This is a genomic window from Gelidibacter japonicus (assembly GCF_010725055.1).
Lineage (GTDB): Bacteria > Bacteroidota > Bacteroidia > Flavobacteriales > Flavobacteriaceae > Gelidibacter > Gelidibacter japonicus.
In genome coordinates, this window is record NZ_BJKB01000003.1 from 1 (window position 1) to 357,227 (window position 357,227).

The 357,227-nt window shown below is 38.1% G+C and carries 286 protein-coding genes, 2 tRNA genes, 2 other RNA genes, 4 pseudogenes and 1 riboswitch; of the genes and pseudogenes, 179 read left to right on the top strand and 115 right to left on the bottom strand.

Translation table 11 applies throughout. From position 1 onward, the window contains the following. Positions 1-352 precede the first annotated feature (352 nt). A complete protein-coding gene (locus G6N06_RS04025; RefSeq protein WP_163514786.1) occupies positions 353-1,228 on the top strand; it encodes an ABC transporter ATP-binding protein in 876 nt (291 codons plus the stop codon). Between the two features lie 2 nt (positions 1,229-1,230). Then, on the top strand, positions 1,231-4,836 hold the full coding sequence (locus G6N06_RS04030; RefSeq protein ID WP_163514787.1) for an ABC transporter permease/M1 family aminopeptidase: 3,606 nt from the start codon (positions 1,231-1,233) through the stop codon (positions 4,834-4,836). 79 nt (positions 4,837-4,915) lie between these two features. On the opposite strand, the gene G6N06_RS04035 is transcribed toward G6N06_RS04030, so the two are convergent. Beyond that, positions 4,916-5,665: a DeoR/GlpR family DNA-binding transcription regulator gene (locus G6N06_RS04035; protein WP_163514788.1), complete on the bottom strand. Its 750-nt coding sequence runs from the start codon at positions 5,663-5,665 to the stop codon at positions 4,916-4,918. A gap of 1,085 nt (positions 5,666-6,750) precedes the next feature. On the opposite strand from G6N06_RS04035, the gene G6N06_RS04040 reads away from it, so the two are divergent. The 9 genes from G6N06_RS04040 (at position 6,751) to G6N06_RS04080 (ending at position 22,321) form a co-directional block, all read left to right on the top strand. Continuing rightward, entirely contained in the window at positions 6,751-9,942 is a 3,192-nt protein-coding gene (locus G6N06_RS04040; RefSeq protein WP_163514789.1) for a SusC/RagA family TonB-linked outer membrane protein, read from the top strand. 12 nt (positions 9,943-9,954) lie between these two features. Continuing rightward, positions 9,955-11,442 (top strand): SusD/RagB family nutrient-binding outer membrane lipoprotein, encoded by a 1,488-nt coding sequence (locus tag G6N06_RS04045; protein WP_163514790.1) that lies wholly within the window; start codon positions 9,955-9,957, stop codon positions 11,440-11,442. Between the two features lie 119 nt (positions 11,443-11,561). Further along, the gene (locus G6N06_RS04050) at positions 11,562-12,740 is read left to right on the top strand and encodes an exo-beta-N-acetylmuramidase NamZ family protein (protein ID WP_240337983.1); all 1,179 of its coding nucleotides are present in this window, start codon (positions 11,562-11,564) and stop codon (positions 12,738-12,740) included. Between the two features lie 102 nt (positions 12,741-12,842). Further along, positions 12,843-14,312: a sodium:solute symporter gene (locus G6N06_RS04055; RefSeq protein WP_163514792.1), complete on the top strand. Its 1,470-nt coding sequence runs from the start codon at positions 12,843-12,845 to the stop codon at positions 14,310-14,312. Positions 14,313-14,335: 23 nt separating this feature from the next. Beyond that, positions 14,336-15,157, top strand: a complete 822-nt coding sequence (gene murQ, locus G6N06_RS04060) for an N-acetylmuramic acid 6-phosphate etherase (RefSeq protein WP_163514793.1) — start codon at positions 14,336-14,338, stop codon at positions 15,155-15,157. Next, positions 15,154-16,845 carry a glycoside hydrolase family 3 protein gene (locus tag G6N06_RS04065; RefSeq protein ID WP_163514794.1) on the top strand — a complete coding sequence of 564 codons (1,692 nt, stop codon included), beginning with the start codon at positions 15,154-15,156 and terminating at the stop codon, positions 16,843-16,845. The genes murQ and G6N06_RS04065 overlap by 4 nt, the downstream gene beginning before the upstream one ends. Positions 16,846-16,877: 32 nt before the next feature. Then, positions 16,878-18,347, top strand: a complete 1,470-nt coding sequence (locus G6N06_RS04070; RefSeq protein ID WP_163514795.1) for a glycosyl hydrolase family 18 protein — start codon at positions 16,878-16,880, stop codon at positions 18,345-18,347. A 104-nt stretch (positions 18,348-18,451) separates the two neighbouring features. After that, positions 18,452-19,669: an exo-beta-N-acetylmuramidase NamZ family protein gene (locus G6N06_RS04075; protein WP_163514796.1), complete on the top strand. Its 1,218-nt coding sequence runs from the start codon at positions 18,452-18,454 to the stop codon at positions 19,667-19,669. Between the two features lie 132 nt (positions 19,670-19,801). Further along, positions 19,802-22,321 carry a bifunctional glycoside hydrolase family 9 protein/polysaccharide deacetylase gene (locus G6N06_RS04080; protein WP_163514797.1) on the top strand — a complete coding sequence of 840 codons (2,520 nt, stop codon included), beginning with the start codon at positions 19,802-19,804 and terminating at the stop codon, positions 22,319-22,321. A gap of 93 nt (positions 22,322-22,414) precedes the next feature. Here G6N06_RS04080 and G6N06_RS04085 read toward each other — a convergent pair whose 3' ends face one another. The 3 genes from G6N06_RS04085 to G6N06_RS04095 all read right to left on the bottom strand — a co-directional run bounded on the left by G6N06_RS04085 (position 22,415) and on the right by G6N06_RS04095 (position 25,411). Continuing rightward, the gene (locus G6N06_RS04085; RefSeq protein ID WP_163514798.1) at positions 22,415-23,251 is read right to left on the bottom strand and encodes a universal stress protein; all 837 of its coding nucleotides are present in this window, start codon (positions 23,249-23,251) and stop codon (positions 22,415-22,417) included. 233 nt (positions 23,252-23,484) lie between these two features. Next, the gene (locus G6N06_RS04090; protein WP_163514799.1) at positions 23,485-24,378 is read right to left on the bottom strand and encodes a DUF6929 family protein; all 894 of its coding nucleotides are present in this window, start codon (positions 24,376-24,378) and stop codon (positions 23,485-23,487) included. A gap of 196 nt (positions 24,379-24,574) precedes the next feature. Beyond that, positions 24,575-25,411, bottom strand: a complete 837-nt coding sequence (locus tag G6N06_RS04095; protein WP_163514800.1) for a universal stress protein — start codon at positions 25,409-25,411, stop codon at positions 24,575-24,577. Positions 25,412-25,813: 402 nt separating this feature from the next. Between G6N06_RS04095 and G6N06_RS04100 the strand changes: the two genes are divergently transcribed. Beyond that, positions 25,814-26,335: a c-type cytochrome gene (locus G6N06_RS04100; protein WP_163514801.1), complete on the top strand. Its 522-nt coding sequence runs from the start codon at positions 25,814-25,816 to the stop codon at positions 26,333-26,335. 152 nt (positions 26,336-26,487) lie between these two features. Here G6N06_RS04100 and G6N06_RS04105 read toward each other — a convergent pair whose 3' ends face one another. After that, positions 26,488-27,486: a metal-dependent hydrolase gene (locus G6N06_RS04105; RefSeq protein WP_163514802.1), complete on the bottom strand. Its 999-nt coding sequence runs from the start codon at positions 27,484-27,486 to the stop codon at positions 26,488-26,490. Between the two features lie 305 nt (positions 27,487-27,791). Here G6N06_RS04105 and G6N06_RS04110 point away from each other — a divergent pair, with 305 nt between their 5' ends. The 6 genes from G6N06_RS04110 to G6N06_RS04135 all read left to right on the top strand — a co-directional run bounded on the left by G6N06_RS04110 (position 27,792) and on the right by G6N06_RS04135 (position 45,186). After that, positions 27,792-28,235: a hypothetical protein gene (locus G6N06_RS04110; RefSeq protein WP_163514803.1), complete on the top strand. Its 444-nt coding sequence runs from the start codon at positions 27,792-27,794 to the stop codon at positions 28,233-28,235. Positions 28,236-28,560: 325 nt separating this feature from the next. Beyond that, on the top strand, positions 28,561-29,865 hold the full coding sequence (locus G6N06_RS04115) for a beta-helix domain-containing protein (RefSeq protein ID WP_163514804.1): 1,305 nt from the start codon (positions 28,561-28,563) through the stop codon (positions 29,863-29,865). A 177-nt stretch (positions 29,866-30,042) separates the two neighbouring features. Continuing rightward, positions 30,043-31,506 carry a T9SS type B sorting domain-containing protein gene (locus G6N06_RS04120; protein ID WP_163514805.1) on the top strand — a complete coding sequence of 488 codons (1,464 nt, stop codon included), beginning with the start codon at positions 30,043-30,045 and terminating at the stop codon, positions 31,504-31,506. A gap of 1 nt (position 31,507) precedes the next feature. Continuing rightward, a complete protein-coding gene (locus tag G6N06_RS04125; protein ID WP_240337967.1) occupies positions 31,508-34,288 on the top strand; it encodes a PorP/SprF family type IX secretion system membrane protein in 2,781 nt (926 codons plus the stop codon). 71 nt (positions 34,289-34,359) lie between these two features. Next, entirely contained in the window at positions 34,360-44,163 is a 9,804-nt protein-coding gene (locus G6N06_RS04130; protein ID WP_163514806.1) for a T9SS type B sorting domain-containing protein, read from the top strand. A 42-nt stretch (positions 44,164-44,205) separates the two neighbouring features. After that, entirely contained in the window at positions 44,206-45,186 is a 981-nt protein-coding gene (locus G6N06_RS04135; RefSeq protein ID WP_163514807.1) for a PorP/SprF family type IX secretion system membrane protein, read from the top strand. 117 nt (positions 45,187-45,303) lie between these two features. On the opposite strand, the gene G6N06_RS04140 is transcribed toward G6N06_RS04135, so the two are convergent. Then, entirely contained in the window at positions 45,304-45,822 is a 519-nt protein-coding gene (locus G6N06_RS04140) for a hypothetical protein (protein ID WP_163514808.1), read from the bottom strand. A 195-nt stretch (positions 45,823-46,017) separates the two neighbouring features. After that, complete coding sequence (locus G6N06_RS04145) at positions 46,018-47,652, bottom strand: helix-turn-helix transcriptional regulator (RefSeq protein ID WP_163514809.1); 1,635 nt, start codon at positions 47,650-47,652, stop codon at positions 46,018-46,020. Positions 47,653-48,091: 439 nt separating this feature from the next. Between G6N06_RS04145 and G6N06_RS04150 the strand changes: the two genes are divergently transcribed. The 27 genes from G6N06_RS04150 (at position 48,092) to G6N06_RS04280 (ending at position 98,648) form a co-directional block, all read left to right on the top strand. Then, entirely contained in the window at positions 48,092-50,908 is a 2,817-nt protein-coding gene (locus tag G6N06_RS04150; protein ID WP_240337968.1) for a helix-turn-helix and ligand-binding sensor domain-containing protein, read from the top strand. A 223-nt stretch (positions 50,909-51,131) separates the two neighbouring features. Continuing rightward, entirely contained in the window at positions 51,132-54,152 is a 3,021-nt protein-coding gene (locus G6N06_RS04155) for a SusC/RagA family TonB-linked outer membrane protein (protein ID WP_163514810.1), read from the top strand. A 15-nt stretch (positions 54,153-54,167) separates the two neighbouring features. Beyond that, positions 54,168-55,703: a RagB/SusD family nutrient uptake outer membrane protein gene (locus G6N06_RS04160; protein ID WP_163514811.1), complete on the top strand. Its 1,536-nt coding sequence runs from the start codon at positions 54,168-54,170 to the stop codon at positions 55,701-55,703. A gap of 28 nt (positions 55,704-55,731) precedes the next feature. Next, the gene (locus G6N06_RS04165; RefSeq protein WP_163514812.1) at positions 55,732-57,456 is read left to right on the top strand and encodes a LamG domain-containing protein; all 1,725 of its coding nucleotides are present in this window, start codon (positions 55,732-55,734) and stop codon (positions 57,454-57,456) included. Between the two features lie 260 nt (positions 57,457-57,716). Beyond that, positions 57,717-59,093 carry a glucoamylase family protein gene (locus tag G6N06_RS04170; RefSeq protein WP_240337969.1) on the top strand — a complete coding sequence of 459 codons (1,377 nt, stop codon included), beginning with the start codon at positions 57,717-57,719 and terminating at the stop codon, positions 59,091-59,093. Between the two features lie 6 nt (positions 59,094-59,099). Continuing rightward, complete coding sequence (locus tag G6N06_RS04175) at positions 59,100-60,467, top strand: glucoamylase family protein (RefSeq protein ID WP_163514813.1); 1,368 nt, start codon at positions 59,100-59,102, stop codon at positions 60,465-60,467. A 45-nt stretch (positions 60,468-60,512) separates the two neighbouring features. Continuing rightward, complete coding sequence (locus G6N06_RS04180) at positions 60,513-61,307, top strand: carboxylesterase family protein (protein WP_163514814.1); 795 nt, start codon at positions 60,513-60,515, stop codon at positions 61,305-61,307. Continuing rightward, positions 61,307-63,619: a beta-glucosidase BglX gene (gene bglX, locus G6N06_RS04185; RefSeq protein ID WP_163514815.1), complete on the top strand. Its 2,313-nt coding sequence runs from the start codon at positions 61,307-61,309 to the stop codon at positions 63,617-63,619. The genes G6N06_RS04180 and bglX (G6N06_RS04185) overlap by 1 nt, the downstream gene beginning before the upstream one ends. 68 nt (positions 63,620-63,687) lie before the next feature. Then, positions 63,688-65,787, top strand: coding sequence for a glycoside hydrolase family 97 protein (locus G6N06_RS04190; RefSeq protein WP_163514816.1), 2,100 nt, complete (start codon positions 63,688-63,690; stop codon positions 65,785-65,787). A gap of 85 nt (positions 65,788-65,872) precedes the next feature. Next, a complete protein-coding gene (locus tag G6N06_RS04195) occupies positions 65,873-67,627 on the top strand; it encodes a discoidin domain-containing protein (protein WP_163515049.1) in 1,755 nt (584 codons plus the stop codon). Between the two features lie 10 nt (positions 67,628-67,637). Beyond that, positions 67,638-69,872: a glycoside hydrolase family 3 N-terminal domain-containing protein gene (locus G6N06_RS04200; protein WP_163514817.1), complete on the top strand. Its 2,235-nt coding sequence runs from the start codon at positions 67,638-67,640 to the stop codon at positions 69,870-69,872. Between the two features lie 31 nt (positions 69,873-69,903). Then, on the top strand, positions 69,904-71,739 hold the full coding sequence (locus tag G6N06_RS04205; RefSeq protein ID WP_163514818.1) for an SGNH/GDSL hydrolase family protein: 1,836 nt from the start codon (positions 69,904-69,906) through the stop codon (positions 71,737-71,739). Positions 71,740-71,750: 11 nt separating this feature from the next. Then, positions 71,751-72,671, top strand: a complete 921-nt coding sequence (locus tag G6N06_RS04210) for a T9SS type A sorting domain-containing protein (RefSeq protein WP_163514819.1) — start codon at positions 71,751-71,753, stop codon at positions 72,669-72,671. Positions 72,672-72,697: 26 nt separating this feature from the next. Next, positions 72,698-75,328, top strand: a complete 2,631-nt coding sequence (locus G6N06_RS04215) for a glycoside hydrolase family 2 TIM barrel-domain containing protein (RefSeq protein ID WP_163514820.1) — start codon at positions 72,698-72,700, stop codon at positions 75,326-75,328. Between the two features lie 3 nt (positions 75,329-75,331). Continuing rightward, positions 75,332-76,219, top strand: coding sequence for an alpha/beta hydrolase (locus G6N06_RS04220; RefSeq protein WP_163514821.1), 888 nt, complete (start codon positions 75,332-75,334; stop codon positions 76,217-76,219). Continuing rightward, positions 76,216-77,883, top strand: coding sequence for a sulfatase family protein (locus G6N06_RS04225; RefSeq protein WP_163514822.1), 1,668 nt, complete (start codon positions 76,216-76,218; stop codon positions 77,881-77,883). The genes G6N06_RS04220 and G6N06_RS04225 overlap by 4 nt, the downstream gene beginning before the upstream one ends. Before the next feature lie 12 nt (positions 77,884-77,895). After that, positions 77,896-79,752, top strand: a complete 1,857-nt coding sequence (locus G6N06_RS04230) for a family 43 glycosylhydrolase (RefSeq protein WP_163514823.1) — start codon at positions 77,896-77,898, stop codon at positions 79,750-79,752. A gap of 125 nt (positions 79,753-79,877) precedes the next feature. Next, positions 79,878-82,682 (top strand): helix-turn-helix and ligand-binding sensor domain-containing protein, encoded by a 2,805-nt coding sequence (locus G6N06_RS04235; RefSeq protein WP_308469743.1) that lies wholly within the window; start codon positions 79,878-79,880, stop codon positions 82,680-82,682. A 237-nt stretch (positions 82,683-82,919) separates the two neighbouring features. Next, positions 82,920-86,066, top strand: a complete 3,147-nt coding sequence (locus G6N06_RS04240; RefSeq protein ID WP_163514824.1) for a SusC/RagA family TonB-linked outer membrane protein — start codon at positions 82,920-82,922, stop codon at positions 86,064-86,066. 18 nt (positions 86,067-86,084) lie between these two features. Beyond that, complete coding sequence (locus G6N06_RS04245) at positions 86,085-87,584, top strand: RagB/SusD family nutrient uptake outer membrane protein (RefSeq protein WP_163514825.1); 1,500 nt, start codon at positions 86,085-86,087, stop codon at positions 87,582-87,584. A 12-nt stretch (positions 87,585-87,596) separates the two neighbouring features. Continuing rightward, positions 87,597-89,687, top strand: a complete 2,091-nt coding sequence (locus G6N06_RS04250; protein ID WP_163514826.1) for a PKD domain-containing protein — start codon at positions 87,597-87,599, stop codon at positions 89,685-89,687. Between the two features lie 17 nt (positions 89,688-89,704). After that, positions 89,705-91,348 (top strand): glycoside hydrolase family 16 protein, encoded by a 1,644-nt coding sequence (locus G6N06_RS04255; protein ID WP_163514827.1) that lies wholly within the window; start codon positions 89,705-89,707, stop codon positions 91,346-91,348. Beyond that, positions 91,349-93,649: a beta-glucosidase BglX gene (gene bglX, locus G6N06_RS04260; protein ID WP_163514828.1), complete on the top strand. Its 2,301-nt coding sequence runs from the start codon at positions 91,349-91,351 to the stop codon at positions 93,647-93,649. After that, the gene (locus tag G6N06_RS04265) at positions 93,646-94,407 is read left to right on the top strand and encodes a glycoside hydrolase family 16 protein (protein ID WP_163514829.1); all 762 of its coding nucleotides are present in this window, start codon (positions 93,646-93,648) and stop codon (positions 94,405-94,407) included. Before bglX (G6N06_RS04260) ends, G6N06_RS04265 begins: the two co-directional genes overlap by 4 nt. 153 nt (positions 94,408-94,560) lie before the next feature. Further along, a complete protein-coding gene (locus G6N06_RS04270) occupies positions 94,561-95,568 on the top strand; it encodes a LacI family DNA-binding transcriptional regulator (RefSeq protein WP_163514830.1) in 1,008 nt (335 codons plus the stop codon). A gap of 307 nt (positions 95,569-95,875) precedes the next feature. Next, positions 95,876-98,164: a TonB-dependent receptor family protein gene (locus G6N06_RS04275; protein ID WP_163514831.1), complete on the top strand. Its 2,289-nt coding sequence runs from the start codon at positions 95,876-95,878 to the stop codon at positions 98,162-98,164. A 145-nt stretch (positions 98,165-98,309) separates the two neighbouring features. Next, positions 98,310-98,648, top strand: a complete 339-nt coding sequence (locus G6N06_RS04280; protein WP_163514832.1) for a DUF4870 domain-containing protein — start codon at positions 98,310-98,312, stop codon at positions 98,646-98,648. Between the two features lie 277 nt (positions 98,649-98,925). Here the strand turns inward: G6N06_RS04280 and dnaN are convergent, their stop codons facing one another. The 6 genes from dnaN to G6N06_RS04310 all read right to left on the bottom strand — a co-directional run bounded on the left by dnaN (position 98,926) and on the right by G6N06_RS04310 (position 104,456). Continuing rightward, positions 98,926-100,044, bottom strand: coding sequence for a DNA polymerase III subunit beta (gene dnaN / locus G6N06_RS04285; RefSeq protein WP_163514833.1), 1,119 nt, complete (start codon positions 100,042-100,044; stop codon positions 98,926-98,928). Positions 100,045-100,222: 178 nt separating this feature from the next. After that, positions 100,223-101,893 carry a gliding motility-associated ABC transporter substrate-binding protein GldG gene (gldG, locus tag G6N06_RS04290; protein ID WP_163514834.1) on the bottom strand — a complete coding sequence of 557 codons (1,671 nt, stop codon included), beginning with the start codon at positions 101,891-101,893 and terminating at the stop codon, positions 100,223-100,225. Next, complete coding sequence (locus G6N06_RS04295; protein WP_240337971.1) at positions 101,880-102,311, bottom strand: hypothetical protein; 432 nt, start codon at positions 102,309-102,311, stop codon at positions 101,880-101,882. The genes gldG and G6N06_RS04295 overlap by 14 nt, the downstream gene beginning before the upstream one ends. A gap of 64 nt (positions 102,312-102,375) precedes the next feature. Further along, positions 102,376-103,086, bottom strand: coding sequence for a gliding motility-associated ABC transporter permease subunit GldF (gene gldF, locus G6N06_RS04300; RefSeq protein ID WP_163514836.1), 711 nt, complete (start codon positions 103,084-103,086; stop codon positions 102,376-102,378). Positions 103,087-103,102: 16 nt separating this feature from the next. Beyond that, positions 103,103-103,399 carry a putative quinol monooxygenase gene (locus G6N06_RS04305; RefSeq protein ID WP_163514837.1) on the bottom strand — a complete coding sequence of 99 codons (297 nt, stop codon included), beginning with the start codon at positions 103,397-103,399 and terminating at the stop codon, positions 103,103-103,105. Between the two features lie 223 nt (positions 103,400-103,622). Then, positions 103,623-104,456 (bottom strand): SAM hydrolase/SAM-dependent halogenase family protein, encoded by an 834-nt coding sequence (locus tag G6N06_RS04310; RefSeq protein WP_163514838.1) that lies wholly within the window; start codon positions 104,454-104,456, stop codon positions 103,623-103,625. 211 nt (positions 104,457-104,667) lie between these two features. On the opposite strand from G6N06_RS04310, the gene G6N06_RS04315 reads away from it, so the two are divergent. The 3 genes from G6N06_RS04315 to G6N06_RS04325 all read left to right on the top strand — a co-directional run bounded on the left by G6N06_RS04315 (position 104,668) and on the right by G6N06_RS04325 (position 107,371). Beyond that, positions 104,668-105,621, top strand: a complete 954-nt coding sequence (locus tag G6N06_RS04315) for a PhoH family protein (RefSeq protein WP_163514839.1) — start codon at positions 104,668-104,670, stop codon at positions 105,619-105,621. A gap of 163 nt (positions 105,622-105,784) precedes the next feature. Continuing rightward, complete coding sequence (locus G6N06_RS04320) at positions 105,785-106,294, top strand: hypothetical protein (RefSeq protein WP_163514840.1); 510 nt, start codon at positions 105,785-105,787, stop codon at positions 106,292-106,294. A gap of 114 nt (positions 106,295-106,408) precedes the next feature. Then, entirely contained in the window at positions 106,409-107,371 is a 963-nt protein-coding gene (locus tag G6N06_RS04325) for a phosphoribosylaminoimidazolesuccinocarboxamide synthase (protein ID WP_163514841.1), read from the top strand. Positions 107,372-107,461: 90 nt separating this feature from the next. Here the strand turns inward: G6N06_RS04325 and G6N06_RS04330 are convergent, their stop codons facing one another. Next, positions 107,462-108,586: a heparan-alpha-glucosaminide N-acetyltransferase domain-containing protein gene (locus tag G6N06_RS04330; protein WP_163514842.1), complete on the bottom strand. Its 1,125-nt coding sequence runs from the start codon at positions 108,584-108,586 to the stop codon at positions 107,462-107,464. Positions 108,587-108,730: 144 nt separating this feature from the next. Between G6N06_RS04330 and G6N06_RS04335 the strand changes: the two genes are divergently transcribed. The 7 genes from G6N06_RS04335 to G6N06_RS04365 all read left to right on the top strand — a co-directional run bounded on the left by G6N06_RS04335 (position 108,731) and on the right by G6N06_RS04365 (position 116,986). Beyond that, positions 108,731-110,101, top strand: a complete 1,371-nt coding sequence (locus G6N06_RS04335; protein WP_163514843.1) for an alanine/glycine:cation symporter family protein — start codon at positions 108,731-108,733, stop codon at positions 110,099-110,101. A 209-nt stretch (positions 110,102-110,310) separates the two neighbouring features. Then, on the top strand, positions 110,311-112,215 hold the full coding sequence (acs, locus tag G6N06_RS04340) for an acetate--CoA ligase (RefSeq protein WP_163514844.1): 1,905 nt from the start codon (positions 110,311-110,313) through the stop codon (positions 112,213-112,215). A gap of 5 nt (positions 112,216-112,220) precedes the next feature. After that, positions 112,221-113,318: a sensor histidine kinase gene (locus G6N06_RS04345; RefSeq protein ID WP_163514845.1), complete on the top strand. Its 1,098-nt coding sequence runs from the start codon at positions 112,221-112,223 to the stop codon at positions 113,316-113,318. A gap of 3 nt (positions 113,319-113,321) precedes the next feature. Continuing rightward, positions 113,322-114,647 (top strand): sigma-54-dependent transcriptional regulator, encoded by a 1,326-nt coding sequence (locus G6N06_RS04350; RefSeq protein ID WP_163514846.1) that lies wholly within the window; start codon positions 113,322-113,324, stop codon positions 114,645-114,647. A 569-nt stretch (positions 114,648-115,216) separates the two neighbouring features. Continuing rightward, on the top strand, positions 115,217-115,630 hold the full coding sequence (locus tag G6N06_RS04355; RefSeq protein ID WP_163514847.1) for a GreA/GreB family elongation factor: 414 nt from the start codon (positions 115,217-115,219) through the stop codon (positions 115,628-115,630). Then, positions 115,630-116,007 (top strand): hypothetical protein, encoded by a 378-nt coding sequence (locus G6N06_RS04360; protein ID WP_163514848.1) that lies wholly within the window; start codon positions 115,630-115,632, stop codon positions 116,005-116,007. Before G6N06_RS04355 ends, G6N06_RS04360 begins: the two co-directional genes overlap by 1 nt. A 169-nt stretch (positions 116,008-116,176) precedes the next feature. Then, positions 116,177-116,986 (top strand): NYN domain-containing protein, encoded by an 810-nt coding sequence (locus G6N06_RS04365; protein WP_163514849.1) that lies wholly within the window; start codon positions 116,177-116,179, stop codon positions 116,984-116,986. 199 nt (positions 116,987-117,185) lie between these two features. Here the strand turns inward: G6N06_RS04365 and G6N06_RS04370 are convergent, their stop codons facing one another. From G6N06_RS04370 to G6N06_RS04410, 9 genes are all read right to left on the bottom strand, one after another. Continuing rightward, positions 117,186-118,727, bottom strand: a complete 1,542-nt coding sequence (locus G6N06_RS04370; protein WP_163514850.1) for an acyl-CoA carboxylase subunit beta — start codon at positions 118,725-118,727, stop codon at positions 117,186-117,188. Between the two features lie 183 nt (positions 118,728-118,910). Continuing rightward, complete coding sequence (accC, locus tag G6N06_RS04375; protein WP_163514851.1) at positions 118,911-120,356, bottom strand: acetyl-CoA carboxylase biotin carboxylase subunit; 1,446 nt, start codon at positions 120,354-120,356, stop codon at positions 118,911-118,913. A gap of 113 nt (positions 120,357-120,469) precedes the next feature. Beyond that, on the bottom strand, positions 120,470-120,955 hold the full coding sequence (locus tag G6N06_RS04380) for an acyl-CoA carboxylase biotin carboxyl carrier protein subunit (RefSeq protein WP_163514852.1): 486 nt from the start codon (positions 120,953-120,955) through the stop codon (positions 120,470-120,472). Between the two features lie 49 nt (positions 120,956-121,004). Further along, a complete protein-coding gene (locus G6N06_RS04385; RefSeq protein WP_163514853.1) occupies positions 121,005-121,673 on the bottom strand; it encodes a 3'-5' exonuclease in 669 nt (222 codons plus the stop codon). Next, a complete protein-coding gene (locus G6N06_RS04390; protein ID WP_163514854.1) occupies positions 121,673-123,592 on the bottom strand; it encodes a DUF294 nucleotidyltransferase-like domain-containing protein in 1,920 nt (639 codons plus the stop codon). Before G6N06_RS04390 ends, G6N06_RS04385 begins: the two co-directional genes overlap by 1 nt. A 52-nt stretch (positions 123,593-123,644) precedes the next feature. Continuing rightward, positions 123,645-124,331 carry a PrsW family intramembrane metalloprotease gene (locus tag G6N06_RS04395; RefSeq protein ID WP_163514855.1) on the bottom strand — a complete coding sequence of 229 codons (687 nt, stop codon included), beginning with the start codon at positions 124,329-124,331 and terminating at the stop codon, positions 123,645-123,647. After that, positions 124,328-124,897: an NUDIX hydrolase gene (locus tag G6N06_RS04400; protein ID WP_163514856.1), complete on the bottom strand. Its 570-nt coding sequence runs from the start codon at positions 124,895-124,897 to the stop codon at positions 124,328-124,330. The genes G6N06_RS04395 and G6N06_RS04400 overlap by 4 nt, the downstream gene beginning before the upstream one ends. 1 nt (position 124,898) lies before the next feature. Next, positions 124,899-126,059, bottom strand: coding sequence for an aminotransferase class V-fold PLP-dependent enzyme (locus G6N06_RS04405; RefSeq protein WP_163514857.1), 1,161 nt, complete (start codon positions 126,057-126,059; stop codon positions 124,899-124,901). Beyond that, on the bottom strand, positions 126,059-127,150 hold the full coding sequence (locus G6N06_RS04410; RefSeq protein ID WP_163514858.1) for a M42 family metallopeptidase: 1,092 nt from the start codon (positions 127,148-127,150) through the stop codon (positions 126,059-126,061). Before G6N06_RS04410 ends, G6N06_RS04405 begins: the two co-directional genes overlap by 1 nt. 100 nt (positions 127,151-127,250) lie before the next feature. On the opposite strand from G6N06_RS04410, the gene G6N06_RS04415 reads away from it, so the two are divergent. Next, positions 127,251-127,928 (top strand): DUF4294 domain-containing protein, encoded by a 678-nt coding sequence (locus G6N06_RS04415; protein WP_163514859.1) that lies wholly within the window; start codon positions 127,251-127,253, stop codon positions 127,926-127,928. Continuing rightward, the gene (trhA, locus tag G6N06_RS04420; protein ID WP_163514860.1) at positions 127,928-128,554 is read left to right on the top strand and encodes a PAQR family membrane homeostasis protein TrhA; all 627 of its coding nucleotides are present in this window, start codon (positions 127,928-127,930) and stop codon (positions 128,552-128,554) included. The genes G6N06_RS04415 and trhA overlap by 1 nt, the downstream gene beginning before the upstream one ends. A 10-nt stretch (positions 128,555-128,564) precedes the next feature. Here trhA and G6N06_RS04425 read toward each other — a convergent pair whose 3' ends face one another. From G6N06_RS04425 to G6N06_RS04445, 5 genes are all read right to left on the bottom strand, one after another. Further along, positions 128,565-129,278 carry a transposase gene (locus tag G6N06_RS04425; RefSeq protein WP_205334719.1) on the bottom strand — a complete coding sequence of 238 codons (714 nt, stop codon included), beginning with the start codon at positions 129,276-129,278 and terminating at the stop codon, positions 128,565-128,567. A gap of 50 nt (positions 129,279-129,328) precedes the next feature. Beyond that, positions 129,329-130,141, bottom strand: a complete 813-nt coding sequence (locus G6N06_RS04430; protein WP_163514861.1) for an amidohydrolase family protein — start codon at positions 130,139-130,141, stop codon at positions 129,329-129,331. Between the two features lie 252 nt (positions 130,142-130,393). Beyond that, entirely contained in the window at positions 130,394-130,822 is a 429-nt protein-coding gene (locus G6N06_RS04435) for a DUF4268 domain-containing protein (protein ID WP_163514862.1), read from the bottom strand. A 31-nt stretch (positions 130,823-130,853) separates the two neighbouring features. Beyond that, positions 130,854-131,528: a ZIP family metal transporter gene (locus tag G6N06_RS04440; RefSeq protein WP_163514863.1), complete on the bottom strand. Its 675-nt coding sequence runs from the start codon at positions 131,526-131,528 to the stop codon at positions 130,854-130,856. Beyond that, a complete protein-coding gene (locus tag G6N06_RS04445) occupies positions 131,525-132,256 on the bottom strand; it encodes a class I SAM-dependent methyltransferase (RefSeq protein ID WP_163514864.1) in 732 nt (243 codons plus the stop codon). Before G6N06_RS04445 ends, G6N06_RS04440 begins: the two co-directional genes overlap by 4 nt. A 57-nt stretch (positions 132,257-132,313) precedes the next feature. On the opposite strand from G6N06_RS04445, the gene G6N06_RS04450 reads away from it, so the two are divergent. Next, positions 132,314-133,471 carry a THUMP domain-containing class I SAM-dependent RNA methyltransferase gene (locus tag G6N06_RS04450; RefSeq protein ID WP_163514865.1) on the top strand — a complete coding sequence of 386 codons (1,158 nt, stop codon included), beginning with the start codon at positions 132,314-132,316 and terminating at the stop codon, positions 133,469-133,471. A 33-nt stretch (positions 133,472-133,504) separates the two neighbouring features. On the opposite strand, the gene G6N06_RS04455 is transcribed toward G6N06_RS04450, so the two are convergent. The 4 genes from G6N06_RS04455 to rlmD form a co-directional block, all read right to left on the bottom strand. Continuing rightward, positions 133,505-134,029: a DinB family protein gene (locus tag G6N06_RS04455; RefSeq protein ID WP_163514866.1), complete on the bottom strand. Its 525-nt coding sequence runs from the start codon at positions 134,027-134,029 to the stop codon at positions 133,505-133,507. A 75-nt stretch (positions 134,030-134,104) separates the two neighbouring features. Further along, positions 134,105-134,842, bottom strand: coding sequence for a DUF6048 family protein (locus tag G6N06_RS04460; protein ID WP_240337972.1), 738 nt, complete (start codon positions 134,840-134,842; stop codon positions 134,105-134,107). Then, positions 134,814-135,350 carry a DUF6452 family protein gene (locus G6N06_RS04465; protein ID WP_163514867.1) on the bottom strand — a complete coding sequence of 179 codons (537 nt, stop codon included), beginning with the start codon at positions 135,348-135,350 and terminating at the stop codon, positions 134,814-134,816. Before G6N06_RS04465 ends, G6N06_RS04460 begins: the two co-directional genes overlap by 29 nt. 100 nt (positions 135,351-135,450) lie before the next feature. Then, a complete protein-coding gene (gene rlmD, locus G6N06_RS04470) occupies positions 135,451-136,860 on the bottom strand; it encodes a 23S rRNA (uracil(1939)-C(5))-methyltransferase RlmD (RefSeq protein WP_163514868.1) in 1,410 nt (469 codons plus the stop codon). 564 nt (positions 136,861-137,424) lie between these two features. On the opposite strand from rlmD, the gene rocD reads away from it, so the two are divergent. Next, entirely contained in the window at positions 137,425-138,678 is a 1,254-nt protein-coding gene (gene rocD / locus G6N06_RS04475) for an ornithine--oxo-acid transaminase (protein WP_163514869.1), read from the top strand. Then, positions 138,678-139,124 (top strand): DUF5362 family protein, encoded by a 447-nt coding sequence (locus tag G6N06_RS04480; protein WP_163514870.1) that lies wholly within the window; start codon positions 138,678-138,680, stop codon positions 139,122-139,124. Before rocD ends, G6N06_RS04480 begins: the two co-directional genes overlap by 1 nt. Before the next feature lie 71 nt (positions 139,125-139,195). On the opposite strand, the gene G6N06_RS04485 is transcribed toward G6N06_RS04480, so the two are convergent. Then, complete coding sequence (locus G6N06_RS04485) at positions 139,196-139,531, bottom strand: CCC motif membrane protein (protein ID WP_163514871.1); 336 nt, start codon at positions 139,529-139,531, stop codon at positions 139,196-139,198. Between the two features lie 11 nt (positions 139,532-139,542). After that, complete coding sequence (locus G6N06_RS04490) at positions 139,543-139,842, bottom strand: DUF2752 domain-containing protein (RefSeq protein WP_163514872.1); 300 nt, start codon at positions 139,840-139,842, stop codon at positions 139,543-139,545. 128 nt (positions 139,843-139,970) lie between these two features. On the opposite strand from G6N06_RS04490, the gene G6N06_RS04495 reads away from it, so the two are divergent. Then, on the top strand, positions 139,971-140,159 hold the full coding sequence (locus tag G6N06_RS04495) for a hypothetical protein (RefSeq protein WP_240337973.1): 189 nt from the start codon (positions 139,971-139,973) through the stop codon (positions 140,157-140,159). A gap of 5 nt (positions 140,160-140,164) precedes the next feature. Further along, positions 140,165-140,719, top strand: a complete 555-nt coding sequence (locus tag G6N06_RS04500; RefSeq protein ID WP_163514873.1) for a DUF8465 domain-containing protein — start codon at positions 140,165-140,167, stop codon at positions 140,717-140,719. A 71-nt stretch (positions 140,720-140,790) separates the two neighbouring features. On the opposite strand, the gene G6N06_RS04505 is transcribed toward G6N06_RS04500, so the two are convergent. After that, on the bottom strand, positions 140,791-141,708 hold the full coding sequence (locus tag G6N06_RS04505; RefSeq protein WP_163514874.1) for a hypothetical protein: 918 nt from the start codon (positions 141,706-141,708) through the stop codon (positions 140,791-140,793). 104 nt (positions 141,709-141,812) lie between these two features. Here G6N06_RS04505 and G6N06_RS04510 point away from each other — a divergent pair, with 104 nt between their 5' ends. Beyond that, on the top strand, positions 141,813-142,958 hold the full coding sequence (locus tag G6N06_RS04510; RefSeq protein ID WP_163514875.1) for a cysteine desulfurase family protein: 1,146 nt from the start codon (positions 141,813-141,815) through the stop codon (positions 142,956-142,958). Next, positions 142,948-143,571 carry a CHAP domain-containing protein gene (locus G6N06_RS04515; protein ID WP_240337974.1) on the top strand — a complete coding sequence of 208 codons (624 nt, stop codon included), beginning with the start codon at positions 142,948-142,950 and terminating at the stop codon, positions 143,569-143,571. The genes G6N06_RS04510 and G6N06_RS04515 overlap by 11 nt, the downstream gene beginning before the upstream one ends. A gap of 120 nt (positions 143,572-143,691) precedes the next feature. Here the strand turns inward: G6N06_RS04515 and G6N06_RS04520 are convergent, their stop codons facing one another. Together G6N06_RS04520 and G6N06_RS04525 are read right to left on the bottom strand one after the other, a co-directional pair. Further along, on the bottom strand, positions 143,692-146,154 hold the full coding sequence (locus tag G6N06_RS04520; protein WP_163514876.1) for a TonB-dependent receptor: 2,463 nt from the start codon (positions 146,152-146,154) through the stop codon (positions 143,692-143,694). A 12-nt stretch (positions 146,155-146,166) separates the two neighbouring features. Next, the gene (locus tag G6N06_RS04525) at positions 146,167-147,855 is read right to left on the bottom strand and encodes a M23 family metallopeptidase (RefSeq protein WP_163514877.1); all 1,689 of its coding nucleotides are present in this window, start codon (positions 147,853-147,855) and stop codon (positions 146,167-146,169) included. Between the two features lie 275 nt (positions 147,856-148,130). Here G6N06_RS04525 and G6N06_RS04530 point away from each other — a divergent pair, with 275 nt between their 5' ends. From G6N06_RS04530 to rny, 4 genes are all read left to right on the top strand, one after another. Next, a complete protein-coding gene (locus tag G6N06_RS04530) occupies positions 148,131-148,421 on the top strand; it encodes a coiled-coil domain-containing protein (RefSeq protein ID WP_163514878.1) in 291 nt (96 codons plus the stop codon). A 17-nt stretch (positions 148,422-148,438) separates the two neighbouring features. Next, positions 148,439-148,732, top strand: a complete 294-nt coding sequence (locus G6N06_RS04535) for a cell division protein ZapA (protein WP_163514879.1) — start codon at positions 148,439-148,441, stop codon at positions 148,730-148,732. A 52-nt stretch (positions 148,733-148,784) separates the two neighbouring features. Beyond that, positions 148,785-148,892: non-coding RNA, 6S RNA (gene ssrS / locus G6N06_RS04540), on the top strand. Positions 148,893-149,029: 137 nt separating this feature from the next. Beyond that, positions 149,030-150,607, top strand: coding sequence for a ribonuclease Y (gene rny / locus G6N06_RS04545; protein ID WP_163514880.1), 1,578 nt, complete (start codon positions 149,030-149,032; stop codon positions 150,605-150,607). A gap of 37 nt (positions 150,608-150,644) precedes the next feature. On the opposite strand, the gene G6N06_RS04550 is transcribed toward rny, so the two are convergent. After that, the gene (locus G6N06_RS04550; protein ID WP_163514881.1) at positions 150,645-151,787 is read right to left on the bottom strand and encodes a sensor histidine kinase; all 1,143 of its coding nucleotides are present in this window, start codon (positions 151,785-151,787) and stop codon (positions 150,645-150,647) included. A 299-nt stretch (positions 151,788-152,086) separates the two neighbouring features. Next, a complete protein-coding gene (gene xerD / locus G6N06_RS04555; RefSeq protein ID WP_163514882.1) occupies positions 152,087-152,998 on the bottom strand; it encodes a site-specific tyrosine recombinase XerD in 912 nt (303 codons plus the stop codon). A 585-nt stretch (positions 152,999-153,583) separates the two neighbouring features. Between xerD and G6N06_RS04560 the strand changes: the two genes are divergently transcribed. Then, positions 153,584-153,817: a hypothetical protein gene (locus G6N06_RS04560; RefSeq protein ID WP_163514883.1), complete on the top strand. Its 234-nt coding sequence runs from the start codon at positions 153,584-153,586 to the stop codon at positions 153,815-153,817. 196 nt (positions 153,818-154,013) lie between these two features. Here the strand turns inward: G6N06_RS04560 and G6N06_RS19830 are convergent, their stop codons facing one another. Beyond that, positions 154,014-154,220, bottom strand: a complete 207-nt coding sequence (locus G6N06_RS19830; RefSeq protein WP_240337975.1) for a hypothetical protein — start codon at positions 154,218-154,220, stop codon at positions 154,014-154,016. On the opposite strand from G6N06_RS19830, the pseudogene G6N06_RS04565 reads away from it, so the two are divergent. The 5 genes and pseudogenes from G6N06_RS04565 to G6N06_RS04585 form a co-directional block, all read left to right on the top strand. Next, positions 154,167-154,589: pseudogene (locus G6N06_RS04565) on the top strand (porin family protein); the annotation flags it as partial. The gene G6N06_RS19830 and the pseudogene G6N06_RS04565 overlap by 54 nt on opposite strands. Before the next feature lie 181 nt (positions 154,590-154,770). Next, entirely contained in the window at positions 154,771-155,379 is a 609-nt protein-coding gene (locus tag G6N06_RS04570) for a porin family protein (protein ID WP_163514884.1), read from the top strand. A gap of 173 nt (positions 155,380-155,552) precedes the next feature. Beyond that, the gene (locus G6N06_RS04575) at positions 155,553-156,077 is read left to right on the top strand and encodes a hypothetical protein (RefSeq protein ID WP_163514885.1); all 525 of its coding nucleotides are present in this window, start codon (positions 155,553-155,555) and stop codon (positions 156,075-156,077) included. 110 nt (positions 156,078-156,187) lie between these two features. After that, on the top strand, positions 156,188-156,613 hold the full coding sequence (gene aroQ / locus G6N06_RS04580; protein WP_163514886.1) for a type II 3-dehydroquinate dehydratase: 426 nt from the start codon (positions 156,188-156,190) through the stop codon (positions 156,611-156,613). Between the two features lies 1 nt (position 156,614). Beyond that, positions 156,615-157,100 (top strand): porin family protein, encoded by a 486-nt coding sequence (locus G6N06_RS04585; protein WP_163514887.1) that lies wholly within the window; start codon positions 156,615-156,617, stop codon positions 157,098-157,100. A gap of 8 nt (positions 157,101-157,108) precedes the next feature. Here G6N06_RS04585 and G6N06_RS04590 read toward each other — a convergent pair whose 3' ends face one another. The 4 genes from G6N06_RS04590 to msrB form a co-directional block, all read right to left on the bottom strand. Next, the gene (locus G6N06_RS04590) at positions 157,109-157,594 is read right to left on the bottom strand and encodes a hypothetical protein (RefSeq protein WP_163514888.1); all 486 of its coding nucleotides are present in this window, start codon (positions 157,592-157,594) and stop codon (positions 157,109-157,111) included. Between the two features lie 102 nt (positions 157,595-157,696). Continuing rightward, the gene (gene lpdA / locus G6N06_RS04595; protein WP_163514889.1) at positions 157,697-159,073 is read right to left on the bottom strand and encodes a dihydrolipoyl dehydrogenase; all 1,377 of its coding nucleotides are present in this window, start codon (positions 159,071-159,073) and stop codon (positions 157,697-157,699) included. 246 nt (positions 159,074-159,319) lie between these two features. Continuing rightward, positions 159,320-159,874, bottom strand: a complete 555-nt coding sequence (locus G6N06_RS04600; RefSeq protein WP_163514890.1) for a DUF1572 family protein — start codon at positions 159,872-159,874, stop codon at positions 159,320-159,322. 132 nt (positions 159,875-160,006) lie between these two features. Then, positions 160,007-160,498, bottom strand: a complete 492-nt coding sequence (gene msrB, locus G6N06_RS04605) for a peptide-methionine (R)-S-oxide reductase MsrB (RefSeq protein ID WP_163514891.1) — start codon at positions 160,496-160,498, stop codon at positions 160,007-160,009. Positions 160,499-160,682: 184 nt separating this feature from the next. Between msrB and glgB the strand changes: the two are divergent. The 4 genes and pseudogenes from glgB to G6N06_RS04625 all read left to right on the top strand — a co-directional run. Further along, positions 160,683-162,584: pseudogene (gene glgB, locus G6N06_RS04610) on the top strand (1,4-alpha-glucan branching protein GlgB); the annotation flags it as partial. A 421-nt stretch (positions 162,585-163,005) separates the two neighbouring features. Further along, complete coding sequence (locus G6N06_RS04615; protein WP_163514893.1) at positions 163,006-165,411, top strand: glycoside hydrolase family 31 protein; 2,406 nt, start codon at positions 163,006-163,008, stop codon at positions 165,409-165,411. Positions 165,412-165,515: 104 nt separating this feature from the next. After that, the gene (locus G6N06_RS04620) at positions 165,516-166,334 is read left to right on the top strand and encodes a M48 family metallopeptidase (protein WP_163514894.1); all 819 of its coding nucleotides are present in this window, start codon (positions 165,516-165,518) and stop codon (positions 166,332-166,334) included. Between the two features lie 161 nt (positions 166,335-166,495). Next, entirely contained in the window at positions 166,496-167,872 is a 1,377-nt protein-coding gene (locus tag G6N06_RS04625) for an MFS transporter (RefSeq protein WP_163514895.1), read from the top strand. A 61-nt stretch (positions 167,873-167,933) separates the two neighbouring features. Here the strand turns inward: G6N06_RS04625 and G6N06_RS04630 are convergent, their stop codons facing one another. From G6N06_RS04630 to G6N06_RS04645, 4 genes are read right to left on the bottom strand one after another with little or no spacing between them, the layout of a single operon-like run. Continuing rightward, the gene (locus G6N06_RS04630; RefSeq protein WP_240337976.1) at positions 167,934-168,692 is read right to left on the bottom strand and encodes a head GIN domain-containing protein; all 759 of its coding nucleotides are present in this window, start codon (positions 168,690-168,692) and stop codon (positions 167,934-167,936) included. A 20-nt stretch (positions 168,693-168,712) separates the two neighbouring features. Next, positions 168,713-169,795: a hypothetical protein gene (locus G6N06_RS04635; protein WP_163514896.1), complete on the bottom strand. Its 1,083-nt coding sequence runs from the start codon at positions 169,793-169,795 to the stop codon at positions 168,713-168,715. Between the two features lie 10 nt (positions 169,796-169,805). Beyond that, positions 169,806-170,363 (bottom strand): hypothetical protein, encoded by a 558-nt coding sequence (locus G6N06_RS04640; RefSeq protein WP_163514897.1) that lies wholly within the window; start codon positions 170,361-170,363, stop codon positions 169,806-169,808. A 10-nt stretch (positions 170,364-170,373) separates the two neighbouring features. Continuing rightward, positions 170,374-170,934 carry an RNA polymerase sigma factor gene (locus G6N06_RS04645; protein WP_163514898.1) on the bottom strand — a complete coding sequence of 187 codons (561 nt, stop codon included), beginning with the start codon at positions 170,932-170,934 and terminating at the stop codon, positions 170,374-170,376. Between the two features lie 369 nt (positions 170,935-171,303). On the opposite strand from G6N06_RS04645, the gene lon reads away from it, so the two are divergent. The 3 genes from lon to cmk all read left to right on the top strand — a co-directional run bounded on the left by lon (position 171,304) and on the right by cmk (position 175,594). Continuing rightward, complete coding sequence (gene lon, locus G6N06_RS04650; RefSeq protein ID WP_163514899.1) at positions 171,304-173,754, top strand: endopeptidase La; 2,451 nt, start codon at positions 171,304-171,306, stop codon at positions 173,752-173,754. A gap of 93 nt (positions 173,755-173,847) precedes the next feature. After that, complete coding sequence (porQ, locus tag G6N06_RS04655) at positions 173,848-174,867, top strand: type IX secretion system protein PorQ (RefSeq protein ID WP_163514900.1); 1,020 nt, start codon at positions 173,848-173,850, stop codon at positions 174,865-174,867. 34 nt (positions 174,868-174,901) lie between these two features. Then, complete coding sequence (gene cmk, locus G6N06_RS04660; protein ID WP_163514901.1) at positions 174,902-175,594, top strand: (d)CMP kinase; 693 nt, start codon at positions 174,902-174,904, stop codon at positions 175,592-175,594. A 271-nt stretch (positions 175,595-175,865) separates the two neighbouring features. On the opposite strand, the gene G6N06_RS04665 is transcribed toward cmk, so the two are convergent. Further along, positions 175,866-176,243 (bottom strand): LysM peptidoglycan-binding domain-containing protein, encoded by a 378-nt coding sequence (locus G6N06_RS04665; RefSeq protein WP_205334721.1) that lies wholly within the window; start codon positions 176,241-176,243, stop codon positions 175,866-175,868. Positions 176,244-176,536: 293 nt separating this feature from the next. On the opposite strand from G6N06_RS04665, the gene rpsA reads away from it, so the two are divergent. The 6 genes from rpsA to G6N06_RS04695 all read left to right on the top strand — a co-directional run bounded on the left by rpsA (position 176,537) and on the right by G6N06_RS04695 (position 181,918). Beyond that, positions 176,537-178,399, top strand: a complete 1,863-nt coding sequence (gene rpsA / locus G6N06_RS04670; protein ID WP_163514902.1) for a 30S ribosomal protein S1 — start codon at positions 176,537-176,539, stop codon at positions 178,397-178,399. A 150-nt stretch (positions 178,400-178,549) separates the two neighbouring features. Next, positions 178,550-179,089 (top strand): bifunctional pyr operon transcriptional regulator/uracil phosphoribosyltransferase PyrR, encoded by a 540-nt coding sequence (pyrR, locus tag G6N06_RS04675; RefSeq protein WP_163514903.1) that lies wholly within the window; start codon positions 178,550-178,552, stop codon positions 179,087-179,089. A gap of 2 nt (positions 179,090-179,091) precedes the next feature. Continuing rightward, entirely contained in the window at positions 179,092-179,442 is a 351-nt protein-coding gene (locus G6N06_RS04680; protein ID WP_163514904.1) for a hypothetical protein, read from the top strand. A gap of 159 nt (positions 179,443-179,601) precedes the next feature. After that, a complete protein-coding gene (locus G6N06_RS04685; RefSeq protein ID WP_163514905.1) occupies positions 179,602-180,531 on the top strand; it encodes an aspartate carbamoyltransferase catalytic subunit in 930 nt (309 codons plus the stop codon). 10 nt (positions 180,532-180,541) lie between these two features. Next, a complete protein-coding gene (locus G6N06_RS04690; protein ID WP_163514906.1) occupies positions 180,542-180,874 on the top strand; it encodes a ribonuclease Z in 333 nt (110 codons plus the stop codon). 135 nt (positions 180,875-181,009) lie between these two features. After that, on the top strand, positions 181,010-181,918 hold the full coding sequence (locus G6N06_RS04695; RefSeq protein WP_163514907.1) for a ribonuclease Z: 909 nt from the start codon (positions 181,010-181,012) through the stop codon (positions 181,916-181,918). Here the strand turns inward: G6N06_RS04695 and G6N06_RS04700 are convergent. After that, positions 181,905-182,324, bottom strand: coding sequence for a hypothetical protein (locus tag G6N06_RS04700; RefSeq protein ID WP_163514908.1), 420 nt, complete (start codon positions 182,322-182,324; stop codon positions 181,905-181,907). The two genes, G6N06_RS04695 and G6N06_RS04700, sit on opposite strands and share 14 nt — an antisense overlap. An 82-nt stretch (positions 182,325-182,406) precedes the next feature. Here G6N06_RS04700 and pdxH point away from each other — a divergent pair, with 82 nt between their 5' ends. Continuing rightward, complete coding sequence (gene pdxH, locus G6N06_RS04705; protein ID WP_163514909.1) at positions 182,407-183,054, top strand: pyridoxamine 5'-phosphate oxidase; 648 nt, start codon at positions 182,407-182,409, stop codon at positions 183,052-183,054. 426 nt (positions 183,055-183,480) lie between these two features. Continuing rightward, positions 183,481-183,975: a CAP domain-containing protein gene (locus G6N06_RS04710; RefSeq protein WP_163514910.1), complete on the top strand. Its 495-nt coding sequence runs from the start codon at positions 183,481-183,483 to the stop codon at positions 183,973-183,975. A 265-nt stretch (positions 183,976-184,240) separates the two neighbouring features. Here the strand turns inward: G6N06_RS04710 and G6N06_RS04715 are convergent, their stop codons facing one another. From G6N06_RS04715 to G6N06_RS04730, 4 genes are read right to left on the bottom strand one after another with little or no spacing between them, the layout of a single operon-like run. Beyond that, a complete protein-coding gene (locus G6N06_RS04715) occupies positions 184,241-186,148 on the bottom strand; it encodes an OmpA family protein (protein ID WP_163514911.1) in 1,908 nt (635 codons plus the stop codon). 11 nt (positions 186,149-186,159) lie between these two features. Beyond that, the gene (locus tag G6N06_RS04720) at positions 186,160-187,077 is read right to left on the bottom strand and encodes a PorP/SprF family type IX secretion system membrane protein (RefSeq protein WP_163514912.1); all 918 of its coding nucleotides are present in this window, start codon (positions 187,075-187,077) and stop codon (positions 186,160-186,162) included. A gap of 10 nt (positions 187,078-187,087) precedes the next feature. After that, positions 187,088-194,635, bottom strand: a complete 7,548-nt coding sequence (locus tag G6N06_RS04725) for an HYR-like domain-containing protein (RefSeq protein ID WP_163514913.1) — start codon at positions 194,633-194,635, stop codon at positions 187,088-187,090. Positions 194,636-194,665: 30 nt separating this feature from the next. Continuing rightward, complete coding sequence (locus G6N06_RS04730; RefSeq protein WP_163514914.1) at positions 194,666-195,157, bottom strand: hypothetical protein; 492 nt, start codon at positions 195,155-195,157, stop codon at positions 194,666-194,668. 394 nt (positions 195,158-195,551) lie between these two features. Here G6N06_RS04730 and G6N06_RS04735 point away from each other — a divergent pair, with 394 nt between their 5' ends. The 4 genes from G6N06_RS04735 (at position 195,552) to G6N06_RS04750 (ending at position 199,781) form a co-directional block, all read left to right on the top strand. Next, positions 195,552-196,037, top strand: a complete 486-nt coding sequence (locus G6N06_RS04735; protein WP_163514915.1) for a SixA phosphatase family protein — start codon at positions 195,552-195,554, stop codon at positions 196,035-196,037. 150 nt (positions 196,038-196,187) lie between these two features. Beyond that, on the top strand, positions 196,188-198,248 hold the full coding sequence (gene ppk1 / locus G6N06_RS04740; RefSeq protein ID WP_163514916.1) for a polyphosphate kinase 1: 2,061 nt from the start codon (positions 196,188-196,190) through the stop codon (positions 198,246-198,248). Between the two features lie 3 nt (positions 198,249-198,251). Further along, a complete protein-coding gene (locus G6N06_RS04745) occupies positions 198,252-199,160 on the top strand; it encodes a Ppx/GppA phosphatase family protein (protein ID WP_163514917.1) in 909 nt (302 codons plus the stop codon). 93 nt (positions 199,161-199,253) lie between these two features. Further along, positions 199,254-199,781: an outer membrane beta-barrel protein gene (locus tag G6N06_RS04750; protein WP_163514918.1), complete on the top strand. Its 528-nt coding sequence runs from the start codon at positions 199,254-199,256 to the stop codon at positions 199,779-199,781. A gap of 113 nt (positions 199,782-199,894) precedes the next feature. Here the strand turns inward: G6N06_RS04750 and G6N06_RS04755 are convergent, their stop codons facing one another. The 3 genes from G6N06_RS04755 to dnaX all read right to left on the bottom strand — a co-directional run bounded on the left by G6N06_RS04755 (position 199,895) and on the right by dnaX (position 202,935). After that, positions 199,895-200,476, bottom strand: a complete 582-nt coding sequence (locus G6N06_RS04755; protein WP_163514919.1) for a MiaE family protein — start codon at positions 200,474-200,476, stop codon at positions 199,895-199,897. Between the two features lie 67 nt (positions 200,477-200,543). Then, the gene (locus G6N06_RS04760) at positions 200,544-201,104 is read right to left on the bottom strand and encodes a hypothetical protein (RefSeq protein ID WP_163514920.1); all 561 of its coding nucleotides are present in this window, start codon (positions 201,102-201,104) and stop codon (positions 200,544-200,546) included. A gap of 100 nt (positions 201,105-201,204) precedes the next feature. Next, positions 201,205-202,935, bottom strand: a complete 1,731-nt coding sequence (dnaX, locus tag G6N06_RS04765) for a DNA polymerase III subunit gamma/tau (protein WP_163514921.1) — start codon at positions 202,933-202,935, stop codon at positions 201,205-201,207. Between the two features lie 287 nt (positions 202,936-203,222). Between dnaX and rnpB the strand changes: the two genes are divergently transcribed. Continuing rightward, positions 203,223-203,578: RNase P RNA component class A (rnpB, locus tag G6N06_RS04770), an RNA gene on the top strand. A gap of 206 nt (positions 203,579-203,784) precedes the next feature. Here the strand turns inward: rnpB and G6N06_RS04775 are convergent. The 3 genes from G6N06_RS04775 to G6N06_RS04785 are packed head-to-tail and all read right to left on the bottom strand — an operon-like array spanning position 203,785 to position 205,875. Continuing rightward, positions 203,785-204,336, bottom strand: coding sequence for an RsmD family RNA methyltransferase (locus G6N06_RS04775; protein ID WP_163514922.1), 552 nt, complete (start codon positions 204,334-204,336; stop codon positions 203,785-203,787). Further along, a complete protein-coding gene (locus tag G6N06_RS04780) occupies positions 204,336-205,145 on the bottom strand; it encodes a DUF3822 family protein (protein WP_163514923.1) in 810 nt (269 codons plus the stop codon). Before G6N06_RS04780 ends, G6N06_RS04775 begins: the two co-directional genes overlap by 1 nt. Position 205,146: 1 nt before the next feature. Continuing rightward, the gene (locus G6N06_RS04785) at positions 205,147-205,875 is read right to left on the bottom strand and encodes a hypothetical protein (RefSeq protein WP_163514924.1); all 729 of its coding nucleotides are present in this window, start codon (positions 205,873-205,875) and stop codon (positions 205,147-205,149) included. A 204-nt stretch (positions 205,876-206,079) separates the two neighbouring features. Here G6N06_RS04785 and G6N06_RS04790 point away from each other — a divergent pair, with 204 nt between their 5' ends. The 6 genes from G6N06_RS04790 to G6N06_RS04815 all read left to right on the top strand — a co-directional run bounded on the left by G6N06_RS04790 (position 206,080) and on the right by G6N06_RS04815 (position 211,350). Next, on the top strand, positions 206,080-207,504 hold the full coding sequence (locus tag G6N06_RS04790; RefSeq protein WP_163514925.1) for an ATP-dependent DNA helicase: 1,425 nt from the start codon (positions 206,080-206,082) through the stop codon (positions 207,502-207,504). A gap of 145 nt (positions 207,505-207,649) precedes the next feature. Then, positions 207,650-208,216, top strand: a complete 567-nt coding sequence (locus G6N06_RS04795) for a DUF4126 domain-containing protein (protein WP_163515057.1) — start codon at positions 207,650-207,652, stop codon at positions 208,214-208,216. A gap of 46 nt (positions 208,217-208,262) precedes the next feature. Beyond that, complete coding sequence (gene kdsB, locus G6N06_RS04800) at positions 208,263-208,991, top strand: 3-deoxy-manno-octulosonate cytidylyltransferase (RefSeq protein WP_163514926.1); 729 nt, start codon at positions 208,263-208,265, stop codon at positions 208,989-208,991. Beyond that, on the top strand, positions 208,982-209,728 hold the full coding sequence (locus G6N06_RS04805) for an HAD family hydrolase (protein WP_163514927.1): 747 nt from the start codon (positions 208,982-208,984) through the stop codon (positions 209,726-209,728). The genes kdsB and G6N06_RS04805 overlap by 10 nt, the downstream gene beginning before the upstream one ends. Continuing rightward, entirely contained in the window at positions 209,718-210,800 is a 1,083-nt protein-coding gene (locus G6N06_RS04810) for an iron-containing alcohol dehydrogenase family protein (protein WP_240337977.1), read from the top strand. The genes G6N06_RS04805 and G6N06_RS04810 overlap by 11 nt, the downstream gene beginning before the upstream one ends. Position 210,801: 1 nt before the next feature. Continuing rightward, the gene (locus G6N06_RS04815) at positions 210,802-211,350 is read left to right on the top strand and encodes a 1-acyl-sn-glycerol-3-phosphate acyltransferase (RefSeq protein ID WP_163514928.1); all 549 of its coding nucleotides are present in this window, start codon (positions 210,802-210,804) and stop codon (positions 211,348-211,350) included. A 778-nt stretch (positions 211,351-212,128) separates the two neighbouring features. On the opposite strand, the gene G6N06_RS04820 is transcribed toward G6N06_RS04815, so the two are convergent. From G6N06_RS04820 to gcvT, 7 genes are all read right to left on the bottom strand, one after another. Further along, complete coding sequence (locus G6N06_RS04820; RefSeq protein ID WP_163514929.1) at positions 212,129-213,916, bottom strand: cation:proton antiporter; 1,788 nt, start codon at positions 213,914-213,916, stop codon at positions 212,129-212,131. Positions 213,917-214,885: 969 nt separating this feature from the next. Then, positions 214,886-215,596: a YebC/PmpR family DNA-binding transcriptional regulator gene (locus G6N06_RS04825; RefSeq protein ID WP_163514930.1), complete on the bottom strand. Its 711-nt coding sequence runs from the start codon at positions 215,594-215,596 to the stop codon at positions 214,886-214,888. 182 nt (positions 215,597-215,778) lie between these two features. Beyond that, the gene (locus tag G6N06_RS04830; protein ID WP_163514931.1) at positions 215,779-217,830 is read right to left on the bottom strand and encodes a S41 family peptidase; all 2,052 of its coding nucleotides are present in this window, start codon (positions 217,828-217,830) and stop codon (positions 215,779-215,781) included. A 21-nt stretch (positions 217,831-217,851) separates the two neighbouring features. Beyond that, on the bottom strand, positions 217,852-218,142 hold the full coding sequence (locus tag G6N06_RS04835) for a 4a-hydroxytetrahydrobiopterin dehydratase (RefSeq protein ID WP_163514932.1): 291 nt from the start codon (positions 218,140-218,142) through the stop codon (positions 217,852-217,854). Between the two features lie 55 nt (positions 218,143-218,197). Continuing rightward, positions 218,198-219,046, bottom strand: a complete 849-nt coding sequence (locus tag G6N06_RS04840) for a sugar nucleotide-binding protein (protein ID WP_163514933.1) — start codon at positions 219,044-219,046, stop codon at positions 218,198-218,200. Between the two features lie 18 nt (positions 219,047-219,064). After that, positions 219,065-219,979, bottom strand: coding sequence for a glutaminase (locus tag G6N06_RS04845; RefSeq protein ID WP_163514934.1), 915 nt, complete (start codon positions 219,977-219,979; stop codon positions 219,065-219,067). Further along, positions 219,976-221,064 (bottom strand): glycine cleavage system aminomethyltransferase GcvT, encoded by a 1,089-nt coding sequence (gcvT, locus tag G6N06_RS04850; RefSeq protein ID WP_163514935.1) that lies wholly within the window; start codon positions 221,062-221,064, stop codon positions 219,976-219,978. Before gcvT ends, G6N06_RS04845 begins: the two co-directional genes overlap by 4 nt. 408 nt (positions 221,065-221,472) lie before the next feature. On the opposite strand from gcvT, the gene G6N06_RS04855 reads away from it, so the two are divergent. Next, positions 221,473-222,108, top strand: coding sequence for an SDR family oxidoreductase (locus G6N06_RS04855; protein WP_163514936.1), 636 nt, complete (start codon positions 221,473-221,475; stop codon positions 222,106-222,108). A 271-nt stretch (positions 222,109-222,379) separates the two neighbouring features. On the opposite strand, the gene thrC is transcribed toward G6N06_RS04855, so the two are convergent. The 4 genes from thrC to thrA form a co-directional block, all read right to left on the bottom strand. Continuing rightward, positions 222,380-223,681, bottom strand: a complete 1,302-nt coding sequence (gene thrC, locus G6N06_RS04860; protein ID WP_163514937.1) for a threonine synthase — start codon at positions 223,679-223,681, stop codon at positions 222,380-222,382. Positions 223,682-223,862: 181 nt separating this feature from the next. Beyond that, a complete protein-coding gene (locus G6N06_RS04865) occupies positions 223,863-224,021 on the bottom strand; it encodes a four helix bundle protein (RefSeq protein ID WP_240337978.1) in 159 nt (52 codons plus the stop codon). Between the two features lie 118 nt (positions 224,022-224,139). After that, positions 224,140-225,069: a homoserine kinase gene (locus G6N06_RS04870; RefSeq protein WP_163514938.1), complete on the bottom strand. Its 930-nt coding sequence runs from the start codon at positions 225,067-225,069 to the stop codon at positions 224,140-224,142. Between the two features lie 126 nt (positions 225,070-225,195). Continuing rightward, the gene (gene thrA, locus G6N06_RS04875; RefSeq protein ID WP_163514939.1) at positions 225,196-227,640 is read right to left on the bottom strand and encodes a bifunctional aspartate kinase/homoserine dehydrogenase I; all 2,445 of its coding nucleotides are present in this window, start codon (positions 227,638-227,640) and stop codon (positions 225,196-225,198) included. 290 nt (positions 227,641-227,930) lie between these two features. Between thrA and G6N06_RS04880 the strand changes: the two genes are divergently transcribed. Continuing rightward, positions 227,931-229,484 (top strand): NAD(P)H-hydrate dehydratase, encoded by a 1,554-nt coding sequence (locus G6N06_RS04880; RefSeq protein ID WP_163514940.1) that lies wholly within the window; start codon positions 227,931-227,933, stop codon positions 229,482-229,484. A gap of 63 nt (positions 229,485-229,547) precedes the next feature. Here the strand turns inward: G6N06_RS04880 and G6N06_RS04885 are convergent, their stop codons facing one another. After that, positions 229,548-230,585, bottom strand: a complete 1,038-nt coding sequence (locus G6N06_RS04885) for a TlpA family protein disulfide reductase (RefSeq protein WP_163514941.1) — start codon at positions 230,583-230,585, stop codon at positions 229,548-229,550. A 132-nt stretch (positions 230,586-230,717) separates the two neighbouring features. On the opposite strand from G6N06_RS04885, the gene hutH reads away from it, so the two are divergent. Beyond that, entirely contained in the window at positions 230,718-232,229 is a 1,512-nt protein-coding gene (gene hutH, locus G6N06_RS04890; protein WP_163514942.1) for a histidine ammonia-lyase, read from the top strand. Between the two features lie 10 nt (positions 232,230-232,239). On the opposite strand, the gene G6N06_RS04895 is transcribed toward hutH, so the two are convergent. Both G6N06_RS04895 and G6N06_RS04900 read right to left on the bottom strand, forming a co-directional pair. Beyond that, positions 232,240-232,617 (bottom strand): hypothetical protein, encoded by a 378-nt coding sequence (locus tag G6N06_RS04895; RefSeq protein WP_163514943.1) that lies wholly within the window; start codon positions 232,615-232,617, stop codon positions 232,240-232,242. 83 nt (positions 232,618-232,700) lie between these two features. Further along, positions 232,701-235,250, bottom strand: a complete 2,550-nt coding sequence (locus G6N06_RS04900; RefSeq protein ID WP_163514944.1) for an ATP-dependent Clp protease ATP-binding subunit — start codon at positions 235,248-235,250, stop codon at positions 232,701-232,703. A gap of 258 nt (positions 235,251-235,508) precedes the next feature. On the opposite strand from G6N06_RS04900, the gene gyrA reads away from it, so the two are divergent. Next, entirely contained in the window at positions 235,509-238,076 is a 2,568-nt protein-coding gene (gyrA, locus tag G6N06_RS04905; RefSeq protein ID WP_163514945.1) for a DNA gyrase subunit A, read from the top strand. Positions 238,077-238,100: 24 nt separating this feature from the next. Beyond that, entirely contained in the window at positions 238,101-239,375 is a 1,275-nt protein-coding gene (locus G6N06_RS04910; protein ID WP_163514946.1) for a tetratricopeptide repeat protein, read from the top strand. 54 nt (positions 239,376-239,429) lie between these two features. On the opposite strand, the gene G6N06_RS04915 is transcribed toward G6N06_RS04910, so the two are convergent. Both G6N06_RS04915 and G6N06_RS04920 read right to left on the bottom strand, forming a co-directional pair. Continuing rightward, complete coding sequence (locus G6N06_RS04915) at positions 239,430-240,179, bottom strand: C40 family peptidase (protein WP_163514947.1); 750 nt, start codon at positions 240,177-240,179, stop codon at positions 239,430-239,432. 137 nt (positions 240,180-240,316) lie between these two features. Then, positions 240,317-241,495, bottom strand: coding sequence for an acetyl-CoA C-acyltransferase (locus G6N06_RS04920; RefSeq protein ID WP_163514948.1), 1,179 nt, complete (start codon positions 241,493-241,495; stop codon positions 240,317-240,319). 130 nt (positions 241,496-241,625) lie between these two features. Between G6N06_RS04920 and G6N06_RS04925 the strand changes: the two genes are divergently transcribed. From G6N06_RS04925 to G6N06_RS04940, 4 genes are all read left to right on the top strand, one after another. After that, positions 241,626-243,671, top strand: coding sequence for an HD family phosphohydrolase (locus G6N06_RS04925; protein WP_163514949.1), 2,046 nt, complete (start codon positions 241,626-241,628; stop codon positions 243,669-243,671). Positions 243,672-243,765: 94 nt separating this feature from the next. Then, positions 243,766-243,849, top strand: a tRNA-Ser gene (locus G6N06_RS04930). Between the two features lie 125 nt (positions 243,850-243,974). Beyond that, complete coding sequence (locus G6N06_RS20105) at positions 243,975-244,154, top strand: GIY-YIG nuclease family protein (RefSeq protein WP_205334722.1); 180 nt, start codon at positions 243,975-243,977, stop codon at positions 244,152-244,154. 58 nt (positions 244,155-244,212) lie between these two features. Further along, positions 244,213-244,287, top strand: a tRNA-Pro gene (locus tag G6N06_RS04940). Positions 244,288-245,614: 1,327 nt separating this feature from the next. Here the strand turns inward: G6N06_RS04940 and G6N06_RS04950 are convergent. The 4 genes from G6N06_RS04950 to porX all read right to left on the bottom strand — a co-directional run bounded on the left by G6N06_RS04950 (position 245,615) and on the right by porX (position 248,517). Further along, on the bottom strand, positions 245,615-246,145 hold the full coding sequence (locus tag G6N06_RS04950; protein WP_240337979.1) for a hypothetical protein: 531 nt from the start codon (positions 246,143-246,145) through the stop codon (positions 245,615-245,617). Further along, positions 246,108-246,251: a hypothetical protein gene (locus G6N06_RS19690; RefSeq protein ID WP_205334723.1), complete on the bottom strand. Its 144-nt coding sequence runs from the start codon at positions 246,249-246,251 to the stop codon at positions 246,108-246,110. Before G6N06_RS19690 ends, G6N06_RS04950 begins: the two co-directional genes overlap by 38 nt. 157 nt (positions 246,252-246,408) lie before the next feature. After that, positions 246,409-246,861: a tRNA (adenosine(37)-N6)-threonylcarbamoyltransferase complex ATPase subunit type 1 TsaE gene (gene tsaE, locus G6N06_RS04955; protein ID WP_163514951.1), complete on the bottom strand. Its 453-nt coding sequence runs from the start codon at positions 246,859-246,861 to the stop codon at positions 246,409-246,411. Between the two features lie 102 nt (positions 246,862-246,963). Beyond that, the gene (gene porX, locus G6N06_RS04960) at positions 246,964-248,517 is read right to left on the bottom strand and encodes a T9SS response regulator signal transducer PorX (RefSeq protein ID WP_163514952.1); all 1,554 of its coding nucleotides are present in this window, start codon (positions 248,515-248,517) and stop codon (positions 246,964-246,966) included. A 38-nt stretch (positions 248,518-248,555) separates the two neighbouring features. On the opposite strand from porX, the gene G6N06_RS04965 reads away from it, so the two are divergent. From G6N06_RS04965 to G6N06_RS05060, 20 genes and pseudogenes are all read left to right on the top strand, one after another. Then, a complete protein-coding gene (locus G6N06_RS04965; RefSeq protein WP_163515060.1) occupies positions 248,556-249,779 on the top strand; it encodes an HD domain-containing protein in 1,224 nt (407 codons plus the stop codon). Between the two features lie 590 nt (positions 249,780-250,369). Further along, positions 250,370-251,407, top strand: a complete 1,038-nt coding sequence (gene lpxD / locus G6N06_RS04970; protein WP_163514953.1) for a UDP-3-O-(3-hydroxymyristoyl)glucosamine N-acyltransferase — start codon at positions 250,370-250,372, stop codon at positions 251,405-251,407. Continuing rightward, positions 251,394-252,800 (top strand): bifunctional UDP-3-O-[3-hydroxymyristoyl] N-acetylglucosamine deacetylase/3-hydroxyacyl-ACP dehydratase, encoded by a 1,407-nt coding sequence (locus G6N06_RS04975; RefSeq protein WP_163514954.1) that lies wholly within the window; start codon positions 251,394-251,396, stop codon positions 252,798-252,800. The genes lpxD and G6N06_RS04975 overlap by 14 nt, the downstream gene beginning before the upstream one ends. An 85-nt stretch (positions 252,801-252,885) precedes the next feature. After that, the gene (gene lpxA / locus G6N06_RS04980; RefSeq protein WP_163514955.1) at positions 252,886-253,671 is read left to right on the top strand and encodes an acyl-ACP--UDP-N-acetylglucosamine O-acyltransferase; all 786 of its coding nucleotides are present in this window, start codon (positions 252,886-252,888) and stop codon (positions 253,669-253,671) included. Positions 253,672-253,715: 44 nt separating this feature from the next. After that, positions 253,716-254,282: an elongation factor P gene (efp, locus tag G6N06_RS04985; protein WP_163514956.1), complete on the top strand. Its 567-nt coding sequence runs from the start codon at positions 253,716-253,718 to the stop codon at positions 254,280-254,282. A 65-nt stretch (positions 254,283-254,347) separates the two neighbouring features. Then, positions 254,348-255,283: a UDP-3-O-(3-hydroxymyristoyl)glucosamine N-acyltransferase gene (locus tag G6N06_RS04990; protein ID WP_163514957.1), complete on the top strand. Its 936-nt coding sequence runs from the start codon at positions 254,348-254,350 to the stop codon at positions 255,281-255,283. Then, positions 255,283-255,690 carry a nuclear transport factor 2 family protein gene (locus G6N06_RS04995; RefSeq protein WP_163514958.1) on the top strand — a complete coding sequence of 136 codons (408 nt, stop codon included), beginning with the start codon at positions 255,283-255,285 and terminating at the stop codon, positions 255,688-255,690. Before G6N06_RS04990 ends, G6N06_RS04995 begins: the two co-directional genes overlap by 1 nt. 69 nt (positions 255,691-255,759) lie before the next feature. Further along, on the top strand, positions 255,760-256,632 hold the full coding sequence (gene sucD / locus G6N06_RS05000) for a succinate--CoA ligase subunit alpha (protein WP_163514959.1): 873 nt from the start codon (positions 255,760-255,762) through the stop codon (positions 256,630-256,632). 153 nt (positions 256,633-256,785) lie between these two features. Then, entirely contained in the window at positions 256,786-257,532 is a 747-nt protein-coding gene (gene fabG, locus G6N06_RS05005; RefSeq protein WP_163514960.1) for a 3-oxoacyl-[acyl-carrier-protein] reductase, read from the top strand. 110 nt (positions 257,533-257,642) lie between these two features. After that, a complete protein-coding gene (locus G6N06_RS05010; RefSeq protein WP_163514961.1) occupies positions 257,643-259,676 on the top strand; it encodes a VWA domain-containing protein in 2,034 nt (677 codons plus the stop codon). A gap of 19 nt (positions 259,677-259,695) precedes the next feature. Then, the gene (locus G6N06_RS05015) at positions 259,696-260,511 is read left to right on the top strand and encodes a prohibitin family protein (RefSeq protein WP_163514962.1); all 816 of its coding nucleotides are present in this window, start codon (positions 259,696-259,698) and stop codon (positions 260,509-260,511) included. Between the two features lie 306 nt (positions 260,512-260,817). Then, positions 260,818-261,675 carry an ATP phosphoribosyltransferase gene (gene hisG / locus G6N06_RS05020; protein WP_163514963.1) on the top strand — a complete coding sequence of 286 codons (858 nt, stop codon included), beginning with the start codon at positions 260,818-260,820 and terminating at the stop codon, positions 261,673-261,675. A 45-nt stretch (positions 261,676-261,720) separates the two neighbouring features. Further along, positions 261,721-263,007: a histidinol dehydrogenase gene (gene hisD / locus G6N06_RS05025; RefSeq protein WP_163514964.1), complete on the top strand. Its 1,287-nt coding sequence runs from the start codon at positions 261,721-261,723 to the stop codon at positions 263,005-263,007. After that, positions 263,004-264,041 carry a histidinol-phosphate transaminase gene (gene hisC, locus G6N06_RS05030; protein ID WP_163514965.1) on the top strand — a complete coding sequence of 346 codons (1,038 nt, stop codon included), beginning with the start codon at positions 263,004-263,006 and terminating at the stop codon, positions 264,039-264,041. Before hisD ends, hisC begins: the two co-directional genes overlap by 4 nt. A 12-nt stretch (positions 264,042-264,053) precedes the next feature. After that, positions 264,054-265,178 carry a bifunctional histidinol-phosphatase/imidazoleglycerol-phosphate dehydratase HisB gene (gene hisB / locus G6N06_RS05035; protein WP_163514966.1) on the top strand — a complete coding sequence of 375 codons (1,125 nt, stop codon included), beginning with the start codon at positions 264,054-264,056 and terminating at the stop codon, positions 265,176-265,178. Between the two features lie 69 nt (positions 265,179-265,247). Beyond that, entirely contained in the window at positions 265,248-265,829 is a 582-nt protein-coding gene (gene hisH, locus G6N06_RS05040; RefSeq protein ID WP_163514967.1) for an imidazole glycerol phosphate synthase subunit HisH, read from the top strand. Between the two features lie 35 nt (positions 265,830-265,864). Next, positions 265,865-266,599 (top strand): 1-(5-phosphoribosyl)-5-[(5-phosphoribosylamino)methylideneamino]imidazole-4-carboxamide isomerase, encoded by a 735-nt coding sequence (gene hisA / locus G6N06_RS05045; RefSeq protein ID WP_163514968.1) that lies wholly within the window; start codon positions 265,865-265,867, stop codon positions 266,597-266,599. 28 nt (positions 266,600-266,627) lie between these two features. Next, a complete protein-coding gene (hisF, locus tag G6N06_RS05050) occupies positions 266,628-267,383 on the top strand; it encodes an imidazole glycerol phosphate synthase subunit HisF (protein ID WP_163514969.1) in 756 nt (251 codons plus the stop codon). A 96-nt stretch (positions 267,384-267,479) separates the two neighbouring features. Then, positions 267,480-268,079 (top strand): annotated as a pseudogene (gene hisIE, locus G6N06_RS05055) (bifunctional phosphoribosyl-AMP cyclohydrolase/phosphoribosyl-ATP diphosphatase HisIE); the annotation flags it as partial. Between the two features lie 126 nt (positions 268,080-268,205). Further along, positions 268,206-268,991 carry a tRNA pseudouridine synthase A gene (locus G6N06_RS05060; RefSeq protein WP_163514971.1) on the top strand — a complete coding sequence of 262 codons (786 nt, stop codon included), beginning with the start codon at positions 268,206-268,208 and terminating at the stop codon, positions 268,989-268,991. 117 nt (positions 268,992-269,108) lie between these two features. On the opposite strand, the gene G6N06_RS05065 is transcribed toward G6N06_RS05060, so the two are convergent. Together G6N06_RS05065 and G6N06_RS05070 are read right to left on the bottom strand one after the other, a co-directional pair. Next, complete coding sequence (locus G6N06_RS05065; RefSeq protein ID WP_163514972.1) at positions 269,109-269,528, bottom strand: hypothetical protein; 420 nt, start codon at positions 269,526-269,528, stop codon at positions 269,109-269,111. An 88-nt stretch (positions 269,529-269,616) separates the two neighbouring features. Further along, positions 269,617-269,844, bottom strand: coding sequence for a hypothetical protein (locus G6N06_RS05070; protein WP_163514973.1), 228 nt, complete (start codon positions 269,842-269,844; stop codon positions 269,617-269,619). Positions 269,845-270,049: 205 nt separating this feature from the next. On the opposite strand from G6N06_RS05070, the gene corA reads away from it, so the two are divergent. From corA to G6N06_RS05085, 3 genes are all read left to right on the top strand, one after another. Further along, positions 270,050-271,120 (top strand): magnesium/cobalt transporter CorA, encoded by a 1,071-nt coding sequence (gene corA / locus G6N06_RS05075; protein WP_163514974.1) that lies wholly within the window; start codon positions 270,050-270,052, stop codon positions 271,118-271,120. Positions 271,121-271,158: 38 nt separating this feature from the next. Then, complete coding sequence (locus tag G6N06_RS05080; protein WP_163514975.1) at positions 271,159-272,052, top strand: mechanosensitive ion channel family protein; 894 nt, start codon at positions 271,159-271,161, stop codon at positions 272,050-272,052. An 82-nt stretch (positions 272,053-272,134) separates the two neighbouring features. After that, a complete protein-coding gene (locus tag G6N06_RS05085) occupies positions 272,135-272,818 on the top strand; it encodes a DUF2461 domain-containing protein (protein ID WP_163514976.1) in 684 nt (227 codons plus the stop codon). Here the strand turns inward: G6N06_RS05085 and G6N06_RS05090 are convergent. Both G6N06_RS05090 and G6N06_RS05095 read right to left on the bottom strand, forming a co-directional pair. Beyond that, on the bottom strand, positions 272,811-273,254 hold the full coding sequence (locus G6N06_RS05090) for a transcription elongation factor (protein ID WP_163514977.1): 444 nt from the start codon (positions 273,252-273,254) through the stop codon (positions 272,811-272,813). The genes G6N06_RS05085 and G6N06_RS05090 overlap by 8 nt on opposite strands. Next, the gene (locus tag G6N06_RS05095) at positions 273,251-273,664 is read right to left on the bottom strand and encodes a glyoxalase (RefSeq protein ID WP_163514978.1); all 414 of its coding nucleotides are present in this window, start codon (positions 273,662-273,664) and stop codon (positions 273,251-273,253) included. Before G6N06_RS05095 ends, G6N06_RS05090 begins: the two co-directional genes overlap by 4 nt. A 346-nt stretch (positions 273,665-274,010) precedes the next feature. On the opposite strand from G6N06_RS05095, the gene G6N06_RS05100 reads away from it, so the two are divergent. The 3 genes from G6N06_RS05100 to G6N06_RS05110 all read left to right on the top strand — a co-directional run bounded on the left by G6N06_RS05100 (position 274,011) and on the right by G6N06_RS05110 (position 275,686). Further along, complete coding sequence (locus tag G6N06_RS05100) at positions 274,011-274,397, top strand: acyl-CoA thioesterase (protein WP_163514979.1); 387 nt, start codon at positions 274,011-274,013, stop codon at positions 274,395-274,397. 103 nt (positions 274,398-274,500) lie between these two features. Then, positions 274,501-274,983: a lipocalin family protein gene (locus tag G6N06_RS05105; RefSeq protein ID WP_163514980.1), complete on the top strand. Its 483-nt coding sequence runs from the start codon at positions 274,501-274,503 to the stop codon at positions 274,981-274,983. Between the two features lie 10 nt (positions 274,984-274,993). Then, on the top strand, positions 274,994-275,686 hold the full coding sequence (locus G6N06_RS05110; protein WP_163514981.1) for a YiaD family glycine zipper/OmpA-like lipoprotein: 693 nt from the start codon (positions 274,994-274,996) through the stop codon (positions 275,684-275,686). A gap of 66 nt (positions 275,687-275,752) precedes the next feature. On the opposite strand, the gene G6N06_RS05115 is transcribed toward G6N06_RS05110, so the two are convergent. From G6N06_RS05115 to G6N06_RS05145, 7 genes are all read right to left on the bottom strand, one after another. Then, positions 275,753-277,003, bottom strand: a complete 1,251-nt coding sequence (locus G6N06_RS05115; protein ID WP_163515061.1) for a mechanosensitive ion channel family protein — start codon at positions 277,001-277,003, stop codon at positions 275,753-275,755. Continuing rightward, the gene (locus G6N06_RS05120) at positions 277,003-277,299 is read right to left on the bottom strand and encodes a DUF3817 domain-containing protein (protein ID WP_163514982.1); all 297 of its coding nucleotides are present in this window, start codon (positions 277,297-277,299) and stop codon (positions 277,003-277,005) included. The genes G6N06_RS05115 and G6N06_RS05120 overlap by 1 nt, the downstream gene beginning before the upstream one ends. Positions 277,300-277,413: 114 nt before the next feature. Next, complete coding sequence (locus tag G6N06_RS05125) at positions 277,414-277,863, bottom strand: GNAT family N-acetyltransferase (protein WP_163514983.1); 450 nt, start codon at positions 277,861-277,863, stop codon at positions 277,414-277,416. A gap of 6 nt (positions 277,864-277,869) precedes the next feature. Next, positions 277,870-279,165, bottom strand: a complete 1,296-nt coding sequence (locus tag G6N06_RS05130; RefSeq protein ID WP_163514984.1) for a phosphoribosylamine--glycine ligase — start codon at positions 279,163-279,165, stop codon at positions 277,870-277,872. A gap of 125 nt (positions 279,166-279,290) precedes the next feature. Next, positions 279,291-280,124: an OmpA/MotB family protein gene (locus G6N06_RS05135; protein ID WP_163514985.1), complete on the bottom strand. Its 834-nt coding sequence runs from the start codon at positions 280,122-280,124 to the stop codon at positions 279,291-279,293. A gap of 238 nt (positions 280,125-280,362) precedes the next feature. Next, positions 280,363-281,286: a mechanosensitive ion channel family protein gene (locus G6N06_RS05140; protein ID WP_163514986.1), complete on the bottom strand. Its 924-nt coding sequence runs from the start codon at positions 281,284-281,286 to the stop codon at positions 280,363-280,365. A gap of 57 nt (positions 281,287-281,343) precedes the next feature. Next, positions 281,344-281,637 (bottom strand): hypothetical protein, encoded by a 294-nt coding sequence (locus G6N06_RS05145; protein WP_240337981.1) that lies wholly within the window; start codon positions 281,635-281,637, stop codon positions 281,344-281,346. A gap of 397 nt (positions 281,638-282,034) precedes the next feature. On the opposite strand from G6N06_RS05145, the gene G6N06_RS05150 reads away from it, so the two are divergent. The 4 genes from G6N06_RS05150 (at position 282,035) to G6N06_RS05165 (ending at position 285,388) form a co-directional block, all read left to right on the top strand. Next, the gene (locus G6N06_RS05150) at positions 282,035-282,454 is read left to right on the top strand and encodes an OsmC family protein (protein ID WP_163514987.1); all 420 of its coding nucleotides are present in this window, start codon (positions 282,035-282,037) and stop codon (positions 282,452-282,454) included. Positions 282,455-282,736: 282 nt separating this feature from the next. Then, positions 282,737-283,654, top strand: a complete 918-nt coding sequence (locus G6N06_RS05155) for an EamA family transporter (protein ID WP_163514988.1) — start codon at positions 282,737-282,739, stop codon at positions 283,652-283,654. A 30-nt stretch (positions 283,655-283,684) separates the two neighbouring features. Continuing rightward, positions 283,685-284,623, top strand: coding sequence for a pyridoxal-phosphate dependent enzyme (locus G6N06_RS05160; RefSeq protein WP_163514989.1), 939 nt, complete (start codon positions 283,685-283,687; stop codon positions 284,621-284,623). 141 nt (positions 284,624-284,764) lie between these two features. Beyond that, positions 284,765-285,388 carry a hypothetical protein gene (locus G6N06_RS05165; protein ID WP_163514990.1) on the top strand — a complete coding sequence of 208 codons (624 nt, stop codon included), beginning with the start codon at positions 284,765-284,767 and terminating at the stop codon, positions 285,386-285,388. Positions 285,389-285,467: 79 nt separating this feature from the next. Here G6N06_RS05165 and G6N06_RS05170 read toward each other — a convergent pair whose 3' ends face one another. Beyond that, positions 285,468-285,725 carry a YtxH domain-containing protein gene (locus G6N06_RS05170; protein ID WP_163514991.1) on the bottom strand — a complete coding sequence of 86 codons (258 nt, stop codon included), beginning with the start codon at positions 285,723-285,725 and terminating at the stop codon, positions 285,468-285,470. 235 nt (positions 285,726-285,960) lie between these two features. Between G6N06_RS05170 and G6N06_RS05175 the strand changes: the two genes are divergently transcribed. Next, entirely contained in the window at positions 285,961-286,320 is a 360-nt protein-coding gene (locus G6N06_RS05175; protein ID WP_163514992.1) for a hypothetical protein, read from the top strand. A gap of 50 nt (positions 286,321-286,370) precedes the next feature. On the opposite strand, the gene G6N06_RS05180 is transcribed toward G6N06_RS05175, so the two are convergent. The 3 genes from G6N06_RS05180 to G6N06_RS05190 all read right to left on the bottom strand — a co-directional run bounded on the left by G6N06_RS05180 (position 286,371) and on the right by G6N06_RS05190 (position 289,269). Beyond that, entirely contained in the window at positions 286,371-287,237 is an 867-nt protein-coding gene (locus tag G6N06_RS05180; RefSeq protein ID WP_163514993.1) for an SdiA-regulated domain-containing protein, read from the bottom strand. A 95-nt stretch (positions 287,238-287,332) separates the two neighbouring features. Beyond that, positions 287,333-288,598 (bottom strand): sensor histidine kinase, encoded by a 1,266-nt coding sequence (locus G6N06_RS05185; protein WP_163514994.1) that lies wholly within the window; start codon positions 288,596-288,598, stop codon positions 287,333-287,335. Further along, a complete protein-coding gene (locus tag G6N06_RS05190; protein ID WP_163514995.1) occupies positions 288,598-289,269 on the bottom strand; it encodes a response regulator transcription factor in 672 nt (223 codons plus the stop codon). The genes G6N06_RS05185 and G6N06_RS05190 overlap by 1 nt, the downstream gene beginning before the upstream one ends. A gap of 202 nt (positions 289,270-289,471) precedes the next feature. On the opposite strand from G6N06_RS05190, the gene G6N06_RS05195 reads away from it, so the two are divergent. Beyond that, the gene (locus G6N06_RS05195; protein ID WP_163514996.1) at positions 289,472-289,912 is read left to right on the top strand and encodes a PepSY-like domain-containing protein; all 441 of its coding nucleotides are present in this window, start codon (positions 289,472-289,474) and stop codon (positions 289,910-289,912) included. Between the two features lie 229 nt (positions 289,913-290,141). Here G6N06_RS05195 and G6N06_RS19695 read toward each other — a convergent pair whose 3' ends face one another. After that, the gene (locus tag G6N06_RS19695) at positions 290,142-290,291 is read right to left on the bottom strand and encodes a hypothetical protein (protein ID WP_205334724.1); all 150 of its coding nucleotides are present in this window, start codon (positions 290,289-290,291) and stop codon (positions 290,142-290,144) included. Positions 290,292-290,491: 200 nt separating this feature from the next. Here G6N06_RS19695 and G6N06_RS05200 point away from each other — a divergent pair, with 200 nt between their 5' ends. Then, positions 290,492-290,863 (top strand): hypothetical protein, encoded by a 372-nt coding sequence (locus G6N06_RS05200; RefSeq protein WP_163514997.1) that lies wholly within the window; start codon positions 290,492-290,494, stop codon positions 290,861-290,863. A 411-nt stretch (positions 290,864-291,274) separates the two neighbouring features. Here the strand turns inward: G6N06_RS05200 and G6N06_RS05205 are convergent, their stop codons facing one another. Continuing rightward, positions 291,275-291,502 carry a CDGSH iron-sulfur domain-containing protein gene (locus tag G6N06_RS05205; protein WP_129016243.1) on the bottom strand — a complete coding sequence of 76 codons (228 nt, stop codon included), beginning with the start codon at positions 291,500-291,502 and terminating at the stop codon, positions 291,275-291,277. Positions 291,503-291,917: 415 nt separating this feature from the next. Here G6N06_RS05205 and G6N06_RS05210 point away from each other — a divergent pair, with 415 nt between their 5' ends. The 4 genes from G6N06_RS05210 to G6N06_RS05225 all read left to right on the top strand — a co-directional run bounded on the left by G6N06_RS05210 (position 291,918) and on the right by G6N06_RS05225 (position 296,276). After that, on the top strand, positions 291,918-292,937 hold the full coding sequence (locus G6N06_RS05210; protein ID WP_163514998.1) for an LLM class flavin-dependent oxidoreductase: 1,020 nt from the start codon (positions 291,918-291,920) through the stop codon (positions 292,935-292,937). 11 nt (positions 292,938-292,948) lie between these two features. After that, entirely contained in the window at positions 292,949-293,449 is a 501-nt protein-coding gene (locus G6N06_RS05215; RefSeq protein ID WP_163514999.1) for a CIA30 family protein, read from the top strand. Between the two features lie 167 nt (positions 293,450-293,616). After that, on the top strand, positions 293,617-294,960 hold the full coding sequence (locus G6N06_RS05220; RefSeq protein ID WP_163515000.1) for a DEAD/DEAH box helicase: 1,344 nt from the start codon (positions 293,617-293,619) through the stop codon (positions 294,958-294,960). A gap of 2 nt (positions 294,961-294,962) precedes the next feature. Continuing rightward, positions 294,963-296,276 carry a DEAD/DEAH box helicase gene (locus G6N06_RS05225; RefSeq protein ID WP_163515001.1) on the top strand — a complete coding sequence of 438 codons (1,314 nt, stop codon included), beginning with the start codon at positions 294,963-294,965 and terminating at the stop codon, positions 296,274-296,276. 238 nt (positions 296,277-296,514) lie between these two features. Here the strand turns inward: G6N06_RS05225 and G6N06_RS05230 are convergent, their stop codons facing one another. Together G6N06_RS05230 and G6N06_RS05235 are read right to left on the bottom strand one after the other, a co-directional pair. Then, positions 296,515-297,255 carry an acyl-CoA desaturase gene (locus tag G6N06_RS05230; protein WP_163515002.1) on the bottom strand — a complete coding sequence of 247 codons (741 nt, stop codon included), beginning with the start codon at positions 297,253-297,255 and terminating at the stop codon, positions 296,515-296,517. A 65-nt stretch (positions 297,256-297,320) separates the two neighbouring features. Beyond that, complete coding sequence (locus tag G6N06_RS05235) at positions 297,321-297,890, bottom strand: Crp/Fnr family transcriptional regulator (protein ID WP_163515063.1); 570 nt, start codon at positions 297,888-297,890, stop codon at positions 297,321-297,323. Between the two features lie 420 nt (positions 297,891-298,310). On the opposite strand from G6N06_RS05235, the gene G6N06_RS05240 reads away from it, so the two are divergent. The 4 genes from G6N06_RS05240 to G6N06_RS20005 all read left to right on the top strand — a co-directional run bounded on the left by G6N06_RS05240 (position 298,311) and on the right by G6N06_RS20005 (position 302,420). Then, entirely contained in the window at positions 298,311-300,761 is a 2,451-nt protein-coding gene (locus tag G6N06_RS05240; RefSeq protein ID WP_163515003.1) for a DUF2339 domain-containing protein, read from the top strand. After that, positions 300,745-301,803 carry a DUF3999 family protein gene (locus tag G6N06_RS05245; protein WP_163515004.1) on the top strand — a complete coding sequence of 353 codons (1,059 nt, stop codon included), beginning with the start codon at positions 300,745-300,747 and terminating at the stop codon, positions 301,801-301,803. Before G6N06_RS05240 ends, G6N06_RS05245 begins: the two co-directional genes overlap by 17 nt. Before the next feature lie 6 nt (positions 301,804-301,809). Then, the gene (locus tag G6N06_RS05250; protein WP_163515005.1) at positions 301,810-301,989 is read left to right on the top strand and encodes a hypothetical protein; all 180 of its coding nucleotides are present in this window, start codon (positions 301,810-301,812) and stop codon (positions 301,987-301,989) included. Positions 301,990-302,291: 302 nt separating this feature from the next. Then, the gene (locus G6N06_RS20005) at positions 302,292-302,420 is read left to right on the top strand and encodes a hypothetical protein (RefSeq protein WP_262890099.1); all 129 of its coding nucleotides are present in this window, start codon (positions 302,292-302,294) and stop codon (positions 302,418-302,420) included. A gap of 224 nt (positions 302,421-302,644) precedes the next feature. Here G6N06_RS20005 and G6N06_RS05255 read toward each other — a convergent pair whose 3' ends face one another. From G6N06_RS05255 to G6N06_RS05270, 4 genes are all read right to left on the bottom strand, one after another. Next, positions 302,645-303,451, bottom strand: a complete 807-nt coding sequence (locus tag G6N06_RS05255; RefSeq protein ID WP_205334725.1) for a type 1 glutamine amidotransferase domain-containing protein — start codon at positions 303,449-303,451, stop codon at positions 302,645-302,647. A 7-nt stretch (positions 303,452-303,458) separates the two neighbouring features. Next, entirely contained in the window at positions 303,459-304,619 is a 1,161-nt protein-coding gene (locus tag G6N06_RS05260; RefSeq protein WP_163515006.1) for an iron-containing alcohol dehydrogenase, read from the bottom strand. Between the two features lie 21 nt (positions 304,620-304,640). Beyond that, positions 304,641-305,639 (bottom strand): NADP-dependent oxidoreductase, encoded by a 999-nt coding sequence (locus G6N06_RS05265; RefSeq protein WP_163515007.1) that lies wholly within the window; start codon positions 305,637-305,639, stop codon positions 304,641-304,643. Between the two features lie 282 nt (positions 305,640-305,921). Then, positions 305,922-306,500, bottom strand: coding sequence for a TetR/AcrR family transcriptional regulator (locus G6N06_RS05270; RefSeq protein WP_163515065.1), 579 nt, complete (start codon positions 306,498-306,500; stop codon positions 305,922-305,924). Between the two features lie 437 nt (positions 306,501-306,937). Here G6N06_RS05270 and G6N06_RS05275 point away from each other — a divergent pair, with 437 nt between their 5' ends. From G6N06_RS05275 to G6N06_RS05355, 17 genes are all read left to right on the top strand, one after another. Further along, the gene (locus G6N06_RS05275) at positions 306,938-308,446 is read left to right on the top strand and encodes a sodium/pantothenate symporter (protein ID WP_163515008.1); all 1,509 of its coding nucleotides are present in this window, start codon (positions 306,938-306,940) and stop codon (positions 308,444-308,446) included. Continuing rightward, positions 308,421-309,926 (top strand): class I adenylate-forming enzyme family protein, encoded by a 1,506-nt coding sequence (locus G6N06_RS05280; RefSeq protein WP_163515009.1) that lies wholly within the window; start codon positions 308,421-308,423, stop codon positions 309,924-309,926. Before G6N06_RS05275 ends, G6N06_RS05280 begins: the two co-directional genes overlap by 26 nt. After that, a complete protein-coding gene (locus G6N06_RS05285) occupies positions 309,923-310,867 on the top strand; it encodes an alpha/beta fold hydrolase (protein WP_163515010.1) in 945 nt (314 codons plus the stop codon). Before G6N06_RS05280 ends, G6N06_RS05285 begins: the two co-directional genes overlap by 4 nt. Before the next feature lie 152 nt (positions 310,868-311,019). Next, on the top strand, positions 311,020-312,435 hold the full coding sequence (locus tag G6N06_RS05290; protein ID WP_163515011.1) for a hypothetical protein: 1,416 nt from the start codon (positions 311,020-311,022) through the stop codon (positions 312,433-312,435). A 158-nt stretch (positions 312,436-312,593) separates the two neighbouring features. Next, positions 312,594-315,062, top strand: coding sequence for a TonB-dependent receptor (locus G6N06_RS05295; protein ID WP_163515012.1), 2,469 nt, complete (start codon positions 312,594-312,596; stop codon positions 315,060-315,062). Positions 315,063-315,091: 29 nt separating this feature from the next. Further along, complete coding sequence (locus tag G6N06_RS05300; protein WP_163515013.1) at positions 315,092-315,874, top strand: alpha/beta fold hydrolase; 783 nt, start codon at positions 315,092-315,094, stop codon at positions 315,872-315,874. Next, the gene (locus G6N06_RS05305) at positions 315,867-316,637 is read left to right on the top strand and encodes a 3-hydroxybutyrate dehydrogenase (RefSeq protein WP_163515014.1); all 771 of its coding nucleotides are present in this window, start codon (positions 315,867-315,869) and stop codon (positions 316,635-316,637) included. Before G6N06_RS05300 ends, G6N06_RS05305 begins: the two co-directional genes overlap by 8 nt. Before the next feature lie 1,002 nt (positions 316,638-317,639). After that, entirely contained in the window at positions 317,640-318,479 is an 840-nt protein-coding gene (locus G6N06_RS05310) for a M28 family peptidase (protein WP_163515015.1), read from the top strand. Positions 318,480-318,760: 281 nt separating this feature from the next. After that, positions 318,761-319,564: a hypothetical protein gene (locus tag G6N06_RS05315; protein WP_163515016.1), complete on the top strand. Its 804-nt coding sequence runs from the start codon at positions 318,761-318,763 to the stop codon at positions 319,562-319,564. Between the two features lie 460 nt (positions 319,565-320,024). Then, a complete protein-coding gene (locus tag G6N06_RS05320) occupies positions 320,025-320,807 on the top strand; it encodes a hypothetical protein (protein WP_163515017.1) in 783 nt (260 codons plus the stop codon). 351 nt (positions 320,808-321,158) lie between these two features. Next, on the top strand, positions 321,159-321,491 hold the full coding sequence (locus G6N06_RS05325; RefSeq protein ID WP_163515018.1) for a hypothetical protein: 333 nt from the start codon (positions 321,159-321,161) through the stop codon (positions 321,489-321,491). A gap of 483 nt (positions 321,492-321,974) precedes the next feature. Then, positions 321,975-323,009 carry an alpha/beta hydrolase family protein gene (locus tag G6N06_RS05330; RefSeq protein WP_163515019.1) on the top strand — a complete coding sequence of 345 codons (1,035 nt, stop codon included), beginning with the start codon at positions 321,975-321,977 and terminating at the stop codon, positions 323,007-323,009. Positions 323,010-323,317: 308 nt separating this feature from the next. After that, positions 323,318-324,160, top strand: a complete 843-nt coding sequence (locus G6N06_RS05335; protein WP_163515020.1) for a class I SAM-dependent methyltransferase — start codon at positions 323,318-323,320, stop codon at positions 324,158-324,160. Between the two features lie 12 nt (positions 324,161-324,172). Continuing rightward, entirely contained in the window at positions 324,173-324,436 is a 264-nt protein-coding gene (locus G6N06_RS05340; protein ID WP_163515021.1) for a hypothetical protein, read from the top strand. A 125-nt stretch (positions 324,437-324,561) separates the two neighbouring features. Then, entirely contained in the window at positions 324,562-324,831 is a 270-nt protein-coding gene (locus G6N06_RS05345) for an alpha/beta fold hydrolase (protein ID WP_163515022.1), read from the top strand. A gap of 141 nt (positions 324,832-324,972) precedes the next feature. Then, entirely contained in the window at positions 324,973-326,079 is a 1,107-nt protein-coding gene (locus G6N06_RS05350) for a DUF6920 family protein (protein ID WP_163515023.1), read from the top strand. Between the two features lie 223 nt (positions 326,080-326,302). Further along, positions 326,303-327,229, top strand: coding sequence for a hypothetical protein (locus G6N06_RS05355; protein WP_163515024.1), 927 nt, complete (start codon positions 326,303-326,305; stop codon positions 327,227-327,229). Between the two features lie 219 nt (positions 327,230-327,448). Here the strand turns inward: G6N06_RS05355 and G6N06_RS05360 are convergent, their stop codons facing one another. The 7 genes and pseudogenes from G6N06_RS05360 to G6N06_RS05390 all read right to left on the bottom strand — a co-directional run bounded on the left by G6N06_RS05360 (position 327,449) and on the right by G6N06_RS05390 (position 335,554). Continuing rightward, positions 327,449-328,741, bottom strand: a complete 1,293-nt coding sequence (locus tag G6N06_RS05360) for a Na+/H+ antiporter NhaC family protein (RefSeq protein ID WP_163515025.1) — start codon at positions 328,739-328,741, stop codon at positions 327,449-327,451. Positions 328,742-328,792: 51 nt separating this feature from the next. Beyond that, positions 328,793-328,890: riboswitch (SAM-I-IV-variant riboswitch) on the bottom strand. A gap of 401 nt (positions 328,891-329,291) precedes the next feature. Then, the gene (locus G6N06_RS05365; protein ID WP_163515026.1) at positions 329,292-329,981 is read right to left on the bottom strand and encodes a hypothetical protein; all 690 of its coding nucleotides are present in this window, start codon (positions 329,979-329,981) and stop codon (positions 329,292-329,294) included. 247 nt (positions 329,982-330,228) lie between these two features. Next, positions 330,229-330,785, bottom strand: a pseudogene (locus G6N06_RS05370) (REP-associated tyrosine transposase). A 204-nt stretch (positions 330,786-330,989) separates the two neighbouring features. Further along, positions 330,990-332,165 (bottom strand): ABC transporter permease, encoded by a 1,176-nt coding sequence (locus G6N06_RS05375; RefSeq protein WP_163515027.1) that lies wholly within the window; start codon positions 332,163-332,165, stop codon positions 330,990-330,992. A 3-nt stretch (positions 332,166-332,168) separates the two neighbouring features. After that, positions 332,169-333,128 carry an HlyD family secretion protein gene (locus G6N06_RS05380; protein WP_163515028.1) on the bottom strand — a complete coding sequence of 320 codons (960 nt, stop codon included), beginning with the start codon at positions 333,126-333,128 and terminating at the stop codon, positions 332,169-332,171. 18 nt (positions 333,129-333,146) lie between these two features. Then, positions 333,147-334,520: a TolC family protein gene (locus G6N06_RS05385; protein WP_163515029.1), complete on the bottom strand. Its 1,374-nt coding sequence runs from the start codon at positions 334,518-334,520 to the stop codon at positions 333,147-333,149. A gap of 473 nt (positions 334,521-334,993) precedes the next feature. Beyond that, positions 334,994-335,554, bottom strand: coding sequence for a Crp/Fnr family transcriptional regulator (locus G6N06_RS05390; RefSeq protein ID WP_163515030.1), 561 nt, complete (start codon positions 335,552-335,554; stop codon positions 334,994-334,996). A 556-nt stretch (positions 335,555-336,110) separates the two neighbouring features. On the opposite strand from G6N06_RS05390, the gene G6N06_RS05395 reads away from it, so the two are divergent. Next, a complete protein-coding gene (locus G6N06_RS05395) occupies positions 336,111-337,301 on the top strand; it encodes a CynX/NimT family MFS transporter (protein WP_163515031.1) in 1,191 nt (396 codons plus the stop codon). 136 nt (positions 337,302-337,437) lie between these two features. On the opposite strand, the gene G6N06_RS05400 is transcribed toward G6N06_RS05395, so the two are convergent. Next, positions 337,438-338,184, bottom strand: coding sequence for an arylesterase (locus G6N06_RS05400; RefSeq protein ID WP_163515032.1), 747 nt, complete (start codon positions 338,182-338,184; stop codon positions 337,438-337,440). Positions 338,185-338,210: 26 nt separating this feature from the next. On the opposite strand from G6N06_RS05400, the gene G6N06_RS05405 reads away from it, so the two are divergent. The 3 genes from G6N06_RS05405 (at position 338,211) to G6N06_RS05420 (ending at position 342,482) form a co-directional block, all read left to right on the top strand. Further along, positions 338,211-338,900, top strand: coding sequence for an ABC transporter ATP-binding protein (locus tag G6N06_RS05405; protein ID WP_163515033.1), 690 nt, complete (start codon positions 338,211-338,213; stop codon positions 338,898-338,900). A gap of 47 nt (positions 338,901-338,947) precedes the next feature. Then, a complete protein-coding gene (locus G6N06_RS05410) occupies positions 338,948-341,443 on the top strand; it encodes an ABC transporter permease (RefSeq protein WP_163515066.1) in 2,496 nt (831 codons plus the stop codon). 763 nt (positions 341,444-342,206) lie between these two features. Then, a complete protein-coding gene (locus G6N06_RS05420) occupies positions 342,207-342,482 on the top strand; it encodes a hypothetical protein (protein WP_163515035.1) in 276 nt (91 codons plus the stop codon). 105 nt (positions 342,483-342,587) lie between these two features. Here G6N06_RS05420 and thiE read toward each other — a convergent pair whose 3' ends face one another. Then, complete coding sequence (gene thiE / locus G6N06_RS05425; RefSeq protein ID WP_163515036.1) at positions 342,588-343,232, bottom strand: thiamine phosphate synthase; 645 nt, start codon at positions 343,230-343,232, stop codon at positions 342,588-342,590. Positions 343,233-343,424: 192 nt separating this feature from the next. On the opposite strand from thiE, the gene G6N06_RS05430 reads away from it, so the two are divergent. The 6 genes from G6N06_RS05430 (at position 343,425) to G6N06_RS05450 (ending at position 349,325) form a co-directional block, all read left to right on the top strand. Next, positions 343,425-346,313 carry a T9SS type B sorting domain-containing protein gene (locus G6N06_RS05430; RefSeq protein WP_163515037.1) on the top strand — a complete coding sequence of 963 codons (2,889 nt, stop codon included), beginning with the start codon at positions 343,425-343,427 and terminating at the stop codon, positions 346,311-346,313. A gap of 270 nt (positions 346,314-346,583) precedes the next feature. Beyond that, on the top strand, positions 346,584-346,949 hold the full coding sequence (locus G6N06_RS05435) for a hypothetical protein (RefSeq protein ID WP_163515038.1): 366 nt from the start codon (positions 346,584-346,586) through the stop codon (positions 346,947-346,949). A 69-nt stretch (positions 346,950-347,018) separates the two neighbouring features. Next, on the top strand, positions 347,019-347,231 hold the full coding sequence (locus tag G6N06_RS05440; protein WP_163515039.1) for a hypothetical protein: 213 nt from the start codon (positions 347,019-347,021) through the stop codon (positions 347,229-347,231). Between the two features lie 300 nt (positions 347,232-347,531). Beyond that, positions 347,532-347,873: a hypothetical protein gene (locus G6N06_RS05445; RefSeq protein ID WP_163515040.1), complete on the top strand. Its 342-nt coding sequence runs from the start codon at positions 347,532-347,534 to the stop codon at positions 347,871-347,873. A gap of 11 nt (positions 347,874-347,884) precedes the next feature. Next, positions 347,885-348,271 carry a hypothetical protein gene (locus tag G6N06_RS19700; RefSeq protein ID WP_205334726.1) on the top strand — a complete coding sequence of 129 codons (387 nt, stop codon included), beginning with the start codon at positions 347,885-347,887 and terminating at the stop codon, positions 348,269-348,271. Beyond that, complete coding sequence (locus G6N06_RS05450) at positions 348,228-349,325, top strand: hypothetical protein (protein WP_205334727.1); 1,098 nt, start codon at positions 348,228-348,230, stop codon at positions 349,323-349,325. The genes G6N06_RS19700 and G6N06_RS05450 overlap by 44 nt, the downstream gene beginning before the upstream one ends. 23 nt (positions 349,326-349,348) lie before the next feature. Here G6N06_RS05450 and G6N06_RS05455 read toward each other — a convergent pair whose 3' ends face one another. Then, entirely contained in the window at positions 349,349-349,687 is a 339-nt protein-coding gene (locus tag G6N06_RS05455) for a hypothetical protein (protein WP_163515041.1), read from the bottom strand. Positions 349,688-350,093: 406 nt separating this feature from the next. Between G6N06_RS05455 and G6N06_RS05460 the strand changes: the two genes are divergently transcribed. Next, positions 350,094-351,770: a hypothetical protein gene (locus tag G6N06_RS05460; RefSeq protein ID WP_163515042.1), complete on the top strand. Its 1,677-nt coding sequence runs from the start codon at positions 350,094-350,096 to the stop codon at positions 351,768-351,770. Between the two features lie 146 nt (positions 351,771-351,916). Here G6N06_RS05460 and G6N06_RS05465 read toward each other — a convergent pair whose 3' ends face one another. Both G6N06_RS05465 and G6N06_RS05470 read right to left on the bottom strand, forming a co-directional pair. Continuing rightward, positions 351,917-352,801 carry a phosphatase PAP2 family protein gene (locus G6N06_RS05465; RefSeq protein ID WP_163515043.1) on the bottom strand — a complete coding sequence of 295 codons (885 nt, stop codon included), beginning with the start codon at positions 352,799-352,801 and terminating at the stop codon, positions 351,917-351,919. Positions 352,802-352,810: 9 nt separating this feature from the next. After that, positions 352,811-356,485, bottom strand: a complete 3,675-nt coding sequence (locus tag G6N06_RS05470) for a metallophosphoesterase (protein WP_240337982.1) — start codon at positions 356,483-356,485, stop codon at positions 352,811-352,813. Between the two features lie 84 nt (positions 356,486-356,569). On the opposite strand from G6N06_RS05470, the gene G6N06_RS05475 reads away from it, so the two are divergent. Next, on the top strand, positions 356,570-357,121 hold the full coding sequence (locus G6N06_RS05475; RefSeq protein WP_163515045.1) for an HD domain-containing protein: 552 nt from the start codon (positions 356,570-356,572) through the stop codon (positions 357,119-357,121). Positions 357,122-357,227 lie beyond the last annotated feature (106 nt).

Consider the following 357,227-nt stretch of genomic DNA (forward strand, 5'->3'; position numbering starts at 1 on the left):
ATAACATATCCAAGTGTTTGTTAATCAGTAAAAAAGATACGAAAAAAGGAGTGAAAACACTACGGTTTACACTCCTTTTTATCTCTTTTTACCCCAATATTTTTAAGGGGACTTTTTCAGTGGCCTCCTTTATGGTGGGCTTTTTTTATTCCATTGATGGTTAAAAATGTATAAGTTGCGAAGCACTTGAAATTAGGGCGCATGTTTTGAAAATAAGAGAAATTACATCCTAAGAAAACTCAACTATAAGACATCTGTCTCCTTTCTAAACTTTTAAAAAAGCTTACATTGTAACAAATTTTAAAAAAAGCTACTAATATCATTAAACCAATAACTTTCTAAACAAATAACTATGCTTTCTATCCAAAACCTGAATAAAACCTATCCTAACGGGACACAGGCTTTAAATAATGTCAATCTTGAAATTCAAAAAGGAATGTTTGGTCTTTTAGGACCCAACGGCGCCGGTAAATCGACTTTGATGCGTACCATTGCCACCTTGCAGGTTGCCGATAGTGGTACGATTGCCTTTGATGGGATTGATGTGTTTAATCAACCTGAAGAGTTGCGGAAGGTGCTGGGTTATCTGCCTCAGGATTTTGGAGTCTATCCGAAAGTGTCTGCAGAAATGATGTTGAACCATATCGCCAAGATCAAAGGCATTCATAGCAGTAATGATCGTAAGGCCTATGTGGCCGATCTTTTAAATCAGGTGAATCTCTACAAATTCAGAAAACGGAATTTGGGCGATTATTCTGGTGGGATGCGTCAGCGTTTTGGGATTGCCCAAGCCTTGATCGGAAATCCTAAATTAATTATTGTGGATGAACCCACCGCTGGATTGGATCCTTTGGAACGCAATCGCTTTCATAATCTGTTAAGTGAGTTGGGCGAGGATGCCGTGGTGATTTTATCCACCCATATTGTGGATGATGTCGTCAACTTGTGTACCAATATGGCGGTTTTTAATGAGGGGCAAGTTGTAGTGCAGGGACACCCGCAAGAATTATCGGAGTCGTTGAACGACAAAATATATCGCAAACGCATCGAAAAGAATGAGATTGAAAAATACCAATCAGAATATACCGTGCTTTCTACCTATTTGCGAAGTGGCAATATGAACGTCAATATCTATAGCGATGTTCACCCTGGAGACGGTTTTGAAGTGGTCAATAACAATTTGGAAGATTTTTACTTCTTCAGTATTAACCAACCTCAAACCGTATAATCATGAAGGAAATTTTCTTATTTGAACTGAAATATCGGTTAAGACGTCCAGCCACTTACATCTACATTTTTCTGATGTTCCTGATACCACTTTTAATAAGTGTTTTTGCCGATTCTGTTACGGCCCAATATACCAATAGCCCTAACGCCATCGTAGGAGTTCTGGGTGGTATGAGTATTATAAGTCTGTTTTTTTATGCCGCAATCATGGGCGTTGCAGTCTATCGGGACGAAGAGCATAAAACCGCACAAACCTATTTCACCTTTCCTATTTCGGAAATAAACTATATTCTTGGGCGGTTTTTTGGCAGTTTTACCATTGTTACGATTATGAATATGGGCGCCGTTATCGGTGCGATGATTGGCTTCAGTATTGGTGCTTTTTTGGAACGACCGGATTATGGCGTTTATACATCTTTTAATCTCACATCGTATGTCTTGCCTTTTGTTTATCTGCTAACGTTCAATGCCTTTTTTATAGGCAGTTTGTTCTTTTGTTTGATGACGTTTTTTAAGCGTATGTCCATCTTGTATTTAGGGGGGATTGTTATTCTCATCCTGACCATCGCCTCAGGGCAATTGTTGTCTGGGCTAGATACCGATTGGTTAAGTGTGTATGTGGATCCTTTTGGAGAAACTGCCCATGGTTATCTCACAAAGTACTGGACTGTGGACGAGCTCAATCATACCCAGTTGTCACTATCGGGCAAATTTGGACTCAACCGCTTATTGTGGTTAGGTATTGCTTTTGCGATTTTCTTTTTCACTTTATTTAAATTTTCATACAAAGGATTTTTGACCAGTGCTAAGCAGAAATCGACAAAAGAAAGCAAGGAGGCCTACGTACCTTCTTCTTTTATCCCCAACATCACTCAAGTTTTTAATGCCAAAGCGCGTCGGGAAAACCTATTGTCCTTGAGTAGAATTGAGTTTCTATCGATTGTAAAAGAAACCGTTTTTGTCATTTTGATTGTCATGGGAATTATCGTTGCAGGATTTATTGCCTACCAATCCAATCAAACCTACGGTACGCCGTCCTTGCCGCTGACACGATATATGGTGATGCAAATTTCAGGTGGATTGTCGTTGTTTTCTGTCATCATTTTAGTGATTTATGCAGGGGAAGCGGTTCATAGGACCAGGCAGAATAAAACCTTTGAATTTTACGACGCTTTACCTGTCAGCAATATCACTTTATATCTTTCCAAGATTATTTCGCTTATTGGCGTGGCAGTGGTGTTGACCTTGCTCAATGTGGTCGTTGGCGTTTTGTACCAAACTTTTAATGGCTACTTCCATTATGAATTGGGGATGTACCTGACCTATAATTTCACAAGTGTCTTCCCTTCTTATATAATGACCGTGCTTTTGGCATTTTTTATTCACGTGTTGGTGAATAATAAGTTTTTGGGACATTTTATCGTCATAATTATTTATGTCGGTTTACCTATCTTATTGGCATTGGCGTTTAAAACATCCAATCCATTGGTCATTTTTGGCGGTACACCCGGTGGTTTTATAAGTGATTTAAATGGCTTTGGACACTATTTGTATGGAAAATTCTGGTTGAACCTTTATTGGATCTTATTGACTTGTATTTTGGCAGTTGTTGGAATTGTTTTTTGGAACCGTGGCTTCTTGTCTTCGGCCAAGGAACGTTTGCAAATCGCTAAACAGCGTTTTAGCGGGAGAATTTTGGGACTGATGCTGTTCTTTATTCTGGCATTTGTTTCAGTGGGTGCTTATAGTTACTACAACTTGAAAGTATTGAACCAATTGGAAGATGGCAATTACAGTCAAAAACTTAATGCCGATGCTGAAAAGAAATATGGGAAATATATTGATCAGCCGCATATTCAGGTAACCGATCTTAAAGCTTTTATTGATATTTTTCCCGAAGACAGGCGCGTAGAGGCCAAAGGTGAATTCAAGGTCATTAATAATTACGAAGTCCCTATTGATACACTGTTAATGGAAATCAAATTTCCAATAGCTGATACAAAAATCACTAAAGTGGTCTATAACGGTGCCGAATTAAAACCATTTTTGGAGGATGACGACTATCGAATGTTCATCTACAAATTACCAACAAGCTTGCAACCAAAGGAAACTGCGTCTTTGGTCATTGAAACAAAAGTGAACACGCATGGATTCTCTATGGATTCTGAAACTGCGATATTAGACAATGGTACATTTTTTAGGGACGCGATTTTTCCTTCCTTTCATTACGAACGGACTTTATCCGACAATGGCGTTCGTAAAAAATATGGTTTGGAAAAGCTCGATTATTTATACCCACCGAGAACGGATAGCCTAGCTTTAAAGAAAAACTTGTTTAACGAAGATGCTGATTATCTGAACTTCGAAGCTGTATTGAGCACTTCAAAAGGGCAAACAGCCGTAGCACCCGGAACACTTACCAAGCAATGGGAAGAGAATGGAAGAAGCTATTTTCAGTATAAACTGGAAGAAAAAACGGATTATTTCTTCAATTTCGTTTCCGCAGCCTATGATATCGAAAGGGATAACTGGACGGCACCAAGTGGAAAGAAAGTCGCTATAGAAATTTATCATTCTCCAAAGCATACAAAGAATCTGGAATATTTTATCAAAGGGGTGAAAATTGCGTTGGACTATAATTCCAAAAACTTCATGGAATACCCGTATTCGGTCATTCGCATAATAGAATTCCCTGCACATTCCACATTTGCCCAATCTTTTGCAACCACTATCCCATATTCTGAAGATTTCGGATTTGCAGCTGATTTTTCAAAAGCAGACAGTTACAATTATGCCTTTAGAATTACCTCTCACGAAGTGGCTCACCAATGGTGGGGACATATTGTGACGCCAAGTAAAACCTCTGGAGCCAATATCATTTCAGAGACTTTGGCTGAATATGCATCATTAATGACCATGAAACAGGAATATGGTGAAAATGGGATCAAGTCGTTTTTAAAAAACTCACTGGACACTTACTTAGGGAGCAGAAAATTTAGTTTTAAACCAGAACGTACCTTAATGAATGTCGAAACCGGCGGCTATATTTGGTATGAAAAGGGCTCTATGATTATGTATGACCTACAAGATGTAATGGGGGAGGACGTGGTCAATAGCGGGCTGAAGAGCTTTTTGGAAGAATTCAAATATAATAAGAAGGGCTTTTATCCAACTTCTGAAGATTTGTACAAGGCACTATATGCGGTTACCCCTGATTCATTGAAATATAAAGTTGATGATGGTTTTAAAGAGATCGTATTATATGAAAACAGAGTGATGACTGCCAAAACCAAAGCTTTGGACAATGGAAAATGGGAAACGACGTTTACGGTGAATTCCAAAAAAATCTATTATGACGACAAAGGCAGGGAAGATAGGGTAGACGACAAGAAAAACTTAATTGATATTGGTTTGTTTGGCGAAGATATTATCAATGACGATGGAGTTACCATTAAAGACCCGTTGTATTTTGAATTGAAATGGTTGGATCCTGGAGATAATACCTTCACTGTCATTACGGATAAAAAACCCTTAAAAGCGGGAATTGATCCTTATAACAAACTGATTGATCGGAACTCTGATGACAATTTAAAAACAGTGGAAGAGTAAAACATATTAAATATATAAACCATAAAAGCGAGGGAAATCCTCGCTTTTATGGTTTCACCTAAACAATATTGAACGACAGCTACACTAGGTTGATGCCGGCATTTTTATAGTCTTTAATTTTAGGATCGTTTGGATCATAATCGGTGACTACAGTGCCAATGTCATTTATACTACAGACATCGTAATTGAGTATTGAATTTAATTTATTTGAAGTCGCCAAAAAGACCGTGTGCTGTGAGGCGTTTATCATGGCTTTTTTAACCAATGAAACTTCGTAGCCCTCATCAGTGACGCCCTGTTCAAGACTCAAGGCACTCACACCAATAAAACAGATATTGGCTCTTAGGCTTGATAAATATTGAATCACATCAATTCCGGTGGTGACCATGGAACTTCTATGGATTTTGCCTCCTATAAAGATGGTTTCAATTGAATGATGCTCCGTTAACTGCATGGCTATGGGCAAGCTATATGTGTAAATGGTAGCTTTCAAGGATTTAGGCAGCATTTTGGCCAGCATTAAATTTGTGGTACCTCCGCTCATTATGATTACCATCCCATCCTCAACTAAGTTGATCGCTTTAAGGGCAATTCGCACTTTATTTTCTCTATTATAAATAATGTCTTCATTATAATGATAAAGCTTTTGAATGGTAGAGATGGCACCACCATGTACTTTGGTAAGAAGGCCCCGGTCGTCCAATTCCTTAATATCCCTTCTTATGGTATCTTCAGATACCTTAAGTTTCTCCGACAAAAAACTAGAACTCACTCTTCTATTGATACTGACTTCATCAATTATTTTTTGCTGACGCTCTTTTTTCTTCATGAAAACTAATATTTTCTAACTAAATTAAATCCAAGTGCAGAAGATTATATAAATATATGCAAAATGATGCATGTTTCAATAACAAATAGCGCACAATGTAATAAAATATTACACACTACAAGGTGGTAATTTGTAAAATTTCGCTAAAATAGTGAATTATAGGTAATTCTAACCGATTATTTCAACCCACATCTTGCGGAGATGCTAATTCTTATGGCTATATACAATACGCCAGGAAGCTGGGGTGCGGTCATTGCACACTTATGTAACCCAGCTTTGCTCGGATACTCTTCTACCGATTTTGTTTTCGCATTTTATTGGTCATGGTATTGGTTGTCATTTATATAATATTTAGGGGACTTAGAAAGTTGGAGTCAGCTTCAGACCGTTATTCATTGGAGGGGCAAACAGAAAACGGTTGGAAAGATTGTGGTTTTCAGGACTATAGATTGTAAAAGGTTGAAGATTTTCTTTCTTTTGATGAAGTGCCCATCACATTAAAAAACAAAAACGTATTCAATTTTAAGGCCTCACTAATTGCGTTGGTTAGCATGCGGGGAGTATTATTCCCAATTGAGCTGTCTTTTGAGACTAACCCCGATCTGTATTATTCAACTGGTGTGGAAACGCTTTTTTTTTGCCAAGTTTACTTAATGGCATTGGATATAAAGAGTGTCATTAGTGATCCAGGACGTTTGTCCATTTTAGATCTTTTCCTTTGTTTGTTTTTGGGTTTTCTGGTATTACGTGACAATGTTTTTTTTTTTTTTAGATCCATTCTGGAGGGGCTAAGGTTGTCGTTTTTGCAGGTAACCATTTATGTTATAAGGATTTGACGCCGCTTTTCGGTGAACCGACAGGTTTTTTGTTGATGGATAGAGAACATAATCCATAAATTTGGTAACCCAGGGTTTTGCTGTATAGGACAAAGATTTTCGTTAAAGGTTGGTCTTTTGAGCAGTTTATGTAAATCTCAAGGGATGTTTTTCGTGATAAGAACATTAAACGTGCATAAGTTTGCGAAAAACATGCGTGTTTTGATTTATTTTACTATTTTTATTAAAAATTAACTAAATCTTAACTGTATGAAAAATTATTGTTATCAATTAATTGCCATGTTATTTTTGTTGGTTGCGCAGAGTTCGTTTGCTCAAACGGCATCAGTATCAGGTATAGTCACGGATAAGGCCACCGGCATCCCGTTAATAGGTGTGAATGTGGTTGTTGAAGGCACCTCAAACGGCGGTGTCACGGATTTTGATGGGAAATATACCATTACTAGTGCCAATCCACTACAAGGTAAAACTCTCGTTTTTAGTTTTGTTGGTTACAAGACGGTTTCGTTTAGTATCCAGAGCAACAATCAAGAGCTAAATGTTGGAATGGAAGAAGATGCTACAAGTTTAGACGAAGTGGTTGTAACGGCTTTAGGTATTAAACGTGAATCAAAAGCCCTGGGATATTCTTTGACCCAAGTTGATGGTGAGGAGATTTCGCAAGTAAAGACAACAAGTGCGGTTAATTCATTGCAAGGACGGGTTGCTGGTGTCAACGTATCTACGACTAGTGCCGGAGCTGCAGGTTCAAGTAGAATCGTGATTAGAGGGGCTAGTTCCTTAACAGGAAATAATCAGCCTCTTTATGTGGTGGATGGGATTCCTGTGATTAACAATACCAAAAGCTCTGTTGTTGGACCAACCAATGACGGTACTGGCGATGGTGGAGATGATATTTCGTCAATCAATCCAGATGATATTGAATCTATTTCGGTGTTAAAAGGTAGTTCTGCGGCGGCATTGTATGGTTCATTGGCTTCCAATGGTGTCATCATGATTACCACAAAATCCGGTAAGGGCCAGCAGGATCTTGGAATTGAGTACTCTAGCTCGTATACTTTTGACAGAGTCAATACCTCTCTTCAAGACATTCAGACCATTTATGGACAGGGTGATAACGGATTGAAACCTGGTTACGAATTTGATGTCAATAATAATCCTGTGGAAATTGCAAATATGGAAAATGCTATTGATGACTCCTTTGTCAGTACGTTGCAATCGTGGGGTGCTTTGATGGACGGTTCAATGGTTTATAATTGGGACGGCGTCAAAAGACCCTATTCCTATAAGGGTAATAATCTAGATAAGTTTTATCAAACTGGAACAACTGCCGTCAATACCTTGGCATTGTCAAAAGGTGGAGATGGTTATAATTATCGTTTTTCTATGTCCAATTTGGATAACAGCGATATTTTTCCAAATTCTACTTTAAATAGAAAGTCGTTATCGTTGAATGCTTCTGCCAAGATCAATCCTAAATTGACTTCCACCATTAACGCGAAATATGTTATTGAGAAAGTACATAACCGTATAAACATAGGGGATACACCTGGAAATGCGAACACGGTGGCTAATGTGCTTCCTAGTTCGTTAGATATATACGATTTAAAACCAGGGTCAAATGAGCAGGGTACAGAGCTTCTGTTTCAGCCAAGCCAATTCATTTCCAATCCGTATTGGGCGGTCAATAATTTTAATAATGACGATAAAAAGAATAGGCTAACCGCATCCACTGTTTTGCGATATGACATTACCGAGTGGTTATATGCTACGGGTAGAGCAGGTATAGACACCTATGATTTTGCCAGAAGAGCAGTAACACCTTACGGAACAGCATACCGTCCAGGTGGTGAGATGAGTCAGTCAAAAGCGACATATACCTCATTTGATGCCGATTTCATGTTGGGAATTGAGAAGAGTATCACGGATAGAATATCTACAAACTCCATCATTGGTGCCAATACACGATCTTCTACTTATGAACAGTTGAGTGCCCTTGGAAGAGGATTTATTGTGATTGGTTTAGAGGATATCAATAACACTACCTTGCCAGAGCCTAAGAATGATTATTTCAAAACCAAGACCAATTCTATTTATGGTTCTTTTGAAGTGGATTACAATAAATTCTTTTATTTAACTTTTACGGGTAGAAATGATTGGTTCTCAACACTTTCTTATCCTGGTAAAGACACTCCAAATAATGATTTCTACTGGTCTTTGAGTGGTAGTTTGCTACTTAGCGAGGCTTTTGATCTACCTTCAGCATTTAATTATCTTAAGCTAAGAGGAAGTTATGCGCAAGTAGCTGGTGGTGCCCAAAATGCCTATGCCTTAAATCTGGATTACGCCGTTACAGGATCATTCCAGGGGCAGTCCTTTGGTCAGCTGAACGGGAATTCCATTCCCAATCCAAATTTAGTGCCGTTTCAAAAGGATGAAACAGAGTTTGGTTTGGAAGGCAGGTTTTTCAATAACCGTTTGAATTTGGATGTGGCCTATTATCAAAATGAAACTACCAATGATATTGTAAGGGCAGCAGCCTCTCAATCTTCTGGTTTTACATCATCAATCTTGAACATTGGTGCCCTACAGAACAAAGGTATTGAGTTGCTGATCGGTGGTTCACCTATTCGTACGGATGATTTTTCATGGAATACGTCCTTCAATCTAGGGTATAACGATAGTAAAATACTCAGTACGGATGAAGAAGATACCCCAATTAACGTTGATGGTAGCCAAACACGTTCCAGAACCGCAATCATCTCACATATAGTGGGAGAGCACTACGGAGTTATCTATGGTTCTTCTTATAAAAGAGACGAATCTGGTAACATCATGTATGATATTACGGGTAGCATACCAAAACCTATTCAAGGAGAGAACAAAATATTGGGACAAGGGGTAGCACCGTATACCTTAGGATTCTCAAATTCTTTTAGATATAAAAATGTGACCTTAGGATTTTTGATCGATGCTAAATATGGCGGAAGTGTGCATTCTGGTACCAATAGAGAACTGTTGTTAAGGGGCTTGCATAAAAAGACATTGGAAGGCCGTGAAAATGGACTGGTAGTTTCAGGAATTGATAATGCAACAGGCGACCCCTTCACCATGACGGTGGCCCCTGAAAACTTAAGAACCTATTATGGGGTAATGTTGGAAGAAAGTAGAGGGATCTCTGAAGAGGTTGTTTATAGTACGGATTTTATCAAATTCAGAGAGTTGAACCTCTCTTACAGTCTTCCTAGAAAGGTTTTGAAAGATCTTTTTATTAATGATTTAAGACTTTCGTTAATTGCCAGAAACCTATTTTTCATTTCGAAAGATATTGATAACGTAGACCCAGAGGCAGCACTGAACAACTTGAATTCTCAGGGTATTGAAAGATTCGGTATTCCATCAACCAGGAGCTATGGATTTTCTGTAAATGTTAAATTTTAAAAAAAACTGAAAATGAAAAAAATACTTATTTTACTAGCAATAGTCGTCATGTTTGGATCGTGCGATGAAGGTTTTGAGGAGCTCAATGTCAACCCCACAAAACCAACACAACTAGATCCGTCAACAAAGTTGACATTCATTCAATTGTACACGGGTGGGAGTAGTTATGTGGCAACTTTATTTTACAACGTGATCCATTTTATGCAGAATATCCAGCATCTTAACAACACTTCTTATGTTTCATTCCTATACAAAGAAGGTAATACTCATCAGCTGTTTGAAGAACAGTTCTCAAATACTGTAAAAAACGTTGTGGACCTAGAGACGCAATTGGCTAACAGTACGAGCCCTACCGCACCGGTAGATTTGGCCATTGCCAAAGTGCAAAGGGTACTTATCTTTAGTAGGCTTACAGATGCCTATGGAGATATTCCTTATAGTGAAGCAGGAAAAGGCTTTATAGAAGGCATCCGGTTTCCAAAATACGACAGACAAAGCGAAATCTATAAAGATATGTTGGAGACCTTGGAGAGCTCTGCAGCAATATTAAGTCCTGGCACTGTTAGCTCTTATGGCTCAGCCGATTTATTATTTGCCGGCGATACGGATAAATGGAGAAAGTTTGCCAACTCACTGATGTTGCGTTTGGCCATGAGAATGGTGAAAGTTGATAATGATGGAGCGAAGGCTTGGGCAACCAAAGCGATTGCAGGCGGGGTAATGGAAAGTAATGATGATATTGCCTTTACTCAATACGAAAACTCTGCCAATGATGGTGGTCCTAATGTCAACCCACTTACAAAAAGCTTTACTTCAAGGTCGGCTACACAAGTTAAAATATCTAAGACGCTTATGGATTATATGAAAGATCGGAATGATCCACGGGTTTCAGTGTTATTCTCCACAGTGGATGGCGATACAGACTTTGCGCTTCAATCGGGTCAAGACATTAATGTCGCCACTCGTGGGAATGCAAATTCTAAACCTAATATTAACATTTTTGGTGGCTCAGGTATCATTATCTATGATGCGCCACTCTTTTTCCAAACCTACGCTGAAGTTGAATTTATGCTTGCAGAAGCGGCAGAACGCTGGGGATTGGCCGGTGGCAATGTAGAGGCTCATTATAACGCAGGGGTCACTGCGGCCATGCAATACCTTTCTCTGTACGGGCACGGTGTTGAGATTACAACAAGCCAGATCAATGATTATTTGGCAGCCAATCCTTTCGTGCCGGCCGATGCATTGAAGATGATTAATGAGCAATATTGGGTCGCCACTTTTGGCAACGGGCTAGAGACATTTTCAAATTGGAAAAGATCAGGCTATCCTGAGTTGGTACCTGCAAATGTTGCAGCCTTACTTACAGATGGGCAAATTCCAAGAAGATTGCCTTATCCTGGTTCTGAAAAGTTGAATAACCCAGAAAAGCTTGCGGAAGCAATTCAACAACAAGGTGGCGATGGCCTTTTGACAAGAATGTGGTGGGATAAAAATTAATATCAATTTAGTTAGTTTGATGACTGAGGTGAGGGAATTAAAATTTCACGACATTAATTGCTCTCACCTCTTTTTTTATAATGCTCAGTTTAAAGAATAATCCATATATTTTGAAAAAAGTGAGTCTAGGGCTTGATGTTTTGGTGGCGGATGGCCACCTTCAAAAAACATTTCGGGGGAATGTCGCCTTATTGGCCCACAACGCCTCTGTAGATTCCAGTCTCGTTCATGCTGCAGTAAGGTTGAAGTCAATTTTTGGTACGCGCTTTATCAAATTATTTGGTCCTCAACACGGATTTACGACAGATGCCCAGGATAATATGATTGAAACAGATCATTATACACACTCTTATTTTAACATTCCCGTATATTCACTGTATTCTGAAGTTAGAGTGCCAACAGATGAGATGCTTGAAGGTGTTGACCACCTATTTGTCGATCTACAAGATATAGGCTGTAGAATGTACACCTACATCTATACACTCACTTTACTTCTCGAAAAATGCAGCAATAGCGGGATTGAAATTATCGTTTTGGATAGACCAAATCCGTTAAATGGTGTGGATCTGGAAGGAAATATATTAGATCTGCAATTTGAATCGTTTATAGGCCGACATCCAATTCCCGTGCGTCATGGTATGACCATTGGTGAAGTGGCGCTGATGCATCAAACCTATTGGGCCAAGGAGAAAGCCAATTTGAAAGTCATAAAAATGCAACATTGGAATCGTCATATGTATTTTGATGACACCGGATTGCATTGGCTTTTACCGTCCCCTAACTTGGGACGAACAGAAAGCTCCTTAACGTTTCCGGCCATCGTTCTATTTGAAGGCACTAATTTAAGTGAAGGGAGAGGGACCACCCAAGCATTGGAAATTATGGGTCATCCCAAAATTGAACCTTTTTCATTTTTTAAAGGTTATTTGGAAGCCAAAATAAAGCAATCAGAGTTAGAGGGATTTATACTGAGGCCTATAACTTTCATTCCTACATTTCAAAAGCAAATGGATCAGGTGTGTGGTGGACTACAACTTCATATAACAGACCGGACTAAATATAAACCTTGGCGTATTGGCCAATTTCTGATAAGGGAAACCTATCATTATTTGGGAGATGACTTTGAGTGGCTTCAGCCACCCTACGAGTATAATTACACGCAGGAACCTATTGATATTATTAACGGAACAGACAAATTAAGACATTGGATCACTACAAACGGTTCTATGGAAGCATTGAATGATTTTGAAGATTTAAAAAATTATAAGTTGCAGCTTGAAGACATTAAGATCTATTGAAGTATTTTTAACCATTATACTTGGAGGGACTTAACGACGGAGTTATGATCTGAAAATTTAAAAATCAAATAAACCAATTTAAAATAAAAACAGGATACACCAATGAGCGCAACAATAATTCTAATAATAATAGCCTTATATTTTGGACTTTTGATGTTGATATCACACATCGTTTCCAAGAACACCAGTGAAGAATCCTATTATACTGGCGATAGAAAATCGCCATGGCAGATCGTAGCGTTTGGGATGATTGGTGCCGTTTTGTCTGGGGTTACTTTTGTGTCTATTCCTGGGATGGTAGGCAATAGCTATTTTTATTATTTACAGTTTGTTTTTGGTAATGTTGTTGGTTATGTTTTTATAACTTATGTCTTGGTTCCCATTTATTACGATTTGAAATTGGTATCCATATATACCTATTTAGAAACGCGCTTTGGTGTTAAGACCTATAAGACGGGCTCCATGTTTTTCTTGATTTCGCAATCATTTGGAGCGGCTTTACGGTTGATGCTCGCCGCGAAGATTTTGCAATATGCTGTTTTTGATGCCTTTAATATTCCATTTTTTGTTACGGTCATCCTTATATTGGCACTTATCTGGTTGTACACTAACAAATCAGGTATAAAAACCATCGTTTGGACAGACACTTTGCAAACCTTTTTCTTGTTACTGGCGGTCATCGTATCCATTTATATTGTCAAAACCTCTTTGGACTTAAGTGTAATGGACACCGTTGCTGCAGTAACCAACCACGAGTACTTTAAAGTGTTCGATTGGGATTTCCATTCGGGAAACAACTTCTACAAACAGTTTATTTCAGGGGTATTGATAGCCGTGGCCATGGTGGGTCTTGATCAGAATATGATGCAAAAAACCTTGACCTGTAAATCTAAAAAGGAAGCCCAGAAAAACATCCTTACTTTTAGTATTTTTCTGGCCATCACCCAGTTTTTGTTTTTGGGCTTGGGGGTCATGCTCTATTTATATGCCGAGCAATTTGGGATCCAATTGGAAATGGAAAACGGAAGTTTAATCAATACCGATAATTTATTCCCAATGCTTTCGTTGAACCATTTCGGCATTATTGCCGGGGTTAGTTTTATACTGGGAATAACGGCCGCTTCTTTTTCTAGCGCCGACTCTGCTTTGACTGCATTGACAACGTCATTTACGCATGATTTTTTGAATATCAAAACGAAATCGTCCAAGAAAAAACTTCAGCTAAAAAATCGCACTTTGTTTGGCTTCTCAGCATTTATTTTTTTAATCATTATGCTTTTTTCAGAAAGTAAAGGCGATGTTATTTCAACCATTTTTAAAGTGGCAGGTTACACTTATGGCCCTTTGCTAGGATTGTATTTATTGGGCATTTTTACCAAAGTTAAAATTTATGATAGCGCTGTGCCCTATATCTGTATTGCTATGCCGTTGGTGACTTACTTTTTGAACTACTTTTTTATTGAATGGTATAACTTTGATTTTGGGTTCATGAATATTTTCGTCAATGCCTCGCTAACTATAATATGCTTGTTACTGGTAAAGAATCCCCATAAAACCAAAAGCCTAACCTAATAGCTAATTAAATCTTAAATCCTATGAAACTTAAATTGACCACCGAACAAGCGTCGGATTATAATGATTTGGAAAAGATGGACACTCTCCAGCTGCTATCAAATATGAATAAAGAGGACAAAACGGTTCCTCAAGCCATTGAAAAAGCCATTCCCCAAATTCAAAAACTAGTGGATGCCATATATTCTAAAATGAAAGATGGTGGACGTTTATTTTATATAGGCGCAGGAACCAGTGGTCGTTTGGGAGTGTTGGATGCTTCTGAATGTCCACCAACTTACGGCGTCCCTGATAATATGGTCATTGGCATCATTGCAGGAGGGGATAGCGCACTTAGAAAAGCGGTCGAAAATGCGGAAGACAATACCGAATTGGCTTGGCAAGATTTAAATAAATATGCCATCACAAAAAACGACGTGCTGATAGGAATTGCAGCCTCTGGAACCACACCCTATGTGATTGGAGGTATTAAGGAAGCTAAGCAACACGGCATTGTTACGGGCTGTATTACCTGTAATAAAAATTCGCCTCTGTCCTTGGAAGTGGATCATCCTATCGAATTGGTCGTTGGTCCAGAGTTTGTCACCGGAAGTACCAGAATGAAAGCGGGAACCGCTCAAAAAATAGCTTTAAATATGATTTCTACTACGGTAATGATCAAATTGGGTAGGGTTCGAGGCAATAAAATGATAGACATGCAGCTGTCAAATAAGAAATTGGTCAATAGAGCAGTTCAAATGATCATGAACGAACTTCAAGTGGATGAAGGCATGGCTGGTAAATTGTTGGCCGAGCATAAAAATGTCAGAAAGGCGATTGATAGCTATAATTCTCATAAAAAATGAAAAAAACTTTACCGATACTGAGTCTTGTGATTCTCATGATGGCGTCCTGCGCAAAGGTGCCCAGCAAACGTCTGATAGAAATTGACGAGCAGGCACATTGGGTCGATAGTATCTATAGCAACATGTCCTTAAAGGAAAAAGTGGGACAGTTATTTATGGTCAGTGCGTATTCCAACAGAAATGATTCACATACCGATTCTATTCAAAAACTGATCAACGACTATCACTTAGGCGGTCTTATCTTCTTTCAAGGTGGACCAATCCGACAGGCAACACAGACCAATCACTACCAATCGATTTCTAAAATTCCTTTATTTATTGGAATTGATGGTGAATGGGGGCTAAACATGCGCTTGGATAGTACGTCAAGGTATCCTTATAATATGACCTTAGGTGCGATAACTGATCATAAAATCATTAAAAAGATCGGAGAACAAATTGGAAAAGATTGCAAACGAATGGGCATTCATATCAATTTTGCGCCCGTGGTTGATATCAATACCAATTCAAAAAATCCTGTCATTGGTGTGCGCTCCTTCGGTGAAGATAAAGTTAATGTCACAGAAAAAGCGTGGGCATTTACCGATGGACTACAAAGCGTTGGAGTTTTGGCCTGTGCGAAGCATTTTCCTGGACATGGGGATACTGCTTCCGATTCGCATAAAACCCTGCCAACAGTGTCGTTTTCAAAAGAAAGAATTGACGCGATAGAACTCTATCCATATAAAGAGTTATTCAATAAAGGCGTTGCAGGCGTTATGGTCGCCCATTTGAACGTCCCCAATTTAGAAAGTCAAGAAGGATTGCCTTCTTCATTGTCCTACCAAATAGTTACGGAATTGCTTAAAGAACAATTGGGCTACGAGGGACTTATTTTTACGGATGCCTTAAACATGAAAGGTGTGGCTGATTATGGGCAGCCCGGAGATATCGATCTGGCGGCCTTTAAAGCTGGTAACGATGTGCTTCTCTTTACGGAAGACGCACCAAAGGCCATCTTGAAAATCATGGCAGCTTATGAACAAAATGACATTTCTGAAGCTCGTTTGGCACATTCTGTTAAGAAAATCCTTGCCGCTAAATTTGATGCAGGACTAAATCGCTATGAACCTATTGAAACGGAGGGTCTTATTAATGATTTAAATCAAGATGTGAACGCTCAGTTGTACGATGAAGCCATTAAAAACGCCATTACCTTAGTTAAAAATGAGGGTCAATTAGTGCCCATGAAAAACAATACTCCAGAAAAGATTGGGTTTTTGAAGTTGGGTGACGACTCCGCAGAACTATTCTTAGAGTCTTTAAAGTTAAAAGGTGACATTACCGATATGTCTAATCTATCTGCTAAAAAATTATCGGAGGAACTGAGTAAATACGATAAAATTATCATAGGCTACCACCGAAAAAACAGCAGGATCACGAGTGCCATTTCAAAGAAAGACAAAAAAACCATAGAAAACATTTCAAAAAAACATAAAACCATCCTATCCGTCTTTGCGAGTCAGTACAGTTTAAAAGAAACAGATTTAGAAGCCGTGGAAACTGTGCTCATTTCGTACGAAAATTCAGAAATAGCGAATAAAGCTACTGCTGAAATTATTTTCGGAGAATCGGGGGTGAATGGTACATTGCCTGCGTCAATTTCAAAAGAATATCCTGTACGATTAGGGATTAACATTGCACAGTAAATGGCTAATAATTCAACCTAAAACAGATAAAAATGAAAAGAATTCTACACAACAAGCTCATCGTTTTATTGACCTGTATGACGATTCAAACCATGTTTTCTCAGGAGGTTATTATGGAAGGTCCACACCAAATGCAAAAAGAAGAGTTTGGTAAAGTTACGACAGATGCTACCCGACGGGATGCCAGTAAAAAAGCTGAAAAAATAATTGGTTTAAATGCTTTAAGAGCGCCCGCATTGAATAAAAAGGTATTTGGTTTCTTGCCTTACTGGGAGCAAAGCTCTGGGGCCCATAACAATATTCGCTATGATTTGCTGACTCATTTGGCCTGTTTTGATTTTTTGGTGCAATTGGATGCCTCTATTGCTACACCTGCGGGATGGCCATGGACGGCTGAAATTAATGCCGCTCATGCACAAGGAGTAAAGGTAATTATGACTGTAGTTAATTTTGGTGGCGCCGATGGTGCAGATGCCGTGGTTTGGGAATTGATCACCAATCCGACCAAGAAAACCCTATTTTTCAATAATGTCAAAAGCTTAATTGAAACCTACAATTTGGATGGAGTCAATATTGATTTTGAAGGTATGGCCACCAATCATCGGGGTGCAGAACTGAATGCATTTTTGTCTGACCTAACCACATTTATTCATGTTGAACTCCCAGGGAAAGAGGTGTCTTTTGATGGACCGGCTGTCAATTGGGGCGGATGGGATATAGAGGGTTTGGTGGATAGTGTGGATTACGTGGTCATTATGGCTTATGATTATACGTCTGCAAACAGTGCGAATTCTGGTCCAGTTGCTCCTTTGATACATCACACTTCATGGAAACGATTTGTTAAACGCACTATAGAAACAGGAACCTATGCCGTACCTACTGCAAACAATCCTGAAAAATTGATTATGGCCGTTCCTTATTACGGGCAACATTGGAAAACAGAGACCAGCGTCTCCGAATCGGCAACCATATCGCATGTGTCATCCACACGTTATAGAAATACGGTAACCGAGGCAGATAGCCACGGTGGTTTTATATGGAATTCAGATTTCGAATATCCATGGTACAGATGGAACGACGGGACCAATTGGAACCAAGTTTGGATAGATAATGAACTGAGCATCTCAAAAAAGTTCGATTTGGCCATAGCCAACAATCTTGGAGGCGTAGGGATGTGGGCCTTAAATTATGACGGTGGTCGCCCAGAACTTTGGGAATTGATCAATACTAAGTTTGGTGCAACGGCCTCTGTTGGTGATGCAACTTTAAATCAGATTAAAATCCATCCCAATCCAACATCAGGTTATATAAACATAACACATGCTAACGCTGTCAAATTCACTAAAATGGAATTGTTCAATGTTATGGGTGCTTCTGTTTTAAAAGTGACCTCTCATTTTGAAAATATAAACATGACGTCATTGGAAAACGGTTTGTATTTTTTAGAAGTTGAAGATGAACAAGGTGGCCAAGCCACATTTAAAATCTTAAAATCCAATTAATTCATTCTGAGCCATTTGCAGCACTTGGTAAAACATAGTAAATTTTAAAAAATAAGACTGCAATATCATTTTATCTTTTAATCACAAATTAAAACTCGAATATTATGAAATATCTTTTTTTATGTTTTATTAGCCTTTTAGCTTGTAATGAAACGACTAAAAAAAATCAAGTTAAAGACGACAGTATGGTCGCTGCCGAGGTTGAAAAATCGGCAATTGTAACAGGTGCAAATCAGACCGATGTTTATCTTAAGCTTTTGGAGGGTAAGAATGTGGGTGTAGTAGCGAATCAAACCAGCGTTATTTTTAAGGATGAAAGCGAACAAAACCACACCCATCTTGTCGATTCCTTATTGGCATTGGGCATCAAGGTGACCAAAGTCTATTCACCTGAGCATGGCTTCCGTGGCACAGCAGATGCTGGCGAATATATAGAGGACGGTATTGATGAGAAAACAGGTTTACCTATATTTTCCCTGTATGGCAAAAACAGAAAGCCGCCGAAGGAATTTTTAAAGGATATTGATGTGATGCTGTTTGATGTTCAGGATGTTGGCGTTCGTTTTTACACCTATATCTCCACTCTTCATTATGTGATGGAAACTGCAGCAGAGCTCAATATTCCAGTTATTATTTTAGATCGTCCAAATCCGAATGGCCATTATATTGATGGACCTATTCTGGAAAGCGAGGTTAAAAGTTTTGTGGGTATGCACCCAGTGCCTATTGTATATGGGATGACCATTGGTGAATACGGAAAGATGATCAATGGCGAAAAATGGCTAGAGAATGGTATTCAGTGTGAACTTACAGTAATACCATTAAGGAATTACACTTATGATTCTGAATACGACCTGCCTATAAAGCCTTCACCAAACCTTCCCAATGCCACATCCATCAATTTGTACCCGAGTGTTTGCTTTTTTGAAGGCACCACATTAAGCTGTGGGCGTGGTACGGAAATGCAGTTTCAGGTTTTTGGAGCCCCGTTTTTACCAAAAGACAAATTCGATTTCAGCTTTACGCCAGAACCCAATTTTGGCGCAAAAACGCCAAAACACCAAGGGGAAGAGTGTTATGGAAGAGATTTAAGAAATGTTGAACGGCTCAATGAAGTCAAATTGGATTGGCTGGTTGAGACATACAATTCTACACCAGATCAAAAAACATTCTTTAATGATTTCTTTCCAAAACTGGCAGGGACGAAAATGCTACAGAAACAAATTGAAGAAGGAGTGTCTATTGAGGATATTAAAGAAAGCTGGGCATCAGGATTGGAGTCCTTTGCTAAAACTAGAGCAAAATATTTGATGTATAACTAACCGAATAAAAAGTGAAATCTTTTTAGGGAATGCTATTGATTAACAATAGAAAGCATTGGCGTTTCGAGACGATTTATTATTCTATACCTTTAATCGCCAAGGCTTCTATTTTTTAAAATTATTTGTAGGAAAATGAAAAAGATGTTATTTGTTATTAGTATTGGTTTTATTTTGTGTTCAGCAGTCGCCAGTCCGCCTATCACAAAGGATAAAGGGAGTTCGGTCATTCGGATCAATCAGTTGGGATATACGCCAAATTCCATAAAAGTGGCCGTCTTTGGTGCCATTGAGCACGCACAGATTGATTCCTTTTCACTTCATGATGCAACTACGGACAAAGAGGTTTTCAAATCGCGAACACCGGTTTCAAAAGGAGCTTATGGCCCGTTTAAATCGTCGTATCGATTAAATTTCAGTGAATTTCAAATCCCAGGCAAATTCTATCTTCTGGCAGGTGGTATAAAATCGCCCGTATTTAGAATAAATACTGATGTTTATGACCATACTGCCGATTTTCTATTGGAATATATGCGTCAGCAACGTTGCGGATATAATCCGTATCTAACTGCGACTTGTCATTTGGATGATGGATATATTTTGTACAATCCTGGGAAGGAAGGAGAGCGTATTGATGTGACCGGCGGCTGGCATGACGCTTCCGATTATTTGCAGTACACGGCCACTTCAGCCAATGCTGTTTTTCAATTACTGTTTGCCTACCGCGACAACCCAGAAGCCTTTGACGATGCCTATGGAGCTGATGGGCTACCTGGGCCAAATGGGATTCCGGATATTATCGATGAAGCAAAATTTGGCATGGATTGGCTAAAAAAGATGAATCCGTCATCTACTGAGTTTTATAACCAAATTGCCGATGACCGTGATCATTCTGGTTACCGATTACCAAATAAAGATTCGGTTATCTACGATCCTAATCGGCGTGGTCGACCTGTGTACTTGGCGAGTGCAGAAAAACAAGGCGTTTTAAAATATAAGAACAGATCAACTGGAGTGGCCTCTACCGCAGGAAAATATGCTTCTGCTTTTGCCATTGGTGCTACGGTTTTAAAGGAGTTTTATCCTGAATATACTGACGACCTGACCAAACGGGCGGAGGAGGCATATAAGTATGGCAAATTACATCCAGGCGTAAGCCAGACCGCACCCGGACGCTCTCCTTATTTTTACGAAGAAGACAATTGGATTGATGATATGGAATTGGCAGCGAGTAGTCTTTATAAACTTACCGGTGATGAAAGCTATAAAAAAAGTGCGCTGAAGTATGCTTCTGAAGAAAAGGTGACGCCTTGGATTGGAAGGGATACCATATTGCATTACCAATATTATCCCTTCTTGAATTCAGGCCATCATGAATTGGCCTCAACTCTCGAATCCAATAAACGAAAAGAAGTAACGTCCTATTATGGCAAGGGATTACAGATGCTTCATGAACGTGGCAAAGACAATCCTTTTTATATAGGAATTCCTTTTGTTTGGTGCTCTAATAATTTTGTGACTGCTGCGGTTACACAAAGCAGACTATATCATAAACTGACAGAAGATGCTACCTATCTTGAAATGGAAGCAGCACTAAGGGATTGGCTATTTGGCTGTAATATTTGGGGAACTTCCATGATTGTGGGGCTTCCCGCCCATGGAGATACGCCTACAGACCCTCATTCGTCGCTTTATCTTCTGGAAGGATACCAAACCAATGGTGGGTTGATTGATGGACCGGTTTACGCTTCAATCGCGAACAGCTTAATAGGGGTCGAACTTCACGAGGAAGACGAATATGCCCAATTCCAATCAGACTTGGTGGTATATCAAGATGATGTGGGGAGTTATTCTACAAACGAGCCAACCATGGATGGTACGGCTTCTTTGGTCTATTACCTATCATCATTAGAAAGTGAAAGCTTTAGGCATGGAAATAAAAAGAAACGACACACTTATGATTCGAGTGGTGCCATTGTTAGGGGGAACAGGTCCGAAAAGAAAATCAGTCTATTGTTTTCAGGTCATGAATACGCCGATGGTGCTGCAGAAATATTAAGAGTTTTGGATAAACACGATATCAAAGCCTCTTTCTTCCTTACTGGGGATTTCTACAGGAACGGAAACTTTGCGACATTTATCAAAAGTGCAAAGAAATCGGGTCACTATCTTGGTGCACATTCCGATAAGCATTTGCTTTATAACGATTGGACAAAAGAAAAGAAGCGCTTGGTTACCCAGGATGAATTCAAAAGCGATTTAAAAGCAAATTATTCAGAAATGGAAAAGTTTGGCGTCCAAAAGGAAGACGCACCCTACTTTTTGCCGCCTTTTGAATGGAACGATAACATCATCACCCAATGGGCAGATCAAATGAGTATTGCAATGATCAACTATAGTCCTGGCACAATATCGCATGCAGATTATACGACTCCAGAGATGGAGAACTATAGAACTACCGAAGACATTGTAAGCTCTATCCTTACTTTGGAGGAAACAGAAGGATTGAATGGATTTTTGCTGCTTTCCCATATAGGTACACATCCTAATCGTACGGATAAGTTTTATGACAAACTTGACAGTCTCATAACTCTCTTAAAAGAACGAGGTTATGAATTTGATGCCTTGACCAATAATTTGAATTTAAAGAATTAAAAATCCCAGTTGGACTAACTAACAACTGGGATTATATTCAATTGGCCTGCAACTGAAATTGATGTTTAATTATCGAATGACAATAGGCCAATGCTAGCTTTGATGTGGAATCACCATAAAAGGAATCAGCGAATGATATCCCATTTTTTTTATAATTGGTTCATTGAGTACATATTCGAGGAAGCTATGTTCGTAGTTTATCATGGTAATGAGGTTGATATTGTTTTCTTCAATAAAAGCAGAAATAATCTCCTCTTTAGTGCCTATTTCTGGAATCCAATGCACATTATGAGGCTGATCTTTTAGAAGTTGGGTGAGTGTATTTAAATTGACCTGTTGCTTCTCAGTCAGATCATCAGGACCGTTAATATGTAAGATTTCGAGATTGGACTTTTGCAACTTCGCTAAACTTATGAGAGGAAGAATTTCATCACCATAAGGTCGTTTAAAATCAGTAGCGAATGCGATGCGGTCTGTTTTGGCATATTCATATTTATGTGGCACTAATAAAATGGGGCAAAGTTTAACTTTTTTAATTACGTTCACACTATTGCTGCCAAGAAGAAACTCCTTAGCCCCTGTAGCCCCTTTGGTACCCATGACCACTAAGTCTATAGCATGATCCTTAATTGCTGTTTTGATGGACTCAGACAGGAAATCCTCACTAAAAATGGTTTTAAATTCATGCTCGCTATGCGGACTTACAAATTGAGCACGCTGTTTTAGAGTTTCCAATTGTTCTTTGGAGGTGTTTTGAAGTGTGTCAATATAACTAGGCGAAATATACGTTCTGGATCCAGTATTGACGAAGGTCCAGGCATGCGAAAAATAAAATGTACATGGCACTTTGGCGTACATCCTTATGGCATAGAGTGCCGCGCTCCAAGCATTTTCGGAAAAATCTGTGGGAAGTAAAATATGATGTCTCATACTATAATCATTTTGTTTTTATGGCGTAAACATAATAGTTTATCAGAAAAGATAACATGATTTAGGTCATCTAACAGTGTTAATCAAGAAGAGGCGCAGAGTGTTAATGATTTATTATTTATGATTGCGATTTAGAGTGCTAATTTAGTTAATTGGTATCGAAAAGTAGTGAACGATAATTTCTTGTGATGGTGATCAGCTTCGGCAATTGCAATAACAACGCTTTCACCAAGTCATTCGCACAAAGTCATTCGCAATCTTAATATTTCAGATGGTGATCCATCATTGTCTGTAACAAGGACCAACTCAGTTTCAGCATCGGATATCACTTTATCAATAATTACAGATTCTACTTTTAAGGGACTTCCTGGATTGGGAATCTGCCGAATTAAATAGTCATTGTCAAGCTGTCCGTTTTTTATTTTTATGACACCTATAAAACTGCCTAAAATATCGCCATCATCATAAGCGTTAGGTGAATCCTCAACAGAAGCCGTAAAAATGAGATAAGGTTGGTCTTGAAATGAAGTTGCGCCAGAAAACCCAGCTTGTAAACCCTTGATTTTAGGTAATGAAAATAAATGGGCTTTAGGAATAGGGAAGGGCGCCTTTGTTTTACAATAAGCTAAAAAGTCCTGAAGTGAAAAGCTAAAGATAATATTTCGATCTCGGTTAAAAAGATGTAGCAAGTCTCCAACAACGGCGAGAGCTTCAATATCGAGTTCGTAGCCCTGCATGATATCCATCTGTCTTATATGGTCATAAAAAAAAGAGACGTCATATTCCTGATAGGTAGTTTCTTTTCCAATTTCGATCCATACACAAGCATCTCGTTCAGGCGATTTGGATCCAGAACCAAAAACAAGAATTTCGGTAGCACTGATCATCTCTATGGCTTCAAAATCGGGTTTGTTGATTTTTGGAATTCTAGTCCCTTGTAACTTTTCGGTAGAAAAAATCGGAGTTTTTGAAAGCAGATCAAAATTCCTATCCAAGTGAAATAAATACGGAGAATCATCACCTATTACATAAAAACCATCTTTAAATTTTATGATCCCAGAGGCGCTTGGGATGTCTTCCAAAATCTGGCGACTCAATATTTCAATATCTAATTCGATAGATCGCAATAATTTAATTTTTAAACGGTAGAATTATGGTGAAATCGATAGAGAATGGGTCACAATAGTATGACCTATAGAGATTCTTGTATGAACACCTATGAAAAAGCCACCTATAATTAGATGATTATTTAATGTGGTTTTAATAACTAATTTTTTATAAGCTGAACGGTAAGAACGATTAAGCTATTAAAAATGAAAAATCTTAGTCTTTACGTGGAATCACCAGAAAAGGAATTTTAGATTTAAATCCTAATTTCTTTATAATGGGTTCTTTGATAATGTTTTCGATAAAACTATGCTCATAGTTGATCATGGTAAGGATCTTAACGTTGTTTTCCTTAATGAAATCAGCAATGACATCTGCTTTTGTTCTATGGCTTGGCAACCAATTAAAAGTGTGCGGATAGTCTTTTAGATGCGCTTTAAGCATCTCGAAATTGGTGTTTTGTATTTCTGTCAACCCGTCCTTTCCTTTGATATGAAGCACGTTGATGGTCGCCTTGGTCATATCGGCCAACTGTGTTATTGGAAGTAGATCTTCACCAAAAAACCTGCTAAAATCAGAAGGGAAGGCAATCTGATCTGGTTTTACATACGTACAATTATTTGGAACCAATAATATTGGGCAAAGCCTTACTTTATTAATTACAGATACGGTATTACTCCCAAGAATATACTTTTTGGCCCCTGTAGCACCTTTTGTACCCATCACGACGAGGTCGATATTGTGCTTCTTAATAGATACTTCTATACAATCTTCTAAGGAACCGACAGTATAAATGGTTTCAAACTTATGGTCTTGATTTTTACTTTCCTTTACAGCGCGTTCCTTTACATCAGCTAATTGTTCTTTGGATTGATCTATCAATGGATCTATATAACTTTGAGAAATATGTGTTCGCGCCCCTGAATTTAAAAAGGTCCAAGCATAGGAAAAATAAAAGGTGCAAGGTTCATGGCCATATAATTTGATCGCATATTGTGCTGCACTCCATGCATTATCTGAAAAATCTGTTGGTATTAAAATATGATGTCTCATGCGCGTATTGGTTTATCCTTCTAAATTGATATGATGATTTTAGGTCTTGTACAAAACTAAGGCTTTATCTCTATATATAAAAGGCTTTACCTCTATATATAGCGTGACTTATGGCAGCCTAAAGATAAGGTAATTTAAAAAAGAAATGATTGGTATAGGACTAATATTTCCTTTCTATTATAAGAACGCTATAAATAATGTGTTCCTGACGGAATTTACCACTAAACTCAGACAGACATAAGTTTTATAAGAATCAGATGTTGGAAATATGACGATGTTGAGCCTAAGCAATTTTTATGGTAAAAGAGCCTTTTCCAATAGGCATTTCTTGATAATTTAAAATTAATCTAAAGAGTTTTTTTCTTATCTTAAATCTTATATTCAACTTATAATAAGTACATTATGAATAAATATAGAAAATTTCTGTTTTTTTTGTCTTCCATTGGAGTTTTGGTCGTGGCGTTGAGCTTTTTTTCTTTTAAGACCGATATTCGTATTCACGAAGGCTACGTCGCCCAAACTCCTTGGGAAAACCTAAAGGTTCTTCCACAAAACATTTCGAAGGACAGTTTGGACCACCTTATGAAAAACTATGCCATGTCTCTTGGAGTAAAGTGCACTCATTGTCATGTGCCCAGTAAAGCGGATCCCAAAAAATTGGATTTTGCCAGTGACGAAAAAATGGAGAAGGAGATTGCACGTGGGATGATCAAAATGACCGATGATCTAAACGACAATTACTTTAAGCCGTACTTCCCAGAACCTAAACCAAACCAGGTGCATGTGGTCAATTGTGTGATGTGTCATCGGGGGACTGTCAATCCGGAAAAGTATTTATCACAAATGGGTGGAATGTACAAAACTTATAACCCTGAAAGGGATAACAGAAAAGAGAAAATAATGGAGGAAAAACGAAAACACTAATAAGGTAACTTCCCCATATTCCAATTAACGACGAAGTAGGGCTACTAAAAATTGTCCGTATAGTATTGGTTTATTTGGTTAGACCTACCTAATAGGAGGCTGGTTAAGAATTTAAAATCTATAGAGGGGTACGATCGTTGAATGTACACGGTTCAGTTTCCTTTTATACGAGCCCATAAATCGCTCATCAATTTCCTCCCGTCCCGATTGGTTTTTTCCTGTTCAATAAATTGGACCTGACCGTCGGCATCACGAACAATTTCATATTGAAAAACAAAATTCTGGGCGCCTTTCTCCATGCTCAATAGACCAAACCTCAAATCGTTGAACAACAGCTTACTGTCTTTATAAGAAATGGTGTACCAACCTTTTGAAATGCCAATCATTTGTTGAACCTTTTTGTTGTCTGCAAGATTTCCTAAGAGTTCATGATCTTTTTTATACGTTTCAAAAGTAATAGGCTGGGTGTCAAAAAAGGAATAATAGGCCAATAAATACGCGTCTTCAGTTTCAATATTGGCGCTCCAAAGAATGGTATTTAATGGAGAAGGCCTTGTATCAATCTGTTTGTAGGCAATATTTTGATCAATTAACGCCGATTCGAATTGATTATGGGCTACCCATTTCAATACTAATGTCAATGCTAAATAGGAGGAACTGACAATTAAACCAATATGGTTATACCTACGGCGTTTGGTGGAGGTTCTTTTTTGGAACATCGCCAAAATTAAAAAAATCAAAAATGGCACTGTGTACAGTGGATCTATGACAAAAATACTTTTAAAGGCAATTCTTATGTCCAATGGCCAAAACAGCTGGGTGCCCCAAGTTGTAAACGCATCCAGTAACGGATGGGTGAAAAGTGCCCAGAAAAACAACCAGGCCCATCCTTTAAAATCCTTATAGACCTCATAGCGCGTTACCACCCATGCGAGGATGGGAGCCGCCATTGCAGAAAACACTATAGAATGTGAAAATCCTCTGTGGATTGCTAAGGCCGATACAGTGTCTGTAAAATAGGAAGCGAAGATATCCAAGTCGGGGATTGTGCCGGCAATAGCACCGTATAACATGGCTTTGTTGCCCACTTTTTTCCCTAAAACAGCTTCGCCGACGGCAGCACCTAATATGATTTGTGTGAGTGAATCCATAAATTCCGGCAAAAATAAGCCAAATAATAGATTAAACCATCCTTATTTTAAATAGGATAAACTTAAGGTTTGAATGTGTTGTTAAATTAAAAGCCATTGTAGGTACTTATAATAGATAAAATGATCTTGCGGATTATATTTCCAAGGAGAAAGACTTTAATGCAAGCATGAGCTTTTTTAGATGAATAAACTAAATCTCAGTCTTTTACATTCTTACATCTAAATAAACAAAAAATAATCGACCAAACGCTTGTTTTTTTCGTTTAATTGCATAAATTTGCTTTTAGAACCCTTAAATCTCAGTTATGAAAACTAAATTTACTCTACTCTGTGTGGTATTTTTATTGACAACCTTTGGTTTTGCGCAAAAAGAACCTCAAAGCATTATCACAGGAAAAGTATCCATTGCAAAGTATCACGATCGTTCCGAATTGGATCAATTGCCGAAAGGAGATCTTTTAACCCTATACAATGAACGCATTGAAGTAATAGTCAAAATATTGCCTAATATAGCTTTCGCCACCAAGCCTGGTGTTACAATGTCTTCTTTGGGGATTCCTGACACAAAAGACAACAGAAAAGCTTTAGAAGATAATATTAAGGCAGTCAATACTTATTTTGACAGTACCATGTCGTTCCAAAACAAGGTTTTACCATATTCTGATAAATCCAACCTCATTGCTGCTATATTATTTTATGAAGAAACCTTAAAATCGCTTCATACTTATAGTGAGTTCAATAAATATTAAGTTGGGTTGATTTTCTGATTTTAAAAAACATTTATTTTACCAAAATCCACTATCCTGAAACCCATGGATTAATTATGGGGTATTTTATGGATAAAAAATGGTAAAAAGGTGACCGCTTAAAAATAAAAAAGTCTTTTTTGAATAAATAAAAAACAAAAAAAACGTGTAGGCCTATTCTCTATAAAATTATAATTTGTAAGAAATACCCTATGTCATAAAATTAAATATTGCATTTCATCGACTTTATTTGTATTTCATGGAATTTGTTTATATGTTTGAATCAAATAGTTAATATATCCTAAATCTACTACTAATTCACTTACTCATGAAAAATATTACTCAAACCATATGTCTATTCCTTTTGATTGCGAGCAGCAGTTTTGCTCAGCAGGAAAAAGGAATTATTGGTAAGAATAACTGGCTAAACAATTGGACAGAGTTTAGACCTAACCATGTTGACCATAGTGAGCCAACCCAAATTTTAAGTGGAAATATAAGCCAAGACACCAAACTTGTCAAGAGAGATACTTACCTCTTATTGGGAAGTGTATTCGTTACGGATAGTACAACTTTGACCATTGAACCAGGAACAGTAATCATTGGCGATTACAAAACAAATGGAGCACTTATCATTTCTAAAGGATCAAAAATTATGGCTGAAGGATTGGAAACTGATCCTATAATTTTTACATCAAACAGAAGTGTGAAGAAAGAAGGCGATTGGGGTGGTATTTTTATATTAGGAGATGCCCCAATCAATAAATTTGGTAATGCCTCTTCGGTCAATTATGGATTGCGCCCAACTTCTTTTGATAATATCAGCTACGGCGGTGAAAACACCGAAAGCAATTCCGGTGTCTTTAAATATGTAAGGATTGAGTTTGCTGGAAGGCGTACTCGCGAGTTCGGTTATTTTAACTCGCTTACCTTGGCCGGAGTTGGAAGTAAGACTGTAATAGAGAACGTGATGGTGAGTTATTCTGATGGAAATTCCTTTAACGTTATAGGTGGTAAGGTCAATTTAGAAAAAATGATCTCCTTTAGAACCAGGAGCAACGACTATGAATTCAATTTTGGGACTCAATGTAACATTAGCAATTCTTTGGCCATTAGATCTCCTTATGTGTCTGGCTCGGATGGATCACGCTCTATGTATATAGCTTCTTATGATAAGAAGGATGAAGTAGATTTGAGTAAGAAAGGCACTTTCGTACATGCTGAAAACATGACCTTAATTAATGTTAGCGACAATTTGGAATCTGATATTAAGGTAGGCTTGGTTAAAGAGGCCTTGTATATTTCTGAAGATGCTTCATTGGACCTTCGTAAAAGCGTGATTTCCGGCTATAATCCAGCAGTTATTATTGATGATAAGGTAAAAATAAACGCTAAGAATTTAGAACGTATAAAGTTCAGTGATATGTATTTCAATAATTGCAATGGAAATATTTTTACTGAAAACGACTCCAATAATGCCGATTTAGAAAATTGGTATGGTAACAGTATCTTTTTTAATGTGTATTCTAAGGGGAATGACTCCGAGACTTTTATTGATGTTAAGAACCCCAGACGTCCCGACTTTAGACTTCGCATTAACAAGATCATTGCATCCAATGAAAGAGAAGAATAACCGATAGTATTGTAGATATAGATGACCCCAAATCTTTACACGCTTTCCTTCTTAAATACTTGTCAGATATCTGGCAAGTTTTCCTGATATAAGATAGTGGTATTGAGTTTTAGTAGGCATTCTTTCTGCAAAGAGCGATTAAGAAAAGTTAAATAGATAATTACTAATACACCCTGAATGCGTAAAACTACTACTCTAAAAAGATGTTTTTTTGTACTTGGTATTTTTGTCTTTCTGTTATCGGGACAAATAAACGCCCAGATTGTTATTGGTACTCCTAATTTAGGGTACAGCCGAGCTTGTGCGAGCGCTTCTTTTAATACCTACAATGTCACTTTTGTATTTTCTCCAGAATCAGAACTCAGTCCGACCAATCGGTTTATAGTCGAAATGTCTGACGCCACGGGGAATTTTTCAAATGCCACAGTGGTCTTTACTTCAGAGCCAGGAGCAGTAACCACTTCTCCTGCTACGTTAAACTTTGCGATACCAGAAACATCAGCTGGTGAAGGGTACAGACTTAGAATAAAAAGTACTGGGCCTGTAGCTAGCAGCTCAAGTTCTATAGCCTTTGCTGCCTATTATAAACTTCAAGACAGCCCATTTACTATCAACAACATGGTTTCTACTGGCGCTTATTGTACCGGTGGGAGTTATTTGTTGTCCATTGATAATCCTGGAACTGGGTCTAACGATTCACCGCTAAACTATCCGTCACTTACTTATAAATGGTACAAGGAAACAAGTCCAACAACTTCAGTTTATGTGGGTGATGGGAACACGCTATCGGTAAACCAACCAGGCACCTATTTTGTAAAAACAAATTATGGAACTTGTACTTCGAGTTCTTTTTCAAACCGTGTAAAGATAAGCGAGGCCACTTCAGGTCAGGCTGATGCTGCCATAGTTTCTAGTCTGGGAAATCCATTTTGTCCTGCCGAAGGTATGACCACTCTGAGCACACTTGGTGGCGTTAGTTACCAATGGTTTAAGGATGAAACTCCAATAACAGGGGCCACCAATCAAATGTACCAAACGAATGAATCTGGAACTTTTTCGGTAAAAGTGGATTTGGGAAGTTGTACGGCATCAGGATCAATAGATTTGGAAAGCACAGGTTTTGAAAGCACAATAGATGTGGATGAGGTCAATATTATAGAATCAGGTGAAAGTTTATTGGCAACGGTATCCACCAATGCGAACAATCCGAAATTTGAATGGTATCTCAATGATGTGATTATTTCTGGTGCTCAGGATAATTTTTATGAGGCCACTTCTTTTGGTGATTATAAGGTCATTGTTGCCCAGACTTTAGGTTGTAAGGTTTCTGAAGAATTTAAGTTTTCAGTTAGTGAAGCCATGGATCCATTTCCGGACGTAGAACATATTCCAAATCTGATCAGCCCCAACGGAGACGGTATCAATGACACCTGGGTCATTCCCACAAAATATGTGAGTGGTACCAATACGGAAGTGATCATTATGACAAATCAAGGTAAAGTAGTGTTGCAGACTAAAGAGTATTTGAACAATTGGCCTGAAACATCATTGAATTTAAACAGTATCAACCAAGTGTTTTATTATATCATAACCACTCAAGATCAAAAAACCAAAAAAGGTTCCATTACAGTTGTTAAATAGTATGAAAAAGACATTCCTAAATATCAATCGGACAAGACAAGGTCTCTCGGGAATGTTCCATGGGTGCATTAAACATGCGTGCATTAAAATAGATGTTGGATATAGCCAAATTAAGGCCGTTCTATTGACCGTATTATGTAGTTTCTTTTCTGTACAGATGTTCTATTCCCAAGAAGAAGATGGCGTGGTATCGCTTGCGATTCCTGTGAGAAATTCGCTAACGTTCAATCGCTTTACCATGAACCCAACTTTTAGCTTTGTTAGGGAACAGAACAAATACATCAGCCTTTATAACAAGAGGGAATGGGTTCAGTTTGATGATGCACCACAAACCTATTTGGCTGGTTATTCTGGCCGTTTTGCAGAGAATATTGGTGCAGGAGTGGGGCTGTTTCAACAAAATTATGGTGTACTTACAACTTTTGGCGGCATCTTGAACTTTGCATATAACGCAAGATTGAAGCGCGATAGCAATTTAACTTTCGGGTTAAATTTAGGGGTATATAAAAGCGGACTGAACACAGGTAAAGTAGTCACAAATTTTTCGGACCCTTCTTTGGACAATGTTCCGTCACATCTCTTGCTAACTGTGAATCCAGGCATTAATTATGGAACCGAATTCATGGATTTTGGTGTTTCAATTAACAATCTGGTCCTTTATAATGTACAATCGTCAGAACTTCTTAAAGACGATCCACGCCAAACCCTTCAAGCACATATCATGTACACAGGTTACATCTATAGTGGAGGATTTTTTGATGAGTCCAAATTCTCAGGATTGCTAAGGTCTGAATTTGGAACGGACAACACCACAATTTCAGGAATTGCCATGTTAACGGTGCCCAAAGGAATTTGGGGTCAGGTAGGTTACAACACCCTCTACGGTGCATCTGCTGGTATTGGACTTAATATTACAAAACAAATTGCCATTGAATATAATTTTGAAAAGGCCGTTGGCGACCTGACTCATTTCGGACCTTCACATGAAATTACTTTGGCATTTAAGCTTAACAATAACTCGTATTATGATTACAGTGCCGAAGATGAGATGTCCGCACTTTTCAATTCTGATAATAAACGTGTCTTGGCATCAAGCAAGCCAAGAATGGATGCTGAAACAAGGGCTCAATTATTGGCAGAATCGGCGGCCAGAAGGGAAGAAATAAAAGAAAGAGCCAAAGAAAAGGCTCAAACGCGAGCTAAATTAGCGGCGGAGGCTAAAGCGGAGGAGACACGTAAATCCGAAGCAAAAATCGCCTCCGAAAATAAAGCCAAACCAGAGCAAGAGCTTGCTGTAGTGGCTAAAATTGAAACAGAGTCTAATCTGAAATCAGAAACAGAGGACATAGCGGCAAACGAAATCCGGGCGAAGAAGGCCATTGAAGCTCAAGCGCAATTGGAAGCTCAAAACAAAGCTAAGGCTGAAAGTGACGCTATTGCCAAACGTGCTGCAGAAGCAAAAGCGGCGTTGGCAGCTCAGGAAAAATCAAAAGCTGAAGAAAAGGCCAGATTAGAAGCACAGGCTAAATTGGCTGCAGAAGCAAAAGCCAAGGCAGACCAGGAAGCGAAAGAAAGATTGGCCGCTCAAAACAGAGCCAAAGCAGAAGCCGAAGCCAAATTAGCTGCAGAAGCCAAAGCAAAAGCTGATGCTGAAGCCAGGTTGGCCGCAGAGACCAAAGCTAAAGCTGATGCCGAAGCCGCGGCCCAATTGGCTGCTGCTGCCAAAGCCAAACAAGAGGCTGAGGCCCAATTGGCATTGGAAGCAAAAGCAAAAATTGAAGCAGAAAAAGCTGCAAAGCTGGCTTCCGATAAAAAGGCTGAACAAGAAGCTGAAGCATTAGCCAAGATTGAAGCAGAAAATGATGCCATGTCTGAAAAAGAACTCATTCAGGAAGCGATAATAGATCCAAAAGATGCTATTGGTATTTCGATGAAATCGCTCGCTGATTTAACTGATGCTTCAAAAAACACTCAAGATGAGCTGTTGGCAAAATTTGATGAGATGGTCGCTAGTAAAGATCAGGACTTGAAGGATTTGAAAGAGGAAAACGACTTGAGTGAGCAAGGTATTTACAGTGCTCCAAAGGCATTTAAGAGTATCACCGAAGAAAACAATGCTCTTCAGGCCGTTCACGTAGATTTGGATAATATCATAAAAACCAATAACGAACGGATTAAAGAATTGGAGCGTTTATACGAAGAGCGTTTAAAAATACCGACTCTCAAGAATGACGAGGTTATTTTGTATTATAAAAAGACCATCGAAACCTTAAAAGCAGCACAGGCTAAGGCAATCCAAACTAGAACACAATTGATGACAAACTTAAAAGAAATCAATGAAGCTACAGAGTTTGAGAGAAAACGAAGAATCAAACGAGCTGCGTTTAACAATGAAGAAGATAGATATGAACAAGATAGAGCAGCGCTAAAATGGATAAAGCAAAATACGCCGTTCAGCCCAACTCCTTTAAAAGCGGAAGATTTTAATTTTGGTGAAGAACAAGGAAGTAATATCCAAATTATTAAAAATGTCAAGAATGTTGAAAGTGGCTATTATGTTGTAATCGCTGTTCATAATGATGCAGCAAAAAGAGATGAGTTTTTAGCCAAGGCTATATCTGCTGGACGGTCTGATATCGATTTCTTTTATGATGTAAATACAAGTAGGTATTTTATCTACTATAAAAAACTAGATAGTATTGAAGCAGCTACTGAAGCAATGAAAGCTAAAGGAAGCCAACCTTATAACGGTAAAATGTCAATTATTAAAATAGAAAACTAAAATAACTAAACGCCCATTCGCTTTTGACAATGCCCCTTGGAGAAAGCGAAACACATAAATCTACCAAAATCATGAAAAAACCTACTTTTTCTAGAATTGCCTTAATTGCACTGCTGCTGTTTATGGGTCTGGAATCCATTGCGCAGAATTATGTTCCGTTCGTGCCAAGATATGATGAAGCGATTAAAGGCGACATGCTTTTAATCGGGAATAATAATCTAAGTGTTCACCGGACAAATCCTTATAATGGAAGCACAAATAATGAGAGTAGTACTCATAGGGATAGAATGGTATATGTTGACATTGATAGTGACAGCAGTACATTTAACTCTAGCAGTGCCGATTTGAATGTGCCGAGTGAAACCAATTGTTATCAAGTGGTTTACGCTGCTTTATATTGGACGGCCGTTGTGAAGGGAGACACCCCAATGTCAGATATTAAATTTAGGACCCCAGAAAGCGGTAGTTATATTGACCTCACTGGAACGCAGATTTATTATCAAAACTCTTCAAATAATAGAAATTCCAATGCCTATGTGTATTATAGAGATGTAACGGACATTATATCAGGATTAAGCGACGCAGACGGGACCTATACGGTTGCCAATATATCTTCGGCAACTTCTGCCATGATGACTGACGGACGCAACACAGAAGGTTTGTCTGCTGGATGGTCTCTTTTTGTCATTTATGAGGATCCATTGTTGCCAAGTAAATACATCACTTCTTTTGATGGGTTTACAAAAATCAATAATACTGGTCCCGTTGCAGACAGAGAGCAAAGTTTTGATATCGTTGGGTTCCGAACGATACCAGTAGGCCCTGTGCGCGCAAAGTATGCATTTAGTGCTTTGGAAGGAGATAAATCATGGACAGGTGACTATTTAGAGATTAATGGCACACGAATCAGTGCCACTACCGCAGGTGGAACGACCATACGACCAGCCAATAACTTTTTTAACAGTTCGGTCTCCATCATTGATCCCATTACGAATTCACCCATGCCTTTTACGGATAGAAATCCCGCCAGTTCCAATACATTAGGTTTTGATGCCGGGATTATCAGTATTCCTAATGCTGATAATAAAGTGATTGCAAATGGCGATACTTCAGCTACTATTAAGTTAGGAACCAACGTAGATATTTATTATTTCTACTTCAGTGCTTTTGCCATTGAGATCATTGCCCCCAAAATAGTTCTTACCAAAATTGTTGAGGACGCCGCAGGTAATGACATCGGAGGTCAGTTAGTCAATCTGGGCGATGAATTGAATTATGTCATTGGTTTCCAGAACGTGGGGAATGATGATGCCACCAATTTGATTATTAGGGATGTTCTTCCGCAAAACATTGTTTTTAACTATCCGGAAGATATGGGCTTGCTTCCTACAGGGGTCAGCGTTCAAAGCTATAATCCTGCTACGAGAGAAATCATATTTGCAGTTGACAATTCCGTAGTTGAAATAAATGATCCAGTACAAGAAATTCGGTTTAAAGTGACCGTAGTAAAAACCTGTAGTCTTCTTAATGACGCCTGTTCTAATATTATTAGCAATCAAGCATATTCGACATATAATGGTACGGACAATCCGAATTTCATCATTACGGATGATCCAAGTTTTAGCTCAAATACAGGTTGTTTATTAACGCCTGGAGCCACTAACTTTTTGGCAGATATTACATGTGATTTTGAAGAGGAAGTCATTTTATGTGGTTCAAGTGTCACGCTAACAGCGGGTAGTGGATATGACTCTTATAGATGGTCAACAAGCCCTACGGGTTCACCGGTAATCGGGACCACACAATCGATAACCGTTACAACTACAGGCACTTATTATGTTCATAATACAGCTTCGGCGCCTTGTCAGTCCATTGACCAAAGATTTGTTGTAGTTACCTATGGTGAAAATGACGTCAATCCGCTGATTCCGTTTGCTGATGAAGTAGTAACTTGTCCAAACGATGGTAAACAATTGCCAAATTTCTTTTTATGTGGCGCCAATGATATCCGTAACATTGAAACCAATATTACGGATACATCGTCAATTATATGGGAAAAGTTGGATGAGACCAGCTGTTCCGCTGTGCCATTAGAAGACTGTGCCAATGAGGATAGTTCATGTACGTGGAATCAGGTGGCTATAGGTCCTAATTATAATATTAATCTAGCCGGGCAATATCGGATCACCTTAAATTATGAAGGAGGATGTTTCAGTCAATATTATTTTAATGTGTACTCGAACATTCTAATTCCAACGGCAACGTCAAAAGATATTATATGTGACATACCGGGCGAAATTGTCGTAGGTGGCGTGCCAAATGGTTACGAATACAGTATTGACGGTTCAAATTATCAAACCAGTAATTTGTTTTCAGTTGCTACACCGGGCGTTTATAGTGTATATGTTAGACAAATTGGTTTCGATTCAAGTCCATGTATTTTTTCAGTACCGGACATCCAAATAAGAGAACGTAATTTTACAGGAACGGCCGTTGTTACACAGCCGCTCTGTCATGATGATAAAGGGAGCGTCAAGTTGGCCGCTAATGATGCACGTGCTCAATATTTTTATTCTCTTTCACAAGGAGCAACTCTCATCAATGAGGTGGGGCCTATTATGGAAAGCGATTATTCCTTTAACAATTTAAATCCGGGAACGTATACAGCAACCATTTCAACCGAAGATGGCTGTAGTGAAACTGTTGATTTTGAAATCGTTAATCCAGAGTTATTGACCGCTACCTCCGCCATAACAAGACCTTTATTGGCTTGCGATTATCCAGATGATGGCGACGGAGATGATGGAAAGGAAGGTGATGGCGATAGTGATGGTGACATTGGAGCAGAAGTGAGAGGAGGTATTATCACGGTGTATCCAAATGGAGGAACTCCACCTTATTACTATTTTGTAAATGGCTCTACTGAATTCCAATCTGAATCAGAAATCATTGTAACGGCCCCTGGCACCTATACCATTAGGGTGGTTGATGCCAACAACTGTAGCACTGAAACAACCATTCAGATTGAAGAGACACCAGCACCGGAATTTACGGTTGCATCAACTGATATTTTGTGTGCTGACCCTAATTCTGGAACAATTAATATCAATGTTACCAATGCTCACGGAACGACTTTAAAATATAGTATTGATGGCGGTGAAACTTTTGTGAATTCAAGTGCGTTTTCAGGACTTACAGCAGGCTCTTATGAGGTGGTGGTTGAATACATGATTGGAACTGCTTCCTGTTGGACCGATCCGGAAACAGTGATCATAAATCCTACCGTGGCTATGGAAGGTGTTGCAACTTTAGCGGCGCCATTTACTTGTGATACCTACGGTACCATTACGGTTTCTGGGGTTAGTGGAGGCGTAGCACCACATCAATACAGTATTGATGGGGTCAATTTCCAAGCATCACCTACGTTTTCTAATTTAACGGCTGGTACGTATACCATCACCGTTAAAGATGCATTGGAATGTACTTTTGCGACCAATAGCATTACTATTGAAGCGTTAAATCCACCAACGAATTTAACCTTTGACAATACGTCTTTAACCTGTCCGAGTAACACTTCCGATGTTAGCATTACTGGAACAACCGGAGGAACTGGCGCTTTGGAGTATCAAATTATCGCGCCAGCAACTGCTGCAACATCATACCAAAGTTCGCCAACATTTGCGGGATTGGCACCGGGCACTTATACCTTCCAGGTAAGAGATGCCAATAACTGTACCTATAGTGAATCTTATACAATTGCACCATTACCGGCAATCCAAGTCGTGGCACAACCTATAAGTGATGTGACGTGTTTTGGTGCCGATGATGGCTCAGCACGATTTACGGTATCAGGAACTACGAATTTTACTTACACAATCAATGGAGGTGCTGCAACTTCAGGTACTTCGCCAATTGTTTTAACAGGATTGGCTGCAGGAACCTATGCTATTGTGGTGACAGATACTACAACTAATTGTACTGCTACTGCTTCGGTGAGGATTAATAGCTCAGCATCAGCATTGACAATGACCACAGAAATCGAACCAATCACTTGTTTACAAGATGGTAGCGTCAGAATTAATGCATCTGGTGGTTGGGGCGGAAATACCTACAGTTTAACATTGCCTAACGGCACGGTTTTACCGGCTCAGGCAAATAATACGTTCTCCAATTTAACTCAAGATGGAACTTATACGGTTAGCGTTACTGACTCTAAGGACTGTACCGTGACCGATACGTTTGTATTGTCTACACCTGATGCAATTGTAGCCACCATAAGCAGTGCCTCTGACTTTTGTTATGCTGCTGGCACGGGTGCCACTATTGAAGTGACCACAACCGCAGGTCAAGCTCCATTTGAATATAGTATCAATGGAAGTGCATTTCAAAAGAGCAATAGTTTTACGAATCTTGTTCCAGGGTCTTATGTGATTGTGGTAAGAGATGCGTATGGCTGCGACTTGACTTTGCCTGCAGAGCTTGTAGAGCCTCAATTATCATTGAGCACTGTATTTACAAAGGATTTAGACTGTACTTCATCTCCTGATGCCGTCATAACCGGAACCATCACAGGAGGTTATGCGCCGTTTACCCATGAAGTGTCTATTAATGGAGGAGCTTTTGCAACTTTAGGGACCACAGGTTCACCATTTGTATATACCACCGCCAATTCAGGAACTTACCAATTTAGAGTGACTGATGCCCAGGGATGTACAGTAGAATCTGGCATTACTACAATCGATCCACTTTCGCCACCAGCGATTAGTGCGGTGGTACAGGCACAGGATATCCTGTGTTTTGGTGATGATAACGGCTCAATTACGGTGACAATAGATACATCCGTGGGAACACCTCCTTTTGTGATCAATGTCCATAATGATACTACTGGTACCAACTATGGCGCCCAGACCTCTGGATTGGCTGCTGGAGCCTATACCGTAACTGTTACAGATGCCAAATCATGTACAGCTACTGAGACTGTTGTAATTGCACAGCCAGATGCTATTTTGGTAGATCATCACGCCGAACCTATAACATGTGATCCTGTTGGTGGTATATCAAAAGGGTCGGTCATAATAGACGGCGTCACAGGTGGTACGCCGCCTTACAACTATTTTGTGACCGGAACCAATGGTTATAATGCGTCTGAATTAAATACTGACGGTTCAACTTCCCATACGTTTGATGTTGTTGATTTTGGTCTGTATCAAATTAATGTCATTGACGCTAACGGTTGTTCAATTCTAATACAAGATGTACTGGTTGCATCACCACCAGATGATTTGCAAATTACCATTCAACCATCGGTAGATTGTATTAATGGAGGAGAAGCAATTGTGAGCGTGGGAACTGCTTTGGCCAGTGCTGGACCATTCTATTTTAGCACCTATCCAGCGACGGGTACTGCACCGGGAGGATCATGGATCCCTGAAGATGCTATGGGGTCTAAATCGACAACATTTACCAATTTAACTCCTGGTGTTACTTATACCTTTATTGTTTATGATGTGTCCACAGGGTGTAGTCATTATGAAATAGCTTCACAGCCTATTCCAACGAACTCTAACCTAACGGCAACTCCAGATACCGTGAATAATATCACGTGTACTGGAAGTGCAGATGGGAATGTGTCATTCACTATAGATAGCCCTTACGGTGTAGCAACTAACGTCAATTATGAAATATTTGATTCCCTATCGCTTACTTCAACTGGAATTAATGGTTCTGGAAGTGTGCCAGCTAATGGTTCTTTAAGTGTCACAAATTTAGGCCCGTTACCATTCGGAAATTACTATGTATTGATTTCAGAAACTTCAGGTCCAAATACGGGATGTAGTGTGGTTACCGTGCCTTTTAATATCACGGAATCTGCAATTCCATTAAGCTTGACGACTTCAGTTGACCAAAATGCAAATTGTAACGCCAATTCAGGATTGATCAGCGCTGTTGGTCGCGATGGTACTGCACCTTATACCTATCAATTGACGACCTCAGCTACTGCGCCATTGGCGACAGATCCAGCTTGGGCCTCAGCCAATACCTTCAACAGAGATGCTGGCAGCTATTTTGTTCATGTCATGGATGCTTATGGGTGTATTGTCTCAAGCCCCGTGGTCGTTTTACCACAAGATCCAGCACCTCTTGTAGCGCTCAATCTAACCAACCAATGTACTACTGCAGAAGGTAGTTTTGAAATCGAGGTTTCTTTACCAACGGCTGGAATTGCGCCTTATAGTTTTAGTATTAATGGCGGGGCCTTCCAAACAAGAACTGCACCATTTACCATTACAAATTTAACGTCAGGTACTTATACCGTGGAGGTTAGAGATGCCAATGGTTGTGGAAACTTGGATACGATTACAATTGAGCCTCCTATCGGCATCACTCCAGCCATCACTGCACAGCCAACCTGTGCAAATGATGATGGTGTGATTACGGTCACTGCAATAGGTGGATCTGGTAGCTATAGCTATGCCATCAGTCCGAATGCAGGCTCGATAGTGTTGACCGGAAACGTATTCTCCGGAGTGCCTTTTGGGACTTATACGATTACGGTAACAGATACCAATACGTTATGTACTACTGATGTTTCAGCAACTTTAGAGGCCGCAACCCCAGTAGCATTTACTGCAGATCCAACCCCTGTATCTTGCTTTGGTGGAGCTGACGGGACCATTACGGTCAACCTTCCAGCAAGCAATGACAATCCAGTATATACTTATGCCATAATAGCAGGACCATCTACGGTGCCAGCTCAAAACTCAAAGGTGTTTACAGGACTTTCAGCAGGGACATATACGGTTGAAGTCACTTCAGGAAGAGGGTGTTCGTCAACAGTAGATGTTACGATTACCGAACCTACTGAATTGACGGTTTCCGGTGTTGCTACCGATTTTGCCTGTGCCTTGGACAATTCCAAAAGTGTTTCAACACTGACCATTACTGCGGTTGGAGGCACTACCGATTATGTTTATAGTATTGACGGTACTAATTACTTTACTACAAATACCTTCGAAATCATCGATACGGGAATTGTACAAACCATCAATGTTTTTGTAAAGGATGCCAACGGATGTGAAGCAACAAATACCGTGACAATCAATCCTTTGCCTGAATTAACCGCTGTGTCTGTCGCTATTGTCGATGCTATTGATTGTAATGAAACAGGCTCGGTGAGAATTGACGTTACTGGAGGTTCAGGTAATTTCCTATACCAAATGCTTCCGGATGGAACACCTCAGGCTTCAAATACCTTTAATATCACATTACCTGGCGATTATTACTTCCAAGTGACCGATGTTACTACAGGATGTTATATGGAAACCCTTGTATTTACTGTAGATCCATTTGATGTCATTGATGTTGTGGCAACACCTACAACGGCGGTCACCTGTTATGGAAATACCAACGGCGCTTTGGAGATTGATGTGTCGGGGTATTCCGGGAACTATACCTATGAGGTTTTAGACAGTGCAGGTGCTTCAGTTATTGCGCCAACAAATGCAAATACGGCTACAAATCCACAAATCATCAATGGATTAGCCGGTGGGAATTATACCATTGTGGTTACAGAAACAGACTCTCCTTTCTGTGCAACCATTACCAATGTGGTGACCATTGCATCGCCTGCGACACCTTTATTACTTCAAGTTTCCGAAACTTCCAATGTCACTTGTGATGATGATCAAGGCACCATAACTGCTCTTGCGAGTGGTGGATGGGGAAGCTACGAATATGAATTGACCGGAGCGGCAACAGTGGCCTATTCTCCAAACGGAACTTTTACCGGCTTATCAGCAGGTGTTTATATCATTAATGTTAGAGATGCTGGTGGATGTGTTGAGACAGAAACGGTGACGCTGGTTGCCCCAACGCCAATCGCTGCTAGTTTTACGGCAAGTGCAACACTATTACCATGTTTTGGTGATCAAAATGCGAGCATCACCATCACCAATGTTACAGGTGGACAAGGCAGTAATTATACGTATACTTTAAATACGGTGTTGCCTACACCAAGTTCTTCTGGCCCGCAAACCTCTCCCGTTTTTAGCGGATTGGGTGCTGGAACCTACAATTTCACCGTTACCGATGGTTATAATTGTAGTTATAGTTCAGGAGACATCGTGATTGCACAACCAACTCCTGTAGAAGCGAACTTAGTTGCTGTTACAAGTCCAACATGTACCACACAAGCTACGCTAACTTTGAGTGCCAATGGAGGAACTGGGCTCTATACGTATAGTGATACGAGCACCTTTACAAATATATTGGGAACCTTCACAAACTCAACAACTATTTCAGTGACTGCCGGCACTTACAAATATTATGTAAGAGATGCCAATGGATGTACCGCTACAGTAACCAATGATATTAAGATTGATCCGATTCCGGATTTAATCTTGAATTTATCATTGACCAATGCCACTATTAACTGTACCGGAGACAATTCGGCAGTTATTGTGGCCACTGCTCAAGGTGGGTTGGGTAATTACGTATACACCTTATTAAATGCTTCGGGGAATCCAATTCCTTCTGCGGTTCAAAATTCACCAGGCGTCTTTACTGAGCTTGTTGCAGGGACTTATTATGTTAAGGTGGATAGTGGCGACTGTGATACCACTTCACGGATGATTGAAATCAATGAGCCATTGGCAGCACTTGACGCCACTGCTATAACTGCAAACGTGAGCTGTTTTGGAGGCAACAATGGTTCCGTTGAAATTACTGCCACAGGCGGCACGGGAATAATAAAATATGCCATTTCTCCACAATTGAATCAATTCTTCGACAAAAATGTATTTGAGAATTTGGCTCCTGGCACTTATGACATCATCGTTCAAGATGAATTGGGCTGTTATGTGAACCTCAATGTGACCATCACTGAACCCGATGCGGTAATAGTGAGTATCATCCCGTCTTCAATCATACCTGAAATTTGTGAGGGTGACACTGATGGCATGTTTAGCATTACAGTTACAGGCGGAACAGCACCCTACAGTGTAAGCTTGGATGATTACGATGGTCCTTATATCACAGGGACGGCCACCCAAACACAGTTTGATTTTACCGGATTGAAAGGAGGAGACCATAGTGTCTTTGTACGTGACAGTGAGGGTTGTGAGTCTGAATGGAACATCACCTTCCCTGAATCGGTTAAAATTGACCCCGTTGCCGTCATAGAGTATCTATGCGAAAACAATATGCCTGGCAATAGAGTGACCGTAACTTTTGACGATAGTATTCAGGATATGTCTGACTTGGATTTCTCCTTGAATGGAGGAGCTTACCAATCAAGCAACGTCTTCAACAATATCGTTCCAGGAGTAGGACATTATATTGATGTGAGACATTCGAATGGTTGTATCCAAAGAACCGCATTGTTTGACATTGGCCATATTGAACCATTATCGCTGGTATTGAATGATGGTGATATGAATCAGATTGTAGCCATAGCTTCGGGTGGCACAGAGGGATATCAGTTCACGTTGAATGGTGAGGATATGGGCGCTACGAGCACTTTTATCATACGCGAATCTGGAAACTATACGGTGACTGTTACCGATAGCAGTGGCTGTGTTGCAACTGCCACAAGGTATTTTGAATATATAGATATCTGTATTCCAAACTATTTCACCCCTAATGGCGATAATCATTTGGACACTTGGGCCCCAGGATGTTCCAACAACTATCCAAATTTGGAGTTCAAGATATTTGATCGTTACGGGCGTGAAGTAGGATCCTATCGTCAAGGAGGGTATTGGGACGGAAAATATAGAGGGAGAGAACTTCCTACGGGTGATTATTGGTACCTCGTTAAATTGAATGACGGAAAAGATGATCGTGATTTTGTAGGACACTTTACACTATACAGGTAATAAGAACTAATGAAGATGAGGTTTAAAAATAAAGCTATTCAGATGAAAAAAATTATATTATATACGATCTTATTAGTGATGACTTATGGCTATGGCCAAGAGTTGAATCTACCTGTTTTTACCCAATATTTGGCCGATAATGATTTTGTGATTTCTCCAACCTACGCGGGTATTGGCGATAATTTCCGGATCAGGGCCAATGGTTTGACCCAGTGGGTGGGTATTAAAGGTGCGCCTGATAATCAATCATTATATGCAGACTTCAGGATTTCTGACCGTTCAGGAGTTGGGGTGTCCTTATACAATGACAAAAACGGGAACACCAGACAAAAAGGTGCCAAGTTTTCTTTTGCGCACCATTTGATCATCGATTATTATTCAAAGCAATATCTGTCTTTCGGGGTTTCCTATAACATCAATAGTTTTAGAATTGATATTGAGAATTTCCAACCCAATTATGAAACGCCAGTTATCGATCCTTATGTCACAGATGACCGAGCAACCACCAACAACAATTTTGACGCTGGTGTGCTATACAGGAATAAAGGCTATTATTTCAGTTTTAATGCCAATAATATCCTGAAAAAGGATATTGACGATTTTACAGGTATTGAACCAAGTTTGCTCTTAAATTATCAAATTTACACAGGAATTGTGATACCGAGCAAGAACGATAAAAGTGTGGAGTTTGAACCTTCTGTATATTACCAAATGTTCAGTAGTGACAAACGTTCCAGTACCGATGTCAACTTTAAATACCGAAAATATACCGGAAGAAATGATTCAGGCGATTATTATTGGGCGGGGGTATCTTATCGCTTCCTCAATGATCAATTGTTTAAGCCATTAAATATCGGACCAATGGTAGGACTAATGAAGAACAAGTTTTATTTTGCCTATTCCTATCAGATCACCACCAACGCAATGGCAGGTTATAACTCGGGGACGCATATGGTGACCATCGGATTGGATTTCTTGCAGGGCATTAGTAATTGTCCATGTACGATGAGTCCCATCCACTAAGAAATAAATTAAATATTAAGATAGATTCTAAAAAAACTTTATACCAACCAACAAAAAAAACCTCAATAGATGCAAACTATTGAGGTTTTTAACTGCTGGGGAAATATTTACACCTTTTTAATTTAAATCAATTTTTACAACCTTTGTTTTGTTGTCCTTCTTAAGTTGGATCTTATAGATTATTTCAGAGGTTTGGCCAGCCTTAAAAGAGCTGAAACACCATGATTTATGAAACTCCCACCCTGGATATTTCTTAGCCAATTCATAACCGATACGGTAAGGTATGGGAACGTTTTCAAAAACGCCTTCTGATTGGATAAAACTACCATCTTTAGCATAAATAGCGTCAATATGATTGATACCTTCAGTAAAATTCACGGTGTAGGTCGTGTTTGCCTCGGGTGAATAAACCTTTGAGCTCTTAATGTCATAATTAAGAACCTGTAATTGTAACTGCATTGATTTTTCTGCTAAAAACAGTGCTTCATTCGAGGAAATGGATGATGGGAGATTGAATTTTCTTTCAAGACCTTTTCTATTGGTCAGGTTGGTGTTTTCGGCGTAGGCAATGTCAACTTGGGAATACGTTACTTGTGCATATCCTATAAATAGGATGGTAGCGAGAATTGTTTTCATGAGGGTTAAATTTAAAATGATTAAAATAAGATGTTTTTGCTATCGTATTTATAAGGGAATAATCATTATTAAAATCTTCCATAAATTTACGCTATGCTTTTGTTAAAATGCTGATTTCTAAATAGACACCTGATGGACAAGCCATAGACAATTAATAGACAACTCAAGAATTTACGGTAGCGGGAGGTGGTTTTATTATAACTGCTGAATAAAATCATCGAGATGGACATCATCCGCTAATTTCATTTTTTTTCGCATTCTATAACGGCTTGTATTTAAGGAGGCAAGTGTAATATTTTGAAGGGTGGCAATATTGTGGCTTTCCATTTTTAACCTGATAAGAGAACACAATCGGATTTCGTTTTTACTTAAATTCGGGAATAAACCCATCAAATGTTTATAAAAGGCATCATTAAGCTTATCTAACCGTTCATAAAACACTTGAGAATCAGTGTCAAATTGGATCTTGTTTTGTATATCGAGCTCCAATTGCTCTAAAATCATGGCTGTGTCTTTGGAATTTCCAGATTTCAACTGCTTAATCTTGGTTGCCAACATTTCCGCCCATTGTTGATTTTGCAATAAATTAAGGGCGAAATCCGATAGATCACGTTGTTTTGATTGAATTTCTGAATTAAGTTGATCCACCTTTAATCTCGTGTTTTCCAGTTGGTGTTCCGCCAATAATTTCTTGTTTTTAACATTTATCAGATGCTGTCTACGACCTAATAAAAGGAGTAACAAGAGTATGATAAATGATAGAGATATCAGCGAAATAATCCACAAGGTGGCCTTTTGACTCTTAATTTTGTTTTCTTTTTCCAAACGGTCAAGTTCAGATTTGAGCGCTACTCGATCTACAGTAATGGCATTGAGTTCTTCACGCCATTGTCTATCCTGATGTCTCGCAACCTTTGACAGACTATCAGAAAAGAACGCTTTATACCTTAAAGTAGAGTAGGCTTTGGGAATATCGTTTTGCGCTCTGTATAGGTTCTCTTTCACCGAAAGGTATTCCAGTTTTGACTCTGGCATCAGTTCCTTATTATCCTTAGTATCCATAACTATGGAATCAAGTTGTGCGAACACCTGTTGTGCCGTCTCTAATTTTCCCAAATCAAGATGGGTCTGCACTAATTGACACCCTGCGCTGATGAGCCTTGGAAGGTCCCTCGACCCCGTTATTTCTATAATTCCTGTTTTATAGAATTCGAAATTCATCGCATACAAAGATTGAGCCTCAGTACGTCTGCCTTGCTCCGTATATACATCTGCAATATTATCACGTATGCTGGCTAGGAGTGAATGATGAGGAAATGCTTCTTGGGTAATGGCAAATGCCCTTTTAAAATGAAGCAGTGCGGAGTCAAGATCTCTTTTAGTCAAATAATAAAATAATCCATAATTGTTTACTGCAGAAGGATATGAAATAATAGAAAGTGTATCGTTAAAACGAATGTTCTTTTCATGTTGGGCCGCAGCACTGTCAATATAATTCAATTGCGCATAATTATCGGCCAAATTGCTATGGGCATAACTTACCATGGACACGTAATCATTGACTTGTCTTTGACTTAATTCATGTTGATGGACATCATAATACCTGAAAAAATCTTTATAAGAATTAATGGATTCTTTTATTAAACCAATGTCACGAAACCAATTGCCAGAATGTAAATAGGCATCAATAACAAATGCAGGTTTGCCTTTTATAAAGGGCAACAGGTCCATACGTTGCAAATGCTGCGAGAGGTAAGCTTCCAATTGCTGTTCGGTAAAAGAAGTACGTCGGTAGGTTTTCATCTCATCTTCGGGAAATGACTTTGCCATGTTCGCACTCAGTTGCTGATATTTTTCAAAAGCACTAACACTGGTAATGTGCTCTTGAGCGACGACGAAGATGTGACTGCACAAAAAAATAATAACAGATAAAAGATGGAAGGTCTTCAAAACTGAGGATTGGTACTTTGTTGTATGAACCATATAAATATAATGAATATTGGGTCATTGTAAATTTATTTTATGAATTTAATTTGAAATAACCTTCTAATAATCAGAGCAGTCTGTTTATTTGATGAATATGTTGGTCACCATCTTCAATTTGAACTTGGGCAGTATCCATTGGCCATTAAATGAATATAAATAGAAGGAATGTATCCTTACGGCATGGTTGTATTCTCTAATTGGAATTCTTATTAAACCAACGGTCTCCTTATACAATTTCAATACATTTAGTTTTCTTTAAACTATAATTGATATTTTTATAGCGATGAAATCAAACAGACCAATACTATTGCGCCTACAGATGTGCATGGCACTTCTTTGTTGCTTATTGTTTCAAAATAGGCTAGTGGCCCAGTATGCGCCATATTTTCAAAATTATGATCTCTCGCAATACAATGCCGGAAATCAGAACTGGGGTATTTCTAAAGCTGAAGATGGTCGACTTTATGTTGCCAATAGCAAGGGTTTATTGGAATTTGATGGGTTAAAATGGACATTGAGCATGCTTCCCAATAAGACCACTTTGCGCTCCGTCCATGCGGTAGGTAAAAGAATTTATATTGGCTCGTATGAGGAATTTGGGTATTGGGAACGCAATAAATTTGGCCAACTAAATTACACCTCTTTGACGGATAGCTTGAAGCCAGAAGGAATTTTGAATGAAGAATTTTGGCAGATCATCAGTATGGGGGATGCCGTCATCTTCAGATCCTTCTTAAATATATATATTTACCAAAATGACCAGATAAAAAAAATTGAACCACCTTCAACTGTTCTTTCTTGCTCTGTTATAGATGGAGACTTATATATTTCAACCTTATCCAACGGTATCTTCACATTAAAAAATGACCAATTAATCTCTTTTATCGATCGTAAGGAATTAATAGATGCCAAAATAATTACGATTACCAAAACTAACGATGAACTTTTGATCGCTACCTCATTACGAGGCATCTTTAAATATAATAACGGTATCTTAAGTCCTTTTAAATCTGAAATAAACCCGATTTTAAAAGAACAGCAACTCAATGAGTTTTCTGAGATGCAAAACGGAAATATGATTTTTGGAACCATTAAAAATGGTGTATATATTACAGATCCCAATGGGAATCTCCTATTTCATATCCATAAGGAAAATGGTCTTATCAATAATACGGTACTGTCTCAATTTGTAGATGATGATGACCAACTATGGTTAGGACTTGACAATGGTTTGGCATCGGCTAACTTAAGAAGTCCATATTTGTTTTATAATGATGTTTCTGGAAATTTGGGTGCGGTTTACGATGTCATAAAATATAACAACACCGTTTATATAGGCAGCAATACAGGACTATATTATTTGGATGCAGACAACGCCCTACAATTTATTGATGGCTCACAGGGCCAGGTTTGGGATTTGAATGAGATTGAAGGCGATCTTTTGTGCGGACATAATAATGGCACTTACCTTGTAAAGGAGAACCAGCTTCAACTTATTTCTCCACATACCGGAGGTTGGGTAATAGAAAAAGTATTGGGAACACCAAACACCTATATTCAGGGTACCTACGCCGGACTGGTCAGGTTCAAAAAGGAACCTACGGGATGGACGGTAAGACATTTAGGAAAAACAACCATGCCCATTCGTTTTCTAGTGTTTGAAGATGCATACACCGCATGGGTGGCCCATGCCTACAAAGGCCTTTATAAAGTGAGGTTTGACAGTGCCTATGAGAGTATTGTTGAGCTTCGCAATTATGAAGATAAAGGCTTATGGTCACCTTATAACGTGCGGGTCAATGCGTTAAAAAATGATATCTGCATCAAAACCAACGAAGGTTGGCAAAAATATGAACCGCTATTGGATTCCATTGTTCCGTATCCTTTATTGAACCGGAATTTCGGGAAGAGTTCCTATATCATTTCTGAAGATGACATCGCGACATTGGCCGTTAAAAATAAAAATAAAATCAACTTTAAAACCTTTCCGGATAATGGTGTAAAATCATCACTAAGTAATAAGTATTTTGAGACACGGCTTATATTAGGTTATGAGAACATTTCTAAACTTAAAGATTCTCTATTCGCTTTGAGCTTGAATAATGGATTTATGTTGTTTGACAATACGCTAAGCCCAGACTCAGTTGAGTTATACCAACCAAATTTTGAAAATATACTCATCAACAAACAGCCTATAGCCATAGATACGGTTAAGACCGTCGAACTTCCCAATAGGTTTCAGGCTTTCACGGTGGCATTGACTTCGCCAAAATCCAAAGATCATTTTTTTGAATACGCCATAGCCTCTCAGGATACCATGCATTGGTATAAAATGGAAAATGATAAATTGGAGTTTTCCAATATCAGTTATGGCGATTATGAATTTCTTTTTAGAACGGCCAACCAATTAGGGAACACATCAACGCCTCGCAGTCTAAAGGTTAAGGTATTGCCACCATGGTACAGGTCAGCACAAGGATATCTATTATTTGCAGCGTTATTAGTGTCAACACTCATCTTGTTCTACATTCTCCATCGCAAAAAAATAAAAAAAGAACAACGATTGTTGCAGCTCAAATTTGAAGCAGAACAAAAAATCATTTTAAAAGAAAAAACAATTGAAAATGAGAGACGTATCGTTGAACTTAAAAATGAGTCCTTACAAAACGAAGTTAAATTAAAGAGTAAACAACTTGCCAATACTGCGATGGCCTTGGTGAAAAAAAACGAAACGCTTTTAGAGCTCAAAAGAGAAATTCTGTTGCATAAGAACTCTTTTGATAACTATTTCTCCTACAAGAATATCATCAAAAAAATAGACTCCTCTATCAGCCATAAAGATGAATGGAAAGTTTTTGAATACAATTTCAATCAGGTGCATGAAGAGTTTTTTAAAGACTTAAAGAGCAAACATCCCAAATTGACCGCAAAGGATTTAAGGATTTGCGCCTACATCAAAATGAATTTATCCACAAAAGAGATTGCGCCATTATTAAATATCTCCTTAAGAGGCGTAGAGACTCAAAGATATCGATTAAGAGGCAAATTAGGTTTGGATTCCGATCAATCTTTAACAGATTACTTGCTTAATTTCAAATAATACAACTTCAATTCAAGCCTTTTCACAATTTTTTATACGTCATTACTACGTCAAAATCCGATTTCGCAAACGTTTTCGGTCATTTTTTAGTAACTTAAGGCTACGTCATTATTGAAATTTAAGGTTTTTTTAACGTTGACGTACTTAAAGTGTAAATGAATTTATGGAAACGCTTTAAATTCATTATATATTTCGATTAACTAACACAATAAAATTTATTTATATGAAAGCAAGACTAATTTTATTCTTATTTTTTCTTTTCAGTTATTCCGTTTCCCAGGCCCAGGAATTAACTGTCACAGGAACGGTAACGAGTGCAGAAGACGGTTTTCCTGTTCCAGGGGTCAATGTCTTGATTAAAGGGACGTCCAGAGGAACAAGTACCGACTTTGATGGGAACTACTCGTTGAAAGTCAATAGAGGTGAAATTGTAGAATTTTCATCATTGGGCTTTAAAACGGTTACGGTGACCATTGCCAATCAGACCACACTTAATATCAGCTTAGAAGCCGACATTGAAGCTTTAGGTGAAATTGTAGTTGTAGGTTATGGTTCACAGAGAAAGGCAGATTTAACAGGAGCGATCACAACCGTTCAGGCGGAAGATATTGAAAGAACTCCTACGAGCAACGTCATGCAATCGCTTCAGGGCAAGGTAGCTGGGGTTCAAGTGGTCGGTGTGGGCTCTCCAGGAGATTCTCCAAAAGTAAGATTGCGTGGGGTTGGAACTTTTGATGGAAGCAATAATCCGCTGTATGTGGTCAATGGAATGTTTTATGACAATATTGACTTCTTGAATACCAGTGATATCGAGTCTGTTTCTGTTTTGAAAGATGCGTCATCGTCTGCAATTTTCGGACAAAAAGCAGCGGGAGGAGTCATTATTATACAAACGAAGTCTGGCAAGTTTGAGAAAAAACCAGAATTTGTGTATAACGGATATTCAGGCTATCAATTTGCCCAAAATGTTGTAAAAATGGCAAACACCGAGCAATTTGCCACTATGGCTTATGAGTCGGGCTCTTCAACCGATATTGCAAATATCCAGAATGCCATTCAACGCTATGGAAGAAGCAGGATCAATCCAAACCTACCAGATGTCAATACCGATTGGTACAAAGAGATTTTACGTCCGGCAACCATTTCCAGTCACAGTATTGGTGTGAATGGCGGCGGTGAAAATGCGACCTATTCATTGGGGGCCAACTATTTTTCGCAAGATGGTATTATGGATATGAAAAATGAGTATGAGCGTTTTAACATCCGGTCAAATGTGGATATCAAATTATCTGAACGATTTAAAATGGGAACCAATATGGTGTTTAGTAATGCCACTAAATATAATGCCGAGAATGGCGCATGGTTTCAGGCCTATTTTGCGGTACCAACCCTTCCAGTTTACGATCCTTTAAATACAGAAGCAACACCAGTGGCATATTCTGATGCCACAAAAATTGGTTATAGAGGTTCGCAAAACCCGTTCCCGACAATGAGATTCAATGAAAACCAGTTGAAGATCAGAAAATTATTGACCAATATTTATGCTGAATATTATATTGTACCTGAAAAATTGTCGATTAAAACATCTTATTATCATGACTATTCTTCTATTGAGGAACGCAATGTTAGGATGCCATATTTCATTTCTCAAAATTCACAAAGAGAAACCTCTTCTATTAGAAAAGCGCAGGCCACTTACTCCAATCAAATTTGGGATAATGTAATCACTTATAAGGATGTCTTTGGAGATCATAATATTACGGTATTGGGCGGTACCTCTTATCGTGATGAAGCGGTTCATAATCTTTCGGCTACCGGTGAAGATATCACAGGTATTGATTTTGAAAGCTCTTGGTATTTGGATTTTGCCGACCCTGAGTCGTTTAATGGCAACGTAAGAGATAACGGCGGACGTGTATATGGTGTGTCTTATTTTGGTAGAGCGGAATATAGTTTTATGGACCGTTACTTAATCAACGCAACCATTAGAGCGGAAGGCGATTCAAAGTTTACCGCAAATAATTGGTTATACACTCCAGCATTCGGATTGGGATGGGTTATTTCTGAGGAAAATTTCTTGAAAGACAATAATGTCATTAATTTTTTGAAATTGAGAGCCAGTTATGGTAAGCTAGGAAATGGAAGTCTTGGTAGAAGTTCTGGTACTAGAACGGTAAGCATCGTCCAAACAGATATTGGCGATCAACCTGTGAGTGGTATCGTCTCAACCAGCAACTTTTCCAATTTAGAATGGGAGGTAACCGAAGAAAAGGATTTTGGTATTTCTGCCAGAATGTTCAATAGCCGATTGACCTTGGAAGCAGATTATTTTATACGGACAACGGACAATGCCGTAATTCCAGTAATCCAGCCGATATCAAATGAAATTGTTAGAAAAAATGCAGGAGAAATTAGAAACCAAGGCTTGGAGGTGAGCTTGGATTATAACCAAACTCTTAATGATAATTGGAGATTTAATATTGGGGCCAATATTTCAACACTCAAAAATGAAGTCATATCACTCGCTGAAAATCAAGAATATATTGATGGCGGCTCTGCCGAGTTCCGTCAACGCACCCGAGTTGGAGACCCTATTCGTGCGTTTTTTGGCTATGAAGTTCTTGGGGTGTACCAAAATGCAGCCGAGATCCAAAATGATCCCATTGCTATGGCCAACAACTTGGTGCCAGGCGATTTGAGATACCGTGATGTCAATGGAGATGGTGTGTTGGATGCTGATGACCGTGTCATATTAGGTTCCTATTTGCCAAACTTTATGTATGGAGGTAACCTTGGAATTAGTTATAAAAACTTTGATTTCTCTGTAAATGTTTCAGGACAGTCTGGAAACAAAATCTTAAACCGCAAACGAGGTGAAGTCATTTTTACAAGTGATACCAATATGGATGCTGATTTGGCGATCAACCGTTGGCATGGCGAAGGAACTTCCAATTCCTACCCATCCTCAGCAGGTTTAAGAAAGAGCTGGAATCAAAAATTAAGTACTTATTTTATTGAAGATGGTTCCTATTTCAGGATTCAAAATATTCAATTGTCATACACGGTAAAACCTGGTTCCTTATTAGGAAAAAGGATGCCTGAAACGCGATTGACCTTTACTGCGGAACGACCGTTTACGTTCTTTAAGTATAATGGATTTGATCCAGAAGTACAAGATGGTGTTGATAGACAGACCTATCCTGTCCCAGCAGTTTACACGATGGGAATCAATATAAAAATCTAAAAAAAAATGCACGATATGAAGAATTTCAAACAACTATTAAACCCACTAGTCTATGTGCTAGTTGCAGGTTTGTGCTTTACATCCTGTGAAGACAAACTCAAAGAACAAGATGGCCAGCTGGGAACTGGCGATTTAGATTATACCAAAACCAGTGATATGATTATGCCGTTGATTGGTGCCTATGCCCAAATATATTCAAGAGGTTGGGAAGACCCACTGTTGATAGGGGTAAGAGGAGATGATGTCAACGCTGGAGGTCTGGGAGATCAACAACCCTTTGCGGAAACAGATTTGTTCAATTATGATAAGGGGTATTGGATGTATAATTCGCTATGGACCAATATGTACAGTGATATCTTAGATATTAACAACGCCAGGGAAACCATTCAAACCTATAAGGACTTTGCTCCAGAGAGTGCCTATGCCAAAGCCGATCAATATATGGCAGAAACTAAAGTGTTGAGTGGATGGACCCATCTTCAAATGTCTCGTGTATGGGGCAGCGTATTTATTATTACCCAGTCTGATGTTACTGATGACTTGGCGAACGGTGTTGCAACAAAAGCAGAGGTCATGAAGTATGTGTCTGATCTGATGGATGAGGCCCTGCCGTACCTACCTGATATGAGACCAAACCAACGTACCGATGTACCTGGCGGTGTCACCAAATACACGGCTCTGGCTGTAAAAGCTTTAGCCAATTTGGAACTCGAAAATTATCAAGAGGTGGCGAATGCTACAAGTACCATAATCAATTCTAATAAATTCATGTTGTTCAATGATTTCTATCAGTTATTTAAAATGCCTGGTGAGTTGAGCAATGAAAATTTATTTGAGTTTCAATATTCTGATTATGGTTCGGCAACAGGTTCAGTCAATAACCATCTTTACGCACCATTTGGGCCTCAAAATTGGACTCCGGCAAGGACAGGAGCAAGCTCAGGATGGGGATTTTATGAGCCGAGTTTCAAATTTATCAAGTTTATGTTGGACAGAAATGAAACGGTACGTTTGCAAACAAGCGTGTTGTTTACCGATAGAGGGATTGCAGAAATTAAAACAGATCCTGCTTATGCTACCTTACCGTCATGGATTTCAAACACTACGCCTGATGGTGATGTTATCAACGATTTTAACAGGGCAAAATTTTCCAGTGGAAAACACTATTTGCCATCCAAGCAGCTCACCGATGGCCGTAACAGCTATGGTTCAGGTAAGAACTTTATTGTTATTCGCTATGCTGAAATTCTATTGATGTATGCGGAAGCCTTGACAAAAGGAGCCAATGCTAGCGGAATGACGGCAGACCAAGCGGTTAATTTGGTAAGAAACAGAGCCGGCCTTGGAGACTTAACAGGCGTGACCCATGCAGATGTAATGGATGAGAAATTTGCCGAGTTGGCAATGGAGTGGGGCATTCGCTATTTCGATTTGATCAGATTGAAAAATTATGCCGAATTGAGCTATGATGGTAGAACATTTACCGAAGATAAGGCATTACTTCCTTATCCTCAGGCGCAAGTGGACTTGCTGCCATTGGGTGTTCAATAAAAATAATTCACTTTTAAATTATATAAAAATGAAAAAAATTAACAGACTAATTTTCGGAATATTCACCTTAATGTTGATGGTATCGTGTTACGAAGGTATTGATAAAATTTCGCAGGTAGACCCAGGACCGGATGCAGGTGCACCTATTGTAACCATAATGAGACCTGCTGACGGACTTGAAATTCAGGTTCCTGATCTGGTAACTTCCACAATGGTCCAATTTAGGGTTGAAGATGATATTGAGATTGCAACTATCACTGTCATGTTGAATGGTGTTGAAATTGCATCATATGACAGTTTTATCGATTATAGAATTGCCAACCTTGAGTTCATGCAAGATAATATCACAACTGGCGATCATGTATTGACAGTAACGGCAACCGATTTGGCCGGAAATGTGACTACGGCATCGTCGAATTTCACAAAATCACCTCCCTACACACCAATGTTCGCAGGAGAACAATTTTACATGCCGTTTGATGGCGACTTTACTGAATTAGTAAGCGTTATCGCGGCCGGAGAAGTTGGAAGTCCTGGATTTGGAGGCAGTAGTTATGCCGGTTCCAATTCCTACAAAGCAGGTACAGATAATTATTTGACCTTCCCGACAAGCGAACTGACTTTAGGTGAAAATTTTAGTGGCGCATTCTGGTATAAAGTCAATCCTTCACCAGACCGTTCGGGTATTTTGACCATAGGTGCCAATGCAGATAATCGAAACCAAGGTCTTAGATTGTTCCGTGAAGGAGGTGCCGAAAAACAACGGATCAAATTAAATGTTGGTACCGGAAGTGGAGAAAGCTGGAATGATGGTGGCGAAATTGATGTTGCCGCTGGAGGTTGGGTACATGTGGCGTTTACCATATCGCCGACAGAAACTAAAATTTACCTTAATGGAATGGAAGTCAATACGGGGACTTTAAGTGCGGCAGTAGATTGGACAGGTGCTTCCCAACTGGTCATTGGAGCAGGTGGTCCAACCTTTAGTTATTGGAATCACAAGTCGGATTCGAGTTTGATGGATGAGTTGAGATTATTTGACACGACATTGTCACAGACTGAAATCACAAGTATGATTGCCCAGGGAAGTCAACGAATGCATGTAAATTTTAATGGCAGTTATACCGATAATGTACGCGATATTGAAGCCACTATTGTAGGAACACCAGGTTTTGCAGGTGAAGGATATGCTGGTTCAAACGCCTATAAAGGTGCTGAGAATGCATATTTGACATTTCCTACAACAGGATTATTGAACAATCAATTCAGTGCTGCATTTTGGTATAAAATAAATGCAACGCCAGATCGTGCCGGTATTTTGGTCATAGGACCTCCAGATACAGAAAACGCCAATTTCCCTAATGTTCAAAATAAGAGAACCAGTGGATTCCGTTTCTTCCGAGAGGGTGGCCCTACCAATCAGATTTTTAAACTCAATGTGGGTAATGGCACCGCAGATGCTTGGTTTGATGGAGGTGCCGTTGCTACCATAGATCCGACTGCAAATAATGGATGGATTCATTTGGCCTTTACTATTTCTTCAACCGAATGTGTGGTGTATATTAATGGAGAGGTGGTCAAACGGGGCGACTTTACAGGAGTGGACTGGACCGGTTGCGATTTGCTTTCTGTGATGTCAGGAGCACCTCGATTTACAGGATGGAACCACAAATCTGACCTGAGTATAATGGATGAACTGAGAATTTTTGATAAAGCGCTTTCGCAGACTGAAATCCAATCTCTAATGTTCTAAGAAAAAATGAATCGTCGTAATGGCGGGTGTGTTTTTTTATTGAGTTAGTCTAATTTGATTTTGGCTGCATTCTGGCGACGGAGTGCAGCTAAAATTTATTAGTGAAACCCAAAACTCAGAAGCGTAGCGCATTGAGTTTTGATGGTTGAACTAATCCCGCTCTTTAGCGGGATCCAAACCCCTGTCTGCCGATAGGCAGGCAAAACTTAAAAATTGGTGCTCCTGGCACTTAAATTAAAGATTGTTCAATGGACTATTTTATGAATAAAATCTCTAACAAACTATTGATGTTCTGGATACCTTTTGTACTCCTTTTTGTTAGCTGTAATACTGCCGTAAAAAAGCAAGATCATCGGTCCCTTATAAGTAAATCAGAGGTTATACTTGCTGATGATCCTCTGCTGGATACCATTCAAAAACAGACCTTCAATTACTTTTGGGAAGGAGCCGAACCCAACTCTGGCTTGGCAAGAGAACGTCTCCATATGGATGACGTTTATCCTACCAGTCCTAAAAACACGGTAACTACAGGGGGTTCTGGATTTGGATTTATGGCGCTTTTGGTAGGGATTAAAAAGGGATATATTTCAAGAGAAGATGCTGTAAATAGATTCATTAAAATGGTGGACTTTCTTGAAAAGGCCGATCGCTTCCACGGCGCTTGGCCTCATTGGCTTAATGGCGAAACTGGCAAAGTACTGCCTTTTAGCAAAAAGGATGATGGAGGCGACTTGGTGGAAACTGCCTTATTGATTCAGGGCATGCTCACCGTTAGAGAGTATTTTAAAGACGGTAATGTCAAAGAAAAACAACTCGCCAATAAAATTGACCAACTTTGGAGAGAAGTGGAGTGGGATTGGTACACCAAAGGCGAGAACGTCCTGTATTGGCACTGGTCTCCCAACTATCATTGGGACATGGATTTCCCTATTGGTGGCTATAATGAATGTCTGATTATGTACGTACTTGCTGCAGCCTCACCGACGCATCCAATTTCTAAAGAAGTTTATGATCAGGGTTGGGCTTTGAATGGCAACATCGTATCTAAGGATTCTTTGTATGGCATCCCATTGGTGTTAAATTATTATGAAAACGATGACGCTGATATTGGTCCCTTATTTTGGGCGCATTATTCCTATTTGGGTTTGAATCCGAAAGGGTTGAAAGATCAATATGCCGATTATTGGCAATTGGTTCAAAACCATGCCAAGATTCACCATGCTTATGCTGTGGATAACCCAAAGAACTTTAAATTTTATGGAGATAGCTTATGGGGCATGACTTCCAGTTATTCCATTAATGGTTATAACGCTCATAGACCGGGAGATGATTTAGGTGTTATTTCACCTACCGCAGCCTTAGCGTCCATCCCTTACACTCCTGAAGAGAGCATGAAAATGCTTCATTATTTATATGAAAAACAAGATTCTCTTATCGGTAAATATGGACCTTATGATGCGTTTAGTTTAGATAAGAAATGGTACGTTAAGCGCTATCTGGCCATTGATCAGGGACCTATTCCCATCATGATTGAAAACTATCGATCAGGAATGCTTTGGGACTTGTTTATGCAAAATAAAGATGTTCAACATGGACTTGAGAAACTCGGATTCACTTTTAAAAATAAAATAAACTAAGATTTCATGAAAAAAATATACGGCTTTCTTTTAATTGCATTTATAACCTTTGCCTGTTCTAAAAGTTCACCTTCAGAACCCTTTAATCCACATCCTGTTGATGATGGACCAGTTCTTATCGATCCGTTGACCGATGTGGAGATGATGGATTTGGTGCAACGCGAAACTTTCAAATACTTTTGGGATTACGCAGAGTCAAATTCTAAAGCAGCAAGAGAACGTTATATTCCAAGTAACCCTTCCCAAGATCAACATGTGGTGACTTCAGGAGGAACTGGTTTTGGCTTGATGGCTATTTTGGTGGGTATTGAAAGAGGCTATATAACAAGAGCTGAAGCGGTGACAAGATTACAAACGCTTTTGACATTTTTAGAAAATGCTGACCGATTTCATGGAGCATGGTCACATTGGATCAATGGTACTAATGGAAGCACCATCCCGTTTAGCAACCAGGACAATGGTGGTGATTTGGTTGAAACATCCTTTGTGGCTCAAGGACTGATCTGTATCAAAGAATATTTTAAAAACGGCTCTCCAACAGAGGTGGAATTGGCCAATAAAGCAGATTCACTATGGAAAGGGGTTGAATGGGATTGGTACACAAAAAATGAAAACGTACTGTACTGGCATTGGAGTCCCAATTATGCCTTTGCCATGGATCTGAAAATTCAAGGTTATAATGAATGCCTGGTAACTTATGTTATGGCCGCCGCATCACCGGATTATTCCATTTCTCCTGATGTTTATACACAAGGTTGGGCAAGCAATGGTACTATTGAGTCTTCAAATGTGCAATATGGTTTACCACTAATTTTAAAACATGCCGGTTCACCTCAGTTTGGAGGCCCAATGTTTTTTAGCCACTATTCATTTTTGGGTTTGAACCCGATGAATTTAGTGGACCAGTATGCCAATTATAAAGATGTTGTGACCAATCACGCTAAAATCAATTATCAATATGCGGTTCAAAATCCGCAGAACTTTGAAGGTTACGGAATGGATTGCTGGGGGTTATCAGCAAGCTATTCCCGAAATACGGATGGATCCTTAGGTTATTCGGCACATAGTCCAGTAAACGATAAAGGTGTTATTTCACCTACGGCAGCTATTAGTTCTATCGCCTATACACCTACGGAATCTTTACGCGCCATGCATTATTTCTATCAGAACAAAGATAAATTATTGGGAAAGGCCGGATTTTACGATGCGTTCAGCCCTGAATATAATTTTTGGGTCGCTCAGGCTTATCTGGCTATTGATCAAGGCCCTCAGATCATTATGATTGAAAATCACAGAACGGGTTTGTTATGGAACTTATTCATGCAGAATGAAGATGTCCGTAACGGACTTGATAAACTTGGGTTTACCTATTAATAACTAAAGTTTTTAACTTTTTGGAGAACTTAAATGATTAAATAAATGAGCTTAAACTTTAAAAATATAATTTTTATAGTTGCGATACTTCTTTTAAATACTATAAAGATATCGGCGCAACATCAAGACCATTATCTCCAAGAACAATTTGTTTGTGGAAATGACACCTTAAACTATCGGATATTGATGCCTAAAAATTTTGAATCTCCCAATCAATTTCCGGTTATTTTGTTTCTTCATGGTGCTGGCGAAAGAGGCAGTGACAACTCACGGCAATTAATTCATGGCAGTGAATTGTTTTATAAAATGAAGGATTCCTTTCCTGCAATCGTCATCTTTCCACAATGTCCGCAAAACGATTATTGGGCAAATGCTACAATTGATCGAAACACAAAACCCCTTTCGTTAAGTTTCCCATTGGATAGCGCTCCAACCAAATCTATGACCTTAGTTATGCAATTACTGGACGAAATGCTGACCAAGCCCTATGTCAAAAAAGACCAGGTTTATGTTGGTGGACTTTCGATGGGCGGTATGGGGACTTTCGAAATCCTTTACAGAAAACCTGAAGTTTTTGCGGCGGCCTTCGCCATTTGTGGTGCAGGAAATCCTGAGGCTACAAAAGCTTATGCCAAAACCGTCCCGATGTGGATTTTTCACGGTGCCAACGATGATGTGGTCTCACCGCAGGAATCTGTGGATATGGTTTCCGGAATTTTAAAATATGGAGGGAAGCCTAATTTTTCGCTTTTTGCCAAAGACAATCACAACAGTTGGGATTCGGCATTTGCTGAACCAGAACTGATGCCTTGGTTATTTTCTAACTCTAAATCTAAATAATGAAATTACAATCTTTTAACTCCGTTTTTTTTAGCATCCTGCTTATCGGCTTGTTTTCCTGCAATACCTATCAGGCACAAACCCAAGTGAAACCTCAAAAATCCATTGAACAGAAAGTAGATTCGATTCTGAAATTGATGACTTTGGAAGAAAAACTGGGTCAGCTCAATTTGCCTTCTGCTGGAGATATCACAACGGGTCAAGCCACAAGTTCCGACATCGGAAAAAAAATTGAAGAAGGTAAAGTGGGCGGATTATTCAATATTAAAACGGTCCAAAAAATCAAAGAAGTCCAAAAAGTGGCCATGGAAAAAAGCAGATTGAAAATTCCGTTATTATTTGGCATGGATGTGATTCATGGTTACGAAACGACATTTCCAATTCCTTTGGGATTATCAAGTTCTTGGGATATGCCCATGATCGAAAAGACCGCGCGTATTGCAGCTATTGAAGCCAGTGCCGATGGCATCAACTGGACCTTTTCACCTATGGTTGATCTGTCTCGTGATGCGCGATGGGGTCGCGTTTCTGAGGGGTCTGGAGAAGATGTTTACTTGGGCAGCCAAATCGCAATAGCCATGGTTAAAGGGTATCAAGGTACAGATTTGACCGACAACAAGACTATCATGGCCTGTGTGAAACATTTCGCATTATATGGTGCTTCAGAGGCTGGACGCGATTATAACACCGTCGATATGAGCCGGATCAAAATGTACAACGATTTCTTACCCCCTTACAAAGCAGCGATTGATGCTGGTGTGGGTTCAGTGATGGCATCATTTAATGAAATTGATGGGATTCCTGCCACAGGAAATAAATGGTTGATGACCGATTTACTACGCACCGATTGGGGATTTGACGGATTTGTGGTAACCGATTATACTGGCATCAATGAAATGGTTGATCACGGAATGGGGGATCTTCAGGCGGTTTCCGCAATGGCAATTAACGCTGGAATTGATATGGACATGGTTGGTGAAGGCTTATTGACGACCTTGGAAAAATCGTATAAGGAAGGTAAAGTTTCTATGGAAACAATTGATACAGCAGTGAAACGCATGCTTACGGCTAAATATGAATTGGGCCTTTTTGATGATCCTTATAAATATTGCGATGTCAACCGAGCAAAAACAGAAATCTTTACTGATGAGCACCGTGCATTCGCCAGAAAAGTATCGGCGGAATCGATGGTATTGTTGAAAAACGACAATCAAACCTTACCCTTAAAAAAATCAAGAACTATTGCATTAGTTGGACCTTTAGCCAATAATGCGGTGAATATGGCAGGCACATGGTCTGTGGCCACCAAACAAGAAAAATCCATTCCGTTGTTGGAAGGCTTGAAAATCGTGGTCGGTGATAAAGCTAAAATTTTATACGCCAAAGGCAGTAATCTTGCTGAGGATTTGGAGTACGAAAAACGCGTCACCATGTTTGGAAAGGACATTCCTCGTGACGGACGTACAGACAAGCAAATGCTTGATGAAGCTTTGGAAATCGCCTCCAAATCGGATGTGATTATTGCGGCTTTGGGCGAATCGGCTGAAATGAGTGGTGAAAGCAGTAGCCGAACCAATCTTGACATTCCGCAAATTCAAAAGGATCTGTTGCAAGCACTTTTAAAAACAGGAAAGCCTGTCGTTTTGGTCATGTTTACCGGTCGTCCCTTGACCATTGAAGAAGAGGTGGAAACCGTTCCGGCCATTTTGAATGTATGGTTTCCTGGAAGTGAAGCTGGTTTGGCAATTTCTGATGTCTTGTTTGGCGATGTGAATCCTTCAGGAAAATTAACGGCGACGTTTCCACGGAATGTGGGACAGATCCCTATTTACTATAACCATAAAAACACCGGACGTCCATTAAACAATAAAGAAGGCGTTTTTGAGAAATTCAGATCCAATTATCTGGATGTCCGCAATGAGCCATTATTTCCTTTTGGATATGGATTGAGCTATACCACCTTTGACTATTCGAACTTAAAATTGAGCACCAATCAAATCGACATGAATGGTACTATTTATGTTTCCGTGGATGTTAAGAATTCAGGGAATTATGATGGGAAGGAAGTCGTTCAGCTCTACATCAGAGATTTGGTGGGGTCAGTGACGCGTCCGGTGAAGGAATTAAAAGGCTTCGAAAAAGTGGAAATCAAAAAAGGCGAAACTAAAACAATAAGATTCAACCTGACTGTTGAAGATTTAAAATTCTACAATTCCAATTTGGATTTTGTAGCGGAACCCGGACAGTTTGAAGTTTTTGTGGGCACCAATTCTGACACCACTATGAAAACTGGATTTGAGTTGAAAAATTAAGGTTAAAAAGAGACCTCACAATCCTGAGAGCTATCGGGATGAATCTGTGAGGTCTAATCATGTTAGCTATGAATAAATTATTTGTAATATTATTTTGTTTCGTGTTTACTTGCGTCAACGCACAGCAACTGCAGTCCCCATCAAAGGACATTGTGGTTGATTTCTCGTTGGATGACCAGGGGGAACCAACGTATCAAATTATGTATAAAGGGAAAGAAGTCCTCAAACCAAGTAAAATGGGGGTTCTGTTGAAGGATGGAAATACATTGAACAAAAACTTCAGGATCCTTGATGTTGAAACCAGCACATTTGACGAGAATTGGACGCCAGTTTTAGGTGAGGAAGCAGTGATAAGAAACCATTACAACCAAATGACCGTGCATTTGGAACAAAAGGAATCTGATCAGAAAATGGACATTGTTTTCAAGGTGTATGATGAAGGGGTTGCTTTCAGATATGAGTTTCCATTTGAAAATAAAGCCCACTATTTTATTATTTCGGACGAGACTACCGAATTTAATCTAACGGGCAATCACAAGACGTTTTGGCTTCCCGGGGATTATGATAGTCAGGAATACAATTATAACGAAACCAAATTTTCGGATATTGATATTTCTAAAATTGATCGAAACAACGGAATCGCCTTGCAAAGTGTGGAAAGCAATTATAGGGTGCAGACCCCTTTAATGCTGAAATCAGACGACAATTTATACCTCAATATTTTTGAAGCAGCAGTCAATAATTACCCTGTAATGCATTTGGATGTCGATACTGAAAATTACACGTTGACCTCCAATTTGGTTCCTAATGCCATTGGGGACAAGGCTTATCTTAGAACGCCGTCAACAACACCTTGGCGCACCTTTATGGTCAGTGATGATGCTCGGGATATTGTGGGTTCCAAAATGATTCTGAATTTGAACGAACCCAATAAAATTGAAGATACCTCATGGATCAAGCCTATGAAATACATAGGTATTTGGTGGGAAATGCATGTGGGGATAGCTACTTGGGATTATGCGGGCAGTCAAAACGCACAGAATTCCTTAACCAAGGAGCTGTTGCCTTCCGGAAAACATGGTGCCACAACGGAAAACACCAAACGTTATATCGATTTTGCCGCAAAACATGGTTTTGATGGCGTGTTGGTAGAAGGTTGGAACGTAGGATGGGAAGATTGGTTTGGAAATTGGAAAGAAGATGTTTTCGATTTCCTGACTCCGTATCCCGATTTTGATATTGAGGAAGTCCATAGATATGCCAAATCAAAAGGTGTAAAAATGATTATGCACCATGAAACGTCGGGATCGGTTGGCAATTATGAACGGCATTTGGACCGCGCTATGGATTTGATGAAAAAATACGATTATCCGGCGGTCAAAACGGGTTATGTGGGTCGAATAATCCCTCGGGGCGAATATCATGACGGACAAGCCATGGTCAATCACTTTAATTTTGTGGCCGAACGTATGGCAGATAATCAGTTGATGGTCAATTCACACGAAAGCACACGTCCAACGGGCTACCACAGAACCTATCCAAATTATATTGCCGCAGAAGCCGCACGTGGGAATGAGTTCAATGCATGGAGCAATGGAAATCTACCTTCCCACGAAACCGTTTTGCCTTTTACAAGATTGCTGGGTGGTCCTATGGATTATACCCCGGGAATTTTTGAAATCAAAATGAGTGCTTACGACCCCACTAAAACCGAACAGGTTCATACCACCTTGGCCAAACAATTAGCCTTGTACGTTACGCTGTATTCACCACTGCAAATGGCAGCCGATTTGCCGGAGAATTATGAAAAGCATTTGGATGCCTTCCAATTTATAAAAGATGTGCCGTTAGATTGGAAAACCTCCAAATATCTCGAGGCTGAACCGGGTGATTACCTCACGGTGGTTAGAAAGGATAAAAACTCCGAAAACTGGTTCTTGGGGGCGATAACCGATGAATATCCGAGGAAAACAGAAATTCCATTGGATTTCCTGTCGCCAAACCAGACCTATAAAGCCACTATTTATCAGGACGGAAAGGATGCGCACTGGGAGAAAAACCCAAAAAGTTATACGATCAAAACAGAAACGGTAACCAATAAATCCAAACTCAAATTGACTTTGGCTGCGGGTGGTGGAACGGCCATTAGTTTTATGGCCATAAACTAACTTCAAGCACCATGCTTTGAAGATGTGAAGACTCAGTGAAAATTGAATCAATTATAAAGAGATGATGAAATTCGTTAAAAATAATATGTTGAGGCTCATAACATCAATAGGTATGTTGATCGTCTTTAATGCACATTCACAACAAAAAACCTATTGTAACCCCATCAATATTGATTATGGTTATACTCCTTTTGACCGATTTGCATCGCAAGGGAAACACCGGGCTACTGCAGATCCTGTCATTGTAAATTTTCAGGAAAAGTTGTTCCTGTTTTCCACCAATCAAGAAGGCTATTGGTACAGTGACAATATGCTCGATTGGACCTTTGTGCCACGAAAGTTTCTTGTGGACGATACTTATAAACACGATTTAAATGCCCCGGCCGCATGGGCAATGAAAGACACCTTATACGTGTATGGCTCCACTTGGAAATCAGATTTCCCTATTTGGAAAAGCACCAATCCCACCATTGACGATTGGGAAATTGCTGTGGATACTCTCAAAGTAGGGGCTTGGGATCCAGCATTTCATTATGATGAAGACACTGATGATTTGTATCTTTATTGGGGTTCCAGCAATGTTTGGCCGCTCTTGGGCACCAAGATCAACACCAAAACCATGCAGTCTGAAGGCTTTGTAAAACCTATTTTACAATTAAATCCGGAAGACCACGGCTGGGAACGTTTTGGAGAATATAATGACAATGTGTTCTTGCAGCCCTTTTTGGAAGGCGCATGGGTCACCAAACACAACGGTTTATATTACATGCAATATGGTGCCCCGGGAACGGAATTCAGTGGCTATGCCGATGGGGTTTATGTGAGTAAAAATCCGTTGGAAGGTTATGAATACCAAGCACACAATCCATTTTCATACAAGCCGGGCGGTTTTGCCAGTGGCGCTGGACATGGTGCCACCTTCCATGATAATTTTGATAATTATTGGCATGTATCGACCATAGCGATTTCCACAAAAAATAATTTTGAACGACGCTTGGGAATATGGCCTGCAGGTTTTGATCAGGATGATGTCATGTATTGCAACACAGCCTACGGCGATTATCCGACGTATTTGCCGGAATATGGTCAGGATAGGGATTTCACGAAAGATATGTTTGCAGGTTGGATGTTGCTCAACTATCAAAAACCTGTCCTTTCTTCTTCAACCTTAGGAGCTTATCATCCCAACTTCGTGGTGGATGAGGATATCAAAACCTATTGGAGTGCCAAAACCGGAGATAAAGGCGAGTGGTTTCAAACCGACCTGGGTGAAGTGTCCACCGTCAATGCCATTCAAATTAATTATGCCGATCAAGATGCCAAGTTTTTAGGAAAGACCTTGGGTAAATTCCATCAGTATAAAATCTACGGTTCCAATGACGGTAAAAAATGGACGGTGATTGTAGATAAGAGTAAAAACAAAACAGATGTGCCTCACGATTATATCGAATTGGCAAATCCTGTGAAAGCACGCTATTTAAAACTCGAAAACTGGTACATGCCCACAGGGAAGTTTGCCTTAAGTGGATTCAGGGTATTTGGAAAGGGAACTGGAGAAAAGCCAAAAGCCGTCGAACGATTTGTCGCTTTGCGTGCCACGCCTAAAAAATATGGCGAACGCAGAAGTATTTGGTTCAAATGGCAACAAAATCAGATGGCAGATGGGTATGTAATATACTGGGGCAAATCACCCGATAAACTCTACGGAAGCATCATGGTATATGGTAAGAATGACTATTATTTTACGGGAGCAGATCGCGTGGATCCGTACTATTTTCAAATAGAGGCATTCAACAATAACGGGATTTCTGAACGCACTGAAATTATAAAGGCTGAATAAAACAAAATCTATGAGAGCACGTCATTTTTTAATCGCAAGTTTTATCTTTTTCGGATGTCTATGGACTTTGAGTGCGCAAAACGCGCCTTCCAAATATGAAGCCAAAATAGATTCGTTGATGAATCTGATGACTTTGGAAGAAAAAATAGGTCAGACTGTAATGTACGGCGGGGGCTGGGCCAAAACAGGTCCCTTTGTCAATACGGATTATGAAAAATACATCAGGGAAGGTAGCGTAGGGGCGATGCTGAATGTTTATACCGCTAAGGCCACTCGTGATCTGCAGAAAATTGCTGTAGAAAACACCCGTTTGGGGATTCCACTGTTGTTTGGTTATGATGTGATTCATGGCCATCGGACCATATTTCCAATCAATCTCGCATTGTCAGGAAGTTGGGATCCTGAGCTTGTTGAACTTACCTCACGCATCGCCGCTGAAGAAGCTTCGGCAGAAGGATTGCACTGGACTTTTGCTCCCATGTTGGACATTGCAAGAGATCCGCGTTGGGGAAGGATTTCAGAGGGTGCAGGAGAAGACGTTTATCTGACGAATGTCTTGGCAAAGTCTTATGTAAAAGGTTTTCAGGGCGATGATTTGTCAAAGAACAACACCATTCTTGCCTGTGCCAAGCATTTTGTGGGTTATGGCGCTGCACAAGCCGGTCGTGACTATCATACGGTCAGTATGGGAGAAGATGAATTGCGCAACGTGTATTTACCGCCATTTAAAGCAGCGGTCGACGCTGGAGTGGAAACCTTTATGACCGCTTTTAATGAGTTGAACGGTATTCCTGCAACCGGAAATAAATTTATTTTTCGCGACATTCTTCGCAATGAATGGGATTTTAAAGGCTTTGTCGTATCCGATTATACGGCCATTAATGAACTAATTCCACATGGTTTCGCAAAAGACAGCTTGGATGCTGCACGTTTGGCAATGCTTGCCGGTGTGGATATGGATATGATGGGACATGTGTATCGTAAGAATTTAAAGAAATTAATTGAAGAGGGTGAGGTTAGTGAGGACTTGGTCAACGAATCCTGTCGGAAAATTTTATCGGCAAAATTCAAATTGGGATTGTTTGAGGATCCTTATCGTTATTCTGACGAAAAACGCCAACAGGAAACCATCTATAAACCTCAATTTTTAAAAGCCGCCCGTGATGCTGCGGCAGCTTCTTCGGTATTGTTAAAAAACGATGGAAATGCATTACCACTGGAAAAGTCGGCTACCATTGCCTTGATCGGTCCCTTGGCAAAGGATGAATATCACATCAACGGAAATTGGGGTGGTGCTGGAGATAGAAAAGGGAAGTCGGTGAGTATTTATGAAGGTCTTCAGGAGTATTTAAAGGACAGTCAAATGTTATATGCAAAGGGATGCGAATTGGAAAAGGATGACGAAAGTGGCTTTCAAGAAGCTATTGATGTCGCCAAAAAAGCGGATGTGGTGCTTCTCGTGATGGGCGAAAGTTACCATATGAGCGGCGAGGCAGCATCGCGAACTGACATTAGAATCCCTGGGATCCAACCAAAACTGATCAAGAAAATTCGGGAGGCAGTTCCCAATAAAAAAATTGTTTTGCTCTTAATGAATGGAAGACCTTTGGATCTTTCCGAAGAAATAGGACAAGTGGATGCTATTTTGGAAGCTTGGTACCCCGGAACCATGGGAGGTAGTGGGGTTACCGACGTCTTGTTTGGGGTTTATAATCCATCGGCGAAGTTGACGGTGACGTTTCCACGTAATGTTGGCCAGATTCCAATTTATTACAATATGAAAAACACGGGGCGTCCCATCCCGGAATCCAATCCGAAGCAAGATTATAAGTCCAATTATATCGATTCGCCGAACACCCCATTATTCGTTTTCGGACACGGACTGAGCTATACCACATTTCAATACTCTGAGCTTACCCTGTCGTCAACACATATCGGATTTAATGACACACTTACAGCAACGGTAAGCATTACCAATACCGGGAATTACGACGGCCATGAAGTTGTCCAGCTTTATATACACGATAAGGTAGGAAGCATTACGAGGCCAGTGAAGGAACTCAAAGGTTTCCAAAAGATCTTTCTTAAAAAGGGAGAAAGTAAAATCGTAACGTTTAATATATCGGTTGAAGATTTGAAATTTTACAATAATAACATGGAATATGTGGCTGAAGCAGGAGAATTTGAAATTGCCATTGCGCCAAGTTCTGATTTTAAATTTAAACATTTATTTACCCTTGAATAACCCTTAATTTAATACTAAATAGCAGATCATTATGAAAAAACAATTACTCATATTACTTATGTTGATGACCTCTATAAGCTTTGCACAGCAATATGCATTTATAGATTTCGGAAACTCATCCACCACCACGCCTGGGAATTGGAACAACGTAGTCACCACCATGCAAAACCAGACGGGCGTCATTGTCAACCTGATTGATTCCAATGGGAGCGCTACAGGAGTGACTCTCGAACTCACTGACTCTTTTGATGCCATCAATACCAATGGAACCACGTCACCTAATAGCGCATTGCCTTTTCCGGCATCGGCTACAAGGGATAATTTTTTTGGAGCGACCAGTGCAGGTTTTAACGGAAACATCACCCTTACCGGGGGTTTTACCTTAACTGGCTTGGACCCTTCAAAGTATTATTCATTTATAGTGTTCAGTTCCAGAACGGGAGTGAGCGATAATCGTGAAACACTTTATACCGTAACTGGTGCAACAACTGCTGCTGAAGGTTTAAATGCCTCTAATAATACCTCAAATACTGCTGATATTTTAAATATTCAATCTACAGCAGGTGGTGAAATCACGTTTGAAGCCAAACCGGGACCTAATAACAACAATTCTTTTGGATTTTTCTATTTGGGTGCACTTCAATTGATTATTAGTGATTCGCCCATCGGAGACACCACTCCAGACCCCACATTGACCTTGACCTATCCTAATGGCGGTCATCTATGGGAAGTAGGTAAAACCGTTAGGGTGAAATGGTCAAGCATTGCGGTGACCGATATGTTGATCGAATTTTCATCAGATAATGGCGCTAATTGGTCTACAATAGCCACAGCTCCAGCGTCACCTCAGTATTATGACATGGTGGTTCCCAACACGATTTCCTCATCTTGTCTAATTAGAATTTCAGGAGAAGGCTTGACCGATACAAGTAATGCTAGCTTTGAAACCATACCCAATGAAGGCATGGTTTATCGGATTGTCATCCTCGGTTCCTCAACCGCAGCAGGTGTTGGGCCATCAGACGGCAATAATGCCTGGGCCACCAAATACCGCAACTATCTTACTGAAATGGATACGCGTTATGATATTGTCAATTTAGCTGTGGGTGGCTATGCTACCTACAATATTTTACCAACGGGCACACCAATTCCATCTGGAGTAAGTAGAACAATTGATACACAAAGGAATATTACAAAGGCTATTGAATTGGTTCCAGGAGGTGTCATTATTAATATGCCTTCCAATGATGCTGCAAGTGGGTATCCTGTTGCAGATCAAGTGGCAAACTACAATCTCATCAGCGCCGTGACCACGAGTGAGGAAGTGCCATTATGGGTCACCACGCCACAGCCTCGAAATTTTGGGAGTAATACAACAAATCTGAATATTCAAACCCAAATGGTGACCGAGACCAACACGATGTTTGGTGATTTTGCCATCGATTTTTGGACTGGGTTTCCTATTGCCAATAATAACGGCATCCTTCCACAGTATGATTCTGGGGATGGTATCCATTTTAATGACGCTGCACATCAGATTTTATTTGATAGAGTTATTGCCAAAGGCGTACACCTGGCAGTAAAGGCAAAGGCGGATGCGTTAAGTGTGGAGGATCATGTTACGGCAGATTTCATAGTGTTTCCAAATCCAGTGACTACAACGGCTACCATTAAGTTCACACAGACACTTTCCCAAGAAGTCACAATCTCATTGATGGATATGTTGGGTAAAGAAATTTACCGAAAAACACAGACCCCTGTAAACAATACCATGTCTTTTTCGAGAGATCAGATTGAATCAGGATTTTATATCCTAAAAATTAATAGTGCGAGTAAAATTATTACAAAAAGAATATTAATCAACTAAAAACAAAAACAATGAAAAAAATTACACAAACATTAGCAATATTATGTATTGCTACATTTACAATGACGGTACAATCGCAGCAGGTTTTCCTTTTCGATTTGAACCACAACAATTCGGAACTTAACCGGACAGAGGGTAACTGGAATAATCATTTGGCAAGTGCTATGACTACAGACATCAGCAACTTTATCAATGATCAAGGTGTGGCTTCAACCTATTCTTTTGGAGTAACAGATGACTTTGTTTCGGCCAACAACAATGGAACAACCTCTCCCGATCCTAGTATTGGTTTTCCTGCTACGGCAACAATTGACTCCTATTATGTCCAGAATGGAAGTAACGAAACAGGAGCTTTTACCTTTTCGGGTTTGAATACTTCCATGTATTATCAATTTGAAATATTTGCTTCGCGGGTAGGTGTAACTGATAATCGTCAGGCTCAATATACCGCAACTGGTGCCAATACCGGAATTGCTTATTTGGACGGTGGAAACAATACCGCCAATACGACGACTATCGTCAATATCCAGCCTGACGCGACTGGAAATATTGTATTAGCACTTCAAAAGGGACCTGAAAACACGAACGGCTCCGGCTTTTGTTATATTGGAGCTATCAAAATGACGGAAACTACAGAGCTTTCAACTCCTGATTTCTCATTGGAGGCCAATGTCACTGTTTCTCCAAATCCAGTAACCGAATCATTTTTAGTTCGCTTTAATATGAATAGCACTGCAAAAGTTTCCATTGCCCTTTATGATACTGCAGGCAAAATGGTCACATCTATTTTTAATGATAAGGTTTCAGCTGGTATATTTAACCATACTTGGAATAGAACTTCAGGGGAAGGCGAGACAATTGCCGCGGGACTTTACATTTTGGAAATCAACGCAGGTGATCATAAAATGAGCAAGAAATTAATTTTGAAATAGTACAACTTAATTTAAAACATGATCATATGAAGCCACATATAACATATCAAATTAGAAATTTGCTGATCCTGTTTTGTGTGGCTTTTTCTTATCAATTGAGCGCCCAAAAATCCATCATAAATTCCGGGTGGCAATTCACCTTGGATACCACAAAAACCAATTGGCAAACGATCAATATTCCGCACACATGGAATAAAAATGATGCTTTTGACGACGACCCCGGGTATTTAAGAGGTTTGGGTTTTTATCAAAAACAAGTATATGTTCCTATCGAGAAAAAAGAATTAATACATTATCTCCGTTTTAAAGGCGTCAACCAAGAAGCCAATGTCTATGTGAATGGCCATTTTGTCGGCAATCATAAAGGGGGTTATACAGCCTTTAATTTTAATATTACAGAGTTCTTGAAATTTGGGGATTATAATCTTATTGAAGTAAAGGTTGACAATTCGTATAATGCGAATATCCCACCCTTGGACATCGACTTTACAATTTATGGCGGTATTTATAGAGATGTGGAATGGATTGCAATACCAAAGCAACATCTCACTTTAAATGATTTTGCATCTGAAGGCTTTTATGTGGATTACCCTAATGTTTCCAAAGAAAAAGCCAGTGTAGAAGTAACGGTTTTTTTGGACAATTTTGATGTGAAATCGGCTACAAATCAACTCGAATTAAGTATTTCAGATGCCGATGGAAAAATCATCCGTACTGAAACTAAAAAAATAAAAATCAACGCCAACACCACCGAAAAACTGAAGATACATTTTCCAGAAATCCGTAATCCAAATTTATGGTCGCCTGAACATCCGTACCTCTATCAGTTGCAAATTGTGTTAAAAGATAAGAATGGAACTATTTTAGAAGAAAAATCATCGCATGTTGCATTCCGTTGGGTCAGTGTCGATCCAAATAAAGGCTTGATCCTTAACGGAGAACCTTACAAACTAATTGGAGTTAATAGACATCAGGATTACGAAGGCTATGGAAGTGCCGTACCGATGCAGCTTCAGGAAAATGACATTTATCTGATAAAAAATATGGGATCCAATGTGATTCGTTTTGCACATTATCCACAAGCTCAGGAACTCTATAAGTTATGCGATGAACTTGGACTTCTGGTATGGTCAGAAATCCCAGTTGTCAATAAAGTGACCAACACGCCTGAATTTTTTGAAACCAGCCTGACCATGCAGGAAGAACATCTCAAACAGTATTATAATTTTCCTTCTGTGGTGATGTTTGGGTATATGAACGAGATTTTTCTTCGTTTGGTTTTTGATAGAACATCTACTGACCAAGAAAAAGAGGATGCTAAAGTGTATAGCTATGAACTTGCAAAACAGTTGGAGGATTTCACAAGGAAAATGGCGCCCAACCGATTGACAGTGATGGCACTGCACTTCAATGAAGTCTATAACGACACTAAAATCGCCGATTTGTCCATGCTGATTGGATGGAATCTCTACTTTGGATGGTATAACGACACCATTCCTGATTTGGGCATATTTTTGGATGACCAACACAAACGTTTTCCAAACCGCTCCATCATGATATCAGAATATGGTCCCGGGGCGGATGTCAATATTTCGAGTACCACCCCAAAAAAGTACGATTATACCCAAGAATATCAATTGATCCTGCATAAAAGCTATTATGATCAAGTCATGGCGCGCGATTTTGTGGTCGGTATGACCGCTTGGAATTTTGCCGACTTCGGTTCAGAGTTTAGAGGAGAGACCATCCCGCATGTCAATCAAAAAGGATTGGTGCAATACAATCGGGAGCCAAAGGATGTCTATTATTGGTACAAATCAGTTCTGAATACAAAAGAGCCTCTTCTACACATTGCTTTAAATCCAGAACACCCTTTGAGTTTAATCGATGAAGACCAGCGAACCGTATCGATTTTTTCAAATGAAAAGAAGGCGGAAGTTTTTTTGAATGGCGAATTGATTGATGCTGTTACTTTTATTGACGGACTGGCTACAGCGGCTATTCCATTTATAAATGGTGAAAATGAATTGAAAGTAATTTCAGATTCACAAGAAGAGACCAAAACGGTTCAAGTATTCAAAACAGATAATTTGAAAACAGCGCATTTCAAAAGATTTGGAATCAACCTTGGATCTCATTTCAGTTTTTACGATAAAGAGAATGATGTCACCTTCGTTCCAGATAGGCCGTATTCTGAAAATCTTTACGGCCATTTTGACGGAACACCCTATAACATTACCAAAGATAAAAATCAAGGCATTCCCAATAATATTAAAAACACAGAAAAAGAAGGGATTTTTCAAACCATGCTTGAAGGTTGTACAAGCTACAAAGTAGATGTTCCGGATGGCCAATATCAGGTCACTTTGTTTTTTGTAGAACCACAAATAAAAAGTAACATTGAGATGATTTTTAATTTAACCGTCGAAAAAGCATTGTCCAATGAAGACTCAAAAAGACAACGTGTTTTTGATGTTTTTATAAATGACAACTTGATTGAAAGCCGTTTTAATATGGCGAAAACTTTCCCAGATAAATATGGTGTAACCCTCACGAGTATTGTAAATATCAGAAACAACGAAGGTTTAAGCATAAACCTCAAACCCATTGAAGGGAAGACGGTCCTTAGTGGAGTTTTGATTGAAAAGAAAGATTAACGAATGAAGAAAATAATTTATTACCTATTGCTATGTAGTTTCAATTTTGGATTTTCCCAATCAAATGTCACTACCTATACTTATGCCATAAAAGGATTGGACACCTTAAAAATGGATGTCTATACACCAAAAAAAATGAAAAAAAATGATTCCGTCCCAGTCTTATTGTGGATGCATGGTGGCGGATTTGTTGGCGGTAGTAGAAGTTATCCAAGTGAAGTGAAATTGGCTGAATTGGCTGCAGAGAAAGGGTATTTAGGTATTTCCATCTCCTATCGATTGACCAGAAAAGGCCAACCGACAGGCTTTGGATGTGATTGTCCAAAAGCCGATAAACTGCTGACCTTTAAAAATGCAGCAATCGACTTTCTGGACGCTGCAAAATTTATTTATGAGAATAGGGCTCTGCTTGGAGCTGACACCACTAAAATTATCGCTGGTGGAAGTAGTGCTGGTGCAGAAGGCATGCTCAACGCGGTTTATATGCGGGAGTATTTTATTGACGATTTAAAAAATTATCAAAAAATCAAATTCGCTGGCGTCTTTTCTTTAGCTGGAGCCATGGTCAATGCGGATTATGTTTCAAAAGACAATGCGCTGCCTTCGGTGTTTTTTCACGGGACAGCGGATAATTTAGTGCCTTTTGCAAGTGCGCCGCATCATCTTTGTAAACCGGAAAAGAAAGGCTATATCATGCTGGATGGCTCGTCAACCATAGTCGATAGATTGTTGGAATTGGAAATGCCCTATTATTTCTACAAAGTGATTGGAGGCAAACATGAATTGTCAAATATCCCGTTTGACCAATTGGATGAGGTCTTCGAATTTTTCAACAACACCATCTTTAAAAGAGAAGTCATACAAACTGTTAGAATAATTAAGAAAACATGAAAAAGTTAGCATGTTATTTATTGATCCTTGTCATTTTTCAATCGTGCAAGACCAAACCGGAAGTTGCTGCCGAAACGCAACCACAACAAAGACCGAACATTATTTATATCATGGCTGATGACCATGCTACCCAAGCCATTAGTGCTTATGGACATCCCATTAGCAAATTGGCACCTACACCCAATATTGACCGTATCGCAGAGGAAGGTGCTATTTTTATGAATAATTTCTGTACGAATTCCATCTGTGGGCCGAGCCGCGCCGTAATTCTTACCGGAAAACACAGTCATATTAACGGTTTTAGAATGAACGGCAACAAGTTTGATGGCGACCAACCCACCTTTCCAAAGATGCTACAAAAAGCGGGATACAATACTGCACTCATCGGAAAATGGCATCTGTACGGGAATCCTCAAGGGTTTGACCATTGGAATATTTTAACCGATCAAGGCAATTATTACAACCCGGATTTTATCGCCATAAATGAAACCACCCAAAAGGTGGATACCACAAGGATTGAGGGCTATGCCACAGACATTATCACTGAAGATGCCATAAGATATCTGGATAAGGTAAAAGACAGCAAACAGCCCTTTCTCTTAATGGTACAGCACAAAGCGCCCCATCGCAATTGGATGCCAGCACTCAGACATTTGAACAAATATGATGATGTCAAGTTCCCATTGCCAGATACATATTTTACCGACCATGAAGGTTCTATCGCCTCAAAAGAACAATACCAAACCATTTATAGAGACATGTATGAAGGTCACGACTTAAAAATGACCGTTGCAAAAGGAAGTAATGAATTGGCACACAATCCGTGGAAAACGGATTTTGAAAGGATGACCAAAGAGCAACGCGCCATTTGGGACCAAGCCTACGGACCAAAAAATGACGCTATGCACGATGCCAATTATAACGAAGAGGAATTGGCACTCTGGAAAGCACAACGTTATTTGCAGGATTATTTGGCCACCATAGCGTCGGTTGATGAAGGTGTTGGTAAAATTCTCGATTATTTAAAAACCAACGGTTTGGAAGAAAATACCATCATCATTTACACCACCGATCAAGGTTTTTATTTAGGTGAAAAGGGTTGGTTTGATAAGCGGTTTATGTATGAAGAATCGTTGGCGATGCCTATGGTCATGAGATATCCCACAGTGATCAAGCCCGGCACTAAAATTACGGCATTGACCCAAAACCTCGATTTTGCCGAAACCTTTTTAGATTTTGCCCAAGCAGAGATTCCAGCCGATATGCAAGGCAAATCATTGAAACCATTATTGACAAAAAAAGCCAATGATGCCGATTTTAGAGATGCCATATACTATCATTACTACGATTTTCCGGCTTTCCACATGGTCAAAAAAATGTACGGAGTGCGTACCAATCGCTATAAATTAATCCATGTATATGATGATGTAGATCAATGGGAACTCTATGATCTGCAAACAGACCCTAAAGAAATAAACAACCTCATTGATGATGATTCTTATACTGATATTGAAAGGGAATTGCGAAATAAACTTGGAGCTTTGCAAGAGAAATACTTAGTAACGGATAAAGAATTTGAAAAAGCGAGTCCAGAATCCATTCAACGCAGTTATAAAAACTTTGAGCGCTTGAGAGGACAACCCATGGAAGCTTACAAACACTAAAATTTATATATCATGAATACATTCAAAACATTAAGTATGTGCTTGGCGCTAGTCGTAGTTGTTGCCTGTAAGGAAAGTACAGATGATAAAAAGATTCTGGAGGAAACCCAAACCGGGAATTCCGTTGAAAACACCAAAAACAATTTTACAACCTATTGTAACCCCATAGATATTGATTATTCCTATATGTCACATTATCGCGCCAAGAATAACGTTTCCTATCGTTCAGGAGCTGATCCGGCCGTTGTGAACTTTAAAGGGCGTTTTTATATGTTCGTCACACGATCGCACGGCTATTGGGCGTCTGACGATATGAGCAACTGGACATTTATAAAGCCTCAAAGTTGGTATTTTAACGGCTCCAATGCGCCAGCCGCAGCAGTGAAGGATGGTAAAATTATTGTTTTGGGAGATCCATCGGGAAGAGGAGCGGTTATTGAAACTGACAATCCAGAATTGGGCGATTGGAAAACCAATTATGCAGTCATCAATATGCCACACGGTACCCAGGACCCAGATTTGTTTGTGGATGATGATGGGAAAGTTTACCTCTATGAGGAGTCCTCCAACAAATGGCCAATTCGCGGCATTGAGTTAGATCCTGAAAACTATTATATCCCGTTGGGAGAACAAGTTGATCTGTTCAATCTTAACCCAGAGAAACACGGATGGGAGCGTTTTGGACAGGATCATAGATCTGATTTAAAACCCTTTATTGAAGGACCGTGGATGGTAAAACATAACGGCATCTATTATCTCGAATACGGCGCACCTGGAACGCAATGGAACGTTTATGCCGATGGTGTCTATACCAGTAAGAATCCGCTTGGACCTTTTGAATATGCGCCCTATAATCCTATTTCATATAAACCGGGTGGCTTTTTGAAAGGCTCGGGTCACGGTAGCACGGTCAAAGACAACAATGGCAATTATTGGCATTATTCAACCATGGCCATCTCCGTGAATTTTAAATTTGAAAGACGTTTGGGAATGTACCCGGCAGGATTTGAAGAGAATGGCCAAATGTATGTCAATACCGCTTATGGCGATTACCCACACTATCTTCCAGATACAAAGGTGGAAAACCATAAGGAACGTTTTACGGGATGGATGTTATTGTCCTATAAAAAACCTGTAAAAACCAATTCGCCATTGGTAGAAAAGGAAATCAATGTGGTTGACGAAAGTGAAGGAGGTTATATGCAGGAACAGATCAAGGATTTCAATATCAATAGGATAAACGATGAGGAAATCCGAAGTTATTGGGTTTCCGAGAGCAATAATGATTCCATTTATATTGAGATGGATTTATTAAAACCGATGGAGGTGAACGCGCTTCAGATAAATTTCCAAGATTTTAACAGTGTAATTTTTGGGCGACCAGACGATATCAAACAGCAATTCGTCATTGAATCATCTTTGGATGGAAAAAATTGGGAGGTAGTTGTGGACTATTCAAAAAACACAAGAGATATCCCACATGCCTATATCGAACTTAAAAATTCGGTCGAAGCACGTTATATCCGTTATAATCACGTATTCTGTACCAACAAGTATTTGGCCATTTCAGAGTTGCGGATTTTCGGAAAAGGGAAGGAGGCCAAACCTCAAACACCTTCCAATTTTAAAGTGGCTAGACAAAAAGATAGACGCAACGCCAACCTATCTTGGGATGCGGTCAAAGATGCCACGGGATATGTGATATATTGGGGCATTGAAAAAGACAAACTGAATCTTAGTGCCATGATGTATGATCATCCAGATTATGAATTGCGGGCATTGACTACGGACCAATCGTATTATTTGCAAGTGGAAGCATTCAATGAAAACGGGATTTCTGAGCGAAGTGATCTTGTTTTTATAGAGTAAAAGGGAAATTTTGTAAATACATTAGCGTCCGCCACTCCATTGTATGGCCTTAAAACTTTTGCTTTATAGTTTGGAATTTGTAATTTCAACTTATATTGTAGGTCACACAAAGGAAAGCTTCAATTTTGAAAATTAAAATCATCATTTTATATATACAACTCTTGTTGTCAACCGTACTGATGGCACAAGAATTGCCTCCAATCACAACTTTTCAGCCACAACAATACGCTGCTGAAAACCAAAATTGGAGCATATCACAATCGGATGAACAGTATGTATATGTTGCCAATAATCAAGGGCTTCTTGAGTACAATGGAGCCAATTGGCAATTGTATCCTACACCAAACCAATCTGTTTTGCGATCGGTAAAGGCAATTGATAATCTGATTTATACCGGATTTTATATGAATTTTGGCTATTGGAAACGAAACGAGTTCGGTAGCTTGGATTATACCTCAATTTCTGATGATTTGGACGTTCCGCTTATCGAAGACGAGCAGTTTTGGAACATTTTGTCCATGGATCACTATGTTCTCTTCCAGTCCTTAAATAGAATATATATATATGATTTAATAAAACGCAGTGTTAAAATAATAAACACGCAGAGCACCATTACCAAAATTTTCAGAGTGGATGACACTGTTTATTATCAAGTTTATGGAGAAGGTATATATAAAATTGAAAGTGGACAATCAGTTCTTTGGATTGATCATGACATCTTTGTAATGAATGTCATCGTCAATATGTTTAATCACAATGGCGATCTCTTGATTCAGACCCAAGAACAAGGATTTTATATATGGAAAGATGGGCAGCTCTTTGATTGGGAAATACCCGCCAGTAAAATAATCGATGGCCTCAGTGTTTACAACAGCATCAGACTTAAAAACGGCGACTTTATATTGGGAACCATTTCCAACGGCATAGTTTATTTGAACCAATCCGGAACTATCGATTATACAATTGATCAGGCCGACGGTCTTTCAAACAATACAGTATTGGGTCTGTTTGAAGACAGCAATAATAATGTGTGGTTGGCTCTGGACAATGGAATCAATTGCCTCAATTTAAAATCGGCATTAAGTATCTATAACGATAAAAATGGCGATCTGGGTACCGTTTATACGTCAATACTTTTAAACGGAAACTTATATTTAGGCACCAATCAAGGACTATTTTATAAAGGGGTGACTTCAAATGATCACTTTAAATTTATTGAAGGCACCAAGGGTCAGGTATGGAGTTTAAAAGAAATAGGGGATACGCTCTTTTGTGGTCATAATTTAGGAACTTTTATCATCAAGGGTGGAGAGGCCCAATTGATAGCGTCAATTCCAGGTACTTGGGATATGCAACCATTTCTCAATAATGAAAATCTGGTCCTTCAAGGTAATTATAATGGGCTCCATTTTCTACATCGGCAAAATGGACAATGGTCATATAAGAATAAACTGGAAGGCTTCAATATGTCGTCCAAGTATTTTGCGGTTGTTGACTCTCTCAGATTCTTGGTTAGCCACGAATACAAGGGGGTTCTTGAAATTTCAACCAATAAAGATTGGACTAAAGTAGAGTCGGTTTCGGAAGATGCTTCTGTTGAAAAAGGCTTCGGTTCAAGTTTGGTCACCTATTTTGATAAAATTCTATATGGCTATGAAAAGGGAGTATTCGTATATGACAAACAGAAAATGCAGTTTGAGAAAGATAGTTTATTGACTAATATTTTTCCATTGGGAGAATACACTTCTGGCAAATTGATTTCAGATCCTCAACATGATAGACTATGGAGTTTTTCAAATAAGAACATTTCCTATGTGTCTCCAGGTAAATTTAGTGATAAACCCATTATAACAAGAATTCCTCTGCCAAAATCCCTGAGAAAGGAAATGACCGGGTATGAAACGATATCTTTTCTGACAGACGGCAACTATCTCATTGGTACCTCTTCAGGTTATATTATTATAGATATCAATAAAATAGACCTTAAGGCCTACGATATTGCCATTAATTCCATTTCTAATTATGCGATCAATGGTGAGGTTTTTTCAGCGGACATTACCAAACCTGCCAAATTTGAGAATAATGAAAACAACCTTCAATTTACCTATAGTGTTGCTCAGTACAACAAATATTTGGAAACAGAATATCAGTACAAACTCATGGGTTACTATAACGAATGGAGTTCATGGTCTACAGAGCCTTCTGTGCTTTTTAAAAATTTGCCCTATGGTCCATATACTTTTAAGGTACGCTCAAAGGTGGGGAATAATTTATCCAACAATGAGGCGGTGTACCAATTTGAAATTGCCAAGCCATGGTACCTTTCCAATTTAATGGTTGTTCTTTATTTATTAATCTTAATTGCTCTGGGTATATTGATCCATTACTTGTATAAACGGTATTACAAAAAACAAAAGGAAAAATTGGTATTGAAGAACAAACGCGACTTGGAATTAAAAGAACTCGAGACCGAACAGCAACTGATGCAGCTCAAAAACGAAAAACTCAAACAGGATATAGAAAACAAAAACAGGGAATTGGCAATATCAACCATGAGCTTAATAAAAAAGAATGAGTTTTTAAATCAAATCAAGGATGAGCTAAAAAACACCGATCATCAGAAAAGTGTGAAACCGGTCATTAAGATTATTGATAAGAATATAAATACTACGGACGATTGGAAGTTCTTTCAAGAAGCCTTCAACAATGCTGATAAGGATTTCTTTAAAAAGGTAAAGAGCAAACATCCCAAATTGACTCCAGATGACCTCAAACTATGTGCTTATCTCAGGCTAAATCTCACTTCTAAAGAAATTGCCCCTTTATTGAATATTTCACATAGAAGTGTAGAAGTAAAAAGATATAGATTGCGTAAAAAAATGGATTTACCCCATGAAACGAGCTTAACAAATTACATCCTGGAATTGTAGTCCTACTACATCTCAAAATATCACCCATACATTACCACAACACAACCTGATTTTTGCTAAATCTATCACGTTTGCGTAACAAATTTTAAAAACAGTTAAATTAGCGGGTCTGTGGGGGTTCTTTTGCATATATAATAAATAATATGTTGATTTTATGCGATGTATATTCATTGTTGTGGTGACTTTTATTTTTTTAATAATTGAATTGTCTAAGTTTATACCATAAAGTTTTAAACTATGATAACAAAATTTCTCTCATTTTTAATTCTCCTATCAACAACCTTAGCATTTAGTCAAACAGTTAATGTTAAAGGAACTGTAAAGGATTTAGAAAGCGGCCAACCTCTTATTGGAGTAAACGTCATTGTTAAGAATACCTCAAAAGGTGCTTCTACTGATTTTGATGGTAATTTCAATATTGATGCTGTTGGCATCAATTCAATTTTGGTATTCTCTTATGTAGGGTATCAAAATCAAGAAGTAATGGTTTTGAATGATCAACCTATAACTGTTATGTTACGGGAAGACGCCGAAGCTCTTGATGAAATTGTAGTCATTGGCTATGGAACGCAAAAAGTTACAGATGTCTCTGGTGCGATTTCAACGGTGAAGTCAGAAACCATTGAAAACCTAAAACCATTAAGGGTGGAAGAGGCCCTTCAAGGTACTGCATCAGGTGTTGCGGTTATTCAAGGTGGGTCTCCAGGAAGCAAACCAACGGTATTGGTGCGAGGTATTCCTTCGTTTACAGGTACAGACCCTGTCGTTATTATTGATGGCGTACCACAGACTTTATATGATTTAAACTCAATAAATTCTGCGGATATCCAATCCATAAACATCTTAAAGGATGCGGCTTCAACAGCCATATATGGTGTTAAAGGTGGTAATGGGGTCATTGTTGTGACCACTAAGGGCGGTAGAAACAATGAAAAAACTGAATTTTCATTTAATGCCTATACAGGTTTTCAATCTGTAGATAGAAAAGTTGGGCTTTTAAATGCTTCAGAATATGCAACCATCATTAATGAAGGTAGTGTGGTATCAGGAGGCAATTTAATTTTTCCTGATATTTCTACTTTGGGAATGGGTACAGATTGGCAGGATGAAATCTTTAAAGATGCCCAAATATCCTCTTATACGCTTTCTGCTCGAGGAGGTTCAGAGCGGGTAGGTTATTTTTTGTCTACGGGGTATTTAAGACAAGGAGGTATTGTAGGTGGTATTGATAAATCCAATTTTAATAGATTGAATTTCACGGCGAACGTTGATGTTCAATTATCTTCTAAATTAAAATTTATTATCAATACAAGTTACGCAAACATTAAAAATCAATCTGTTGCAGAGAACTCCTTTAACTCTATTCTTGGCAACGCCATTAACTTTGATCCTACGGTTTCTCCGTATAATACAGATCCTAATGATTTTGCATCTTATGGTTATAGTAACTTGTTGTTGTCTGAAATATTTAATCCGGTTCAAAGATTAGAAGACACTTATAACGAAAATAATGGAGATAAGTTATATGGTAAGCTTGAATTGCAATATGACATTTTGGATAGGCTTAAAATAACCTCTCGATTTGGTTATACCAAATGGGACCAAGCGAGTAAAAGTTTTTCCCCATTAGCATATTATGGACCGAACAACGTATCCAGTGATTACAATCCAGACGGTACTGTTAAGACACAGGAGGTTGACAATGGCGATGGCACAACAACCATAATTCCGTCGTTCCACAACAGTGTCACTGAAAGAAAAAATTCGAATTTCAATTATACATTCGAAACATTTGCGAGTTATGGGTTTACTTTAAAGGACAACCATAATTTTGACCTTGTTCTGGGGGTTTCTACCAGTAAATCTACAGGAAATGAAATGGGGACTACAAGACAGGATGTCAGGGATAATTCTTGGGCTTGGGCAGATATAAGCGCAGCTACGGGTGTCAACACCAAATTAAATACAAATGCGTATACAGGATATAGTTTTCAGTATTTGGAACGAAGAAACCTATCTTACTTTAGTAGGGTAAATTACGATTATGAAAATAAGTACCTAGCATCATTTTCTGCACGTCGCGATGGGTCGATTGCTTTTGGTAAAGACAATAAATTTGCCAACTTTTACGCAGGATCTTTAGGCTGGGTAATCACCAACGAGGATTTCTTCAATTATGACGCCATCAACTTCTTGAAATTAAGAGGAAGTTATGGTACCGTTGGAAACGAAAACGTAGATCCACAATATGTTAGTATTACCATTGGTGGTCCGAGTTATAATTCTACAGCAAATAGTAATGGATATACCTTCGGAACCGAGTTTGTATCTGGTGCAACTGTGAATTCGTTTAATAATCCCTTCCTAAGATGGGAAGAACAAACGCAATACAACATAGGATTTGATGCTACTTTGTTCAACAATTTATCGTTAAGTGTAGATTATTTTAATAAATCGGTTGACGGGTTGCTATTTACAGAAGCACCACCACTGTATGCGGGTACTTCAGAACCTGTAAAATCCAATATTGGAAGCACGGAAAGTAAAGGTATAGATGCAACTATAGGGTATAGAAATAGTAGTGTTAATGAGTTAAAATTCAATACCTCATTCAACTTTACAACCTCAAAGAATTTAGTGACCGCAACCAACAAAGACGGTACGGCGTTTATAGCAGGAGGTTCTTATTTTAATGGTCAAAGCCAATTGGCCACACGTTTCGAAAAAGGCTATACACCGGGTTATTTTTACGGATATAAAACGAATGGTTTATTTCAAAACCAATCCGAAGTTGATGCTCATGCCACACAGCCTGGAGCACAGCCTGGAGATATTCGGTTTGTGGATATTAACAATGATGGTATTATTAACGATGATGATAAAACCAAGATTGGAGATCCTTTTCCTAAGTTTAATATCGGTTGGAACCTAGGTTTTGACTATAAGAATTTCGATTTAAACATGTTTACTTACGCATCAGTTGGTAATGATATTTACCGAGCCTACGAACGGAACGCTCAGTTTACCAACAAAGATAGGAGCATTTTAAATAGATGGACCGGAGAAGGAACTACCAATGATGCCAAAAACCCGCGCTATACTTTTGCCGATACGAACAGTAATATTAGGCCTTCCGATAGATATGTGGAAGATGGAAGTTTTATCAAAATTAAAAGTTTGATTTTAGGTTATACCATTCCTGAAAGCTTAAATGCAGGATTTAGTCAAGTACGGATCTATGCCCAAGCCAAAAACCTATTGACACTTACTAAATATACAGGTTATGATCCTGAAATTGCCGGAGGTATTTTGGATACAGGTATCGATAGAGGAGCGTATCCACAAGCAAGAACATTTTTAATTGGTTTAGACCTTAAATTTTAACATCTAAAATAAATTAGTATGAAAAGTATAAAAAATAGTATAGGATTAATCATCATACTTTCGATCTTTTTGGGTTGTTCAGATGTGGTAGATTTTGATCCTCATGATGAATATCAGGTCACAGAGAGGGATTATTTGCAATCAGAAGCTGATTATCAGGCCATGGCAGTAAGTTGTTATACACCAACACAATGGTTAAACCAGGTGATCGTTCTTGGAGATATTGCTTCGGATAATGCCGTAGCAGGTGGTGAAAATGCTTCCGACGTTGTAGCATTACAACAAATTGATGATTACGCTATATTGACCAATAACAGCACGTTACAGGATTTATGGTTGTCGGCGTACGAAGGAGTGAACAGGACCAACTACTTGATAGCCTATAAAGATGTTAATCTATTGGGTAACACGGTAAACTTTGAAGGTAAAGAAGCACTTTATGGAGAAGTTCACTTTTTAAGAGCCTTTTATTATTTCAATTTGGTTAAAATGTTCGGAGATGTCGTGTTGTTTACGGACCATAAATTAGGTCTTTCAGATTTTGGTACGTTACAAAGATCTCCAAAAGCTGAAGTGTATGCACAAATGGAAAAGGATCTGATTCACGCCATTAGTGTGTTGCCAACTTCACAATCACAGCAAGGGCGAATTACAAAATATGCTGCCCAAGCTTTATTGGGCAAAGTGTATTTATATCAAGAGAAATTTGACGAAGCAGTTCCAGTACTTCAAAGTGTTGTAGATGGTCCGTTTAGTTTGGTTCCTAATTTTGATGATATCTTTTTATTATCGGGAGAAAACGGCCCAGAATCTGTTTATGAAGTTCAGTACTCTAACGGACAGCCTTATTATAATTGGGGCGGTCAAACAAGAGGTCAAGGAAACTATGCAGTTCAGCAATGTGGAGTTAGAGGGTTTAATGGTACAGCCGAAATGCCTTATAATTCTGGCTGGAGTACTAATCTACCTACTCAAGATTTGGCAGCAGCATACGAAGATGGCGATCAAAGAAAAGATGCGACTACTTTTGATGTTGAGGCTTACGCCACTAACAATCCGAGTTTAAATATTACGTATCAGGTGGCACCGTATAAAAATACCGGCTTGTACAATAAAAAGTATTTGCCAAGAAAAGGTCAAACCAGCGGACAGGTGGAATTGAACTATGAAAACAACCAACGTACTATTCGCTATTCTGAAGTGTTGTTAATGGCAGCAGAAGCAAACTTAAGAGCCTCATCTCCAAACCAAGCATTGGCACAAACCTATTTAGATAGAGTACGGGATAGAGCCTTTGGTGATGAAAATCACAGAGTTACTGCAACAGTTCAGTCAATTTGGAACGAAAGACGCTTAGAGTTAGGTATGGAAGGCGATCGTTTTTTCGATTTAGTGAGAACAGGACAGGCTGCCGATGTTTTAGGAAGTAGAGGTTATAATCCGGCAACTTTAGGACTTTTTCCAATTCCTCAAAGAGAAATAGACATTTCTGGTTTAACTCAGAATGCCGGATACTAAAAAAATAACGACATGAAAACAGTAAAATATATATTTAGTTTAAGTCTTATAGTGTTAACCATTTTAGGTTGTTCACAGGATGATGTCAATACAGATTTTGTAGACAAGATTGCTCCGCCATCAAACGTGTCAGCCTCAGTGACTGTAAGTCAAGATAATACTGGAGCGGTTACCATTACCCCAATAGGTGATGGTGCAGTCTCCTTTAATGTGGATTTTGGAGATAGTTCAGATCCGTCTGGGGTGATACCATCGGGTAGAAGTTTGAAGCACATATATGAAGAAGGCACCTACACCTTAACTATTACCGCCAATGGTCTTAATGGGCTTTCAACTACAGTAAACCAACAGATAGACGTATCTTTTAAAGCCCCTCAAAATTTAATGGTGACCATTGAAAATGATGGGACTATCTCCAAAACAGTCAATGTTACCGCTACTGCAGATTTCGCATTGAGTTATAGTGTCGATTTTGGTGATGGCAGCGACCCGGTGATGTCGAATATTAATGACACCACTACGTACACCTATCAAGAGGCAGGTATTTATACTATAACTATTACAGCATTCAGTGCGGCCATTGAAACTACTTCATATACAGAAGAATTTGAGGTCATCGAGATTTTGCAGCCTGTACAGGCCGCACCAACACAGCCCAATAGAGCAGCAACTGATGTCATTTCCATATTCAGCGATGCCTATGAAAATATTGCGGGAACAGATTTTTATCCTAATTGGGGTCAATCAACAACTTACAATCAAATTGATATCGATGGAGATCATATCATCCAATACGGAAATTTAAATTATCAAGGGATTCAGTTTGGTGCTACCGCAGATGCTTCTCAGATGGAATTCTTACATATTGATGTTTGGACTGCTGACGAAAATATGGCGTTGGATATTTACCCAATAAGTGTCGCTACCGGCGAAAAATTGGTTAAAATGGATCTTGTCGCAGGTCAGTGGAACAGTTACGACATTCCACTGTCTGAATTTACAAGTCAAGGTCTTTCCATGAATGACATTCACCAAATTAAATTTGATGGAACTCCTGCTGGAGGAACCATATTCATTGATAACCTCTATTTTTATAAAGATCCTTCAGGTCCATCAGAACCTGAATCGGCGGCACCCACCCCTACGTTACCGGCAGACGATGTGATTTCAGTTTACAGTGACGCTTATACCAGTGTGGGCATTAGTGAACTGAACCCAAATTGGTCACAAACAACGGTATTGACAGAAGTGGTTATTGATGGGAACAATACCTGGAAATACGAATTGTTAAACTACACAGGTATCGTTACCAGTTATGACAATCCAACAGATGTATCTGCAATGACCCATGTACATTTTGACTATTGGACTCCAGATGCGACCTCATTGGGATTGAAATTGGTTAATACCGGAAGCGGTTATGGTGATGGAGATCCATTAAAGGAAGATATAAAATACGTGCCAACTGTGGTCACTGGAAGTTGGGTCAGTGTAGCACTGCCTTTATCAGAATTTACAACGGATCGCTCAGCAATTACACAATTGCTCTTTGAGTCATCAGGAGCGACTGTTTATATAGATAATCTTTATTTCTATATAGATTCTTCAGCTTCATCAGAGCCTGAGGCGGCAGCGCCAACCCCAACCTTAGCTGCAGCCAATGTGATTTCAATTTACAGTGACGCTTATACCAGTGTGGGCATCAGCGAACTGAACCCTAATTGGTCACAAACAACGCAATTGACAGAAGTGGTTATTGATGGGAACAATACCTGGAAATACGAATTGTTAAACTATACAGGTATCGTTACCAGTTATGACAATCCAACAGATGTATCTGCAATGACCCATGTCCATTTTGACTATTGGACTCCAGATGCGACCTCATTGGGATTGAAATTGGTGAATACCGGAAGCGGTTATGGTGATGGCGATCCACTAAAGGAAGATATAAAATTTGTGTCAACGGTGGTCAACGGAAGTTGGGTCAGTGTAGACATACCTTTGTCAGATTTTACAACGGATCTTTCAGGAATTACACAATTGCTCTTTGAGTCATCAGGAGCGACCGTTTATATAGATAATCTTTATTTTCACAATTAGAAGAAAAAAATAGTAGTATGAAAAATCTAAAATATTTACATGTCTTTTTCCTCCTTGCCTCCATAATGATGGTAGGGTGTCAAGAAGACGATGCTTCCATGGGTGATATCATAGCACCCTCAAATTTGCAGGTAAGTGCCGAAATCGTTGGAGCAGATGCTGAACATCCCTATGGAGATGGAAGTGGGGTGGTCAACTTTAAGGCCAGTGCAAATAATGCGCTAACCTATAAAATTATCGCCCCAGAAAGTCAGCAACTGACACCATCTGGTTTTGCATCCATTCCATTTACGAGCCCAAATTCTGGAATATTCAACTATCGAGTGGTGGTTATTGCCTATGGTACTGGTGGAATTTCCAGTTCAACTTCTATAGATGTCGAGGTATTCGTTGATTATTCACCTCCAGCGGATTTGTTGGAACTTTTATATGGTGATGGCAGTAAAACTTGGCGCATCAAATCAGAAAAAGCGGGCCATTTCGGACTTGGCCCTGTGGGTGGAAATATTCCATCCGAATGGTACGGTGCTGGTCCAGAAGAAAAAGCTGGCGTTGGCATGTATGACGATCGCTATATTTTTAATAGTGATGGCACCTTTACCCACATTACCAATAACACCAACGATGACCCTGTCACCGATACAAGCGGTACTGTATTTGGACGTAAAAATTTGGTCGATGAGTTGGGTGGTCCTGGTGGTGGCACTGTAGAAGGTGATGATGTATTCAACTATCCATATAACGATTATACTGAAAATTGGCAAATTAGTGCCCCAGGTGGAGCAGAAACCATTACACTTTCTGGGCTTGGTTTTATTGGTTATTATGTTGGTGGAAACCATCAATATCGAATTTTTGATAGATCGGTCCCTAATGAATTGCTTTTGACCACAGTAGATGGAAACGGTAATTTTAATTGGTGGTTTATCATTACATCTGAAGAACCTAAACAGGACGACGAGTTCAGCACAATATATAACGATTTGATTTGGGAAGATACTTTTGATGTAGATGGAGCGCCAGATCCTACGAAGTGGACTTATGATCTTGGGAGAGGTGATAATGGTTGGGGCAATAACGAATCGCAAACCTATACCAATAGTCCCGATAATGTTAAGATTGAAGATGGTATATTAAAGATTACGGCCAAGGCTGAGAATGGAGGCTATACGTCGTCAAGAATAAAAACCGATGGCATATTTGCATTTACTTATGGTAGAGTGGAAGTCAGGGCAAAACTTCCTTCAGGAGGAGGTACTTGGCCGGCCATTTGGATGTTGGGACAAAATTACACGACGCTGACATGGCCTGCCTGTGGTGAAATTGATATTATGGAACATGTTGGCAACGATCAAAACACCATTCATTCTACCTTACATTACACCGGAAATTCCGGTGGTAACGGTGTTGGTAAAACTACTAATGTTCCAACGGCTTCAACCGAATTCCATAACTACAGTGTAGAATGGACACCAGAATTTATCAAATTTTTAGTTGATGATAAGGTGTACCATACGTTTCCAAACAGCGCCGCAACACCTTTCAACGCAGATTTCTTTTTGATTCTGAATGTTGCCATGGGCGGTAATTTTGGAGGAGCAATCGATCCAAATTTTACGGCATCGACATTAGAAATTGATTATGTAAAAGTGTACCAATAAATGAAGAAGTTTTTTTATTTAATGATTATAAGCGGCCTCCAAGGTATCTTGGTCTCTTGTGGAGGAGCAAATGCTAAAAGTAGCAACCAAAACACGGTTTATCCTAAGGAGGTCGATTCCATCGATTTGAAGGTAAATGCACTATTGGCTCGAATGACCCTAGAAGAAAAAATTGGCCAAATGAACCAATACAATGGCTTTTGGGATGTGACTGGCCCAGTTCCTTCTGAAGGAGATGCGGCCCATAAGTATGAGCATCTTAAAAAAGGCTTGGTAGGTTCAATGCTTAATGTAAAAGGTGTCAAAGAAGTGAGGGAAGTCCAAAAAATTGCAGTTGAAGAAACGCGCTTGGGCATTCCGTTGATTATCGGATTTGACGTCATCCACGGGTATAAAACCATCAGTCCCATTCCGCTTGCTGAAGCTGCAAGTTGGGATTTGGAAGCGATAAAGCTATCCGCACAAGTAGCCGCCGAAGAAGCTGCTGCCTCTGGTATTAATTGGACCTTTGCACCAATGGTCGATATTTCCCGTGATGCAAGATGGGGACGAGTCATGGAAGGTGCGGGAGAAGATCCTTATTTGGCTTCTTTGATTGCCGTAGCGCGAGTACAAGGTTTTCAAGGGGATGATTTGTCATTGGCAAATACTATTGCTGCCTGTGCAAAGCATTTTGTGGGCTACGGATTTGCTGAGGCCGGTAAAGATTATAACACCGTAGATGTGGGTACTTCAACCTTGTATAATGTACTTTTGCCACCTTTTAAGGCGGCAAAAGAAGCAGGAGTGAGAACGTTTATGAATGCTTTTAATGAGCTTAATGGAATTCCTGCAACAGGAAGTACGTTTTTGCAACGTGATATTTTAAAAGATGAATGGGATTTTGACGGTTTTATGGTCACCGATTGGGGCTCCATTAATGAAATGATAGCACACCGATATGCTGAGAATCGTCGTCAAGCAGCTGAGTTTGCTATAAATGCAGGAGCCGACATGGATATGGAATCTTACGCCTATGTCAATGAATTGGCAAGTCTTGTTAACGAAGGTCGTGTTGATGTAAGCTTGATTGACGATGCGGTAAAACGAATTCTTAGAGTAAAATATGAACTCGGACTTTTTGATGATCCGTACAAATATTTAAATGAAACCGTTGAAAAGAAAGTGATCGGAAGCAAGAGAATTCAGGATGCTGTATTGGATATGGCAAAAAAGTCTATTGTTTTGCTCAAGAATGAAAATAATATATTGCCACTGAAAAAGAATGGTCAGAAAATAGCTCTGATTGGTGCTTTGGCCAACGATAAAACAAGTCCCTTGGGCAGTTGGCGAATTGCTGCCGACGATGAAACTGCGGTATCGGTATTGGAAGGCATGCAGGCCTACACAGGCAATACGTTAATTTACGAAAAGGGTGCCGATGTTGTTACTGGAGAGACACTTTTCCCTAAAGAATTGACGCTTAACATTTCGGACAAAAGCGGATTTTCTGCGGCTGTAACTGCTGCGGAAAACGCTGATGTAGTGGTGATGGTATTGGGTGAGCATGGTCTAAACTCTGGAGAGGGTAGAAGTCGCTCAGAAATAGGTCTTACTGGTGTTCAGCAAGAATTGTTGGAAACGGTTTATAAAGCCAATAAGAACATTGTCTTGGTGCTCAATAACGGGAGGCCATTAACTATTGAATGGGCTGATGAGCATATTCCAGCAATTGTAGAAGGTTGGCATTTGGGCACTCAAAGTGGTCATGCCATTGCGCAAGTGCTTTATGGCGATTATAACCCGAGTGGCAAATTGCCAATGACCTTCCCAAAAAACGTTGGACAGGTCCCAATTTATTACAATCATAAAAGTACAGGGAGACCATTGGATCCGGGTCAAGGAGAGGTCTTCTGGTCACATTATACGGATGTGAGTAACGCACCTTTATATCCATTTGGGTATGGTTTGAGCTACACATCGTTTGGTTATAGTGATCTAAAAGTTGAGGTGGTTTCAAACGATAAGGTGACCGTTTCTGTCAAATTGACCAATACGGGTGATGTCAAAGGAAAGGAAGTAGCCCAATTATATTTAAGAGATGAATTTGCCAGTGTCACCCGACCTGTACGGGAGTTAAAAGGTTTTGAATTGGTGGAATTGAATCCGAAGGAATCCAAGATTATAACATTTACATTGTCACATGCAGAATTGGGATTCTATGACAATAACGGAAAATATATTGTGGAACCAGGAACTTTCAGTGTTTTTGTAGGAGGCAGTTCTGATGCTACGTTAACTTCGAAATTCGAATTAAAATGAAATTGATCAACGCCATCTTCATCATTATGTTCGCCTTATTCAATACGGCGCAATCGCAAGAACTTATCTTGGAGGAGCATTTTGATGGCAACCAATTGAATGAGGCCATTTGGAATTATGAACTTGGCGATGGTTGTCCTGACCTTTGTGGATGGGGAAATAATGAACGACAAATCTATGCCAAGGAAAATGTCGAAGTAAAAGATGGAAACCTTGTGTTAACCGCAAAGTATGATGGCACCACTTATACTTCTGGTAAGATAAACACTAAGGAAACTATAGAATTCCAATACGGCACGATTGAAGTGCGGGCAAAACTACCAATAGGCAAAGGTGTTTGGCCTGCTATCTGGATGTTGGGCAACGATATTTCAGAAGTAGGATGGCCTAGTTCTGGTGAAATTGATATTATGGAATATGTTGGCAAGAATCCCCACGAAATTCACACCACCTTGCACACGCCAGACAGTCATGGTCAGTCAATAAACACACAAGTCACGACTATAGAAACCATTGAAGACGGATTTCACGTCTACAAATGTCAGTGGACAAAAGACTTTATCAAGTTTTATATTGATGGTGTTTTAGTCTATACATTTTCACCAGAAGTAAAAGACGATAGCACTTGGCCATTTGATAAACCATTTTATCTATTGCTCAATCTTGCTGTGGGTGGAAATTTTGGAGGACCGGAAGTTGATGATTCCATTTTCCCCCAAGAATTTAGTATTGATTATGTAAAAGTGTTTAAAAACTAAAGAGGCAACCGTCAAACAAGCTGTATTCTCAATTAGCGAAAGGATATAGCAAGATGAATTCCATAAAGTTGTTAAAAAGTTGAGCAACCATATTGTATTAGAAATAAAGAGTGTACTTTTATAAAGTATACTCTTTTTTAATTTTAAATATCCATGGTAACGCTCAAACAATTAGCTGAACAATTAAATGTATCAGTATCCACAGTTTCTAAAGCTTTGAACAATAGCCCGGAAATCGGTAAAGATACGATTCAACGTGTTAAAGAATTGGCGAAGCATCTCAATTACCAACCCAATAAAATGGCGTTGAGCCTTAAAAGCAATAAAACGAATACTTTGGGCGTGATAATTCCAGATGTCCTCAATCATTTTTTTGCAAAAGCACTTTATGCCATTGAGATGGAAGCATCAAAACAAGGTTATAATATCATCACCTGCGTTTCCAATGAACTATTGTCGAAAGAGGAAAACAGTTTGCAATTACTATCAAACGGAAGTGTTGATGGGTTTATCATGTCCATAGCCGAAGAAACCCAGAAACAAAACGAAACAGATCATATTTCAAGAGTTTTAGACCGAGGCATGCCCATGGTTTTATTTGATAGGGTATGTGACGATCTCGAGTGCGATAAGGTCATTATAGACGATTTTGGTGCAGCTTATGAGGCCACCAAACATTTGTTAAATGAAGGACGGAAGCATATTGTACTCATTAGCGATATTGAAAAACTGAGTGTCGGAAAACTTAGAACCAATGGGTATCTCAAGGCTTTGCAAGAAGATGTTTCATATAAAGAGGAACCTGTTGTCATTTCCGTAACCAAAGCTGATGATTTGGAAAAGGTTGTTGATCATTTGTTTGTCTCAAATAAAAAAGTGGATGGTATTTTATCCGTCGATAATACCTCGGGGGTTGTGGCCTTACATAAAGCCCTAAAAAGAGGGTATAAAATCCCTGAAAAATTATCGATTATTGGGTTTTCTGACGACAATGTATTGGTGTTTACAGAGCCCAAATTATCCACGATCTCACAGCATACCTTTGATATTGGCAAATCTGCCGTAAAACTTATGGTCGATAGATTAAATCAAAAATCCAAATCAGAACCCGTGACGACAACGATTAAGACCAAATTGGTTTTAAGAGGCACCACTAAATAACGATCTGTTTCTTCAGGTCATACTAATATTTGGTGTTTTATACATTAGTATGACTGGAAGAATAAAACCTCTAAGTTGATCCGGATAGCCGACTTCTGATAGTTTATGAATATACTTTGTTACATTTGACAATTGAAAACGAATCGAGCCTGAAAATTATTTGGAAGGCTCCTTTTCAGATGACAAGGGTTCAAATGTTTTTGAATCTTCTATTGCCTTAAATGCCAGACTTCAGGAAAATAGGTTCGGTAATAATGCTACTGACACTAGCATTTTGAAAAGTCAGGTTTAATAAATAATAATGAAGATGAGATTTTTATTCTTACAAACGGTTATGGCCATCATGATCGTTTTTTTTAATCTGCTCCAAGCACAGGAGCTAATGGGATTTGTTAAAACCGAACAAGGAATTCCCGTTCCCAATGTCTCTGTGGTTAATCAAAATCGGGTGGTTTCCAAAACGGATATCAACGGCCAATTTGTGCTTCCAAATGACTTGGAGCTTCCACTGAATATCAAATTGGAACATCCCAATTATCAAATTGGAAAACACGTGTTTTCTGAAACCGATCAAATATTTTATCTGAGAGCAAAGATTGAAATTGAAGAACTTGGTGAAGTGCTGATCAATGCGCCATTAGAAATAAAAAGCAACTTAATTATTCCATCGTCAACAGTAACAAGTGTAGCGCTCGATCAACAAAGTCCAGTGGCAATTGTAGATGGCCTAAATAAAATTTCGGGTGTTTATATCCAAAGTGCTGCAATAAACACAAATCGGATTACGATACGCGGGGTTGGATCACGCACCTTATACGGGACCAATAAAATTAAAGCCTATTTTAATGGGATTCCAATCACCAATGGTGTGGGGGAAACGGCATTGGATACCTATGATCCGGAAGATTTGAAATCTATAGAAATTATTAAAGGTCCTAAAAGCACTTTGTACGGCACCAATCTTGGCGGAACGATACTTCTAAATTCCAAATATCCTAAATCAAAAGGCTATTCAATCGATAATAGGACTACAGTAGGGTCTTTCGGTTTGTTTAAAAACAGCACGTCGTCAAGTTTTTCTGATGAGAATCTTTCACTCCATTTTAATTATGACCATTTGGAAATGGATGGATATCGGGAGAATGGACGGTATAATAGAAACTCATATTTCTTGAATTCAAGTTATAAGTTAAGTGACAAAGCCCAGATTTCGTTATTGGTTAATCATACAAATTATACGGCACAGATTCCGAGCTCGATAGGAAAAACGGATTATTTGGAAAACCCAACAAAAGCGGCATTTACCTGGGGACAAGCCAAAGGTTACGAAGCCGATAAGAACAGTTTGGTTGGGCTAAACTTAACTTATAAGTTTTCTGAAAATTTCGAAAACAGCACCAGTTTATTTTATACTTATAACGATCATTATGAACCCCGCCCTTTTAACATCTTGGATGAATTTACCAATGGATTTGGTTTACGGAGCGTTTTTACCAACAATTTTGACTTTTTAGGTAGGAAGGCCGTATGGAACTTTGGTACTGAAGTTTTCAAAGATGAATTCCATTGGAAAACTATTGAAAACCGTTATGCTTCAAACAATGGAAACGGAAGCTTGGAAGGCGAGTTATTAAGCGATAATCGCGAAAACAGATCACAACTGAATGTGTTTTCAAGTATCACACTTCCTGTATTGGAAAAAGTAGCGCTTCAGATTGGGGTTAATTATAACAAAACAAAATACGATTTTCAGGACGAATTCAATCTTGAAGAAGCTGATAAGAGTGCCTCAAGGAATTTTGATGCTATTGTGGCGCCAAATGTCAACCTGTCCTATTATTTCGCCCCACATCAACAAGTCTATGCAAATGTGGGTTATGGATTCAATTATCCCAGTTTAGAGGAGACTTTGACGCCTGATGGTGTCATTAATCCAGAGATTAGTCCAGAAAAAGGTTTTAATTATGAAATTGGGAGTGACGCTTATTTCTTTGAAAAGAGATGGCATATCATGGCCTCATATTACATTATGGACATTCAGGATTTATTGGTTGCCCAGAGAGTGGGAGATGACCAATATATTGGTAGAAATGCCGGACGCACCTTACACAAAGGACTGGAAATATCAACCGATTATAAATTTCATTTAACAGATGCAATTAATGTGTTACCATACGTCAACGCTGCTTTTAACTGGCACAGATTTAAAGAGTTTATAAGCGAGGATGTTGATTATTCAGGCAACGACCTCACAGGGGTTCCGAATGTATCGCTGGCATCAGGAATGACTTTAAATTATTATAATTTGGCTTTCTATATCAATCATCTCTATGTTGGAGAAATGCCAATGAACGATGCCAATAGTCTGTATAGCGACGCCTACAATCTCATAAACTTAAAAATCGACTATTCTGGTCAACTCTTTAAAAATCTGAATTTTAAACTCATTTTTGGAGTCAATAATCTTGCCGATACTAAATATGCATCTTCTATTCTTATCAATGCCACCGGTTTCGATAATTCCGAACCACGCTATTACTATCCTGGAAATCCTCGAAATTATTATGGAGGTATTTCGTTAAATTATCATTTTTAAAAAGATGTAACATTTTTGATTATTGATCGTCATATAGTTACATCAATCATCAAAACAATCATCATAATCCGAACTTCTTTTAGGTCCTCGTAAAGATGATTTTAAGATGAACACAATTTATTAACATCTAAAACACACCATCAAAATGAGAGAAGACAGAACATTGATCGTCATTACACATCTAAGCCAGTTGATTACTTTATTAACAGGTTTTGGAAGTTTGATCCTACCTTTAATTCTTTGGGTGACCCAAAAGGAAAAGGTATATCAGATGGATACCCATGGCAAAAACATCATCAACTTTCAGTTAAGCCTGATTGTTTATTGCATTATTTGCGTACCCCTGATTTTATTGTTTGGATTGGGGATTTTAGGATTTATTGCTTTAGGGATTATCGCTATAGTATTCCCTGTTGTAAATGCTATCAAAGCCAGCAATGGAGAAACGCCGAAATACCCGCTATCTTTTAATTTTATTTCCTAAAATTCCCACGCAGGTGGGAATCTCAGGTTAAAAATGCCTTTTCAAGTAGTTGGAATATGCATTTTTTAGTTTTAATAAATATAATGTGCTGGTTTAATATCATATACATAAAACGCCTACTTGCTTACGGTAGGCGTTTTTAGTTATAATAATTATAAAGTGCTGGTTCAATCTCATATACATAAAACGCCTACTTGTTTACGGTAGGCGTTTTGTAATTTATTAAGACTATTGGTCTGTTAAACCTGAGATTCCTGCCTTCGCAGGAATTGGTTGGTTAGTTGTTCAACATTACCGGCATCACCAACATGGTAACGTATTCGCCATCATCAAGTCCATCAATAGGGGTTAGGATTCCTGCTCTATTTGGTAAACTCATCTCAAGCTGTACATCCGTCGCTCCAAGATTATTCAACATCTCTGTCAAGAAACGTGAGTTAAATCCGATCTGCATGTCATCACCTTGATAATCGCAAGTCAAACGCTCTTCTGCTTTATTGCTATAATCAATATCTTCTGCAGAAATGTTCAACTCTGCTCCAGCAATTTTCAATCGTATTTGATGTGTCGTTTTATTGGAGAAGATACTGACACGTCTAACAGAATTCAAAAACTGAATTCTATCAATAGTCAGCTTATTAGGATTCTCCTTCGGAATTACTGCTTCGTAATTTGGATATTTCCCGTCAATCAATCGACAAACCAACACTGAGTTTTCAAAAGTAAATTTGGCATTGGATTCGTTATATTCAATAGTTACAGCATCTTCGTTACCCGCTAAAATTCCTTTCAAAAGATTTAAAGGTTTTTTTGGCATTATAAATTCTGCCACCTGATCTGCGGTAACATCTTCACGTGTGTATTTCACCAATTTATGCGCGTCAGTGGCGACAAATGTCAGTCCTTCGGTTGAAAATTGAAAGAACACACCGCTCATTACGGGACGCAAGTCGTCATTTCCTGCTGCAAATATAGTTTTGCTAATAGCAGTAGCCAAAATATCTCCCATCACCGTAGTGGTACTTGGGTTTTCTAAAGCTACAGCCTTTGGAAATTCATTTCCATCCGCATAGGCCAAGGCATATTTACCATGGTTAGAACTGATTTCAACGGTATGGTTATCTTCAACGACAAAGGTCAGTGGTTGTTCTGGAAATGTTTTAAGAGTGTCCAATAGTAATCGAGCGGGTAATGCAATACTTCCCGTACTGGTACTTTCAACGTCAATAATAGATGACATTGTGGTTTCTAGATCGCTTGCCGAAACAGTGAGTTGGGAATCGTTAAGTTCAAACAAGAAATTATCCAAGATAGGCAAGGTGTTTGAGCTATTTATGACACCACCCAACACTTGTAATTGTTTGAGCAAATAGGTACTTGATACGATAAACTTCATGTATTTGTTTATTTTGTATGTTATATTATTAGACAAAGCAAAGATATTTTAATAAACTGATACTCGTGAGTCTTAGTTATACAATTTTATTAACAGTTTGTGTATTGTCGCTATGAAATTAATGATTTCTTTACAGATACTCAAAGCCTCAAAATCGCATATAAATTACTTTGTTATTTTATGCGTATTTTCGACGTCTGACATAATTGAATACTAGTCCAAATAGCGCCAAGATTAACAAGGGTAATCCAATAGAAATCAATTGCCATTGCGTTTTCCTATCCTCTATTTTTTGGGCATCCAAAAAAGCAATATTAATATCCTTAGTGCGCACATTCAATAAGTTGCCATCACTTAATAGGTAGTTTACAGCATTCAATAAAAACTCCTTATTGCCAAAACTCTGTCCGGTCCATCGGTCAAAGCCCAGTTCTTGAGGCTGGTTTTTGACGACATCATTTTTAATGACATCTCCATCGGCAATGATAATCATCTTGGTGTCTGGACTTAAATCTTTGTTTAAAGCGCTATTAAAAGGCTTGATCCGGTCTTTGTATACCGAGGTAAATTGACCTTCCAATAAAACAGCTAAATTTTGAGGTCCCTTAGTATAAGTTGAAGGATCTGGATCCTGGGTAACAATCTGTAAGGTGATTTCTTTTGGAACACCTTCCAGTTTGGTGAGTTTGGAACTTTGAAGTAATATGGTTTTAGTGGTGCTACTTTTTAAGGTATCCAATTGGCTGGCAAAATCAAATTTCACTAAGTTCAGATTGCTCGTAATCGGATGTTCTGGATTCCCGGCCGCCAAGGGCGAATATGGCCATTTTAAAGGTTGAAATTGTGCATTGCTTCCTTCACCCATAGCAATAGTAATGGGAGCAGAGTACATGTCATTGACAATTACGGGATTGATCCGCACCCCGTATTTGAAGAAAAAGTCATTTAAGTTAAGATCGTTGATAAGAGCAATGCCGCGACCCTCATCATTGTAGAGGCTGTCTTTATCCATCAAAATGCTTTCGGTAAGCCATAGACTGTTTCCACCATTCATCGTAAATTGATCTAGAACCAATTTTTCTTCTTCGGTGAAGGCCTCAGTTGGTTTTGCCGAAATAATAAGATCAAAATCATTGAGTTTTTTCAAGGTAGCTTCAGCATTGGTCGCTACACTATCTAACGTAAATGGGGCGATGAAATAATGTTCTTTTTCCGTTTGAAGAAAATCGGCCAAATATCTATCTTCCAATTGGCCATTTCCTTTTAAGATGGCAATTTTTTTACTTTTTGGAGTTACTAATTTCTGAAATCCCTCTGCAAACGCATATTCTAAATGTTGAATGGAAATGGTGACGACTTCTTGCTGCGTCGCACCAATTTTATTTTTTATAAGTGGAATCTTGACCGTCTGGTCATTGTAACTTGCCAATGCCCAGGGAAATATCAATTCTTGGGAGGTTTTGCCACTGATGTTTACGCTCAATTGCAAGGGTTCGAGCCCGCGTTGCATTAATTGTTCAATATTGTTATCGCGTGACTTTTCATCTTCCAAAGGATTGATGAAATTGAATTTAATATGAGGGTTATTCAGAGAAAATTCCTCCAATAACTGTTCGGTTTCATTTCTAAGACGTCTAAATTCCGAAGGAAATTCGCCTTCCAGAAACACATCAACAATTAACGGCGACTTGACATCTTTAACAATTGCCAATGCCGATTTAGATAGCGTGTAACGCTGATCTTGGGTGAGATCAAAACGTTTATAGACCTTAGTGCCAATCCAATTTAAGACGATCAGCACAATAAGGACAAGGACTGTTTTTATGAGGTTCGATTTATTCTTTAGCATCAAATTTAATGGCTTGTTGATAGTGGTTTAATTGACTTACTTTATTGTTTTCAAATACAATTTCAACGGCTTCTGATTTACTGTTGAAGGCCCCAGGTAGAACACCAAGACCATAATTCCATTTGTTTTCATCATGTCCATTGTTGGCGTCATCCCAACTCAACCATTCATAGGTGCCTAAAAGTTCGGTTACGGTTTCTTTGGATTTGCCCATTAGGGTATCGGTTTCCAATACATTATCAAACATTTCATAACGAAATCCAGGATTGCTTAGCCAAACCTTAGTGTCAAAATACTTTTCGTGGTGATAACTACTGAAGATGTTTAACAAGGGATAAAATGCATAGAAATACACAAATGGTGTTATAACAATGCTGAGTGGAATGGTGATCCACTTGCGCTTATCTATCGTATTCATGAAGAGAAGTATCAATGTAAATACAATAACTAAGAAAAGGACAAAGAGTGGTGTAATGATCATATTATTTTTTTTGAATGTTGAATTGTGTCATAACGATAAAAAACACCGAAATACTAATAAAATAAACTAAGTCTCTAGTGTCTAAAACGCCTCTACTGATACTATTGTAGTGGGCTTCCATACCAAATTGTTCGAGTGATAAAGTACTTAACCCCGAGAGGCCTTCAAACCCGAAATAAAAGAAAAAACATAAAAATACGGCACTAATAAAAGCGACGATTTGATTGTCAGAAATAGTGGAAGCAAAAAGCCCGATGGCTGTATAGGCTGCAACTAAGAATAGGAGTCCTAAATAGGACCCGATAATGCTGCCATAATCAAGAATGTCCACGGTCATCTTTAGATTGTCGAGGGCTAAAATATAAAGCAGTGTTGGCAATAAAGCGAGAATAATCAAGATCAAGGCACCAAAATATTTACCCAATACTATTTTTAGATGAGAAATTGGTTTGGTTACCAAAAGCTCTAAGGTTCCTTGTTTTTTCTCATCAGAAAAACTTCGCATCGTTACGGCTGGCACTAAGAAAATAAGTATCCAGGGTGCCAATAGAAAAAACGGAGTTAAATCGGCAAAACCACTTTCCAGGATATTAAAATCACCATTGAACAACCATAGAAAAAGTCCATTAAGCACTAAAAACAATGCGATCACCAAGTAACCTATTGGAGAGGCAAAGAAGGAATTGATTTCTTTTTTAAGTATTGCAAACATTTTTTTAATTCTAAAATTATTTAAGTGACATCAACTTATCCACACTCCAAGCTTCTGGCCTATCATTAAAAAACTGCTTGGTAGTGTTCCAAACTGTTTTGAAAAGATCGGAATTTCTATAATTGTCCAAATCTGATTCGGCTCGCCAATAGCTATAGGTAAAAAATATATTGGTGTTTTCTTTATCTCTATAGAGCTCTAAAAACTCACAACCATCAAAACCTCTAATGAGATGTTTTTTGGTTTCAAAATAGGCAAGAAACGCTTCAATTTTTGAAGGTTCAAAACTCATTTTTACAATTCTTACAAACATATATTCACTATTCAGTATTCCCGCCTCCGCAAATGCTACCCGCCTTCGTTAACGCTAAGGACGGGCAGGCGGACGGGCTGGCAGTGTTCAGGGTTCAGGGTTAAGTGTTCAATATTCAATATTCAATATGCATTATATTCAATAATTAACATTCAATATTGAGCCATTGGTCGTCCGTGTTCCTGAACTTCCCATCTTCTGCCACCTGCCACCCGTCTTCCCTTTACTTCAAAAAGTTCACAGTCACCGTATCTCTCATCTTTAATCCCATTAAACTTGAGGCACTCCCCACAGTGGCCAGATCACTTTTATAAATCGCAATTTCTAAATAATTGGACGAATTGAACACCACCAATCCGCGTCCTTCATCCTGACGTTGCTCTTCCGGAGTCTCGAAATTAACAATATCACTGTATTTATTATAGATTTCCTTAAATTTATAGCTGCGCGCTGAGATTTCAAAAGAACGTCCCTTTTGAGCTTGTTCGAAAAATTTGCGTCGTATATTGGTAACAACGTTGCCATAATTGTCGATATAAATGACGCTGCCAATAATCTGGGATTGATCCTCATTAACAAATGGGTTCAGATTTTTGATAGGTTTTATATCAGTAATCACTTTGCCCACAACCCCTAAAGTTCCTCCACGTGCAATATGGCAAGCCACCTTGACAAAGACATCGAGAACTGGAAAATTGGTTGACGTCTTGTCATGGATGTTTATTTCCACAATTTTATCAGGGGCAATTTCATTGCAAATCATGCTCATAATGCCATTGTTCGCACAAATAAAATAATGATCATCCAGCTTTAAGGCAATATGTTTGTTTTCTGGATTCAATTCAGAATCGATCCCAATAAGGTGGATTGATCCTTTTGGAAAACTACTATATGCGTTTTGAAGAATATATGCGGCTTCCAAAACATTAAATGGTGAAACTGAATGAGAGATATCAACAATTTTTACGTCGTCAAGTTCACTATAAATAGCGCCTTTTATTGCACCTACAAAATGGTCTTTTTCTCCAAAATCAGTAGTTAATGTTATGATTGCCATGAATATTCCTAGGTTCTTTTTTTTTATTGGTTTATGAGATATTGCTATTTTACTGGATCTGTTTAAAAAATATCATATAATATATGTTTTGTTGAAACTTATTATTAAATATTTCAGTTAGATTTGTATGGTAGCGTGAAAATTATGAGACTTTTTATATTCACGCAAAACTAATAAAACTTAAGAGATTAATATATTAAATCTGTAGCTTTTGAATGAACTTATAATCGAATTAGAAGAAATTGCCCCAAAAGATTTTTTTGGAGCACATAACGTTAATATTGAACTCCTTAAAAAGTATTTTCCAAAATTGAAAATTGTTGCAAGAGGTAATAGAATAAAAGCCTACGGCGATGAAGATGTATTGGAAGAATTCGACAAACGAATGACAATGCTTGTAACGCATTATGCAAAATACAATAAGATAGATGAAAATGCTATAGAGCGCGTGTTGACAAGCTTAAATAGTGAAGAGTATTCTACAACAGAAAAAAGCGGAGAAACTATCCTGCACGGTGTGGGTGGGAAAATAATTAAAGCACAAACGGTTAACCAACGGAAATTGGTTGAAAGCATGCGCCAAAATGATATGGTTTTTGCAATTGGTCCCGCCGGTACAGGAAAAACCTATACCGGTGTTGCCATGGCGGTTCGAGCCTTGAAGAACAAAGAAGTCAAAAGGATTATTTTAACCCGCCCGGCAGTTGAAGCGGGCGAAAACCTAGGTTTCCTACCGGGCGATTTGAAAGAAAAATTAGATCCTTATATGCAACCGCTCTATGATGCTTTAAGAGATATGATTCCGGCCGAAAAATTGGCACAATTCCTTGAAAATGGAACTATTCAGATTGCACCGCTGGCCTTTATGCGTGGCCGAACCTTGGATAATGCGTTTGTAATCCTGGATGAAGGACAGAATACAACACATAACCAAATGAAAATGTTCCTGACCCGAATGGGCAAAAATGCTAAGTTTTTATTGACAGGTGACCCTGGGCAAATTGATTTGCCTCGACGTACCACCTCCGGCCTCAAAGAAGCGCTTTTGATCTTGAGAAATGTAGAAGGTATAGGTATTGTGGTTTTAGATGAAAAAGATGTGATTAGACATAAACTTGTCAAGAGAATCATTCAAGCTTATAAAGAAATTGAACCAAGAGAATAATAAGGGAGGTGTCATGTGACCTGACAACTATGTAATGTTTTCATTTGTAACAATAATTTAATAATCAACCCTTTGAATGTTTTTTAAAAAATTAGCAATCAAATAGTCTGTATTGGTATGCCTTTTGACTGTTGGATATAGTTAATTCAAAAAACAAATATAAATGAAAAAGGTTATTTTATTGGTCGCCATGTTAATCGTGGGAACAACATTTGCACAACAACACGAGGTTAATGTTACCTCAAAGAATTCATGGTTGAAAATCGGATTGAACGCTGGTGTCCCAATGGGTGATATTGATGATGTTTCATCTTTTGCACTCGGATTGGATTTAAAAGGCCAATATTTGGTCACTCCTAATTTTGGTATCGGATTGACCACAGGTTACAGTCATTTATTTGGAAAGGATGGTTTTGACGATTTCGGAATTATTCCTGCGGCCGCATTTGCGAGATATTATTTCAAACCAAAAGGATTGTTTATTGGAGCCGACTTCGGTTATGGCTTTTTGACCAATGTTGATAATAATGAAGGAGGACTTTATGTAAACCCGCAAATAGGTTATCACAATAGAGATTGGAATTTTTATGCCTACTATCAGAACACATTTGCTGAAAATGACATTGATATTCAGGTGCTCGGAATTGGGGCCACTTACAATTTGAGATTTTAATCGGAAAATATAAAAGTTTAATGAGAGCAGTTTTTACTGCTCTTTTTTTTTGTGAACTAACAGCCAATAGCCTTACTTTTGTATTCATCTAAATTGCTAAAAATCTTAAAAATCATGAATACCATCATATCCACTAATTTCAGATTTCCAAACCAGAAAAGTTTTTATAAAGGTAAGGTAAGGGAAGTCTATAATATAAACAATGAGCTTTTGGTCATGATTGCAACTGATCGTTTGAGTGCCTTTGACGTAGTCATGCCAAAAGGCATTCCTTATAAAGGACAGATTCTCAATCAAATTGCAACAAAGTTCATGGAACAAACCAAGGATTTGGTACCCAATTGGCTGATCGCAACTCCAGACCCTAATGTGGCAGTAGGTTATTTATGTGATCCTTTTAAAGTAGAAATGGTGATTCGTAGCTATATGTCTGGTCATGCCGCACGCGAATATAAAGCTGGCAAACGGATGTTATGTGGTGTTCCACTTCCTGAAGGCATGAAGGAAAATGATAAATTTCCTGAACCTATTATTACTCCCGCTACCAAAGCTGAAATGGGCGATCATGATGAAGATATTTCAAGAGAAGATATATTGAAACGTGGCATCGTGAGTGAAGCTGATTACGTGATTTTAGAAGATTATACTCGCAAGCTTTTTCAAAGAGGCTCGGAGATTGCAGCGAGCAGAGGTTTGATTTTAGTGGATACCAAATACGAATTTGGTAAAACTAAAGACGGAAAAATAGTATTGATTGATGAGATCCATACCCCTGATTCGTCGCGTTATTTCTATGCCCATGGCTATCAAGACCGTCAGGATAAAGGCGAGTCACAAAAACAACTATCTAAAGAGTTTGTAAGACAATGGTTGATTTCTAACGGATTTCAAGGATTGGAAGGTCAGTCTGTACCAGAAATGAGTGATGATTATATAATAACAGTTTCTGATAGATACATTGAACTCTATGAGAAAATTATGGGAGAACCATTTGTTAAAGCCGACGTCAGAAGAATTCAAGAACGTATCAAAACGAATGTTGAGAGATTCTTGGAAGAATATAATTATAGCAATTAGACTTATCAGTGACGTGCTTAATGCCATAAGGAATAATGCTGATATGGATTATAAAGAGTATTTATGTGACATTTAAATTCACAATTGATATTAATCTTTGTCATGAGATTTTTTGGCGCTCACTTCAGGTGGTTTGATCAGATGCAGTAATTTTCTCAGATGTTTATAGATAAACGCATTTGTTTTTCCAATATGGAACACAATAAGGCATACGACAACAATAAAAAGGAGAGCTCCAAATACAGCTTCCCAAGGTTCTAAGGATTTATAATAAAAATGTTTTAAGCCAATTCCCGTAAAACTTCCGTAGATAATAATAAAGTGTACAATGTAGATATTCAAGGTAGTTTCTCCGATGCGGGTCACAATGGATTGCTTCATAAATCGTTCAAGCAGATAGAAAAAACCAAAATACACCAGCACATTTCCTAAGCGTAAAAAAAGATAATTATAGTTTGCCGAGCGCTCAAACAATTCAATATTAGTAATGTCGAATAGCTTTTGCAATATCAGTGTAGAATATTGCAACAGCACAACGCCCAATACGAAAAATGCGGTAACGGTAATCTGTTTAAAGTATTTTTTTTGTGAATTTCTAAAAAACAAAGTAGCAAAAAACCCGCCAAATGCCACATAGCCAAACCACGGTAACATCGTAAATACCGAGCCATTGGATTTGCTCAAATAATTAGCAAAAACCAAAGGGACATGTTCTAAAGTTAAATTTCGATATAAAGGTTCGGTAACAAAAATAACACACCCAACACTTAGCAGGACTACCGATAAAATATAGCTGTTTCTTCTGCACAATAGATATAGGCCAATCAACAAAAGAAGAGATAGGCCAATGCACTGAAGGACGTCTATAACCAAAAAATAGGTATCAAAACTTCCTTTCAACCAAGAAAAAAACGGAATTCGTAGCGCATATCCAATTCCTATAAGCATCACTGCGCGTGTGGCTCCTTTTCTTAACCGCTGTTTGTCGCTGCCTTTGGCATGTGCCTTCAATAATAAATACAAAAACACAAGTCCTGAAATAGTAAAAAAGACAGGTGCGGTAATTCCCCTAAAGTAAGACCAGACAGTGTAGGCTGTATAGGAATCATCTCTATAAATTGGATTTAAAAGCGTATCCACAAAATGCCCCTGCAGCATCATCAAAATGGCAAATGCCCGAACAGCATCAATAAAGTAAAGTCGATTTGCTTTCAATCAAGTTATAGGCTAGTAAATGTAAATATAATGTTAAAATCCAAAATTAATAACTTTTCTAGCGATTCCTGATTTTTTGTGGGACAATCTTGGAGTTATTAAATCGAAAACTATATCTTTAAAATCGCTAATCAAAACCAAAAAATGAAAACTTTAGATTCGATCCTTCAATCCTATGCTGACTACGCATGGGGTTTGCCATTGTTGATCATATTAATTGGCGGCGGTTTATACCTTTTGGTACGCTCGCAATTTTTACCCTTTCGCTATTTTTTTCACGCCTTAAATGTTTTGAGAGGAAAATATGATGATCCGGATGCCATTGGAGAAATTACACATTTTCAAGCGCTTTCAACAGCATTGGCCTCCACCATCGGTATGGGAAATATTGCTGGGGTAGCCGTAGCCATACACATTGGAGGACCTGGAGCGATGTTTTGGATGTGGGTCAGTGCCATTATTGGGATGTCCACAAAGTTCTTTACATGTACATTGGCCATTATGTTCAGAGGAAAGGATAGTAATGGTGACGTCCAAGGAGGACCTATGTATTTTATTATGGAAGGTTTAGGAAAATCATGGAAACCATTGGCTGTTTTTTTTAGTATTTGTGGACTTATAGGTGCTCTGCCTGTTTTTAATGTCAACCAGCTAAAGCAGGCCATAAATTTTATTTTATTGGAGCCAAACGGTATAGCTGAAACTGATACCTCAAATTTTATCATTGGCCTCATATTGGTTGCAATTACGGCAGTCGTAATTTTAGGAGGATTGGATCGGATTAGTAAAACGGCCGAGAAATTGGTACCCTCCATGGTATTGCTTTATTTTGTGCTGGTTTTGATTATTCTTGGGGTCTATATAGAAGAGGTGCCCAAATATCTCGCCTTAATGTTTACAGATGCTTTTGCGGCCAGCAATTTTAAAGGAGATTCATTTTTAGGTGGAGTCGTTGGTGGGTTGATATTGTTGGGGGTTAGGAGAGGTGCTTTTTCAAATGAAGCGGGGATAGGTACAGCGCCAATGGCACATGGCGCATCTAAAACCAATGAACCTGTTCGGGAAGGATTGGTGGCCATGCTAGGACCTGCAATCGATACACTTGTGGTTTGCACATTAACAGCACTTGCCATATTGGTAACGGGTGTTTGGGAAACCAGTGATGACAACGGTGTGAGCTTAACAGCGGCCGCATTTAATGACGCTATTCCTGTGTATGGAAATTATCTATTATTGGTCTGCATTGCTACTTTTAGTATCTCTTCATTATTCACGTACTCGTACTATGGATCAAAGTGCATGTCCTTTCTATTTGGGGCACACAACAAACATTACTATAATTATTTCTATATCGCAAGTATTATCCTTGGTGCAGTGACACCTTTAAGCATGATGCTCAATCTCATTGATGGCACCTTTGCTTTAATGGCAATTCCAACAATGACCGCCACTATTATTTTAGCACCAAAAGTATTAAAGGAAATTAAAGCATACGCCCAAAGAATGAAGTTATAAGGTTCATCTACAATGACGCCTTCCATAACGCTGTCTCCTGCTTTTGTTCAGAGAGTTGGCATATTTATGGCAAATGATACTATAGAAATACTGAATAAGTCGTTTCTAAAAGAATTTATTTATATTTTTGAAAGAAGAAGCAACGGTTGTACGATTTTGAGGCAAAATTGACGACTAAATACTATTACAAACCAAAACCAATAAAAGCAATGAGTCATTACAGTATTAAGAATCTTGAAGAATATTACCAAGTCTATAGAAAATCAGTTCGTGAGCCTGAAAATTTTTGGGAAGAAATAGCAGAAGAACATTTTCTATGGCGTAAAAAATGGGACAAGGTGCTCACTTGGGATTTTCGCAAACCAGAAATTAAATGGTTTGAAGGTGCTAAATTGAACATTACAGAAAACTGCTTGGACAGGCATTTACTGAATCGTGGTGACAAAACAGCTATCATTTTTGAACCGAATGACCCTGATGAAGAAGCACAGCATATTACCTATAAACAACTTCATGAGCGCGTTTGTAAAATGGCAAACGTACTTAAAGACCAAGGCATAAAAAAAGGCGATCGTATCTGTGTTTATTTACCCATGATTCCGGAATTGGCCATAACATTGTTGGCATGCGCCCGGGTTGGCGCCATACACAATGTGGTGTTTGCAGGATTTTCATCTAAAGCCTTATCTACACGTATCATTGATAGTGATTGTAAAATGGTCATTGCGGCGGATGGTTCCTTCCGAGGCAATAAAAGCCTTGATTTAAAAAGTATTGTCGATGAGGCCCTTTTGGAATGTGATAATGTGAAGACGGTATTAATGGTAAAACGCACTAATGCCGATGTACCAATAGTTGAGGGTAGAGATGTGTGGTTGCAGCCTTTGATTGATAAGGCTTCCGCAGTTTGTGATGCAGAAATCATGGATGCAGAAGATCCGTTATTTATCTTATACACATCAGGCTCTACCGGAAATCCAAAAGGAATGGTGCATACGGTAGCGGGATACATGGTATACACGGCCTATACTTTCAAAAATGCATTTCAGTATAAAGAAAATGATGTGTTCTGGTGTACCGCTGATATTGGTTGGGTCACAGGTCATAGCTATATTGTCTATGGACCATTGGCCAATGGAGCCACAACGGTTTTGTTTGAAGGGGTGCCTCATTATCCGGACTTTGGAAGATTTTGGAAAATAATTGAAAAACATAAAGTCAATCAATTTTATACTGCACCAACGGCCATTCGTGCTTTGGCAAAACAAAACCTTTCTTTCGCTGAAAATGTTGATTTGTCCTCTATAAAGGTATTAGGCTCCGTTGGTGAACCGATTAATGAAGAAGCTTGGCATTGGTATAATGATATTATTGGCAAAGGCAAAAGTCCTATTATAGATACTTGGTGGCAAACAGAAACCGGAGGCATTATGATTTCGCCGCTGCCTTATGTGACACCAACCAAACCGACCTATGCCACCTTACCTTTTTTAGGGATACAACCCGCAATTATGGATGACACCCAAGAATTAAAAGGAAATCAGGTCAATGGCCGTTTGTGCATTAAATTTCCATGGCCAGGAATGGCACGTACTATATGGAACAATCATCAACGCTACAAGGAAACTTATTTCTCCACCTATGATAATATGTATTTTACGGGTGATGGTGCTTTAAGGGATGAAGTAGGCTATTATAGAATTACAGGCCGAGTGGATGATGTGGTCATTGTATCTGGTCATAATCTTGGCACCGGACCTTTGGAAGACGCCATCAATGAACATCCGGCCGTGTCAGAAAGTGCTATTGTAGGTTTCCCTCATGATATTAAGGGGAGTGCGCTTTACGGATTTGTCACCCTAAAGGAAACAGGTGAAAGTCGTATCCATGAGAATTTGCGTAAAGAAATCAATCAGTTGATATCCGAACGAATTGGTCCTATTGCCAAACTCGATAAAATCCAATTCTCAGATGCACTTCCAAAAACAAGAAGTGGAAAGATTATGAGAAGGATTCTTCGAAAAATTGCAGAAAACGATATGTCCAATTTAGGTGATACAAGTACATTGTTGAATCCTGAAGTAGTACAGGATATTATTGATAACAAGCTATAAAACCAATGGCTCCCGTTTCAACAGAGGACAAATTAAGGGAACGTATTAAGGAGCTTACCTGTCTGTATAATGTAAGCTCCTATATAGCCAATTGTAACCTCTACGATCTTGACCCGACTTTTAAGGCGATAACTTCCAGTCTTAGAGAAGCCATTCTTTACAGTAATGAAGCTTTTGTTGAACTGAAACTTGGGGATACCTTGGTTCATGATGGCGAACGATCACCGGAGCATGTGTTTATTTTAACTGCGATAAAAGTTTTTAATTTGCCTTATGGCTCTATCAAAATTGGGTATCCAAAAACAAAATACAATAAGAATGTGTTTTTGGAAGAAGAAAAACAACTGGTACGTACCTTGGCCATCGAAATTGGCAATTTAATAGAGCGCAAACAAATTATCGATAAAGAGGAACTGACCAAGCGCCAAATGGAACGTGCAGACAGACTCTCAATCTTGGGTGAGATTACTGCGGGGATTGCTCACGAACTCAATACTCCCTTAGCCAGTATTCTGGGTTTTTCAGAATTATTAAAAGAACGTTTTGTCAATGACGATGCGGCTTTGGAGGATTTGGACAAGATCATGAACAGTGCGATTTTTTCGAGGGAAGTGGTTAAAAAACTGATGTTTTTTTCTTGTGTTATGCCTCAGCAAATGGAGCTCGTCAATATCAATCCAATCATTACTGATGCCATCAATTTACTGAAGCCAAGCTTCGGAAAAAAAGAGATCCACTATGATCTAAATTTTAGTGATGCCGAGATTTATTTGAGGGTAGATGCTATTCAACTCACACAGGTGGTATTTAATTTGGTGATCAATGCTATTTATTTCTCTCCACAAAATGGCCAAATATCGATAGAGGTCGACGATGAGGACAGAGAGGTGGTCCTAACTATAAAAGATGAAGGGGAAGGGATCTCCAAAGAGATTTCGGAATATATATTTAATCCGTTCTATACAACAAAACCGGTAGGCGAGGGTTCAGGTCTTGGTTTGAGTGTGGTTCATGGCATCATCAAAAGTCATAAAGGAACCATAAGACATACCGCTAATCGACCAAAAGGAACTATTTTTACCCTAACATTTCCAAAATTATAGCAGATGCCATTGGAGCAAGAAAACATATTGATTGTTGATGATGATGTTCAGATTTTGGAACTTATCCAAAGACTTTTACAATCTCTGAACTATCACACCTATAAGGCCATTTCTGTAAAGGAAGCTATCGCAATTTTACAGGATCGATCCATTGACTTGCTGATTACTGATCTTCAAATGCCAGGTGTTGACGGGCTACAATTGGTCAAATATGTTTCCGAACATTTTCCTGACATTCCAAAATTGGCGGTAACCGGTTTTCCTTCTGTAGATGGTGCCTTAAAGGCTATGAAATCTGGGGTTATGGACTATTTAATAAAGCCCTTCACAAAAGATGAACTTAAAAATGCAGTTCAAAAGTCATTGGCTCTAAGCCAAAAGCCAGCTCAAAAAATAAAAAGAAGCACGCAGGGCAACTCCTTTTTTTCGGAGATTATTGGCCAATCAGAGAGCATGCAAAATGTGTTGAACGTTATTGATAGAGTAAAGGATAATAAGGCAACTGTTTTTATAAAGGGCGAAAGTGGGACCGGGAAAGAATTGGTTGCTCGAGCTATTCATTATATGGGCAAGTTTGCTGCTGCGCCTTTTGTAGCCGTCAATTGTGGTGCCATACCGGAAAGTCTTTTAGAAGCCGAGTTGTTTGGATACACAAAGGGGGCTTTTACGGGTGCCAATGATAACCGAAGTGGGTTTTTTCAAGCTGCAAATAAAGGAACGCTGTTTTTGGATGAAATTGGAAACGCCTCCATGGCAACACAATTGAGTTTGCTCAGAGTGTTGCAAGAAAAGGAAATCATGAGGGTTGGATCTCAAAAATCAGAAAAAATAGATGTAAGGGTCATTGCAGCTACCAATGTCGATTTAAGGGAACTCATCAAGAATGGCCGTTTTAGGGAAGATTTGTATTATAGACTCACGGTAGTTCAAATTGAGGTGCCGCCATTAAGAGATCGTAAGTCTGATATTCCACTTCTGGTCGATAAATTTCTTTTTAAGTACGGGGTAGAGTATAAGGACCGCATTGTCAAGATATCCGACGAAGCTTTAGCGGCTCTTGAACGATATGATTGGCCAGGGAACATAAGGGAGCTGGAAAATAGTATCCAACGTGCGGTGATCATGTGCGACAAACAAGTTGAAATAGGCAATCTGCCTAAAAATTTAAAATACCAAATTGAATTCCCAAAGCAGGATATCTTTCTGCCGTTAAAAGAGGTAGAGAGGTTGCATATTCTTAAGGTCCTGGAAGCTACCAAGAACAATAAATCCAAGGCCGCCGAGATTCTTCAAATTGATCGTAAAACCTTACGTGATAAAATTAAGTAGCACCGATGTGTGCTGGGTAATAATTCCTCAGTGGGTGATTTTTACTCATTAGGATAATTGTGAGTTTTGTTATATATTCATCTTAACTATTTGATATATAGGAATCTAAGATAGTCGTCATACTGTTGTGCTTTGTCGGCATACCTATTGCAATAGGTAAAACGAGTCTAAAGCATAAAATTATGAACAATTTGGAAAATAGTTTATGTGCGACGTGTGAGCATCTTGCATATTGCAGTTTAACGAGCAATAAAAGATTTATCTGGTCCTGTAGTGAATATGATGTTTCTATTGGTCACAATAGAGTTTATCACGAAAGATTGATGAAAGCAAGTAATGATTTATCTACTTCCTACAGGAATTTGGAACTCACATGAATTTGGCCTCAGACTGTAGCAAAAGATTTTAAATAAAAGTACAAAAAACACGACATGTTGAAAAACCAGATGCAGCAATGAATTGCTGCATCGGGTTTTATGCATTTCAATCTGAAATAAATATAGAACGCAGTGAGAGGGTGTACCTACAAGAGGGTAATTCCTATTATTAAATTAAAAAATTGAGTAAACATGAAATACGGTAAATTAATATTAGAAAAAAAGGAGTATGTGATGATTAAACGTTTGTTAAATCTCACTAAAGACTATAAAGATTCGACACAAAAAGTGTCATTGACGAAATTTGCGAAGGAAATGGAGAGCGCAGAAATTTTGGATGACGATAAAATGCCGGATGATGTCGTAAGAATCAATTCAGAAATAACCATTGCCACTAAGGATGGCTGGTCTTATACGTTCCAGGTGGTTTTACCTGCCGAAAGCAATAATTCCCAAAAGAAGATTTCATTATTGTTGCCGATGGGTGCTGCTGTATTGGGCTATGCAAAGAATGATGTCATCAGTTGGACATTCCCGGGTGGTGATAAAGACATTACCATCTTGGATGTGAAACAGAATAATATAACAAAATTAAATATCGCCTAATGAAACCCTTTGTTAACCACGGCTATGAGACTGATGACGAAATCGTCAAAAGACATATGCATCGTGAGCTTGAAACTTGGATATCGCAACTTGACGCCATGATCAGTGAGGCTGATCAATTGGCCAAAATCATTTCCACTAAGCTTGGAGATAAAGAGTTACGCGAGGAGTTATTGGATGATGTAAATGAAAACATCCATTTTTTAAACGAGCTTTATACCTACCGAAATTTACTTAATAATGTTAAGGAGTGTGATGAGTTGGAGTGCGACCAATTCTATATGTTAAAACATGACCATGTATTTGAAAAATATGTTGAATGCGTTGCGCAATACCGAACGATTATACACAAGGTCTATCAAAGATTGCTTCTTTAGATTTTCTCTGAACGATTGTTATGAGTATACCAGAAACCATAGTCTGTTTTGACTATGGTTTTATTTTTTGTTATAGAATTTCGAAAAAAGTGACGCTTCCTTAAGTTTCGTATGATTTAATACTATCTTTAGGATTGAAAATTTTTAGAAATCAAATAATTCCCAGTAAATGGATATAAAACTTGCAGTATTAATAGATGGTGATAATATTCCTTCAGCCCACGTCAAGGAGATGATGGAAGAAATTGCTAAATATGGAAACCCTACGATAAAACGAATTTATGGCGATTGGACCAAACCCCATCTTTCTAAATGGAAGAATCTGTTGTTGGAAAACGCGATTACTCCGATTCAACAATATGGCTATACAGTTGGCAAAAATGCAACAGATTCAGCCATGATCATTGACGCCATGGATATTCTTTATTCAGGAAAGGTAGATGGTTTCTGTTTGGTCTCTAGCGATAGTGATTTTACACGTTTGGCGACGCGATTGCGAGAAGCAGGATTGAAAGTCTATGGCATTGGTGAAAAGAAAACGCCCAATCCATTTATTGTGGCTTGCGATAAGTTTATTTATATCGAAATTCTTAAAAATCAAGGACAGCAGGAGGAGAGTGCCTCCAGTGAAAAATCCAAATCGACAGCGAGCGATATTGATAAGATCACCGAAAAAGATATCAAGTTTATTGCAACTACAATTGATGATGTTGCCGATGATGACGGATGGGCATTTTTAGGAGATGTAGGTAGTTTATTGCAAAAAAAGCAGCCCAATTTCGACTCACGGAATTATGGGTATCAAAAACTGACTCCTTTAATTAAATCTATAAAAGACTTTGAAATTGAGAGACGTGAGGATTCCAAAGGCCATTATAAACTTATTTACGTCAGAATTAAGGAAAACAACCAGCCTAAACCGAAGTCGAAATCGACCAAAAAATCTAATGGTAGAAAGAAGTTGATTTCAAAACCTTAGACGGTTTAAAGAAGCCTTACCACCTAAAGACATTTCAATACTGAAGATTCAGTAAAATCCAATTCATTACAATAAAAGCTTATAACCTAAAACAAGCGTAACTACTAAGTTGGTAACGCTTGTTTTTGTATTATATATAGAATTGTGTAGACCCAAATTTCTTAGTTATTTGGTGAAATTGTTACGATTAACAAAAGCATCATAATGGGATATTGCCATGTTTTCTTTGAGGACCATCTACTTTTTTATCTTTCAACATGGCAAAAGCCTTAATCAATTTACGCCGGGTGTCTTTAGGCAGAATGACTTCATCAATAAACCCACGTTCAGCGGCGCTATATGGGTTGGCAAAGAGAGCTGCATATTCTGCTTCTTTTTCTTTCCATTTGGCATCTTTATCCTCGGCTTTGTTGATTTCTTTTTTAAAAATGATTTCTGCCGCGCCTTTGGCTCCCATCACCGCAATTTCTGCACTTGGCCATGCAAAATTCATATCGGCACCAATATGTTTGGAATTCATAACATCATAGGCTCCTCCATAAGCTTTTCGTGTAATTACGGTCACTCGTGGTACCGTTGCTTCACTAAATGCATAGAGTAATTTTGCCCCATGTAAAATGATCCCTTGCCATTCTTGATCAGTTCCTGGCAAAAATCCGGGAACATCTTCCAAGACCAATAGTGGTATATTAAAACAATCGCAAAAACGTACAAATCGCGCTGCTTTCTTCGAACTGTCAACATCGAGAACACCTGCCAAATACATCGGTTGATTGGCGACGATACCAATACTTCTACCGCCTAATCGGGCAAATCCAACAATAATGTTTTGTGCATAATCCTTGTGGATTTCAAAAAAAGAATCGGTGTCAATAATCCCATTGATCACACTGTGCATGTCATAAGGCTTATTGGCGTTGTCGGGAATAATATCGGAAAGTACATCTCTAACCTCATCTTTCAGTTTATAGGGCAATAGAGGTACAGTTTCCGTATTGTTCTGAGGTAAATAACTGATGAGTTTTTTAATGTCTTCCAAACATTCAACGTCGTTGGTTGCGGTGATATGAGCAACGCCAGATTTAGTAGAATGCGTACTGGCCCCTCCCAGTTCTTCTGAGGTCACATTTTCGTTGGTCACTGTTTTGACAACATTTGGTCCGGTCACAAACATATAGCTGGTATCTTGGACCATAACTGTAAAATCTGTCATTGCTGGACTGTATACAGCTCCGCCAGCACACGGCCCCATAATTGCTGAAATTTGCGGAATCACTCCCGAAGCTTGTACATTGCGATAAAAAATATCTGCATAACCACCCAAACTGCGAACGCCTTCCTGAATTCTGGCGCCACCTGAATCGTTCAATCCAATAATAGGTGCACCAACTTTCATTGCCAGATCCATTACTTTGCATATTTTTTCCGCATGTGTTTCCGATAACGAACCACCAAAAACCGTAAAATCCTGTGCGAAAACATAGACAAGTTTCCCGTGAACGGTTCCATAGCCAGTAACAACACCATCTCCGTAAAACTGATGTTTTTCCATGCCAAAATCTTTTGTACGATGGGTTACCAAAGCACCGATTTCCTCAAAAGAACCATCGTCAAGCAAGTAATGGACCCGCTCCCTTGCGGTAAGTTTCTTTTTTTCGTGCTGTTTGTCAATTCGGTCTTGTCCCCCACCAAGATAGGCTAAGGCAAGTTTGTCGTTAAGGTCTTTTATTTTAGATTCCATATTTTATTTTTTCTCGCAGAGACGCAGGTAGCGCAATGCTTTATCATCAATCAACTTAAAGTTTCTTTGCGAAGCTTCGTGCTTCCTTTGTGCATCTCCGTGTAATAACTTCAATTTCTCCCGACCTATATAGATTCAACTTCAACTTCAATTTCAATTTCGATTTCAATTTCAGCTTCAACTTCATTCTCCCTCCGGCACTCTCAAAATCTTCTGATCCTCCAAATACTGTCTGACCGCAGTGATTGCTGCCAAATGGGCTTCCTCATTATTTTGTTCCTTTATTTTTTCGGGAGAAAAGTATTTTTTAACAAAGTGTGTATTAAAATTTCCCGATCGAAATGCTTCATGCTCAAAAACAAACGTTCCGAAAGGAAGTGTGCTTTCAATACCCTTAATATGATAGCCATTGATAGCACCTAACATTGCTTCAATGGCTTCTGCTCTTGTTTCCCCGTAAGTAATCAATTTGGCAAGCATTGGGTCGTAATAGATCGGTATATCCATGTCTTCTTCAAAACCATTATCCACACGAATATTTTTCCCATTTGGCAATTGGTACACCTCCAGATGACCAACGCTTGGAAGGAAATCATTTAATGGGTCTTCAGCATAGACTCGCAATTCTAGAGCATGCCCCGTTATTTTTAAATCTTCCTGTTTTATGGGAAGAACTTCGCCACGGGCGATTCGTATTTGCAGTTCGACCAAATCGGTATTGGTAATGAGTTCCGTTACTGGGTGTTCAACTTGTAAACGTGTGTTCATCTCCAGAAAATAGAAATTCAGATGTTCATCCACAAGGAATTCTACCGTTCCGGCGTTAACATAATCACATGCTTTCGCCACTTTCACGGCAGCTTCTCCCATTTTTTTTCTTAGTTCAGGAGTTAAAATAGATGATGGCGCCTCTTCAACCACTTTTTGATGGCGACGTTGAATACTGCATTCCCTTTCAAATAGATGGATGATATTGCCATGGGTGTCAGCCATTATTTGAATTTCAATATGACGTGGTGAGCTCACATACTTTTCAATAAATACAGAGCCATCACCAAATGCTGAAGTGGCCTCGCTGATGGCACGTTTCATCTGCGATTCCAATTCGGAATCCTTTTCAACAACGCGCATTCCCTTACCGCCTCCACCAGCTGAAGCTTTGATTAAAATTGGAAATCCGATGTCTTTGGCAATCGCATGTGCCTTTTCTACATCTGTTATAGCTTCATCAATGCCCGGAACCATTGGAATATCATAATGTTTAACCGCTTCTTTAGCTGCTAACTTACTGCCCATGATTTTTATGGCCTTCGATTTTGGCCCGATAAAAATGATATCATTTGCTTCACAAGCTTCTGCAAAATCGGCGTTTTCACTTAAAAATCCATAGCCTGGATGAATGGCATCAACATTTAAATTCTTGGCGACTTGTATGATTTTATCTCCTAAAAGATAGGATTGATTGGAAGGGCCTTCTCCAATGAGCACTGCTTCATCAGCGTATCGTACGTGAGGTGATTTTCTATCTGCAGTTGAATAGATGGCAACCGTTTTAATACCCATTTTTTTTGCGGTTCTCATGACGCGAATGGCAATTTCTCCTCGGTTGGCAATTAGTATTTTTTTCATCAGAAAATTTATTTTTTTTTACCGCAAATTCACAAATATATCTCTATCGGTTCTCTACGGCATTGTAAGTGTTATAATATGTTATTGAACTGCAATTCTGAAGTCATAACCCATTACTCAAACTCAATCAACAATTGATTTTTGTCCACAGCATCTCCTTTTGCTACAGATATGGATTTGATTATTCCTTCTCTTGGTGAACTGATGACATTTTCCATTTTCATGGCCTCAAGGATCAATAACGGATCGTTTTCTTTGACTTGAGCACCATTGTCAACATGAATTTCAAGTATTAAGCCAGGCATTGGTGCTGTAATTTTATTGATTTTTTTGGCATTGCCAATCTCAAAGCCTAAGTCTTTTATTAATTTATCTAAATCGTTGAAAATGTTAATGGTATACGTATTATTATTGACCTTTACTTCATATTTTTTATTATCAAAATTTCGATCTGTTATTTCAGCGCTGAAAGATTTTCCATTCCGAAGAATATGGTATTTTGAATGGGATGTTTTGATAATATCTAAAGAATTTATGTCGTCATTGGAAATTGTTAATTCCAACTCACCGTTCACTTTCACTTGATGATGTATGTCCATAGGGGGGAAGTTATAATTGGATGAAAAGTTACAAATTTAATGAAGGATATTAAAATCTATTTGACTTAAGAAAAAAATGCTCCAACCTAAAGGATTTCGATTTTTTGAGGATACTTGTGGTCTTGAGAAATATGATGGCTGCAATCAGTGCATCGCCTGCCGCTGTATGACGGTCCGTCAAATTAATTGAATAAGCTTCCGCAATATCATCAAGTGAATAATGAATGTTTTTGTCAATAAAATTGGACTTGATCCTAGTGCTTGCATACAGGTCCATGGTATCGATCACCTTGTTTTTCAAATTTGGCAAACCCAGGCGGTTCAAGGACTGATTGATCATTTTAATGTCGAAAGCCGCATGGTGTGCAATTAATACAGAGTCTTCTATATAATTCAAAAACTTCTTTATGGCATCTTCCTCTGAAAGCTTCTTTTTCGATCCGTGTTGAAGAATACCATGGATATGGACCGTATCTGGATTGAAATGAGACTGCTTTAAATAGATTTCTAAAGAATCTGCCACTGCAATCTCATTTTTAACAATAGATACCGCACCAATAGACAGCATTCGGTCTATATAGTGATCAAATCCTGTTGTTTCAGTGTCCAGCGCTACAAATCGAGACGTGTCTAAATTCTTTCTATCCTTTTTTTCAAAGTGATGGAGATAGGTTTTCCAGTATTCTGGATATATCTTCTTTTTGAAGTTCCAAAGCATCACATATAATTATTTACATTGTACTTTAATTTGATCAATTCCTGAACTCTTGCTATGGTTTTAAAACAGCGTTTCAATTTCATTTTCTCTTCCTTGGTCAATGCCGCCAATTCAATAAATCGACCGCTATCATTATGGAGCAGACCATGTTTTGTGCGGAATTTGAGCAGGGCTTTAGAGGTGTAGGAACAGGAAAGATAGAATTCTCTGTCCTCCGGGAACAATTCGGCCATCTTCTCAAATCTTTCTGCCGTATTATTGATGTTTTTGAGTTGATTGGAAAGAGCAAAAAGTCGTCCGGCATCTACAATAGGCATAATGGCACGTTTTTTAATATCGAAAAAATCTTTGTACTTACCATCCTGTTCCACCAAAAACTGTCTAAAAAAACCAAGAGGAGAAGCGCTTCGTAGTGCACTTGCACCAAGTTTTGATAAAAACAAACTGTTGTTTTTAGTGATTTTGAATATATGATCTGAAAGTTGGTTTGTCAGATTGGCATCGCCATAAGTGATATCAAAATCGAAAAAAATGGAGGACAGTAGTATTTCGTCAGCCCCGGTATTTGAAGTCCATTGATTAAACTGATTTTTCCATTCATCTAAACTCAGGCACCATTTTGGGTTTTTCGCCATGATGTCTGCTGGACAAAAATCAAAACCAATGATATTCAATCTTTTATTGACTTTTTTTGCCAACAATAGGAAATAATCCCTGACGCTCTCGAGTTCCTCGGCATTAACATTTTCGAATACGATGGCGTTATCTTGGTCAGTATGCAACAATTGCTCCTTTCGACCTTGACTGCCCATGGACATCCAGGCAAAATTAGTCGGGGGCTCCTTTTCCATTTTCAAAATGCAACGTTCAATGATACGTTTTATGGTCGCATCGTTCAGTTCAAAAATGATTTTACTGGTTTGCGTCAATGGAATGTTCTGTTCCATAAAACCGTCCAGAAGCACCATGATTCTTTTACGGATATGCTTTAGCTCTTTAGTGGATTTGGAACGTTTGATGGCCTTCATCAAGACTGTCGGATTGCTGCCTCGCATTACAGTAATATCTTGTTGCGAAATGATGCCTATGATTTTTGAATTGGGAGTTCCATCTTCTGTGACGCATAAATGACTGACGTGGTGTTTCATCATTGTGAGTTGTGCTTGGCTTATAGACACTCCTTTCGGATAACATAATACAGGTGAACTCATGATTTGGCTTACGCTATCCTCAATGGTATGTTCGCCAGTGATGACCTTGTTCCGTAAATCTTCATCCGTTACAATCCCAATTGGAATGTTATCATTTTCTATCACAATGGATCCAATCCGATGCTGCTTCATGAGTTGTCCAATCTGCTTAATTTTAGTCTCCGCCTTGGCGGTAATTACTTTTTTCACATAACGCACAGGCTGCAGCTCAAAAAGTTCCTTGTCGTTTGCCACAACATCCATATGGTCATCATACAGAGAGCCGTGTATTTCTTTGGAAAACGGATTTTCGGTATTAGAGGCAAAACTTTCTATGAGGAAGTCCACAACATTCCTGTTTTTGGTGATCAATGGTTTAAACGTAGCTAATGGAATGCCGTAAAGGATACTTTCTTCTTCAGTGATTGCATCAGTGGCATAGTTCTCCTTGGCAAAAAGAGGTCTTAATCCGAATATATCTCCTTCGTCAAACCAATCGATCGTTTCCAGTTTCGAATTAATCGTTTTTTTGAGGGCAATGGCACCTTTGTGGATGATGTAGAACCTGTCGTGCAGGGCCTCATCTTCAGCATAAATTTTTTTGTCCTTTTCGAGATAGGTAATGGTGATCTCCTTGGCAATGGAGTATAAATCCTCTTTTGAGAATTGGTCAAAAGGAGGGAAGTTTTTAATAAAATCCGCTATTCTTTCAGCTATGGTGTTTTTCATTCTGTTAAAATTAATCAAAATAAACTGCAATCAGTGTTCAAAGTCTCTTGTTTCACAGTTCTTTGTTAATATTGAAATGGGAATTGAATTGGTGTCTCCGGATTGCTTTACGGGCTATGACGATTCCAATAAAAAGTGAGATAAAAGCACCGATCCAAATACCCGGAATAAAATCAATGAATAAGAAAAAATCATAAGCTCCATGAAACAATACAGCAAGAAAGAGTCCGGTAAGATTTAAAGCAATCCTATTGTTTGAGAATTTTGCCTTGCCCATGAAATATCCCATAAGAATAGCGAAAGTAGCATGGGCAGGAACCGCTGTAAAGGCTCTAATGATGGCAACTTCCATTCCGCCCTGAAGGACGTACATGATGTTTTCAGTGGTTGCAAAACCCATAGAAACCATAACGGCATAAACGATACCATCAAAAGGTTCATTGAATTCCATATTGGGTTGGGAGTAATACCGAATGATAATGTATTTGCTAAATTCTTCTGACAGACCAACAACAAAGAAGGCTTTTATGAATTGTTCATAGACACTATGATCATTTTTTAATGGAAGTGGGATGTCAATGATGATATAAAGTAGTGTCGTTATGATAATACTGACAATGGCGCCTAAAAGGAAATTGTAAAAGAGAAGCCTTTTAGGCTCTTTTTCATATTTATCTTTTATGAAAATGTAAAAGATGATGATGAGAACAGGCGCAATGGCTAATAATAATAAGGTCATATCTTTTTCTTATATAGTCGATGTTCGATAGCGGCAATAACCTCAAGATAATAAGGTGTATTGCTGGATATAAAATGACCATTAACATCGCTATTTTTCAGTAACTTACGAAATTCGGGAATAGATACAAATTTCACTTCCTCCACTTCGTTTTTATCCAAGTTGAAATCATTTAAAGCATAATCAATCTTAGCTATAAAGGTATGATGGAATTCATTGTCCTTGATACCATTTGGGTAGCTTTGAAAACACTCATAGATCCCTATTTTTTCTAAATGAGCTTCAGGAATGCAAATTCCAATTTCTTCCCATATCTCCCTTACAGCCGCTTGAGTAATTGTTTCACCAGAATCTACATGCCCAGCCACCGATACATCCCATAATAAGGGGCAAATAGTTTTGGATGCCGCACGTTGTGCCAATAATATTTCGGCTTTAGAATTATAAAACCATACATGGGCGGTGTTATGGTAATGGCCTTTAATGTGGATTTCTGATTTTGGGCGACTTTTTCCGGTAGGGGACCCATCTGCATTTAAAACATCAATATGTTCTTCTGTAGTCATCTTAATCCATCACTGATTTTAAACAGCTTACAAATTTATCAAAATCTGCTTCAGTATTAAAAAAATGACAAGATAAACGTACGAAAGTGCCTCTAAAAGAAACAAATATATTGTTTTTCTTTAGTTCTTTTTTAAAGGTTTTGATATTAACTGTTTCAGGTAATTTAAGTCCAAAAAGATGATGGCTTCTGTAGTCGTCGGCTTCTATATCGCATCCCAAATCGCGCAGTTCACTAACAGCCTTAGCCGAAATTTGCTTGCAATACTCCTGAATAGCTTTAGGCGTCCATGAAATAACTTGTTTCAAAGCTTCCAACTGCATTTTTACATGGATAAAGCTCCCGCTCTCTCCCATAACATATCGGTTGGCAAGTGGTTTGTATTGTGACTGATATTGCGTCAAATCGGGCAGAATATGACTATCCAATCGATTGGTCCAATTCTCTTCCAACGGCTCTCCGTGATCAAAATATGGTCCGTAATAGGCATATCCGCAGCCATAAGGTCCAAAAAGCCATTTGTAACCCGCACAGATCAAGGCATCTGGCTGCAATTCTTTAATCGAAAATGGCAATGCTCCAACAGATTGACTGCCATCTATAATCATCAAGGCACCATGCTGTCGCGTTTTTGCCCTAATGGTCTTTAAATCGAATAAAGCGCCACTCGACCAATGGATATGTCCCATGGCAACGACCGCTGTGGAATCATCAATAGCTTCTAAAATAGCCTCATTCCATAATTTGGTACGATCGGTTTTGGTCCTTGGTGCTTCAACAATTTTTAGTTGAGCGTTGTATTTATCGGTTAATTTCTTCCAAGAATAATAATTACTGGGAAATTGTTCTTGCATTAATACCACGGTATCACCAGGTTTTAATTTAATGTTTTTTGCAACCGTTGCAATTCCATAAGAAACCGAAGGAGTACTTGCAATTCGCTCATAATCATCTAATTCAATAAGCTTGGCAAACCTTTTCTTTAACTCTATAACGGGATCAAAAAAATCAGAGGATGGAATTAAATAAGGTCTGCTTTTTTGCATTACCGCATCAATTCCCGCTTTTTCCACCGCTTTAAACGACGGCGATAAGCTCGCCGTGTTTAAATAGCAGATGTTTTCAGGTAGGTCAAACAGATTTTTTTGTTCAGTTATATCCATTACTTTCCAAAATAACTAAAAGTGTCATTTTCTTTAATGTTCAATAGGGATTCGTATATTAATTTGATCACGTTTTCCACATCGTCACGATGAACCATTTCTACCGTGGTATGCATATATCGGAGTGGAAGTGAAATCAGGGCACTTGCCACACCCATGCCACTGTAGGCAAAAGCGTCCGTATCTGTCCCTGTAGCTCTTGAGCAGGCGGAACGTTGGAAAGGTATTTTTTTGGCCTCTGCAGTTTCCGTAATGAGATCTCTTAGTTTTTGTTGAACGGCAGGAGCATAAGCCACTACGGGTCCTAAACCTAATTCTAAATGCCCCTCTTTTTTCTTGTCGATCATTGGCGTCGTAGTATCGTGAGTTACGTCAGTGACAATAGCAACGTCAGGTTTGATGCGTTCTGCAATCATCTCTGCACCTCGTAATCCGATTTCTTCCTGAACGGAATTTGTTATATAAAGTCCAAAGGGCAATTTCTTTTTGTTTTCATGCAATAGGCGCGCTACCTGCGCAATCATAAAACCTCCAATACGGTTGTCGAGAGCTCGGCATACAAACTTATCATTGTTCAAGATATGGAAGGTGTCAGGGTAAGTAATGACACATCCCACATGAACGCCCATTTTCTCAACTTCTTCCTTGTTTTTTGCTCCAACATCTATAGTAATATTTTCAGGTTTTGGTGCTTCTTCCTTTGATTTATCTCGAGTGTGAATTGCAGGCCACCCAAATACACCTTTGACGATGCCATTTTTTGTGTGGATATTTACAATCTTACTGGGGGCTATCTGATGGTCACTGCCACCATTTCTGATCACATAAATAAGGCCATTATCTGTAATGTAGTTGACGTACCATGAAATCTCATCGGCATGTCCTTCAATAACTACCTTGTATTTTGCTTTTGGATTGATGACGCCTACTGCGGTTCCGTAGGTATCTGTGATAAATTCATCAACATAAGGCTTAAGGTAGTCCATCCATAATTTCTGTCCTGTCCATTCATAGCCAGTAGGTGATGCATTGTTTAAATAATTCTCTAAAAACTCTAATGATTTTTTGTCTAAAATGCTCTTTTTTGCCATTGGTAAATATTTTGTCTAAAATTAATAATATTAATAAGATTTTAAGGTTAATGGATATGTAAATTCTTAATTTTGGGATGATTTTAGCGCTATTGCACCAATGAAGTTGATAACCTACATTTTTGTTTTTTTACCCCTGTTGGTATTTGCCCAAGTTGATCCTGTTGAGAAAGATTCTACTGTGGTGGAATATTATTTTATTGATGGTGATTCCATACCTGTATCAACTATCGATTTGGATGCTGTCTTGGTATTAAGTAAATTGAAATTTGACAATAGGGATGATCGCATTCGCTATTTGATTTTGAAGCGAAGAACCATTAAGGTATATCCTTATGCAAAGCTAGCGGCTGAGCGTTTGGTAGAACTTAACAAGCGTTTGGAAACTCTGGAACGTAAAAGTGAGAAACGTAGATATGCCAAAATTATCCAAAGATATATTGAAGATGAATTTTCGGAGGAACTCAAAAAGCTGACCAGAAAGGAAGGTCAGATTCTCGTCAAACTGATTCATCGTCAAACAGGAAAAACAACGTTTCAGTTGATTCAGGAATTGAGGAGTGGCTGGCGTGCGTTTTGGTTTAACAATACCGCAAAATTGTTTGATATTTCACTGAAGGAACAATTTAACCCTTTGGATGTGAGTGAAGATTATTTGATAGAAGACATTTTGGAGCGTGCTTTTCAAAGTGGACAATTGGACCGTCAGAAATCAGCATTTCCTATCGATTATTTTGAGCTCACCAATAAATGGGCCGGCAAAACCATTAAAAATTAATGCGCTTACAATCGGATTTTGAGGAAAAACTTAATGCATGGACCCACGGCTTTGGTGCGCTGTTAGGAATTGCTGGGCTAATCTTATTAATTAGCTATAAGGAACACAAAACAGATTGGAGCTTGATTAGCGTAATCATTTATGGTGTTTCCATCATTGTTTTGTTTTCTGCATCTGCCATTTACCATTCGGTTTCAGGTGAACGACGAAAGCATTATTTTAGGATTGTTGACCACATCAGTATTTATCTTTTAATTGCTGGAACCTATACGCCAGTTACTTTAATTGCGCTTAACAATAGCTTGGGATGGCCGTTGTTTTGGAGTGTGTGGGCAATAGCAGGATTTGGAATGATCCTGAAATTGTTCTTCACCGGAAAATTCGAGATTTTTTCAACCCTATTGTATTTGGTAATGGGTTGGTTGATTATTTTCGATTTTTCCAATCTCTCAGAATCGATCGGACTTAATGGTTTAATTCTGTTTATTGCGGGAGGCGCATTTTATACTTTAGGGATTGTTTTTTATGCCGTTCATAAAATTCCGTATAATCATGTCATCTGGCATTTATTTGTCCTTGGAGGTGCTATCTGTCATTATTTAATGATTTTCTTATATATCCTTTAAAATGGTATCCTTAATAGCGAAATTTATCTTCTCCCCATTTTTTGGGATTGTTTTTGATATAATTTGAAATGATATTGAATGCCTTTTCATTTCTGATAATGTGATCATAGAATCGGGTTTGCCATCCAAAATCCAGGTTTAGGCGGTTGGCATGTTTCGTCACGGCAGAATTATAGCCCCCAATGATTGAGGAGATGGAGTTTTTTCCAGGGTTGCGAAATCGGGTTTGGCCGATGGATTTTTGGGGATTTTCATGCGCATTGGGATATTCATTCGCATCGGGGAGCGACAAGGCATGCCTTGTCTGTACTGGGATGCGATCATGAATTGAATTTGCAACATCAAGGCGATTTGCATCATCAAGGCGATTGGGAGCATCCGTTAAATTCCCATCATCAATTTCAATAGGAATTTGATTTGAATCCCGAGAATTCGAAGTGGTATCAGGATCCACATTAATTATCAAAATGCCATGAATATGATTGGGCATCACAATAAATTCGCCCAAAGTTATATTTTTGGAGTGGTTTTTTATTTCGTGCCAAAATACATCAGCAAGTACACCAACATTGGATAATTCCATTTTGTTGTTGACGACGCTTCCAAAATAATGCGCCCTATTTTTTGTGCAGATGGTTATGAAATAGGCCCCTTGCCAGCGATAATCCCAAGTTTGCAAACGTGCAGAAGGAATGCGATATTTATTTTGAAATTTATCAGCCATTTTTTGTGGGGTATAATTTCATTTAAAGCTATCACATTATTCCGAATATATCAACCCAATTTGCTCACATCAATCTTAAACAATTCTGCAGCATTCTTCCACATTATCAGCTCTTTCTTATCCTCATCCAATTCCAATTGGTTCATAAATCGGAGATAGGATTTCATATTGCTAATGGGCCAATCGGTACCATAAAGTAGATATTTCGGATCGCCGGCATAGATGATCATTTCTTCAATTTCCTTTTTCATATAGCGCTCAAATTTATCTGAAAAATCACCTAAGGTCAATCCGGATATATCGGCATGCACATTCTTGTTTTTGTAGACTATCTCCATGCAATCCTTAATCCATGGGCTTCCAACATGGCATATCACAATTTTTAAATCGGGATAATCAACTGCTAAATCATCAATATGGATGGGGTGGGAGTATTTTATTTTTCCATTTGGCGCATAAGTATCACCAGAGTGAAACATCACCGGGACGTCAAACTCCATGGCCATATCGTACATGACCTTAAATCTGATATCATTAGGGTAAAAAGGTTCATATCCTGGGTAGAATTTCAGACCTTTAATGAGTCCAGCGTCAAGAAACTCGCTGAGTTCACGTAAGTCCCTATAATCGTAATTTAAATAGCTCACTCCCGCCACAACACCAAGATTGTTCCTGTCGCTAATGGCCTCAACTACCTTTCTGGTGCTTGGTCTGTGTTCATTTACTTTGTAAGACGACAATACCAATGAATAATCCACCTTATTTTCTTCCATGGTATCTGTTAGCTTATTGAGACAGTCTTCTAAAGAAACAACGCGATCTTCATGGTAATTATTGATATGGGTATGGACGTCTATAATCATAGTGTTTTTTTATTTTTTGGTGAGGTTAACAATATCGAGAAATAATGGGAACTGGACAAGTTTGGTGTTCAGTATTCATTAAGCAGTATGCAGTGAGTTGTATTTAGTCGCATTTTGATGAGACATTTTGTTGGGTGTCAGAATTTGCTCTGTTTTAAATAATCCGCTAAGACCACAAATCGTGTTGGACCCTTAATAATTCAAAGATTTTATTCTTCAAATTATACTTTTGTAGCCACTGATAACTGCCGATTATGAATCTATAAAATCTTTATAATCTTCAAAAAACGCTTCAAACAGGGTCATTTTTTCAATAAAAAACTCCATAACCTCTTTCCAGCAATTTTTATTGTGAATGGAAACTCTTTGATTCAATTTGAGGTAGATTCTGGAGATTTCTTTGCCGTTTTCTAGGTAATACTCTTCTTCAAAAATCGCATCAGGCAAATAATCGTCGGTCAAGATTACCTTCAGGGATTGTAATTTATCCCAAAATTTAATTCGGTTTTCCAAATCATCTTCAAGGTCTAGGGCAACTAATGCCAATTTAGTGTCAAAATGGAATTTGAAAGACAGTCCTTTCAGTCTGGTGTCATAAAGGATCCATTTTCGAGGGAATGATTTTCCGAAACTGATCCAAAATTCTTCTCTTAATTTTCTTGATTCTTCTTTGCTAAACATGTTTTTCAGTCATCAGTCATCAGTCTTTTCCTTAAATTAAATACGCCACCAAAATCCCCAATGCAATGAGTATCAGTTTTGTAAGGTTGAATCTGTGGTTTTCGTTGCTTTCAAACAAAATGACTGTTGAAATATGAAAAAAGATACCAATTACAATTGCATTGATGAAGAATAAATAATCTCCCACAAAAGGTACGGTATTCGATACTAAGGTCCCCGTTGGTGTCATAAGTGCAAAAATGACGAGAAACCCAACAATTTGTCTCAATGTGAACTTTGACTCAACCAGATAGGTGGTGATCAACGCCGCAATAGGGATTTTATGGATGAGAACACCATAGACCATATCATTATGTTGATGGATTGGAAAACCTTCCAGAAAACTGTGGATACATAAACTGATGAACAACACCCATGGGAATCCTGTTTCGTGTTTATGGACATGAACATGGCCATGTTCTGCACCTTTAGAGAAAAACTCCAATAAAATTTGCAAAAGAATGCCCAGCATAATGAACAACCCAGTTTGCTTGGCATCTAAATGCTCATATACCTCAGGCAATAAATCAAAAAGCGTCAAAGCCAATAAAAATGCGCCGCTGAATGATAATAGGAATTTAGTGTAATTGGACTTTTTATGCTTGAATATCAGCACCAATAAAACACCAATAATAACTGCTAAGAAAGGTAAAAAATACTGCTTCATTTGAAGATCATGATTAATCGTTCTGAAGTGCTTTTATGAAATTTCCGTAATTTGTAATCGCCAAAAATATCTAACAAATAAATACCAGCTTGTTCAAAAAGCTCCTCAAAATCGGATAATGTCTTTGCTTTAACGCGCTCTTGATAGTTGTAGGTTTTTCCTTGATCAGTGAAACTGATATCTTTGATAATATGGTTGTCTTCAACATATCTTTTCTGATAAAAATCAATACCGCCAATCGTCTTGACATCTTCAGGCACTAAATTTTCAATCACAAAATCGGCATTCATAAAATCAATGACTCCGAATCCCGATTCATTTAAATCTGCCTTAATGGCTTTTAAGGTATTCAAGTTGTCTTCTGATCGATCAAAATAGCCAAAACTGGTAAAAAGATTAAATACGGCATCAAACTTCTCGTTATAGGGTTTGCACATATCATGCACCTCAAAGTGAAGTGTTTCATTTTCGTATTTCTTGGCATACGCGATACTGTTTTCTGATAGGTCAACGCCAGTAACATCATATCCCAATGAGTTGAGATATATGGAATGACGTCCTTTCCCACATGCAAGATCGAGTATTTTTCCACCTTCCGGCAGATTCAAATACTGGGTGAGGTTATCCATAAATTGATGAGCTTCTGCGTGATCTCTATCGGCGTAAAGAATATGATAATAAGGGGTATTGAACCATGAGGCATACCACTGCATTGTGTCTTTTGTCATTATAAATTCGTCTGACTGCAAAAATACTTTATTTTTGCAATCTATATCAGGAGAATAATGGATAATAATTTTAATATGGTTGCCAAAACCTTATTTGGTTTTGAGGATTTACTTGCAAAGGAGTTGACCCAGTTGGGAGCCCAAGATGTGAAAACTGGTGTTAGAAACGTGAGCTTTGTTGGCGACAAAGGGTTTATGTATAAAGCCAACTTGGGTTTGCGTACGGCCATTAAAATATTAAAACCCATTCATAGCTTCAGAGTCAACAATGAAAAGGACCTCTACGATCAGATCTATAAAATTAATTGGGAACAGCATCTTAAACCCACAGGGACCTTAGCAGTTGATGCTACTGTGCATTCACATCTGTTTACACATTCTCTTTATATAGCACAAAAAACAAAAGATGCTGTGGTTGACAAATTTAGAGATACTTCGGGTGAACGCCCGAATGTAGACCTTAAATTTCCAGATTTAAAAATCAACGTGCATATTGATAGAAATATGTGTAATGTTTCATTAGATTCATCAGGAGATTCTTTACATAAACGAGGTTATAAAATTGCGACGAATATTGCGCCTATCAATGAAGTGTTGGCCGCAGGGCTGGTTATGTTGTCTGGTTGGGATGGCCAAACCAATTTTATGGACCCCATGTGCGGAAGTGGAACTATTTTGGCCGAGGCAGCAATGATTGCCTGTAATATTCCCCCAAATCTAATGCGAAAGGAGTTTGCCTTTGAGCGTTGGCAGGATTGGGATGTAGATTTGTTTGAAAAAATAGAGGAATCACTCTTGAAGAAAACCAGAGATTTTCATCATCGGATTATTGGTTATGACAAGTCGCCAAGTGCGGTAGAAAAAGCAAAAGAAAACATCAAAAATGCACAACTGGAAGATTTTGTTGAAGTAAGGCATGAAGATTTCTTCAAGACCCAGAAAGCAGGAGACGAGAAGTTGCACATGGTGTTCAATCCGCCGTATGGTGAGCGTCTGGATATAGAAATGGAATCGTTTTATAAAAATATCGGTGATACCTTAAAACAAAATTATCCGGGAACTGATGCGTGGTTTATAACCTCAAATCTTGACGCATTGAAACATGTGGGCTTAAGACCTTCCCGGAAAATTCATCTGGTCAATGCGAAATTGGAAGCGAGATTAGTGAAATATGAAATTTACGAAGGCAGCAAAAAAGGGAAGTACATGGATTAAACTTCCTTTGAAATGCATTCCGAATTCTGAAAATTAGTAATATTTCTGAAGTGTCTTCGTATGATGCTCCACATGATATGCGGTCCACATTAGAATTTCCCTGATTGGCATTTTTCCCATTAAGGGATGTGGCAACACCAATGTGTCTAAATTTTTATCAGATATTCTTCTGGTCTTGTATTGCAGTTTCTTGCTTTCTACCTGAAGACGGTTCAAAATATAGGTTTTATCCTTCAATTTTGGAACCTTCATGTTTTTAGAAGACTTAAATGTATAGTCTTTACTTTCTTTAAGGATTTTTTGATAATCCTTAATAATCGTATCATAATCATGTAAATCGCGCGTGTTTTTTCCGAAGGCATATTTGAAAAAAAACCTGGGCATGCTCAAGATGTCATTTAAAGGCTTGATGCTTTGCAATAAATGTAAGGCTTGCTGACTTGTAGTCCATTTGCCTTCGGGCCCTTGTGTCCATTTTTCATTATCTTGAACTTGCAACCAAGTGATCAGAGCATGATATTTTTGTTCTAATAAATCGGCGATCTCATCTTTGTGCATACGTTGGAATTAGTATGCAAAAGTTAATAAATTATTTTATAAAATGAATGGCAAGCAGAAAGTATTTATGTCGAATTAGTCCTCTACCGCAATTTTCTTATTTTTCTTATAGATAGGGATCAAATAGGATACATTATAACCAAATCCGAAACCGAATCGGCCGCTATCAAAAGTTCTATTAAATCCAGGAATAAATAAATTTTCAAAATTTGTAGGTTGATCTTCGGTCACCAAACCTTTAAGCTGTGCATTGATGCCAACAAACAAATTGGTGACAACTTCGGCTTTGATGCCAACGATCAATTCTGCCCAAATTGCAGATAATCCTTTAAATTCTTGTGGATCAGTGGAAGTAAAAGGGGTGTCATAATATTGATCTGTCGTATATATGGTATAGCGGTTTAGCTTTTGGCTGAATGTGCTGACACCAACCCTCATTCCAGTGTAGATAAGGTTTTCCATGTCGAGCCAATTTCGATAAAGGTTGTAGTCTATACCAGCTTTAAAATAGCTGCCTTTTGAGGTGACATCCAAATAGTCGTTTCTTATAGTATTCTCTTCAGTTCCCAATTCTCCCGCTAAATATAATTTTTGGGTCAGTCGGTAATCGCCGGAAATTTCAAAACCAGTATAGTCATCACCTATGAAGGAGCGTGCCAATCTACCAATGTCGCCGCCGAGACGCAGGCCGTATTTCTGTTTGACCACAATGGTGTCGTTAACATTTTTTTCTTGGACTTCTTGTGCCAATGATGTTAGTGGCAACACCATCAAGACAATCAGACTAATGATAAATGTTGATATGCGCTGCATTTTCATTGTTTATGGTGTCTTTAATAACTTCAATATTTATGATCCAGTTGTTAGGGTCGGTTTCACGATTGGCGCTAAGATTATTGAATACGCTTTTGTATCCGCAGGCCCTTGAAACGTATATAAGTTCTGGCGTGTAATTCACTTCAATAATATCAGCATTGGAAGCCGTGTTAGGGTCGTCATCCAAATCATAATCTCTATCTTTTGTAAGCACAAACCGCGAGGTGTTCATTATGTCCAAGGCATCCACTCTTAGAGGCAGCACAATGGAGTCAATAGTTTTATCATTGACAATATAATTTGGATTGTTTTCAGCAGTAACATCCATTCGTCTAACAGTTTTTGTTTCCTCGATTGCATTGATATTATAAAAACGAATGATCAAATGTGGTGTTGTAGGTGTGGTAGCGGCACATATATCATCACGCTCACAACTCCATAAGCTCAGGATTATGAGAAGAGAACATAGAGTTTTAATGTATTGATGGGCTTTTATCAGTTTCAAGTTTATTTTGTTTCAGGTTTTAGGTTTCAGTTGTTTCTTGCTTAAATGACGTATTGAAAATCAACAATCATCAATCAACAATCATCAATCATCAAGCGCCTTATCTTTTTTCCAAAAGTACAACATTTTCGACGTGATGTGTTTGTGGAAACATATCCACCGGCTGAACTTTGGTCACTTTATAAATGGTGTCCATCAATTCTAAATCTCTAGCTTGGGTTGCGCTGTTGCAGCTTACATATACCACTCTATCTGGTGCGACATTTAGTATTTGTTGCACTACATCTTTATGCATTCCGTCACGTGGTGGATCTGTAATAATCACATCTGGCTGTCCATGCTCATTAATAAAATCACTATTGAACACATTTTTCATATCGCCCACATAAAACTCAACGTTGTCAATTCCATTTAATTGTGCGTTTTGCTTGGCGGCTGCTATGGCATCGGGAACAGATTCAACACCAATTACTTTTTTAGCGTTTTTGGCTACAAATTGAGCAATGGTTCCAGTTCCTGTATATAAATCGTAAACGAGTTCATCACCTTTTAAATTGGCAAAGTCGCGAGTTATTTTATACAGCTCATAGGCTTGGTCTGAATTGGTTTGATAAAAGGATTTGGCATTTATTTTAAATTTCAGACCTTCCATTTCCTCAAAGATGTGATCTTGTCCTTTAAAACAAAGCACTTCCTGATCATATATGGTATCGTTCGCTTTACCATTAATGACGTATAATAAAGAGGTGATTTCCGGGAATTTATCACCTATATAATTCAATAGTAGTTCGCGGTTCTCTTTGTCCTCTTTGAAGAATTGAAAAAGCACCATAATATCCCCGGTGGATGAGGTGCGAATCATCAATGTTCTCAAAAAACCGGTTTGATTACGGGTATTAAAAAATTCGAGTCCGTTTTTAATCGCAAATTCTTTGACTGAATTTCTAATGTCATTGGAAGGATCTGCCTGAAGCCAGCATTTTTCAATGTCAAGAATTTTATCCCACATTCCAGGAATATGAAAACCAAGCGCATTTTTATCGCCAACATCCTCATTGGAACGAATTTCATCCAAAGTTAACCAGCGGCTGTCGCTGAAAGAAAACTCCATTTTATTTCTATAGAAATAGTCCTTTGCAGATCCTAAAATTGGAGTTACAGGGGGTAGTTCCAAATGACCGATTCGTCTAAGGTTGTTTTCAACTTCCTTTTGCTTATAAAATAATTGGTGTTCATAGCCCATATCTTGCCACTTGCATCCACCACAAACACCAAAATGTTGACATTTAGGTTCGGTACGCTTATTGGAGTACTCGTGGAATTTGATAGCATTTCCTTCGTAAAACGATTTCCGTTTTTTAAAGGTTTCTACGTCCACAATATCACCCGGTACCACGTTTTGCATGAAAATAACGGCACCGTCCGGAGCTTTGGCTACTGATTTACCTTTGGCTCCAGCATCAACGACCACAACATTCTCAAAGATTTGTTTTCTATTTCTTCGTCCCATGTCGCAAAAATAGTGAAACCAATTGCGATTTACGAATTACGTATCGCGATTTTATTAGTGAACCCAAAAATTTGAAAACAAAGTGCATTAAGTTTTGATGGTTGTCCTGATAGCCATTAAGGTGACCTTGCTTTATTCGGGTTGGAAATCCAACTACTGAAAGTGAAATCAGCCCATTTTGCATATCGGAATAGCCCCACTTATCGAAGAGTCGTTAACTGCTTATCACGGTCGAAACTAAACTATAGTTGTCGATTTTATAACCAATTTTTGGTTATACAGAAGTCCCTCAGTTGTATGACCATTATTTTGTAAATTTCGTTGTGAAATCAGTTGAAAAATTTTTAGGAGGTTTAAATATTTGCTAATTTGCGAGTCCTTAGGGATGATTTCTCTCCCACGCTGCTTTTTCGTCCCGATATCTATCGGGATTTCGAAAGAATAAAGGTACAGTAGGAATGGTTATTTTGCTCGATTAGCGAGATTTAATTATTAATGTTTGCATCGCTCTAAATGATGTCAAACCGTGTCTTTTTAAGGCATGAAACTGTAAATTCTTATAAAATGGCTGTATTAGATCAATTAACTTCGCAACAAGCGATAGATTTAGAAAACAAGTATGGTGCACATAATTACCATCCACTTCCAGTAGTATTGAGTAGGGGAGAAGGGGTGCATGTTTGGGATGTTGAGGGAAAACAATATTATGATTTCCTCTCTGCTTATTCTGCCGTCAACCAGGGGCATTGTCATCCGAAGATTGTTGATGCCATGGTAAATCAGGCACGAACCCTGACCTTAACCTCACGCGCCTTCTACAATGATGTTTTGGGGAAGTTTGAAGCTTACGCAACAAAATATTTCGGGTATGACAAAGTGTTGCCCATGAATACCGGTGCAGAAGCTGTAGAGACGGCGCTTAAGATTTGTAGAAAATGGGCTTATGAAGTAAAGGGTATTGCCGACCAACAAGTGGAGATTATTGTTTGTAGAAATAACTTCCACGGAAGAACGACGACCATTATTTCATTCTCAAATGATCCCATTGCACGCAAAAATTTCGGTCCATTTACGGAAGGCTTTATAAAAATTGAGTATGATAATTTGCAGGAATTGGAAAGTACTCTAAAAAGCAACCCAAATGTTGCCGGATTTTTGGTGGAGCCAATTCAGGGTGAAGCTGGTGTTTATGTTCCGAGTGAAGGGTATTTGGCAAAGGCGAAAGCATTGTGTGAAAAGTACAATGTTCTGTTTATGGCTGACGAAGTGCAGACAGGAATCGGGAGAACAGGAAAACTTTTAGCGGTAGATCACGAAAATGTAAAACCAGACATCCTGATTTTAGGAAAAGCTTTGAGCGGTGGTGCCTACCCCGTAAGTGCCGTGTTGGCCTCTGATTCAATAATGGGAGTTATCCAGCCTGGCAGCCATGGCAGTACATTTGGAGGAAACCCAGTGGCCGCTGCAGTGGCTATAGCCGCCTTGGAGGTCATTAAAGAAGAAAATTTGGCTGAAAACGCTGAAAAACTAGGACGGATTTTTAGAAGTGAATTGGATTCTTATATCCAAAAAAGCTCAATTGCCAAATTGGTGAGAGGGAAAGGATTGCTCAACGCTGTGGTGATTAATGACAGTGAAGATGGTGATACCGCTTGGAACATCTGTTTGGCGCTTCGAGATAACGGGCTCTTGGCTAAACCGACCCATGGAAACATCATTCGTTTTGCGCCGCCTTTGGTCATGAACGAGCAGCAACTTTTAGAATGCGTTGGGATCATCATAAAAACGTTGAAACAATTTGAACCTAATAAGAAATAATGGAAGAAAAATCGGCTTTTGAAACTTTTGAATTGAATCTTCCACCCGCCATCTTAGGGTTTTTAAAGGAAACGTCAACTTGGACGTATTTTCTCTCAATTCTGGGGTTTATAGGTATTGGATTGATGATCCTTGGTGGACTGTTTTTTAGTTTAGCGTTGAATCTCATGCCAGGCGGAAACCCGTATGCTGGCTTAGGTGTAGATATGTCTTATTTTGGGATGATTTATGTGGTCATAGCATTGTTTTACTTTTTCCCGGTACTGTATCTCTTTAATTTTTCAAGAAAAATGAAAAGTGCTTTGAGTTCCAATAATAATGACGAATTGACCGCTGCTTTTTCTAACCTGAAATCGCATTATAAATTTATCGGAATCTTTACAATCGTTATTATCAGTATCTATGTCCTGATTTTTGTTTTAGCAATGATCGCACGAGCGATGTAAGTTGCTGAGCATTGAATAAAAAAAAGCGGCTAAATTAATATTAGGCCGCTTTTTGTATATTGAAAGGGATATTATTCTGCCATCCCTTGATTAAGGCCTTTCATGAACTCTTCCTGCATGCTTTGAATGCCTTCCATACCAACGGTAGAGAACAGCCAAATAGCATAAATTAAGTAGATACCATTTAATATGATACCAATAATAGCAAGAATTTTTCCGGTTTTCACGTTTTGAAATCCAGTATAGTTTTCCGGGCTTTCTGTATAAAGTTTAGTTGCTTTGTTGGCAAGCACCAAAGCAATAATGCCAAGGGGTAAACCAATGATACCATAACAGCAGCAAGTGACTATAGATAAAATTCCGAAAACTAAAATGAGCGTTGCATTGGGTAATTGTTGTTTTTCCATGTGGTTGGTTTTTAGTGGATGATTTTAATAAAATAACTGATGACTACAATGCCTACATTCAAAAAGATCAAACCCATTTTAATGGTATAGTCATATTTGAATCTAACAAACAGGTTAAATATAAGAAAAACCGTCAATAAAAGAAGTGTGTAAATGGCGGGATACATTTTAAAAGCCATTAAAAAATCCCCTTTAAAAAATAGAACGGTGGCGCGCTGAATGCCACAACCCAAACACTCTATACCAAAGAGTTGTTTGTTGAGACAAGGCAACAAGAAATCTTCAAGTTTGATAAGGTTAAGAAAAGCCATAGACAAATGTATAAAAAGAATGGAATTTTCATAGTTTATTTTTTAGCTTAGATTTGCTAAATCCAACATCATTTTGATTCTAAATGATTAATTTCGTTGTTCCCTATAAAAGTGAGCAACCTATGAGCATGTCCAGAGTATTAAATCTTTTATTGATAATTATTGGCGGAATTATTGCCGTTTATGCCAAAGCCGGAATGGATCAAAACCAATATGTGCTTATTGGAGGTATTGCTGTTTTGATGATTGGGGTATACCGCATATCAAGAAATATACCTAGTAAAAATGATGAAGATACACCTTCTGAAAATGACTAATAGCTATGAATTTAAAAGTAGGAGATAAAGTTGCAGTCTTGGATGAAGCCTTTTCGGGAAAGATCTCGAAAATTGAGGGAAACACGGTTTTTATTGAAACCGATGACGGCTTTTTTTTAGATTTCCAGGAGAATGAATTACTCAAATTAAACGAAAAGGACAATTTGAAATCCCGTGTTTTTTCTGAGCATTCCTTTAGTGAAGTGCTTTCTGAAAAAGAACAGCATACCAAGCGTAAATCTGTTAGGGTAAAACCAAAAGACCGGAATCAGCCGGCTATGGAAGTCGATTTGCATATTCATAATTTAACCGATAACCAGCGAAACCTATCCAATTATGACATGTTAACCTTACAATTGGATACCGCCAAAAGACAGTTGGAATTTGCCATTGGCAAACGCATTCAAAAGGTTGTATTTATTCATGGCGTTGGGGAAGGCGTGTTAAAAATGGAATTGGAAACGCTTTTTTCCCGCTACGATAACGTCAAACATTATGATGCCGATTTCAAGAAATACGGAATAGGGGCTACTGAAGTCTATATTTTTCAGAATGCATAAACCCTAAACTTAAATACTATTAATTGAGAGTGTAATTACGAAATAGGTGTAATCGAAAATTTCAGATTATACTATTCAATTTCACTCTCTATCATAATGCTATAGGTATAAGTTCCAAAGTCAATTTCGGTTAGGCTGATGACGTCCAAATTCACGTTGCTGATATAAAACTTAACAGTAATTGTACGTTTATACACGTTCTTATTAAAGTGTGGGTAATTAAATACATCCTTTGCTTCTTTGTCAAGATATCTTGGAACACTTGGGGTAGGAGAGCTTTCATCACGGTCATTCATCGGATTGCCATCCATGTTTTCGTCTTCTAAACGCGTTAAAACACCATCACCGTCATCATCATCGTCTAAATAATCAGGGATACCATCGCCGTCTGTGTCTTGTGCCTTTGAAAGTCCGTCGGCCTCGGTGTAATTATGTTTTTCGTTTTTAGTCAAGACATTGTCATTATCATCATCTTGATCCAAATAATCAGGAATACCATCGCCGTCAGAATCGGTTGGATTTGTTGCAGGATTGTTATCGCCATCTAAATTGGCATCTTCAATATGTGCAGGGATGCCGTCATCATCATCATCCACAAAAGTGGTGATGGTAGTTACCGTGCCTGAAGTCGCCGCATAATCTTTAAGGATAATGGTCGCGGCATCAGGTAATAAATTGCAAAGTAGATCTTCAGGATTTCCGTCATAGGTTCTATAATTGAACTTGGAACTTGTTCCATTGATAGCAAAAGTGGCCTTGTAGTTATTTTCTGTTGGATTGAAAATGAGTTCCGTAGTCGTGTTTCTTGGAAATATTAAGCTCAAGGACTCTGAAGGATCCTTTTTGGTGTCATATAAGAAGAAGTTTCCCGGATTCAATTCGCATATTGATAAGGTTTTGTCAAAATCCAATTCCACGTCAATGATATCACCATCGTTACAAGCAGTGACTAACAAACATAAACTTAAGAAGTAAATTATTTTCTGCATTTCAATCAATTTGTCAACAAAAATACGGCATTTGTGAATTTATAACGTCTCATCTTCAGAATAATTTTATTTGGAGTATTTTTGTGATTTGAAAGGATTTTATAATGAAACAAGTTTATTTTGACAATGCGGCAACTACTCCCATCCGTGATGCTGTTATTGATCGTATGGTCGAAGTTATGCGCTCACAATATGGCAACGCATCATCTACGCATAGCATGGGACGTTCTGCGAAATCGTTATTGGAAAGGTCCAGAAAATCCATCGCTTCATTTTTCAATGTCAATGCTTCAGAAATCGTGTTTACTGCAGGAGGCACGGAAGCCGATAATTTGGTTTTGTATAGTGCTGTTAGAGATTTGGGGGTTACCGAAATTATCACCAGCAAATTGGAGCATCATGCCGTCTTACATACAGTAGAGCATCTTCAAAAGAAATTTGATATTGCCATTACCTACGTTAACTTACTTGACAATGGCATGATCGATTTAACAGATCTTGAACGCCTGCTGCAATCACCAAATAAAAAACTGGTCAGCTTGATGCATGTCAACAATGAAATTGGCAATAAACTAGATCTCAAAAAGGTTGCAGAGCTTTGTAAAGCGAATGACACTTTATTTCATAGTGATACCGTGCAATCTATTGGCCATTATAAATTGGATCTACAAGCTATTCCTATCGATTTTTTGGCGGCAAGTGCCCATAAGTTCCATGGGCCAAAAGGAATTGGTTTTGCTTTTATCCGAAAAGGTTCTGGCATCAAGGCATCAATTTTTGGAGGCGAGCAGGAGCGTGGTTATCGCGCTGGTACAGAATCCATTCATAATATTGTTGGAATGGAAGAGGCTTTGAAACTAAGTTATGCCAATTTAGAAAAAGAGCGGTCACAGATTTTGGAATTAAAAACATATTTCATTGAGCGATTGAAAAGCCTATCTGCAAAAATGGCATTTAATGGCAATTGCGAAAATCTGGACGAGAGTACCTACACGTTGATCAATGTATGTTTGCCAATTGCACCTGAAAAAGGAGGGATGCTTCATTTTCAATTGGATTTAAAGGGTATTGCCTGCTCTAAAGGATCTGCATGCCAGAGTGGGAGCAATCAAAACTCCCATGTACTTTCCGAAATTTTGAATGCTGAAAACCTCTTAAAACCTTCTGTTAGATTTTCATTTTCATGTTTTAACACGAAGGAAGAAGTGGACTATGTTATTGATACCTTAAAAGACTTTGTTGAAAATTAGCAATTATATTCTGATTCTTTTGTTTTTGGTGTCCTGCAAAAAAGGACAGGACTATCCAATGGGGCAATTCCCAGTGGCACAAGATCAAGAATCAACAAAGCCAAAAAAATATAGCGCAAAAAAAATCGGCGATACGTTGGATGTTTTTAATGATGTTTATGTGTTTTATAATAAAAACATCGGCAATGTTTCTGGTCGAAACTTAACCAAAGAGGGTTATAATCTGGGTTTAAAATGGCAATGTGTAGAATTTGTCAAACGCTATTATTACGACCATTTAAATCATAAGATGCCCAACAGCTACGGTCATGCGAAAGATTTTTTCAATCCCGCATTGAAGGATAACCAAATGAATAAGGATAGAAATTTGGTGCAATTTACCAATGGCAGCACATTGAAACCCGAGGTGAATGACCTGATTGTATTTGACGGCACTATCTTGAATCAGTACGGACATGTGGCCATCATTTCTAAAGTGAACAAAAATTCGATTGAAGTGGTGCAACAGAACGTTGGTAAAGAGTCGAGGGAAGAATTTAAGCTAGGTTTTAAAAATGACAAATGGACTATCGGGGATTCTAATGTCTTGGGATGGTTGCGAAAAACTGATTGATAAATAGAACGTAGACCTGGCAGTTCGTTCAGCCGGGTGACACTGATTTTATTCCCATCAGTAGATTTTAATACCCTGTGAAGCCTGCCTCGATAGAAAAGTCAATTCCTTGTAAACATCTCAGAACCTCATAGAAACCCTCACGTTAAACACCCGTGGACTCAAATAATTTGGAATCGCATATTGGCGTTTGCTATACACGTCTCTTACCCAAGTATTGGTAATTGAGTTTTGGACATCAAACATATTAAAGACCTCCACACCGATGGTCAGCTCTTTAAACGCGTTTTTCCACTTGGCATTATGGGTTTTGTTGCCGTCCACAATCACATAAGAAAAGCCGACATCAGCACGCTTATAATCACGCAATCGGTTTTGGTACTCATAAGGATCGGCATAACTTGGAGAGCCTCCTGGAACGCCGGTGTTGTAAACCAAATTCAGGTACACCTTTAACTCAGGAATGTTGGGGACGTAATCTTGAAACAACACTCCAAATTTTAATCGTTGATCGGTGGGTCTTGCAATATAGCCCTGCTTTTCAATGTTCTCTTCGGTTTTTAAATAGCCAAAACTGAACCAGGATTCGGTGCCAGGAACAAATTCACCATTCAGCCTCAAATCCACACCGTAGGCATAAGCTTTGGCGTTATTGGTGGCACGATATCTAATTCTCACATTTTCCAAAGTGTACGGATTGACATTTGTCATATGCTTGTAGTAGGCTTCAGAAACCAACTTGAAAGGTCGGTCCCACATTTTAAAGCTGTATTCATTGCCCAAAACAAGATGCAACGATTTCTGGGCCTTCACATCTGGTCTTACTGTACCTGAAGAATCTCTAAGTTCTCTATAAAAAGGAGGTTGGTAATACACACCGCCGGCAAGCCTGAAAAGCATGTCTTTATTCCAATCAGGTTTGATGGCAAACTGTGCGCGAGGGCTAAAGACAGTCTGTGATTTACTTTCAATGCCATCACCGTTTACTGTCCAATTATGCGCTCTCACACCAAAATTGTAAAACACCTCATTATTGCCCAATTCTGAACGCTTGCTCCACTGTGCATAAGCTTGAAAGCGGTCAATTTGAACATAATTGGTAGCTCTAATATTTTGAAAAGCGACTAAGGGTCCTTGGTAAGGTTGATATGGTTGGTCATTAAAAAAACCTTGTTTTGGCGGATTGATGGAAAAACCTGCAGAATCTATCACTTCCCATTCCACTAAACGGTCCCGGATATCTTCGTGAGTATACTTTATAGACCATTCAAATGTATTATCGTCCATTTGGTAATCTCCTTTGTGCTCTATGGTCGTAATGAGAGCATCCAAATCGTTTCTGGCGTGGGTGAGTTGGGAGCCGATGCCTTCACTAAATTCGACTTCACCTAAATTTTCATCCCCAATATTACTGTTCACTTCTCCCAAACGGTATTGTGCCAAAATATCAAAATACTCCTCTTCTGTAGTATGGTAGGTGGAAGCAATCAGTTTTAGGGTCAGATCTTCGTTGGCAAAATAATTGGCCTTAAAAGCTCCAAAATAGGTGTTATAAGCATCTTTTTCCTGGCCTTCATAATAGACCAATAAAGCCATCGGGTCCGCTAAAGTTCCAAAATTGGTCTGCCGGTTTTGTGGTTGAAAATTGTATTTATTACTTGATATATTTCCTAAAAAATCGACCTGGAATTTATCCGTAAACTTATAGGTCAAATATGTTTGTATATCAGCAAATACGGGCATTACATTACCTTCGGTTTCCAAGGAATTTAGCACCAAACTATTATCTCTATAGCGCAAGCCAATAATCCCTGATAATTTAGAGTCTTTTGATACCGCTTCTGCAGAAATACTTCCGCCTAATAAGGAAATGTCTGCATTGATGCCGAATTTTATAGGATTTCTGTAGGTGATGTCCAAAACGGATGACAGTTTATCGCCATACTTGGCCTGAAAACCGCCAGCTGAAAAATCGACGTTTTGAACTAAATCCGTGTTGACAAAACTCAGGCCCTCTTGCTGTCCGGATCTCACTAAAAAGGGTCTGTAGACTTCAATTTCATTGACATAAACGAGGTTTTCATCAAAATTGCCCCCTCGAACTGAATATTGTGTGCTTAATTCGTTGGAGATATTGACCCCAGGCAAGGTTTTTAAAATATTTTCCACCCCTGGTTGTGCACCTTTAATGGTACGGATCAAGGCAGGAGGGATTGTAGTCACACCTTCTACAGATTGGCGCTGGTTGCCATGAATGACTACCGTTGCAATTTGTTCGACGTTTAAATTCATCACAGGATTAAATTCTACGGTCTGCCCATTTTTAAGATTGAATACCGCAACAATGCGTTTGTAGGCAATATGGGTGAATTCGACAGAAATATCCTTGTGAATTGAAATTTTCAACTCGTAAAAACCATTATCATTGGTTGTCGTACCTGTTTCATCAGCTTTAATACTGACGTTGGGTATGGGGATATTGGCATCATCCAAAATAATTCCTTTAATAGTCGCGGTTTGTGCCCATCCTAGAAAAGGTAATATCAATAGAATGAGGCGTACAAGGTGAAAATATGGTTTCAAATGGTTGGTGTTTTATTTTCTAAAAAAGGTGGCTTCAAATGTAGAACTATTTCCAACATTATCCGTGACAACAAGTTTCAATTCGTTTTTAGTATCGTTAACCACATTGTCATTAAAATCGAAGGTCAAGGTATTGGTTTTATATTCATACTCCATTAAAACCCATTTGCCGTTAATGGTGGCCCTGTAATTACTGATTCCCGAAAGATCATCTGTGATTTTAAATTTAAGATAGCGGTAATTGCTCAACCATTTTTTATCCTGAAAATTAAGAGCAGAAATTTTTGGGCCTTGGGTATCCATTACCAAGGCGTAGGTTCCTAAAGCATTTGACGATGCTGTCAATATCTTGTTCTCAAGTCGTTTTGTGTTGAGGTAACTCGGGTATTGTTTGTTTCCAATAAGTTCTGCTATATAGAGCTTGTCTATATCTGAATCTTTATAATTACTGACATCATATTGTATGGTCACATTCTTTTGAAGCGGGATAATATCCTTATGCAGATAAACAGTGTCATTACTTACCTTAAAATCTATAAAAGCATCTTCATAAAAGCTGTTTGCAGGAATAAAAACGTTGACATTTTTTTCGTTTAGATTGGTAGGTTGCTCTGCAAAAATATAAGTCTTGTTGGTATTATCTACAGACAAAGGTGGTTTTGACATTTTTTTCCCATTAATAGGTACTGTTACCCATGTTTCGTTGCCGTGGAAATCCGTAATTCTAATTTTATACACTGAAGCCGTGCTGTCTGCCACTTTAACATAGCCATCATTGTCAAGATCTTTATAGAGGCTAAGAACATTTCCTTTTTCTACAAACAGTTTTTGGATTCTACTTCGTCTTGTTTTATAGAGTTCATAATCAAGGAACCTGTTGATATGTCGTGTTTCACTGAATGAAAATCGGTTAAAATCCATTTCAAACTTTTTATGACCATTAAAAAAAGTCTGCAACCCATTGATGCCATTTTGATTGACCGCTAAATCCTGTTGGTCGTAGCTAATAACGCCAAATCCTATGGTGCCGTAAGCATCGATACTTTCTACATTGTAATCTTTGTTTTTGTTTCGGATAAGACGAAGTTCGACTCGCCCGTTTTTGCCATTTACAAATGAGTTTTCGTCTTTGGTGTAAGCGTAAATGCCAGAAACGAATGGAGGTTTCCTATCTTGGACATCCAAACCAAAAAGTAATGGATTAATGGTTCGCTCTTGTTGGTCGCGGATTTCAAAATGCAAATGTGGCCCGCCAGAGCTCCCCGTATTTCCAGAGTAGGCAATTATCTCGTCGGCATTGACTTTCAACTCATCAACGGCAGGAAACATTTCAACCTCGTAGGATTCTTGTTGGTATTGCTTAGCTTTAACATAAGCCTCGATGGTGGGCGCATAACTTGACAAATGGCCATATACACTGGTATAACCATTAGGATGGGTGATATAGATGACTTTTCCATAGCCATAATGCGATACTTTGATGCGACTCACATAGCCTTCGGCAATGGTATAAATATTAAGACCTTCCCTTTGTTGGGTTTTAATATCGAGTCCAGCATGAAAATGATTGGTACGCAACTCCGCAAAAGTACCCGAAGGAATTATTGGGATATCCAATGGACTTCTAAAATAATCAGTCGGATATTCCACTTGGGAGAAAGCAAACGTCGATAGAAAGAGGGAAACATAAAGAAATTTCATAGCATTATTTGAAAGGCTAAAAATATTAAAAAGTACTTAAAGCGCCTAAAGTTATGATGACTTAAAGTAAGAAGTTCTGAAAGTTGTTTTGTTTGATGAGCAAGTGAATACAGATCAACTTGTTTTTGTCATTTTAGCAATACGATTGACGTGGATTTGAAGTGCTTAGGGCGTTTTATCTCACGAATGACTTATTTTTTCAAAATTTATGATAAAACAATTGTGATTTTTGTTTATGTATGTTAACTTTGTTTCATCAGTATTGAAATTTGTAAATGAGTAAAGTTGAAGATATTGTTGATTCTTTAGAGAATAAAATCAGCAAAGTTTTACATAAACAAGAGGTTTTAAAGCAAACCAATGAGAAACTTTCTGAAGAATTGGCCAGTTACCAACAGAAAATTATTCAGCAGCAAGAAGAATTGAGTTCTTGGGTTGAAAAATATGAGGCCCTCAAAATTGCAAATTCAATGTTGGGCAGTGATGAAAATAAACGAGAGACAAAGCTCAAGATAAATACATTAATAAAAGATATAGATCATTGTATAGCACAATTATCTCAATAATGTAAGTGTAGTATTCAATGTCAGAACAGCTAAAAATTAAGCTTTCCATAGCTAACAGGGTATATCCCTTAACAATTGCACCTGAACAGGAAGAAGGATTGCGAAAAGCTGCTAAGAAAATTGAATCTATGATCAGTCAATTTGAGCAAAATTATTCCGTAAGGGACAAGCAAGATGTTTTAGCCATGTGTGCTTTACAGTTTGCTTCCCAGGTGGAACAAAAAATGATAGATAAAGACCATGTCAGTGAAGAAGTCACAAATAGATTAACCGCTTTAGACGATCTTCTTCATTCACATTTAAGCTCTTAACGTTCTTTTAAATAAATAGGTTACTGCCTACATTAGTTATTTTTTTTGATAAACTCAACGTTAATTCTTTAAAAAGGGTGAGTTTAAGTTGTAAAATCGAGCTGCCTTTGAGCAGATTTTTGATCAGCTTGTTAGCCCTAAACTTGTTTTTAAGGGGTTTATACAAAATTCGAAACTGATGTAGGCTTTTTTTTTTGGCTAAACGATACCTCATTTTTGATGGGTGTTTGGTCGAACTGATTCCGTCTTATCGCGGGATATTTGAATTATTTCAAATTTTTTTAAACTAAACTAAACATGGAAACGGATACAATTTTAATAATTGTTAGTTGCTCAGCATTGGGCATATTGCTGGGATATATTATAGCAAAGGCACTTGAAAAGAACAATGCTTCAAAAATAATCAAAAATGCAAAGGAAGAATCAAACTCAATAATAAGACAAGCCAATGCCGAAGGAGAGGCTATTAAAAAGGACAAGCTTCTTCAGGCAAAGGAAAAATTCATTGAATTAAAATCAGAGCACGAAAAAATTATTCTTGCCCGTGATAAAAAACTGGCAGAAGCCGAAAAAAGGACGCGTGACAAAGAATCTCAAGTGTCCAATGAACTTGCTAAAAACAAAAGGCTATCGCAAGAAATTGAGGAGAAGATCAAGGATTATGATTTCCGACTGGAATTTTTAGAGAAAAGGAAGGAAGAAGTCGATAAGGCACATAAGAGCCAGATCAGACAACTTGAGGTAATCTCAGCCTTATCAGCTGAGGAGGCTAAATCTCAACTTATAGAATCCCTTAGACAAGAAGCCAAGTCTGATGCTATGGCTTATATTCAAGAAACCGTTGAAGAAGCTAAACTAACGGCACAACAAGAAGCTAAGAAAATTATTATTAACACCATACAGCGTATTGGCACGGAAGAAGCCATTGACAATTGTGTTTCGGTATTTAACATTGAATCTGATGATGTTAAAGGCCGTATCATTGGTCGTGAAGGGCGAAATATTCGAGCTATCGAAGCCGCAACTGGTGTTGAAATTATTGTGGACGACACGCCAGAAGCTATCATTTTATCCTGTTTTGATTCTGTAAGACGTGAAGTAGCGCGCTTGTCACTTCATAAATTGGTGACCGATGGAAGAATCCATCCGGCTAAAATTGAAGAGGTAGTCCAGAAAACACAAAAGCAGATAGAACAGGAGATTATCGAGGTTGGAAAACGCACGGTTATCGATTTGGGAATTCATGGATTACATCCAGAATTGATCAAACTGGTGGGACGAATGAAATACCGTTCCTCATACGGTCAGAACTTATTACAGCATTCACGTGAGGTAGCAAAACTTTGTGGCGTGATGGCTGCAGAACTAGGATTAAATCCGAAAATAGCAAAACGTGCTGGACTGCTTCATGATATTGGAAAAGTTCCTGATTCTGAAGTCGACATGGAAACGCCTCACGCCATCCTAGGAATGCAATGGGCGGAGAAATATGGTGAAAAACCAGAAGTATGCAATGCTATTGGAGCGCATCACGATGAAATCGAGATGACCACCTTACTCGCGCCAATCATCCAAGTGTGTGATGCCATCTCTGGAGCAAGACCAGGCGCAAGACGTCAGGTTTTGGATTCTTATATCCAACGATTGAAAGATCTGGAAGATGTGGCCTTTGGGTTTAATGGTGTAAATAAGGCATATGCTATCCAAGCAGGACGTGAATTAAGAGTGATGGTTGAAAGTGATCGTGTTTCTGATGAGCAGGCAGCTAATCTGTCTTTTGAGATTTCTCAGAAAATTCAAACGGATATGACATATCCAGGACAGGTTAAAGTAACTGTAATACGCGAAACAAGAGCAATCAATATTGCAAAATAAAGTATATTAAAATAAATTGAAAGAGTCTGGCGGCATGTCAGACTCTTTTGTTTTTGGCGTAAATTGTAAAAGAAGTGCCTACACCTACTTTACTATCTACTGTAATACGACCTCCAAAACTTTCAATTTGATTCTTTATTAGATAAAGACCTATGCCTTCTGAATCATTATTATGATGGAAAGTTTTGTACAATCCAAAAATATCATCGCCATATTTCTCCAAATCAATTCCCATCCCATTATCTGATATAATAAGTTTGAATTCCTGTTTGTCGTAAGCACAATCAATTGAAATCACAGGATCTCTATCTGGGTGTTTATATTTAATCGCATTGGACAATAGGTTTTGAATGATGCTTTCAAAATAAGAGTTGTTATAATACAGGAATAACTTTTTGCTGATATTGTTGTGTATCGTTGCATTGTTTTCTGAAATCACATAATGAAGAAGATCGAGAATATGGTTGATTTCCTTGGCAATAAATATTTTTTTAACCTCTTTGGATTTACTGTTCTGTACGTGTACAACCTCATTTAGATTGGCGATGGTCTTTGTTAAACATTGAGAAAGCGTTTTTAAGTGCCCCATAATTTCTTCCTTTTCGTTCGGATCATCGGATTCATAATAAAAGTCCATTAGGCTTTCAAAATTAGCTGTGTGCTGTTTGAGGTTGTGCGTCACTATGTAGGCAAAATTCTTAAGCTTATTGTTGTGCTCGGTTGCAATAATCAGAGCGTCATTGACAGATTGCTCCTGTTGTTTTTGTGTAGTGATATCGATGTGCGTTCCAATGATTCTTTTGGGGGCATTGTCTTCATCCCATTCTACAATCCTTCCTCGATCGCGTATCCACTTATATGAACCGTCATCACACAGCACGCGGTGTTCATTTTCATACATAGGCTTCAGACCCTTTAAATGATCTTGAAAATCTTGAAAGTATTTCTCTTTATCTTCGGGGTGGACTCTATTATTCCATGCGTTGACATCATTTCCAAAAAACGGATCTGAAACACCAAGTATTTTCTTTGAGCCTTCTGAAAAGTAAACACGATTTAAAGCTGCATCAAATTCCCACATGCCTATACCGGAATACTCGAGAGCTAATTGCCATTTGAGATCATCCACAAAGGTTGAATTTAAGTTGAGTTTTGGTAATCCCGATCTAAGTGAAGTCATATCTATAGATTTAGTTTTAAAACTACTTAAGGTTGTTAACCAACTTTGTGGGGAAGTTTGGCTGACCTTTAAAATGCTATTAAAGACTTTTGTCAGGGAACTATAACTAAAGTTATGAAATTTTTTACAGTTATTAAAATATTTTTAGCAGGCTTGACCATATAAGTCCTACGAGTAGATGATTTTTTAAGGATCCAACGGTTTGTTTCAAACAATATTGATTGAATAATGTGCAGTTTAGACAAGAATTGAGCACAAGAATTTTCAGATAGGGGTTGGCAAATAACATATGAATTGTGTTAGCGCCTTGGATGGAATTTGTTGAGCACCTCCTTTAAATGAGTTCTGTCAACATGCATATAGATTTCTGTGGTAATAATACTTTCATGGCCAAGCATAAGTTGAATGGCTCTTAGATCAGCTCCGTTTTCCAATAGATGAGTTGCAAATGAGTGTCTAAAAGTATGAGGGGAAATCGTTTTATTAAGTTTTATTTTTTCGGCCAGCCTTTTGATAATCGTAAAAATCATCGCTCTTGATAACTGTTTGCCTTTGTGATTTAAAAAGAGTGTGTCGTTAAACTCCTTTTGGACTTTTATTTTGGATCGTACTTCGTCCTTGTAAATCGTAATATACTTTTGTGTAGAATTGCCAATTGGAACAAAGCGTTGTTTATCGCCCTTACCCGTTACTTTTATGAATCCTTCATCAAAGAAAAGATCTGAGATTTTAAGATGAGTCAATTCACTGACGCGCAAACCACAACTGTATAGGGTTTCCAAAATGGTTCTATCGCGCTCACCAATCCTGATGCCATTATATTCTCTCGTAAGGTCAACAGCGCCAATGAGATTGTTGATATCGTCCAAGCTGAGGGTATCAGGCAATTTGCGACCAATTTTGGGCGATTCAATATGATCCAAGGGGTTGATTTCCCGATAATCCTCAAATACCAGGTAACCGAAGAAACTTCGCAATCCAGAAATAATCCGCGCCTGAGACCTGGCGTTGACATTTTTAGAGGTCTCATATATAAACTGCTGTATAGCATTATGGTCAATGGCAATTGGGGAGATGGCCATATGGTGATTTTCTAAAAAACTAATCAGTTTCTTAATATCATAAGCATAATTGGCAATGGAGTTTTGCGACAAACCACGTTCAATCTTCAAATAGTGTTGGTAATCATCTAAAGCGTCATGCCACTTCATCAATAGAACTTTTTTAACAAAATATGGTATAGGACATCGGGTTTCCAAGATTCCCAATACAATGATACTATTTTAGAAGTAAAAACTGCATAAAACAAGGTAGTGAAATCTAAGATTTTAAAAAGACTTGCCTCATGAGGTTTCTTTAAGATTTCTAAAAGGAGGGATCAGTTTAACAAAAATACTAATGAGCTCCTAAGTTCGCCGATAGAAATAGACATTTATTGAAAATTATATAGATTGAAATATTATAAATTTAAAAATAGATAACTTATGAAAAAAATAATATTTATAGCTACGTTGGCAGTTTTTGGATTCAACCTGAGCAATGCTTAAGACCTCTATTTCAGTCTAAAAGGCAGTCTTAACCTCGCAACTTTTACGGATGATGATTCGGCTGAAGCAATGGGGATGACCTCTTATCATGTCGGAAATGTGGTCAATATTGGAATTACAGAAAAATTTTCAATTTAACCAGAAGTGATTTGCTCTGTTCGGGGTGCGGGTTCTGATTTGGGAGATTTCAGATGGAATATATTTATGTCCCTATACTCGCCAAAATTATGATAATTGACGGATTAAGCCTTGAGGGATCGCAGATTGGATTTTTTGACATCTTCAAAATTAGAGAATGAAGATATTAAAGACTTTGTCAAGAAAACCGATTTCAATGCAGTTTTAGGATTAAGAAAAATGTTGAATGGCGGTTTAAATTTTGCTGTACGCTATACTTCTGGATTATCAAATATTTCTAATAGCAACCTTGACGTAGATGTTGAAAATGTTGTATTAGAACTTTCAATAGGGTATATGTTCTAAATGAAAACCTAGTTATCCACAAATTACATGGGTGTTTAGTAGCTGTTTTTGAAGAGTTGTTAATAACTTACATCATAAGTAGATGATAATAAGTGTTTTGAGTTTGTTCTGTTGATATCATTGTTAACAACTCAAGAATTGTTTTTTTATCCGATAAAAGTCCTTAGTTTGTACGTTTATCTTTAAACTTAAAATTTTAAAAAATGAAAAACCTAATGGTAATGGCTGCTTTTGCAGTTTTTGGATTGTTTAATGCTAATGCATAAGAGGTAACTTTTGGTGTTAAAGCGGGGTTAACTTTGCCAATTTCAGTGGAGATGATGCCGATAATCTTGATGGAAGGACAGCTTTTCACGTTGGAGGTGTAGCCAATTTTGGAATTTCCGAACTCTTTTCTGTTCAACCAGAACTCTTGTATTCAGCTCAGGGTGTAGAGCAAACTTTTGAAGGTGTTACAGGTAAAGTACAAGTTGATTACCTTAATTTGCCGGTTTTGACTAAATTTATGATAGCTGACGGTTTAAGTATTCATGCAGGCCCACAAGTTGGTTTCCTATTATCTGCCAAAGCCAAAGGTGGTGAAGAGACCATGGATATTAAGGACGAACTTAAAGGAACCGATTTTAGTGGTGTCCTTGGCTTAGGTTATCAAATGGACTCTGGATTGAATTTCGGGGCACGCTACAATTTAGGATTCAGCAATATTGCAGATTCTGGCGAGGCTGACTTAAAGAATAATGTCTTCCAAGTTTCAGTTGGATTTATGTTTTAAAAATCAACATCATAGATGATAATTAGAAAAAACCGGAGCTCAGTCTTCGGTTTTTTTGTGCTCTAAAGTCAGAAATATAAAGAAAAGTTAAAAACTTTCGATTCCCGTTAAACCCTGTTAATCTTTAATAATGTAAGTGGATGCCTACTTATATTTGTAATTCAATTTAAAAACAAAAGACATGAAAAATTTATTTTTAGTAACAATGATAGGCCTTTTTAGCGCCACATCCATTTATGCGCAATCAGATGACACTACTATTCAGTTTGGTGTAAAGGGAGGGGTTAACCTAGCCACGATTACCGGAGATGATGTTGGTGATCTCGATTCAAGAACAAGTTTTCATTTAGGATTATTTACGGAAATTCCGTTAAGTGAACGTTTTTCGTTCCAACCGGAAGTATTGTATTCAAGTCAAGGCTTTTCAATTAGCGATCAAGCAGACTATAAATTGGACTATATCCAAGTCCCTTTAATGGCTAAAGTTTATATAGTCAAAGGCTTATATGCAGAGGCAGGACCGCAGTTTGGTTTTAAGGCTAAAGAGGAAGTTGACTATGAATCGGGTTCTACCGGAGGAGAAATCGAGTTTGATCCTGATGATTCCGTTGTGAAAAACTTTGATACTAATTTGGCTTTAGGAGCTGGTTACAAATTTGACAATGGAGTGTCGCTTTCTGCGAGATATAATCTTGGTTTGACGAGTATGATTAAGGATGATGCGCCATTTATCTCAGATAGAGATGTTAAAAACGCTGTTTGGCAATTTGGGATTGGATTCTCATTTTAAGAGCAATCCAAACACTATCAACAACATAGAAACCGAAGCAAATGCTTCGGTTTTTTTTATACGAAAAAGTTTGCTGAAAACATCAGTAAATACACCGATTTTAATTTTTTTCATCTGAAAAATCGGCTTATCATTGCAGTCTCAAATTTATTAAAAACTTAAAATTTAAAGAAATGAAAAAACTTATGTTAATGGCTGCGTTTGCAGTTTTTGGATTATCAAATGTTAATGCGCAAGATGAGCATGATCATGGACCTATTCAAAAAGGAAAATGGTTAATCGAAATCAATACGGGGTCGTATGCGACAGGAAGTACGGCTTTCTCTTTAGCCTCTTCTGATGGGGAGACCCAATGGTCAGTTGGTGCTGAAGGAGGTTACTTTGTTATGGATAACCTAGCGCTTAAAGCTGGATTTGGATATCAAGATTATGGTAGCGGCGATTTAACTTCATTTGCATATAAAATTGGTGCAAAATACTATATTGCTGATAAATTTCCAGTTGGTGTAGATTTTACAGGTGTAAGTTATTCTGAAGGGAACATTAAAGATCCTTCTTATGTTGGTGTTGAAGGTGGTTACGCTTGGTTTATTTCACCTAAAGTAAGTATCGAACCTAAAGTTCGCTATAATATTTCAACAAATGATACTTATGATGATGCTTTCCAAGCTTTGATAGGGTTTGCAATTCATTTATAAGAATTAATTTTAATATTGAAAAAAGGGAGCCAAAGGCTCCTTTTTTTGTGCCTAAAACTTTCATTTTGTTTAAGTCTTTCTTTATGCTCTATTTTTAATACTTTTATCCTATGAAAAAACTGATCATCATCAATGGCCCAAATCTGAACTTATTGGGCACCAGAGAACCTGATGTATACGGGAGTCTCTCTTTAGTAGAGTTTTTGGATGCAATAAAATCCAAATACCCCAAGATTGAAATCGACCATTTCCAATCAAATATCGAGGGTGAACTGATTTCAAAATTACAGGAGGTGGGTTTTAGCTATGATGGAATCATCTTGAATGCAGCAGCCTATACGCATACTTCCGTTGGCATTGGAGATGCCGTAAGAGCGATCACTACGCCGGTTGTTGAAGTCCATATTTCAAACACGTTTGCCCGCGAAGATTTTAGGCACCAATCCTACATTGCACCAAATGCAAAAGGTGTAATTGTTGGATTTGGACTGCAGAGCTATGAGTTGGCCATCCAAAGTTTTATAAATGAGAAATAGCATGTTCAAATATTTTTTGATGTTGTTTTTTATAGGCAGCAGTCCTTTTGTCATACAGGCTCAGGATTCAATGGCAAGTTTTGGTATTAAAGGTGGATTGAACATCACTTTTTTCAATGTAGATCAACAAAATTTGGGGTCTTATCAAACATCAGAAACCGGCTTCTATGCTGGTGTTTTTGTAGAAACTCCAATTGATGGATTTTTGGCGATCCAACTTGATGCACTTTATATTTCAGTGGGCGATTTCAACTTTATGAATGTTCCTCTCTACGCAAAGTATGAAGTGGCTCATAACTTGCACTTAATGGCAGGACCGAGTTTTAATTACTTCTTCGATTTTTTCACGAATAAAGTGAAGATAGGTGTAGATCTCAGTTCAAGTTATACGATTACTAAATCTTTGGACGTACATATAAAATATGCGTTGGGCATTGATGAACTAGCCCCAAATGGACTCTTTTTTGGAATGGGACTAAAACTCTGATGGGTGATCTAAAAAGCGAATCCGACAGTAATACCGAATACAAATCCAAATTCAGTTTCATTCTCCACAAGCGCCAAGCCAGGTCCAGCGTATGGATCAATTGTCAATACATCCCAAGCTAAAAACTGATGTCCAATGAGGGCATCAATCTCAAAACCGAACGTATTATCTTTTACTCCTAATCTATTGCTGCTATTGGATTCTGCATAGATGGCCAAAATCCTTGGTCCGACATGAAAGCCTTTTGGAGCCAAATCAGAAATATAATAGCGTCCTTGTATTGAAAGACCATAGACATTAATGCCCGATTCTGATCCGAAGCCAACGCCAACCTCAAATGATCTTTTATCTTCTATATTGAACTCATAACTGAGTTGATAAAAATTATAATCAGAGAGAAATCCTAAATCTGTTTTGATGACTGCTTTTTTCTCTTGAGACATCATATTCAATGCAGACATCATCACTATGATAACAAGTAAATTTCTCTTCATATTTTTAATATTGACACAAAAAAAACGATTCCTTGCGATGGAATCGTTTTTTTAATGTTTATTCTGATTTGCACTTCATTCTTCAAGCTTAGTGCTTCCAACTTATAAGTGAATCACTTCACCATAAGCCGCAGCTACAGCTTCCATGACCGCTTCACTCATGGTTGGATGCGGATGCACTGTTTTTAGAACCTCATGCGCAGTTGTCTCTAATTTGCGCCCTAAAACGGCTTCTGCTATCATATCCGTCACACCGGCACCAATCATATGGCAGCCGAGCCATTCACCATATTTGGCATCAAAGATCACCTTTACAAAACCTTCTGTAGCTCCAGAAGCGCTTGCTTTTCCAGAAGCAGTGAATGGGAATTTACCAACTTTAATATCGTAGCCTTTTTCTTTAGCCTGTTTTTCAGTCATCCCGACACTCGCAATTTCAGGAGTGGCATAAGTACACCCAGGGATGTTGCCATAATCTAATGGCTCCACATTCTGACCTGCAATTTTTTCTACACATAAGATGCCTTCTGCGGAAGCAACGTGAGCCAAAGCCTGTCCCTCAACAACGTCACCAATGGCATAATAGCCCGGAATGTTGGTTTGGTAGTAATTGTTGACCAAAATTTTATCTCTGCCCACGGCAATACCAACATCTTCCAAACCAATGTTTTCAATGTTCGATTTGATTCCAACCGCAGAAAGAAGAATATCTGCTTCAAGTGTTTCTTCGCCTTTTGCGGTCTTTACAGTGGCTACAACTCCTTTGCCAGAAGTATCTACCTTAGTGACTTCAGAAGACGTCATGATTTTAATACCACTTTTCTTGAATGATTTTTCCAATTGTTTTGAAACCTCTTCGTCTTCGACAGGAACAACATTTGGTAAAAACTCGACAATGGTCACATCGGTGCCCATAGAATTGTAGAAATAGGCAAACTCCACGCCAATGGCGCCAGAACCTACCACAATCATCTTTTTAGGCTGCTCCTTTAGCACCATGGCTTCTCTGTAACCGATCACTTTTTTGCCATCTTGTTTTAAACTTGGCAATTCTCTAGATCGTGCTCCTGTAGCAATGATGATATGATCGGCACTGTATTCCTTTCCATCAACATCAACTTTCTTTCCAGGTTTAAGCTTTCCAAAACCTTCAATAACATCAATTTTATTTTTTCTCAATAAAAACTGAACACCTTTGCTCATTCCTCCAGCCACGTCCCGACTGCGCTTTACAACCGCAGAAAAGTCTTTGTCAGCTTCCTTGACAGAAAGGCCATAATTTTCAGCATGCTTAAGATATTCAAACACTTCTGCCGATTTTAATAAGGCTTTTGTTGGGATACAACCCCAATTCAAACAAACACCACCAAGACTTTCTTTTTCAATAATAGCAGTTTTGAAACCTAATTGTGATGCTCTAATAGCAGTTACGTAGCCACCAGGACCACTTCCAAGAACAATGATATCGTATTTACTCATGTGAATTTTTTAATCGTGATTAGAAGCTACGAAGTTACAAAAAGTATATTTCAAATTGCAAATTACCAAATCCAAATATGGTAATAGTTATCAAGAATTGTTTGTAAATGGAGCGTGTTGCTAATTCTGTAGGCAGTTTGGATGGTTTTGGAATCGGAAATTGTAAAACTGACTTGTGTTTTAAGTACTAAAACAACCTAGCGGGGCGAATGTATGTGGTTTTGGTAACTTTTGACCGCGTTTTGATTATAAATCATCGGTAAAATGTCGCTTGCCTTTGCTTTTTTTGAATTTATCACTATTGTAAGCCTTTGAACTTCCCCTGGGAATAGACAAGGAGGTCCATTTTTCGCCTTTTCGAAGTTTACCTATATAAACCATTTGTCCAATATGATACGAGTAATGACCCAGTTGTCTGAAGATAGCCTCAGCTACCGTGTGTCCTTCGTTTCTAATATATATTATCTTGTTAAGATCACTTTCCTTTAATGGAGAAATGGCCTCAAACAAACAGGTCCAGCCTTTTTCCCAGTCTATCAAGAGCTCATCCAAAGAAGTATAGGATGCTTCAAATTCTTGATCACGCTGGCGCCACTCTTTTTCACCATCTTCAGTTAGAAAATTGGTCCAACGGCTCAACATATTCCCAACCATATGCTTCACCATAATGGAAATACTGTTGGAATCAGCATTGGGTTGATAATTGATGTCCTCAAATGAGAGTTGCGCCATTGTTTTATCTCCAACTTCTTTGTAATAATTGAACTGCTTTAAAATTCCGGATAATCGCGTGTTTTCCATGAGATAAAGTTAAAGAACTACAATCAAATTATATGAACTAAACTCCAAATTCTAAGCTCCAAATTCCAAATGCCAAGTGGGTGACAATTGATGATTAATTAGTTGGAATTTGGGATTTAATACATTGATAATTTACTTATTGGCTGGAACAAATTCCAATGCTGCACCATTGATACAATGACGCTTCCCTGTAGTTTTTTTTGGACCATCATCAAAAACATGACCTAAGTGTCCGCCACAGGTAGCACAATGTTCTTCATTGCGCAGATAGCCTAATTTTCTATCTGTAGAAAAGGCGACATTGCCTTCGATAACCCTGTCAAAACTTGGCCAACCGGTCCCTGAATCAAATTTGTGTTCACTTTTATATAAAGGTGTTTTGCACGCCGCACAAACATAAGTTCCAGCTCCGTGATAATCATTCAACGGACTGGAGAAAGCTCGTTCGGTACCAGCTTGTCGGAGTACATGGTATTGTTCAGCTGTTAATAGAGCCTTCCATTCGGCATCTGTTTTGGAAACTTTAAATTCTTTGGTTTCCCGAGTATCACTGTCTTTCTTTTGAGCAGAACTGTTGCAACTAAAAACGAAGCTTAACAAAAGTATCAATGGTAGTGTTTTCATAACGGTATCTTTGTGGATTTAAAATTAAGTCGAAATCTATCTTGTTTCCTTTCTCAATAAAGGTATAAGATAATCATAAGGATTTTAAAAAAGTATTTCATGTTACTTTGTCTACGTAATTTTAGTACTTTAGGATTTTATTTTTAACTATCTTAACACTTTCTAACCCTTTGAACCCTTTAATATGGCAAAAGTAACGCCTTATAGTCGTTTTACCGATTTTGATATTAATCTATTTTTGGCTGGAAAGCATTTCAGGCTTTATGAAAAATTTGGGTCGCACATCATGGAAGTTGATGGTATAAAAGGTACCTATTTTGCAGTGTGGGCGCCGAGTGCTAAAAAAGTTTCTGTAGTTGGCGATTTCAATAATTGGAATGAGAATGTCCATGTACTCAATGTCAGATGGGATAAAAGTGGGGTATGGGAAGGGTTTATTCCTAAAGTTGGAAAGGGTGATATCTACAAATATAAAATCACCAGCCATCATAACAATATAAAAACAGAAAAGGCAGACCCTTATGCCCGTCGTGCTGAACATCCGCCACAAACGGCCTCCGTTATATGGGAAGACGATTATAAGTGGAAAGACGACGATTGGATGTCCAAGCGTAAAAAGAACAATGCCTTAAATGCTCCGTTCTCTGTTTATGAAGTACATTTAAGTTCTTGGAAACGCCATGAAACCGAAGATCGATTTATGTCTTACGTTGAATTGGCTGATGAACTTGTTGCATATGTTAAAAAAATGAAATTCACCCATGTGGAGCTTATGCCCATTATGGAATTTCCGTATGATCCAAGTTGGGGCTATCAGATTACTGGCTACTTTGCACCAACATCGCGATTTGGTTATCCTGAGGAATTTAAGTTTCTGGTCGATACGCTTCATAAGAATGATATTGGTGTTCTTTTGGATTGGGTGCCATCGCATTTTCCTGAGGACGCTCACGGACTGGGATATTTTGATGGTTCTTGTCTGTATGAACATCCAGATAGACGCAAAGGCTATCATCACGATTGGAAAAGTTTGATATTTAATTATGGACGAAATGAAGTGAAGTCGTTTTTGATCAGTAATGCCCTTTTTTGGCTGGACCAATTTCATGCCGATGGTTTACGGGTAGATGCGGTAGCCTCGATGTTATATTTGGATTATTCTAGAAATGACGGTGAATGGGAGCCAAACATGTATGGTGGAAGAGAAAATTTAGAGGCAGTTGCATTTATTAAAGAAATGAATGAAGCTGTGTATTCCAATTATCCTGACGTTCAGAATATTGCCGAAGAATCCACGGCTTTCCCGATGGTGTCGCGACCAACATTTTCTGGCGGACTTGGTTTTGGAATGAAATGGATGATGGGTTGGATGCATGATACCCTCGAATATTTTGGCAAACCACCAATTTACCGCCAATACCATCAAAATGATTTGACTTTTTCAATGACCTATGCGTTTTCCGAAAATTTTCTGTTGCCGCTAAGCCATGACGAAGTGGTGTATGGAAAGCGTTCTATCTTAGGACGGATGCCCGGAGATGAATGGCAGCGTTTTGCCAATTTAAGATTGTTGTACAGTTATATGTTCACACATCCGGGAGGCAAGTTGCTTTTTATGGGTTGTGAGTTTGGACAGATCAACGAATGGAATTTTAGAGGGAGCTTGGATTGGCATCTGATGGAATCTAAATTTCATCAAGGGGTGCAGAATCTGATTACAGATTTAAACGTTTTATATCAATCTGAACCCGCCATGTATGAACAACAATTTTCCGGAGAGGGTTTTGAATGGATTGCTTATGACGATCATAAGAACTCTGTTTTGGTCTATATACGAAAAGGTGAAGATCCAAATAATGATGTATTAGTAGCCTGCAATATGACCCCAACACCAATGGTTAAGTATGGCATTGGAGTTCCAAAAAAGGGCAAACTTCAGGAGATTTTTAACAGTGACGACAAAGTATACAATGGTACTGGTGATTTTAAGAACAAGGTCATTACAACCAAGAAATCCGAATTGCACAATCGCGACCATTCTGCAGAAATCATCATTCCACCTTTGGGCATGGTTGCTTTTAAATATATCAAACCTAGCAAGTCCTCCAAAAAGATCTCGGATAAATCGGCGGTAAAGAGTAAAGCAAAACCAGTTAAAAAATCGGCCGTGAAAACCTCGAAAACAAAACCTAAATCGGAAGGATCAAATGTGAAAATTGAAAATAAGGAGACCGATATCAGTAAAGTGAAGACCAGATTGTCGGAAAAGAAACCCGAAGCCAAAACTTCCAAAAAACCAACAAAAAAAACAAAGAAAATTTTGACCCAAACCACTTCTAAATCCCCCAAATCCAAGTCAATTCCTAAGAAAACTGACCAAAAAGGATAATTGTCAGTCCAATTTCATCGATTAATCAATACTCAAACGTTATAGTTAATAAGTACTATCAACTTAAATTTTATATTTGAAAACTTATGTGTTTTTTTATGAAAATTATTACCGAATTATGATTATAAATACTGAATTAGAACAAAAGGGAAATTTATTCCCATCAAAAATAGTCGCTTATAGAAAGGACGTGGACACGCTTTATTTTTCCACTGATAATGATGTCGTTCTTGAAATGACCATTGTAAGAGATAGTGTCCTTCGTTTTAGATATACTACCACGGGAACCTTCGAAAAGGACTTTTCTTATGCCATTACAAAATATGCCAGCAAGGGCTACAATCTTTTAGAGATTGAAGAAGAGGCAGAATCCTATAAGATCACCACTTCAAAACTTATTTGTCATATTAAGAAAGACAATTTACAGGTTTTGATATTTGATGCCAAAGACCATAGACTGATCAATGAAGACGAATTGGGCTTCCATTGGGAGGAAAGCTATGAATATGGCGGCAATATTGTAAAGATGAGCAAGGTATCACATGATGGCGAGAGCTATTTTGGATTGGGTGACAAACCTGTTGAACTCAATTTGAAGGGCAAACGCTTTGAAAACTGGGTGACGGATAGTTACGCTTTCGGTAAAGATACGGACCCTATTTATAAAGCTATTCCATTTTACACCGGATTGAAGGATAAAAAAGCTTACGGTATTTTCTTTGACAATAGCTTTAGATCGTATTTTGATTTTTCGCAGGAAAGACGAAATGTGACGAGCTTTTGGGCTCAAGGAGGTGAAATGAACTATTATTTTATCTATGGGCCTCAAATGGAGGATGTGGTAGCCAATTATACAGATCTAACAGGAAAACCTCACCAATTGCCACCATTATGGGCATTAGGTTTCCACCAATGCAAATGGAGCTATTATCCTGAATCTACCGTAAAGGAAGTCACATCCAAGTTTAGGGAGTTGAAGATTCCATGTGATGCCATTTATTTGGACATCGATTATATGGACGGTTTTAGGTGCTTCACTTGGGATAAGAATCATTTCCCAGACCCAAAACGCATGGTCAAGGAATTAGCGGATGACGGGTTTAAAACAGTAGTCATCATTGACCCGGGCATTAAAGTAGATAAGGACTATTTTGTTTTTAAGGAAGCTTTGGAGAATGATTACTTCTGTAAACGTGCAGATGGTCCGTATATGAAAGGGAAGGTATGGCCAGGAGAATGTTATTTCCCAGATTTTACCCACCGGAAGGTGCGTGAATGGTGGTCTGATTTATTCAGGGATTTGGTTGAAAACATTGGCGTAAGAGGGGTTTGGAACGATATGAATGAGCCTGCAGTGATGGAGGTACCCAACAAAACCTTTCCAGATGATGTAAGGCACGAATATGACGGAAACCGTTGTAGCCACAGGAAAGCACATAATGTTTATGGCATGCAGATGGCCAGAGCAACTTACCAAGGAGTAAAGAAATTTGCCTATCCAAAACGACCATTTGTAATTACAAGGGCAGCCTACTCAGGTACACAACGCTATTGTTCTACTTGGACGGGAGATAATGTGGCTACTTGGGAACATTTATGGATTGCCAATGTTCAGGCGCAACGAATGGCCATGTCGGGATTCTCTTTTGCTGGGAGTGATATTGGAGGATTTGCAGAACAGCCAAGTGGCGAATTATTCACCAGATGGATCCAACTTGGAATTTTCCATCCGTTTTTCAGGGTGCATTCTTCAGGAGACCACGGAAATCAAGAACCTTGGGCATTTGATGAAGACGTTACCGATATTGTCCGTAAATGGATTGAGTTGCGTTACCAACTATTGCCTTATTTATATACCACATTTTGGAAATATGTGGAAGAAGGAATTCCAATGCTGAAATCCTTAGTGTTATTTGATCAAGAGGATGTACATACCCATTATCGATCTGATGAATTTATTTTTGGAGAACAGATATTGGTATGCCCAATCTTGGAACCAAATGCCCGTGGCAGACGTATGTTCATTCCACGTGGGGAGTGGTTTAACTTTTGGACGGATCAAATTGTTTCGGGTGGAAAGGAAATGTGGGTGGATGCCGAAATAGAATCGATCCCAGTTTTTGTCAAAGCAGGAGCCATTATTCCGAAATATCCTGTACAACAATATGTTGGAGAGGTAAATATTGATGAAGTCACACTTGATGTTTATTTTAAAAACGGAAAGGAATCTTCGACCCTTTTTGATGATGCACATGATGGTTATGACTATAAAAAAGGGCGTTATAGCCTAAGAACGTTTAAATTGACTGGAAAATCGGATGAGCTCATTATCCAACAACACAAAGAAGGAAAGTTTGATGCTGGATACCAAAAATTTAAAATTGAGCTTCATGGACTTCCATTTACCATAACAAAAGTGCAGATTGATAATGTAGAAATATCGTTAAATGAACTTAAAATAAATGGCAACAATTCAATGATTATTGACAAAGGTTTCTCTGAATTGCATATTTTTGGGAACTAAAATTTTAATAAATTTACAACAGCAAAAACTATTTCTATTTGAGTTAATCAATAAGGGAATGGTTTTTGTAATTTTATGTTCTATTAAACTTAACATAATTACAGATGAAATATAAAAATTCAATAGTAACGATGGGTGTATTGGCACTTTTCTTATCCTGTGCAACAAATCCCTTTACAGGAAATAAGACTTTGGCTCTTGTGCCGAACTCACAACTTTTCCCTACTGCATTTGCCCAGTATGATGAGTTTTTGACGGAGAACAAGGTGATTAGAAATACGAAAGAAGCTGATATGGTGAAACGTATCGGTCAAAAAATTGCCGTCGCCGCTGAGCGCTGGTTAGATGCCAATGGGTATCAAGGGTATTTAAAAGATTACCAATGGGAATATAATTTAGTTGACGATAAAACGGTTAACGCGTGGTGTATGCCAGGAGGTAAAATTGTTGTGTATTCAGGTATTTTACCAATCGCACAAGATGAGGCGGGACTAGCGGCAATCATGGGGCATGAGGTGGCACACGCATTGGCCAATCATGGCCAGCAGCGTATGAGTGCCGGAATGTTGCAACAATTGGGCGCAGTGGCCGGGAATGTTGTTATTAGCGATCCAGAAACCTTGAATCTTTTTAACCAAGCGTATGGTGTTGGATCTCAAGTAGGAGTGATGCTTCCATTCAGTAGAAGCCATGAATCCCAGGCCGATGAAATAGGTCTTTATTTAATGGCCATTGCAGGCTATGAGCCAATGGAGGCCGCTAACTTGTGGAGACGCATGAGTGCTCAAAGTGGAGGAGGTGCTCCACCAGAGTTTTTGAGCACACACCCTGCCAATGAAACCCGAATCAAAAATATTGAAGCTCATGCTGATAAAGCGAGAGCTGAAGCCAGAAAATTTGGAGTCACTTCTTTTAAAAGTTAATCCATCCTTGCTCCATAATAAATATCAATTTTAAAAGCTGTTCATGTCCGATAGTGGAGTGAACAGCTTTTTTTGCTTTCAACTTATGTTGCATGTATTATTGAATCTTCCAAGGCGATCGATAATAAACATTAACAATAAATAATAATCAATTAACGACAATGAAGCAACATCAAAAAGGAAGTAAGAAATTACTGAATGCATGGGCCTTTTATGATTGGGCAAATTCAGTATATACACTGACCATCGCATCCTCAATTTTCCCCATATTCTATTCCGCACTGTTTGTTTCTGAAATCAAAAAGGTGAATGCCTTTGGTTTTGAATTTAAAAGTACGGCCCTTATCACATTTGTTACCGCATTTACGTTTTTGGTCGTTGCCGTTATTTCACCTATTTTATCGGGAATTGCAGACTACGTAGGCAACAAGAAGAGTTTTATGAAGTTTTTCTGTTATATAGGTGGTTTGGGATGTATTGGTTTGTATTGGTTTAGCTTAGAACGTATCCATCTTAGTTTGTTGTTTTACTTTATGGGTTTGATAGGCTATTGGGGGAGCCTGGTATTCTATAATTCGTACCTTCCTGATATTGCTTTTCCTGAACAACAGGACAGAATCAGTGCCAAAGGATTTTCATTGGGATATATTGGAAGTGTGCTTTTGTTGATCATCAACCTAGTCATGGTGATGTACCCGGAATCTTTTGGTTTTAATATAGCCATCGATCCAGATATTTTGGCCACAGGAACGGATATAGAGATTGAATTGGCTTCTGAAGCGGCCAGAAATGCTGCATCAGTTGAGGCCATGAGAGTGGCTTTCATTACCGTTGGCCTATGGTGGATTCTCTTTAGCCAATACACCTTTTATGTCTTGCCAAAGGGCGTTTCAAATGGACATAAGGTTACCAAATCAATCGTTTTTAATGGATTTAAAGAGTTGAGATCCGTTTGGAAAGCATTGACCAATAATCTGAGATTGAAGCGTTATCTCGGAGCCTTTTTTGTTTTTAGCATGGCGGTGCAGACCATTATGTTGGTGGCAGTTTACTTTGGTGAAGAAGAAATAGCTTGGGAAGATAGTGACGGAAAAACCATGGGTTTAATTTTTAGCATTTTAATTATTCAATTGGTGGCAGTTCTCGGAGCAGTTTTAACATCTCGGGCTTCGGCTAGGTATGGAAACATCAACACCTTGATAGCCGTAAATTTTATTTGGATGAGTTTGTGCTTTTACGCCTATTTCATGGTAACGCCAATGGATTTTTATATTGCCGCTGGCTTTGTCGGGTTTGTGATGGGTGGGGTTCAGTCTTTGGCGCGTTCCACCTATTCCAAGTTTTTACCGGAAACTAAGGATACCACTTCGTATTTTAGTTTTTATGACGTGGCAGAAAAAATAGGAATTGTTATCGGAATGGTCATTTTTGCTACCATTGACCAAATAACTGGAAGTATGCGCAATGCCATTTTGTTTCTGTTTGTCTTTTTCTTGTTTGGAATTGTGTTGCTTTTTAGAGTTCCAAGAAAAGCCTAATGTGGTTATCCCTTAAGAGTATAATCACAAGAAGATTCGCTATAAAATAAAACCCCGATCTTTATTGCTTTCTGATACTCCCTGAACCTGCAACGTTTGAATCTTCAGTTTTTGGATTTCCAGAGTATTTTATGTCACCAGAACCTGATACACGTGCTTTCAAATGCCCATTGCACACCACCTTGGCAGCTCCAGAACCATTTACTGAAACCTCCACATCGTTAGCAAGAAGATCAAATCCTTTGTAATCTCCAGAACCGGTAACACCCGTTTTTAAACTGTTGGTCTGCCCTTTCAAAGTCAAATCGCCAGACCCTGTAACACTGGCATCTATCGATGTAGCTTTTACAACTAATGTTACGTCTCCAGAACCTGTTATTGAGGCATTGAAATGAGTTGTTGAAATGGTGTTTTCATTCCAAACTTCGCCTGAACCCGTCAGTGATACAGTATTAATATCCTCAAATGGAACTGTTATCTTGATTGTTTTGTTCCTTGAGGTTTGTAAATTGATTTTATTTTCAGTTCTGATACTCAAGGCTCCATTTTTTACTTCGGTAATAATATATTGCAACAAATTTTCTTCTCCTTCAATTTTGATTTTGCCCTCTGTTCCCGAAACCAAAACATAATCAAAAGATCCGGCAAACTTAACAGCGTCATAGTCAGCGGTTGTTCGGATAATCGTCGTAACATTGCCATTTCCTTTAATTCTCCTTTGGGCGTGAATGGTGCTGACAATGAATAATAATGCGAGTAATGCGATAGTTTTTTTCATCATTTTGTTGGTATAAGTTGCCATTGGTAATTTTGAATACATTTGATAGGAAATCTTGTTAGTTAATTTCTTTTAAATGTTACACTTCCATAATCAGACGTAATTTTTATGAGGTTACTGGCATTGACATCTCCATGATATCCCTGATAATATTTGTCTGTAGATTCCACTTTCTTTTTTATGAATTGGAAGTCCTCACTGCCTCTAAGCGATGCGTATTCCAATTTAATATCAAACTTAAATTGATATCCAGAATCATACCCAATGGTTACACCAGTATAATCTGAATCTATGGAAACGTTGCCAGCATTTGAAGTCATTTTGTCAATTTTTATGGATCCGTAGTCGGCAACGATTTGAATGTTTTTATAAATTTCACCAAAACGTGCAGTGAGGTAATCCCCATTGCCTTTTACATTATTGGCCTTTTCAACTGTTACTGATCCATAATCGCACGTGTAATTGACATTTTCAGCAATTTCGACGATAGATTTTGTATAATCCGCAGTAATGTCAAGATTTTTGGTTTTTGCTACGGTAAAACTGCTGTAATCTGCATTGATCTTCCCACTTTTAATATATTCGAAATAACTATTATTGGTGTAGTCAAACGAAATCAAATTATTGTCGGCCATCAGCTCTTTGGTGGTTATTTTTCCGTAATCACAGGCTATTTTTGCATGACCATCCAATCGATCCATAATGATGCTTCCGTAATCATTGCTCAAATCCACACTGTTGCTTATTGGTAGTTTTACCAAATAATTGATTTCCATATTGACTTGGCTATTTCTTCCCCAGTTCCACCAACTTCCAGATTTATTTTTGTCAAATATGGTTTTTGCAGACACCATAGTCGAGGAGGCCTGAAAATCGACTGTAATATTATCTAATTTCTCTTGGACCTTTTCCAGATTATTGCCATTGGTTTTAATGTTTACTTCAATCCTGACTTTGTTCCCGACATAAGTACTAATATTGATATTACCATAGCTGTTGCTAATTTTTAATAGGGCATCATGGTTGACAGTAAATTCTTTTTTAATGGTTTTCTCTTTGGTGTGCTTACCACCCCACTCATTTTCCGCAAAATTCAAATGGGAAAGAAGTAAAAAAATAACGAGTATATATAGTTTGGTTTTCATAAGTATTAATTTAAAGTATCATAGGATTTTGTTCTGAGTGTTCGAATTCCTTAAGTTTTTCAATAGATGCTAAAACATTTTCCAAAATGTCGATTCGGCTTTGGAAATTACTGATCATGGCATAAATGACGCGTTTATCTTGACCGCTTTCCTTTAAGTCAACTTTTAATCGTTCATAATTTTTTTCTAATAATTCCAATTGCTTTAATGCATCTGAAATAAGCACCTCATTTTCTGGGCTTCGTTGCGCATTTATTTTTTTCAATTCAGAATTGATTGCCGTTGTAAAAAAATCCTGTGTTTGTGAAAGTTCAGGAGACACACTTGCCAAATCATTAACTTCCATTTTATTTTGAAAAAAAACAAACAGTCCAAAGCAAATGAGTATGGATGCAGCAATCGAAAGAAATGTTTTGTATGACTTTCTTTTGGGAGCTTTATCAACTTTAGAGCTGTCTTTTAAGTTTAGCTTGTCTAAAAAACGTTGTTGATGGCCCGTAGTTGGTAATTCCACATCGAATTCGTCTTTTAGATTCTTGAAAAGTTCTTCTATTTTATCCGTTTCCATAATTAAATTTTTAAAATCCGGCCACAGGTTTTAATTTTTGTTTCAGACTGTCTTTGGCCCGAGAGATCATCGTTCTACAATTGGCATAACTGATATTCATAATCTCTCCTATTTCATCATAATCATAACCTTCAATTAAAAACAAGGTTAAGATTAGTTGGTAATTTTCCTTTAGGCTTTTCATGCATTGCATTATTTGGGCAGCCTTGACATGAGTCCACTCATGATCTTCGGTAACACCTTGATCATCTTCAACCTTATATAAGACCTCTTCTAAGGGAACATCGTAGTTTTTTTTGTTTTTGTGGTAGTCATAAATACTGTTATTGATGACAATTCTCTTCAACCAAGAGCCAAACATTGAAGCGTCTTTAAGAGTGTCAAGCTTGGTAAAGGCCGTCAAAAAAGATTCCTGCATAATGTCCTCAGCCTTAAAACTGTCTTTTACAATTCTAAAGCTAGTATTGTACATGGCTTTGTAATATCTCCTGTATACCTCCATTTGAGCGCGTTGGTTACCAGATTTACATTGCTCAAGCAAAACTTCAATATGCTGATCGGTTCGTGTCAAAAAAAAACAATTGCTTGTATTAATGATGAAGTTACTTAAACTTTGTTACAGTTTTATGAAAACTTTTTTGAAAAGAGATCAACAAAGTGTGGAAACATTAAAATGGTTTATCACTATTGGATCATCAATTGGAACTTAATATAATGCCTATTTAAAAAAAAGAATCCGCATCAATTGAATAAATAGGACGGAAGCTTAAAAGAATCAACACTTTGCAAACCGACTATGGCATAACTATTGAATTCATATGAGTTCAATGTTGATGCTGCACTTGTTAAACTGTTGGCTATCAATGATTGAATTAAAGTTTTGACTAGTTGTAAAAATATAAATATGTCATTTTTATGACATAATGACCTTAAACATAATATGAAAGAATCTAAATTTTTAAGTCTTGACAGTTTGTCATTTCAAGAATTTGATGAAAATTCGGAGTTGATTCCGTTGATGACACCAGAAGACGAAGAACTAATTAATAACGAAAAACTACCCGCCACACTACCTATTTTACCATTGCGGAATACTGTGTTATTTCCAGGTGTGGTCATTCCAATTACCGCGGGAAGGGATAAATCCATAAGATTGATCAATGATTCCAACAAAGGAAGTAAAGTCATTGGTGTGGTTTCCCAAAAGGATGGAAGTATTGAAGATCCTGAAGGTAAGGATATTTATAAAACTGGTACCGTAGCCCGCATACTCCGTGTCCTTAAAATGCCTGATGGAAATACCACTATCATTATTCAGGGCAAAAAACGATTTGAGGTAGATCAGGTAATTACAGAAGATCCTTATATTACCGCGACTGTTAAGGATGTAGCTGAGGCGAAGCCAGCGGAAGACAATGAGGAATTCTCTGCCATTATAGAATCTATCAAAGATTTGGCTCTTGAAATTATAAAGGAAAGCCCGAACATTCCATCAGAGGCCAGTTTTGCCATCAAAAACATTGAAAGCAGCTCCTTTTTGGTGAACTTTGTGTCTTCCAATATGAATCTTTCTGTTGAGGAAAAACAGGATTTGTTGGAAATCAACGATTTAAAGGAGCGTGCATTGGCCACCTTAAAATTTATGAATGTTGAGTTCCAGAAGCTGGAACTTAAAAATGTCATTCAATCTAAGGTTCAGAGTGATATGAACCAACAACAGCGTGAATATTTCTTGCATCAACAGATGAAAACCATCCAAGAAGAGCTTGGTGGCGTATCGTATGATGAAGAGATTGACGAAATGAAGGTGCAGGCAAAATCCAAAAAATGGAGTGAGAAAGTAGATACTCATTTTCAGAAGGAATTGATGAAACTGCAGCGCATGAACCCACAGGTTGCAGAGTATTCCATTCAAAGAAATTATTTGGAATTGTTTTTGGACTTGCCTTGGAATGAATTCAGCAAGGATAAGTTTGATCTAAAACGTGCAAAGCGTATTTTGGATCGCGACCATTATGGCATGGATGATGTCAAAAGAAGAATTATCGAATATTTGGCAGTATTGAAATTGCGGGACGATATGAAATCGCCTATCCTTTGTTTATATGGACCTCCTGGAGTAGGGAAAACCTCATTAGGGAAATCGGTGGCAGAAGCTTTAGGCCGAGAATATGTGCGCATGTCTTTGGGCGGATTGCGTGATGAAGCAGAAATTCGTGGACATAGAAAAACGTATATTGGGGCCATGCCAGGACGAATCCTTCAAAGCTTGAAAAAGGCGGGGACCTCCAATCCGGTATTTGTATTGGATGAAATAGACAAACTTTCCAATAGTAACCAAGGAGATCCTTCATCGGCTATGTTGGAAGTTTTGGATCCTGAGCAAAATAGCGACTTCCATGATAACTTTTTAGAGATGGGCTTTGACCTTTCTAAAGTCATGTTTATTGCAACAGCCAATAGTTTGAGTACGATTCAGCCAGCATTGTTGGATCGTATGGAAATCATTGATGTTACAGGATATACCATCGAAGAAAAGGTGGAAATTGCCAAACGTCATTTATTGCCAAAACAAATTAAGGAACATGGATTAACCGAAGAGGATCTGAAAATTGCTAAACCACAGTTGGAGAAAATCGTTGAAGGTTATACCCGAGAATCGGGGGTAAGAGGACTTGAAAAGCAATTGGCGAAAATGGTTCGTTTTGCAGCTAAAAACATTGCTATGGAAGAACCATACAATATAAAGGTCACCAACGAAGATGTTTTGGAAGTTTTGGGGCCTCCGAGGATGCAGCGCGATAAATATGAAAGCAATAATGTTGCTGGCGTAGTGACCGGTTTGGCATGGACAAGAGTTGGGGGTGATATATTATTTATCGAATCTATTTTATCCAAAGGTAAAGGTACGTTGACCATTACAGGTAATTTAGGAACGGTCATGAAAGAGTCTGCCACCATTGCCATGGAATTCATAAAGTCCAATGCCGATGAATTTGATCTTGACCCAGAAGTTTTCGAAAAATATAATGTTCACATCCACGTGCCAGAAGGGGCGACCCCAAAAGATGGACCGAGTGCCGGTGTGGCAATGTTGACGTCGTTAGTGTCACTGTTTACCCAAAGAAAAGTCAAGAACAGTCTTGCCATGACAGGAGAAATTACATTGAGAGGTAAAGTATTGCCTGTTGGAGGAATTAAAGAGAAAATTCTAGCGGCCAAACGTGCGCGCATAAAAGAAATTTTGCTATGTGAAGAGAACAGGCGTGATATTGAAGAAATAAAACCGGAGTATCTGAAAGGGCTTACCTTCCATTATGTAACCGATATGCGGGATGTTTTAAAAGTAGCACTCACTGACGAGAAAGTCAAGAACGCAAAAGTATTGTAATTGGAACGGCAACAAATAGTTGCCGTTTTTTTGATTCAAAAATAAATCAAACATATCAGCGTTTTAAGTAAGAAATACTACTTTTGTCGTTCTATGATCAAGAGGATTACTGTTTTATTCTTTATTGTTTCGAACATCTCAGTTTTCGCACAACTTGGTGGTGAATCTACTTACCAATTCTTGAATTTGGTTTCTTCTCCGCGTCAAGCAGCATTAGGCGGAAAAGTCATTACAAATATTGATTATGACGTAACAAGCGGATTGTACAATCCGGCGACTATAAATGTTGACATGGACAACCAGTTGGCATTAAATTATTCCAGTTATTTGGGAGGGATCAGTTACGGTACGGGAGCATATGCCTATACTTGGGACAGACATGTACAAACATTTCATGTTGGTATGACCTATATCAACTATGGTAAGTTTGATGGCTATGATCAAAACGGGGTTTCTACAGGAACCTTTACAGGAAGCGAAGCGGCATTATCCTTTGGTTATGCGCTCAGAATTCCCTTTTCTGATTTTTATGTTGGTGCCAACGGAAAACTGATAACATCACAACTAGAGCAATACAACTCTATTGGAGGTGCTGTTGATGTTGGAGTCATTTATATAAATGAAGACCTCGATTTTCATGCAGCTTTAACCGTAAGAAATTTTGGAACGCAGTTTACAACCTATGCCGATCTCCACGAGAAACTACCTTTGGAAGTCAATTTAGGACTGTCTCAGACGCTACAACACGTACCAATAAGATGGCATCTCACTTTTGAAAACTTACAGCAATGGCCTATCGGAGTTTCCAATCCCGCTCGGGCAACCACCGATTTGGATGGCAATCAAACTCAAGAGAAAGTTGGGTTGTTGAACGAAGTGATGCGCCACACCATTATTGGTGCAGAACTTTTTCCCGAGGGAGGCTTCAATATCCGATTCGGTTATAATTTTAGGCGTGCTGAAGAATTGCGTATTGTTGATCAACGGAACTTTTCGGGACTTTCCTTTGGAATAGGCATTAAAATGAATAAAATGCGTTTTAGTTATGCCCATGCACGGTATGCAGGCGCCTCAAACACCAGTTTTTTCGGATTACAAATAGATTTAAGATAAACAAAAATGAGTTCCGTGAACACGGAAAATAATTATGAAGAAAATTACAATTGCCATTGACGGATTTTCATCTACTGGAAAAAGTACAGTTGCCAAACAACTGGCTAAAGCTTTAGGTTATGTTTATGTAGATTCTGGTGCTATGTACAGAGCGGTCACGCTTTATGCTATGCAGAATGGCATTATATCCAATGATCATTTTGATGTTGAGAAATTGATTGCTGATTTGGACCGTTTAAAAATTAACTTTAAATACAACAATGCCATTGGTTTTGCTGAAATGTATTTGAATGGTGTAAATGTTGAACATGACATCCGGACTTTAGAGGTCTCACAATGGGTGAGTCAAGTGGCTGAAATTTCAGAAGTTCGCAGAATGTTGGTTTTTCAACAGCAGCAAATGGGCAAAGAGAAAGGCGTGGTAATGGATGGTCGTGATATTGGAACCGTTGTTTTTCCTGAAGCCGAATTAAAATTTTTTATGACCGCTTCTGCAGAAACAAGAGCCAAAAGACGCTTCAAGGAACTTCTTGAACGCAACGAAAATGTCAGTTATGAAGAGGTATTAAAGAATGTGGAATCGCGGGATTTGATTGATTCCACTAGAGAAGATTCGCCTTTAAAAAAGGCGAAAGATGCTATTGAAATAGATAATTCCAGTCTGTCCCTGGAGGCACAATTTGAAAAATTATACGCATTCGCGCGCGAGGTGATTGAAAAGAAATAGGATGGAACAAATTCCAAGTTCCAAGTTCCAAGTTTTGAATTTTATGCTCAATTTTCAAGCTCTAAATTTCAATTGCTCTCGCAGAGGCGCAGGGAGGTCAAGGAAATTCAGGTGACACTATCTGATCTATGTATATTGGAGTCCTAAAAAAAATCAGTGTTGCCTGCCCGGCCGTTCAGGTGGGTGAGCCATCCATTCACAGAAAACTCCAACCTATAAAAAAAACGACCTAAAAAGATCGTTTTTTAATGATTTTAAGTATACTAAAGATTTACAAATTTGGAATGATAAGTTCCTGATTTGGATGGATTAAATCTGGATTCTTTAAAATATCAGAATTTGCAGCGAAGATCTTTTGGTATTTGGAAGGGTCACCATAATATTGTTTCGCTATCTTACCGAGAGTTTCACCTGATTTCACAGTATGTCTAGCAAAAACAGAAGTGTCTGCCACTTTTATGTCTGCTTTGATATCAGTAGGGTTTTCACCACCAATAGCTTTTATTTTATCCCAGAGAAGATTTTTTTCATACTGATTTTTGGCTGTCCCTTTAATTTTTAATACGCCATTTTCTTCTGAAACATCGCCATTTTCTATGTTTAGTTCCTTTCCTAGATCCAAAACACTTTGATACTTAGATTTTACCATGATAGTTATTTTTTAAATTTTAATTTTGTGTAAACGTAAATATATCGATTTTTCCTCAAAATAATAGCGCTATCGAAATCAATGTTTGTCCAAATCATACAAATGAATTAACCATTCTTTTTATGATCATTAAATAATTTGTAAATGAGAGAATTATATTGTATTTTTGCACTCCTTTTAGCGATACTTGTTGGAAGATAAGAGGAATAAAACAAAAAAGCAAATAACACTTCTGTGTGTTGATCGCATAAAACTTCCAGGAACACTCAGAATACAAATTTAGTATTCAGCAAATGTCTGAAAAAGAAACAAATCCGGCAGAGGTAGAAACTACCGAAGCAACAGAAACAGCAGTAGAGACTCAAGCTACTGAAACAAAGGCTTCAAACGTATCAGAAGCGCAAGCAAATCCTGAAAAGTTTTTAAAAGAATTCAATTGGCACAATTACGAAGAAGGTATTGAGCAAGTAGATGATAAAAAACTTGAGGAATTCGAAAAATTAGTATCAGAAAATTTCGTGGATACCCTTGATGATGAAGTGGTTGAAGGTGAAGTGATCCATATTACTGATCGTGATGCTATTATTGATATCAACGCAAAATCTGAAGGTGTAATTTCTCTTAATGAGTTCCGTTACAACCCAAATTTAAAAGTTGGTGATAAAGTAGAAGTATTAATTGATGTTCGTGAAGATGCCAACGGACAGTTGGTATTATCTCACCGTAAGGCTAGAGTAATTAAGGCTTGGGATCGTGTCAACAATGCACATGACACTGGCGAAATCGTAAACGGTTTTGTGAAATGTCGTACTAAAGGTGGTATGATCGTTGACGTATTTGGTATTGAAGCGTTCTTGCCAGGTTCTCAAATTGATGTAAAACCTATTAGAGATTACGATCAATATGTTAATAAAACAATGGAGTTTAAAGTTGTGAAAATCAACCACGAATTCAAAAACATTGTTGTTTCTCATAAAGCGCTTATTGAAGCGGATATTGAAGAGCAGAAAAAAGAAATCATTAGCCAGTTAGAAAAAGGACAAGTATTGGAAGGTGTTGTTAAAAATATTACTTCTTATGGTGTCTTTATCGATCTTGGTGGTGTAGATGGTTTGGTTCACATTACTGACCTATCTTGGTCACGTATCAACCATCCAAATGAAATTGTGGAACTGGATCAAAAACTTAATGTTGTTATCCTTGATTTTGATGAAGATAAATCAAGAATCCAATTAGGTTTAAAACAATTGAGCAAACATCCTTGGGAAGCTTTGGGCGACACGATTAAAGTGGGCGACAAAGTGAAAGGAAAAGTAGTTGTAATTGCTGATTACGGTGCATTTATTGAAGTAGAAGAAGGTGTGGAAGGCTTGGTTCACGTAAGTGAAATGTCTTGGTCAACCCATTTGCGTTCTGCTCAGGATTTCGTGAAAGTAGGTGATGAAATTGAAGCGGTTATCTTAACTCTTGATAGAGAAGACCGTAAAATGTCATTAGGTATCAAACAATTGACTCCAGACCCATGGACTGATATTACTTCAAAATACCCAGTAGGCTCTAAGCACACAGGTATTGTACGTAACTTCACCAACTTTGGTGTGTTTGTAGAATTGGAAGAAGGTATTGACGGATTGATTTACATCTCTGATCTATCTTGGACTAAGAAAATCAAACATCCAAGTGAGTTCTGTAATGTTGGAGACAATTTAGATGTTGTCGTATTGGAATTGGATGTTGAAGGACGTAAATTAAGTTTAGGTCACAAACAAACTACTGACAATCCTTGGGACAAATACGAAACTGAATTCGCATTAGGTACTGTGCATAAAGCAGAAATCTCAGAAATGGTTGATAAGGGTGCTACCGTTGAATTTAACGAAGATATCGTTGCGTTCGTACCTTCACGTCATTTAGAGATGGAAGATGGTAAGAAATTGAAAAAAGGCGACACTGCCGAATTCAAAATTATTGAGTTCAATAAAGAGTTCAAACGTGTAGTTGCATCTCATACTGCTATCTTTAAAGAAGAAGAAATTGCTAACGTAAAAGCAGCTGTTGCAAAAGCAGAAGCTACTGCAGCAGAAGCAAAACCAACACTTGGTGATGCCAATGATGCTTTACAAGCTCTTAAAGATAAAATGGACGGGAAGAAATAATCTTTCAAAACATTTGTAAATCAAAGCCTTCAACTTGTGTTGAGGGCTTTTTTTGTTTGATCGATTCTCACATTAAGTCTTAGGTTCATAAAACCATTGCACACAAGGATTTTTATCCTAAATTTGTAAACCAAATACGTTGGGATCACTATGAGTCAAAAATTGTTACTTAATGCCAAAGAAATCAACATCATTCTTCATCGATTGGCTTGTCAACTCATTGAAAAACACGACGACTTTTCCAATACAGTCCTTATAGGGATCCAACCGAGAGGCAAATTCTTGGCCAATAGATTAGCTCAAATTTTAAAAAGCGATTACCATATAAAACACATAAAATTAGGCCTTTTGGACATCACTTTCTTTAGAGATGATTTCCGTCGTAGTGAAAAGCCGCTTGAGGCGAACACTACAGAGATTAATTTTCTCGTAGAAGATAAAAACATTGTCTTTATCGACGACGTACTTTATACAGGAAGAAGTATTCGTGCGGCTTTAACCGCCATCCAATCTTTTGGCAGACCCAATGAAATTGAGTTGCTTACGTTAATTGACCGACGATTTAGTCGTCATTTACCTATACAACCAGACTATAGGGGAAGACAGGTTGATGCCATCAATAAAGAAAAAGTAAAAGTCAATTGGGTAGAACAAGGGGGAGAAGATGCCATATATCTTGTTAATAGTTAAAAATGAATAGTGAAGAATTATTTCTGCTCGATAAAAAGATCTCAGAGAATGGGGATGAAGTCATCGTTTCTTTTGGTGCTTTTGATGGCTTGGATGAAATTCATCGTGTAGATGCCATGATGTTTGACAATATTCCAGAAGAAATAGGTCGATATGATGGCCATGAAGTGAATATGGATGACACAGACGGGCGACTTTTCGCCTATGGCAGAAATGCCGAAGAATTATTTAAGTTGATGCAGCCCATGTTGCAGCAATTTGATTTTTTGAATCATGCGATGGTTTACCTGCGCTTCAATAAAGAAGATGGTACTTATAGCGAACTTGAGTTTAATTTAAGCCAAGTTGAATAAAATAAATTGAAAATGCCTGTCCATTAATAGCAAGGTGAAGACGGGTAGCATTTGCAAAGGCGGGAAATTGAAAATGAAGTTAAAACCTCGGACTTTGAACCTTTTTAAGAGCGTTTAATGCAAATAAATAATAAGAATAAACAATAAATAATACCGACAATGAGCGAACTAAGTGTCAATCACTTATTGGGAATTAAGGGACTGAATCCACGAGATATTCAACTTATTTTTGAAACGGCTGATCACTTTAAGGAGGTTATCAACAGGCCCATCAAGAAAGTGCCTTCGCTTAGGGATATTACTATTGCCAACTTATTTTTTGAGAATTCAACCCGTACCAAACTCTCTTTTGAATTGGCAGAGAAACGTCTATCTGCAGATGTCATTAACTTTTCAGCATCACAATCTTCTGTAAAAAAAGGAGAAACTTTAGTTGACACCGTTAACAATATTCTGTCAATGAAAGTGGACATGGTGGTCATGCGACATCCAAATCCCGGAGCCAGTGTGTTTTTGTCGCAGCATGTTAAGGCAAGTATCATTAACGCAGGAGATGGCGCGCATGAGCATCCTACACAAGCTTTGTTGGACAGTTTTTCAATAAGGGAGCGATTAGGTGAGGTAAAAGGAAAGAACGTGGTCATCGTTGGAGATATTTTGCATAGCCGAGTTGCTCTTTCCAATATTTTCGCCCTCCAATTGCAAGGAGCGAATGTGATGGTTTGCGGACCAAAAACCTTATTGCCAAAATACATCGATAAACTCGGTGTAAAAGTGGAAACCAATTTGAAAAAAGCGCTCCAATGGTGTGATGTTGCCAATATGCTTCGTGTGCAGAATGAGCGTATGGATATGACTTATTTTCCATCCACAAGAGAATATACACAACAATATGGGGTAAATAGAGCCTTACTCAATTCACTTGATAAAGACATCACCATCATGCATCCAGGTCCTATTAATCGTGGGGTGGAAATTACAAGTGATGTGGCAGATTCCAAACAGGCCATTATTTTGGATCAGGTTCAAAATGGCGTGGCCATTAGGATGGCTGTCATTTATTTATTAGCTTCAAAAATTAAACATTAAATCGACTCATATGATTTTTGATAAAGAAAATAATATTACTCTTATAACTCAAGAAAAAAGTACGATCGTGGAATTGGTAAAAAAACTTGAGGCGACCTATCCAAAGTTTAAGAATGACAATGTCATTATTAATTTATCGGTTTTAAATCCAATTAGTTTACAGGACATTGTGGAATTTTTGGAGGTCTCCAACAGACATCGTCGTGCCAAACATTCCTTCGTTATTGTAACAGATCAGGCCAATTTAGATGAAATGCCGGATGAGATCGTCGTTGTGCCCACCCTTAAGGAGGCGTATGACGTGATTGAAATGGAGGAAATAGAACGCGATTTAGGATTTTGATAGAATTCTCGGGTTTATAAGTATCAAAGTCGAGACTGATTGACGAATAAATTTATAAGTTTGGGTATCGTTATAATTCCATCATTCAGACTATACCAATCCCTTCCACAAAATATCCACACCAATAGATAGGTAATGAAACTAACCATTCTTGGTTGCTTCAGCGCAACCCCTCGTAGAGACACCAATCCGACTGCCCAGGTTTTAGAGATTAACAACCATCTTTTTTTAATTGATTGTGGTGAAGGTACCCAGGTAGAACTACGTCGGAATAAAATCAAGTTCGCCCGGATCAAGCATATTTTCATTTCTCATTTACACGGCGATCATTTTTTTGGATTGGTTGGATTGATTTCTACATTCCGATTATTGACCCGAGAAACTGAACTGCACATCTATTGCCCCAAAGGTTTGAAGGAAGTGATCACTTTGCAAATGAAACTGGCCGATTCGTGGACCAATTATCCTCTTTTCTTCCATGAATTGACCTCCGATAAATCAGAGCTTATTTATGAAGACAATAAAGTAGAGGTGAGAACCATTCCCTTAGACCATCGTATTTATACCAACGGATTTTTGTTTAAGGAAAAAGAAGGAGAGCGTCATTTACATTTACCTTCGGTTGTTGAAGCCAATATTGATATGGCCTATTATAATAAGTTGAAACAAGGCCATGATGTTATCAATAATGATGGTGTGCTCATCGATCATAAAAAAGTCACTCTGCCACCAACTCCTCCAAAAAGCTATGCGTTTTGCAGTGATACAGCCTATAACGAAGATATCGTGCCAATAATCAAGGATGTTGATGTTTTATATCACGAATCGACTTTCTTGGAAAAACATGGTCACTTGGCTGCCATCACCAAACATTCCACCGCCAAACAAGCGGCTCAAATTGCCAAGAAAGCGAACGCCAAAACCTTAATTTTGGGGCATTATTCAACCCGCTATGATGACTTAAATGAATTTAAGTTGGAAGCCCAGACCATTTTCAGACCGGTGAAGTTAGCTAAAGATGGCAAACGGTTTAATTTTGGCTAAACTCATTAAGATGTTTGATCCAGCTCAGCGCTTCACTTAAATTGTCACATCGTTTAAGGCTGATTTTAGCAAACTGCTTTTCGATAGAGGCATTGATATATCCAAAGTCATTGTAAGCTACTGTAGCAACTGCGACAATAAATCCGAATTCTTTATGAAATCTATGCCACAGTTGTGGCTCAATCGAATAGGATTCGACCCTATTGGAGATATATGCAATTTCTAATCCGTCTCCATAATAATCCAAAAGCGCCCCAATAACTTCCAGGATTTTATCCCAGTCAAAGTGAACACCTTCGTGTAATTCAGAGATGACAAAATTTTTGCATAAATAAAACTTTCCAAACGAAAATTCTATTTTTGAATGTGGTACTAGGTCGAAATATTTACTTTCTTCAAATCGCATTTCAGTGAAATAATGTTTAAATTTATAAGAATTTTATGAGCAAAAAAATAAATGCAGTTTTTTAACTTTTTATAGATTTATAATGGATACAGACTTAGGGAATTATAGAAAATCATATGAAAAACAAGCGCTGCTAGAAACTAACATCAGTGAAAATCCTATGGAAGTGTTCCAAAAGTGGTTCTATGAAGTCGACTCAAATTTTGATGAAGGAGAGACCAATGCCATGACAATTTCTACGATTGGATTAGACGGATTTCCAAAAAGTAGGGTAGTGCTCCTTAAGAAATATACCCATGAAGGATTTATTTTTTACACCAATTACAAGAGTGAAAAATCTAAAGCCATAATTGCCAACCCAAAGGTTTGTTTGTCATTTTTTTGGCCAAAGGCGGAGCGACAAGTGATCATCAAAGGAACTGCAGAAAAGGTATCCGCGAATATGAGTGATGGCTATTTTGAATCGAGACCCCGTGGAAGCCAGTTGGGAGCTCTCGTATCCCATCAAAGTGAGGTAGTAAAGAGTAGAGAGGTACTTGAAGAAGAATTACATGAACTTGAGTTAAAATATGAAGGCAAAGAGATTCCCAGACCTGCACATTGGGGAGGATTTATAGTAAAACCTATCTCTATTGAGTTTTGGCAAGGCCGACCAAATAGATTGCACGATAGAATTAGATTTACCTTAAATACAGATTTTGACTGGGTCATGGAACGTCTTTCACCATGATTGAGATCTTCATATTACCAATAAATTAACGACCTTGAAATACGAAATGGACATCAACCTGATGACCTTAAACTTTCCGTTTTTAACTCATCATTATACTTCATTATGTATACATTACCTGGTGTTTTATGACATTATGTATATCTAAATAGTAAAAAAGTAAGCAGTTCTTTTGGCTCGAAAGTTTGTTCTATCTTTTCAATGGGCCCTAACCTTGGACTTAAATTTTAGGCCCAATTTTCGATCGACTAAACGTCGGTTTTCATCGACGTAAAACGGATATTTGTAATATCAACGTGCACTTCATCGATGATTTACATATAAAACCGATTAACTACGTGCTTTTTGTCGATTTTAACATTTCTTTAACAGTTAGTTCAGATTAGTCTTCTAATTTAGCTGAACCAAATCATATTTAACCTACTTATGAAACTTACCACCTACCTGCCGATGCTGGCTTTATTGGCCATATTCACTTTTTCTTGTTCATCAGAAGATTTGCAAGAAAACAGCATTGATAATTCTATTTTGAAGAATGCTCCAACAGCTAAAGTAATTGAATTGGAGATCCTGGAATTAATCAATAATCACAGAACGGGATTAAATTTAGCTCCTTTAAACAACTTGAGCATTATTAAGTCGGTTGCCTTTACACATACTGATTATATGGTATCGGTAAATCAAGTCAACCACGACAATTTTTTCCAACGTAAATCCAGTTTGGTTCAACACGCCTCGGCGACAAAAGTTACCGAAAATGTGGCTTACGCTTATAGCTCGGCCGAGTCAGTTGTAAACGCATGGTTAAATAGTCCGTCTCATAAGGCAAATATAGAAGGAGATTTCACAGATTTTGATATTTCTGCAGAAAAGAATTCAGAGGGTAAATGGTACTTTACAAATATATTTATTAAACGTTAATCTATAATTGAATTTTTAAGATTGTTAGTTATTTTGAAGAAGACCACTCGCTATTTGAGTGGTTTTTTTGTTTCCTTTCGCCAAGCTTGCGATTTTTATATTCCATTTGTCGTACTAAGGAAAAGGAGCTGGTTTGGCTACCAAGTTTTAGAAATGTCCAATCTTAAATTCACGGTGGCCATGTGCCTATGTGTTGAGATTTGAGTTTTTCATAAAATAAAAGAGCAGACTCATGGTCTGCTCTTTTATTGAAATTTGGAAGAAGTTAATCTTTCAAAATATAGAAGTATGATCTTCTGTTTAGCTGGTGCTCTTCTGCCGAACATTTAACGCCATTAGAACATCTGTTGAGCAATTGGGTTTCACCATATCCAATGGCGCTCTCAATGCGCTCTGGTGCAATTCCACGGGATAAAATATAATCTCGGGTTGACTTAGCACGTCGATCAGATAATTTCATATTGTATTTGTCGCTTCCTCTACTGTCCGTATGCGATTCAATTTTAATGACCATGTTTGGATGTTCTCTCATGACATCAACAATATGTTCCAACTCATATTCTGCGTCTGTTCTGATATTCCATTTATCAAAATCGAAGAAAATAGGATTGATAACAATTTGATCGGCATCAATTAACGGTGTTAGATAAAGATCGGCATTATTAATTTTACCATCTTCGACATCTGTAACAATTTCTTTTCGGTCATCTTTAAAGTCCTTCTTACTTCCCAGAACAGTGTAGTACTTATCGCAATCTGCATCTAAAGTAAATGCACCACTGTCAGAAGTCATGACTGTTGCAATGATTTTACCGTTTTTGTTGATCAATTTCACTTCAACATTTGCAAGGACTTCATTGGTCTTGATATTTCTGGCAATACCTTCAATGGTCTGTTTACAAGATTCAGCATTAAATCCGTAAATATCATCACTTCCTTTTCCTCCAGGACGGTTAGATGAGAAGTAGCCTGTTTTATTGTCATCATTCATAAAGAATGCGAAATCGTCATAACTACTATTATAAGGTGCACCAAGATTTTCTGGTTCAGCATTTTCCTTTTTTAAAATATCCGATTTATAGATATCCAACAAGCCTAGATTTAAATATCCATCAGATGAAAAGTACAGTGTATTATCTTTGGAAACAAAAGGGAACATTTCCCTTCCTTCGGTATTCACTTTTGGACCTAAATTCTTTGGTTCGCCATATTTTCCATCTCCTAAAATATCAACGACATATATATCTGTTTGTCCAAAACCACCTTCACGATCTGAAACAAAATATAGTTTTGTATTATCAGGACTTAATGCCGGGTGACCATTAGAAAAATAATCGTCGTTAAATGGCAGTTCCACTATATTGTTCCATACGCCATTACTCAAAGTCGCTTTATATAATTTTAAATGTGAAGTTCCTTTACGATCATATCCCAATTTGTTTCTTCGGTTGACATTGTCTCTTGTAAAATACATGGTTTGTCCATCATTGGTAATAGCGACAGACGCTTCGTGGTATGGGGTATTTATTTTTGTTGAATTAATGAAATCAGCTCCTGAATATTCTTTTTTACCGTCATGATCAGTTACGCTCACATAATAGATGTCTAGGAACGGCTCAGCATTCCAGCCATATCTTTTCTTTACATCAGTATCTCGAGCAGATGCGAAATATAATATACCGTCTGATATATAGGCACCAAAATCAGAGAACTCTGTATTAAAGGGAAGGTTTTGGATTTTAACAATAATATCTTCAGTAGATGCTAAATCCTCATAGAGATCGAGGTTGTTGGCGTCAAAGTCTTTAACACGGCTATCATTGCCTTGGATATTTTTAAATTTCACCAACCACTTGTCCGCTTCTTGATAATCTTTAATACTTCTTAAACTTTGAATGTATTTGAAAATGTATTCAGGATTGACCTTATCATATTTGTTCACCGCCTTTCCGTACCATAGTGCTGCTTCTTTTGATTTGGAGTTGTTGTAATAACAATCGCCCAAGCGGGTTAATACATGTTCACTGCTATCACCTTTTTTTACCGCTTCTTCATAAAGTTCAGTTGCTTTTATGTAGGCAAAGTTTTCAAAAAACTTATCTGCCAATTTTCTTTGAGCAACCATAAGCGTGCTGCTAAGCGCGAAAAAGAATATAAATAATTTTGTTTTCATAGTCATAGGTTTTAGAAGTATCGAGGCGATTTAATACGTTTACTTTTAAATATTTCAAACATCAGCAAAATTTCATGGGTACCGCTTGTATAGGGTCTCAGATCAGAAAATGGATATTCATAGGCATAACCAATACGCAGTTGTTTTGATACCTGGAAATCGGCTATCCCGCCTAATGCGGATGTGTTTTCATTTATTCTATATGATCCACCGATCCAAAACACGTCGTTGAATAGAAAATTAGCGGTTAAATCCATTGATAAAGGCGCACCATTTGTTGCTTTTACCAAAAATGCAGGTTTAAATTTTGTTGTGGCCCCCAGATCAAACACGTAACCTCCCGTAAAATAGTAACTAAGACGTTCTAAAGCTTCATAGGCTTGTTCTCCATTATAGTCCGTATTCAATAATCTTGGCGCTGAAAGCCCTAAATACCATCTTTCGGAGTGCCAATAAGCTCCGGCACCGATATTGGGTTTCCATCGATTTTCGTAACCATAGATTACTGGGTCGTCAAATTCGGCTGCCCTAAAATCTGGGTCTAAACTAAATCCAGTAAAGCCAGCCTTCAATCCAAATGCCAATTTTGTGTTTTGGCCTGTTTGAATAGTATATGAAAAATCGGCATAGAGGTATTGGAAGTTTTGGTAACCCAATTCATCATTTATAAAGGACATTCCCAATCCGATCTTTTCATTTCGGAGTGGTGTATGAATGGAGAGTGTTTGGGTAGTTGGCGCTCCTTCGAGTCCCACCCATTGGCTTCTGTGCAATCCCACCATACTTAATGTTTCTCTACTGCCCGCATATGCAGGGTTGATGGAAATGGTATTGTACATATACTGTGTAAACTGTGGGAGTTGTTGTGCAACTCCCATCCAGCTTGTGAACAGTACTAAAACGATAATATTAAGCTTTACAAATTTCATAGGTTAACATTTATTTGGTTGCAACGTAGATCGGGCCTGCGAAAGGTTTTAATCCACTATTTTTTAGATTAACGACATAATAATATGTTCCGGTTGGCACATAGTTTGAACTTCCGATAGAAGCCTTGGATGATGAGCCATTCCAATCATTTTGGTAATTATTGGACTCATAGATCATAGCACCCCAACGGTTGAATATTTGAAGCTCTATTGTAAATCCACAGTCTTCAACCCCCGTGATCGTAAAGAAATCATTCTTGCCATCAGCATAGGTTGTTACAGCTTTTGAAATTACGACATCTTCCGCGCCACATGGCAATACTACACAATCATCATTCAATGTAATATTTACAAGAGTTTCAGTAGGGCAGTATTCATCAGCCACCGAGTACATAAACGTATAGGTTCCCAGTTCTAATCCATACGGATTGAAAATACTACCGTTTACGCTTGCGGTCCCGGCAACCACACTCCAAGTACCATTGGTATCATAAGATCCACTCAACAAGCTGAAAAGATCAAAATTCAAATCATCGCCATTACATAGTTCAGTACCCGTGGCCACTATGATGTCAACTGTGTTGTCAACATTAATGGTTTGGGTGTATACTGCTTCATTGTGGCAAATGTCTGAAACTGTCCAAGTTCTTGTTATAACATATTGCAAACTACCTTCAGTAGCCGTTGACGTTTCATTAAACTCAACCTGAATGTCATCAGAACAGGCATCTTCAAAAACCAATTCTGGTACTGAAGGAATATTGTCACAAGTTATAGAGATCTCAGATTGATATTCTGTTACTAAGTTTGGTGCAGTCATATCCCTAACGTGGATCGTTTGTGATGCCGTTGAAGCATTGCCACACGCATCTGTTGCCGTCCAAGTTCGAGTAATGGAATAATCACCTTCACAATCGCCAGGAGTCGTCACATCTTCAAAAGTCAATACTACGTCAGAACTACAAGCATCCGTTGCGGTAGCTTGGGCAAACTCAGGTGTAACCGTACAGTCAACAGTCGAGTCGGCAGGAAGGTTTGCAATAACTGGTGCAGTTACATCCTTAACGTTGATCGTTTGTGTTGCAGTTGAAGCATTGCCACAAGCATCCGTTGCGGTCCAAGTTCGAGTAATGGAGTAATCACCTTCACAGTCACCAGGAGTCTTCACATCTTCAAAAGTCAAGGTCACTTCCGAGCCACATGCGTCTGTTGCAACAGCTTGAGTAAACTCAGGTGTTACAGAACAATCAATTGTAGTCTCAGCAGGTAATTCTGCAATAACAGGAGCAGTTATATCTTGAACATTGATTGTTTGTGATGCCGTTGAAGCATTTCCACAAGCATCCTTAACGGTCCAAGTTCTAGTAATTGAATATTCACCTTCACAAGTACCAGGAGTTGTCACATCTTCAAAAGTGAAAGTCATGTCGTCACCACTACAAAGATCTGTGGCAGTAGCTTGTGTAAATTCAACAGCGACTGAACAATCAATTGTAGTTACGGCTGGTAAAGGGTCAATAACCGGAGCAGTGGTATCAACAATGGTGAACTTTGCCGTTGTGCTCGATGAGTTTCCGCAACCGTCAGTAGCGGTAAATGTTACCGTTGCTGAACCTGTAGCGCCACATTCGTCAGAAAGTCCATCAAAATCATTCGACCAGGTTACTGCTGAGCACTTATCAAATGCAGTTGCACCAGCATTTCCTTCCAGCCAGGTTTGTAAGTCGGTCATATTACCTAGTCCATCACATTCTACCGTTAGATCAGCAGCTGGTGTTGTTATCTCTGGTGCAATGACATCTTGTATCGCATAGGTTGCAGACGTGGATGTAGAATTGCCACAGCCATCAGACACCGTAAAAATCACTTCAATAGGTGAGGAGCAATCTGAGGTTGCACCGTTATAGTTATTTGTCCAAGTTAAAGTTGTTGAACAGGCATCCGATGCCGTAGCACCACCATTTGAATTTAACCAAGCTTCCAATGCACTGTTGCTTCCGCTATCATCGCAATCAACCACAATGTCAGATGCAGGATTGTCAATAATTGGAGACGTAGTGTCTACTACTGAAATCATTTGTGTGCCTGTGGTTGTATTTCCACATTCGTCAGTTACTGTCCACGTTCTATTAATGGAATACTCACCTTCGCAATCTCCATCAGTGACCACATCGTCAAATGTAACTTGTACTGAACCACACATGTCTTCGCCTGTTGCACTTCCAGTAGCCAAAGGATCTTTAGATTCAGAACATTCGACTGTTATGTCTGCTGGAATTGTAATAGTTGGAGCAGTAGTATCAACAATAGAAATCGTTTGGATTTCAGAAACAGAATTACCACACTCATCAGTAGCTGTCCAAGTTCTTGAAATCACTTGAGTGACTCCACATCCTTCTACGGCGCTATCTTCAAAAGTAATGATTACGTTTCCACATGCATCAGTTGCAGTAGCCTCACCGTACATTCTTGAAAGACCAGTACATTCTAAAGTAACGTCGGCTGGTACTGTAAGAACTGGAGGTGTTGTATCAACTACGGTAATTATTTGTGTATTTGAAGTTGTATTGCCACATTCGTCAGTAGCCGTCCAAGTTCTTGTAATAGTTTGTGTATTGCCACAACCCTCTTCGGCTGTATCAACATGAGTTATAGTGACCTCTCCACATGAATCTGTCGCAGTTGCCATTCCAGTAGCTGAAGGTTCAGTAGATTCAGAACATTCAACCGTTGCATCTGCCGGAACAGAGAGAACAGGAGCCACATTATCAACCATATTTATAGTTTGTGATGCGGTAGAAGCATTTCCACAGGCATCCGTTGCCGTCCAAGTTCTGGTAATCGAATACTCACCTTCACAAGCACCAGGAGTAGTCACGTCTTCAAAAGTAAGTGTCACTTCAGAGCCGCAGCCATCCGTTGCAGTGGCTTGAGCGAACTCAGGCGTTACCGAACAGTCAATAGTCGAATCGGCAGGCAATGCAGCGATGACCGGTGCAGTCGTATCTTGAACATTGATCGTTTGTGATGCCGTAGAAGCATTTCCACAGGCATCCGTTGCCTTCCAAGTTCTGGTAATCGAATATTCACCTTCACAAGCACCAGGAGTAGTCACGTCTTCAAAAGTAAGTGTGACATCAGAACCACAGGCATCTGTTGCAGTCGCTTGAGCGAACTCAGGCGTTACCGAACAGTCAATAGTCGAATCGGCAGGCAATGCAGCGATGACCGGTGCAGTTGTATCTTGAACATTGATCGTTTGTGATGCCGTAGAAGCATTTCCACAGGCATCCGTTGCTGTCCAAGTTCTGGTAATGGAATATTCACCTTCACAAGCACCAGGAGTAGTCACGTCTTCAAAAGTAAGTGTGACATCAGAACCACAGGCATCTGTTGCAGTCGCTTGAGCGAACTCAGGCGTTACCGAACAGTCAATAGTCGAATCGGCAGGCAATGCAGCGATGACCGGTGCAGTCGTATCTTGAACATTGATCGTTTGTGATGCCGTAGAAGCATTTCCACAGGCATCCGTTGCTGTCCAAGTTCTGGTAATCGAATATTCACTATCACAAGCACCAGGAGAAGTCACGTCTTCAAAAGTAAGTGTGACATCAGAACTACAGGCATCTGTTGCAGTGGCTTGAGCGAACTCAGGCGTTACCGAGCAGTCAATAGTTGAATCGGCAGGCAATGCAGCGATGACCGGTGCAGTTGTATCTTGAACATTGATCGTTTGTGATGCCGTAGAAGCATTTCCACAGGCATCCGTTGCCGTCCAGGTTCTGGTAATCGAATATTCACCTTCACAAGCACCAGGAGTAGTCACGTCTTCAAAAGTAAGTGTGACATCAGAACCACAGGCATCTGTTGCAGTCGCTTGAGCGAACTCAGGCGTTACCGAACAGTCAATAGTCGAATCGGCAGGCAATGCAGCGATGACCGGTGCAGTTGTATCTTGAACATTGATCGTTTGTGATGCCGTAGAAGCATTTCCACAGGCATCCGTTGCCGTCCAGGTTCTGGTAATGGAATATTCATCTTCACAAGCACCAGGAGTAGTCACGTCTTCAAATGTAAGTGTGACATCAGAACTACAGGCATCCGTTGCAGTGGCTTGAGCGAACTCAGGTGTTACCGAGCAGTCAATAGTTGAATCGGCAGGCAATGCAGCGATGACCGGTGCAGTCGTATCTTGAACGTTGATAGTTTGAGCAACTGTAGAAATATTTCCACAGGTATCAGTTGCTATCCAAGTTCTAGTAATGGAATATTCACCTTCACATGTACCAGGAGTGATCGCATCCTCATAGGTGATCTCAACAGCTCCACAGGCAGCTGAAACAGTTGCAGTTCCGGTAACTGATGGATCAGTTGAATCTCCACATTCTATGGTTTCATCTTGTGGTGCCACAAGTATTGGTGCCACATCATTTTCAATTGTAATGATTTGGGTACTGGAAGCCGTTTGGGCACAAGCGTCGGTAACGGAAAAAGTTCTCGTTACAACTATTGGACATTCTCCAGTAGAACTATCAATATAGGTCACATTGGCAATGTTATCACCGTTAAACGATCCACCTTCAGCCAAAAATTCAGCAGTACTTATGGTTACTAAAGTTTCGCTATAAACTAATGAAGTCAAATTGCCATTAGTAATGTCATCAGTTGTACATCCACTTACAGTAAGAGCAGTAGGTGCAGTAATTTCGACAGAACCAGTGTTTTCGGTGATAATTACAAAAGAAGCGGTGGCAGTACAGTTGGTATCAGTATCTGATACAACAACAGTATAGGTGCCATCAGGCAAGTTTGTTAAATCTTCGGTATCAGAATCAGGATCTTGCAATCCGTTGTGGTCCCAATCAAAAGTATAATTGCCAGAGCCGCCGCTAACACTGATATCAATGCTACCGTTATTGCTGTTAGCACAAGAGTTGTTAATTTGCTCTTCTAAGGTAATTGTTAAACCTTCATAAACCGTCACAGTTATTGGTGTTCTTGTAGCATTGACACAATTGGCTGCAGGACCTTCAGCTACATAATAAGTAAATACGCCAGCAATACTTGTATCTGGAATCAATGATGTTTGTCCAACAGTGTTTGGATTATTGTCGGCATAATAGAATAATGAATAATCCGGATTTGAAACTTGAGCCGTTAAAGGATCAGCTGTTTCATTTAAACAATAGTCCACATTGGAAACCGATGGCGATGATGTTATTTCTGTAACTTCAATCGTAAAAATATAGCTACATGCCGAGCTTCCAGGTGGCACTGCGTAATAAGTAGTTTTACCTATAGTTGCAGGAAAAGGATTTGATACATTATATTGAATTGAGTTGTCGGTTACAGGATAAGAATCATAAAATAATGATCCTTGAGGAAACTGTGCTTGAATTTCTGATACAGGAATTCCACTACTATCAAAATTACAGTATAGAAATTCTCTTTCAACAGAGACTCCTGTACAGTTATCGATAATATATTGTTCCGAATCGATATCAACTTCAATCGGATCTGTGTTTGGTTCTCCTTCACAGATGCCATTCTCTTGATATCCCTGAATTAAAGGTAACGAATACTGAACGTTGGAGGTGACCCCAGTACCAGCGATATAGCCTCCTACAATGACAATTTTAGGCGCACAGTTATTGTTGACTAAGATTGAGCAGTCTTCTGTAGTTTTTAATCTAAAGCGTATATCTGCGAGCAACTTGGTTAGGTCGGTGTCTAACGGTAAATAGGAAATATCCCAGACAATTGCGCCGGTTGCACCTTCATTTGGATCGAAATAAGGAGCAGTGGCGTTAAACAAATTGTCATATTCGTTGAAGTTGATGCTGCCAGGAACAAACTCCGAAGTAAATGGAATTGGAATTACCAGCTTTGCGTCCTTGATAGGCTCTGTTCCTTTGTTTCTAATTTCCAAACCATACTCCAATTGGTCACCTGGGAAAGCAATATAAGGTGCATTTGCCGGGTTTCCTGCAATACTTTGTAAGGATAATAACCCTTCAGATTCTGGAATATAGGCATCTACTGCAAAAGTAATATTGAAAATAATATAAGTATCCTGAGTAGAACCATATTCAAATCGTGTAGAGGTCTGATTGTTGCCTATAAGGCTATTATTGCTGTTATCAAGATCAAATATACTGATATCCAATCCCGTATTGTTTAGTAAGTCAGGGAATCTTGCACCATCAGTTAGAATTGAGGAATTAAAGAAGTTGGTAGTACTATTTCCGCTGTGATTTAAAGATTCGAATGTGTTATCACTATGTTTTCGCATTTTGAAGTAATCACCAGAAATATTTCGGTCTCCTTCACCCGCCATAACTCCAAGTTTTAAATTGACCGGTCCATTTTGTGCAGAGTTAAATCCTGCTACATCTAAGGTGTGGCTAACCGTAGTGTTCCCTGCAACATAGGCATGACCATCAAATACGGTAATGTCTTTCCATTTCATTTGTGAGTTTTCGTAAACCACAACCATTCCCCAACCACCATAATAGCCTGTTGAACCTCCATCTCCTTCAACAAGGGCAATGTCAGCAACATGATAGAGACCAGCATTTCCGTTGTTTCTAACATAATCAGTCACATCCACATAAGCTGAAAACATGTCGCCATCGGTCCCTGAAGGGTAGTAAATATCGTTGGCATTTGCAGTTAATTGGGTGTAAGTAGATGCATTGGGCCCTTTAATAGACACCTTTCTTTTATCCAAGGTTTTAGTGAGTTGGATGATCTCAGGAATAGTTTGGTTATAAGTTACTTCCACATAAGCTCTAGCGGAATTGGACAAACGTAAACGATTGACGGTTAGAGTGTAATCCGGACTTGAAAACACCGTATATGGAACGTCCAAATAAGCATTTGAATTATTCAGGCTGCTCGTTGCGACATTTGTTTGAGGACCGCCGTTTACTGATACTCTTAAATATCTGCTTGCGGAACTAAATCCGGTATTGTAAAAGAATTCAACAGTATCACCACTACCTGAAGAGGTAAATGTAAAAGTGGTCAATGAACCAGACACGCTCCTTGTTAGGGTATAATTTGTGTTGGGAATGGCATCGCCATCATATATGGTCTCATTGTTAGTGACTTGTTGCGTAATGGTATTGCCAGTAGCAACATCCTTAGTAATTGTAAACGAATTCTCAGCTCTGGATCTTCCTGTCCAATACAGTCCAGCATATACAACATTGGAACATTCTGGGTTTGCGCCAAACTCATCCGAAAAGGTTAAAGTGGCCGCTGAGGAATTGAAGGTGTTGGGATCATTGTCTATATCCACATAGGTCATGGCGGAACTATTGTTGCCATTATCGGTATAGTTTACCAATGTCAAATTGGTATTTCCCAACATTGTAAAATCACCCTTAACATTATAGACGGTCTTGTTGGGAGTAAATACTGAAGACCTAGGTGTAAAGTCGACCCTAACCTGACCAAAAGAGACGATTGTGGGAGACAGTGCCAAAACTATAATCAATACGATCTGTAGTATTGACTTAGAGTAATTGATTTTTGCGGAGTATAATTTTTTCATAGTGATAACTTTTAAGGAAGTCAGTAGGTATTATGAACGTTTATAAGAACTATAAAAGAAAGTGATCTCAGGATCTGCATTCTGTAGGAATGACCTAATCTGATTTTCGGAAATAGGAAATTCGCATTTCAAATAGATGTATTTTAGATGGCTAAAACCTCTAATGGCATCCACATCGAAAGGATTTCTCAAGTCATTTTCGGAATTCAAGTTTATGGTGATGAGTTCTATTTTGTTGTATAGCGAATTTCTTGTAGAAACGAAATTAAAGGATTCGGTATCCAGAAACTTTAATACTACTGGTGCGCCAACACCTTCAATATTTAAAATGCCGTTATTTTTAATATAAACGGTAGATTTTAAATCATACAACAAATCGTAGGGAATTTCTGAAGTAAACGTAGTACTTCTTTGACTAACCGTTGAGCCATGCGCAAGGGTCTGTTCACGATCTGATAATTTAAGGATTACATTTTCTTGAGAGAAAGAAGTGCTGGAGAAAAGTCCAATAAGTATTATCATACTTAAAAACTTTGTGTTAAATTTGGAGTTCATAGTCCTAAATGGTTTAATTTGATCTAATTGTTTTTTATGGCTTCGGCAATTTTTTTTCAAAAATTTACCGAGCAATATGTTTATAAGCAATATGTTTTTATTTTAAGCTACCCTTATCAAGAAAGAATATGCCTGAAATTGAAACTGCTTAAATATTTTGAGGGAAGGGGCATTGCGATACAATGCGGGAATGGATTCATTAATATGTCTTTGATTTGGGGTCATTTACATCAATTTGTTTGAACAAAGCAACATATAACAATTTGTTAAAACAAAAATAAATGGTGAAGGGATGAAATAATCGATAAGACGGACAGGGGCAACACATTATCCGTAAAACATGTATTTAATCGAATAAAATATGAAGACAATTGTACTAACAAGGCATGCTAAGTCCTCTTGGGACCACGATGTCAGCGATTTAAAGCGTCCATTGAGTAAGCGAGGTTTTACTGATGCGAACTTGGTTTCCAAATCCTTTGGGACCTATAGTGTTATTTTTGACGCCATTTACTCTAGTCCTGCAAACAGAGCGCTGACCACCTGTCAGATTTTTATGGACAATCTTGGGCTTGATCCTGAATTGTTGACCATTGACAAACAATTGTATGATTTTGGAGGCAACCAGGTGAGGCGCTTTATAAAGTCATTGGACGATAATTTGGAAACTGTGATGTTGTTTGGCCATAATCACGCTTTTACATCCTTGGCCAATAGTTTTGGGGATGCTGATATTGACAATCTGCCTACCTCAGGCTTGGTCATGATTGAATTTGAAGTGGACCAATGGCAACACGTGAGTCAAGGTGAAACCAAACTGTTCCTAAGACCAAAGGATTTTAAATAAACAGCTTAGTGATAATTATGAGGACATGTATTTATTAATTCCATGGGCATCTCATATCGACAATAACTAATTGTTATATCTTGGGCGGCGACTTTATTTTGAGTTATAAATAGAATATATTTGTTGAAGATTAAATTCACTCCTCACTTAATGGTTAAAGATATAAATTCCAATACATACATCAATAGAGAGATAAGCTGGTTACAATTTAACGAGCGCGTTTTACAGGAAGCTGAGGATGAAAGTGTTCCACTTATTGAACGCCTTCGCTTCTTGGGTATATTTTCAAACAATTTAGACGAGTTTTTCAAGGTGAGATATGCCACTGTGAAACGTATTGATGAAGCGGGAAAGACAGGGAAAAGTGAATTGGGAGGGATTTCAGCTGGCGAATTATTGGAAATTATCACCCAAATCGTCATCAAACAGCAAAGTGATAGTCTCGAAATTTTAGCAACCATTCACAAGCGCTTAGAGGATGAAAACATCCATATTGTCAACGAAACGCAAATTGATGAATCGCAGCACCGATTTATAAAGAATTATTTTATTCAGCATGTAAGTCCCGCATTGGTCATCATAATTTTGAGCGAATTGGTCAAACTTCCAACCTTAAAGGATAGTGCCGCTTATCTTGCCGTGAAAATGGTTTTTAGTGACCAAAAAAAACAATTTGCCCTTATTGAGATTCCTAAGACATTGGATCGTTTTGTGGTGTTGCCTAAGCAAGGCCCCGATAATTATATTATTTTGATGGACGATTTGTTGCGGTATTGCCTGAATGATATATTTAATATTTTTAAATATGAATCCGTTTCCGCCCACATGATCAAAATCACACGAGATGGTGAATTGGATTTTGAAAGTGATCTGAGCAAGAGCTTTATTGAGAAAATATCGGACAGTGTCAAACATCGACAAATTGGAGAACCTGTCAGGTTTGTCTATGATAAAACGATTGATGATGAAACCTTGCAGTTGCTCATGAGTATGATGGGTATAGATGCTAAAGATAGTGTCATTCCTGGTGGACGCTACCACAACCGACGTGACTATATGGACTTTCCAAGTTTGGGAAGAACCGATTTGTTGTACGAAAAAATAGAACCATTACCGATTAAAGGGTTAAGTTTAGAGACTAGTATTTTTAATAATATCGCTAAAAAGGATTATTTGTTACATACACCTTATCAGACCTTTTCCTATATAGTCAAATTTTTAAGGGAAGCGGCTTTGGATCCTAAGGTGAAAAACATAAAGATTACCATTTATCGATTGGCACAAATTTCACATGTGGCCAGCTCGTTGATCAATGCTGCTAAAAACGGTAAAAAAGTAACAGTAGCCATCGAGTTGCAAGCTCGTTTCGATGAACAAGCCAATATTGATTATGCCGAACAGATGCAAACCGATGGTATCAATCTTCTTTTTGGGGTCAAAGGACTCAAAGTGCATAGCAAAATGTGCGTCATTGAACGTGAGGAAAACAATAAGATCAAGCGCTACGGGTTTTTGAGCACAGGTAACTTTAATGAATCTACGGCCACACTGTATACAGACTATACCTTATTTACATCAGACCAAAGAATTTTGAAAGACGTGGTCAAAGTATTCGACTTTTTTGAAACCAACTATCGAATTTTTAGATATAAGCATATTATTGTTTCGCCACATTATACTAAATCAAAATTATTCAAACTAATTGATTCTGAAATTGAAAATGTCAAAAATGGAAAACCGGCATTTATCAAGCTAAAGCTCAATAGTCTGTCAAGTTATATGATGGTAGATAAACTCTATGAAGCCAGTAGGGCAGGTGTTAAAATTCAAATGATTGTAAGGGGTATTTGCTGCTTGGTGCCTGGTATTAAAGGCATGAGTGAAAATATTGAGGTCATCAGTATCATTGATAAGTTTTTGGAACATACCAGGTTATTGGTGTTTTGTAACAATAATGATCCAAAAATCTATATTTCTTCGGCCGATTGGATGTCAAGAAACATTGAAAATAGGGTAGAAGTCACTTGCCCTATCTATGACCAGGATATTAAAAATGAACTTTTAGACGTTTTTGATATTGCTTGGAATGACAATGTAAAAGCACGATTATTATGTGGCACGCATGAAAATAAATACCGACATAATAATTTGCCAAAAGTAAGGTCACAATTTGAGATCTATAATTATTATGTCAATAAACTACAAAATTAAACTATGTTGACCATTAAAAAATATGCTGCTATTGACATTGGTTCCAATGCGGTACGTTTGCTTATTTCAAATATAATTGAACAAAAAGGAAAACCAACTCTCTTCCGAAAAAGCGCATTGGTGCGTGTACCTATACGTTTGGGAGCAGATGTCTTTTTAAATCATAGAATTTCCAAAGAAAACGAATTGCGCTTGGTAGACACCATGAATGCATTTAAGCTACTCATGGCCTCACACAAGGTTATTGCCTATAAAGCTTGTGCCACTTCTGCAATGCGCGAAGCTGAAAACGGAAATGACATTGTAAAACTTATTAGAAAACAAGCCAAAATAAAGATTGATGTAATTGACGGCGAAGAAGAAGCAGCCATTATTGCTGCTACAGATTTGAACAGTTATATAGATCCGTCCAAAACCTATCTATATGTGGATGTTGGCGGTGGAAGTACTGAATTTTCTGTGATCCATCAGGGGAAAACAGCCGCTTCAAAATCGTTTAAAATTGGTACGGTTAGGCTGTTAAATGACATTGTGCAAAAGGAAGTCTGGTTGGAATTGGAGGCTTGGATCAAACAAAACACTAAGGATTATGAGAAAATTGATCTCTTGGGTTCGGGTGGAAATATTAATAAAATATTCAAGATCTCAGGTCGGGCAGCCGGGAAGCCATTGACCTATTTCTATTTGACCTCTTACTACAATATGCTCCAAACCTATAGTTATGAAGAGCGAATTACAGAGTTGGATCTGAACCAAGATAGAGCAGACGTTATCATTCCCGCTACCAGGATTTACCTTTCTGCTATGAAATGGAGCAATGCCAAGTACATCTACGTTCCCAAAATTGGTTTATCTGATGGGATCATCAAAAGCGTCTACTTTGGAACCGTATCGTCTGTAAACTTGGTATAAGTTAGCCGTTTATCTTCTTTTTACTGTTACATATCTAATATTTCATTAGAATAATAATTTTCAATATATATTCACTGCCTCAAATCATGAATTATGAAAAAATTATTTACTCTTTTGCTTATTGTAGGTATTTCAGCCTTCTCCTTTTCTCAAGATATCAATTACGGAGTGCATTTTGCCACCAATATCTCCAATATGGATTACGATGTTGATGGGATTCGTTCCAACCCACATAGAAACGGATTTGTATTTGGAGCCTTTGTAGATTTTGGATTGACTGAAACTCTCGCTGTTATGACCGAGTTGCAGTACTCGCCTGAAGGTGCTAATTTACAAGACTTTAAGACGGATTATCTCAACCTTCCGGTGATATTGAACTACAATGTTTTTGGTGGATTTAAGCTTGGTGTTGGACCACAAGTTGGATTGAAAATCCATAAGCATCAGGACGGATTTAAGAACCTTGTATTCTCGGGAGTGGGATTGGCGGAATATATGATTACTGATGAATTCGGCATCGATTTCCGTTATATCTACGGGGTTTCCAACGTATTTGATGACGAATTAAATCTTAAAGCCACACAGGGTGTGATGCAATTTGGATTCACTTACAGACTTTAATGTCTTCAAAAAGTTAAAAAAAATTAAGCTCCATAATTTTGGAGCTTAATTTTTTTAAAAGGATATGTGAACAATTACAATTCAGAACGTGTTAAATTCTATCTTCGAGGCGCCTATCCGTGTATCGTCTCACTTTTACCCAGGTTTTTCATAATTTCCGCTTCATATTCCAAAAGATCATTCCATTTTTTGTCCACTTCCTGTCTGTTGCCGTACTTTCTGGCAAAGCCTAAGAACATAGTATAATGATTGGCCTCACTGACCATCAATTTTCTGTAGAACTCGGCCAATTCCTTATCCTGTAATTCTTCTGAAAGCAGTCTGAAACGCTCGCAGCTTCTTGCTTCAATTAACGCAGCATAAAGTAGTCTATGGACCAGTTGCGTGGTCCTACTGCCACCTTTTGGAAAAAATTTCAGCAATTGAACAACATAGTCATCCTTCCGATCTCTACCCAAAGTCCATCCGTTTTCGAGTATTCTATCGTGTACCAATTTAAAATGGCTGATTTCTTCTTTGACCAAAGCGACCATTTCTTGTACCAATTCTGTATATTCCGGGAAACTAACTATCAAGGAAATAGCCGTACTTGTGGCCTTTTGTTCGCAGTAAGCATGGTCAGTTAATATGTCTTCTATGTTTTTTTCAACAATATTGACCCAACGTGGGTCTGTAGGTAATTTTAATCCGAGCATAATCTATATTTTAAAAGTTTAAACGCTTTCATATATGTATGATTAATAATTTACAAATGCGATTTATTTAACCGCGTTCTTCAATTAAATTAACCGATTCCTGACCATAAGGATCAATGGACATTCGGTATAATCTATAGGCATTGTTTTTAGGGTTTATAAAGGACATATCCAGAATGATGTCATCATCTGTTAACAGATCCTGATTAACCCAGACGTGTTGTAACGTAACGTTAATCCAGAATGGATCGGCATCAAGTAATTTAAATTTTTTTGCAGAAATATGGGTTCTGAAAACATCTTTCGATGCTGTAGAAACAATGACCTCCGATTCAAAAACGCGTTGATAGGTAGTTTCTTTATAATTTGCTTTTGTGGTACTTGAAACGAATATTTGTTCATCCAATAATGAATAATTTTTGATATGAACGTTGGTCCTGTTTGAAATAATAGTATCCGTCACTATCTCAACATAAGCTTCAGGGTGATAATTAAACATTTCCGAATCCGAATTTCTTAAATTAAATTCGAAAATAGCACGTTCTAAAGCTTCTTTTTTGGTTTGTCTTCCATCACAAGCCATAAAGACAATTGAAATAACAGAAGTTAATATAAATAGGTTTCTCATTGTCGTAATAATTAAAAACCTACAAAGTTTTTAGAAACACTGCAGGCTTTGAGTACAATAAACCGCGATTCGCAAGTTGTTGTGCAGTCCAAATTTAAAGTCACAGATCCAATCCAAAGGTTTTTTTCAAAAGCTCAATATTTGGATTCTTTTCCTTTAACTTCTCATATTTCTCCAATGGCGTAAAGGCGTATTTTTTTGCGACTTCTTCATTGACATCGACATGTAAAGTTAGATCAAAATTCCTAACTGTTTTTCTGAGATACTCCATCAATGGAAATTGCGCGCGTTCCAACTCTATCTTAAGAGATTCGTTTGGAAATTCTACGTGAATTTTAGTGCCATGCAATTTTGGTTTTCCCATTTCCAGTATAGACACCATGATTTTTTCTCCTTTCTGATCCAAGGATTTAATGTAGTCCTTCCAAGCTTTATGGAAGGCTTCCGGAGTAAAATCTTCTTTGGGTAAATCGTTCGGATCAACAACAACTTCCATCTGTTTAATGAGATGTTCCTTCTTAGCCCGAATACTTTTTAAGGACAGACCGGAAGTGCGTTTCGGATCGGGTTTCAGGTCGATCTTAGGAACTGTTTGTTGAGCAAATACATTAGGTTTTACCCCGGCAGAAGGTTCCGTTTTATTTTCTATGGGATCAGCAACTTTATGGACGACTGAAGCCTCATTTTTGGGAAGCGTTACCGCAATAGGCGTAATGCCCTTTGCTTTAAAATAAGAAGCTGGAACTATGTAGTGACTGCTATTTTTTTTTTCTCCATCAAAAGTGATAGAGGCAAGCTGCATTAAAGTGAGTTCAACGAGTAAACGCTGATTTTTGCTGCTTTTAAACTTAAGATCGCAGTCATTGGCAAGTTCAATGCCTTTCATCAGAAACTCATAGGATGCTTTTCTGCACTGCTCCATATATTTCACTTTGGTGTCCTCTCCAACTTCAAGAAGTTCAACTGTTTGCTCGTTTTTACACACCATTAGGTCTCTAAAATGGGACGCCAAGCCAGCAATATAATGATGGCCATCAAAACCCTTTGATAAAGTGTCATTAAATTGAATAAGCAATTCTGGAATTTTATTTTCTAAAATCAAGTCAGTACTTGTAAAGTAAGTCTCGTAATCAAGGACGTTCAAGTTCTCTGTTACCGCGTGTCGGGTTAAGTTTTTACCAGAAAAGCTAACTACCCTATCAAAAATGGAAAGTGCATCGCGCATGGCACCATCTGCCTTTTGGGCAATGATGTGTAGAGCGTCATCTTCAGCATCTATGCCCTGTTCTTTGGCAATGTATTTTAAATACTCCTTAGCATCCTTAACAGTTATTCTTTTGAAATCGAAGATTTGACAACGCGATAAAATCGTCGGAATTATTTTATGCTTTTCGGTAGTAGCCAAAATGAAAATACAGTGTTTTGGTGGCTCTTCCAAGGTTTTTAAAAACGCGTTAAACGCCGCTTGGGAGAGCATGTGCACCTCATCAATGATATAAACTTTATATTTTCCAACTTGTGGCGGAATTCTGACTTGATCCGTCAAGTTTCTGATATCGTCAACCGAGTTGTTGGAAGCAGCATCCAGTTCAAAAATGTTGAAGGCAAAATCTTCATCTTCTTTCTCTGTGCCATCACTATTGATCATTTTAGCCAAGATACGGGCACAGGTCGTTTTACCGACCCCGCGCGGACCAGTAAACAAAAGGGCTTGTGCTAAATGATGATGCTCAATGGCATTCATCAAAGTATTGGTAATAGCCTGCTGGCCCACAACATCCTTAAAGGTCTGTGGTCTGTACTTGCGTGCCGATACTACGAAATGTTCCATTGTGTATTAAGAATTCAGTTATGCGTTTCATATGGCAAAACATGAAGTAACAAAGTTAAAAATTCGGTTCTAATAAAGGAACTACATCCTGTGATTTTAGCATTAGTTATTAACAAAAAGGTTTAAAGCTGAGAGTTCAAAGTGCCTTAAGCAATTAAACTTGACAACAATGATGGAATTTGAATATTTACTAAAGATTAGGCGCTCTAAGTGCCTACAATATTAGGTACTTAAAACTTTTAGTCGTATAATCTTATCGACTTAAATTTTTATATTAACTTTGTACTTAAGTAGATCGCCTTATCGCTTCCTTAGAAATTGGGAGGAGGAAAGTCCGAACACCGTAGTGCAACATAATGGTTAATGGCCATCGGTCGTGAGATCAGGAAAAGTGCAACAGAAAGAATGTACAGGTCAAGCTGTAGTGAAATCAGGTAAACTCTATGTGGTGCAATGTCATGTAAACCAACGTTCCGTCCCGGTAGGGATTGGGAGAGGGCGGCACGCTCGATTGTTGGAGGGTAGACAGCTAAAGTGCATTGGCAACAGTGCATTCAGATAAATGATAAGGCCACTTTTCTATTTGGAATTCAGTTTCCAAAATGAAATTGGACAGAATTCGGCTTATAGATTTGCTTACTTAAACAGGCTCTTTGTTAATTCAAAGAGCTTTGTTTATTTAGTGAAATTACAGTCTGGCAACAGACAGACAAAACTCAAAAAAGGAGTGGATCAGGTTTTTCACATTGACTTACTAACTTTCACGGATATGAAACGCCATAAAATAGCTCTTTTATCAAAACAGAATTTTCTCTGCTGTTGGTGGTCAGGTCTGCGAAATTTTGAATTTTAGAAGATCTCTTCGGCTTTTTCAAAGAAACTGAAGATACTACTCCCATAATTTTTGGAGTAACTAAAATAAGGCAGATGGGAGAGTTCCATCTGTTTGGCATGCTCTACAACTAAAACACCTTCATCTTCAAGAAGGTCATTTTGAAATACCAATTCAGGAATTTTAGAAAACTCCTCCAAACTAAAGGCATATGGTGGATCAACGAAAATGACATCCGATTTTATTTTTGTGGTTTCCAAAAATTTGAAAACATCACTCCTTACTGTTTTGATGGGCATTTCAAACTCTTCGGCAGTTTTATTGATGAACTTGATGCACCCAAAATCTTCATCTACACTGGTAATATCTTCCGTTCCTCTGGAGGCAAATTCATAACTGATGCTTCCTGTGCCTGCAAATAAGTCCAATACTGAAATCTCATCAAAATAATAGTTGTTGTTCAGGATATTGAAAATGGCTTCCTTTGCCATATCGGTGGTAGGACGTACTGGTAGCTTTTTTGGCGGCGTGATACGTCTTCCTTTAAATTGACCTGAGATAATCCTCATTAGTTGAAACTGTTTAAAATAAGTGTATGCTGATGCTGTGGATTAACCCCATCAGCTTTAGTATAATTGTAATTCTTTGAAGGCTCATCAAATGTTACAAATCTTATGTAAGTGTAGAGCATTTGATAGAGTTCATCATCTTCGACAATTTGACCGGATAATTTAACCATAACGGTTTCAGTGTCTAATTTTAATTGTTCAAAGGCGAAGAGGACATAATAGATAAAATCTTCTTTAGTGACATATTCAAAGCTGTTGTATAACTGAAACTGTCCTTTTTTTACCACTGCCATTTCAAATTGGAAAGGTTCTACGTTGATATAAACTTTATCATCGTTTGAATTTTCTTCTTTCTTTAATATTTGTTCCAAAAAAATAGTGGAAGCATGTTTGTATTCAAACTCGCCATAAACCTCAAACAAATAATTGTTGATATTGATATATGGAACGAAGACATTAATACAATTGCTGGCCTCTATTTTATCGTGTGAAATAAAATCGGTTTTGATGATTTTGGAACTGAACTTGAGATAATCTGCCGCATTCTGTTCTTCGAAAAACTCTTCTGGGACGAAATTGGAAAGTTCGTTTTGAAAAAGCACCAAAACGCTATCGAAAGTCTGAGAGAGTAGAGGCTCCTTTGAAAGGATGCCCTGCAGCTCTTCCAAGACAGCTCCTGGCGTCAATTTACTTTTAAAGTCAACACGCTTTAAAAATTCAATCTCAGAATCAGAGCTATTAAGGATACAAAAAGAAAGTCCACTCAAACTAATTTGAATGGACAGTTTTTTAAGGTTATTTAATTCCAATTTATTGTTCGGTTGAATAGTTTTTAGGCCAGTTACCAATAGTTTTTACTTCATCCATGGATCCTACTGTAAGTCGAGGACCATTGACACCATCAACAGAAACCACTTGCTTTTCCTTTGCGATGAGATTCTTGTCTTCACCATCAAGAAGGATGGCTTTGTCCACACTCGCTTCAAATACAGGAATGTTATCCAATAATCCAGCCTTCAATTCAAATTTGGCACCAGGTTTTCCTACCGGAACATTCATCATGGTCTTATATCTTGTGTCTGCACCAAACAAAGAGTCTTTTACAGGGACATATCCTAAGGTATCAATTATGACAATATCTTTTGTCATGGTAACTCCTCCAAAACGTTTCGTCATTTCCTCATCTATAATGGTTGAATCTCTACGTTGGGTAATTGTAAATTTGGCGGTATCTATAAAACTGACTAAAGCGTCAAAGTTATCCGTAAATTTCCCGTTAACTTGTTTGTACGCTAATTCCGCATCTCTAATGTCTTTTAGCTTTTCAATGGCAAGATGATAGCGCTTAACTTTAAGTTGATTGAATTTAATCTCTCCATATACTGACATAAACGTCTGGTAGCCAAGAAAAGCAATAATTGCCCAAAGTAGAATGTGTAAAATTGGCTTGAAGTTTTTAGGTACAAATTTGTCTATCACCCAAACGATTCCAATCGTGAGAAGGATAACAATTACAATGGCAAGAATTACTGTCAGCATAGTTTGTGAGTTTATTTTTTATAATTGGTCTAACGCAAATCTACAATTTTTTTTTATTCACGAAAACCAAACGTAATAAAAATGATGTAATAAAAGAATGTATTTAAAATAAATTATTTCAACTTGTCAAAAAGTAAGTCATAAAGTTACAACAATTCTTTATAAACCTTACCTTTCCGTTTTTAGAAAATGACTCTTCTTTATATGAACGCCTCCGAATTTTATAAACATTTAAAGCAAAAATTTCCTTTTGAACCTACATTAAAACAAAATATCGTCCTTGATCAGCTGTCAAAATTTGTTTTGGATACCAATACTGATCAATTGTATCTTTTAAAAGGATTTGCCGGTACTGGAAAAACAAGCATAATTGGCACCTTGGTTTCCAATTTATGGCATATTAAAAAAAGTGCGGTTTTGATGGCACCAACAGGAAGAGCAGCCAAGGTTATTTCTAATTATTCTGGCAAGGAAGCATTTACCATTCATAAAAAAATTTATTTTCCAAAGAAAGATAAAGGTGGTGGTGTCAAATTTGTAATGCAGCCCAATAAACATCGCAACACAGTATTCATAGTTGATGAAGCCTCCATGATTCCTGATGTGCCTTCCGATTCCAAATTATTTGAAAACGGATCGCTTTTGGATGATTTAATGCAATACGTGTATTCTGGCCATAACTGCAAATTATTGCTCATTGGAGACAAAGCACAACTGCCACCGGTGAAATCTGATTTAAGTCCCGCGTTGGACAGTGTTCAGCTCAATCTCAATTACAATAAAAATGTCATTTCTATGGAATTGGACGAAGTTGTAAGACAAGAGCAGGATTCTGGAATCTTGATGAATGCCACCAATCTGCGCGAAGTATTGGAAGGCGAGTTTTATGAATCCTTCAAATTTGACTTAAAAGGCTATTCAGATATTGTGAGATTAATTGATGGCTATGAGATTATGGACGCCATAAATGATGGCTATTCAGATCAAGGCCATGAAGAGACCACCATTATTGTAAGAAGTAATAAACGTGCGAATTTGTATAATAAACAAATCAGGGAGCGCATTTTAAACAATGAAAATGAACTCACAGTCGGCGACTTTTTAATGGTGGTAAAGAATAATTATTTTTGGGTCAAGCCCACTTCCGAAGCCGGATTTATTGCCAATGGGGATATTATCCAAGTTCTAGAAATCTACAGTTTGCAAAATTTATATGGATTTAGGTTTGCTGAAGTAAAAGTACAAATGGTGGATTATCCAAAAATGGCACCTTTTGAAACGGTTCTTCTTTTGGATACTATCGAATCCGAATCACCATCATTGCCGTACGAAGAATCAAATAGATTGTATCAAGAGGTCCAAAAGGATTATGAAGATGAAGCTTCCAATTATAAAAAATTTTTAAAAATTAAGAATAACAAGCATTTCAATGCTTTGCAGGTCAAGTTTTCTTATGCCATTACCTGTCATAAATCGCAGGGAGGCCAATGGCATACGGTTTTTGTGGAACAACCCTATTTGCCAAACGGCATTGATAAAGATTACCTAAGGTGGCTCTACACCGCTATTACCAGAGCAAAAGAGAAATTATACTTGATTGGGTTTCCTGAAGAGTTTTTTGTGTCTTAAAGTGAATTTAAATACCTTAGAGGAGTAAATTTCAGGTGGAGCTTATGAGCCATTAAACTCACTACTTTACGGTATAAAAGATAAACTTCATTCCGAATCGATAATTTATAACTATTAATTTAATAAAAATCCTTTGGGTTTAACGATTATGACAGAAACCATCATTAGTATTTGTCTCGGCATTGGGTTGGCTGCATCTGTTGGATTTAGAGTTTTTTTACCCTTATTCGTTCTCAGTTTAGCCTCTTATTTTGAGGTTTGGGAACTTAATGCATCATGGCTTTGGATTGGAAGTTTAACGGCAGTTATTACTTTTGGCGTTGCCACATTAATAGAGATTTTGGCTTATTATATTCCATTCGTTGACAATTTGCTCGATACTATAGCTATTCCATTGGCCACCATTGCCGGTACCGCCGTTATGGTATCAACAGTGGCCGATTTAAATCCCGTGATTTCTTGGGCTTTGGCTATTATTGCCGGAGGGGGAACAGCCGCTGCCATAAAAAGTACCGCAACTGCATCGCGGGCAACTTCAACGGTCTCCACCGCAGGATTTGGGAATCCATTGATCTCAACCGTAGAAACGGGAGCCTCCTTAATTATTTCCATCTTTTCTATATTTCTACCAATATTTGCATTTGTCCTGGTTGTTTTAATTTTAATTGTCATTTTCAAACTTTATAAAAAGTTTAAACAGTCCAGCCCATAAAATACTTTAAAAAGGGTTATTTTTGACCGGAAACTCTTGATCAGCTATGAAGATAATTTCAATGATTCCAGCACGTTATAGTGCCACACGTTTTCCAGCTAAATTGATGAAGGACTTAGCGGGAAAAACGGTTATTCTAAGAACTTACGAAGCGACCGTTGCCACCAATTTATTTGACGAAGTTTATGTAGTCACCGATAGCAAAATCATTTATGATGAAATTGTTAACAATGGAGGCAAAGCCATTATGAGTAAAAAAGAACATCAATCGGGTAGCGATCGCATTGCAGAGGCGGTTGAAGATTTGGATGTGGATATCGTAGTCAATGTGCAAGGCGATGAGCCCTTTACTGAACGGGAAAGCCTTGAGAAGGTTCTAAATGCTTTTAAGGATGACCATCAGAAAGAAATAGATTTGGCATCTTTAATGGTCGAAATTCATGATTGGGAAGAAATCAGCAATCCAAATACGGTAAAGGTTATTGTTGACCAAAATAATTTTGCACTCTATTTTTCACGAAGTCCAATTCCTTATCCTAGAGATAAAGAAGCAGGTGCGCGCTATTTTAAGCATAAAGGGATTTATGCATTTAGAAAGCAAGCTCTTCTTGACTTTTATAACTTACCAATGCAGTTCATTGAAGCCACTGAAAAAATAGAATGTATCCGCTACTTGGAATATGGTAAACGTATTAAAATGGTTGAAACCCACGTTGAAGGGGTAGAAATTGATACACCGGAAGATTTGGAACGCGCAAAACGTTTATGGAAATAGATTATACGAACATAAAAGTGATTGGCTTTGATGCCGATGATACGCTTTGGGTCAATGAAACTTATTTCAGGGATGCTGAACTTGCATTTGCAAAATTGATGGCGCCATATGAAACAGCAAACAAAATTGATCAGGAGCTTTTTAAACGACAAATTGAAAACTTGCCGTTGTATGGTTATGGAATCAAAGGATTTATTTTGTCCATGGTTGAAATAGCCATGGAGCTATCCAACAACTCCGTGGACATTAAAACCATTGATTCTATTCTTAATATAGGCAAAGACATGCTCAACAAGCCTGTTAATCTTTTGGAAGGCGTAGAAGAAGTCTTGCAAACATTATCTTTAAAATACCGATTGATAGTAGTCACCAAAGGTGACCTATTGGATCAAGAAAGAAAATTGGAAAAGTCTGGACTCATGCATTACTTCCATCATATTGAAGTGGTCAGTGACAAACAAGAAGCGAATTATTCCAAATTATTGAACCATTTGGATGTAAAGCCATCTGAGTTTTTAATGATAGGAAATTCTCTAAAATCAGATGTTTTACCTCTGATTAACATAAAAGCACGCGCTATCCACATTCCATTTCATACCACGTGGATACACGAACAAGTTAGTGCCAGCAGACAGGACCATAAAAAATATGAAACCATTTCCAGTTTATTAGATGTACTTCCAATATTGGACAAAACACGAAAAACTGAATTTAAGACCATAAAAAATGACATATAAAAATTATCCAATGGTGTCCAGGGTTGTTTTTGGACGTGGCAGTTTTAATCAAATAGGTGATATTTTGGCGCCAAAAAGATTAAATGTCAAGGCACCTTTTATTTATTTGGTAGATGACGTTTTTAAGGGAAATGCGTGGTTAACTTCGCGGATTTCTTTGGCTTATGCTGATGAATTGATTTTTATTTCTGCTGATGAAGAACCGAAAACTTCACAGGTGGACGAATTGGTTGAACAAATTATTTTAACCCATAAAGATAGACCTTCCGGTATTATTGGCATTGGAGGTGGAACCATATTGGATCTTGCAAAGGCGGTGGCAATTATGCTCACAAATCCTGGTGAATCTAAAGATTACCAAGGGTGGGATTTAGTGAAAACACCTGCCATTTACCATGTTGGAGTGCCCACCATATCAGGGACAGGGGCAGAGGTTTCAAGAACAACAGTGCTAACAGGTCCAGATAAAAAATTAGGAATCAATTCTGATTACACTCCATTTGACCAAGTGATTTTAGACCCAGAATTGACTAAAGGTGTGCCCAAAGACCAATGGTTCTATACGGGAATGGATTGTTTTATCCATTGTGTTGAATCGTTGAATGGCACATATTTAAATGCATTTAGTCAGAGCTATGGTGAAAAGGCGTATGATTTATGCACGGAAATCTTTCTAGACGGCAGCGGATCAGAGGAGGATTTACAAGATAAATTGATGATGGCTTCATGGCATGGAGGAATGAGCATTGCCTACTCACAAGTTGGCGTAGCACATGCCATGAGTTACGGACTTGGATACCTTTTGGGAACCAAGCATGGAATAGGGAATTGTATTGTTTTTGATCATTTAGAAGAGTTTTACCCCGAAGGTGTGGCTGTATATAAAAAGATGAAGAAAATCCATCATATTGAGATTCCACAGGGGATCTGTTCACAACTCGACGATCATGAGTTCGACATCATGATTGATGTTGCTTTAGGATTGGAGCCACTTTGGGAAAATGCTATCGGTAAAAATTGGAAGAAAACCATTACAAGAGAAAAATTGAAAGCCTTATACCAAAAGATGTAGTATGAGGTGGTTATCAAAATTTATTTATTATAGGGTTTTAGGGTGGAGTTTGAAAGGTAATGTCACTATGTCAAAAGACACCGTAAAAAGGGCAGTTATCATTGCGGCACCACATACGAGTTGGCACGATTTTTACATTGCACTTTTAATGCGGCAGGTGATTGGTATAAAATCAAATTTCGTGGCAAAGAAAGAACTTTTCAGATGGCCCTTTAAGCATTATTTTAAGGCTATTGGTGGTGCGCCATTGGATAGACGTCCAGGACAAAACAAAGTAGAGGCCATTGCCAATTTGTTTAAAGGCAGGGAAGAATTTAGGTTGGCGTTGTCACCAGAAGGTACGAGAAAGAAAGTTGAGCAGTGGAAAACCGGATTCTATTATATTGCAAAAAAAGCCAATGTGCCCATTATTATGTTCACCTTCGATTTTGAACATAAACAGAACAAGATTTCAGAACCTTTTTACCCTACTGACGATATTGAAGCTGATTTCAACTATATACGCAGTTTTTTTGAAGGTGTTAAAGGGAAAGTCGCATCGTATTCGTAAAACCCATTTCATTTGTAAGTCAATGCGTCAAAATACTGATTTTTGGCATGCAGTTTGATTATTGGCTAGTGCATATAACTAATGAAACATACAGTAAACAAGTTTTTTGTCCCTAAAAAGAAACATTAGTTGGTTTGCGTCCCAAAAGCTATCTTTTTTAAAAGGTAGCTTTTTATATTTTTCAATATAAAACCGTCTTTATGAAATTTACGTATAGATCAATGAAGTAAAAGCTATTAATCTTTAATTGGAATACGTGTTAACTTTCTTTTGATTGGAAAATCATTGTTATGAGAAAGCGGAGGGCCAACAAAAAATTGTTGGCTTTTTGTTTTTAAAATAATGAAACTATATTTTTAAAAATTGGCAAGCAATATATTGAAAAGTGATAGTTGTTTCCGATGCTCTGCGTCAAAGTTAAACAAGCATTTTTAATTTGATACTTCGTACCCTTGGATCGAGGTAGTTCATTAATTAGAAAGAAAGTTTTAGACCATTCTTCAGAGGTTTCCTCCATAGTATGGTAGACGTTCTGTACATCATATAATTATGGTTTTTCTCTTATTTTACAGTAGTTAATGAAAAAATAAAACTCGATTAGTTCGTTATTGGTTCGATTGAATTTAAAATTAGTAAAGTCGAATTGATAACTGTCCTATTTGAGGGGAAGCCTACAAATTTCGTTTAACTAACTTATGGTACAAAAGTGGGATGTTTTATTTAACACATAGTGCAGGCTAAGTTAGTACAGTAGTTTTCTCTTATTTATAATGAAAGATTATTGAATACAGATGACTTTTTCACCCACACCAATGGAGTCATTATACCTAAATGGACGTTTTGTACCTGAACTGTCTACAATAACCAATGGTAATAACGTCTTGCTTTCAGAGACTTGAGATTTAACCCAATCGCGAGTATCTGTTTTTTCAGTAATTGTAATCTCAACTTCTCTATAGTTAGAGTCTTGTATTTTTTGAATCCATGGCTGTATATCCACTTTACTAGAAAATAAAGTGGAGGCAGATACCGAGCTCAAAAGGTTTATGCTGCCACCTTCTCCCTTAATAGGTGAAATGACAATAAACTTTTCAGGTATAAATAAGATATCATGGACAAATTGGGATGCCAATAGGTTTATTTCATTGTTTACTGTTAATGCAATAAACGTTCTAAAATCTTTAACAGCAGCTTCGTTCAGTGTAGATTCCTCTAGAATATTACCATGAACACAATCAAATCCTTGGCTTCTAGCGTTTTCACAAATACCTTTGTTGGCATCTATAAAAATCACTTTGTTTGCTACTGCTAAATGTTTACCTAATAATAAAGCTAGTGGATTCGCTCCCAATATTACATATCCTTGTCTGGAGAATTGCTTCACCAATTCGCCGCGCTTTTTTAACCAATTTGTTGTCCAAGTTAATAGAACCGGAACAGATAGTGTGGTCAAAATGGCCATAAAGACAAGAATGGAAAAAATTTCTTGGGAAATAATGCCTTTTTGTAAACCAATACCTGCAATAACAATTTCTACAGCTCCGCGTCCATTCATTCCTGTTCCTACAGCTAATCCTTCTCTCCAACCATGGCCACTCGGTAAATAAAATAAAACCGTACCTAGTATTTTTCCGGCAAAGGCGACACCAACAATTAATAATAACAGCTGTAAATCTGTTTTAAAAACATCTAAAGTAACATGGAAACCAGCGGTCACGAAAAATATTGGAGCCATAAAACCTATAGACACATCATGAAAAACGTGTATAATGTCTTTAGTTATTTTTTCATGAAAAACGCCGTCCTTTATAAATACACCAGCAACAAATGCACCTAAAATACCATGTAGGCCAACAATTTCTGCTAACTCCGAAAGGCCAAAAACAATAAGAATTAGTATTGTAAAATAGGTAGTTCGGTTTTCTATATGTCTACTTGCCATCCATTTTCCAATTTTGGGAAGTATGTATAGTCCGAAGGCCGTAGCAAAGGCAAAAAACAGGATGATTTTACCAGCAATAAATAGAATTTCAGTCATATTTACAGCTCCAACATCAATAAAACTAGATAATCCAGCAAAAATGATCAAAGCCAAGGTGTCGGAAATTAGAGCCCCTGCCATCAAAACATAGGCAATACGTGTGTCTAATAATCCTAGGTCAACAAGAATCCTGCTTTTGGTTGCTAAAGAGGTTACACCAACAGCAATACCTACAAATAACCCAGCCATACTCGTGCCACCAGTTACTATTACCACATAATAGCCCAATCCAAAAGGAACCACAAATCCTCCAGTGGCAGCAAGAAGTCCTGCCCAAGAAGCTTTGCCTAAATCCTTAAAATTTATTTCCATGCCTATATAAGCCATAAGCAGAATAACACCAGCTTCGGAGATAATAACTAATGTGCTTGAGGAATCTACAAGACCAAGTAGTGAAGGGCCGATTATGACACCCACCAATAGCTCTCCTAAAATTGCAGGATATCCAATACGATTAATTAACGCACCAGCTCCCCAAGCTGCGAGCAGTACAATGAATAAGTTTAAAATGTCAAAACCTTCCATAAATTCGTATTTAATCGTGGGGTTGAAATTTATTAAATATCGGTTATTTTTTTTAGAATCTCACAAAAAACATGTTGATGAAGAAGTACTGAAGTAAAAAAACACCTCTAAAATTAGCATCAATCAGCGATCCGACAATTAGTATTATTTACGAAATGACAATCGCAAAAACCAATAAACATAGATCCTAAAGAAGATCTATAATTTACTTAAACTCGCACGGGAGTTGACCTTATTGTTAGGAGCGAATTGGACAGACCTACCACAGAAGAAATATATTATAGCAGTTATTTTATTAATTATAGTTTTGGCATACGTTCAACACTAAACAGGGAAGTTCAGTTTTCTTTTTTTTTGTCAACAAGGCAAAAATATGCTTGTCATGCATACTGATTATAAATCTGACATTAAATGCGAATAATTAGATAATGACATTAGTGCTGAAAAAACGAGAGATAACACCTTTAACTGTTGCAGAACCCCATAAATGCATAAAAAACGAACTTATTTAAGCCCTTTTTTGGGCTTTTTCATTTTTTAGGTAGGCTGTTTAGCTAAATTTTGGAGCGCTTAAAAAACCGTTAATTTAGTTTTGGAGTGACTTAATTCCATTGAATTACAGGACAAGTACTTTTGCACCACCATTTGTCAGTTTTTGCGTAATCTTCAGTTTTTTTTAGATTATAGGCCATGGCGGTCAAGAATATGGCCTTTTTTGACTTGCTATATCAATGGTGTATGTTCCACAACTTCAAGGTTTTGTTTGTCCTTTCCATAAAGAGTAGGAAAGACAGAAAAAGGATCCATTCCCCTATATTTTTGATAATTGCTATTACTTTTGGAATAAGTGGTAAGGTTCTTTTAGCCGCAGCTCTTGACCTCGACTTATGCATTGAATAAATTAATTCCTTGCCTACAATGTTTACCCATTTTAGTCTATAAATGTCTGAAAACCTCGGTGTAGTGTGATTACTCCTCCATAGTATGATAGACATTCTGTACGTCATCATCTTCCTCTAATTTTTCTAAAAGTTTCTCGACATCTTCAGCTTCTTCAGCTGTAAGTTTTTTGGTGATTTGCGGAATGCGTTCAAAGCCCGAGGAGAGAATTTCAATATTTCTATTTTCCAATTCAGATTGAATAGCTCCAAAACTTTCAAATGGCGCGTAGATTAAAATTCCATCGTCGTCCAAGAAAACTTCTTCTGCACCAAAATCGATGAATTCCAATTCCAATTCCTCAGGATCTAATCCCTCGGCAGGAATCCTAAAATTACAAGTATGGTCAAACATAAAAACTACAGAACCTGAAGTACTCAAACTCCCATCGCATTTATTAAAGTAACTCCGAACATTAGCAACTGTTCTGGTATTATTATCCGTTGCAGTTTCCACCAAAATGGCAATTCCATGTGGCGCGTAACCTTCGAAAAGTACCTCTTTAAAATCCCCTAAACTTTTATCAGATGCTCTTTTAATGGCTCTCTCCACATTGTCTTTAGGCATGTTGACTGCCTTCGCATTTTGTATTACTGCTCTTAAACGTGCATTGGTATCAGGATCAGGGCCACCGTCTTTAACTGCCATTACAATGTCTTTACCGATACGTGTAAAGGCTTTACTCATTGCTGACCAGCGTTTCATTTTGCGTGCTTTACGAAATTCAAAAGCTCTTCCCATGTTAAGTTCTAAGTTTAAAAGTTTAAATTTTTATATTGGCAATCCTAAGTCATCAGTAGGCAGTTTTCAGTACTTTTGCCGCCTGCCATCCATCATTGAATATACACTTTTCCGAATTAGGAGCAAATTTAAAAAAATCATTGTATCCATGTGTAAGTGTTCTTTCAAAAATTCATCTTGTCTCAACGACGTTTAATTTTTCTTATATCGGATAGGATTAATAGTGCTTCGTGAATGTATATATCTGTTGATATATCATCAATCAGACTTCCATTCAGCTCAATATTATCTACGTTTAATTTGTTTTTTGTGTCTGATGTGTTTTTGACCTTGATTTGATTGGTTGCACTGTCAAGCACCTCATATAGTTTATTCCATACGTTATTATATGAATGCACATCGTCATAAACATTGTTTAGCGTTAAGGCATAGCTTACATCTCTGTCTATATATGTACTTAACATCGTGGAACTTAAATTTTTAATGGCCTCAAAGCTTTCATTGTTTTCAACGCGGATGTTACTCTGAAGTTGAATTTCAGCCAAGGGCAGTTTTTTATATGATGTATGCTTAAATGCTGGAGTGATCGCATCATTGGAAAGAGCGAATGGGCTATGGGCCTCATTGGTTTTGATACCATCATAGAGCGAGGGTAAAACAATGTCAGGAACAATGCCAACCGATTGATGGCTTTTTCCCGTTATCCGATAGAACTTTTCAATGGTTAGTTTGCAAAAACCTAAATCCCCAGTATCACTTAAAGGTAAAATCACTTGTGCTGAAGCCTTGCCATGGCTTGGTGATCCAACAATAATGGCGCGGTTATAATCCTGCATTGCCGCCGCAAAAAACTCAGAAGCTGAGGCGCTGAAATTGTCTATTAGAATAATTACTGGTTTATTGAAAAGTGTACCTTTAAAGTCGTCAGTTATAGTAAAAGTGTCCCCATTTCCATATTTCAGAATTGCCAGTGGCCCTTTGTTTATAAATAATCCAGAAAGCTCAGCGGCCTCTTTCAATGATCCTCCTCCATTGAATCTTAAATCTATAATCAGACCTTTAACATTTTCCTTGTTAATTATTTGTAGTTGGTTCGCTACGTCATGCGCTAATCCGTTGCCAAGTGGAGAGTCAAAATCGGTGTAAAAACTAGGAATATTTAAATATGCAAAATAAGATTTTTTATGTTTTATGATGAATGCAGTGCTTGAATTTTGCTCTATTTTTAGCTCAGTTTTTGTGAGTGGAATTTCTTGGATGGAACCATTTTGTTTTTTGATTTTAAAGATGATCGTTTTATTTTTTTCATTGGAAGTAAATGCCGAAATATCTTCATTTGACACACAAAAGGTTTCTAAGGTCTGTGTAGGAGAGGTGAGGGATTTGATGACATCATTCTCTTCAAAATTTCCGTTTAAAAAGGCGGCGCTACCGGGAGCAATGTAGGCAATGATAATATCTCCGTTCTTATTTTTAGCGGTATCAATACCAAAGGTCAATTGGTGGTTGGATACAGAGCTTTCAAATTGCGATTTATCAGAATCATTATAAAAAAATGTATTCGGATCTTGGTAATTGGCGAAAGCGTTCAAAAAGGATTCTTTTACAAAGCTGTCCATGTCTCCGTTTTTATGGAGAAGTTCATCCAAAAGACATATTTGATTTTGAATTACTTTTGGTTTAGCCTCTGCTTCTAAGATTTTAAAGTTTTCCTCTAAATATGAAATTGCAGTGTCCTGTTCCACCAAGTGATCAAGAATGAAATAACGGATCCGTTTGTTCCAATATTTTTTGAATATTTGATCGTCCTTAAAATATTTAGAGTTAGCCTCAGCTTTAAAATAAAGCGTATCCTTTCCTGAATAGTCAAAAGTTTCATTCTCTAAGGAGGCAACATAGGTTTTGGATGCTTCAATTCGCTGTTTAAGTATGGTGCTATATTTCACTATAAAACTGCAGTCTCCCGATACAATGGCATCATCAAGTTGAAATTCGTCAGATTGAAATAGCAATAGATCAGACTGTTGAAAAAACCGTTTGTTTTCATCCAGACGCTCTAAAAACAAATCGAATACGGCTTTGGAAAGACTATCGTCAAGTGGTTTTGGTCGGAAATGAAACTGTTGAATGCGTTGGTTCAAGGCATTGATTTGCTCACAAAAAACAGGGTCATTTTGCGCATAGGGCAAAGAAACGATGAAACCAAAAGCAACAAAAATCAGCTTTTTCAACATAATCTAAAAAGTAATTTCTTGCTATTCCTGAACTTCCACTATAGCCTCAATGGCTTCGGCCAATTTGAAATCTTTTTCAGTAACCCCTTTGGCGCTATGCGTAGATAATGAAATGGTCAAAATATTGTACACATTCTTCCAATCGGGATGATGATTTTGCGCTTCACACTCAAAGGCAATTCTGCTCATGGCACTGAAACAATCCTTAAAATTGTCAAATTCAAACTCGGCATGAAGCGCATTGTCATAATATTCCCAATCAGGAAAGTGCAATAATTTTTTTTCAATGATATCATCAGATAATGGAGACATAATCAGGTTTTTTAAGTTTCTTAAAATTATAAATTATAATTGACAATTAATAGGACTAAGAGTTATAATTCATGTAATTATCCAATTCTTCGAGAAGTTCTGTACTGTTAATATGAAGATGTTTAGGAAGCTTGTTCCTTTTGGGCATTACTGCCAAATAACGGTCTTCATTGGTAGTGTAAACCTGTTTGAAACGTACATTTTCTGATGTGATCAAGGCAACCATTTCCTTAATGAAATCATCGTGATGTACCAAATCTGTACTTCCTAAATGAAATATACCATGTTTATCGCGATTGATGATATAATGGATTTGTTGGGTCATCTTAAAATCTGTAGTCACATTCATAATCAGATTAGGAAAGACTTCAATGGGCGTTTTTTCTGCAATGTGTTGCTTGATTTCCTTAAGGCGGGGAGACTGGTTGCCAAAAACCATTGGAAGTCTGATGATCACCACTTTCTTCACGGGTAAGCGCAGGAGCATATTTTCAATTTTAATCTTGAAATGCCCGTAAATACTATCACTTAAAGTTTTGTCCTCCTCATAGCTTGGATATTTGCTATAAGCATCAAATACATTGGCCGAAGAGAAGAAGATGATTTTGCAATCATGAGATGCTACATATTCAGCCATATGTTGATGCGCGATTACCTGTGCATGAAAATCGCCACGCAAACAAGAAATGATCACAGAGGGCTTGACTGCTTGTAGAATTTCGAAAACATCGTCTTCCTCCACACGATATTGAAAAAAATGTTGATTGTTTTCGTAGGTTTTATTTGAAATGTGATAGGTTCCAAAAGTCTTAAAATATGGACCCAGCTCCTTATACAGGGCATTCCCTATAAAACCACTGGCTCCAAGGATAAGAATGCGATGTTTGTTGTCTGGTGTCATCATATGTAGTAGCGAACTATTCTAAAAAATCGATAATTTGGTCATGCTCGTAAATTGTTCCAAAGCTTGCATTCCCAGCAATGAATTCCCTTTCATGTTTAATCCAGGCGACCATACTGAGATTGTGAAATGATTAGGTAAAAGGGCTACAATGCCACCACCTACACCGCTTTTTCCCGGTAAGCCAACTTCAAATGCAAACTCGCCAGCCTCGTCGTAAAATCCACAGGTCAGCATAATTGCATTGATCCGTTTGGCTTGGCTTGCCGAAAGCTGATTAGTCTTTAAACAACATGCACCGTGGTTAGCAAACATAATAAATGCCTTGGACAATTGCTCACAGGTCATTTCAATGGCACATTGATGAAAATAGAAATCCAACACCACATCCACATCATTTTCTAAATTCCCATAGGCTTTTAATAAATTGGCGGCGGCATAATTGTTATAACCGGTCAAACGTTCAGATTCTGCAACCTTCTGATTAAATTCAATAGTATGGTCATCAACAACCTCACGGACATAATTTAAGAAATCCTCTTTCGGGTTTTCAAGAAGACTAATTAAAACATCAGCAATAACAATTGCTCCAGCATTTATCAGAGGGTTTCTCGGAATGCCATTCTCCAATTCTAAAAGAGACAAATGGTTAAAAGGATTGCCTGAGGGCTCTACATCTACCCGTTGCCACAAATTTTCAGGATACATTGGCAGTGCCATGGCAAGTGTCAATACTTTTGAAATACTCTGAATAGAAAATTTTTTGTTCCAATCGCCAGTTGCAAAAGTTTGGCCGTTTAAAAGTCTTAAATGAATTCCAAAATTCCGTACATTAATATCTGCTAATTCTGGGATATAATCGGCCACTAAGCCTCTGTTGACTGCATCCTTTAAATTATGATGTATGGTATCAATGACATTCTGGTAGTCGATCATGAACTAATTTTATAAAAAGGCGTTTTTACAATGGTCGCCGGGACAGCATTTTTTCTAATTTGAATATTAATTTTGCTTCCCACTTCAGATAGTTCTGCCGGTACATAGCCTAACCCAATCCCTTTGTGAAGCGATGGAGACATGGTTCCTGAAGTCACCTTTCCAATAACTTTACCATCATTATCCACGATATCGTAACCTTGGCGAGGAATGCCTTTTTCGTCCAGTTCAAAGCCTACCAATTTGTTTTTAGGTCCGTTTTCCCTTTCCAATTTAAGGGCTTCACTATTGGTGAAATCCTTGGTAAACTTGGTTACCCAACCCAATCCCGCTTCAATTGGTGAGGTGGTTTCATCAATATCATTTCCGTAAAGACAATAGCCCATTTCTAAACGCAAAGTGTCGCGAGCAGCCAATCCGATAGGTTTGATGCCGTAGGCTGCGCCAGTTTCAAAGACCTTATCCCAAATTTGTTTCACTTCCGAGTTTTTACAGTAAATTTCAAACCCGCCACTTCCGGTATAACCCGTTGCAGAAATGATTACATTTTCAATCCCTGCAAAATCACCCACTACAAAATTGTAGAATTTAATGTCTGAAAGATTATGACTTGTTAAACTTTGCATGGCTTCAACTGCCTTAGGACCTTGGATGGCCAACAAAGAATACTCTGGTGAAAGATCTCTTACTGTTGCCCCAACATCATTTTTAGCATTGATCCAGTTCCAGTCTTTCTCAATATTGCTGGCGTTGACCACTAATAAATAGGAGTCTTCCTTCATTTTGTAAATGATTAAGTCATCTACGATACCACCATCTTCATTTGGTAAATAACTGTACTGTGCTTTCCCAACAGTCAATTTTGAAGCATCGTTACTGCAAATTTTTTGGATCAACTCCAAAGCATTCGGACCTTCAATTAAAAATTCACCCATATGCGAAACATCAAATACGCCAACGCCATTTCTGACAGTTTCATGTTCTACGCTGACACCTTCATATTGAACAGGCATATTAAATCCTGCGTAGGGTACCAATTTTGCTCCTAGAGCCTCGTGAGTTGCTGTTAATGCTGTATTTTTCATGTTTTGTTTTTTATTTCCGCGACAGCGTAATTCTTATTTAAAATTCTTTTGTTAAAATCTAAACGATGTCAATCATGAAAACCAATATTCAAAGTGCATATAAAACATGTTCTTTAGTCTAATCCGTAAACGATATAAGCGATGGTATTTCAGAAAAGTCATAGGATTTTCAAGAATATCTCCTTCATAATTGCGTCACAAAAGTATCGAAAATTATCTGTTTTAAAAATGAATCCTTCCGATTAAAAATTTGTTAATAGCGTACTTTGGAACATTTTTCGAAATCATTTAGAACACGATCTTAACTTAGGTTTTTCAAGTTGTATAAAATGTTTGCTTGACTTGGTAAACTTAAGTTAAATGTGATATAAAAATTGTCTGGGCTTCAATTTCTGTTACATTATAGGTATGGAAAACGTATTAGTAGCAGGTGCTAACGGCACCACAGGAAAACAGATTGTAAAACTTTTATCAGAAACGCAATATTTTAAACCAGTAGCTATGGTTAGGAAAAAAGAGCAGATTGACCAGTTTGAAAGTAAGGGCATTTCGACGGTGTTGGGCGATTTAGAGCAGGATGTTTCCCACGCTTTTAAAAATATAGATAAAGTCATATTTGCTGCCGGTTCAGGTGGTAAAAATGTGATTGGGGTAGATCAGGAAGGTGCAAAACGATTGATTGACACTGCAAAAAACTCAAATATCAAGAAATTCGTTATGTTAAGTTCTATGGGGGCAGATGCTCCCGAGAAAGCTGATCAATTACAAGATTATTTGAGAGCAAAACATAATGCCGATGAACATTTGAAAAGCAGCGGTTTAAATTATGCCATTGTAAGACCGGGAACCTTGAATAATAAACAGGCCACTGACCATATTCAGCTAAGCGAAAAGCTATCTCAATCTGGTGAAATCAGTAGGGCAGATGTGGCTCAAACTTTGGTGCGTGTCCTCCATGAAGATACTTCAAATAAAGTGTCCTTTGAAATATTGGATGGGGATACTCTTATCGGGAAGGCTTTGGAAGAATTTTCTGATAAATAGAACTCATAAAATAAATTTAAAATGATTATGAAATGAATCAGGACCGATTCGCTGCAGGATTCAAGATTCAAGACGATTTTTTGGATGATTTTAGTTTGAAAAGTATTTTTGTCGATTTAAAGGCGTGAAATGCAGATGATTGGCTGGGTTTTTTGATGATATCAGAAGATTCTAAGAAACATTCGATTTGATGGCTTAAAGTAGGAGATTCTTTGAAAATTGTAAAATTTCGGGGGACAGCAATAAAAAAAGAGGCGCTTGGCCTCTTTTTTCAGGATAAAGTGTTCAATAAAACAGCTTTCAATTCGTCATAGTGCGCAATTGGTATGGCGGTTTTTTCTTGGTCCATCACCGCTTCAATCTGCGATGGCAATTCAATTTGTTCAGGAATGATTTCTTCCACAACATTTAAAAATTTAGTAGGGTGTGCCGTTTCTAGAAACACACAATGCGCATTGTCGTTATTTTTCAAATACGATTTGCACCCTAAATAACCGACGGCGCCATGTGGATCGGCAATATATTTGAATTCATTGTAGAGTTCCTTTAAAGCAACTCGGGTTTCGTCATCTGAAAAACTATAAGACGATAAATTGGATTTTAAAGTCTCGAAATTGTTCTTGTAAATCTCCTGTATTCTGATAAAATTACTCGGATTGCCCACATCCATAGCATTGCTAATGGTCTGGACGGAAGGTTTTGGTTCATACAATTTAGTGGAGAGATATTCCGTCACCACATTGTTTTCATTGTTTGCTGCGACAAAATGATGGATTGGCAAGCCCAATTGTTGTGCCATCATGCCCGCACAAATATTTCCAAAATTGCCGCTTGGCACTGAAAACACAATGTTTTTATGGGTTTTGTGAAGTTGTTTATAAGCAAAAAAGAAGTAAAACATCTGTGGCAACCAACGTGCAACATTAATTGAGTTTGCTGAAGTCAACTGCATTTTGCTCGTCAATTCCTCATCTAAAAAGGCACGCTTTACCATGGCCTGACAATCATCAAAAACACCATCTACTTCTAAAGCCGTGATGTTTTGTTTAAGCGTTGTCAATTGCTTTTCTTGAATATCACTTACTTTTCCACTTGGATACAAAATGACCACTTTAACGCCTTTCACACCTAAAAATCCATTGGCAACAGCGCCACCGGTATCTCCAGATGTCGCAACTAAAACGGTGACTTCTTCGGTGTTATTTTGATTAAAATATCCTAAGCAGCGCGCCATGAATCGAGCCCCAACATCTTTGAACGCCATGGTCGGACCATGAAAGAGCTCTAAAGCAGAAACTTTGTCGTTAATGTTCACAACAGGAAAATCGAAGGATAGAGTTTCTGCAATGATTGTTTTTAAAACATCCTCAGGAATATCCGGACTGACAAATTGTTTTATGGCTTCAAAAGCAATAGCTTCATAAGACAAATTATCAATGTTTTCAAAAAATGAAGCGGGCAGGGGTGTTATGCTTTCAGGAAAATAAAGTCCCTTATCTGGCGCAATACCTTTGATCACTGCTTCTTTGAAGGAGGTGTTTGGGGCTTCTTTGTTTAGACTGTAATAATTCATAATAATTGGCGGGAGACGGATGACAGGTGACCGTAGTCAGCGTCAATAAGTCATTTTTTCTAATTAATTTTATTTCTAAATGCGATCATCATATTCATTCAAATGAGTTTTCATATAAAATTTCGAACTGAGTGATATCTAAATAGTTTCTTCTTTTTGCTTTATAAAAACAAGTCACAACTTAGGCTAATGAGCGTATGGCGTAACCTATAAATTTCTTTTGTTCAGGATCTCTTTGTCCGATGGAACCTTCCGATATATTTAATGCTATAGAATCAGCTGCTCTTCTTATTTGGAAGGAAAGATCATCTTTCTCTTTATCGGGAAAAGCTTCTGCCAAATCATCAATTTATTAACCAAAATCCATTGTTTTTTGCCATATCAGTAGCTTTTCTAATTTAAATTTATTCATAAATACATTGATCTTTCTTAATTAACCTTATCATCCGTCATCCGTCTCATTCTATTTCTCTAATGCCTTCTATATTAATCTTCGAAACATAAGTTTCAAAATCAATCGCCGTTTTAGAATACACTTCCCGCATTGCTTTTTCCACATTCTTTGCATTCTCAATCCCTTTTGAAAGCGCAAATATCGCAGGGCCCGCTCCAGAAATACTTGCTCCCAAAGCACCATGCTGCAATGCTGCCAACTTGACCTCTGAAAAATGCGGAATCAATTGACTTCTATGAGGTTCAACAATAACATCTTGTAAACTTCTTTTTAACAACTCATAATCACTGGTATGTAATGCATGAACAAAACTACCAAGATTTGCCCATTGGGTAATGGCATCCTTTAAAGGAAAGGTCTTGGGTAAAATAGCTCTGGCATCGGAGGTTTTGATTTCTATTTGCGGATGGATAATGGTGGCATAAACATCCTTAGGAGTTGGTAACTGTAAAATCTCCAAAGGCGATATACTTTTAACTAAAGTAAATCCACCAAAAATTCCAGGTGCTAAATTATCAGCATGTTCGCTACCACTTGCCAAGGATTCACCTTTCATGGCAAAATCCGTCACTTGTGTCTTAGTATATGGTTTACCTAAAAGTTCATTGATGGCAAAAACACTACCTGAAGCACTGGCGCTACTGCTCCCAATACCGCTACCTGGCTTAATGTTTTTATAGATTTCAATTTCAAATCCGAAGTCGGGCTTTGCGTCGGCAATCATCGCCAATGCCGAAACACCTGCGACGTTTTTTGTGGCGTCAAGAGGTAAATCATATCCTTCAATTTTGGTGATGTAAATTCCCTTTCTTACTGTCTTACGGATGACCATCTCATCACCGATCGTATCCAAACAAAATCCGAGGACGTCATATCCACAGGACACATTGGCCACCGTTGCCGGTGAGAATATTTTGATTTCGTTCTTATTCACAAGTTTTTATATTTTGCCACGCTCCGATAGCTATCGGGATTACAATTATTTTTCATTTCGTTAATTGAAGTATTTGCGGTTGCCGGAACTCTTAATACTTAATTCTATGTACTTAATATTTATATCCTAATTCCCAATTCTAATGATATCCGCAAACAATCCCGATGCGGTCACATCAGCACCAGCACCGGCGCCTTTAATAATTAACGGCTGCTCCGGATAACGTTGTGTGAAAAACATGACGATATTATCTTTTCCTTTTAAGTTATAAAATGGATGATCCTTAGGAATTTCCTTGAGACCAACTTTAGCGTTTTGGCCATCAAATTCTGCCACATATTTCAATTGACAATCGTTCTTTTTGGCAGAGGCATACAACTTTTGGAAGTGGGCTTCATCTGCAATTAAGGTCTGATAAAAATCGTCAACAGAATCACTTTTTAAGTTGCTTTCAGTCAAAAACGAATCATTTTCAATATCTTCCAAATTCATTTTTGTACCGCTTTCACGTGCTAAAATCAAGATTTTACGGGCAACGTCCACACCGCTCAAATCGATACGTGGATCAGGTTCGGTATAACCTTCTTTTTGAGCTTGTTTCACGACATCGTGAAAGTTTGTGGTATCATCAAAATTATTGAACACAAAGTTTAAACTTCCAGACAGTACCGCTTGAATAGAGGTGATTTTATCGCCTGAGGCAATGAGATGATTCAAGGTATCGATAATTGGAAGACCTGCGCCAACATTGGTTTCAAATAAGAACGGTGCATTGTATTTTACAGATAATTTTTTGAGATTGCTGTAGTTTTCGAAGCTACTTGAACATGCAATTTTGTTACAGGCGACTACGGCAATACTCTCTCTGAGGTAATCGGCATATATCTTGGAAACATCCTCGTTGGCCGTTACATCTACAAATATACTATTGCGTAAGTTTAAACTTTTTACACGTTCCAAAAATCCTTCCAATGTTGCCTTTTCACCAGATACCAATTGTTCTTTCCAAGATTTGAGGGAAAGTCCGGATTCATCGAAAATCATCGTTCTGGAATTGGACAGACCAATAACTCTCATATTGATTTTTAAGTGTTCCTTTACATATTTTTTTTGTTGATGAATTTGTTCTACAAGACGTTCACCTACATTTCCAACTCCCGTGATAAATACATTTAACTGCTTGGTCTGGTCTTCAAAAAAGCGTTCGTGAAGGGTGTTTAACGCTTTTTTCACATCTTTTTCAGCAATGACTGCGGAAATGTTCTTTTCAGATGCCCCTTGAGCAATGGCTCTTATATTAATATTGTTTTTTCCCAAGGCACTGAACATCCTGCCGCTTATACCTTGGTGATTTTTCATGTTATCTCCAACCAACGCAACGATCGACAATTCTTTTTCCACAATTATAGGATCAATTTTCAGTAGGGAAATTTCATTTTCAAAAGCTTGGTTGATGCTTTCAGCCGCAAGGGATGCATCACTTTCATCAATTCCAAAACAAATGGAGTGCTCAGAAGAAGCTTGTGTAATAAAAATGACGTTTATTTTTTCCTGAGCCAAGGTTTCAAAAAGTCGCTTAGAAAATCCAGGGATTCCTATCATCCCATTTCCCTGTAAGGTCAGTAAAGCGATATTACTGATATTGCTGATGCCTTTTGCGGCCTTTGAGAAACCATTGCTTTTGTCACTGGTAATAATGGTTCCATGAGCATCTGGTTGGGTTGTGTTTTTAATGTGAATAGGGATATCTAATACAAGAACGGGCTGCAGAGATGGTGGATAAAGTACTTTTGCTCCAAAATGTGAGAGTTCCATAGCCTCTTGATAAGATAGCCTTTCGATCGGGTAGGCCTGCTTTACAAGCTTTGGATTTGCCGTGTACATCCCGTTTACATCGGTCCAGATCTCTAAACGATTGACTTTTAAAGCTGCTGCAATAATAGCCGCGGTAAAGTCAGATCCACCACGACCTAAAGTAGTGATTTCTCCTGTATTGGATTTTGAAATGAACCCAGGAAGAATGGTGATTTTTTGATTGGCATTCTTGAAATATTCGCGAATATTCATGTTGGTTATACCGTAGTTAACTTCTGCTTTCGTGAATTTCGAATTGGTCACAATAAGATCCTGGCTGTTTTTCCTAACAGCATTTAAACCTTGACTTTTCATGGCTTCTGCAACAATGTATGAGGAGAGAAGCTCTCCAAAAGTCACCAGTTTATCTGAGGTTTTTGGAGACAGTTCATTGATAAGATATATGCCGTCCAGCAAACTTTTTAAACTTGTTAATTTGCTTTCAACATACTCTTTTACAGCCTCAGTTTGATTGGGGATTAACTCCGATAAGAGATTGAGATGAGTATCTTTAATGGATTTAAATTCAGATAGATAGCTTTCGTTTTTCTGTTGAGCAAATTCGCCTGCCCTCAATAATTTGTCGGTGATGCCACCTACAGCAGAGACCACGCAAATAACGGATTCCTTTTGTGAGTAATTATCGAGAATAGCAATGACTTTTTTGATGTTTTCTGCGGAACCGACTGATGTTCCTCCAAATTTTAATACGTTCATAGTTGGTGATATGATGGATTAGAAGTAATAAATGTAAAAATATAGTAAAACAGGAAAATATAGGACGAGATAAAATATAACAATTAACCCCAAAGGGTAATAATGTTAAAAGTAATGTTGCCTTCTGAAGAGATAAAGGTCAGGAAAACATTTTTTATGTATTGTAAAGTATGCATATCTTGTTCTATACTTTTCAAAAGTATTATTTTTACTGTTATAAAAAAATTTCCAGCACACTTTTAGGACTAAAAAACCAATTATTAGAAATATCATAAAAAAATACGATTAAAATGAAGATATTCTCAAAAGAACAAATCTATGAAGGCGATTTGCTAACAGCCAAAAAGCAAAATATAAGTTCTACCGAATTAATGGAACGTGCGGGCACGCAAATCTTCAACTGGATTCATCAACGAATGCAAGGTGCCCAAGTACCCATTCACGTATTTTGTGGGATTGGTAATAATGGTGGTGACGGATTGGTACTGGCAAGGCAATTGGTCAACTATGGCTATAACGTGCATACTTATGTAGTAAATTGTAGTGATAAGCGTACTCAGGATTTTCTGATAAATTACGATCGTATCAAACAAACCACTAAGAAATGGCCAATAATGCTCAATTGTAAGGCCGATTTTCCGCCAATTGGCTCCGATGATATCATTGTAGATGCTGTCTTTGGAATAGGCTTAAATAGGCCTCCAAACGATTGGGTTAAAAGCTTGTTTCAGCATTTTAAAGAATCAAAAGCTTTTACCTTAGCAATTGATCTGCCATCGGGACTATATGCAGATAAAGTACCGAAAGATGAAAATGGAGTCGTTTGGGCTGATTACACCTTGAGTTTTCAATCGCCTAAATTGGTGTTCTTTCTTCCCGATACTTCAAAATATACCCGTCAATGGGAAGTGCTTGATATAGGAATTGACCTTGAATTTCTGCAACAGACCGAAACCGAAGTTGAATTGATTGGGAAAAATGAAATGTTGCCTATCTATAAGCCAAGAGAAAAATTTTCGCATAAAGGCACTTACGGCCACGGTTTGCTCATTGGTGGCAGTTATGGCAAAATTGGGGCAATGCTCCTTTCCGGTAGGGGAATGTTGGCATCGGGTGCAGGATTGGTCACCGTTTATGTTCCTAAATGTGGTTATATGCCTATGCAAACAGCTCTTCCGGAAGCTATGGTCATCACCGATATTGACGATGACATTCTTACAGCAATCAAATATGATATTGAGCCAACAGCCATTGGTATTGGCATGGGAATGGGGACGAATGAAAAAACGCATGCCGCGTTTCAGATGTTCCTGAAAACCAACAACCTTCCTTTGATCATAGATGCTGACGGAATTAATCTACTATCCAAACATGAAGGAGATTTAGGACTAATAAAGCCTCAAACTGTATTCACTCCGCATCCAAAAGAACTGGAGCGTCTCTTAGGCAAATGGAAGGATGATTTTGATAAGTTGAAAAAGGCAAAAGCTTTTTCAAAGAAATACAAATGTATTCTCGTAATCAAAGGCGCCCATACCATCACGGTATTTCAAGATAAACTTTATATCAATTCAACGGGCAATCCAGGTTTAGCAACTGGAGGGACCGGAGATGTATTGACCGGTATAATAACTGGGCTTATTGGTCAAGGATATGAGCCTTTAACCGCTAGTTTGTTCGGAGTCTATTTACATGGAAAGTCTGCAGACATTGCTGTAAATGACTATAGTTATCAGAGTTTGACAGCAAGCCATATTATCGATTATTTAGGGCAGGCCTATCTCGATTTGTTTGCGAAACCACCTGTGCAGTCCGAATCCGAAAATAAAGATGACAATTTGTAAATAAAAAAACCGCACATTAATAGGATTATAAAGGTGCGGTTCAAATAACAGGTTTTTATAAGTTTAGATATCTAAACTATCAAATAATTCTATAAGTCTTTTGCTTGATGGTCTTGGTGCGTTGGCATCTACAACATTACCATTTGGATCAATTAGGATAAAACGTGGAATGCCGTTGATTTTATAGTCTTTTACAAAATCCGATTGCCAGTTTTTGTCAGAGAACAACTGAATTCCAATTAAATTCTCTTCTTCAACCATCGTTTTCCATTTTGTTTTAGCTGCTTCTAAGTCGCCGCCGCCACTTCTCATGGCGTCATCAATTGAAATGCTCACAAACTGAATGTTTTTATCGGCATATTTGGCGTCCAATTCTTTTAATGAAGGTATTTCTGCAATACAAGGTCCACACCATGTGGCCCAAACATCAATATAAACATATTTCCCTTTTAGATCTGACAAAGATGTCGTTCCTCCTTTAAAATTTTCATAGTTTTCAAAAGTAGGGGAAGGAGAGCCGGCCGGAAACTGTTCTCTTATGGCAATAGATTCGGCAAAGAAATTCTGGTACATATTCAGCATAGGGTCTAAATTTGCTTTAGCCATGCTGGTTAGTGTACTGTCAATGCTTTTGTCATGGTTATAAAACGCAGTCAATTCTTTTCTAATGCTCTCAATTTCATTTCGTAGGCCTTCAGAACTCAAACTGCTCAGCTTATCCTGATCCAATAATTTTTTCTCCAAAGTCATCTGTTCTGTCAAATAATTATTATGTTCAGATCCAGGTCCGGAAAACTTTACGGTCTCTTCTAAATTATCAATATCTGCAGTCATTTCTATATCGAATCCATTTTTCAAAAAGATTGGCGCAGCAATATTGCCGTTGAAAAAACCAAATACTTCAGGTTGACCAATTTTGAGTGTGTCAGAAAATGTACCATCCTGATCCACTAAAATGGTTTTGGTGATCATTCGGCTTCTCAATAAAATGGAATCGCTAGCTTTATTGGAAATCTTTCCAGAAAAAGTAACATAATCTTTAGGTTCTTCCTTACATGACACAATAGTTAATACACATAAGAAAATCAGTAATTTCTTCATTTTTATATTTTAGTTTTTACAATTTTTCAAAAGTAATAGTTTGTGGACACATTGTATGAATTTTTATTAATTATTAACATTTCTTGCAAAATGTAAAGGTTATGTTGATTTTTGAACACAGAAACCCAATTAATGAAATTGACACATTCCATATCCTCAAAAACCTTAGAACTAACAACTATTAGCGATATTCTATTTTTTAATAAAAAATTAGAACTTTCGGAAGAAGTTATAGCCAAAATTAATAATTGCAGAACCTATTTGGATGATAGGATGCTTGAGCAAGATGAGCCTATTTATGGCATCAATACTGGATTTGGTTCGTTGTACAATGTGAAAATATCTAAGGATAGACTAACTCAACTTCAAGAGAATTTAGTCATGTCGCATGCCTGCGGTATCGGCGATCAAGTTCCAAATTCTATAGTTAAATTGATGCTCTTGCTAAAAATTCAGTCGTTGAGCTACGGCCATAGTGGGATTCAGTTGGATACGGTTTTGCGTTTGGTCGATTTTTATAATCACGATGTTCTACCTGTCATTTATACTTTAGGCTCGCTAGGGGCATCTGGAGATTTGGCGCCATTGGCGCATTTAGCATTGCCATTAATAGGGAAAGGGGAAGTCTTTCACAATGGCCAGATAAAGCCTGCCCAAGAGGTCATGGACGATTTCAATTGGAAACCAATTAGGCTATTGTCTAAGGAAGGATTGGCTCTCTTAAACGGGACTCAATTTATGAGTGCCTATGGCGTGCACTTATTGTTGAAATCTTATAAACTGTCCTATTTGGCGGATCTTATTGGCAGTATTTCTTTAGATGCATTCGATGGTAGAATTGAACCGTTCAATGAATTGGTACATTTGGTAAGACCGCATAACGGCCAATTAAAAACAGCCCGACGCATCAGAGAGTTTTTGGAACATAGTGAACTAATTGCGCAACAAAAGCAACATGTACAGGATCCTTATTCATTTAGATGTATCCCACAGGTACATGGCGCGACCAAAGACACCTTGGAATTTGTACATAAAACCATAAAAACAGAAATCAATTCTGTTACCGACAATCCAAATATATTTATTGAAGAAAATGAAATTATATCTGGAGGCAACTTTCATGGGCAGCCGTTAGCATTGGCCTTGGACTATTTAAAGATTGCGATGGCTGAGTTGGGTAATATATCTGAGCGACGTATATACCAGTTGATTTCCGGACAAAGAGGTCTTCCAACATTTTTGGTGGATAACCCCGGACTTAATTCCGGATTTATGATTCCGCAATATACGGCTGCAAGTATAGTAAGCGCAAATAAACAATTGGCCACACCAGCGAGTATAGACTCTATAGTTTCTTCCAATGGTCAGGAAGATCATGTGAGTATGGGGGCAAATTCAGCAACCCAAGCCCATACCTTAATTTATAATGTTGAGCGTATTTTGGCCATTGAATTATTGAATGCAGCTCAAGCCATCGAATTTAGAAAACCAAAATCATCCTCTCCCTTTATTGAGTCTTTTTTGAAGAGTTATAGCAACGAGATCAAATTTGTAATTCAGGATGAGGTTTTTCATGATCTTATAAAAAAATCAATACAGTTTGTTAGTGATTTCAGTATAGATAATGAATTGCTTTTTGAGTGATCAAAATGAACTAGGTGGTTTCTTTGTTTAAAACCGAGTCCTTCCACGAGACAGCCTTTTGAATATCATCGAAAATTTCCAATGGTTTGTTGAGAAACAACTTTTCAACTTCGGCGTTAGACCTTGCCTTGAAATCTTTGGAAACTATAGCAAATGCTACAAGATTTTTAATTTTTGAAGTTTCTATATATGTTGTAGGATCAACTGTATAGGAGTTTTTTCGATGTGATATATAAACAAATTTTTTGTTTCTAAAATACGTATCCACTACATTATTAAGTTCGATATTATGCTTTGGCGATACAATAATTCCTTCGTCAATGATAACAATGACGTAATCATCATAAATGTGCATCTCACAAAAATCGAATTTTAGCAAATCTGTCATTTCTAAATTTAATTAATCTATAGATCAAATCAAAAAAGCATCCGTTAAATTATAGGATGCTTAATTTTTTTAATATGAACTAGTTAGGATTCAGTCTGTGTTTCAGGTTTCTCAATTTTTATAACCAATTCATTTGATTTACTGTCTAAATCCATAGTAATGGTATCCCCTTCGTGAATTTTAGAAGAGATTATTTCCTCTGCCAATGTATCTTCCACATATTTTTGAATCGCACGTTTTAAAGGCCGCGCGCCATATTGTTGGTCAAATCCTTTCACGGCAATATAATCTTTAGCTTTAGGAGTAAGTATGAGTTCATAACCTAAATCCTTAATTCGGAGAATCAATTTCTCAAGTTCAATATCAATAATTTTGTTGATATGTTCCTTTTCTAGAGTATTGAATACCATGACATCGTCAATACGGTTCAAAAATTCTGGTGCGAATGCTTTTTTGAGGGCGTTTTCAATAACACTTCTTGTATTATCACTTGCCTGCGCAGCTTTAGCTGCTGTACCAAAACCAACACCTTGTCCAAAATCCTTCAGTTTACGTGCTCCAATATTGGAGGTCATAATAATGATCGTATTTCTAAAATCAATTTTTCGTCCGAGACTATCGGTTAGATAACCATCATCCAAAACCTGTAGTAACATATTGAACACATCAGGATGTGCCTTTTCAATTTCGTCCAATAAAACTACGGCATAAGGCTTACGTCTGATTTTCTCAGTGAGTTGTCCGCCTTCTTCGTACCCTACATATCCAGGAGGTGCACCAACAAGTCTTGAAATAGCGAATTTTTCCATATACTCACTCATATCAATTCTTACGAGGGCATCTTCACTGTCAAAAAGCTCTTTGGCCAACACTTTGGCTAACTGCGTTTTACCGACGCCTGTTTGACCCAAAAATATAAATGACCCAATAGGCTTATTAGGATCCTTGAGGCCAGCACGATTCCGCTGAATGGCCTTCACCACTTTTGCAACGGCTTCGTCTTGACCAATTACCTTTCCTTTGATAAGTTCTGGTAGTTTGGCAAGTTTGTTGCTTTCGGTCTGAGCAATTCTGTTTACTGGAATACCGGTCATCATTGAAACCACATCGGCAACATTATCCTCCGTTACGATTTCTTTATGAAGTTTGGTTTCTTCTTCCCATTTTTCTTGAGCTATAGCCAATTCTTTTTCCAATCGCTTTTCATCATCCCGCAATTTAGCGGCCTCCTCATATTTTTGCTTTTTGACTACCGTGTTTTTGGTTTCTTTAACCGCTTCCAATTGTTTTTCAAGTTCTAAGACTTGCTTCGGAACGTTGATGTTGGTGATATGGACTCTTGAGCCCGCTTCATCCATTGCATCAATAGCTTTATCTGGCAAGAAACGCTCGGTCATATATCTATTGGTCAAACTTACACAAGCTTCAATAGCCTCTTGTGTATATTGCACATTGTGATGTTCTTCATATTTGTCTTTGATGTTTTCCAAAATCTGAATCGTTTCCTCGACGGTTGTCGGTTCGACGATTACTTTTTGGAAGCGTCGTTCCAAGGCGCCGTCTTTTTCAATATACTGTCTGTATTCGTCCAAAGTGGTCGCGCCAATACATTGAATTTCACCTCTTGCCAAAGCTGGCTTAAACATATTGGATGCATCCAAACTACCCGTGGCGCCTCCTGCGCCAACAATCGTATGGATTTCATCAATAAAAAGAATAATATCATCATTCTTTTCCAATTCGTTCATAACGGCTTTCATTCGCTCTTCAAACTGGCCCCGGTATTTGGTCCCAGCAACCAAGCTCGCCAAGTCTAAGGTGACCACGCGTTTATTGAAAAGTATTCTGGACACTTTCCGCTTGATGATCCGCAGCGCCAAACCTTCTGCAATGGCCGATTTGCCAACCCCAGGTTCACCAATCAGCAGTGGATTGTTCTTTTTACGTCTGCTCAAAATTTGGGAGACACGTTCTATTTCCTTTTCTCTTCCAACAACAGGATCGAGCTTGCCTTCTTCAGCCAAAACCGTTAAATCACGACCAAAATTATCTAAAACAGGTGTTTTCGATTTTTTGGCGCCTTTTGCAGCCGATTGACTGAAAGGGTTGTGCTTTGCCTCATCCCCTTCATTTATGTCATCATCAGAAAATGACTCCGCCTTTGGAGCTTCTGTGTAGTCATCATTGTTAGTTATCATAGATTTGAATTGTTCTTTAACGTTATCATAATCCACTTTGAGCTTATTCAATAGCTTTGTCGTAGGATCATTTTCATTTCTTAAGATGCACAATAATAAATGTGCCGTATTAATTGAGGTGCTTTGAAACAACTTTGCTTCTAAAAACGTTGTTTTGAGCGCACGCTCCGCTTGTCTTGTCAAATGCAAATTCTTCTTTTCATTTGACATTGTTGCACTGCTTGGGTTGGCCGGGCTTAAAATTTCTACTTTACGTCGTAAATGGTTTAAGTCGATTTCCAGTGCGCTTAAAATATCAATAGCCTTGCCATTGCCGTCTCTCAGCAACCCCAGCATTAAATGTTCTGTCCCAATAAAATCATGTCCTAACCTTAAAGCTTCTTCCTTGCTATAGGCTATAACATCTTTGACTCTTGGGGAAAAATTATCATCCATAGTAAAATCCTTTCTGCATAAAAATAATGAAAACAACTTGAATACGGCAAAAACTATACCTTAAATGTTTTCGTATGTGCTAAGTGACGAAAAAAACTTCACAATTTCAAAACATTTAACGAGATACTTATCAAATGGAATCCCTTATTTATTGTTAATAAAATATACCAAAAAACCTCAATAAAGTGGCGTTAAAACTCGTAAAATGGTTATCTTAGCACGATTTGAAAATCTACAAAAAATCTAATTAACTTATATATGACAGAAGGAGAAAAATTGATCCCTATCAACATTGAAGATGAAATGAAATCGGCTTACATTGATTATTCAATGTCGGTCATTGTGTCACGTGCGTTGCCAGATGTTAGAGATGGTCTTAAGCCCGTACACCGACGAGTGCTTTTTGGCATGCATGAGCTTGGTATTAGATCCAATACCGCTCATAAGAAATCGGCTAGAATTGTTGGGGAAGTTTTGGGAAAGTACCACCCACACGGAGATACATCGGTTTATGACACTATGGTGCGTATGGCCCAAGAATGGAGTTTGCGTTATATGTTGGTGGATGGTCAAGGGAATTTTGGTTCCGTTGATGGCGACAGTCCAGCAGCAATGCGTTATACAGAAGCTAGGATGCGTAAAATATCTGAAGACATGTTGGCAGATATTGAGAAGGAAACCGTAGATCACAAACTGAATTTTGACGATACCTTACAAGAACCAACCGTGTTGCCAACCCGAATCCCAGGACTTTTAGTCAATGGTGCTTCTGGTATTGCGGTAGGTATGGCAACAAATATGCCGCCTCATAATATTAGTGAGGTGGTTGATGGTATTGTTGCCTATATTGATAACCATGATATTGATATCGATGAGTTGATTACACATATCAAAGCACCGGACTTTCCTACTGGAGGAACAATTTATGGTTATGATGGCGTTATTGAAGCGTTTAAAACAGGTCGTGGACGGATTGTGATAAGAGCTAAAGCTACTATTGAAGAGGTCCAGGGCAGAGAATCGATTGTCGTAACTGAAATACCTTACTTAGTCAATAAAGCGGACATGATCAAGAAAACGGCTGATCTGGTCAATGAAAAGAAAATTGACGGTATTTCAATGATTCGCGATGAATCTGACCGAAATGGAATGCGTATCGTTTATGTTTTAAAACGTGATGCTATTCCAAATATAGTTTTAAACACCTTATATAAGTACACTGCGCTGCAATCGTCGTTTAGTGTAAACAATATTGCACTCGTTAATGGTCGACCTCAATTGTTGAACTTGAAGGATATGATCCATCATTTTGTTGAGCATAGACACGATGTAGTTGTAAGAAGAACCACTTATGAACTTCGTAAGGCAGAAGAACGGGCCCATATATTAGAAGGTTTAATCATTGCTTCAGATAATATTGATGAAGTTATTGCATTAATCCGTGCATCATCCAATGCTGACGAAGCACGCGAGAAATTGATTGAACGTTTTCAGCTTTCAGAAATTCAAGCGAAAGCCATTGTTGAGATGCGTTTGCGTCAATTAACCGGTCTTGAGCAGGATAAATTACGTTCGGAATATGAAGAGTTGATGAAAACCATTGAGGATTTGAAGGATATTCTTGACAAGAAAGAACGTCGTATGCAGATCATCAAGGACGAATTGATTGTAGTTAAAGAAAAGTATGGTGATGAGCGTCGCTCTGTTATTGAATATGCCGGTGGCGATTTGAGCATTGAAGATATGATTCCTGATGAGCAAGTGGTCATTACCATTTCTCATGCAGGCTATATCAAACGGACATCGTTGACAGAGTACAAAACCCAACATAGAGGAGGAGTGGGCCAAAAGGCATCCACAACGCGTAATGAAGATTTCTTAGAGCATTTATTTGTGGGTACCAATCATCAATACATGTTATTCTTCACTCAAAAGGGAAAATGTTTCTGGATGCGAGTTTATGAAATACCCGAAGGCAGCAAAACATCTAAGGGTAGAGCCATCCAAAATCTCATCAATATTGAGCAGGATGATAAGGTGAGAGCTTTTATTTGTACTCAAGACCTTAAAGATGAAGACTATATTAACAGCCATTATGTTATTATGGCAACCAAGATGGGCCAGGTTAAAAAAACCTCTTTAGAGCAATATTCCCGTCCAAGGACCAATGGTATCAATGCCATTACCATTAAGGAGGATGATATGCTATTGGAAGCAAAATTAACCACAGGTAATAGTCAGATCATGTTGGCCCTTAAATCTGGTAAGGCCATTCGTTTTGAAGAAGCTAAAACGCGTCCGATGGGTAGAAATGCCTCGGGAGTGCGCGGAATTACTCTGGCACATGCCAATGATGAAGTCATTGGTATGGTCACCATTGAAAATCCAATGGAAGAATCTGTTTTAGTGGTTTCTGAAAACGGCTATGGTAAACGTACATATATTGATGATCCGGAGGATGGAGAAGCCGTATATAGAATTACCAACAGGGGAGGAAAAGGTGTTAAAACCATTTCTATTACTGAAAAGACTGGCGATTTGGTTGCCATAAAGTCGGTGAGCGATGAAGACGATTTAATGATTATTAACAAATCTGGAATTGCCATTCGTATGGCGGTTAACGATTTACGTGTTATGGGAAGGGCTACCCAAGGTGTCAAATTGATAAATTTGAAAGGAAGTGATTCTATTGCAGCTGTCGCTAAAGTGATGAAGGAGGAAGAAGATTTACTCTTAGAAGACGGATCAGATGAGGCCGTTGAAAACCAGTCCGAGGAAGATAATGGCACAACTCTTGATAATTTAGACGACGAAAACAATAATTAACACTTAAATTTAAAACAACTAAAAATGAAAAAACAAATAATAATCGCTTTGGCACTTTTAGTAGGTACTTTTTCGTTCGCACAAAAAAGCGAAATAAGAGATGCTGAAAAGGCTATAAAGAAGAATAATTTTGCAGAGGCTAAATCTGCTATTAACACTGCAGAATCCTTAATTGGAAGCGCAGACGATAAATTGAAAGCCCAATTCTACTTTGTAAAAGGCCAGGCATTTTACGCCAATGGTACAGGAACAGATGCAGATATGGACATTGCCATTGAAAGTCTGAACATGGTAGAAAAAGTGGAAGGTAAAAACGGAAAATATTCCAAAAATGTTGATGAAATTAAGCAAGGCATGCTCAATACCTTTTTGACCAAAGCAAACGCCGCCTTAGAGAAAAAGAATTATGCAGCGTCTTCTGCTGGATTTGAAAAGGCCTACAAAATGTCAAAATCGGATACCTTGTTCCTTTATTATGCAGCAGCTACAGCTGTAAACGGTGAAGATTATGACACAGCATTAAAGCATTACGAAGAGCTTAAAAACTTGGGTTATGTAGGTGTTGAAACTGAGTATCTTGCTGTCAATAAAGAGACAAATGAAGAGGAAGCGTTTCCTTCAAAGGCAATGATGGATATTTCTGTAAAGGCTGGTACCCATATTAAACCAACGATTAAGAAATCAGAATCAAAGCAGGGAGAAATAGTTAGAAATGTTGCCTTGATTTATATGAACCAAGGTAATAATGAAAAAGCTCTCGAAGCTATGAAAGATGCTAGAGTGGCAAATCCAGACGATGCTAGTTTAATTATTTCTGAAGCCAATATGCAATTGAAAATGGGCAATAGAGATGAGTTCAAGAGACTTATTCAGGAAGCGTTGGTAAAAGATCCAAATAATCCGGAATTGTTATTCAACTTGGGAATTGTTGCTGCAGAAGCTGGAGAAACTGATGCCGCAAAAGGATATTACGAGAAAGCTTTAAAAATTAAGCCAGATTATACAGACGTTCATAACAACATGGCTGTATTGATCTTGAGTCAAGAACAAGCCATTATTGAAAAAATGAATGCACTCGGAAGTTCTGCTGCCGATAACAAAAAGTATGATGAACTGAAAGAGGAAAGATCCCAACTTTATAGAGAGGCCATTCCTTATTTGGAAACCACGCTTAAGCTAAGACCTACAGATTTGCAAACCGCAAAAACCTTGCTGAATATTTTTAGTGCCTTGGGTGATACCGCTAAGCAGAAAGAAATGAAAGCTAAAGTTGAAGCTATAGAAAGTGGTCAAAATTAAAATTGACTGTTGAACATTATAAAGATGCTATCTCCTTGAGGTAGCATTTTTTTATTATATAATTTTTTTAATGACCCGGAGTTTGTGGGTATGCATTTTCACGTCCGTATTGTAAATTCCTGAATGGTCCAATCTATCAACCCGTACTTTCCCATGGGCATGAATGATGTAGTTATCAGGCATTATGATGCCAACATGCACAATTTGACCTTCGTTATTGTCAAAAAAGGCCAAGTCTCCTGCTTCGCTTTCCTCTATAAAACTTAAGGCTTCACCTTGTTTTGCTTGTTGCTCTACGCCACGGTATAAGTTATAACCGTTGAGTTTATAGACCATTTGTGTCAGGCCTGGAGCATCAATACCAAAAGGTGTTTTTCCTCCATATAAATAAGGCGAGTTGCGATATAAGAAAGCAGTCTCTATTAATTTTGATTTTGGATGAATGCCTTTAATACAATTTCCGTCAAAGGCATGTTTGAGGATATTCAAAGCGGTCAATGAAGATCCTAATGGAATTGTGAGTAATTGATGGTTACTGTCTTGAACGAACTCTATTAAATCGCCAGAAAGCTTCTGAGGGCATTCTGCCAAGAAACTATATTCAGATTCGGATAGTTCACGATACTGGTTGTTGTCAATCCATCCTTCAAATTGATCATAGGTCAAACGGACTTTACTCCATTTTTTTCGACGTTCAGTCACCTTGAAGATTTCACCATATAATACTTGGGACACAAGTTCGGTAGTATCTGACGGTTCTATTCTTAAAGGTACGATGCTTAAATTGGCAATTCCGTAGGTCATAGAGGTGAAATGGTCTATTGACTATTTTGATTGATTGTTAGGCCATGATTGCCTAAGAATATGAAATGAAAAAATGTTGTATTTGAAAATAATTCCATCAATAAATACTAAGAATAGAATCTACAATACAATGTTTGTTAGGAGCGTTCAATAACCATTGCCGAGGCACCTCCGCCACCGTTGCAAATGGCTGCTGCACCAATTTTAGCATTGTTTTGCTCTAATACGTTCAACAGTGTAATGATGATCCTGACCCCTGAGCAACCTAACGGATGTCCTAAGGATACTGCGCCTCCATTCACGTTGACATTGCTATCATTCAGGCCTAAAATTTTCATATTGGCCAAACCAACTATCGAAAAGGCCTCATTGAATTCAAAATAATCGACATCATCTATTGAAATCCCTGCTTTATCAAGTGCTTTTGGCAATGCCTTGGCGGGAGCGGTAGTAAACCACTTAGGTTCTTGTGCCGCATCAGCATAACTTTTTATGGTAGCCAAAGGCTTTAGTCCAAGTTCATCGGCTTTATCTCTACTCATTAAAACAACCGCACCAGCGCCATCATTAATAGTGGAAGCATTCGCGGCGGTAACCGTACCATCTTTTGTAAAAGCAGGTCTTAATGATGGAATTTTATCCATCTTTACGTTTGTGTATTCCTCATCTCTGGAAACTACAATGGCGTCTCCGCGACGTTGAGGGACTTCTACAGGTACCACTTCATTATCAAATTTACCGGCATCCCATGCTGCCGCCGATCGCTTATAAGACTGAATTGCAAACGCATCTTGATCTTCTCTACTGAACTTATATTCAATGGCACATTCATCAGCACAAACGCCCATGGCATTTTCATCATAGGCATCTACCAAACCGTCTTTTTGCATGCCGTCAATTAAGGTAGCTGGTCCAAATTTTGTACCTGTTCTAGCGTGTAAATAATGAGGAATCAAGCTCATGTTTTCCATTCCACCGGCAACAATGATATCTGCATCACCTAACGCAATGGCTTGGGCTGCTTGCATCACTGCTTTCATTCCAGAGGCGCAAACTTTATTGACCGTAGTACATGGTACAGTGTCTGGTAGTCCAGCATAAATAGCCGCCTGACGTGCAGGTGCCTGTCCTGTACCTGCCTGTACTACATTGCCCATGATCACTTCCTGAACCAAATCAGGGTTTAAGTTGATTTTATCCAAGGCACCTTTTATAGCTATGGCACCTAATCTTGGCGCCGGAACTGTAGATAAGGCACCTAAAAAACTACCTATTGGCGTTCTGGCTGCAGATACAATGACGACTTCTTTACTCATTTTTAATGGGTTTTGATTTGAATGATGCAAAATTAAACATTTTTAATTTGATTTTGGAATGAAACCTGACGTTAAACCTTCAAATCCTTTTATATTTTATTACTTTTGAAAGACAATTGATGCGACTTTGATGAAAAACATTATAAACAAGTGGTATAAGAATCATTCACTTATTTACAAAATCCTCCTTTTTATTGGGACTACTTTTTTAATTGTTTATCTCTTTCCCAAAAGTGGCAAATTCAAATATAATTTTGATAAAAATAAGCCGTGGCAGTCGGAAAACCTCTATGCGCCATTTGATTTTGCCATTCAAAAATCGGCAGAAGAACTACAAAAGGAAAAATCGGCCATTATTAAGGAAAGCGCGGTATATTTTGATGTTATAGACGAAATTAAGGATTTTGTTTTTGAAGATTACAACAAGAAGTTCAACGCCACCTTTCATGACTCATTGGGCAGAAAAAAGACCGAGCTTTACAGGATAGGCAAAGGAGTGTTGAACGAGATCTATAAAAATGGTGTACTCGAAGAGGAATATAACTATCCAAATGATAAGAACGTTATTTTGTTGGATGGTCAGAATCAAATAGCTTCTACAACCTATTCTGAACTATCTAAAATAGATGCTTTTAGGCGATTATTGGAAAAGCAATTGGAAGACCGCGGGGATTCAAAATTTACGGCTGTTTTCGTCTCTATGTTTTTTGATTTGATTGAACCCAATCTCAAAATCAATAAATCCATTACACAAAATGCACTTAATGAAGAATTGGATAAAATATCTTCAACACGTGGGAATATTGAAAGAGAAACCCTGATAATCTCGAAGGGGGAGCTCGTTGAAGGTCATAAATATGACATTTTAAAATCTTTGGAATCTGAATACGAATCTCAGGTCTGGAGTTCCTCAAATTATACTTGGGTCGTAATTTCCTATTCAATCCTTGTGGCGTTGACCTTATTGATGCTGCTTTTGTTTTTACGAAAATATAGGATTGAAGTGTTTTTGGACAATACCAAGGTGACTTTTATATTTTTTAATATTCTCTTAATGGTATTGTTGACAACATTGATTGTCAATTACAATTCCAAATACGTTTATGTGGTACCGCTATGTGTACTTCCGCTGGTCTTAAAAGCCTTTTTTGATGCAAGGTTAGGATTGTTTGCACATGTCCTGACTGTGCTTCTACTGGGTTTTATAGTACCAAATAGCTACGAATATATGTTTTTACAGATCACGGCTGGTATTGTGACCATCCTGACGGTTTCTGAATTGTACAAACGTGCAAATTTATTTATTTCGGTAGGCCAGATCACGCTTATTTATATCATTACCTATTTTGCTTTTTTCGTTATTCATGAAGGAAGTATTGCGACCCTGAATTTTGAAGCTTTCGGAATGTTCATTTTATGCGGATTGGCAACCTTATTTGTGCAGCCCCTAATTTACATTTATGAAAAGCTGTTTGGATTAGTGTCGGATGTCTCGCTATTGGAGCTTTCAGATACCAATACCAAGCTTTTGAAAGAATTGTCAAATAAGGCACCCGGAACTTTTCATCATAGCTTAAATGTGGCCAATTTAGCTGAAGCCTCTGCCAATGAAATTGGTGCAAATGCCATGTTGGTTAGGGTAGGTGCGCTTTATCACGATATCGGGAAAATGAAAAACCCGACGTATTTTACCGAAAACCAATCCACTGGTCTCAATCCACATGACGAATTATCTCCACAGGAAAGTTCAAATATCATTTTTGCACACGTTTTAGATGGCATTGAAATAGCCAAAAAGAATAATTTACCTGATCGGGTTATTGATTTTATTAGGACACATCATGGTACTAGTGTGGTATATTATTTTTATATGAAGGAAAAGGAACTGGATATTGATGCAGATATTGCCGATTTTAGATATCCAGGCCCAAAACCCTTCAGCAAGGAAACTGCAATTTTAATGATGTGTGATAGTGTAGAAGCGGCTTCTAAAAGTTTAAAAGACCCATCATCCACTAAAATCAATCACTTTGTGGAAAATATTATCAATAAGCAAATGGAGGACGGGCAGTTTTTAAATGCCAATATTACCTTCAAAGAGATTGAATCCATTAAGAAAATATTAAAAAATAAATTAGCTAACATCTTCCATCTCAGGATAGAATATCCAGAATAAAAAAATCATAATAAAAAGTCTTTAAAATAGTTGCTTTCTTTGGAATGAAGGGCTACATTTGCATCCGCATTTAGGAGATGTTCTTTAACAAATAGGAGAGGTGCCAGAGTGGTAATGGAGCAGATTGCTAATCTGTCGACGGGAAACTGTCGCCAGGGTTCGAGTCCCTGTCTCTCCGCAATATTTAGATAACCAATTCGGGGTGTATCACGCTAAGGCGTGACAGGTCTACCCAGGTTATCGCGTCACGCCAATGGCGTGAAGGTTGTCACGCTTGAGGCGTGACCACCCAAACAGTAAATTATGGATTATACGGTTTACATATTGTATAGCCAAAAACGTTCAAGATATTATGTTGGTCAAACAGATAATATCGAAAGTAGATTGATACGACACAACAAGGGCTTAGTAGCATCGACTAAAACAGGAACGCCATGGAATTTGGTTTTTACCCAACATGTAAAAACAGATCAGAGGCATTAATTTTAGAGAAGAAGATTAAAAAGCGAGGAGCCAAAAGATATATTGAAGATAACCAATTCGGGGTGTAGCGTAGCCCGGTTATCGCGCCGCGTTTGGGACGCGGAGGTCGCAGGTTCGAATCCTGCCACCCCGACATAATGGAGGTCGTCACGCCTTAAAGCGTGACCACTCCGACCAGTAAAAGCCTAACAAACCAAATATTTGTTAGGCTTTTTTCATTTGTGGCGTTGCTAACGGAATAGAGCATAGGCAAACAAACAAAGGGTAAAACCATGAATACCGTTCTTGGTAATTTTAGGCTTTTACTGAGCAACGATCCAGACTCAGGATCAACGAAGTTAATCCGCTTCTGAAAAATCAAGGTTAAGTCAGAAATTTTGAGATTTCAAACTTAAGTGAAAATTATTAGTAGAAAACCTTACTAATGTGATAGGGGATCCCGTTTTTTTTTCTTCAAATGAGTGGTGCCAAAATAGCCCATAATTTATAAGATTGTTACAGTGAAACCTTGATTCTATTGGGTCAATATGTTGCTTGTTGAAAAATCACAAAATAGAACAGAATTAAATAAGATTACAACACCCTCGAAATTAACAATATGAGGTCCACAACATCACGAAACTTGTCACCTTCTTTTTAATCCATCCTTCCTTAAACCTTCATCTGAAATACAATTTATCTTTTCAGGACTGAAATAGTTCTTTAAAGATATTTTACTTTTATTCAGCACGTATTAAATTATGCCAATTCGTGAGTTTTTGAAAAAGAAGATGAACTCCCATGAAAAGAATAAGAACTAAAATGTAGATCAATTTTAATTGGATGCTCTCATTATAAACGATATGTTTGATATGGATCAATATATATTTTGGCACTAATTGCCGACTCCAACATTGTACAGAATTTTTGATATATATCAAATTGAATTATCATGAAGAAAAATTACTTTTTTATTAGTTTTCTAATAGCAATCGTTTCATTAGTCGCTTGTACAAATGATGATGTGAAAGATGTACCTTATACAACAGGGGTTATTAAATTTGAGTATCAGAAATCAACACTAATTAACGGATTATCAAAGTCAAAAGACACAATTATAAGCTTTACCTCAATGTTGTAAACCACTTGTGTTAAATGTGGGATGATAGCAGAAAACAGAAATATACAATGACATTATGGGAGAATAAATGGGCAGTCTTTAATGGCTATAATAATGAACTTTTGTGGTGCACAAATGATGTATTTGGATTTAATCCTTTATCACATAATCAACTAATTGATAGAATTGAAAGTTCAGAAAATTCTTATGAATGTGTTCTAGGCAATAATAGGTTGTTTTGCTCGAAAATTTTAAAGAAAATAACAATGGCGGTGTTTGAGAAATGAAAAAGTATAATTGAAAATTTGTATCCCTGTTTGTAAAGTCCGGTGATTGTAGGTGTAATTTTAATGCGGATTCTCTAAAAGTATTCTTTTAATCTATTCATGAAACCTTTAGGTCTAATTTTAAATTCATCTTCAAGCTCCTGCATGGTCTTATCTGCATCATTGATCTTATTAAAAACCTTGGCTCTAATTAAATAAATTGAAGGGATTATTAAAGCCATAATTGGCAATAGATATACTAAGTCAAATTCGTCTAATTTAGTGTCTTGATAAATAGCTATTACCACTTGATAAATGTACATTATTATTGGTACCAATAAAGCGTGGTACCACCAATGGCGACATGTGAAAAACCAAATAACAAGAAATAAGAGCGTGATTAATTTACCAGTGAGCATCCACATGGCGGTTTGCGCATTTTCATAATAACCACTGTGGTATGTAAATAGGAAGGTTTCCCAATCTGTTGTGGGAGGAACGTAATTATATAGATAAAATAAAAAGGGAGATCCTGCAATTAAAGTTGCAATGATACTCCCTAAAAAAAATCTCTTTTTTATACTGTTTTTATCCTCCAGCTGGAATTTTGATTGAAGCTCTTTCAATTTGTGTTGTTGTTTGTCCATCTAAATCAATAAAATTTGTTGCTTGTGCAGTGAACAACGCACCACCGAAAATTGCCAAGGCAATCATGTACTTTTTTGTTTTCATAATTCAAGGGATTTAATTAATTAATTAATTCAAATGTAACATCAACACCGTATAATTCGTGTTAATCAAATGTTAAAATCAATTGCTTAAGCCGCTTGAACGTTACGGTTTTACCGTACTTTTCAAAATTGACGCGGGGTGTGGTTGCCAAAAGTTTTCAATCTTTTTTCTGCTTTTTCACTTTTTTTTGGGTTAAGTTAGTATTGCTGCTCAATTTAAGAATCCTTGAGCCATCTAAATTCAATTTAATTTCAATTTTATTGAACTTTTCAGGAAGAAAACTCACTAATTTATCTGGCCACTCAATAAAAATCCACTGGTCATTAAATAAATAATCTTCTATACCAAAGTTCAGGGCTTCTTCCTCGTCTTTTATTCTGTACAAATCAAAATGATAAATGAGCCCGTCCTCAATTTCATACTCGTTTACAATTGAAAATGTTGGACTACTGACATTCGACGTGCTTCCCAATTGTTTTGAAAGTGCCTTAATTAAGGTTGTTTTTCCTACGCCCATATCGCCATAAAATAAAAGCGTTTTGGATGTCACCTGTTTTAATATGGCACTCGCAACGGATTCAATATCTTCAATAGGATATTTGAATATCATGATTTGCGCTTATGAAATTGATTAGGTAGCAATATTAAACATAAAAAATGAGAAATACTAATAAAAAATGTATTTCATCGGGTTTTTTGGCATTACATAGATTTATTTTGGATTGAGAACCACAAAAGGAATGATCATTTCTTCCAATGAAACGCCTCCATGTTGATAGGTGTTTCTGAAGTAACTTACATAGTGATTGTAATTGTTTGGATAGGCCAAAAACAGATCGCCTTTAGCGAAAATGAAAGAACTGCTCATCGTTATGGAGGGGAGATGGATGCTTTTCGGATCCTTCACAACAAAAACATCTTTAGCTTCATACGTTAAACTTCGCCCAGTTTTATAACGTAAATTCAAACTTGTATCTCTATCTCCAATAACCTTTGAAGGGTTGTTAACGTTTATGGTGCCATGATCTGTTGTCAAAATCAATTTAAAGCCCATTTGCTGCGCCTTTTGTATCATTTCAAGCAAGGGTGAGTTTTTAAACCAACTTAAGGTCAGAGACCGATAGGCTTTGTCATTTGAAGCCAATTCCTTGACGACTTCCATTTCTGTTTTAGAGTGGGAGAGCATATCCACAAAATTATAGACAATAACAGATAAATCGTTGTTTTTTAATGTTTTGAAGTTTTCAACTAACTTTTTACCTGATTGGAGATTGGTTATTTTATGATATTCAGTTTTTAGGTTTTGAAGTCCCAATCGTTTTAATTGAGCTTCCAGAAATTCGGCTTCGTATAGATTCTTACCACCGTCATCTACATCGTTCCTCCAATATTCGGGATGCCGTTTTTCCATGTCACTTGGCATCAGTCCAGAAAAGATGGCATTACGGGCATATTGTGTGGCCGTTGGGAGAATGCTGTAAAAAGAGCTTTCTGAGGCTTTTTTGTAATAATTGTTCACAATAGGCTCAAAAGCTTTCCATTGATCGTATCTTAAATTGTCAATGACGATTAATAGGGTAGGCTGTTTGTCGCTAAGTTCAGGTACTATTTTGTTTTTGAACAACGTGTGGGACATGACCGGTGCATCGGCATTCTTTTCAAACCAATCTGTGTAGTTTTTTTCAATAAATTTCCCAAATTGAGCATTGGCTTCAGTCTTTTGGGACTCAAGGATTTGAGTCATACCAACATCTTCTATATCTTCAAGCTGAAGTTCCCAGTAAATTAATTTCTGATACAATTCTGACCATTCCTCATAGCTGTTGACCATAGCCATGTCCATGGCAATTTTCCGAAACTCCTGCTGGTAATTGGAGGTTGTTTTTTCTGAAATTAATCTGGAGTGATCTAAATTCTTTTTTAGGCTCAACAGAATTTGATTGGGGTTAACAGGCTTTATAAGATAATCTGCAATTTTATTGCCTATGGCTTCTTCCATAATATATTCCTCTTCGCTTTTGGTAATCATGACCACAGGAAGATTGGCACGGCGCTCCTTAATCTCATTCAGCGTTTCCAAACCCGTTAATCCAGGCATATTTTCATCTAAAAAAACAATGTCAAAATTGGTGTCATCTAAATTTTCTAAAGCTTCTGTGCCACTTTTGCAGGTAGTAACATTATAGTTCTTTTTTTCTAAAAACAGGATATGGGGTTTTAGTAAATCAATTTCGTCGTCAACCCAAAGAATATTTATATGGTTCATGTATATTTGTTTATAATTTAATGTTTAAAAACATAAGTTTGGATAAAGTAAACAAACTCAAAATATTTAACGACCCAATTTACGGTTTTATTACCATACCGAATTCGTTAATCTTTGATTTAATTGCCCACAAATATTTTCAAAGGCTGCGGCGGATTTCTCAAATGGGCATGTCTTATTTGGTGTATCCGGGAGCACACCATACAAGATTCCATCATGCCATGGGGTGTATGCATTTAATGCAAAAAGCTGTGAATGTACTTCGTTTTAAGGGGGTTGACATTTCTGAAGAGGAAGAAAACGGTTTGCTGATTGCGATTCTATTACATGATATTGGCCATGGCCCGTTTAGTCACGCTATGGAGCATAGTATTGTAACGGGAATATCTCATGAAGCCATTTCGCTTCTGTTTATGGAGCGTTTGAATGTAGAATTTAACGGAAGTTTAACGCTCGCCATTCAAATGTTTAAAGGAGAATACCATCGAAATTTTATGTGCCAGCTCATTTCGAGCCAGCTGGATATGGATAGGGCCGATTATTTGAAACGTGACAGTTTTTACACCGGTGTGGCGGAAGGAAATATCAATGCCGAACGGTTGATTACCATGCTCAATGTTGAAAATGATGAATTGGTAGTGGAAGAAAAGGGCATTTATAGTGTTGAAAAATTTCTTGTCGCCAGAAGATTGATGTATTGGCAAGTTTATTTGCATAAAACAAGTGTGGTGGCGGAACAACTGTTGATGCGTGTTTTAAAACGTGCCAAGGAACTTACTGTAAGTGGCATGGATTTAAAAGCGAGTAGGGCATTGTCCTATTTTTTACATAATGAGATCAACAATTCAAATTTCACAACAGATACATTGGCTGTTTTTGCTCAGCTGGATGATTATGACATTGTTTCGGGTATGAAAGAATGGCAATTTCATGATGACTTCGTTTTAAGGAATCTGTGTGACATGATCATCAATAGAGATTTGCTCAAAGTGAAGATGAAGAATAAGAAACCTAAGTTAGCCGATGTGAAAGAGCACAAAGAGAATCTGATGAAGCGTTATAATATAAGTGAAAAGGAAGCTGATTATTTTGTGTTCACAGGAGAGATCTCCAATCAAGCCTATCAACTGAAAACACAAACTATAAATATTTTGCACAAATCGGGAAAAATACAAGATATCGTCAAAGCTTCCGACCAATTGAATTTAAAAGCACTCTCAAAACCCGTCACAAAATATTATATCTGTTATCCGAAGAAATAGGCATTGGGGACTCGCCCGAACGTGCCTTTTAGCTACGGGCGGGTTAGGAGTAAGGATTTTTTTGTAGAGGCAAGACGGTAGGGAAAGACGACTATGAATGTTTAATTGTTAAAGATTGAAGATTGTTGATTTTTGAATAACGAATAATGAACTATAATGGTCAACTCCATTTAGAAACATTCAAGCGGCATGAGAGATGATAAAGTTTGATTAACGCTTAAAGAATATTGATTTTTGAATCTGTAAAAATCTGCGGGAAATGATTCGGAGTTATTAGGTTTTTTTAAATATACATTCATTTGTTCTTTTTACTTTAAACACTCGATATTCAACATTCATTATTTGACATTCGATTTTATAGGTTGAAAAAGTCATAAATTATTAGCCTCCATTTCACTAATTATAATTTTTTGTGCTGTGGAACTCGTAAGGCATTAGGTATAGGGTTGGGGCAAGATGGTTACAAAGAATGAAAAACGCCATGAATGCAGAGATGAACAGCTCAATAGCAAACATGTTATACTGAGCTTATCGAAGTAACTTTACAGTAAATAACAATATATGATACATTTTTTCTATTTTTGCGGTTGATGAAATTTACAGCACTACAAATAGCGGAGATTTTAGAAGGCGATATCATCGGGAATCCGGATGTTAAAGTCTCGAAACTTTCAAAGATCGAAGAAGGTACTGAAGGCTCATTGACGTTTTTGGCCAATCCTAAGTACAAGTCGCATATCTATTCTACAAAAGCATCAATAACCATTGTCAACAAGACTTTTGAAGCAGAGCATGCAATTACTACAACACTCATAAAAGTTGATGATGCTTACAAATCATTTTCAAGACTGTTGGAATATTACAATCAGGTAAAGCTCAATAAGTTTGGAATTGAACAGCCTTCGCATATCTCCAAAACCACAAAACATGGTGAGGATGTATATATTGGAGCCTTTACATATATAGGTGAAAATGTCACCATAGGAAACAATGTCAAGATATTTCCTAATTGTTATATTGGAGATAATGTAAAAATAGATGACAATACGGTATTGTTTGCTGGAGCCAAAGTGTATTCTGAATGTGTAATCGGAAAAAATTGTGTTATAAATTCAGGGGCCATCATTGGTGCTGATGGTTTTGGTTTTTCCGCAAATGAAAAAGGAGAATATGCAAAAGTGCCACAAACCGGTAATGTAATCCTTGAAGACTTTGTAGATATTGGGGCTGCGACTACTATTGATAGAGCTACCTTGGGATCAACCATAATTAGAAAAGGGGTTAAGCTGGACAATCAAATCCAAGTGGCACATAATGTTGAAATAGGAAAAAATACCGTTATTGCTGCCCAAACAGGAATTGCAGGATCGACTAAAATAGGTGAAAACTGTATTATTGGAGGTCAAGTTGGGATTGTAGGTCATATTATTATAGGCAATAATGTGAAAATACAGGCACAATCAGGTATTGGGAGGAATATAAAAGACGATGAGGTGCTCCAGGGCTCACCCGCATTTGCTTATGCAGATTACAATAAATCTTACGTGTATTTTAAAAACTTACCTAAAATCATGAAAGAAATTAACAAAATTGATAAAATTGATAAAAAAGTAAATGGGAATAGTTAAGACAGACATCAAACAGAAAACAATCCAAAAGAAGGTTTCTTTACAAGGTGTTGGATTGCATACAGGTAACGATGTAACACTGACATTTTCACCTGCACCAGTAAATTCCGGATATTCGTTTAAGCGGATGGACCTTGAAGGCACCCCGGTCATTGAAGCACTCGCAAGTTTTGTTACCAACACACAACGTGGCACTCGATTAGAGAAAAATGGAGTTGTTATCCAGACTTCAGAGCATGTTTTGGCGGCTCTTGTAGGAATGGATATTGACAATATCTTGATTGAAATAAATGCTTCAGAACCTCCAATCATGGATGGTTCGTCCAAATTCTTTGTGAAGGCACTTGAGGAAGCAGGTATTGAGGAACAAGAGGAGTTCAGAGAAGAATATGTGGTCACTGAAGTGGTCTCTTATATAGATCAAGAATCTGGAAGTGAAATCATTATTATGCCTGCCAATGAATATCAGGTAACCACTATGGTCGATTTTGGCACCAAAATTTTAGGAACACAAAACGCGACCTTAAATACCATTCACGATTTTAAAGAGGATATTTCAAATTCGAGAACCTTCAGTTTCTTACATGAAATTGAAATGCTATTGGAACATGGACTTATCAAGGGAGGCGACTTAAATAACGCTATTGTTTATGTAGATAAGGAATTATCGCCAGAAACCATGGAAAAGTTGAGAGTTGCCTTCAAAAAAGACGCCATTGCCGTAAAACCAAATGGCATTCTTGACAATTTAACCTTGCACCATCCCAATGAGGCTGCACGTCATAAATTATTGGATGTGATAGGAGATTTGGCGCTTATAGGAATCCCTTTAAGAGGAAAAGTCATTGCGAATAAACCTGGACATTTTATAAACACTCAGTTTGCGCGAAAAATGTTTAATATGATCAGGAATGAAAGAAGAAGCAATGTTCCTGTCGTCGACTTGAATCAGGAGCCATTAATGGATATCAATCAGATTATGGATATGTTGCCACATCGACAACCGTTCCTATTGATCGATAAAATTTTTGAGCTCACGGATACCGGTGTTATAGGCGTCAAAAACGTGACCATGAACGAGCCATTCTTTGCAGGTCATTTTCCTGGAGCTCCAGTTATGCCAGGTGTTTTGATAGTAGAAGCCATGGCCCAAACAGGAGGTATTCTTGTGTTAAGTACCGTTCCTGATCCAGAAAATTACTTGACGTTCTTCATGAAGATTGATAAGGTGAAATTCAAACAGAAAGTGGTTCCAGGAGATACTCTAATTTTTAAATGCGATTTGATTACTCCTATTAGAAGAGGAATCTGCCACATGCAAGGCTACGCTTATGCCAATGGAAAACTTTGTGCAGAAGCAGAGTTGATGGCGCAAATTTCAAAAATTAAATAAAAAAGAATAACATTAAAGTTATCGATTAAAATCTAAATAATTGATCTGTCAATTAAAAGAACATAAAACAAATAAAATCAAGGAAATGAACCAACCATTAGCATACGTACATCCTGGAGCCAAAATAGCAAAGAATGTTGTGATTGATCCATTTACCACCATTCACAACAATGTGATCATTGGTGAAGGTACCTGGATTGGAAGTAACGTAACCATTATGGAAGGGGCTCGCATCGGAAAAAACTGTAATATCTTTCCTGGAGCCGTGATTTCCGCTGTTCCACAAGATTTAAAATTTAAGGATGAGGACACCATCACTGAAATCGGTAACAATGTTACTATTAGAGAATGTGTTACGATCAATCGGGGGACTTCAGACAGGATGAAAACTGTCGTTGGGGATAACTGTTTAATCATGGCCTATTGTCATATTGCCCACGATTGCATTATTGGTAATAATTGTATCTTTTCAAATAACAGTACGCTTGCGGGACATATTACGGTAGGTGATTATGTGGTATTGGCTGGAATGACCGCTGTACATCAATTCTGTTCCATAGGAAATCACGCCTTTGTGACTGGTGGATCTTTGGTCCGTAAAGATGTACCACCATTTGTAAAAGCGGCAAGAGAACCTTTGTCTTACGTCGGAATCAATTCGGTTGGATTAAGACGAAGAGGGTTTTCTTCAGATAAAATTAGAGAAATACAAAACATTTACCGCATTCTTTATCAGAAGAACTATAACAACACCCAAGCTTCAGAAATTATTGAAGCCGAAATGGAAGCCACTCCAGAGCGAGATGAAATCTTACAATTCATCAAGAATTCACATAGAGGCATCATGAAAGGTTATTTTAAATCGAACTAGTTATTAATTATTAAAATCACCCACTTACTTTTGTGGGACATATTATGGCAACAACAGCAGATATAAGAAATGGATTATGCATCCGGTACAATAATGATATTTATAAAATTGTCGAATTTTTACACGTTAAACCTGGAAAAGGCCCAGCATTTGTAAGAACAAAAATGAAAAGTGTAACCAGCGGAAAAGTCTTGGAGAATACATTTTCTGCTGGACATAAAATTGATGATGTCCGTGTAGAAACACACAAATTTCAATTTTTATACCATGATGGTGAATTTTACCATTTCATGAATCAAGAAGATTTTTCACAAATCCGATTATTGGAAGCGGCTTTGGATCGTCCTGATTTGATGAAAGAAGGAGAAATTGTAACCATCTTGATCAATACGGAAGATAATATGCCGCTGTCAGTAGAAATGCCAGCGAACGTAGTTCTGGAAGTTACCGCTACTGAACCTGGGGTGAAAGGAAATACGGCCACAAACGCTACAAAACCAGCAACCGTTGAGACGGGAGCGGAAGTGAATGTGCCTTTGTTCATAAACGAAGGTGATAAAATCAGAATTGAAACTGAAAAAGGAACTTATAAAGAGCGTATTAAAGAGTAGTTTTCAGTTTACGGTCTACAGCTGGCAGTCGGTCTGCCACATAAACATTAATAAAATAGCGGTAAATGAAGTTTCCCAAACCACACACTTTAAAACAAATAGCAGAAATCATCAGCACCTCTTATATAGGGGCCGATGATTTTCCTGTATTGGGAATGAATGAAATTCATGTTGTAGAACCAGGCGACATTGTATTTGTGGACCATCCAAAATATTATGACAAAGCGTTAAATTCTGCTGCAACAATTGTTTTGATCAATAAGGAAGTTGAGTGTCCTGAGGGGAAGGCGCTGCTTATAAGTGATGATCCTTTTAGGGATTTCAATAAATTGACCCAACATTTTAAGCCATTCAGAAGTGCAAATCAAAGCATTTCGGATTCCGCGAAAATTGGAAACAACACCATTATCCAACCCAATTGTTTTATTGGTCACAACGTGGTTGTTGGCGATGATTGCCTAATCCATCCCAATGTTATTATTTATGATGATACCATCATTGGCAATAATGTCACCATTCATGCGGGTACGGTATTAGGGGCAAGTGCCTTCTATTACAAAAAACGTCCAGAAGGATTTGATCAATTGATTTCGGGTGGACGAGTGGTGGTTAAAGACAATGTCCATATTGGCGCCCTTTGTACCATTGATCGGGGCGTTACCGGTGATACCATAATTGGTGAAGGTTCAAAATTGGATAACCAAATCCAAATTGGTCACGACACCGTTATTGGAAAAAAATGTTTGATTGCTTCTCAAGTCGGAATAGCCGGCTGTGTCATTATTGAGGATGAAGTCACCATTTGGGGACAAGTAGGTAGTACCAGCGCCATTACGATTGGCAGTAAAGCCATCATCCATGCCCAAGCAGGGATCAGTAAATCACTGGAAGGTGGTAAAACCTATTGGGGTACACCAGCACAAGAAGCAAAGGCAGAGTTAAAGGACAAGGCCTATATAAAAAGAATACCCGAAGTCATTGAACAGATAAAAAAGAAATAATGTCTCCAAAAGAAATTGTTAAGGGTTTTTATGAATCAGATTTGGCTAATGATAGCTCTGTGGTTCCTACCTATATTCATAAAGACAGTCTGTTGCACTGGAATAGCAGTACTGGATACACAGCTTTTGACTACGAAGGATTAGTTCGTTTCTACAGCAATATAAAAGTGGCTTATCATTCATTAAGACCTAAAATAAGTCATTTACTACAAGATGAAAATTTTGTTACCATCAGATTTACCATGTTCGTCAGTACTATTGAAGATCCTGATAATGAGATGCCTTTGGCCAATTTCATAAGTATTTGGGAAGTAAAAGATGGTAAAATGTACAGGGGTCATGAAATAAGCCAAGTGGCTGATGACAATTTAGAAAGTTATAAATCATTCTCGGAAATAAAAGTTTAACAAAGACTTCATAAATGCTGTTAAAAGAATTACTTTTGCGAAGTCTTAAAAATTTAAAAAATAATATAAATGAGCGTTTTAGTAAATAAAGATTCAAAGATAATAGTTCAGGGTTTTACAGGCAGTGAAGGTAGTTTTCATGCCGAACAAATGATAGAATACGGAACTAACGTTGTTGGTGGTGTCACACCGGGTAAAGGTGGGCAAGTCCATTTGGACCGACCTGTTTTTAATACTGTTGAAGACGCAGTTAAGGAAGCTAAAGCGGATACGTCTATTATTTTTGTGCCACCGGCCTTTGCTGCAGACGCCATTATGGAAGCTGCTGATGCTGGAATCAAGGTCATTATATGCATCACTGAAGGAATTCCGGTGTCGGATATGATAAAGGCATCCAACTATATTAAATCTAAAGACTGTCGTTTAATCGGACCGAACTGTCCAGGTGTTATTACCCCAGGAGAAGCTAAGGTTGGAATTATGCCAGGTTTTGTCTTCAAAAAAGGGAAAGTAGGTATTGTGTCCAAATCAGGAACATTAACTTATGAGGCTGCTGACCAAGTTGTAAAACAAGGTCTTGGAGTAACAACAGCTATTGGAATTGGTGGGGATCCAATTATTGGAACCACTACCAAGGAAGCCGTAGAATTGTTGATCAATGATCCAGAAACAGAATGTGTGGTGATGATCGGTGAGATTGGGGGACAATTGGAAGCCGATGCGGCATATTGGTATAAAGAAAGCGGTAGTAAAAAACCTATTATTGGTTTTATTGCTGGAGAAACTGCGCCTGCAGGACGTACCATGGGCCACGCTGGAGCCATAGTTGGAGGAAGCGATGATACTGCTCAGGCAAAAAAGAAAATTATGAGAGCATGTGGGATTCACGTCGTGGATTCTCCTGCTGAAATTGGTAAAAAAGTAGCCGAAGTGATGGCGTAATTATCAAATAAAACATTTTAAAAACCTCGCAACTTTGTGGGGTTTTTTAATTTGAAATAGCATCTTATCCTTATATTTGGAAAGAGAATCATCAACCACAGTTGAATGCCAAAGCTCAAAAAGCATGGCGCTCACTACTAAAAATTTATACTTATGAAGTTATTGGAAGGAAAAACAGCTATCATTACAGGAGCGAGCAGAGGTATCGGTAAGGGAATCGCTCAAGCTTTTGCCGCACATGGCGCAAATGTTGCATTTACATATAGTTCCTCTGCTGAATCAGCAAAGGTTTTAGAAGACGAGTTGAACACCTTGGGAATTAAAGCCAAAGGCTACCAAAGTAATGCGGCCGATTTTAATGAATCCCAAAAATTAGTGGACGATGTCTTAGCTGAATTTGGAACTATTGATGTTTTAGTCAATAATGCCGGTATTACCAAAGATAATCTCTTGATGCGTATGACTGAGGAGGATTTTGATAAAGTCATTGAAGTTAATCTTAAATCTGTTTTCAATATGACGAAGGCGGTTCAGCGCACCATGTTGAAGCAGCGCAAAGGCTCTATCATTAATATGAGTTCTGTTGTTGGCGTTAAAGGAAATGCGGGTCAGACCAATTATGCGGCTTCTAAAGCTGGGATTATTGGATTTTCAAAATCGGTAGCTTTGGAGTTGGGATCTCGTAACATTAGAAGCAACGTCATTGCACCTGGATTTATAGAAACCGAAATGACTGCCAAATTAGATGAAAATACAGTGAAAGCGTGGAGAGATGCCATTCCGTTAAAACGTGGAGGAACACCGGAAGACATCGCTAATGCTTGTGTGTTTTTAGCAAGCGACTTAAGTAATTATATTACGGGGCAGACAATTCATGTGGATGGTGGGATGTTGACTTAATAAGGAGTCTTCAGTTGGCAGTTTCCGAAAATCAATTGAAAGTCTTCTTGATATACATGACTGATCCCGATGATTATCTGGACGTGATAATAAAGAATCTTAATCACTAAATGAATACAGAAACTATTCTATACATCATATTAGCTGGAATAATAGCGCTTTCATTAGCGCTTTTTCAGTATATATACAAGCATAGGAAACGTTCAAAAACCTATGTGTTATTGACGTTTTTAAGATTCGTATCGCTGTTTTCAGTGTTTCTATTAGTGATCAATCCTAAATTCAATAAAATCACCTTCTTTAATGAAAAGCCAAATTTATTGATAGCAGTCGATAATACAGAATCGGTGAAATATCTGGATCAGGATCAAAAGACCAGAGATTTAGTAGAACTTTTACAGAAGGATGAAGGATTGAACGAACGGTTTGACCTAAAGCTTTTCAGCTTCGGAAAAGATGTCAATAACTTAGAAGCCTTAAGTTTTGACGAAAAGCAAACTAATCCTACAGTGGTTTTTGAACGCTTTTATCAGGTGTATGGGAACTCGATTGCACCATTAATTTTGATTACTGATGGCAATCAGACCTATGGCAATGATTATGAATTTGCCGCTCAAAACTATAAGCAGGCTGTCTTTCCAATCATCTTAGGAGACACCACCCGTTATACTGATTTGAAGATAGAGCAGCTCAATGTTAATAAATATGCCTATTTAAAAAATAAATTTCCCATTGAAATTATTGCAGTTTATAATGGCGTAGAGGAAGTAAGTACCCAATTGACCATAAGCACTGGTAATACCGTTGTTTTCTCTGAAAATTTGACATTTAATAAAGAACAGTCCAGCAGACTTGTCAATCTAAGTTTGCCAGCCAATAGACCAGGAGTCCACAGTTACAAAGCGGAGTTAAAACCTCTTGCAAATGAAAAAAATACAGTTAATAATATTAAAAATTTTGCTGTAGAAGTTATTGATAGAAAAACCCATGTTGCGATAGTCTCCGATATTATACATCCTGATTTGGGAGCCTTGAAAAAATCAATTGAAAGTAATGAACAACGACAGGCCTCCATTTTAAAACCTACAGAATTTTTAAATCAAAAAGATGATTTTCAACAGGTTATACTATATCAACCAAACCAAAACTTTAAGTTGGTATATGATGAAATTCAGACTTTAAACATCAACACATTCACCATTCTTGGCCCCAAGACCAATTGGCTGGAGTTCAATAGGCTACAGTCTTTTATGCAGCAAACAGTGACCAATCAGTATGAGGATTTTCAGCCTTCGCTCAATTCCAATTTCAATGTGTTTATTGTGGACGATCTAAATTTTTCAGATTTCCCACCCTTGCAAACGGAGTTTGGTACCGCAACTTTCTCATTGCCGATCGAGATTATATTATATAAAACAGTCAATGGTATTCAATTGAACGAGCCGCTGTTATGGTCTTATGAAGTGAATCAGAAAAGAGCAGTGGTATTGAATGGGGAAGGCATTTGGCGCTGGAGGGCGCAAAGTTATTTGGATAAAAAATCATTTCATGATTTTGATAATTTTATTGGAAAGATCATTCAATATCTCGATTCCAATCAAAAGCGTTCCAGATTAAATGTTTCTTATGAATCGTTTTACAACGGCAATGACAATGTCCTCCTGACGGCGCAATTCTTCAACAGGACTTATGAGTTTGACAAGACTGCAAGTCTTGAGATTACAGTAAAAAACAAGGAAAGCGAACAGTCCCAAAAGCTGCCGTTCATTCTGAAACAATCGAATTATCAAGTGGATTTAAGCGGATTGGAGGCTGGCGATTATGTGTTTACCGTAAAAGCACAGGAAGAAAATATATCTCAATCTGGCGAATTTAAGATTTTGGATTATAGTGTGGAACAGCAATTTTTGAACGCTAATGTATTGAAACTTCAAAATTTGGCTACACTAAGCCAAGGCACATCCTATTTTATTAACGACACTGATGCTCTTGTTGATCAGTTAATAAAGGATGAAAGGTTTCCAACCATCCAAAAAAGCACTAAAAAAGTTGTACCTTTGATCGATTGGAAATTTCTACTGGCCTTCATCGCGTTAAGCCTTAGCGCTGAGTGGTTTATTAGAAAGTACAACGGATTAATTTAACAAAAACTAATTATTATTTATGGAAAGATTACCTAAAGTTGCAATACCTGCAATTATTGCAGCAATTGTTTTAATTATTATACTCGCCAAATCAGCAGTGACAGTTGAGTCCGGACAAGCAGGCGTTCTATATAAAACCTTTGGAGGAGGTGTGGTTACGGATGAACCAGCACTCGGTGAAGGCTTTCACTTGATAGCACCTTGGAACAGGGTATTTATCTATGAAGTGAGACAGCAAGAAATTTTAGATAAAATGAGTGTATTATCGTCAAATGGATTGGACATTAAATTAGAAGCTTCAGTATGGTTCCAACCAGCTTACGAGAATCTTGGCAAATTGCACCAAGAAAAAGGTGAGCAGTACAAAGAACGTATCTTGCTCCCAGCCATTCGTTCCGCTGCCAGAAGTGTTGTAGGTCGGTATACTCCAGAGCAATTATACTCTAGTAAACGCGATGCTATCCAGCAGGAGATTTTTGAAGAGACCCAGAAGTTTGTGAAAGATCAATACATTCAGTTGAATGAGGTTTTGGTTCGTGATGTCACTTTACCGGCAACTATTAAAGATGCGATAGAGCGAAAATTGAGACAGGAACAAGAATCCTTGGAGTATGAGTTTAGATTGGTAACCGCCTCCAAAGAAGCCGAAAAGGTTATTATTGAAGCCCAAGGTAAAGCAGATGCCAACCGAATCTTGAGTGCCTCCTTGACAGATAAAATTCTTCAGGATAAAGGTATTGAAGCTACGGTTAAACTTTCTGAATCCAGTAACAGTAAGGTTATTGTCATTGGATCGGGAGATTCTGGATTGCCTATTATTTTAGGAAACCAGTAATAATTTATACCTGTTGAAAATTTTATCAATATTTTTTTACGAAATATTAGGATGGTAAGTTATAATTTCAAATATTTGTAGAATACAACAAAGAACATGAATTTTATTCAATCACATCATCACCATCATCATATTTGCACTCAAGCGAACTGAAGATGTATTGAATAAAATCAACATATTTAAAACCGTTTGAGTGAATCAAGCGGTTTTTTTATTCCTTCCAATTTAGGAATCTATCTCCCAAAAGATTTGCTCAAACATTAGTTAAGTTTAATTAAAAAGATACCCACTTTCGTGGGGACTAAGATGAGTAAATTAAGAATAGCAGTTCAAAAAGCGGGTCGTTTACATGACGATTCCATGAAAATCCTTAACGATGTAGGGATTTCAATAGACAACGGTAAAGATCAACTCAAAGCCTCTGCCAAAAATTTCCCTTTAGAAGTGTTTTATCTCCGTAATGGGGATATTCCTCAGTATCTTCGAGATGGTGTTGTGGATGCGGCCATCATAGGAGAAAACATTTTGATTGAAAAGGGTACCGACATCCCTGTCATTGAAAAACTGGGATTTTCAACCTGCAAGGTGTCTATTGCCGTACCAAAATCCTTTAAATATAAAGGAATCAATGATCTGGATGGGAAGCGCATTGCCACCTCTTATCCCAACACCGTCCAAAAATTTCTGAAGATAAACAATATTAATGCGCAACTGCACATCATCAATGGTTCCGTGGAAATCGCACCCAATATAGGACTTGCAGATGCCATTGTAGACATCGTTTCAAGCGGGAGCACCTTATTTAAAAACAACCTGAAGGAAGTTGAAGTGTTGTTAAAATCTGAAGCGGTATTGGTGGCCTCTCCAATGATTTCGTCTGAAAATGAGGACGTTTTAAAACGTTTGCAATTTCGGATTAAATCCGTTCTAAAAGGCCGACAGTCTAAATATGTGCTTTTAAATGCACCGAATGACAAACTTGAAAAAATCATCCGGGTTCTTCCCGGAATGCGAAGTCCCACCGTTTTGCCATTGGCACAAGAGGGCTGGAGCTCCATACATTCCGTAATCAATAAAAATGATTTTTGGGAAGTCATTGACGAACTGAAGGCCAACGGCGCCGAAGGAATTTTAGTCTGTCCGATTGAAAACATGGTGATTTAGTTAGGTCATTTTCGAACAAAGCACAAAATATCTAATATTAAAAAAATGCAAATCATAAAAAATCCGAATAGAGCATCTTGGTCAGAACTCGTTAAAAGGCCAACCCAATCTGTTGACAGCATTGAGGCCACCGTGGTCCAGATCTTTAAAGATGTCAAAAGAAACGGCAATTTGGCCATTCAAAAATATACGGCACTCTTTGATGGCATAGATGCCGAGGTGTCAGAAGTTTCAGAAGCTGAAATAAGTGCTGCCTCCCAGCAGGTTCCTAAGGAATTAAAAGAGGCCATTAAAAACGCAAAACAGAACATTGAAACATTTCATAAGGCTCAAGAAATTGATAAGATTGAAGTTCAGACCATGCCAGGGGTCCAATGTTGGCAAGAAAAACGACCTATTGAAAAAATAGGACTGTATATTCCTGGTGGAACAGCGCCTTTATTCTCGACGGTGCTGATGCTTGCTGCTCCAGCACAAATAGCAGGATGTAAAGAGATGATTCTCTGCACGCCACCAAACAGACAAGGTGTGATTGCCAATGAAATTTTATATGCAGCACAATTATGCGGTGTGACCAAAATTTATAAGGTTGGTGGCATTCAGGCTATCGCAGCCATGACCTTCGGTACGGAAACTATTTCGCAAGTTTATAAAATTTTCGGACCAGGAAATCAATTTGTCACCGTGGCTAAGCAATTGGCAACCAAATACGGTGTGGCCATTGATATGCCAGCTGGTCCGAGCGAACTGCTGGTTTATGCCGATGACAGTGCAAATGCTGCTTATGTCGCCTCCGATCTTTTGAGTCAAGCCGAGCATGGTACTGATAGCCAAGTCGTGTTGGTATCCAACTCAGATTCATTTATTGCAAAAGTGAAGGCTGAAATTGTAGAACAAATTGCAGTTTTGCCAAGAAAAACCATCGCTGAAAAAGCCATTGAAAATTCGAAATTGATTTTTATTGCAGATGATCAAGCGGCGCTCGACTTTATAAATTCATACGGCCCGGAACACTTTATTGTATGCGCTAAAAATGAATCATTTTTTGTCCAGGGAATTACCAATGCGGGATCAGTATTCATCGGCGATTATACGCCCGAAAGCGCGGGAGATTATGCTTCTGGCACCAATCACACATTGCCCACCAACGGATTTAGCAAGGCCTATTCGGGAGTGAATTTGGATAGCTTTCTAAAAAGTATAACTTTCCAGAAAATCACAAAACAAGGTTTATTAAATATTGGGGAAACCATTGAACTGATGGCCGCAGCCGAAGGTTTGCAGGCCCATAAGAACGCAGTATCCATCCGATTAAAAGATATCAAGTCATGACAATTCAAAATCTTATAAGGCCCTCCATAAAGGCTTTGAAGCCTTACTCTTCAGCACGTGATGAGTTTAAGGGCAATACCGACAATTTAACTTTTCTTGATGCAAATGAAAACCCTTATGCCAATGGGGTCAATCGTTATCCTGACCCGCAGCAGGGCAAACTTAAAGCTTTGATTTCCCATATAAAAAAAGTGCCAACTGAAAGCATTCTCTTGGGGAATGGCAGTGATGAAGTGTTGGACTTGCTCATTAGAATGTTCTGTGAGCCTAATAAAGACAATATCCTTATTCTTCCACCAACCTATGGCATGTATGAGGTGTTAGCCAATGTCAATGCGGTTGAAACGATTAAAATCAATCTCTCTGAGGAAACATTCCAGCCAAAAATAGATGCTATTTTATCAGAAGCGAACGCGAACAGCAAAATTCTATTCTTATGTTCGCCCAACAATCCATCAGGGAATAGCTTTGAAACGTCGTCGGTAGAGTTCTTATTGAAAAACTTCAAGGGCATTGTGGTTATGGATGAAGCTTATATTGATTTTTCAAAAGGAGAAAGCTGGCTTTCGAGATTGAAGGAATTCCCTAATCTTGTGGTGACCCAAACCTTATCCAAAGCATTTGGAATGGCAGGGATTCGTTTGGGAATGTGTTTCGCATCCGAAGAAATCATAGCGACATTAAACAAAATAAAACCCCCTTACAATATTAATGAACTTACCCAAGCCAAGGCCATGGAAGGACTTAGTGAAATGACATTAATAAAATCACAAATAGCCTGTCTTATAGAGCAAAGAGATGTTTTAGTTAAAGCATTGAAAGAGGTCGATTTTATAGAGAAAGTATATCCATCTGAAGCAAACTTTGTGATGGTCAGAGTGGATGATGCCAACAAACGCTACCAACAATTAATTGAAAATGGCATTGTCATTCGCAATAGAACAACACAGCCATTATGCGAAAATTGTTTGCGACTTACGGTTGGGACAGAGGAGGAAAATAAAAAACTTATTGAAAAATTGAAAAATTTATAAAGATTGAATTTAATGAAAAAAGTATTATTTATTGATCGTGACGGCACCATCATTATTGAACCAAAAGATTATCAAATAGACAGTTTCGAAAAACTTTTGTTTTATCCTAAAGTGTTTCAATATCTCGGCAAAATTGCAAAAGAATTGGACTATGAAATCGTAATGGTGACCAACCAAGACGGACTGGGAACAGATTCTTTTCCAGAAGATACGTTTTGGCCGGTTCATAATTTTATGTTAGAAACATTTAAATCGGAGGGCATTGAATTTAAGGAACAGTTCATCGATCGGACTTTTGAGGAAGATAATGCAGATACGCGTAAACCAAGAACAGGAATGTTGACGCAATATTTCTCTGATGCCTACGATTTGGAAAAATCGTTCGTCATTGGGGACCGTTTGACAGATGTTGAACTGGCCAAAAATTTAGGTTCAAAGGCCATTTTTATAAATAACCCCGCCACTGACTTCATTGATGCAGAACAGGAAGTACTTAAAGATTATATTGCTTTGGAGACCAAAGATTGGGAGGAAGTTTATAGGTTCTTAAAAACAGAAGATCGAACCGCGACTTTGGAACGAAACACCAATGAAACTAAAATTGCCATCAACTTAAACCTCGATGGTACCGGCATAAGCAATATTGATACAGGAATTGCCTTCTTTGATCACATGTTGGATCAAATAGCCCGTCATGGACAATTGGATTTGGATATCAAAGTCATTGGTGATTTGGAGGTGGACGAACACCACACTATTGAAGACACAGGAATTGCTTTAGGCGAAGTGTTTGCCAAAGCTTTGGGCAATAAATTGGGAGTTGAGCGCTACGGATTTTGCTTGCCAATGGACGATTGTTTGGCACAGGTCGCCATCGATTTTGGAGGGCGGAATTGGTTGGTATGGGATGCAGAATTTAAGCGAGAGATGATCGGAAAAATGCCAACGGAAATGTTCTTTCACTTTTTTAAATCGTTCACAGATGGTGCCAGATGCAATTTGAATATCAAAGCAGAAGGCGACAATGAACACCATAAAATTGAGGCTATTTTCAAAGCTTTTGCCAAATCTATAAAAATGGCCATCAAACGGGATCTGGAAAAAATGATTTTGCCATCAACGAAAGGAGTATTGTAGAAATTTCAAATTCCAAATTCCATTTTTGACATTTTGGAATTTGCTGTTTGAATTCATAAATCACTTAGAATGAATATTGTAATAATAGACTATGGAGCCGGCAACACCAAAAGTGTTCAGTTTGCATGCAATCGTTTGGGGTTTGATCCTATTTTGACCAATAGCGCAGAACTTATAAAAGCCGCTGATAAGGTCATATTCCCTGGCGTTGGGCATGCAAGTAATGCTATGAAAATACTTCAAGAGTCGGGATTGGATGTGTTAATTCCAACACTCAAACAGCCGTTATTGGGCATTTGTTTAGGAATGCAGTTATTGTGTCATACCACAGAGGAAGGTACAACCAATGGCTTAGGTGTTTTTGATGTAGATGTGAAACGGTTTTCCGATGCAGTAAAAGTTCCTCAAATGGGATGGAATACCATTTCAAATTTGAAAACAAATTTATTTACCGGCCTAAAAAACGATGCCTATATGTATCTTGTGCACAGTTATTATGCAGAATTGTGTGAAGATACCATAGCTCAAACAAATTATGGCGTAACTTATAGTTCTGCATTAAAAAAAGACAATTTTTACGGCGTTCAATTTCATCCTGAAAAAAGCAGTTGGGAAGGTGAGACGGTGTTGAGTAATTTTCTCAATTTCTGAAATTGTAAATCGTAAATCATAAATCGTAAATCAAGATGAGGATTATTCCAGCAATAGATATAATAGACGGCAAATGTGTCCGACTGACAAAAGGTGATTATAACACTAAAAAAATATATAATGAAAATCCGTTGGAAGTTGCCAAGCAATTTGAAGCTTCAGGGATTGAATATTTGCATTTAGTCGATTTGGACGGAGCCAAAGCCAAGCAAATCGTTAATTATAAGGTATTGGAACAGATTGCTTCAAAAACAAATTTGAAGATTGATTTTGGTGGTGGACTCAAATCGGATAAGGATCTGCATATTGCCTTTAATTCTGGTGCGAAACAAATTACTGGTGGAAGTATTGCCGTCAACGATCACAAAACTTTTGAGTCCTGGTTGGAAAAGTATGGCTCAACCAAAATTATTCTGGGAGCCGATTGCAACAATCGTAAGATTGCCATAAGTGGCTGGCAGGAGCAAAGCAGTTTGGAAGTCATTCCTTTTATAAAAAATTACCAGAGACAAAAAGTGCAATATGTCATTTGTACAGATATTTCCAAGGATGGCATGCTAGAAGGACCATCTTTTGATTTGTATAGAGAAATTATTGAAGAGTGTTCAAACAATAGTTCAGATCAATCCATAAAACTGATTGCTTCGGGTGGAATTTCACATATTGATGAGCTTTCAAAGTTAAGAGATTTAGGATGTGAAGGCGTCATTATTGGAAAGGCCATTTATGAGAACAGAATCAGTTTACAAGAGTTGGAACAATTTTATTAGTGAAACCTCGACTTACTCAAAAAATATTATGCTTGCAAAACGAATAATTCCATGTTTGGACATTAAAAATGGCCGTACCGTTAAAGGTGTTAATTTTGTCAACCTCATTGATGCAGGAGATCCCGTTGTGTTGGCAAAGCAATACGCTGAAAAGGGCGCGGACGAACTGGTATTTCTCGATATTTCCGCAACTTTGGAAGGACGGAAAACCACTTTGGAAATGGTTTTGAAGGTCGCCGAACAAGTCAACATCCCCTTTACTGTAGGTGGGGGTATTTCCTCTATTGAAGACGTCGATTTGCTTTTAAAATCGGGCGCTGATAAAGTTTCCATCAATTCATCTGCCATAAAACGTCCAGAACTTATCAATGAACTCTCCGATAAATTTGGAAGCCAGTGTGTGGTCGTTGCCATAGACGCCAAGCAAATTGACGGTCAATGGAAAGTGCATCTGGCAGGAGGAAGTATCCCTACCAAGTTGGACCTTTTTGAATGGGCAAAAGAAGTTGAAAATCGTGGTGCTGGTGAGATTTTGTTCACCTCTATGGATCATGATGGTACCAAGGATGGTTTTGCCAATGGGGCTTTGTCAAAATTATCAACCACATTGAATATTCCAATTATTGCCTCTGGCGGTGCTGGAACCATTCAGCATTTTGTGGATACCTTTCAAATTGGGAAATCAGATGCCGCGCTTGCCGCCAGTGTATTCCATTTTGGTGAAATTGAAATCAAGGATTTGAAAAATGCCTTAAAAGAAAATAATATAGAAGTACGAATTTAAAAATTGACCACCAATCGTCCTTTCGACAGAAAGCTGTGTCCATGTGTTTTTTAACGGAATCCACTCAAAACTTATAATTGTGGCAAAAACAATACAACAATGAACTTAAAATTCAATTCAGAAGATTTAATTCCCGCCATCATCCAAGATGCCATGACTAAAAACGTCCTGATGTTAGGCTATATGAATGAAGAAGCCTTCAAGAAAACCCAAGAAACCAAAAAAGTAACCTTTTACAGCAGAAGCAAACAACGCTTATGGACCAAGGGTGAAGAAAGTGGCAATTTCCTGAAATCGGTAAGTATTAAAGTAGATTGCGATAATGACACGCTATTGATTCAGGCACACCCAGTCGGTCCAACATGCCATAAAGGATCGGATACCTGTTGGGATGAGGAAAATTCGTCCAATTTTGGATATATTTCCAAATTGGAGCAGACAATCCTGGAGCGTCGTAACAACTCCAAACCTGAGGATTCCTATGTAGCCTCACTTTTCGCAAAAGGCATCAACAAACTGGCTCAAAAGGTAGGCGAGGAGGCGGTGGAGGTGGTCATTGAGGCGAAAGATGATAACGATGACTTGTTTTTAAACGAGAGCGCAGATTTATTATTTCATTATTTGATGCTGCTCCAGGCCAAAGGTTTTAAATTAGAGGATGTTGAAACGGTACTCAAGAATAGGGAGAAAAAATAACGCTCAATGTTCAATAAAATCCTATTTCTTCATGAATATTAATCGTGATTTGAAGGCTCATATCCTAAAAAAAGACCTTTTTCCAACTAATTCTTAAATTGAGCTATTTGTCAATAACTTTGAGACATGGATCAAAACTATTTTTATCTAATAACCATTCAATATTTGGGCTTTCGTTATCACGGTTGGCAAAAACAGCCCAATCTGAAAACGGTGCATCTCGTGATTGATAAAACCGTGAATTATGTGTTCAAGGGACAAAAGAAATTTAAAAGTCTAGCCATGGGCAGAACAGATGCTATGGTCTCGGCCAATGAAACGGCATTTGAGTTGTTTACGGAAGAACCAATTTCAGACTTAGATGCATTTCTTGATCAATTCAATTATTATTTGCCACAAGATGTCAGGGCTTTATCGATGAGAGAAGTTGATAGAAATTTTAATGTGATCAAAAGCGCAAAGCTTAAAGAATATATTTATCTGTTTGCGCACGGACAGAAATCACATCCATTTTGCGCTCCTATAATGACTACTTTTAGAGATGTTTTGGATATTGAACTCATGAAAAAGGGTGCCAAGCTCTATGAAGGGACACATAATTTCAAAGCATTCTGTTCAAGGGTTTCTGAAAAAGGCTTGTATACCAGAACTGTTTTATCATGTGATTTAATTGAAAACGATATGTTTGACGCCAATTTTTTTCCCAAGGAATCCTTTCTTTTCAAAGTAAAGGCTGAAGGTTTTGGTTACAATCAAATTAGAGGCATGATGGGTGCCCTCGTAAAACTGGGGAAATATGACTTTACGTTAGATGATATTGCCAAAAGCCTATTGCCAGGAAATACCGAAGTTATGGAATATATTGCGCCAGCCTCCGGATTGATTCTAAACACTGTGGATTTTGAAGACTGACACTAAAGTATATATTCATATAAACAAACCTCACATATTGATAATGTGTGTTTTACGATTAAAAATAGAACATAAATAATGGTTCAAAGTCACTAGGACACAATGTTGATTACCACTCTATTTTAACCATTCCCTGGCAATAGCACGTTTGGAAAACCAAACGAGAAAGAGAGCGAGGACTATACTAATTAGGGGTAAAAATATGTCTCTTGGATTGATCTCAGTCAACACATAAAATTGTTGGATGCCAACGGCAAGAAAAGAAATGATAAATAGCGAATACGCCCATTTTTTGCGGAGAAGCCATGAAATTGCTGCCAACAATCCTGCAAATACGGCAATGGCAAACACGGAAATATACCACATAGGAAGATCGTCGTATAAATTGTGCTCTGCTTTTGAAAGTTGAGTGGATTGTTCGGTGGTCATAAATGCCTGCATAAGATAATTATACACGCCAAAAGCGTTCCAGAACAAGGCAATGATGCCCACAATCCAAAAATAGACGGGCGCCTTTTTTGTAGAAGTAAAATTCATAAATTGCTGGTTTTTGATATTAAAAACACAACAATTTATGAATTATTTATTGATAAACAGTAGAGTATTGATACTTTGGTAGAAAGATTTAGTCTTCTTCCACCACATGAAGTACGGGAGTTTTATTGACCCATTTGCCATTCTTTGATTCTCCTAAGATGTACACTTCTTTTGTTTGTTCATACTCTTTGATAGTACGAAGCATATGTTCTTTGGTGTCTCTATGGATCTTAATCCCAGTTGTTTTACCTTTATTTCTTATCTCTATATAGAAACCGTCTCTGAATTTGATCGGTCTTGTAGGTGGTCTTCCCATTTATTTAAAATATTTAAAGGATATAGCTCGCATATTAAACAAAATAATGCCAAAAAGCAAACCCTAAATTGAACTTTTCAAAAATAGGATACTTTTACCTCATTTGTCCCATCAATTTGATAGTAATTTTATATCCACTAATTGAGCCGTACTATACAAAAAAGTTTTTTACTTTTAAGGAATTGTTGATCACATAAAATCCATAATGAAATCCAAAAAGAAAAGAAAATCCTATAAAACAGTCAATCGTTCTCCTGGTACGGTTTATTATAGGGGTAAAAAGCAATCTACTGTAACCGATATTGATATTATTAATTATAGCAAGGAGGATTATCAAAAAATTGAAACCCAAAATGTAGAAGATGCTTTTCATTTTAAAGGTACAAACCAAGTCACTTGGATCAATGTCAATGGGTTGAACAATACCACTGAAATCGAAAAACTGGGACTTCATTACGGTCTGCACCCCTTAACTTTGGAAGATATTGTAAATACGACACACAGACCAAAACTGGATGAATTTGATAACTATTTGTTCGTGATTTTAAAGATGCTCTATATTAAGGAAGAGAATGAGCTCGTTTATGAACAGGTCAGCATGGTGATAGGAGAAGATTATGTATTGACCTTTCAAGAGGCTGATGGCGATGTTTTTGACGACTTGAGAGAACGGATCTCTTCAGGAAAAGGCCGTGTCCGCAGTCTGGGCTCTGATTATTTGATGTATGCCATTATCGATGCTGTAGTAGATCATTATTTGACGGTCATAGAGGCATTTGGTGATAAAATTGAAGATATTGAAGACCGCGTTTTTGAGTCGGATTCTGATAATAACCAAACAGCTAACACCATCCAAGGATTAAAACGGGAAATCTTAAAAATTAGAAGGTCCGTTCTTCCGTTGCGAGAGGTCATCAACCTTCTTGATAAACTTGAGAGCTCTTTAATTGAAGAAAAAACACATAACTATCTAAGAGATTTATACGATCATATTGTGCAGGTCAACGAAAGTATTGAAGTCTATAGGGAGATGATCTGGAGTTTATTGGACATGTATATGACCATCATCAGTAATAAAATGAATGAAGTCATGAAAGTTTTGACCATAATGGCGACCATATTTATTCCTTTGACTTTTATTGCAGGAATTTATGGGATGAATTTTGATAACATGCCCGAACTGCATTACAAATACAGCTATCACATTCTTATTGGGGTCATGATTCTTATCTTTTTTCTCATGATTGCTTATTTTAGAAAAAAGAAATGGCTTTAATCCATATCGAATGACAAATTATAAACCACTATAACTATATGAAAGACGAATTAAACAAATCATTTGACCTCCTCATAAAAAAATTATTGAATTGGATGAACTCCATAATTGAGAACCTTCCAAATTTGATCTTGGCATTTTTGGTGTTATTGATTGCTTATTTTTTAGCTAATTATATCAGCAAACTTACCCTAAAACTTATAGGTAATCGCGTCAAGCAAAAGTCTGTCAGTACTATTATAGCAAGATTGACCACGGTTGTAATTGTTATGGTGGGCTTATTTTTAGCTTTGGGGATTTTGAATCTTTCACAAACGATCACTTCATTGATTACTGGTGCTGGAGTTCTTGGTTTGGTCATAGGTTTGGCTTTGCAGGGCACTTTGTCAAATATCATTTCCGGTATCGTCATTTCATTTAGGGAAAAAATTCAAATAGGCAATTGGATCGAAACCAATGGCTTTACTGGCGAAATTATAGATATCAATCTGAAAAACTTGACCTTAAAGGAATCAGATAATAATTTGGTTATGATTCCCAATAAGATCATTTTGGAGAATCCCATGAAGAACTATTCGCTGACTCCCTATATTCGAGTGGATCTGTCTTGTGGAGTGGGGTATGAGTCGGATTTGGAATTCGTTGAAAAGTTGACCAAGGATACTTTGGAAAAAACATTTGAAAAAATTGATGAGAGCAAACCTGTAGAGTTTTTTTATACGGAGTTTGGAGACAGCTCCATTAATTTTAGATGTCGTTTCTGGATTAAAGGCACAAAAAGAGTTCATACACTTAATGCTACTAATAAAGCGATTATCGCCATTAAAAAGGCCTTTGACAAGGAAGGGATCAACATCCCATTTCCAATCAGGACCTTGCAGTTTGGAAATACATTGGACTTGGAGAAAAACACTTTAGAAAATGGGTCGTAAAACCCAGTTTTTGAAGTGATGTCGAATTTGGATTGGTCCTGGTTTTTTCCCTAATATTAAAAAATTAAAACGAACACAGAAAATGGCTGCATCTACTGCATTCTCCAACGATTTATTGGAGTTTCTCAAACTTTTAAAAGAAAATAACGATAGAGATTGGTTCAATGAGCATAAAAAAGAGTTCAAAAAACTTGAGGCTGATGCTAAACGCAACTTCAACACTTTGTTTGAAGTTTTAAAAACACATGATGACCTTGATAGGCTCAAAAACTTTCGTATTTATAGAGATGTTCGATTTTCAAAAAACAAGGCCCCGTACAAAACCCATTTTAGTGGCTCTTTTTATAGAAGGAAACCTGCATTGAGAGGGAGTTATTACGTCCATATCCAACCTGATAATAAATCGTTTATTGCCGTTGGCTTTTGGGACCCTTCCAAAGAAGATTTAATGCGGATCAGAAAGGAATTTGAAATAGACGATGACGATATTAGAGCCATTATCAATGACAAGAAATTCAAGGAAACCTGGGGTGGTTTTGTCGGTGAAGAGCTAAAAACGGCACCTAGAGGTTTCGATATAGAACACAAGGCCATTGATCTAATTCGGAAAAAGCAGTTTCTTTTCACGAAAAACTATACAGATGAACAAGTAGTCTCTTCGAGTTTTATTGAAGACGTCAACAATTCGTTTAAGGTTGTCAGACCTTATCTTGATTATATGAGCAGCGTATTGACCACCAATCTTAATGGCGAACCGCTTATATAACCTCTGTTATGGTAAATGTGTTTCCATTGAATTCTACATGATCTCCTTTAGCTTTGTTTTTTAGAAGCATGCCAATAGGTGACCCTAAGGAGATGGCAAAGACAGTCATAGTCTCTGTTTCAATTTTCCCGGCACTTATGGAGATGAAAAAGTTGTTGGAGGTTGTTTTGACCAAACTGCCCAACATTACTTTATCAGAAACCGTTTTCGGGCTGATGGACTTTAAGCTTTCCAGCATTTTTTGGGCATCCGTGAGATATTGAGAGTTTTTCTCGAGATCATTAAAAAGCTTGCCGTTTCCAGAATCGTCCTCTTCTCCGCTTTTATCATTGTTATCAATGGCGTCCTTGATGGTTTCAATTTCATTCTTGTAATTGGCAATACGCTTGTTGGCATAATCAAAACAAGCTTGCAAAACATCACTTTTTATTTTCATATAACTTTCGCCATTTGAGGCTCAAATAGTTGGATATGACTAATAAAACGCTCTTTTACAAGACTCATCATACGTTTGTTCAATGCTGATGAGTTTTGGATATAAATGGCATATTCTTCAACTGTAAACTGACCAATGATCATTCCTTTAATTGAATTTCTGAATTTCATATCCTTGTGGATGGCGTTTTCAATATAGTCTAATTGTTTCTGCAAAGATAGTTCATAATATACATTCTTGTGCTTCGCTATATAATTTTTAAAAACTTCTATCAAAAGCTCGTTTTGCAACATGAGCAAAGGTCTCAAAGTAGCGTTCTGAAATCGCTCTTCACTGCTCATGGAATCATAAATTAAGGCAGTGGGAATAGTGGGCCTCATCTGGATTAAATCGTCGGTTCTATTTGTCATGACTTTAAGTTTCCTTAAACTTATGCATAATGATTTGCATAATAAACGAAGCTGGCAGATGTTGTTAACTGCGTTATTAACAAATGTGGCTTGCTAAATGGATGTTTTGGTGGTTTTGTGTTTTTTTACGAATGATTTTGGATAGGATTGGAGTATCTTTGACTATACATGAACTCAATTCCGGAGTGTATAAATGAGATCGTGTTCATCTATAACGTATTGATTTTTTAAGGCTCGAGACCATGGGCTAGTATGAGATTAAAAAGTACAGATGGGGAAGGTTAAAAAAGTCAGTAATATATAGACTATGAGTTATTCAAAATTGGTTTAAATCAAAAATATAATCATGAAATTTCAAACACGCAAATGGGTAAATCCCCAGGACTTGAATCCAAACGGTACGCTATTCGGAGGTCTCCTTTTGGCATGGATTGACGAAGAGGCTGCCTTATATACGGCCATTCAATTGGATAACACCAAAGTGGTTACAAAATTTATTTCTGAGATTAACTTTATGAGCTCGGCCAAACAAGGCGATATTATTGAGATAGGGATGCAAATTATTAAACTTGGAAATTCATCGTTGACGCTAAAATGTGAAGCGCGAAACATGATGACGAGAACGACCATTCTCACCGTTGATAATATTGTTATGATCAACTTGGATGAAAATGGAAAGCCAAAATCCCATGGTAAAAATAAGCTTGAGTTTGTTAATGATCGGTTGGTTTAGAAATTTAATTTTGTATCTAATTAACAAATAATGGGAAGTCGTTAACAACCTTTATGTAGTATTAATCGTATCTTTATTAGAAACCAATATAACATATATCACGATGAAAAAAATAGGAATTACACTGTTTATGGCCATGCTCCTTGTGTCTTGTTCACTGTCAAAAGTTGAAAAATCCGCAAGAAAGACAATTGACGGAAATTGGGTACTCAACTCGGTTACTTATGATACACCAGGCGTGTTCAATACCACCTTGTTTGATGACACCACAACCTCTTGTTTTAAAAATAGCCAGTGGTTCTTTAGATCCAATAACAGTACTGGGACTTATAACATTATAAATGCCGATTGCTCCACAGGAATCAGATACTTTAGATGGGCAGCCAATGAAATAGGTAAGGATACTGGAAACTTTGAATTCACATTAAAATTTACGGATGAAAAGAAAAAAGATCTTCAAGATAAAACTGGATATAGAATGAAAATGAAATATTTGGACGATAATTCCATGCAAATTACACAAACCATTCAGTTTGAAGGAAAACCCTTTCATATCAACTTAAACTTTACAAGAACAACTTTATAAAAATTAAATTATGAAAAATATAATAAAAACAATTGCATTATTATTTATGATCACAACGTTAGTCAGTTGTGATGCAACACGAAACGCAAGCAATAAACAAAAAGGAACCGTCATAGGTGCCGGTAGTGGTGCTGTAATAGGTGGCGTTATAGGAAATAACGTTGGCAGCAAAAACAATTCGGCCTTAGGTGCTATCATAGGTGCTGTCGTAGGTGGTGTAGCAGGTAATTATATTGGTGACCGAATGGACCGTCAAGCGGAACGAATTGAAGAAGAAATTCCAGGAGCTCAAGTAGAGCGTGTCGGGGAAGGGATAAATGTTGTTTTTGATGAAAGCAGCGGCGTTTATTTTGATACGAACAAATATGCAATTAACAGTGCATCTGCGGCGACCTTGAGAAAGTTGGCAGGTATCTTTAAGGAATATCCAGACACCAATATTTTGGTAGAGGGCCATACGGATAGTACAGGACCGGATGCTTTCAATATGACCCTCTCAAAACAACGTGCTCAATCCGTCACCTCGTTTTTATCGGGTCAGGGCATTTCATCTGGTCGATTTACAACTAATTGGTATGGTCCAAATCAGCCTAAGTATGACAATTCAACGGCAGAAGGTCGGGCTAAAAATAGACGTGTAGAATTGGCGATAATTGCCAATGAGCAAATGAAAAAAGAAGCCATGGAAAAAGCAGGCAATTAGAACGTGCTATTTACCGATTATTATAACAGCCTTATTTTAAAAGATAAGGCTGTTTTTTTTATGTGTTCAATTCTTTGAAGGTTCAACAATTGTAGGGGTCAGTTCAAACAACTCCAGGTCGAAATAATTAATGGCAGAAAGGATATGGTCAAAAATATCAGACATAATATACTCATAGTTGACCCAACGTTTATCACTGCTAAAGGCATAAATCTCCAAAGGAATTCCTTGTGAGGTCGGCTCCAATTGTCTTACCATTATGATCATGTCCTTATTGATGCCAGAATGATTCTCTATATAAGTTTGTGCATACTTTCTAAAAACGCCCAAGTTGGTTAGGTTCCGTCCGTTGATCAATGTTGTTTTATCGATCTTATATTTCTCATTATAGGCTTTTAGTTCTTTCTGTTTCGTTTCGAGATATGGTGTAATGAGTTGTATCTTTTTTAAATTCTCAATTTCGTCATCGGTCAGGAAGTGTATACTTCTGCTCCTAATCAATATGGACCTTTTAATACGACGACCACCTGACGATTGCATGCCTCGCCAATTTTTAAACGACTCAGAAATAATCGCATAGGTTGGAATATTGGTTATGGTCTTATCAAAATTTTGTACCTGTACTGTGGAAAGATTGATCTCTATTACATCTCCATCAGCACCATATTTATCCATAGTGATCCAATCGCCAATTCGTAAACTATCATTTATAGCTACTTGAATACTGGCTACAAACCCTAAGATAGTGTCCTTGAAAATTAATAAAAGAACCGCCGATGCCGCACCGATGGTTGTAAAGAATTTCAGAAATGATAAATCGATCAGAACCGCAAGACTTGAAGCCACACCAATAATCCATACAAAAAGCATCACCACCTGAATATAACTATCAATAGGCTTATCCCGTAGGCGTGGCAATGTTTTAAAATAAGATTCCAAGGTGCGCAATACACTTCTTAAAATCCAAATGGTCAATAAAATTCCATAAAGCTTAAGCAGTAGCACCAGGAATGCTTCAATTTTAGGGTAATCAGAAAAGACCAAGGGAAACAACTTGATAGTAAAAAACAGCGGTACTAAATGTGCAATATTTCGGGGTGCTTTATGGCTTACCAGTAAATCGTCGAACTCGGTTTTTGAACGGGAAGCCAATTTGGTAAAGCTTTTTACCAAAACAATTCTTGCCAAAACATCCGAAACATAAATTATGATACATAGAATGGCCAACAATGTGAGCATGTTGAAGAACTTTGCCCAATCATCGGTAAAACCGAATTCACAAAAATAATCGTAAAAATAGCGGTTGAATAAAAACATCATACTGCAGTTTTTAAATATCTCTTCTCAATATAAAAGGTTGCAAAAGGAAGTAATGATGCTAACAAAACAATGCCCAAGGTCTTAAAGGACCATTTTAATTTGGATCCAACCAATAGGGCCAAAAGCACATAGGCTATAAATAACAAGCCGTGGGTCATTCCAATAGGATAGAGCAAGGTTTGATAGATTTCAGAATGGAATGGTTTGACGAGTAACATGTTGGCAAACAAAACCAAGTAGGAGATGCCTTCTAAAATGGCAACAATTTTAAAGCTTTTAATGAGTGTAAACATGGATTCATAAATTTTATGCAAAAATACCCATGATATCCTGTTTTAGCTACTTTTTGAACATGTTTTTTTAAGTCCGGACGGATTGGAGACTTTGGAAGTTCAATCAAACCCACTTTAGGTGTGATAGAGCCACTCCAAATGGTCGTTATTTTGGAGACATTGGCTGCACTCAAAGCCGTTTTTTAAATAAAAATGATGTAAATGTTCTTCTTCCGTAAGCAAGAAGTAGTGTTGCTTTGGATGTTTAGATTTTAATTGGTCTAACCAGAAGCTGCCTAAGCTTTTATTTCGATGTGATTCGGAAATCCAGATAAAACCGAGATATAGATAACCTTTATTAAACCAGACTTTGGCATCGGTTTCGAAATATTCAAAATTAGGTGGCGATTTATAAAAAACAATACCTCCGCCAACAATGCTGGTATTATCTTCAATAATATAAATTTTAGCTTGGGTTTTATAAGTGTCCCAAAATGGCACAATCTCATCTTGCCATTCCTGCGGAAGAATCTGAAAGAATTGCTGCGGGTCGTTTTTTAGTTCTCTAAACTTAAAAGATTCCATCAGTAGTTATAATAATCCCCAAGACCATAACCTGTCTGAGTCTTCAAGCCATCTGTCGCCAATATCAGTCCTGTAGTATCCATTGTTGACAATCACGGAATGAATTCTGTTGTTCATCATTTTTTGAGCGTCGCGCATCGTTATTCCAGTTCCGGTTACCAGGAGTGCGATTCCTGTATTCCCTGTAATCAGCCATTCGTCATTAACCTTTTTGAGGTGCATGGGATGAATCCCTTCTTTCATGTCTTTTCTAAAGACCACAACCGCATCTTTGGAAAACAGTTCGAAGGTTTTTTTATCATCATAGGGAAAAGGCGGTACCACGATAAAAGCCCCAACCTGAAACCCTTTTTTAGTAGCTATTTTAAAATTCTGCCCTGAGGCCACTTTAAATAGCATTTCTCCGATTGGTTCAGTGATCCCTGCACGTTGGATGAAAATTTGCGGATAGCCAAAGCGGGAGGTGAATTCCAAGGGATAAATCCCATTGCCGTTAACAATGCAGTTGATATCAATATGTCCAACAAATTTCTGTTTTGCCAATGAGGGTTCAAATTTCTTCAAAGTAGCATCAAAAATAGGGGACTGGTTGGCCCAGAACATGCTTGAACCCATTTCTCCTGTGGACACTCCCAATTCTTTTGGAAACAGTTTTTTGTGTTCAAAGGTGATGTTGATCGGTCTTAGAAATTCCTTTCCGTTGAAATAGGCAGAGACGGAAATCTCGACGCCTTTTACTTTTTTCTGAAGTTGAAAATTCCCAAAATCATCTCCCCAAGATTTATCGTAGGCCTTTAATACCCGTATCACATCCAACCCCTCATCATCACTGCCAACAAACAATAATTGTTTTAACTCTTGTGTTTCACCTGAAGGTTTAACGACATAGGCATCAGGGTATTTTTCGACATAAGCAATGGCATCCTGAAAGCTGAGAAATTCTTCAAAAGGCAAGGTTTTTATTTTGTGCTTTTGCAGTTCTTTCTGTCCAAAATTTCGATCTAATTCGAGAAGGTCTGTATATTCGCTTCCACCAAAAACGATCTTGCCGGAAGCTCTTAGTTCAGCGCATTCCTTTCCAAAGCCGGTATAATCAAAGATGAGAATATCCGCCCATTCAATATGCTTTCTCCAATCCTTGGTTTTTTTGACAAACCCCGTACCAATCTCACGGGAAGGTTTGTCCTCAATGTACAATTTGACACTGTTGCCTTCATTTTGGGTAGCGTAGGCAATATCTAATATCTCTCCCCACCGGGAAATAAATAAGAAGTTTTTTGGTAAGCTGTTCTGCTTTTTCAAGATGTTCTTTTGATGAATTTGAGAATACGAAATTAGTTGTTTTTTTGTTTCAAAATCAATTCGAAATAAAAAAAGACTATTATTTCTAACAGTCTTTTTTCGGATTAATTAATAAACTTGAAATGTTATTCATTCGAGCCCATTAATGCAAAGAATTTATCTAAGTTTGGTAGGATTACAATACGTGTTCTTCTGTTTTTAGCTCTATTTTCATTAGTGTCATTTTCCGCAAGAGGTTTGAAGTAACTTCTTCCTGAAGCGATCAATTTCTCTGGAGCAACACCATAATCATCAACTAACTTTCTAACTACTGAAGTGGCACGTAAAACACTTAAATCCCAGTTATCGGCAATTTTACTTGTTCTGATACTTCTGGAATCTGTATGACCTTCAACCATGACTTCTACACTTGGCTCAGAATTGATGACATTGGCTAATTTTTGTAAAATATCATTCGCCTTGTTGCTCACTCTGTAGCTCGCAGTGTTGAACAACATTTTATCTGAAATTGAAATCATGACGACTGTTTCATTAATATCAATGGAAATATCTTCTTCCTCATCAAGATTGCTACTGTCCATTGACTTATTTAAGTTATAGGACAATGCCAAATTCATAGAATCTTTTAAAGTCTTGGCCTCTGCAAGTTTGGAAGCATCGACATTTTGCAATGTTTTACGCATTGCCTTTTTTGTATCATTAGAAATTACTGCAACATTGTCAACATTTACAAGCATCGCATCATTCTGTTCTGTAAGAGAGTTGATTTTTTTATTGTAGTTGTCAACTCTGGCTTGAATGGCTGCGAATTTGTTTTCAAGATCCTCTTTTTCTACTCGAGTTTTATTGAGTTCGCTCTTAATTTGTCCGTTTTCGACTTCCAAAGCGACGTATTTCTTTTTAGAAACACAAGACGTAATCATAATGGCAAGGATTAATGCAATTGAAATTTTTTTCATAATATTAATTTAATGGTTTAGTATATGTACGAGTATACACGGCTTATAGATGTTGGCCACTCGAACATTTTGAATTAATTTAACGATAAAAGGCTTTTATGGCCACATTAGATGGGAGTTATGTAATTTCCCCCATAAAATTGAATATGGTTTTTATCAGAAAAAAACATAGCTTCCACATGGACCTTATGGCGATAAGACCATAAAGCATCAAAAAAATCAGTGATTGCTTTCATGTTCAAGAACTTTGATTTTTATTTTTATTATTGTCAGAAGGCTCTTCTTTTTCCATTCGTATCGGAAAGCCCTTTTCTCCACCATACAATTTGATTTCCTGAATATCTGCCGGTAAGTAGTAACCGTCTTTTATTAAGGCTTCTTTTACGTTTCTTATGACATTTCCTTTTGTGATCAAGGCCATTCGTCTGAAGTCTGTGGTATCTACCCAAAAGAAAACCTTTAAGTTCACGGTGCTCGTAGCCAATTGGTCCTCTATTACAAAATTCTCATGCTCTTCGTCTTCAATTACTTTGGGCTCTTTTCGTAAGGTGTCGAGTATGGTTTTCTTCGCACCTTGTATGTCGTCTTCGTAGGCAACACCAATGATAAAATCCCATCTAAAGAACCCATCTTCGGTATAATTGGTTACGGGTTTTCTCAAAACATCGCTATTTGGTATATAAACGTCCTTTCCATCAAAGGTTTTTAGCTTGGTATATCTAAACTCCAAGTTTTTAACCTTGCCAAAATCTTGGCCAATCTCAACGGTGTCGTTAACATCGAAAGGTCTATTGAAGGCCAAAATTATGCCTGCAATGAAATTTTCACCAATATCTTTAAACGCAAATCCAAAAACGATGGCACTTGCACCCGCTGCTGTCAAAATTGCCGTTGCAACGCCTCCCATACCGGCTGCTCTTAAGGCAATCATGATTACAAAGATGACCAGAATATATCGAATGGCCTGCCCCAAGAATTTACTCATCAGCGGATCATGGGTTCGTGCATCAATGCGTTTTCTTGCAAACTGTCCAATCCATTTGGCTATTAAAAAGCCTAACGCGACAATTAAAATTCCAATACCGATGCCAGGTAATTGATTGATCAGATTATTGTAAAAATTGAGGAACGCGTCTGAAATGGTTATCGTATTGTCTTGCATACAAAATGGGTTGGTCTATGAATTGACTTATGAATAAATGATGTCTTTTATATATTATTACTGATCATTTCCATTCTCCTCCAACTTATCATTATCAGGTCCACCTTGACTGTAAAGTTGATTTTCTTCATCTTTTAGTTCTTTTTTTGATCGGTCTTCGGGTAAGCTGCGGCCGGGAATATCCAAATCTTTTCCTTCAAAATCCACTGGATGAGATCGATGATTTTTGTCTAGCTGTATATCATCTCCACCATCAGTCCTCAAGTTTTTAGGTCTTTCTCCAAACAAATCCTTCTCCTGATCTGAGACGTTTGAGCTATTCTTTATATTATTTTTATTTTTTTCCATCATTTAAGTATTTTTTTATGTCAACTGGAAGTTTCAAGATACAGTTAAAAATGGCTCGCTTTTAACGGATTCACTATTAATATTGATCCAAATACGAACGGGCAGGCAAAAGATGGGTATTTTAATCAGATGGGTTCATATTAAATTGGGTAGGAGCAAGGATTGCCTTTGTATGGATGTAATTTTGGAATTAGACAAAGAACTAGAATTTGTCGCCAAGATCATCGTTAGCAGTCACTCTTCTTGCTTCTTGTAGTTGACTCTATTAATTCATGATTGGCGATATAATCAGGATCTTAGAATCTATTATTTTAAAGTCTATTATTAAAGTACATGAACATTGTAATTTAAGAAGGATTAAGTTTAATATTTAAAAGAGACAACCATAAAAACTAAAATTATGAAATTTAACAGAACAGCAAAAGCCCATTGGGAAGGTGGTGGGAAAGACGGAAAAGGACATTTGACTACAGAAAGTGGTGTTTTAAAAGAATCGCCATATGCATTTAAGACACGATTTGAAGATGCGGTCGGAACCAATCCAGAAGAACTGATTGGAGCAGCCCATGCAGGTTGTTTTACGATGCAGTTGAGCTTCTTTTTGGTAGAGGAAGGTTTTACTGCAGAACGTTTGGATACAAACGCCAGAGTTTTTTTCGAGGATGGTAGCATCCCGAAGATTGAATTGGAACTCAAGGGAAAGGTTCCTGGAATGGACGAAGGAAAATTCAAGGAAATTGCCAATAAAGCAAAAGAAAACTGTCCGGTTTCCAAATTATTGAATGCCGATATTATTTTAACTACAATATTTGAGAAGTAATTCTTATATCGTGAGCTTGGACTCCAAATGATGGGACCAATGAGATACCGTAAATGTTGGATGTTTGCGAGGAACATAATATCCTGTTGAACAGGTAATTCGTTGTATTAAAGAACGTTAAACCTGTATTTCAAACTCAAATTGACTACCATTTTACGACAGATTTGGCATCTATAATAGCTAAAATAAAAAAAGAAATAACAGGTTAAAAAGAGGTGTTTGAGCGCCTCTTTTCTTATTTTTGCAAATCCTTTTCAATAAAAGTCCAACGCTAAATAACCAATGAGCAGTTCAAAAAACACACTCTTAATCATACTTGCTTTTTTCTCTATTTATGTGATTTGGGGCTCAACCTATTTACTGAATAAAATTGCAGTAACTGAATTGCCTCCTTTCATGTTGGCATCTATACGATTTATGACCGCGGGTCTGCTCATATTTATCATCGCAAAATTAATGGGGAAGTCTTTGGCAATCACTAAAAAGCAGTTGGTTAATGTGTTTATTGCCGGATTTCTGTTTCTAACCCTCGGTAACGGAGTAGTAGTTTGGGCCTTGAAATATGTCGATAGCGGATTTGCTGCCTTGGAAATATCGGCACAGCCCTTAGTAGTTCTAATATTGATGCGCATTTTTCAAGGCAAAAAAATTATGACAATGTCAGTTATGGGCGTGATTTTAGGCATTATCGGTATTTATTTATTGGTCAGTCAAAATGAAGTGGTCAGTAAAGAAGGTTCTATTACTGGAATGATCATGATTTTCTTTTGTATGGTAAGTTGGGCATCTGGCAGCTTATTTGTTGGAAACGCTGATTTGCCCAAGAATTATTTTGTAAATACTGGTTACCAAATGGTAGCCGGAGGATTTATGCTGGTGATTGGAAGTTTAATCTTTGGGGAAACCTGGAGTTTACCCAATGCGTGGAGTGAAGATGTACAGTGGTCAATGATATTACTGATTGTATTCGGAAGTATTGTAGCATTCACCTCTTTTAATTTTCTTCTAAAAAAAGTCTCACCAGATAAAGTAGCGACGTCAACCTATGTCAATCCAATTATAGCCTTATTGTTGGGCTGGTACTTTTTGAATGAAGTTATTACCACCCAATCCATAGTGGCAGCAATTGTTTTATTGACGGGTGTATATTTTATCAATACCAAAAAAAAACTGGTCATTTTCGCAAGGTTTCGTAAATAGATTTTAAATATCTTTAGGTTTTATTTTGAAATGAATGAACAAGCTCTTTTAGAAACAAAGCGTCGTATTTCGGCATTTGTCCATAATACGCCAATTCTGACATCACAATTATTAGATGAAATTGCCGGTGCAAAATTGTTTTTCAAATGTGAAAACTTTCAGAAAATGGGCGCCTTTAAAATGCGAGGTGCCACCAATGCTATCATGCAGCTTTCAGAGGCGCAGAAAGAGCGAGGGGTGGTGACCCATTCTTCTGGGAATTTTGCCCAGGCACTATCTCTCGCCGCCACAAACTTGGGAGTCAAGGCCTTTATTGTCATGCCCAATAATGCACCAAAAGTCAAAAGAGACGCTGTTCTGGGCTATGGCGGTATAATAACCGACTGTGAACCAAACATCCAGGCAAGAGAAGAAGCAGCAGCACAAATTGTTGCTGAAAAAGGTGCAACTTTTATTCATCCTTCCAATGATTTGAACGTGATATTAGGAAATGCCACAGCTGCCATGGAACTTCTTGAGGTGCATCCTGATTTGAATTGTATCATAAGTCCTATTGGAGGTGGCGGATTGATTGCCGGCACAGCTTTAGCTGCTCATTTTTTTGGATCAAATTGCCTAGTCATCGGAGGAGAACCAATGGTTGTGGACGATGCCTACAGATCTTTGCAATCAGGCCAGATTGAAACCAATACTACAACAAGTTCTATTGCCGACGGATTGCGCACACATCTAGGCGATGTCAACTTTCCAATCCTAAGGCAACATGTGGATCAGATCATTCGGGTTGAAGAAGAGGAAATTGTAAAAGCCATGAGACTACTTTGGGAACGTTTAAAGATTGTGGTTGAGCCTTCAAGTGCCGTCGCATTTGCCGCAGTGTTAAAAAATAAGACTTATTTCAGGGATAAAAGGGTAGGGATCATCCTTTCTGGTGGTAATGTGGACTTGGATACTTTGAGGTTTTCCTGAATTGACACGTTTTTTATCGGCTAAATTTGACGTTCATATAAGCAACTTGCCTTTTATCGTTTTTATTGAGCGTTCACATATTTTATTATCCTACAGGGAAGCAATCGTTTAATTTTGAAGGAATTAATAATTGTTCGTTCCATGAGAAAATTAGTTTGCCTCCTATCAATTTCATTTTTTTTAAGCAGCTTTTGTTCTATTAATGCTCAGGATTCTTTTGAAGATCTTCCTGACAATTACAAGACACGCCATGCTATTTATGACTATCAAGAAAATGAATTGACAAATACTGATTCCATTCCCGACTTTGCATCCAAATCCAATCCTTTAAAGATTACGGGAACAGTTTTTTTGAGTGATGGAATTACTCCTGCCAAGGATGTTATTCTTTATATCAATCAAGCTGATGAATATGGTACCTATAAATTGAAAAAACAACATGATAAGCGCTATGTATATCACAGAGGTTGGGTAAAAACCGATGCTGATGGACAATACACTTTTTACACCTTTGTTCCTGGCAAGGAAAGACGAAGCAATGACTTTAAAAAGATCCATTTGGTCATCAAAGAACCAAACAGAGTAGATATCAACGGATTTGATTTGATATTTGACAATGATCCTCTTTTAACGAAATCATGCCGTAAAAAAATTGCTAAAAACGGCCTGGATAACATTCTGAAATTAGAAAAGGAAGAAACAATTGCGGTGGCTATAAAAGATATTGTATTAGACGATCAACGAATTGAATACGCAAAAAACTAAAGTGTAATTACTATAAATGACCAATAAAAAAATCCCACAATTTGTGGGATTTTTTTAATCATTTTTTGTTTAAAATAATTTAATTTTTCATTTCGTTGACTTCATTTTGAATGTCGGCAACTTCTTTTTTGGCACCAGTTTTGAGTTCGTCAAACTTATTTTTGACAGTTGATTCCACATCATTATAAGTCTCTTTTACCTTTTGGCCAACTTCGTTGACCTTGTTGTGTAATTCTTCCTTTTTCTCTGGGGATAAATTTTTATACTTCCACCAGGCATATACACCTGCTCCAATTCCCAATAAGGCCAAAAGACCTTTTCCTTGTTGTTTTTTCATATTATTTGATTTGTATTAAAGATAAGAAATATCAAAACCAATCTTGTGATTTTGTTGTTTATTGTGATAATTTTAATACCCATTTGTGATAATATTAATACTCTGTTAATCTCTCCCAGAATGGGGTATGGTTATATTAAAACTCACTTGGATCAATGCTTAGCCAGACCGTTAAAATTTCATAAAAGTCTTGACTATATATTCATAAAATCTTAAATTATGGGAAAACAGTATTATGAAAACTCTTATGGCCTTCTTTTTTATTTTGTATTCCAGTTCACTATTTGCACAGTTTCCCCAAGCGAGTGTTACGGATATAAATGTAAAATTACGAGCAGATAAAATAACAGCTGAATACAATAAACATTTGGGGTTAAATGGAATTCAGATTCCCTTATTTAAAAATAAGATTGCCCATTATTTAGTCTTGGCCGACGAAATCAAAAAAAACAATGAAGGAAGGGAAGAACTAAATGCCTTAATTGAGATGCAAGCCAATGAATCCTTGGCTATGAACGATATTTTAACCTTGTATCAATACCGACTCTACAAAAAATTGAAACCTGAAATTCAACCATTGAAAATGGTCGAGTAAGGCATTAATAGAGTGCAGAGATTACCATTTTTCTAAATGTGAATCCACTATTATCGAATATTAAAGTCCACTAAATGGATAGTTGCTGCACCACCGACGGCCTCATTGGAAATATAGAGATCGCCATCGGCACTAAAGGTCATTCCTTCTGGCTGCGGGAAATTGATTTCATCCAGTTTATATACGTTTTTCAATCCACCATTTTTATCTAAGATCAGTAATTTGGGGTTTTTACCTTCCAGAACATAAATGTCGTTGGTCTTTGGATGCACGGCAATTTCTGAAGGATTGAACGTCTTATGCAACTTCTTGCCTCTGTACTCTTTTAAGGCCTCTGCATTCATTTCTATCCTATAAGCTGGCGAATTTATATCAGCCCTTTTCGTAGCCATTGAAATCTTATAAATACCTTTAAATTCATCGTGGGCATCTTTGTCTTTTGGAGCGGTCAATAACGATTGATCTTTCTTTGAATAGGTTAAAGATTCCATATTGTTGGAAGATTTGAAACCAGTTTGATGAGAGCTGATGGTTTTATTGGTGTTTCTCCAATCTTTTATTTCATATAACAATCCATCACTTTGCATCACAAATAAATCGGTATTGTGGAGCGCAATGGCTTCATAATCGCCATTTCCAGCAAAAGGGATCTCTTCAGTGATGGAATTCATATCAAGATCATATAAATAAATAACGCCATTTTCATCTTGAACGCAGGCCAAAGTATGGTCGTCAATCCAAACCATACCGCTTATCTCATTCAATTCTGTGGGCAGTTCCCAGGTTTCAGAAATGGTATAACTCTCCATGACCTCAGTGATTTCCGCATTGGTTTGACTAAGTTTTGAAAATCCGATAACGGCGATCCCAATTAAAACTGTAGTAAATAGACCTATAAATAAACTGGATTTTTTCATAATATTATTTTATGATTCAAAGGTCTAGTTTAATTCTGAAAACTTTTGGGAATGGGAGCGTGCTAACTTTTATTTAATACAATTTTAACGACTATTTAGAAAAAAGTGAGCTTAAAAATGTGTTCTTCAGAGTAACGATACTCTAATCCAATTCCATACTTCTCTGAAATGGCTTTTGCGATGGCCAAGCCAAGTCCCGTAGATTTTTTATCATTACTTATTTTTTTAAATCTTGAAAATATAAGGTTAGCATTTAGGGCTTCAGCAACTCCAAAATTACTTATTGAAATTGATTTTTCATGAATCTTTATGGTAACGGTATTATTTCGTTGTCCGTGGATGATGGCATTTTTAACTAGATTGGTCATTAGGACGACAGCAAGATCCTTATTCATTTGAAAATTTAAATTTGAATGTTCTTCTAAATGCAATACGATATGTTTATGCGATGCCAGATCTTCAAAATCCCCAATAATATTGGCAGTCAGACTATTGAAATCAATCGTTTCCTCATCGACAAATTGCCTGTTTTCAATTTTTGATAATAAAAGTAAGGATTTGTTCAGTCGCGTCAATCGGCCAAGATTGTCCAGCACAGAAGCCATCGTTTTAATATCGTCCGCGGGTAGCTTGGTATTCTCAAGAAACAATTCCAACTTATTGATGATTATGGCCAAAGGCGTTTGTAACTCGTGCGATGCGTTTTCAATAAAATGCTGCTGTTCCAGATATCGAGCTCGGCTTTGGTCAATAAGTGTTGTTATTGAAGTGTTGAGGAGTTTGAACTCTTCAATATTTGTATCGATCGTCTTGATATGATGGTTTTTTTCTATTCTGAAATCAGGCAATTGCCTCATCAGGCTATGAAAGGGTTTCCAGATTTTTTTCAGCATCAAATTATTCAGAATGACAATGGCAATCATAAGTGAGGCGTAAAGTACAATCAAATACACTACCAAATCCTGGATCAGATCGTCCTCTTCAACCATTGAGGTGATAAATTTTACCTTGTAATAGTTGTCATTATAGGCCAACGTGGTTTCGTAGACCCGAACCGGTTCAAAATCACGTTCATTGAGCATGTACATTAAAGTATCTGAATTACGATCTTCAAATTGCTCGTATTGTTTTTTGGAAATGGGTGTTATGGCATGACTCCAAAGATCGAGATCATTATGTTCGAGTATTTCAGGATTCGTAGGCAATCGCTCCAATAGCAATATTTTTTGGTTTTCAAGGCCATCGTCCAAGCTGTCATAAATCTCATCGAGCATGGCATAGTAGAAAATAAATGCCCAAATGCTTATGAGGGGTACCAGTAGAATGGCAAGATATTTTGAAGTATGGTTGAGTAGTTTCATCAGTCGGTTTCAAGTTTATAGCCTACACCATAAACCGCCTCAATATTGATGGTGGCATGTTCAAGTTTTTTGCGCAGGTTCTTGATTTGCGAATAAATAAAGTCAAAACTATCAGATTGGTCAATATGATCACCCCAAACGTGCTCTGCCAAGGCTGACTTGGTAACCAATCTGGTTTTATTTGTGATGAGATACATCAAGATATCGTATTCCTTTCGGTTGAGGACAATTTCATGGTTATCAACAGTCACTCGTCTGTTTTCAGGTTGGACGGACACATTGCCGATGTGGATGTATTGATTCCCTTCAAAATGCCGTCGTCGTAAAACGGCCTTGACACGCGCATGTAATTCGGCCATATGAAATGGTTTTGGCAAATAATCATCAGCTCCCAAATTGAGGCCTTCCAATCGGTCATCCAATGAATCCTTGGCCGACACGATAATCACACCGTCGTCCTTTCCACTCAATTTCAATGCTTTTAATAGTTCAAGCCCATTGCCATCAGGAAGTGTGATGTCCAATAAAATACAGTCGTAATCATAGACGGCAATTTTTTGCAATGCCGTTTTGTAATCAGAAGCTGTTTCTACAATATAATGCTCGCGTTCCAGGGTTTGCGACATATTCTCCAACATCTCAGGTTCATCTTCTATAATCAACAATTTCATTTTATGAATTTTAAGCAATTGTAATACTGAAATCTAAAATCATTTAGGAATCCCTCTAAAATAAAGAAAAAGAACTCTGTTATGGGTTTTTATGAGCTTTAGTTTTGGGAAAAACTTAACGAATAAACATCCGAAATTCCCAATTCATTACAGTTTTGTGAACTTCCTTTGTTCCAAATTAAAACAATAAAAACAATAGAAAATGAAAAAATTAAGAATAGCCGCACTATTGTTGTTTGCAACAGCAGCAGTAAGTGCACAGGATTTAAGAACGAATGAAGTACCAGCAAATTTACAGAGTACTTTCACTAAATCGTTTACTAATGTCAAAGATGTGGAATGGGAAAAGAAAGGCGATGTCTATAAGGTCGAATTCGAGATCAATAGGATGGATCATGACATTTGGTACGATGCACAAGGAAATGTCATCAAATCAAAGATAGAAATTTCAGAAAGTGAATTGCCTTCAACGGTTGCTTCTGCAGTTAAAACCAAATATGCCGATTATAAAATTGACTCTGTAGAAGTCCTTGAAGAAGGAGGTAAAAAAACCTACAAAGTGGAAATAGAAAAGGGCTGGACTAAAGAGAGAAAACTTGTGTTGGATGCTTCAGGAGAAATACTGAGTGATATGGAAGATTAATTTTTTATAGTAAAAATTGATTGGTAGCAAAAAGGATTGGAATTCGATTTCAGTCCTTTTTTTATATCATTTAAACCCTGTTCAGAATAAGACCGCATCTTTAAAACTCCGAAGTCTGGTTTAAGAATTTATAAAACAAGCATTTAGCGGCACCTTTATCACTCCATTTTAAAATGGAAATACATAGATGCCGCCATGAGTTAGTTTTTAATTAAAGATGAAAATGAGCCTATTCAGGAGTTTCTGAATCTTCTTTTTTCTTGCCACTCATAATAAAGTTGATGAGAATGCCTACTAATACAACACAAACTATAGCGAAAATGGCAATCATAAAGACGCCATTATTCCAGTTGGCATCTAAAAGTAAAGGTTGATACATGTTTAATACGTTTTGGTTTTTGGTAAAAATATATCATAAAGGTATCAAAAAACATGATTATTATCAGAAATACATGGGGTTTTTAATTCTTGCTAAAGATTTGACTAGATACTTTAAGCAACACATTGAAAATACATTGCTAATCACTTTTTAGGAAATGGAAATTGTATAATTTTGCAAGATGTTAAACAACCTCTAAAATGAAAGCATTTATTGTATTGATCTTATTGTTCTTTTCAATAACCTCAGTAGCTCAAATTGACTATAAAAAACAATTGGACAGTTTGATGATTGTCCATAAAGTATGTACTATTGAAAGTAGCATCCGGAACCAGCGTGTCAAATTGGACAACTTGAAAAAGCAGAAGCAAAGCCTAAATGCGCAGCTTGCGGAAATACAAAGTTTCAAACTTGGCCGCACTGACGCTGAAAAAGAGGCACAGCTGACTGAAATTAATCAGCAAATAGAAGCCAATACCACTGCGCTTACTGCGGCAGGGGTGCAATTGACCACGCTGATCAATGAACTCGTCTTGGCCAATGAGGATGTAAAGGCCTTACAGAACCAATAATTTTTAGATAAAAAGAGTGAAAGTTCATTGTTTTAAAAGGACATGACCAAAAGGTGGAAATACTGGTTCATTACCGGCACTTAAGTGTCATGGTCTAAATGCAAGGGTGTAAAATAGGTATCTGAATGCTGCAAGAATAGCAATAAGTATAATAGCTCCTAACCAATAGAAAACGCCCATCATCCCAGTTGCTTCAAAGTGGATTTGAAAGCTTAAGTCACTTTAATCGGACGTTCAAACATCTTAAAGGTGAAAGTCCAAGAGATTTAAGGTCTAATTTTATGCCCAATAGAGGGTTTTAATAGCCTGAGGCTTGCCTCCATCAAAAAGACATTTTCCTATGTGTTCTTAGAAGGCATGCCCGAGGTTCTTGGTTGTGACTTAAGCTGGATTGGTTTTATAAAAATCTATCTACGATCCTGGTTTTGGAGGTAAAGCGAACGCCACGGCATCATGTTCAAAATGGTTTCGGTGTGACCCATCGCAAAACGGTTTGTTTGCGCTTAATCCGCATCTACAAAGTGAGATGACATCACGGCCACCAAGGTCATAGGCATTTCCATCCTTATCGACAATTTGAAAATCGCCTTCTATTCTTAATGAACCGTTGTTATTGACTTTTAAAGTTGTTTTACTCATAAGGGTTATTATTTATTATTGGTTATTAATTATTGTTATTAGTTATTTTAATATTGAACTGTTGTTTTGAATTTGGTGGCATGCTTTTGAAGTTTATGGTAGCCACATAACAAACCTATTCTCAATATTTTCCTGTAATGCGCTAATCTACATTAAGTTTTTGAATAAAGGAATCAGTCATCATTAGAACCTTTAACCTCAGGATTGATAATCTGAATGGTTGCTTATTAACCAGTCAGTTATGGTGTTGAATGAAGAAAGAGTCTGTTTTAAAACCGGAATGGACAACAATCCACTCAAAACGACCAACCAAGGATTAACATTGTCCTAACAGCACAACTGAAATTAATGCTGTAATTTCGTCTTTTGACCTCTTTTGAGGTTCTATTCTTACAATATTATGACTTTACAACCTATGAAATCTCAACATACTGCATATTCCATTTTAGAACTCGCCTTAGTTTCTGAAGGCCATAGTCTCAAGCAGACCTTTAACAACTCACTTAAATTGGCTCAAAAGGCCGAAAAATTTGGCTATACACGTTTTTGGTTGGCAGAACATCATAATGCCGTCAATATTGGCAGTAGTGCGACCACGGTGCTTATTGGCTATGTTGCCGAAGGTACCCAAACCATTCGTGTAGGTTCTGGCGGAATTATGTTGCCTAACCATTCGCCATTGATTGTTGCCGAACAATTTGGTACCTTAGGTTCATTGTATCCCAACCGTATCGATTTAGGCTTGGGAAGAGCCCCAGGAACGGATAGGGAAACAGCTCTCGCCATTCGCTCCGATTTTATGCAAGCCACACATTCATTTCCTAAGGATATTGAGGATATCCAACAGTATTTTTCTGTAGACAATGCGCGCTCTAAAATTAGAGCCACCGTCGCTGAAGGGGTAGAGGTTCCCATTTATATTTTAGGATCCAGTACCGATAGTGCCCATTTAGCGGCAAGTAAAGGTCTGCCGTATGCCTTTGCCAGCCACTTTGCCACCATTCATTTGGAAGCGGCTATAGCGATTTACCGAGAAAAATTTCAGCCTTCAGACAGTTTAAAAGCATCCTATGTCATGGCAGGTGTTAATATTATCATCGCTGATACCGATGAGGAAGCCGAAAGTTATTCGACCTCATTGATCCGAATGTTTCTGGGTATTTTTACCGGAAAACGGGAGTATATGCAACCACCAACGGCCATGACCCAAGAGTTTAGGGAAATCATGCAACATCCTCAGGTGCATCAAATGTTGAAGTATTCCTTTGTTGGGAGCAAAGCCACCGTAAAAGCCCAAGTAAAGGATTTTTTAGAGAAAACCAAAGCCGACGAACTGATTGCAGTGACCAATATTTATGATATCAACCATCGGATCCGATCTTATGAATTGTTTGCGGAAATTATGGACGAGTTGAATGCTGAAGCTGCGGTATAATTTTATTGACAATGACTATGGCAAACCACTCTTTAATTTTCGATTTTCAAACACAACAAAACACTGCTAATTGGCTGGTGATCAATGATGGGGTGATGGGCGGACTTTCCAAAGGGATGATAAAAGTGAATGAAGCGGGAAATGGACTTTTTTCAGGTTTTGTCACCACCGAGAATAACGGCGGTTTTTCTTCCGTCAAATATGCTGTTTCTAAAGGAGATGTATCACATTTCGATGCTGTAAAAATAAGAGTCAAAGGCGATGGTAAAATCTATCAATTTCGGATCAAATCAGACCAAACAAAAGAGTATTCCTATGTTAGTGAGTTCAAAACTTCGGGCGATTTTGAAACTATAACGCTTCCATTTGCCGACTTTTACGCAAGTTTTAGAGGCAATAAACTTGGGATTCCAAATTATAGCGGAAAACAGATGGAAGAAGTGAGATTTCTAATCGGCAATAAAAAAGATGAGGATTTCGCTTTGGAAATTGAACGGATATGGTTGGAATGATGGCTTGCATTTTCATGAATTGGACGTCTTCCATGGCTCTCAATCTGGATAACCTGTAATTTTTAGAGTCCGATTTTCTTATCTTCCTAACTTTCCATTGCGCATAAATCAATCAAATGGTGTTATTCCCTGCCTAACTGTGGTTATCTTTGCACAAAACATAGTCTATGTCGCCACAGTTTTCAGAATTAGGAATCAATGAGTACCTCCAAAAAAGTTTAACCAATTTAAAGATGTCCGTTCCTACGGATATCCAAGTCAAGACCATTCCTGTCATACTCAATCAAAAAGAAGATGTGGTGGTGATGGCTAAGACCGGAACCGGAAAAACGGCGGCTTTTGGTGTACCCTTGCTACAATTAGTTGATGTTTCAAATGCTAATATCCAGATGCTAATTTTAGCACCTACGAGAGAATTAGGACAACAGATATATAATAATTTAGTCGCTTTTGCTACAGATAGCCCCGACGTTTCCATCGCCTCTGTATGTGGCGGCATCCCCATAAAACCTCAAATAGAACGCTTGAAATCGCCAACACACATTGTGGTGGCTACGCCAGGACGCTTGGTCGATTTAATGACTCGTGACGCCATTGATATTAAAAGCATCCAGTATTTAGTTTTGGACGAAGCCGATGAAATGGTCAGCGCCCTAAAAGATGAAGTGGATGTCATTATCAAAGCCATTCCAAAATCGAGACGCACATTGTTGTTTACGGCCACCATGCCTGGAGCCATCAAACAATTGGTTCAAAATTACATGTCCAAGCATGTGTTGCATATTGAAACGGATATGGCTAGCACAGGGCACCAAGGCATTGATCACCAATATATGGTTGTAGAACCTATTGAGAAATTGGAGGTGTTGCTTCATTTTCTAAGTTCCAAGGAAGGTGAGCGCGGCATTATATTTTGCAAAACCAAGGCTGCGGTCAACAAGTTGGCCAAAAACCTGGCCATTAATAAATTCTCGTCTGGCGCACTTCATGGCAGTTTGACCCAAGGCATTCGCGACCGGATTATGGAGCAGTTCCGGGAAGGCTATATTGATATTTTAGTGGCTACCGATTTGGCCGCCCGGGGCATTGACGTCAAAGAGATCTCCTATGTGGTCAATTACCACTTGCCGGACACCTACGAAGCCTACGTACACAGAAGCGGGCGTACCGCAAGGGCAGGAGCGAAGGGCTTATCTTTGACCATTTTACAGCAAGAAGAAGTTGAAGATATTGCCGATTTTGAAAATGAACTGGGTATTGTTTTTAACGAATTTAAAAAGGTAGATGCCCAGAGCATTGAAGAAAATAACGCCCTCCTTTGGGCCAGAAAAATATTTAAGACCAAAACCAATCGGGAGGTTTCGGAAGATTTTAAAGCCAAGATAAAGACCATCTTTCATCACTTGACAAAAGATGAACTAGTCGATAAAATACTCGCCAACTACTTGGCACAAACCCGTATGGAAACCCCAAAACAGGAAGCTTCCAAAAAACGTAAAAAGAACCAATGAGCATGGCAAAACGCATCAAAGACCAACAGGATATTTTAGAAAAGTTAAATATTCAAAACTTGCATCGCATGCAAAAGGAAGCCATTGCAGTGATTGGAGAAACCACAAATACAATTTTACTATCCCCAACTGGAACAGGTAAGACCTTGGCTTTTTTATTACCGCTATTGGAGATCTTAGATCCCACCAATCCCGATGTACAGGCGCTCATCATCGTGCCGTCCCGTGAATTGGCCATTCAAATTGAACAAGTGGCACGAGATATGGGCTCAGGATTTAAGGTGAATGCGGTGTATGGTGGACGACCATTGTCAAAGGACAAAATTGAGATCAAGCATACCCCAGCGATTTTGATAGGAACACCAGGTCGTATTCTTGATCATTTTGATGCCAATCGTTTTTCAAAAGCAAGTATCAAAACACTTATTTTGGACGAGTTTGACAAATCGTTGGAAGACGGTTTTGAAGACGAAATGAAACGAATCATAGGGCAATTGCCCAGCATCAACAAACGAATACTGACTTCAGCGACAAAACTTGAGAAGATTCCAGGCTTTGTCCGCTTGGATAAACCGACCACGATAGACTACCTCACCGAAAAGAGAAAATCGACTTTGGTCATCAAAACGGTGGTTTCCCAAAAACCTAACAAATTGCCTTCCTTATTGGAATTATTGCATCATATTGGTAACCATCAAGGTATTATATTCTGTAATTTTAGAGAGAGTATTGATCAAGTCAGTCACTTTTTAAAACGCAACAACATCAGTCACTCCACCTTTTCAGGAGGGATGGAACAACAAGACCGTGAACGTTCTCTCATTACCTTTAGAAATGGTACGAGTCAAATTCTCTTGGCAACCGATTTGGCGTCGAGAGGCATCGATATTCCCGAACTCGGCTTCATCATCCATTACGAGTTGCCGAAACATCAGGAAGAGTTTATCCATAGAAACGGAAGAACCGCTCGTGTCAACGCTAAAGGCACAGCTTACGTACTAAAAGGCAGCGACGAACAGTTGCCTGAATTCATCAAGGAATCGAAACCTTACAAAACATCTACCAAAGCTCCAAAAGCAGCTCCCTTATGGGAAACCTTATTTATTTCGGGCGGACGTAAGGACAAGATTTCCAAAGGCGATATTGTCGGTCTTTTTATGAAACAAGGCGGTCTCACCCAAGAGCAATTGGGCACTATTGAACTCAAACAAGATTGTGCTTTTGTTGCCGTTCCGATTAAGGAAGCCAAGCGCATTGTCAAAATCTTGGACAACACACGTTTAAAGAAGAAGAAAGTACGGATTAGGGTGCTTTAGACTTGGATTTAGCTCAAAACTTATTGATTTTTAGACACCGATTGCACTAGTTACACCAATGGATTTGGCGTTTAATTACATACTCGCGAGAGATATTTACTGCTTCACAAATTTTACGGTTTTCTAGTCTATTCAAATGGAGAAATGAATCGGTAATAATAACGCAACTATAGGTGAAAATCCGTGATCCCGATAGGGCCATCGGAATGTGTCTAAAAAATTAAAAACACAATCCTTCTTATTTCTTAACCGGAACCACTTTCAACTGAATCACCCCCAAAGCATTCAAAACGCGTATAATCTGATAAGTCATATCCACTTCATACCATTTCACACCAAAATTGGCGCGACTCGCAAATTTGTGATGGTTATTGTGATAGCCTTCACCCATCATCAAAAAATCAAAACGAAAGAGGTTTTTGCTCGTATTTTTCATTTGGTAATTGACATAGCCATAAATATGGCCAAACCAGTTAATAATAACGCCGTGGATAGGTGCCATCATAAAAGTGATCGGTAATAATAACCATTGCCACCATGCGGTTACAAAGTAAATAAAGAACAAGACATAAAGCGCCATCCATAAGATTCGTGAAACGCGGGAGCTTGCAAATCTATCAAAGGCTTCCCACTGAGGCACATTTTTGGTAAATCGCTGATCGACCTCAATACGTTGTTTGTTGATATCCTGATAGATGTTTTTTGTTTTCCACATCATTGCAAACATATTGTCATCATATGATGGTGAATGTGGATCTTGTTCAGTATCCGTATAAGCATGGTGCATGCGGTGCATCACCCCATAGCCATAAGCACTTAAATAACTCGAACCTTGGAAAATCCAAGTGAGTATAAAAGTAATCCGCTCCACGGTTTTAGACATGGTAAACACCTGATGTGCCGCGTAACGATGTAAAAAGAAAGATTGAAAGAATAGGCCTCCGTACCAGAGCGCAATAACAAAAAGGACAATAATCATAGTTTTTTTTACAAAGATACTTGTATATGGGCTGTCAAACAATGAACCTAGATCAAGTAATGCCTTTACAATCGTCTTCTAATTCTGCTCAAAGCCTGTGCAGTTACTCCAATATAAGAGCTGATATACTTAAGTGGGATGATTCTTATGAGTTCAGGGCGTTCTTTAAAGAGCTTTAAATAACGTTCCTCGGCGGTCAGATTCAATAAGTGCTGCTCGCGTTTGGACTTGATCAAAAACAGACGTTCGGCAGCCAATCTTCCAATGAGGTTGCCTATTTCTGTCGTTTTGTAAACGTCCTGCAAATCGTTGTACGTAATGCTTAACAGGGTGGTTTCGGTTAGGGCCTCCAATTCATACGCTGAAGGCTGTCGGGTTAAAAACGAATCGTAGGCACTAATAAATTGGTCTTTAAAACTGAACCCAAAAGTGATTTCCTTTTCTGAGTTTTCCTTGGGAATATATAAGCGGACCACACCAGACTCAATAAATGAAATGTGATTTTCAATCTCGTTCAGTTTAAGGAAAACCGACTTTTTAGGAATGACCCGACGCTGTAATTTTGAAGTGAAAAAATCCCAATCCGATTGAGAAATGGTAGCTATTTGATCTAAGTAAGCTTTTATTTGTTGCAAATGTTGTAGCCCTAATAATTCAAGCTGCAAAGATATTGCTCTTTTGTTTTAAAATCAAATCTATTACGCAGAGATACCTATTACATTGTGATGCACGGAGGAATATGGAACACTGACCTGCCCGTCCGCTAAGGCGGGTGTCGCTGATTTCAATAGATAACCACTGATTTTTTTACCACAAAACTTATTGATAATGCAAACAACCTAATTGGTGTTTCCCTGAATGTCGGCGGACTGGGTCCTTTTATTTTTTGTGATTTCATTATTTGCGTCTTTGCGTGAAAAACAGAATGTTGGCAGCACTGATTCTAACAGATATTATCTCATTTTTGATATTTCCAGTTTAAGTTTGAGGCCTACTTTCAAAATAAAAGCTAAATTGCTCCTAACTATGCCTAAGTTGCTAACCAAAACTAACCTATGGATTATGTCCTCTTAATTGTCATTATTATTTTATTGATTATCCAGAATTCGAAGTATCGTAAGGAAAGTCTCAATTTAAATAATAAACTACATATCCTGAACGACAAGCTAAACACCCTCTTGTCACATTATAAAGACGGGACAAAACCTGTTGAAACACAGGATGCTGATGTTGAACCAGAAATTGTTCAGGAGCCAAAAGTTTCTGTTGAAGAGCCCATTCCTGTACAAAGGCCAACAATCCCATTGGTGGTTGAAGAAGGGGAAGCAGCTGCAACTATCGAGGTTCCCGAATCGGCGCAATCTGCATATACATCTGCACCGCTCGTAGAAGAAAACAAAGAAGTCGTACCCCCAAGACCTGGCATTTGGGCACGCTTCAAAGAAAGGAACCCCGATCTTGAGAAATTTATCGGAGAAAACCTGATCAATAAGATCGGGATTCTTATCTTGGTTTTGGGGATCAGCTATTTTGTAAAATATGCTATCGATAAGGACTGGATCAATGAACCAGCCCGCGTAGGGATTGGAATTTTAGCGGGAAGTATGGTGCTATTTATCGCCCACAGACTCCGACAGAAATATGCCCCGTTCAGTTCTGTTCTGGTGGCCGGAGCTATCGCTATTTTCTATTTCACCATCGCCATTGCGTTTCATGAATACCAATTATTTGGACAACAGGTGGCTTTTGCAATTATGGTCCTCATCACAGCGTTCAGTTGTTTGATTTCCTTGTCGTATAATCGTATGGAACTCGCCATCCTATCTTTAATTGGTGGCTTTTTGGTTCCATTTATGATCAGCACGGGTAGCGGAAACTATATGGTATTGTTTACCTATATCGCCATTTTAGACATTGGTATCTTGGCCCTGGCTTATTTTAAAAGATGGCATGTGGTGCAAGTGCTTGCGTTTGTATTCACCATGTTACTATTTGGAAGTTGGGTGGTGAATGAAATGAACGTCCCTGAGCCTCCTTATCTTGGCGCTTTGATTTTCGCATTTGTTTTTTACCTCATTTTCATTGTGACTACTGTCATAAACAATTTGCGTAACAAGGGCAGCTTTACCAAGATCCAATTGGCTATGCTCACGCTCAATAATTTTGTTTTTTATGGGATTGGCATCTTAGTGCTGTCCGAGTTTAAACCTGAATTTAAGGGTCTGTTTACAGCACTCTTAGCCGTACTGAATTTGGGTTATGCCTTGCTGTTGTATAAGAAGTTTGGCTTGGACAAAACAGCTATTTACCTCTTGATTGGATTGACCTTGACCTTTATCACCTTGGCAATTCCTGTACAGTTTTCAGGAAACAATATTACGATGTTCTGGGCTGCAGAAGCAGTGTTATTGTTATGGCTGTCGCAGAAATCACAGATTAAAAGTTACCGTTTTGCGGCCGTTGTCGTGCAATTTTTAATGCTCGGGAGCTTGCTAATGGATTGGTTTGGCTATGTGGATGCGGTTGACAATCTCTCCATTGTGTTAAATCCTATTTTTATTGCTGGTTTGTTAGTGGTGGCGTCATTTGTGAGCGTTGGTTATTTATTGCGTCACGAAACCGAGAAACTATCCAAATTCGGTTTGACTTTTAAACCTCAGGTTTATAGAAAACTTACTGGGATTCTTGCCATCATAACTGGCTATTTTGTGGGTGTCTTTGAAGTCGGACACCAAGCCTACGTACACTTTGATACCAATGACTTCATGGCCATCATTCTGCTCTATCATCTACTGTTTGTCGCGATATTCTGTTTTATATTAGAGAGAACCAAAAGTGCAGGCAGTAAAAAGTTGGTCAATATCTTGGTGATTGTGAACATCGTCCTGTTTGCATTCCTATTCATGAGAATTCCTTTTTTAGAAATTCAAGATAATATCAGATATAGTAGCTCATCTTATTTGGTCTATTATCTGCACTTGTTGTCCCTGATCCTAATCGCGTATTTATGGTATTTGCTCCTCAAGAACAATAAAGATGAGATAGGGTTTTCGGTATTTAATAGAACATGGACTTTATGGGCAGCGATTTTTGTAATTGTAGTCACGGCAAGCACAGAAGTGGTGATACAGGGACTTCATTTTATGGATGTTTCAATAGATCACACGCAGTTTGATTACGGTGCTAAAATTGAGATGATTTCGGCTGCCAAATACAAAATAATCAAAACAGGATTCCCTGTCTTATGGGGAGTTATGGCCTTTATATTTTTAATCATAGGAATTAAAAAACAGATCAAGCATCTACGAATTATTGCGCTCACCTTATTGGGGATCACAATTGTTAAATTGTTTGTTTACGATATCAGCAACGTGTCCGAGACTGGAAAAATCATAGCCTTTATCCTATTGGGCGTACTCATTTTAATTATTTCATTTGTATATCAGAAACTTAAGTTTTTGGTCGTTGACGAAAATAAAACCCCAGATAATGATAAAATCGATTAAGCTTTTCATATTGCTTTTAGGAAGCACGGCCTTTGCACAAACAACCCAAGTGAGTGGTAGCATAGATCCTGTAAAAGAAGATGGTTTGTACCGCATTCGCATTCCACATGATGTACGTTCGTATGCCACGCAAGACTTGCGCGACTTAAGAGTTTGGGACGCCAAGGGCAACCAAGTACCGTATTTTGTGCAACCTGCTTCCGACTATAAACTGACCAAAGTTTCTGATTTTACGGAATTCCAGATGGTTTCCAATACGAGAATCGCCGATTCCAACGCCACCTATATCTTTAAGAACCCTTATGAGACCATTGAAAAAGCAGTACTTTTAATTGCCAACTATCAAGGCAGCAAAAATTATAGCTTAGAAGGTAGCAACGATCAAAAAGAATGGTTTGGTTTGGTCAACAACGGACAACTGACCCAATTGAATCATCCAACGGAAACGAGTGTGTATAAGGAAATCTATTTTCCAGTGATCGACTATCCATACCTGAAACTTGTTTTTGACGATCGCCATTCGTTGCCCATCAACCTTTTGGGTATTGGTATGGCAAACACCGAAACGATCAATCTTGTACCCGTAACGCTGGAAGAAATTCCAGTGAAGAGCATCGAATATTTAGAAATGGATAAGAAGACCCAGGTCCATATTCGTTTTGACCGACCGGAAGTGATCGATCAACTTCGGATGACCATCACAACCCCCGATCTTTACAGCAGAAATGCGCTCTTATACACCCTAAAAGAGCGGGAGGTAAAGCCCAGTATGGAATCCTACCGACAGCATTTAGCGGCATTTTCCATCCGATCTGATAAAGACCTGATTTTTAATATTCCGACAAGTAGGGAACAAGATCTGTATTTGGAAATTGACAATAAGGACAATCCTAAATTGGAAATCAGCAAACTCCAGTTTTTGCAAGAACCTGTGTATTTGGTTGCCTCCCTAAAAGCCAATGATAGTTACAAAGTCACCGCGGGCGACGACCAATTGGAGTTCCCTGATTACGATATTATTGAGGTCACCAACACCACATAAACGGCATTGCCCATTGCCGAAATTGGCGCAGTTGTTTATGGACAACCAGAAAAGGCCGTTGAAAAGACCAAGTCTTTTTGGCAACAACCTTGGTTTATGTGGAGCTGCATTGGGATTGCAGTGCTGATGATTGTGTATTTTGCTTTTAATATGTTGCGGGATATGAATACCAGTGAAAGTGAGTAAAGCTTGCTTGATGATAAGAGGTTTGAGTTATACAGGGATAGTTAATATGACATCAAACTATACTATAAAAAATAATGTAAAAACTATATATATTATAGAAATGAAAAATGAATTAAAAGTTGCGGAATTCAATAAAAAACAAAATCTTTTGGATTACGTGAATCAAAACTCACATAAATTAAATATTGTATCGATCAGTTCTACTCAGGAGGCGATATCATATAAACACTTTTTATGGTATTATGATAAATAGCAAAAGAGAAGTAACGACATCCGATTAATAATAAAGCAGTATCAAACTTATGAACAGAAATCAAATCATCGGCACTGGCATTTTTAGTATTGGAATAGCAACTTATATTATCAGTGAAAACAAATCATCGGAACGGTTTCAGGCGTCGTATGCGCTATTGGTTTGGCATTTATTTTAAGGATAATGCCGTTTACTAAACGGAATATCACCAAATAATTCGAAATAATTCCCATACATAGACTTTCTTACTCCTCAGACAAGAGATTGAATCAGCTCTGAATGAGACGATTGGAGATTTAAACAACTAAGTTAAGACGTTTAACCATCAATAATTGCAAAGGGTATCAAATAAAAAAGGCTGTCCTTATGAGACAACCTTTTCTTATTACTATATAATTTCTATTATTTCAAACTCTCCAACAATTTCTCAGCAACCAACTCAGAAGATGCGGGATTTTGACCTGTAATTAAATTCCCGTCTTGAAGGACATATGGTGCCCAATCGTCTTTTTTAGAATACACAGCCCCGTTCTTTTTCAACATGTCTTCCACTAAAAAAGGAACGACGTCTGTCAATTGTACAGCAGCTTCTTCAGTGTTTGTAAATCCTGTGACGTTCTTGCCTTTTACCAATGGATTTCCTTGAGCATCCTTAACATCTTTTAATGCAGCAGGAGCGTGACATACAAAAGCAATCGGTTTGTCTTGACTGTTGAACTTTTCGATCAAAGCAATAGAAACACTATCGTTTGCTAAATCCCACAATGGCCCGTGTCCGCCAGGATAAAATACAGCGTCAAAATCGTCGGGATTCATATCAGATAAAACCTTGGTGTTGGCAATTTTCGTCTTGGCTTCTGCATCATGATCAAATCGCTTGGTCGCATCGGTAGCAGCATCTGGTGTGTCACTGCTGGGATCTATGGGTGCAGCACCACCTTTTGGGGTGGCAATGGTTATCTGTGCGCCTTTGTCCAATAATGCGTAATAAGGGCTTGCGAATTCTTCCACCCAAAATCCTGTTTTTTTTCCTGTATCTCCTAATTGATCGTGAGATGTCAATACAAATAATATCTTCATTTCTTTATCCTTTTTAATATTTGTTTTTTCTTCTGAAACGGTTTCAGAAGCATTTTGATGTTTCGCATCTTTGCAACTTGATGCCATCATCATAATGAGCATAAATGCAATTGCTTTTAATGGTTTCATTTTATAATCAATACGCCATTTTTACAATTTCCTCAACCATATCCGGCGTTAAGGATTTATGCTCGCCCATGCCTAACCAACCACGATCCGTAAAACGTTGTGAGATGATTTCAGCGATGCCATCATAATCTTTTGTGTAATCCGATAACTTGGTATCAATACCCAATTCATGGAAAAAGCCTACTGTTTTTTCAATTGCAGCGTGTGCTTTGTCATCGGTGCTGCCTTCTGTGATATTCCAAATACGTTCGGCATACTGTGCGAGTTTATCTTTCTTCGCTTCAAAATTAAATTTGTAATGATTTGGGGCTATGATGGCCAAGGTTCGTGCATGATCAATTCCAAAAAGAGCGGTCAATTCGTGACCCATACTATGAGATGCCCAATCGGCTGGCACCCCTTTATGGAGGAGTCCGTTTAAGGCCCAAGTACAACTCCACATAAAATTGGAAGCTGCCTTATAATCTGTTGGATCTTTCATAACCCTTGGGGCGACTTCCAACAGCGTTTGCAAAATACTTTCAGCAAAACGGTCTTGTAAGATAGCTCCGGTTGGATAGGTCATATATTGCTCCAAAACGTGCATAAAAGCATCGGTTAAACCATTGGCTATTTGGCGTTCTGGAAGGGAGGCAACCACTAAAGGATCCAAGATGGAAAACACTGGGAACAGCCCTTGGCCCCCCATAGTTACTTTTTGTTTGGTTTCTTTTCTGGTAATCACTGCTCCAGAATTCATTTCGGAACCAGTGGCAGGCAGGGTCAATACCGTGCCAAAAGGCATGCCTTTTTCAGTTTTAATGTTCTTGGCTAAAATATCCCAAGGATTATCACCTTCAAAAAGTGCGGCAGCCGATAGAAACTTGGTGCCATCAATCACTGAACCTCCGCCAACAGCGAGTAGATAGGTAATGTTTTGGTCTTTGATCACTTTTAAGGCCTCCATTAAGACAGCGTATTCCGGATTGGCAGGGATGCCGCCAAATTCGACGACATCTATATTGGCCAAAGCGGTTTTTACTTGATCATAAATCCCGTTTTTCTTAATACTCCCACCGCCATAAAGCATGAGGACTTTAGCGCCTTTAGGAATTTCATTTGATAATTTCTCAATACTGCCCTTGCCAAAGATAATTTTGGTTGGGTTTTTAAATTCAAAGTTGTTCATGTGTCTGTTTTAGTTGCTGATTTATATTTTAACGACCATTTTCCCAGTATTTTTGCCTTCAAATAGATCCATAAAAGCTTTTGGGATGTTTTCAAAACCTTCTACCACAGTTTCGGTGTAGGTGAGTTTTCCTGCTGCCAACCATTCTGCCAACTGCTGCATGGCTTCTGGAAATTTTTCTTCATAATTCGAAACAATAAAGCCTTGCATTAATGCACTGTTTTTAACTAGAAAGGGCTGTACACTGATGCTTTTCGGAAGTTCTGTATTGTTATAAACTGAGATGGCGCCACAATTGACAATGCGCCCAAATTGATTGATATTAAATAATACCGCATCCGAGATCGGACCGCCCACATTATCAAAATAAATATCGATACCGTTTGGTGCTGCTTTGGCAATGTCTGCGCTCATATCCTTACTGGTGTTATAATTGATCGCAGCGTCAAAGCCAAATTTGCTTTTTAACAGATCTACTTTTTCATCGGTACCCGCAATGCCAATAACGGTAAGGCCTAGATTTTTAGCGATTTGCCCAACTACAGATCCAACCGCGCCGGCAGCTCCTGAAACGATAAGTGTTTCGCCTGCCTTAGGCTTCCCAATCTGGGTGAGCCCTAAATAGGCCGTCAGCCCCGTCATGCCCAAAATACCTAGATAGGCACTTAAAGGTGCTTTCTCACCATCTACTTTCATGAGGTCTTTTCCTGAGGATACTTGCTGGGTCTTCCAATCCAACATGCCCATAACGAATTCCCCTTCTTTAAAGTTGTCGTTTTTGGAAACGGTCACTTTAGCTACCACGCCAGAATATATAGGTTTGTTGAGCTCAAAAGGAGCCGCGTACGATTTGGCATCGCTCATACGACCTCTTAAATATGGATCGACAGAAACGTAAACGGTGTCTAAAAGTATTTCGCCTTCTTTTGGCGTTAGTTTGGTGTCTTCTTTTACAAATTCAAAATCTGAAAGCGTAGGACTTCCTTTTGGTCTGTTTTTTAATAAAATGGTCTGTATCATTTTTGTATATTTTGTATTTATTATTATTTATTGTTATTGTAATTACCGCTTTAATTAACGATAGTTAATTATTTGTGAAACAGAAAATTGAAATTTATATTTTACAATCTTGACTTAAAATTCAATCTGTCTTGAATCCTGATTCTTGGTTCTCAATTCTACTTTACTAACACCCAAGCCGTCTATAGTCTTTCTTCTTTATTCTTTCATCTTTATTCTTGACTTTTGACTCTTAATTCCTGATTCTAAAAGAGAAGCGGTCTTAATACTTAGTACTTAATACTATTTCTTAATACTACTCCAAGCCGCTTCATAAGCTTCCTCTATCTGTTTTTCATCCAATTTAAACGACCCGCGTTTCTGTGCCATCATCAAAAACGACAGCGGATTGATCGCATATGCATATAACAGGTAATCGGATATCGGTTTGATGATGCCTTCATCCTTTCCGCGTTTCCAGAGGTCGAGTAGGGGTTGTAAGTGCTTAATGCCTTCCTGCAAGCTGGGCTCATCTATAATGGGCGTATTGTCGCATTGTGACAAGAACATGGCGCTTTCAGATGCGTTGAGTTTGAAATCGGCGATGCGTTTCCAGATATGTTCAAAACCTTCTTCAACGGACATGCTTTCCTCATAACCTTTAAAGGCATAGGCTGTATATTGTGCTTTGACGTCGATATAGGTTTTGTTGACCAAATCCTGCTTATTTTCAAAATACAGATAAATGGTCGCTGGAGAAACATTGGCCAATTTTGCAATCTTACTCATAGGGGTGGCATGGAACCCTGCATTGTTGACCAACGCGATGGTCGCGTTGATCAGTGCATTGCGCTTGTCTATACTTTTTTGAAGTTTGGCCATCATATTTTGATTTGAGTACAAAGATACAAATAAAAGTGAATGTTCATTCTTTTTTAACAGAGCTTTGGGAGTTATGGAGTAGAGGTGTAGAAATAGGTTGTAATGTACTATTGGAGAAGGTTTGATTTCGGGAGAAAGTTAGACTAACGGCTTTTGCTTCTATTTTTTTTTAAGACACTTACCCATAGCTATCAAGATCACGGATTGTCACTTATTTCTTTTAAATCGGTCGGCATTTAAATAGTAACTCAAACAAAATTGCAAGGACAAGACTATAAATATGTAATAGCATAGTCATAGTTCCGTGTTTTTAATCTATGTTTGACTTTGGCGAATAATCTTGGTTAATTTATACAAAGTCACACCCTAAAGTATTGCGAAATAACAGCAGTATAATAACATAAAGTTTGTTATTTGTTTTCAAACATCTCAAATCAATGATTGCATCAGATACTTTAGTGACCTATATGTGGATTTTGTTGGCCGTTTACGCTGCCGTCATCTTGTTTTTTGTAGTCAGAGGGGCACGTAAAAACAAGAACATCCAAGATTATGCGGTTGGAAATATTGGCTTTCCATCGTGGGTAGTCGGCTTGTCCTTAGCGGCCTCCATGACCAGCGCCGCCACATTCATTATAAATCCGGGCTTTATCGCACTCTATGGCATTTCAGGAATTATATCCTTTGCCTTGGTATTGCCCTTGGCCGCATTTATTTCGTTGATCGTGTTTACGAAAGGCTTTGCCCGACAAGGAAAAGCAGTCAAGGCCACCACCATGGCCCAATGGATAGGAAAACGCTATGAAAGTAAAAACTACGCTATTTTCTTTGCTTTTGTCGCCCTATTATTGATGACTTTTATTGTCTTGATCAATGTCGGACTCACGCAGGTCATCTCCAAATCGCTTAATGCCGATCCGTTTTATGTGTTGATGGGCATAACTGCGTTTGTATTTGGCTATATGATGTTTGGTGGTGCCAATTCCATGGTCTATACCAATACCATTCAGGCCATTATCATGTGCATTGTAGCCCTGATCTTGATTGGCTCTGGTGCCGAATATTTCACCGATGGGATTGGTGGTTTTTTCGATAAATTAAAGGCTATTGACCCTAACTTAGTTAAACCAACCAATCCTTCGAGTTTTCTGTTTCGTGATTATTTTGAGATCATTGTCACCCAAATCGTAATAGGTGTTGCCATTGTATGTCAACCGCACATCATCACTAAATCTTTATTGTTAAAAGATTCAAGCAAGGTCAATACGTATTTGTTCAGCGGGATTGCGTTTATGATCATTTTCTTTTTAGTAGTCATCGTGGGCTTGTATGCCCGTATCAGTTTTCCAGATTTTATGGTAAATGGAACTGCTTTAAAAATGGATGAAATTATTCCAACCTATGTGGTGACCAAATTCTCGGTAGGCGTAGGTCTGGTGATTGTAGTTGGGCTTATATCCGCAGGGTTATCCACTTTGGAGAGCTTAATACAATCTTTATCCATTACGGTTACTTCAGACATCATCAATCCTTTGTTCAAAGATAAGTACACCGCAAAAACAATATCCATCAACAAAGTAGTCATCATCGGACTGGCCATTGTCAGTTTTTTATTGAGTTGGAACCAAATTCAAAACCCAGACATCAGTGTGGCCATCTTTGCCCAAAACGGCGTTTACGGCTATTTTGCCGCCGCCTTTGTACCGGTGCTTTTTGGAACATTTTTAAAAAATGTGTCCACACGCTCTGTATTTATTGCCAGCATCACGGCCATCGTTGTGCATTTTGGTATATATTACGGACGGATTACACCTTATATGCAAGAGCCCGTAAACAATCCAGGGGTTTCTGCGGCTATCGGCATTGTGACCTCACTCATTGTAGGGTATATATTTTATAAATTAGACGAAAAGAAACAACGTGGACACATTAGATTGGACAGCTAAATGGGCGGATTATACGCCAGATAAGATTGCAATTACTTCGTATGACACCAATAAGAGTTATACGTACAGTGATCTGCATACCTATGCCAATCGCCTCACTGATAAGTTTGTCGACCTCCAGTTGGAAGAGGGCGACAGAATTGCAGTTTTGGCCGAACACAGTTTGGAGTATATTGCTCTTTTTGTGGCCTGTCAACGGATGGGCATCATCTTGGTACCATTAAACTATCGCTTGTCTTTAAAAGAAATCAGCAAACTCGTTTTAGATTGCACGCCAAGTTTACTAATTTACAATGCCAACCATCAGGATAAAGTGGCGCAGCTCTCGCTTCAAGACTTGAGAACCATCTCTTTTGATGCTCTTAGACACTATTATCAATTTTCTGAAACCATCTCGGAAAAAACCTTCCAAATCAAGGCGGACAATCCGCTGTTTATCTTTTATACTTCCGGAACTACGGGAGCTCCAAAAGGGGTCATTTACACCAACAAAATGCTGTTTTGGAACAGTTTGAACACCTCCATGCAACTCGGGATCACATTTCGAGATTCCACCATCAATATCTTGCCACCTTACCATACTTCGGGTTGGAATATTTTTGTAACGCCGCTTTTGCACAAAGGTGCGCATATTGGGATGTTGGAGAAATTTGATGCAGAAAAGACCTTGTGCTTATTGGAACTCAACAAAACCACCTTATTTATGGCATTGCCCACCATGCTGTTGATGATGCAGCAGACCCCAATTTTCAAAAAGGTCAACCTCAAAAGATTGCGTTATATCATTTCTGGGGGTGAAAAAGTACCATCAGAACTGGTAACCTTTTGGAAGAAAGAAAAGAACATCTTTATCAGGCCTGGATATGGTTCCACAGAAGCTGGACCAAGCATCACCTCATTGCATCATAAAATGGCGCAGTTGAAACCAAATTCCATTGGGAAGCCCAATTTTTATCTGGACATCAAGATTGTCGATAAGAAAGGTAATAAGGTCAAACCGAATGAGGTCGGGGAGTTGTGCATCAAAGGCGATATTGTCACGCCCGGCTATTGGAACAACTCTGTGAAGACCAATAATAAAATCAAGAAAGGCTGGCTGTTTACAGGAGATTTCGCCTATGCCGATGATGAAGGCTTTCTGTATATGAAAGGGCGTAAAAACGACATGTACATCTCCGGTGGTGAAAACATTTACCCTCAGGAAGTCGAAGCGCAACTGGAAGATTTTGAGGATATCACCAAAGCGGTCGTGCTCAGTGTCAAAGACGACAAATGGGGACAATGCGGCATAGCCTTTGTAACAACGTCCAATAAGGAGCTTTCTGTAATACAGATCCGCGAGTTTTTAAAAGCAAACCTTGTGGCTTTTAAACATCCTAAGTACATCTTTATTTTAGACGACATTCCAACCACAAGCTTAGGGAAAGTATGTAGAAAACAGCTTTACACTTATTTTAACACCATCAATTCTGAACCATGAAACATTTTAGCTTCGTATTAATTGCCACCTTAATCAATGCGTCTGTTTTTTCACAAACCACTCAAAAACCTATGAAAGAGCTACTTTCAGACTATGAATTTACAACCTACTCGACCATTTTGGATGGCTTGGACATAAGCTATATCAAAGAGGGATATGCCGATAAAACCTTGCTTTTTGTTCATGGATTGAGCAGTAATGCGGACGCTTGGTCCAAAAACATTGATGTTCTGAAAAACAATTACACCTGCATTGCCTTGGATTTGCCGGGCTACGGAAAATCGTCCATTCCTGATGCTGCTTATACACCATCGTATTTTGCAGAGATCCTCTATCAATTTGTTGAGAAATTGGAATTGGACCATGTTATTCTCGTAGGACATTCCATGGGTGGGCAGGCCAGTGTCAAATTTGCCACTGCACATCCGGAAATTGTTGACAAATTGATTTTAGTTGCACCTGCTGGCTTGGAGCAATTTTCCGAAGCCAATGCGGCCATGATGAAAAGCTTTTTGACACCAGCCTCAGTCCAAAATACTACCGATGCTCAAATTGAGAACAATTATGCGCTTAATTTTTATGTGCAGCCAGAAGAGGTTTCCAAAATGATTTCGGACAGAAAAAACATTAAGGAGGCATCAGATTTCGGGCTACACTGCAACGCAATAGTAAAAAGTATTGCCGGGATGTTAGATGACCCTGTTTATGAGGATTTAAAGACGATCCCACAGCCAACCTTGATTATTTTTGGCGATAAGGACATGCTGATTCCAAATCGGTACTTCAATCCGACCTTGACCACGGAAGCGGTTGGAAAGATTGCTTTGGAGAACATCAAACAGGCCGCCTTGGAATTCATCCCCGATGCCGGACATTTTGTACAGTTTGAAAAACCAAAGGAAGTGAATACACTTATCCATGAATTTGCAAAAGAGAAGTAAACCTTTTAACACTATGATTGCATTTTAAGGATCAATATATTCTTACAGTTGGCGGTGTTAGGAAATCATCTATTGCCACGTGTCCATAATTCATTAAATCGGAAATCCCTATTCAATTCCCTTCAGATGATGTCCCCACTAAATTTGAGTCCATGAAAACAAAGCTTAAAAAGTTCACAGAGTTTAGTAAAACCATTCTCCCGAATGAGGCCAAGTATCTTGAAACCCAATATCAATTTGTAGAAGAAGAAAAGCTTCAAATCATTAAGTTGGTCATCAGTAATGCCCTGTCCCAAAATAAACGCAAGGATTTTGATACGTCCATTGACAAGCGGAAGTACTCCTATATCAAAGATTGGATTGAAAAGAAATTATTGAGCATTGATGTGGATGCCACCATTGGCTGGATCATGTCCATCAACCAAAAAATCCTAACCGATTCCATAGCGTCTGACGAGGAAAAGGAATTTCTCAACTATATTGCTTCCTATAAAACCATTGATTTTTCATTTCAGAACCTCTATGATTTGGCCAAAGAATACAAATCCTATCTCTTGGTCAGAATGCGCTATAAGGATCATCAAATTGTCTCTGATTTTATTAAAACCTTTAAAGCTCCCTATATAAAGGCGCAGGTTACCAAAGAAAAACTCTATAATGCCACTACTGAGATCACGGACCAGTACACGCTCAACAATAAAGAGACCAAGCATCTGGAAAAATGGCTCCTCAAGATTTTTAAGGACGATTCCATCAGTGGTAAAAACAGATATCAAGCCTTTGTGTTGTTGGCTTTTATGTACACCAACTACAATGAAAATGATAAGTTAAAAATGATTTTCGACCAAATTGACGTGTATTTCAGTGAGGGCCAAATGTACTCCAGACGTCTTTTATCCAATTATTACGCCAGCAGGGTGCTATTGCATTCCAAGCAGGATGAGTTTAAGGAAGCGGAGTTTTATGGCTACCTCTCCATCCGACAAAACAATAACGACACCTTGATGTATTTGAACAATTTGGTGGCCATTTTATTGCGGAACAATAAACCGGAAAAGGCCTATGCCTTAATGGAAACGCATAAGGATCTGTATAAGGAAACCCATAATTACCACCAAAAGATTGGCTATTGTTCCTATCAAATCCGGGTCTTGTCTGAACTTCATAAAAACAGTCTCGCGGAGGCCACTGCCAAAACCTTTTTAAGAAAACACAAAAATGAAGTCCTAAAGCACCGTTGGCACCATTTCTTCACCTCCTATATCAGCACCTTGATCACACAGGAAAACTATGAGGAAGTCTTGAAGCTCGCCACCAAATTTGATCTGATAGAAAAGGAGAAAGAACGTCAGAAACAAAACAATTACGTGCCCAATATTTCCTGGAGTATTTCATTGTCCCGATATATGGAAGGCCAAATCAATTCGACGCGATTATTGGAGGAAATCAAGGCCCCGCTCCTGGATATTCAGCCAACGACCAATCAAAAGCAGTTGATGGTTAAGGTCATCGATAAGCTTTCTACCAATTTACCTGATGCATTTTTGAAATTGAAGTCACACATCTAAAATTTGACCATTAAACGCTCTTTATCAACATCATAGTTATTGGTTGAGACATGTTATAGTCAGATAGTCACACTTGAAAGCTTTTGTTTTTCATGGTATTGCTTTCATTATTCCTGATAGATTGCTCTATAAATAAACTCAATCCATATTCTCACATTATGAAAAAACTATTCCTATTACTAACCTTAATTGGTTCTTTTGTGGTCAACGCCCAAGAAACAGGAGCCATTAGCGGATTAATTACAGATGCGAATGGCGTCCCTTTAGCTGGAGCCACAGTATCGATAAAAATTTTGAACAAAGGTGCCATGACCGATTTTGATGGGAGATATACCATTGAAAATGTCACAATTGGTACATACGACGTCACCATATCCTATATTGGTTACGAAACTGTGACAAAGAATGTTATTGTCGCTTCAGGACAAACAACAGATTTGAGCACTTCTTTGCAAGGTTCAGATACGGTTTTGGACGAAGTCATCCTGACAGCAAGCAAAAAACCACAAAAGATTACCGATGTTCCAGCGACCGTAAACGTTATTTCTGCGAGGGAAATTGGTGAGTTCCCAAGCTTTAACATAGGAGAGTTGGCAGCAAGACAAAAAGGAGTGGACTTTGTAAGAGCTGGTGTTTTAGGCACTGGTATCAATATCAGAGGATTTAACTCCTCATTCAACTCTAAGAACCTCCAAGTTACTGATGATCGTTTGTCGACCTTGATCGCCACAGGATTGCCAATGGGCTCTTTTGTAACTATTTCAAAAGATGATATTGAGCGTGTTGAAATTCTGTTGGGGCCTAACGGAACCCTATATGGTCCGAATGCCCATAATGGATTGGTGAGCACGATCACAAAAAACCCAAGAACTTCTGAAGGAACCACCTTCGCAATAGGTGCGGGAAACCAAAATGTATTTACCGGAAGAGTGCGGCATGCACAGATTATTGATGACAAGTTTGCCTATAAGGTCCACTTTGAAAGAGCTCAAGGAACTGAGTTTAATTATACAGACAGTGTTTATGTTGGAACAAAAGGCTATAAGGAACTCGATCTAGATCGTGATTTCACCTCTCAAAAATACGGAGCTACGTTAAACTATAAACCAACTGCAGGCTCAGAACTTACGGGTTATTACGGACACAGTAACAGCAGTAATATTGGCGTCACAAGTGCTGGGCGTAACCAGATAAAAGACTGGAGAATTACAGAAGCACAATTAAAGTTTGTTTCTAAAAACTTTTTCGCCAATACGTATTACACTTGGAGTAAAACAGACGACACCTACGCTATGAACCAACGTACTCAAAACTACGTGTCGTTCATAAACAATGGGTTTTCTGAAGAAGAAGCCCGTGAGCGTTCCTATAGAGAACAATGGTTTCAATTGGGCGAGGGTCAAGGAAACGGCATTCCGCTTCAACGTGGGGCGTTATTTGTAGACGATTCAAAACGATTTAACGCAGAGGCCCAGTACAACAACAATTGGGATGAATTCTACTTAACTGCAGGCGCACAATACCAAAAAGACATGGCCGACTCGCATGGCACGTATCTTTTGGATGAAGGCGGCATCGATTTGGCACAAACTGGTGTCTATACACAATTGGAATATAAGCTAGAGGATTCTGGCTGGGGCTTCTTGTTTGGAGCACGTTTGGATAACCACGATTTATATGGTTCCAACTTTATCCCAAAAGCAGCGATCACCAAAAAAGTGAATAACGGTACCTTCAGAATTACTTATGGAAAAGGAATGGCCGTGCCATCTATTTTGAATCTTAAAGGAAATTTATTTGGCGGATTGGTATTGGGTAATGGCGAAGGATTTACACTGCAAGACGGTACCAAGATCCCTAAGTTGGACGTCGAAACCATCAACTCTTACGAGATTGGCTACAAAGGAAGACTGTCCGACAAATTGTTTATCGATACCAACGCCTATTACAACGTATCTGACAACTTTATCAGTCCATTGGTCAACGTTGCCGCAAGCAGTCCGGTTACCCACGTTGGAGACAAACCAATAGGAGAAGTGGTTCCAGGTTCTAACGGTGCCGTTATCTTGACTTACTTGAACTTTGGCCATGTGGATACCTACGGATTTGATGTTGGATTCAACTATTATTTCAACGATAGCTTTAGAGGTGTATTCAACTACTCCTACTTTGGTCGTACGCTTGATCTGGATGACCCTGCCAATGACGGGAATTTAGACGGTGTTGTTTTAGAAAGTGAATTGCCTATCAATACGCCAAACCATAAATTCAGCTTGGGACTTCACTACAACAAAGGGAAATTCTATGGTGCAATCTACGGTCGCTTTGTAGAAAAATATGATTTCTTCTCCGGAATCAATGTCGCTGCAAAAACCCAAGATATGGATGGTGATGGTGTGAATGAAATTGTTGAAAATGCTAGAGTTGGAAGAACTTGGAACTACGGCCAATTGGGCGGTTTCACGGTAGATGCCAATGCGGGTTACAATATTACGGATGATCTGTCTTTAGGCGTGAACATTACCAACTTATTTAATGCTGAAATCAGAGAGTTTGTAGCGTCACCAGCAATCAGCACCTTGATTTCTTTTGAATTAAAATACAACATCAATTTCTTTAAAAAATAAAGAGTTCAAACCAATTAAGTTTCTATACCATGTCAAAAATACATGCTAATGATATTGAACTTGATTATGAAGACCACGGCACCGGAAAGGTACTGCTATTGCTTCATGGTTTGGGATCAACAAAAAAAGATTGGGACGCACAAGTCCCTTTCTTTTCTAAAACATACCGCGTGATTACGTTGGACTTAAGAGGTCACGGCGATTCTTCCAAGCCTAAGGACGCTTATGGCGTTGGGTTGATGACTGAAGATGTCAAAGCCTTCTTAGATCAATTAAAAATTAAAAAAGCAACCTTTGTAGGATTTTCAATGGGTGGGGCAGTGGCCTTTCAAATGGCGGCCAGCCATCCGGAATATGTTGAGAACTTGGTGATTGTCAACAGCGGCCCCGATTTTAATGATATGGGCGCCATTGGCGAAGAGCTTTTAAGAAGCAGAACGGAGTTTCTGGAAACCAAAGGCCTGGAGCAATTGGCGAAGGAGATCTCATTCAATATGTTTCCCGAACCACATCAAGTGGCCTTGCGTGAAGCCTTTGAGAAACGCTGTAAAAGCAACGACTATAATGCCTATTACAAATCCTTTGTGACCTTGATGGATTGGGGATTGGGCGATCAATTGGAAGCCATTTCCACCCGAACCCTCGTCGTAGGCTCGGATATGGATTATACCCCGGTAACCTTTAAGCAAGCTTATGTATCGCGCATGCAAAATGCAAGCCTGTCCATCATAAAAAACTCGAGGCATGGCGTGGTTATCGACCAACCAGAGGCTTTTAATCGTGAACTTAAAAAATTCTTGGACCATGAATAAAACCGTACTGATTACAGGAAGCACCAGCGGCATTGGTCTGGCCATTGCCACCCGATTTGCCAAGGAAGGTTATGACATTATGTTTCATGGCCTGGAATCCAATGGCGATGCCATTGCAAAGGAGATAGGTGCGAAACACAAGGTGAAAGTGGCGTTTTCCAAGGCCAATTTGCTAAAGTCCGATGCCGTGGAAGACCTGATCGCAGAAACCATCGCCACTTTTGGCGCCTTGCACGTCTTGGTCAACAATGCGGGCATTCAGTTTGTATCGCCCATTGATGATTTTCCTAATGAAAAGTACGAGAACATCATCGCCATCAATATGAATGCAGTGTTCTACGCCTCCAAAGCAGTGTGGAAACAGATGAAGCAACAAAAGTTTGGACGGATCATCAACATCTCTTCCGTGCATGGCCTGAGGGCCTCCGAATTCAAATCGGCGTATGTGACCGCAAAGCATGGGGTGATTGGGATGACCAAGGTCTTGGCTTTGGAAGGCGCGCCGTTCAATATTACCTGCAACGCCATTTGCCCCGGCTATGTCAAAACCCCTTTGGTGGAAGGTCAGATCAAGGACCAAGCCAAGGCACACAAGATGACCGAAGAAGAAGTGGTAGAAAAGGTGATGCTGGTCAAGCAGGCGGTTAAAGAGTTTGTTCCGGTGGAGGCCATTGCGGATATGGCGGTTTTATTGGCGAAGGACAGCTCGACCACCATTACAGGGACCTCGTTTGCCTTGGATGGGGGATGGAGTGCGCAATAGGATTTTCACGGATTGATTAACAGACCTCGAAACTCTTTAAAAAGCCCTTGAAGTGGCGGGTGGATATGCCACTTTAATTTTTAAGTTTAATTTTTATTGATTAATAACCTCTCAGGATTTATCCGATAACTCTATCGGGACTGGGAGGTTTTCTATTAACAAACTTTCCTTACCGTAACTTGTGGTTAGCACTCTTGATTTGGATGATGATTTTGAATTTAAGGACTTAACTAAATTCTCCTCCTTTTTAAGGAGGAGTGGCTTCTGCTTCCGCAGAGAAGCAGAAGGCGAGGTGGTTCGACAGTTGATAAATAAACTGTTTTAATTGTCGTTGGTGATGTTAAAGCTAAACCTGGATAAGAGTTTTTCGTAACAACAGATAAACCACTGGTTTTACTTGACAGGTTCTGAAGGTAAAAGTTGGCACGAGAAGGGACGCTCACGGCAGTAATAAGTTTATATTTAACAACCCTTCCGTCTTTAAGCTCTTTTCTGAGCTTAAATCCACCTTCCCTTAAAAAAAATGGAAGGAATCTTAGTTAAGAAACCTTAGTCAGTAACAACTTTTAATTTACAAACCTTCCTTACCGTAACTTGTGATAAGCACTTTTGATTTGAATGATGATTTTGAATTTAAGGACTGAACTAAATTCTCCTCCTTTTTAAGAAGGCCCGTCAGACACGTCGGGCAGGCGAGGTGGTTTAAATTAAAAAAAGTCTTAATCAACAAACGCCGTCCTACCTTTTAGGAAAGCGATTAAAAACGGGTGGATAATTTTCAGTAAATTAATTTTTGAGCTATATTATCCTTCTTTTTAAGCTGGAGTGGCAGCCATTACAAAAACAGCCGAAGTGCAGAATTCAAAAAAGATAAATACTGGTCAAAAATATAATTAAAACATGAGACCGGAAGAAATCAAGACAACCATCGATGAGCAGCAAGTACTAAAAAGATGCGGTTCAGCATAAGCTTATAGAATAGTAGTTTAACGGAAATAGAAAATGAAAGCCAATACAGAAAACTTATATAAACACGTTGCTTTCTTGACCTCCATATACCCTTATCGGAACTATAAAAATATAGAAAGTCTTCAAAAAACGGCAGCTTATATTGAGGCGGAAATTAAGGACATTGGTTTACCTACTAAGAGACAACAATGGGAAGCTAAAGGGAATGAATACACAAACATTATAACTTCTTATCAACCCCAAAAAACAAAACGCTTTATCATAGGCGCTCATTATGACGTTTATAAGGAAATAGCTGGAGCAGACGACAATGCCAGTAGTGTAGCCGGCTTGTTGGAAATCGTACGAATACTGACTGAAAGCGGCTTGGAGTTAGCCTACGGAATTGATTTTGTGTTTTATTGTTTAGAGGAGCCTCCGTTTTTTAAAACAAAAAAAATGGGAAGCTATATTCACGCCAATTCGCTTGCCAATACCAACAAGAATTATATAGGGATGATTGCCCTTGAAATGATAGGCTACTATCGTGAAGATAAGGAGTCTTATGATGACTCTATTTATAAAAACCAATTGATAGTTTCCGGAATTAAAAGCTATGATTCCTTTAATAGGAAAATCTCCCAGCTGCTGAAAGCGAATGGCAGCATGGACTCTCGCTGGATCTCTCTTGCCGAAAACTACCCAAATAATGGACCTTCAGATCATCGCAATTATTGGCAATTTGATATTCCTGCGGTAATGATTATTGGAACCGGAGGCCATGGAAATCCGAATTATCACAAAGCTACAGATACCATTGAAACACTGGATTTTCAAATTATGACCGATGCGGTGAATAATATTGCGTATGCTTTGTTTAACTTTTTGGAATAAAAATGAGGTAAGATTGTAGGCGCAACTGACGCAAGCGTCCCGCTCGTGCTCACAAATACTATCGGGCACTATAAACCATAGAATAGTTTTAAAAATACGTAGTTCTACTTATAGGAATGTTTAGAGAAAGGTGGTAGATTGGAGGTTGAAAATTTGGATCGATAAGGTTAAATAACTAAAGTTAGTCCTATTGGCACGCTGAAAGCAGATATAATCAGGCTTAGTGCTTTTAAATGTAAGTTGTACGCAATAACAACATGAACGTATTATAAACAAATTAAATGTGCAATTTTATCACAGAGAATAAAGAAATCATAGGTCTTTTTGCTAGTATTGGTACATTTATCTCTTCAATAATTGCAATTTACACATTAGTTGAAGTAAAAAAACAGAGATTATCTACCTATAAACCAGAAATATTATTAAAATCATTTTTAGTTTATATAAATAAAAGTCCTTTATGCTTAGAACCAGAGGAACTACAATTATTTAAAACAGAAAACTTCAATGAATACAAAGACAATACTTCAATAAAAAAAGAATATGAAGTAAGTTCTTTATATAAAATTGAGAATTTAGGATTTGGTATTGCTAAAAATATAAAAGTAACTTGGAATTTTGATATGCAGACGGCTTTAAAATTATTAGAAAAAGAATTAAGTCAGGAATTTCATCTTAATCAATATAAGCCTCTAAATTATTATTTTATTCATAAAAAGAACAATGAAAAATTTCAAATAACTCTTAAAAATGAAAAAGAAATAATACAAACTACAGATTATATTACACCTATTAATATAAAAGAGCATACTCATTATCACTCAATTCCTAAGGATATTACTATTATACACTTTTTATACTTCATTTTTAAGAATAAGCTAACTAATACTGTTAATATTAATAATAGTTATGATTCTGAATTTGAAAACTTTCCTGTTATTAAGTTGAAAATTGAGTACTTTGATTTAAATGATAAAAAATATATCAGTAAATATAAATTTAAAACATCCATTGTTTCTACCCAGATTAATGATGAAATTGATATGAGAAAAGAATTCGGATATTTACTGTTTGAACCTGAATAAAATTACAGCGTACAATAGTGTGTATAAGCAATGGTTTGTTCTCGCCTACTTGGAAATGAAAAATGGAATATGGAGGATATTTTATAGAAATATATTTTTGGGATACTTTAATGAAAATGAATTAAGAACTAAAGAAAAATCAGTAAGGTTAGAAATTAATTTAGTGTAAAGACTAATCTATAACATGTGTAAAGAATGTGTCTTAACGAACAGATAAAAACAACCACCGCTGGCGCGAGCGTCCGGCTCGTGCTCACAAATACTATAGGCCATTATCACCCATAGGATGGTTTTAAAAATACATAGTTCTACTTATAGAAAAGCTTAGGGAAAGGTGGAGATTGGAATTTGAAAATTTGGAGCAATAAAAGCTAAATAACTGACGTTGCTTCTTAACTCGCTTAGGACAAATATGATCATGAATAGTGATTGTAAATTTAAGTTGTGTGTAATCTAAAGAATGACAAATCCATATAAAAAATATCTCGACCAACTTTTTGAAAAGCTACTTTATTATCGACATATAAGTGGACGAATAAATAAAATATTACAAAAGGAAATTTCCCTATACAATACAGATATAGCTAACATTTATTTTGCTTCTGCTCTCGTTATCAGCGACTGGACTGGTCCAACTGATAATGGTTGGGAATTAAATTTTCATACTGGGATTTATAGCGAAACGACGAAAGACAATTACAAAAAGGAAATTGAAAATATATCCTCAAGTCAATTATGTCTTCTTTATTCTCAATCTTTTGAATCATTTGAAAGATTTTTAAAAGATTGTCTTTTTGATAAACTCGAACGAGATAATGAAATCAAGAAATATGTAATTTCTTTACTTCCCAAAAATCAAAATTCAGTTATATCAAGAAAAAATATGCCTGGTGGTAACCAATTATTCAAGATATTAAAAAAAGTAGGCGGAAAAACTTTTAGAAAATTTACTGCAAGTAATAATCTTGATATAAAATTAAAAGAATTATGGACAATCTTATCAGAAGTAAGACACGCAATAACTCATAATGAATCAGCAATTGAATTAACTCGGATTAATAAATCGGACCACCATTTTGATATTTTCAATTATCTGTTCAATTCTAAAAAAATTTCTGAAGATCAATTATTAATCGAATTAGATTATAAAAAATTTGAGAAACTTATTAAAAGATTCTCGGAATTTGCTTTTCAAGTGTTTAAATTGATAAGTATTGAAGAAAAGTTAGAATGGAAAAAATAATAACACCCGCTGGCCCGGGCTCCCGCTCGTGCTCACAAATACTATCGGCCAATATAAACCATAGAATAGTTTTAAATATACGTAGTTCTACTTATAGGAAAGGTTAGGGAAAGGTGGTAGATTGGAGGTTGGAAATTTGGATTGATATAGTTAACTACCTAAAGTTGCACTCGCTGGCGCGAGCATCCCGCTGGTGCCTTCATAAACCATCCAATTCCTTTTCAATTGAAGTAAACACCCTCAGCCTCAAAGTCATCTTTGTGGAGGAGTAATGCTATTTTATACCCACATGTTTCGAAATTTGCTATCTTGGTGATGAATACATCTCGAAATTATAAATAATACGTCATCATGAAAAAATACTTATTCATTCTACTAATTGGATTAACCGCTTTAGGATGCTCAACAGATGATGATGCAACAGATGCTGTTTTAGTCCTATACCATCAAACGTACTGTAGTGATCCATGGGAGTCTATCGATGACAACAGAGAGTTAGCTGACAAAATAAGTACCTACTTCGCATCAGAAAATATTGCAATCTCCAATTTAAAAATTGATGACAAAGGAACACCAGAAGCCTGTTTTGGATGTGGTTGTTTAACCGGTAAGCGGATAATCTTAAAAGTGAATAAAAATGATTTAGATGCTATAAAAACCTACGGGTTTCAAGAATATAAGTAAAATAAAGTCATTTCAATACCGTGTAAAAGCAACGACATGCCAGCAAAGTACTGTGCTGAAAAAAAACCAGTAAAACCGTATGGATTCAAATCTAAAGGAATCCTGCTATCGCGAGCAGGAGGGTCATGCCGTCATTAAACCTTCTATTCACTTTAAATTTCAGCAATCATCCTTACCACAACGGCAATGCCATCTCTATATTGGGTCTATGCTGTTTTATACGTTCATAATTTGAAATGTATCCCCTTAGTGATGCTCAATTTGAATCTGAGCTACCTAAATAAAAACACTAAAGGAGCTTGTTTGCGTGTCTTAGATTTGGCTATTGGTCCAATTTGGCAGGTATTGTTAAGTTATTGGCAATCAGGGAAACGAAGGTGGATAAGACAACATGAAAGGCAGGTTTAATAAGGAAGTCAATAACTTACCACAATATTTAAACTATTTATCGATTAAATGGTCTAAATCAATAAACGGAAACAAATGAAAAATAAAATAATATTAATTTTTATGACTCTATTGTTTTTACAATCCTGCAATAAAAAAGACGATATCAACGGCACGGAAGTTGAAAACCCCATCTTGGAATTTAGTCCATCGCCTATTGCGTTGAATGGAATCGATGCGAAATTCTCAAAAGACATTTCCTATGGCCCATATCAAGAAAACACTTTTGACATCTTTATGCCCAAATCTACCGAGCCAACACCATTAGTGTTGTACATACACGGCGGTGGATTTTTAGGTGGAGAAAAAGAAAACCCTTATTCCCTAATGTGGAGTGGAAGTTGGGATTTTCCTAGCGAAATCAGAACCTTATTGACTAATAACATAGCATTCGTATCTATCAATTACCGTCTTTTGGCATTTGAAGGGGACGAAGACGGCGTTTTAAAACCTTTAAACGACGGCAAACGTTGTTTACAGTATATTCGGTCCATTAGTAATGTGCTGAACATTGATAAAAACAATATAGTGCTTTGTGGTAGTTCTGCCGGAGGCGGCATATCGGAGTGGTTGGCGTTTTCAGATGATATGGCGGACCCAACAAATCCCGATGCTGTATGGCGAGAATCTACGCGAGTAAAGGGGATTGCTGTTAAAGCTACCCAGGCGTCTTATGATTTGGAACGATACGAAACCGATATTTTTGTCGAATACAATTTTACTTGGGACGACTATTTTCAAGAGGACCCCGATATGATTCCAAGATTTAATTCATTCTATGGTATGGACTCATCAAACGAATTTTATTCAGAGCATATACTCTTATATAGACAAAAAGTTGATATGTTGGCCATGATGAGTGCAGACGATCCCGAATTTTGGGTTTCAAATCCACAGACACCAGTAGTGGAGCCAACACGGCCCAATATCCTGAACCATCATTCTTTTCACGCGCGGACACTAAAAGAATGGGGCGATCGTATTGGTATTCCCAATACCGTATCTTATGGGTATTACCACGACCCAAGTGGAGAGACTTTTGTGGATTTTCTGATTAGAAAAACACACTGATAAAGATTTTCAGAATCTAAAAAAACCAAAGAACGGACTGACAAGTAGAATACTCGCTGTTGCGCGCGTTCTGATGGTGCCTTCATGAACTATCCCATTCATTTTAAATTGCATTAACAACCATCGCTACAATGGCAACACCAGTGTTTTGGACATCAAGTTTAAAAAGCAGGAGAGGGGGCAATTGTCCATAATTTTCTTATTCGTTAATGAGATGCACAAAGCCATCTTTTGAGAGGAGCAATGTTATTTTGAAACTCTCTTTTGATATTTGCTATCTTAGCTATAACTCGTTGTGTTGAATCAGAATGGAAAAAGAAAAAAACATAGAAATACATGAGACAGCGTTTTTGACTTCAACGCTTCGTTCTTTAAATGAGGATCTGAGCCAAGATTATTTTGCCAAACTATGGCGCAACACTAAATCGGACATATGGATCAAAAAATATCTCGACCTGGTGTCTTCGGAAGAGACCAATACCCATTGTTTAAGAAATAGATATTTTCTCGATACAATTAAAACACTGGTTGATGATAACGACGTCGAAGTCCTGATCAACTTTGGATGTGGTTTCAGTATGTATCCGTTTCTATTGGATGAACGATTGATACACATAGAAATTGACAAACCGGAAATTATCGATTATAAAAAATCGAAACTAATGAACTGGCAAAAATCAAATACACTCCCCAAACGGAACATTCACTTTATTGCCGTCGATTTCAGTGAGGATTACAAACAAGATTTGCTGACTAAAATATTCTCAATTAAAAACAACAAACCGTGCTTTATCCTCATTGAAGGGGTCCTATTTTTTTTGGACAGAAAAGAAACCGATATGTTGTTCGACTTTTTTAATATGATTCAAAAGCCGGGTGATTTTATAGGAAGTGTTTCTTTCCAGGATACCCTCAAAGAAAGCTTGGCATTTCGAAAACTGATGACCTTTCTGAATCAAATCGTTTCTAAAACAAAAGAAAGCGATTATCAAACCATTGCAGATGACTATTACCGATCTCAGCCAACTTATCAACTGATTGACCACCAAGACTATTTTAGCTTGTCAGCAAAATATGGGAACGTCATTCAACTCAACAAAGAAGAGATTCTAAACGAAAACTTTTATCTGCTTAAAAAATCCAATCGATAATAAGAAAATAACATGGAGGATAAATTCAATAACAAATATCGGATACCGTCTGCCCGTTTACAATCGTGGGATTATGGTAACAGTGGATTGTATTTTATAACCATCTGTACCAAAAATCGCGAACATTATTTTGGTGACATCAGGAACGGCAAAATGAATTTATCGGAAATTGGTGACATTGTAACATCGGAATGGATCAAAACATTTGATATGCGTCCGGATATGAATTTGGAAATGGATGAATACGTTGTTATGCCTCGAAAAACTACAAATTAAGACAAAATGCCATCTCTAATTCGGACACTTTAAAAGCTGCCAAATTATTTCATCAGAATTGGGTCATTGGTCCAAGACGAACAGAAGGAGAGTTAGATAAGGATTTTTATTCAGAAAGTTTGGATATGATAGTCCGAAATATGAGCAGACATTGGCAAGAGGATTGGTCAGATTTGGATACTATAGTCGCACGAACAAGATTGGAGCATATTAAAGTGCCAACTTATATTATTGTCGGAAAGCACGATGCGGAGGATATCTTGCTAATCGCTGAAGAATATCATAGTAGAATAGAAAACTCAAAGAAAATAGAAGTGGACAATGTAGCCCATTTGCTGACTATGGAAAATGCGAAACGATTTAATGAAATTTTGAAGGAGATTTTGAACGATTAAAAACGGTGTAGCTTTGGTGTCTATATCAAGTAGTGCGATTCTTTAGTGTTTGCACATGATACCTAACACAGGTGGATGGTATCGTCAAATTTAGAGCGGATCAAATGCCAATAAATATTTAATTACCACAAGCAAAGAACAATGCGAATAGCTTTAATTATAGGGATTGGAATTCACGGATTAATCCATTTATTAGGATTTTTCAAAGCATTTGGTCTATCTGAAATTAGTCCCATTTCACAACCAATTTCAAAAATGTACGGTGTAATTTGGTTATTGACTTCTCTACTCTTTGTCAGTACTAGCATTTTAATCCTGATTCGTAATGAGTATTGGTGGCTAAGTGGTTTTTTAGCACTGATCATTTCACAAATATTGATTATTATTTTTTGGTCTGATGCGAAATTTGGCACCCTGGCCAACGTGATTATTTCAGTAGCGATAATTATTGGATATTCGAGATTCAACTTTAGGAACACCATCAACTCAGAAAGAAAAACGCTATTTGAAAATTTGAATCGCCAACCCCCAAAAATAATTGATGAAGAAGTATTGATAGGTTTGCCAATAATTATTCAAAAATGGCTGGCCAATAGTGGGATTCTCGGTAAACAGACGATATCCAACGTGTATTTGGCGCAAGAACTAAAATTAAAAATGAAACCTGAGCAATCGGATTGGTACAGTGGCAGGGCGGAGCAGTATTTCACAATTGAACCCCCAGCATTTAATTGGAGTGTTCAAATGGAAATAAGTCCAGCACTGAATGTCGCAGGTCGAGATAGGTTTGAAGATGGAAAAGGTGAAATGATCATAAAATTACTTTCACTTATTCCGGTCGCCAAGGCCAAAAACGACCAAAAGGTCAACCAAGCCACTTTACAACGGTATATGGCAGAAATCGTTTGGTTTCCGTCAGCAGCTTTGAGTCAATATATAACATGGGAGCCAATCGACGATTTTTCTGCCAGAGCAACAATGGAATATAAAGGAACAAGAGGTTCTGGCGATTTTCATTTTGATAGCGATGGGAATTTTAAAAAATTTGTGGCCATGCGTTACAAAGATGCAAATGCAATCAAACCTGTAGAATGGTCTGTCATTGCCACAAAAACGGAAGAACAGAATGGAATAAAAATACCTGTTGAGTGTGAGGCAAGTTGGGAGTTAGAAAATGGAAAATGGACTTGGTTAACATTGAAAATAACAGACTTACGGTACAATCTTAAGGATATGCCTCTGGACTAATCAATTGAATGCTTTGCCTATTAAATGACGGCGTATAACTCTGGCTAAGGGCGTCTCATGGGTTAGGTCATCCAATCATCACATTCATTTCGAAATCAACGAAAACTTTGGTAAAATATCGGACATGAAATTTTCAGTATTCCATTGGTAAATAGCGCTAAAAGTCAATAAAAAATCATGTATCTTTAGCCTTCCTAATTAAGATAAAAACCCCATTAGATTTATGAAATATTTTATGTCCTGTCTGCTTGTCGTCTTACTATTTGGTTGCAAAGAGGTCAATTCTACAGATGAAAAGGCGGTGCGTAGATTTGTAGAACAATGGAACGAGTCCCATACTCAACTTAAGTCGGCCTACCTGTCCCGCGATTATATGGACATGGTCAACTACTACGGAAAACAGCGAACCAGAGTGCAAGTGCAGCAAGACAAAAAATTGCTGTTTGAACAATTTCCAGACTATACACAGAGTATCCTAAACGACGAACTTGTCATTACGAAAGAGGCGGGAAAATATTTAGTGACCTTCATCAAACATGTCACTTATGACGGTATAGAGGCAGATTACGAATCGTATCTTACAGTGACCATGAAAAACGGGGTGTATAGGATTCTGCGAGAAGGCGTTGCGGAAAATATCAAGGATCTTGATGCACCCATTTTCCCGAAGGCTCGCGAAAATATTCGCATCCTCGCTAATACGAGACAGCTGTTTGGCGATTTTGATGGTGATGGGCTCTCAGACTTTGCGACGGTGATTTCTCCGGAGATAAGCTCCTCTGTAAATGGGATAGTAGAATGTACAGGCGGATGCCATAGTATAATTGTCTTTAGCAGTACAGATTTAGAGGACATTGTGATTGAAGGTGCCTACCAATCGCAGTTAGAAAATCTTAAAGACTTGAATAGTGACGGCGCAGACGAGATTGGTTTTTGGGATATAAAACCCACATCCAAAACCCTCTATGTTTTTGATGCCACCAATGGTAAATTGCTCACCGAACCTATTGTAATCAACACCACCGTCCATAAAAACCTCAAACTGATTGACGTTTTCAAAAAATCAGGACGCAATAAGATCACTGTCACGCGAAGCGCTGAAGTAGATGGGAAATGGATTTTAGAAACTGAAGTAGTTGTGTTGGATTAATCAAATACTTAAGCGTAAAAGTTTTAGACACCTCCCGATAGCAATCAAGATCATGAATGCATTTTTCACCTTTAAACGTGACAAATCAGATATTCTCCAGTTCACGAACATGACTACCACAAGACAGATGGAACAGACTTAAAGTCTGTAGTAAAGGCCTGTACTTGGTGCTCAAAAATTACACCTCATTAGCAAATTACAATTCCAATAAGACTACCCTTAGTTTTTAAATTCCCATTTGAGTCCAATAAACAAGGTAGTGGACACTAAAAGCAAGCCCAGATACCAAGAATTGGCAACCAATTCAAAATAGGAGATTTGGCCCTGCGCAAAACTTAAAATCATTAAGACTTGAGCTCCGTAGGGTAATAATCCCTGTGTGATACAGGCGAAAATATCCAATACTGAGGCTGTTTGTTTATTGTCCAAGTCGTATTGGTCGTTGATATTTTTGGCAATAGACCCTGATATAATGATGGCCACGGTATTATTGGCAATGGCAACATTGATGCTTGATACCAAGGCACCAATCCCAAATTGGGCAGTTTTCTTATTTCTTATCAAGGCTTTTATCTTGATCAAAATATAGTCTATCCCACCATTGAAAGCCACCAACGCCGCCAAACCTCCTGTCAATAAAGAAAGCAGAAATATCTCGGTCATGTCCGTAAAACCTACGTAGATGAGTTGTGTGAACTCGATGAGTGAGAAATCGGCATAAAACAAGCCCAAAATCCCTGCTGTGATGATGCCCAGCACCAAGGTGACAAAAACATCAAGACCGATAACAGACAATACAATAACAATAAGATAGGGTGCTATTTTTAATACAGAATAGCTATAATCAACCGTTTCTTCGACATGGGCGTCTAAACGCAAGCCTTCAAAAATAAGAATGGCACTGGTCACAAGCGCTGCAGGGATGGCTATTTTGATGTTCGCTTTAAACTTGTCGCTCATTTTAACGCCCAAAGATTGGGTGGCCGCAATTGTCGTATCTGAAATAATGGAAAGGTTATCTCCAAACATGGCACCACTCAATAAGGCGCCACAGAGAATGGCCAGAGAGAAACTGCCAGTATCTGCAAATCCAACCACAATAGGCGCCAAAGCAACAATGGATCCAACAGAAGTCCCGGTTGATACCGATAGAAATGCGGCAATCACAAAGACACCAACATAAATGTATTGGTTATTGATAAGGTCCATTCCCAAATGCACAATGGTATCGACACTTCCGGTGGCCTTGGTGACGGCGGCAAAAGCACCAGCGAGTAAATAGATCAAACACATGGTGAGGATTTTTGGATCGCCACAGCCTTCCAACAATGTTTTAATCTTAGTGTTTATGGGATGTTTAAACAGAAAAAACGCCACAATAATTCCTGCTATTACGGCAATGGGGGCGGGGAGTGCATAGAAATCCTCTTGAACAATCCCCACCCCCAAAAAGGTAAAGATAAATACGAAAAACGGCAGTAAAGCTTTAAAGCTTGGTTTACTAGTGGTCATACTTCTGTTGTTGCAGAATCGGAATAAGAAAGTGACAGCAAATATTTAGGAAGGGATAACGTTTTTTCCAAAGTATTTGGCTTATCGCTTTAGCACCTTGCTCGTTATTGCAGGTTGCTACCTCTTATTTGAGATTCTTGATAATTAAGTGTGCAAAAATAAGAGTTTATGAGAGGTAAACCTAAAGTTTTGAGACACGAATTTCACGGATTATCACGAATTCATTTGTTACCTAGATGATACCTATTCATTTCACGAATGGAGATTTTAACAAGCACAATATTCAAGGGCAGGAATTCTCTGATAATTTGGAGGTTTAATAATTACGAACTGAACTAAATTCTCCTTCTTTTTAAGGAGGAGTGGCATCTGCTTCCGGAAAGAAGCAGATGTCGAGGTGGTTCGGAAGGTGATAAAAGCATTATTCAACCGCGCAAAGGCTCTTTTCTGCCCCACCTCATATGAGGTGAGTGTCCCGCTCGTTCCCCGCACATCAAATCATTATTTATCAGTAAATCCAGTTATACTTATGCCTTTGAATATGAAATACCTACTCCGATTCCCAAATGCGTTTTTGAGCCGTTCCGAAAGCACCCAATTGATACACCCCAATCGCTGTGGCCTGAAACTTTTTAGACTGGAATTGATTCTGTGCCAAACTATCCAATAAAGTAGTCTTAGCCACGCCCAAGCTGATATGTGGATTATAATGCTCATAACTATGGGCACTCACAAATTTGGGTACATAGGCCAGAGTAAAATCATCTATGGGGGTGCCATCAGTATTCTGCACATAAGATTCTTGAGAGCCGTCAGGAATCATATATGGTTCTAAAAGCGTGATGGTTTGTTCGTGAAGTGCCATTAGTGGCAGACTTCTTTTAATGCCAATGGACGCAAAACTCTCGGTCTTATCTTTAGAATATTGTAGCTCATCTGCCCAAAGACTATCATTTTCTATGGTTTTATAAAGTCCGTTTAACGCTTGCTCAATTTTGGACAAATCACTTTCTTTAACATAACACTGCAATAAAGTGATGTGTGGAATATGATGGTCGTCCAAAGAGATATTGTCAGGGTGCTTTTCCAATATCGCTCGATTTAGTTGAATGGATTGCTGATACATATCCTCAGGAAGTGTGAGCATCACACCGATAGCTATTGTTTTTTCCTGCTTTTGAGCGCATGAACTAATTAACGTGAGAACTAAGAATAGTATAATTAGGGAATATTTATTCATTTTTGAAGATATCAGTGAGTTTCGAGATTTAAAGGATGGGAATTTAGTAAAGAATTAGATGGAATGCTCAATTTGAGATGGGTAAATTTAATATTTGCCAGATTAGCATGGGCTGGACACGTCAGAGCTGTTTTGTTTTTGTGATGAATGACTTTTCGGAATTCAGATTCATCTGCTGGCGCAGGCGTCCCGCCCGTGTCCCGGCATTCTCATAACAATTATATCAAATCTAAAATACGTAAAAAAATCATCCAAGAAATCCAATATTATCAATCGGGATGACTGCGTCGAGTTCGGCATAATTACGGGCGCTCCTGTGTTTCCATTCCCATGGTTCGATAACTAATCCTGCTATTACAGGATTGTTATGGATATAATCAAATTTTTCCTTTATTACATGAGTGCTCCATAACTCTATAGGCTGTTTATTCTGTTGCCAAAACTGATATTCTTTTTTATTACTGTTCTTTTCTCCTGCTCTTTTAAATATCCATAGCATCCATTCGCGCCTGCTCTCTTGGGGATGTTCCAAAATGCTAACAATCATCTTTTTGGAAGTGAAACCTTTGAAATCCCTTATCAATCCCGAAGGATTTTCGTTGTCATCCCGAAACAAAAGATGAATATGATTTGGCATAATACAATAAGCAAATAGGGCCATTCCTTTATTATTTCGGCAAAAGTCTAAGCTATCCGTAATGACCTTGAAATATGCTTCACGGGTAAATACATCGACCCAATTAACTACGCAAAGGAAACAAAATATGCCGCCGAAGGATTGTGGAATTTATATTTTCTACTCATGAGATTATGGTAAAAAATAAAGATAGTACAATTACTGATAATTCTGTTCGGTTTATTCTTATGAAGGCGCACGAGCGGGACGCTCGCGCTAGCCTCTGCTTCCGGAGAGAAGCAGAAGGCCTGCCTGTCCGGCAGGCAGGCGAGGTCGTTTCAAATCTGCAAAATGCATTATTATATCCACCAACCAATGCATGCTTATTACACCTATCCCTCCACAACCAAACTTTGCTTCTTAGCCGTTTTATTCACTTTAAATTGTAGCAATAACACCATCGCTACAAAGGCAACAACCGTAATGAGCGACAAGATCCTGATCTCTGCTGCAATGGATGCCAAATCACCGCCATAAAAAGCAATTCTTCTAAAGCCACTCAAAAACTGGGTCACTGGAATGAATTGCGCCACACCCGTAATCCAACCAGGAATGGCTTCTGTGGGCCAAGTAAATCCGCTCAATATAAAAGCAGGAGTGGAGATGACCATCAGTAGTTCGGTGGCTTTTAATTGGTTTGGAATGGCAACGGAAAATAACATCCCGATCATCATCGATGCTAAAGTCAGCAGTAAAGTCAATACCAGCATTGGGAAATTGAAAATATCTGCCGTAATCTTGAAATACGGAAAGTACATGGCAACAACAAACCAAATGAATGGCAACATGATCAAGAATGGCGTTGCTTTCAATAAAATTAAATATAAAGCCGATTTCTTCTTTGCTACAAGACTGGCAAAATAGCCATCTTCAAAATCCCTCGAAAAAGCTAAAGCCATGGCCAAAAAGATAATTTGCTGCATGATGGCCGCCAAGATGCCCGGCAACATAAAGTTGACGTAGTTGCCGGCCGAATTATAAAGTTTGTTGAAGTTGATCTTAAAAGTCTCATAAGAAGCTTTGGCTTGATCAGGATGCATGCCCTGTTTTTTGAGCCCTTCAATTTCCATACCTGCATTTAAGGTCATCAACACCATATTGATATTATTACTGGCGGTGTTGGCGTTGAGGATATTGGCCATATTGAGATCCACACGAATTTCTGGATGTCGTTTTTGCAGGATATCCTTTTCAAATCCGACAGGAAGCGTAATCACTGCTGCGTATTGCTCAATGGGCATTTCGTCCATAATATTGCCTGGCGTTAAGCGCACATCCTTGACCAATAGGCCCTCGTTATCCACAAAAGCATCAATAATCATGTCTGTAGTAGGACTTTGATCTTGATCAACGATGACTATCGGTAAATCGACCACCTTAGCCTGTTGGTAGACATAACCAAACAGAATACCGTAGCCTATAGGCGCACCAAAAAAGATGGCCATCAGGACACCATTTGAAAAGATGCGCTTAAATTCTACTTTAAGTAAGTTCTTAAAAGTCTTCATTGGTTATTGTTTTATAAGAATGGTGGCGTTGACATAAAATTGTTGATCGCCCGTGTCTGAAGTCGGTACCACTTTCAGTTCATAAATAGATTCGGATAGCTTATATAAAGGCGATGTACTTGTTATATCCGCATATTGCGCCAGCTGTTTGATGGCGACGATTTTAGCGTGTGTTTCATCCTTGGTATAAGGATTGACCAAGATCAGTTCCTTTCCTACTTTATAATCATAAATCCGCGATTCAGGAATGGTGAATCGGAAATACATACCGTCTGTTTTATAGCCGTTTAACAGGGAATACCCCGGCGTTAGCAATTCGCCTTCCTCCAAACTAATAGTCTCAATTGACATGTCGGCAGGGGCAATGACATATTGTTCGTCAGAAGCTGATAAAACTTCTTCCTTGGCCCCCAAAGCTCTGTCCAATTGACCACGCGCCTGTTCTATCTGTTCAGAGCGCGCCCCTTTTCTTATCTCATCACGCTTGGCTTCTAAAGCATCTACTTGCGCTTTGGCCATTTGGAGTTTCATCTTGACTTCATCAAATTGCTGTTGGCTCACTAATGAATCTTGGTACATGTTTTTTAATCGGTTATACGATTCCTGGGCAAACTCCATTTGGGCTTTTCCGGAATTTAACTGTCCCTCAATCTGATTGAGTTGCTCAGTAGTCGCACCGTTATAAGCTAAATTCAATTGGCCTTGGGCAGCGGTGATGGCGCCTTCAGCCTGCATCAGTTTGGCACTCACTTCAGGAATGTTCACCAAGGCAAGGGTATCGCCCTTTTTGACCTGCTGTCCTTCATTAACATATATTTTGTCAATCCGACCGGCTATTTTACTGCTAACTGAGATGGTTTCAAATTTCACTTTCCCTCGGTTGGGCGTAATTTGGTCGTTTTTACAAGCGTTTAATGTAACAAGTGCAAAGAAGCTAATAAGTATATGTGTATATGTTTTCATGGTCTGATATTTTTTGGATTAGTAAGTGAGTACGCCTTTGGCATGAAGCATTTCCGCAACGGCACGTCGTTCGTTAAAATAAGATTCCTGCAATTTGAAATTGGCTTTTTCAACGTCGTTTAAGGCGTCGAGCACATCGTTGATGGATGCTAAGTTGTTTCGGTATTGCTTATCGACCATTTCATACGTGTCGTTGGCCAATTCAATCTCCTTTTCAACAATTTTCGTGTTTTGCAATGCGGACTGATACTTCAGTTCTGCTTTGGTGATGCTCAATGCAATCATTTCTTCAACATCTTCAATTTGGTCTCTGTAGCGTTCACTTTCTAAACTTGCTTTTTTACTTTTCAATCGGGATTGGTTCCCATCGAAGATATTCCATTTAATGCCGGCCCCAATAAACCATTTCGGATCCAATAAGGATAAGTCATCCTCAATAAATTCATAATGTCCTTTTACCGCCACTTTCGGAATAAAATTACTTTTCGCCATTTTTGCTTGGTAAAGCGTCGCTTTTTCAGCTTCCTCCAACGCTTTCACCTCGTTCCGTTTTTCTGTTGTGGTGGCATCAGCATTAGCAAAGGCCTGTAATTCTGGTTCCAAAAGTCTCAAGTTGGCTTTAGGTTCTCCCGTGAGTTGATGGAGCAATTCAATAAGCATAATGTTATTGTGATCGAATTCCAATTGTTTGGCGGCCAATTGCTGTTGGGCAAGCTCTAATTTTTTTCGACTGAGCGGCGTGGTCAAACCATTCTCAATGGCCTTTTTGACATAAAAGATCTGCTCGTTGAGATATTTCTCTGAGGTGATCAACACCTTTTTAGAGGCTTTTACAAGGGCCAGTTTGTCATAAGCTTCAATGATTTGTAAAGCAACTTTATCTCTTTCTGCCAATCCTAAATAATTCAATGAGGTTTCCTTATGTCTGCTCGCCTTAAGGGCATTACTGGCCTCAAACCCGCTAAACAACACCCAATCCAAATCGACGGACGATTTTAAGATATTCTTATTTTGAAGGTTTGGAACCTCCTCCAATGGAATATTATCGGGAAAAGTCGAATTGAACGGCAATCCAACAGCATCTTTGATAACCAATTTTTGGGTGGCGATCAATAGGTTTTGAGTGTTGTCATCAAAAGTAATGTCATCGTCCAATCGAACAAAGCTCCCATTAAAAGTGATTTTTGGTAAGAATACGGATTTTGCCAGCTGTTGATCTACTTGCGCTTGTTCGGCATCAATACGATTGGATTGTATTTGATGGTTCTTATTCAATCCTTTATGGATTAAGTCCTGCAGCACCGGATCCAGTTGCTGTGCGGTCATAACCGACGGCAGGGCAAATGATAGGACCGTCAGAAACATCTTTAAGACGAATTTGTTTAGGTTCATTGTTGATGGTTTTTATAAATATAGTACAAAGTTGAGGAAAATATAAAGGAATTCCTTTGACATAGGTCAAATAGTGAGGTAGAGAGGGATTAGGGATTAGTAGATTAGGGATTAGTAGATTAGGGATTAGTTGTTACACAGAATTTTGCAAAGAGGTGCCAATATTTCGATATAGAACCGTCCGGCGGGTCTGCGGAAAATTAAAAGCTGTTACGCAGGTTTCACAAAGGAGGTACAAAGTTCCGCAAAGATTTGAGGATTGTTGATTTACGATTGACGATTTATGCCTGCCCTTTCGAAGCTTTTCCGGAGGCGGGATTTACGAAAAATAAAAAGTTATTCCACAAAATACACAAAGGAGACACGAAGTTGCACAAAGAGAGTGTTAGTGTTTGAGTGAAGTAGCGTTTTGCGAAAATCTGTGAAACCTGCCCGTCTGGCAGGCGGGTCTGCGGGAAATTAATAAAAATATTTCACCCTTTCCTAATCCTGCTCAATGTTTCTTGGGTCATTCCCAAATAAGAAGCGATATGCCCTAAAGGCACTTGATAGGCAATATCTGGAAATTCCGCCAACATATAGTCGTAGCGTTCTCTGGCGGTCTGAAATTGGATGGCGTTGAGCTTGTTGACCATCTTCGTGAGCATTTCTGTGGTAACCAGTCGGCCCATCGTTTCCATTTTGTGATATTTGGCAAACAACTGGTCAAGGTCTTCCTTGGAGATGCAGTAGAGGGTGGCATCTTCCAATACTTCTAAATAATATAAACTTGGAGTTTGCTGAAAAAAACTGTCCACGCTGGACATGAATTTCCCAACTCCAAAAAACCACTGGGTGATTTCTTTTCCGTTTTCGTTAAGATAATAACTACGACCCATCCCTTTTTCTATAAAATAAAGTGTTTTGCAAATCTCACCTTGTCTGACAAGGGTTTGATTTTTTAATACCGTCTCTTTCTTAAAATGTGAGACGATATCATTTAACTCGTCATCGGTAAAAGGAACTATCGTGCTTAGAAAGTCGGTGATATCCATATTATAGTGTCAATCTGCTGAATTATTGCACAAGATAAGTAAAATACGATTTAGAATCATTGGTGTTTCACAGAGAACAAAGAATAAAGAATAAAGAACAAAGACTTGATTGTAGCTGAATGAGGAACACACATTGTTTGAATTATAATTGTCCATTCACTATTAAGATATCTAAATATTGAAATTATGATGCTCAAGATGTGAAGCTCATCTATTATTTTTGTGCGACATAACTTTGCTTTCCATAAAAGTCATTGTGAACCACTAAAGAATCAAGATGCTTCAGCAAACATAAACATCTCCAAAAATATGAAATGCGCTCAGTTGGTGGTCCCCTTGAAGTAGTAGTGACAAATTTCTCCACATCAGGTTCAAAACCATAATAAACCATCAAAACCATCACCACTTCTAAAAACAAAAGCCTAATTTTGCTGTCTTTTTGTTAGGATTTATCCTTTCAGATTATTTGATGTGACATTAAAGAGTGGTATTGGTAGTCAAAGCCATCGAACAAATCACTATATAGGCGATTTGAAGTCGTGCAGTTTGAATATTTATGGAAACACGAGATAAAAACGGATTAAATAAGACATCACGGACGCTCTTGCTCGTGGGTATATTATTCGTATCTATAAATTTAAGACCCGCGCTTTCAAGTATCGGCCCATTAATCGATATGATTCGTGAGGATGTCGGACTTTCGGACACTTTATTGGGCCTACTGACTACCTTACCTTTAATCGCATTTGGTGTCGTTTCAACAATGACACCCTTGTTCACCAAGCGTTTTGGAATTGGCAATACGATTTTAGGAGCCTTGATCCTACTGACTGCGGGTATTGGCATCCGTTCTGTAGGAGGTATCTTTGAACTGTATCTGGGAACGATTTTATTGGGAATAGCGATTGCTTTCGGAAATGTATTGATTCCCGCATTGATCAAAAGAAACTTCCCACACAAAGCCGGATTTGTGACCAGTTTATATTCCGGAATCATGTCACTTGGCGCTGCCTTTGCCGCAGGATTAAGTGTTCCATTGGCCGATGAGCTCAATTTGGGTTGGCGGGGCTCGCTGGCCGTTTGGGCCGTATTGGCAGTATTGGCATTGATCATTTGGATTCCCAACATCAAACGCATCAATCGCACCCCGCCAAGTAGAGGGTTTAAAGAAGCCATGAAGAAACTGAGCGGCTCATTGTTGGTTTGGAAAATGGCATTTTATATGGGCCTCCAATCCTTGGCGTTCTATGTGATTTTAGCATGGTTACCCGCCATACTTCTCGATCGAGGATATGATGATTCGTACGCCGGGTGGATGCTTTCCCTATCGCAGGCCACCGGAATTATTGGCGCCATTGTGATCCCTATTTGGGCGGGGTCAAGAAAAGACCAACGCCTGGTCATTGTTTCTTTAATTATTGTTGAAGTTATTGCTTTGATTGGATTAATGATCCCCGGAATTGGCATGGTTGAACTATGGGTTGGCCTTATTGGAATGGTACTTGGCGGCACATTTGGTCTGGCCTTATTGCTGATCGTTCTTCGGTCCAAGGACGCAGAAACCGCCGCCGAACTCTCAGGAATTGTTCAATCCATTGGTTATTTTATTGCAGCCACAGGACCTTTTATTGTAGGGGTCATTTACGATCTAACGCAGGTATGGAACTACGCTTTGGTTTTGTTGGTTGTAGTTGCAATTATAAAACTTGTACTTGGAATTGATATTGGAAGGGATAAAAAGGTTTAATTGTCATCACGAAGCATTTAAATATAAGGAAAATGGGCATAGCTCATTGTCCAAAAGTTGATGTCTTACGCTAACAACGGTTCATATCCATATACTGAATCAAAAATTCAAATCAACACATATAAAGTCCGTAAAACTAATTGGTTACCAATGGCTCTAATGTTTCCCAAACCGTATTCGCCAATATCTTATGACCTTCCACATTGGGGTGGATGCCGTCGCTTTGATTCAGGGAAGCAATCCCTCCAACATCCTTCAAAATAAATGGAATAAACTCCAAGTCATTCTTTTCTGCCAAGTCGGCGAAAAGTTGACGGAACTCCGTGGTGTAATCCTGACCCATGTTTGGCGGCAACTCCATGCCCGCAAGAATGATGGTCGTTTGTGGACTTTTTTCTTTTACGACATCAATGATGGCTTGCAAATTGGCGCGTGTTTCTGTTAAGGCCACCCCACGCAATCCGTCATTTGCGCCGAGCTCCAAAAGAAACAGGTCCACCTTTTGCTTAATCACCCAATCAATTCGGCTTCTACCGCCTGCCGTGGTTTCGCCACTGACGCCCGAATTGATCACCGTATAATTCAGGCCCAAGGAATCAATCTTTTGTTGCAAAAGCGCCGGGTAAGCGTCATTGCTGTCGTCCAATCCGTAGCCCGCGGTGATGCTATCGCCAAAACAGAGAATGGTTTTACTTTTATTTTCGTTGGTCACAAGGTCTTCGGTTTGTTCGGAAGTGCTTTGGGTGTCCGTTGTTTTTTCCGTTTTACCATCGCCACAGGAGAATAGCAGGAGTGGCAGAATAAAATAACAAAACTTTATGAGTTTGTGGGCGATTGCGGTTGGTAGAATCGAATGCATTTGTTTATTTTGAGCCTTGGACATAAGTCGCTATTTAAATTAAAATGTATATGCCAAAGATATTAAAGATTACCGGGTTGGAAAAGACATATACCAGTGGTAACAAACAATTAACGGTCTTGCACGACATCTTTTTTGAGGTGGAGCAAGGTCAAACCTTTTCTATTGTTGGTCCTTCCGGAAGTGGAAAGACCACCTTACTCGGTCTGTGCGCGGGCTTGGATCAGCCCAATGCAGGGCGAGTGGAACTCTGTGGACAGGATTTAAATGACCTGAATGAAGACCAACGTGCGCAATTGCGCAACAAGGAAGTCGGTTTTATTTTTCAGAATTTTCAATTATTGCCAACACTTACGGCCCTCGAAAATGTGAGCGTGCCCTTAGAATTGCAAGGCAATAAAGACGCAGTCAAAAAGAGCAAGGTGTTGTTGGAAAAAGTAGGCCTGGGCGATCGGGTGCACCATTATCCCTCACAGCTTTCTGGTGGGGAGCAGCAACGGGTGGCCTTGGCGCGTGCTTTCGCAAATGCGCCATCCATCTTATTTGCCGATGAACCTACGGGAAATTTAGATGATGACACCGGTGAAAAAGTGATCCAGCTCTTGTTCGATCTCAATAAGGAAAATGGCACTACCTTGGTCATCATTACCCACGATCTGGAATTGGCCAACCGCACCCAACAAATCTTACGTCTTAAAGGCGGAAAAATAGTAACCAACCAATTGACTCCCGTACTGTGAACGACTCTCCATTAAAAACCAACCTACAAACCTCTTGGCTTTTTAAAATGGCCTGGCGTGATGCCAAAGCCAGCAAAGTGCGCTTGTTCCTATTTATGGCATCTATTATCCTGGGGATTGCAGCCGTGGTGTCCATTCAATTGTTCAGCACGAATCTGAAGGACAATATCCAGAGCCAATCCAAAGTCTTAATGGGAGCCGATTTTATTATCGACTCCAGACAGGAACCAACAGCACGTGCCCAGGAGATTATCGATTCATTAAAACCAAATGCTTCAGAAGTCAAGTTTGTATCCATGATTGCCTTTCCCAAGAATGGCGGCACCAAGTTGGTGCAGGTCCGTGGCATGGAAGGCGGATTTCCTTTCTACGGCAAAATAGAAACACAACCTACCTCAGTTGCAGATACTTATCAAGAGTCAGGCGGAGTTTTGGTTGATGCCACTCTGATGCTTCAATTTGACGTCAAACCCGGTGATTCCATCAAAGTGGGCGAACTCACATTGCCTATCGCAGGGGCCTTAAAATCAATTCCAGGAAGCTCGGCGATTTCCTCTTCCGTAGCCCCACCGGTCATCATTCCGTACCGGTTTGTTGAAGCGACCCAACTGTTGCAGTTCGGAAGTAGGAAAGAATACCAGTATTTCTACAAAACTTCAGATACTTTAGATTTAGTACAACTCAAAGACCAATTAGAACCAAAGCTCGAACAGGAGAACGCCGACTTAAGCACCCATATTAGCAGCACCAAACGCTTGGGCAGACGGTATGACAATGTGGGGAAGTTCTTGAACTTGGCGGCGTTTATCGCCTTATTGTTGGGCTGTATCGGGATTGCGAGTTCCGTGCATATCTATATCAAAGAAAAACTCAGAGCCATTGCGGTCCTTAAATGTATGGGTGCATCAAGACTCCAAAGCTTTTTGATCTTCCTTATTCAAATTGCAGGCATCGGGATTGTTGGCGGCCTTATCGGATCAGTGATTGGCGTCGGGCTACAAGGCCTATTTCCGTACCTTTTAAAAGACTTTTTACCCTTTGCGTTAGATATAAGCATTTCGGCACAACCCATCTTTATTGGGGTGTTTTTAGGCCTGTTCATGTCGGTCTTATTTGCGCTCTTGCCACTGTTGCGCACCTGGTACGTATTGCCATTGGAAGTGTTGCGCGTAGACGAAGAAGCCGTTCAGGAGCCTCTAAAAGTACGGATTATCGTATTTACGGCCATTATGGTGTTTCTGTTTTTATTCTCCCTCTGGCTCATCCAAAATTGGCTCTATGCCTTGGCGTTTGTGGGCGCAACGCTCATTACCCTTGCTATTTTGGCGGGAATTGCGGCACTTTTCATCAAAACCATCAAACGATTCTTCCCAAAGCGTTGGGGATTTACGGCACGCCAAAGCTTGCTCAACCTGTTCCGACCAAACAACCAAACCGTTGTCTTGGTGGTGGCCATTGGCTTGGGGACCTTTTTGATCAGCACACTCTATTTTACCAAAGACATTTTACTGTCGAAAACAGAAGTAGGGCAGACCTCGGAAAACGCCAATATCATCATCCTCGATGTGCAAAGTGAGCAGCGTGATGCCGTAGCACAAAGCATTATCACTAAAGACTTGCCCGTGGTCAATAACATTCCGATGGTAACCATGCGAATGCACAGCATCAAGGGCCGATTGGTGAATGACATCCGTCAGGACACCACCAACCACACCCGGTCATGGATCTTGAACCACGAATTTAGGACCACTTATCGGGATACGCTGACCGCTTCTGAAGAATTGCTGGAAGGCACATGGATACCCCGATTGCAACCGGGCGAACCGGTGGTCATCTCTATTTCGGATAACCTCTCGGAAGATGCGAAGGTCACCGTGGGGGATACGATTGTATTTAACGTACAGGGCGTGCTCATGGAAACCACCGTGGGCAGTATCAGAAAAGTAGATTGGGCACAAATGCAGCTTAACTTTACCATCGTCTTTCCGGTAGGCGTGCTCGAAGATGCGCCACAGTTCAACGTATTGACCACCACCGTGAAGGATGAGTCGAGTTCCGCCGCATTACAGCGCGACTTGGTGTCTAAGTTCCCCAACCTGTCCATCATCGATTTGCGACAAGTATTCACGCTGGTGGAAGACATCTTGGACAAAGTTTCTTGGGTCATCAACTTTATGGCGTTTTTCAGCATCCTTACCGGCATCATTGTCTTGATTGGCTCCGTAAGGACCAGTAAATATCAGCGGATCAAGGAAAGCGTACTGCTTCGTACCCTCGGTGCCAAAAACTCACAAATCTTACAAATCTCAGCTTTTGAATATGTATTTTTAGGATTGTTGGGAAGTCTGGTGGGGATCCTCTTGGCCTTGGTGAGCAGTCTGTGCTTGGCTTTCTTTGTGTTTAAAGAACCTTTTGCGCCATCGCTGATTCCTTTTGTGGTATTCCTTCCGGGGATAACACTTTTAGTTTTAGCGATTGGGTTGAGCAATATCCGTACGGTACTAAAAAGTTCGCCTTTAGAGGTGTTACGGAGAGAAGTTTAACCGCCTATCCTTACTGGAAAATGAACAGACTTTATGAAGCTATGATTGATGGGAATGGAATGCTATGCTTAAAATGATTGTTTTCTATTTTGTTGGTTGGATGTGGTGCCGGTGGAACTCTATATCATGTCTTCACTTTATTTTCCACAGAGATGAAGCTCCTCTGGAACTGAAAATAATCCCGATGATGTGTTTAACAATAGGTCGCACAAACAAACAAACAAACAAACAAACAAGCCCCATTGGAGCGATATCAAATGACATTCTAATAGGCCACCGATTGAAAGACTTGCCTTAAACAGAATTCAGTTTTTAGACTCTATAATTGAAGGCGCTTCGCTATTAATTTCGTAAATTAGTAGTTAATCAATTATTATAAACAAATGCTAAACATACTCTATTCATTACTGATCCAAATACCATCAAGCACTCCAAATCCTGGTGACACCAGTCCCATCGATTTCTCCAGCCCATTTGAGGTCATTGTCTATATTGTTGCGCCAATTCTTTTGATTATTTTTTATTTTACGTATAGAAAGAAGCAGAGGAAAGATAAGGATCAGGAATGATATTTTCAGATTTACCCATTCATATTCATTCTAAATACTTGTCCTTAGATCGTCCCAAGAGCTAATGCAAAGTATGGTGAAATGGGAACTCCGTTAATTTAATTCTCACTGAAAGTCAATCTGTGCTTCCTAAAACATTTCAATTGCTACAATCTTAAGCAAGGACTTGCTACATATATGAGTAGTTTTGTTTCATGAACTTTACAGAATACTACTCCCGGATTTTAGAGATCAATGGGCAACATCCCAATCTCAGTTTTGAACAACACAAGAAAATGTTCAACATCATTGCTTTGGAAATGCGCATGGACGAATTGAACCGCATTGAATATGCACTCAAAGACCCCGACCTCCAACGGAAGATTTATCGGCGCAGCCAATCGGTGCAATCGCAGTTGGCAAAACTCACCGACTTATCGCACGCTGCCCAAATTTTGGAACAGATGATTGAGGCGTCGCAAAGGGAGTGATATATTCGATTAGATCAAAAAAAAGCCATCGACAAACCACTAATAAAGACGGTCCCACAAACAGAGCACTCTTAATACTTAATACTCAGTACTTAATACTATTTCCTATTCAAACGTATGCCGTTTCTCCGCCGTGGAAGACGCATTCAGCAGTTCATGAAACAGTTTGATATTATTAAAATAGCGCGTGATCGCTTCAGATACCGCAAGACCAGAAATACCCGTTGCCAATAAGTCCTTAACATCTGCTGTAGTGATGCCACCAACCGCAAGCACTGGGGTTTCGGTTTTTAAGACGTCCATAATGGCCGTATAGCCGTTAAGACCCAAAATTGTGGGAATGTTCGCTTTGGTGTTTGTAAATCGGAAGGGTCCCAAACTGATATAATCAACGTCCTTACTGATTAAATTTTCACAATCCTGCAAGTTATGTGCCGAGCCGCCAATCATTTGCCAAGTGTACAAATGCGTTCTGGCAACGGTAGGGCAGACGTCGGTACTTCCTAAATGCACCCCATCGGCTTTCACGGTTTTGGCTATTTTGTGGTCGTCGTTGATGATCAATCGGGTCTGGAAATGCGAGGTAATTTCCCGAGCCTCCTGAGCCCATTTCAAATGTTTCTTTTCTGAAATATTCTTTAATCGCAATTGTACCAATTCTGCACCAGAAGAACAGGCTTTTTGGATGTTTTCCAAATGTTCTTTTGGAGTGTTGCCTTGAGAGATATAATGTAATTTGGGAATGATCATTTTTCAAATATTTTTGATTGTGTATTTATTTATGGCAATATTAATGTTTTACATGGATAAACCCTGTCGTATGTTGGTTATAAAATATAAATTTTGACAAACCTATAATTCAATAACCTAAAAAGGAAGCGTATGAAAGTTCGTTAATTATTCTTATAATTATTGATATATTTACTTTCCCAAATCATTAGTATGCCAAAAATAGTTATTCGGTTTTTTTTCTATTTAATACCTTGTTTTTTATATGCCCAATGTCCGGTTGGAGATGTTCATTTGAATAATCAAAATGATGTTAATGATTATATATCGAATTTTGGAACTTGTGAAGTAATTAATGGAACATTATCTATTAGAGGAGATACAGCAATTGATATCTCTGGAATCACAGCAATAAAGCGAATAGAAGGTTCTTTAATTATTGATTCCAAAATGATGAGTATTGCAAATTTCAGCAATTTAGAATTTGTTGGTGGTGATTTTGAAATTGACCATAATGATGTTTTGGAGACTATTGAAGGCATCAATAAATTACATACTGTTAACGGTAATTTTTTAATTACACGAAATTATACGAGTTTAAAAACCATTACAGGATTTAATAGTTTAGAAATAATTGGAGGTAATTTTCAAATATCTGAGAATCATTTTCTCGAAATGATAGCTGCCTTTGATAACCTGATAACTGTGGGTGGTAGGTTTCTGATAAGAAGTGCTGATAAATTGCAAAGATTAAATGGGTTTAATGCACTAACAAAAATTGGCACCGGCTATAAAGCTTCATCTATTAAAGGAACTCTCAGTATTGTGGATAATCATACTCTTATTGAAATAAATGGGTTCAACTCGTTGACTGAAATAGGATTAGAGATGGAGGTTACGGATAATAGAAGTTTACTTCGTGTGAAGGGATTTACCAATCTTGAAAAAGTACGATCACTAACTTTCATGACAAATTCATTATTGGTTGAAATCCCATTATTTAACAACCTGACGACCATCGATGGGGCTTTAAGTATTAATGACTCGGCATTGGTTGACATTAACGGATTTAATACTGTTCAATCGCTTGGTTGGTATCTAAATATTAACCGAAATTCTGAGCTTGTCAAAATAACAGGTTTTACAAATCTCAATAAAATAAATGGCCAATTTATTATCGCAAATAATCCTGAATTAAAGAGCCTAATCGGGTTCAAGAGCTTGGCTGAAACTTCAACAATTAACATTGCGTACAATGCATCTATCGAAGATTTAAAAGGTTTAGAGAATCTATTTACCGTGGGTATCATTGGTGGCGGCAATGGTGTTTCAATATGGGGAAATGATTCTTTGTCAGACTGTACTGCAATTTGCAATTTACTGTCCAACGGCACGGTATCTGGTGCTATCTATATCGCTCATAACCCTTCAGGATGTAGTAGTGAACAAGAGGTCAGGGCAGAGTGTTCTCCAGCCGGAGGAGACGGACGTTTAGCCATTTGTATGACTAGTAGTCCTGTTGATTTATTCGATAGTTTAACTGGAGCGCCAGATTTAGGAGGCGTATGGACACCCGTTTTATCGAGCGGTAATGGACTCTTCAATCCATTAGTAGACCACGCTGGCGTTTATACATACACCATCGCCACAGGGATTGGTACTTCAGAATCTTCGGAGGTTACGGTTACAATTGATAATGTGCCAAATGCAGGAGGAGACGAAAATTTAACTGTTTGTTCGAACATGACTTCGGTTGATTTGTTTGAGAGTTTATTGGGCACACCAGATAAAGGTGGCGTCTGGACACCAAATTTGACGGACGGGAATGGACTATTCAATCCCGCTTTTGACGCTGCAGGTACTTATACTTATACAGTTGCCAATTCATGTGGTACAGCTACCTCAAAAATAACTATTGCAGTTGATGTATTTCCAAATGCTGGAGAAAACGGTAGTCTGGATATTTGTTTCGCTGACAACTCTGTGGACTTGTTTGATAGTCTGATGGGCACTCCAGATCCTGGAGGCATTTGGACACCCCAATTAGCAAGTGGAACAGGTGTATTTGATCCATCGAAGGACACGGCAGGGATTTACTCTTATACTTTGTCGGGCGGAGTTTGTGGATCGGTCACTTCTGAAGTTTCAGTGACCATAAATACGCTGCCAAGTGCTGGACAAAATGGACGACTTGACCTTTGTAGGGATAGCAGTTCTGTGAATTTGTTTGATAGTTTAGGTGGTTCCCCTGACATAGGAGGCATTTGGTCGCCAACGCTTTCAAGTGGTACAGGTATATTTAATTCTTCAGTGGATGCTTCGGGAGTTTACGTCTACACGGTCACCAATGGCGTTTGTGGTACATCTACAGCTGAAGTTAATGTTATGGTTGATACACTACCCAATGCGGGAGAAGATGGGAGTTTAGAGATTTGTAGGAATAGTAATTCCGTAGATTTATTCGCTATTTTGTCTGGAACACCCGATACAGGTGGCATGTGGAGTCCTTCATTATCAAGTGGAACAGGAGTTTTTAATCCTGAAATAGATACTGGAGGCGTGTACACTTACGCTGTGGCTAATGGTTGTGGCGTGGTATTATCAGAAGTTGTGGTTGATGTCATTAATTTCACTCCCATAAGTAATTATGACATTAAGATTACAGAATTTAGCGGGAATAATTCGCTGGAAGTTATTGTGAATTCTAACGCAGACTATCAATATTCATTGGACGGTTTACAATACCAAAACAGCCCTATTTTTGATCATTTAAGTGGTGGGGATTACACCATATATGTTCGAGAAGTTAATGGTTGCGGAATTTTAGAAGAATCTGTAGCCATTTTGGATTTCCCGAAATTCTTCACGCCCAACAATGATGGTTTCCATGATGTTTGGACATTAAAGGGAAGCACCACTAGAGTTTATGATCTTTATATCTATGATCGGTATGGTAAACTTTTAAAGCAGATAAGAACTTCAGGAAAAGCTGGGTGGGATGGCACTTATAGAGGTAAAAATTTACCATCAGATGATTATTGGTTTAAGGTTGTGTTTGAGGATGGATTTGTTAAGACCGGTCATTTTACTTTAAAAAGATAATCTTCTTTTTCTTGATTATTATTCATGAATGCCCGAAGTTTTAAAGTTCCCGTCATTGTTCGGATAGAAATTTAAATAGTGAGTAATCTGCAGAGTGATTCATACAGTATTTTTTTATATATTTACATAATCACTTAGTAATCAGTGATTAATTCTCCCCCTTTTCGAAACGTAGAATAACATCTTTGTGTTTAACCGATTGTTAGTTTGGCATAAATTTATGCCCAATTTCCTATTAGACCTTGAATAGACCAGCTAAAATCACATATTATGAAAGTTTTCAAAGAGTATTGGTGGTTGTTTCTAATTTTTTTGGCAACTACTTTAGTGTTCATTTTAGGCTATAAGGGTGTGATGCCAGATTTAGAATGGACTGATAAGCCATTGGATATATTAGGCGGATTATTTGCCAAACTCCTCATTGTTGGCGCTTTACTTGACCAGTTTATTGCACTTTTTTTTCCACAAGAACCTTCATCGGTAGAACAACGAAAAGCAGCGGTAATAAAATTGGCTCATATTAAGGAAAAACAAGAAGTGGTAAATAAGCAGCTATTTGACGCAAAGCTTAATTTTGATAAAGAACCCCGTCCATTGTATGATCTTAATACATTGAATTCTAATTTATCTTCATAAATCACATCCAAAGAGGTTGTGGCAAATGAAATTGAGAGGATTGATTCTGGACGGTCAAAGCGCGTAAGGATGATTGCATTTGGCTTCGGTCTCATTTTGGCCATCACAGGAATAACCACACTTACTGATTTTATAATCATGCCTAATGACTCAAACATGTTATTAAACCATAAGATTTTATCCTATTATGATATTATTTTTACGGCAGCCATCCTGTCTGGGGGTACCTCTGGTATTCATCAACTCTCTAATGTAGTAAAGGACTCTTGGATGAAAAGTTAAGCATTCTCCAAGAAGGTTTAAACGAACATAGTGAGCGGTTTATGAGCCCTATTTAATTATTTTTATTTATCTTTAAGAATCAGTTACCTGCATTGAGGTAATAAGAACTCCCCTTAAGAGTCTGTAATAGTACAGCTTTGTACCCAAGGCATGATGCCTTTTGTTGACCACATTTTTGAAATAGATTGATTGCATTTTTCCCCACTCGAATTAAGACCCTCGCACGGTCTATAATTCTGAAAATCGAGAACCTCGGGTTATTAAAACCCACTGGTGGAAATAAATTTTAATACATGCACTATGAAACCTATCACATATTGCCTTTTGCTCCTGAGTATTTGCTTTCTAACTTCCTGTTATTCCGTTAGATTACGGAATGTCAATGGCACACCACAACCCGATCCATTTTCAGACAGAGACGACTATTATCGTGGAATGGCGGTTGTAGAATTGGACACTACGATTGGCATAAAGCTGACATCCAAGGACTTTACTTACCTCATTAAGGAAAGGGAAGTCTGTGAATCAGGTAAAATAAACATCATAGAGTATCGCAATACATTTGGAGGACTTTTACTTAATGCCATCACTTTTGGTAGAAAGCGTAGAGTGAAAATCAAATATGTCTGTGAAAAACCCTAAACTAGAGGATCATGGCAAATACAAAATCTAAACTGTTAACAGAGTGGGACACCTTACATAACAACGGCCCTTTTCCTTTAAAGTTATTGTACCAAACGAAATTGGAAGGTGAACGTGTAATGCCGAAAAAATTGGACCGTTATAATGATGTCGCCTTAGAAATCCAGAAGCTCATCAGGGACAGTCAGCAAGCAGGCGAGGGGTTCCGTGCCTATGGCTCGGCCTGGTCCATGAATAATATTGCCAGCCATAAGGACCGCATGCATTATAATGGCTTTATGAATCTTTCAATGCCCATCCGTGCCGCTGATTGCCATCCAGAAAACACCTACGATCCTACAAATCTGTTTTTATTTGAATGTGGCAACACCATTAAGGAGTTATGTGGTAGGGCTTAATTTGATCATAGGTCCCAATCCCAATGACATTGTCTATCTCGAACCGAAATCCAAACCCGCCTTAAGTGATGCGTTTATTCAGACCTTAAACTCACGGGTAATCAGGGATGACGACTTGTTTTACGCCGCTTTGGTGGGGTTGGGGAGCTTTGGATTCATCCACGGGATCGTGGTAGAGGCGGAGCCAGTGTATCTCATCAAGCGTTATGTAAAAAAAATCAGCAAGAGTGTCGCTTTCGAACTTGCCAATACGATGGATTTTAAAAACTCCAGTTTTACGATCCCAGGCGAAACGGATGCACAGGGAAAGGGCAATCGGCCTTATCATTATAAAGTATTTATCAATCAATACAGTGATGAACCTGACTGTGTGGTGGAAATCATGTACAAGAAACCCTACAGAGAACCCTATCCAGATCCTTTCCCGGTGATCAAGGAATCGCTGTTTCGCGATTTAATCCATCTCTTTGTGAAACTTGCCGAGAATTTGCCCAAAAGCATTCCGTGGTTGGTGAAACGTCTGAAGGACACTATTCTGCCAACGGTCAATGAGGAAACGACGGGTATGCTGAAAGAAATCTTTTGGGATGCACCTTATCAAGGTTCAGCGTTTGCCTGTTCCTTTGGAATTCACCATAAAGATTCAGAAAAAGCAATGCAGCTTTTAGGGAAATTGACCCGCGATGAAGGGCCAATTCCGGGCATCTTTGCCATGCGATTTGTAAAACAGACCAAGGCGACACTTGGCTTTACCAGATTCCCGATTACCTGTATGTTGGAGATTGACGGGGTGCTTTGGAAAAAAACAGCAAGTATTATGAGTTTAGAAGAGTATTCCAGAAGAATGATACAAGTCTTAAAAGCAAATAATATCCCATTTACGATGCATTGGGGGAAAAGTGCCGATTGGGAGTTTCCGGGATTGGTCGATCACATGTATCCTGGCAAAAAAGCCACATGGATCGCGCAACGGCAGAAACTGTTATCCACAGAAATGCAAGTACTGTTTTCGAATACATTTTTAAAGACGGTGGGATTGGATGCTACGGCGTGAGATTTTCCCACCAGTGGTTTTTATTATGCTTGTAGTATTCGATAGGCCAAAATCAGTATAGCAACAGCAAAAATGCTCGTATAAATTAATTTATTATGTTTTGCGAGCCAATTTGGTAAAAAAATATCAAAATTATCTTTTGTAGAATCGGAATATTTCCGGGCCATAACGGTCAAAGGACAAAACATTTTGAATGCCAATAGTACAAGGCCTTCCAAGAAAACCAACCCAATACCAATCCATACCCAAATATCAATCTTATTGAAAATTGCAGCATACAATATGTAGAATATAACCACATTAAAGAATAACCATATAATGGTATGACTGATTTTGATGATTAATAGTTTAGGAATGTTCATTGTAATTTATTTACTAACTCATCTAATCCGGTTTTTGGTATTATGAGATGGTTGTTTATAATTATTGACGATATGAAACACTCATGTTGTTAACTCCATGATATTATGTGATATAGCGCCGAAAAGACGCTATTGAGTAAAATGTTATAAATGCTCTATAATGTACTTGCGTTATGTAACTTTGCTTTGGAAAAAAAAGCGAAAGTTCTCCAAAATCTCCCCGAAAAGTTTTCTTTCCAAAACGTCCTTTAAAAACGGAATGGAACACTCTTTGCCCGGTGCGACGGTAGGAGAGTAGGGCAATGTGTGTGGAGTGGCTTGTTATGTTTAAGTTTATTATATGTATGTGAAGGGTATAAGTAAAGTTGGTATAACTTTAAGTTTGAAAAGAGAAACAAAAGAGTAAATGGAAATAGAAAAAAAAATTGATGAATTACAAGCTTTGGTATCTAAATATGATACTGAAAGTTTTACAGGTTTTTTTGCTTATTTTATAAAAAGAAGACCTAATGATTTTGATTTAAACAAGTTCAAATCCAAACTTAAAGATTTCCTTTATCTTATTGCTCTAAATGTTTTTTCAGAAATTAGAGGAACTACAAAATTTGAACATCCTACTGATAAATTAGGAATACTTGCAGATAAGGTTAATGAAATAAAGGATTATTATAAAGTAAAGGAGTTTAAAAATTATACAAAGGAATCTGTTATTCACGAAATGGCTTTTAGAAACCATTTTGATAATGGCATTCTAAGTTATGTGGAACAAGATTTAGAGAAGATTAGGACTGTTTTTACGCCATTTGAAGATGAAATAATCCAAGATTTTGGCTTCGATATTAACTTTCTGATAGAGATTTATAAAGAAATTGAACTAATATCTTTAATCAGATTCAAATATGTAATGAGGTTTTCGTTTACTAAAGAATTTATTGAATTTAATCAAAGGATTTTTAGCTATAAAATGAACTTTTCTGAATCGTTTGATTTGCTTCCTCCAAAAATTCAAGATGCTTTTTTATCTTTTCAATCCAAAACGTATGCGTACTTAATGTTTACAGCAGAGGATTTATATCATAGATTATCAAAAGACAAAGTTGACAAATTTCTAGAGTTATTTACTTGCGAGCCAACACCCAACCCTGAAATAAGGTATTATGCAACAGAAAGCCCGTTTGATTTAGCTCCCATTTTGAAGTTGTCAGAGGGTAGTTATTTGAATTTGTACCAAAAACAGATTCCTATTGCTATCTATAAAAAAATGTATGAACATTTAAGTAAGGATAAACGTATTAATGACAAGCTGAGAAAGCATAGAGAAAAAAGCTTAGAATGGAGAGTTACAGAGATATTTAAATCATTATTCCCATCCAATAGTACTTTCTTTTACGAGAATTATTTCGTTAAAGATAATTTTGAGCAAGATTTACTAATCCTTTATAAAGGGAACGCAATAATTGTAGAAACTAAAGCTTCAAAATTACGAGAACCATTTAGGAATATTCAAAAAGCTATCATACGATTGAAGGATGATTTCAAAGATGCTATTCAGTATGGATTTGATCAATGTAAAAGAGTAGAAGATTATTTTTTTGATACAGAACCTTTTGATGTAAAAAATGAGAAAGGAAAAGTTTTGTATACGGTTAATCCAAACAAGATTCACAGCATTTATTCAGTAGTTGTTACACTAGAACGATTCGGCTCTTTACAAACTGATTTAAGTTTAATGTTGGACAAAAGTAAAGACATTGATTACCCTTGGTCGGTTTATATAGATGACCTTGAAACTTTTTTACTGACACTCAAGCATACTACTAATAATCCTACAGGAAAATTTTTAGATTTCTTAAAATTAAGACGAGAAATGCACGGTCATTTATATGCAATAGATGAGTTGGATATTTGTGCAGTATATATTCAAAATCCAACTAAATTTACCCAGTATTCTAAGAAGAAAGATTCATTACTTAGATTTTCTCCTCACGAACAAGCAATTTTCGATCAATTATATTTTGATGAAAAAATACATTTTAAAGAAAAGTCTCTTCCTGATGACTATTATAAGTTTGACCTAAAATAGGAACAAGCGTTTCTCCACGCTTCCAATGGGCTTTAGCCAGTCGACTATACCAACGCAAAATGTCCTAATAATTTATAACCTTGCTTTCTTCTAAATAACAGAATAGAACATGTGTGTGTGTATTGAATGATTAGATGCTTTTTATTTTAAAAACTCCCAACTAATCCTAATCGATAAGCGCCTATTTTTAAACTCCAGTTTATTTTATCTTTTTGATTTTCATAAACCTGACTAAATTCTTTATCGTAGCTGTATTTATTCTGCTGTTTTAAATAACTATCTATACCCTCAACAATAGCGATACTTAAAACGGTACTTAACGCTACATCTGTGAGCCAGTGAGCACCGTCCCAAAGTCTAGAAACCGGAGAAATTATTCCTACAATATAAAATCCTGTTTTTATCCAAGGGTTGGAAAACTGTTTAGATAAAGCATACATGGTTGTTACAGAAAGAACTGTATGACCTGATGGAAAGGATCTGTATGCGGCTTCACCACCAAAGGGTTTGAAATAACTTTTACCTAAGCCAGCATTTGGTCTTGCTCTGCCTATTAACGTTTTTGTGGTTTGCTGAATCAACCCTGCTGCACTAGCTGAAGTAATCATCAAGACACCGGCTTGTCTCATTTTTTCATTGTTGGTAAACAAACCAAATAGATAAACTCCTCCCGTAATACCATAGTTGTTTTGAGGACTACCAAAATACCAGCCAAAATCTCTAACTACTATCGGAATATCTTCTTTGTGACCTTGAAAAAAATCATCAGCCTCTTCATCTACAAGGTAAAGCAAAGAGACCCCTGCGATAGTGCCTGCTAGTTTATAATAATCATCTTTTTGCCAGCGAGTGGGTTGCGAAAAAGTATGTAAAAACCCTCCGACTACATTAGAAGCGTCGTATTTTAGATTTTTCCATATAGTAGAACTTTTTGTGCTATCTACAGAAGTAGAGAGACTGTCCTGTTGAGCATATATAAAACCGGTAGTGTATAATATAGTACAAATACTAATTAAAAAATATTTTATCATACAGTAAGTTTAAAACCCAAATCCAACACCAAAACCAATTCTACCTCCTTCTATAGAGTTAAAATAGCTTACACGTGCTGTTAATAGTTCCGCTCCGGTAAGCCACAATCCACCTCCGTAAGATTGATGCCATTGGTTTGAGTTGTCATTTTTTTCCCAAACCCTACCATAATCATACCCTCCAAAAACACCTACCTTTAGAGGGATAAATGTTTTGTTTACCGAAGCCAACGTTAACCTGATGTCTGTAGTTTGCGAATAAGAATATTTTCCTAGAAAACGTTGATTTCTATAGCCCCTAAGATCTGTATCTCCTCCTAAAAAGGCTCCTTGATAAAACTCATATTCATCATTTAATAGTGCTTTTCCTCTAAAGAGAGTAGAAAAAGTTAACATTTCATTTTTAGAGATTTTATGTGTAAAGCCGAGAGCTGTTTCTAGGTAACTGAAATTCCGCTTAGTATCTTTAAGGTTTACTTTCCACATGGCTTGCGATTCAAAAGTGAAACCCAAACTTGGCAACGCTGGATGGTCATAATTTATGTATGAATATTTAATTGCAGTTTCTGCAAAAGGGTTGTTTTTAAAAACTTCAGTATGTAATTCTTCAAATTCATGAACAAATCTGCCTGGGGTGTTTTCAATTTTTATGTTTTCCACACCAATTTGAAGTTCTGTTTTGCTACCGCTTTTCCCTTCTTTAAAAATACTTGGAGCAAAGCGAATGCTCTGTATTTTAACACGATTGTAATCCATTCCAAGATCACTATCATTATTTTCTGTCTCGTTGCCATTTCCAAAATAATTGATACTATAACTGGGGGAGGTATAAAGGGCCTCAATTCCCAAGTCCCACTTACCAATTGTATTTACAAAAACACCTTGATAACTTACACCTAATCCTTTGGTTGCTGTGTAAAACAATACTGATAAGTTATGCTTTTGAGAAAAAGGGTCTCTGTTAAAATGATTGACGGCATAGCTTGAAAGAATCCCCAGTTTTATGCCGTCATCCGGATTGTATCCAATATTTGGTAAGGTAGATAGCGCATTATATTTGGGTCTTTTATAATCATAAACATTTGTGTTGTAGTTATCTGTAAGCTTCACAGTCGTTTTTCCATCCACTTGAAGTGTATTTTTCTTAGTTTTAAAGTCATAGATTATTATTCTTTTACCATTTTCTATTTGATAGGTATCGTTATTTTGTCCCCCAATCAAACGGATTTTAATCATTTTTTTAGAACTTACTCCTTGTACTTCAAAAATATCATTGTCGTCTAGCCCATATATCCAGATTTCTTTTGTGGTATCATTGGAGTATGTTTTGTGGAGGATTAATTCTTCCGTTTCCCTTTTTATTCGGAACATTTTTACTTCTGTATTTCCATCTGGCAGACGATTTATTATGAAACGTTCTTTTTTATCGGTACCTACAATTATGACTGTCTTGTTTAGAACTGCATAATATTCTTTTGCCCAAGTTTCTAAGTGTTGTTTTCGGTGTTTTAAAAGTGTTTTTACTTTTTCTACCGTCTCATCTTGTAGGTCTTTGGGCAATTGGGCAAAAGCATTATCTATGTCTTCATCGCTCAAGTTTTCTTGAATATACTTTGCTTGATCAATCCAAGTTTTTTCATCTGTTTGTGTTACAAAGGCTAAGTCCATTGGGTAGGGTTCCATATTAAACCATTTTAAATTTCGAATATCTTCATCAAAATGTTGCATATGCCGCAATGCAGGAATGCGCATAATTAATGAAATAAGTAGGCCATCATACTTTGGGAAAACTTGGTCTCTGTCTCTTGGAATTGGGCGGTAAAGGTTGTTTTTGCCGTCTTGAAATTCAGACCATCGCCATTGGTCTGAGTGTCTGTCCCAATCGCCTAAAAGCATATCAAACAGTCGCGCTCTTATGTAGGCATTTTCATCGATTTTAGATTTTTCATTTTTTCTTAAATTGAGTAACACATCACTAGTACTGATAATGTCATCGGCTTCACCAAAATTTTCGATATTGCTTTGTTCAGACATCGGGCGTTCTTCTATCATGTACAGCTCATCACCATAGATATCATTAAATTTTCCCAAGGCTTTCTGCTTGGGAACATAATAGAGCTCGGGATTGGTGTGATAAATATCTATGGGCTTTGCCAGACCACTAATAATAAATGGAAAATATGGATGTGTTGTAGTATAAAAATCTAATAAAAAGCTTTCTGCTCCTGTTTCTTCAAACTTATCGACCATATACTTTTCTTGATAAGCCAAATTTTGAACAAAGCGTGTGGCACTTTTTTTCAAACCACGCATAACATATTCTTTACCATCTTTATCTACCAACCGTAAAGAATTTGATTGATTACCACCACCTGCTCTAAGAGGGGTTAACCCTCCATAAAGAGTATCTATTTGTAGAGTAGGTACGTTTATTTTTTTACTATAATAAGTCCGGTAGTGATTACCCAGAAGAAATCGATAAAACCCGCTTTTTTCAGTCATTTCTTCAGTATAAATGGACGCGTCTGTAGTTGTCGGAAATGCTGTGGCTAAATAACTGTAATCTTTATCGGAAGTTGCCGGAAGTATTTCTTGGGCAAAAACCAGTTTTTCTTCATTGTTTTCGACGGAGTAAAAATGGACAATAGCACTTTGGTCTTGATAGATATTAAGTATAGCATATCCGTGGTTTCCATAAGAAAAATCGTTGGGATAAATAGCTCTTGCAGCTTCTTTTTTGGAAGCAGACCCACTTATTATTTGTTTCACATTATCATGGTCTATATATTGTAAATTGTGGTCATGACCGGAAACTACAATTACATTTTTACGATTGTAAATCATTGTTTTTATCCTGTTAGCTAAGCTTCTGTACTGCTTGTTTTGGATATCTTGCGGGCTTGCTCCGGTAGTTTTTCTTAAAAAATTAATCAAACCGGCGATTCCCGGAAGAGGTATTTTATTTTCAAAAGGAAAAAGTTGTTTTTCTATAGAAAATTGACCTCCGTGTGTCCCGTTTGTGAGCAAGGGGTGGTGCAGTGCCAAAATAATGGTCTTGTTTTGGTTTTTATTTAGTTGACTTTTTAGTTCATCATAAAAACCCTCACGGGTTTTAATATCGCAGTCATCATTGATGGTGGGTTGTTTGTTCCAATCTTCTAGAACCCACTGGCTGTCTACCACTATTAGCACAACATCTTCATTTATTTTTAAACGTTCTATGGGGCAACTGTTTCTTGGTAAAAACCCTTTTTTGTCTTTAAGGTATTTAGTGACAAATTTTTCTTGTTCTTGTAGCCCTTTTATGCCATAATACCAGTCGTGGTTTCCGGGTATAAAAACAGTTTTACCTTTAAAGTCTTTAGACAGTTCTAGTTGGGTGGTCAATTTTAATTCTGCTAGTATTCTTTCTTCAGAAGTTTTGTCTGTGGGCATCCCAATAGGATAAATATTATCTCCTAAAAATAAAAGTGTCGATTCTTTATTAGCCTTTTGTAGTTTATTTTTAAACATTGATAAGACTTCTTTTGCTTCTTGTTGGTCTGCATTTCCGGCATCTCCAATTAAAAAAAACTGATGTGAAAGTTCTTTATCAGACGGAATATCAACTATAGAATTTGTGATGTCTTTTCCAAATTGCGCTTTGTATGTAGAGCACGATTGCAAACAAAATACAAAAAACAAACACTTTATAAGTTGAGTGTAGCGTTTTATGTTGTTTAGAGTAAAAAAAATCATAGCTTAGTAGCAGTTAAAAAATTAAAATGAATGGACATAGTATCAAAATCAGAAAAGTTTGTTTTCCACTTATTCAAAGATAAACTTTCTCACAAATTTATTTATCACAATTACCATCATACTTTTAGAGTAGTTAGGGCTACACAAGAGTTAATAGATAACATTTCCTTATCTGAAGAAAATAAAAAGGCACTTCTTATTGCTGCTTGGTTTCATGATACGGGTTATGTAGGTGATTCCAGTGTTGATGAGAGTGAAAGTTGTAGAATTGCACGTCAATTTTTAGAAGCAGAACAGCAAGAAGAGCTTTTAATTAAAGAAGTTGAACGACTGATACAGGCTACCTGCCCAAATTATATCCCAAAAGATTTATCAGAAGAAATTATAAAAGATGCAGATACGTCTCACTTTGCGCACCCAAACTATATGGGTATTTCTGAGTTATTGCGAGCCGAATGGAAATTAATTAACAATCAGGAGTTTACCGATGTAGAATGGAATGTTTCCAATAGGGATTTACTTTTAAATAAACATACTTTTTATACGGATTATGCTAAAAGTTGGATAGGACGGATAAAGTGAGCCACTCGCAGCGGATGAAAGTGAGCATAGCAAAGTAAGTGCTCAAAATCGATTCATCTGTGGTTAAATTTAGTGATTATTTTTTAGTTTTTTACGCATGGATTCT

What these genes read in the sequence shown, in the direction of transcription:
- G6N06_RS04025 (WP_163514786.1), top strand. Translation starts at nt 353, where the DNA reads ATGCTTTCTATCCAAAACCTGAATAAAACCTATCCTAACGGGACACAG.
- G6N06_RS04030 (WP_163514787.1), top strand. Translation starts at nt 1,231, where the DNA reads ATGAAGGAAATTTTCTTATTTGAACTGAAATATCGGTTAAGACGTCCA.
- G6N06_RS04035 (WP_163514788.1), bottom strand. Translation starts at nt 5,665, where the DNA reads ATGAAGAAAAAAGAGCGTCAGCAAAAAATAATTGATGAAGTCAGTATC.
- G6N06_RS04040 (WP_163514789.1), top strand. Translation starts at nt 6,751, where the DNA reads ATGAAAAATTATTGTTATCAATTAATTGCCATGTTATTTTTGTTGGTT.
- G6N06_RS04045 (WP_163514790.1), top strand. Translation starts at nt 9,955, where the DNA reads ATGAAAAAAATACTTATTTTACTAGCAATAGTCGTCATGTTTGGATCG.
- G6N06_RS04055 (WP_163514792.1), top strand. Translation starts at nt 12,843, where the DNA reads ATGAGCGCAACAATAATTCTAATAATAATAGCCTTATATTTTGGACTT.
- murQ (WP_163514793.1), top strand. Translation starts at nt 14,336, where the DNA reads ATGAAACTTAAATTGACCACCGAACAAGCGTCGGATTATAATGATTTG.
- G6N06_RS04065 (WP_163514794.1), top strand. Translation starts at nt 15,154, where the DNA reads ATGAAAAAAACTTTACCGATACTGAGTCTTGTGATTCTCATGATGGCG.
- G6N06_RS04070 (WP_163514795.1), top strand. Translation starts at nt 16,878, where the DNA reads ATGAAAAGAATTCTACACAACAAGCTCATCGTTTTATTGACCTGTATG.
- G6N06_RS04075 (WP_163514796.1), top strand. Translation starts at nt 18,452, where the DNA reads ATGAAATATCTTTTTTTATGTTTTATTAGCCTTTTAGCTTGTAATGAA.
- G6N06_RS04080 (WP_163514797.1), top strand. Translation starts at nt 19,802, where the DNA reads ATGAAAAAGATGTTATTTGTTATTAGTATTGGTTTTATTTTGTGTTCA.
- G6N06_RS04085 (WP_163514798.1), bottom strand. Translation starts at nt 23,251, where the DNA reads ATGAGACATCATATTTTACTTCCCACAGATTTTTCCGAAAATGCTTGG.
- G6N06_RS04095 (WP_163514800.1), bottom strand. Translation starts at nt 25,411, where the DNA reads ATGAGACATCATATTTTAATACCAACAGATTTTTCAGATAATGCATGG.
- G6N06_RS04100 (WP_163514801.1), top strand. Translation starts at nt 25,814, where the DNA reads ATGAATAAATATAGAAAATTTCTGTTTTTTTTGTCTTCCATTGGAGTT.
- G6N06_RS04105 (WP_163514802.1), bottom strand. Translation starts at nt 27,486, where the DNA reads ATGGATTCACTCACACAAATCATATTAGGTGCTGCCGTCGGCGAAGCT.
- G6N06_RS04110 (WP_163514803.1), top strand. Translation starts at nt 27,792, where the DNA reads ATGAAAACTAAATTTACTCTACTCTGTGTGGTATTTTTATTGACAACC.
- G6N06_RS04115 (WP_163514804.1), top strand. Translation starts at nt 28,561, where the DNA reads ATGAAAAATATTACTCAAACCATATGTCTATTCCTTTTGATTGCGAGC.
- G6N06_RS04120 (WP_163514805.1), top strand. Translation starts at nt 30,043, where the DNA reads ATGCGTAAAACTACTACTCTAAAAAGATGTTTTTTTGTACTTGGTATT.
- G6N06_RS04125 (WP_240337967.1), top strand. Translation starts at nt 31,508, where the DNA reads ATGAAAAAGACATTCCTAAATATCAATCGGACAAGACAAGGTCTCTCG.
- G6N06_RS04130 (WP_163514806.1), top strand. Translation starts at nt 34,360, where the DNA reads ATGAAAAAACCTACTTTTTCTAGAATTGCCTTAATTGCACTGCTGCTG.
- G6N06_RS04135 (WP_163514807.1), top strand. Translation starts at nt 44,206, where the DNA reads ATGAAAAAAATTATATTATATACGATCTTATTAGTGATGACTTATGGC.
- G6N06_RS04140 (WP_163514808.1), bottom strand. Translation starts at nt 45,822, where the DNA reads ATGAAAACAATTCTCGCTACCATCCTATTTATAGGATATGCACAAGTA.
- G6N06_RS04145 (WP_163514809.1), bottom strand. Translation starts at nt 47,652, where the DNA reads ATGGCAAAGTCATTTCCCGAAGATGAGATGAAAACCTACCGACGTACT.
- G6N06_RS04150 (WP_240337968.1), top strand. Translation starts at nt 48,092, where the DNA reads ATGAAATCAAACAGACCAATACTATTGCGCCTACAGATGTGCATGGCA.
- G6N06_RS04155 (WP_163514810.1), top strand. Translation starts at nt 51,132, where the DNA reads ATGAAAGCAAGACTAATTTTATTCTTATTTTTTCTTTTCAGTTATTCC.
- G6N06_RS04160 (WP_163514811.1), top strand. Translation starts at nt 54,168, where the DNA reads ATGAAGAATTTCAAACAACTATTAAACCCACTAGTCTATGTGCTAGTT.
- G6N06_RS04165 (WP_163514812.1), top strand. Translation starts at nt 55,732, where the DNA reads ATGAAAAAAATTAACAGACTAATTTTCGGAATATTCACCTTAATGTTG.
- G6N06_RS04170 (WP_240337969.1), top strand. Translation starts at nt 57,717, where the DNA reads ATGAATAAAATCTCTAACAAACTATTGATGTTCTGGATACCTTTTGTA.
- G6N06_RS04175 (WP_163514813.1), top strand. Translation starts at nt 59,100, where the DNA reads ATGAAAAAAATATACGGCTTTCTTTTAATTGCATTTATAACCTTTGCC.
- G6N06_RS04180 (WP_163514814.1), top strand. Translation starts at nt 60,513, where the DNA reads ATGAGCTTAAACTTTAAAAATATAATTTTTATAGTTGCGATACTTCTT.
- bglX (WP_163514815.1), top strand. Translation starts at nt 61,307, where the DNA reads ATGAAATTACAATCTTTTAACTCCGTTTTTTTTAGCATCCTGCTTATC.
- G6N06_RS04190 (WP_163514816.1), top strand. Translation starts at nt 63,688, where the DNA reads ATGAATAAATTATTTGTAATATTATTTTGTTTCGTGTTTACTTGCGTC.
- G6N06_RS04195 (WP_163515049.1), top strand. Translation starts at nt 65,873, where the DNA reads ATGTTGAGGCTCATAACATCAATAGGTATGTTGATCGTCTTTAATGCA.
- G6N06_RS04200 (WP_163514817.1), top strand. Translation starts at nt 67,638, where the DNA reads ATGAGAGCACGTCATTTTTTAATCGCAAGTTTTATCTTTTTCGGATGT.
- G6N06_RS04205 (WP_163514818.1), top strand. Translation starts at nt 69,904, where the DNA reads ATGAAAAAACAATTACTCATATTACTTATGTTGATGACCTCTATAAGC.
- G6N06_RS04210 (WP_163514819.1), top strand. Translation starts at nt 71,751, where the DNA reads ATGAAAAAAATTACACAAACATTAGCAATATTATGTATTGCTACATTT.
- G6N06_RS04215 (WP_163514820.1), top strand. Translation starts at nt 72,698, where the DNA reads ATGAAGCCACATATAACATATCAAATTAGAAATTTGCTGATCCTGTTT.
- G6N06_RS04220 (WP_163514821.1), top strand. Translation starts at nt 75,332, where the DNA reads ATGAAGAAAATAATTTATTACCTATTGCTATGTAGTTTCAATTTTGGA.
- G6N06_RS04225 (WP_163514822.1), top strand. Translation starts at nt 76,216, where the DNA reads ATGAAAAAGTTAGCATGTTATTTATTGATCCTTGTCATTTTTCAATCG.
- G6N06_RS04230 (WP_163514823.1), top strand. Translation starts at nt 77,896, where the DNA reads ATGAATACATTCAAAACATTAAGTATGTGCTTGGCGCTAGTCGTAGTT.
- G6N06_RS04240 (WP_163514824.1), top strand. Translation starts at nt 82,920, where the DNA reads ATGATAACAAAATTTCTCTCATTTTTAATTCTCCTATCAACAACCTTA.
- G6N06_RS04245 (WP_163514825.1), top strand. Translation starts at nt 86,085, where the DNA reads ATGAAAAGTATAAAAAATAGTATAGGATTAATCATCATACTTTCGATC.
- G6N06_RS04250 (WP_163514826.1), top strand. Translation starts at nt 87,597, where the DNA reads ATGAAAACAGTAAAATATATATTTAGTTTAAGTCTTATAGTGTTAACC.
- G6N06_RS04255 (WP_163514827.1), top strand. Translation starts at nt 89,705, where the DNA reads ATGAAAAATCTAAAATATTTACATGTCTTTTTCCTCCTTGCCTCCATA.
- bglX (WP_163514828.1), top strand. Translation starts at nt 91,349, where the DNA reads ATGAAGAAGTTTTTTTATTTAATGATTATAAGCGGCCTCCAAGGTATC.
- G6N06_RS04265 (WP_163514829.1), top strand. Translation starts at nt 93,646, where the DNA reads ATGAAATTGATCAACGCCATCTTCATCATTATGTTCGCCTTATTCAAT.
- G6N06_RS04270 (WP_163514830.1), top strand. Translation starts at nt 94,561, where the DNA reads ATGGTAACGCTCAAACAATTAGCTGAACAATTAAATGTATCAGTATCC.
- G6N06_RS04275 (WP_163514831.1), top strand. Translation starts at nt 95,876, where the DNA reads ATGAGATTTTTATTCTTACAAACGGTTATGGCCATCATGATCGTTTTT.
- G6N06_RS04280 (WP_163514832.1), top strand. Translation starts at nt 98,310, where the DNA reads ATGAGAGAAGACAGAACATTGATCGTCATTACACATCTAAGCCAGTTG.
- dnaN (WP_163514833.1), bottom strand. Translation starts at nt 100,044, where the DNA reads ATGAAGTTTATCGTATCAAGTACCTATTTGCTCAAACAATTACAAGTG.
- gldG (WP_163514834.1), bottom strand. Translation starts at nt 101,893, where the DNA reads ATGCTAAAGAATAAATCGAACCTCATAAAAACAGTCCTTGTCCTTATT.
- G6N06_RS04295 (WP_240337971.1), bottom strand. Translation starts at nt 102,311, where the DNA reads ATGAATACGATAGATAAGCGCAAGTGGATCACCATTCCACTCAGCATT.
- gldF (WP_163514836.1), bottom strand. Translation starts at nt 103,086, where the DNA reads ATGTTTGCAATACTTAAAAAAGAAATCAATTCCTTCTTTGCCTCTCCA.
- G6N06_RS04305 (WP_163514837.1), bottom strand. Translation starts at nt 103,399, where the DNA reads ATGTTTGTAAGAATTGTAAAAATGAGTTTTGAACCTTCAAAAATTGAA.
- G6N06_RS04310 (WP_163514838.1), bottom strand. Translation starts at nt 104,456, where the DNA reads ATGGCAATCATAACATTAACTACTGATTTTGGAGAAAAAGACCATTTT.
- G6N06_RS04320 (WP_163514840.1), top strand. Translation starts at nt 105,785, where the DNA reads ATGAAAAAGGTTATTTTATTGGTCGCCATGTTAATCGTGGGAACAACA.
- G6N06_RS04325 (WP_163514841.1), top strand. Translation starts at nt 106,409, where the DNA reads ATGAATACCATCATATCCACTAATTTCAGATTTCCAAACCAGAAAAGT.
- G6N06_RS04335 (WP_163514843.1), top strand. Translation starts at nt 108,731, where the DNA reads ATGAAAACTTTAGATTCGATCCTTCAATCCTATGCTGACTACGCATGG.
- acs (WP_163514844.1), top strand. Translation starts at nt 110,311, where the DNA reads ATGAGTCATTACAGTATTAAGAATCTTGAAGAATATTACCAAGTCTAT.
- G6N06_RS04345 (WP_163514845.1), top strand. Translation starts at nt 112,221, where the DNA reads ATGGCTCCCGTTTCAACAGAGGACAAATTAAGGGAACGTATTAAGGAG.
- G6N06_RS04350 (WP_163514846.1), top strand. Translation starts at nt 113,322, where the DNA reads ATGCCATTGGAGCAAGAAAACATATTGATTGTTGATGATGATGTTCAG.
- G6N06_RS04355 (WP_163514847.1), top strand. Translation starts at nt 115,217, where the DNA reads ATGAAATACGGTAAATTAATATTAGAAAAAAAGGAGTATGTGATGATT.
- G6N06_RS04360 (WP_163514848.1), top strand. Translation starts at nt 115,630, where the DNA reads ATGAAACCCTTTGTTAACCACGGCTATGAGACTGATGACGAAATCGTC.
- G6N06_RS04365 (WP_163514849.1), top strand. Translation starts at nt 116,177, where the DNA reads ATGGATATAAAACTTGCAGTATTAATAGATGGTGATAATATTCCTTCA.
- G6N06_RS04370 (WP_163514850.1), bottom strand. Translation starts at nt 118,727, where the DNA reads ATGGAATCTAAAATAAAAGACCTTAACGACAAACTTGCCTTAGCCTAT.
- accC (WP_163514851.1), bottom strand. Translation starts at nt 120,356, where the DNA reads ATGAAAAAAATACTAATTGCCAACCGAGGAGAAATTGCCATTCGCGTC.
- G6N06_RS04380 (WP_163514852.1), bottom strand. Translation starts at nt 120,955, where the DNA reads ATGGACATACATCATCAAGTGAAAGTGAACGGTGAGTTGGAATTAACA.
- G6N06_RS04385 (WP_163514853.1), bottom strand. Translation starts at nt 121,673, where the DNA reads ATGCTTTGGAACTTCAAAAAGAAGATATATCCAGAATACTGGAAAACC.
- G6N06_RS04390 (WP_163514854.1), bottom strand. Translation starts at nt 123,592, where the DNA reads ATGAAAAACACCATAGCTGAAAGAATAGCGGATTTTATTAAAAACTTC.
- G6N06_RS04395 (WP_163514855.1), bottom strand. Translation starts at nt 124,331, where the DNA reads ATGACCTTATTATTATTAGCCATTGCGCCTGTTCTCATCATCATCTTT.
- G6N06_RS04400 (WP_163514856.1), bottom strand. Translation starts at nt 124,897, where the DNA reads ATGACTACAGAAGAACATATTGATGTTTTAAATGCAGATGGGTCCCCT.
- G6N06_RS04405 (WP_163514857.1), bottom strand. Translation starts at nt 126,059, where the DNA reads ATGGATATAACTGAACAAAAAAATCTGTTTGACCTACCTGAAAACATC.
- G6N06_RS04410 (WP_163514858.1), bottom strand. Translation starts at nt 127,150, where the DNA reads ATGGCAAAAAAGAGCATTTTAGACAAAAAATCATTAGAGTTTTTAGAG.
- G6N06_RS04415 (WP_163514859.1), top strand. Translation starts at nt 127,251, where the DNA reads ATGAAGTTGATAACCTACATTTTTGTTTTTTTACCCCTGTTGGTATTT.
- trhA (WP_163514860.1), top strand. Translation starts at nt 127,928, where the DNA reads ATGCGCTTACAATCGGATTTTGAGGAAAAACTTAATGCATGGACCCAC.
- G6N06_RS04425 (WP_205334719.1), bottom strand. Translation starts at nt 129,278, where the DNA reads ATGGCTGATAAATTTCAAAATAAATATCGCATTCCTTCTGCACGTTTG.
- G6N06_RS04430 (WP_163514861.1), bottom strand. Translation starts at nt 130,141, where the DNA reads ATGATTATAGACGTCCATACCCATATCAATAATTACCATGAAGATCGC.
- G6N06_RS04435 (WP_163514862.1), bottom strand. Translation starts at nt 130,822, where the DNA reads ATGTTTAGCAAAGAAGAATCAAGAAAATTAAGAGAAGAATTTTGGATC.
- G6N06_RS04440 (WP_163514863.1), bottom strand. Translation starts at nt 131,528, where the DNA reads ATGAAGCAGTATTTTTTACCTTTCTTAGCAGTTATTATTGGTGTTTTA.
- G6N06_RS04445 (WP_163514864.1), bottom strand. Translation starts at nt 132,256, where the DNA reads ATGACAAAAGACACAATGCAGTGGTATGCCTCATGGTTCAATACCCCT.
- G6N06_RS04450 (WP_163514865.1), top strand. Translation starts at nt 132,314, where the DNA reads ATGGATAATAATTTTAATATGGTTGCCAAAACCTTATTTGGTTTTGAG.
- G6N06_RS04455 (WP_163514866.1), bottom strand. Translation starts at nt 134,029, where the DNA reads ATGCACAAAGATGAGATCGCCGATTTATTAGAACAAAAATATCATGCT.
- G6N06_RS04460 (WP_240337972.1), bottom strand. Translation starts at nt 134,842, where the DNA reads ATGCAGCGCATATCAACATTTATCATTAGTCTGATTGTCTTGATGGTG.
- rlmD (WP_163514868.1), bottom strand. Translation starts at nt 136,860, where the DNA reads ATGGGACGAAGAAATAGAAAACAAATCTTTGAGAATGTTGTGGTCGTT.
- rocD (WP_163514869.1), top strand. Translation starts at nt 137,425, where the DNA reads ATGGCTGTATTAGATCAATTAACTTCGCAACAAGCGATAGATTTAGAA.
- G6N06_RS04480 (WP_163514870.1), top strand. Translation starts at nt 138,678, where the DNA reads ATGGAAGAAAAATCGGCTTTTGAAACTTTTGAATTGAATCTTCCACCC.
- G6N06_RS04485 (WP_163514871.1), bottom strand. Translation starts at nt 139,531, where the DNA reads ATGGAAAAACAACAATTACCCAATGCAACGCTCATTTTAGTTTTCGGA.
- G6N06_RS04490 (WP_163514872.1), bottom strand. Translation starts at nt 139,842, where the DNA reads ATGGCTTTTCTTAACCTTATCAAACTTGAAGATTTCTTGTTGCCTTGT.
- G6N06_RS04495 (WP_240337973.1), top strand. Translation starts at nt 139,971, where the DNA reads ATGTCCAGAGTATTAAATCTTTTATTGATAATTATTGGCGGAATTATT.
- G6N06_RS04500 (WP_163514873.1), top strand. Translation starts at nt 140,165, where the DNA reads ATGAATTTAAAAGTAGGAGATAAAGTTGCAGTCTTGGATGAAGCCTTT.
- G6N06_RS04505 (WP_163514874.1), bottom strand. Translation starts at nt 141,708, where the DNA reads ATGCAGAAAATAATTTACTTCTTAAGTTTATGTTTGTTAGTCACTGCT.
- G6N06_RS04510 (WP_163514875.1), top strand. Translation starts at nt 141,813, where the DNA reads ATGAAACAAGTTTATTTTGACAATGCGGCAACTACTCCCATCCGTGAT.
- G6N06_RS04525 (WP_163514877.1), bottom strand. Translation starts at nt 147,855, where the DNA reads ATGAAATTTCTTTATGTTTCCCTCTTTCTATCGACGTTTGCTTTCTCC.
- G6N06_RS04530 (WP_163514878.1), top strand. Translation starts at nt 148,131, where the DNA reads ATGAGTAAAGTTGAAGATATTGTTGATTCTTTAGAGAATAAAATCAGC.
- G6N06_RS04535 (WP_163514879.1), top strand. Translation starts at nt 148,439, where the DNA reads ATGTCAGAACAGCTAAAAATTAAGCTTTCCATAGCTAACAGGGTATAT.
- rny (WP_163514880.1), top strand. Translation starts at nt 149,030, where the DNA reads ATGGAAACGGATACAATTTTAATAATTGTTAGTTGCTCAGCATTGGGC.
- G6N06_RS04550 (WP_163514881.1), bottom strand. Translation starts at nt 151,787, where the DNA reads ATGACTTCACTTAGATCGGGATTACCAAAACTCAACTTAAATTCAACC.
- xerD (WP_163514882.1), bottom strand. Translation starts at nt 152,998, where the DNA reads ATGAAGTGGCATGACGCTTTAGATGATTACCAACACTATTTGAAGATT.
- G6N06_RS04570 (WP_163514884.1), top strand. Translation starts at nt 154,771, where the DNA reads ATGAAAAATTTATTTTTAGTAACAATGATAGGCCTTTTTAGCGCCACA.
- G6N06_RS04575 (WP_163514885.1), top strand. Translation starts at nt 155,553, where the DNA reads ATGAAAAAACTTATGTTAATGGCTGCGTTTGCAGTTTTTGGATTATCA.
- aroQ (WP_163514886.1), top strand. Translation starts at nt 156,188, where the DNA reads ATGAAAAAACTGATCATCATCAATGGCCCAAATCTGAACTTATTGGGC.
- G6N06_RS04585 (WP_163514887.1), top strand. Translation starts at nt 156,615, where the DNA reads ATGTTCAAATATTTTTTGATGTTGTTTTTTATAGGCAGCAGTCCTTTT.
- G6N06_RS04590 (WP_163514888.1), bottom strand. Translation starts at nt 157,594, where the DNA reads ATGAAGAGAAATTTACTTGTTATCATAGTGATGATGTCTGCATTGAAT.
- lpdA (WP_163514889.1), bottom strand. Translation starts at nt 159,073, where the DNA reads ATGAGTAAATACGATATCATTGTTCTTGGAAGTGGTCCTGGTGGCTAC.
- G6N06_RS04600 (WP_163514890.1), bottom strand. Translation starts at nt 159,874, where the DNA reads ATGGAAAACACGCGATTATCCGGAATTTTAAAGCAGTTCAATTATTAC.
- msrB (WP_163514891.1), bottom strand. Translation starts at nt 160,498, where the DNA reads ATGAAAACACTACCATTGATACTTTTGTTAAGCTTCGTTTTTAGTTGC.
- G6N06_RS04615 (WP_163514893.1), top strand. Translation starts at nt 163,006, where the DNA reads ATGATTATAAATACTGAATTAGAACAAAAGGGAAATTTATTCCCATCA.
- G6N06_RS04620 (WP_163514894.1), top strand. Translation starts at nt 165,516, where the DNA reads ATGAAATATAAAAATTCAATAGTAACGATGGGTGTATTGGCACTTTTC.
- G6N06_RS04625 (WP_163514895.1), top strand. Translation starts at nt 166,496, where the DNA reads ATGAAGCAACATCAAAAAGGAAGTAAGAAATTACTGAATGCATGGGCC.
- G6N06_RS04630 (WP_240337976.1), bottom strand. Translation starts at nt 168,692, where the DNA reads ATGTATTCAAAATTACCAATGGCAACTTATACCAACAAAATGATGAAA.
- G6N06_RS04635 (WP_163514896.1), bottom strand. Translation starts at nt 169,795, where the DNA reads ATGAAAACCAAACTATATATACTCGTTATTTTTTTACTTCTTTCCCAT.
- G6N06_RS04640 (WP_163514897.1), bottom strand. Translation starts at nt 170,363, where the DNA reads ATGGAAACGGATAAAATAGAAGAACTTTTCAAGAATCTAAAAGACGAA.
- lon (WP_163514899.1), top strand. Translation starts at nt 171,304, where the DNA reads ATGAAAGAATCTAAATTTTTAAGTCTTGACAGTTTGTCATTTCAAGAA.
- porQ (WP_163514900.1), top strand. Translation starts at nt 173,848, where the DNA reads ATGATCAAGAGGATTACTGTTTTATTCTTTATTGTTTCGAACATCTCA.
- cmk (WP_163514901.1), top strand. Translation starts at nt 174,902, where the DNA reads ATGAAGAAAATTACAATTGCCATTGACGGATTTTCATCTACTGGAAAA.
- G6N06_RS04665 (WP_205334721.1), bottom strand. Translation starts at nt 176,243, where the DNA reads ATGGTAAAATCTAAGTATCAAAGTGTTTTGGATCTAGGAAAGGAACTA.
- rpsA (WP_163514902.1), top strand. Translation starts at nt 176,537, where the DNA reads ATGTCTGAAAAAGAAACAAATCCGGCAGAGGTAGAAACTACCGAAGCA.
- pyrR (WP_163514903.1), top strand. Translation starts at nt 178,550, where the DNA reads ATGAGTCAAAAATTGTTACTTAATGCCAAAGAAATCAACATCATTCTT.
- G6N06_RS04680 (WP_163514904.1), top strand. Translation starts at nt 179,092, where the DNA reads ATGAATAGTGAAGAATTATTTCTGCTCGATAAAAAGATCTCAGAGAAT.
- G6N06_RS04685 (WP_163514905.1), top strand. Translation starts at nt 179,602, where the DNA reads ATGAGCGAACTAAGTGTCAATCACTTATTGGGAATTAAGGGACTGAAT.
- G6N06_RS04690 (WP_163514906.1), top strand. Translation starts at nt 180,542, where the DNA reads ATGATTTTTGATAAAGAAAATAATATTACTCTTATAACTCAAGAAAAA.
- G6N06_RS04695 (WP_163514907.1), top strand. Translation starts at nt 181,010, where the DNA reads ATGAAACTAACCATTCTTGGTTGCTTCAGCGCAACCCCTCGTAGAGAC.
- G6N06_RS04700 (WP_163514908.1), bottom strand. Translation starts at nt 182,324, where the DNA reads ATGCGATTTGAAGAAAGTAAATATTTCGACCTAGTACCACATTCAAAA.
- pdxH (WP_163514909.1), top strand. Translation starts at nt 182,407, where the DNA reads ATGGATACAGACTTAGGGAATTATAGAAAATCATATGAAAAACAAGCG.
- G6N06_RS04710 (WP_163514910.1), top strand. Translation starts at nt 183,481, where the DNA reads ATGAAACTTACCACCTACCTGCCGATGCTGGCTTTATTGGCCATATTC.
- G6N06_RS04715 (WP_163514911.1), bottom strand. Translation starts at nt 186,148, where the DNA reads ATGAAAACAAAATTATTTATATTCTTTTTCGCGCTTAGCAGCACGCTT.
- G6N06_RS04720 (WP_163514912.1), bottom strand. Translation starts at nt 187,077, where the DNA reads ATGAAATTTGTAAAGCTTAATATTATCGTTTTAGTACTGTTCACAAGC.
- G6N06_RS04725 (WP_163514913.1), bottom strand. Translation starts at nt 194,635, where the DNA reads ATGAAAAAATTATACTCCGCAAAAATCAATTACTCTAAGTCAATACTA.
- G6N06_RS04730 (WP_163514914.1), bottom strand. Translation starts at nt 195,157, where the DNA reads ATGATAATACTTATTGGACTTTTCTCCAGCACTTCTTTCTCTCAAGAA.
- G6N06_RS04735 (WP_163514915.1), top strand. Translation starts at nt 195,552, where the DNA reads ATGAAGACAATTGTACTAACAAGGCATGCTAAGTCCTCTTGGGACCAC.
- ppk1 (WP_163514916.1), top strand. Translation starts at nt 196,188, where the DNA reads ATGGTTAAAGATATAAATTCCAATACATACATCAATAGAGAGATAAGC.
- G6N06_RS04745 (WP_163514917.1), top strand. Translation starts at nt 198,252, where the DNA reads ATGTTGACCATTAAAAAATATGCTGCTATTGACATTGGTTCCAATGCG.
- G6N06_RS04750 (WP_163514918.1), top strand. Translation starts at nt 199,254, where the DNA reads ATGAAAAAATTATTTACTCTTTTGCTTATTGTAGGTATTTCAGCCTTC.
- G6N06_RS04755 (WP_163514919.1), bottom strand. Translation starts at nt 200,476, where the DNA reads ATGCTCGGATTAAAATTACCTACAGACCCACGTTGGGTCAATATTGTT.
- G6N06_RS04760 (WP_163514920.1), bottom strand. Translation starts at nt 201,104, where the DNA reads ATGAGAAACCTATTTATATTAACTTCTGTTATTTCAATTGTCTTTATG.
- dnaX (WP_163514921.1), bottom strand. Translation starts at nt 202,935, where the DNA reads ATGGAACATTTCGTAGTATCGGCACGCAAGTACAGACCACAGACCTTT.
- G6N06_RS04775 (WP_163514922.1), bottom strand. Translation starts at nt 204,336, where the DNA reads ATGAGGATTATCTCAGGTCAATTTAAAGGAAGACGTATCACGCCGCCA.
- G6N06_RS04785 (WP_163514924.1), bottom strand. Translation starts at nt 205,875, where the DNA reads ATGCTGACAGTAATTCTTGCCATTGTAATTGTTATCCTTCTCACGATT.
- G6N06_RS04790 (WP_163514925.1), top strand. Translation starts at nt 206,080, where the DNA reads ATGAACGCCTCCGAATTTTATAAACATTTAAAGCAAAAATTTCCTTTT.
- kdsB (WP_163514926.1), top strand. Translation starts at nt 208,263, where the DNA reads ATGAAGATAATTTCAATGATTCCAGCACGTTATAGTGCCACACGTTTT.
- G6N06_RS04805 (WP_163514927.1), top strand. Translation starts at nt 208,982, where the DNA reads ATGGAAATAGATTATACGAACATAAAAGTGATTGGCTTTGATGCCGAT.
- G6N06_RS04810 (WP_240337977.1), top strand. Translation starts at nt 209,718, where the DNA reads ATGACATATAAAAATTATCCAATGGTGTCCAGGGTTGTTTTTGGACGT.
- G6N06_RS04815 (WP_163514928.1), top strand. Translation starts at nt 210,802, where the DNA reads ATGAGGTGGTTATCAAAATTTATTTATTATAGGGTTTTAGGGTGGAGT.
- G6N06_RS04820 (WP_163514929.1), bottom strand. Translation starts at nt 213,916, where the DNA reads ATGGAAGGTTTTGACATTTTAAACTTATTCATTGTACTGCTCGCAGCT.
- G6N06_RS04825 (WP_163514930.1), bottom strand. Translation starts at nt 215,596, where the DNA reads ATGGGAAGAGCTTTTGAATTTCGTAAAGCACGCAAAATGAAACGCTGG.
- G6N06_RS04830 (WP_163514931.1), bottom strand. Translation starts at nt 217,830, where the DNA reads ATGTTGAAAAAGCTGATTTTTGTTGCTTTTGGTTTCATCGTTTCTTTG.
- G6N06_RS04835 (WP_163514932.1), bottom strand. Translation starts at nt 218,142, where the DNA reads ATGTCTCCATTATCTGATGATATCATTGAAAAAAAATTATTGCACTTT.
- G6N06_RS04840 (WP_163514933.1), bottom strand. Translation starts at nt 219,046, where the DNA reads ATGATGACACCAGACAACAAACATCGCATTCTTATCCTTGGAGCCAGT.
- G6N06_RS04845 (WP_163514934.1), bottom strand. Translation starts at nt 219,979, where the DNA reads ATGATCGACTACCAGAATGTCATTGATACCATACATCATAATTTAAAG.
- gcvT (WP_163514935.1), bottom strand. Translation starts at nt 221,064, where the DNA reads ATGAAAAATACAGCATTAACAGCAACTCACGAGGCTCTAGGAGCAAAA.
- G6N06_RS04855 (WP_163514936.1), top strand. Translation starts at nt 221,473, where the DNA reads ATGGAAAACGTATTAGTAGCAGGTGCTAACGGCACCACAGGAAAACAG.
- thrC (WP_163514937.1), bottom strand. Translation starts at nt 223,681, where the DNA reads ATGAATTATTACAGTCTAAACAAAGAAGCCCCAAACACCTCCTTCAAA.
- thrA (WP_163514939.1), bottom strand. Translation starts at nt 227,640, where the DNA reads ATGAACGTATTAAAATTTGGAGGAACATCAGTCGGTTCCGCAGAAAAC.
- G6N06_RS04880 (WP_163514940.1), top strand. Translation starts at nt 227,931, where the DNA reads ATGAAGATATTCTCAAAAGAACAAATCTATGAAGGCGATTTGCTAACA.
- G6N06_RS04885 (WP_163514941.1), bottom strand. Translation starts at nt 230,585, where the DNA reads ATGAAGAAATTACTGATTTTCTTATGTGTATTAACTATTGTGTCATGT.
- hutH (WP_163514942.1), top strand. Translation starts at nt 230,718, where the DNA reads ATGAAATTGACACATTCCATATCCTCAAAAACCTTAGAACTAACAACT.
- G6N06_RS04895 (WP_163514943.1), bottom strand. Translation starts at nt 232,617, where the DNA reads ATGACAGATTTGCTAAAATTCGATTTTTGTGAGATGCACATTTATGAT.
- G6N06_RS04900 (WP_163514944.1), bottom strand. Translation starts at nt 235,250, where the DNA reads ATGGATGATAATTTTTCCCCAAGAGTCAAAGATGTTATAGCCTATAGC.
- gyrA (WP_163514945.1), top strand. Translation starts at nt 235,509, where the DNA reads ATGACAGAAGGAGAAAAATTGATCCCTATCAACATTGAAGATGAAATG.
- G6N06_RS04910 (WP_163514946.1), top strand. Translation starts at nt 238,101, where the DNA reads ATGAAAAAACAAATAATAATCGCTTTGGCACTTTTAGTAGGTACTTTT.
- G6N06_RS04915 (WP_163514947.1), bottom strand. Translation starts at nt 240,179, where the DNA reads ATGACCTACGGAATTGCCAATTTAAGCATCGTACCTTTAAGAATAGAA.
- G6N06_RS04920 (WP_163514948.1), bottom strand. Translation starts at nt 241,495, where the DNA reads ATGAGTAAAGAAGTCGTCATTGTATCTGCAGCCAGAACGCCAATAGGT.
- G6N06_RS04925 (WP_163514949.1), top strand. Translation starts at nt 241,626, where the DNA reads ATGAAAAACATTATAAACAAGTGGTATAAGAATCATTCACTTATTTAC.
- G6N06_RS20105 (WP_205334722.1), top strand. Translation starts at nt 243,975, where the DNA reads ATGGATTATACGGTTTACATATTGTATAGCCAAAAACGTTCAAGATAT.
- G6N06_RS19690 (WP_205334723.1), bottom strand. Translation starts at nt 246,251, where the DNA reads ATGAAAACAAAAAAGTACATGATTGCCTTGGCAATTTTCGGTGGTGCG.
- tsaE (WP_163514951.1), bottom strand. Translation starts at nt 246,861, where the DNA reads ATGATATTCAAATATCCTATTGAAGATATTGAATCCGTTGCGAGTGCC.
- porX (WP_163514952.1), bottom strand. Translation starts at nt 248,517, where the DNA reads ATGAACCATATAAATATTCTTTGGGTTGACGACGAAATTGATTTACTA.
- lpxD (WP_163514953.1), top strand. Translation starts at nt 250,370, where the DNA reads ATGAAATTTACAGCACTACAAATAGCGGAGATTTTAGAAGGCGATATC.
- G6N06_RS04975 (WP_163514954.1), top strand. Translation starts at nt 251,394, where the DNA reads ATGGGAATAGTTAAGACAGACATCAAACAGAAAACAATCCAAAAGAAG.
- lpxA (WP_163514955.1), top strand. Translation starts at nt 252,886, where the DNA reads ATGAACCAACCATTAGCATACGTACATCCTGGAGCCAAAATAGCAAAG.
- efp (WP_163514956.1), top strand. Translation starts at nt 253,716, where the DNA reads ATGGCAACAACAGCAGATATAAGAAATGGATTATGCATCCGGTACAAT.
- G6N06_RS04990 (WP_163514957.1), top strand. Translation starts at nt 254,348, where the DNA reads ATGAAGTTTCCCAAACCACACACTTTAAAACAAATAGCAGAAATCATC.
- G6N06_RS04995 (WP_163514958.1), top strand. Translation starts at nt 255,283, where the DNA reads ATGTCTCCAAAAGAAATTGTTAAGGGTTTTTATGAATCAGATTTGGCT.
- sucD (WP_163514959.1), top strand. Translation starts at nt 255,760, where the DNA reads ATGAGCGTTTTAGTAAATAAAGATTCAAAGATAATAGTTCAGGGTTTT.
- fabG (WP_163514960.1), top strand. Translation starts at nt 256,786, where the DNA reads ATGAAGTTATTGGAAGGAAAAACAGCTATCATTACAGGAGCGAGCAGA.
- G6N06_RS05010 (WP_163514961.1), top strand. Translation starts at nt 257,643, where the DNA reads ATGAATACAGAAACTATTCTATACATCATATTAGCTGGAATAATAGCG.
- G6N06_RS05015 (WP_163514962.1), top strand. Translation starts at nt 259,696, where the DNA reads ATGGAAAGATTACCTAAAGTTGCAATACCTGCAATTATTGCAGCAATT.
- hisG (WP_163514963.1), top strand. Translation starts at nt 260,818, where the DNA reads ATGAGTAAATTAAGAATAGCAGTTCAAAAAGCGGGTCGTTTACATGAC.
- hisD (WP_163514964.1), top strand. Translation starts at nt 261,721, where the DNA reads ATGCAAATCATAAAAAATCCGAATAGAGCATCTTGGTCAGAACTCGTT.
- hisC (WP_163514965.1), top strand. Translation starts at nt 263,004, where the DNA reads ATGACAATTCAAAATCTTATAAGGCCCTCCATAAAGGCTTTGAAGCCT.
- hisB (WP_163514966.1), top strand. Translation starts at nt 264,054, where the DNA reads ATGAAAAAAGTATTATTTATTGATCGTGACGGCACCATCATTATTGAA.
- hisH (WP_163514967.1), top strand. Translation starts at nt 265,248, where the DNA reads ATGAATATTGTAATAATAGACTATGGAGCCGGCAACACCAAAAGTGTT.
- hisA (WP_163514968.1), top strand. Translation starts at nt 265,865, where the DNA reads ATGAGGATTATTCCAGCAATAGATATAATAGACGGCAAATGTGTCCGA.
- hisF (WP_163514969.1), top strand. Translation starts at nt 266,628, where the DNA reads ATGCTTGCAAAACGAATAATTCCATGTTTGGACATTAAAAATGGCCGT.
- G6N06_RS05060 (WP_163514971.1), top strand. Translation starts at nt 268,206, where the DNA reads ATGGATCAAAACTATTTTTATCTAATAACCATTCAATATTTGGGCTTT.
- G6N06_RS05065 (WP_163514972.1), bottom strand. Translation starts at nt 269,528, where the DNA reads ATGAATTTTACTTCTACAAAAAAGGCGCCCGTCTATTTTTGGATTGTG.
- G6N06_RS05070 (WP_163514973.1), bottom strand. Translation starts at nt 269,844, where the DNA reads ATGGGAAGACCACCTACAAGACCGATCAAATTCAGAGACGGTTTCTAT.
- corA (WP_163514974.1), top strand. Translation starts at nt 270,050, where the DNA reads ATGAAATCCAAAAAGAAAAGAAAATCCTATAAAACAGTCAATCGTTCT.
- G6N06_RS05080 (WP_163514975.1), top strand. Translation starts at nt 271,159, where the DNA reads ATGAAAGACGAATTAAACAAATCATTTGACCTCCTCATAAAAAAATTA.
- G6N06_RS05085 (WP_163514976.1), top strand. Translation starts at nt 272,135, where the DNA reads ATGGCTGCATCTACTGCATTCTCCAACGATTTATTGGAGTTTCTCAAA.
- G6N06_RS05090 (WP_163514977.1), bottom strand. Translation starts at nt 273,254, where the DNA reads ATGAAAATAAAAAGTGATGTTTTGCAAGCTTGTTTTGATTATGCCAAC.
- G6N06_RS05095 (WP_163514978.1), bottom strand. Translation starts at nt 273,664, where the DNA reads ATGACAAATAGAACCGACGATTTAATCCAGATGAGGCCCACTATTCCC.
- G6N06_RS05100 (WP_163514979.1), top strand. Translation starts at nt 274,011, where the DNA reads ATGAAATTTCAAACACGCAAATGGGTAAATCCCCAGGACTTGAATCCA.
- G6N06_RS05105 (WP_163514980.1), top strand. Translation starts at nt 274,501, where the DNA reads ATGAAAAAAATAGGAATTACACTGTTTATGGCCATGCTCCTTGTGTCT.
- G6N06_RS05110 (WP_163514981.1), top strand. Translation starts at nt 274,994, where the DNA reads ATGAAAAATATAATAAAAACAATTGCATTATTATTTATGATCACAACG.
- G6N06_RS05115 (WP_163515061.1), bottom strand. Translation starts at nt 277,003, where the DNA reads ATGTTTTTATTCAACCGCTATTTTTACGATTATTTTTGTGAATTCGGT.
- G6N06_RS05120 (WP_163514982.1), bottom strand. Translation starts at nt 277,299, where the DNA reads ATGTTTACACTCATTAAAAGCTTTAAAATTGTTGCCATTTTAGAAGGC.
- G6N06_RS05125 (WP_163514983.1), bottom strand. Translation starts at nt 277,863, where the DNA reads ATGGAATCTTTTAAGTTTAGAGAACTAAAAAACGACCCGCAGCAATTC.
- G6N06_RS05135 (WP_163514985.1), bottom strand. Translation starts at nt 280,124, where the DNA reads ATGAAAAAAATTTCAATTGCATTAATCCTTGCCATTATGATTACGTCT.
- G6N06_RS05140 (WP_163514986.1), bottom strand. Translation starts at nt 281,286, where the DNA reads ATGCAAGACAATACGATAACCATTTCAGACGCGTTCCTCAATTTTTAC.
- G6N06_RS05145 (WP_240337981.1), bottom strand. Translation starts at nt 281,637, where the DNA reads ATGATGGAAAAAAATAAAAATAATATAAAGAATAGCTCAAACGTCTCA.
- G6N06_RS05150 (WP_163514987.1), top strand. Translation starts at nt 282,035, where the DNA reads ATGAAATTTAACAGAACAGCAAAAGCCCATTGGGAAGGTGGTGGGAAA.
- G6N06_RS05155 (WP_163514988.1), top strand. Translation starts at nt 282,737, where the DNA reads ATGAGCAGTTCAAAAAACACACTCTTAATCATACTTGCTTTTTTCTCT.
- G6N06_RS05160 (WP_163514989.1), top strand. Translation starts at nt 283,685, where the DNA reads ATGAATGAACAAGCTCTTTTAGAAACAAAGCGTCGTATTTCGGCATTT.
- G6N06_RS05165 (WP_163514990.1), top strand. Translation starts at nt 284,765, where the DNA reads ATGAGAAAATTAGTTTGCCTCCTATCAATTTCATTTTTTTTAAGCAGC.
- G6N06_RS05170 (WP_163514991.1), bottom strand. Translation starts at nt 285,725, where the DNA reads ATGAAAAAACAACAAGGAAAAGGTCTTTTGGCCTTATTGGGAATTGGA.
- G6N06_RS05175 (WP_163514992.1), top strand. Translation starts at nt 285,961, where the DNA reads ATGAAAACTCTTATGGCCTTCTTTTTTATTTTGTATTCCAGTTCACTA.
- G6N06_RS05180 (WP_163514993.1), bottom strand. Translation starts at nt 287,237, where the DNA reads ATGAAAAAATCCAGTTTATTTATAGGTCTATTTACTACAGTTTTAATT.
- G6N06_RS05185 (WP_163514994.1), bottom strand. Translation starts at nt 288,598, where the DNA reads ATGAAACTACTCAACCATACTTCAAAATATCTTGCCATTCTACTGGTA.
- G6N06_RS05190 (WP_163514995.1), bottom strand. Translation starts at nt 289,269, where the DNA reads ATGAAATTGTTGATTATAGAAGATGAACCTGAGATGTTGGAGAATATG.
- G6N06_RS05195 (WP_163514996.1), top strand. Translation starts at nt 289,472, where the DNA reads ATGAAAAAATTAAGAATAGCCGCACTATTGTTGTTTGCAACAGCAGCA.
- G6N06_RS19695 (WP_205334724.1), bottom strand. Translation starts at nt 290,291, where the DNA reads ATGTATCAACCTTTACTTTTAGATGCCAACTGGAATAATGGCGTCTTT.
- G6N06_RS05200 (WP_163514997.1), top strand. Translation starts at nt 290,492, where the DNA reads ATGAAAGCATTTATTGTATTGATCTTATTGTTCTTTTCAATAACCTCA.
- G6N06_RS05205 (WP_129016243.1), bottom strand. Translation starts at nt 291,502, where the DNA reads ATGAGTAAAACAACTTTAAAAGTCAATAACAACGGTTCATTAAGAATA.
- G6N06_RS05210 (WP_163514998.1), top strand. Translation starts at nt 291,918, where the DNA reads ATGAAATCTCAACATACTGCATATTCCATTTTAGAACTCGCCTTAGTT.
- G6N06_RS05215 (WP_163514999.1), top strand. Translation starts at nt 292,949, where the DNA reads ATGACTATGGCAAACCACTCTTTAATTTTCGATTTTCAAACACAACAA.
- G6N06_RS05220 (WP_163515000.1), top strand. Translation starts at nt 293,617, where the DNA reads ATGTCGCCACAGTTTTCAGAATTAGGAATCAATGAGTACCTCCAAAAA.
- G6N06_RS05225 (WP_163515001.1), top strand. Translation starts at nt 294,963, where the DNA reads ATGGCAAAACGCATCAAAGACCAACAGGATATTTTAGAAAAGTTAAAT.
- G6N06_RS05230 (WP_163515002.1), bottom strand. Translation starts at nt 297,255, where the DNA reads ATGATTATTGTCCTTTTTGTTATTGCGCTCTGGTACGGAGGCCTATTC.
- G6N06_RS05240 (WP_163515003.1), top strand. Translation starts at nt 298,311, where the DNA reads ATGGATTATGTCCTCTTAATTGTCATTATTATTTTATTGATTATCCAG.
- G6N06_RS05245 (WP_163515004.1), top strand. Translation starts at nt 300,745, where the DNA reads ATGATAAAATCGATTAAGCTTTTCATATTGCTTTTAGGAAGCACGGCC.
- G6N06_RS20005 (WP_262890099.1), top strand. Translation starts at nt 302,292, where the DNA reads ATGAACAGAAATCAAATCATCGGCACTGGCATTTTTAGTATTGGAATA.
- G6N06_RS05255 (WP_205334725.1), bottom strand. Translation starts at nt 303,451, where the DNA reads ATGAAACCATTAAAAGCAATTGCATTTATGCTCATTATGATGATGGCA.
- G6N06_RS05260 (WP_163515006.1), bottom strand. Translation starts at nt 304,619, where the DNA reads ATGAACAACTTTGAATTTAAAAACCCAACCAAAATTATCTTTGGCAAG.
- G6N06_RS05265 (WP_163515007.1), bottom strand. Translation starts at nt 305,639, where the DNA reads ATGATACAGACCATTTTATTAAAAAACAGACCAAAAGGAAGTCCTACG.
- G6N06_RS05270 (WP_163515065.1), bottom strand. Translation starts at nt 306,500, where the DNA reads ATGGCCAAACTTCAAAAAAGTATAGACAAGCGCAATGCACTGATCAAC.
- G6N06_RS05275 (WP_163515008.1), top strand. Translation starts at nt 306,938, where the DNA reads ATGATTGCATCAGATACTTTAGTGACCTATATGTGGATTTTGTTGGCC.
- G6N06_RS05285 (WP_163515010.1), top strand. Translation starts at nt 309,923, where the DNA reads ATGAAACATTTTAGCTTCGTATTAATTGCCACCTTAATCAATGCGTCT.
- G6N06_RS05290 (WP_163515011.1), top strand. Translation starts at nt 311,020, where the DNA reads ATGAAAACAAAGCTTAAAAAGTTCACAGAGTTTAGTAAAACCATTCTC.
- G6N06_RS05295 (WP_163515012.1), top strand. Translation starts at nt 312,594, where the DNA reads ATGAAAAAACTATTCCTATTACTAACCTTAATTGGTTCTTTTGTGGTC.
- G6N06_RS05300 (WP_163515013.1), top strand. Translation starts at nt 315,092, where the DNA reads ATGTCAAAAATACATGCTAATGATATTGAACTTGATTATGAAGACCAC.
- G6N06_RS05305 (WP_163515014.1), top strand. Translation starts at nt 315,867, where the DNA reads ATGAATAAAACCGTACTGATTACAGGAAGCACCAGCGGCATTGGTCTG.
- G6N06_RS05310 (WP_163515015.1), top strand. Translation starts at nt 317,640, where the DNA reads ATGAAAGCCAATACAGAAAACTTATATAAACACGTTGCTTTCTTGACC.
- G6N06_RS05315 (WP_163515016.1), top strand. Translation starts at nt 318,761, where the DNA reads ATGTGCAATTTTATCACAGAGAATAAAGAAATCATAGGTCTTTTTGCT.
- G6N06_RS05320 (WP_163515017.1), top strand. Translation starts at nt 320,025, where the DNA reads ATGACAAATCCATATAAAAAATATCTCGACCAACTTTTTGAAAAGCTA.
- G6N06_RS05325 (WP_163515018.1), top strand. Translation starts at nt 321,159, where the DNA reads ATGAAAAAATACTTATTCATTCTACTAATTGGATTAACCGCTTTAGGA.
- G6N06_RS05330 (WP_163515019.1), top strand. Translation starts at nt 321,975, where the DNA reads ATGAAAAATAAAATAATATTAATTTTTATGACTCTATTGTTTTTACAA.
- G6N06_RS05335 (WP_163515020.1), top strand. Translation starts at nt 323,318, where the DNA reads ATGGAAAAAGAAAAAAACATAGAAATACATGAGACAGCGTTTTTGACT.
- G6N06_RS05340 (WP_163515021.1), top strand. Translation starts at nt 324,173, where the DNA reads ATGGAGGATAAATTCAATAACAAATATCGGATACCGTCTGCCCGTTTA.
- G6N06_RS05345 (WP_163515022.1), top strand. Translation starts at nt 324,562, where the DNA reads ATGATAGTCCGAAATATGAGCAGACATTGGCAAGAGGATTGGTCAGAT.
- G6N06_RS05350 (WP_163515023.1), top strand. Translation starts at nt 324,973, where the DNA reads ATGCGAATAGCTTTAATTATAGGGATTGGAATTCACGGATTAATCCAT.
- G6N06_RS05355 (WP_163515024.1), top strand. Translation starts at nt 326,303, where the DNA reads ATGAAATATTTTATGTCCTGTCTGCTTGTCGTCTTACTATTTGGTTGC.
- G6N06_RS05360 (WP_163515025.1), bottom strand. Translation starts at nt 328,741, where the DNA reads ATGACCACTAGTAAACCAAGCTTTAAAGCTTTACTGCCGTTTTTCGTA.
- G6N06_RS05365 (WP_163515026.1), bottom strand. Translation starts at nt 329,981, where the DNA reads ATGAATAAATATTCCCTAATTATACTATTCTTAGTTCTCACGTTAATT.
- G6N06_RS05375 (WP_163515027.1), bottom strand. Translation starts at nt 332,165, where the DNA reads ATGAAGACTTTTAAGAACTTACTTAAAGTAGAATTTAAGCGCATCTTT.
- G6N06_RS05380 (WP_163515028.1), bottom strand. Translation starts at nt 333,128, where the DNA reads ATGAAAACATATACACATATACTTATTAGCTTCTTTGCACTTGTTACA.
- G6N06_RS05385 (WP_163515029.1), bottom strand. Translation starts at nt 334,520, where the DNA reads ATGAACCTAAACAAATTCGTCTTAAAGATGTTTCTGACGGTCCTATCA.
- G6N06_RS05390 (WP_163515030.1), bottom strand. Translation starts at nt 335,554, where the DNA reads ATGGATATCACCGACTTTCTAAGCACGATAGTTCCTTTTACCGATGAC.
- G6N06_RS05395 (WP_163515031.1), top strand. Translation starts at nt 336,111, where the DNA reads ATGGAAACACGAGATAAAAACGGATTAAATAAGACATCACGGACGCTC.
- G6N06_RS05400 (WP_163515032.1), bottom strand. Translation starts at nt 338,184, where the DNA reads ATGTCCAAGGCTCAAAATAAACAAATGCATTCGATTCTACCAACCGCA.
- G6N06_RS05405 (WP_163515033.1), top strand. Translation starts at nt 338,211, where the DNA reads ATGCCAAAGATATTAAAGATTACCGGGTTGGAAAAGACATATACCAGT.
- G6N06_RS05410 (WP_163515066.1), top strand. Translation starts at nt 338,948, where the DNA reads ATGGCCTGGCGTGATGCCAAAGCCAGCAAAGTGCGCTTGTTCCTATTT.
- G6N06_RS05420 (WP_163515035.1), top strand. Translation starts at nt 342,207, where the DNA reads ATGAACTTTACAGAATACTACTCCCGGATTTTAGAGATCAATGGGCAA.
- thiE (WP_163515036.1), bottom strand. Translation starts at nt 343,232, where the DNA reads ATGATCATTCCCAAATTACATTATATCTCTCAAGGCAACACTCCAAAA.
- G6N06_RS05430 (WP_163515037.1), top strand. Translation starts at nt 343,425, where the DNA reads ATGCCAAAAATAGTTATTCGGTTTTTTTTCTATTTAATACCTTGTTTT.
- G6N06_RS05435 (WP_163515038.1), top strand. Translation starts at nt 346,584, where the DNA reads ATGAAAGTTTTCAAAGAGTATTGGTGGTTGTTTCTAATTTTTTTGGCA.
- G6N06_RS05440 (WP_163515039.1), top strand. Translation starts at nt 347,019, where the DNA reads ATGATTGCATTTGGCTTCGGTCTCATTTTGGCCATCACAGGAATAACC.
- G6N06_RS05445 (WP_163515040.1), top strand. Translation starts at nt 347,532, where the DNA reads ATGAAACCTATCACATATTGCCTTTTGCTCCTGAGTATTTGCTTTCTA.
- G6N06_RS19700 (WP_205334726.1), top strand. Translation starts at nt 347,885, where the DNA reads ATGGCAAATACAAAATCTAAACTGTTAACAGAGTGGGACACCTTACAT.
- G6N06_RS05455 (WP_163515041.1), bottom strand. Translation starts at nt 349,687, where the DNA reads ATGAACATTCCTAAACTATTAATCATCAAAATCAGTCATACCATTATA.
- G6N06_RS05460 (WP_163515042.1), top strand. Translation starts at nt 350,094, where the DNA reads ATGGAAATAGAAAAAAAAATTGATGAATTACAAGCTTTGGTATCTAAA.
- G6N06_RS05465 (WP_163515043.1), bottom strand. Translation starts at nt 352,801, where the DNA reads ATGATAAAATATTTTTTAATTAGTATTTGTACTATATTATACACTACC.
- G6N06_RS05475 (WP_163515045.1), top strand. Translation starts at nt 356,570, where the DNA reads ATGGACATAGTATCAAAATCAGAAAAGTTTGTTTTCCACTTATTCAAA.